The organism is Bacillus sp. FSL W8-1127, assembly GCF_038006725.1.
Lineage (GTDB): Bacteria > Bacillota > Bacilli > Bacillales > DSM-4216 > Bacillus_O > Bacillus_O smithii.
The window spans coordinates 461,374-922,746 of record NZ_JBBOVU010000001.1 but is presented as its reverse complement, the minus strand read 5'-3'; the positions used below and the strand labels follow the sequence as shown (position 1 = coordinate 922,746).

At 40.9% G+C, this 461,373-nt stretch carries 393 protein-coding genes, 19 tRNA genes, 6 rRNA genes, 2 other RNA genes, 14 pseudogenes and 5 riboswitches (1 of these 439 only partly in view); of the genes and pseudogenes, 120 read left to right on the top strand and 314 right to left on the bottom strand.

Features of this window, described 5'->3' with window-relative positions; genetic code table 11:
* The 4 genes from addA to NST12_RS04360 form a co-directional block, all read right to left on the bottom strand.
* On the bottom strand, positions 1-3,610 hold the 5' portion of the coding sequence (addA, locus tag NST12_RS04375; RefSeq protein ID WP_048622852.1) for a helicase-exonuclease AddAB subunit AddA. It extends 161 nt beyond the left edge of the window; only the first 3,610 of its 3,771 coding nucleotides appear in the window; it begins with the start codon at positions 3,608-3,610; its stop codon lies beyond the left edge, outside the window.
* Positions 3,610-7,092: a helicase-exonuclease AddAB subunit AddB gene (addB, locus tag NST12_RS04370; RefSeq protein ID WP_341100383.1), complete on the bottom strand. Its 3,483-nt coding sequence runs from the start codon at positions 7,090-7,092 to the stop codon at positions 3,610-3,612. The genes addA and addB overlap by 1 nt, the downstream gene beginning before the upstream one ends.
* A 688-nt stretch (positions 7,093-7,780) precedes the next feature.
* Positions 7,781-8,512 (bottom strand): FUSC family protein, encoded by a 732-nt coding sequence (locus NST12_RS04365; protein WP_341100381.1) that lies wholly within the window; start codon positions 8,510-8,512, stop codon positions 7,781-7,783.
* Positions 8,513-8,644: 132 nt separating this feature from the next.
* Positions 8,645-9,268 carry a TVP38/TMEM64 family protein gene (locus NST12_RS04360; protein WP_003353731.1) on the bottom strand — a complete coding sequence of 208 codons (624 nt, stop codon included), beginning with the start codon at positions 9,266-9,268 and terminating at the stop codon, positions 8,645-8,647.
* A 253-nt stretch (positions 9,269-9,521) separates the two neighbouring features.
* On the opposite strand from NST12_RS04360, the gene NST12_RS04355 reads away from it, so the two are divergent.
* Positions 9,522-9,914 carry a hypothetical protein gene (locus NST12_RS04355; protein ID WP_048622849.1) on the top strand — a complete coding sequence of 131 codons (393 nt, stop codon included), beginning with the start codon at positions 9,522-9,524 and terminating at the stop codon, positions 9,912-9,914.
* Between the two features lie 187 nt (positions 9,915-10,101).
* Here NST12_RS04355 and NST12_RS04350 read toward each other — a convergent pair whose 3' ends face one another.
* Positions 10,102-10,659, bottom strand: a complete 558-nt coding sequence (locus tag NST12_RS04350; protein WP_048622848.1) for a competence protein ComK — start codon at positions 10,657-10,659, stop codon at positions 10,102-10,104.
* A gap of 192 nt (positions 10,660-10,851) precedes the next feature.
* Here NST12_RS04350 and NST12_RS04345 point away from each other — a divergent pair, with 192 nt between their 5' ends.
* Positions 10,852-11,082, top strand: coding sequence for an IDEAL domain-containing protein (locus NST12_RS04345; protein ID WP_048622847.1), 231 nt, complete (start codon positions 10,852-10,854; stop codon positions 11,080-11,082).
* 376 nt (positions 11,083-11,458) lie between these two features.
* On the opposite strand, the gene NST12_RS04340 is transcribed toward NST12_RS04345, so the two are convergent.
* From NST12_RS04340 to hemE, 10 genes are all read right to left on the bottom strand, one after another.
* Positions 11,459-12,730, bottom strand: a complete 1,272-nt coding sequence (locus NST12_RS04340) for a M48 family metallopeptidase (RefSeq protein WP_048622846.1) — start codon at positions 12,728-12,730, stop codon at positions 11,459-11,461.
* Positions 12,731-13,091: 361 nt separating this feature from the next.
* Positions 13,092-13,757 carry an enoyl-CoA hydratase-related protein gene (locus NST12_RS04335; RefSeq protein ID WP_048622844.1) on the bottom strand — a complete coding sequence of 222 codons (666 nt, stop codon included), beginning with the start codon at positions 13,755-13,757 and terminating at the stop codon, positions 13,092-13,094.
* Between the two features lie 576 nt (positions 13,758-14,333).
* A complete protein-coding gene (locus NST12_RS04330) occupies positions 14,334-15,248 on the bottom strand; it encodes an NAD(P)/FAD-dependent oxidoreductase (protein WP_048622842.1) in 915 nt (304 codons plus the stop codon).
* A gap of 413 nt (positions 15,249-15,661) precedes the next feature.
* The gene (locus NST12_RS04325) at positions 15,662-16,399 is read right to left on the bottom strand and encodes an MBL fold metallo-hydrolase (protein ID WP_048624390.1); all 738 of its coding nucleotides are present in this window, start codon (positions 16,397-16,399) and stop codon (positions 15,662-15,664) included.
* 52 nt (positions 16,400-16,451) lie between these two features.
* Positions 16,452-16,592, bottom strand: a complete 141-nt coding sequence (locus NST12_RS04320) for a hypothetical protein (RefSeq protein ID WP_169799163.1) — start codon at positions 16,590-16,592, stop codon at positions 16,452-16,454.
* Between the two features lie 164 nt (positions 16,593-16,756).
* A complete protein-coding gene (locus tag NST12_RS04315) occupies positions 16,757-19,138 on the bottom strand; it encodes a YhgE/Pip domain-containing protein (RefSeq protein ID WP_048622841.1) in 2,382 nt (793 codons plus the stop codon).
* Between the two features lie 66 nt (positions 19,139-19,204).
* Positions 19,205-19,777, bottom strand: a complete 573-nt coding sequence (locus NST12_RS04310) for a TetR/AcrR family transcriptional regulator (protein ID WP_341100374.1) — start codon at positions 19,775-19,777, stop codon at positions 19,205-19,207.
* 168 nt (positions 19,778-19,945) lie between these two features.
* Positions 19,946-21,367 (bottom strand): protoporphyrinogen oxidase, encoded by a 1,422-nt coding sequence (hemY, locus tag NST12_RS04305; RefSeq protein ID WP_048622839.1) that lies wholly within the window; start codon positions 21,365-21,367, stop codon positions 19,946-19,948.
* 23 nt (positions 21,368-21,390) lie between these two features.
* Positions 21,391-22,323: a ferrochelatase gene (gene hemH, locus NST12_RS04300; RefSeq protein WP_341100371.1), complete on the bottom strand. Its 933-nt coding sequence runs from the start codon at positions 22,321-22,323 to the stop codon at positions 21,391-21,393.
* Between the two features lie 69 nt (positions 22,324-22,392).
* Positions 22,393-23,430: a uroporphyrinogen decarboxylase gene (gene hemE, locus NST12_RS04295; protein ID WP_341100368.1), complete on the bottom strand. Its 1,038-nt coding sequence runs from the start codon at positions 23,428-23,430 to the stop codon at positions 22,393-22,395.
* 416 nt (positions 23,431-23,846) lie between these two features.
* On the opposite strand from hemE, the gene NST12_RS04290 reads away from it, so the two are divergent.
* Complete coding sequence (locus tag NST12_RS04290; RefSeq protein WP_341100365.1) at positions 23,847-24,365, top strand: antibiotic biosynthesis monooxygenase family protein; 519 nt, start codon at positions 23,847-23,849, stop codon at positions 24,363-24,365.
* Between the two features lie 255 nt (positions 24,366-24,620).
* Positions 24,621-26,012, top strand: a complete 1,392-nt coding sequence (locus tag NST12_RS04285; protein ID WP_341100362.1) for a hypothetical protein — start codon at positions 24,621-24,623, stop codon at positions 26,010-26,012.
* 136 nt (positions 26,013-26,148) lie between these two features.
* On the opposite strand, the gene NST12_RS04280 is transcribed toward NST12_RS04285, so the two are convergent.
* Positions 26,149-27,369, bottom strand: a complete 1,221-nt coding sequence (locus NST12_RS04280; RefSeq protein WP_053083217.1) for an ABC transporter permease — start codon at positions 27,367-27,369, stop codon at positions 26,149-26,151.
* Entirely contained in the window at positions 27,366-28,103 is a 738-nt protein-coding gene (locus NST12_RS04275) for an ABC transporter ATP-binding protein (RefSeq protein WP_048624388.1), read from the bottom strand. The genes NST12_RS04280 and NST12_RS04275 overlap by 4 nt, the downstream gene beginning before the upstream one ends.
* A gap of 1,122 nt (positions 28,104-29,225) precedes the next feature.
* Between NST12_RS04275 and NST12_RS04270 the strand changes: the two genes are divergently transcribed.
* Both NST12_RS04270 and NST12_RS04265 read left to right on the top strand, forming a co-directional pair.
* The gene (locus NST12_RS04270; protein ID WP_003353755.1) at positions 29,226-29,648 is read left to right on the top strand and encodes an HIT family protein; all 423 of its coding nucleotides are present in this window, start codon (positions 29,226-29,228) and stop codon (positions 29,646-29,648) included.
* A 116-nt stretch (positions 29,649-29,764) separates the two neighbouring features.
* Positions 29,765-30,283, top strand: coding sequence for a tryptophan transporter (locus tag NST12_RS04265; RefSeq protein WP_048622834.1), 519 nt, complete (start codon positions 29,765-29,767; stop codon positions 30,281-30,283).
* Positions 30,284-30,453: 170 nt separating this feature from the next.
* Here NST12_RS04265 and NST12_RS04260 read toward each other — a convergent pair whose 3' ends face one another.
* Positions 30,454-30,642 (bottom strand): hypothetical protein, encoded by a 189-nt coding sequence (locus NST12_RS04260; RefSeq protein ID WP_003353757.1) that lies wholly within the window; start codon positions 30,640-30,642, stop codon positions 30,454-30,456.
* A gap of 194 nt (positions 30,643-30,836) precedes the next feature.
* Here NST12_RS04260 and NST12_RS04255 point away from each other — a divergent pair, with 194 nt between their 5' ends.
* Both NST12_RS04255 and NST12_RS04250 read left to right on the top strand, forming a co-directional pair.
* Positions 30,837-31,193 carry a YtxH domain-containing protein gene (locus NST12_RS04255; RefSeq protein ID WP_048622833.1) on the top strand — a complete coding sequence of 119 codons (357 nt, stop codon included), beginning with the start codon at positions 30,837-30,839 and terminating at the stop codon, positions 31,191-31,193.
* 322 nt (positions 31,194-31,515) lie between these two features.
* Positions 31,516-32,091, top strand: a complete 576-nt coding sequence (locus tag NST12_RS04250; protein ID WP_082142248.1) for an HTH-type transcriptional regulator Hpr — start codon at positions 31,516-31,518, stop codon at positions 32,089-32,091.
* On the opposite strand, the gene NST12_RS04245 is transcribed toward NST12_RS04250, so the two are convergent.
* A complete protein-coding gene (locus NST12_RS04245) occupies positions 32,088-32,423 on the bottom strand; it encodes a DUF1878 family protein (RefSeq protein WP_003353760.1) in 336 nt (111 codons plus the stop codon). The genes NST12_RS04250 and NST12_RS04245 overlap by 4 nt on opposite strands.
* A 257-nt stretch (positions 32,424-32,680) precedes the next feature.
* Positions 32,681-33,793 (bottom strand): RNA-guided endonuclease InsQ/TnpB family protein, encoded by a 1,113-nt coding sequence (locus NST12_RS04240; RefSeq protein WP_341030168.1) that lies wholly within the window; start codon positions 33,791-33,793, stop codon positions 32,681-32,683.
* Positions 33,794-33,880: 87 nt separating this feature from the next.
* On the opposite strand from NST12_RS04240, the gene NST12_RS04235 reads away from it, so the two are divergent.
* Positions 33,881-34,021, top strand: coding sequence for a ribbon-helix-helix protein, CopG family (locus NST12_RS04235; protein ID WP_003352379.1), 141 nt, complete (start codon positions 33,881-33,883; stop codon positions 34,019-34,021).
* Between the two features lie 415 nt (positions 34,022-34,436).
* Positions 34,437-34,622, top strand: a complete 186-nt coding sequence (locus NST12_RS04230) for a hypothetical protein (protein ID WP_003353770.1) — start codon at positions 34,437-34,439, stop codon at positions 34,620-34,622.
* 42 nt (positions 34,623-34,664) lie between these two features.
* On the opposite strand, the gene NST12_RS04225 is transcribed toward NST12_RS04230, so the two are convergent.
* Together NST12_RS04225 and NST12_RS04220 are read right to left on the bottom strand one after the other, a co-directional pair.
* Positions 34,665-34,751, bottom strand: coding sequence for a YjcZ family sporulation protein (locus tag NST12_RS04225; protein ID WP_040341153.1), 87 nt, complete (start codon positions 34,749-34,751; stop codon positions 34,665-34,667).
* 37 nt (positions 34,752-34,788) lie between these two features.
* The gene (locus tag NST12_RS04220) at positions 34,789-34,875 is read right to left on the bottom strand and encodes a YjcZ family sporulation protein (protein ID WP_061778555.1); all 87 of its coding nucleotides are present in this window, start codon (positions 34,873-34,875) and stop codon (positions 34,789-34,791) included.
* A 438-nt stretch (positions 34,876-35,313) separates the two neighbouring features.
* Here NST12_RS04220 and NST12_RS04215 point away from each other — a divergent pair, with 438 nt between their 5' ends.
* Positions 35,314-36,189 carry a peptidylprolyl isomerase gene (locus tag NST12_RS04215; protein ID WP_048622832.1) on the top strand — a complete coding sequence of 292 codons (876 nt, stop codon included), beginning with the start codon at positions 35,314-35,316 and terminating at the stop codon, positions 36,187-36,189.
* Between the two features lie 205 nt (positions 36,190-36,394).
* On the opposite strand, the gene NST12_RS04210 is transcribed toward NST12_RS04215, so the two are convergent.
* The 4 genes from NST12_RS04210 to NST12_RS04195 all read right to left on the bottom strand — a co-directional run bounded on the left by NST12_RS04210 (position 36,395) and on the right by NST12_RS04195 (position 42,244).
* Positions 36,395-36,589: a sporulation YhaL family protein gene (locus NST12_RS04210; protein ID WP_003353772.1), complete on the bottom strand. Its 195-nt coding sequence runs from the start codon at positions 36,587-36,589 to the stop codon at positions 36,395-36,397.
* 283 nt (positions 36,590-36,872) lie between these two features.
* Complete coding sequence (yhaM, locus tag NST12_RS04205) at positions 36,873-37,811, bottom strand: 3'-5' exoribonuclease YhaM (RefSeq protein ID WP_003353778.1); 939 nt, start codon at positions 37,809-37,811, stop codon at positions 36,873-36,875.
* Between the two features lie 241 nt (positions 37,812-38,052).
* A complete protein-coding gene (locus tag NST12_RS04200; RefSeq protein ID WP_341100357.1) occupies positions 38,053-41,013 on the bottom strand; it encodes an ATP-binding protein in 2,961 nt (986 codons plus the stop codon).
* Entirely contained in the window at positions 41,000-42,244 is a 1,245-nt protein-coding gene (locus tag NST12_RS04195; RefSeq protein ID WP_341100356.1) for a metallophosphoesterase family protein, read from the bottom strand. Before NST12_RS04195 ends, NST12_RS04200 begins: the two co-directional genes overlap by 14 nt.
* Before the next feature lie 261 nt (positions 42,245-42,505).
* Between NST12_RS04195 and NST12_RS04190 the strand changes: the two genes are divergently transcribed.
* Positions 42,506-42,691, top strand: a complete 186-nt coding sequence (locus NST12_RS04190) for a YhzD family protein (RefSeq protein WP_003353781.1) — start codon at positions 42,506-42,508, stop codon at positions 42,689-42,691.
* A 149-nt stretch (positions 42,692-42,840) separates the two neighbouring features.
* Here NST12_RS04190 and NST12_RS04185 read toward each other — a convergent pair whose 3' ends face one another.
* From NST12_RS04185 to NST12_RS04155, 7 genes are all read right to left on the bottom strand, one after another.
* A complete protein-coding gene (locus tag NST12_RS04185; RefSeq protein WP_048622828.1) occupies positions 42,841-44,358 on the bottom strand; it encodes a coproporphyrinogen III oxidase in 1,518 nt (505 codons plus the stop codon).
* Between the two features lie 212 nt (positions 44,359-44,570).
* Positions 44,571-45,440 carry a Cof-type HAD-IIB family hydrolase gene (locus tag NST12_RS04180; RefSeq protein WP_270584231.1) on the bottom strand — a complete coding sequence of 290 codons (870 nt, stop codon included), beginning with the start codon at positions 45,438-45,440 and terminating at the stop codon, positions 44,571-44,573.
* A 593-nt stretch (positions 45,441-46,033) separates the two neighbouring features.
* Positions 46,034-46,149 (bottom strand): 5S ribosomal RNA (gene rrf, locus NST12_RS04175).
* Between the two features lie 76 nt (positions 46,150-46,225).
* Positions 46,226-49,158, bottom strand: a 23S ribosomal RNA gene (locus NST12_RS04170).
* A gap of 260 nt (positions 49,159-49,418) precedes the next feature.
* Positions 49,419-50,973: ribosomal RNA gene (locus tag NST12_RS04165) — 16S ribosomal RNA — on the bottom strand.
* Together the 16S, 23S and 5S rRNA genes form the textbook arrangement of a ribosomal RNA operon.
* Positions 50,974-51,323: 350 nt before the next feature.
* Positions 51,324-51,674, bottom strand: coding sequence for a YlbF family regulator (locus tag NST12_RS04160; protein ID WP_003353176.1), 351 nt, complete (start codon positions 51,672-51,674; stop codon positions 51,324-51,326).
* 159 nt (positions 51,675-51,833) lie between these two features.
* On the bottom strand, positions 51,834-52,970 hold the full coding sequence (locus tag NST12_RS04155; RefSeq protein ID WP_341028669.1) for a DUF445 domain-containing protein: 1,137 nt from the start codon (positions 52,968-52,970) through the stop codon (positions 51,834-51,836).
* 132 nt (positions 52,971-53,102) lie between these two features.
* Between NST12_RS04155 and NST12_RS04150 the strand changes: the two genes are divergently transcribed.
* The 5 genes from NST12_RS04150 (at position 53,103) to NST12_RS04130 (ending at position 57,996) form a co-directional block, all read left to right on the top strand.
* Positions 53,103-54,458 carry a YheC/YheD family endospore coat-associated protein gene (locus tag NST12_RS04150; RefSeq protein ID WP_341028667.1) on the top strand — a complete coding sequence of 452 codons (1,356 nt, stop codon included), beginning with the start codon at positions 53,103-53,105 and terminating at the stop codon, positions 54,456-54,458.
* Positions 54,459-54,506: 48 nt separating this feature from the next.
* Positions 54,507-55,883, top strand: coding sequence for a YheC/YheD family endospore coat-associated protein (locus NST12_RS04145; RefSeq protein WP_341100351.1), 1,377 nt, complete (start codon positions 54,507-54,509; stop codon positions 55,881-55,883).
* Positions 55,867-57,054 (top strand): YheC/YheD family endospore coat-associated protein, encoded by a 1,188-nt coding sequence (locus NST12_RS04140; RefSeq protein WP_341028665.1) that lies wholly within the window; start codon positions 55,867-55,869, stop codon positions 57,052-57,054. The genes NST12_RS04145 and NST12_RS04140 overlap by 17 nt, the downstream gene beginning before the upstream one ends.
* A gap of 230 nt (positions 57,055-57,284) precedes the next feature.
* Complete coding sequence (locus NST12_RS04135) at positions 57,285-57,473, top strand: hypothetical protein (RefSeq protein ID WP_003353182.1); 189 nt, start codon at positions 57,285-57,287, stop codon at positions 57,471-57,473.
* Between the two features lie 304 nt (positions 57,474-57,777).
* Entirely contained in the window at positions 57,778-57,996 is a 219-nt protein-coding gene (locus NST12_RS04130; RefSeq protein WP_048622819.1) for an alpha/beta-type small acid-soluble spore protein, read from the top strand.
* 141 nt (positions 57,997-58,137) lie between these two features.
* Here NST12_RS04130 and fumC read toward each other — a convergent pair whose 3' ends face one another.
* From fumC to NST12_RS04035, 19 genes are all read right to left on the bottom strand, one after another.
* Positions 58,138-59,511: a class II fumarate hydratase gene (gene fumC, locus NST12_RS04125; protein ID WP_341028660.1), complete on the bottom strand. Its 1,374-nt coding sequence runs from the start codon at positions 59,509-59,511 to the stop codon at positions 58,138-58,140.
* A gap of 248 nt (positions 59,512-59,759) precedes the next feature.
* Positions 59,760-60,623: an aminodeoxychorismate lyase gene (pabC, locus tag NST12_RS04120; protein ID WP_341100348.1), complete on the bottom strand. Its 864-nt coding sequence runs from the start codon at positions 60,621-60,623 to the stop codon at positions 59,760-59,762.
* A complete protein-coding gene (pabA, locus tag NST12_RS04115; RefSeq protein ID WP_341028656.1) occupies positions 60,620-61,219 on the bottom strand; it encodes an aminodeoxychorismate/anthranilate synthase component II in 600 nt (199 codons plus the stop codon). The genes pabC and pabA overlap by 4 nt, the downstream gene beginning before the upstream one ends.
* Positions 61,216-62,616 (bottom strand): anthranilate synthase component I family protein, encoded by a 1,401-nt coding sequence (locus NST12_RS04110; protein WP_341100344.1) that lies wholly within the window; start codon positions 62,614-62,616, stop codon positions 61,216-61,218. Before NST12_RS04110 ends, pabA begins: the two co-directional genes overlap by 4 nt.
* Positions 62,617-62,832: 216 nt before the next feature.
* Entirely contained in the window at positions 62,833-64,095 is a 1,263-nt protein-coding gene (gene ltrA, locus NST12_RS04105) for a group II intron reverse transcriptase/maturase (RefSeq protein WP_003354109.1), read from the bottom strand.
* A gap of 617 nt (positions 64,096-64,712) precedes the next feature.
* Complete coding sequence (leuD, locus tag NST12_RS04100) at positions 64,713-65,315, bottom strand: 3-isopropylmalate dehydratase small subunit (protein ID WP_341095175.1); 603 nt, start codon at positions 65,313-65,315, stop codon at positions 64,713-64,715.
* A 13-nt stretch (positions 65,316-65,328) separates the two neighbouring features.
* Entirely contained in the window at positions 65,329-66,741 is a 1,413-nt protein-coding gene (gene leuC / locus NST12_RS04095; protein ID WP_341100342.1) for a 3-isopropylmalate dehydratase large subunit, read from the bottom strand.
* Positions 66,742-66,843: 102 nt separating this feature from the next.
* Positions 66,844-67,944 (bottom strand): 3-isopropylmalate dehydrogenase, encoded by a 1,101-nt coding sequence (gene leuB / locus NST12_RS04090; RefSeq protein WP_270583395.1) that lies wholly within the window; start codon positions 67,942-67,944, stop codon positions 66,844-66,846.
* 18 nt (positions 67,945-67,962) lie between these two features.
* The gene (locus NST12_RS04085) at positions 67,963-69,507 is read right to left on the bottom strand and encodes a 2-isopropylmalate synthase (protein WP_003353196.1); all 1,545 of its coding nucleotides are present in this window, start codon (positions 69,505-69,507) and stop codon (positions 67,963-67,965) included.
* Positions 69,494-70,519, bottom strand: a complete 1,026-nt coding sequence (ilvC, locus tag NST12_RS04080; protein ID WP_003353197.1) for a ketol-acid reductoisomerase — start codon at positions 70,517-70,519, stop codon at positions 69,494-69,496. The genes NST12_RS04085 and ilvC overlap by 14 nt, the downstream gene beginning before the upstream one ends.
* 17 nt (positions 70,520-70,536) lie before the next feature.
* Positions 70,537-71,058, bottom strand: a complete 522-nt coding sequence (ilvN, locus tag NST12_RS04075) for an acetolactate synthase small subunit (RefSeq protein ID WP_048622812.1) — start codon at positions 71,056-71,058, stop codon at positions 70,537-70,539.
* Complete coding sequence (gene ilvB, locus NST12_RS04070) at positions 71,055-72,770, bottom strand: acetolactate synthase large subunit (RefSeq protein ID WP_048622811.1); 1,716 nt, start codon at positions 72,768-72,770, stop codon at positions 71,055-71,057. Before ilvB ends, ilvN begins: the two co-directional genes overlap by 4 nt.
* A gap of 355 nt (positions 72,771-73,125) precedes the next feature.
* Entirely contained in the window at positions 73,126-74,793 is a 1,668-nt protein-coding gene (gene ilvD / locus NST12_RS04065; protein WP_048622810.1) for a dihydroxy-acid dehydratase, read from the bottom strand.
* Between the two features lie 19 nt (positions 74,794-74,812).
* Positions 74,813-75,715 (bottom strand): branched-chain-amino-acid transaminase, encoded by a 903-nt coding sequence (gene ilvE / locus NST12_RS04060; protein WP_003353203.1) that lies wholly within the window; start codon positions 75,713-75,715, stop codon positions 74,813-74,815.
* Between the two features lie 459 nt (positions 75,716-76,174).
* A complete protein-coding gene (locus NST12_RS04055) occupies positions 76,175-76,399 on the bottom strand; it encodes a hypothetical protein (RefSeq protein ID WP_061778483.1) in 225 nt (74 codons plus the stop codon).
* Between the two features lie 111 nt (positions 76,400-76,510).
* Positions 76,511-78,460: a transglycosylase domain-containing protein gene (locus tag NST12_RS04050; protein ID WP_053083216.1), complete on the bottom strand. Its 1,950-nt coding sequence runs from the start codon at positions 78,458-78,460 to the stop codon at positions 76,511-76,513.
* A gap of 485 nt (positions 78,461-78,945) precedes the next feature.
* Positions 78,946-79,611 carry a molybdate ABC transporter permease subunit gene (gene modB / locus NST12_RS04045; protein ID WP_048622808.1) on the bottom strand — a complete coding sequence of 222 codons (666 nt, stop codon included), beginning with the start codon at positions 79,609-79,611 and terminating at the stop codon, positions 78,946-78,948.
* A complete protein-coding gene (gene modA / locus NST12_RS04040) occupies positions 79,612-80,424 on the bottom strand; it encodes a molybdate ABC transporter substrate-binding protein (RefSeq protein WP_328203221.1) in 813 nt (270 codons plus the stop codon). It abuts the gene before it with no gap.
* Between the two features lie 39 nt (positions 80,425-80,463).
* A complete protein-coding gene (locus tag NST12_RS04035) occupies positions 80,464-80,664 on the bottom strand; it encodes a twin-arginine translocase TatA/TatE family subunit (RefSeq protein ID WP_048622807.1) in 201 nt (66 codons plus the stop codon).
* A 229-nt stretch (positions 80,665-80,893) separates the two neighbouring features.
* Between NST12_RS04035 and NST12_RS04030 the strand changes: the two genes are divergently transcribed.
* The gene (locus NST12_RS04030) at positions 80,894-81,679 is read left to right on the top strand and encodes an arylamine N-acetyltransferase family protein (RefSeq protein ID WP_328203218.1); all 786 of its coding nucleotides are present in this window, start codon (positions 80,894-80,896) and stop codon (positions 81,677-81,679) included.
* Between the two features lie 347 nt (positions 81,680-82,026).
* Here the strand turns inward: NST12_RS04030 and NST12_RS04025 are convergent.
* From NST12_RS04025 to NST12_RS04000, 6 genes and pseudogenes are all read right to left on the bottom strand, one after another.
* Positions 82,027-82,224, bottom strand: a pseudogene (locus NST12_RS04025) (4-oxalocrotonate tautomerase); the annotation flags it as partial.
* A gap of 10 nt (positions 82,225-82,234) precedes the next feature.
* Positions 82,235-83,026, bottom strand: coding sequence for a 2-keto-4-pentenoate hydratase (locus NST12_RS04020; protein WP_328203216.1), 792 nt, complete (start codon positions 83,024-83,026; stop codon positions 82,235-82,237).
* 12 nt (positions 83,027-83,038) lie between these two features.
* Positions 83,039-84,049 (bottom strand): 4-hydroxy-2-oxovalerate aldolase, encoded by a 1,011-nt coding sequence (gene dmpG, locus NST12_RS04015; protein ID WP_341028630.1) that lies wholly within the window; start codon positions 84,047-84,049, stop codon positions 83,039-83,041.
* Positions 84,050-84,062: 13 nt separating this feature from the next.
* A complete protein-coding gene (locus NST12_RS04010) occupies positions 84,063-84,947 on the bottom strand; it encodes an acetaldehyde dehydrogenase (acetylating) (protein ID WP_048622802.1) in 885 nt (294 codons plus the stop codon).
* Between the two features lie 19 nt (positions 84,948-84,966).
* Positions 84,967-85,752: a 2-keto-4-pentenoate hydratase gene (locus NST12_RS04005; protein WP_341100334.1), complete on the bottom strand. Its 786-nt coding sequence runs from the start codon at positions 85,750-85,752 to the stop codon at positions 84,967-84,969.
* A gap of 10 nt (positions 85,753-85,762) precedes the next feature.
* Positions 85,763-87,232, bottom strand: a complete 1,470-nt coding sequence (locus tag NST12_RS04000; protein ID WP_341028627.1) for an aldehyde dehydrogenase — start codon at positions 87,230-87,232, stop codon at positions 85,763-85,765.
* 263 nt (positions 87,233-87,495) lie between these two features.
* Here NST12_RS04000 and NST12_RS03995 point away from each other — a divergent pair, with 263 nt between their 5' ends.
* On the top strand, positions 87,496-88,260 hold the full coding sequence (locus NST12_RS03995; RefSeq protein WP_341100332.1) for an IclR family transcriptional regulator: 765 nt from the start codon (positions 87,496-87,498) through the stop codon (positions 88,258-88,260).
* A gap of 67 nt (positions 88,261-88,327) precedes the next feature.
* Positions 88,328-89,131, top strand: coding sequence for an IclR family transcriptional regulator (locus tag NST12_RS03990; RefSeq protein WP_327824910.1), 804 nt, complete (start codon positions 88,328-88,330; stop codon positions 89,129-89,131).
* Between the two features lie 241 nt (positions 89,132-89,372).
* Here the strand turns inward: NST12_RS03990 and NST12_RS03985 are convergent, their stop codons facing one another.
* From NST12_RS03985 to NST12_RS03960, 6 genes are all read right to left on the bottom strand, one after another.
* Positions 89,373-89,621: a hypothetical protein gene (locus NST12_RS03985; protein ID WP_328203198.1), complete on the bottom strand. Its 249-nt coding sequence runs from the start codon at positions 89,619-89,621 to the stop codon at positions 89,373-89,375.
* Between the two features lie 198 nt (positions 89,622-89,819).
* Positions 89,820-90,578: an MFS transporter gene (locus NST12_RS03980; protein ID WP_328203196.1), complete on the bottom strand. Its 759-nt coding sequence runs from the start codon at positions 90,576-90,578 to the stop codon at positions 89,820-89,822.
* 48 nt (positions 90,579-90,626) lie between these two features.
* On the bottom strand, positions 90,627-91,202 hold the full coding sequence (locus NST12_RS03975) for a transposase (protein ID WP_244878040.1): 576 nt from the start codon (positions 91,200-91,202) through the stop codon (positions 90,627-90,629).
* A 116-nt stretch (positions 91,203-91,318) separates the two neighbouring features.
* Positions 91,319-92,068 (bottom strand): ABC transporter permease, encoded by a 750-nt coding sequence (locus tag NST12_RS03970; protein ID WP_328203191.1) that lies wholly within the window; start codon positions 92,066-92,068, stop codon positions 91,319-91,321.
* Entirely contained in the window at positions 92,065-92,820 is a 756-nt protein-coding gene (locus tag NST12_RS03965; RefSeq protein WP_341028617.1) for an ABC transporter ATP-binding protein, read from the bottom strand. Before NST12_RS03965 ends, NST12_RS03970 begins: the two co-directional genes overlap by 4 nt.
* A gap of 232 nt (positions 92,821-93,052) precedes the next feature.
* Positions 93,053-94,474, bottom strand: a complete 1,422-nt coding sequence (locus NST12_RS03960; RefSeq protein WP_328203187.1) for a SpoVR family protein — start codon at positions 94,472-94,474, stop codon at positions 93,053-93,055.
* A 369-nt stretch (positions 94,475-94,843) separates the two neighbouring features.
* Between NST12_RS03960 and NST12_RS03955 the strand changes: the two genes are divergently transcribed.
* From NST12_RS03955 to NST12_RS03940, 4 genes are all read left to right on the top strand, one after another.
* Positions 94,844-95,092: a YhdB family protein gene (locus NST12_RS03955; RefSeq protein ID WP_328203186.1), complete on the top strand. Its 249-nt coding sequence runs from the start codon at positions 94,844-94,846 to the stop codon at positions 95,090-95,092.
* Positions 95,093-95,524: 432 nt separating this feature from the next.
* A complete protein-coding gene (locus NST12_RS03950; RefSeq protein WP_003353225.1) occupies positions 95,525-95,953 on the top strand; it encodes a disulfide oxidoreductase in 429 nt (142 codons plus the stop codon).
* Positions 95,950-96,420, top strand: a complete 471-nt coding sequence (locus NST12_RS03945; RefSeq protein WP_328203182.1) for a thioredoxin family protein — start codon at positions 95,950-95,952, stop codon at positions 96,418-96,420. The genes NST12_RS03950 and NST12_RS03945 overlap by 4 nt, the downstream gene beginning before the upstream one ends.
* Before the next feature lie 83 nt (positions 96,421-96,503).
* The gene (locus NST12_RS03940) at positions 96,504-97,412 is read left to right on the top strand and encodes an RluA family pseudouridine synthase (protein WP_048622790.1); all 909 of its coding nucleotides are present in this window, start codon (positions 96,504-96,506) and stop codon (positions 97,410-97,412) included.
* A gap of 31 nt (positions 97,413-97,443) precedes the next feature.
* Here NST12_RS03940 and NST12_RS03935 read toward each other — a convergent pair whose 3' ends face one another.
* The gene (locus NST12_RS03935; RefSeq protein ID WP_048622789.1) at positions 97,444-98,277 is read right to left on the bottom strand and encodes an aldo/keto reductase; all 834 of its coding nucleotides are present in this window, start codon (positions 98,275-98,277) and stop codon (positions 97,444-97,446) included.
* Between the two features lie 195 nt (positions 98,278-98,472).
* On the opposite strand from NST12_RS03935, the gene NST12_RS03930 reads away from it, so the two are divergent.
* The 4 genes from NST12_RS03930 to NST12_RS03915 all read left to right on the top strand — a co-directional run bounded on the left by NST12_RS03930 (position 98,473) and on the right by NST12_RS03915 (position 103,698).
* Positions 98,473-99,090, top strand: a complete 618-nt coding sequence (locus NST12_RS03930; protein WP_003353229.1) for a DUF47 domain-containing protein — start codon at positions 98,473-98,475, stop codon at positions 99,088-99,090.
* A 16-nt stretch (positions 99,091-99,106) separates the two neighbouring features.
* On the top strand, positions 99,107-100,105 hold the full coding sequence (locus NST12_RS03925; protein WP_341100326.1) for an inorganic phosphate transporter: 999 nt from the start codon (positions 99,107-99,109) through the stop codon (positions 100,103-100,105).
* Between the two features lie 522 nt (positions 100,106-100,627).
* Positions 100,628-101,929 (top strand): NCS2 family permease, encoded by a 1,302-nt coding sequence (locus NST12_RS03920; RefSeq protein ID WP_341100323.1) that lies wholly within the window; start codon positions 100,628-100,630, stop codon positions 101,927-101,929.
* A 374-nt stretch (positions 101,930-102,303) separates the two neighbouring features.
* Positions 102,304-103,698 (top strand): peptide MFS transporter, encoded by a 1,395-nt coding sequence (locus NST12_RS03915; protein WP_328204042.1) that lies wholly within the window; start codon positions 102,304-102,306, stop codon positions 103,696-103,698.
* Between the two features lie 664 nt (positions 103,699-104,362).
* On the opposite strand, the gene NST12_RS03910 is transcribed toward NST12_RS03915, so the two are convergent.
* From NST12_RS03910 to NST12_RS03855, 12 genes and pseudogenes are all read right to left on the bottom strand, one after another.
* Positions 104,363-105,181 (bottom strand): DUF421 domain-containing protein, encoded by an 819-nt coding sequence (locus NST12_RS03910; RefSeq protein ID WP_341102122.1) that lies wholly within the window; start codon positions 105,179-105,181, stop codon positions 104,363-104,365.
* A 75-nt stretch (positions 105,182-105,256) separates the two neighbouring features.
* Positions 105,257-105,463: a DUF1657 domain-containing protein gene (locus NST12_RS03905; RefSeq protein WP_048622783.1), complete on the bottom strand. Its 207-nt coding sequence runs from the start codon at positions 105,461-105,463 to the stop codon at positions 105,257-105,259.
* Positions 105,464-105,658: 195 nt separating this feature from the next.
* The gene (gene spoVAD / locus NST12_RS03900) at positions 105,659-106,672 is read right to left on the bottom strand and encodes a stage V sporulation protein AD (protein WP_048622782.1); all 1,014 of its coding nucleotides are present in this window, start codon (positions 106,670-106,672) and stop codon (positions 105,659-105,661) included.
* A 237-nt stretch (positions 106,673-106,909) separates the two neighbouring features.
* Complete coding sequence (locus NST12_RS03895) at positions 106,910-107,116, bottom strand: DUF1657 domain-containing protein (RefSeq protein ID WP_003353240.1); 207 nt, start codon at positions 107,114-107,116, stop codon at positions 106,910-106,912.
* Positions 107,117-107,885: 769 nt separating this feature from the next.
* A complete protein-coding gene (locus NST12_RS03890; protein WP_341100319.1) occupies positions 107,886-108,062 on the bottom strand; it encodes a hypothetical protein in 177 nt (58 codons plus the stop codon).
* 131 nt (positions 108,063-108,193) lie between these two features.
* Entirely contained in the window at positions 108,194-109,678 is a 1,485-nt protein-coding gene (locus tag NST12_RS03885; protein WP_341100317.1) for a PH domain-containing protein, read from the bottom strand.
* Positions 109,679-109,694: 16 nt separating this feature from the next.
* Positions 109,695-110,195 carry a PH domain-containing protein gene (locus NST12_RS03880; RefSeq protein ID WP_003353243.1) on the bottom strand — a complete coding sequence of 167 codons (501 nt, stop codon included), beginning with the start codon at positions 110,193-110,195 and terminating at the stop codon, positions 109,695-109,697.
* Positions 110,196-110,623: 428 nt separating this feature from the next.
* A pseudogene (locus NST12_RS03875) lies at positions 110,624-110,901 on the bottom strand (DUF444 family protein); the annotation flags it as partial.
* A 162-nt stretch (positions 110,902-111,063) separates the two neighbouring features.
* Positions 111,064-112,224, bottom strand: a complete 1,161-nt coding sequence (gene yhbH, locus NST12_RS03870) for a sporulation protein YhbH (RefSeq protein WP_048622780.1) — start codon at positions 112,222-112,224, stop codon at positions 111,064-111,066.
* 528 nt (positions 112,225-112,752) lie between these two features.
* Positions 112,753-113,733, bottom strand: a complete 981-nt coding sequence (locus NST12_RS03865) for a polysaccharide biosynthesis protein (RefSeq protein ID WP_048622779.1) — start codon at positions 113,731-113,733, stop codon at positions 112,753-112,755.
* Between the two features lie 114 nt (positions 113,734-113,847).
* On the bottom strand, positions 113,848-114,477 hold the full coding sequence (locus NST12_RS03860) for a DUF1796 family putative cysteine peptidase (RefSeq protein ID WP_048622778.1): 630 nt from the start codon (positions 114,475-114,477) through the stop codon (positions 113,848-113,850).
* A gap of 416 nt (positions 114,478-114,893) precedes the next feature.
* The gene (locus NST12_RS03855) at positions 114,894-115,799 is read right to left on the bottom strand and encodes an NAD-dependent epimerase/dehydratase family protein (protein ID WP_048622777.1); all 906 of its coding nucleotides are present in this window, start codon (positions 115,797-115,799) and stop codon (positions 114,894-114,896) included.
* Positions 115,800-116,372: 573 nt separating this feature from the next.
* Between NST12_RS03855 and NST12_RS03850 the strand changes: the two genes are divergently transcribed.
* Complete coding sequence (locus NST12_RS03850; RefSeq protein WP_327803610.1) at positions 116,373-116,714, top strand: hypothetical protein; 342 nt, start codon at positions 116,373-116,375, stop codon at positions 116,712-116,714.
* A gap of 205 nt (positions 116,715-116,919) precedes the next feature.
* On the opposite strand, the gene NST12_RS03845 is transcribed toward NST12_RS03850, so the two are convergent.
* From NST12_RS03845 to NST12_RS03835, 3 genes are all read right to left on the bottom strand, one after another.
* The gene (locus tag NST12_RS03845; RefSeq protein ID WP_327824902.1) at positions 116,920-117,861 is read right to left on the bottom strand and encodes a hypothetical protein; all 942 of its coding nucleotides are present in this window, start codon (positions 117,859-117,861) and stop codon (positions 116,920-116,922) included.
* Positions 117,836-119,089, bottom strand: coding sequence for a glycosyltransferase family 4 protein (locus NST12_RS03840; RefSeq protein WP_048622774.1), 1,254 nt, complete (start codon positions 119,087-119,089; stop codon positions 117,836-117,838). Before NST12_RS03840 ends, NST12_RS03845 begins: the two co-directional genes overlap by 26 nt.
* A gap of 286 nt (positions 119,090-119,375) precedes the next feature.
* The gene (locus NST12_RS03835) at positions 119,376-121,271 is read right to left on the bottom strand and encodes a PrkA family serine protein kinase (protein ID WP_048622773.1); all 1,896 of its coding nucleotides are present in this window, start codon (positions 121,269-121,271) and stop codon (positions 119,376-119,378) included.
* A 548-nt stretch (positions 121,272-121,819) separates the two neighbouring features.
* Here NST12_RS03835 and NST12_RS03830 point away from each other — a divergent pair.
* Positions 121,820-123,103, top strand: a complete 1,284-nt coding sequence (locus NST12_RS03830) for an IS110 family transposase (RefSeq protein ID WP_341100278.1) — start codon at positions 121,820-121,822, stop codon at positions 123,101-123,103.
* A 403-nt stretch (positions 123,104-123,506) separates the two neighbouring features.
* Positions 123,507-123,713, top strand: a complete 207-nt coding sequence (locus tag NST12_RS03825; protein ID WP_048622772.1) for a hypothetical protein — start codon at positions 123,507-123,509, stop codon at positions 123,711-123,713.
* A gap of 97 nt (positions 123,714-123,810) precedes the next feature.
* Here NST12_RS03825 and nfsA read toward each other — a convergent pair whose 3' ends face one another.
* The 5 genes from nfsA to NST12_RS03800 form a co-directional block, all read right to left on the bottom strand.
* Positions 123,811-124,560, bottom strand: coding sequence for an oxygen-insensitive NADPH nitroreductase (nfsA, locus tag NST12_RS03820; RefSeq protein WP_061778549.1), 750 nt, complete (start codon positions 124,558-124,560; stop codon positions 123,811-123,813).
* 398 nt (positions 124,561-124,958) lie between these two features.
* Entirely contained in the window at positions 124,959-125,432 is a 474-nt protein-coding gene (trmL, locus tag NST12_RS03815; protein WP_341100311.1) for a tRNA (uridine(34)/cytosine(34)/5-carboxymethylaminomethyluridine(34)-2'-O)-methyltransferase TrmL, read from the bottom strand.
* 56 nt (positions 125,433-125,488) lie between these two features.
* Entirely contained in the window at positions 125,489-126,352 is an 864-nt protein-coding gene (locus tag NST12_RS03810; RefSeq protein WP_341100309.1) for an amidase domain-containing protein, read from the bottom strand.
* Between the two features lie 65 nt (positions 126,353-126,417).
* Entirely contained in the window at positions 126,418-127,551 is a 1,134-nt protein-coding gene (gene queG, locus NST12_RS03805) for a tRNA epoxyqueuosine(34) reductase QueG (protein WP_270584023.1), read from the bottom strand.
* Positions 127,552-127,665: 114 nt separating this feature from the next.
* Positions 127,666-127,739, bottom strand: a tRNA-Gly gene (locus NST12_RS03800).
* A gap of 150 nt (positions 127,740-127,889) precedes the next feature.
* Here NST12_RS03800 and NST12_RS03795 point away from each other — a divergent pair.
* The 3 genes and pseudogenes from NST12_RS03795 to NST12_RS03785 form a co-directional block, all read left to right on the top strand.
* Complete coding sequence (locus NST12_RS03795; protein WP_341100304.1) at positions 127,890-128,222, top strand: nuclear transport factor 2 family protein; 333 nt, start codon at positions 127,890-127,892, stop codon at positions 128,220-128,222.
* A gap of 262 nt (positions 128,223-128,484) precedes the next feature.
* Positions 128,485-128,991: a GNAT family N-acetyltransferase gene (locus tag NST12_RS03790; protein WP_270584761.1), complete on the top strand. Its 507-nt coding sequence runs from the start codon at positions 128,485-128,487 to the stop codon at positions 128,989-128,991.
* Between the two features lie 369 nt (positions 128,992-129,360).
* Positions 129,361-129,564 (top strand): annotated as a pseudogene (locus tag NST12_RS03785) (IS1595 family transposase); the annotation flags it as partial.
* Positions 129,565-130,108: 544 nt separating this feature from the next.
* Here the strand turns inward: NST12_RS03785 and NST12_RS03775 are convergent.
* From NST12_RS03775 to NST12_RS03735, 9 genes and pseudogenes are all read right to left on the bottom strand, one after another.
* Positions 130,109-131,431 carry an APC family permease gene (locus NST12_RS03775; RefSeq protein ID WP_328201274.1) on the bottom strand — a complete coding sequence of 441 codons (1,323 nt, stop codon included), beginning with the start codon at positions 131,429-131,431 and terminating at the stop codon, positions 130,109-130,111.
* Positions 131,432-131,750: 319 nt separating this feature from the next.
* Positions 131,751-132,386 carry a LysE family translocator gene (locus NST12_RS03770; RefSeq protein WP_048622763.1) on the bottom strand — a complete coding sequence of 212 codons (636 nt, stop codon included), beginning with the start codon at positions 132,384-132,386 and terminating at the stop codon, positions 131,751-131,753.
* A gap of 135 nt (positions 132,387-132,521) precedes the next feature.
* A complete protein-coding gene (locus NST12_RS03765) occupies positions 132,522-133,154 on the bottom strand; it encodes an FMN-binding negative transcriptional regulator (RefSeq protein WP_048622762.1) in 633 nt (210 codons plus the stop codon).
* A 152-nt stretch (positions 133,155-133,306) separates the two neighbouring features.
* Positions 133,307-133,856, bottom strand: a pseudogene (locus NST12_RS03760) (nucleotidyltransferase family protein).
* Positions 133,857-134,258: 402 nt separating this feature from the next.
* Complete coding sequence (locus NST12_RS03755) at positions 134,259-134,933, bottom strand: CoA transferase subunit B (protein ID WP_048622761.1); 675 nt, start codon at positions 134,931-134,933, stop codon at positions 134,259-134,261.
* Between the two features lie 38 nt (positions 134,934-134,971).
* A complete protein-coding gene (locus tag NST12_RS03750; protein ID WP_341100296.1) occupies positions 134,972-135,661 on the bottom strand; it encodes a CoA transferase subunit A in 690 nt (229 codons plus the stop codon).
* Between the two features lie 300 nt (positions 135,662-135,961).
* Entirely contained in the window at positions 135,962-136,462 is a 501-nt protein-coding gene (locus tag NST12_RS03745; RefSeq protein ID WP_003353280.1) for an acetone carboxylase subunit gamma, read from the bottom strand.
* A gap of 26 nt (positions 136,463-136,488) precedes the next feature.
* Positions 136,489-138,756 carry a hydantoinase B/oxoprolinase family protein gene (locus NST12_RS03740; protein WP_327798120.1) on the bottom strand — a complete coding sequence of 756 codons (2,268 nt, stop codon included), beginning with the start codon at positions 138,754-138,756 and terminating at the stop codon, positions 136,489-136,491.
* Positions 138,757-138,777: 21 nt separating this feature from the next.
* Positions 138,778-140,925, bottom strand: a complete 2,148-nt coding sequence (locus tag NST12_RS03735) for a hydantoinase/oxoprolinase family protein (protein WP_341028595.1) — start codon at positions 140,923-140,925, stop codon at positions 138,778-138,780.
* A gap of 371 nt (positions 140,926-141,296) precedes the next feature.
* On the opposite strand from NST12_RS03735, the gene NST12_RS03730 reads away from it, so the two are divergent.
* Positions 141,297-143,264, top strand: a complete 1,968-nt coding sequence (locus NST12_RS03730; protein ID WP_341028594.1) for a sigma-54-dependent Fis family transcriptional regulator — start codon at positions 141,297-141,299, stop codon at positions 143,262-143,264.
* 495 nt (positions 143,265-143,759) lie between these two features.
* On the opposite strand, the gene NST12_RS03725 is transcribed toward NST12_RS03730, so the two are convergent.
* The 8 genes from NST12_RS03725 to NST12_RS03695 all read right to left on the bottom strand — a co-directional run bounded on the left by NST12_RS03725 (position 143,760) and on the right by NST12_RS03695 (position 150,281).
* On the bottom strand, positions 143,760-144,272 hold the full coding sequence (locus NST12_RS03725) for a hypothetical protein (protein ID WP_327798123.1): 513 nt from the start codon (positions 144,270-144,272) through the stop codon (positions 143,760-143,762).
* A 17-nt stretch (positions 144,273-144,289) separates the two neighbouring features.
* The gene (locus NST12_RS03720) at positions 144,290-144,979 is read right to left on the bottom strand and encodes a response regulator transcription factor (RefSeq protein ID WP_341028592.1); all 690 of its coding nucleotides are present in this window, start codon (positions 144,977-144,979) and stop codon (positions 144,290-144,292) included.
* A gap of 9 nt (positions 144,980-144,988) precedes the next feature.
* Positions 144,989-146,482, bottom strand: a complete 1,494-nt coding sequence (locus NST12_RS03715; RefSeq protein WP_341028590.1) for a sensor histidine kinase — start codon at positions 146,480-146,482, stop codon at positions 144,989-144,991.
* A 63-nt stretch (positions 146,483-146,545) separates the two neighbouring features.
* Positions 146,546-146,707, bottom strand: a complete 162-nt coding sequence (locus NST12_RS03710; protein WP_340397127.1) for a hypothetical protein — start codon at positions 146,705-146,707, stop codon at positions 146,546-146,548.
* Positions 146,708-146,905: 198 nt separating this feature from the next.
* Positions 146,906-148,141 carry an MDR family MFS transporter gene (locus NST12_RS03705; protein ID WP_341100291.1) on the bottom strand — a complete coding sequence of 412 codons (1,236 nt, stop codon included), beginning with the start codon at positions 148,139-148,141 and terminating at the stop codon, positions 146,906-146,908.
* A gap of 455 nt (positions 148,142-148,596) precedes the next feature.
* Positions 148,597-148,914, bottom strand: coding sequence for a hypothetical protein (locus NST12_RS17060; RefSeq protein ID WP_445662337.1), 318 nt, complete (start codon positions 148,912-148,914; stop codon positions 148,597-148,599).
* Positions 148,877-149,986 carry an amino acid permease gene (locus NST12_RS03700; RefSeq protein WP_341100289.1) on the bottom strand — a complete coding sequence of 370 codons (1,110 nt, stop codon included), beginning with the start codon at positions 149,984-149,986 and terminating at the stop codon, positions 148,877-148,879. The genes NST12_RS17060 and NST12_RS03700 overlap by 38 nt, the downstream gene beginning before the upstream one ends.
* A gap of 212 nt (positions 149,987-150,198) precedes the next feature.
* A tRNA-Leu gene (locus NST12_RS03695) sits at positions 150,199-150,281 on the bottom strand.
* Positions 150,282-150,496: 215 nt separating this feature from the next.
* On the opposite strand from NST12_RS03695, the gene NST12_RS03690 reads away from it, so the two are divergent.
* Positions 150,497-151,540, top strand: a complete 1,044-nt coding sequence (locus NST12_RS03690; protein WP_048622401.1) for an IS30 family transposase — start codon at positions 150,497-150,499, stop codon at positions 151,538-151,540.
* A gap of 338 nt (positions 151,541-151,878) precedes the next feature.
* On the opposite strand, the gene NST12_RS03685 is transcribed toward NST12_RS03690, so the two are convergent.
* The 31 genes and pseudogenes from NST12_RS03685 to NST12_RS03535 form a co-directional block, all read right to left on the bottom strand.
* A complete protein-coding gene (locus NST12_RS03685; protein ID WP_341100286.1) occupies positions 151,879-153,054 on the bottom strand; it encodes an amidohydrolase in 1,176 nt (391 codons plus the stop codon).
* Entirely contained in the window at positions 153,041-153,580 is a 540-nt protein-coding gene (locus tag NST12_RS03680) for a GNAT family N-acetyltransferase (protein WP_156179211.1), read from the bottom strand. Before NST12_RS03680 ends, NST12_RS03685 begins: the two co-directional genes overlap by 14 nt.
* A gap of 23 nt (positions 153,581-153,603) precedes the next feature.
* Positions 153,604-154,032, bottom strand: a pseudogene (locus tag NST12_RS03675) (amino acid ABC transporter ATP-binding protein); the annotation flags it as partial.
* Between the two features lie 379 nt (positions 154,033-154,411).
* Positions 154,412-155,695: an IS110 family transposase gene (locus NST12_RS03670; RefSeq protein ID WP_341100278.1), complete on the bottom strand. Its 1,284-nt coding sequence runs from the start codon at positions 155,693-155,695 to the stop codon at positions 154,412-154,414.
* Positions 155,696-155,806: 111 nt separating this feature from the next.
* Positions 155,807-156,151 (bottom strand): annotated as a pseudogene (locus NST12_RS03665) (ATP-binding cassette domain-containing protein); the annotation flags it as partial.
* Entirely contained in the window at positions 156,148-156,846 is a 699-nt protein-coding gene (locus tag NST12_RS03660; protein WP_341028580.1) for an amino acid ABC transporter permease, read from the bottom strand. The pseudogene NST12_RS03665 and the gene NST12_RS03660, both read right to left, overlap by 4 nt.
* A gap of 27 nt (positions 156,847-156,873) precedes the next feature.
* Complete coding sequence (locus NST12_RS03655; RefSeq protein ID WP_341028577.1) at positions 156,874-157,578, bottom strand: amino acid ABC transporter permease; 705 nt, start codon at positions 157,576-157,578, stop codon at positions 156,874-156,876.
* A 34-nt stretch (positions 157,579-157,612) separates the two neighbouring features.
* Complete coding sequence (locus NST12_RS03650) at positions 157,613-158,452, bottom strand: amino acid ABC transporter substrate-binding protein (RefSeq protein ID WP_048622751.1); 840 nt, start codon at positions 158,450-158,452, stop codon at positions 157,613-157,615.
* Between the two features lie 331 nt (positions 158,453-158,783).
* Positions 158,784-159,044 (bottom strand): glutaredoxin family protein, encoded by a 261-nt coding sequence (locus NST12_RS03645; RefSeq protein WP_048622750.1) that lies wholly within the window; start codon positions 159,042-159,044, stop codon positions 158,784-158,786.
* A 13-nt stretch (positions 159,045-159,057) separates the two neighbouring features.
* Positions 159,058-160,398: an LLM class flavin-dependent oxidoreductase gene (locus NST12_RS03640; RefSeq protein WP_341100273.1), complete on the bottom strand. Its 1,341-nt coding sequence runs from the start codon at positions 160,396-160,398 to the stop codon at positions 159,058-159,060.
* Positions 160,388-161,419 (bottom strand): LLM class flavin-dependent oxidoreductase, encoded by a 1,032-nt coding sequence (locus NST12_RS03635; RefSeq protein ID WP_048622748.1) that lies wholly within the window; start codon positions 161,417-161,419, stop codon positions 160,388-160,390. Before NST12_RS03635 ends, NST12_RS03640 begins: the two co-directional genes overlap by 11 nt.
* 144 nt (positions 161,420-161,563) lie before the next feature.
* Complete coding sequence (locus NST12_RS03630) at positions 161,564-162,469, bottom strand: LysR family transcriptional regulator (RefSeq protein ID WP_327798135.1); 906 nt, start codon at positions 162,467-162,469, stop codon at positions 161,564-161,566.
* Between the two features lie 656 nt (positions 162,470-163,125).
* Positions 163,126-163,208: transfer RNA gene (locus NST12_RS03625), tRNA-Leu, on the bottom strand.
* 8 nt (positions 163,209-163,216) lie between these two features.
* A tRNA-Cys gene (locus NST12_RS03620) sits at positions 163,217-163,290 on the bottom strand.
* A 5-nt stretch (positions 163,291-163,295) separates the two neighbouring features.
* A tRNA-Gly gene (locus NST12_RS03615) sits at positions 163,296-163,370 on the bottom strand.
* 3 nt (positions 163,371-163,373) lie between these two features.
* Positions 163,374-163,445 (bottom strand) — tRNA-Gln (locus NST12_RS03610).
* Positions 163,446-163,461: 16 nt separating this feature from the next.
* Positions 163,462-163,537, bottom strand: a tRNA-His gene (locus NST12_RS03605).
* A 10-nt stretch (positions 163,538-163,547) separates the two neighbouring features.
* Positions 163,548-163,621 (bottom strand) — tRNA-Trp (locus NST12_RS03600).
* Between the two features lie 5 nt (positions 163,622-163,626).
* A tRNA-Tyr gene (locus NST12_RS03595) sits at positions 163,627-163,711 on the bottom strand.
* A gap of 5 nt (positions 163,712-163,716) precedes the next feature.
* A tRNA-Thr gene (locus NST12_RS03590) sits at positions 163,717-163,789 on the bottom strand.
* 4 nt (positions 163,790-163,793) lie between these two features.
* Positions 163,794-163,869: transfer RNA gene (locus tag NST12_RS03585), tRNA-Phe, on the bottom strand.
* A 10-nt stretch (positions 163,870-163,879) separates the two neighbouring features.
* A tRNA-Asp gene (locus NST12_RS03580) sits at positions 163,880-163,955 on the bottom strand.
* Between the two features lie 59 nt (positions 163,956-164,014).
* A tRNA-Met gene (locus NST12_RS03575) sits at positions 164,015-164,088 on the bottom strand.
* A gap of 10 nt (positions 164,089-164,098) precedes the next feature.
* Positions 164,099-164,174, bottom strand: a tRNA-Val gene (locus NST12_RS03570).
* An 8-nt stretch (positions 164,175-164,182) separates the two neighbouring features.
* Positions 164,183-164,254, bottom strand: a tRNA-Glu gene (locus NST12_RS03565).
* A gap of 9 nt (positions 164,255-164,263) precedes the next feature.
* A tRNA-Ser gene (locus NST12_RS03560) sits at positions 164,264-164,355 on the bottom strand.
* 3 nt (positions 164,356-164,358) lie between these two features.
* Positions 164,359-164,433, bottom strand: a tRNA-Asn gene (locus NST12_RS03555).
* An 8-nt stretch (positions 164,434-164,441) separates the two neighbouring features.
* A 5S ribosomal RNA gene (gene rrf / locus NST12_RS03550) occupies positions 164,442-164,557 on the bottom strand.
* Positions 164,558-164,682: 125 nt separating this feature from the next.
* A 23S ribosomal RNA gene (locus NST12_RS03545) occupies positions 164,683-167,615 on the bottom strand.
* A gap of 135 nt (positions 167,616-167,750) precedes the next feature.
* Positions 167,751-169,305 (bottom strand): 16S ribosomal RNA (locus NST12_RS03540).
* A 218-nt stretch (positions 169,306-169,523) separates the two neighbouring features.
* Complete coding sequence (locus tag NST12_RS03535; protein ID WP_341100270.1) at positions 169,524-170,390, bottom strand: nucleotidyltransferase-like protein; 867 nt, start codon at positions 170,388-170,390, stop codon at positions 169,524-169,526.
* Positions 170,391-170,523: 133 nt separating this feature from the next.
* Here NST12_RS03535 and NST12_RS03530 point away from each other — a divergent pair, with 133 nt between their 5' ends.
* Complete coding sequence (locus tag NST12_RS03530; protein WP_003353819.1) at positions 170,524-170,880, top strand: YgzB family protein; 357 nt, start codon at positions 170,524-170,526, stop codon at positions 170,878-170,880.
* A 36-nt stretch (positions 170,881-170,916) separates the two neighbouring features.
* On the opposite strand, the gene perR is transcribed toward NST12_RS03530, so the two are convergent.
* The 5 genes from perR to NST12_RS03505 all read right to left on the bottom strand — a co-directional run bounded on the left by perR (position 170,917) and on the right by NST12_RS03505 (position 174,313).
* Positions 170,917-171,357, bottom strand: a complete 441-nt coding sequence (gene perR, locus NST12_RS03525) for a peroxide-responsive transcriptional repressor PerR (protein ID WP_003353818.1) — start codon at positions 171,355-171,357, stop codon at positions 170,917-170,919.
* 105 nt (positions 171,358-171,462) lie between these two features.
* Positions 171,463-172,014, bottom strand: coding sequence for a cob(I)yrinic acid a,c-diamide adenosyltransferase (locus NST12_RS03520; protein ID WP_003353817.1), 552 nt, complete (start codon positions 172,012-172,014; stop codon positions 171,463-171,465).
* A 2-nt stretch (positions 172,015-172,016) separates the two neighbouring features.
* On the bottom strand, positions 172,017-172,961 hold the full coding sequence (locus NST12_RS03515; protein ID WP_341100268.1) for a D-2-hydroxyacid dehydrogenase: 945 nt from the start codon (positions 172,959-172,961) through the stop codon (positions 172,017-172,019).
* Positions 172,962-173,259: 298 nt separating this feature from the next.
* Positions 173,260-173,730, bottom strand: a complete 471-nt coding sequence (bcp, locus tag NST12_RS03510; protein ID WP_003353815.1) for a thioredoxin-dependent thiol peroxidase — start codon at positions 173,728-173,730, stop codon at positions 173,260-173,262.
* Between the two features lie 184 nt (positions 173,731-173,914).
* Complete coding sequence (locus tag NST12_RS03505; protein WP_003353814.1) at positions 173,915-174,313, bottom strand: potassium channel family protein; 399 nt, start codon at positions 174,311-174,313, stop codon at positions 173,915-173,917.
* A 237-nt stretch (positions 174,314-174,550) separates the two neighbouring features.
* Between NST12_RS03505 and NST12_RS03500 the strand changes: the two genes are divergently transcribed.
* Together NST12_RS03500 and NST12_RS03495 are read left to right on the top strand one after the other, a co-directional pair.
* Entirely contained in the window at positions 174,551-175,852 is a 1,302-nt protein-coding gene (locus tag NST12_RS03500; protein WP_341100265.1) for a glutamate-1-semialdehyde 2,1-aminomutase, read from the top strand.
* A gap of 539 nt (positions 175,853-176,391) precedes the next feature.
* Positions 176,392-177,477 carry an FUSC family protein gene (locus tag NST12_RS03495; RefSeq protein WP_341100263.1) on the top strand — a complete coding sequence of 362 codons (1,086 nt, stop codon included), beginning with the start codon at positions 176,392-176,394 and terminating at the stop codon, positions 177,475-177,477.
* Between the two features lie 82 nt (positions 177,478-177,559).
* Here NST12_RS03495 and NST12_RS03490 read toward each other — a convergent pair whose 3' ends face one another.
* The 5 genes from NST12_RS03490 to fabL form a co-directional block, all read right to left on the bottom strand.
* Entirely contained in the window at positions 177,560-179,305 is a 1,746-nt protein-coding gene (locus NST12_RS03490; protein WP_341100262.1) for an ABC transporter ATP-binding protein, read from the bottom strand.
* Between the two features lie 78 nt (positions 179,306-179,383).
* The gene (ntdP, locus tag NST12_RS03485) at positions 179,384-179,929 is read right to left on the bottom strand and encodes a nucleoside tri-diphosphate phosphatase (RefSeq protein WP_003353809.1); all 546 of its coding nucleotides are present in this window, start codon (positions 179,927-179,929) and stop codon (positions 179,384-179,386) included.
* A 136-nt stretch (positions 179,930-180,065) separates the two neighbouring features.
* A complete protein-coding gene (locus NST12_RS03480) occupies positions 180,066-180,326 on the bottom strand; it encodes a YgaB family protein (protein ID WP_048624381.1) in 261 nt (86 codons plus the stop codon).
* A 210-nt stretch (positions 180,327-180,536) separates the two neighbouring features.
* A complete protein-coding gene (locus tag NST12_RS03475; RefSeq protein ID WP_040341207.1) occupies positions 180,537-180,830 on the bottom strand; it encodes a gamma-type small acid-soluble spore protein in 294 nt (97 codons plus the stop codon).
* Positions 180,831-180,900: 70 nt separating this feature from the next.
* Entirely contained in the window at positions 180,901-181,650 is a 750-nt protein-coding gene (fabL, locus tag NST12_RS03470; RefSeq protein WP_048622741.1) for an enoyl-[acyl-carrier-protein] reductase FabL, read from the bottom strand.
* 294 nt (positions 181,651-181,944) lie between these two features.
* On the opposite strand from fabL, the gene NST12_RS03465 reads away from it, so the two are divergent.
* Positions 181,945-182,142 carry a cytosolic protein gene (locus tag NST12_RS03465; protein ID WP_327796815.1) on the top strand — a complete coding sequence of 66 codons (198 nt, stop codon included), beginning with the start codon at positions 181,945-181,947 and terminating at the stop codon, positions 182,140-182,142.
* Positions 182,143-182,239: 97 nt separating this feature from the next.
* Here the strand turns inward: NST12_RS03465 and mutY are convergent, their stop codons facing one another.
* Positions 182,240-183,325, bottom strand: coding sequence for an A/G-specific adenine glycosylase (mutY, locus tag NST12_RS03460; RefSeq protein ID WP_327796822.1), 1,086 nt, complete (start codon positions 183,323-183,325; stop codon positions 182,240-182,242).
* Positions 183,326-183,602: 277 nt separating this feature from the next.
* On the opposite strand from mutY, the gene NST12_RS03455 reads away from it, so the two are divergent.
* A complete protein-coding gene (locus NST12_RS03455) occupies positions 183,603-184,589 on the top strand; it encodes a metal-dependent hydrolase (RefSeq protein ID WP_341100256.1) in 987 nt (328 codons plus the stop codon).
* Between the two features lie 174 nt (positions 184,590-184,763).
* Positions 184,764-184,931: a small, acid-soluble spore protein K gene (locus NST12_RS03450; RefSeq protein WP_048622738.1), complete on the top strand. Its 168-nt coding sequence runs from the start codon at positions 184,764-184,766 to the stop codon at positions 184,929-184,931.
* A gap of 718 nt (positions 184,932-185,649) precedes the next feature.
* Here NST12_RS03450 and NST12_RS03445 read toward each other — a convergent pair.
* Both NST12_RS03445 and recX read right to left on the bottom strand, forming a co-directional pair.
* Positions 185,650-185,976 (bottom strand): YfhH family protein, encoded by a 327-nt coding sequence (locus NST12_RS03445; protein WP_003353800.1) that lies wholly within the window; start codon positions 185,974-185,976, stop codon positions 185,650-185,652.
* 310 nt (positions 185,977-186,286) lie between these two features.
* Positions 186,287-187,093 (bottom strand): recombination regulator RecX, encoded by an 807-nt coding sequence (recX, locus tag NST12_RS03440; protein WP_341100253.1) that lies wholly within the window; start codon positions 187,091-187,093, stop codon positions 186,287-186,289.
* Between the two features lie 133 nt (positions 187,094-187,226).
* Between recX and NST12_RS03435 the strand changes: the two genes are divergently transcribed.
* Both NST12_RS03435 and NST12_RS03430 read left to right on the top strand, forming a co-directional pair.
* Positions 187,227-187,346, top strand: a complete 120-nt coding sequence (locus NST12_RS03435) for a YfhE family protein (protein ID WP_341100252.1) — start codon at positions 187,227-187,229, stop codon at positions 187,344-187,346.
* Between the two features lie 168 nt (positions 187,347-187,514).
* A complete protein-coding gene (locus NST12_RS03430) occupies positions 187,515-187,706 on the top strand; it encodes a YfhD family protein (protein WP_270584758.1) in 192 nt (63 codons plus the stop codon).
* Between the two features lie 137 nt (positions 187,707-187,843).
* On the opposite strand, the gene NST12_RS03425 is transcribed toward NST12_RS03430, so the two are convergent.
* The 9 genes from NST12_RS03425 to NST12_RS03385 form a co-directional block, all read right to left on the bottom strand.
* A complete protein-coding gene (locus NST12_RS03425; protein ID WP_255288016.1) occupies positions 187,844-187,975 on the bottom strand; it encodes a hypothetical protein in 132 nt (43 codons plus the stop codon).
* Between the two features lie 148 nt (positions 187,976-188,123).
* Complete coding sequence (locus tag NST12_RS03420; protein WP_341102118.1) at positions 188,124-188,900, bottom strand: yteA family sporulation protein; 777 nt, start codon at positions 188,898-188,900, stop codon at positions 188,124-188,126.
* Positions 188,901-189,170: 270 nt separating this feature from the next.
* A complete protein-coding gene (locus NST12_RS03415; RefSeq protein ID WP_341100249.1) occupies positions 189,171-190,082 on the bottom strand; it encodes a dihydrodipicolinate synthase family protein in 912 nt (303 codons plus the stop codon).
* A 3-nt stretch (positions 190,083-190,085) separates the two neighbouring features.
* Complete coding sequence (locus NST12_RS03410; RefSeq protein WP_341100247.1) at positions 190,086-191,090, bottom strand: C-terminal binding protein; 1,005 nt, start codon at positions 191,088-191,090, stop codon at positions 190,086-190,088.
* A 24-nt stretch (positions 191,091-191,114) separates the two neighbouring features.
* Entirely contained in the window at positions 191,115-192,272 is a 1,158-nt protein-coding gene (locus NST12_RS03405) for a UxaA family hydrolase (RefSeq protein ID WP_341102115.1), read from the bottom strand.
* 4 nt (positions 192,273-192,276) lie between these two features.
* Complete coding sequence (locus NST12_RS03400; protein WP_327796810.1) at positions 192,277-192,582, bottom strand: UxaA family hydrolase; 306 nt, start codon at positions 192,580-192,582, stop codon at positions 192,277-192,279.
* 60 nt (positions 192,583-192,642) lie between these two features.
* The gene (locus NST12_RS03395; protein WP_341100244.1) at positions 192,643-193,962 is read right to left on the bottom strand and encodes an MFS transporter; all 1,320 of its coding nucleotides are present in this window, start codon (positions 193,960-193,962) and stop codon (positions 192,643-192,645) included.
* Between the two features lie 333 nt (positions 193,963-194,295).
* Entirely contained in the window at positions 194,296-195,306 is a 1,011-nt protein-coding gene (allD, locus tag NST12_RS03390) for an ureidoglycolate dehydrogenase (RefSeq protein WP_341100242.1), read from the bottom strand.
* Between the two features lie 371 nt (positions 195,307-195,677).
* Entirely contained in the window at positions 195,678-196,127 is a 450-nt protein-coding gene (locus tag NST12_RS03385) for an SgcJ/EcaC family oxidoreductase (protein ID WP_327796807.1), read from the bottom strand.
* A gap of 229 nt (positions 196,128-196,356) precedes the next feature.
* Here NST12_RS03385 and NST12_RS03380 point away from each other — a divergent pair, with 229 nt between their 5' ends.
* On the top strand, positions 196,357-196,980 hold the full coding sequence (locus NST12_RS03380) for a LysE family translocator (protein WP_341100239.1): 624 nt from the start codon (positions 196,357-196,359) through the stop codon (positions 196,978-196,980).
* A 45-nt stretch (positions 196,981-197,025) separates the two neighbouring features.
* Here the strand turns inward: NST12_RS03380 and NST12_RS03375 are convergent, their stop codons facing one another.
* The 13 genes from NST12_RS03375 to cax all read right to left on the bottom strand — a co-directional run bounded on the left by NST12_RS03375 (position 197,026) and on the right by cax (position 211,658).
* On the bottom strand, positions 197,026-197,436 hold the full coding sequence (locus NST12_RS03375) for a DUF3021 domain-containing protein (RefSeq protein WP_341100237.1): 411 nt from the start codon (positions 197,434-197,436) through the stop codon (positions 197,026-197,028).
* Complete coding sequence (locus tag NST12_RS03370; protein WP_003354722.1) at positions 197,433-197,891, bottom strand: LytTR family DNA-binding domain-containing protein; 459 nt, start codon at positions 197,889-197,891, stop codon at positions 197,433-197,435. The genes NST12_RS03375 and NST12_RS03370 overlap by 4 nt, the downstream gene beginning before the upstream one ends.
* 778 nt (positions 197,892-198,669) lie before the next feature.
* Entirely contained in the window at positions 198,670-199,242 is a 573-nt protein-coding gene (locus NST12_RS03365) for a GGDEF domain-containing protein (protein ID WP_341100235.1), read from the bottom strand.
* A gap of 1,226 nt (positions 199,243-200,468) precedes the next feature.
* Positions 200,469-201,881, bottom strand: a complete 1,413-nt coding sequence (gene rlmD / locus NST12_RS03360; protein WP_341100234.1) for a 23S rRNA (uracil(1939)-C(5))-methyltransferase RlmD — start codon at positions 201,879-201,881, stop codon at positions 200,469-200,471.
* 360 nt (positions 201,882-202,241) lie between these two features.
* Complete coding sequence (locus NST12_RS03355; RefSeq protein ID WP_341100232.1) at positions 202,242-202,901, bottom strand: Yip1 family protein; 660 nt, start codon at positions 202,899-202,901, stop codon at positions 202,242-202,244.
* 18 nt (positions 202,902-202,919) lie between these two features.
* Complete coding sequence (locus tag NST12_RS03350; protein ID WP_341100230.1) at positions 202,920-204,119, bottom strand: ABC transporter permease; 1,200 nt, start codon at positions 204,117-204,119, stop codon at positions 202,920-202,922.
* Positions 204,116-204,796 (bottom strand): ABC transporter ATP-binding protein, encoded by a 681-nt coding sequence (locus NST12_RS03345; RefSeq protein ID WP_341100228.1) that lies wholly within the window; start codon positions 204,794-204,796, stop codon positions 204,116-204,118. Before NST12_RS03345 ends, NST12_RS03350 begins: the two co-directional genes overlap by 4 nt.
* A complete protein-coding gene (locus NST12_RS03340) occupies positions 204,793-205,986 on the bottom strand; it encodes an efflux RND transporter periplasmic adaptor subunit (protein WP_341100226.1) in 1,194 nt (397 codons plus the stop codon). Before NST12_RS03340 ends, NST12_RS03345 begins: the two co-directional genes overlap by 4 nt.
* Positions 205,987-206,445: 459 nt before the next feature.
* The gene (pdaA, locus tag NST12_RS03335) at positions 206,446-207,234 is read right to left on the bottom strand and encodes a delta-lactam-biosynthetic de-N-acetylase (protein WP_341100225.1); all 789 of its coding nucleotides are present in this window, start codon (positions 207,232-207,234) and stop codon (positions 206,446-206,448) included.
* Positions 207,235-207,405: 171 nt separating this feature from the next.
* Positions 207,406-208,962, bottom strand: a complete 1,557-nt coding sequence (locus tag NST12_RS03330; RefSeq protein WP_341100224.1) for a fumarate hydratase — start codon at positions 208,960-208,962, stop codon at positions 207,406-207,408.
* 280 nt (positions 208,963-209,242) lie between these two features.
* Positions 209,243-209,422, bottom strand: a complete 180-nt coding sequence (locus NST12_RS03325) for an SE1561 family protein (protein ID WP_003354697.1) — start codon at positions 209,420-209,422, stop codon at positions 209,243-209,245.
* A 156-nt stretch (positions 209,423-209,578) separates the two neighbouring features.
* Positions 209,579-210,379 carry a YfkD famly protein gene (locus NST12_RS03320; RefSeq protein ID WP_341100222.1) on the bottom strand — a complete coding sequence of 267 codons (801 nt, stop codon included), beginning with the start codon at positions 210,377-210,379 and terminating at the stop codon, positions 209,579-209,581.
* 226 nt (positions 210,380-210,605) lie between these two features.
* The gene (gene cax / locus NST12_RS03315) at positions 210,606-211,658 is read right to left on the bottom strand and encodes a calcium/proton exchanger (protein ID WP_328201955.1); all 1,053 of its coding nucleotides are present in this window, start codon (positions 211,656-211,658) and stop codon (positions 210,606-210,608) included.
* A 548-nt stretch (positions 211,659-212,206) separates the two neighbouring features.
* Between cax and NST12_RS03310 the strand changes: the two genes are divergently transcribed.
* On the top strand, positions 212,207-214,171 hold the full coding sequence (locus NST12_RS03310; protein ID WP_341100221.1) for a heavy metal translocating P-type ATPase: 1,965 nt from the start codon (positions 212,207-212,209) through the stop codon (positions 214,169-214,171).
* Positions 214,172-214,396: 225 nt separating this feature from the next.
* Here the strand turns inward: NST12_RS03310 and NST12_RS03305 are convergent, their stop codons facing one another.
* Entirely contained in the window at positions 214,397-214,762 is a 366-nt protein-coding gene (locus NST12_RS03305) for a hypothetical protein (RefSeq protein ID WP_048622720.1), read from the bottom strand.
* 12 nt (positions 214,763-214,774) lie between these two features.
* Positions 214,775-215,245 (bottom strand): low molecular weight protein-tyrosine-phosphatase, encoded by a 471-nt coding sequence (locus NST12_RS03300; protein ID WP_003354691.1) that lies wholly within the window; start codon positions 215,243-215,245, stop codon positions 214,775-214,777.
* Positions 215,246-215,480: 235 nt separating this feature from the next.
* On the opposite strand from NST12_RS03300, the gene NST12_RS03295 reads away from it, so the two are divergent.
* Complete coding sequence (locus NST12_RS03295; RefSeq protein ID WP_040341556.1) at positions 215,481-215,702, top strand: DUF1128 domain-containing protein; 222 nt, start codon at positions 215,481-215,483, stop codon at positions 215,700-215,702.
* 15 nt (positions 215,703-215,717) lie between these two features.
* On the opposite strand, the gene map is transcribed toward NST12_RS03295, so the two are convergent.
* From map to NST12_RS03265, 6 genes are all read right to left on the bottom strand, one after another.
* On the bottom strand, positions 215,718-216,491 hold the full coding sequence (gene map / locus NST12_RS03290; RefSeq protein WP_048622719.1) for a type I methionyl aminopeptidase: 774 nt from the start codon (positions 216,489-216,491) through the stop codon (positions 215,718-215,720).
* Positions 216,492-216,701: 210 nt separating this feature from the next.
* Complete coding sequence (locus tag NST12_RS03285) at positions 216,702-217,217, bottom strand: type 1 glutamine amidotransferase domain-containing protein (RefSeq protein WP_003354688.1); 516 nt, start codon at positions 217,215-217,217, stop codon at positions 216,702-216,704.
* Between the two features lie 76 nt (positions 217,218-217,293).
* Positions 217,294-218,046 carry a flagellar motor protein MotB gene (gene motB, locus NST12_RS03280; protein ID WP_048622718.1) on the bottom strand — a complete coding sequence of 251 codons (753 nt, stop codon included), beginning with the start codon at positions 218,044-218,046 and terminating at the stop codon, positions 217,294-217,296.
* Positions 218,033-218,836 (bottom strand): flagellar motor stator protein MotA, encoded by an 804-nt coding sequence (gene motA / locus NST12_RS03275; protein ID WP_048622717.1) that lies wholly within the window; start codon positions 218,834-218,836, stop codon positions 218,033-218,035. The genes motB and motA overlap by 14 nt, the downstream gene beginning before the upstream one ends.
* Positions 218,837-219,021: 185 nt before the next feature.
* Entirely contained in the window at positions 219,022-219,414 is a 393-nt protein-coding gene (locus NST12_RS03270; protein ID WP_328202925.1) for a DnaJ family domain-containing protein, read from the bottom strand.
* A gap of 80 nt (positions 219,415-219,494) precedes the next feature.
* Positions 219,495-219,737: a hypothetical protein gene (locus NST12_RS03265; protein ID WP_003354683.1), complete on the bottom strand. Its 243-nt coding sequence runs from the start codon at positions 219,735-219,737 to the stop codon at positions 219,495-219,497.
* A 625-nt stretch (positions 219,738-220,362) separates the two neighbouring features.
* Between NST12_RS03265 and NST12_RS03260 the strand changes: the two genes are divergently transcribed.
* A complete protein-coding gene (locus tag NST12_RS03260; protein ID WP_048622715.1) occupies positions 220,363-221,232 on the top strand; it encodes a YitT family protein in 870 nt (289 codons plus the stop codon).
* Positions 221,233-221,346: 114 nt separating this feature from the next.
* On the opposite strand, the gene hmpA is transcribed toward NST12_RS03260, so the two are convergent.
* Positions 221,347-222,558: an NO-inducible flavohemoprotein gene (gene hmpA, locus NST12_RS03255; RefSeq protein ID WP_328202922.1), complete on the bottom strand. Its 1,212-nt coding sequence runs from the start codon at positions 222,556-222,558 to the stop codon at positions 221,347-221,349.
* A 198-nt stretch (positions 222,559-222,756) separates the two neighbouring features.
* Between hmpA and NST12_RS03250 the strand changes: the two genes are divergently transcribed.
* The gene (locus NST12_RS03250; RefSeq protein ID WP_003354680.1) at positions 222,757-223,203 is read left to right on the top strand and encodes an RrF2 family transcriptional regulator; all 447 of its coding nucleotides are present in this window, start codon (positions 222,757-222,759) and stop codon (positions 223,201-223,203) included.
* On the opposite strand, the gene NST12_RS03245 is transcribed toward NST12_RS03250, so the two are convergent.
* Positions 223,204-223,563 (bottom strand): DUF488 domain-containing protein, encoded by a 360-nt coding sequence (locus NST12_RS03245; RefSeq protein WP_048622713.1) that lies wholly within the window; start codon positions 223,561-223,563, stop codon positions 223,204-223,206.
* A 131-nt stretch (positions 223,564-223,694) separates the two neighbouring features.
* On the opposite strand from NST12_RS03245, the gene NST12_RS03240 reads away from it, so the two are divergent.
* A complete protein-coding gene (locus tag NST12_RS03240) occupies positions 223,695-224,921 on the top strand; it encodes an aminopeptidase (RefSeq protein ID WP_341100217.1) in 1,227 nt (408 codons plus the stop codon).
* Between the two features lie 221 nt (positions 224,922-225,142).
* On the opposite strand, the gene NST12_RS03235 is transcribed toward NST12_RS03240, so the two are convergent.
* Positions 225,143-226,045, bottom strand: a complete 903-nt coding sequence (locus tag NST12_RS03235) for a LysR family transcriptional regulator (RefSeq protein WP_048622711.1) — start codon at positions 226,043-226,045, stop codon at positions 225,143-225,145.
* 335 nt (positions 226,046-226,380) lie between these two features.
* Here NST12_RS03235 and gltB point away from each other — a divergent pair, with 335 nt between their 5' ends.
* On the top strand, positions 226,381-230,997 hold the full coding sequence (gene gltB / locus NST12_RS03230; RefSeq protein ID WP_048622710.1) for a glutamate synthase large subunit: 4,617 nt from the start codon (positions 226,381-226,383) through the stop codon (positions 230,995-230,997).
* Positions 230,998-231,017: 20 nt separating this feature from the next.
* Positions 231,018-232,490 (top strand): glutamate synthase subunit beta, encoded by a 1,473-nt coding sequence (locus tag NST12_RS03225; protein ID WP_048622709.1) that lies wholly within the window; start codon positions 231,018-231,020, stop codon positions 232,488-232,490.
* Positions 232,491-232,548: 58 nt separating this feature from the next.
* Here the strand turns inward: NST12_RS03225 and argF are convergent, their stop codons facing one another.
* A complete protein-coding gene (gene argF / locus NST12_RS03220; protein WP_327803470.1) occupies positions 232,549-233,502 on the bottom strand; it encodes an ornithine carbamoyltransferase in 954 nt (317 codons plus the stop codon).
* Positions 233,503-233,769: 267 nt separating this feature from the next.
* On the opposite strand from argF, the gene NST12_RS03215 reads away from it, so the two are divergent.
* From NST12_RS03215 to NST12_RS03190, 6 genes are all read left to right on the top strand, one after another.
* Positions 233,770-234,276: an acyl-CoA thioesterase gene (locus NST12_RS03215; protein WP_048622707.1), complete on the top strand. Its 507-nt coding sequence runs from the start codon at positions 233,770-233,772 to the stop codon at positions 234,274-234,276.
* A 551-nt stretch (positions 234,277-234,827) separates the two neighbouring features.
* Entirely contained in the window at positions 234,828-235,832 is a 1,005-nt protein-coding gene (mreBH, locus tag NST12_RS03210) for a rod-share determining protein MreBH (RefSeq protein WP_048622706.1), read from the top strand.
* Positions 235,833-236,101: 269 nt separating this feature from the next.
* Positions 236,102-236,205: riboswitch (SAM riboswitch) on the top strand.
* 82 nt (positions 236,206-236,287) lie between these two features.
* Positions 236,288-238,150 (top strand): bifunctional homocysteine S-methyltransferase/methylenetetrahydrofolate reductase, encoded by a 1,863-nt coding sequence (locus NST12_RS03205; protein WP_341028524.1) that lies wholly within the window; start codon positions 236,288-236,290, stop codon positions 238,148-238,150.
* Positions 238,125-241,577 (top strand): methionine synthase, encoded by a 3,453-nt coding sequence (gene metH / locus NST12_RS03200; RefSeq protein WP_341028522.1) that lies wholly within the window; start codon positions 238,125-238,127, stop codon positions 241,575-241,577. The genes NST12_RS03205 and metH overlap by 26 nt, the downstream gene beginning before the upstream one ends.
* 439 nt (positions 241,578-242,016) lie before the next feature.
* Positions 242,017-242,583: a beta-class carbonic anhydrase gene (locus tag NST12_RS03195; RefSeq protein WP_048622703.1), complete on the top strand. Its 567-nt coding sequence runs from the start codon at positions 242,017-242,019 to the stop codon at positions 242,581-242,583.
* A 265-nt stretch (positions 242,584-242,848) separates the two neighbouring features.
* Entirely contained in the window at positions 242,849-243,253 is a 405-nt protein-coding gene (locus tag NST12_RS03190) for a thiol-disulfide oxidoreductase DCC family protein (RefSeq protein ID WP_341100213.1), read from the top strand.
* Positions 243,254-243,495: 242 nt separating this feature from the next.
* Here the strand turns inward: NST12_RS03190 and NST12_RS03185 are convergent, their stop codons facing one another.
* The 10 genes and pseudogenes from NST12_RS03185 to NST12_RS03140 form a co-directional block, all read right to left on the bottom strand.
* On the bottom strand, positions 243,496-243,666 hold the full coding sequence (locus NST12_RS03185; RefSeq protein WP_341100211.1) for a hypothetical protein: 171 nt from the start codon (positions 243,664-243,666) through the stop codon (positions 243,496-243,498).
* Between the two features lie 368 nt (positions 243,667-244,034).
* Positions 244,035-245,384 carry an oligosaccharide flippase family protein gene (locus NST12_RS03180; RefSeq protein ID WP_003353856.1) on the bottom strand — a complete coding sequence of 450 codons (1,350 nt, stop codon included), beginning with the start codon at positions 245,382-245,384 and terminating at the stop codon, positions 244,035-244,037.
* A gap of 318 nt (positions 245,385-245,702) precedes the next feature.
* Positions 245,703-246,623: pseudogene (locus tag NST12_RS03175) on the bottom strand (SDR family oxidoreductase); the annotation flags it as partial.
* A 75-nt stretch (positions 246,624-246,698) separates the two neighbouring features.
* Complete coding sequence (gene rraA / locus NST12_RS03170; RefSeq protein ID WP_048624374.1) at positions 246,699-247,178, bottom strand: ribonuclease E activity regulator RraA; 480 nt, start codon at positions 247,176-247,178, stop codon at positions 246,699-246,701.
* Between the two features lie 102 nt (positions 247,179-247,280).
* Positions 247,281-248,825 (bottom strand): helix-turn-helix domain-containing protein, encoded by a 1,545-nt coding sequence (locus tag NST12_RS03165; protein ID WP_341102112.1) that lies wholly within the window; start codon positions 248,823-248,825, stop codon positions 247,281-247,283.
* A 93-nt stretch (positions 248,826-248,918) separates the two neighbouring features.
* Positions 248,919-249,436, bottom strand: a pseudogene (locus NST12_RS03160) (2Fe-2S iron-sulfur cluster-binding protein); the annotation flags it as partial.
* A 374-nt stretch (positions 249,437-249,810) separates the two neighbouring features.
* Positions 249,811-250,731 carry a catechol 2,3-dioxygenase gene (locus tag NST12_RS03155; RefSeq protein WP_341028514.1) on the bottom strand — a complete coding sequence of 307 codons (921 nt, stop codon included), beginning with the start codon at positions 250,729-250,731 and terminating at the stop codon, positions 249,811-249,813.
* Between the two features lie 21 nt (positions 250,732-250,752).
* Positions 250,753-251,190, bottom strand: a complete 438-nt coding sequence (locus tag NST12_RS03150) for a GlcG/HbpS family heme-binding protein (protein WP_341028513.1) — start codon at positions 251,188-251,190, stop codon at positions 250,753-250,755.
* 216 nt (positions 251,191-251,406) lie between these two features.
* Positions 251,407-251,886: a flavin reductase family protein gene (locus tag NST12_RS03145; RefSeq protein WP_048622695.1), complete on the bottom strand. Its 480-nt coding sequence runs from the start codon at positions 251,884-251,886 to the stop codon at positions 251,407-251,409.
* 37 nt (positions 251,887-251,923) lie between these two features.
* Entirely contained in the window at positions 251,924-253,432 is a 1,509-nt protein-coding gene (locus NST12_RS03140; RefSeq protein WP_341100207.1) for a 4-hydroxyphenylacetate 3-hydroxylase family protein, read from the bottom strand.
* 423 nt (positions 253,433-253,855) lie between these two features.
* Here NST12_RS03140 and NST12_RS03135 point away from each other — a divergent pair, with 423 nt between their 5' ends.
* The gene (locus tag NST12_RS03135) at positions 253,856-254,299 is read left to right on the top strand and encodes a ferritin-like domain-containing protein (protein WP_048622693.1); all 444 of its coding nucleotides are present in this window, start codon (positions 253,856-253,858) and stop codon (positions 254,297-254,299) included.
* A 207-nt stretch (positions 254,300-254,506) separates the two neighbouring features.
* On the opposite strand, the gene metA is transcribed toward NST12_RS03135, so the two are convergent.
* From metA to NST12_RS03090, 9 genes are all read right to left on the bottom strand, one after another.
* Positions 254,507-255,415, bottom strand: a complete 909-nt coding sequence (metA, locus tag NST12_RS03130; RefSeq protein WP_003353864.1) for a homoserine O-acetyltransferase MetA — start codon at positions 255,413-255,415, stop codon at positions 254,507-254,509.
* Positions 255,416-255,626: 211 nt separating this feature from the next.
* A complete protein-coding gene (locus NST12_RS03125) occupies positions 255,627-257,801 on the bottom strand; it encodes a DNA topoisomerase III (protein WP_048622692.1) in 2,175 nt (724 codons plus the stop codon).
* 340 nt (positions 257,802-258,141) lie between these two features.
* Positions 258,142-260,034 (bottom strand): PTS fructose transporter subunit IIABC, encoded by a 1,893-nt coding sequence (locus NST12_RS03120; protein WP_048622691.1) that lies wholly within the window; start codon positions 260,032-260,034, stop codon positions 258,142-258,144.
* Between the two features lie 12 nt (positions 260,035-260,046).
* Positions 260,047-260,961, bottom strand: coding sequence for a 1-phosphofructokinase (gene pfkB / locus NST12_RS03115; protein WP_048622690.1), 915 nt, complete (start codon positions 260,959-260,961; stop codon positions 260,047-260,049).
* Complete coding sequence (locus NST12_RS03110) at positions 260,958-261,710, bottom strand: DeoR/GlpR family DNA-binding transcription regulator (RefSeq protein ID WP_003353868.1); 753 nt, start codon at positions 261,708-261,710, stop codon at positions 260,958-260,960. Before NST12_RS03110 ends, pfkB begins: the two co-directional genes overlap by 4 nt.
* Positions 261,711-261,975: 265 nt before the next feature.
* Positions 261,976-262,734, bottom strand: a complete 759-nt coding sequence (locus tag NST12_RS03105) for a class I SAM-dependent methyltransferase (protein WP_341028503.1) — start codon at positions 262,732-262,734, stop codon at positions 261,976-261,978.
* 70 nt (positions 262,735-262,804) lie between these two features.
* The gene (ssuE, locus tag NST12_RS03100) at positions 262,805-263,332 is read right to left on the bottom strand and encodes an NADPH-dependent FMN reductase (protein WP_048622688.1); all 528 of its coding nucleotides are present in this window, start codon (positions 263,330-263,332) and stop codon (positions 262,805-262,807) included.
* A gap of 270 nt (positions 263,333-263,602) precedes the next feature.
* Positions 263,603-264,970, bottom strand: coding sequence for an ISLre2 family transposase (locus NST12_RS03095; RefSeq protein ID WP_003355652.1), 1,368 nt, complete (start codon positions 264,968-264,970; stop codon positions 263,603-263,605).
* A gap of 243 nt (positions 264,971-265,213) precedes the next feature.
* On the bottom strand, positions 265,214-265,642 hold the full coding sequence (locus NST12_RS03090) for an acyl-CoA thioesterase (RefSeq protein WP_003353872.1): 429 nt from the start codon (positions 265,640-265,642) through the stop codon (positions 265,214-265,216).
* A gap of 240 nt (positions 265,643-265,882) precedes the next feature.
* On the opposite strand from NST12_RS03090, the pseudogene NST12_RS03085 reads away from it, so the two are divergent.
* Positions 265,883-266,533 (top strand): annotated as a pseudogene (locus NST12_RS03085) (IS256 family transposase); the annotation flags it as partial.
* A gap of 487 nt (positions 266,534-267,020) precedes the next feature.
* On the opposite strand, the gene NST12_RS03080 reads toward NST12_RS03085, so the two are convergent.
* Entirely contained in the window at positions 267,021-268,616 is a 1,596-nt protein-coding gene (locus NST12_RS03080; protein WP_341100201.1) for an L-lactate permease, read from the bottom strand.
* 27 nt (positions 268,617-268,643) lie between these two features.
* On the bottom strand, positions 268,644-268,952 hold the full coding sequence (locus NST12_RS03075) for a hypothetical protein (RefSeq protein ID WP_341100199.1): 309 nt from the start codon (positions 268,950-268,952) through the stop codon (positions 268,644-268,646).
* Between the two features lie 293 nt (positions 268,953-269,245).
* Here NST12_RS03075 and NST12_RS03070 point away from each other — a divergent pair, with 293 nt between their 5' ends.
* The 3 genes from NST12_RS03070 to NST12_RS03060 all read left to right on the top strand — a co-directional run bounded on the left by NST12_RS03070 (position 269,246) and on the right by NST12_RS03060 (position 273,146).
* Positions 269,246-269,800 (top strand): helix-turn-helix domain-containing protein, encoded by a 555-nt coding sequence (locus NST12_RS03070; RefSeq protein WP_341028492.1) that lies wholly within the window; start codon positions 269,246-269,248, stop codon positions 269,798-269,800.
* Between the two features lie 398 nt (positions 269,801-270,198).
* A complete protein-coding gene (locus NST12_RS03065) occupies positions 270,199-271,368 on the top strand; it encodes an IS256 family transposase (protein ID WP_341028489.1) in 1,170 nt (389 codons plus the stop codon).
* Between the two features lie 317 nt (positions 271,369-271,685).
* The gene (locus NST12_RS03060; protein ID WP_341028487.1) at positions 271,686-273,146 is read left to right on the top strand and encodes an aldehyde dehydrogenase family protein; all 1,461 of its coding nucleotides are present in this window, start codon (positions 271,686-271,688) and stop codon (positions 273,144-273,146) included.
* 100 nt (positions 273,147-273,246) lie between these two features.
* Here NST12_RS03060 and NST12_RS03055 read toward each other — a convergent pair whose 3' ends face one another.
* On the bottom strand, positions 273,247-273,672 hold the full coding sequence (locus tag NST12_RS03055) for an OsmC family protein (RefSeq protein ID WP_341100197.1): 426 nt from the start codon (positions 273,670-273,672) through the stop codon (positions 273,247-273,249).
* Between the two features lie 253 nt (positions 273,673-273,925).
* On the opposite strand from NST12_RS03055, the pseudogene NST12_RS03050 reads away from it, so the two are divergent.
* Both NST12_RS03050 and NST12_RS03045 read left to right on the top strand, forming a co-directional pair.
* Positions 273,926-275,053 (top strand): annotated as a pseudogene (locus NST12_RS03050) (IS256 family transposase).
* 455 nt (positions 275,054-275,508) lie between these two features.
* Positions 275,509-278,640 carry a sensor domain-containing protein gene (locus tag NST12_RS03045; protein WP_341100195.1) on the top strand — a complete coding sequence of 1,044 codons (3,132 nt, stop codon included), beginning with the start codon at positions 275,509-275,511 and terminating at the stop codon, positions 278,638-278,640.
* 348 nt (positions 278,641-278,988) lie between these two features.
* Here the strand turns inward: NST12_RS03045 and NST12_RS03040 are convergent, their stop codons facing one another.
* Entirely contained in the window at positions 278,989-279,600 is a 612-nt protein-coding gene (locus tag NST12_RS03040; protein WP_003353878.1) for a flavin reductase family protein, read from the bottom strand.
* A 475-nt stretch (positions 279,601-280,075) separates the two neighbouring features.
* Here NST12_RS03040 and NST12_RS03035 point away from each other — a divergent pair, with 475 nt between their 5' ends.
* The 3 genes from NST12_RS03035 (at position 280,076) to NST12_RS03025 (ending at position 281,595) form a co-directional block, all read left to right on the top strand.
* Positions 280,076-280,357, top strand: a complete 282-nt coding sequence (locus NST12_RS03035) for a hypothetical protein (RefSeq protein WP_048622683.1) — start codon at positions 280,076-280,078, stop codon at positions 280,355-280,357.
* Between the two features lie 445 nt (positions 280,358-280,802).
* A complete protein-coding gene (locus NST12_RS03030; RefSeq protein ID WP_270584571.1) occupies positions 280,803-281,183 on the top strand; it encodes a YmaF family protein in 381 nt (126 codons plus the stop codon).
* A 338-nt stretch (positions 281,184-281,521) separates the two neighbouring features.
* Positions 281,522-281,595: transfer RNA gene (locus NST12_RS03025), tRNA-Pro, on the top strand.
* A gap of 302 nt (positions 281,596-281,897) precedes the next feature.
* Here NST12_RS03025 and NST12_RS03020 read toward each other — a convergent pair.
* A complete protein-coding gene (locus tag NST12_RS03020; protein ID WP_341028479.1) occupies positions 281,898-283,349 on the bottom strand; it encodes an amino acid permease in 1,452 nt (483 codons plus the stop codon).
* Between the two features lie 805 nt (positions 283,350-284,154).
* A riboswitch (Lysine riboswitch) is annotated at positions 284,155-284,342 on the bottom strand.
* Between the two features lie 466 nt (positions 284,343-284,808).
* Entirely contained in the window at positions 284,809-285,306 is a 498-nt protein-coding gene (locus NST12_RS03015; RefSeq protein ID WP_234395458.1) for a competence protein ComK, read from the bottom strand.
* Between the two features lie 230 nt (positions 285,307-285,536).
* A riboswitch (TPP riboswitch) is annotated at positions 285,537-285,640 on the top strand.
* A gap of 110 nt (positions 285,641-285,750) precedes the next feature.
* Between NST12_RS03015 and NST12_RS03010 the strand changes: the two genes are divergently transcribed.
* The 5 genes from NST12_RS03010 to NST12_RS02990 all read left to right on the top strand — a co-directional run bounded on the left by NST12_RS03010 (position 285,751) and on the right by NST12_RS02990 (position 290,651).
* The gene (locus NST12_RS03010) at positions 285,751-286,482 is read left to right on the top strand and encodes an ABC transporter ATP-binding protein (RefSeq protein ID WP_048622681.1); all 732 of its coding nucleotides are present in this window, start codon (positions 285,751-285,753) and stop codon (positions 286,480-286,482) included.
* Positions 286,475-287,242 carry an ABC transporter permease gene (locus NST12_RS03005; protein WP_341028477.1) on the top strand — a complete coding sequence of 256 codons (768 nt, stop codon included), beginning with the start codon at positions 286,475-286,477 and terminating at the stop codon, positions 287,240-287,242. The genes NST12_RS03010 and NST12_RS03005 overlap by 8 nt, the downstream gene beginning before the upstream one ends.
* 16 nt (positions 287,243-287,258) lie before the next feature.
* Positions 287,259-288,260, top strand: a complete 1,002-nt coding sequence (locus tag NST12_RS03000) for an ABC transporter substrate-binding protein (RefSeq protein ID WP_341100191.1) — start codon at positions 287,259-287,261, stop codon at positions 288,258-288,260.
* 557 nt (positions 288,261-288,817) lie between these two features.
* Positions 288,818-289,702: a permease gene (locus NST12_RS02995; protein ID WP_341028475.1), complete on the top strand. Its 885-nt coding sequence runs from the start codon at positions 288,818-288,820 to the stop codon at positions 289,700-289,702.
* A 97-nt stretch (positions 289,703-289,799) separates the two neighbouring features.
* A complete protein-coding gene (locus NST12_RS02990; RefSeq protein ID WP_327797225.1) occupies positions 289,800-290,651 on the top strand; it encodes a TIGR03943 family putative permease subunit in 852 nt (283 codons plus the stop codon).
* Between the two features lie 95 nt (positions 290,652-290,746).
* On the opposite strand, the gene NST12_RS02985 is transcribed toward NST12_RS02990, so the two are convergent.
* On the bottom strand, positions 290,747-292,108 hold the full coding sequence (locus NST12_RS02985) for an amino acid permease (RefSeq protein WP_328202384.1): 1,362 nt from the start codon (positions 292,106-292,108) through the stop codon (positions 290,747-290,749).
* A gap of 721 nt (positions 292,109-292,829) precedes the next feature.
* Here NST12_RS02985 and NST12_RS02980 point away from each other — a divergent pair.
* Positions 292,830-292,982, top strand: coding sequence for a YpzG family protein (locus NST12_RS02980; RefSeq protein WP_081473049.1), 153 nt, complete (start codon positions 292,830-292,832; stop codon positions 292,980-292,982).
* A gap of 187 nt (positions 292,983-293,169) precedes the next feature.
* On the opposite strand, the gene NST12_RS02975 is transcribed toward NST12_RS02980, so the two are convergent.
* The 4 genes from NST12_RS02975 to NST12_RS02960 form a co-directional block, all read right to left on the bottom strand.
* On the bottom strand, positions 293,170-293,925 hold the full coding sequence (locus tag NST12_RS02975) for a LamB/YcsF family protein (protein WP_048622674.1): 756 nt from the start codon (positions 293,923-293,925) through the stop codon (positions 293,170-293,172).
* Positions 293,918-294,889, bottom strand: coding sequence for a 5-oxoprolinase subunit C family protein (locus tag NST12_RS02970; protein WP_341100188.1), 972 nt, complete (start codon positions 294,887-294,889; stop codon positions 293,918-293,920). Before NST12_RS02970 ends, NST12_RS02975 begins: the two co-directional genes overlap by 8 nt.
* A complete protein-coding gene (gene pxpB / locus NST12_RS02965; protein WP_341028470.1) occupies positions 294,856-295,581 on the bottom strand; it encodes a 5-oxoprolinase subunit PxpB in 726 nt (241 codons plus the stop codon). Before pxpB ends, NST12_RS02970 begins: the two co-directional genes overlap by 34 nt.
* Before the next feature lie 307 nt (positions 295,582-295,888).
* The gene (locus tag NST12_RS02960) at positions 295,889-296,353 is read right to left on the bottom strand and encodes an Lrp/AsnC family transcriptional regulator (RefSeq protein ID WP_048622671.1); all 465 of its coding nucleotides are present in this window, start codon (positions 296,351-296,353) and stop codon (positions 295,889-295,891) included.
* A gap of 116 nt (positions 296,354-296,469) precedes the next feature.
* On the opposite strand from NST12_RS02960, the gene NST12_RS02955 reads away from it, so the two are divergent.
* The 11 genes from NST12_RS02955 (at position 296,470) to NST12_RS02905 (ending at position 305,998) form a co-directional block, all read left to right on the top strand.
* Positions 296,470-296,880: a carboxymuconolactone decarboxylase family protein gene (locus NST12_RS02955; protein WP_048622670.1), complete on the top strand. Its 411-nt coding sequence runs from the start codon at positions 296,470-296,472 to the stop codon at positions 296,878-296,880.
* 363 nt (positions 296,881-297,243) lie between these two features.
* The gene (locus NST12_RS02950) at positions 297,244-298,557 is read left to right on the top strand and encodes an APC family permease (RefSeq protein ID WP_341028468.1); all 1,314 of its coding nucleotides are present in this window, start codon (positions 297,244-297,246) and stop codon (positions 298,555-298,557) included.
* 429 nt (positions 298,558-298,986) lie between these two features.
* The gene (locus NST12_RS02945; RefSeq protein WP_327797231.1) at positions 298,987-299,781 is read left to right on the top strand and encodes a sensor histidine kinase; all 795 of its coding nucleotides are present in this window, start codon (positions 298,987-298,989) and stop codon (positions 299,779-299,781) included.
* 40 nt (positions 299,782-299,821) lie between these two features.
* On the top strand, positions 299,822-301,096 hold the full coding sequence (locus NST12_RS02940) for a hypothetical protein (RefSeq protein WP_327797232.1): 1,275 nt from the start codon (positions 299,822-299,824) through the stop codon (positions 301,094-301,096).
* Between the two features lie 13 nt (positions 301,097-301,109).
* Complete coding sequence (locus tag NST12_RS02935) at positions 301,110-301,700, top strand: accessory gene regulator ArgB-like protein (protein ID WP_341028467.1); 591 nt, start codon at positions 301,110-301,112, stop codon at positions 301,698-301,700.
* Positions 301,684-301,806, top strand: coding sequence for an AgrD family cyclic lactone autoinducer peptide (locus tag NST12_RS02930; RefSeq protein ID WP_327797235.1), 123 nt, complete (start codon positions 301,684-301,686; stop codon positions 301,804-301,806). The genes NST12_RS02935 and NST12_RS02930 overlap by 17 nt, the downstream gene beginning before the upstream one ends.
* A gap of 257 nt (positions 301,807-302,063) precedes the next feature.
* Positions 302,064-302,173: riboswitch (TPP riboswitch) on the top strand.
* A gap of 111 nt (positions 302,174-302,284) precedes the next feature.
* Positions 302,285-302,899, top strand: coding sequence for a DUF561 domain-containing protein (locus NST12_RS02925; protein ID WP_003353909.1), 615 nt, complete (start codon positions 302,285-302,287; stop codon positions 302,897-302,899).
* Positions 302,886-304,019, top strand: coding sequence for a glycine oxidase ThiO (gene thiO, locus NST12_RS02920; RefSeq protein ID WP_048622665.1), 1,134 nt, complete (start codon positions 302,886-302,888; stop codon positions 304,017-304,019). Before NST12_RS02925 ends, thiO begins: the two co-directional genes overlap by 14 nt.
* Positions 304,016-304,219: a sulfur carrier protein ThiS gene (gene thiS, locus NST12_RS02915; RefSeq protein WP_003353911.1), complete on the top strand. Its 204-nt coding sequence runs from the start codon at positions 304,016-304,018 to the stop codon at positions 304,217-304,219. Before thiO ends, thiS begins: the two co-directional genes overlap by 4 nt.
* Positions 304,220-304,223: 4 nt before the next feature.
* Positions 304,224-304,991, top strand: coding sequence for a thiazole synthase (locus NST12_RS02910; protein WP_327797238.1), 768 nt, complete (start codon positions 304,224-304,226; stop codon positions 304,989-304,991).
* Between the two features lie 5 nt (positions 304,992-304,996).
* Positions 304,997-305,998, top strand: a complete 1,002-nt coding sequence (locus tag NST12_RS02905) for a ThiF family adenylyltransferase (RefSeq protein ID WP_340396322.1) — start codon at positions 304,997-304,999, stop codon at positions 305,996-305,998.
* A gap of 438 nt (positions 305,999-306,436) precedes the next feature.
* Here the strand turns inward: NST12_RS02905 and NST12_RS02900 are convergent, their stop codons facing one another.
* Both NST12_RS02900 and NST12_RS02895 read right to left on the bottom strand, forming a co-directional pair.
* Positions 306,437-307,435 (bottom strand): TAXI family TRAP transporter solute-binding subunit, encoded by a 999-nt coding sequence (locus NST12_RS02900; protein ID WP_003353915.1) that lies wholly within the window; start codon positions 307,433-307,435, stop codon positions 306,437-306,439.
* Complete coding sequence (locus NST12_RS02895; protein WP_340396288.1) at positions 307,432-309,429, bottom strand: TRAP transporter permease; 1,998 nt, start codon at positions 309,427-309,429, stop codon at positions 307,432-307,434. Before NST12_RS02895 ends, NST12_RS02900 begins: the two co-directional genes overlap by 4 nt.
* A 313-nt stretch (positions 309,430-309,742) precedes the next feature.
* Here NST12_RS02895 and ssrS point away from each other — a divergent pair.
* A non-coding RNA gene (ssrS, locus tag NST12_RS02890) (6S RNA) lies at positions 309,743-309,936 on the top strand.
* 111 nt (positions 309,937-310,047) lie between these two features.
* Here ssrS and bioA read toward each other — a convergent pair.
* Complete coding sequence (bioA, locus tag NST12_RS02885) at positions 310,048-311,409, bottom strand: adenosylmethionine--8-amino-7-oxononanoate transaminase (RefSeq protein WP_341100180.1); 1,362 nt, start codon at positions 311,407-311,409, stop codon at positions 310,048-310,050.
* Positions 311,384-312,121, bottom strand: a complete 738-nt coding sequence (gene bioD, locus NST12_RS02880) for a dethiobiotin synthase (RefSeq protein ID WP_341100177.1) — start codon at positions 312,119-312,121, stop codon at positions 311,384-311,386. Before bioD ends, bioA begins: the two co-directional genes overlap by 26 nt.
* A gap of 98 nt (positions 312,122-312,219) precedes the next feature.
* On the opposite strand from bioD, the gene NST12_RS02875 reads away from it, so the two are divergent.
* Positions 312,220-312,795 carry a biotin transporter BioY gene (locus NST12_RS02875; protein WP_327796839.1) on the top strand — a complete coding sequence of 192 codons (576 nt, stop codon included), beginning with the start codon at positions 312,220-312,222 and terminating at the stop codon, positions 312,793-312,795.
* Positions 312,796-312,930: 135 nt separating this feature from the next.
* Here the strand turns inward: NST12_RS02875 and NST12_RS02870 are convergent, their stop codons facing one another.
* Positions 312,931-313,293, bottom strand: a complete 363-nt coding sequence (locus tag NST12_RS02870; RefSeq protein WP_327796840.1) for a VOC family protein — start codon at positions 313,291-313,293, stop codon at positions 312,931-312,933.
* 259 nt (positions 313,294-313,552) lie between these two features.
* On the opposite strand from NST12_RS02870, the gene NST12_RS02865 reads away from it, so the two are divergent.
* The 3 genes from NST12_RS02865 (at position 313,553) to NST12_RS02855 (ending at position 315,942) form a co-directional block, all read left to right on the top strand.
* Entirely contained in the window at positions 313,553-314,443 is an 891-nt protein-coding gene (locus NST12_RS02865; protein WP_340396286.1) for a superoxide dismutase, read from the top strand.
* 294 nt (positions 314,444-314,737) lie between these two features.
* Positions 314,738-314,929, top strand: a complete 192-nt coding sequence (locus NST12_RS02860) for an H-type small acid-soluble spore protein (RefSeq protein WP_270584575.1) — start codon at positions 314,738-314,740, stop codon at positions 314,927-314,929.
* Positions 314,930-315,024: 95 nt separating this feature from the next.
* Positions 315,025-315,942: an LCP family glycopolymer transferase gene (locus tag NST12_RS02855; protein WP_341100174.1), complete on the top strand. Its 918-nt coding sequence runs from the start codon at positions 315,025-315,027 to the stop codon at positions 315,940-315,942.
* A 169-nt stretch (positions 315,943-316,111) separates the two neighbouring features.
* Here NST12_RS02855 and NST12_RS02850 read toward each other — a convergent pair whose 3' ends face one another.
* The 5 genes from NST12_RS02850 to NST12_RS02830 form a co-directional block, all read right to left on the bottom strand.
* Positions 316,112-318,082: a methyl-accepting chemotaxis protein gene (locus NST12_RS02850; RefSeq protein WP_341100172.1), complete on the bottom strand. Its 1,971-nt coding sequence runs from the start codon at positions 318,080-318,082 to the stop codon at positions 316,112-316,114.
* A 1,103-nt stretch (positions 318,083-319,185) separates the two neighbouring features.
* Positions 319,186-320,163, bottom strand: coding sequence for a UDP-glucose 4-epimerase GalE (galE, locus tag NST12_RS02845; RefSeq protein WP_341100170.1), 978 nt, complete (start codon positions 320,161-320,163; stop codon positions 319,186-319,188).
* A 21-nt stretch (positions 320,164-320,184) separates the two neighbouring features.
* Positions 320,185-321,939, bottom strand: a complete 1,755-nt coding sequence (locus NST12_RS02840) for a phospho-sugar mutase (RefSeq protein ID WP_048622658.1) — start codon at positions 321,937-321,939, stop codon at positions 320,185-320,187.
* Between the two features lie 986 nt (positions 321,940-322,925).
* A complete protein-coding gene (gene galU, locus NST12_RS02835; RefSeq protein WP_327796846.1) occupies positions 322,926-323,819 on the bottom strand; it encodes a UTP--glucose-1-phosphate uridylyltransferase GalU in 894 nt (297 codons plus the stop codon).
* Positions 323,820-324,126: 307 nt separating this feature from the next.
* On the bottom strand, positions 324,127-324,894 hold the full coding sequence (locus NST12_RS02830; RefSeq protein ID WP_048622657.1) for a tyrosine-protein phosphatase: 768 nt from the start codon (positions 324,892-324,894) through the stop codon (positions 324,127-324,129).
* 240 nt (positions 324,895-325,134) lie between these two features.
* On the opposite strand from NST12_RS02830, the gene NST12_RS02825 reads away from it, so the two are divergent.
* Positions 325,135-325,875: an SGNH/GDSL hydrolase family protein gene (locus NST12_RS02825; RefSeq protein ID WP_341100165.1), complete on the top strand. Its 741-nt coding sequence runs from the start codon at positions 325,135-325,137 to the stop codon at positions 325,873-325,875.
* 698 nt (positions 325,876-326,573) lie between these two features.
* Positions 326,574-327,260: a YndM family protein gene (locus NST12_RS02820; RefSeq protein ID WP_341100164.1), complete on the top strand. Its 687-nt coding sequence runs from the start codon at positions 326,574-326,576 to the stop codon at positions 327,258-327,260.
* A gap of 139 nt (positions 327,261-327,399) precedes the next feature.
* On the opposite strand, the gene yfkAB is transcribed toward NST12_RS02820, so the two are convergent.
* A complete protein-coding gene (gene yfkAB, locus NST12_RS02815) occupies positions 327,400-328,515 on the bottom strand; it encodes a radical SAM/CxCxxxxC motif protein YfkAB (RefSeq protein ID WP_040341255.1) in 1,116 nt (371 codons plus the stop codon).
* Positions 328,516-328,860: 345 nt separating this feature from the next.
* Positions 328,861-331,110, bottom strand: a complete 2,250-nt coding sequence (locus NST12_RS02810) for an alpha-galactosidase (protein WP_328201030.1) — start codon at positions 331,108-331,110, stop codon at positions 328,861-328,863.
* Between the two features lie 594 nt (positions 331,111-331,704).
* Between NST12_RS02810 and NST12_RS02805 the strand changes: the two genes are divergently transcribed.
* The 3 genes and pseudogenes from NST12_RS02805 to NST12_RS02795 form a co-directional block, all read left to right on the top strand.
* A complete protein-coding gene (locus NST12_RS02805; protein WP_048622653.1) occupies positions 331,705-332,115 on the top strand; it encodes an RrF2 family transcriptional regulator in 411 nt (136 codons plus the stop codon).
* Positions 332,116-332,167: 52 nt separating this feature from the next.
* A complete protein-coding gene (gene mnmA, locus NST12_RS02800) occupies positions 332,168-333,280 on the top strand; it encodes a tRNA 2-thiouridine(34) synthase MnmA (RefSeq protein ID WP_048622652.1) in 1,113 nt (370 codons plus the stop codon).
* Between the two features lie 222 nt (positions 333,281-333,502).
* Positions 333,503-334,198: pseudogene (locus NST12_RS02795) on the top strand (TIGR03571 family LLM class oxidoreductase); the annotation flags it as partial.
* Here NST12_RS02795 and NST12_RS02790 read toward each other — a convergent pair.
* A pseudogene (locus NST12_RS02790) lies at positions 334,168-334,893 on the bottom strand (NtaA/DmoA family FMN-dependent monooxygenase); the annotation flags it as partial. The pseudogenes NST12_RS02795 and NST12_RS02790 sit on opposite strands and share 31 nt — an antisense overlap.
* Positions 334,894-335,306: 413 nt before the next feature.
* Between NST12_RS02790 and hxlA the strand changes: the two are divergent.
* From hxlA to NST12_RS02750, 8 genes are all read left to right on the top strand, one after another.
* A complete protein-coding gene (hxlA, locus tag NST12_RS02785; RefSeq protein ID WP_118499157.1) occupies positions 335,307-335,939 on the top strand; it encodes a 3-hexulose-6-phosphate synthase in 633 nt (210 codons plus the stop codon).
* 5 nt (positions 335,940-335,944) lie between these two features.
* Positions 335,945-336,502 carry a 6-phospho-3-hexuloisomerase gene (gene hxlB, locus NST12_RS02780; RefSeq protein WP_003353965.1) on the top strand — a complete coding sequence of 186 codons (558 nt, stop codon included), beginning with the start codon at positions 335,945-335,947 and terminating at the stop codon, positions 336,500-336,502.
* Between the two features lie 812 nt (positions 336,503-337,314).
* A complete protein-coding gene (gene mmgD / locus NST12_RS02775) occupies positions 337,315-338,421 on the top strand; it encodes a citrate synthase (RefSeq protein WP_003353966.1) in 1,107 nt (368 codons plus the stop codon).
* Between the two features lie 95 nt (positions 338,422-338,516).
* On the top strand, positions 338,517-339,965 hold the full coding sequence (locus NST12_RS02770; RefSeq protein ID WP_048622645.1) for a bifunctional 2-methylcitrate dehydratase/aconitate hydratase: 1,449 nt from the start codon (positions 338,517-338,519) through the stop codon (positions 339,963-339,965).
* Positions 339,966-340,214: 249 nt separating this feature from the next.
* Positions 340,215-341,138 (top strand): methylisocitrate lyase, encoded by a 924-nt coding sequence (prpB, locus tag NST12_RS02765; protein ID WP_341100157.1) that lies wholly within the window; start codon positions 340,215-340,217, stop codon positions 341,136-341,138.
* Positions 341,139-341,528: 390 nt separating this feature from the next.
* Entirely contained in the window at positions 341,529-342,677 is a 1,149-nt protein-coding gene (locus NST12_RS02760; RefSeq protein WP_341028416.1) for an iron-containing alcohol dehydrogenase, read from the top strand.
* A gap of 3 nt (positions 342,678-342,680) precedes the next feature.
* Entirely contained in the window at positions 342,681-344,336 is a 1,656-nt protein-coding gene (locus NST12_RS02755) for a sensor histidine kinase (RefSeq protein WP_341100155.1), read from the top strand.
* Between the two features lie 25 nt (positions 344,337-344,361).
* Positions 344,362-345,819 carry a sigma-54-dependent transcriptional regulator gene (locus tag NST12_RS02750; protein ID WP_341100153.1) on the top strand — a complete coding sequence of 486 codons (1,458 nt, stop codon included), beginning with the start codon at positions 344,362-344,364 and terminating at the stop codon, positions 345,817-345,819.
* A gap of 170 nt (positions 345,820-345,989) precedes the next feature.
* Here NST12_RS02750 and adhP read toward each other — a convergent pair whose 3' ends face one another.
* The 3 genes from adhP to NST12_RS02735 all read right to left on the bottom strand — a co-directional run bounded on the left by adhP (position 345,990) and on the right by NST12_RS02735 (position 350,322).
* Positions 345,990-347,012: an alcohol dehydrogenase AdhP gene (gene adhP, locus NST12_RS02745; protein WP_003353974.1), complete on the bottom strand. Its 1,023-nt coding sequence runs from the start codon at positions 347,010-347,012 to the stop codon at positions 345,990-345,992.
* A 408-nt stretch (positions 347,013-347,420) separates the two neighbouring features.
* Positions 347,421-348,992 (bottom strand): class I adenylate-forming enzyme family protein, encoded by a 1,572-nt coding sequence (locus NST12_RS02740; RefSeq protein WP_341100150.1) that lies wholly within the window; start codon positions 348,990-348,992, stop codon positions 347,421-347,423.
* 361 nt (positions 348,993-349,353) lie between these two features.
* Positions 349,354-350,322 (bottom strand): carbon-nitrogen hydrolase family protein, encoded by a 969-nt coding sequence (locus tag NST12_RS02735; RefSeq protein ID WP_341100148.1) that lies wholly within the window; start codon positions 350,320-350,322, stop codon positions 349,354-349,356.
* 403 nt (positions 350,323-350,725) lie between these two features.
* Between NST12_RS02735 and NST12_RS02730 the strand changes: the two genes are divergently transcribed.
* Positions 350,726-351,214, top strand: a complete 489-nt coding sequence (locus NST12_RS02730) for a VanZ family protein (protein WP_003353977.1) — start codon at positions 350,726-350,728, stop codon at positions 351,212-351,214.
* Between the two features lie 324 nt (positions 351,215-351,538).
* Here the strand turns inward: NST12_RS02730 and NST12_RS02725 are convergent, their stop codons facing one another.
* Positions 351,539-351,970 carry a VanZ family protein gene (locus NST12_RS02725; protein ID WP_327825136.1) on the bottom strand — a complete coding sequence of 144 codons (432 nt, stop codon included), beginning with the start codon at positions 351,968-351,970 and terminating at the stop codon, positions 351,539-351,541.
* Between the two features lie 379 nt (positions 351,971-352,349).
* Here NST12_RS02725 and NST12_RS02720 point away from each other — a divergent pair, with 379 nt between their 5' ends.
* The gene (locus NST12_RS02720; RefSeq protein WP_341100146.1) at positions 352,350-354,020 is read left to right on the top strand and encodes a methyl-accepting chemotaxis protein; all 1,671 of its coding nucleotides are present in this window, start codon (positions 352,350-352,352) and stop codon (positions 354,018-354,020) included.
* A 184-nt stretch (positions 354,021-354,204) separates the two neighbouring features.
* Here NST12_RS02720 and pcp read toward each other — a convergent pair whose 3' ends face one another.
* The 3 genes from pcp to NST12_RS02705 all read right to left on the bottom strand — a co-directional run bounded on the left by pcp (position 354,205) and on the right by NST12_RS02705 (position 356,647).
* Positions 354,205-354,852 (bottom strand): pyroglutamyl-peptidase I, encoded by a 648-nt coding sequence (pcp, locus tag NST12_RS02715; RefSeq protein ID WP_341100145.1) that lies wholly within the window; start codon positions 354,850-354,852, stop codon positions 354,205-354,207.
* A gap of 137 nt (positions 354,853-354,989) precedes the next feature.
* Complete coding sequence (locus tag NST12_RS02710; protein WP_270584565.1) at positions 354,990-355,952, bottom strand: DUF979 domain-containing protein; 963 nt, start codon at positions 355,950-355,952, stop codon at positions 354,990-354,992.
* A complete protein-coding gene (locus tag NST12_RS02705) occupies positions 355,949-356,647 on the bottom strand; it encodes a DUF969 domain-containing protein (RefSeq protein WP_048622635.1) in 699 nt (232 codons plus the stop codon). The genes NST12_RS02710 and NST12_RS02705 overlap by 4 nt, the downstream gene beginning before the upstream one ends.
* Before the next feature lie 338 nt (positions 356,648-356,985).
* Between NST12_RS02705 and NST12_RS02700 the strand changes: the two genes are divergently transcribed.
* The gene (locus tag NST12_RS02700; RefSeq protein WP_341028400.1) at positions 356,986-357,969 is read left to right on the top strand and encodes a Gfo/Idh/MocA family protein; all 984 of its coding nucleotides are present in this window, start codon (positions 356,986-356,988) and stop codon (positions 357,967-357,969) included.
* A gap of 466 nt (positions 357,970-358,435) precedes the next feature.
* Here the strand turns inward: NST12_RS02700 and NST12_RS02695 are convergent, their stop codons facing one another.
* Positions 358,436-359,083: a GGDEF domain-containing protein gene (locus tag NST12_RS02695; protein WP_340396529.1), complete on the bottom strand. Its 648-nt coding sequence runs from the start codon at positions 359,081-359,083 to the stop codon at positions 358,436-358,438.
* 327 nt (positions 359,084-359,410) lie between these two features.
* Positions 359,411-360,454 carry an IS30 family transposase gene (locus NST12_RS02690; protein WP_048622401.1) on the bottom strand — a complete coding sequence of 348 codons (1,044 nt, stop codon included), beginning with the start codon at positions 360,452-360,454 and terminating at the stop codon, positions 359,411-359,413.
* Positions 360,455-360,958: 504 nt separating this feature from the next.
* On the opposite strand from NST12_RS02690, the gene NST12_RS02685 reads away from it, so the two are divergent.
* Positions 360,959-362,680, top strand: a complete 1,722-nt coding sequence (locus NST12_RS02685; protein WP_327802981.1) for an EAL domain-containing protein — start codon at positions 360,959-360,961, stop codon at positions 362,678-362,680.
* A gap of 507 nt (positions 362,681-363,187) precedes the next feature.
* Complete coding sequence (locus NST12_RS02680) at positions 363,188-363,406, top strand: hypothetical protein (RefSeq protein ID WP_327798074.1); 219 nt, start codon at positions 363,188-363,190, stop codon at positions 363,404-363,406.
* 930 nt (positions 363,407-364,336) lie between these two features.
* Here the strand turns inward: NST12_RS02680 and NST12_RS02675 are convergent.
* The 4 genes from NST12_RS02675 to NST12_RS17055 form a co-directional block, all read right to left on the bottom strand.
* On the bottom strand, positions 364,337-365,128 hold the full coding sequence (locus NST12_RS02675) for an NERD domain-containing protein (RefSeq protein ID WP_341100143.1): 792 nt from the start codon (positions 365,126-365,128) through the stop codon (positions 364,337-364,339).
* A gap of 453 nt (positions 365,129-365,581) precedes the next feature.
* Positions 365,582-365,704 carry a putative holin-like toxin gene (locus tag NST12_RS02670; protein ID WP_327802977.1) on the bottom strand — a complete coding sequence of 41 codons (123 nt, stop codon included), beginning with the start codon at positions 365,702-365,704 and terminating at the stop codon, positions 365,582-365,584.
* A 417-nt stretch (positions 365,705-366,121) separates the two neighbouring features.
* Entirely contained in the window at positions 366,122-366,349 is a 228-nt protein-coding gene (locus NST12_RS02665) for a hypothetical protein (RefSeq protein WP_341100142.1), read from the bottom strand.
* Complete coding sequence (locus NST12_RS17055; protein ID WP_445662336.1) at positions 366,339-366,746, bottom strand: DUF3990 domain-containing protein; 408 nt, start codon at positions 366,744-366,746, stop codon at positions 366,339-366,341. Before NST12_RS17055 ends, NST12_RS02665 begins: the two co-directional genes overlap by 11 nt.
* 112 nt (positions 366,747-366,858) lie before the next feature.
* On the opposite strand from NST12_RS17055, the gene NST12_RS02660 reads away from it, so the two are divergent.
* Complete coding sequence (locus tag NST12_RS02660) at positions 366,859-367,974, top strand: IS4 family transposase (protein ID WP_048622499.1); 1,116 nt, start codon at positions 366,859-366,861, stop codon at positions 367,972-367,974.
* A gap of 120 nt (positions 367,975-368,094) precedes the next feature.
* Here the strand turns inward: NST12_RS02660 and NST12_RS02655 are convergent, their stop codons facing one another.
* The 4 genes from NST12_RS02655 to NST12_RS02640 all read right to left on the bottom strand — a co-directional run bounded on the left by NST12_RS02655 (position 368,095) and on the right by NST12_RS02640 (position 372,611).
* Positions 368,095-368,298, bottom strand: coding sequence for a DUF3990 domain-containing protein (locus NST12_RS02655; protein WP_341100141.1), 204 nt, complete (start codon positions 368,296-368,298; stop codon positions 368,095-368,097).
* 698 nt (positions 368,299-368,996) lie between these two features.
* Positions 368,997-369,512 (bottom strand): hypothetical protein, encoded by a 516-nt coding sequence (locus NST12_RS02650; protein WP_341100140.1) that lies wholly within the window; start codon positions 369,510-369,512, stop codon positions 368,997-368,999.
* Between the two features lie 64 nt (positions 369,513-369,576).
* On the bottom strand, positions 369,577-370,563 hold the full coding sequence (locus NST12_RS02645; protein WP_341028387.1) for a hypothetical protein: 987 nt from the start codon (positions 370,561-370,563) through the stop codon (positions 369,577-369,579).
* 167 nt (positions 370,564-370,730) lie between these two features.
* Positions 370,731-372,611: an ATP-binding protein gene (locus NST12_RS02640; protein ID WP_341028385.1), complete on the bottom strand. Its 1,881-nt coding sequence runs from the start codon at positions 372,609-372,611 to the stop codon at positions 370,731-370,733.
* Between the two features lie 312 nt (positions 372,612-372,923).
* On the opposite strand from NST12_RS02640, the gene NST12_RS02635 reads away from it, so the two are divergent.
* The gene (locus NST12_RS02635; protein WP_341028382.1) at positions 372,924-373,421 is read left to right on the top strand and encodes a GNAT family N-acetyltransferase; all 498 of its coding nucleotides are present in this window, start codon (positions 372,924-372,926) and stop codon (positions 373,419-373,421) included.
* Between the two features lie 223 nt (positions 373,422-373,644).
* On the opposite strand, the gene NST12_RS02630 is transcribed toward NST12_RS02635, so the two are convergent.
* From NST12_RS02630 to NST12_RS02600, 7 genes are all read right to left on the bottom strand, one after another.
* The gene (locus NST12_RS02630; protein WP_341028380.1) at positions 373,645-375,528 is read right to left on the bottom strand and encodes a sigma-54-dependent Fis family transcriptional regulator; all 1,884 of its coding nucleotides are present in this window, start codon (positions 375,526-375,528) and stop codon (positions 373,645-373,647) included.
* Between the two features lie 252 nt (positions 375,529-375,780).
* Positions 375,781-376,557, bottom strand: a complete 777-nt coding sequence (locus NST12_RS02625; RefSeq protein WP_327802941.1) for an acetoin reductase — start codon at positions 376,555-376,557, stop codon at positions 375,781-375,783.
* A 152-nt stretch (positions 376,558-376,709) separates the two neighbouring features.
* Complete coding sequence (locus NST12_RS02620) at positions 376,710-377,204, bottom strand: VOC family protein (protein WP_341028374.1); 495 nt, start codon at positions 377,202-377,204, stop codon at positions 376,710-376,712.
* Positions 377,205-377,338: 134 nt separating this feature from the next.
* The gene (gene lpdA, locus NST12_RS02615) at positions 377,339-378,718 is read right to left on the bottom strand and encodes a dihydrolipoyl dehydrogenase (protein ID WP_341028373.1); all 1,380 of its coding nucleotides are present in this window, start codon (positions 378,716-378,718) and stop codon (positions 377,339-377,341) included.
* A 16-nt stretch (positions 378,719-378,734) separates the two neighbouring features.
* The gene (locus tag NST12_RS02610) at positions 378,735-379,976 is read right to left on the bottom strand and encodes a dihydrolipoamide acetyltransferase family protein (protein WP_341028371.1); all 1,242 of its coding nucleotides are present in this window, start codon (positions 379,974-379,976) and stop codon (positions 378,735-378,737) included.
* Between the two features lie 29 nt (positions 379,977-380,005).
* Positions 380,006-381,040, bottom strand: coding sequence for an alpha-ketoacid dehydrogenase subunit beta (locus NST12_RS02605; protein ID WP_341028369.1), 1,035 nt, complete (start codon positions 381,038-381,040; stop codon positions 380,006-380,008).
* A gap of 23 nt (positions 381,041-381,063) precedes the next feature.
* Positions 381,064-382,056: a thiamine pyrophosphate-dependent dehydrogenase E1 component subunit alpha gene (locus NST12_RS02600; RefSeq protein ID WP_048622622.1), complete on the bottom strand. Its 993-nt coding sequence runs from the start codon at positions 382,054-382,056 to the stop codon at positions 381,064-381,066.
* A gap of 536 nt (positions 382,057-382,592) precedes the next feature.
* Here NST12_RS02600 and NST12_RS02595 point away from each other — a divergent pair.
* Positions 382,593-383,069: a metal-dependent hydrolase gene (locus NST12_RS02595; protein ID WP_327824555.1), complete on the top strand. Its 477-nt coding sequence runs from the start codon at positions 382,593-382,595 to the stop codon at positions 383,067-383,069.
* Positions 383,070-383,304: 235 nt separating this feature from the next.
* On the opposite strand, the pseudogene NST12_RS02590 reads toward NST12_RS02595, so the two are convergent.
* Together NST12_RS02590 and NST12_RS02585 are read right to left on the bottom strand one after the other, a co-directional pair.
* A pseudogene (locus tag NST12_RS02590) lies at positions 383,305-383,643 on the bottom strand (group II intron maturase-specific domain-containing protein); the annotation flags it as partial.
* 91 nt (positions 383,644-383,734) lie between these two features.
* Entirely contained in the window at positions 383,735-384,637 is a 903-nt protein-coding gene (locus NST12_RS02585) for a LysR family transcriptional regulator (protein WP_341028363.1), read from the bottom strand.
* A gap of 93 nt (positions 384,638-384,730) precedes the next feature.
* Here NST12_RS02585 and NST12_RS02580 point away from each other — a divergent pair, with 93 nt between their 5' ends.
* Positions 384,731-385,924 carry a threonine synthase gene (locus NST12_RS02580; protein ID WP_341028360.1) on the top strand — a complete coding sequence of 398 codons (1,194 nt, stop codon included), beginning with the start codon at positions 384,731-384,733 and terminating at the stop codon, positions 385,922-385,924.
* Between the two features lie 251 nt (positions 385,925-386,175).
* On the opposite strand, the gene NST12_RS17050 is transcribed toward NST12_RS02580, so the two are convergent.
* The 13 genes from NST12_RS17050 to yhfZ all read right to left on the bottom strand — a co-directional run bounded on the left by NST12_RS17050 (position 386,176) and on the right by yhfZ (position 397,799).
* Positions 386,176-386,439: a YesK family protein gene (locus NST12_RS17050; protein ID WP_445662320.1), complete on the bottom strand. Its 264-nt coding sequence runs from the start codon at positions 386,437-386,439 to the stop codon at positions 386,176-386,178.
* Between the two features lie 442 nt (positions 386,440-386,881).
* The gene (locus NST12_RS02575) at positions 386,882-387,265 is read right to left on the bottom strand and encodes a retropepsin-like aspartic protease (protein WP_327825110.1); all 384 of its coding nucleotides are present in this window, start codon (positions 387,263-387,265) and stop codon (positions 386,882-386,884) included.
* Positions 387,262-387,522 (bottom strand): hypothetical protein, encoded by a 261-nt coding sequence (locus NST12_RS02570; RefSeq protein WP_341028357.1) that lies wholly within the window; start codon positions 387,520-387,522, stop codon positions 387,262-387,264. The genes NST12_RS02575 and NST12_RS02570 overlap by 4 nt, the downstream gene beginning before the upstream one ends.
* 285 nt (positions 387,523-387,807) lie before the next feature.
* Entirely contained in the window at positions 387,808-388,539 is a 732-nt protein-coding gene (gene nagB, locus NST12_RS02565) for a glucosamine-6-phosphate deaminase (RefSeq protein ID WP_327825112.1), read from the bottom strand.
* Between the two features lie 57 nt (positions 388,540-388,596).
* The gene (locus NST12_RS02560) at positions 388,597-389,340 is read right to left on the bottom strand and encodes an HAD family hydrolase (protein WP_341028355.1); all 744 of its coding nucleotides are present in this window, start codon (positions 389,338-389,340) and stop codon (positions 388,597-388,599) included.
* A gap of 68 nt (positions 389,341-389,408) precedes the next feature.
* Positions 389,409-390,560 carry a YhfX family PLP-dependent enzyme gene (locus NST12_RS02555; RefSeq protein WP_327825114.1) on the bottom strand — a complete coding sequence of 384 codons (1,152 nt, stop codon included), beginning with the start codon at positions 390,558-390,560 and terminating at the stop codon, positions 389,409-389,411.
* A complete protein-coding gene (locus tag NST12_RS02550; RefSeq protein ID WP_327825115.1) occupies positions 390,551-391,786 on the bottom strand; it encodes a phosphopentomutase in 1,236 nt (411 codons plus the stop codon). Before NST12_RS02550 ends, NST12_RS02555 begins: the two co-directional genes overlap by 10 nt.
* A 15-nt stretch (positions 391,787-391,801) precedes the next feature.
* Complete coding sequence (locus tag NST12_RS02545) at positions 391,802-392,923, bottom strand: aminotransferase class V-fold PLP-dependent enzyme (RefSeq protein ID WP_341028351.1); 1,122 nt, start codon at positions 392,921-392,923, stop codon at positions 391,802-391,804.
* Positions 392,924-392,928: 5 nt separating this feature from the next.
* Positions 392,929-393,804 carry a phosphotriesterase family protein gene (locus NST12_RS02540; protein ID WP_327825117.1) on the bottom strand — a complete coding sequence of 292 codons (876 nt, stop codon included), beginning with the start codon at positions 393,802-393,804 and terminating at the stop codon, positions 392,929-392,931.
* 83 nt (positions 393,805-393,887) lie between these two features.
* A complete protein-coding gene (locus NST12_RS02535) occupies positions 393,888-395,189 on the bottom strand; it encodes a YhfT family protein (RefSeq protein ID WP_327825118.1) in 1,302 nt (433 codons plus the stop codon).
* An 810-nt stretch (positions 395,190-395,999) separates the two neighbouring features.
* Entirely contained in the window at positions 396,000-396,359 is a 360-nt protein-coding gene (locus NST12_RS02530) for a DUF2620 domain-containing protein (protein ID WP_063388786.1), read from the bottom strand.
* Between the two features lie 12 nt (positions 396,360-396,371).
* Positions 396,372-396,737 carry a PRD domain-containing protein gene (locus NST12_RS02525; protein ID WP_341028347.1) on the bottom strand — a complete coding sequence of 122 codons (366 nt, stop codon included), beginning with the start codon at positions 396,735-396,737 and terminating at the stop codon, positions 396,372-396,374.
* A 135-nt stretch (positions 396,738-396,872) separates the two neighbouring features.
* Positions 396,873-397,799, bottom strand: coding sequence for a GntR family transcriptional regulator YhfZ (gene yhfZ / locus NST12_RS02520; protein WP_327825120.1), 927 nt, complete (start codon positions 397,797-397,799; stop codon positions 396,873-396,875).
* A 407-nt stretch (positions 397,800-398,206) separates the two neighbouring features.
* Between yhfZ and NST12_RS02515 the strand changes: the two genes are divergently transcribed.
* A complete protein-coding gene (locus tag NST12_RS02515; RefSeq protein ID WP_003353505.1) occupies positions 398,207-398,797 on the top strand; it encodes a TetR/AcrR family transcriptional regulator in 591 nt (196 codons plus the stop codon).
* Between the two features lie 371 nt (positions 398,798-399,168).
* On the opposite strand, the gene ssrA is transcribed toward NST12_RS02515, so the two are convergent.
* The 15 genes from ssrA to NST12_RS02440 all read right to left on the bottom strand — a co-directional run bounded on the left by ssrA (position 399,169) and on the right by NST12_RS02440 (position 415,199).
* Positions 399,169-399,524, bottom strand: a transfer-messenger RNA (tmRNA) gene (gene ssrA / locus NST12_RS02510).
* 288 nt (positions 399,525-399,812) lie between these two features.
* Positions 399,813-400,280 carry an SsrA-binding protein SmpB gene (gene smpB / locus NST12_RS02505; RefSeq protein ID WP_048622616.1) on the bottom strand — a complete coding sequence of 156 codons (468 nt, stop codon included), beginning with the start codon at positions 400,278-400,280 and terminating at the stop codon, positions 399,813-399,815.
* Positions 400,281-400,398: 118 nt separating this feature from the next.
* The gene (rnr, locus tag NST12_RS02500) at positions 400,399-402,723 is read right to left on the bottom strand and encodes a ribonuclease R (protein ID WP_341100138.1); all 2,325 of its coding nucleotides are present in this window, start codon (positions 402,721-402,723) and stop codon (positions 400,399-400,401) included.
* A 37-nt stretch (positions 402,724-402,760) separates the two neighbouring features.
* Positions 402,761-403,507, bottom strand: coding sequence for an alpha/beta hydrolase (locus NST12_RS02495; RefSeq protein ID WP_048622614.1), 747 nt, complete (start codon positions 403,505-403,507; stop codon positions 402,761-402,763).
* A gap of 302 nt (positions 403,508-403,809) precedes the next feature.
* Entirely contained in the window at positions 403,810-404,043 is a 234-nt protein-coding gene (secG, locus tag NST12_RS02490) for a preprotein translocase subunit SecG (RefSeq protein ID WP_003353512.1), read from the bottom strand.
* Positions 404,044-404,186: 143 nt separating this feature from the next.
* Entirely contained in the window at positions 404,187-405,479 is a 1,293-nt protein-coding gene (gene eno, locus NST12_RS02485; RefSeq protein WP_003353513.1) for a phosphopyruvate hydratase, read from the bottom strand.
* 33 nt (positions 405,480-405,512) lie between these two features.
* Positions 405,513-407,048 (bottom strand): 2,3-bisphosphoglycerate-independent phosphoglycerate mutase, encoded by a 1,536-nt coding sequence (gene gpmI, locus NST12_RS02480; protein ID WP_003353514.1) that lies wholly within the window; start codon positions 407,046-407,048, stop codon positions 405,513-405,515.
* Entirely contained in the window at positions 407,041-407,802 is a 762-nt protein-coding gene (tpiA, locus tag NST12_RS02475; RefSeq protein ID WP_048622612.1) for a triose-phosphate isomerase, read from the bottom strand. Before tpiA ends, gpmI begins: the two co-directional genes overlap by 8 nt.
* Before the next feature lie 33 nt (positions 407,803-407,835).
* A complete protein-coding gene (locus NST12_RS02470) occupies positions 407,836-409,020 on the bottom strand; it encodes a phosphoglycerate kinase (protein WP_341100134.1) in 1,185 nt (394 codons plus the stop codon).
* A gap of 145 nt (positions 409,021-409,165) precedes the next feature.
* A complete protein-coding gene (gene gap, locus NST12_RS02465) occupies positions 409,166-410,173 on the bottom strand; it encodes a type I glyceraldehyde-3-phosphate dehydrogenase (protein ID WP_003353519.1) in 1,008 nt (335 codons plus the stop codon).
* 59 nt (positions 410,174-410,232) lie between these two features.
* A complete protein-coding gene (locus tag NST12_RS02460; RefSeq protein ID WP_341100132.1) occupies positions 410,233-411,258 on the bottom strand; it encodes a sugar-binding transcriptional regulator in 1,026 nt (341 codons plus the stop codon).
* 187 nt (positions 411,259-411,445) lie between these two features.
* Positions 411,446-411,853, bottom strand: a complete 408-nt coding sequence (locus NST12_RS02455; RefSeq protein WP_307190432.1) for a glutaredoxin family protein — start codon at positions 411,851-411,853, stop codon at positions 411,446-411,448.
* An 80-nt stretch (positions 411,854-411,933) separates the two neighbouring features.
* The gene (rpoN, locus tag NST12_RS02450; RefSeq protein WP_445662319.1) at positions 411,934-413,268 is read right to left on the bottom strand and encodes an RNA polymerase factor sigma-54; all 1,335 of its coding nucleotides are present in this window, start codon (positions 413,266-413,268) and stop codon (positions 411,934-411,936) included.
* 155 nt (positions 413,269-413,423) lie between these two features.
* On the bottom strand, positions 413,424-413,615 hold the full coding sequence (locus NST12_RS02445) for a hypothetical protein (RefSeq protein ID WP_341100130.1): 192 nt from the start codon (positions 413,613-413,615) through the stop codon (positions 413,424-413,426).
* A gap of 36 nt (positions 413,616-413,651) precedes the next feature.
* Positions 413,652-415,199, bottom strand: coding sequence for an S-layer homology domain-containing protein (locus NST12_RS02440; RefSeq protein WP_048622609.1), 1,548 nt, complete (start codon positions 415,197-415,199; stop codon positions 413,652-413,654).
* Positions 415,200-415,560: 361 nt separating this feature from the next.
* On the opposite strand from NST12_RS02440, the gene NST12_RS02435 reads away from it, so the two are divergent.
* The gene (locus NST12_RS02435) at positions 415,561-416,226 is read left to right on the top strand and encodes an MOSC domain-containing protein (protein WP_048622608.1); all 666 of its coding nucleotides are present in this window, start codon (positions 415,561-415,563) and stop codon (positions 416,224-416,226) included.
* Positions 416,227-416,464: 238 nt separating this feature from the next.
* On the opposite strand, the gene NST12_RS02430 is transcribed toward NST12_RS02435, so the two are convergent.
* Positions 416,465-416,536, bottom strand: a tRNA-Arg gene (locus NST12_RS02430).
* A gap of 263 nt (positions 416,537-416,799) precedes the next feature.
* On the opposite strand from NST12_RS02430, the gene clpP reads away from it, so the two are divergent.
* Positions 416,800-417,393, top strand: coding sequence for an ATP-dependent Clp endopeptidase proteolytic subunit ClpP (clpP, locus tag NST12_RS02425; RefSeq protein WP_003353530.1), 594 nt, complete (start codon positions 416,800-416,802; stop codon positions 417,391-417,393).
* Positions 417,394-417,578: 185 nt separating this feature from the next.
* On the opposite strand, the gene NST12_RS02420 is transcribed toward clpP, so the two are convergent.
* The 20 genes and pseudogenes from NST12_RS02420 to hprK form a co-directional block, all read right to left on the bottom strand.
* Positions 417,579-417,836, bottom strand: coding sequence for an HPr family phosphocarrier protein (locus tag NST12_RS02420; protein WP_048622607.1), 258 nt, complete (start codon positions 417,834-417,836; stop codon positions 417,579-417,581).
* A gap of 120 nt (positions 417,837-417,956) precedes the next feature.
* Positions 417,957-418,916, bottom strand: a complete 960-nt coding sequence (whiA, locus tag NST12_RS02415) for a DNA-binding protein WhiA (protein ID WP_048622606.1) — start codon at positions 418,914-418,916, stop codon at positions 417,957-417,959.
* A gap of 23 nt (positions 418,917-418,939) precedes the next feature.
* Positions 418,940-419,932 carry a gluconeogenesis factor YvcK family protein gene (locus NST12_RS02410; protein WP_048622605.1) on the bottom strand — a complete coding sequence of 331 codons (993 nt, stop codon included), beginning with the start codon at positions 419,930-419,932 and terminating at the stop codon, positions 418,940-418,942.
* Positions 419,916-420,825, bottom strand: a pseudogene (gene rapZ, locus NST12_RS02405) (RNase adapter RapZ). The gene NST12_RS02410 and the pseudogene rapZ overlap by 17 nt, the downstream one beginning before the upstream one ends.
* Before the next feature lie 17 nt (positions 420,826-420,842).
* A complete protein-coding gene (locus tag NST12_RS02400) occupies positions 420,843-421,301 on the bottom strand; it encodes an 8-oxo-dGTP diphosphatase (RefSeq protein ID WP_003353537.1) in 459 nt (152 codons plus the stop codon).
* A 498-nt stretch (positions 421,302-421,799) separates the two neighbouring features.
* Positions 421,800-422,747, bottom strand: a complete 948-nt coding sequence (gene trxB / locus NST12_RS02395) for a thioredoxin-disulfide reductase (protein WP_003353538.1) — start codon at positions 422,745-422,747, stop codon at positions 421,800-421,802.
* Positions 422,748-422,942: 195 nt separating this feature from the next.
* Positions 422,943-424,469: a tetratricopeptide repeat protein gene (locus NST12_RS02390; RefSeq protein WP_048622604.1), complete on the bottom strand. Its 1,527-nt coding sequence runs from the start codon at positions 424,467-424,469 to the stop codon at positions 422,943-422,945.
* A gap of 185 nt (positions 424,470-424,654) precedes the next feature.
* A complete protein-coding gene (gene hisIE, locus NST12_RS02385; protein WP_048622603.1) occupies positions 424,655-425,311 on the bottom strand; it encodes a bifunctional phosphoribosyl-AMP cyclohydrolase/phosphoribosyl-ATP diphosphatase HisIE in 657 nt (218 codons plus the stop codon).
* On the bottom strand, positions 425,308-426,066 hold the full coding sequence (hisF, locus tag NST12_RS02380) for an imidazole glycerol phosphate synthase subunit HisF (RefSeq protein WP_048622602.1): 759 nt from the start codon (positions 426,064-426,066) through the stop codon (positions 425,308-425,310). The genes hisIE and hisF overlap by 4 nt, the downstream gene beginning before the upstream one ends.
* Positions 426,063-426,794: a 1-(5-phosphoribosyl)-5-[(5-phosphoribosylamino)methylideneamino]imidazole-4-carboxamide isomerase gene (gene hisA, locus NST12_RS02375; RefSeq protein ID WP_048622601.1), complete on the bottom strand. Its 732-nt coding sequence runs from the start codon at positions 426,792-426,794 to the stop codon at positions 426,063-426,065. The genes hisF and hisA overlap by 4 nt, the downstream gene beginning before the upstream one ends.
* Complete coding sequence (hisH, locus tag NST12_RS02370; protein ID WP_048622600.1) at positions 426,791-427,426, bottom strand: imidazole glycerol phosphate synthase subunit HisH; 636 nt, start codon at positions 427,424-427,426, stop codon at positions 426,791-426,793. The genes hisA and hisH overlap by 4 nt, the downstream gene beginning before the upstream one ends.
* 3 nt (positions 427,427-427,429) lie before the next feature.
* Positions 427,430-428,023: an imidazoleglycerol-phosphate dehydratase HisB gene (gene hisB, locus NST12_RS02365; protein ID WP_156179207.1), complete on the bottom strand. Its 594-nt coding sequence runs from the start codon at positions 428,021-428,023 to the stop codon at positions 427,430-427,432.
* Between the two features lie 11 nt (positions 428,024-428,034).
* Positions 428,035-429,318, bottom strand: coding sequence for a histidinol dehydrogenase (gene hisD / locus NST12_RS02360; RefSeq protein ID WP_048622599.1), 1,284 nt, complete (start codon positions 429,316-429,318; stop codon positions 428,035-428,037).
* A 5-nt stretch (positions 429,319-429,323) separates the two neighbouring features.
* Positions 429,324-429,965: an ATP phosphoribosyltransferase gene (gene hisG / locus NST12_RS02355; RefSeq protein ID WP_048622598.1), complete on the bottom strand. Its 642-nt coding sequence runs from the start codon at positions 429,963-429,965 to the stop codon at positions 429,324-429,326.
* On the bottom strand, positions 429,962-431,146 hold the full coding sequence (locus NST12_RS02350; RefSeq protein WP_048622597.1) for an ATP phosphoribosyltransferase regulatory subunit: 1,185 nt from the start codon (positions 431,144-431,146) through the stop codon (positions 429,962-429,964). The genes hisG and NST12_RS02350 overlap by 4 nt, the downstream gene beginning before the upstream one ends.
* A gap of 736 nt (positions 431,147-431,882) precedes the next feature.
* Complete coding sequence (locus NST12_RS02345; RefSeq protein WP_048622596.1) at positions 431,883-432,395, bottom strand: acyltransferase; 513 nt, start codon at positions 432,393-432,395, stop codon at positions 431,883-431,885.
* A complete protein-coding gene (gene ppaX / locus NST12_RS02340) occupies positions 432,392-433,045 on the bottom strand; it encodes a pyrophosphatase PpaX (RefSeq protein WP_048622595.1) in 654 nt (217 codons plus the stop codon). The genes NST12_RS02345 and ppaX overlap by 4 nt, the downstream gene beginning before the upstream one ends.
* Positions 433,045-433,977, bottom strand: a complete 933-nt coding sequence (locus NST12_RS02335) for a nucleoside recognition domain-containing protein (protein ID WP_003353551.1) — start codon at positions 433,975-433,977, stop codon at positions 433,045-433,047. The genes ppaX and NST12_RS02335 overlap by 1 nt, the downstream gene beginning before the upstream one ends.
* Positions 433,978-434,123: 146 nt before the next feature.
* On the bottom strand, positions 434,124-434,933 hold the full coding sequence (lgt, locus tag NST12_RS02330; protein ID WP_048622594.1) for a prolipoprotein diacylglyceryl transferase: 810 nt from the start codon (positions 434,931-434,933) through the stop codon (positions 434,124-434,126).
* Between the two features lie 30 nt (positions 434,934-434,963).
* A complete protein-coding gene (gene hprK, locus NST12_RS02325; RefSeq protein WP_048622593.1) occupies positions 434,964-435,920 on the bottom strand; it encodes an HPr(Ser) kinase/phosphatase in 957 nt (318 codons plus the stop codon).
* A 663-nt stretch (positions 435,921-436,583) separates the two neighbouring features.
* Here hprK and NST12_RS02320 point away from each other — a divergent pair.
* The 3 genes from NST12_RS02320 (at position 436,584) to nagA (ending at position 439,271) form a co-directional block, all read left to right on the top strand.
* A complete protein-coding gene (locus NST12_RS02320) occupies positions 436,584-437,204 on the top strand; it encodes a DedA family protein (RefSeq protein ID WP_048622592.1) in 621 nt (206 codons plus the stop codon).
* Positions 437,205-437,246: 42 nt separating this feature from the next.
* Positions 437,247-437,834 carry an undecaprenyl-diphosphatase gene (locus NST12_RS02315; protein WP_048622591.1) on the top strand — a complete coding sequence of 196 codons (588 nt, stop codon included), beginning with the start codon at positions 437,247-437,249 and terminating at the stop codon, positions 437,832-437,834.
* Between the two features lie 261 nt (positions 437,835-438,095).
* Positions 438,096-439,271 (top strand): N-acetylglucosamine-6-phosphate deacetylase, encoded by a 1,176-nt coding sequence (nagA, locus tag NST12_RS02310; RefSeq protein WP_048622590.1) that lies wholly within the window; start codon positions 438,096-438,098, stop codon positions 439,269-439,271.
* 95 nt (positions 439,272-439,366) lie between these two features.
* Here nagA and NST12_RS02305 read toward each other — a convergent pair whose 3' ends face one another.
* The 3 genes from NST12_RS02305 to NST12_RS02295 form a co-directional block, all read right to left on the bottom strand.
* Positions 439,367-439,714, bottom strand: coding sequence for a phage holin family protein (locus tag NST12_RS02305; protein WP_003353559.1), 348 nt, complete (start codon positions 439,712-439,714; stop codon positions 439,367-439,369).
* A complete protein-coding gene (locus tag NST12_RS02300) occupies positions 439,711-439,911 on the bottom strand; it encodes a PspC domain-containing protein (protein WP_048622589.1) in 201 nt (66 codons plus the stop codon). The genes NST12_RS02305 and NST12_RS02300 overlap by 4 nt, the downstream gene beginning before the upstream one ends.
* 223 nt (positions 439,912-440,134) lie before the next feature.
* On the bottom strand, positions 440,135-440,296 hold the full coding sequence (locus NST12_RS02295; RefSeq protein ID WP_156179205.1) for a hypothetical protein: 162 nt from the start codon (positions 440,294-440,296) through the stop codon (positions 440,135-440,137).
* Positions 440,297-440,384: 88 nt separating this feature from the next.
* On the opposite strand from NST12_RS02295, the gene NST12_RS02290 reads away from it, so the two are divergent.
* On the top strand, positions 440,385-441,347 hold the full coding sequence (locus NST12_RS02290; RefSeq protein WP_048622588.1) for a LacI family DNA-binding transcriptional regulator: 963 nt from the start codon (positions 440,385-440,387) through the stop codon (positions 441,345-441,347).
* 174 nt (positions 441,348-441,521) lie between these two features.
* Here NST12_RS02290 and nagE read toward each other — a convergent pair whose 3' ends face one another.
* From nagE to NST12_RS02250, 8 genes are all read right to left on the bottom strand, one after another.
* Positions 441,522-443,492 carry an N-acetylglucosamine-specific PTS transporter subunit IIBC gene (nagE, locus tag NST12_RS02285; protein WP_341100124.1) on the bottom strand — a complete coding sequence of 657 codons (1,971 nt, stop codon included), beginning with the start codon at positions 443,490-443,492 and terminating at the stop codon, positions 441,522-441,524.
* A 22-nt stretch (positions 443,493-443,514) separates the two neighbouring features.
* A complete protein-coding gene (locus NST12_RS02280; RefSeq protein WP_341028132.1) occupies positions 443,515-444,249 on the bottom strand; it encodes a GntR family transcriptional regulator in 735 nt (244 codons plus the stop codon).
* Positions 444,246-445,004: a glucosamine-6-phosphate deaminase gene (gene nagB, locus NST12_RS02275; RefSeq protein WP_048622585.1), complete on the bottom strand. Its 759-nt coding sequence runs from the start codon at positions 445,002-445,004 to the stop codon at positions 444,246-444,248. The genes NST12_RS02280 and nagB (NST12_RS02275) overlap by 4 nt, the downstream gene beginning before the upstream one ends.
* A 126-nt stretch (positions 445,005-445,130) precedes the next feature.
* Positions 445,131-448,004 carry an excinuclease ABC subunit UvrA gene (uvrA, locus tag NST12_RS02270; protein WP_048622584.1) on the bottom strand — a complete coding sequence of 958 codons (2,874 nt, stop codon included), beginning with the start codon at positions 448,002-448,004 and terminating at the stop codon, positions 445,131-445,133.
* Positions 448,005-448,009: 5 nt separating this feature from the next.
* Positions 448,010-449,986 (bottom strand): excinuclease ABC subunit UvrB, encoded by a 1,977-nt coding sequence (gene uvrB / locus NST12_RS02265; RefSeq protein ID WP_048622583.1) that lies wholly within the window; start codon positions 449,984-449,986, stop codon positions 448,010-448,012.
* Positions 449,987-450,289: 303 nt separating this feature from the next.
* Positions 450,290-451,432 carry a GerAB/ArcD/ProY family transporter gene (locus NST12_RS02260; protein ID WP_048622582.1) on the bottom strand — a complete coding sequence of 381 codons (1,143 nt, stop codon included), beginning with the start codon at positions 451,430-451,432 and terminating at the stop codon, positions 450,290-450,292.
* A gap of 7 nt (positions 451,433-451,439) precedes the next feature.
* Entirely contained in the window at positions 451,440-452,669 is a 1,230-nt protein-coding gene (locus NST12_RS02255; protein WP_048624363.1) for a Ger(x)C family spore germination protein, read from the bottom strand.
* A complete protein-coding gene (locus tag NST12_RS02250) occupies positions 452,659-454,293 on the bottom strand; it encodes a spore germination protein (protein ID WP_048624362.1) in 1,635 nt (544 codons plus the stop codon). Before NST12_RS02250 ends, NST12_RS02255 begins: the two co-directional genes overlap by 11 nt.
* A gap of 157 nt (positions 454,294-454,450) precedes the next feature.
* Here NST12_RS02250 and NST12_RS02245 point away from each other — a divergent pair, with 157 nt between their 5' ends.
* Entirely contained in the window at positions 454,451-454,708 is a 258-nt protein-coding gene (locus tag NST12_RS02245; protein WP_156179203.1) for a hypothetical protein, read from the top strand.
* Positions 454,709-454,929: 221 nt separating this feature from the next.
* On the opposite strand, the gene NST12_RS02240 is transcribed toward NST12_RS02245, so the two are convergent.
* From NST12_RS02240 to NST12_RS02220, 5 genes are all read right to left on the bottom strand, one after another.
* Positions 454,930-455,163, bottom strand: coding sequence for a CsbA family protein (locus NST12_RS02240; RefSeq protein WP_040340801.1), 234 nt, complete (start codon positions 455,161-455,163; stop codon positions 454,930-454,932).
* Positions 455,164-455,253: 90 nt separating this feature from the next.
* A complete protein-coding gene (locus tag NST12_RS02235; protein ID WP_048622580.1) occupies positions 455,254-455,904 on the bottom strand; it encodes an HD domain-containing protein in 651 nt (216 codons plus the stop codon).
* Between the two features lie 239 nt (positions 455,905-456,143).
* Positions 456,144-457,331: a PDZ domain-containing protein gene (locus NST12_RS02230; RefSeq protein ID WP_048622579.1), complete on the bottom strand. Its 1,188-nt coding sequence runs from the start codon at positions 457,329-457,331 to the stop codon at positions 456,144-456,146.
* Positions 457,332-457,586: 255 nt separating this feature from the next.
* Positions 457,587-459,053 carry a S41 family peptidase gene (locus NST12_RS02225; protein WP_048624361.1) on the bottom strand — a complete coding sequence of 489 codons (1,467 nt, stop codon included), beginning with the start codon at positions 459,051-459,053 and terminating at the stop codon, positions 457,587-457,589.
* A gap of 133 nt (positions 459,054-459,186) precedes the next feature.
* The gene (locus tag NST12_RS02220; RefSeq protein WP_327797465.1) at positions 459,187-460,428 is read right to left on the bottom strand and encodes a homoserine dehydrogenase; all 1,242 of its coding nucleotides are present in this window, start codon (positions 460,426-460,428) and stop codon (positions 459,187-459,189) included.
* Between the two features lie 771 nt (positions 460,429-461,199).
* Positions 461,200-461,316: riboswitch (SAM riboswitch) on the bottom strand.
* Positions 461,317-461,373 lie beyond the last annotated feature (57 nt).

Below are 461,373 nucleotides of genomic sequence, written 5' to 3'. Positions count from 1 at the left end.
TTACGAATCGGTCCATTCGATCTGTTTTATAATCCAACAAAACAAGCTGACCATTCTCCTCGAATAAGCAATCAATGATGCCTTGAACTAAAACGGAATCCGCTACATCCTTCCATTTTTCGTTCAATTCCTTCGCTTCTATCGCCATACTAAATGGCACCTCTCGCCAAATTCGATCAGCGCGGATAAGGCGTTTTCCGACAGAAGTTTCAAAGAAACCTAGAATTTCTTCAATATGAATCGCTTCCGCTTGTTCAGCGGTAATCAATTCTTTCTGTCGCAGCTGAGCAACCAATTCAATGATCGATTCCTTCGTTGGAAAAACGCTTAGCGGAATATGCTGCATGACAGCATGCATGGCCGTTCCTATTTCAGCGGGTGTTAATTTTTTTTCTTGCATAAACTTCGGCCGCTCAAAAATAGGTTTTTCATGTCGGCGAATAAGATCGGTACCAGCTGTTTCGTCAGGCATTTCAAATAATCTTTTCAGTTCGGAAACCGATTGTTTAGAACGAAGCCGCACTGAATCAGCAAATGGATATTTCCACTCCAATTGCTTTGTAATCTCTTTTTGAAATGAAGATTCAAATGGAACGATTTTTCCTTTTTCCACCAGTTCAGCCCATCCGTTTTCTTCTTGACTCTCGTTCGTTACTGTTTCTTTAAACTCATCTTTATGGTAAAGATGGACCAACCATTTTGAAGGATGATGCCAAATTTCTTGTATTTCCGAAGGAGAGTCCGTTTCATCTTCATGAAGTAAACATGCGTCTCTATGACGGACAAGCGCCGGACCGATCCAATCCAAATAACAATTGGCATTGGCCCTGTCGTATTCGCTCAATAACCAGTCTGGCCGGCTTAGTGCCTTTTTCCAAGAAGATATGGCCTTTTCGGCATTTTTTAACGTTCCTATTAAATATAACTTTTCTTTCGCACGGGTTAAGGCAACATATAGCACCCGCATTTCCTCAGCTATTGATTCCAACCTTTTTTTTCTTTTAAAGGCCATTTGAATAATCGTTGGATAACTGATTCTTTTTTCAACATTTACATAGCTGCTGGCAAAACCGTACTCTTTGTCCATTAAATACGATTTTTTAAGATCCTCGAAGTTAAACTGTTTGCCAAGACCGGCCACAAAGACGACAGGAAATTCCAGTCCTTTGCTTGCATGTATCGTCATAAGTCGAACGACATCTTCTTGTTCGCTAAGAGCTCGTGCAGCTCCTAAATCGTCCCCGCGTTCATTCATCCGTTCAATAAAGCGCAAAAACCGGAACAGCCCTCGAAACGATGTGCTTTCATATTGGCGAGCGCGATCGTATAATGCCCTTAAATTGGCTTGCCGCTGTTTGCCTCCAGGGAGCCCGCCCACAAATTCATAAAATCCTGTATCACGATATAGCTGCCAGATCAGTTCTGAAAGACTTCCCGTACGTGCCTTCGATCTCCATTTAGGAAGCTCTTTTGCAAATAAACTCACTTTTTCATGGAGTTCTTCTTCAGACGGTTTCGGAACCGCTTGAATAAAGGCTTTTAGTGCATCATAATAGCTTCCTTTTTTAGAATGAAGGCGGATTTTTGCCAATTCATCTTCTGAACAGTTTACGATCGGCGAGCGAAGAACGGAAGCAAGAGGTATATCTTGATAAGGATTGTCGATGACTTTTAAAAGAGACATCATAATAGCGATTTCCGTCGCATTGAAATATCCAGTAGACAAATCGGCATAAACGGGTATTCCGGCCTTTTTAAATTCTTCCATGATCTCTGGCGCCCACGTCATGGACCGCAATAAAATAACGATATCCCGGTATTGGATCGGGCGATGAGTTTGCGTTTTCGGATCAAAAATAGGTTTTCGTTCCAAAATTAATTCCCGGATTTTCCCCGCCATCCATCGCGACTCGATTTGCGATTGCTCCAAATCTTCTTCGTCGAATAAAGCTTGATCCGCATATTCCTCGGTCGAAACAGCGCGTTCCTGTTTTTCTCCTTGGTCCATCAAGACCACTTCTACCGGATATTCTTCCTCTTCAGGATAAGATGAACCTTTAACAAGTTCCGCCTGTTCATCGTATTCAATTTCTCCCACTTTAGCACCCATGATCTGTTTAAAAAGAAAATTCGTTCCTGCAAGGACTTCATACCGGCTGCGAAAATTTTTCGAAAGGTCGATTTTTAGCCCGCTTCCTTCCCCGTCTGCCGTAAACCGGCGGTATTTCTCTAAGAACAGATTTGGTTCTGCCAGTCGGAAACGATAAATAGACTGCTTCACATCTCCAACCATAAACAAATTTCCGTCTGTCTCCGGTCTCTTGGAAACGAGTTGAAGAATGGCTTCTTGAACTAGATTCGTATCTTGATATTCATCCACCAATACTTCTTTGAATCGATGTTGATAATACAAAGCGGCTTCCGAAGGTACTCGCTCGCCATTAGATTCCGATTCCGTCAAAATCGCCAAGCAATAATGTTCCAGGTCGGAGAAATCGACCAGCCCTTTTTCTCTCTTTTTTTCTTGGTAGCGGTTCATAAACGCTTTTACTAAATAAGCCAATGTTTCGACAACGTCTTTCATCTCTTTCAAATCCCGTAAATAGTAGCGAGGATTTCTTGAAAAATAGTCGTCTTTTATCTTTTGTATGATTTTCTTCGCCTGATCCCGTATGTTTTTTGATTCATCCACGAGGGTTTTGTCGTACTCTGATCCTCGGCAGCTTTTTAATCTATCAAAAGTCACGTTTTGAAACTTTTCGTATAAATCTTGCCAAGAATCCTTTGCGGCTAAAAGGCTTTCGACCATCTCCAGATCAATCAAAAAGTTTTCCGCCCGAGGAGCCGGACCACCCGGCCTCTTCGTCAGCTCTAATCCCTCGCGAAGGAGCTGGAAGGCAATTTCCAACTGCAGTCCAATTTCAAATTTCAGTGCCCCTAAAAACGGCAATTCATCTATGGAATCCTCTTCATTCACATCATACATATCGGCTAACTGTTCCAACCATAATTCCGGATTCGGATGAGATTGTGAAAAAAAATACAACTTATTCACTAAATCCTGAAGTTCTGCATCGCTACGGTCGTTGGAAAAAGTTTCAACCAATTGGTAAAAGCGATCGTTTCCTTCTTTTCCGTATTCTTCTTCAAAAAGTTCATCGAGCGCTTCCTCTCGAAGAAGCGTTCCTTCCATATTCTCAACAATCCGAAACGCCGGATCGATATCGATCAAATAGTAAAATTTTTGAATCACTTCTAAGCAAAAAGAATGAAGAGTGGAAATGGACGCTCGGTTCAGAAGGCCTAATTGTTTACGCAAATGCTCTGAATTTGGCTGCTGATTGGCGGCTTCTTCTAAAGCCTGTCCAATTCGATGTTTCATTTCTGCAGCAGAAGCATTTGTAAATGTGACCACCAATAATTCATCCACATCCACCGGATTTTTGCGACTGGTGATTTTTTGGATAATCCGTTCCACCAAGACAGCCGTTTTTCCAGAGCCTGCCGCTGCGGCCACTAATATATCTTGTCCGTCCGCCATGATCGCTTTCCATTGATCGTCTGTCCAACTTACATGATCCGGTTTTAACGGAATTGGATATTTGCCCATCATTGCTCGCCCCTTTCGCGTATCAACTTTAATACATCTTCATCTTTTAGAGGTATGATGATTCGATATCGATTTTCCTCAAAACTTGGGTCAAACTGGCACAGTGAACGGAAAGAACAAAATTCGCAAGGTGTTTTCTTTTTATATTTGTATGGGGCAATATCGATTTTCCCGGAGACAATATCATTGCCGGTCTTTTCATAGAACTTCCGTACATATTTTCTCAGCGATTCAAAATCATTATCAGAAGCTGCTTTTGAACGCGCGTTAAGCGTTCCGTCTTTTTTCAGTCCGGCGGAAATGATGGCCGAATCCCCCGTTTCCAAAGTTTGATCCATCAATCGGACCACGTTCGGATCGCTTAGCACAAGTCCTTTCATTTTGTATTGTTTAAAAATTTCTTCTTCCACCTCGTCCATCGTCAGCATTTTATTCGTTTTCAGCATCGGATTATGGACATGGAAATACAACACTCCGGCAGGCAATGCAGGGGTTCCTATCAACTGTTCCGAATTCGCCAACACAATATCTAAATACGTCAACATTTGAAGAGCAAGACCATAATAAACTTCTGTTAAATCAAGATCCTTGCTGCTGGATTTATAATCAATCACCCTTAAAAATACACTACTGTTTTCTTCCGCTTTATCAACACGATCGATTCTTCCAGCCAGCTCCATTTTGATGCCGTTTTTCAAAGTGAACGTAAAAGGCGGAAGTTCTGCTTTTGGTCCAAATCCTAATTCCAGCCCGATTGGCTCAAACCCGCTTGCCCGTGAATGTTCGCTTAAAATGTAAGAAGCCTTGCTGATAATAGATTCAAGCTTTTTCTTAATATAATGATAGCGGTTCGAACTCAATAAAATTTGATTTTGCAGCTTTGGCGCCAAATATTGAATCGATTCTCTTGCCAATTGCGCACACTGATCTTTCGTCAATGTCTTCCAGCCGAGACCTCTTTTTTTCACTTCATCGGCCATCCATTTTAACGCTCCGTGGAACAGCTCACCGATATCGGGAGCTTCTAAACGGAACACCTCTCGTTCTCGAAGACCGAGCCCGAATCGAGCAAAATGGGAAAACGGACAGCCATGGAAAAGCTCCATTCTCGAAACGCTAGCCAAAATATGGTCTCCGTAAAGCTCTTTGCTTGTTTCCTCTGTTAAATTCTTCGCTTCATTTCGATAAAACAAACTGGACAAAATTCTCCTTGCCTTCCACTTCCAATCTTGGTGGCTCATATAAAAATTGTAGACATCCCACCAAATGGAATACATTGGATAATTCCGTAATTTAAGCTGAATTTGAGACGTTAAATACGAAATAGCCGTCCCCGGATGGGAAATGTAAGACAGTTGATCCTGCTCCTCCAGTTCGGAAGGATCGTTCAACAATAGCTGTTCTTTTATATTCGGATATATTTCCTTCATTCTTTTGATGTAGAGGGAAGGAAGCAAAGCTTTCCCTTCTTCATTAGCGATCGGGTAAGATAGATAAAGTTGTTCAGATGGAGTTGTAAACGCTTTGTAAGCAATAAACTCTTCATTCAGCAACCTGGTTTTGCTCGTTGGTGCAAGCTTCATCCCTAATGAAGCCATCCGTTCCCTCTCTTCATCCGTCAAAATACCTTCCTCTGCCATTTTGGCCGGCAAAACTCCATCGTTCACTCCGACGATAAATGCGGTCTTGATATCCGAAAGACGTGACAATTCCAAATCGGCGATGATGACTTGATCGGCAGATGGTGGAACATTGGTAAATCGCATCGATTCAATGCCCGCTTCGAGGATCGTTGCGAATTTCTTCAGCGTAAAAGGCTGGTCGCCAAGCATCTCTACAAACTCGTCCAGCAATCCAATGATAGCATTCCACGCTTGTTCATGATCACGAGCTGCCAGTAAATCCCCGTTTTCTTCAGCTTCCATACTGAATCTTTCCAGTTTCGCCGGAATATCCAGTTCCTCAAAATACTTATAAAGCGCCTCGCAAAAATCTCTTCCGTTTTTCGCTTGACGAAACCGTCGATCGAGCCGTAAAACAGGCGTTCGAATCATATCCCGCAATTCGTTTATTTCTTCCTCCATCGCCCGCTCCTCGTCCGTTTGCGGTGCGTCCGTCAGCTCAAGTCCTCTGTATCTTCTGTAAACCCAGCGTTTTTTTGTTGTCCACAGTTCCCCTTTCACTCCGTGAGCCAAACAATAGTTTTCAAACCGGTCTATTTTTTCCCTTATCTGCTCTGCTTTCATCTTGAAAGGATAAAGAAGCTCTGTTTTGACAGCGCGAAAAACCGGTTCATAACGCCAAAAGCTAGTTAAAATTTCAAGACTGGAACGAATCAATTCAATAAAAGGATGATTTAACATGGTTCTTTTTTGATCAATAAAAAACGGAATCTCGTAGTCATAAAAAATAGTTTCAATCAATTCCTGATAATCTTGTCCGTTTCTGACCAACACTGCTATCTCTTTATAACGATGATGATGTTCACGGACAAGTCTTCGGATTTCTCTTGCCACTCCTTCAATCTCTGCTCTCCTGTTCGCCGCCTCGAAAACAACGGGCGCGCCTTCCCCAATAAACGGCTTGGCCGGCCTTTTGTCAAAAAAGCGTTCCAAATGAATAAGACTCTGTTCCTTGCTGCGAACAAACTCCGTCATCATGATATTTTCTGTCGATATCCCGGAATCGCGGGCCATTTTCCACAAGGAAGCATAAGTTTCGCCAGTCATCCGGAACAAATCCGTTTCTCGCGGAAGTTCTTCTGAATAAGGACGGTCCAGTGTCAGCGCAATCGAAACTTGAGATGCAGCTTTCATCAATTCGTAGATCACCAAGTATTCTTGGGGAGTAAAACTGTGGAATCCATCGATATAAATTTGAGCGTCTTGCAAATACTCCGACTTTTGGATGGACTCCGCCAATAATTGAAAATAATCCTCCGATGCAATATAGCGGTCAACGAGATGATTTTCAAACTCTTCGTAAATCAAGTGGAGATCGTGCAATTTATCAATCAAAAGCTGGGCCTCTCCATTTTTCTCAAACTCCGTTCTCCTGGCCGCAAGTTCATCAGTGCCAACGCAATAGCGTTTCAGTTCAATAAGCGCTTTTTCCACATGCTGAATAAACCCCGATTTGTCTGCTGCTTTAGCAAAAAGCCGCAGATTCTCTTTTCTTTCTTCGATGATTTTTCGAATCAGCATATTTAAACCGGCTGAAGACAAGTGAATCCGAGCGAATCCTCCCGTTTCTTGAAGAACTTTCCATGCAAGACGCGAAAAACTATAAACTTGAGCACGCATCATGCCGTTCAATCCCGGAGTATTCACAAGCGTATATTCGGATAAAAAAGTCATTTGATCAGGGACTATATAAATAATCGGCTTTCCAGATGGATTTTCGATTAATTGGTGAGTAATTTCATCTATTATGAACTTCGTTTTTCCGGTTCCGGAACGTCCTAAAATAAAACGAACAGACATGCGATCACCTCTCCGGTTTTATGGTACCTTGACTGTCATACCCATTATAATACATTAAAAAAACGCCGTATCTCTTTTTGAAATAACCTAATTCTTTGTTTTGTCCGGTCATTGATTCCTGTCATTCGTACCAACATCTATTGTTACCAGAATAACAAACATACGTTCGTATTGTCAAATACAATCTTGTTCAACACGTAAATTTCACTTTTAAAGAATTATCCGGTTCGACAAAAAGGAAAGTTTATTAAAGGGGAACCGCAGCTGAATATGGCAGATTTATCTATCACCTTTGCAAAAGTGATCTCGAGTCCTAACCGATCTTATTATGAGCGGAAAAACAGAACGATTCTCATACGCATACAGTTATTTTGTTATTTTTTGCGCTGCTGGGAATATTGCAGCATGACTGGTACAAAAAGAGGTTGCAAAAAAAAAACGGAGCCTGCAGGATCCTGAGGTTTTACGGACGACTAAAATCGTGGATGGAAGAAGGAATCACGAAGGGGTGATAATGAAATAGCCAAACGAAATCAATGCATTTTTGCTCTCTGTTCCTACCAACATAGATTTTATACTCCGGATTATGATCAAATGCTACTATACGATCCACAGTCATGAAACAGCAGTTTAAGCTAAACCTTACTGAGAAATTAAAAGCCGTTGTCAAAGCATGTATCCAGCCGATTCAAAGAGAGGCGGCAAGCGGGTGTTGTTTCAGAACAGAGAGTAGATGTTGTGCATGCCACATAGCCGGAAAGTAAAATTTTTCATTTGAAAGGTTCTCATAATTCTTATGAAATGCAATATTTGCTATTGTTTTTCCGTCATTCCAATTGCGGAGGGAAGACTCCAACAAGAAAAGGGCTCCTGCGTCAAGCCAGACTGCCAAGGATTTCAGTTTATCCGCTAATATTTCAGGCAATTCTTCCACTTCTTTCATTGCTTTTTTTGTTAAATTAGGCGGATGGAAGAATTGTTGCAGCAACAGAGCCACGGCTACCCCAATGATGGAATCTCTGATTCGATCCAATCCATATCCCTCAAGCTTATGCTCAAATGCAAAAACGAGCAGTACGCTTAGTGCAATTTGGTGCAGCATAATGCCATCAGCCCCTAAATGGAGAGGGGTGACAAGACTGACCAGCATGACAATAGCCAATGACCAGGCATTCGCATGCAAAGAAGATGCGAGAATGAAAACAGACGCTGCCCCGATGATCGTTCCGACGATTCGAGCGATTCCAAATTGGATCGTTTTCATGATCGTCGTTTGTAAACAAAGAATGAGTGAAATCGGTCCTAAATAAGGATATTTTGAACCAAATAAAATGGCCGATTCCCATGAAACGGCTGATCCAATCACCATTTTGAGAATCAGGCTTATTTTTTCTGGCATTGTCAGCTTTATTTGCCCCACCTGCATCCCTCCTGATATGTAGCAAATATCAGGAATTAGTTTGGTTTTTCCAACACGATTTATGCAATGACGAAAAGGACCGTCCTCCACTGAAATCCGTTTTCAAGCAGGAGAACAGTCCTTTTTTCTTTTTTATGTACCAGGTTGCTTTCCCTTTTTGTGTTCTTTTTCATTCAATCGCAATTCCAGCCATTTCCCTGCAAGCCAAAGGATAAAAATCACGATCACCACGATCACGGTCCGAAGCGGCTTTTTAATAAGGGAAACGACATCATGGCCAATGAAGCTGATCGTGAATATCATCACCATTTTACCAGCCACTACAGCTATGAAATACTGGTATTTTTTTATATTGGAAAGCCCGGCCACTATATTGATGAGAGCAGACGGCGTAAACGGAAAGCACATCAATAAAAAGAGCGGGCCAAACCCATGTCTTTCCAGCCAGTTCATCAATTTGCTTACCTTCGGATGATTTTTCAGAAAGCGAAGCATTCTTCTTTGCCCGAATTTCCTGATCAATCCAAAAACAAGCAAAGCGCCGGCAACAGCTCCAACCCAGGAAAACAAAAATCCTAACCAGAGACCAAAAGCGTTGGCGTTGGCCATTACAAATAAAAACAGAGGCAAAAACGGAAAAAATGCCTCCATCATGGGAAGCAAAATTCCTGGTATCGGCCCAAATGAACGATATTTTCGGATTAAGTCCATTACGTGTTCAAGTGTAAACCCATTTGTCAGAGTCTCAAAATCCATTTAATTCCTTTTCCTCTCATTCAATCCTCTGTTAACCCCTATCACTATCATTTTTCCACATTCATTATCAAAAATCCGGCAGATTTTCCGGACAAAAAGAAGATGACTTTATTATTTTATCATAACGAGATCATTTATTTTAAACATTTACACCTAAAAAGCATGGAAAAGAGTCATGGCGTGAATACTTGAAATGATGGCTTCATCTCAGTAAAATATATACGAACAAATGTTCTTTTAGGGGAGAGTAAAGATGACAAGGATTCCTCCTGATGACCGTGATGTTTTAGAACAAGCTATTTATTTGCCTATGCTTTTAACCGTTTTAAATAGAGATCTAAAAGTGGTGGAAAAAAGCCCTTTTAAGCTGAGAAATCCTTATATAGATTGGATCGCCCAAACGATAAAAGAGGTACAAAAAGATTTGGCGAACACCCGCAAATATATGCGGGACCGCCGCATGAAAGCGGAAAAAGTCCGATCAGATGATTTATTTACGATGTATGTATTTTTATATAACGGCTATGAAGAGTATCATAATTACTTTAATCCGAGACTTCGCAATAAAGTAGAAGAGTTAATGAAATATTACTTGTTCGAACGATATCATAACCCATCTAATTCAGCCAATCCATCAAACGGATAAAAACAAACTCTTATTTCGCATAAAGGGAAGATCCGTGTTTAAGAAAGATCATGCTGGCAAGAAAGGCCTATTCCTTTACATTTCGCAATGGATCACTCGTCCACCTTTGAGGAATAAACCTTTCCGTCAGCACATGCCTTTTACTTTTAATGGAGCAAAGAACAAAGTGTTCCACTCTGGACTTCTTTTACCTGAAATGATAAGGGTGATAGCCTTCTAACGCCATTCTTTTGTCTGCATTCATCCCATATTTTTTTTCAATATGCTGCATTCTTTGTTCAAAACGAATTCTCAGCATGGCGGTACGCATAAACTGTGATTCAAAGGAGCTTCTAGAGATGGGGAGACGAAGTGATTTTCCATTGCTGAAGGTGACGGATGTTTCATAGGCATCAGCTCGGTCATAAGCCGCCACATGTTCGTGGTTGATCCATATGCAGTCGCTTTTTGCAGGAGACAATGTAGGAAACAAATAAATCGCATGAAACGGGTCCACAATGATCGGAGCTTTATGGGTAATGCCGATTAATTGTCGGGTCCCTTCTCTCCTGCCTGAATAAGACGCTCCATAGTACTTGCAGCTTCTTTTGACGACATCGAAAGGCTTCATCGTTGAAATATATTCATCCTCTACTTCCATAATTTTGGAATACACTTTTTGTCCATATTCTGCCGGAAGGATGATCATAGTTAAGGGATTGATCTCGTATTCTAACATCATTTTGTTTTTCTTTTCCTTTTCCATAGCCATTTTCTCCTTTCTTCTTTTTCCATTTTTTGATTAGCATACCATCTTTTCAAATGAATGTCTCATTCCTTTTCAAAAAACACCGATTTTTCATTTTTCAGGTAAAATTTTTCAAAAAATTATAAAATTTCAGTTGAATATTTGTCTCAAATTCCATATAATAAAAAAAAGGCATTCGAGGTGAGCGAAATGGAAAGTAAAAGATCTTATACCGAGATGATGAAGTCGAATGGAGCGCCACTCAGCCACGAGAATATGATTGATGTTTACATCGATATGCTTTTGAATGAAATCTTGTTGAACAAGGAAAAGAAACAGCTGATGGAAGAAATCGACAAAACATTGGATGCAAGAGATCGAGAATCCTTCCTTGAACTTTCCGCCAAATTGATTGAATTAGAAAAACGCTTTGGTATTTAAAAAGATACTTCTCTACATTAATCCTCACGTAAAACCAACTCATAATCATCATAAGGATTTCCCCGGACAAACGGTAAATATCCCGTATCCTTAACAGATACGGGAACCTTTTTGAGCATTTCCCCCACTTGTTTTTGTAAAAAACCGACATTCCACAATCATTGTGAACGAGAATGCAAGTGCCATGAATAGAAACGAGTCATTAGCCATTCGTTTTTATAGAAAGAGAAACAATAAATCCGGAAAAAATGTAATCCCTTGGTAACCAACAACAAAACCCAAGGGATTAGCGACTTGTCTATAAACTTCATCCTTTTAGAATAAATTATCACATTCTACTTTGGTCATGAACTGTCATTTTTCCGGCTGTCCCAAATTATTTCTGTTTTATTGGATAAGTTTCCACCATATGAATCCGTTCAAGCATCGTAGGATGGGTATAACGAAAAATTTTCACCAGAAGCGGCGGATTCACTTGGCTCAGTCCCGATTTTGTCAATTCCTGAAATGATTCTATGGCTGCTTCCTTATTTTTCGTCATTTCGATTGCATAGCGGTCCGCACGCGTTTCTTCATACCTGGAAGCCAGATTGGAAATAGGACTGGATGCAAACACCAATATGGAAATAATCAACAAGAAGAGCGGTAATGTTCTTAATTGAGAGATCGATTGGATATGGAGCTTTTGGCCATGGCGATCAATCCATCGCGCCATCCATTTGGCTGTAATCCAAAAACCGACGAACGCGAGAAGCAAATAGCCGGCAATGCCAAAATAAATATGCTTTTCAACATAATGGCACATCTCATGAGCCATGATAAACAAAATTTCATTGTCATTCAGCTTTTGAAGAGTCGTATCCCATAAAACAATCCGAGAATGAGAACCTACTCCCGTCACATAAGCATTTAAAGCATGAGTTTTCTCCGACATATCCACTTCATACACATGATTCGCCGGAATATGGGCTTTATCAGCCAATGACAAAATTTTAGATTCCAATTGTTTGTCTTTCATCGGATAAAAGTGGTTATACAAAGGATCAATCCATACCGGCTGTACGTACATTAAAAAAAAGGTAAACGGAACAAATAAGATCCAAGAAGCAAGCCACCATTTTTTGGGAAACCGCTTCATGAGCCCATACAAAATCGTCACTAATACCAACATGATCAAATAATTGACCCAAAAATCGATCACGTTGTCTTTCATCCATCCGCCGAATTCTTGAGCTGAGATATGATAGGTTTTCGAAAAATGATACGACAAATATCGAATGGGAAACATTAATACAAATGTGAGGAGAGATAACCAGAATAAATAAACAGCATTCCGAACGAACTGAAATCGGGATGCTTGATTGGCCCATTTTTCAAAAACAGTTGAAACTCCAAAGATGAGAATAAACAAATAAAGAAGCCATTCATAAGGTGTGGACAAAAAGAACAACAAATCCCGAATTTTTGAATATTCCTCGCTTAGAACTAATTCACGAGAATTTAAAAATGTCGCCGGATCGGCGCTCGTTCCTTTATATATATCCGGTACACTGCTGTTGGCAAATACAAACAAGTAATAATATATGCATAAGCCAAACAATAGATAGGCAGCTATTGCCCACAGACCCCATTTTTTCAACTCTCCCATCCCCCTTTCCTATCTTTGTCCCTTACTATTATGTGTAGTTTGGATTCATTCAAAATAGAACAAGCAATTTCTTTGCACAACTCTTCCCAAATTTTCGTTGTAAAATAGGACAAAAACATTTTACCGTTCCTCTTAACGGAAAGAAGCATGGCTCTTTCAAGAAAAATCCCCCATGATCTATTCATGGGATAATGGTCAAACAAATAATCACTTTCTTGCCTTTCATAAAACAAAAAGCACATGCCCATTACCGCCCCAAACACTGGATAGGTTCCATGACGGCGCCGTTTCAGACCTATAAGAAAAAGGTAAAACCGCAAGTATGCGATTTTACCAGTTTAATAAAAGAATGGACGATATTTTAAAAAAGATTCGGGTGACCACCGTTTTTCACAGCCGCCTTAATTTTCCGAAGCTCGTCCGCCTTGAAAATGGAAAGTTCTTCTGCGAAGTCCTTCACCCGTTCGAAAAGCTTTTCAGGGGGTGATACCCTTGTCAATAATCCATATGCATAAGCATCATGGGCATTTAAAATTTTAGTTGTTAAAATCAGTTCTAAAGCCTTGCCTTCCCCAATCAGTTTAGGAAGCCTGCGGACAGCTCCTGCATAAGGAATCGTTCCAGGGTTCTTTTGATTAAAGCCAATTTCGGCATGTCTTGAAGCAAAACGGAAATCACATGCGAGAATCAAATCAAAACCTTCATCAAAAGCCGCTCCGTTAATGGCCGCAATAGTTGGCTGAGGAAGTTCCTCCACCTTCAACAGCACTTCTCGGATTTTATTTTGAAATTTTCTTTTCTGTTCATCTGAATAAAGAGCTTCTTCGCCCCAATCGACTCCTGTACAAAAAGCTTGCTCACCTTCTCCTTGTAAAACCACGATGGAAATATCGGTACGCACACGAATTTCATCCAAATATTGCTCCAAATCCTTCAACATCTCTTCATTTAAGGAATTGGATTCTTCAGGACGATTAAAAGTAATGTACGCAATGGAGCCTTCTTGCTCGTATTTAACGAAATCCATCTGATTCGCCTCCAATTCTAGAACATACACAATCTATCTTTCTTTGATTTTTCTTTTTCCAATACCATTTTTATTTTATCGGAAAAAAGGTTCTCATGAAAAGTGTGGACCATTATTTTCTATAGAGCAAGAAAAAACAGAATCCCAGCTGTTATCACCGGCTCTTCCATACAACATATGTACAGCAAAAGTTTTATCATGAACTTTCTTGCCTGCATTCTTGCAAAAAAGCCTCAAACAGAAAAAAGCAAAGTAAAAGCCTTTTTTCCGGTTATTGGAAAGTAGCCGTGCATCTCGATTCAAATAATCAATCCCACGAATAGTCCACAACAAACAGATGCTAAGTTAGAATCGATGAAATAGAACACATTCTTATCCATTATGTTCTTTTTTTGGTAAAAATCAAGATAGAAACGGAGGTCAAACCTCCCTAAATAGTCTCCCAATCGAAAGTCATGATTCGATCCTCGTACTTCTCTGCTGTGCGAACGAATGAATACATCCTCCTGAAGGGAAAAGTTTTTTAAAACCATTACACCGCAATATTTCAAACAAATAATACGAAATCATCTGTATTTAATGCATATTCTCCAGCACATTTGAAATCAAGCTTTTATGAATCCAAATGGCTGCTTGGATCCCGTCTCCCATCGCAATGGCGGTTTGCTCGGAATGAACCGTTACATCGCCTGCCGCCCAAACATATTTGACATTAGTCATTTTTGTGCGCGGATCAGTGAGAATATGCCGATTTTTATGAAGTTGTACCCCTAATTTTTCAGCTAAGGCTGAACGAACTTCATTTCCGCCGAATCCAAGAAAGCACCGTCCCGCCGGAATCCATCCTCCATTCATAAGATGAACACCTTTAAATTGGGAACCATCGGCCAATACCTCTTTTATCGGCACCGGCACATAATGGATATTCTTATGTCTTAGCTTTTCCATCACACGTTGGCTGATGCCTGCCTGTTCATGGTCAACGTAGAAAATATCAGTGGTAAAATAAGTAAGCGCCAACGCTAAGTTGGCTCCAGCATCTCCTGACCCCATCACAATCACTCGCTGCCCTTTTACTTCAAAACCATCGCAGTCCGGGCATATATAAGCGCTGATTCCTAAACAAGGAATGATATTAGGAAACGGAGGAAGACGATCCATGACACCGGTAGCAAAAAGAAGCCTTTTGGCTCGAAAAGACGAACCATCATCACAAAACAACAGAAATTCATCCGACTCAGAACGGGCATCGACTACCCATCCCTTCCGAAATTCGATTCCTAATTTTTCCGCTTGATTTCTTCCAATGGTTCGCAATGTCCGTCCGCTGACACCATCGGGCCAGCCTAAAAGGTTATGAAAGCTGCGGCATAATACGGAGCGGCCTTGATCAGCGTCAATGACCAACACACGATGTTGATAGCGTCCTAGTTGAATGGCCGCCTGCAGACCAGCAATGCCTCCGCCAATAATAATGCAGTCATAAGTCATGGAAAAGCCCTTCCTTCCATTTAAAATGAAATCAGCACCTCTTCATTCTTTATAGTATGAAAAAAACAAATCATCATCCTTGCAAGTTTTTTCCTAAACCATTCATTAGCCGTAAAGCTCAAATTTTCTTTTTCCAGAACTCGAATCATCCGCTCGCCACATCACAGGCGAAAACAAGCGTTAAACATGAAGGAAGAACAACAATTACAAACGCTCAGCAAGAGTTTGAAACTTTGCCATCACGACTATCACAAAATTCAAATTCCGCACGGTTTTAAAACTGATCAGAAAAACTTTTTTATCAATATACTCCTTCTCATTCTTTCATATGTTTTTCATTCCCTAAAATGATCAAAAATAGATCAAAATCAACGTAAAATTTTCAGAAACAAGACTGGGCGAACTGGATTTTGTCACTTTTTAACCATTATTTGCAAATCTTTTTCTGCCAATATGACCGGTCCATTAAATTCACTTTCAGCCTCTTCTTTTAACTGATGCAAACTGCCGTACTGTGGCAAGTGGGTCAACACTAGTTTTTTCGCCCCCGATTGTGCTGCCAACCTTCCTGCTTCAGTACTTGTCATATGTCCGGCCTGATTTCCGTTCATTCCGCTAAACAAATTACTTTCACATAAAAGCAGGTCGCAATCTTTCGCAAAGTCCACAAATGCTTCTTGATAAGCGGAATCAGCCGTATAAACCAATGTGCCTTCATCTGATGCTATTTTCATCGCATAACAAGGAACAGGGTGACGTGTTTTTAAAAAACTTACGGAAAAAGGGCCGATGGAAAGTTCACTGTTTTCGTCAATCACCGAACCTTTTGTGATGTCTTTATACGTTAATGATCGATAGTCTTTACTTTCATGATGGCCATAGATAGGAAGCGTCTTGATTTCTTTATTGAAGTATTTCCTAATAAGTAAAGCATGCTGCAGTACACCGATATCCGCTACATGGTCAGCATGATAATGGGAAATCAGCACGGCATCCAAATTTTCTGGCTCTATATGGTTTTGTAAAAAAGATAGGACGCTGCTTCCGCAATCGATTAAAAGATTGAATCCGCTTTGCTGCAATAAATAACCTGAACTCGCTTCATTCGCTTTTGGATATCCGCCCCACGGGCCGATGATCGTCAATTTCATGTTTTCAATCACCTCTTCCATTAGTAAAACTTCTGTCAGCGTGATCCCCGCATTAATCAAATGGACATTTAGGGAGAGTTTGCTGCACTTTGACCTCTTCCTGTCCTTTATGATCTGCGTAAAAGGCATACTGCTTATATTGCTCTGATAGCTGCAGTGCTTTCACTCGATAAAAAGTAAAAAAATTCAACACTTCAATAGTCCTTTCACTATACTAAAAACAAAACATGTCCTTCCACTCTATTGTAAACTAATTTTGATTCTTCCTCAGAAAAATCCATAAAAATTCTGAATCTTTATCGCGTTAAAAAAGGCTGTCGGCATGCCGACAGCCCAAGGAATGAACACACTCAATCATTATGCTTCTTCCGCTGCTTGCAAATGATCAGCATATTGGCGCTTAAACACGATCATCATAAAGAGAAGTGTAATGGCCATGAATAACGCCATAAATAACAAGAGAATAACATGATTGTGCCACATATAAGCAAAATCTCCGCTTGAAATGACCGCCTTGAATGCATTGACGCTATAGGTCATCGGCAAAAAGGCGTGAACCATTTGAAACCATTTTGGAACTAATTCCAACGGGAAAGTACCGGCACTTGTCGTTAATTGGCCGACTAAGATTAAAACAGCAACAAAACGGCCAGGGTTATCACCAATCGTTACTAACATTTGAACGATCGCTATAAAGACTAAGCTGGTTAAAATCGTAGTGGCAATAAACAACGGTACGCTTTGAACTTTCAACTTTAAGCCAAGAAGCAGTATGGCCGCGGTAATCAGCGCCTGCAATACTCCGATAAGCCCCATCATGGCAAATTTGCTAAAAAACCAGGATACACCATTTTTAGGTTTGCCAAGAGGTGTTCGAACAGGATAGACAATGGTCATCATTAATGCTCCGACATAAAGTCCGAGTGAGATAAAATACGGAGCCAAACCAGTGCCGTAAGTAGGTACTTTATTAATCGGTTTTTCTTTGACGTTTACAGGTTCTGCCATCATATCGGATTGGTTTTTTCCCGCTTTCATAGAATTGGCTTGTTTGGAAGCGTCGTTTAACTTATCGTGCATTTCTTTTGTACCATTTTCTAATTGACCGGAACCTTTTGCGAGCGCATCGGCCCCTGCTGCCAATTGTTTAGTGCCGTCAGAGATTTTTTGTGAGCCTGATGACAACTGAGAAAGGCCTGTATTTAATTGATGGGCGCCGTTCGTCAGTTTGGCAGAGCCGGCTGCTGACTCGCCCATTTTTTCATTAAAAATCCCCATGTTAGAGATTAGTTGGCTTTCACCTGCTAAAAGCTTTTGACTCCCCGCATTTAATTCGTTGGAACCATTCGCCAGCTGATGAATGCCCGATTGAAGGCTTTCTTGGCCGGCAGTGATTTGTTTTAACCCACCATTCAGTTTCTGAATATTGGGAGCAAGTTGGCTGTTGATGGCGCTGTTAAGAGATTGAGCACCAGTCGCCAATTCCTTGCTTCCAGATTTTAATTGGCTGAAACCGCTGGCTACTTGCTGCTGGATCATCTGCTTTTGCTGATTGACCGATTGCGTTGGATCCGGAAGCTGTTGTTGAAATTGTTGAATAATAGAATTGACTTGATCAGCCGGTAAACCTTGCGCCAAGAGAGTCTGCTTTAACTGACCGATCATTTGCTGCGTTGCCTGCTCTTGTTTTTGAGCAGAATCATCCAAAGCGCTGTTTAGTTGGCTCACTAATTGTTGCTGGAAGCTGTCTACACCCGAATTTAACTGCTCAGCTCCAGCAGCCAAATCCTTAACGCTGCTTTGCAGTTTCGGCATTTGACCTGAAAATTGCTCAACACTCGATTGAGCTTGTCTCGTTCCATTTAACAGCTGGCTCATTTTGCCATCAACCGTATTTAAGCCTTGAGACAACTGACCGATTCCTCCGGCTAATTGTTCCGTTCCCTTTTGGACATCTTTAGCGCCCTGGTACAGTTTGTCGTGGCCAAAGGCAAGCTGATTCAATGCGGAAGATAATTGTTCAGCGCCGTTTTCGAGATTTTGCGAGCCTTTATCGGCGGAAAGGATGCCTTTATTAAATTCTAACGACTTTTCTGCCAGTTTCTCCAAATTGCCTTTCATCTGCTTTGCTCCGCCCGCAAGCTGGACAGCGCCTTTATTCAATTTTCCAGCGCCTTTGCTGGCTTCGTCCATCCCTTTTCCAGCCTCGCGAATTTTTCGAAACATCGTATCGGCATAAGTTTTTGTCACATTTTTTTGAATCGATGCGCGTATTTCTTTCATGGCTGTTCTTCCCATTTGCGCCGATAAAAAGTTATAACCTTCATTCGGAACATATTTCAAACTCATTTTTTGGGGATGATCTTCTAACAGAGTCGTAGCATCTTTTGAAAAATCTTTCGGAATCTCCACCAATAAATAATATTTTTGATGTTTTAAATCTCTATAAGCCCTTTCCCGGTTATTGTCAAAATGAAAATCAAAATCATCGTTCTTTTTTAATTTTTTTACTACTTCGTCGCCTAATTGCAGCTTTTCTCCGGAAAAATCGGCGCCTTTATCGCGATTTACTACGACGACGGGAAGTCGTTCCAAATGTCCATAGGGGTCCCAAAACGCCCATAAATAAATTCCTGCATAAAGGATCGGGATAAATAAAATGGCAAAAATCGGGATCAACAAATTTTTTCGATCTCGGAAAATCTCTTTTAACTCAGCCACAATCAATAAACGGTTCACGACAATCCCCCTTCCCAATTTTTCATTTTTCATTTCATCATCATCGAGAAAAAGAGAAAGATTTTCCTATTTGGACAGTCCTTGAAAAAAATACAAGTCAAACAATCGAGCGATTTCATCTTTTTCAAGGGGGTCATGATCCCTCTCCCAATCAAAAATAAGCGAAATATACGTTTTTAGAATGACAAAAGCTGTCACTTCAGGATTGCAATTCTTAATTTCTCCGTGTTTTATTCCCATTTCGATTTTATCTCGGATGTAATCTAAAATGGAACGTTCGATTTTATCCATCACCTCTAAAACGACCGGTGTCCCCCTTTCTCTCGCCTCTTGAAAGAGCTTGATGGTGAGTTGATGTTTTCTCCGAAAATCGAGCACCTGATACAAAGCACGATGAACTTTTTCAACGAATGAATCTTCTTCATCAAATGATTGTTCTGCCGCTTCTTTCATTTCTGCAATTAATGAAGAAACAATTTCGTGAAATAAGTCTTCTTTATTTTTAAAAAAATTATAAATAGTCCCTTTTCCAACATTCGCAAGCTTTGCTACTTGATCCATCGTAGTGGCCTTGTATCCAAATAATGAAAACGACTTGGCCGCCGCATCCAGAATCTGCTTTTTTCGATCGACAGACACTTTATCACCTCGTAAAATGACCAAAATAATAATTTAGTCATTTAGTTTTAACGAAAAATACTATATCACACTTGATCATTCTTTGCAATGATATCGATACGTCAAAATACTGCTTTTTTCCAAATTTTTTCATCAAGAAGACAAAAAAATAGACCGCCAATCAGCGGCCTATTTCCCATTCATCCCTAAAAAAGCCAATACTTTTTCCACAGCTTCTTCGCCTTGGTCGATGCAATCCGGAACACCGAGTCCCTCATACGAGCTTCCTGCCAAAAAAAGACCCGGCAATTCCTTTTGCGTACTTTGCTTAATCTTTTCCATCCGTTCTATATGTCCTACCGCATATTGCGGCATGGCGTTTTTCCAACGGGTGACAATCGTGAAATCCGGTTTCATGGAAATATTCATCGTCTTATTTAAATCTTCCAATACAATTTTTTCAAGTTCCGAATCTGATAAGTCCACTACCGTTTCGTCACCGGCACGCCCTACATAGCAGCGCAGCAATACTTTTCCCTTTGGAGTCGTGTGAGGCCATTTTTTATGAGTCCACGTACAGGCCGTAATAGTGAAATCGCTGTTTCTCGATACCACAAATCCTGTTCCGTCTATGTCTTGTTCAATCGCTTCCGAGGGGAAAGCCATCGCGATGGTTGCGACCGAAGTGGATTTCATATCTTTCAATGGAGAATAGAAATCGTATTGTGGAAGCATATCCGGAACAACTCCATGAGGTGTGGCAAGAACTACGCTATCTGTGCGAAGTGCTTCACCGTTATGCAAAAGCAAACGATATTGGTCTTCCTCTTTTTCAATTTTCACCACACGTGTTCCTTTTAACACTGAACTTTTTATCAACTGACTTTCTACAGCTTCCACTAACGTTTCCAATCCGTGACGGAAAGTGAGAAATCCGCCTTTTTTTTGCCCGCCCGCTGGCTTTTGGGAGGAGTTTGGCGTCGTTTTTTTCATTCCTAAGATTAAACTGCGATATTTTTGTTCTATTGTGTAAAATTGTGGAAAAGTAGCCATTAAACTCATTTGGTCGATATCCCCTGCATAAATTCCGGATAAAAGGGGTTCAACCAAATTTTCCACCACTTCATCCCCGAATCTCCTTCTAAGAAATGGTCCCAAAGCTTGATCTTTTTGCGGTTTGGAACGAGGCAAAAGAAAATCGAAAGCGGCTCTTAGTTTGCCGGTAAAAGAGAATAATCCGGTTACAACAAAAGGGAATATTTGTGTTGGAATTCCCATAACAGAACCGCCGGGAATGGGATAAAGCCTTTCATTTACTAGCACATAAGATTGACCGGTCGCATTGCTGACCAATTGATCCGCAATCCCCACATTTTCTGCCAGTCTAGTTGCACTTTTTTTTCGAGCCAGATAAGAATCAGGCCCTCTTTCAATTACAAATCCATCTTTGCGGATCGTTTGGATTTTTCCTCCGAGTCTAGGGGAGGATTCAATTAATGTGACTTCCAATGGAAGTTTTTTTTCTTGAGCCGCTTTTTGCAAATAATAAGCGGCTGTTAATCCGGTAATTCCTCCGCCTATGACCGCCACTTTTTTTGATTCACTCACCATACATCGCCTTCTTCTAAAACTTCTTATTTATTTATGTGTTTTAAAACAACCGTTGCTAAAGCATCAATAAATTCCGGCTTTGCATTAGGCATTTCCGGCCGATAATAGGAAGCACCAATCTCTTGTGTGACTACTTTACATTCATAATCGTTGTCATATAATACTTCCAAATGATCGGCAACAAATCCGACTGGCACATAGACATACGCTTTATATCCTTTTTTCTGATGCAAATCTCTTGTCAAATCTTGGACATCCGGTCCAAGCCATGGTTCAGGGGTATTTCCGGCACTTTGCCATCCGATGGCATAATCTTTGACCCCCACCTTATCAGCGATCAATTGAGCTGTTTCTTTCAGTTGTTCTGGATAAGGATCGTTAAATTGCAATATTTTTTCTGGAAGACTATGAGCAGAAAAAATCAGGACAGAAGATTTGCGCTCCTCATCCGGCATTTGTTCGTAAACTTTTTTGATTTGATTCACCCAGTAATCGATGAATTTCGGCTCACGATACCAACTTTCAATCGGGCTGATCCTTGGTCCGCCAAGCTTTTCTGCCTCCGATTTTGCCCTTTCATTATACGATTTCACGCTGAAAGAAGAGAAATGCGGAGCAAGTACAATCGAAACGGCTTCTTCTATACCGTCTTCATGCATTTGCTTTACGGCATCTTCAATAAATGGTTCGATATGTTTCAACCCAATATATAATCGAAATTCCACTTGATCTTGAAGTTCATTTAATCGAGCCGTTAGTTTTTCAGCTTGTTCATTCGTAATTTTTGCAAGCGGGGAAATTCCCCCAATCGCCTTATAACGTCTTCTTAAATCCTCCAGCATATCCTCCGATGGTTTTCTTCCATGTCGAATATGCGTATAATACCGTTCAATATCCTCTTCATTGTTTGGAGTGCCGTATGCCATAACAAGTAATCCTATCTTTTTCCTTTCCATAAGAGCCACCTCAATTAATTATTTTGTCAAAATGAAAGGAAATTTACAAAAAATAAGTTTCTTTTATTTTTAAACTCTTTTTGAACTGTAATCATGAATAAATTCGGTTAGCTTTTTCAAAGTATCCGGCTGAACTTCAGGAAAAACTCCATGACCAAGATTGAAAATGAATCCCGGTGTTTCCAAACCTTGATCTAAAATCCGTTTCACTTTTTCTTCTATCACTTTCCAAGGAGCAAGCAGCACTGCCGGGTCTAAATTGCCTTGAAGCGATTTTGTCACTCCCAATTCTCTTGCTTTGCGAATCTCCATTCTCCAATCAAGACCAATGACGTCTAAAGGAAGGTCGTTCCATTCTTTTACTAAATGAGTTGCACCAACTCCGAACATGATAAGCGGAACATGCTCATTTTTTAGTTCACTAAAAATTTTTTGCATAGCTGGCTTCACGTATACACGGTAATCTTCTTCATTTACAGCTCCTACCCAAGAATCAAAGATTTGAACGGCGCTTACTCCCGCATTGATCTGCGCCCGAACATAAGCGATAGTCATATCGGCCAGCTTGTCCATCAAAGCGTGCCAAGCGACAGGTTCCGCATACATAAACGCTTTAGTTTTGTTGTAATGTTTGGATGGACCTCCTTCAATCATATAACTGGCCAACGTAAAAGGTGCACCGGCGAATCCGATCAATGGAACCGTCAGCTGCTCTTTCGTTAAAATTCGAATGGTTTCCAGTACATATGGCACATCCTGTTCCGGATGGATTTGGCCAAGTTTTTCCACATCCGTAAGAGAACGAATCGGATTGTCAATAACCGGACCTACTCCCGATCGAATGTCTACTTTCACTCCAATCGCCGGCAGAGGCGACATAATATCTTTATAAAGGATGGCTGCATCCACATTGTATTGTTCAACAGGCAATCTTGTCACATAGGCGCATAATTCCGGTTGATGTGTAATTTCAAACAATGAATATTTTTCTTTTAACGCCCGATACTCAGGCTGCGAACGGCCTGCTTGCCTCATATACCAAACCGGCACATAGTCTGTCGGCTCTCCTTTAGCAGCCTTGATTAAAGTATCATTTACCATTCTCATGTATTTATCTTCCACCTTTCATATGAGTAAAGTCGTATTCAAAATGAAAAAAGCTATGAATGATTTTCAAGAGAAATCACATTTTTACACTTAAATAAATATAGGTCGTTGCAACCGGCGATCCTTCATTCTCACGATCTATTACATGCTTTACACTATAGTGCTTTTTGAGTAAATTGTATAGGCAAGCGAGTGAAATGTCATAAAACCGCCGATTTTGTTTATAATGTTTCATTGAACTCACAGTATGGAAATTTTAAACTAAATATTGGAAAGTTCATAAAAGCAGATAGCCCTTTTATTCTGATATATGGGCAAAATGCCAATGAGAACGATGGACTAAAGGCGGATTCCATGTCCTTTCCAATTGCGCAGTTCACAAAAGTCCTTTTCAAAAAAGAAAATGGGGTGAAAAGATGAATATTTACATGACCACCGGGACGTTCGATTATTTACAAACGATTCTCCAAAAATATGAACACGAAACGATGATCCTTATGGAAAACGAAGAAAGCGCTTTACTCCTTCACGAAACCGAGAAAAAATCCGTATTCCAATCCCCCAGATCGTATGAAGTGATTGATTCATCTGGCCTTTTAGACAAAAAAAGCGGCTTTTTTGTCATGAACCATATTCCCGTTACGGATGAAGGCCGCCCTGTTTTTGAATACCGATTCAAAAACAGAGCGGGCAATCTTGAAAAAATGCCGGGCTATAAAGCCTTTAGACTCCTTCGCCCTTTGAAATCAGATACATATATTGTATTGACTTGCTGGAAAGACGAACAGTCTTTTCAAAACTGGAAAAAATCCCAAGCGTTCGAAAAAGCCCACTCTAAACAAGAAACTGAAAAAGGAACGAAGAGTAAAATCACCATTTTACCTCGTCCTTCTTACGTCAAAACCTATTTAATACCGAAAGAAGAACAATCGTAATCCACGTCGTGATGGTCGCTACAACTAAACTTTTTACTGCAGTCTTAGATCAAGCTCCAATGTGATTATTTAAACTACGCTGTCGGACTGCTAAAATTTCACATTTCCAAGGAAATAACGTCTTTCTTTTTTCTTTCAATCATTTCTTCATTCGACGCTCCTTTCATTCACAACTTCTAAGGATGATTCATACTTTGAAACAAAATAGTGTGATAAACGCCTAGCGAAGTCTGTGAATAAAGGAGTAGATACAACATGCCAATCGACTTAACGTTGATTCATTGGGTGTACGTTCTTTTTATCGCACTCGTGATCCTTTTCATGATTCTCCGCAAAGATACGACGATCTTATGTATTATCGGCATCTTTTTCATCGCTTTTACAGCTACCGGATCAGTCACCGCGTCGATCATCAGTATATTTACCAGTTTCGTATACGCAATCTCGGAGCTGTTGCCGACCATTCTCATCATTTCCATGATTGTCGCCATGAGCAACAGCTTAATGAAAACTGGAATCAACGAAGTCATCATTGCTCCATTTACAAAATTCATCCGTTCTCCTGACACAGGATTCTGGATCATCGGATTACTAATGTTGTTAATTTCCTGGTTTTTTTGGCCGACACCGGCAGTTGCTTTATTAGGAGCTGTACTTGTTCCGGTTGCGATACGAGCAGGGTTGCCTGCCATCGGCGCGGCAATGGCCATGAATTTATTCGGCCATGGAATCGCCCTTTCCAGCGATTTCGTCATTCAGGCAGCTCCTAAATTAACAGCCGACGCAGCAGGAATTGCCGTCCAAGATGTGATTCATGCCAGCCTCCCTCTCGTAGCCGTTATGGGAATCTCCACCACACTAGTAGCTTTCATTCAGCTAAAAATCGATATGAAAAAAGGAAAGCTTTCGAGCAGCAGCCTCGTTTCCACCAACCGTCAAGAGAATAAAATTGACACCTCCCTTTCCTTCAGAACAAAGCAAATATTTGCGATCCTGATACCACTCTTTTTTGCCATTGATATATTTTTCCTGTTTTTTTATCACTTACAAGGCGGAGACGCAACAGCACTTATCGGGGGAACCGCCATTATTATTCTCTTCCTGATCGCGTTGATCAGCTATAAAGGGAAAGGGTTAGAAAAAACCACCCTTTTTTTAATGGAAGGATTCCAATTTGGTTTTAAAGTATTCTCAACTGTTATTCCCATTGCCGCTTTCTTTTATCTAGGCGATGCCGGTTTTTCGAAAATAATCGGCGACTACCTTCCTCATACATCCAATGGCATTGTCAACGACCTTGGCGCTTCTCTCGCTTCCCTTGTCCCCTTGACGAAAGAAATGGGGGCCGTGACTATGACCGTCATCGGGGCCATTACCGGCCTAGATGGTTCAGGATTCTCCGGCATTTCTCTTGCCGGATCAATCGCTAAAATTTTTTCCCACTCTCTATCAGGCGGAACAGCCGTGTTAACGGCTCTCGGCCAAGTAGCAGCGATTTGGGTTGGAGGAGGCACTTTAATTCCTTGGGCTTTGATTCCTGCTGCGGCCATATGCGATGTCGATCCTTTTGAACTGGCACGAAGAAATTTAATTCCCGTATGCTTCGGCCTCTTGGTGACAACCATTGTCGCAGTATTCCTATTATGATTTTCAGCAGACGGCATACCCTTAAGCTATGACCGCCATCTAAGAAGCAGTACCACGAAAAAACATTGCTGCATCACGAATGAATTCCCTTTTTTCAAGTACTTACGAAGTCTAAACCAGATGCCAGAAAACGGTCTTACAAGTTTTCCATTTTAGCTAGCTTGCGGGGAGTGTATATTTCGGTAAACAAAAAGACGAATAAGACGGCTGCTCCAAGTATGATTCCACTTTCAAACCATGAACGAAAAAACGCCGCCCCCGCGAACAAAAAGGCCTGCAATCCAAGACACTGCCTCAAAAGCAGCATAAAAGCTGTTTTTTTTCTTTCTTTCGAAACAGGATACAACATCATCCAAATTTTTTCATCGTGGTGACGGATCAGCGGAAAAAGCTGGAATCCTGTTAAATAAATAAACAAGAGCGCCATGATGACTTTGAATAGTAATGAATGACTGAAAATGATCAAAAGCAAACCAATGAGCGTCAAGCGGACAAACAATCCAATGTATTCATTTACACGAACAAAAGTACGTGACAACAAATACGTATAAACATGATGGGGGCCATATGGAATCTTTTTAAACAGAAAGTCCAGCCATTTTCTTCTTTTTACGTCTCCTTGCAGATTAGGGACCGTCGTAAACAAGTTGGCAAAGCGATAAAAAGCCATCATTCTTTTTTCTTCTAGTTCCACAAGCATTTCCCATTTTAAAATATGCTGCCTGCTCTTGTTTTGAATAACGCCGGCATAAACGATCAAAAGAAACGCTCCAATGACGAAAAGAAGCCAGTTTGTCCGGTTGAACAGCGGATATAAAAAGACTGCATTGAGAACAAAACGAACGATCAGATCAACAAGACGTATATTTTTTTCTTGAAACTTCTGCACGTTCCAACGGACAAACAAATTCCAAAACTTCAAAATGAATAAGATCACAAGCCACAAAAAGAACGATGCATAGCTTACTCCCTTGACTTTTACATACATGGGCATTAAAGCAGCAAGAAACAAAATCAGCCAATAACTTTGAAAGACAAAACTAGATACAATGGCTTTTTGAAAATAGCCTTTTAATCGTTCCTCCATCGGAAGCAGAAAGACGATATCCGCTCGCATTAAGTACGTGTAAATCGGAGACCACGCCAGAATAGCCCCCAATAACAGCGCCATGATAAACGGGGCTGGAAAATGAGGTTCCAACGTTTTTACCCATTGACTGTAATAGTAGACACCGGCTCCGACCCCAAAAATCAGTACAAATAGCAGATGATCATTGAATATATAGCGCAAATATTTGCGCATCTCGGATAAATAGCCGTTTAATCGCTCTTTCCATAATTGCTGAACAGTTTTCATTTTTCTTCTTCCTTTGTCAGTTGAATATAGAGATCATCGAGAGAAGCTCCCTGCATGCCAAACTGTTCCTGCAAGTCCTGAATGGTTCCTTTTGCGCGGATTTCCCCGTTATGTAATATGATAAACGAATCGCAATACTTTTCGGCTGTTGCTAAAATATGAGTGGACATTAATATGCCCGCCCCTCGTTTCTTCATTTTTTCCATCCACTCCAATAACGATTGAATTCCGAGCGGATCAAGCCCTAAAAACGGTTCGTCAATAATATATAAATGAGGTTCCGTTAAAAAGGCGCTCATAATCATTACTTTCTGTTTCATTCCTTTGGAAAAATGAGCAGGAAACCAATGAAGCTTTTTTTGCATTCGAAATTCCTTTAAAAGCGGATCTATCCTCTCTTTGTATTCTTGTTCTGTTAATCCGTAAGCCATCGCCGTCATTTTCAAATGCTCTTCCAACGTTAATTCTTCATACAACACCGGCATTTCCGGTATATAAGAAAACTGTCTGCGATATTGCTCCGGGCTGTCTTTCAAAGATAGTCCATTGATGATAATCTCTCCTTGCCTCGGTTCCATTAAACCGATAATATGCTTAATAATCGTACTTTTTCCCGCGCCGTTTAAACCAATCAAACCAACGATTTCATTTTTTTCAATAGAAAAAGACACATCTTTTAACACAGGCTTTCTTGTATAACCGCCAGTCAATTGGTCGACTTTCAATAGCGACATTCTTCCACATCCTTTCTGTTTTTGATTGCCCAAAAATTCGTTTGAAAACTCTCCATCCTCCTCCAATAGAAGAAAATTTGTGTTCCATTCATTTCGTTATGGTGACATTCAGATCACTTTAAAGAAGAAGCACTTATTAAACCATTTAACAAAAACATGCGGTATTTTGTTTCTAAGTTCATCTTATTTTAACAAACATTTTCGCAAAAACAGCTATTTTAAGTCTACCCACAACTATTTTAGACTTGATAAATGATTCTTGACAATTTTTCAGACAAAATTTCATCACTTGTATGTATAAAGAAAAAATTTCTGTGCATTCTAATATTCGAAGGGGTCAACCAAATAGTAAAACGGGGTGGTTGTGAAAGACCAGTACCGCATTTTCCTATCTTATGGTCAATTGATTCGCCTTCAATAAAATGAGGTGATTACGGCAGACAGTAAAGTCGCACGATCCACAAACTCCAATGCAAATAAGTATGAAAGACCATAAAGTCTTCATTCACAAATTTGCCAAAAACGGGTTTGTGTTAGATCTAAAAAGTGTCAAAGCAAGAAACATTCCAGCAAGGGGATGATTAGCTTGAACACGAAAAACGACTTTTGCACTGCAGATCAGCAATGACCAATCCCCTTCAAGGGACAGGATGCATAAGCATCCTGTCTTCTTTTATGTCCTCAACATAAAAATCATCCATTTGAACCCTATCAGATCAGAAAATAAAACAGCCATGATCTTACGTTTAAAACATTCCGGTCCGCTCCGCTTTGAGCCATTCTTTTATAGAAAATGCTTTGGAGTTGGCACTAAAAGAAAAGGTTCTTTTAATGATTCAAGATCGTTTTCTAAACTGCGCTGCTTTTTATTGGCGGCAAAATATCCCCTCAGTCCAAAGCTAACCGGAGCATTATTCATGGCTCCCATTTCGAATGCATGGTTCCCTATTTAGATCCCCCCGCTTTTATGATAAAATACATTCAAATCCATACCATTTCATCGAAAAAATCCAAAAATGCCAGTGATTTTTTGACTCGACGTGTGTCCATAAGATTTGATCCATTCTGCAAAGAGCGGCATACATGCCATTTATCATGAAATGAAAGAAAGGATGAGTGAATATGAGCGATTGTATTTTTTGTAAAATTATGAACGGAGAAATCCCGTCAGCAAAAGTGTATGAAGATGAAAATGTATTTGCTTTCTTGGATATCAGCCAAGTAACAAAAGGGCATACACTGGTCATACCAAAAATACATAAAAAGAATCTCTTTGAGCTAACTCCAGAAATTGCTGGATCGCTTTTCCAAGCTGTGCCCAAAATAGCGAATGCTATTCAAGAAGCCTATCAACCGATCGGGCTAAATTTATTAAACAATAATGGAGAAGCGGCCGGACAATCAGTCTTTCATTTCCACATCCATTTGCTTCCTCGTTACGGAAAAGGAGATGGATTCGGGGCTGTATGGAAATCGCATCAAAACGACTATACTTTCGACGAACTTCAAGACATCGCATCGACCATTCATCAGCATATAAAATAACATATGAAACGAGATATCTTATTTGAGAGCAAAGCAAAGAATTTGTGGTAAAATGAATTCGTACCACTAAAAATCGAGTTTTAGTGTAGAGAAGTTTAGCAGAGGAGAGAAGAGAATTGAATACGAAAACACTTGTCAGTTTAGCCATTTTAGTGGGTATGGGAGCAGTTCTTCATGCAATCATCCCTGCTTTTTTCTTAGGCATGAAGCCAGATATGATGCTTACGATGATGTTTCTCGGCATTCTATTATTTTCAAACGCCAAAAATGTTTTGCTGATTGGTTTAGCTACGGGAGTCATTTCCGGATTGACCACGGCATTTCCCGGAGGATTCCTTCCGAATCTAATCGATAAACCGGTTACGGCGTTCATTTTTTACGGATTGCTTGCCCTTACGGCAAAGTACAGCAAAAACACACTCGGAGCAGCCATATTGACGGCTGTCGGCACTATTGTCTCCGGAACAGTCTTTTTGACTTCAGCCTATTTGATTGTCGGTCTGCCCGGACCTTTTACCGCTTTATTCGGAACCGTCGTTCTGCCTGCTATGGCCTTAAATGCCGTTGCCATGTTTATTATTTATCCTATTGCCCAATCGATAATGAAACGCTCAAACGTTGGGCATCAAGCTTAAAAGCATCGATTTAATGAATAATGCCTGGCCACTTCCTAACCTGCCGTCATGCTTCTAAGGCTACGGAGGCGGCCCGGCATTTTTGTGTATTATGGCCGAAAAACCATATTCGATCCAGTCTCCAGCCACCATCGTTTTTCCCTCACTTATCCCCTGTTTACCAATTCTTTTCATGTTACATAAAGGAGAATGATGATCACAAATACGAAAACAGTTCCGGCTCCAAGTGCGCCGACACGTTTTTTCACCATCTTTTTCGGGGGATATATACCCGGCCTGGACAATAATAGAAGCGAGCGACACAGACCAAGAAACAAAAGAAAATCGAGAATAACCGCAAAGAACAAAACCCCTCTCATGTAAATTCCTCCTTCACCAGCCCGCTGACTGATCTTCCGGACATAGAATGTTGATTTTCTTCAAAAGAAGTCTGTATACTCTTCTTAAGGGATTCGAATTTAATGAATATTCTATCCTATTCAACTGCAACTGAAGATATGAAATGAGGGACTTCAATCTCAAAATGCGAAATATCAGCCAGAGGTGAATGATTATGAAACGATCGAATTGGTTGGCGGGCTTTTTAGTCGGAGGGGTTGCAGGCGCCATTACAACGCTCCTTACCACTCCTTCTTCTGGAAAAGACGTCAAAAAAAATATGTTAAAAACAAAGGATTTTATGAAAGAAACAGCGAAGGAAGTCATAAGCAATACCGAACAGGTAAAACAAGCGGTCACTCATTTTATACAAGAAGGAAAAACGGCTTTCCCTCAGATCTCTAAAGAAATAAAAGAAAGCATCGAATTATGGCAAAAAAGCATTCAACCAAATAAAAAGGCAATTGAAGAAGGAATTCACAACGTCCAAATTTCCGTCAAAAACCTGGAGGAGACAACGAAAAAGAATTGATAACACCCAAATCCTCATAGAATCCATTCTCCAAGCGTGAAGTATACAGGGCTTTTTGACTAGCACTTGTCGTCCTTACGGCAGGTGAAGCGTAAGTCCTGCCACATTCGGAATACATCATAAGTTTTTTCAAGAAAACAAGGTATTTTCTTATAACAGCATGCGAAACTTATGAAAGTGGACAATCTTGTTTATTGGATTGTCCACTTTTTTGAAAATTTAGTAAATTTATATCTTTATTAATTTTTATTTTATTGGCATAATATTGTTAGAGAATACTTTCAGAAAAACCTGTTCAATTTTAAAAAGAAGGTGATAGAAAGTGAAAAAACAAGAAGTTTCCATACATGAGGTAATGCTATTTTCCCAAAGAGTAGCACAGTTAAGCAAGGCCCTTTGGAAAGCGGTTGAAAAAGATTGGCAGCAATGGATCAAACCGTATAACCTTAACATTAATGAACACCATATCTTATGGATCGCCTATCATTTAAAAGGAGCCTCTATTTCTGATATCGCTAAGTTTGGCGTCATGCACGTTTCCACAGCCTTTAACTTTTCAAAGAAACTAGAAGAACAAGGCTATTTAAAATTTTCCAAGAAAGAATCGGACAAGCGAAATACGTATGTTGAGTTGACAAATGAAGGGGAAACGATCCTTCATGACCTGATGGAAAAATTTAATCCGGAAGCCAATTCCGTCGTGCAAGCGGCACTACCCCTAAATAAACTGTTTGGTAAATTTCCTGATTTTTTAGAACTCAGTGTGATCATTAAAAATTTGTACGGGGACGATTTCATGGAAATTATCGAAACCTCCCTTCAAAACATAGACGAAAACTTTCAGAAGGAAGATACCTTCATTTCCACGAACGAATCCAGCGAAAAAATAACGAGTTAGTTGGAAAGATTTTTGTACAGCTGAATCATTAATTCTTTATAGAGCCCTTGTTTTATGCATGCTGCGATGACCTCTTTACAATCCAACTTGGAATGAAGCCTTTTTTCAAATTCTTGAAAAAGCGGAACATGAAAAACAAATCCGTCCGCTTTTTGCTCTTGATATTTCTTGTTCAACTCCTCACAAAGTTCGAAAAATTCGGCCGTTTCCTCTTTTGTGAGCCGATTTTTTATAATCAGCCAATCAAATTCATGTCGGTTCTTATCGACCATCTGAATCAACAGTTGTTGATGGTATTCCAACATTTCCAATCGTTTTATAATATCCTCCATGTCATTTCACCATACCACAAATAGACGCTCTATTTCGAACAGTCAATTATACTTACCGGGCCATTCAATATTATCTTACAGTAAAACTTGAATTTAAGCTATTCCAAAAGACAAGATGAACGGTATGTTTGGTGCTTGTGAACTACCCTCCACTTATCAACCTTACGGTTTGATTGAAGTGGGGGCTTCTCGGGTAATCCCGTCTAATGACAGAAAATTGACCGAGCTAACCCTCTCGTTCCGAAAGTTATTATTCTTTATGCTAATAAGCGTAATCCCTCATTTTTGATATTGATTGCTGAATTGTGATCGCAATCTAATACAAAGCCGCAAGAACATTTATATACACGTTCAGATAATGGCATTTCTTTTTCCTTGCCGCAACATGAACACTTCTTAGTGGAGGGAAACCACTTATCAATTTTCACAAGTTGTTTCCCCTGTTCTTTTAGCTTATACGCTAAGAAAGTAGTGAACATCCCCCAGCCGTTATCATGAACGCTTTTTCCAAAGTTGAGGGCTTGAGACATGCCTTTCATGTCTAAGTCCTCAATAATCACAGCGTCATAGTTTGTTGCTAATTCTTTTGACTTATGATGAAGAAAGTTTCTGCGCTGATTCGCTGTCTTTTCATGTAGCTTAGCCACTTTCAGGTGTTGTTTTTCCCATCTTGCAGAACCTTTCTTTCTTCGAGAAAGAATTCGTTGTGCTTTTGCTAATTTATCTAAGGCTTGCCGATAGTAACGTGGGTAATTGGCTTTCTTACCCTGTTCACTCTCGACATATAGACCATCCATAGCAAAATCCAAACCAACAACTTTCTGTATTTTAACTGGACGAATATCTTTCTCATATTCTGTCAAAATTGAAATGTAGTATTTGCCTGTCTTTGTTTTAGAAATAGTGCAAGATTTGATTTTATAATCAGCAGGTATCTCTCTATGCTGTTTCATTTTTATTGGCTTTTTGATTTTTGGCAGTTTGATATGACCATTTTCTAGCTTAATATTTCCGTTGACCATATTAGTTGTATAGGATTGTTTTGCTTTACGATTTTTGAACTTTGGAAAATCCGCATTTCCTTCAAAGAAATTCTTATAAGCAGTCTGTAAGTTCATTTGTGCATTTGCCAAAGCTAAAGAATCCACTTCTTTTAGGAATGGAAATTCACTTTTATATTTTGCAGGGGTCGGAAACTTTTGCTTTTTAAGCAATTCTTTATCATCCTTGAACTTTTCATACGTTTCTTTGCGTTCAGCTAACATCTTATTGTAGACAAAGCGAACACAACCAAATGTCTTAGCTAATAATGCGGATTGTTCTTTGTTTGGTAACAAACGAAACTTGAAAGCTTTGTTTTGCTTGGCCATATCAATTCACCTCACTTTGTGCGGAAAAATTTCGTATATATTGATTATACCGTAAAAAATCCGTACAATCAATATGAGGTGATAATCATGAGAGAAGAGAAAGAACGTGTAGAAATTCGTATGCCTAAGACGATATTAGAAAAATTGGAGCAATATCAAAAAGAAAATGGGATTCCAACTAGAACAGCCGCAATCTTAGAATTGTTGAGAAAAGGATTGGAAAAATAACTTTGGCTAAAGCCAACCGAAATTCATCTCCCACCTACTCATTGGTGCTATTCACACCTTCACATTCCTAGAGGATGGGAGACTTCTTTCGGAAAGACGTTAAAAGAACGCTGATCCAAAAAAGCTTGCTCAACGGCCATCCAAATCATTTATTTTCTATTGATTTTTTGCTTATTTCGTCGTAAAGTATGGTAGCATCCTTTTCGCAATCATTTTTAGGTTTATTGATCCGTTTTCACACCTGACATAACAAAAGTTTCTAATTATTGAAAATTTTGTTTAATTCCTCGGTTTACAAAACCATTTTCATTCGAAATAATACACATCATCTGAGTCGTTGTCTTTTAACTTTGAGGTGCCTAAATATTCTATTTATCACCCTGATGAATAAGGTTATGAAAAAGGAGGGAGCATCATGTCAGTAATCTTCGTGTTCATATTATTTTCTATTTTCATTTTATACAATATCAATAGACTTACCAACACGCTATGTATGCAAAAAGACATACCGGAAGATCGCCAGCCGAAAGTGTTTAGAACGATTAACATTTTAATCACTATTCTGCTCATTTCTTCTTATATCGAAATTCTCTATACATAAGTGGAAATCAAGCCAGGCATCGCCTGGCTTTTATTCCAATATCTAGTAAATCCAAGATGCACCGATGATAATAAGCAAAATGAACAACACAACGACAAGTGCGAATCCTCCGCCATATGCTCCAGACATATCCGAGTTCCTCCTTTATTTTCACATTTTTCATTTGTTAATATAGCCATGCTGCACCAACAATGATGAGAAGGATGAAGAGCACCACAATTAATGCAAACCCTCCGCCATAAGCTGCACCCAATACCGATCACCTCCTTACACATTGGTCTATATCATACTATTCATTTGTTTTATTTTTGGTTTAGGCCTTTTTCCCGCTTGAAGACGACTGTATAGGTCATCAGATGATTAAACCTGATTAGAAAGGATTTAACAATATGGCTTCGACAACAGAAGTTTCCATACATTCTTGTTTTCTGCCAAATTCTAATCCGGATTTTTCAACTGACTAACCCTATTAGGATCTACTCTTTCAGCGGAAAGCTTTTCATTCCCGCCATACCTCCTTTTCTGTTATTTGTATCGTATGTAACCCGGTATATTTTGACTGAAGCAAACGCCTATTTTCTTGTCGGTCATAAAAAAGAAAAACTTTGGTAATTCCGCATAATTGTGATATAGTATGTCTATGTGGATAAAGAATATAAAAATGAAATTAAGTGTAGGAGTTGTTGAACGAATGAAAAAATGGATTCTCTCTTTGTCGTTGGCAGCCGGGATGATTGTTCTTGCTGCATGCGGAAACGGCGGAGATGATACCGTTGTAAAAACGAATGAAGGAAATATTACAAAAGAAGATCTGTACAACGCTATGAAAGAAAAATATCCTCAACAAACACAACAAGCGTTGCAAGAATTGGTGTACAAAAAAGTTTTATCTGAAAAATATAAAGTTTCGGATAAAGAGCTGAATGACGAGCTTCAAAAAACAAAAGACCAACTTGGTTCACAATATGAAGCGTTCCTCGCCCAATACGGCATGGACGAAAAGGGATTTAAAGACTACTTAAAATTGGAACTATTAGAGCAAAAAGCGGCAACGGCCGATATTAAAATCAGCGATCAAGAATTGAAAAATTATTATAAAAAATGGCAGCCGGAAATCAAAGTCCGCCATATATTAGTCGATGATGAAAAAACGGCAAATGAAATAAAAGCGCAGCTGGATAAAGGGGCCAAATTCGAGGATCTTGCCAAAAAATACTCCAAAGACACAGCTTCCGCCAACAATGGAGGAGATTTAGGATGGATCGATTACCAAGGCCGCAAGCAATTTGTTCCTGAATTCACTAAAGCGCTTGATACTTTGAAAGTCAAAGAAATAAGCAAACCGATTAAAACAGAATACGGCTACCATATTATCCAAATTACAGATAAGAAAAAGAAAAAACCGTTTAACGAAGTAAAAGATCAATTGAAAGAAGAACTGAAACTCTCGAAAGTCGATCAAACTAAGATGCAGAAAAAACTTAACGAAGTGCTGAAAGATGCTAATGTAAAAGTCGAAGACAAAGACTTTAACGGTTTGTTTTCCGAAGCAACCTCCAATAAATAATAATGTGAAATAATAATGTGTGCTGCTTTTTTGAAACGGAACGCCTTTCGTTTCAGAAAGGCAGCATTTTTTTGAAAGCGAACAAGTGTAGCATGCCTTTTCTTCTTCTCGCAATCAATTTTTCATTCGCCTTTTTTCCACGATTCGGACTAGCCATATAAAAAGGCGCTCCAAAAGAAGAATTCTTTTGAAGCGCCTTTTACGTTTATGCTCCTTGTTGTTCCTGATCTTGTTTCTGTTTCTTTTTTTTCTCTTCTTGCATCCTCTTTATAAATACTTCGCCTTCTTTTTCGATCCATTCCTGGTCTGCCTTCCGATCTTCTCTCGCCGTTTTAATCACCATAAATGCACTAATAAATATTCCTGCCACAACGAAATACATCCAAAACGGTACCGTCATTTTCCACCTCTCCTAACTTGTCCGCATTTACTACATCTTATGAGACGGAAACGTTGCCTATTCCTATAATTTTTTCCATTATCCTCTGTTACCGCCAACTAGACGTCATTCAGGTCTCCCGCAACGAAACGTCATGATAAAGAAAAATATCAGAATGGAATGGGGAGAAAGAGAGCCGCACGATCTATCTTTTCCACTTTCAAAAGGAATTCTTCCCTTAAAAAAAGACCTCTAAAAAGAGGTCTCTTCATCGCTGAAATAGGAATGAAATCGAATATACTAATTAAAACTTTGGCTTATAAAAAGAGCGGTTATCCATAGCGAAAATTCGCTCGGAAAATTCTCCCGGTTTCGTTTTTTCTAAAGCTCGATCCAGCATATTCATCTTCGCATCAATATTATCAATGTAATGAAGAATTTCCGCTTCTTTGATTAACGGCGGCTTCGGGCTCCCCCATTCCGGCTTTCCGTGGTGGCTTAAAACAATATGCTGGAGAATAAACACCTCTTCTCCTTCGATGCCCAGCTCTTCGGCCGCCTTGGCAATTTCATTGATCATGATCGTGATATGCCCCAACAAATTTCCTTCAGCCGTATAGGTAGTCGCAACGGGGCCCGACAACTCAATGACTTTGCCCAGATCATGAAGAATCACACCGGCATAGAGCAAATCCCGATTTAAAGAAGGATATAAATCCGCAATGGCCTTTGCCAGTTTTAACATGGAAACGACATGATAAGCTAATCCGGATACAAATTCATGATGGTTTTTAGTAGCTGCCGGATATTGATAAAAAGGCTCAGAATATTTTTTCAGCAAGTAACGAGTGATCCTTTGGATATTAGGATTTTTCAATTCAAAAATAAACTGAGTGATGATTTCTGCCATCTCATCCGAATGCATCGGGGCCGACATAACAAAGTCTTGAATTTTGACTCCTTCATTTTCGGAGGCCGGTCGGATTTGCCGAATTCTTAGTTGATTTCGCCCGCGGTAATTTTGAATATCTCCGAGCACTTTTACAATCGTTTCCGCCCGATATTGTTTTTCATCCTGTTCTGTCGCATCCCATAGTTTCGCTTCAATTTCACCGCTTTTGTCTTGAAGAATCAGGTTTAAATACGGTTTTCCATTGACGGCTGTGCTTTTCGTCATGGATTTAATCAATAAATAACAATCGACAGACTGTCCTGCCTCATAATGGATAATTCCCTGAACCATTCAGTTTTTCCTCCTGTACACCGGCAATGGATTTAATCGACACCATTATATCACATAAACAGTATTTGATTATTCATCCTGAAGGAAGCGAATGTAAAAGAAAACTCATGGGCAGCCATTCGTTCAAAAATGGTTCCCAAATATTTTTTAAAACTTTATATAAAAATTCCGTTTCACCCAATCGGCAAACAAATATATGGATAGGCAGACGACGATTCTGCAGCCAGCTCATTTATTTTGATCATTTTGTTACGTTCGCCCAGTCAGGTTCTTCTAAATGAATAATAGAAGTTTCCGGAAAATACATTTTAACATGTTGATGGCATGTAAAAATCAATATTTGTGTATGGCGGCTAACCTCTTTTAATACTTCTGCCACTGCGGACATTCGTTTATGATCAAAATGGACAAAGGCGTCATCAATGATGAGCGGAAATGGATATTCTTCCTGCAAGACGGAAGCGAGAGCAAGACGAAGGGACACATACACCTGTTCACCGGTGGCCTGGCTTAATTCTTGCGGTTCAAAAAACATCCCATCTTTTCGTTTTACGTAAAACTTTCCTTCTTCATTCGTATAAAGGTGAATATACCGTCCATTTGTCAACATGCTTAAAAGTTCTTCTGCTTTTTGCAAAGCAAGTGGAAGTTTTTGATCTTTAAAATGCTTCACCGTTTTAGCAAAGATATGTTTTGCAATCGCTAGCTGCGCCCATTTTTTTGCTTTTTCGTTTACTACCGACCGCTGAAGATGGAAAAGATGAAGCCGTTCTGCGTAAGTCCCGCCCTCTTCTAAAACCTTTTTCTCATACTCCCATTTCGCTAGATCTGCCTGTACTCTTTTTTTCTCCTGTCCTAGTTCTTTCAACTTTTCTTCGACTTCTAGTTTGGCTTTTTTCCATTTTGCGGGCTGATCGAGCGGAAATAGAAGGTCCGGGCTGTCAGGCACCTGACGATGGATGAGTGCTAAACGTTCTTTCAACTGTTCAAGTTTTTTCCATTGAGTCCCCTTTTTCCGAAAATCTTCTTCTGTTTCCGTATTAGCGGACGCAAACAGTTTCTGAATTTCCCTTTCAAATTCAGCTTTTTCCTTTATCACTGCCTGAAGCTCCTCTTTATACTGCTCTGCTTGTTTGCTCGTTTCCTTTATTTGCAAGGCTTTCTCTTTATTTCTTTTCAACTGTTCTTTTAATTGAAACAGCACATATTCTATATCGTGGTCCGGTAAACCAAGAGTCTTTGTCCATCGATGCAATTGATCTTTCCATCTTTGAATAGACTCTTCCATTTCTTTCATTCTTTCTTGGCATATTTTTTTCTGACGAATGATGTCTTTCATACTTAAAAGTTTTTCAAACGCCTCATCCAAAATATTCCATTCCATTGTTTTCGGAAAACAAAGCTTGTGCTGAATTCTTTGAACTCTCAACAAGTTTTCAGAAAATTCCCGCTCCCATTCCTTTTTGTCCGAAATCAGCTTACTCTTTTGCTGCTCCAATTGTTCCAGTCTCATAATCGATTGTTTCCATCTGTCCCGCAGTTCGGTTTGTTTTCGATACATAGAGGCCTCTTCTTTTGTCAGAAGATACCCCATTTCCTGAATTTCTTTCTTACGTTGATTGATTTCCTTTTTTAGCTCTTTTTCTTGTTCTTCCAAAAGATCCGGAGTTTTTTTCGTCCATAATAAAAAGGCGGCAACAAATCCAAAAAAAGGTACTGAAAGCAGAAGCCACTCGTGTTGAATGACAAGCCATAGAGCTAAAACGATTGAAAAAACCAAAACGAAACCGGCGGCAAGAGGCTGCTTATTCCTCTTTTTTGCCTGTTTTTCTGTCTCGATTTTTTGTAGTTGTAGTTCAAGCCAACGAATTTCCTTTGCCAAAGATTCTTTTTCAGTTTGGTTTTCCGCTTTTTTTTGCAGCGTTCGAAATTCTTGCTCCGGCAATAACTGCTCCTCAATCTTCTCACATTCCTTTTCCGCCGTTTGAAGCTCGCTGCGGTTAGTTTGCAAAGCTTTTTCGATGTGCTCTTTTTGCGAAATGAGACGAATAAGCTTTTGAATTTCCTCCTTAATTCGTCGTTTTACATCCATACTCGTATCAATCTGATAAATTTCTTCGTCCGTGAAATGTTCAAAATGAAGATACGTCTTGAGCTCTTCCAATTGACTGTTTAATTCTGAGATCTTCATTTGATCATTTTGCCAATCTTCTTGCCACTTTTTATACTCGGCACTTTGATTCACACTTGCCTCAATGGCCGCCTCTTCCTCCAGGGATAAAAGGTCGTTTTGCCATCGCCGGATTTGCTTTTCTTTCCAATCGATCTTTTCTTGTAAAGCAGAAATCATCCCTTCTAAATGATGGAGCCGATCCAAATGCTTTTCAAGCCGGGAAATGCCATCCACCGGAAATGCCACTTCTCCGATGGCTTTCATTTCTTCTTCCAACCGCTGTTTTTCCATAAGCAGCGGTCTAATGGTTTCTTCTCTTGCCAGTCTTTCCAAATATGCTTGACATTTCCCTTCTTCGACGGACAGCTTTGATAAATGCTGTTTTTGATTCTCGATTTCTACTAAAACATGAAGATATTGGTCATTTTTCTTTTTCCCTTTTTTAACATCTGCCTCCAGTTCCTTCAATGTCTGTAATTCTTGATTAATAACCGGATTTCGTCCGTTTGGCTTATAAAGCTTTTCCATTTCTTTCTGCAGTTTTTTCTCCAGCCGGTATAAGGAATCTGTCCCGACGGTTCCGGCGGAAAATAAAAAGCGGCCGATATCTTCCTCTTTTAATTGGTGAAGTTTTTGCAGACCATGGACGTCAAATGAAAAAATAGAACGGTAAAAGTTCTCATCCATTCCATTTAACAGTCGACGTAGAAGATCTTCACCGCCTATCGTTCCATCGTCGAGCCTTACTGTCACCGAACTGGAGGATGTTCCTTTCACTCTTTCAATGACTGCTTTGCCCATATTCACGGTTTCAAGCGTCAATTTCCCACCATATTTGGAATGGGTTTTCGGTTCATAATTCTTTGCTTGTCTGGTAGGAAATCCGAATAAAACGGCATGGATAAACGCCATAATGGTCGATTTTCCCGCTTCATTTTCCCCGTAAATGAGCTGCAATGATTTCAAGTCTTTTAAATAAAAATTTTCCAATTTTCCAAAGCCGTATATATGAAGATCAGAAATTCTCACCGCTCATTGCTCCTTCCTCTGCCAATCCTTCTTGAATCAAGCGTTTCGCTTCTTCTAACATTTCCTCTTTTTCTTCCTCCGTCAGATCAGTTAAGAAGCGGCTCGTTTTATAATGAAAATAAAGGGAGGAAAGCGCCTCTTCCCAATCTTCTTTTGTTAAAGACGCCGTCTGCTTTTCAAATTCCCGATAAAAAGGATGATTTTCTTTGAATTTCAGAGGATGCTGCGGATCGATGATAAACCGATGTACCCAAACAAACGACTCATTTAGATCTTCGCCGTCTTGCAGAGCTTCCAATAATTCTCCGCTCGTGATTTTATCTCTTATTTCTCGATTAGACACATTTTCCAACTGAATTTCCAGCATGACACCTTGATTCGTTTGACGGTTATCCTCCATCATCTGCTTCAAACGCATGAAAAAAGAATGAAAACTTTCCTCTTCCGATAGCTTCAAGACTTCTTTTTTCCATTGAATATCAGCCGTTTCAATAAATTCAAGGCGCGTTCCGGTTTGATCCAATTCAACGAGATAACAGCCTTTCGCTCCAATTTCTTTTCGATGACGTCCTTGAATGTTCCCGGGATAGAGAATATAAGGATCTTTGTGTAAAATCTTTGTTTGATGAATATGTCCAAGCGCCCAATAATCAAATTGTTTTTCCAGCAGATCATTGACTGAAAATGGGGCGTAAGGTTGATGGCCTGATTTTCCGCTTTCCTCATAACCGTGAAGCAAACCGATATGAAAATCCGCTCCGTCTTGCTTTTGGTACTCGTTTATTTTCCGCTCCCATACATGGCGTTTATCATAACTGAATCCATACAAGTGAACAATCGCTCCCGCTTTTGTCTGATGGCGAATGGCTTCCACTTGAGAAGAAAAAACATGAACATTGGATGGCAATTCCAGCGACACCCATTGGCCGTTTAAATGATCATGATTTCCGTGAAGAATATAGGCGGAAATGCCATGCTGTTTTAATCTATTCATTTCTGTTTGCAGCCGAGCCTGTGCTTTAATGCTTCTGTCTTCACCGTCGAATAGATCACCCGATATAAGAACAAAATCCACTTCTCTCTTGATGGCTTCATCTATGATTCTATGAAAAGAACGAAAAGTACTTTCGCGTATTCTTGCAAATAACTCCGGAGGCAGGCGCTGTTCCAAACCGATAAACGGACTATCCAAATGCAGATCCGCCGTGTGAATAAATCGAATTTGTTTCACGATGGCATTCCCTCCAAGCCAAAAATCGAATGTATGTTCTTTCATTATACTTTTATTATGAAAGATTTTCTATTGAAATCTAGCCTCATCACAGTGAAAACTGAAAGATATTTTGGCCAATTTGCAAAGGAGACAGATTATCCGACAATCTATTCAAAAACTTATCCATTGAAAAATAAGCGAGAATCGTTTACAATATTTAAACAAAATATTGTAAATATTCTTTATTTTTAACTAGATGTATATTGGGAGGTTTCTGCATTGAAAGAATATACGCTGACTGTCTTCCAAAAAAATGGTGAAAAGTTGTTAGATGATACGTTTGAAGCAGCCAACGACCATGAGGCTAAAGAAAAAGGCAGCCAAATTCTAAAGGAAAAAGGCTTTTCCGATTACACGCACCGATGCACATCGTCAGCAGGAAAACTTTTGCTGTTTCACTCATAAAAAAGAGCCTCTATGAGAAGGCTAAACTTCTTCAACTTTGAAATTCAGCATGACTTTCTATCGATTCTTTCATCAATCTGCCTTGATGTTAATAGTTCTCTCCCGCAAGTCTCCATCATGTTTTTCCATGCAAATCAAAAACAGCCTTATCAAGAAGGCTGTTTTTTGCAGAAAAGCTGCTGTAAAATCTGAAGCTTTTTTTCTGTATATTCTTCGTAACGTTCATTATACGATTTTGGGTCTTTCGGATTAGCAAAACGTTCAATCTTTCCAGTATCCGGATCGATAAATTTGCTTGCTGCCCCGCATCCTAATCCAATAATAGTCTGCACTTCTTCCATGATCAAAATGTTATAGATGCTTTCTCGCCCCGGTAAGGCATATCCGACATTTTCAAGGTTCCCTAAAATGTTTTTTTGCCGGTACAAATAATAAGGAACATAGTTGTGCGCTGCGGTCCAGTCTTGGGCCAATTTCATCATTTCTTCTGCTTCTTCCCGGCTTGCCACCGGATATTTGTCTTTATTTTGGGTCATGACCGATGCACGTTTAAACGATAGGGTATGAATCGTCAGAGATTCCGGCATCAGTTTTTCTGTTTCATCTAATGAATGTTGAAATTCCCGCACTCCTTCACCAGGAAGGCCGATAATCAAATCCATGTTGATATTATTCATTCCCATGCTTCGAGCCAAGTGAAATTTTTCAATCGTTTCCTCCACTGTATGGTGGCGGCCAATGGCTTTCAACGTTTCTTGAATGTAAGATTGCGGATTGATGCTGATCCGGTCAATATTCCATTTTTTTAGCACTTCCAGTTTTTCTGGCGTAATCGTATCGGGTCGGCCCGCTTCAACGGTAATTTCTCTTACGTTCTCAACACTCGGAAATGATCGATACATTTGTTCATATAAAAGATCCATTTCTTCTGCGGTGATCGAGGTCGGCGTACCTCCTCCATAATAAATCGTTGTGATTTTTATACCGTTTTCTTTTAAAAATTGGCCGATTTTCTCCATTTCATAATGAAGACCGCCTAAGAACGAAGCCACTCTCCCTTGTTTTCCCTGGATTGCAAAAGCAGGAAAAGTACAGTAAGCGCACTTCGTTGGGCAAAACGGTATGCCAATATAAATGCTCACTTCATTTTGCAAGTGATAAAGATCAGGGACAATCGTGAGTTGTCGATCCACAATTTTCTCCATTAATTGAATCTTTTCATCCGTAATTAAATATTCTTTTTTTAATTGTTCATGGGCCTCTTCTTTAGAAATCCCGCTCCGCAATTTTTTATGGAACAGCTTTGTTGGACGAATGCCGGTTAAAAATCCCCACTGCTGCCGGATTCCGGTATATTGTTGCAGCACTTCAAGAAATGCGCGCGATACAGCCTTTTTAACTTGCTTAAAATATTCTTTTTCCGTTTGGGTTGGATCCGCCGCTTTTTCTATTGAAGATTGATAGATCTTCGCGGAGTCTGGCGCCGATAAAGCCATTTTTACTTTTATGACTGAATTGGCTTGGATATCCAATTTCACTCTGAGGATCTCGTCGGGAAGATTCTCCTCTTCCAAAAGAATATCGGTCTCTTCAAAAAATAAATTGGCAATTAATTGAAGAGGTCTATGCAAACGTTCATCAACTGTGCCTGTCACAAGAATGTTCAATCGAATCACCTTTCAATATGTAAACTATTCTTTAGTTTACTGAATGAATCGTCCATCGGTCAAGGATCCATCCATCTGTTCACTTAAAAGCCTACAGATAAAACAGAACAAATCCATATTTCCCTATTTGAAAAATCTCGAATAATTCCCATATACTATTAACCATAAAAAAGAACGCCCTTTGTCGAAACAAGGGCGATGAAAGATGCGACTTATTTTAAGTGATCCATTTTTTCTAAAAATCGGATCGGCCGCTGTCTCCTAAATAACTCTTTCACGACATAAGATACCCCATTTTCCTGATTGGATCTTGTCACCCAATCAGCAGCTTCTTTTACATGATCAGGAGCATTGCCCATGGCAACCCCAAGACCTGCATTGTGCAAGAGAGGCAAATCGTCGATGCCAGACCCAATCATGACCACTTCTTTTAGCGAAACATTTATTCTTTCGCATAAGTACACCAGTCCTTGAAACTTCGACACCCCGCTTGGGACAATATCGAAACGGTTTTGATCCGTGCGGATGACAGCCACTTCATCATACATGCCTTCTATCGCTTTTTTTGCATCTTCCAAATCTCTAGGATTCTGAAAAATGATTTCCATTTTGGGAGGAGAGACCGGCTCTTTTTCCAAATAGTTGCTTACAGACTCCACAAAGTATTGAGGGTATAGCATACGATTATTCGTGCGCTGCCAAACCGTTCTTCCAACTAGAGAATCGGGCAAATCCATTTTATTGCTGACAGAAAATTTTTCATGTGATAAGCAAATACGACAATGAAAGGATTCTAAAAAACGGGTGAGTTCATACGTAATATCTTCTTGAATTCGTTTCAATAAGATTGGTTTATCGAGTTGCTTTGCTACAAAAGCTCCTTGATGAGCAATTAAACAGCTGTCTACTTTCAGCGATTTAGCGACTTTTTTTACGGAAGGATAATGTCTTCCCGATACTAAACAAATATAAATTCCTTTTTCTTGCGCATATTCAATTGCCTCTTTCGTCATCTTATTTAAACGGCCATTGTCCTGAAGTATTGTTCCATCTATGTTTACCGCCAGTAAACGATAGACCATCGATGTTCCCCCTTATTATCGAACCGTCTCTTTATACTTTTATGAAGGAACAAGCAGAATTAGAACTTTTTCCCGCTCGCTATGAATGAACAGACTGGCAGCCAAGGCAAAATGACCCAAGGGCACCGCCTTTTTGATGATCGCGAAATTCACTCGCTTTCCGCGGGCGATCCGCGAGCCTCCTCGCTCGTTCCTCGCTGCGGGGTCTCGCCTGGCTCGCTTTTCTCGCAGGAGTCTCGCCAATTTCGCGATCATCGCAGTAAAATGTAACTTAGACAAATGCAAAAAAATCACCTTTTCCATTTATGCGGATGAAAGAAGATCATATGAAAAACGGACTGCTGAAGCCGATTACAATTGTTCAGATCGGGACAGAAAACCTATTCAATCTTGGATACTTCATTCATCAAAGCTAATCGGTCGTTCCGAGATTTTGCATGGGCTGACCAAAGTGAACATCGAATATGGGGCTGGCTGCCATCTCCCATAACTTTCTGAAACAAGCGTAAAAGAACCGCTTGCTTTAGAAAGAAGGTCCCAAAATAGAGAAAACCCGACGAGATAAAATATTTTTTCTCGTCGGGTTATTGTTTGCCTGGCAGCGTCCTACTCTCGCAAGGGGAAACCCCTCACTACCATCGGCGCTGAAGAGCTTAACTTCCGTGTTCGGGATGGGAACGGGTGTGACCTCTTCGCCATCGCCACCAGACGGTATGAAGTTGTCGGAACGATTGTTCCTTCAAAACTAGATAGAAGAAGCAGTTTCACCGATTTCGCGCTTTCTTTTGGTTAAGTCCTCGATCGATTAGTATCCGTCAGCTCCACGTGTCACCACGCTTCCACCTCGGACCTATCTACCTGATCATCTTTCAGGGATCTTACTTTCCGAAGAAATGGGAAATCTCATCTTGAGGGGGGCTTCATGCTTAGATGCTTTCAGCACTTATCCCTTCCGCACATAGCTACCCAGCGATGCCTCTGGCGAGACAACTGGTACACCAGCGGTGCGTCCATCCCGGTCCTCTCGTACTAAGGACAGCTCCTCTCAAATTTCCTGCGCCCGCGACGGATAGGGACCGAACTGTCTCACGACGTTCTGAACCCAGCTCGCGTACCGCTTTAATGGGCGAACAGCCCAACCCTTGGGACCGACTACAGCCCCAGGATGCGATGAGCCGACATCGAGGTGCCAAACCTCCCCGTCGATGTGGACTCTTGGGGGAGATAAGCCTGTTATCCCCGGGGTAGCTTTTATCCGTTGAGCGATGGCCCTTCCATACGGAACCACCGGATCACTAAGCCCGACTTTCGTCCCTGCTCGACTTGTAGGTCTCGCAGTCAAGCTCCCTTCTGCCTTTGCACTCTGCGAATGATTTCCAACCATTCTGAGGGAACCTTTGGGCGCCTCCGTTACCTTTTAGGAGGCGACCGCCCCAGTCAAACTGCCCACCTGACACTGTCTCCCACCCCGATCAGGGGTGCGGGTTAGAATTTCAGTACAGCCAGGGTAGTATCCCACCGGCGCCTCCACACAAGCTGGCGCTCATGTCTCTCAGGCTCCTACCTATCCTGTACAAGCTGTACCAAAATTCAATATCAGGCTGCAGTAAAGCTCCACGGGGTCTTTCCGTCCTGTCGCGGGTAACCTGCATCTTCACAGGTACTATAATTTCACCGAGTCTCTCGTTGAGACAGTGCCCAGATCGTTACGCCTTTCGTGCGGGTCAGAACTTACCTGACAAGGAATTTCGCTACCTTAGGACCGTTATAGTTACGGCCGCCGTTTACTGGGGCTTCGGTTCGCACCTTCAAGCAAAGCTTTAAGCGCTCCCCTTAACCTTCCAGCACCGGGCAGGCGTCAGCCCCTATACTTCGCCTTACGGCTTCGCAGAGACCTGTGTTTTTGCTAAACAGTCGCCTGGGCCTATTCACTGCGGCTTCTCGGGGCTATGCACCCCAAAAAGCACCCCTTCTCCCGAAGTTACGGGGTCATTTTGCCGAGTTCCTTAACGAGAGTTCTCTCGCACACCTTAGGATTCTCTCCTCGCCTACCTGTGTCGGTTTGCGGTACGGGCACCTTTTTCCTCGCTAGAGGCTTTTCTTGGCAGTGTGGAATCAGGAACTTCGGTACTATATTTCCCTCGCCGTCACAGCTTGAGGTTAGTGGCAACGGGATTTGCCTCGCTGCCCCTCTTACTGCTTGGACGCACATCCAGCAGTGCGCTTACCCTATCCTCCTGCGTCCCCCCATCGCTCAAACGGAAAAGAGGTGGTACAGGAATATCAACCTGTTGTCCATCGCCTACGCCTGTCGGCCTCGGCTTAGGTCCCGACTAACCCTGAGAGGACGAGCCTTCCTCAGGAAACCTTAGGCATTCGGTGGAAGGGATTCTCACCCTTCTTTCGCTACTCATACCGGCATTCTCACTTCTAAGCGCTCCACCAGTCCTTCCGGTCTGGCTTCTCTGCCCTTAGAACGCTCTCCTACCGCGGACACCCGAAGGTGTCCACCCGCAGCTTCGGTGATACGTTTAGCCCCGGTACATTTTCGGCGCAGAATCACTCGACCAGTGAGCTATTACGCACTCTTTAAATGGTGGCTGCTTCTAAGCCAACATCCTGGTTGTCTAAGCAATTCCACATCCTTTTCCACTTAACATATACTTTGGGACCTTAGCTGGCGGTCTGGGCTGTTTCCCTTTTGACCACGGATCTTATCACTCACAGTCTGACTCCCAAGGATAAGTCGCTGGCATTCGGAGTTTGTCTGAATTCGGTAACCCGATGAGGGCCCCTAGTCCAAACAGTGCTCTACCTCCAAGACTCTTTCCTTGAGGCTAGCCCTAAAGCTATTTCGGAGAGAACCAGCTATCTCCAAGTTCGATTGGAATTTCACCCCTACCCACACCTCATCCCCGCACTTTTCAACGTGCGTGGGTTCGGGCCTCCAGTAAGTGTTACCTCACCTTCACCCTGGACATGGGTAGATCACCTGGTTTCGGGTCTGCGACCCCATACTCATGCGCCCTGTTCAGACTCGCTTTCGCTGCGGCTCCGTCTTTCCGACTTAACCTCGCATGAGATCGCAACTCGCCGGTTCATTCTACAAAAGGCACGCCATCACCCGTAAACGGGCTCTGACTACTTGTAGGCACACGGTTTCAGGTTCTCTTTCACTCCCCTCCCGGGGTGCTTTTCACCTTTCCCTCACGGTACTGGTTCACTATCGGTCACTAGGGAGTATTTAGCCTTGGGAGATGGTCCTCCCAGCTTCCGACGGGATTCCTCGTGTCCCGCCGTACTCAGGATCCACCAGGGAGGGAACGAAGTTTCGACTACAGGGTTGTTACCTTCTCTGACGGGCCTTTCCAGACCTCTTCGTCTACCTCGTTCCTTTGTAACTCCACGATTGGTGTCCTACAACCCCAGAAGGCAAGCCTTCTGGTTTGGGCTGTTCCCGTTTCGCTCGCCGCTACTCAGGGAATCGCTGTTGCTTTCTCTTCCTCCGGGTACTTAGATGTTTCAGTTCCCCGGGTTGCCTTCCTTACCCTATGGATTCAGGCAAGGATGCTGCCCCATTACGGGCAGCGGGTTTCCCCATTCGGAAATCTCCGGATCAACGCTTACGTACAGCTCCCCGGAGCTTTTCGGAGTTAGTCCCGTCCTTCATCGGCTCCTAGTGCCAAGGCATCCACCGTGCGCCCTTTCTAACTTAACCATGTTGGTTTTATCCTAGATGGCGATACTCGGTTTATGCTACTTCTTTCTTCTATCTAGTTTTCAAGGAACAACTTGGAAGGATGAAATCCTTCAAAACTGAACAAAACGAAAGCGTACAATTGATATCTGTCCAGCTCCGGCTCCTAGGTGCTCGAGGTCACAATCCATCTTGCTGCGGTGGTTGAAATACTACCTCCTCGCAAGCTGTCTTGTGCTTGTCGCACCTGAACAGTCGCCTCTGCTTTTCTTCTTCCTTAGAAAGGAGGTGATCCAGCCGCACCTTCCGATACGGCTACCTTGTTACGACTTCACCCCAATCATCTGCCCCACCTTCGGCGGCTGGCTCCCGTAAGGGTTACCTCACCGACTTCGGGTGTTGCAAACTCTCGTGGTGTGACGGGCGGTGTGTACAAGGCCCGGGAACGTATTCACCGCGGCATGCTGATCCGCGATTACTAGCGATTCCGGCTTCATGCAGGCGAGTTGCAGCCTGCAATCCGAACTGAGAATGGTTTTTTGGGATTAGCTCCACCTCGCGGTTTCGCGACCCTTTGTACCATCCATTGTAGCACGTGTGTAGCCCAGGTCATAAGGGGCATGATGATTTGACGTCATCCCCACCTTCCTCCGGTTTGTCACCGGCAGTCACCTTAGAGTGCCCAACTGAATGCTGGCAACTAAGGTCAAGGGTTGCGCTCGTTGCGGGACTTAACCCAACATCTCACGACACGAGCTGACGACAACCATGCACCACCTGTCACTCCGTCCCCCGAAGGGGAACCCTCTATCTCTAGAGGTAGCGAAGGATGTCAAGACCTGGTAAGGTTCTTCGCGTTGCTTCGAATTAAACCACATGCTCCACCGCTTGTGCGGGCCCCCGTCAATTCCTTTGAGTTTCAGCCTTGCGGCCGTACTCCCCAGGCGGAGTGCTTAATGCGTTAGCTGCAGCACTAAAGGGTGGAAGCCCTCTAACACTTAGCACTCATCGTTTACGGCGTGGACTACCAGGGTATCTAATCCTGTTCGCTCCCCACGCTTTCGCGCCTCAGCGTCAGTTACAGACCAGAGAGCCGCCTTCGCCACTGGTGTTCCTCCACATCTCTACGCATTTCACCGCTACACGTGGAATTCCGCTCTCCTCTTCTGCACTCAAGTCTCCCAGTTTCCAATGACCCTCCACGGTTGAGCCGTGGGCTTTCACATCAGACTTAAGAGACCGCCTGCGCGCGCTTTACGCCCAATAATTCCGGACAACGCTTGCCACCTACGTATTACCGCGGCTGCTGGCACGTAGTTAGCCGTGGCTTTCTGGTCAGGTACCGTCAAGGTACCGCCCTGTTCGAACGGTACTTGTTCTTCCCTGACAACAGAGCTTTACGATCCGAAGACCTTCTTCGCTCACGCGGCGTTGCTCCGTCAGACTTTCGTCCATTGCGGAAGATTCCCTACTGCTGCCTCCCGTAGGAGTCTGGGCCGTGTCTCAGTCCCAGTGTGGCCGATCACCCTCTCAGGTCGGCTACGCATCGTCGCCTTGGTGAGCCGTTACCTCACCAACTAGCTAATGCGCCGCGGGCCCATCTGCAAGCGGCAGCTTGCGCCGCCTTTCAACCTTCCTTCATGCGAAGGAAGATATTATCCGGTATTAGCCCCGGTTTCCCGGAGTTATCCCCGTCTTGCAGGCAGGTTGCCCACGTGTTACTCACCCGTCCGCCGCTAACTTTCAAAAAGCAAGCTTCTTGAAAGTCCGCTCGACTTGCATGTATTAGGCACGCCGCCAGCGTTCGTCCTGAGCCAGGATCAAACTCTCCAAAAAGAAATTCGACTTGGCTTGTTTCGATCGAAACATTGATTTACGCTTCGTTTTGTTCAGTTTTCAAGGATCATCGCATCATATCTTTCATTGTATGGCAATCATTGTTCAATCGCTAAATTCTATTGAACTTTCACTTACCATCGAAGTGACATATAGAATAATAGCACCTATATTATAATAAGTCAATAATTTTTTTACTTTTTTTCATTGAAACTACATGAAGACAATGACAATCCCATAAGGTTTCTCTTTTTGATTCGCCATATAAAAAGAACAAATCACAATAGTGGAGGATAAAAAATCCTCCACTATCGATATTTCTATGCGAAAACCATCAGCCGCTCTTTTCTTTATCCGTTGAACGGTCCGTATAATTCGTCGAGCGGTTTCATTATAATTTTGTTCAGTTCATTAATAACCGTACTCATCCGCTGTTCTGCGTCCATTAATTGTGCAATTTTTCCGTTCTGCTGAACAAGAGCTGCCGCTTTTTGTGCCTGAATCACTTCTTCTTCTGAAATGTTTTGCCCCATCATTTGTTTTTCCTGCAAACGCATTTGAATATTGCGGAAGTTCTCAAATAAATTTCTTGCTGATTCATCATTATTCACTGCATAAAATAATTTTTTTAAATTCACATATTCGTCGCTTTGACGCAAAGCTTTTTCCAAGCCTCGAGCATTCTCATAAAGATTTTCCATGCAGGACCCTCCTCCTGTTTGGCTATGCCATCCACCCGTAAATAGGACAACAACATTGCCATCAGCCGTTTTTTCTATATTTTCTTTCACTAAAACTGCCACTCAACTATAGCAAATTATGAACTAGAAAGCGAGAATGTTCCTGACAACTTTGATTTCTTATGGAAACAGCAACGTCACAAACCCTTGCAGCAAGCCGATGACTCCTCCCAGCAATGCACCTAAATAGGTAATAGCCTTTAATTCTTTATTAGCTATTTCAATCACCATTTTTTCAATACGCTCGAGGGAAAAAGACTCTACCTCTTCACGGACAATATCCGCGATCCGTAATTTTTCTACAATGGTTTGGATACGATTCGAAAAAAATGGGGCTGCTTTTTCAACTAGCCGTGGGATATATTGCTTTAAAATTTCTTCTTCATAAGAATTCAGCAGATCAGAGAGTGTTTTTTGAAAAAATGTTTCTGTGTTGAACTGACGAACGATAAATTCCGTTCCTTTCTCTACCGTGTTCTTATCCAGCCATTCCGACAAAATACGCTCCCATTTCCATTCCAACATTTTTTCGAACTCAGCCCTTATGATAGAAAGAAGTATTTCATTCGTCCCTGGATTGCGTAAAAATTTCATCATTTCAGGCAGTATTTTATCGACAATCGAGGAATTGCCCAAAAGCATTTGAAGCATACTTCCCATCATGCCTCGTTCCGCCAAAAAATCATCCAGCATTTTTTTCACTCTTTGTTTACCTTCCGAACTTGAAAAGTAGTTCATTGCATGTTGTAAAATATAGGCGCTCACATCCGGGAGTTTTTCTTCCAACTTTCGAATCGTTTCAGGCAAAAGGACATCTTTAATAGTCTGGCTTGAATAAGAATTCCCCAATTCCTCAATCGTTTTTTCCATTTTCTTTTTCAGATATCTTTCCAATCGCTTTTCCGGTTCTTGCACCCCGACCAATTCCATCCATTCTTTGATCGTTTTTTCTGAAGTGAACAATCGTTTTGCTTCCTGTTGAACGAGTGAGGTCATATCTTGAAGAAATTGCAGATCTTGAAATTTCTTTTGAATGCTTTGCGGCGTAACTAAATGATCGGATACCATTTTCCCAAGCTGAAAAGCAATTTCTTTTCGCCGTTTCGGAATCAATCCGGGTGTAAAGGGAATATGCCATTTCCCGATATACAGACTGCGATGGGGGCGAAACAGCATTAAAATGGCAATGGCGTTCGTAATTCCGCCAATAACGGCTCCAATTATGACCATAAATAATACAAGTAAAGAACCTGACATTTCGTATCTCCTTCCCGAGTTTTCGACATATGAACCTTTTACGCTCTTCCTTCATACGATGAAAACATCAGCAATTGCCCATTGCTTCATTATAAAATTTCACACGGAAAAAGTGCAAACGGGGAATCGCTCATGTTTTTCGACTTACATGTAAAAATAGAACAATGGCAAGATGAAAAATCCGTCCAAATTTCGTTTTTTCCAACTGAAGCGTTAAACATAAACCCATTGAAATTATGTGTAGGCCATTGGAAGTTCGATCTTAAAAAACAGGATGCGGAACGGACCAATGAGAGTTGGTTTCAAATGAAAAACGACGGTAAAAGAAATTTATTCTTTTTAGAGCGAAAATGGCAAGGCTACTATGCGGCGGATTCGGCCACGCTTTTTTTAGGTCCGGTGATTGCCATCTTAACGGAAATAAAAGGCTCAAAAGGAAACATACAATTTCCTTCTATTGAAGAGTTTTGCAAAGAAGTGGATCAAATATTCCGAAAAAAAGGCGGCTTTATGTATGTTGCCAACTTGAACGACTTTTATAAGAAAACAGGCTATTATCGAGAAGAACATGAATGGAAAAAAGAAACCCTTCCGATTCCGGATGTCATCTACAACCGGATACACTCGCGAAAAAAAGAATCTTCTCGTGCGTTTCGAAACGTTAAGAGAGTAGTAAAGAAGCACTGCATTTGCTTTTTTAACGAATCATTTTTGGATAAATGGACAGTTTTTCAACTTCTTCAAGAAAGTGACGATATCCGTCCTTATCTGCCAGAAACAAAACTTTTAACGAAAGATTCTCTTTTGCAAATGCTGGAAAATTCACCGGTTTATATAAAACCAATCGCAGGAAGCCAAGGTAAAGACATTATTTATGCTGAACAAAAAGATGGAAAAATGTTCATCCGATCAACCGGAGAAATGCTTGATATGGATGAAACCATAGAAATCCAACCTTTTCTAACAAAACTATTCCACTCGTTAGACCCCTCTTCGTTTCTCATTCAAAAAAAAATTGACCTTCTTACGCCACAAGATTGTTTGCTGGATTTTCGATTGCTTTGCCATTGGCAAGGCGATCATGGCTGGAAAGTAACATCCATTGTCGCTCGAACCGGGAAAAACAAAGCAATTGTTTCCAATATTTCTCAAGGAGGGCATTTGGAAAAACCAAAAACCATCTTAAAGAAATTTTTCCCGACCGATTTTTTTCATATATATCAAACGATGATACAACTTGCTGTAAAGGTGGCGCAAGCCGTACATCAGCGTTCAGATGGAAACTTTTTCGAATTGGGAGTAGATATCGGAATCGATCAAAAGGGGAAAATTTGGCTCATTGAGGTGAATTCAAAACCGTCCAAAAAAGAAGCCATTCATACGAACACTTTTCGCCCGTCTGCACTGGCTATTTTTCACATTGCCGAAAAAAAGTGGAGAGAAAGAATGGAATTTGATGTACAGAACCGTGATGAACGAAATGACTGAAGCAAACTTTCGTTCGTTATACGAAAAATTTCTTCATGAGGTGGTCTAATGAAAAAATTCTATCGACTCGAAATCGTAGAAGATGAGAAAGAATTTATTTATCTCCCAAAAGATTTGCAAAAACCTCCGTCTGAAAAAATCAGAATTTGTTTTGGTACGAAAGTAGAAGAAAACTTGTCCAACATCCATATGAACAGACGGAATATCCTATCCATTAGTTCTGCTCTTGCAGAAAAACTGTTGGTCCCATCTCAAGCAAAATCGTGTCATTTATTTATATCCGGAGATACGTATATCATTGGTCCTTTAATCGGCATTTTTTCATCTGGATTCACCCCTTTCCCTCTTCGGCCAATAGGCAAGAGAACAGATTTTTTTGCAAAACTGCTCTCCTTGCAAGACTCCTTGGGTGTGATTACTTATGTTTTCGGAGAACAGCAAATCGACTGGGACAGCGGGATCATTTCCGGCTATTACTTTTCGGAAAATAAATGGAAGATCAACCAATTTCCCTTTCCAAACGTCATCTATGACCGGCTGCCGAACCGTAGAAGCGAAAAAAATCCTTCTTACCGAAAAGCCAAGAAAAAACTGCAAACGGATTATTTAATTCCTTGGTATAACCCGGGGTTCTTCAATAAACACGAAATTTTTGAATATTTGAAACAAAATAAGGATGCCAAGCCATATCTGCCGGAAACAGAAGTTTTCACATCCATAGACCAATTAAAAGCCATGCTAAATCGTTGGAAAAATATTTATTTGAAGCCAATGAACGGCAGTTCAGGAAAAGGGATCTACCAATTTATACAGGATAAGGACCAAGTTTATTACTGCCGCTTTCATGACCAAAAAGGCAACCATTTGCTAAAAGTCAAGAATTTGCATGAATTTGTTTCTTCTCGTTTTTCGAAACGGACTTTCCCGCAAATACTTTTACAGCAAGGAATTTCTCTTTTACGCCATGACAATAGACCGCTTGATTTTCGCGTCCACACCAATAAGGATTTGGACGGACAATGGAAAGTGACCGCAATGGCCGCCAAAGTAGCCGGAAAAGGAAGCGTGACAACCCATTTAAAAAACGGCGGAGAAGTAAAAAGCTTAGAAGAAATTTTTCCGGAACCAGCTTTATTGGAAACTTACCAGTCAAAATTAGAACAGGCCGCCCTAACGCTTTCTCAAGCGGTGGACACTCAAATAGACGGAATCGTAGCCGAAATCGGATTCGACTTTGGAATTGATCGAGAAGGACGAGTATGGTTTTTTGAAGCCAATTCCAAACCTGGAAGATCCATTTTTATTCATCCAGATTTAAAAAAATTCGAGCAATTAACTCGCAAAATGTCTTTACTGTTTAGTGTTTACTTGATGGAAAAATCCATTTTGGATGAAGAGGAGCTTTCCTATGAACATTTATTATGATGCCGATCATCAAAAATGGTGCCACAATAATTCCGATCACACCTTTTTTATTTTTGGTTCCGACGAGTTGCATCCTCTTAAAAATGGCCATAAAACGGAAAAAGAGTTTACCGTTACTCCAAAAAAAAGAAAAATCGGGCCATTGGTTGGAATTTTAACCGGTTGTGCAGCGGACGGCACTTATTATGGAAACATTCCGCTTTTTAAAAACATACAAATGGCACTGCAGGCAAAAGGGGGGCTTTCTTATATTTTTTGCCTTGACGGAATTAACGACGATTTTATCGACGGCTCCATTTATCACATAGAATCAGAAACTTGGCTCGATGCCAGGTTCCCCTTTCCCGATTTAGTCTACAATCGAATGCCGAGCAGAGCAAAAGAAAAAAGTCGCTCCTTTCAAAATTTCGTTCGCATTCTGGGAAATAAAGGCATTCCTTTTTTTAATCCTTCTTATCTTAATAAATGGGAAGTATACCAGGCCTTTAAGAAAGATAAATTTTTATCCGACTATTTACCAGAAACCCGTCCCTTTCAAAATTTGGACTCGTTTCAATCTTTTTTGTCAGAAAAAAAACGGTTGTACGCAAAACATCGATCCCTTTCTCAAGGAAATGGAATTGATTTGTTAATATTTGAGGAAAACGGAGCCGTCACTTGCCAAAATGTACATCAAAAACGTCAATATCCTTCCATTGAATCGTGCTATGCTGACAGAAAAGAGGAATGGACAGGACAATATATTCTTCAAGAAGCGGTGGAAACAGAAAAAATAAATGGAAATAAATACGATTTTCGCGTTCTTGTTCACTATCAAAACAAAAACTACATCGTTACTGGCATCGGAGTCAGAGTATCAACCAAACAGCAGATTACCACACATACGACAAACGGCGGAAAACGAATACCCTTTCAACATCTTGCCTCCCCGGCATTAGAAAAACAAATTTCAAATCTGGCCAACGCCTGCGGCCATCAACTTTCTAAAGAGTTTGATTTTTTCGGGGAATTTTCAATGGATATCGGCAAAAAAAAGACAGGAGAATTAGTATTATTTGAAGTCAATGCAAAACCGATGAGTTTTGACGAAATCGAAATTGAAAAGAAACGATTAGAACATATAACGCAATTATTTTTCGAAAAAACAAATTTTGAAGACGCAAAAGGATGATTGAAGTTTTTTCCCACGATAAGAAAAAACGCATCTTCCATTTATTAAGGCACTTTATCTGTTGAAAAGTGCCTTATTTCTGTTTTCTGCGCATCTATAGATCGCTGCAGCCAACAGCTGATTATGCGCGAAACATGAAGATCGAAGTACCGGAAAAAAATAGGTTTGTCCGGTCAAAAGAATATTCTTCCTTCTTCTTCGGCAAAATAAAAATTAAGGAGGAGATGAAAATGGGAATAAAAAAACAGGAAGCATCCTTTTTGCCGGATACCAACTTTGAAGGAAAAGATGAATTATTTTTGGATGTGGATCGCATGATTAATGAAGGGCTTTCCGGAGGATCAGTTCATTTGCATGGAAATAGGGCGAATATCGAAGAAGCCCATCCATTCGTAGAAGAAGAACCTCCGAACCAATAATTTTAACAAAGAAGATCCCGCCGCAATAGACGAGTCGTCGGCAACTCAATTGTAGGAGGGATCTTCGTTTCAGGAGTCGGCACGTTTTGATAAAGAAGCGGGTTTCTCCTTTTTTAAAAGGAAATAACTACCTTGCCGATCTTCGAATAATACAAAAAAACCGAAACATAATACTAGTACAGCCAGCCAATCATAACATTCATTCACAACATCTCGGGTTAGCCAAGCGGAAAGGAAAATTGATTCCTTTAGTCTGGTGCAATTCCAGCCTAACCCAAAAATACAATAAGGAGATGAACTTAAAATGGCAACAAATAGAAGCAATAGCAGCAACCAATTAGTAGTAGCAGGCGCTCAACAAGCTATCGACCAAATGAAATACGAAATCGCTCAAGAATTTGGAGTCAATCTTGGAGCAGATACGACTTCCCGCGCTAACGGTTCTGTAGGGGGAGAAATTACAAAACGTTTGGTTTCTTTAGCTCAACAACAAATCAGCGGTTACCAAGGTCAACAACAATAACTGAATAGGATATGGCTGTGGAGAGGCATCTTTTCTGATGCCTCTCCTTCTTCCATTAACGATTAAAGTCAACTAAGTAACCTTTCACTAAATCATAGACCTTCTTTTAAAAAAAGAACATAACTAGCTTAAGGCTTTCGCCTACAAATGAATCATTCTGGATGGGTCCACCCATTCATCGAACTGTTCTTCTGTTACATATCCAGTTTTTAATGCGGCTTCTTTTAATGTCGTCCCCTCTTTAAACGCCAATTTTGCAATTTCGGCTGCTTTTTCATAACCGATATATGGGTTTAAGGCCGTGACCAACATTAAAGATTGATTCATTAATTTATCGATCACTTCTTGATTGGCTTCTATACCACGGACACATTTCTCTTCAAAAGAAACCATTCCGTCTGCCAATAATCGGATGGATTGGAGAACATTATATATAATAACCGGTTTAAAAACATTTAATTCAAAATTTCCCTGACTGGCGGCAAATCCAATTGTAGCATCATTGCCAAAAACTTGTGCCGCTATCATGGTAATTGCTTCGCATTGAGTAGGATTTACCTTTCCTGGCATAATCGAACTTCCCGGTTCATTAGCCGGGATCGTCAATTCTCCCAGTCCGCTTCTCGGCCCGCTTGCAAGCCAACGAATATCATTGGCGATCTTCATTAAATCCGCCGCCAACGCTTTCAATGCACCGTGGAAGTGAACGATTTCATCATGGCTTGTCAAAGCATGAAATTTATTATCAGAAGATCGGAACGGATATCCTGTCTGTTTCTCCAGTTCTTTTGCCACTTTGGGGCCAAATGTGGGGTCTGCGTTGATTCCTGTTCCAACTGCGGTTCCCCCAATAGCCAGATTTAGAATGTAGGCACTGGAATCTTTCAGCATTTGTTCCGTCCGCTCCAACATGGTCCGCCAACCTGAAATTTCTTGCCCAAGCGTTAATGGTGTAGCATCCTGTAAGTGAGTTCTTCCGATTTTAATCAATTTCATGTATTGAACTTCTTTGTCTTTCAGTGTGGCCTTTAATTGCTGCAACGCAGGGACAAGCCGTTTTTGAAAGGCATTGTACACGGCAATATGCATGGCTGTAGGAAATGTGTCATTTGAACTTTGAGACATGTTGACATCGTCGTTTGGATGAATCGTTTCTTCATTATGCAACAGTTCATTCCCGCGATGAGAAATAACTTCATTGACATTCATGTTCGTCTGAGTGCCGCTTCCTGTTTGCCAAACAGACAACGGAAAATGTTCATCCCATTTTCCTTCTAAAATCTCATCGCATACTTGCACAATAGCTTCTTTTTTGGCAGCGTTTAATTTTCCTAACTCATGATTCACAACAGCCGCTGCTTTCTTTAAATGAGCATAAGCATAAATGAGATCAAGAGGCATTTTTTCTATACTAATTTTAAAGTTATTTCGACTTCTTTCTGTTTGCGCACCCCAATATTTGTCTTTCGGAACCTTCACTTCGCCAAGGGTGTCCTTTTCAATACGATACTCCATTTCCCATCCTCCTAACATGACCGTTCTTTTTAACTGTTAAACCATTTTTATCATAGTCTTATCATAAGAATTCTGTCAATTTTTTGGTTTTAAAAAATTTCATCAAATTCTGTTTTTGGCTCCCTTTATGCAATTGCAAATTTTCTATCAGATCTTTCAAGATACGCTATTCTTAAACACAGCTTCCAAAGCCCGATCTTTCTTTCCCCTAGCCTTGTGTTCAAATGTCGAAAAAGATTATTCACTACTTAAACGGACAATGCTTTTGCTGACCATAAATAAGAGCAATAACGCTGATATTCCTCCCAAAGTGTACGCACGTATTTTCCTCGGATTCCCGGATAAAAGCGATCTCCCATTTTTCGAACTGGAGCAATTTCAATAATGGAATTGGTTAAAAAGATTTCTTCTGCATAATCCAATTCTTCCGGAAAAAAATATCCCTCTTGCACCGGAATATGAAGTCTCTCTGCCAATTTCATAATGAATCGCCTCGTGACGCCATCTAAAATGCCCGTTTGTAAACAAGGAGTAAAAATCGTTCCCTCTTTTACCCAAAAAAGATTGGATACAATGCCTTCCGCTAAATGCCCTTCTTTCGTCAAAAAAATGCCTTCTTGTTCTCCATTGCTTCCCATTTCCCATTTTGCGGCCACATTATTCAAAAAGTGGTGAGATTTTAATCGTTTTCCCGTTTCCGGCGTGTTTCTCGGCAATGTTAATAAGACTGCTTCTTTTTCTTTCATGGCATGGAGACGCTTGAAGGGCCGCTGGAAAACGAAAATAGTCGGTCGATGATATGGTTCGTTTTGCATTCCCATCTCTCCGAGTCCCGCCGAAACATTCAAACGCACCGACGAATCCGTCAGCCCATTGCGTCGGCAAAGTTCCTGAATAATGTCCAACGCTTTTTTCCTCGTCATCGATGCACGAATACGCAATTCTTTTACCCCTTCATTAAGGCGTTCAAGATGGTCATCTAAAAGAAAAGGATGACCAGAATATGTAGGAATGGTCTCAAAAACGCCGAGACCATATAAATATCCATGATCAAACGGCGAGATCATCGCTTTTTCTTTTTCTATAAACTGACCATTGAGATAGACGATCATCTTGTCAGTCCCCCGTTCGCTTCCTGCTTCCGATAAGTATTGAAAAAATTGGACAAAAGCTGCTTACCGAATTCCGTTAAAATCGATTCTGGATGAAATTGGACACCTTCTATCGAATAGGATCGATGACGTAACGCCATAATCTCCCCTTCCTCCGTCCAAGCCGAGATTTCAAAACAGTGCGGAAGAGAGTCTTTATCCACTATAAGCGAATGGTATCTAGTGGCTCGAAACGGATTAGGAACATCGCGAAAGATGGTGCGGCCGTCGTGAAAAATGGCAGATGTTTTTCCGTGCATTTGTTTTTCGGCCCGAATAATGTTTCCGCCAAAAGCCTGCGCTATCGCTTGATGGCCGAGACAAACTCCAAAAATGGGAATACGGCCTGCAAAATAGCGGATAGCCTCCAAACTTATCCCCGCTTCATTTGGCGTGCAGGGCCCAGGTGAAATCATTAAAAAATCAGGAGAAAGGTTTTCTATATCGCGAATCGAGAGACAATCGTTTCTTTTTACAATGATCTCTTCTCCTAACTCCCCTATGTATTGAACGAGATTATAAGTAAAGGAATCATAATTATCGATCATTAAAATCATGTGAGCGCCTCCTTTTTTTCTGCCATTTCTTTTGCCTTCCATAGTGCCGCCGCTTTTTTCAATGATTCTTTGTATTCATATTGAGGTCGGGAATCCAGAACAATACCTGCCCCAGCCTGCACATAGGCTTTTCCATTTTTGGCAATCATCGTCCGGATCACGATATTAAGATCCATATCGCCATTCAACCCGATCCAGCCAATCGATCCTGTATAAACTCCTCGGCGAACATTCTCCAATTCTTCTATGATTTCCATCGTCCGAACTTTCGGTGCACCTGTGATCGTCCCTCCCGGAAAAACGGCATCAATCACGTCAAAAGCATTTTTTTCTTCTGCCAATATCCCTTCGACTTCAGATACTAGATGCATGACATGGGAATATTTTTCGATCGTCATCAATTCATTGACCCGAACAGTGCCATACTGACATACCCGTCCTAAATCGTTTCGTTCCAAATCCACCAGCATGACATGTTCCGCTCGTTCCTTCACGTTTCCGAGCAATTCATTCGCCAAAATCTGATCTTCCTCCTCGCTCTTTCCTCGAGAACGGGTGCCGGCAATCGGACGCGTTTTTACCCTTTGTCCGGTCTTTTTCACCAACAACTCCGGAGATCCGCATACTATTTGAAAATCGTTGGAGTGTATATATCCCATATACGGAGAAGGATTGATGCTGCGTAATGTTTTGTACACTTCAAGAGCCGGGACATGCAGCGTTTTCGCTTGGCGAACGGACAAATTGACTTGAAAGACATCCCCGCTGGCAATGTATTCTTGAATTTTTTCCACTGCATGAATAAATTCTTTTTCCGACAGCGACACTTCAAGATCTTTTCCCGAAATAGCAGGAACAGGTGATTCGATCTCTTCGCTTTCCTTCAGTTCGGATTGCCACATTTCCTTCCACGTATCCAAACCATATCGACTATCCTCAGATTCAGCTAATGTCATCACCCACAGACAATTCGTTTCATGATCAAAAACAACCCATTCTCGAAAAAAATAAAAATATAGAAGCGGAAGGTCCAGATCATCTTGCGCTAAATGGGGCAATTTTTCAATAAGGCGAGCATAATCATAGCTTATAAAGCCTATTAATCCGCCTTGAAATTCAGGCAGTCCCGGAGCCGGATCCAGTTTATAAGGTCGCAGCCATTGTTCAATCATTCGAAGCGGTTGACCTTCCATCCATTTATCGCGGCCATTCATTGTCACCTGAATCCCATTTTGTTGCCCTTCAATCACGGCAAAAGGTTCAATTCCAGCGATGCTGTATCGGCCGGATCGTCCACTTTCCAGCAAAGCATAATGCGACTTTCCCTTTACTAATTGGCAAAATTTCCGAAAAAACCGTTCCTTTGAATAAGGGATAGTGTCATAAAACAATTTCATTCGTTTGCAACCTTCTTTCTGTTTTGCATTCGGCCTCTTTCACATAAAAAGAGCCCTTGTTCCATTTATTATACATGCAAATAGGATAACAATTGAAAAAAGGCTCATCATGATTTAAGAAAGAATCCTATTTTCTCATGGAATCGAGTAGGAGGGAGCGATTAACTCCCGTCCTCTCACACCACCGTACGTACGGTTCCGTATACGGCGGTTCAATCAAGATAAATGACGCAAGAATTCATAACGTTTCTGTAGACTTTTAAGCCCTTGGTTACTCCAATAGGAGTTTCCAAGGGTTCTGTGTAATATGGGACTTTTTGAGATTCGCCAATAACCTTTACGACTGTTCCCCCATTCATAAGCTTTCCATTCAGGAACTCCTAGTTTTATGAGGTTGCGTATCCTGGTCTTTGAGGTCTTCCAGTTTTTCCATAAACACATCCGGAGTCTTCGTCGAATCCAGCCATCCAAATCTTCAAAGATACTCTTTGTGTCTGCTAATGCAAAATATCCACACCATCCAAGTAGATATTGGTTAAGTTTCTTAATCCGATATTCCATTGGGTATGGTATTTTTCTTGACGTGATTTCTCGCACCTTTTTCTTCATTCGTTTTAGACTTTGCTTGGCAATCCGAACTTTTGGCTCTTTTGAAGGTGTAAAACTAAATCCTAGAAACTTTCGTTTCCATGGTCGGTCAACCGCAGATTTCTTCTCGTTGACTTTTAGACGAAGTTTTCCCTCAATAAATCGTTTGACACTAGCCATGGTTCTTTCACCAGCCCGTTTTGACTTCACGTAAATATTACAGTCATCGGCATAACGAACAAATTTATGCCCTCTTTTCTCTAATTCTTTGTCTAGTTCATCTAGTACAATATTCGAAAGTAAAGGGCTTAGGGGGCCACCTTGCGGCGTCCCTTCTTCTGTCCTAGATACCACACCATTAATCATGACACCAGCTTGTAGATATTTGCGGATTAGCTTCAATAGTGGCTTTTCTTTAATAGTCTTGGCTAATGTACTCATCAGCCTGTCATGATTCACTCGATCGAAGAACTTTTCTAAATCCATGTCTACTACCCATCTATAACCATCTCTGATATAGCCTTTTGCTTTCCTAACTGCGTCATGAGCACTTCGATTTGAACGAAACCCATAACTATGTTCGGAGAACATAGGGTCATATATCCTCGATAATACTTGGGCAATTGCTTGTTGAATCAAACGGTCTGTTACGGTTGGAATACCTAGTAACCGAACACCGCCATCAGGTTTCGGGATTTCGACTCTTCGAACAGGCATTGGTTCATAGGTACCCTTGAGAATAGCTTCTTTAATGGATATCCAGTTTTCGACTATGTGCTGACGTAGGTTTTGTACGGGCATCATATCTACTCCATGGCTACCTTTGTTCTTTTCTACTCTTTGTAAAGCTAAAAGCATATTCTCCCGTGACAGGATTTGATTCAAAAGCATTGTTATTCTTCCTTCCGTGAATAGCTTATCTTCTTATGCCAGTGGTCACTCCACCCTCCAAGAGGTCCCCCACGGGATTCACCGTTTCCTTCCTCAAGTGAGGTACTACGTTTTCTGTGTTCAACATGACACACTGAATGCAAAGGGCTATTCTCTCTTAATTGTTCAGTCCTTCCGAATTGTTCTAGACCAATTCGTACTATGACCTCTGCTGACTTCTGATGGCTCAGCTACTTATCACTAAGTAGGTTATGAAGGGTACTTCACGTATCCATCAGACCTCCCCGGGTAAGAGTGTAATCTTTCCTTCCATCCATCTGCTTCATTTACTCTGTATCACCTTCGGCAGAAAGGGCTTTGTTTTGTTGTGCAAACTCACCCAGTGATACCTAGCCTCCTATGAAGTTCGTGTTCCTCAGATCGGAAGTTTGCCGCCCGCTTCCTTCAGATTCCGCGTCACCACGGACACCCTTGCGTTAAGCTAACTGCTACTTCTGCCTTCGCAGCTCGGGACTTTCACCCTATAGATTACACCCATGCCGGGCGCACACGAAAAAGCTGCCGGGGCCAACCCCCGGCAGCTTTTTTTGTCATCACTTCGATGATGAAGATTAGGCCTATTTCGCCTGTACTGTTTTTTCCCTTCTCTCCTCATAAGCTCGAATTTCATCTTCTAAATTAAGAGTGACGGCAATTTCATCCCATCCGTTTAACAGCATTTCCTTCCAATAAGGATCCATCATAAACGTAGCCAAAAATCCTTTTCGATCCGTCACATGCTGGTTTTTCAAATCCACAAAGAGACGGTAGCCAGGTTCTGATGCTTTTTCCAACAGCAGAGACACCTCTTCTGCCGTTAATTTTATCGGCAATAGTCCGTTCTTCAAACAATTATTATAGAAAATATCAGCAAAGCTGGGGGCAATAATGATTTTAAATCCATAATCCATTAAAGCCCACGGAGCGTGTTCACGGGAAGAACCGCAACCAAAGTTTTCTCCTGCCACTAAAATACTGGCGTCTTTATATTGAGGATCGTTTAAAATAAAATCTTCCCTCACATTGCCGTCGTCGTCAAAACGCCAATGATAAAATAAAAACTGGCCAAAGCCTTTACGCTCAATTCGCTTTAAAAACTGTTTCGGTATAATTTGGTCCGTATCGACATTCGTTCTATTCAGAGGACAAACAATCCCATTAAACTTATTGATTGGTTCCATATGGCTACATCTCCTATTGATAAATTCCAGTTAGTTTGCGAACATCCATAAATCTTCCCGCTATGGCTGCAGCCGCTGCCATAGGAGGGCTGACCAGATGGGTTCTAGAACCATTTCCTTGGCGCCCTTCAAAATTTCGGTTAGAAGTGGAAGCACAACGCTTTCCTGCTGGAACAATGTCCTCATTCATCGCCAAACACATGCTGCATCCGGATTCACGCCATTCAAATCCTGCTTCTGTAAAAATTCGATCTAACCCTTCTTCTTCAGCTGCTTTTTTGACAGACTGAGAACCAGGTACAACAATCGCTTTCACGCCATTATGGACTTTCCGCCCTTTGACAACCTCTGCTGCTGACCGCAAGTCGCTCAGCCTGGAATTGGTACACGATCCGATAAAAACATAGTCGATCGGAATGTCTTCCATTCTCGTTCCCGGCTTTAAGCCCATATATTCGATCGCTCTTTCCGCCGCTTCACGGTCTTGTGCTCTTTCGAATTTTTCGGGAAAAGGAACAATTCCACTTATTCCTGTACCCATCGAAGGATTTGTTCCCCACGTCACTTGTGGTTCAATTTCTGAAGCATCAATTTCGAGCGTTTTGTCGTAAACCGCTCCTTCATCCGTCGCCAATGTCTTCCAATATTCCACTAATTTTTCAAATTCCTCGCCTTTTGGAACATACTTTCTACCTTTTAAATAATTAAATGTCACTTCATCCGGACTAACGAGACCGGCACGGGCTCCTGCTTCAATGGACATATTGCAAACAGTCATCCGTTCTTCCATGGAAAGTTTGCGAATGGCTTCACCCGTATACTCGATAATATAGCCGGTTCCGGCATCAATTCCAAATTTGGATATGATGCCCAAAATCAAATCTTTGGCCGTCACGCCAAATCCCAGTTTCCCGTTCACTTTGATTTGCAGCGTCTTTGGTTTTGCTTGCCAAAGAGTTTGAGTCGCCAATACATGTTCGACCTCGCTTGTCCCGATTCCAAATGCGAGAGCGCCAAATGCTCCATGAGTAGAAGTATGGCTGTCACCGCATACGATGGTTTTCCCCGGCTGCGTCAACCCAAGCTCAGGACCGATCACATGGACTATTCCTTGATCCGGATGGTTGATATCCGCCAATTCAATGCCAAACTCCTTACAGTTTTCATATAATTTTTCCATCTGCGTTTTTGAAATAGGATCGTTTACAATATGTCTGTTCATCGTAGGAACGTTATGATCCATCGTAGCGTATGTCAGATCGGGCCGTCTCACTTTTCGATTTTTCATGCGGAGTCCTTCAAAAGCTTGAGGAGATGTGACTTCATGTACTAAGTGCAAATCAATATATAATAAGTCCGGTTTTCCTTCCTCACGATGCACCACATGCTGTTCCCATATTTTTTCAATAATTGTCTTCGGCTGCAATGGCTGTCCCTCCTCTATGAATTGGTATGGAAACTAGGTCAAATAAACGCTTCTTTCCACAGTCTCAATGTACATGGACAATTGCTATCGATTCATAATCTGTTAAGCCATGGTAGAAGCAATCGCACGATCTTCTTGAACTCGCTTCACAACCAGATCAATCATTTTTTCCGTTCCCACTACACGGCTTCCCGTATGGCGTAAATCAAACGTTCGATATCCATCCTTTAATACATCGTCCACCGCTTGTTCTATTGCTTCTGCTTCATGATTGAATCCAAAAGTATATTTCAGCATCATAGCAGTAGATAAAATCATCGCTAGCGGATTGGCTTTGTCCTGTCCTGCAATATCAGGTGCTGATCCATGAACCGGTTCATAAAGCCCGAATCCGTCTTCCCGTAGACTGGCCGACGGCAGCATGCCTAAAGAGCCGGTAATCATAGACGCTTCATCGCTTAAAATATCTCCAAACATATTTTCCGTGACCACTACATCGAAGTCTTTCGGGTTATGAATAAGCTTCATAGCGGCTGCATCAACATACATGTGTTCATATTCCACCTCTGAATAGCGGACAGCTGTTTCTTCCACTACTTCCCTCCACATTCGGCTTGATTCCAACACATTTGCTTTATCAACGGATACCACTTTTTTCCTTCTTACTTTAGCGATTTGAAACGCTTTGTCTACAATTCTTTTTATTTCGTCTTTTGTATAAAGCAAAGTATCAACAGCCACTTCTTGATTTTCTCCCCGCCGCTCGCTCGGTTTTCCGAAATACAATCCGCCTGTCAGTTCCCGGACAATCATTAAATCGACATCCTCAACAATTTCCTTTTTCAGAGGAGAAGAAGAAAGAAGGCTTTGAAAGGCTTTTACCGGGCGTAAATTAGCAAATAGACCAAGTTCTTTCCGAATCTTTAACAGTCCTTTTTCCGGTCGCAGATGGCTGGGGAGGGAGTCCCATTTAGGACCTCCCACCGCTCCCAGCAATACCGCATCACTCTGTTTACAGAGATCAATCGTTTTTTCCGAAAGAGGTATTTGTTCTTGATCAATTGCAGCCCCTCCGATGTTGGCAAATTCCATTTCAAATTCATGTCCAAACCGACCGCCAACCGCTTTTAACACTTCGACTGCTCCTTTTGCCACTTCTCGGCCGATTCCATCACCCGGCAGAACCGCAATTTTCTTTTTCATTTCAACCCCTCCAGTAAATTAAATCGACACATTTGCTTTTTGGATCGCTTTTAAACTTTCAAGCGAAAGAATTCTATTGACGGCATTTAAGTATGCACGGGCTGAGGCTTCCAACACATCTTGTGCTGTTCCCCTTCCGCTTGTTTCCAGTCCATCGCAAGAAATTCGGACATAGACATCGGCAAGAGCATCGCGTCCCCCTCCAACCGAGTTGATCTTATAGTCTAATAGCTTTACTGACCGGCCGAAAATCCGTTCAATCGTGTTATAGATCGCTTCCACACTTCCCGATCCTGTAGAGGCTTCACTCACTTGTGAACCGTCCGCCAGCGTGACAGCAATCGTCGCTGTTGGAATATTGTCAGTGCCGTATTGAACTTGTACGCGGTTCAATGTATATTTCATTTCCGTTTCCGTTTGTTTATCCGTAAGAATGGCGAATAAATCAGCATCTGTAATTTCTTTCTTTTTGTCCGCCAAATCTTTAAATACTGTAAAGGCTTCATTCAATTTTTCATCGGTCAATTCAAAGCCCAATTCAATGGCTTTATTTCTGAAAGCATGGCGGCCGGAATGTTTGCCCAGAACTAATCGGTTTGAATTCACGCCAATGAGTTCAGGAGTAATGATTTCATACGTTGTTTTTTCTTTTAATACCCCGTCTTGATGAATGCCTGATTCATGAGCAAAGGCATTATCACCCACTACCGCTTTATTTGCCGGCACGATCATTCCGGTCAATTTGCTGACAAGATCGCTCGTTCGCTTTATTTCATTTAAAACAAGACCCGTTTTCGCTTGATAATAGTCGCTCCGTATATGAAGAGCCACAGCTACTTCTTCAAGTGAAGCATTACCGGCTCGTTCCCCGATGCCGTTGATCGTTCCTTCGATTTGACTAGCTCCGTTTTCAATCGCAGCAAGCGAATTAGCCGTGGCCATTCCGAGATCGTCATGGCAATGAGCAGATAAAGTAATTTTGTCAATATTCCGTAAATTATTCCTTAAAAATTGGAACAATTCTCCATACTGCTGCGGCGTAATGTAGCCAACCGTATCTGGAATGTTAATGATCTCCGCCCCGGCTTGAATAACCTCATTGAGAATACGGACTAAGAACTCGCGGTCTGAGCGACAGGCATCCTCTGCCGAAAATTGAACTTTCGGGAATTTTTTCTTCGCATAGGAAACAGCCCGAACCGCTCTTTCCACTACTTCGTCTTGAGACATTTTCAGTTTATACTTCATATGAATGGGTGAAGTGGCAATAAAAATATGGATGCGAGGTTCTTCAGAATCCTTGAGGGCTTCCCAAGCAGCATCGATATCACTTTCTGTAGATCGAGCCAATCCGGTAACGGAACTGTCGCGGATCGTATCGGCAATCAATTTTACTGCTTCCAGGTCTCCTTTAGAAGCAGCCGGGAAGCCTGCTTCAATGCAGTCGACTCCCAGCTTTTCCAATTGTTTAGCAATTTCTATTTTTTCTAATGTGTTCAAATTCACTCCAGCTGATTGCTCGCCATCTCTTAATGTCGTATCAAAGATTTCAATTTTTCGCACCGGCTCCCACTTCCTTCTTTGATGGTTTTTTGACAAATGGCATCATTTCTCGAAGTTCTCTGCCCACTACTTCAATCAGATGATTGTTTTCCCGTTCGTTAATGGCATTGAATTCAGGGCGGTTCAATTGATTTTCCAAAATCCATCCTTTCGCAAACTTCCCGGTTTGAATATCGCTCAATACTTCTTTCATCCGTTTCTTCGTTTCTTCATTGATGACTCGTGGTCCGGAGACAAAATCCCCCCACTGTGCCGTATCCGAAATGGAGTACCTCATATTTTCCAATCCGCCTTCATACATTAAATCCACAATGAGCTTCAATTCATGCAAACACTCAAAATAAGCAATTTCCGGCTGATATCCAGCTTCTACAAGCGTTTCAAATCCAGCTTTCACTAATGAAGTCATCCCCCCGCATAATACTGCTTGTTCTCCAAAAAGGTCTGTTTCTGTTTCTTCTTTAAAGGAAGTTTCCAAAACCCCGGCACGAGCCGCACCAATTCCTTTTGCGTAGGCAAGCGCTAAATTTTTAGCATCCCCTGTTACGTCTTGGTGAACACCGATCAAAGCCGGAACACCAGCGCCTTCTTCATATGTCCGTCTCACTAAATGTCCGGGCCCTTTTGGCGCAACCAAAAAGACATCTACATCTTTCGGCGGTACAATTTGACGAAAGTGAATATTGAATCCATGAGCAAATACAAGCGATTTTCCAGCAGACAAAGCCGGTTCAATTTCATTTTTGTATACTTCCGGCTGGCGCTCATCAGGAAGTAAAATCATAATAAGATCGGCTTCTTCACTTGCGGCTCTCACCGTTTTTACGTCAAAACCATCTTGTTCCGCTTGTTTCCATGATTTACCTGGACGAAGTCCGATCACCACTTGATAGCCGCTGTCTCGAAGGTTTTGAGCGTGAGCATGACCTTGGGAACCATATCCAATGACAGCAATCTTCTTTCCATTTAAAACTGATTCTTGAATGTCTCCGTTATAATATACTTTTACCATTTTTTTCATCCTCCTGTTTAATTTAAGATGGTATATTGCTTGAAATCAGTGACTGATTTTTGTGAACCTCTCGGCAATGCCGTGATCCCGGTCCTGGATATTTCTTTAATCCCATATGGACGAAGCAAATCAATGATCGTTTCTACTTTTTCAAAATTTCCGGCAATTTGCACGGTAACACTGTCTTTTGCTACATCGACGATCGTTGCCCGGAAAGGTTCAATAATTCCTTTGATTTCTCCTCGTGTTTGAGGAGTGCTGATAACCTTAATTAATGCCAGTTCTCGAATGACGATCGCTTGATCAGTAATATCGGAAACTTTCAAAACATCAATCTGTTTATTCAGCTGTTTAGTCAATTGCTCCATTTTTCTGTCATCTTCTACATGAACGACAAAAGTCATTTTTGAAATTCCTTCTGCCTCTGTCGGTCCAACCGTAATACTTTCAATATTAAATTGCCTTCTTGTGAACAGACCGGTGATCCGGTTCAAAACTCCGCTTTGATTTAGCACTGATACGGTCACAATGCGCCTCATGGTTTCACCCCAATCATTTCATGTAGTCCTTTTCCCGGTGCTATCATAGGAAATACTTTTTCCATCGGCTTGATTCGACAGTCGACTAATACCGGTTGACGATCATTGAATGTCTCGCGAATGACTTCTTCCGCTTCTTTTTCGGTTGAAACCTTAAATCCGCGAATGCCATATGAATCAGCGAGCTTCACATAGTCAGGCTGCACAGGAGTTAAGGATTGGGAATAACGTTCTTCATAAAAGGCTTCCTGCCATTGCCGAACCATTCCTAACGCCTGATTGTTAAAAATGAAAATTTTTATAGGCAAATCGAATTCTTTTATGACCGCTAATTCTTGAAGCGTCATTTGAAATCCGGCATCTCCAACGATCGCCACCACCGTTTCTTCCTCTTCAGCAAACTGCGCTCCAATGGCCGCCGGAAGACCAAATCCCATCGTTCCCAGTCCTCCAGACGTGATCCAACGGTTCGGACGGACAAATCCATAATGCTGGGCAACCCACATTTGATGCTGGCCCACATCTGTTGAAACAATCGCTTCACCTTTCGAAAATTTATGGATCATTTTCACTAAACGCTGTGGTGAAATTCCCTCCTCATCGTCTGAAAGCCAAAGCGGAAAATTACGTTTGTATTTTTCCAAGTGAAGAAGCCATTCATTGATTTCCGGAATTTCCTTATCCTCTTTCAACAATTGGCTCAAGGCTTCTTTTACATCACCTACAATCGGGATATGCGTTTCGACATTTTTTCCGATTTCTGCTGGATCAATATCAATGTGCGCCACTTTCGCTTTTGGAGCAAAATGCTTTAAATTTCCCGTTAAGCGGTCATCAAATCTTGCGCCAAAATTAATGAGCAAATCACATTCATACATGGCCATATTGGCCGTATAGGTTCCGTGCATCCCCCCCATTCCAAGAAACAAAGGATGATCAGCCGGAAATGATCCTAAACCAAGCAGTGTATTAACAACCGGTATATTGGTTTCCTCAGCAAATGCCAACAGTTCATCGGAAGCTTGAGCATGAAGCACACCAGCCCCTGCCAAAATCACTGGTTTTTGCGACGTTGCAATCGCTTCCGTCAATTTTCTGATTTGCAAAATATTCGGAACGATTGTAGGCTGATATCCCGGCAACTCCACTGTATGATCAAAAGAAGGACGTGTTTCATTGTTGGCGATATCTTTTGGAATATCGATCAATACAGGCCCCGGTCGGCCAGTGGTCGCAATATGGAAGGCTTCTTTTACGATTTTCGGCAAGTCATTCAAGTTACGAACTTGATAATTGTGCTTAGTAATTGGCATCGTGATGCCGATAATATCTGCTTCTTGAAAGGCATCTGAGCCGATTACATTTGTGGCGACTTGACCTGTAAAAATAACAAGCGGCAACGAATCCATCATGGCATCTGTAATTCCCGTAATTAAATTGGTTGCACCAGGTCCCGATGTAGCGATGACAACTCCTGGTTTACCTGATACTCTCGCGTATCCTTCAGCGGCATGAATGGCTCCCTGCTCATGTTTTGCCAGTATATGGCGAATCGGATTTTTATATAACGCATCATATATTGGCAATACAGCTCCACCAGGATATCCAAAAATGATTTCCACGTTTTCTCTTTTTAATGATTCAATCAGAATTTCTGCACCTGTCATTGTCCCCGTTACAGATTCCGTTTCCGCTTTTGCATTAGCCCTCATTGATTCTCCCTCCAACTGGTTGGTTTCATCCTTTAGACTTTTTGACTCAAAAAGAAAAGCCTTTTCACTCCTTGCGCCTACCAATCCTATAGCGCAGGGGTGAAAAGGCTGTATTCTTTCCACGGTACCACCCTGATTCATGACATTCTCACGAATGCCACCTCATGAACAATGACTGACACATTGTTCTTTTTGATAACGAGTATATTATACTCGGCCAATCCTAATAGTTTCCGTTCAGATCGGCACTCAGAGGGGATGTCGCTGCAGGTAGTATTACCGGCTCTCAGCAACAACCGGCTCTCTGTGAATACGGAATTCCTGCAACTTTTACCTCGTCATCGATTTGCATCGATTAAATTTTCATGATCCCGCCTGTGCTGGCGGAAGTGACAAGTTTGGAATATCTCGCCAAATAGCCTTTTTTAATTTTCGGTTCAGGCTGAACCCAACGTCTCTTTCGTTCTGTCATTTCTTCTTCTGTCAGCAACACATTGATCGTTCGATTTTCCAGATCGATCAAGATTTGATCTCCATTTTCAATGAAAGCAATTGGACCGCCTTCAGCAGCTTCAGGGGATATATGACCTATAGAAATGCCACGGGAAGCACCTGAAAATCTTCCATCCGTTATGAGAGCCACTTTTTTATCGAGCCCTCTTCCGGCAATCTCTGAAGTAGGAGCAAGCATTTCCGGCATCCCCGGTCCGCCTTTAGGTCCTTCATATCGAATGACAACAACGTGCCCTTCTCGGACCAATCCGCTGTGAATTCCTTTCAACGCTTCATCCTGCGAATCGAACACGATCGCTTCTCCAAGGAAAGTCTTGATGGAAGGATCTACAGCCCCTACCTTAATGACGGCTCCATCCGGAGCAATATTTCCATACAAGATGGAAAGTCCGCCGACAGCACTGTATGGATTTTCCTTTCTTCTGATGACTTGATCATCCAATATTTTGGCATCTTTTACATTTTCATACAAAGTTTTTCCGGTAATCGTGATTCTATCTTTATGGATTACTCCATCCATTTCACACAATTCTTTAATGATTGCGCTAATGCCCCCTGCCCTGTGAACATCCTGCATCGAATAGTCCGAGGCAGGACTGATTTTGGCTAAATAAGGAACTTTCTTGGCAATTTCGTTGATTCGCTTTAAATCGTACTCAATTTCGGCCTCATTTGCGATGGCCAACGTATGAAGAACCGTATTAGTGGAACCGCCCATTGCCATATCAAGAGCAAACGCATCATCAATAGCTTCTGGTGTAATAATATCTCGCGGTCGGATGTCTTTTTCGATCAACTCCATTAAATATTGGACGGCTTCCTTGATAAGCTTGCGCCGCTCCGAAGAAGTGGCGACAATCGTTGCATTGCCCGGAGGTGTCATGCCAAGCACTTCCATCAATGAATTCATTGAGTTAGCAGTAAACATCCCCGAACAAGAACCACAAGACGGACAAGCGTTTCTTTCAATTTCCCCAAATTCTTCTTCCGAAATTCTTCCGGATAATCGTGCTCCGACTCCTTCAAACACCGAGGAAAGCGACAGCGGTTTTCCTGCTTTTGTTCTGCCTGCTTCCATCGGCCCTCCGGATACGAAAACGGAAGGAACATTCGTCCGAACCGCCGCCATTAGCATACCAGGTGTTATTTTATCGCAATTGGGAATAAAGAATACTCCATCAAACCAGTGGGCATTGATGACTGTCTCTGCCGAATCGGCGATCAGTTCCCTGCTGGGCAAGGAGTATCGCATTCCGATATGCCCCATGGCGATTCCATCGTCTACCCCGATCGTATTAAATTCAAACGGGACACCGCCAGCCTCTCTTATGGCATCTTTGACCACTTCCGCAAATTCTTTTAAATGGACATGTCCCGGAATAATATCGATATACGAATTGCACACACCGATAAACGGTTTGTTTAAATCTTCTGTTTTGACCCCTGCCGCGTATAAAAGGCTGCGATGAGGGGCTCGGTCAATCCCTTTTTTTATCATGTCACTGCGCATCCATATCTCCTCCGAAGCCTCAACCAGCATGAACGCTTGTTTCTGAATACACTTTTACTCCGTCCGTTGTTACATATTCACGGAATGCATCCAACAATTTCTTCGTATATTCACCAGGTTTTCCGTCCCCGATCACTCTTCCGTCCACTTTCACTACCGAAATGATTTCCGCTGCCGTACCTGTTAAAAAGACTTCATCCGCCGAATATACGTCGTGACGCGTCATCGTTTCTTCCCTGACATCAAAGCCCAATTTTCTTCCAATCTCAATAATTGTATTTCTTGTAATTCCTTCCAGTGCACCGACGTAAGCAGGAGGTGTTTTTACGACTCCGTTCTTTACGATAAAAATATTATCCCCCGAACCTTCCGCCACATAACCTTGATCGTTTAACATCAACGCTTCACTGGCGTTTGCCAACTGTGCTTCAATTTTTACAAGAATATTATTTAGATAGTTTAAAGATTTTACTTGAGGTGGAAGCACATCCGAACGATTTCGTCGGCTTGCTACCGTCACAATTTCAATTCCAGTCTCATATAATTCTTTAGGATAAAGAGCAAGCGGTTCAGCTATGACAATAATTTGAGGTCCTTTACAGTTGTTCGGATCCAGACCCAAGTCACCGACCCCTCTCGAAACGACCACCCGAATATACGCATCTTCCAACTCATTCTTTTTTAGCGTATCCACAATGATTTGAGTCATTTCTTCCTTTGTTTTAGGGATATTCAACATAATGGATTTGGCGGAGTCGTAAAGCCGATCAATATGTTCTTTTAATCGAAATACCACTCCCTTATACATCCGGATGCCTTCAAATACGCCATCTCCGTACAAAAAGCCGTGGTCGTACACTGAAATGACCGCATCTTCTTTTTTTACCAATTTGCCGTTTAAATAGATCCATTGCTCACTCACTTTTGTTCACTCCTTGATAGTTAAAAAATAGAAATTAAATGGCGGAAAAATTTTTGAATAATTTTATTTATCTGCCGTATCAGAATATTGTTTAATTGAGGTAAATAATACAGCTGTTTTTCGTTCTGGTCAATACCTTTATGGTTAATTTTTTGACTTTTTTGAATCATCCGTTTATTTTGTTACCGCTTACAAATGCGCTATTCTCTTATTTTCGCTCGTTTTTAAATTTTTTTCTATCATTCCTCTCTCTATCACCGTTCTTTTAAAAGAGCACTCCACCAAAACTGCCGGACCGCTGGAACAAAACCATTTTAAAAAATTTCAACTTCCCATTGGGATAACAGATAAACCCGGCTTTTCTCTCTCCTTTCAAAACGAATGGTCCCAACCAATCACTTCCCCACATCGTGAAAAAAAGTAATTTCCGTGACTGTTTCTTTTTTGCCGTCCCAAAAGTCAAAATGACCTAGGGGCATCCCTGTTTTCATGTAAATCTTTATATCGAACAAGCTGGTGATCGCGAAATTCACTCGTTTTTCCCAGGCGATACACGACCTCCCTTGCTTGAACCTCGCTGCGGTGTCTCGCTCGGCTTGCTTTTCCTGCAGAAGCCTCTCCCATTCCGCGATCATCCCAATTAGACAAAAGCAAAAAAACGTCTTTTCCATTAGCAAGCGCCAACCCTAACACTCCGCCCGCTTCAAAATAAAACTCCCGAAAACAGAAAAAACCCGACGAGAGAAAGGTTTTATCTCGTCGGATTTATTTGTTCAAAAGGGGCCTTTATGGCCTTTAAAAAAGCTTCTTCCATTCTTCGATGAGTTTTTCTTTCCAATCTTTTTTCTTCTTTTTCTCTACTTGTTTTTGAATAGGCGTTACATCAAATGATTCATTTTTTATATACGGCAGCGTTTTTTCCATGACCTCCCGAAATACTGGGACTACTCCATCAGAACTGTTGCTGGTCAAGTAATCGTTGTTGTTGTCAAAGCCAAGCCAGACAGCTCCCACCACGTTTGGCGTATACCCAATAAACCATTGGTCCTTTGTTCCATCCACGCCTTCAATCGGCACCTGAGTAGAGCCTGTCTTTCCGGCAATCTTATACCCTGGAATCGATGCTTTTCTTCCAGTTCCTTCTGCGACTACGTTCAACAGCATAGAATTCATTTCATCAACTACTTTTTTACTTGTAACGCGCTTTCCTTCGCCTTTCCACTCTGCTACCACCTTGCCGTCAGGGTCCACAATTTTTCTGATAAAATGTCCTTCTTGGCGAACCCCACCATTGGCAAACGTCGAATAGGCGGACGCCATTTGCAATGGCGAGACCCCTTTATACATTCCGCCAAGAGCGATGCTCAAGTTCCGGTCTTCTTTTTCAAGAGGGATTCCGAAACGTTTTAAAGCATCCACGCCTTTATCCAGTCCAATCTCGTTTAAAAGCCAAACAGCCGGTACATTCAGCGATTTTTCAACCGCTTCGTACATTGGAACTTCTCCTTTGTACACTCCGTCATAGTTGGAAGGCTCATAATCGCCGAATTTCATTTTTTCATCTTTCAGCATGCTCGTTGGTTCATATCCTTCTTCTAAAGCCGGTGTATAAACAGCGAGAGGCTTAATCGTAGATCCAGGAGAAGTTTTCATTTGCGTAGCATAGCTGAAACCACGGAATACATGTTCTCCACGGCTTCCTACAACCCCTAAAACCCCTCCATTATGTGGATCTAACATAACGACCGCGCTTTGAACATCCCCGCCATGTACACCTTTTGGAAAAAGCCAATCCTCCTTATACACTTTTTCCAATTGAGATTGGATATTTTGATCCATCGTAGTGTAAATTTTATATCCCTTCTCCAAAAGATCTTTTTGAGAAAGGCCATAGCGATTGACAGCTTCTTCAATAACGGCATCGCCAAAATAAGGATATTTTTCTTTTAGCGGGTCCTTGCTTCCGTCTTTCAATACGATGGTCGTACTTTTGGCTTTATTCGCTTCATCTTGTGTGATGTACCCATATTTGACCATTTGGTCCAGTACGACGTTGCGGCGTTTGATGGCCGCTTCGTAATGATTGTACGGATCAAGGGCGGACGGAGCCTTAATGAGACCGGCAAGCAAAGCTGATTCACTCAAATTCAAATCTTGCACATTTTTTCCAAAATACTTTTCCGATGCATTTTGTACTCCCCATGCACCTTGCCCAAAGTAAATGGTGTTTAAGTACATTTCCAGTATTTCTTTTTTCTTGTACACTTTTTCGATTTGGATCGCAAGAAAGAGTTCTTCAATTTTTCGCTTTAACGTTTTTTCCGGTGAAAGCAGCGCGTTTTTCGTCAGCTGCTGCGTAATCGTGCTTCCACCTTGGACCGCTCCTCCATGCAGTATATCTTGCACAAACGCTCTCAGCATTCCTTTTAAATAAAATCCGTTATGGTTGTAAAATTGATGGTCTTCAATCGCAACCACAGCGTCTTGCAAAGAATCCGGTATTTTCTTGATCGGCACACTATCTGAGCGATTAGCTGATAATTTACTGGCAACGTCTCCGTCTTTGTCATAAATAATCGTTTGCTGGGATAGACCTTTTTTTAAAGACTCGACATCTGCTGATTTCATAAAATAGATCACAAATCCCAGTAATAAAAGAACGCAAATAGAAAGAAGCAAAATAAACACTTGGGTTAGATGGAATTTTCTCCAAATGTTCTTCATTGTATCTAAAGATGTTCCCATGTCTTTTTTGGTTCCCCCTGTTGTTTACACTAGTCCATAAAGGATTTTAAATCCGCTTTGATTACTTGATTCCACTTCTTTTTAGTGACATGTTTTTGCCAAACGGATTTCATTTGCTCAAGGCTGTTTTTTACAGCCGTAAACAAAAGTCCATGGAGCAATGAAAGCACCTTACGCTGAGAAACATTATAACATAATGAATTTCAACAAAAGTCGTTCTTTTCGAGAGAAAAAATTCCGATAACGACATGATTTTCCTCTCCTTAACGGCCCGTTTGAGATTTATGTCTCATTGATTTTACTCTTGTTCCTGTTTTTTTGTCTAGATGATTATTTCCCATTCCGTGTGGAAAAATCAAACTTCTGCCAGGAAACTTGTAAAAGGGAAAGGGAAAAGCCGAAAGCAAAATCTCAGGGGAACGAGGGGGGAAGCGGAAACTCAGTAAGGAACAAGAAATCATTCGACCTAGGATTCTCCGATTCTATTAAGATGATTTCTTCTTCAGCATCTGGACGACAAACAGTAATACAAATGAAATCGACATCAACACGATAACCAACGTCCACGCTGTTTTCATATCCCCGCTTTCCATCGCCATATAAATGGCGATGGCGGTGGTTTGAGTTTTTCCAGGGATATTGCCTGCGAACATAAGCGTAGCGCCAAATTCGCCCAATGCCCTTGCAAAGCTTAAAAAGATTCCCGCCATTACCGCTTTCCATATAAGCGGCAGTTCAATATAGATTAATATTTGCAGCCAAGATGCACGGTCTAATCGGGCAGCTTGAATGATTTCTTGATTAATTTCTTGAAATCCGATGCTCAGCGATTGGTACATGAGCGGAAAAGATACAACCGTAGCAGAAATTAAAGCAGCCCACTGCGTAAACATAAGCGGTTGGCCGAAAATCGACTCAACCGCCCGCCCAAGTATAGAATCCCCGCCAAGCAATACGATTAATATAAACCCTACAACGGTTGGTGGTAAAACAATCGGTAAAAGAAACAATAGCTCGACCAGCAACTTTCCTTTAAAAGAATAGGCAGTCATCCATTTTGCCGCCGCCAGCCCGAAAATAAGCACGATAATCGTTGCTCCAAAAGCGAGCTTTAGGGATAAAAAAATCGGTTCCCATAAAGAACTTGCCATTTATGAATGCTCCTTGGAAGGGATTAAATAACCGTATTTTTTAAACACATCTTGGCAGTGCTTGTCCTGTAAGAAGCTAGCAAAATCTTTCGCCCATTGTTCATGTTTATGCTTAATAACCGCCATTTCATAATCAATAGGATCATGCAGTTTTGGATCTGCTACTATAGCCGTTTTCACTTTTTTGGAAGACAGAGCATCTGTTTTATAAACAAACGCTGCATCAACGCTGCCGGTTTCCACATAATTCAGAGCCTGTCTGACATCCTTCGTATAAACGATTTTATCGTCTAAATCATCCCATAATTTTAAAGATTTCAACGTTTGTTCGGCGTATTTGCCAGCGGGAACAGTCTCCGGAGTTCCAAGGGCGATTTTTTTCACATTTTTGCTCGCCAAGTCCTTGATATCAGAAATCGATTGCGCTCCCTCTTTTGGCACAGCTACAACAAGTTCATTTTTTAATAACAAAACGTCCTTGCTGACAAGGTTCTTTTCCTTTAATTGATCAACGTTATCTGCGGATGCCGATAAAAACAAGTCTACCGGAGCTCCTTGAGAAATCTGCTGCGCTAACGCTCCAGAACCACCGTAGTTTACAGTAACATGAAAATCCTTATGTTTTTTTTCAAACTCGGCAATGAGCTCATCAAGAACGGGTTGCAAACTGGCCGCTGCTGAGACGGTAATGTTCTTCGTTTCTGCTTTATCTTGTGTTCCCGCCGTATCCTGCGCTCCTCCTGACGACTTTCCGGAACAACCTGCTACAATCAGCAGTACAGCTACACTTAAGAGACTAAAAATTCTTTTCATCCTCATTCTCATCCTTTCCATCCAGAAAAAAATCCCGATTTATCGGGAATTTTCATCTTTCACGACTGCATTTTCTTTTTCTTTCCCTTCCTCCTCATCATCCAAAATACCTTTCATGCCTTTTTTAAATTCATGAAGGGTTTGTCCGGCGGCTTTTCCTAATTGAGGGAGTTTAGCAGGTCCAAAAATCAACAACGCAACAATAACTATAAGAGCAATCTCACCAAATCCCAGGTTCATGTATGACTCCCCTTTGCCTCATGATCCCCTTAAAGAGGGAACCTAATGAAGTTGTTATGTGACACAATTTTTATTAATTTTCATTTATTTTTATTATACAATACCACCTACATCTTTGCACTACTTTGACCATGATGACATGTCTTCAAATAATGTCTGAACAACGAAACAGTGAAATGGTTGCAGGTTTAAAACTGAAAAGACTACAATAAGTTCAGGGGTGATCCACATGGCAACAGCAAAACCGGAGGCTGAAAACAACAGCACTGTTGAGAAAATAAGCTGTACACTGAGACAGTTCGCCAGCCAATATCCTTTCGAAAATCTTGATGTCGTCACTCAAAATACGATGCCAATCACAGAGACTTTTCTTTTTCAAAAATTTTCCCAATATCGGGGCGGGTTGTGCTATGAGCTAAACCCATATCTTTATTTGCAACTGAAGGAAGAAGGATACAATGTAAAATTAGTTTCCGGCACCATTTCGAACGGAAACCATTGGGCCCTTGATGGCACTCATGTTTTAATTCTTCTCGATCTCGGAGATTCTTTATGGTTGGTAGATGCCGGATTTGGCAATCAACTTGCTCTATCCCCCATTCAGATTGACGGGATGGCTGTATCCTCGGCAGCAGGAAGTTTTCGAGCTCGCCGTTTACAAACTCCAAAGGGTACACATGTGCTCGAAATGAAATCGGAAGAACACTGGATCATCAAATATGCATTTTCGTTGAAGGAGCTCCCTTGGGAAAAATTGACGGATATCAAAGAACAAATTACGTTTCATGAAAAATCCCCGTTTAATAGTTCTCCATTAATCGCCCAATGTTTTAGCGATCAAACTCTTTCCGTCACGGATAAACAGATGAGAGTCCGCTTTTCCAAAACAGGACAGCAAAAACTGGTTAAATTCAACGATCCAATAGAATTCATGGAAGCCGTGAAGACACTTTTTTCAAATTCCATTTTTGAAAAAACTTCAGAATACATGAAAAAAGCGGAAAAACATAGTTAGAAACTGACATTTTTCCGCTTTGTCAACTTTTTCTAGAAATCCATTCATTGTTACCTCGTCTTCTCATCGTCGTTTTCCATTATTGCTTTTTCTCAGCAAGATTCCCGATTCGGTCTTTTTATTGATTCGTATATTGGTTAAAACATGATCTTTTAATTACATGCAACCGCTTTTTAATAAATACAGGCAGAAGATGGTTATCATCATGAAATTGATATTCACTACAAATCAGCTGCTTAAGAAACTGTAAAGTCCCCTTTTAAAAAAGAAAACGATCCATTTTTATCTGAATAAGACAATAGGGTCTTTATGATATGGAACAAAAGAATACTTTCTCTTGCGGTTCTTTATTTGCTTTCCGCTTTTGTTTTGCCTGCGGTGCCCCAATGTGTGGGAGGGATCTCCGTCACAACGACACGTATACTTTCCAGCGGCGCATCTAAAGTATCAGCGACACAGTCTGTGACATTTTTAATCACGTCTTTGATTTTCTCTTCTGATCTGCCTTCAAGTAAATGAATCTGAATAAATGGCATTTGAAAATCCTCCTCAAAATTAGTCGCGGACTGCGAAGGAAACGTCCCCTAATTGATCCAACTTTCCATGGACAACATCTCCGTTTGCAAGCATAATCGCCTCTGTGATCGCTCCTGCCAAAATGATATCTCCTGCTTGAAGCTTTTTGCCGGAACGGGCCAGCATATTGGCAAGAGCTGCGATGGAATTGGCCGGATGATTCAATATCGCGGCACCCGCACCATTCGCTTTTAATTCCCCATTGATGTACAATACAGCACCGATCAGCTCCAAGTCCGTAGTCAAAGAAGATAAAGGCGTCAACTTATTTCCAATGACCACACGGGAAGCGGATGCATTATCGGCAATGACATCAGGAAGTGTAAATTGAAAATTTTTATATCTGCTGTCTATAATTTCAAGAGCCGGTGCGACATAAGCCGTTGCCGACATCACTTGAGCACTTGTGACGCCAGGGCCTTTTATATCCTCTCCAAGGAAAAAGGCGATTTCGATTTCCACTTTTGGATGGATGAATTCGGAAAAAAAGACGGTTTCTCCGCTTTCAATCAACATATCATCCAAAACATAGCCATAAATCGGCTCATTGACTTTCATTTGCTGCATTTTAGCAAAGCTCGTTAGCCCCATTTTGGGCCCGATTATCCGATGTCCGTTTGCTAATTTCAAATTGACCAGCTCTTCCTGAATTCGATACGCTTGCTCAGGCGTCAAGTCTGGAATTTCAGAAGTCAGCCGGACGACTTCTCTTTTTTCTTTTTCAGCATTGATTAAAAATTCCGCCAATTCCCGGTATTTTTTCCTATCCAAATTCCTTTCCCCCTAGATGAATGTTTTCACTTTTGATGCTAGTTCCGAAGCCACTTGTAGAATCATATCTTCTTGTCCCCCAACCACTTTTCTTTTGCCCAGCTCCACCAAAATGTCTCTTTCGTCTACTTGAAAACGCTCTGCCGCTTCCTTAGCATGCAATAAAAAGCTGGAGTATACCCCGGCATAACCTAAAATTAAACTGGCTCCGGTAATTTCTTGAGGACGAGGCATATAGTCTGCCACAATATTCGCTGCGTCCATAATCTTATACAGATCAATGCCGGTTCGATGACCCAATCGATTCAGCACTGCGACCATCACTTCCGTTTGTGTGTTTCCGCTTCCCGCTCCGAGCGCCCTCAGACTGCCGTCAATATATGTTGCTCCTTCTTCTATAGCGGCTAATGTATTCGCCATCGCTAGCGACAAATTATTATGTCCGTGAAAACCAATGTCCACTCCCAGTTCGCTTCGCAACGCGGCAATTTTCTCTTTTACCCCGTGAGGCAGCAATGCCCCCGCCGAATCTGTTACATAAACGACTTCAGCTCCATAGCTTTCAAACAATTTCGCCTGTTCCACCAGTTTGGAAGTAGGCGCCGAATGAGCCATCATCAAAAAACCAACTGTTTTTAAACCAAGATTCCTCCCTAATTCAATATGTTGCTTGGCAACATCGGCTTCTGTCACATGTGTCGCCACACGAACCATATCTGCTCCTGCTTGGACCGCTTCTTTTAAATCTTCTTTAATGCCAATTCCCGGCAAAAGCAAAACAGAAATTTTCGATTGCTGACATTCTTCTTTTGCTGCTGCAATTAATTTCATTTCGTTCACTTTTGAAAATCCGTATTGCAAAGAAGATCCGCCAAGACCATCCCCATGGGATACTTCAAAATATGGGACTCCCGCTTCATCCAGTGCACGAGCTGTCGACCGCACTTGTTTTTCGGTAAAAGCATGTTTCATAGAGTGGCTTCCGTCCCTTAACGTCACATCTACAACCGTTAAATGTGCCATTTTCAATCCTCCTTCACTGTTTCTGCAACTGCGACAGTTTTTTTCCGGCAAATTCTTCCGCTACTTTCCGGGCAGATGCCGTCATTATATCCAAATTCCCTGAATACGGAGGAAAGAAGTCTCCCGCTCCTTCCACCTCTATAAATACAGATACTCGTTTGCCTTTAAATATCGGTTCGGTTCTCAGTCTATAACCCGGGACATACTCTTGAACTTTGGTTACCATTTTTTTAATCGATTCAGTGATTTCTTTTTCTTTTCCTTCTTCCTCTACCAATGCATGAATGGCATCGCGCATCATGATCGGCGGTTCTGCCGGATTTAAGATAATAATCGCCTTGCCTTTTTTCGCTCCACCAATCACTTCGATTCCTCTTGCCGTGGTTCTCGTAAACTCATCAATATTGGCTCGTGTTCCCGGACCCGCACTTTTGCTGGCGATCGTCGCGACAATTTCTGCGTATTCTACAGAAACAACGCGGCAAATGGCATGGACAATAGGAATGGTTGCCTGTCCTCCGCATGTAATCATATTGACATTCGGCTGATCTAAATGCTCAGTTAAATTCACGGCAGGAACAGCAAACGGACCTATAGCAGCAGGGGTTAGATCAATCACCTGTTTTCCAAGCTTCCCTAAAACTTGATTATGGTAATCGTGAGCTTTAGCCGTTGTAGCATCAAAAAGAATATCCGCCAATTCTGGATGCTGCAAAAACCCTTCAATTCCATTGCTAAAAACGGTGTAACCGCGTGTTTTGGCTCGTTTCAATCCCTCTGAATCCGGATCGATTCCAATCATAGTGGACATTTCGAGAACTTCGCTTTTTTCGATCTTATACATTAAGTCAGTGCCAATATTACCGGAGCCAATAATTCCAACCTTCACTTTGTTCACTTGAAAGCCCCCTTTGTTTTTAATCGCCAAATTTCATACTAATCTCGCCTATGTGGGACAGTTTGGCGTGAAAATAATCTCCAGGCTCAGCCGCTACCGCTGCGGACAAAGCTCCCGATAAAATCACTTCGCCTTCTTTTAATGAAATGCCATAATCATGCAATTTGTTGGCAAGCCAGGCAACGCATTTTGCCGGATGGCCCATGGCAGCTGCACCTGCACCTGTATTTATCAATTCGCCATTTTTATACAGAGCCATCCCAATGATTGTTAAATCAAGATCTGCTATGGAAGTCGGGCTCCCACCAAGCACAAAAAACCCGGAGGAAGCGTTGTCTGCTACTGTATCTACTAATTGAATATCCCAATCGCGAATTCGACTATCGACAATTTCTAATGCCGGCACTATATAATCAGTGGCCAGCAAAACGTCTACTTCCGTCACATTTGGTCCAGTTAAGTCTTTCTTTAGCACAAAAGCAATTTCTGCCTCGACTTTCGGCTGGCAAACTTTTTGCCATGAAAGTATCCCATGGTTTTCTAAAATCATTCCATCCAGCAAATGCCCATAATCAGGTTCGTTGACCCCCAATAACGTTTGCATAGCAAGAGACGTCAACCCAATTTTTTTCCCAACAATCTTCTCGCCGGCATTGAGCTTTTTTTGTATGTTCAGCAGCTGAATCTGATAAGCTTCTTCTTCCGTCAGTTGTGGATATGTCTTGGTGAACGGCTCGATCCCTTTCCTTGTTTTCTCTGCATCCAACAATTGCTGTGACAGCAGTTGAATCTGATTTTGTGCCATTTTATCACCCTTATAATTTTATACAAATATTGGATAATTCAGTGTAAAACTCAAAGCTGTGCATTCCGCCTTCCCTGCCGATTCCGCTTCTTTTCATGCCTCCAAAAGGTGTGCGTAAATCGCGCAAAAACCAGGTGTTGACCCAGATGATTCCTGCTTCTATTTGCCTGGCCACCCGGTGGGCACGGCGCAGATCATTCGTCCAAATCGTTGCGCTTAATCCATAGTGGGTATCATTCGCCTGTTCAATCGCTTCCTCTTCTTTGTCAAAGGGGAGAACGGTGACAACCGGACCGAAAATTTCCTCTTTGACACAGCGGGAATTCCGATCCAATCCAGCGATAATAGTTGGCTCTAAATAATAACCTTTGTCCAATCCCGCCGGACGTTTTCCGCCTATCACAATGTTTCCGCCTTCTTCTCGGGCAATTTTAAGATAGCTCGATACTCTTTCATAATGTTCTTTCGAAATCAACGCTCCCACTTTGCTGTTAGGATCTAAAGGATCACCGACCGTAAGTTCTTTTGTTTTTTGAACAAACTTCTCCATAAATGCATCCAAAACCGGACGTTCGACATAAATGCGAGAGCCAGACAAACAAACTTCACCTTGATTGATAAAACTGGATTTGATGGTAGTTTCAATGACTTCATCCAAATCCGAGTCCGCAAAAATAATATTGGGGTTTTTCCCGCCTAGTTCATAGGACAATTTTTTCAACGATTTGGCAGCTGATTGCATAATGACGGTTCCCGTTGACGTTTCACCGGTAAAACTGATGGCATCTACATCCGGATGTTCGGAAAGAGCTGCGCCTGCTGAATCGGGACCAAAACCATGCACTATATTCACGACTCCATCCGGAACGCCTGCTTCTTTACAAATTTCCCCCAATAAAGTCGCTGTCATCGGCGTCCATTCTGCCGGTTTCATAACAGCCGTATTTCCGGCAGCCAAACAAGGAGCTAATTTCCAAGTCAACAATAACAACGGCAGATTCCAAGGATTAATCAATCCAACAACTCCTACCGGACGGCGAACGGCATAATTGATCGCTATATTGTCTTGTTCATAGGCTTCCGTACCCACTGAAATCATATAGTCGGCGAAGAAATGGAAATTATAAGCGGCTCTCGGAATATCCAGTTGTTTGGCCAACCAAAGCGGTTTTCCGGTATCCAACGTTTCCAACATGGCTAGTTCATCGATTCTTTCCAAAATAATATCGCCAATTCTGCGGATGATTTTCGATCTTTCTTGTGTGGATATTTCCTTCCAAGGTCCATTTAATGCTTTTCTTGCAGCGGCGACGGCAAGATCAATTTCTTTTTTTCCGCCTTCCGCCACCGTCCCGATCACTTCCTCTGTTGCTGGATTAATATTTTCAAACGTTTTATGATCCACAGAAGAACAATACTTTCCATTGATAAAATGCAAACAATCCATCGTTTTTGTTTCGGCTGATACGGATGCCATCATTCATACCCCCTGTTTATTTGCTGAAAATCAGTTGCTTTAACATAAAGGTAGAAAATAGCGGAAACGCTAACAACTTGGTTGTTCTTCTATGCGAAACAAAGATGAAAATTTTAAATTTATTTAATATTCAAAAATTATACGATAAAATAATATCACTCCTCTCGTTCATCTACCGAACAAGTTGCTAGCTGTTATGATAGCGCTTTCAATTATCTTAAGCCTTGATCGTCATCGTTACCCATATTTAGAAAGGAGCTAATCGAATGGCAAAAACCAAGAACAAGTCCAATTCTTTAGATAACGCTTTAAAATTATTGGACTTATTTTCAATGGATGTATCAGAGCTTGGAGTAACCGAAATCGCCAACAAGCTGGGCATTGCCAAGAGTACTGCCCATCGACTCCTTATTACATTGGAAAGCGAAGGATTCGTTATGAAAAATAGAGAAACGAGTCGTTATCACTTGGGAGTTCACTTATTGGTATTAGTAAATCTTGTAAGTTCCCGTTTGAAGATATTGGAAGTAGGCCGACCTATTATACGGCAATTAGTCGAAAAAACCGGAGAAAGTGCCCATATTGCCATTTTAAAAAAAGGGGAAGTTTTTTACCTTTGCAAAGAAGATTGCAAACACCCCGTTGAAATGCTGACGCATATTGGCCGTAAAAACCCTCCTCATTGCACAAGCGCAGGCAAAGTCATTTTTGCTTACAAGCCTAAAGATTTCATAGAAAACTATATAAAAGAACACGGTCTTCATCCTTATACACCATATACGATCACTCATCCGGAAGAATTTTTACGCGTATTAAAACAGATCAAACAGCAAGGATATGCGATTAGTAAAGAAGAGCTCCATGAAGGAATCACTTCCATCGCTGCTCCCATAACGGTCAATCAGCAAGTGGCTGCTTCTGTCAGTATCGTCGGATCGATCAAACGAATTCATCCTACCAACTATCATTCGCTGACAAAATCAGTGATTCAAGCAGCGGACCAAATTTCTCACAAATTAGAAACGTTATAGCTCCCTTCATCCCATCTGCCTTCACTAATCTGAATATGATTCCATTTTTGAAAAAGGAGTGACCAAAGTGCAAAAGGATGGTGCCAATGAAAAATATTTTTTAGGATCGGTCAAAAATGCTATAAGAATTTTAAAATTATATTCACGTCCAAAACAAGAATATGGAATTACAGAAATCGCCCACCAGTTGGACATCCATAAAACCACCGTCCATCGGCTCGTCACCAAACTTTGCAGCAAAGGCTTTCTAGAACAAAATCCCCATACGAAAAGATATCATCTTGGTTTATCCATCCTCGGTTTAAGCGGACTGGTCACCACTCATTATGAAATATACAGAGTGTCTTTGCACGTGCTCAAACCACTCGTTGATGAGTTGGGAGAAACGGCTCACCTTGCCATATTGGAAGATCAACATATCGTCTATCTTCATAAAATCGAATGCCGTCATCCTGTTTCTCTTATGTCCAGTATCGGTCAACGAAATCCTGCTCTTAAAACCGGAGTGGGAAAAGTGATATTGGCTTATCAACCTGAAGAATATATCCAACATGTGATCGCGAAAAGCGGACCATACCATTGTGAAAAAACAGAAGCACAAATTCGGGCAGAACTGGACCAAATCAAAAAACAAGGGTATTCAATCGCCAAAGAAGAAATAAGTAAAGGAATTGTGAGTATTGGAGCACCCGTCAAAGATTATACCGGAAAAGTCATTGCGGGTATCAGCGTAGTGGGGCCATTAGATCGAATAAAGAAAATGAAAACTGGCTTTCTAGTAGATAAAATAATGAAGGCAGCCGCTGAAATTTCCGAAAATCTCGGATTTTATGAAACAAAGCAAAAAGCAGCTTCATTAGAGCGGAATTGAGAGGAGAAATTTTTTAAATTCACTTCGGATTTGTCCATAAAAATTACCTTAAGAGCGCAACGATTCGCTTAGATAAATGACTATTTCATTTATTTAGATCAAAGATGTTATGGCGGTGTTCTTTTAACTAAAGTGAATCGGTTATTTTTTGTCCGTCAAAATCCCAATCCCGCTCAATGATTAGGCAGAGTATAAGAATACCTACGGTGTTGCCCTTTATGTATTTTCGATAAACTTAGTTTCATATATCTATTTTCTTTAAACCGGATTTGCTTGGTAATAACATAAGCCCTCCTGAAGCGATGATCACCATTAGGAAAATCCACGCTATCGTATAACTTTTTTGCCAGTCCACGATCAATCCGAATAGAACGGGAGCTGCTATAATGGCAATTTGGTTTAAAGTAAGACCTATGCTCACGGTGTAGGCGATTTGATCTTCCGGTCCGTTTTCGGAAACATAAACGATATAGAGACTGTACCAGCCCATTCCAAAGAAACCTAATACAATACTGATTCCGACAAGGAGCCAGCTAGACTCCCCTTCATCCAGCCACAAAAGAGAAAATAGATGCTATGGCCACGACAATAGAAAGAATGAGAGGACGAACTCGATTTCCTTTTAACCAATTGTCACCTACCCACGCCAATACCACTCTGCCTAACATTCCGGAAATTTGCACCACAGTTAAATACAATCTGCTTTTGTAAGGGAAACTTTTAATTCGTTTGTTAAAAATCCCATAAAATGAGCAACCAATATAAATTGGAGAGATACAAGTGAAACTCCCACAAAGAAAACAGGGTAAAGAGTTTTATTAAAGCAAATCGATTTCCAATTTTCTTTTTCTTCAGGATCTTTTTGATTTTCACTCTCACTTTTTGCCGGTTCCGCATCTTGATAGAGTAATAGAAATAAAAATCCACTGACAATAGCTAGACCCGATTGGACTAAAATGGCCGTTGACACTCCAAAATGAATGGACAGCCATGGAATGCTGGCAGCCGCAATGGCTCCGCCTAATGGAATGCCTGTTTGTCTGATTCCCAGTGCCAGTCCCCTTTCTTTTACCGGAAACCAGTGGACGATGGCCTTGCTTCCCCCCGGTTGCGAAGCGCCATACCACGCCCCCACGATCATTAAAATCATGATTAAGTAGATATAATGATGAGAAAGCAACGTCGCCCCCATCGTGAGTCCAAGCAACAAACTGCTAATCCCTAAAATCCACCGTTCTCCGTATAGATCAATGGCTTTTCCTAAAAACATCATCGAAAACAAAGGACCGACATTGATAGCCGACACTAAAATGGCTGTTTGCGTTGGAGTTAAAAGATCCATTTTTCCCCAATAAGTGGATAACGGACCCATACCTTGAGTAATCATTGCGGCCGTCATTTGTATCCAAGTAGCCAAAATTAAAATCTGCCAACGATTCCTGAGCATATAAACATCCTTTCTAATGGGGTCAGACCCCTTTAATATTTTAATACTTTAAAGATTTTGAATATTGGAGAATGGATTTTCTTTCATATGCTCTTCCACATACTGCTGATAGGTGATTCGTGAGCGATCTTTTGTGAAATAGTACAACGTTTTTTGTTTGTCGACATTGGGATTATCTTTCCCTGTAATATATGAATGGTAACTACTCCAAATGTAATCTTCCGGCTTTTCTACTAAATTTGCTCTGACTGGATTAAGATGAATATATTGGCTTACTTTAAGGAAATAATGATCATTTTCAATGAGTTGGGCTTTATAGCGTCCTTGAAATACATGGCCAACAAGATCGTAACGACGATTAAAATACATGGCATACTCTGAATGAAAGTCTCTCATGATGAAGTGAAGGGGATCATGAATCGTTTCTAATTGAAGATGAACGTGGTTTTTCATTAAACAATAGGAATGAAGAATGAAGGGGTAACGATTGCGGACAATGCGGAGATATTTTAAGTAGGTTCGATAATCAACTATATCTCGAAAAATAGCTTCTTTCCGGTTTCCACGAGCCGTTACATGATAAATGGCCCCAGGATACCACACACGCGGCTTTCTTGCTATCATAACCACCTCTATTTAATTCGAATATTTCGTACATTTCCATTATAATGACTTTTCAAACTCGAAAGCAAGAAAAAAATGGTGCCTGACCCCTTTGTAGCTTTAAAGCGAAAAAGGGGTCAGGCCCCTTTTAATTGTTGATGTTTGTTAAATAGGCCTGGATAGGTGAGGAATCCTAAAATAATAGAAGTGAGAGTGGCGGCGGACATGATCATAAATACAATTAATAGTTGAAAGCGGACCGCTTGGACAGGGTCGGCTCCAGCTACGATTTGCCCCGTCATCATGCCGGGCAGTTGAACAAGTCCAATGGTTCTTTGGCTTTCGACAGTTGGAATGAGGCTTGAACGAATAGACTGTTTTAAAATGGGATAGATGGATTGTTTTATACTGCCTCCAAGCGACAGCACAAGCAAGACTTCTTCTTTTCGCATCTCCAGCTCACCTTTTAGACGATTTAAGAAAAGATTCGCGATGACCATGGAGTTTCCGATAATCATGCCGCTGATCGAAATAATATACGGCGGAGTTGCCGGCACGATATGTAATCCAAGCAAGAACGCTTGTGTAATGATTTCAACGATAGAAATCGTTACGAAAATTTTCCAAAAAATATAAGGTAAACCTTGTCCACGTTTCGCTGCATTTTTTGCCGCTACTATAATCATGAGCAGAAGCATCACGATGATGACAAGTGGATTATGAAAACCGAACACAGCTTTTAAAATATATCCAATCAAAAACAATTGTATAGTAGCCCGGATACTGGTGATCACCAAGTCACGGCCAAGCCCTAATTTAAAAGCGGTTGATAGAAAAAGCGAGATAATCACGAAGCTAAAACTTAACAAAACGGTAAGCAAATTCATTTATTTTCCCTCTTCATGTCTAAAAATTGTTTGGTTTTGGCTTCTTTAGGTTCAGCAAAAAATTGTTTGGTCGGGGCAGCTTCAATTAGTCTTCCATCCATAATGAGCCAAGTTTGATCGCCGACACGTTCCGCTTGTGCTAAATCGTGAGTGACCCAAAGAATCGTCGTTTGCTGTTCACGATTCAGTCTTAAAATGAGTTCTTCAATCTCATGTCCAGAGATGGAATCAAGTGCGGAAGTGACTTCATCAAGCAATAAAACGGAAGGATTGTTGACCAATGTTCTAGCTAATGACAATCTTTGCCGCTGTCCGCCTGAAAGCTCTTTTGCTTCCCTTGTTAAAAGATCTTTCGATAATCCAACGTATTCCATATATTTTTCAGGATTGTTCAAAGTTCGACCTTGCAAACGAGCAGGCAGTGTAAGGTTTTCTAATGCAGTCCCTGTCAGCATAGGTGCACTTTGAAAGTCAATACCAACTTGACGCCTAAGTTCTTGGACTTCCCACTTCCGAACTTCTTTCCCCTGAATATGAACCTCCCCTTCATCAGGAGTGATAAGCAAATTGCATAATGATAAAATCGTGCTTTTTCCTGATCCTGAAGGTCCTATAATCGTTAAAATAGATCCTTTTGGAACTTTCCCGCTTATTCCCTTTAATACATGGATCGCCTCATTATGATTCATAAAAGTTTTATGGACGTTTTTCAATTCAACCTCTGTGATTATTGGATTGCCTGCATTCTCCATCTTTTCTCAATCCCACTTTTATACATTTTTAAAAAATATTGAATTCAATTCCATCTTACGATATTTTTCACCTTATCTTCAAAAATTTATTTTATCCTTTTTAGAATTTCACAGTAAAAAAGGTATAACGCCAATCAACACACGTCATACCATTTAAGTTGCACAAATTCTTTATTTTTAATCTATCTTGTTAACCTCTTTTATACTTTAAAGCATCAAGGGGGTCAGGCCCCTATAAATATTTTCTTTGAATGCTTCGGCCGTTGTAGGTAAACAGCATGGCCCGTTCTTCGACGACTGTTTCCATGTGAACGGGGCGGCCCCATAATTGATAAATATAAGGAAGCACTTTTTCTAAATAATTCAAGTCAAGTTCAATCCCTTCATACCAGTGCTTTAAATACAATTCCCCATTTTTTAAATAGTCGCCATCGTTGACGGTTATATAGGGAAATCCGCCATTTACCCGCATATTCACCAGCTGATCGCGAACATTTTTCCACTCTTTATCCACAATCTTGTAATCATGGCCTTGTTTTTGGAAAAGAAACATGTCTTCGCGCATCACCAAATCCTTTGTTAAGTAATTGCGCAAAAATGAAATATCCGATTCAATTTCTCGAACTTCAAATATCTTATCCCGGCCGGAACCAGGAACAACCCCGTGTTTTTTCATTTCATCACTAGGATGGTTCCAACGTTCTTCAATGTCTTCAAAAATCTTCAAACCGAGGTAATACGGATTAATGCTTGTTCGAGATGGCTGAACGACACTGGCATTTAATTTGGCAAATTCAATGGCTTCATCTGAAGTTAAATCTAATTCCCGGATAATTCGTTGATGCCAATACGAAGCCCAACCTTCGTTCATAATCTTCGTTTCCAGCTGCGGCCAAAAATATAGCATTTCTTCTCTGATCATCGTCATAATATCTCGCTGCCATTCTGTTAATTCCCGGCTGTACTGTTCAATAAACAACACTAAATCCTTTTCAGGTTGAGGAGGAAATTTTTTCTTCTTTTTTCCGCCATCTTTCCTTACCGGCTTTTTCTCATCCAGCGACCATAAGTCATCGTATGGAGAGGCCGGTTTTGAATCTTCTTCCTCCTCCCACTCCTCTAAATCTTCTATACTCCACGCCAGTTGAGGTCTCATGAGAGACGGATCAATATGTTCTTCTATCGCCAAAACGGCATCAATAAATCTCTCCACTTCCTTTTTTCCGTACTGAATTTCATAATGACGGATCCTCTCTGCGGTCGCCGCCATACTTTCGACCATATCTCGATTGGTGTTTTGAAAACGAACATTGTTTTTGAAAAAATCGCAGTGTGCCAATACATGGGCAACGATTAATTTATTTTGGATAAGAGAATTGGTATCAAGCAAAAACGCGTAACAAGGATTGGAATTGATGACAAGCTCATAAATTTTGCTTAAACCTAAATCATAATGAAGCTTCATTTTAAAAAATTGCTTTCCAAAACTCCAATGAGAAAATCTAGTCGGCATCCCATATGCACCAAATGTATAAATAATTTCAGCAGGGCAGATCTCGTACCTCATCGGGTAAAAGTCCAGTCCAAAACCGCTGGCGATTTCCGTAATTTCCTCGATGGCGTATTCCAACTGTTTTTGTTCATTTTCCAGCATTCGCTTTCCCCCCTTTGTTCTTATAACAATTTATGAGAACAAAGGAGGTTTGATGAAAATAGAATAAGAAAGTGGCGAAGCCAGCCATTTACGTCCATTCCAATTTCATCTTGAATCGCTGCCTTCACGCCTTTTCCAAAAAACAAAATGTGAAGGGCGCAAAAGGTGAAGCGAATCAATTTGAACAGCTCATGTAAATGAGACAGCAGCAATGTCACTTCTTTTGATCGTCGCCATAAAAAAGCATCTAGTCAACAAAAGCCGATTGCATATCCAATTTGTTTTACAGACCGACCAACATTTGCTTTGTGGATGTTGACGAAAATCACATACACTAATAACAACTCCTATACAAGGAGGGAAAGCCGCTTGGACAAAGTCGATTACGATCGTGCTTTATTCTATATCCACCGGTCAGAATGGGATAATTTGCTAATTTTAATGGTGCGCACAAAAGACCATTTTTTAGCTAAAAAAATTGAACATTTCTTGCATGCGAATTACTTTTCCCATGATTATTTTGTGATAGAGCGTCGTTTATATGCATTGCTTCACTATATTGAGCATGCGAACAACACGTATAGCGTCACACATCCCTTTGAAGAAGCATTTTTTTAGTCCTGAGAATTCCACCAAACCAAAGGCTTGCCTCTTAAAGGTAAGCCTTTCTGTCATCCATTTTCTTACATATATTTTTATTTTGCTCATTCAGCCATATAGGATTATATTCTTGAGTTGTCGGCCGTTTCCATTTCCTTCACAGCTCTATCTTTTCCAAATTGGCAACAAAAATATTGCAGGTTTGGAAATTGGTCCTTGCTTTTCCTCATTATTTTTAAGAACCTATTGCTCCCGTTTTACAGTCCTTTGGTATGAACAAGAAAATCTTTTGAAAGAAAACTACAGCGCAAGCAATCCAATACTTTTCAACTATTTCCTGTTATAAAAAAGTGAACATGCGGTTACTTTTGATTATTTTATGTTTTGTACGTTTTCTTTTTCTTCAATCAATACTATAATTTTGAGAAGAGCTTATCTGAGGAGGATATTATGAAAAATTTGAAAGAAAATCTATTATTTCTCGCTTGGGGAGCTTCTGTCATCGCGATGATGGGAAGTTTATACTTTTCTGAAATCAGGGGTTATGAACCATGCGAACTTTGCTGGTATCAAAGAATTTGTATGTATCCGCTCACTGTATTTTTAGGGATGGCCGTTGTAAGAAAAGATTATCGTATGGCAATCTATTCTTCTGTCTTATCTGCCATTGGCGGGTCCATTTCTTTATACCATTATTCTTTACAAAAAATATCATTTTTCTCCGATCATGCACCTGCTTGCGGGCGAATCCCCTGCACGGCGGAATACATAAATTGGTTTGGGTTTATCACCATTCCTTTTTTGGCGCTTGTAGCCTTTATCATTATTTTTGTTTCAAGCGTCATTGTATATAAAAAATGGAAGGAGGAAGTACATTGAAAAAGGTAATCATATTTCTGACTATTGTGATCGTGTTATTTGCGGCCATCTTTTTTATCACCAAATATCAGCAAAATGAAGAAGCCAAAAACAATCCATATGGCAAGACCGATCTCCATCCTGAAACCATTGACCAATTGCATGACCCGAATTATCAAAATTTGATTTTGCCTGATGAACTGAAAAAGAAACTGGATCAAAAAGAAAGTTTGGTCGTTTACTTTTACAGTCCAACATGCCCTCATTGCAAAAAAACGACGCCGATTTTAATGCCTTTAGCAAAAGACATGAACGTACACGTTTATCAATATAATTTGCTCGAATTTGATCAAGGATGGGATGACTATCACATTCAATATACCCCAACCATTGTGTACTATGAAAAAGGAAAAGAAAAATCTCGTCTTGTCGGAGAACAACCAAAAGAAAAATTACGGAGCTTTTTAGAACAAACAATCAAAAAATAAAATTCACGATCCCTAGGTTTTATCCTAGGGATTATTGAATCATTAAGGGCGGTAATTCACACCAGAAAGGACGATCCCATAGAATGAAAACAATCAGAAAAGGGGAAATTGGAGAAATCACCATCCCTAAAAGCTTCTCCGGTCTTACAATTGCTGAATTTTTACAGCAAAAATGGAAAATACCCAAAAAATTGCTTCATGAATGGCGTATGAACCAATCCATTTCTTTAAATGGAAAACCTGTATCACTGTCCGTGGTACTACAAGAAAAAGACCGCATTCAGCTGCCTTTATTTAATCAAAGCCCCTTGCCCGTTCCCCCTTCCTTTCAGCCCATTGAAGTTCTAATGGAGGATGATCATCTCATCATTGTGAATAAACCAGCCGGGATCACCACTCATCCCAATTCACCTGAAGATGCTGATACGTTGTTACATATGGTGGCAGGGCACTTGTGCGTGAACGGAGATATAGGGTTTGTACGACATGTGCACCGATTGGACAAAGATACAACCGGAGCTATTTTATTTGCAAAACATCCTCTCAGCTATTCGACTTTATCTTATTTGCTCGAAAAAAAAGAAATCAAGCGGACATATGTGGCCATCGTTCACGGAATTCTTTTTCAAACGAAGGGGACGATCAACAAGCCGATCGGAAAGGATCGCCATCACCCAACACGAAGAAGGATTTCCCCATCCGGCCAGTCAGCGATTACTCATTATGAAGTTTTGGAAGTCGATCGAAAACAAAAATTAACCTTGATCCGATGCCGGCTTGAAACAGGCAGAACTCATCAAATCAGAGTTCATTTCAGTTCCATTGGACATCCGCTTGCCGGCGATATTCTCTACGGCGGTAAACCGGTCTTCCATCGGCCTGCTTTGCACTCGGAAAAAATGGAATTTATTCATCCTTTTACAGACGAAGCCATTCAATGTCATGCATCTCCGTTGGATAACGTGTTTGACGGTTTTCCAATCATCGAATAAAGAGAGTCGATTTCCGACTCTCTTTTTCACTTTAAAAATCAAAATTGTCAGGATCAGCCCCGTAGCGATGATTTTTATTCAAGCTGTTAATCTGCGCCATTTCCTCTTGGGAAAGTTGAAAATCAAATAACTCAGCGTTTTCTTTAATTCGTTTCGGATGCACTGATTTTGGAATAATCACCACTTCGTTTTGCAGATGCCAGCGCAGAATCACTTGAGCTTCCGTTTTCCCATGATTTTTCGCTATTTCTTTAAGGATCGGTTCTTGATCAAGTATCCGTGCTCTAGCTAACGGAGACCAAGCTTCCACTGCGATTTCATGATCACGGCAGAATGTACGCAAAGGTTCCTGGCTCAAATGTGGGTGGAGCTCCACTTGGTTGACCACCGGTTTTTCTTGGCTGTTCGCCATTAAATCTTCAAGATGATGGATTTGGAAATTGCTGACACCGATTGCCTTTACAACTCCTTCATTATATAAACGTTCCATTGCTCTCCATGTTTCTAAATATTTTTCTTTTACCGGCCAATGGATTAAGTAAAGATCCAAATAATCCATATCTAATTCTTTTAAAGAACGCTCAAATGCCTTTAACGTTGAATCATATCCTTGGTCGCTGTTCCATACTTTTGAAGTAATAAATATTTCTTCCCGAGATAGACCGGATTCTTTCACCGCTTTTCCAACAGCATCCTCATTTTGATAAAAAGCTGCCGTATCGATCATTCGATATCCATAATCAAGCGCTGCTTTGACAGCGTTTATCGTTTCGTCTTTGTCAGTCATCTTATATACGCCAAGACCAACATAAGGCATTTTTACTCCATTATGTAATGTCACATGATCCTGTAAACTGCTTACCATATAGAACCCCCACTTTCATTTTTTACTTTATTTTAACACAGGTGCCTGACCCCCTTGGTACTTTAAAGTAGAAAAGGGGTCAGGCACCTTAAAAATATTTTCGAACAAGTTTCGACATTAACTTTTCTCTTTCTCCTTTTTAAGCTAAAATAATGCATGTTCAGTACTTTTTTAATCTATAGGAGGTTCCCAACAATGTTTAAAGGTAAAAAAGACAAGTTTAATGTACTTTTGGCCAATATTTCAAGCAATTTGCTGGAAAGTGCCAATTATTTTGCAGACTATAAATTGAATAATGAACAAGATTTGAAAGCTTTTTCGGAAGAGATGAAAAGATTTGAAACGAAAGGTGATACATTTGTTCATCAAGTGATTACCGAATTAAACCACGTATTCATCACTCCAATTGAGAGAGAAGATATTTTAGCTCTTGCGATGACTATGGATGACGTTCTTGACGGCTACGAAGAAACTGCCGGCCTTTTTGAAATGTATTCCATTACTCATTTTGATGAATATATGATGAAATTTATAGACGCTCTTCGCAATTGTGCAGTTGAAATCGATAAAGCGGTCGGCCTCCTTTCTACTAAAACTTTGCCGGAAATCCGCCAACACGCCATTAAAATCAAAGAATATGAAACATTTTGCGACGGTATTTGGCGAAAATCCACCAAAAACTTATTCGATGTTGAAAAAGACCCCATTAAACTGATTAAATTAAAAGATATTTACCAAGGGTTTGAAAATATTGCTGACCATTGCCAAAACGTTGCCAATACTCTTGAACAAATCATAATGAAAAATGCATAAGGAGCGTTTCAATTAAATGGACTATATATTAGTTACAACAATCTTGATTGTCATTGCTTCATTATTATTCGATTTTATCAATGGTTTTCATGATACGGCAAATGCCATTGCAACCTCAGTCTCTACAAAAGCGCTGAAGCCACGTCAAGCTATTTTTTTAGCGGCCATCATGAACTTTTTGGGAGCCATGACATTTACCGGTGTCGCCCAAACAATCACAAAAGATATTGTTGACCCCTTTACATTGAATAACGGATCTGTTGTCATTATTTCAGCTTTATTCGCTGCTATTTTATGGAATTTGATTACTTGGTATTTTGGAATCCCTAGCAGCTCCTCTCATGCTATAATTGGTGCCATTGCAGGTGCAGCCATTGCGGCATCGGGTTTTTCAGCCATAAAATATTCGGGGTTTTTAAAAATTCTTGAAGCCTTAATTTTCTCGCCAATCATTGCGTTTATCGTTGGTTATATCATTTACAGTATTTTTAAAGTCATTTTCAAAGAAAATAATTTAGCGAAAACGAATAAACGATTTCGTCTCATTCAAGTAGTAACTGCAGCTCTACAAGCCTATACACACGGTACCAATGATGCCCAAAAAGCGATGGGGATCATTACGATGGCTCTAATCGCGAACCATTACCACCATTCAACCGATATTCCCCTTTGGGTACAGGTCAGCTGTGCTACCGCAATGGGGCTTGGAACATCTATTGGCGGTTGGAAGATTATCAAAACCGTCGGCGGAAAAATCATGAAAATCAGGCCGGTCAACGGTGTAGCTGCTGATCTAAGTTCTGCGCTGATTATTTTCGGGGCAACTTATATACACTTGCCCGTCAGCACCACACATGTTATCTCCTCTTCTATTTTGGGAGTGGGGTCTGCTCATAGAATTCGCGGAGTAAAATGGGATACAGCCCAAAGAATGGTCATTACTTGGGTGATTACATTGCCCGTTTCAGCTGCCCTTGCCGCCATCATTTTCTTTATTTTAAATTCGTTTTTTTAACATAACCTTAAAAACCTCTCTCTTTTTTAGGCGAACGCCGAAGAAAGGGAGAGGTTTTTGCCTTTCAAAGAATCTTCCTAAAATGTATGAATTCGTTTTCAAACCTGCCTTTCTTAAGTATTCCTCCCAAACAGTTAAGAAAACACGTATCTTCGCAAAATGGTAATCAACAAAAGAAACGCTATGATCATCATGATCATGACAAGCACCTTTTCGGCTTTATCTCCCGGCATATTCAAACACCTCTTTTATTTTTTATGATATCCAATGTCCGTACACTTTTTTCAATAGGAAATCTCAATCGTTTTCCGTTTAAAAGTTTTTTCAAATAATAGAGTTTGGATCGCAACAAAAGCAAAAAACTATATCGATAAAAAATTTTTCAAGGTTTTCCTATTGCTTTACCCAATAAAAACGAATATTATAATATTTGTGTGTTTAAATTGTTCGTATTTAATCCTGATCATTGGAAGGACTACGAACAGATGGATGAAAGTATACTAATTGGAGGATTTCACAACGATGTTTCAACTAAAAGAAAACGGCACAGACGTTAAAACAGAAGTAATCTCAGGACTTACGACATTTTTAACGATGGTCTATATCGTGGTCGTGAATCCTGTCATTCTTCATAATGCCGGCGTGCCTTTTAATCAAGTTTTTATTGCTACCATTATTGCCGTCATTGTCGGTACTTTATGGATGGGGCTCATGGCCAATTATCCTATTGCAGTCGCTCCTGGAATGGGGTTAAATGCTTATTTTGCGTATTCTGTCGTTGGCTCTCATCATGATATTACTTACATGACCGCTTTTTCGGCAGTATTTGTTTCTGGAATTTTATTTGTCATTTTATCATTAACCTCATTCCGTGAAAAATTGATTGAAATGATTCCTGATAACTTGAAACATGGAATAACAGCAGGCATCGGACTATTTATCGCTTTTCTGGGTTTACGGATGACGGGAATCATTGCGGATAATAAAGAAAATTTAGTAGGCTTAGGCGATCTTCACAGCCCTTCATCGCTCTTGGCTCTTTTCGGTTTGGCCGTCACCATTATGTTAATGGTGTTGAATGTGCGTGGCGCTTTGTTTATCGGAATGATTCTCACCGGAATCGTTGCTTATTTTACCGGTCAGCTAAATTTTCATGAAGGAATCGTTTCCATGCCATCGTTTTCCGAAAAGCTTGCCATCAGTAATCCGATCGCTGCCTTTGGTGATGTGATCCATTACAGCTTGTATTCCGTTGTGTTTTCATTTCTGCTTGTGACCATTTTTGATACAACGGGAACCATTATAGGAGTCGCACATCAAGCGGGATTAATGAAGGGACATACCTTGCCGCGCGCTAGACAAGCATTATTGTCTGATTCCATCGCAACGACTGTTGGGGCCGTGTTCGGTACCAGCCCTTCAAGCGCTTATATCGAATCATCGACAGGCGTTGCAGCTGGAGGAAGAACGGGTTTAACATCAGTTGTTACCGCCGTTTTGTTTGCGATTGCAGCATTTTTTGGCCCATTAGTAAGCGCCGTTTCCGAAATTTCCGCTATTACTGCACCGGCTTTAATCATTGTAGGCAGCCTGATGATGAAAAATATATCTAAAATCAATTGGAACGAACTGGATGAAGCATTTCCGGCCTTTTTCATTATTTTAAGCATGCCCCTTACATCCAGTATTTCAACGGGAATTGCTTTCGGATTTATCTCTTATCCTTTGTTAAAAGTCATTCAAGGAAAATGGCGCGCCGTACATCCTTTGATGTACTTGTTTGCCGTATTATTTTTCTGTCAGCTGGCATTTACATCCCATTAAGTCCTTTCTTGAAAAAATCGCATGACATAGGATTTCCCACGATCCCCTCTCCATTTTCGGGAAGGGGATCTATTGCCTTCACAAACTATACCCGTTAAGAAAATATAAACAACAAACCTCTGTTTCTTTTCTATCAGAAAATAAAAAGAATAATAAAAATAGTTTTACTTTTATTTTCTTTTTCCATATCTGTCCATGTAAAATTATTGAAAACATTGATTTTACGCAATTCTTCCAATTTTTATCTTAATTTTCCTATTTTTTTATTGATTTATAAAATTATTTCTTTTTCTACATATATTGATTATTAAATATTATTAAATTAATATATTGCACATAGTTTAGACAATTTAAATATTTATAGGAGGACGTCTATGGGAACCATAGTACAACAACAAGATTATAACATTCCTGAGCCAAAGAAAAAGTCGAAACATCCCCCTGGATTGTATTTGCTATTCATGACGGAAATGTGGGAACGCTTCAGCTATTATGGAATGAGAGCCATCCTTGTTTTATATTTAACTGCATCTGTTGCAGCCGGCGGTTTAGGGATGAAAGAACAATCGGCCATGCTCATCTATGGTTTCTTTACTGGGGCCGTCTATTTTATGCCGTTGCTCGGTGGATATTTATCAGACCGTTTTCTAGGTCGAAGGCTGGCCGTTACAATTGGTGGACTGACAATGGCGCTTGGGAATTTGGCCTTATTTGCCCATCAAAACCACACCTTTCTTTATACAGGTTTAGCCCTTCTAATTATAGGAAATGGCTTCTTCAAACCGAATATTTCTACTATTGTCGGTGACCTCTACTCTGAAAACGATCCCCGCCGTGATGCTGCGTTTACCATTTTTTATATGGGTATTAATGTTGGGGCCTTCTTCTCCCCGCTCATTGTTGGTTATGTGTCAGAAGATTTGTTTGCTAAAACGATGAATGGTTTTATCCAATACGGTTATAAGTATGGATTCCTTGTATCGGCCATTGGGATGATCATTGGACAAATTATCTTCAATGCGCTTGGCAATCGATTTTTAGGCGATATCGGTAAAAAACCGACTGGTAAGCCGAAAAAGAGCAATAAAGGAATCAAACAATCTCAACCGCTTACGAAGAAAGATAAAGAAAGAACAGCGGTGATCTTTATCCTTGCTGCGTTTGTCGTTTTCTTCTGGGCAGGATTTGAACAAGCCGGAAGTTCTATGACACTGTACACTCAAAAATTTATTGATCGGGAAATATTCAGATGGACGATTCCTGTATCTTGGTTTCAATCTGTAAATCCTCTGTTTATCGTCCTTTTAGCTCCAGTTGTTTCTGCCTTTTGGATGAAGTTAAACAAATCCAAACGCGGCGATTGGAAGATCCCGACGAAAATGGCGGTCGGCATGATGCTGCTTGGATTGGGATTTTTTGTGCTTGTCTTAGCCGTGATGAAAACGGGCAGCGATCCGAATAATATTCAACATAAAGCCAATTTGTTATTTATTGTGTTTACTTACTTATTCCATACGGTTGGCGAACTGTTCCTATCACCAGTTGGTCTCTCAGTCGTGAGCCGAATCGCTCCGGTCAAACTGGCTTCCTTATTGATGGGTGTTTGGCTCTCTGCCAGCGGATTTGCTAACATTTTAGCTGGAAAACTCGCCACTTATACAGACTCTCTAGGGTACTTGGAAGTATTTAGTCTTATCGGAGGAATTGCTATTCTACTAGGATTAGTCTTACTGACATTGTCTAATAAGTTGACGAAAATGATGGATTAACGAATCGAACGTTTCATCAGAAAATAAAAAACGTATGTAAACAAAACCGCCGGCTGATCGCTTGGCGGTTTTGTTTTTTAGGAAAAAACATCTGAGATCGTTGACTGGCCAAAAAGATGAATGTCTATTTTTTCTCTCTCTTTTTAAAGTTTGCTTACACCTTTAAATATAATGAGAAAACTTCCTTAAGTATTCTAATGTTAAATAAAATGATCCGTTTCAAAAAAGAAATTGTCGTGAACATAAAAAATGACAAAAATCATATCAATCATACTGACTTTCAAAAAACGAGATGACGATATACGAAGGTCGTAGTGTTTATTGGAGATACCCGTCTTTGCCAGGCTAATGTAGTTCTCTAAAATTGTAGATGTTTTGTATCCTTTTGTGAATGGAGGCTTGCTTTAAATAATACATCGTATAGAAAATCCTGTATTTCAAAAAGTTGATGGAATCATTTCTGTGTCAGAGTATTCTTGTTGTGGCAAGATGGTTTTCTTACGGATGATCCTGATCAAGATAAAAAGTCCTTCTTCGGTATTTACTGAAATTCACCATCCAGCGGTCGTTATCAGCTCTTCCAGGCTTCTTGCTGTATTCGTCGATATTTTTTTCTTTATCCATAAGGGCATCGGATTGAATCAGCCAAAATGATCATCACATTCTAATTTTTTAATAGAGGGGATACTTTCTCAATCGCTTTTTGCAATTTTTCGCTATTTTTCCTGTATAGTTCCTTAGCTTCTTTATTTTCGGTTCCAAGGGCAAATGACTCTAAATCGGCCTGGCATTTTTTCATAGTGGCGAGAATCAATGGTCTTTCTTGCGGAGATGGAACTTTAAGCTTATCATCATAAAGATCGACCGTTAATTCGCCATAGGAATTGACCTGTCCAAGAAAAACATTATCGATAGTCACTCCCAGTTTTTCCAGTTCCGTGATTAGCCATCTCCTGCTTCGGCCAATCGTGGTGAGCGGCTCATCCAGTATTTTTCCGTCCATAATAACCGTCTGAGGCTCCTTCACCGTAACAACCGACATATTCAAATCTTTTGCCGTCAAAGGTTGATTTTCTTTCTTCAATAAGACAGATAAGTCTCCCGTTGGCTCTAAAACGGCAAATTCCACATCTGACACCTGAAAAACGTTTTTCTTTCTAAGCAATTCCAACAACTCATCTGTCGAGTATCTTTCCTTTTTTAAATTGTCTTCCATGATTTTTCCATCTTTGATAAAAATCGTCCCTTTTCCTTCAATAAAGCCGCGGAAACCTTTGCTCTTTAACGATAACAGGCCCGCCAAAAAGGGGATAGCCGCACAAGTGATGATCGCTATGATCCCTAATGAGATTTTTTGCTCAAGTCCAGTCACAACCTCTGCTCCTATACTCCCGATGGTGATACCATTTACATATTCAAAAAAAGAAAGTTGAGATATTTGTTTTTTCCCCAGCCATTTTGTGATTAAAAAAAGAATAATCATAAACAATATGGACCGTATCACAACATCTAACCAATTGGGCACAACGCAACACCTCCATCAAAAGAATAGGTGATCTTAAAACCCTTTGTACTGAGTTTCTTCTCGTTCCAACTCTCCAACACGTTTTTTGATATCTTCCACCACTTCATGGACGATCATCATTGTTTCATGCAATGTACGTTTTGATTCGTCATCTTGGGTGCGCAATGCTAAACTGGACAGGCTGGCTTCTACACCTTTAAGGCTGGCCATACATTGTTTCACTTCCGATGCAATGGTCATCGTATCCTCTCCTTACACCTTTTAGTTTTAGGCATCCCCTATTTACATATAAACAGAGAAAATTTTCTAAAAACCGAAAAATGATTTCCCATACAAAAATTGAGATTTTGGTGTCGCAGCCGTTTATTGACAGCTTTTTTTCTCCAAAAAGAAGTCAATTAACAAAAAAGCTTCTTCAGATAAGAAAAATGCCATTTATGGCCCGTTTTCGTATTCAATCGACACCGCATGTGCGATACAAGGGATGGTTTCGTTTTGCTGAAAGGATAAGGGCGATAACAAAGCACCCGTTGCGACCACTAGCATTCGTTTTAACTCCCCTTTTTTCATTCGGTTTAACAAATGGCCGTAAACGACGGTCGCGGAACATCCTGCACCACTCGCTCCAGATAAGACCGGCTGATCTTCCCGGTAGATCATGAGCCCGCAATCTTGATACTGTTCTTCACGAATAGGGGTGCCGTGTTTATGAAATAGTTCAAGTGAAATATCATGTCCAATTTGACCAAGGTCTCCTGTCACTATTAAATCATAGTAAGAGGGGTCAACATTTCGTTCTTTTAAATGTGCTTCTATCGTATCCACAGCTGCCGGAGCCATTGCCCCTCCCATATTCAGCGGATCGGTCATCCCCATATCAATAACACGACCAATCGTAGCAGACGTAACCCTGGGACCGTCACCAGTACTGCTTAACAAAGCAGCTCCAGCACCGGTTACCGTCCATTGTGCAGTGGGCGGTTTTTGTCCACCGTATTCCGTTGGATAACGGAACTGCTTTTCAACCGCTGCATTATGACTTGAAGCACCTGTTAACAAATAGTCGGCTCCTTTGTTATTAACAATATAAGCACCAAGAGCCAGTCCCTCCATCGATGTTGAACAGGCTCCGAACAAACCGAGAAAAGGCACTCCTAGCGTGCGCATAGCAAAACTGGTAGGGGTAAGCTGATTAATCAAGTCTCCCCCCAAGAAAAACTGAATTTGCTCTTTTTGAAGACCGGCTTTTTCGATGGCTTTTTGACAGGCTTCTTCTAAAAGGATCTTGTGGGCTTTTTCATAAGAATCTTGACCTAGCCATAAATCGGAATGAAGCAGATCAAAATCTAATGCCAGCATTCCGTTCGCTTCAAAAGGTCCACCAACTGTACCAGTTGAAATAATGGCGGGCTTTTGATCGAAAACCCAAGTACGATGCCCCGTCAACATCAAAAACCACCTCGCTTTATTAAGAATCATGATCATAAACATTGGAATAGCCTGCCCGATAAGGCAAGCTTCATTACAGTCTTTCAGTACTGGTCTTTTTATCTGATTCAGATATTCGGTATATCCTAAACTATATCAATTGTTGTTTTGCCTTTAGATCTATGTGCTCATCACGTTCCGTTTAAAGGTGTAAAAAAGGTTGGTTGATCCAACCAACCTTTTTATCTAATTTGTACATTATTGTTGTTTGTATTGAGGTTCTTCTTGTTCAATTTGTTGAACACGAGCAGAAAGGCTGTCAACTAGTTGCTGTGTTTGTTTGGCAGCATCTTGATAAAGTTGTTTAGCTTGTTGATTATCGGTTCCTAGTGCAAAGGTTTCGAAGCTCGCTTGTGCACTTTTTAATCCGGCTAGAGTTTGTTTCACTTGACTGATGATAGTCACAGGTGATTCCTCCTTCAATTTAAGTTACACTTTTAGAATGATAAAAAAGATCTTTTTTTATGTTTTCTAATTTTATCCATCTGTAAAGATCCATAGTGGGTTAAATTCCTTTCATATCCTATATAACTTAGTTCAACCCGTTTAAACTCCCTGAAAGGCATCGCAATTGGATTCGAAAAAACGAAAACAGGCAAAGAATCTAATTTGAAGGCAGCATCCTGACAACGCAGATAAAATTCGCCTATCAAGACAGGAAAGATTTGTATGTAGGAATAGGATAGTCTTTGAACAGCCAAACACAAGCTATTTCTTTTGGTACAAAAAATGAGAAAGCCAAAGAAAGATGATAAAGAATAGAGCGAAAAGCTGTGGAGATATTTAATTCCGTAAAAAACGAGAAAAGCTGTTTAGCGTTTCTAAACAGCTTTTTCACCGTTTTTCTTTTTGATTCTATACTAAATCCTGGGGGTAAGAGATTTTTCTTGAAAAATAAATGCTGTTACGAAGATTCTCCTTTAAAAGGATCGTCGACAACGACATCGAAAAGAAGATTTCGTATATGAAATCTCCTTTTATCATAAAACTGCTTGGTTGAAAGCACATATTACAGAATAAAGCTCCTCACTTTGAAATCCTTATTCATACGCCAGCAATAGTCCAAAAATGCCCTGCTGTCAGAAGATAACTTCTTCAGTCCATGATGATGGAATGCAAAAGGATTTGGTACCATTAAAAATCAAAACAAAATTCTTAGACCGTAGAAGGGAGTTTAAAAATACTTACTTTTTTTAGCTTCGCGCGTCTTACTTAATAATATAAGAATGAAAGGCACGATAATAAGCCTGATAATAAACGCTTTCGTTTCCCCTTGCCTTAAATCTGAGAAATACCCCCAGACAATGGATAAAATGAGTCCGACTATAAGCGGTGGTAGTATAGATTTCAAAAAACTCTCTCCTTTTCATTTTTCACGGTTATGTAAAAATAACACCCCATGATGAAATTTTATCTCTTTTATATAACCAATTCTTTAAATTGTATTAATCCTAAATTTTATTCAATACATGAGAACTTATATTATCCCTTGTTTCCTCCGTTCTTTCCATACCATTGATAGCAGCTAATTGCCACATCTTTCGGAATATCCGAAATTTTTGACACTTGAACGGATTTAGAACGTGTAAAAATTTCAAGAGAAGCGAGGCCAAACTTACGCTGTAGTACTGATTCTGTTACTTTTAACTCTTCAATTTTCATTCGGGTTGTGATAAATAATTTCGTGGAAAAAGATCCACTTTGAAGTTGGATAAAAGGGCCACGAATCTTGTAGCCATTAGATAAACCACTTAATAGTTGGGAAGTATGAGTAAGAACTAGAAAAGCAAGCGGAACATACCAGAGTCTTGGCCAGAAGTAGAATATCGCTCCTGCTGCGATCCAAATATAGCTAGTCCGCACTAATTTTACAAAAATAGCTGACCGAGGAAGATTCACCATGTCCGTTTCCACTTTAAATGTGGGCAAAATCTCAGATATCAGTAGTAAAGCTTTGTTTTTATGAATAAAAGGAAAGAGTATATTGGCCGTTTTCATCTCTTCATCATCCTCTTCAGCTGTGCTTACAATTCTCACCTCCACAATTCCCAAGATTTTTTGAAGAAATTTTGTATTTAAAATGATGGCTTCAACTTTTTCCTTAGGAATGGAAAATTCAGTCTGATGAAACAAACCTTTTTTAATAAAAATTCGCTGATGATCAGAAGTAACCTCAAAATTTCTATACCGAATGAAAGTCCTTCCCCAACCATAAGCCATTGATAACACCAACAGAGCAAGAATACCAACGGCCGTTAATAACCAAGATTTTTGAAAGAAGGAGAGAACAGCCTCTATATATGGGTCTATTGACAAAAAATCATTTAAATTCGAATAAAAGGTATAAAGCAGCGAAATAAAAATAAGTAAATGAAGCGACGTAACGGAAGCCACAAATATTTCTTTAGAAGTCATTTCATAATGCTTCTTCCTTGAGGAATGTTCCAGCAGGTTCGCTTCTAATGTCCCCTCATTAGGTTTACTCACGTCTCTTTCCAAGTAATCGGCATGACTAAAATATTTTTGTATTCGTTCGGCTTCTTTGCAGGTGATCATTTCAAGTTTGACGGAGGATTTATTGCCGACTGCACCTGTATCCAGCAAGAGAGAGGTGAGTCCGAACAAACGATGAAACAAAGGTGTATTCCGACTGATGCCTTGAATCCGCTCCAATGGAATATAACGGCTTGCCAAGATAAATCGTCCTTCATGAATGCACAATTCCGTGTCCGTAAATAAATACTTGAAATGGAACCATTCTAACAATACAGAAACGACTTTATAAATCAAATAGAGAATTCCGGCTAAAACTCCCAATTTGAAGAAAATAGAATCTGAATCTGAACGTATATAAATCATAAGACCAATAACAAAAAAAACCAATTCCTTTACGGACTTGCCAATCGAATAGACGATCCATAGCGGATGTATTCGATGAGCTTTATTATTTGTTGTTTCCCTGTTCATGGAGGAATAGAACCCCCTATTCATTTGATTCACTAATTCCCGCTAAAACAGCAATCTTTTCCCGTAATTCCGCTGCTTTCTTTTCAGGAACAGCCGGTATTTCATGCACAGAAGCCATCGTCCCTATCTTTATCGTCGACAAATCAAATTTTCGCAAGAGCGGACCTTGATTCGTATTGACGTATAACACTTTCGTCATAGGTATGATTAAATGAGTTTTCTTTAATACTCCTCCATACTTCAATTGTATGTATTTCTCGTCGACTTCGTAGCGCCAAGTTCGCTGTCGATAAATAGGTACAATCACGATTTCAACGATGGAGGAAATAATGAGGAGTATTAAAAGAACATAGAGAATAAGACCTATCCAACTTTTCCACCCATAATATTGCTGAAGATACAGAAGGATTAATAGGATGCAAAGTGCAATGAAATACGTGATGGCGTCACTTATTCGCCACATCTTCACAGCCTTCGGCGAAATTTGTTGTGTTGGTTCCTTTATCATCCCAGTCATAATCTCCTCCTTTCTGTCGAATTCTAGAAAATTGTACAATGAAACAGTTTGCGCCAAAAAAACAATCCTCTTTATATCACCAATTTCTGTTTCTCATAAACATTATTTAAGATATTTATTAATATTCAAACAATTAACTTCAAAATAAACTGTACGATGTAAAATGGACGTTTCCTCCAAAGTGGTGCAAATATCGTGAGCTTCCCACCTAACCATTATAGTAAAGGAAAAATATTTTGTGTAGATTTTTTACAAATTTTGATAAAAATATGAAATTTTTCTGTGAAAATAATGGCGGCACACATTTACTTTGACAATACTTCTTAATATCAAAAAAATAAATGAAAGCTTCAAATGGATCCTTTTTGAAAATAGCCGCAAGTGGACTCGGCTCAACAAAGGAGATGCCAGATACTTTAAATTTTCATTTAAGAAGAAACGAAATCAAAAGCTAAAAAAGAATCGGTCTGCCGGGAATGAAAAAACGCTATTTTCAATAAAAATTGGAATACATCTTCTTTTTGCTTTAAAATGAAATAACGGAATTTTTCGTCTTTGATGATTTTATAAGCGAACATTAAGGTGGAACGGCAGCTGTACTAATGGACTTCTCCGTAGCCGAACATATTCGACACAGCCAGATTTCTTTGACGAGTTTGATGCACCTTGCGTTATCGGAAGTCAAGTTGTCCCCATCTGAAAAATGGAGTTAGACTATTTTCTTCCGGATTCAAGAAAGCCTAATCACTAAAAAAACCCACAGAATTTCATTTAAAATTTCTGTGGGTTTCCATTATTTTAACAGGTTATTAAGAAAGCTCCGATGCCGATCTCTCCGATGCACTCAAAGCTTTTTTGTTTATGAGACTTAAGCCAACACTTTGGACTGATCATCGTTATGAAAAAAGCTTTTCATGGCGTGGAAGACATCTTCTTTCTGTTTTAAAATGAAATAACGGAATTTTTCGTCTTTGATGTTTTTATAGGCGGACATTAAAGTGGAATGGCGACTGTACTGATTGACTTCTCCGTAACCAAACATATTCGACACAGCCATGATTTCTTTGACGAGTTTGATGCACCTTGCGTTATCGGAAGTCAAGTTGTCCCCATCAGAAAAATGGAAAGGATAAATATTATACCGAGAAGGTTGGTATTTTTCCTCAATTAGTTCCAGCGATTTTCGATAGGCAGAAGAACAAATCGTCCCCCCGCTTTCGCCCTTGGAAAAAAACTCTTCTTCCGTGACTACTCTTGCTTCCGTATGATGGGCGATAAACTCAATCTCTACCGTTTCATATTTCGTTCGTAAAAATCGGGTCATCCAAAAGAAAAAACTCCTAGCCATGAACTTTTCCCATATCCCCATAGATCCACTCGTGTCCATCATGGCCAGCACCACTGCTTTGGAATGGGGCTTTTGCACTTCGTTCCAAGTTCTAAATTTCAAGTCTTCCGGAATAATCGGATGGAATCTTGGCTCACCCTTTAATGCATTTCTTTTAAAAGCGGTGAGCATCGTTTTTTTCTTATCAATATTCCCCATCAATCCCGTTTTGCGGATATCGTTGAATTCAATTTTCTCAACAGTATGATCTTCTTGTTCCTTTTGCTTTAAATTAGGAAGTTCCAGCTGCGCAAAAAATGCCTCTTCTAAATCAGCCATAGAAACTTCCGCTTCATAATAATCTTCTCCCGGTTTATCCCCTGCACCTTGGCCTTTTCCAGGTCCTCGTTCGCTGCTGCCATCCCTTGCAATGACATCTCCGACTTTACTGTCTCCGTTTCCTTGGCCGACGTGCTTGTTCTTATCGTAATTATAACGGATTTTATACTCGTCTAATGAGCGTATCGGTATCTTCACTACATCCCTGCCATTGGATAAAATGATGCTTTCTTCCGTAATTAAATCGGGCAAGTTGTTTCGAATAGCTTCTTGCACTTTCTCTTTATGTCGCTGTTGATCTTCATACCCTTTCCGATGGAGGGACCAATCTTCTTTTGAAATCGCAAACTGATGGTTATCCATTTGATTCTTTTCCTCCCCTCCTAAAATGGTTTTCACTTTTTTGATAATTTTTCATACAATATGATGACTGTCATAATCAATACACTTTGATCCTACAGGTTGATTACTTTATCCTATGCAAGAAACACAAAGAGTTGACAAAAAGATCATCCAAAAGGAGAAAATCCAGGTTGGACAAGCAGATCGAATATGACGGAACGGGCTGCTCCTTTCATGATCAGCTCTTTTTCTGGTTTATCTGATATAGAGCAACACATTTGAATTCCATTAATCTTATGATGTTGTCAGTACAGTGGTCTTTGCCCCTCATTCTTACAAAATGACCATTAGCCAACTTGCTTGATAAAAAAGATTCTGCGAATAAACGCAGATTCAAGGGAACAAATCGTATTGGTTTTCCGTAGAATAAGCTGACTATTGTTAATCGTTCTTATTCCTTACTTTGCATTGTTTTGGTACACAGATACCTAATTCGTTCTAAATGAGAAAGGCAAACGGTGCTACCCTTTTTGAATAGCACCAATGCCTTTATTTTAAAAATCCGCCTTCCACCAACATTTGTTTGATTTCTTCTTTTGTCATCAAAAATTCTTTGGAAGAATAATTTCCTTTTACAGGTAAACAATCAGCATAAAACTGTTTTAACCCAGGGATGTTGATCGTAGGAAGAACAATTAAGAAGTCTTCATCATAGACGACTGTATTTTGGCTTTCATGTTCAGAAATCAGAACTTCATGGAATCTTTCTCCCGGTCTAGCTCCAAATTCGACAACTTTGACATCTCTCTCCCCGGACTCTTCTATCAACACTTCAGCCAAATCCAGAATTCTCCATGCGGATGATTTCATGACAAAAATCTCTCCGCCTTTTCCTATTGTTGCAGCTTTTATTAACAACTTGATTGCATTTTCCCTGGTTAAGAAGAAACGTGTCATTCTTTTATCCGTAATTTTGATCTCTTTCTTTTTGATTTGATTCATAAATAATTGAAGCACACTTCCATTACTTCCTAGAATATTTCCGCTTCTTATACAAATAAATTGGGTATCCGAACTGATCTGATTCGCATATACCACTAATTTTTCACCGATGGCTTTTGTCATCCCATAGAAGTTAATGGGGTCTGCCGCTTTATCGGTCGATACGTTGATGACCTTCTTTACTCCATTTTCTAATGCAGCTTCAATTACGTTTTGAGTACCTAGCACGTTTGTTTTCAATGCCTCGAGAGGTTGTTCTTCACAGACGGGGACGTGTTTTAAAGCAGCTAAATGAAACACATAATCGACGCCTTCAAAAGCTTTGACTAACGCTTCCCTGTCTCGAATGTCACCGATGCAAAAGCTCAATCGAGGGTCTTCAATCGCTCTGCTCATCTCTACTTGACTGGCTTCGTTTCTGGAAAGAACAATGATTTTTTTAGGGTTTAGCGATAATAACTGGTTTATGAGCTCATGCCCCCATGAGCCTGTCCCGCCGGTCACCAAAATCACTTTATTTTGAAACATCTACTTGACCTCCTGATAGATTCATTCTAGATGAAACACCTGTTGTTTCAGGCGACTGTTCCGTTTAGGAATCTTCCATTCTTGTTACGGTAGAATTGTCCCGTATTTAGTCCCTTATTTTCCGCTCAGTTGAACTCCGTCGAACATCATTTTCCAAAAATGATCATTCGCATTCCAAATGTCCCGATTCGGAAGTTCAACCACGCTGACTCTTTCAATAGGCCAATTTTTTTCGGTCAGGCCGCTGACATCGGTATGATTGACGATGAGTATTCGAAAATCATGTTTCACCATTTTGGATAAAATGGACTCAAGCTCTAAGACCTCTTCAAACGTGCCTTCTGTTCGAACAAAAAGGATCCGTTTGCTGGTCTCCATTTTCTCTAAAAAGCGCTTTATCCGTCTATCAAACTTTTCTCTAACTTCAGGGTAACCGCCCAAATGTGAAAGTGTATTTTTTCCAACTTCAAAATCATGATTAGAAACTATTTGATAGCCGTCATCCGATACACAAATTAGCTGATCAGAAGCATAACCTATTATTCTTAAATTAGGCAGGTCCATAAAACCGACAAATCGATTTTTCAAAAGACGATTGACATTTGATAACGAAGGAGATGCCATCCAATCCAACACTCCCGAAAAAGGTCTCAAATTATTTTTCTTAAGCTGAATGGATGTCAAACAAAGATCTCCTAAACTAAATACGGAATCATAAGTTCCTTTAATATCTTCTAAACTCATATTCCCATCTCCTTAAAAAAATGAAAAACGTATTTCCAATGTGAGGTCCCGTTATGCATTGCATAGCACATTTTTTATTTCCTCAATTCCCCAAAAACGAATGAAAGCTTATCCAACTTGAATCCAGAAAAGACGAATATTTTTCTAATATCCTATCCATAGTTAATTCCGCATCACGAAAAAATGAGAGGGCAGAAACTCGAACGATGGAAAAATGTGTATTTAATCCAGGTTTCAATGAGAAATAGAACAAATTTTCCATATTCGACTAATCCGCAACAGGGAGGAATACGAGATTTTATAAAAAATCATTTCTAATGGTCGTCCATCATCCTATTTTGTATGAACATTATGTGCAAACTTTTATAGCAAAACAAAAAATGTTTTATCTTTCAAAAGTGTTTGACTGACGATTTTCATGAAAAGGTATAAGTTTCTGTTAATCCGTTGAAAATATCAACCTGAGGATTCCATTGCAACAATTGACGCGCTTTTTTATTATCGAGACAGCTATGTTTAATATCGCCTGTTCTTGCATGTGTATAGATCGTCTCAATTGGGGATCCGTAAATTTGCGTCAGCATTTTCACTAAGTGATTGACGGATACGCTTCTTCCGGTGCTGACTTGAATCGTTTCCTGATCCCCTTTCTCCACAGCAGCGATATTTGCACGAACGACATCTTTTACATAAACAAAATCTCGCGTTTGTTCTCCGTCACCGTGTATCATTAAAGGCATTCCTTTTTTGATTCTGTCTAAAAAGATCGCAATGACTCCTCCTTCTCCTTTTGCCGATTGCCTAGGGCCATATACGTTGCCAAAACGGAGAATGGTGTAGGATAGTCCATAAAGCTGATGAAATAAGCGGATATATGACTCGGCTGTCAATTTCGATAAACCATAGTAAGAAATAGGCATTGTCAAGTCCTTTTCTGAAATCAAATCTTTTTGTAAATTACCGTAAACCCCTGAGGTAGAGGCAAAGATGATTTTTTTCACAGAGGCTTCACGACAAGCTTCTAATATATTGATGGTTCCATTGATATTCATGTCAGCATCATATTTTGGTTCACGAATCGACTGTCCTACATCTGCCTGAGCTGCCAAATGGAATACGACATCCGGTTTTTCTCTCTTAATAATTTGTTTGGCCCCTTGACTGCGTATATCTTCGATATGCATGACGGCAAGCGGATGTACATTTTTCAATTGTCCAGATACTAAGTTGTCCAATACATGCACCTTCGCACCTTGAAGAAGCAGTTCTTCAACAAGATGAGAACCGATAAAACCGGCCCCACCAGTTACAACAGCCTTCATGATTTATGCTCCTTATAACTTTTTTATCATCGTATGAAGCTTTAAAGAAAGTGGTACAAGGAGTATGCCTAATGTACAGAAAAATAGTTTGGAATAAGAAAGGGATACAAAGCGTAAAACGAGTCCCATCAAACAAATCGGATGGAATCGAAAAAAAAGAAGGATAGCGATGGAGGAAAGACTTTTTAGAAAACCGTTTTGCTGCTAAAGACATTACAGAATTGTCTAAATGGAGAAATTTATAATCTAGCATAAGTCTTATTTCATCTCTATTATCTGCAATGGATCACACCCTCTATAAGGACTGATCGGCAAACTCTATAGCCGTTTCCCGATTGGATTTACCTTAAGGTATCGATCCTATCTCTTAAAATCAATAGATTCTCAAAGTCAAACAGTAGTAGAATTTTTCTCCATAGTATTCTCTTTTTTGTGTTAGTTAAACGGCTTGGCCTGCCATTATCTACTACCTCTATCAACTTGAATTGAAATGATCAATCCAACTATTATATCTACCCTTGCAAATCCTTGTTGTGAGAATAAGATGATGGAAAAAAGGAGGGTAATAAATTTATGGCAGGTACAAAGACATTTGTGAATGATAGCCCGGCTACTTTGCAGATTACTCTCTTTATTCGTGAAGGAGATGAACCATTAAACCAAGATGGGACCGTTTCCTTTATACTTGATCCCGGTGAAACAGAGGTCATTACCTATGGAAATGATATAAACTCTTTTCTAAACGGAATTTTATTATTTACCATTTTCAAAGGAGACCTTTATAGCAAAACTCAATTCGTCATTGAAAAAGAAAGTGAACTTGACGATCTTCTAAATACAAACAGTATGATTACGATCACGAAAAACCAAACAGACTACGAAATCTCCGGAAGCAATCCAACCCTTGCGCAATAACAGACTTATTTTTATTTTTGGCTCCAATAAAAGTTTCCTACCATTCGAGGGACTGATGATTCTTCATACAAAAAGTCCCGCTCTCACGATAAAAGTGAGGCGGGGCTTTTTTGGTGATATAAATCCGTACTTGAAAAGATCCTTTTGGAAACTCTTCTCACCTAAGTTTTTTAAGCAGCCCAATGAAGAACTAGTACGAATGGATTTAATGGACGTCCCTCATCACAGGGTTAGGGATCACATAGTCCGGGGGTAGAGAAGCTTTTATTGATTCCCAAACTTCGTGATCCACAAAGACTTCAGGAGTCGACAACGGAGTCGAAAACAATGAATTATAAAAATCCCCGCTCATCGGTTTAAACATTTCTTTTATCACTGGATTAGGCAGTACATAGTTTTCCGGCAATGAATTTTTAATGTGCTTCCAAACACGATCATCCACAAACATGTTCGGTGTGGAAAACAAAGTCGAAAACAATGAGTTATAAGAATCTGCTCTCATCGGTTCAAACATTTCTTTTGTCACCGGGTTGGGAAGCACATAGTTTTCCGGCAATGAATATTTAATGTGCTTCCAAACTCGATCGTCCACAAACACATCTGGAGTGGACAACGGAGTCGAAAACAATGAATTGTAAAAATCTCCGCTCATTGTTCCAAAAATTTCTTTTGTCACTGGGTTAGGGAGTATATAGTTTTCCGGCAATGAATGTTTAATGTGCTTCCAAATACGATCATCCACAAACACTTCCGGAGTGGACAACGAAGTCGAAAACAATGAATTGTAAAAATCTCCGCTCATCGGCTCAAAAATTTTTTTTGTCACTGGGTTAGGAAGCACATAGTTCTCCGGCAAAGAATGTTTAATGAGTTCCCAAATCCGATGATCCACAAATATTTTCGGAGTTGGAAGCGGAGTTGAAAATAAAGAGTTATAAGATTCTCCGCTCATTTTTGGGATGGCATCCTTTGCGACGGGGCTAGGCGATGCAGACTCTTGCGGCAAAGAACCTACCATTGATTTCTCTTCCGTACTGTCCTCAGTCCTTTGAAGCCATGCCTGAAATTCCTTTGGAAGAAACGACTGAAGTTCCTTAGGAAGCAAGGTGAGCAAAGAACGTTTAATGAAGTCTATTAGCCGAGACATTCTCTTCGTCCTTTCTCAATTTAGATATAGCGCTATGGTAAACATCCAGTACGTTGCTAACCCCTTTATCTAAAGCCCAATGGTTCCTTCCCCATTTGCTGGCATTATTCCCTAAAGTTTTCCTTAACTTTTCGTCGTCTAGTAATAAATTTAAATTTTGGTATAAAGCTTCACTGTCTCCCGCAGGTGATATCAATCCTGTCACTTGATGCTCCACTATTTCCGGCAATCCCCCTGCATCACTCACAATCACAGGCATTCCGGCAATTTGAGCTTCGACTACTGATAAAGGTTGGTTTTCCAAGAGGCTTGGAAGAACATAAATATCTGAATTAGCCAATAAAGCAGGAATATCATCTCGACTTCCAAAAAACAATACGTCTTCTTCTAAACCTAAGGCTTTAGTTTGGACTCGTAACTCTGCTTTCTTGTCTCCGTCTCCCACAATCCAACAAACCCAATCATTTCGACTTTCTTTCAATTGGCCAAGAGCGGATATGAGATGGTGAACCCCTTTCAGTTCCACAAGCCGCCCTGTAAAAATGATCACTTTTTTGTCATCCGGACGTTTTACAGGAGATTTCTCCTTCATTCGTTTTATAAAATTCTCTACATCGTATCCATAGTGGTATACTTTGATTTGTTCATCAGGAACAAGAAACTCATTCGTTAAAATATTCTTTAACCAATTATTGGCTACGATCGTAAATTCAGCAGATGACGCTCCAGTACGTTCGAGCTCATCAAAATATGCCCGAGCCATGTGAGAAGTCGGTGATTTATGAATGGTGGTTAATTGGTGTCTAATCTCATGAGCCACACAACCATGCAGGGTAGCGACTAATGCAGGTCCTTTAGGTCTCACCCTCTGAATACTTGCAGTGGAAATGACATCTTGTGTATGGATCACATCATATTTGTCCAAACCTAAATAGGCAGCAGCTAATTCAAAAAAGTAACGTTGAAATTCCGTATATTTTATCAATGGATTGATATGAATAGCCGGATAAACTTGTTCGTTTAGTTTTGCGTTAAGCAAAGGAAGCACCTTATCCTTTTCTAACCTTCGATCTTCATTCACAATGTAAACATACTCATTATTCTCACTGTAACCTAGCAAATCCACTTCATGTCCTAAAGACACAAGCTTTTCTTTAAGCTGCTTCATATAGCCCCATACTCCCCCTACGTGCGGAACGGCCCAGTACGTAGCAAGCAATATTTTCATAAATACATCTCCTTCTGTTTTGGTCTATACGTATCATATTGAGAAAATAAATCTATGGTATAGACAGTTATCTTTCTATTTGCACAATATTTTCTGACAACCTCTTTGGAGGGAGTAGCAGCGATTTAAAAAAGCCGGGCTTTTGTACATTTGAAAACCCTTTTTCCTAAAGAAAGACAGCTCTTTACTCCCTTCATTAAAAAAGCCGGACCTTCCAAATCTTTGGAAGGTCCGGCCAGATCTTTTAATCCTTTTTCAAAAAACATTGAGATTTATCCGCAAATGTTTAACGGTTTAGCAAGCTGCCTACATAGCGCAGAAGTTCATTGGCTGAAGTTGAATTATAACCGTAGTCGTCTATCAGCCTTGCAACCACTTCGTTAATTTTCTTGAGCTGCTGCTCATCCGGCGTCTTGGTGGAAGTTGTAATTTTCACAACATCCTTTAAATCAGAAAATAATTTCTTTTGAATGGCTTCACGCAAGCGATCATGCGAATTGTAATCAAACCGTTTACCTTTTCTTGCATAAGCTGAAATGCGGATCAGAATTTCTTCTCGAAATGCTTTTTTCGCATTTTCAGAAATGCCGATCTGTTCTTCAATAGAGCGCATTAATTTTTCATCCGGATTAATTTCTTCTCCTGTAAGCGGATCACGGAGTTTCGTTTTATTGCAATACGCTTCTACATTATCCAAATAATTATCCATCAAGGTTTTAGCGGATTCTTCATATGAGTAAACAAAAGCTTTTTGCACTTCTTTCTTGGCGATTTCATCATATTCTTTACGGGCTAAAGAGATAAAATTCAAATATTTTTCCCGTAATTCGTTCGTGATGGAAGGATGCTGATCTAATCCTTCCTTTAAAGACCGCAGCACGTCAAGCGCATTAATAGATGGCACTTCTTTCCGAATGATGGTGGATGAAATCCGGTTAATGACATAACGCGGGTCAATTCCGCTCATTCCTTCATCTTGATATTCTTTCTTTAATTCGTCTACATCTGCCGCATTAAAGCCTTCTACATTCTCTCCATCATATAGACGCATTTTTTTGATTAAATCAATATCTCCCCTTTTCGGTTCTTTCAATCGAGTTAAAATCGTAAACATCGCTGCGACTTTTAACGTATGCGGGGCTATATGGACATCGGCGACATCGCTTTCGCGGATCATTTTTTCATAGATCTTTTCTTCTTCGGACACTTTTAGATTGTATGGAATCGGCATGACGATAATCCGTGAATGCAGCGCCTCATTTTTCTTATTGGAAATAAAAGAACGATATTCGGTTTCATTCGTATGTGCCACTATTAATTCATCTGCCGAAATCAAAGCGAAACGTCCTGCTTTAAAGTTGCCTTCTTGCGTCAAAGAAAGCAAATGCCATAAAAACTTTTCATCGCATTTCAACATTTCTTGAAATTCCATCAGACCACGGTTTGCTTTATTCAGTTCGCCGTCAAACCGATAAGCTCGGGGATCAGACTCTGAGCCATATTCGGCTATCGTCGAGAAATCAATACTTCCTGTCAAATCGGCGATATCTTGAGATTTCGGATCTGACGGGCTGAATGTGCCGATTCCGACGCGTTTGTCTTCTGAAAAAAAGATTCTTTCTACCAACACATCTTCTATTCTTCCACCGTATTCTTCTTCCAATCTCATCATATTCAGAGGAGATAGGTTCCCCTCAATCCGAATTCCGTATTCCTTATAAAAATCTTCTCTAAGATGTTGAGGAATAAGGTGTAGAGGATCTTCATGCATGGGGCATCCTTTAATCGCGTAAATCGCGCCTCTTTCAGTACGGGAATAGGCTTCCAAACCCCTTTTCAACATTGTGACAAGCGTCGATTTCCCCCCGCTGACCGGCCCCATCAACAACAATATCCGTTTCCGGACATCAAGCCTTTTCGCCGCCGGATGAAAATATTCTTCCACTAATCTTTCCAGCGCTTCCTCCAGTCCAAATAATTCATTGCTGAAAAATTTATATCTCTTTCTTCCCCCAACCTCTTCAAACCCCGCATCTTTTATCATGTTATACACTCTTGAATGGGCTGACTGAGCGACCCACGGCTTTTCCTTCACAATCTCTAAATACTCAGCAAATGTGCCTTCCCATCTTAGCTTTTCTTCTTTCTCCCGATACTGCTCAACCTTTTTTAAAATATCCAATATAAACATCCCCCTGTCCTTATTGAGAGAACGATTAATATAATCTATGCCGTCGGATATTTAAACATGCCCAAAACACAAAATCGTTGTCGTTTCAAATGATGTTTCCCGTCTCTCTGCCGAATTTCTCTCTCTTATTTTTTAAGCGCATTCACTTTTCCAATTCTTTACGATATAATATCGATAAATCGTCAGAACGTTAATAAAGGAGGAGTTATAATTTTATGAAATTTCTGCTTATTATGGTGGTTATCCTCTCGTTTCTTACCGCTATTTTTACTGCCGGCTACAATGACAAGCCAGGGGTAAACAAAAAGTAATCATGGAGTTTTGATCTCTTACATACAACTAGAAACGTGGCAGAACAAGTGGCTGGGCGGTTTGTACGCTCAGCTTTTTTCACCAATAATTATTCAGAATATTTTTTAATAAAGGAGCATTCCTGTAATGAGGAAATTTGAGGTTTGATAAAAAAAAGTCCCCTTGGTATAGTACAGGGTGTCAATGCGCGTTGACCCCGAATTTCAATAAACCAAGGAGGACTCAAAATGAATTATACACAAAATCAAAAAATCTCTCAAATTACACCATCAACTCTCATTGTAGGTATTGATGTAGCTAAAGAAAAGCACGTTGCCCGTTTTCAAGATGACCGAGGCTTAGAATTTGGCAAGAGATTGATCTTTGAAAATCGTATACACGGCTTTCAAACCTTATTAGATTGGGTTAATCATATTCAAAAAGAAAATCATAAGGACCACGTGATTTTTGGAATGGAGCCAACAGGTCATTATTGGCTAAATCTTGCTTACTTTCTTAAGGCAAAAGGATATGATGTAGTGCTAGTGAATCCCATGCACGTCAAAAAAAGTAAAGAGCTTGATGACAATTCGCCTACAAAAAACGATACAAAAGATGCTCGTGTCATTGCACAGTTAATGAAAGATGGGCGATACTCCGTACCGAACCTATTAGAGGGCGTATACGCTGAACTAAGGGAAGGCGTCAAATTACGAGATCAGCTCATCAAACAGCTTATGATCATTGAAGTGCGGATTGAAAACGTCATTCAGCGCTTTTTCCCAGAGTTTTTCGATGTGTTTGGAGATTGGAAAGGTAAAGCAGCCTTTTATACCTTGCGCATGTTTCCATTTCCCTCTCATATTCAAAAGTTGTCACCAGAAGAAGTGCTGCAAAAATGGAAACCGTATGTACAGCGTGGGGTTGGGCTGAAACGAGCAACCCGACTCGTAGAAGTAGCGAAAAAGAGCGTTGGGATTGAGACAGGAATCCAGTTCGCAAAAAGAGAATTGGATTGCCTATTGGATCAATATGAGCTTTACAAGAAACAGTTAGCACAACTAGATGAAGAACTAGAAGGTGTTGTTGAAAGCATACCAGGTGCGAAACAAATGACCAATATCCCGGGACTTAGTTACACTACCATTGCTTTGTTCTTTGCGGAAGTAGGAGATTTAACCAAGTACAATCATCCGCAACAATTAGTCAATCTGGCAGGGCTTTCTTTAAGAGAACACAGTTCAGGAAAGTATAAAGGGCAAACACGCATAACCAAAAGGGGTCGAAGACGTTTACGAAAAGCATTATACCTGGCCATTCGACCATTGGTTGCCCATAATCCTGTATTTAAAGCCTTGCATCATTACTATACCAATCGGCCAGACAGGCCGTTAAAAAAACAACAGTCTCTGATTGCCTTGTGTTGTAAATTATTACGTGTGTTATTTGCCATTGGTAAGAAACAGTGTGAGTTTGATGGATTAAAGCTATTAAAGGGATTACCTCAAATAAAAGCATTACAGGCTGCATAAAAGCTTTCAAACGACTTGTTATTCTGACAAACACCAATAGTGCAGAGTTGGAGTATATTTTCACCATTCGGGCATTAGACCCTGTAAAGGAGCATATCCAACCTCCACCTCATGGGTACGCAGGACGAAGGAATGTGTGGATCTTAAAATCCAGTGATACATGGGAGGGTGAGCGACCATGAGAAGTGTGGAGACTTCTTGCACGGTCATACATGATATTACAGATATTGTAAATCTGTATTATAGGATGCACCTTACCATGTAAATATATTGAATAAATACAAGAAATTTACACTCATTTGAGGTGAAGAAGCTATTATGTGTTAGCGAAATTTAAAGAAAACGCGAGAATTTTGAAGAAAATTAAAGTTTATAGAGGGAGTTTATAGAGGGAGGGAATATGATGACTGAAGAACAAAAAAACCTTGAGCAAATCATCGATGATTTGAACCATACTGTTCAAAAGCTCTCAGAACAAGTGGAGCAACTTCAAAAAGAGGTTGCTGTATTGAGGGAAAATCAAGACAAACCCGTTTTTAATCCTGCTATCATCAGTCAAATCGGCGGTTATGTTCTAGTGGCTATCGTATTAATCGGTATTTTTTGGTGATCATTGAACTAAGGGTGCCGTTTCACAATCAATACGGCACCCTGATATAAGTTGCGCCGAAAGGCAAGATGATCATCCAACAGAATGGGGAACTTTCCTAGCGCAAATCCATTTTTTGTTTTTCCACAAATTCTTTCATATACATTCTGACTCTTCTGGAAAGCATATTGGACATTTGGCCCGTCCAAGTATCTTCTCGAACCCCTCCCGTTCTTTCTTTATAATAGTCGGCAACTACTCTGTTATATTCTTCTAAATCTTTTTGGATCTTTTCTTTATCGCTGTTGTAAAGATTTTCTTGGTAAACGTGATGAAGCGGAAGACGCGGCTTTTTATCCGTTTCCTGATCCGGATAGCCAACGGCCAATCCAAATAACGGTATCACCCTTTCAGGAATTTGCAAAAGCGCTTTCACTTCTTCGAGACGGTTGCGGAGTCCGCCGATATAACAAATGCCTAAGCCCATTGATTCTGCGGCAATCACAGCGTTTTGCGCCGCTAATGCCGTGTCTATTAAACTGACCATAAATTTCTCAGTGCTTTCAAGCGAAGGAATGACGTCTCCTCCTTCGATTTCACCAATAACCTCATGGCGATAAAGATCGGCGCAAAATACAAAAAAATGGCCATTTTCCGCTACATAAGACTGATTCCCAGACAGTTCCGCCAACTTTTGTTTTTTCTCCGTGTCCGTAACCCCAATAATCGTATACGCCTGAATGAAACTGGAAGTAGAAGCTGACTGAGCGCAACGAACAATCGTTTCGATCTGTTCCGTAGTGAGCGGCTGCTTCTTAAACTTTCTTACAGACCGATGAGCCAAGATCGTTTCAATAGTGGTATTCAACGCTGCTACATCCCCTCTCTAAAGATAAAATAGAAACTTTTTCCTAAATGATTCTCTCCTGCAGTCATGAAAAGCTACATCACTTTCAGACTTCGTTTTTGAAAAAACGACGCAATCAAGAAAATCCTTCCGATCAAAGAGGACATATTCTTTCAATCTGTTGTTGAATCTCGTGATTACCGGACGATCAAAATGTCACGAGACAAAGGGAGAATGAATGAAATCTTTGCCATTCTCATTTGGTTGTGATAACGAACCAAAAAAAGCCAAATCCCCCATTCTCCTCCCGAAATCAAATGAAGCATACCTTATCCAGCTTTATGTATTACTATAACCCTTATCGGAAAAATTTCAAATGATTTAAAACAGAAAAAAGAAACAGGGACATGCCCGGTTTCTTATGTTAAATGAGGAAATTGCTGTTGTCTTAACGCTTCATATACTAAAATAGCCGCCGTATTCGATAAATTAAGAGCTCTTACTTTATCGTTCATAGGAATCCTCAAGCAACGCTCTTTGTTGGCTGCCAGCAATTCTTTCGGTAAACCGGTCGTTTCTTTTCCAAAGATAAAATAATGATTTTTGCTCGTATCGCTAAAATCAAACGAATTATAATATTGCTCGCCGAATTTCGTTATATAATAATATTCTCCATCCGGATTTTTCTCAAAAAATTCATCGAGTGAATCATAATAAATGATATTGACATATTTCCAATAATCAAGTCCGGCCCTTTTTAACATTTTGTCTTCCGTTGAAAAACCAAGCGGGCGGATTAAATGGAGTATTGTGTCCGTAGCCGCGCAAGTTCTGGAAATATTTCCTGTATTCGCAGGAATTTCTGGTTGATACAATACTACATGATTTGCCACAATGCTTTCACCTCTAAAATAAAGTCTGCCATTATTATAGCATATACGATTCCCCGTCAACTTTGATCGTTTATGGCAAAAAACTTATATTGAATGTTGGGAGTGTAAGCCGTTGAATCTTCATAGCTCCAATATCTCATGCGGCTATTGGAAGTATGAGCATTGACTAAAGGCATTCCATAGTCGTCTTTAGCGGTGACAATGGTCGTATGATCAAACCGTCCATCTCCTTGAAAATCGTAGCAAATCACATCTCCCAGCTGCAATTCAGCGGCATTGCGAACTTCATTCGCTTTTAGCCCCGTCTTGGATCGGCCTAAATACATTCGAAACGAATGGGCGACCGACCAACTGTAACTCCACGAACCATTTTGCATCCACCAGCCTTGGCCCCGATTCGGATATCCTCTCATCGGTGCGCCGCCGGCTTTTAAACATTGCGAAATAAAATTAGTACAATTGACATGAAACTTTTTGTAAGCGGGATTATAGCTATTCCACCATCTTTCCGCATATTGAACCGCTTTTAGCCGATTATATTCAAATCCCGCCCGCTCTGCTGTGTCTTCCCATTCTTCCATCGGCTCAATCGAATATCTTTCGCTTTCCCAGGAGGGAATGATTTCTTCATCCTTGATCACAGTTTGTTCCAAAAAAATAGCTTTTCGATGTTCTATTTCTTCTTCCATATAAAAAAAACGATTTTGTTTAATCAAATATTGAAAATGAAGAGTGTAAAACACTTCACGATCTGTTTTATGGACAATCTGTCCTTTTCCTTTCACTTTTAAGATTTTCGCATTCCGTCGTTCCAAAAGCTCCCTTTTTCTTTCCCATTTTTCATCGGAAACATTCCTCTGTTCATTTTCAACAACTTGTTCCAATCGATTTTGCAAAAGTTTTTGAAGCTGTGATTCCATAAAAAAATCCCTCCCCGTTAAAGCCTATGTGGCGATATCGGGGAAGAATCCACTAAAATCTCTATTTAGGAAGAAAAATATTGCAGCCCCTTCTCGATTTCTTTCAAAACATCGGGATCCGTTTCCGTTTGTTTCGCTTCCAAAAGCGCTGACTTTGCTTGATCGCCGCCTATTTTTCCAATCGCCCAAGCTGCGGTCCCCCGTATCACAGGACGAACATCTTTTTGCAAAACTTCCACTAAAGAAGGAATGGCAGTTTCTTCTTTAAAATGGGCAAGGGCAATGATGGCATTCCGCTGGATTGGCTTTTTCCCTCTCCACGAGCCGGAAACCATGCCAAATTTCTCTTTAAATTCTTTATTGCTGATGTCAAGCAACGGTTCAAGCAATGGTTTTGCTGTTTCAGGATCCGGCTCCATTTCTTCGTGCAAATGAAAATCAATCCCTTTATTTTCAGGGCAGACGGTTTGACATGTATCACAGCCGTATAAGCGGTTGCCGATTTTATCTCGAAATTCATCCGGAAGGAAATCCTTTGTTTGTGTAAGAAAAGCGATGCACTTTTTAGCGTTTAACTGTCCTCCTTGAACCAACGCCCCTGTCGGACAAGCGTCCAAACATTTTGTACATGTACCGCAGCGGCTTTCCAACGGCAGATCCGGCTCAAAAGGCAAATTGGTAATCATCTCTCCCAAATAAACGTAAGAACCGAATTCCGGGGTGATAATCGAACAATTTTTCCCGCTCCAACCGATGCCCGCTCTTTCCGCTACAGCACGATCGGATAATTCGCCCGTATCGACCATCGATTTCATCCTGGCTTCTGGAACTTTGGAACGGATAAATTCCTCCAATTGTTCGAGGCGATTTCTTAAAATCACATGATAGTCCAATCCCCAAGAGGCTTTACAAAAAGTTCCACGTCGAAGCCCCTTTTTTCCTTTTGGCGTTTCTTTCATTTTTGATGGATAAGCCAACGCAATCGCGATAATGGATCGTGGCTGGTCAAATATCAAGGCGGGATTAGTGCGTTTATCGATATCAGGCTCCTCAAATCCCGATTGGAATTGAAGCTCCTGCTGACGGATCAGACGATTTTTCAATTCGGTAAAAGGCTCTGCAGAAGCAAAACCTATTTTATCGATGCCTATCTGTTTGCTATAGGCAATAATGTCCTGTTTTAATTGATTATAATCCATCACGGATCACCTTTCAGTCGAAAAAGAGAGTCGGCTATATTTTAACCATATAACAAAAAAACGCAATACTTTGTTTCTTACAAACAAAATACTGCGTTGATCACAATATGTATATGGAGCGGGTGATGGGAATCGAACCCACGACAACAGCTTGGAAGGCTGTGGTTTTACCACTAAACTACACCCGCAATTGCTGTCGAACAATAATTATTGTACATGATCCGACAAGATTTTGCAAATATTTTTTTCGTTTTTTTCTTTTTTGTTGATTTTCTTTTTCACCCCCATTACGGACAAAGTATAATGAGATGCAATAATCAATCCAAAGGAGGATAAAAATGGAAAACAAATCCGCTTTAAAAAAGCATTTATGTCAATTAGAACAAATGTTGTTAAAACCGGAAATTCGTTCAACTGACGATTTTTTTGAATCCGGAAATCCAGGGAATATTTGGCATAAAAAGGATTGTGTCGATGAGGGCGGACTTAATATAAGGAAAATGACTCTTTATGATTTTGAGATAAATCCTTTATCAGAAGATGTAGTATTAACGACATTTCGTGTAAAAGATGATACAAGAATGCAAGATACTTTACGCAGCTCGATTTGGAAATTTCGTGATGGAAGATGGCAAATGTTTTTCCATCAAGGAACGTTAATAAAATCGTAATCATGATTGTGGAGTCGTTGCAGAAATATTAGAGTGAGTTCTTTTGAAATATCAATATGAAAGGTCCTTGTGAATAAAAATATCTGCTTTCAAACTAGAATTTTTCTGAACTCCCGGACTATGTATGAAAGAGTTTATCGTGATTTCATTTGACTCGCTCAAGTTTCATATTGATTTTCTGTGTATCATCCTCTAGCATAAAATACAAGTGACTAAGATTGTCCTAATAAATCAATTTGTCCGTAATGTGGGAGTGTTGTTCATGTTATCAGATATTACCGTGAGAGATGCCGAATTCAGCGATTTGCCTGCCATTGTAGAGATATACAACTCTACCATTCCAAGCAGAATGGTAACGGCTGATTTAGAACCTGTTTCTGTTCAAAGCAAAACACAGTGGTTTAAAGAGCACTCTCCTTCTTCCAGACCTTTATGGGTAATAGACCATCAAGGGAAAATAGGCGGATGGTTGAGCTTTCAATCGTTTTATGGAAGACCGGCTTATCACTCGACAGCAGAAATCAGCATTTATCTTCACCCGGATTTCAGAGGAAAAGGACTTGGAAAATATATGCTCCAAAAAGCAATAGATGCTTGCCCAAGACTTCAAATAAAAACCTTGCTTGCGTTTATATTTGGACATAACAAGCCGAGCCTTCAACTTTTTTCACATTTTGAATTTGAAAAATGGGCCCACCTGCCAAACGTCGCAGAATTAGACGGCGTTGAAAGAGATTTAATCATTCTTGGGAAAAGAGTCACTCCATGACGCATCAAGGCTTAGCCGTTTATAGCGCAATAGATTTTCTCAAAATAACCGCTAAACTCAATATGTAAAGCAACCATTTCAGACACTGGTCAAAAGATGATACACTAATATATAAAAGGAATATTGGTCCATTTAGAGAATCATATAAATAAAACGAAACGATTGAAATCTCTGATCTTTTCCACGCCACCTTGGCAGAAACACCGAATAAGCGCAAAGAATTGAAAACGGATAAGCCTTGAACTGCCGATGTATTTATTAAAACAAAGGCTATGGAATAACTCTGTTGATTTTTGATAAACCAGCTAACGTTACATGGTATAAGATAAAACATTTATTTGGATGTTTTATAATAGCAAAATTTAAAAATTGAATTCGTCTGAACAACATCGTTAAAAAGGGTTCTTTAACCATTCTCTTATGTCATTTTCAGCAAGTGAACCTGTTTTTCAAAAACGAACTGTATGCAAAAATAAAGATGGCTATACTTGTATGCACAGTGATTCTAAACAAGTTTGTTTTTCGGTAAGTACAAAGGTTAAACTTGGACCAAAAGAAACGGAAAAAACAAAAGGAGAATAGGAATAATGAAAAAATTCAAAATATTAATGAAATTAACCCCTTTCCTATATGGTCTTTTTATCTTAGTCGGCTTGATTATGGCAATGTTAAGTGTATTAGACCATAATGTACAAATATTTTGTTTATCTTTATTCCTGATTTTGCAATCCGTACTTGCATTAACATATACTAAGTTATTTAAAAAAATTTGGCAGAAATAACTTTCACTTTTAAGTTATTAAGATATTCACTGTTTATTTCACAAACCATTCATCAGTGAACCCTTTTTTTAAAGGTTCCATTCAATTTTTAGATTGTCAACATCATTATTCTTTAACAGAGCCAAAACAAAAATAAGAAGTCAAGCTTAAAGGATTCGCTGTTGCCAACCATAATGCATTCGAACGGAACCGTCACGCGAGAAATGCTGGCTCATTGCATGCCATTTTACACAGAACCCTCGACAATTCCTACTGAAGTCATCGAGGGCTAAGAAGTTTTTTCGAAAGATATTCATTTCTGCGCCTGTTATATACTTAATTATTTTTAATTTTGTTTAATGATTATTACGCATATAAATTGGAAGACCTAAAGCGGTTAAACCGAGCCCACATAACGCTAGGATCGTTTGTGTGAATAAGGTGTTTATCACGATAAATAACCCGCCAATAATCGCTATGATAGGGATGACAGGATATAGCGGCACCTTGTAAGGCCGCACAAGATTCGGTTCTTTTTTGCGCAAAATGATGACAGCAAGAAAAGTCATCGTATAGAATATCCAAATCACAAACACTAACATATCCGTTAACGTATTAAATCCACCTATTAGCATCATCATGACCGCAACCAACAAGATGAATATTCCAGAATTATATGGAATTCGCGTTTTATTTGATAACGTAGCAAACCATTTGCTAAAAGGCAATTGATCTTCTAATGCCATTGCATAAGGGATTCTCATTCCCGTCATCGTATATCCATTAATGCTGCCAAATACCGAAATTACGATACCGATGCTAACCAATTTTCCACCCATCGTACCAAAAAGAACGTTTGCTACATTAGACGCAGGCGTATCAGTCCCTGCTAGAGCTGTTGCCGGCATAACTAAGAGGAATGCAATATTAATTAATAAATAAACGATCGTAACGCTCGACAGCCCTACTATAATTGCTTTAGGCAAATCTTTCTTGGGATTTTTCATTTCTCCAGCGATATTCCCTACATGAATCCATCCATCATAGGCAAACATGGTTGCCAGCAAACCAGAACCAAGGGCCGATATAAAAGCTTTATCTTGTCCTGCTTCAATCGGGAACAGTTGAAAAGTTACATTCCCTTCGTGCAGCAATCCAAAAATAGAAATAAGAGCTAAAGGAAGTAATTTACATATAGTAAAAACAGTCTGAATGCCCCCAGCAGCTTTCGCACCTAAAAAGTTCATAAGGGTGATAAAGGTGGCTGTAAGAATCGCTATTCCCACAATCATCATTCTATGTTCATTCGCATGTAATCCAAACAGACTAACCGTTTGGGTCCCGAAAATAATCGCAAGTGCAGCAATGTTGGCCGGAAAGTAAATAATCGTTTGTGCCCACCCCAATAAAAATGCCGTTAAATTGCCATATGTACGCTTTAAATAGGCCATCATGCCGCCTGTTTCCGGAATGGCTGCCGATAATTCAGCTGCCGTTAATCCTGCACAAATAGTTAACACTCCTCCAATCAGCCATGCAAGCAGCCCTAAACTTGCTGTCCCGGTGGCACCATATACTGCAGTTGGCTTAAAAAAAACACCGGCTCCAATTACAGTACCAATAACTGTAGTTAAAGCAGCCAAGAAACCAATTTCTTTTTTTAGCTCCTGTTGTGACAAAGTACTCACTCCTGTTTTATTGTGTTTAAGATATATGACTTTTAAGACTTGCACAAACAACAGTCATGATACACATAAAATCTCCAAAAGAAAAGGGCATTTGGTAAATTATCATTTCTACACAAAATGCCCCATTTTACTGAATATTATTTATGGTTTGAAACAAAAAAGATAAGTACTTTTCATAAAATTTCGTTTTTTAAGCAGAAAGTTTTCTTTTTCTATCTCAACTATTGTCATCAATAAAATTCATGAAATGTCCGCTATGTTGCATAACCTTATTAAAATAATGAAAAGAAGCTGAATAAGGGAATCAACATCATCGTGACGCTTTTGTTTGAAATAGTTTGATACCTAACCCTATAAAAACAATCCCCGTTAATTTGTTTAATAAGTCTGCTATCTTTGCATTTTCTCTTAGTTTTTTAGTCGCGAATGAAGCAAAATAAGCAATGATAAAACACCAAATAGTGCCTGTCATGATAAACGAAATTCCTAAAAGAATAAAAGGAACGGGGCCATAAGGATTATCTGGATGAATAAATTGTGGAAGAAAAGAAATAAAGAATAACGCTACTTTTGGATTTGTAACATTTGTGATAACACCCTGCATGTATATCATTTTTAATTCCATGTGCTGCAATACAGAAGATTCAAAATTCAGCGGTGATTTTTGACGCAACATTTTTATGCCAAGATAAATCAAGTAAGCAGCACCTATTAATTTTATGGCTGTGAATAGCACAATAGATTTTGCTAAAATAATAGATAAACCAAAAGCTGCTAATAAAGTATGGATGAAAGAACCTGTTGAAATTCCAAGGACAGAGTAATAGCCTGCTTTTCTGCCTTGTGATGCACTTCGGCTGATAATGTACATGGTGTCAGTGCCAGGAGTTACATTCAATAATAAGGACGTAAGCAAATAAATACCGTAACCAGTTATTCCAAGCATTCGCACACCTTCTTTTGCATTTATTGTCATAAAGCGAACATGAATGAAACCTTTTCTTCGTTCGGCCGTTAAAACAAGTTCTCAGGGCAACAAAGTATGTAAAACTTATACAAACGCTTCAATTTGTTGATGTAATTATCTTTGCAGTTTCATATTCTGTTCCATCATTTTTACGATTTCTGCTGACTGATATTGGCCGCTTGTTTTTAAACCATTTATAACGTTTTGTTGCCTTTCTATTGAGTGATTCTGGCTCAACTTCCATTTCCCTTCCATCTTATTAATGGAAATTTCAAATACAACGATACCGTTCATTAAACCATCTATAAATTCATCATCAAATGGAGTGTCCCAAGGGTCGGGGTCGGGCATAGATGATTCATAAAAATGAACCATCTTTTCCATCCGTTCCACCATTTCTTCTTTTTTCTCTATGATTTGAACGGTCCCATATACATGGACTGCTACATAATTCCAAGTAGGCACCGTGTTAGGCTCTTTATACCAAGAAGCGGAGATATAAGCGTGGGGACCTTGAAAGACGACAAGAACCTCTTTGCCGTTTAATTTTTTCCAATGAGGATTCTGTTTCGCCATATGGCTAATCAACACACCGTTATCCCCCGTTTTTTCATCCAGGAAAAAAGGCAAATGCGTTGCTGACGGCCCGCTTTCTTCCTGAGAAAATAAAATTCCAAAACTGTTACCTTTAATAAAATCTACTAATCTTGATTGATCATTGACCCTAAAAGCTGTTGGTATGTACATTCCAATTTTCCTCCAATAGTTTTTAATAATTATACATATAAGTAAATATAAATACAAAAAATATTTCCATTTGATCTGTTTTCGCTATAGCCGCCTATACATCGCTTCGCGTCCCAAAATTCTGTTCTTCTAAAAGGATTTAATTAGCATTTTCAATATAAAAAATTTTGCCAAATAGCTTTCCAATTCTTTTTCGTTATCCGTTCTTCGTAAACCTTTGCTAATTCTTTTAACTCTTTAAAATAGGGAGTCGGCTTTACTTCCAATTTCACCACGTCATTTATTCCCCAAGGAGCATCCAAGAGGCTGTCCTCTTTTTCATCCAATTTTACTCCTAAAGAGGTTGCTGTTTCTGGAAACTTGGATATCGCATCGATGGAAGAATACTATTGACAACGTGCATCCTTGCCTCATTTTTCACTGACCAAGGAATGTCAGGGAGGATATATTTCTTAATCTCATTTCTAACTTCTTTTCTTCTAATTCGTCCGTATTGCCATCATCAAAATAGATGACATCGATATCTGAAATAGGCGTTCTTTCTTTAAAGCCGTGTAACACATCCCATATTTTCGAACGAACAAATCCGGCACAGACCCACCAATCAGGTAAATGCAATGATTTTACTGCCCTTAATATATCCATCATCCACTCATCTTCTTTTATCAGTTGAATGATCTCTTTCTCATTTTGGATCATCATCCATTCATCCCCTCCAATCAAACGTATACTTCTATCATTATAAAACCAAAATACGTCTCCGGCAGTAACACCTTATTATGCAGTCCCATTCAATTTACCTAGCCGTTTATAAAACTTTCGGTTCTCGAGATCATAAATTTTCCTTCCAATTCCATAGACTGTTACTGTACCCATATCAAGCGCATAAAAAAAGACTTCCGCAATCGTAGAAGTCTCTTGAAAAAAGAATGGAAAAGGATTGCCGGTGTTTAGAGTCAACTTGCACACCAAAAAGGGAAGAAGACATTAAATCGTCCTCGTCTGCCATTTTCCTGTAAAAGGAGGGCAGGCTTATGAAAATGGTTCCGGTTGTGCATTTCTTCGATTTTTTACGATTTTGAATCCTTTTATTCCCTCAATCAATTAAAAAGCGTTTAGCAAAATATCGTCAGGAACAATTAAATTTGGTTCAGTAGATTCAATGATTTCCTCCACAGTATATCCTTTTGCAACTTCCACTAGCTTTAATCCTTCTTTTGTGACATCGATTACGGCTCGGTCCGTAATAATCCGGTTGACCACGCCTTGTCCTGTTAATGGCAAGGAGCATTTTTTAAGAATTTTCGGTTCACCATATTTATTCGTATGTTCCATAATCACGACAATCCGCTTGGCACCATGGACCAAATCCATGGCTCCTCCCATCCCTTTAATCATTTTTCCGGGTATCATCCAGTTAGCCAAATCTCCTGTTTCTGAAACTTCCATGCCCCCGAGAATCGCTAAATCAAGATGCCCGCCTCGAATCATGGCAAAAGATTCTGCACTGCTAAAATAAGATGCGCCCTTTATTGCCGTCACGGTTTCTTTTCCCGCATTAATGAGATCGGGATCTACTTCCTCTTTCTTAGGATAGGGGCCTATTCCTAATAAACCGTTCTCCGACTGCAATACGATCTGTTTATGTTCGGAAACATAGTTCGCGACCAACGTCGGCATCCCTATCCCCAAATTAACGTAATACCCGTCCCGGATTTCCTTTTCCGCCCTGCGAGCAATTCTTTCACGTATTTTCGTTTTATCTTCTTTCACCACCATGTTTTGCATCCCTCCTCTTTAGGTAAATCCATCCCTTCTTAACGGCTGACGGTTAATCGTTCTATTCGTTTTTCTTGTTGGCCGACTACAAGATGTTGAACATAAATTCCCGGCGTATGAATTTGATCCGGATCGAGTTCACCGATTTCGTATAATTCTTCTACTTCCGCAATCGTCACTTTTCCGGCTGTTGCCATCATAGGATTGAAGTTTCTAGCCGTCTTGTTGTAAATAAGATTTCCCATTTTGTCTCCTTTTGCTGCTCTAATCAAGCTAAAATCGGCCGTCATCCCGTATTCCAATAAATATCTCTTGTTTTGGAAGGTTCTGACTTCACGTCCTTCCGCAATGGGGGTGCCTACACCAGCAGGAGTATAGAATGCAGGAATTCCGGCTCCTCCTGCCCTAATTCTTTCCGCCAAAGTTCCCTGCGGAATCAGTTCCACTTCCACTTCTCCCGATAAAACTTGTCTTTCAAATTCTTTATTTTCCCCAACATAAGAACCGATGATTTTTTTGATCTGTTTATTTCTTAAAAGCAGCCCCAATCCCCAATCATCTACACCACAGTTATTAGAAATCACTGTTAAATCTTTTACACCCGATTCGGCGAGCGCTTTAATCAAATTTTCAGGAATCCCTACGAGACCGAAACCGCCCACCATAATAGTCATGCCGTCTTGAATATCTTGAATCGCCTCTTCAAAACTATTAAATATCGTTTTCATGTTCTTTCCGGACTCCTCCTTCTGCGATTGTTCTCTTATAGAAACGATGGCGTCATCTTGACTCCCGCCAATACGCGAATACTAAAAAATGGTCTGGCAGTTGTTTCTATCTTACGGTTCATTTAATGAAAAAATGACAACATCTCATTTGAACGACAAACCCCTCTCTTTTTAAGCACAAACTTTTTTGGTCAGCTAGCAGCAATTGGATGACGTGGACGTTGTCACTCTTCATCCGTTTATGTCTTTCATCGACTAGAACAAAGTGGACAGTGGCCTCAACCACCGTCCACTCTCTCCTTATTTCACCTGCGGAAGCGGGCGTTTTAACCATTCATTGTAAAACGCGTCAATATCAGGTTCAAAGTCTTTTAAGATGGGATACCATGGAGTCACGGCTTCTACCTCTAACTGGGTCGCGCATTGAGGGCAGTAATACTCACGAATAACCTGCCACTCCGGATCTGGCGCAAGCATTTTCGGATAAAGCTCCGTCAACTTTTCCTCTGTATCGCGGACATGGATCAGAGCATGCAGCTTCCAGTTATCGCTCGCCTCACAAAATTCATATCCGCAATCACATTTTACGATTCGATCACCGTTTTTCTTTTGCACAATATATAAATGCAGCCCGGCAGGAAGTAAAATGGGATCATCCCACGGAACACGCTCTTGCAGTATGCTTATATATTTTTCGAAACGATCCGCATCCTTAAAATTCGAAAGCATTTGCTTTAATTTGTGAAAATCAATCGTTCCGTCTATTAACTCTTCAATGGTTTTACGATCGTACGTTGTCATGTTTTCACCTCTCTCGAATCAGTTTTTTAGTGTTTAATTTTTGCACCGAAAACCGGAACCCCTAGCTCCTCTTCAGTCAGATTCCAATCTTTCGGCAAGTTCCAAAATTCTTTAAATTCCCCCCTGAACGATTGACTCAGTGCGAAGCTACCGGCATACATATGACGAACTTGAACAGCAGCATCTTTTTTCAAGATTTTCTCTCTTTCTTTCTTCATCCACTCTTTCGTCTTTAACCCCCGTTTGAGTCGTTCTTTGCGTATTTCCTTGCGGCGTTTTTCCGTCTTTTTTTCGTCGACAATATATCGACCTTGTTTATCTTTGGTGAATACAGCACCGTACACTTTTTCCGCATAACGCGGTAAAACGTACCCGTCGTTCAAATCATCTTCAATCATTTTTGGTTTGCGTTCAAGCGGATCACCAAATCCAGGGCCTCCACGAAGGTAGTTTAAATAGAGATCATAATTGTCAAAGATCGTTTCCGTTGTAATCGATTGTTTATCTCGAATAATTTCCTTCGCTTCGATCAGCTTATCGTATTCCGGATTGTCCGGATCCGGATCTCCACCTGTCGGAATAGGAAGCTTTTTATCAATCAATTCCTTTATATTTGTACCATGAGCTTCAAAGCGATAGCCGGATGCTGCCGGATAGCCTCCCATCAATCCGCAATCGCTCGACATATAGCCGTTCCCCATGAAGAACATGGTCCAGTCTTTCGCACCGTACACCAACCTTAATGTTTCATATCCGTTCCCGCCGCGATATTTTCCGTAACCGCCCGTGTTTGGTTTAATGCTTCGTCCTAAGTAAAGAAGCGGTTCCGCCAGTTCCCAAATTTCCATGTCTCCCATATCGCCTTCTGGATTCCAGATGGCTGCTGCGTGGCTAATGCCGTCTTTTACCGCACCGGCCCCGACACCTTCGGCAGCAGATTCAAAGCTGTTGACAGCATGGTTTTCATTAAACTGGTTATATCCACCACCTTGCAGCCAGTTCGAAGTGTTGGCATTCCCGGCATTCACTTCTTCCAAATAACCGCGGGCAAAGTAGTTTCGGCTGAGTGCACGCCATAGTGGGCTCCATGCTGAAACAAGGAAGTGCCATGCATAGCTATGTGCTGTTCGGATATCGTCTGGATTCAGCCATGATCCATATGGCAAATCAAACTGACTAGCATAATAGGCACCGTCGTTAACCCTGTCATTAGGAATCAAAGTTTGCGACATCATGACCCAGATACCGCTTGTAATCGAAACAGGTGTGGCATTATAACTGTGCCATCCCCATCGGTTTACCCCTTCAAAGTTAATCTCAAATTTGCCGTTTTTATGGACGGTCAGTTCAGTCGGTGCATGCATGATCGTATTTACTCGAGCATATGGCGGAACATCAAGATTTTCATATGGAACATCGACAAACGATACTTGACGATATTTTCCAGGTATTAACAATGTTTTGACTTGGTTCACAAATCCACGTCGTCCGTCTTCGATGACTTCACGAATAAATTGTTTATATGTTTCAACTCCTTCCTCTTTTACAATATCTAGAACAAGGTCTCGAATCATATGACAGCCAGCAATGCGCGTACGTTCGTCCAGCAGCCAGTACTTCGTCGTACGAACAGAACGCTGGCTCTCAATTAACCAGTCTTTCAACAAAGTGTCGTTTTTTCCAATTTTGCGACATGCAACCTGATAGCCATCGTCATAGCGCGTCACAGGTCCCACCGTCATACTTCCTGGTGCAGTGGCTCCAACATCAATAACATGTGTTACACCGCCAACCCAACCAATAAGCTCTCCTTCATGGAAAATCGGAACAATCGTATGGACGTCACATGGGTGAACATTTCCAATTTGACAATCGTTATTACAGAAAATATCTCCATCTTCAATGCCGGGGTTCTCCTCATAATCATTTTTGATCATATATTTGATCGCTGCCCCCATCGTCCCTACGTGAATGATAATTCCGGTGGATGTCACGACCGAATCGGCTTCCGGAGTATATAAGGTAAAGCATAATTCCCCTTCTTGCTCCACAATAGGAGAAGCGGCTACTCTTTTCGCTGTTTCCCTTGCATGTACAACGCCCCCGCGCAGTTTGGCAAAAATTTTCTCATAGCGAATGGGGTCAGATTCCTTAAGCGGCAATGTTTTCAGACCTGCATAATGACCTGTTGTCCGACTAATCTCATCTATTTCTTGCCGCATTTCTTTAAGCGTTTTACCGTCCCATCCAATGGTTTTTCGCTGTTTTTTCGCTTTTACAGAAATCGGATCCATATGACAATGCCTCCTTTTAGATTAGAGTTCTTTCAAATGAAAAATGCGGTGTGCATCCAGGTACGTCTCAAATCCAGGCGGAATGACAAATGTTGTCGCTGGAGACTCAATAATCGAAAATGATTGAATTTTGTTTCCTGGCTTAAGTTTTTCCATTTCCCAAATATCAGCGACCATCCATTCGCCCTTCCAATAAACATTGCGTGTACCGAGAAATGCATCTTTCGGCGGTGTCTCGCTGTCTAGCGGTTCTTCAGGAATTCTCGGTTTTGCCACTTCTACAATTCCACGAACGATGGCACCGGTGATGCTGTAGCCAAGTTCCGGGGAACGTGCTGCTTTTGCATATACACGCGTATAAGTATCTTCAAAGGCAGTAACTAGCGCTTCCCAATCCTCCACCTCTTTAAAGGATGCAATGGGCGCTTCAATTTCCAAATCGTTTAGCTGCCCTTGATATTGCATACGGAAATATAACCGGAAATCCACATCTTTTCTCTCAAATTTGTTTTTCTCAAATTCAGCTGCTACTTTTTCCATAAGCTCATCCCAAGCCCTTTGCAGCTCTTTGCCCGCTTTGAACTTCACTTCATCCGATGCACCATCATCCACATTAATATCAAGCGTTTTATCATAACGGTACTCAAAATCTGCCGCCCCGCAGCCAAAAGCCGAGAATCCTGCCGCCCAAGCCGGAACAAGAACATCTTCAAAACCAAGTCCTTTTGTATACCCAGCCGTATGCAACGGTCCTCCGCCTCCGTATGAGAAGCATACATATTGCGAAGGGGAATACCCTTTTCCAAGAATCATGGATTCCAGATAATTGCGCAGCTGCGATTCTAAGAGATCAATGACTCCGTATGCGGCATCTTCTACAGACAATCCAAGAGGTTCAGCAATTTGCTTTTTCACTGCTTCATAAGCGCGTTCCGGATACAATTTCACTTCTCCGCCAAGGAAATTATCCGGATTAATCAACCCTAGGACGACGTGGCAATCCGATACCGTTACCGTGTCGATGCCGCCTTCCGGATAACACACTCCCACTCTAGAACCCGCACTATCCGGTCCCAGTATGAGGGACTTAAAGTTTGGATCAATTCTTACAAAACTTCCGGCACCCGCTCCAACCGTATCCATCGCCACAAGCGGAAGCGAAAGAACGAGACGAGCCATATCAGGGCTAGTGTTAATGCTGAGATCTCCCTGGGTAATCAGAGCCATATCAAAACTCGTTCCGCCGATATCCGAACAAGCGATATTTTTAATCCCTAGATGCTCGCCGAGGTATTTTGCTCCGATAACCCCGCCAATCGGACCAGACACTAGTGTTCTAGCCAGCTCATTTGCACGTGTGCTTATTGTGCCGCCATGGCTTGCCATCACGCGTAAATCAAAATTGGCACCGTGCTCTTTTAACCGAGTATCAATCTTTTCCAGCGTTTCACGTGAAGGATCGGCAGCATAAGCTTCAATTATAGTCGTGTTAGTGCGGTGAGACTCTTTTCTGACAGGATAATAATCAACCGAGGCGAAGACCGGGACTTCTTTTCCGAGCTTTTTCATCGTCTCTTTTGCAATGTCCCGCACTTTCCTCTCATGAGCAGGATATTTATAAGAATGCAACAAGCTGATGACAATCGCTTCCACATCTCGTTCTAACAGTTCCTCTACAGCTGGCGCCACTTCATGTTCGTACAAAGGTATGACAACATTGCCGAATAAATCAACCCGTTCCGTTACCCCCCTCGTTAATTCACGCGGAACTAAAGGCGGATCATAGCGATGCGTATTTAAATGAAGTCGATCAGAATATGAATACCCGAGATAAGCTTGAATCGCTCTTCCCATTCTATGGAAGTCTTCCATTCCTTTGTTGACGATTAAGCCGACTTTCCGTCCTTTTCTTGACACAAGTCTGTTTAACATGGCTGTTCCCGAATAGACTCCGGCAAGCAATTTTGGAAATTCCTCATCAACGGTTGTATTCCAATAAGCAAGAGCATCTTTTGCCGAGTTAAGAAGCCCGACAGACTCGTCTTCCGGAGTGGATTGCGCCTTTCCAACAACAAAATCGCCGGTATCATCAATAATGAACGTGTCTGTCATGGTTCCTCCCGCATCGATTGCGAGAATTTGCGCATTTTTAGTGATCACTGTTTTCATTCCTTCCTCCCCTTTCTTCTCCTCTTCGAAACGGTATTTTGTTGTCATCAACGTCTTCGGCAGTTGTCATGCCATTTTCTGAATCTGTTTCGATTTTCTTCCCCCTTCCGATCTTCGAAGCAATTTTGCATTCGCTTACTTATATTGCAATTGCCGTGCCAATTGACCATGACATTCAAAACATGGATTTTTTCGTTCCTTTTTCATGCTTTTCTTCATACAAATTGTAGCGATTCGCTACACCTGTCGTGCTACACTCTTAAAAGCGGGACAATTTTTTACAGAAACAACAACATAAGAACATAATGATTTCATTTTTAAAAATAAAATGTTAGAATATTATGAAAAGTGAAAATTTAAGGGGTGAGGTCATGATAGCGGTCTTCTCTATACAAAACTTGCCCGACAAAACAAAAGAATTGGAAACGTTATGGGAATGGTTTGTAACGAACTCGAAAGATGAGGTGGTCGTGAATAAAGTCCGGAAAGATGTTCTCGATTCATGGAAGCGCTGTCAAAACAAAGGGGTAAATCCAAGACAATTGCAGACAAAGCCCGCATTATCAAATTATCAACTCAACAACTTGTTAGAAGAATCCGAACTCTACCATGTCGCAAAACCCATTATTGACGATTTATTTCAAAAAATGGATGGAACCGGTTATCTCATCACATTGAACGATGAAAAAGGTCGAATGATTTATTTAAAGGGCGAATCTCATATTAAAAGGCTTGCCGAAAAAATGAATTTTTTCCCCGGAATGGATTGGAGTGAACACGCCGCCGGAACAAACGCCATTGGAACCAGTATTATAACGAAGAGTCCCATTCAAATTTTGTCAGCAGAACATTTTTGTCAAGGATGTCATCCATGGACATGCTCATCAGCGCCCATTTTTCACCCCCTTACAAAGAAAGTAATCGGTGCGATCGATATCACAGGCCCATGGTATAATGCCCAGCCGCACACACTCGGCTTTGCCGTATCGATTGCCCAAATCATCGAAAAGCAGCTTGAATATGTTTATATGCAAGTGAACAACTTGCTATCGGAGCATTTTTTTCAAACTACAAAAAAGTGGAAAGATCACCACGTTCTTGTTCTGACTCATGATTGGAAGGTCTTCAAAAGTGATGGAACATTTGCTGATTCACTTAAACTTTCACCGCTGATGAGTGTAAAAGAAGAACCTCCATTCCGCCATTTAGTTCGTGAACTTACGAAACTAGAGAATCCTTTGAACCAAACAGATCATGACCATCTAATCTTTATTCAAGATTTCGAAGCCGTTCATCTTGAACCGATTTTCTTTAAAAAAGTGATAGCTGGATATATCATCGTTTTGAAAAAACATAAAAAGGCACTATCTACACCGTCTGCTTCGAATGAACCATCTCCTTGGAGCAACATCATCGGAAAGTCACATATGTTTATCCAGTCGCTTCGTAAATGCCGGAAAGCAGCACCAACCAATGTTCCGATCCTATTGATGGGAGAAAGCGGAACAGGCAAAGAAATTATTGCTCGTTCCATACATGAAGCAAGCCAACGAAAGGATCGGCCTTTTATTGCCATTAACTGCGGTGCCATTCAAAAGGAATTAATCGGAAGTGAGCTGTTCGGCTACGAAAGAGGAGCCTTTACAGGTGCTCGAAAAGAAGGCAAAAAAGGAAAATTCGAGGAAGCGAATGGCGGAACTTTGTTTTTAGATGAAATTGGCGAAATGCCTTTGGAATTACAAGTTCATTTATTAAGAGTGCTTCAAGAAAAAGAAGTCACTAGACTTGGATCGTCAAAGTCTATTCCGGTCGATGTTCGTATCATCGCAGCGACGAATAAAGATCTTCATGCACTCATTCAAAACGGTCAATTTCGCGACGATCTTTTCTTTCGATTAAACGTCGTAACAGTGAATTTGCCTCCGCTCCGAGAAAGAAATGAAGATATTTCACTGCTTGCCGATTATTTTTTAAAATGCTTTGCGGAAAAATACGAAAAGCCTCCGTTATCCCTTGCACAAGATACATTGGATTTTCTGCAAAACTATCAGTGGCCGGGAAATATAAGAGAACTCCAAAACGCACTAGAACATGCCGTCATTTTTAGTGATTCTTCCATCATACATCTAGAAAATTTGCCATCTTATTTATTGGAAAAGCACGTGAGGCGAGATCAAAATGAAGGACTTTCATTATTTGAACAGGAAGAGAAAAAAATGCTTCTCAAACTTCTGGACGAAACGGACTGGAATCTGTCCGCCGTTGCCAAACGACTAAACATTGCTCGATCCACCCTTTATCGCAAGCTCAAAAAATATGGATTTTCCAAAAACCGATAGAGCGTTTAAGAAAAAATTCGGAAAACTAAAGATGCGGCTCTTTAATTATTTCCAATATAGAACCTTGGGAGTTCCATTCTCTGTCAAGGTTCTTTTTTATTGATGTCATTAATAAAAATAAAGCATTTCCAATCACTCTCATACTTTGTGCTGCCACATTAGCCATTTCCTATATTAGACAAATTAAAAAAACAGCAGAGTATTTCTACCCTGCTGTTCGTTAGCTAAAAAATATTGAGCTTTAACAGAACCTCAAGCCTTTAAAACAATCATGAAGGCGCCATGCCGATCCAAATGTTCGAATTTCATGCTTCTTCCCATCTTATCTCTTTCATCTGGCAAAGTAATAACGTTTAATGAGCAAGAAGAACGGGTATTTTACTAGAGTTATGCTATCTACGTATCATCCAAAATTATTCTATAAAACTTTTTTAGAGCTGTACGACAACTTTTTTCGCTTGCAAAATCCACCCGCTCTTTCTGTGATTCATATCCTTATTGCTTCATTTTTCTTTCTCTTTTTCCCCAAGGCTTAAATACTGAAAGGATAAACATCGCAATAAGCGAAACAATCTGCAGTATAATTCCGATGAAAAGAGATGTTCGATCCACCAAAAAATCCGGATTTTGCAGCGACTGCATTCCTTGAGCTGTTGTAATCGTGAAAGCCTTTAACGACCATAAGTAAATTCCCACCATCCCAAGACCGATTGAAAAAATCGTTAACACTTCTTTGGCAATGATCCAATAATATCGGAAAAAACCCCAATGAGTAAGCAACGAAAGCAAAATACCGGTCACGACGGTGCCGATCGTGGAGGCTCTAACGGATGTTTTAGCTAACAGATGCATACTCGTATATGAAGCCTTCAATACACCCTCATCCGTCATGGTCGCTGCAGCAATGCTTAAAATCAAGAAGGTGATTGTAACGCCGAACATGATAGCTGAAAATAAGATATGCAAGGTTAACAGCCATTTCTTTGGAGTCATTCCGATTTTCTTCATACCTGCCTTCCTCCCATCTACAAGTTAAACCGATAACCCACTCCCCAAATAGTCTGAATGTACTGTGGATTGGATGGATCGAGTTCAATTTTCTCGCGCAGTTTACTGACATGCACGGTAACCGTGGCCATATCACCGAGCGAATCCATTGCCCATATTCGTTCAAAAATCTGTTCCTTGCTAAAAACCTGATTCGGGTGAGTCACAAATAACAGCAGCAAGTCGTATTCTTTCGATGTCAGCAAGACTTCCTTTCCATTGACGAAGACCTTGCGTGACCTTTTATCAATGACAATTCCTCGGATACGAATTTCTTCCGTTTTTCGTTCAACACTACCGACCAGTCTTTCAAAACGGGAAAGGTGAGCTTTCACCCTGGCAACCAGTTCACCGAGACTAAAAGGCTTGATAATGTAATCGTCAGCTCCCATCCCTAAACCTCGGATTTTATCTACATCTTCTTTTTTGGCAGAAACGATTAAAATAGGGATATTCAGTACTTTACGAACCTGCCTGCATATTTCAAACCCATCGGTATGCGGAAGCATCAAATCCAGAAGAATAAGATCATACGCCCCGTTCAACGCCATCTGTAAACCTTTGTCCCCGCTTGAAGCGATATCCACCGAAAAACCGTTTGCCTCCAAATAATCCTTTTGCACTTCAGCGATCACGTGATCATCTTCTATGATTAAAATTCGTTTCATACCTGTTCCTCACTTCATTCCGTTTGATTTTTTCAATGTGAAAAAGATTGTAGTACCTTTTTCTAACTGGCTTTCTGCCCAAACTTTTCCACCATGTTCTTCGATGATTTGCTTCACAATGGCCAGTCCAAGACCGCTTCCTCCAGTCTCTGCATTCCTTGATTTTTCTGCCCGATAAAATCGCTCGAAAATATGTTGAAGCGCTTCTTTTTCCATCCCAGGCCCGTTGTCGCGAATAGCAATGGTGACATCCTTTTCTCCAACGATTAGTTCAAATTCGATTTCCAATGTTTTGCCTTGTTTATATTTGAGGCTGTTATCCACTATATTCATTATCACTCGACGCAATTGTTCACGATCTGCTACGACAGTTAATGGTTTCGTCACGTCATTTGCCTCATATAAAAAGTTTATTTTTACACCATTCAGATTCGGATCAAACCGCAGCTCATCCACGCAATCCGTTAAATAATCCACAATGTCGATATTCTCAAAGTGGAAAGGCACCCTTTTTAGATCCAGTTTAGAGAACAAAAATAAATCATCAATTAAATGGTCCATGTCATCAGCTTTTTTGTAAATCATGTTCATATACTTGTCCAATTTTTCTTTTGTATCCGCAATTCCGTCCATAACCGCTTCTACGCAACCTTTTATCCCTGTAATCGGCGTTTTCAAATCATGAGAAATGTTAGCCAACAGCTCTTTTCGGTTCTCTTCATATTGTAGTTGAAGCTGAATCGATTCTTTTAACCTGCATCTCATTTCTTCAAACGCTTCACTCAATTCACCAATTTCGTCTTTACGCTTTACGTCCACTTTTTCATTCAGATTCCCTTCCTTGATCTGTTCTGCGGCTTTTTTGAGTGCATATATCGGTTTAATGATGCTTCGGGAAACAAAGTATGTGAGGAATCCATTGGTTAAACTGATCACTAACACCAAAGATAATAGGACTAAAGGAAAAAACTTTGGCATAAAGTGAGCAAGCGGACTGGTATCAGTAAACAAATATACAGTTCCGACAGTCCCATCCGGAAAATGATAATCTTGTGTTTGAATGACATAAAAACGATCCTTTACTCTTATCCATTTCTCCCATCTGTTTCTATCTTTGTCCATTCTTAATCGTTTTTTTGACAAGTGTGCATCTTTCAAGAATGCAGATGTAAAAATCGTTTGATTCTGTTTCGTGACAAGAAGACCAGAATGATTCGAACGCAGTTCTTTGTCTACATTTTGCAAAAAAGTTTTATCCATCAGACGTTCAGGGGCATATTTGGACACCATTTTGATCCCCGAAAAAAGCTCATCCCGTTTTTTAAACGTTTCTGCGAAAGAAAACACCCACTTATTCTGATCATCGTGCTGATAATAATGATTGATTCCTTTAATGTCGTCCAAAAAAATTCCTATCAACATCATTACCGACAAAACAAATAAAAACATTGGAATCAGCACCATGCCAATGTACGATAACAGTAATTTTTTGCGAATAGACATCATCAACTCTCCCATATGAATCATGTTCTAGTTTTTATATTAGTACCAAGCCTTAAAAAAACTCTAAACCATTTCTAAAAAAAGTATAAAATCATAAAGTCCATACGCTTCTTCAATCGATCCGATTGCCCTCTTTATAATGCTGGCTCTTTCAACCGAATGTCCCGCTCCCTCGTAATACCGATCTTGTACTGATAAAGTCAGCGGCTGCTTAATATAACTCATAGTTATCATTCCCAGCTAAACTCTTCATACCGTTCTCATCCCAGTTCAAGCAAGTACTTATTGCAATCAGATTTTCCACGGTAAGATGATTCTTATCCATGTTTCATAAAAATAGAAAAGCCAATGCTTTAAATTGTTCAAAGCATTGGCTTTTCGTTATGCCGAACATCGATGGCAGTTTTAAAATGAAAAATTTTATTAAATGGTTAGTTTATCCGCAGATACTGTCTTTTTTAATGCACTCATTTTTTTTAATTTATTTCTTGAAAACATTAATGCAGGGATTCCGGAAATGGTCGTGATAAAAATAATCAAGAACATATAAAAAGAATGATGAACACCAAAAGATTCAAGAAGTAAACCACCTAACCAAGGACCAATTACATTTCCCAAACGATTAAACCCAATGGCTCCAAAGTAAGTACCTTTTAAACCGGGTTTGGCAATATGATCGACTAACAAGTCCGTCATTGTAAACATCATCACTTCTCCAATAGTGAAAAAAATGACGATTATAGACAAAATAAGTGGATTGGACGTAAAAGAAAAAGAAAGCAAGCTTAAACTAATAAAAATATTGCCTAATATTATGGAATTTAAGGGATGAAATTTGTTCATCACTTTGACAATAGGATATTGGACAATGATCACTACAATCGCGTTTAAGGACAAAAACAAAGAAAAAAGTTTTACGCCATTTTTCATTTGTTCAGCAAAATACTGCGGCAACGTTGATGAAAATTGCGAATAGCCTGAAATGGATAATATAATCCCCAATAATACAGCAAGGAAAACAGTGTCTTTTCTTGTCACATGAAAAGCTGTACTCAACTTGATTTTCTCTTCTTTTTCATCCTTCGTGTCGATCGTATAATGACTAAATGAATAAACTAAAGACATTCCATAAATAAAGTAAATGAATCCGGCTATTAAAAATGGAAAAGTGCTTTCAGCTGAACCCAACTTTAATCCCAAAATGGGGCCAAATACAACACCCATATTAATGGCTGTATATCGTAAGTTGAATATCTGTAAACGATTTTCTTCTTTACTTATATCAGATAACAACGCTTTTGATGATGGTTCAAATATGGACTGACAAAGACCATTTAATGCATTTAAAACAAAAAAAGCGATGACTTTATCCGCAAAGAAAAAACCCACAAAAACTAAAGACCAACTAAATATGGATATTAATAATACTGTTTTCCTCCCTAAAAAATCAGATAAAAACCCTCCGTAAAAACTGGATACAATGCCCACTAATGAACTTGCAGCTATAATCATACCTGTTACGGCAGGAGATAAGTGTTTTACTTGCGTAAGATAAATAGCCAGAAAGGGTATACTCATGGAAGTAGACATTCTGCCGAATAGAGTACCCAATATGATATTCCATCCGAGTGGATGGATCTGTAATCGTTTTTCTTTCAAAAACAGACACTCCTCATTTTATTTTTATAATATTTTAACATTGTAAATAATTCCGTTTCTATTGAATTTGCTAAATGGTCTTTTTACTCCTTTTCATTTCTTCGTTTGAACGAAAGTTCTTCTCATTATTTTTATGCTTCAAATCATCTTCAAAAACACAAATCCTCATACAAGGCATATGATTCCTGGTTATTTTCGTTGTATTAAAACCAAAAAAAAGACTTCAGCATTTCTGTTGAAGCCTTGATTTTACTACCTTTTTCGATGCCGGCGCAGAAGTCAGACCTGCCCTTCACTAGTGAAAAAGCTTTTGAGTCATGCGCCAATTCCGCCATATCCTGAATTCGTCTTATAGTATTTGCCAATATCTTTGAATCATGTAAATAAAGGGTCAAATAACCAATCATCCTCTTTTCACTCAATAAAGTATTGGATTAAAGGTGAAAATCCCTGTACTATTGCCTATTTTCAGCTCTAAAAATAAATTTATAGCATAAAAAAATCACCAGAATCAGTCCTATACTTATGAACAAACCTATTCTTTCTTTGGCTAGAAGCAAAGCCCCGGACATCCCCAACAAAATAAAAGCGATTCCTATGTAGGCAGTAAAAGGATATCCAAAAACTTTGAACGATCCTTTGTTATTCGCATATGTCGGATGTAGTTTTATATGTGATGCAAGAATCAAGACCCAGTTTAATATCATAATAACTCCTGCAGAAGTAGTCACATATTCATACATTGTATTTGGCAGCAAATAGGAAAAAAGAATCGAGATGCTTAAACCTACGGCTGTTATTAATAGGGCTTTCTGTGCTACGCCACGGCTGTTTTTTTTCTTTCAGAATTTTCGGTGCGTCGCCATCCTCTGCTAAAGAAACCATTACACGACTTATGGAAAAAAGGGCACCAACCATGGTAGAAAATGCAGCGCTTATAATGATCAGATTAAACAGAGAATCTAAATAAGGAATTTGAAAAGCTGAAAGAGCTGTAACAAAAGGACTCTCCGACTCATCAATTTTTGTCCAATTCACCATATTTAATACAAAAAATAAAGACAATATATAGATGGATACAAGTGTAATGATTAATCCAGTGCCGGCTTTGGTAATATCTTTTTTATTGTCAAGCTCCGATGATGCGACTCCAACCACTTCAATACCGCCAAACGAAAAAAAGATAAAAATCATCGCTGACCATAAACCTTTTACACCATTCGGAAAGAAACTGCCCATGCCTGACTGATGAATAGAAAATTCTTTGGGATGAACGACTCCCAGTATAAACAAAGCCCCAAAACCAATGAAACAAACGAGAATGGATATCTTAACTACTGCAAACAGTGACTCTATTTGGCCAAAATTCTTTACTCCTAAGAAATTGATCGCAAATCCCAATGCCGCATATATAATAGAAAAAATCCACAATGGAGTATGCGGAAACCAAAATTGAGTAAAAGTCGATAACGCCACAATTTCGCTAGACATGATTAAAATGCCTGACAGCCAATACATCCATCCTGAAACAAAACCGGCTGAACGGCCATATGCTTTTCTTGCATACGTTCGGAAAGATCCTGGCTCTGGATCATTGACGGTCATTTCCGCCAAAGCACTAAAAACAAAAAAGATGGTGATGCCCGCAATTAAATATCCAAATAAAATAGACGGCCCCGCAATTTTTATAGAAAGCCCAGTTCCCAAGAAAAAACCGGCACCTATAATGGAACCAATCCCTATTAAGGAAAGCTGCCACCAATGAAGATAAGGTCCTCCCCCTTTTTTCATTTGCTTTTCTTTTTGGCGATCTACAGCTTGTAATAAGTGATGGTGATTTTTCATAAAATCCCCCTATAATTCGTTAAATACAGACGTGCATTAGTCTTTATTTAGTATCTCCACGCTTTTGTATATTAAACACCTCCGTTAAAGTAGTGGGCGTGTCGTCTTGTTATCCACACAATTTGCCTTTTGCTTTACCTTCTAAAAAACAAAAAAGTCAATGCTCTGAACGGCTCAAAGCATTGACTTTACAGGCTTTTCGTTATGTATGATGCCGATGGTGGGAGTCGAACCCACACTCCACGAGGGAACACGATTTTGAGTCGTGCGCGTCTGCCAATTCCGCCACATCGGCCTAATGTTTTTATCGTTGTTTTTCAGACAAGTACTATCTTAATACATTTTATATAAAATGTCCATATCTTTTTTTACAAATATAAAAGTGTTTTAAAAACATATCATTTTGGCTAGTTGTATAATCAAATGCAACAAGCATAAAAAATGAAAAACCATAGATAAACCACGTATGATTAAGTCGACTAAAACAATATCGATACGGAGGATTTATCTATGGCAATTACTAATTCTACCATAGGAGCTCGGCATTTCAAACACTTAACGGCTTATGACCGTGGGAAAATTGCGGCCTTACACGCTGCTGGTAAGACTCAACAGGAGATTGCAGATTATGTTGGTTGTCACAAAAGCACCATCTCCCGTGAGTTAAGAAGAGGTACAGTGCCACAAAGAAAAAGCAACGGGAAAATTGTTCATGTCTATTTTCCAGACACAGGTCAACTTCTCTATGAGAGAAACAGGAAAGCCTGTGGCCGCAAGCTAAAACTAGACGATGCCATCGAGTTTATTAAGTATGCCGAAACTCAGATCCTTGATAAGAAATGGTCTCCTGATGCGGTATGTGGGAGAGCCAAACGTGATGGGAAATTCAAAGACAAAATGGTTTGCACCAAGACCCTTTATAACTATATTGATCTAGGACTTATAGGCGTTAAAAACATTGACCTACCTATGAAAATTACCCTGAACACCAAGAAAAAACGTAACCGGAAGAATAAGAAGATCTTAGGACGCAGTATCGATGAGCGACCAATTGAAGTCAATGAACGCCAAGAGTTTGGTCACTGGGAAATTGATACGGTTATAGGCAAGAAGACTAAAGATCAGGCCTTATTGACTCTTACTGAGCGCAAAACCCGTAAAGAAATAATTTTGAGAGTGACAGCCAAGGATAGTCTATCCGTTTCAGAAGTCATATCTCAGTTGAAAGTGTCTTATGGTAATCGGTTCTCTAAAGTGTTTAAAACCATTACGGCTGATAACGGTTCTGAATTTGCTGACCTCGGCCTTAGTGTTGAAAAAGATCTAACAGAGGTTTATTTTACACACCCTTACACATCCTGTGAACGAGGAACCAACGAGCGTCATAATGGCCTTATTAGGCGCTTCATACCAAAGGGGAGACCCATTTCCTCTGTGGCAGACGAAACCATTACCTATGTTGAAAATTGGTGTAACCATCTTCCAAGGAAGATCCTCAATTATCGTACACCTGAGGAGTGTTTCCAAATAGAGTTAGCTGGCTTAGCTTCTTAACCTTAAGCCAGCTAACCCAAAGGGTTGGTTTTTAGCAACTTGACAAAGAGCCTCTGCGGGCATGGCTACCAGCCATGAAGCCAGGTATACGGTACTGGCTGGGCCAACCAGGCTACCATGCCCGCCACTCCACGTCAAGTCGCGCAGAGTGTCCCGATTCTACTTAATCATGGGTTATCTGGTCTTTCAATACTTGTTGCATTTAATATTGCAATTTAAAAACATATCATTTTTTAAGAATGGCTCTTTTGTTATAAAGAATCCCCCTCTATGCAGACTCTTAAGAACATGAAAAATGCCTTTTTGTTAACAGTCTACGTCGGGGGATTCGGCCTATTTCAGAAAGTCGAATGGCTCTTTTGTTTCTCCTTAATTTGGCTGTATTCAATAAGCAGGTTTTTAGCTGTTTCATATAAAAAATAAGCAGCTTTGATAATGGCCTTTTCATCAACAGTAAATGATGGATGATGCCAATCTTCGTTTCCGTTTGACCCGAAAAAGGCAAATGTTCCGGGAATTTGCTGTAAGTAGTAAGAGAAATCTTCTCCGGCCGTTGACGGTTCCGGATCAATGACACGAAGGGATAGATTTTGCGCTGATCGGCGTGCCGTTTCAGTCACCTTTTCATCATTGATGAGCGGAGGCGGTCCAGCAAACCAGCGAATCACAAATTCCTGTGAATAAACCTTCGCAATATGCTCCACCACTGTATAAAAGCGCTCTTTCACTTCTTCACGAATGACGGAATCAAATGTCCGGATTGTGCCATCAAGCGTTACATCCCCCGGAATGACATTCCATGTGCTGCCACCTTCTATTTTTGTCACGCTGACCACTGCGCTTTGAAAAGGTGATACATTCCGACTGACAATCGTTTGCAGAGCGGTAATAAGCTGTGCGGACGCGATAATAGGATCTTTTCCTTTATGCGGCAAGGCTGCATGAGACCCGGTCCCGCGAATGACCACTTGAAATCGATCAACCGCTGCCATCAATGGACCGTTTTTGAGCCCGACCGTCCCTACCGGCAAATCCGGTTTGTTATGAAGACCAATGATTGCATCGACGTTTTCAAGCTGACCGTCTTTGATTACCTTATCTGCACCTGCACCTGATTCCTCAGCCGGCTGAAAGAGAAGACGGATTGTTCCATTTAATTCGGACTGATGCTTTTTTAATAAATAAGCGGCACCAATGGCAGCCGCAGTATGAAAATCATGGCCACACGCATGCATTTTTCCTTTTATTTTGGACGAAAAGGGCAAACCTGTCTTTTCTTCAATTGGAAGTGCATCGATATCCGCGCGTACGGCAATCGTAGGCCCGGGTATTTTCCCTTTTATGTCCGCAAAAACACCCGTTTTTAGCGAAGTTTCTCTGATGTCAATATCCTCTTCACGAAGCCACTTCTCGATCGATTTTGTCGTTTCAAACTCCTCTTTCGACAACTCCGGATATTGATGCAAATGGCGTCGGATCGCAATTAAGCGGTCTTCCAGACTAGATGGACTCATAAACGGATGCCTCCTTTTTAATATCAAATCGAAAGCACTTAACTAAAATATCATGGTTTTGAAAGTCCTTAGACTTATCTCGTTTAAATCCGAGCCATTCATACAACTGTATGGCTTTTTGCATTTTATCGCTTGAGTGCAAATACAAATTTGCCGCTCCTTTTGATTGCGCGTATCGAATACTCTCTTTCAACAATTTTTGTGCAATTCCATGTCCTCTTGCCTTCGGATGAACCGCCAACAGCCGTACGATCGGAGAAAAGATGTTCAGTTCCGGCCGGTCATACGCCTTTTCCGAGGACTCGAACAGCTGCAGCGTCCCGAGAATATCCTGCCCGCTTCTCGCCACCAAAATCCGATCCACATCCGGATTATCCACAGAAAACGCAATATGGTCTAAATATTCGGCCCAAACATCCGGATCTTGATATTCAGACTCATACTGGCGATAGCTGTCAATTAGAAGCTGACGAACTACTTCTTTTTCCTCAACCAACATGTCACGTATCTGTACATTATGGATCACGTTTACAATCCTTCCCTTCTTATTTAATGTGCTGTTTCCTGAAGCCAGCTGACAGACGGTTCCCCTGAAATCCGCTTTAAAAATTTTCGTGTCCGTTCTTCTTTCGGCTTTGTAAAAATCTCATAGGGCGAGCCTTTTTCTATAATCAATCCGCCATCCATAAACAACACTTGATCCGATACATCGCGGGCGAAATTCATTTCATGTGTCACAATAAGCATGGTAATCCCTTCATCGGCAATATCTTTAATGACAGCCAGCACTTCTCCGACAAGCTCAGGATCAAGCGCCGAAGTCGGTTCATCGAAAAGAATCACTTCCGGATTTAACGCAAGAGCACGAGCAATGCCGACACGTTGCTGCTGACCTCCCGAAAGTTGACTTGGAAAATAATTTAATTTATCCAATAATCCGACTTTTTCAAGCACCTGTTCGCTCCTTTCCCTCGCCTCCCTCTATAAACTTTAATTTTCTTCAAAATTCTCGCGTTTTCTTTAAATTTCGCTAACACATAATAGCTTCTTCACCTCAAATGAGTGTAAATTTCTTGTATTTATTCAATATATTTACATGGTAAGGTGCATCCTATAATACAGATTTACAATATCTGTAATATCATGTATGACCGTGCAAGAAGTCTCCACACTTCTCATGGTCGCTCACCCTCCCATGTATCACTGGATTTTAAGATCCACACATTCCTTCGTCCTGCGTACCCATGAGGTGGAGGTTGGATATGCTCCTTTACAGGGTCTAATGCCCGAATGGTGAAAATATACTCCAACTCTGCACTATTGGTGTTTGTCAGAATAACAAGTCGTTTGAAAGCTTTTATGCAGCCTGTAATGCTTTTATTTGAGGTAATCCCTTTAATAGCTTTAATCCATCAAACTCACACTGTTTCTTACCAATGGCAAATAACACACGTAATAATTTACAACACAAGGCAATCAGAGACTGTTGTTTTTTTAACGGCCTGTCTGGCCGATTGGTATAGTAATGATGCAAGGCTTTAAATACAGGATTATGGGCAACCAATGGTCGAATGGCCAGGTATAATGCTTTTCGTAAACGTCTTCGACCCCTTTTGGTTATGCGTGTTTGCCCTTTATACTTTCCTGAACTGTGTTCTCTTAAAGAAAGCCCTGCCAGATTGACTAATTGTTGCGGATGATTGTACTTGGTTAAATCTCCTACTTCCGCAAAGAACAAAGCAATGGTAGTGTAACTAAGTCCCGGGATATTGGTCATTTGTTTCGCACCTGGTATGCTTTCAACAACACCTTCTAGTTCTTCATCTAGTTGTGCTAACTGTTTCTTGTAAAGCTCATATTGATCCAATAGGCAATCCAATTCTCTTTTTGCGAACTGGATTCCTGTCTCAATCCCAACGCTCTTTTTCGCTACTTCTACGAGTCGGGTTGCTCGTTTCAGCCCAACCCCACGCTGTACATACGGTTTCCATTTTTGCAGCACTTCTTCTGGTGACAACTTTTGAATATGAGAGGGAAATGGAAACATGCGCAAGGTATAAAAGGCTGCTTTACCTTTCCAATCTCCAAACACATCGAAAAACTCTGGGAAAAAGCGCTGAATGACGTTTTCAATCCGCACTTCAATGATCATAAGCTGTTTGATGAGCTGATCTCGTAATTTGACGCCTTCCCTTAGTTCAGCGTATACGCCCTCTAATAGGTTCGGTACGGAGTATCGCCCATCTTTCATTAACTGTGCAATGACACGAGCATCTTTTGTATCGTTTTTTGTAGGCGAATTGTCATCAAGCTCTTTACTTTTTTTGACGTGCATGGGATTCACTAGCACTACATCATATCCTTTTGCCTTAAGAAAGTAAGCAAGATTTAGCCAATAATGACCTGTTGGCTCCATTCCAAAAATCACGTGGTCCTTATGATTTTCTTTTTGAATATGATTAACCCAATCTAATAAGGTTTGAAAGCCGTGTATACGATTTTCAAAGATCAATCTCTTGCCAAATTCTAAGCCTCGGTCATCTTGAAAACGGGCAACGTGCTTTTCTTTAGCTACATCAATACCTACAATGAGAGTTGATGGTGTAATTTGAGAGATTTTTTGATTTTGTGTATAATTCATTTTGAGTCCTCCTTGGTTTATTGAAATTCGGGGTCAACGCGCATTGACACCCTGTACTATACCAAGGGGACTTTTTTTTATCAAACCTCAAATTTCCTCATTACAGGAATGCTCCTTTTTATTCATTTTTTTAGCCACAATCAGTCCTTCCATTACATTTCCAAGGACTGTTTTATGAGCGAATAAATTATAATGTTGAAAAACCATCGCTGATTGTTTTCTTAATGAAAGAATTTCTTTTTTGTTTGCTTTGGCTGCTTCAACCTTTACATCACCTACCTGAACGATTCCTTCATCCGGTTTTTCAAGAAAATTTATGCACCTTAACAGAGTCGTTTTCCCGGAACCGCTTGGACCTAGAATTGTGACGACTTTTCCTTTTTCGATAGTCAAATTTATCCCTTTTAAAACTTCGTGATTCCCAAATGCTTTTTTTATACCGTGTAAATAAATCATCGAACCCCTCCCCTAGCATAGGATGTGGCTTTTTTCTCCAATAACAATGAAATCGATTCAACTAGAATTGTAACCACCCAATAAATGATTCCCGCTGCGATGTATGCTTCGAGGAACTTTAAATTATTTGATGCAACAATTTTTGCTGCTCCCGTCAATTCTTTTTCTGAAACTATAAAGGCAATAGAGGTTGTGTGCAAAAAACCGATAAAAATATTAGTAAAATTAGGAATGGATTGCGACAAAGCCTGTGGAAGAATAATGCGAACCATCATTTGAAACGTGCTCATACCAACTGAATACGCTGCTTCAGCCTGGCCTTTCGGAATAGAAATAATGCCTGAGCGAATGACTTCAGATAAGTAGGCGCAGGCACTTAATGAAAGAGCTGTCAGTACAAATACACTAACGGGAATAGATGAAATGGCTAATTTCGGAGCTGCCGCTTGGAGGAGCATCGGCAGCCCAAAATAAATGAGCATTATATGCATAATAATTGGAGTTCCTCGTAAAAACGAAACATATCCATTTGCAACAGCAGACAACCCCTTTACTTCATACACGCGAATAAGAGCTACAACCAGTCCAATGAAAAATCCAACAATAAGTGGTATGACTGTCAGCATCAAAGTTAGCGGAAGTGCTTTAATAATTTCCTTCAATGCCGTCCATATAAAAGGAATATCAATGACCAATTCCATCCCTCCTTTACACCGTTTTGGCTATACCGAAGAAACTTCCCCGGACTTATGTCGATTTACCCGTTTTTCAAACCAACGGAATATTTTTTCAAGAAGGACAACCACAATGTAATAAACAACTGAAAGTGAAATATATACTTCCAGTGCGTGAGTTGTGGAAGCAATCAATGTTTCTCCTCGCCCAACCATATCCATCACACCGATCGTAAAGGCTAAAGATGTATCTTTCAGCGAACTAATAACGGTGTTGGCAATATTCGGGAATGCAATACCAACGGCTTGAGGAACAATGATGCGGAAAAAATTTTGCGACTCACTCATCCCGACAGAATACGCAGCTTCCGTTTGTCCATAATCAACGGCTTGCACGGCTCCTCTAAATATTTCGGAAAAAACGGCGCCATTATTGAATGCATAAGCAACAATGACAGAATATAAAGGATCCACTTTTGACAAATCGATATTGATTAATTGAAATAATGAAGGGATACCGTAAAAAATCAAAAATAGCTGAATTAATATCGGTGTGCCACGAATAAAAGAAACATAGACGACCACCAGCTGCGACAAAATTGGAATGCGGAAAAGCCGCAAGATAGCGGCTATGATTCCTATAATGATTCCAAGTACAATAGAAACGGCTAAAATTTGAAGAGTGACACCCAAATATTGAATAAGCTGTGGTATAAAATCACCGACTAATGTAATGTCAAATGCTTTACCCAATCCTTAAATCCCTCCTTTTATTTCATCGTTCAAATTAAAACCCAACTGAGTAATCCGCTCCCAGCCATTTTTGGCTCAATTTTTTCACAACGCCTTCCTTCTTCAGTTCTCGAAGAGCTTCATCAACACGTTTTTGAAGTTTCGTTTCATCCTTTCTAAATAAGAAATACACTTTCGAGTCGGAAAGGGTATTGCCCACTACTTTTTCTTGTGCATCAGCTGATTTGTTCAAGAAATCAACGGCAAATGGTGTTGAAATGGTCGCATCTGCCCTTCCTGTACGTATTTGGTTGACTGTATCATCTGATCCTTGGCCAGAATACACTATATTAATGCCGGCATTATGATCTTTATTGTATTTTTCTAGAAAAACGGCCGCATTGCTTGTGGCACTTACGACGACTTTTTTACCTCTTAAATCTTTAATCGATTTAATATCGTTATTATCTTTATGAACCACCACTTTTAGAGGGAAAACATTATAAGGAACTTTGTTAAACAGGAACTTGGCTTTCCTCTCTTTATTTACTTCCATTTCATGGGCAATAAAATCAATTTTTCTTGTTTCAAGACTTAATAATAGATTAGAAAATTCCATCGTTTTAAATTTAAACTGATATTCAGGAAGTTTTTTGTCAATTTCACGAACGAGCTCTACATCATATCCAGTCAATTTTCCGTTTTTATCAAGGAAGCATATATTAGGAAACTGTGTTCCGGTACCAACGATGATGGTTTGTACCCCTTTTTTTGTATCTTTGGAACTCGAATCTGCATTGGCATCAGTTGATGAAACTGCTCCTTCTTTTGGCGAGCAAGCTCCCAGAAAAAATGTAAATAGCAATGTCACAATAAACCAGATCTTTTTCTTCATCCTCTTTCCTCCACTCACCATTTCTGCTCACAATCGGTTCTTAATAATTTTTGCCGAAAAGGGCAGTGTTAGCTCATTTTCTCGCATCGTTTGTTGTAAAAAACGGAAAACACTTGATGAAAGAACACACATCCTTTTTCAACAAACAGCAATCAAAAAGTAATAGATTGCCAACTGTAGTAAGCTAGTTTGATATAAAAAAATTTATATTGTACTCATGAATATGCCGGCACGCTTATAAAGCTTTATCGCAAAGACAGGCGCACATTTATTAATCATCATTAAACAAATTCATTTAGTCGTTTTAAATCAAAAATGAAACATATGATTACTAATGAGTACTCAATGCTTTTTCAAGATTTGTGATCCCGATTTGCGTGATACCTTCGTACACGTCTCCACGACCGATTTCAACAATTGGTACATGCCGGATACCATATTTAATTTCTAAAATATCACGGAGTTCATCATGATTGGTTACATCCACCGTTTGATAACGAATACCTTTTTCTTCTAAAAATTGTTTTACTTCTTCACAATAACGACATCCTTCTTTTGCCCAAACCACTACTGATAACGCTTTCTCTCCCATTTATCGTTCCTCCCTAGTTAATAAAATGATTTTCTTTTTTGTTTACATAGCGATTTTCTTTAAACGGCAGTCCTAAGTTTCCTCTTAATGTTTCACTTCTGTACTCCCTGCTGTAGTAGCCGCGTTCTTCCAAAATCGGAATGACGTGACGGATAAAATCGGTTAAGCCGCTGCCGAGAACAGGCGGGGCAAAAATAAATCCATCCGCTCCATTTCCTTCCACCCAGGCAATCAATTGATCGGCTACTTGCTCATACGTACCGAAAAAAACGCTTTTCGGTGTCGTAACTTGCAAGGCCACTTCTCGAAGCGTTAAGTTCTTTTCGCGGGCATTTTGCTTAATTTGATCGGTTGTCGACCGGAAGCTATTTTTCCCGACATCGCCTATATCAGGAAACGGCTCATCAAGCGGAAATACACTGAAATCGAAGTGATCAAAGTATCGTCCTAAATAATCGAGAGCTTCTTCAATCGACACAAGGTTTTGAATCGCTTCGTATTTTTCTTCCGCTTCTTCTATAGTTGCACCGACAATCGGATGAATCCCCGGGAAAATGAGAATCTCATCTCTGCTCCGTCCGTTTGCTTCTGCCCGCAGTTTTACATCCTTATAAAAAGCTTGGGCCTGTTCGAGAGTTTCTGCATTGGTAAAAACAGCATCCGCCTCTTTTGCAGCCAAATTTTTACCGGCTTCAGAAGAACCTGCTTGGAATATGACGGGCTGCCCTTGACTCGAACGTTCAATATTTAACGGTCCTTCGACAGAAAAGAAACGACCTTTATGATTCAATACATGAACCTTATTTCGATCAAAAAACTGTCCGGTTTGCCGATTTCGTATAAAAGCATCGTCTTCCCATGAATCCCACAATCCTTTTACTACTTGCAAAAATTCTGCCGCTATCTCATATCGAAGAGAATGCGATGGATGTTCACCTTTATTGTAGTTCTTTGCAGATCCCTCTAAAGGAGAAGTGACAACATTCCATCCAGCACGCCCCCCGCTGATTTTATCCAGCGATGCTAACTGGCGGGCAACCGTAAATGGCTCACTGTAAGTGGTTGATATCGTACCGACCAGCCCTATTCTCGATGTTACTGACGCGAGAGAAGATAAGATGGTGATGGGTTCAAACCGATTCAAGAAATGAGGAATGGATTTTTCATTTATATATAGTCCATCAGCAACAAAAGCAAAAGAAAATCCGGCTTCTTCAGCTTGTCGAGTAATAGACTTGTAATACTGAAAGTTAACACTGGCATCTTTTGGAACACTTGGATCTTTCCAGGCGTTCATGTGACTTCCCGGGCCGTGCAACATAATCCCCAATTGAATCTGTTTTTTATGAGACATAAGTTTCACCCTCTTCTTCGGTTAAATAATCGTCATTCGAGCCGTTTGGACTTAACAGCTGAAAAGACCGAATCCGTTCTTCTACCTTTTGAACAGGGGAATGCAAAATAAATTCATCCACTTGATAGGATGCATGGAATTTATTTAAGACTTTTTTTACATAGACAGAGGTTCCGGCAATGATATAGCTCGCTTGTTCTTCCACTTCATAAGACTGCTCAGCTTGTTTGCCGAAAGCATGTGCTTGTTCCAATGTAGAAACCGTGACAATACGGCCGCTTTGCAGATGGACTTTATACATTTTTTGATCTTTCGCCAGTTCTTCGGCCTCTTTTTGCGAATCGGCAGCGACTGCTGCAAGGGATAGCAGAAAACGTCCGTCCGGATAGCCGTTGCGATAAACGTGCGCCGATTCTTCCAGCACCTTTACGTCGCCATTAATAAACAAGGCGAATACAAAAGGAATTTGAAGGTCAGCTGCCAGCTGAGCGCTTCTGGGACTGGCCCCGAGTAAAAAAAGGTTGGGTTTTTCCGGCGGTATAGGTGTCGCTTCAATACCGGCGAGCGGATGATCTTCATCCACTGAATTTTCAATTAATTTTTTCAAAAAAAGAAATCTTTCTTCAAAATCTTGTCCGTCATTCACGGTGCCAAACTGCAACGCCTTTGTCGATAACGGCAGGCCGCCCGGAGCCTTCCCGATCCCAAGATCGACTCTTCCAGGAGCAAGAGTAGACAAAACATGAAAATTTTCCGCAACTTTAAAAGGACTATAATGTTGAAGCATGACTCCTCCTGATCCGATGCGAATCGACTTCGTTCTGGCAAGCAAATATGACATTAAAACTTCCGGAGACGACCCCGCTACCTGTTCCGAATGATGATGCTCTGACACCCAGAAGCGCGAGTAACCCCATTCTTCTGCTTTTTGGGCCAGGCGAACGGTTTGCTGCAAGGCATCAACAGCTGAAGAGCCTTCAAGGATCGGGCTTTGATCTAACAATCCAAGCTGATAACTCATATCCATTTTCCTCCTGTTTTTATTCTTAGTTTACAGGTGTGATTAATTTGTTTTATTTGTTGGTATTTATCCTATCATCGGAAATAGCGAAAAAGCAATACTTCAAGCGATAGAAAGATTTAAGCGATTCATTAATAAAATTTATCAATTTGTTTGAGAGAATGATGAAACAGCATTCTTTTCGAATTGTTCAATTGACAAAAGAATGTCATTCCATAAAAAAGGAGGCTCCGGTCCATAATATGTTCCATGAATATGCTGTTTCAGCATCATCAAATGATCGACATTGACTTCCACCAGCTGGCCTGTTTCCAGTTCATGTTTAACGCATAAATATGGCAGAAATCCGAACCCGTTGCCGCTTTGAATGAGTGATTTTGCCACTTCAAGATGATCCACGTGAAATTCAATTCGCGGTTCCACGTTCGCCACTTCAAAAATTTTGTGTACACGATTCCAGTCGAACGCTCCGCATTCAAAAAAGACCATTGGTTCAAGAGCCAATTGCTGTGCGGATAACTTTGACTGAAACTGAAAAGGATGTCCCGGCTTTACGACAAGCCGTATTGAATTGTCAAGAAGCGGTTGATGCTGCAATGCTTGATGCGACACTTCTTTCATGAACGCCACATCAATCTGCTTTTGGAGCAGCTTATCTACTAGCACCTCGTTAGACGCTGAAATAAATTTAAACCGGAGTTCCGGATGTGCTTTTTTCCAAAGCGGCAGTGCAATGGGGATAAAATATTGAGATGTAATGATATTGGCCCCAATGACTACCTCTTCCTGATCCGCTCTTTTTTTCAATAGTTTTTTTCCTTGCTGAAAAGTGCGAATAATCTGCTCAGCATACGGAATAAACATTTCCCCCTTTTCCGTCAGCTTGATGCCTCTACCCTCCCGTTCAAACAGTTCTGTATCCAATTCTCGTTCCAATGCTTTGATCCGCGCCGTAACCGTTGGCTGTGATAAAAACAAAGCGTTCGCTGCTTTATGAATGCTGTTAAAATGGACGACATACATAAAAGCTTCAATATGATCAATGTTCATCTTCTCCACCCCTTTTTTAATAAAAAATAAAAAGCTCCCGAACATAGATGCATCAGGAGTTATTGAACGTCAATTCTACGGTATTTTGTTTTTTTATTTTAATCATATTATTCCGATTAGTAAAGTATATTTTAAAAAATTCCATAAATAAAGTAAATTCAGTTAATTGAACCGTAAGAGATTCGTGCTTTATTCCAACCTATAAAAGTACCTCCCCCTTTAATACATACGCCTTTGACTCTTTGCTCTTTTTTTTGATTACGAGAACCGATGTTTTGCTGATATCCGTTTCACCAAAAAGCTTAAAATCCTTATCAATTGAGCTTAAAATCTATATTTTAGGAGAAATAAACCTTCATGCGATTACAAAAGCGATTTTTACCGCCTTCTATAATAGAAAAAACAGGCCTTTATCCAACCTGTCATCGAATGAACGTTCAAATTAGGGAATTTCATTTCGTGGCTGAAAAGATTCAACCCCAACATTTAGTATAGAACCGGAATTTTAAGAGACTAAGAAATAAAGCTTTATGTTCACTCATCTAGTCAACTACAAAAAAGGGGGCACTTCGATAAGTGTATTCCAACAATTGACATAGAGCCAAATATAAAAACAAGGGGTTCCACTATGTGAAACCCCTTATCTCTATATTCGATGCCGATGGTGGGAGTCGAACCCACACTCCACAAGGGAACACGATTTTGAGTCGTGCGCGTCTGCCAATTCCGCCACATCGGCTTATTATATGGAGGCGGCAACCGGATTCGAACCGGTGATAAAGGTTTTGCAGACCTCTGCCTTACCACTTGGCTATGCCGCCTTCATTGGAGCGGAAGACGGGACTCGAACCCGCGACCCCCACCTTGGCAAGGTGGTGTTCTACCACTGAACTACTTCCGCGTACTGGGCTAGCTGGATTCGAACCAGCGCATGACGGAGTCAAAGTCCGTTGCCTTACCGCTTGGCTATAGCCCAATGATTCCTTTTAATATGGGGCGACTAGTGGGAATCGAACCCACGAATGTCGGAGCCACAATCCGATGCGTTAACCACTTCGCCATAGCCGCCATTATAATATGGCAGGGGCAGTAGGAATCGAACCCACACCGGAGGTTTTGGAGACCTCTGTTCTACCGTTAAACTATGCCCCTATGAATGGTGGAGGGGGACGGATTCGAACCGCCGAACCCAGAGGGAGCGGATTTACAGTCCGCCGCGTTTAGCCACTTCGCTACCCCTCCACTGATGCCGGCTGTAGGACTTGAACCCACAACCTACTGATTACAAGTCAGTTGCTCTACCAATTGAGCTAAGCCGGCAACATGGTGGCTCGGGACGGAATCGAACCGCCGACACAAGGATTTTCAGTCCTTTGCTCTACCGACTGAGCTACCGAGCCGATGATTTTATGGCGGTCCCGACGGGAATCGAACCCGCGATCTCCTGCGTGACAGGCAGGCGTGATAACCGCTACACTACGGGACCTTTGTTTTAAGATATGCTGACACGTTGAGTATGTATGAAAGAAATACTATGTCATTCAATTGCGGGGGCAGGATTTGAACCTGCGACCTTCGGGTTATGAGCCCGACGAGCTACCAGACTGCTCCACCCCGCGACGATATAGATGGTGGAGGTTGACGGGATCGAACCGCCGACCCCTTGCTTGTAAGGCAAGTGCTCTCCCAGCTGAGCTAAACCTCCATTGAGAATGACCCGTACGGGATTCGAACCCGTGTTACCGCCGTGAAAGGGCGGTGTCTTAACCACTTGACCAACGGGCCAACTTATAATGGCGGAGAGCAAGGGATTCGAACCCTTGAGACAGCGTTAACCGTCTACACGATTTCCAATCGTGCTCCTTCGACCACTCGGACAGCTCTCCATATGGCTCCGCAGGTAGGATTCGAACCTACGACCGATCGGTTAACAGCCGATTGCTCTACCACTGAGCTACTGCGGAACAATATCGCCTGGCAACGTCCTACTCTCGCAAGGGGAATCCCCTCACTACCATCGGCGCTGAAGAGCTTAACTTCCGTGTTCGGGATGGGAACGGGTGTGACCTCTTCGCCATTGTCACCAGACGTTCAAGACGGGTAATATTATAACATAAATTATGAAGATTGCAATAACAAATGGATATTTAGGAAAAAATTATTCCTTCAAAACTAGATAGAAGAAGCAGTATACACCGATCTCGCTCTTTCATTTGGTTAAGTCCTCGATCGATTAGTATCCGTCAGCTCCACGTGTCACCACGCTTCCACCTCGGACCTATCTACCTGATCATCTTTCAGGGATCTTACTTTCCGAAGAAATGGGAAATCTCATCTTGAGGGGGGCTTCATGCTTAGATGCTTTCAGCACTTATCCCTTCCGCACATAGCTACCCAGCGATGCCTCTGGCGAGACAACTGGTACACCAGCGGTGCGTCCATCCCGGTCCTCTCGTACTAAGGACAGCTCCTCTCAAATTTCCTGCGCCCGCGACGGATAGGGACCGAACTGTCTCACGACGTTCTGAACCCAGCTCGCGTACCGCTTTAATGGGCGAACAGCCCAACCCTTGGGACCGACTACAGCCCCAGGATGCGATGAGCCGACATCGAGGTGCCAAACCTCCCCGTCGATGTGGACTCTTGGGGGAGATAAGCCTGTTATCCCCGGGGTAGCTTTTATCCGTTGAGCGATGGCCCTTCCATACGGAACCACCGGATCACTAAGCCCGACTTTCGTCCCTGCTCGACTTGTAGGTCTCGCAGTCAAGCTCCCTTCTGCCTTTGCACTCTGCGAATGATTTCCAACCATTCTGAGGGAACCTTTGGGCGCCTCCGTTACCTTTTAGGAGGCGACCGCCCCAGTCAAACTGCCCACCTGACACTGTCTCCCACCCCGATCAGGGGTGCGGGTTAGAATTTCAGTACAGCCAGGGTAGTATCCCACCGGCGCCTCCACACAAGCTGGCGCTCATGTCTCTCAGGCTCCTACCTATCCTGTACAAGCTGTACCAAAATTCAATATCAGGCTGCAGTAAAGCTCCACGGGGTCTTTCCGTCCTGTCGCGGGTAACCTGCATCTTCACAGGTACTATAATTTCACCGAGTCTCTCGTTGAGACAGTGCCCAGATCGTTACGCCTTTCGTGCGGGTCAGAACTTACCTGACAAGGAATTTCGCTACCTTAGGACCGTTATAGTTACGGCCGCCGTTTACTGGGGCTTCGGTTCGCACCTTCAAGCAAAGCTTTAAGCGCTCCCCTTAACCTTCCAGCACCGGGCAGGCGTCAGCCCCTATACTTCGCCTTACGGCTTCGCAGAGACCTGTGTTTTTGCTAAACAGTCGCCTGGGCCTATTCACTGCGGCTTCTCGGGGCTATGCACCCCAAAAAGCACCCCTTCTCCCGAAGTTACGGGGTCATTTTGCCGAGTTCCTTAACGAGAGTTCTCTCGCACACCTTAGGATTCTCTCCTCGCCTACCTGTGTCGGTTTGCGGTACGGGCACCTTTTTCCTCGCTAGAGGCTTTTCTTGGCAGTGTGGAATCAGGAACTTCGGTACTATATTTCCCTCGCCGTCACAGCTTGAGGTTAGTGGCAACGGGATTTGCCTCGCTGCCCCTCTTACTGCTTGGACGCACATCCAGCAGTGCGCTTACCCTATCCTCCTGCGTCCCCCCATCGCTCAAACGGAAAAGAGGTGGTACAGGAATATCAACCTGTTGTCCATCGCCTACGCCTGTCGGCCTCGGCTTAGGTCCCGACTAACCCTGAGAGGACGAGCCTTCCTCAGGAAACCTTAGGCATTCGGTGGAAGGGATTCTCACCCTTCTTTCGCTACTCATACCGGCATTCTCACTTCTAAGCGCTCCACCAGTCCTTCCGGTCTGGCTTCTCTGCCCTTAGAACGCTCTCCTACCGCGGACACCCGAAGGTGTCCACCCGCAGCTTCGGTGATACGTTTAGCCCCGGTACATTTTCGGCGCAGAATCACTCGACCAGTGAGCTATTACGCACTCTTTAAATGGTGGCTGCTTCTAAGCCAACATCCTGGTTGTCTAAGCAATTCCACATCCTTTTCCACTTAACATATACTTTGGGACCTTAGCTGGCGGTCTGGGCTGTTTCCCTTTTGACCACGGATCTTATCACTCGCAGTCTGACTCCCAAGGATAAGTCACTGGCATTCGGAGTTTGTCTGAATTCGGTAACCCGATGAGGGCCCCTAGTCCAAACAGTGCTCTACCTCCAAGACTCTTTCCTTGAGGCTAGCCCTAAAGCTATTTCGGAGAGAACCAGCTATCTCCAAGTTCGATTGGAATTTCACCCCTACCCACACCTCATCCCCGCACTTTTCAACGTGCGTGGGTTCGGGCCTCCAGTAAGTGTTACCTCACCTTCACCCTGGACATGGGTAGATCACCTGGTTTCGGGTCTGCGACCCCATACTCATGCGCCCTGTTCAGACTCGCTTTCGCTGCGGCTCCGTCTTTCCGACTTAACCTCGCATGAGATCGCAACTCGCCGGTTCATTCTACAAAAGGCACGCCATCACCCGTAAACGGGCTCTGACTACTTGTAGGCACACGGTTTCAGGTTCTCTTTCACTCCCCTCCCGGGGTGCTTTTCACCTTTCCCTCACGGTACTGGTTCACTATCGGTCACTAGGGAGTATTTAGCCTTGGGAGATGGTCCTCCCAGCTTCCGACGGGATTCCTCGTGTCCCGCCGTACTCAGGATCCACCAGGGAGGGAACGAAGTTTCGACTACAGGGTTGTTACCTTCTCTGACGGGCCTTTCCAGACCTCTTCGTCTACCTCGTTCCTTTGTAACTCCACGATTGGTGTCCTACAACCCCAGAAGGCAAGCCTTCTGGTTTGGGCTGTTCCCGTTTCGCTCGCCGCTACTCAGGGAATCGCTGTTGCTTTCTCTTCCTCCGGGTACTTAGATGTTTCAGTTCCCCGGGTTGCCTTCCTTACCCTATGGATTCAGGCAAGGATGCTGCCCCATTACGGGCAGCGGGTTTCCCCATTCGGAAATCTCCGGATCAACGCTTACGTACAGCTCCCCGGAGCTTTTCGGAGTTAGTCCCGTCCTTCATCGGCTCCTAGTGCCAAGGCATCCACCGTGCGCCCTTTCTAACTTAACCATGTTGGTTTTATCCTAGATGGCGATACTCGGTTTATGCTGCTTCTTTTTTCTATCTAGTTTTCAAGGAACAACTTGGAAGGATGAAATCCTTCAAAACTGAACAAAACGAAAGCGTACTTAAGAATATCCCTAGAAAGGAGGTGATCCAGCCGCACCTTCCGATACGGCTACCTTGTTACGACTTCACCCCAATCATCTGCCCCACCTTCGGCGGCTGGCTCCCGTAAGGGTTACCTCACCGACTTCGGGTGTTGCAAACTCTCGTGGTGTGACGGGCGGTGTGTACAAGGCCCGGGAACGTATTCACCGCGGCATGCTGATCCGCGATTACTAGCGATTCCGGCTTCATGCAGGCGAGTTGCAGCCTGCAATCCGAACTGAGAATGGTTTTTTGGGATTAGCTCCACCTCGCGGTTTCGCGACCCTTTGTACCATCCATTGTAGCACGTGTGTAGCCCAGGTCATAAGGGGCATGATGATTTGACGTCATCCCCACCTTCCTCCGGTTTGTCACCGGCAGTCACCTTAGAGTGCCCAACTGAATGCTGGCAACTAAGGTCAAGGGTTGCGCTCGTTGCGGGACTTAACCCAACATCTCACGACACGAGCTGACGACAACCATGCACCACCTGTCACTCCGTCCCCCGAAGGGGAACCCTCTATCTCTAGAGGTAGCGAAGGATGTCAAGACCTGGTAAGGTTCTTCGCGTTGCTTCGAATTAAACCACATGCTCCACCGCTTGTGCGGGCCCCCGTCAATTCCTTTGAGTTTCAGCCTTGCGGCCGTACTCCCCAGGCGGAGTGCTTAATGCGTTAGCTGCAGCACTAAAGGGTGGAAGCCCTCTAACACTTAGCACTCATCGTTTACGGCGTGGACTACCAGGGTATCTAATCCTGTTCGCTCCCCACGCTTTCGCGCCTCAGCGTCAGTTACAGACCAGAGAGCCGCCTTCGCCACTGGTGTTCCTCCACATCTCTACGCATTTCACCGCTACACGTGGAATTCCGCTCTCCTCTTCTGCACTCAAGTCTCCCAGTTTCCAATGACCCTCCACGGTTGAGCCGTGGGCTTTCACATCAGACTTAAGAGACCGCCTGCGCGCGCTTTACGCCCAATAATTCCGGACAACGCTTGCCACCTACGTATTACCGCGGCTGCTGGCACGTAGTTAGCCGTGGCTTTCTGGTCAGGTACCGTCAAGGTACCGCCCTGTTCGAACGGTACTTGTTCTTCCCTGACAACAGAGCTTTACGATCCGAAGACCTTCTTCGCTCACGCGGCGTTGCTCCGTCAGACTTTCGTCCATTGCGGAAGATTCCCTACTGCTGCCTCCCGTAGGAGTCTGGGCCGTGTCTCAGTCCCAGTGTGGCCGATCACCCTCTCAGGTCGGCTACGCATCGTCGCCTTGGTGAGCCGTTACCTCACCAACTAGCTAATGCGCCGCGGGCCCATCTGCAAGCGGCAGCTTGCGCCGCCTTTCAACCTTCCTTCATGCGAAGGAAGATATTATCCGGTATTAGCCCCGGTTTCCCGGAGTTATCCCCGTCTTGCAGGCAGGTTGCCCACGTGTTACTCACCCGTCCGCCGCTAACTTTCAAAAAGCAAGCTTCTTGAAAGTCCGCTCGACTTGCATGTATTAGGCACGCCGCCAGCGTTCGTCCTGAGCCAGGATCAAACTCTCCAAAAAGAAATTCGACTTGGCTTGTTTCGATTGAAACATTGGTTTACGCTTCGTTTTGTTCAGTTTTCAAGGATCCATCTAATGATAGCGACTTTTCAATAATATCATACAACTAAAGTCACTGTCAATATTTTTTTGAGCCGCTACTGTTTTCAATCACATCCAGCAGCGACGTTTATTACTATAACAAGAAAACATAATTACGTCAATCACTTTTTTTGTTTTTATGAAAAAATTTTATAGAATCGATGATAAATATGAATTCCTTTCGTTTCTGCCTGAACAATCCGCACATAATTTTGATGAATTAAATACTCCAAGAGGGTTTCCAAATCGATAGCGTAATATTTTACTTCCGGATGGTTTATCAAATCATCAATAGACCAGTAGTCTTTTTTTCTTAAAACATTTAGAAAATGAGAAACACCAGATTCCGTATGCGAATGAATAAGAAATTCACTCGCCAAGAAAAGAAGTTCCAACCGTTTTTCTATATTTTCATTGCTGGTCAGCAGTTCTTCGTATAGTTTGTAAATTTCAGGATTCAATTGTTTCACTTGATCCCACATTGTCTGCTCCGGTTGAAATCCTTTTTCGATGATCGCCAAGCATGCTAAATGATAAAGAGAGCGGGAAATATGATGATATGCATCCATGTAATGCCCGTTATGAAAAAATGCTTTTCCATCTGTGTAGGACTTGATAATCTTTGAAAATTCAATCGCCATTTTCAAATTTCTTTCATTTGCAGAAGATTCTCGCAACTCATTTTTCAATCGATGAACATAGTCATTCCGGTCAAACACAATTTTCCCATCGGAAAGCCAGTTCAATATTTTTCGATTCGTTCCTAAAAGAAGCCATTCCTTCAACTGCTCTTCGTCCACAATATAGAGAGCGGCTTTCTTATCTTGATATGCATAATGTTTAACCAGCAAATTTTTTTCGACTTCTTTTGCAATTACTAATAAAATGTTGTCAAATGTTTCTTCTCGATAATTCCATCCTTCTCTTTTTTCGATGGATAAAATGCCAAGCGTATTTTTTGAGCTCGCTCTCTCTTGATAAATGGGCCGAAGGATATCCTCCATAAAAAATTCCTCCATTAAATTTTTTCATTCTACTAATTTCGACAAAAACTGCTGATTTTCCTTCTATTCCTTTTAAAACATTAACCGACTTCAAAGCGTAAAGTATGATATAGTTACGTTAGGAGGGGATGGGATGGCCAAAAATTATAAAAGTAAGATTAACCGTATTCGAACTTTTGCACTTTCGTTAATTTTTATCGGTTTTTTGATAATGTACATAGGTTTATTTTTTCGAAATCATCCATTGATCATGACGATTTTTATGATGCTGGGATTTTTAAGCATTATGGCGAGTGTCGTTGTGTATTTTTGGATTGGAATGCTTTCGACAAGGGCGGTTGTGGTGGTTTGTCCAAACTGTAGAAAACAAACAAAAATGCTTGGCAGAGTAGATATGTGCATGTATTGCCGAGAGCCCCTTACGCTCGATCCTTCTTTGGAGGGCAAAGAGTTTAATGAGGAGTACAATCGAAAAAAACGAAATAAATAGCAAAAAAAGAATTGTTCCTTTTTAGAACAATTCTTTTTAATGAACTTCTTTTTTGGCACTGCATTCCGGACAAATCCCGTAAATCTCCATCCGATGGTGACTAACTTTAAAACCAGTAACATGCGAAGCAAATTGTTCAACCTCGTCCAGTCCTGGATAGTGAAAATCGACAATTTTGCCGCACTCTTCACAAATGACATGGTAATGGTCAGTTGTTACAAAATCAAATCTGCTGGATGAATCGCCATAAGTCAGCTCTTTCACTAATCCAACTTCACGAAACACTCGCAAATTATTATAAACGGTTGCCACACTCATATTGGGAAATTTACCTTCTAACGCTTTATAAATTTCATCTGCAGTTGGGTGTGACATGGATTGGACCAGGTATTCAAGTATTGCATGACGCTGAGGAGTTATACGTACTCCAGAATCTTTTAACGTTTCTAAAGCTTCTTTAAGATGTTCCTGCGCCACCGTCATGCACCTCACTTTAACATAAAAATCGTTCTCAATTTGTAATCTTTATAATAAGTGTACTAATGAAATAGTGATTTTGTCAATGTTTTCAATCCAAAATTCTCATGATTCTATAGAAAGTTTCTTCTCTTTTTGCCCAAGTTTAGCGTTTATATATCTTGCTGCGACAAACAATAGATCGGAAAGTCGATTTAAATAAGCCAGAACAAGAGGATTTACCTTTTCTACTTTTACCGCTTTTCGTTCTGCTCTTCTGACAACTGAACGGGCTGCATGAAGCGCGGCTCCCGCGGGATGGCCCCCGGGCAAAATAAAATTATTTAATGGTTCCAATTTCCCATCCCATTGATCAATCATCTTTTCGAGAAATTGGATATTATTTTCTTTTAATTTCCACTTCACTTCTTTTTCGGGAGGAGTAGCCAATTCTGCACCAACGTAAAAAAGTTCTGTTTGAATTTGCTGTAAAACATTTGCTACTTCTTCTTTTCCGTCAAATGATTCATGTACGAAATAGCTAAGCGATAAACCAATGAGCGTATTCGCCTCATCGCATGTCCCATATGCTTCTACGCGGGCATCGGTTTTTGAAACTCTTTGCCCGTAGATAAGCGAAGTTGTTCCTTTATCTCCTGTCTTCGTATAAATTTTCAACGCTAGTACCCCCTGTCCAGATCGACCACATTCCAAAAATCTTTTCTTCCTGTAATATATGTAGATAAGTTGTGTTTTAATATTTCAAACGCTCTTGGCAAGTAATTTTTCGACATCGCTGATATATGCGGCGTTACCGTAATATTATTCAATGTCCAAAATTCATGTTCCGGGGGAAGGGGTTCTTTTTCAAAAACGTCCAAATAAATATGGGCCACTTGATTCTGTTTTGCAGCATTTAACAACACTTTTTCTTCTACAAGGTCTCCCCGCCCGATATTGATAAAGACAGCTGTGTCTTTCATGCTTTGAAAGTGATTTTCCCTTAAAAGATAACGGGTTTCCGGCGTGCTTGGAAGGACAGAGACAATGAAATCGGCCGTGCCAAGCGCAATGTTCCAATCTTGAAACGTATAGATGCGATCAAAATAGTCCACTGGTTTCCCGCTTCGATTAACTCCGCTTGTTTTCATTCGAAATGCTTTGGAAAGCCTGCCAATTTCGCTTCCGATGGCACCCGTCCCCAATACAAGCACTTCTTTTTCCGCCAATTCTTGCAAAGGCAGTTTTTTATTCCAAACTCTTTGTTTTTCGAAATCAGCGAGCTCAGGGTATCTTTTAGCATGTTGGAGCATGAGACCTAATGTGAATTCAGCCATTGGGATTTTATGAATTCCCTTGGCATTTGTCACGAGGATATTCTTTTCTTTGATAGCTTGAAACGGCATTTTTTCAAGGCCTGCCGAACAAACCATAATCCATCGTAGACGCGGCGATGAATGAATGATTTTTTCTGACAAATCTTCGCCGTATGTGACGATGACTTCAGCATTTTTCCATTCCGCTTCAGAAATTTTTCGATAAAATTGAAAATGACAATCGGGAAATTCATTGATTAATTGTTCTCTTAAATCAGCCGGCGGAAAAAATGAAAAAACAACTTCCACTTTTTTTGCTCCTCTCCACTCGATTTTGTCTATTCCGTTATGGAAATTTTAGATTTCTTATCGTTAATTGGCCTCCACGCCCATTTTACCATGATTGACTGGAAGAAAATACAAATAAGAAAAGCGCTGAAGCAAATTTGTAAGAATAGCTGCTTTCTCCCGATATTTTTGTTCAAAGAAAAATGGACCGGTGGATCCGGCCCTAAACATTTATTTCATGAGGAGGTATGCCCTTACTTTACAGTATGTTTTAATAATCATAATGCATGGACAATTGCCTTCTCATTCTAAAAATAGGCTACGAGAGCTCATTTTTAATAAATTCCAGCGCTTCTTCAACATGTCCTTTTACTTTTACTTTTCTCCATTCTTTTGCAAGTCTTCCTTGTTGATCAATAACAAATGTCGAACGCTCGATTCCCATATATTCTTTTCCGAAATTCTTTTTTAACTTCCAAACGCCGTAAAGTTCGCATACTTGATGGTCTTCATCAGCCAACAGCAAAAAAGGCAAATCGTACTTTTCAATAAATTTTTTATGTTTGTCCAAAGAATCCGTGCTAATTCCCAGAATCACGGCATTCAATTTGGAAAATTCATCATGATAATCCCGAAAGTCACACGCTTCTGTCGTGCAGCCGGGAGTCATATCTTTCGGATAAAAATACAGCACCACATTTTTCCCTTTGAAATTCGATAATTTTACCTTTTCGCCATTGCTGGCCGGAAGTTCAAAATCAGGAGCCGCTTCACCTATTGCCAATGTCATATGTAATCCCTCCATTCGTTTTGAATTTAGCGTATCCAATTTTAAAACAATTTGCAATTGAATTTATCCCGCAAATCTCCTTTCTTCCAAGATGGATAAACCAAAGATGTTTTGACGGAGGAAACGCCCCCTATCCATCCAATTACTCCTACTAACCATCCGCTCGGCTGATGGAAGTTTCACATTATTTCTCCCAATCAATGAAAGTTTTCACGACAAAAGCTGCCGGAATGGTATAACCCAGCCATGCCTCCACTAGCGCAATCCAGCGCCCTACACCGTTTGGAACTAAATCTCCGTAACCGACTGTGAACAACGTAATACCGCTGAAATAAAGAGAGGTATGGAGCTTTTCGAAAAAACTTTCGCTGTACGTTCCTTTTCCGGTCAAAATGGCATAACCTTGCATTTCTAAAAGCAAATAAAGAAGGCCAAAACCGATCATGATCGTCACATATAATAATCCCAATAAGAGAAAGTTTTCAAAAGACAATTTTTTATACTTCCATCTAGAAGGAACAAACAATTCGCGCAAACTTAGTGTCATACAAATAATCACTGCGGCCATTAATAAATACGGCATCCGATAACCCTCCCGTTACCTTTCACCGACCAATGTCTTTCGTTCTTAGACCGATAGAATGTTTTTAAACCGAAAAAGAAGAAGATAGAGGAATGGTCATGAAATGGCTGTTAATCTGTGAAAATTTTGAAACGCTTGCCGCTGAAAACTTCATTTTTATGAAAATGGGTGGGAAATATGTAATAATATATATGAAACATTTAATATTAGTTATGACACGGCAGGAGGAATACTTTTATGGACTTTACCCATTCAGAACGTTTACATAAAGAAGCGCTGGAACATATCGTCGGCGGCGTTAACAGTCCGTCCCGCTCCTATAAAGCAGTCGGCGGCGGAGCACCTGTTGCGATGGAAAAAGCAAAAGGCGCTTATTTTTGGGATGTCGACGGCAATAAATATATTGATTATTTGGCAGCCTACGGTCCTATCATCACAGGACATGCCCACCCCCATATTACCGAAGCGATTCAAAAAGCAGCGGAAAATGGGGTTTTATACGGAACGCCGACTCCTTTTGAAGTGAAATTTGCCAAAATGTTAAAAGAAGCCATACCTTCGCTGGAAAAAGTTCGTTTTGTCAACAGCGGAACCGAAGCTGTAATGACCACTATCCGCGTCGCAAGAGCCTACACCGGAAGAACCAAAATTATAAAGTTCGAAGGATGTTATCACGGACATTCTGATTTAGTGCTAGTAGCGGCAGGATCAGGGCCTTCTACTTTAGGAACACCTGATTCAGCGGGCGTTCCGGAAAGCATCGCAAAAGAAGTCATTACCGTTCCATACAACGATGTCGAATCGTTCCGTGAAGCCATTGATAAATGGGGCAATGAAGTAGCAGCTGTATTAGTTGAACCGATTGTCGGAAACTTTGGTATCGTAGAGCCGAAGCCGGGATTTTTAGAACAAGTGAAAGAATTAACGCACAAAGCAGGCGCTCTGCTTATATTCGATGAAGTCATTACGGCATTCCGCTTTATGTACGGGGGAGCTCAAGATCTGCTGGGAGTCATTCCTGATTTAACAGCCATGGGAAAAATTATCGGCGGAGGCCTTCCAATTGGCGCTTACGGCGGAAAAGTGGATATCATGGAAAAAGTAGCTCCTCTCGGTCCAGCTTATCAAGCAGGAACGATGGCCGGAAATCCAGCTTCTATTTTGGCGGGAATTGCCTGCTTGGAAGTATTAAAGCAAGACGGTGTCTATGAATACCTCGATCGGCTCGGGGCTATGTTGGAAGAAGGAATCTTAAAAGCAGCACAAACGTATCAAATCCCGATTACGATTAACCGTTTAAAAGGTGCGCTTACGGTATACTTTACGGATGAAAAGGTCGAAAACTATACTCAAGCGCAAGCAAGCGACGGCGAACGGTTTGCCCGCTTTTTCAAACTAATGCTTCATCAAGGCATTAACCTGGCCCCTTCCAAATATGAAGCTTGGTTTATTACTCTCGCTCATACAGAAGAAGATATCCGGACAACCATCCAAGCAGTAGAGCGAGCTTTTGAAAAAATGTCTCAAGAAATAAAATAATATCCAACTGGTAGTTTCATGTTGAAACGGCTATCATGTTTGCAAGCGTCCTTTGACAGGGCGCTTTTTCTTATCCCCCGTAAAAAAACGGTATTCTCGGCTATTTGCCAACGGAGGTCAAGGGCAAATCGCCAGTAAATTTATTCAGTTTTAAATAGACGCTAATTCCATTTACTCCATTAAGGTTCAAAAAAATCTTCTGCTCCCGTCTTGACCGTTCCTTTTAATCATCTCGCCGTTTTTCGCTTTGTTTTACTTATCTTTAGAAAACAAGAATGACCAATTCATGAAAAGCAAAAACTGGATAAAATTTTATTTTTCAAAAAAGGCTACATCTCTTGATATTCTTATTTTTCCATTGTATAGTACAATAATGTTTCAGACGATCCATCACAAAAAAGGACATTCAAAGTAGGGATAAATAGAGAAAATCAAACATCATATAAAAAGGGAGATAATATCATTCCCAGGTCAGCGTTTGACGTTTTTGAAAAGCAATTTTCATTACATGTAAAAACTTAAGAAAGGAAAAATGCGCTATGAAGCTTGGTGCCCGCATATTAAAAACAGGAATTGCGATTGTCCTTGCGTTGGCCATTGCTCGCGCTCTTCAATTGCCATCTCCTGTTTTTGCCGGAATACAAGCCGTTTTTGCAATACAGCCAACTATTTATCGATCTTATAAAACCATTGTCGAACAAGTTCAAGGAAATGCGATTGGTGCTGCCATTGCCATTCTGACTGTCGTTTTCTTCGGCAACCATATCGTATTTGTCGGTCTGGCTTCCATTGTCGCGATTCTCATTATTTTAAAATTAAAACTTGATAATACGGTCGGTTTGGCACTAGTGACCATTATCGCGATTATGGAAGTTCAAAACGAACAGTTTATCCAATTTGCTCTCCTCCGTTTTGGAACCATTATACTTGGAATTTTAGCCGCTTTTGTCGTCAATTTAATTTTTATGCCGCCCAAATATGAGACGAAACTTTTTTTGCATATAAACAACGTGACAGAGGACATTTTGAAATGGATTCGCTTGAGCACTCGAAATGCCTCTGACTATCAACTGTTGAAACTCGACATATCCAAGATTAGCGAGCGATTATACAAAACGGACGAGTTATATAAATTGTACAAAGAAGACAGAAATACATTTAAAATCAGCCATACTGCGAAAAATCGCCGACTTGTGATTTACAGGCAAATGATCATTGCTGTCAAAAAAAGCTTTGAGATTTTAAAACGGCTTCACCATTATGAAAATGAAATCCAGCAGCTTCCAGAGGAACTTCAAAAAAGAATTCAAGAAATGCTCGATGCGTTAATCAGCTACCATGAGCAAATATTATTGAAGTTTGTTGGAAAAGCGAAGAAAAAAACGGAGCTGGAAGAAGTCCATGATGTGTATTTAAACCGCAAGGAATTTATGGATGCATTTTTAGACGAAATTATTGAAGAGTACTCCGGAAGCAAGGATACCCAATCCTTCCATTTGCTCTACATCGTCACCTCCATCTTAGAGTATGGCGAACAAGTGGAGCATCTGGATATGCTGATTCACAGCTTTCAAAGTTTTCATAAGTCGGAAAATGAAGTGAAAATAAAAGAAGAAAACGAGTAAAAGTCAGGAAGAAACGAAATATTCTCTCCTGACTTTTTCTTTTTTTGTTTCAAAAAGTCCTTCTGTATCCCATGATTACATTCTAATTCAGCTGTTGCACTTGAAAGAGTTTATAGTAGCTCCCTTGTTTTTCCATAAGTTCTTCGTGAGTGCCCGATTCAACGACTTGGCCATTTTCAATCAAAATAATTCGATCCGCATGAGTTATAGTAGAAAGCCGATGAGCAACAATAAAAGTGGTCCGATCCTTTGCCAACTTTTCCAGTGCCTCTTGAATTAAATGTTCGCTTTCTAAATCAAGAGCTGAAGTAGCCTCATCCAATATCAAGATGGGAGGATTTTTCAGAAACACTCGGGCAATTGCGACTCTTTGTTTTTGCCCGCCTGAAAGCTTTACCCCTCTTTCGCCCACTTTCGTGTCATATCCATCGACTAAATTCATAATAAAGTCATGAGCGTTTGCGGCTTTAGCTGCAGCGATCACTTCTTCTTCACTTGCATCCGGACGTCCGAGAAGGATATTGTTTTTAACAGAATCGCTGAACAAAATATTATCTTGAAGCACCATTCCGATATGATCACGTAAACTCCGAACTTTAAAATCGCGAATGTCTACACCGTCCAATAAAATTCTTCCTTTTGTCACATCGTAAAAACGCGAAATCAAGCTTACTAGCGAAGATTTGCCCCCTCCGCTCATTCCGACAAGAGCAACCGTCTCACCCGCTTTAATCTCAAGATCAATATCTTTCAACACTTCCGGTTCATTTTCATCGTAAGCAAAACTTACATGATCAAATACAATATTTCCTTTTACATCCTTGCATTCAATGGCATTGGGACGATCCGTAATATCATATTTCTCATCGATCAGCTCAAACACTCTGTCCATGGAAGCTATGGCCTGAGTTAAGGTGGTAGATGAATTGACAAGCCTTCTTAAAGGATCGTATAAACGATCTACATAAGAAATAAATGCGGCCATCGTTCCGACTGATAAATGGCCGTGAATCACTTGAAACCCGGCATAAGCAATGACAATCAAAGGAGCTAAATCGGTAATGGTATTCACGACTGCAAATGATTTGGCTGTCCAATTCGTTTGATAGAGGGCTTTATCCAAAAAATTTGAATTTTGGTCTTTGAATTGATCTTGGGCAAAGTCCTCGATGGCAAAACTTTTAATAACAGGCATTCCCTGCACTCGTTCATGCAGAAAACCTTGCATTTCTGCCAGCGCCTGCGAACGCACTCTTGTCAGTCTTCTTAAATTTCCAAAAAAATATTTGACGGAAAAAGCATAAAGAGGAAATACTAAAAGCGAAACAATGGTCAATTTGACATCCATCGACAGCATGAGTCCAACAGCGATGAAAATGGTTGCCAAATCGAGCCAAATATTCATCAATCCTGTAATCACAAAATCCTTCGTCTGTTCTACATCATTAATTACCCGGGAAATCACTTCGCCCGCCCGATGATTAGAATAATATTTAAAGCTTAACTTTTGAATGTGCTCAAAGAGTCGGTCTCGAATATCATACAACACTCTATTTCCAGTGCTTTGGGCTAAATATTGTCGAAAATATTCAACAGGCGGCCGCAATACGACAAAAATAAAAAACATGACTCCCAGTACAAAAAGAAGCTTATGGATTTTGATATCGGTGGATAATTCACGATTTCCTATGATATCATCAATCACATATTTAATGAAAATCGGAATGAGGAGCGGTATGGCAAATTTGATGGCCCCGATAAACAAAGTTGAGATAATTTCTCGCCTGTATGGTTTTACAAAATTCATATATCTACGTATGCTTCCCAAATTTCCCCCTCCTTACATCAAAAAATCAATATTCTTCTTTATTTTTCCATGGAAAAAGGGGCTGACTCATCTTTAGGATCAGACCCCATACCTTCTTTTATTTAAGAAAAGATATTTATCGTACCATATGTCTACAAAATCAGGTGCAAATGGACCTTTGCGCTGTTCAATCCATTTGATTAGCTTGTCCACATTCCGCTTTAAAATATGGTCAATCACATCAGGATAACCCATTTGCTTTCGATGTTCAGCGTATTCATCTTCATCCAGGAGGGAGTAGGTCATATCGGGAAACACTTTAATGTCGAGATCATAATCAATATACTTTAACGCTTCATAGTCATAAACAAACGGAGAACTTAAATTGCAGTAGTAATAGATCCCATCTTCTCTTATCATACAAATAATATTGAACCAATGCTCAGCATGAAAATAACAAATGGCCGGCTCTCTTGTCATCCATGTTCTGCCGTCGGACTCCGTAACGATGGTTCGGTCATTGCCTCCAATGACAAGACGTTCTGTCGCTTTTAAAACCAACGTTTCTTCCCAAATCCGATGAATATGGCCGTCATGTTTATAACTATGAATTTGAATGGTTTCTCCTTCAGCGGGAAATACCATGATTGTCCCCTACTTTCGTATCAAAAAAATTTCACCAGTCTTTTCCCTAAGAGGAGGAAAAAACAATTCTACTTTCATATTATAACGATTCACCATTAAAATTAAAACAAAAGAGAGCCACGGTTTTCGCCGCCGCTCATAATTTCACGCCTGTTTGCTCTTGATAAGTACGAATCACTTCATCCGTTTGGGCTTCAAAGACCTTTTGTATTTCCTTTAATTTTTTTCTCATCTCGTCCATTTCACTTTCAAGGTTTTCCATTCCGGCAATATCCTGAAGTTCTTTTAATTCTTTCTCCATTAGCTGGCACCGCTCTATTTCCTGTTGCAATAACAACAGTTTCTCCATCGTTTTCATTTGTTCCTTTACTAATACATCAAAACGATCTAACATCATCATCACCCCTCAAACGGTCACATCCTCCTCTATTAACTTCTTCCCAGCCGCCCTTTTTCCTTTCTCTTTTTCTGTCGGTTCTTCAACATTTTTATCGAAAATTTTAACTTTTCATTCGCAGGATGATTTCATTAATGGGGATTGATTCCATCTTTTCCAACTAAAAAAAGAAGAGACACATAGTAACTATGTATCTCTTCCCTTGTGTACTTATTGATTTTGTTGATTTGAGCCGCTTGAATTTTGCGCTTTGCGACTTTCTGCTTGTTGATTTTGTTGTTTCACTTTTTGCACATCTGTTTCAGAACCAAACTCAGTCGCAAAAGAAGATTGTTGAGATTGAGATTGGTTTTTCGCAGACGCAGCATTTTGTTGTCTTACTTGCTGTGCATCTGTTTCAGAAGCAAATTCTGTTCCAAATTTAGATCCTTGAGCAGATGCAGCGTTTTGTTGTTTTACTTTTTCCGCGTTTGTGTTAGATGTGAATTGGTTTTGTTTTGCCATCATTATCACCTCCACGGTTATTAATTTGTCCATCGAGGTGAAAAATATCCAAACAAAGTTAAAAATATTTTTATACGAGCAATGATCTGCCTCCGTCGACAATAATGGTTTGTCCGCGAATCATCGAGGCTTCTTTCGAAATCAGAAACATAACCGTATTCACAATATCTTCGATTTCCACCATTCTTCCGGCAGGTGTATTCTTTTTCGCATCCTCCAGCATGTCTTCTCTATTCGGAAAATGCTTTAATGCTTCCGTATCAACGGCGCCGCCTGATACCGCATTGACCACAATATTCTTTTTCGAAAGTTCCACTGCAAGATATCTCGTCAAAGCTTCAACAGCCGCTTTTGAAACGCCCACAGCGGTATAATTTTCCAAGTAGCGGATGGAGCCGAGAGAGCTGATGCTGACGATGCTTCCTCCTCCATTGATTTCCATCAATTTTGCCGCTTCTTGTGCACAAAAAAGGAGCGCCTTGCTGTTAATATCCATGGTCCAGTCCCAATGCTTCTCTTCCAACTCCATCAACGGCCGCTGAACACCGGAGGCCGCATTGTTAATAAATACATCCAAACGGCCAAATTCTTCTTGAATTTGCTGAAACATATCACGTATTTTTTCGACATCCCCCACGTTGGCTTTTACAACCAGCGCTTTTCGGCCCAGTTTTTCAATTTCTTCTGCCGTTTCCAAAGCTTTTGATTTGCTGCGAGCATAATTTACCACTACATCATAGCCTTTTCTCGCTAATTCTATCGCAATCGCTTTCCCGATTCCTCGGCTGCTTCCAGTTACTAATGCAACTTTATTGCTCATTTTTTTCATCCTTTCTTCCCTATTCCCATTTTTTATAAAACAAGTTAGCCTATGTATCATTGCCTTCGGATGAAGATTCTAAATTCTTCTCTGCTTAAAGTCAGTCAAATGTGTTGTTATCCGTTTACCATTACACTTGAAGAGGATGTGATGGACCGTTTATGCAGCATGGAATATCCCCTCTATTTTACTTTTTCTTGGAAAGTCGGACAACTCTTTTTAGATGCCCACATTCGTATAAAAAAAGCTGTTTCATTGAAAACTAACAGTACTTATGGAAACGGAGGTAGTACAATGTATACCGGTCGTGACATGACAGAATTATCGATGACGCCAAAAAACAAATGGAAAACAGAGGAGCTTTCTTATTTTCATCACGCTCTCCAACAAATCATGCCTTATTTAAATGCAGAAGGACAGACGCTTCATCGTGAAATTACGGAAGAAATCATGAGGCGCGGCGGTCTCACAAAAGGTGCGGAATCCGATTAGATAAACACGAACAATGCTTCTTGTGATGTTCTGATTAATAAAATACCGTCAAATAACAGAATTCACGTCACCCCAAGACTGATGCTTGGGGTGATTCTCATTCTCGCATCGTTTTTTTGTATTCCTTCCAAATCTTTTGATGGGATACCGGAAATGCAAAATCCTGAATCTCTTCAGGTTCAACCAGCTTCACTCTTTCGCCTTCCGGTATCTCATTTTGTATCTCGCCGGCGTAAACATCAATGTCCCAAGTCAAATGAGAAAAAACATGCTGGATTTTTGCAAATGTGCCGTTATGGATCAAAGAGTCTACTTTGTATGTTTCTTCCAATAATTTACGGAGTCGCGTTTCAGGATCTAAAAATGAGGTCATTTCAAAATTAGGGAATTCCCAAAGATTTGCAAGTAATCCGGTTGCTTCCCGCTTATGGATCAAAAATTTACCTTCTTTGTTTTTCAAAACAACAGCTCCGATATGAACAAGCTTCATGTTTTTCTTTCTCGTTTTGACGGGGAGTTCTTCTTGAACCCCTTCTTCAAATGCATGGCAATGTTCTCGAACCGGACATAATAAACAAGACGGAGATGTCGGAGTACAAATTAAAGCGCCCAATTCCATTAATGCTTGATTAAACGAAGAAGGATCTTCCGTATACATAAGATGATGAATGGCTTCTTCAAATATCTTTCGAGAAGCCGGTTTAGCAATGTCTTCCCAAATAGATAAAATTCTAGAAGCGACTCTCATGACATTTCCATCAACGGCAGGATAAGGTTTACCGTATGCAATGCTTAAGACAGCCCCCGCTGTATACGGGCCTACACCTTTTAAAGAAGTCATCTCTTCCAACGTATCCGGGACTTTTCCTCCATATTTTTCCTTTACTTCTTTCACTGCCGAATGAAGGTTTCGAATTCTTGAATAGTACCCTAAACCCTCCCAGGCTTTTAAAACTTGTTCTTCCTCAGCTTCCGACAAGGCTTCTAAAGTTGGGAATTTTTCCATAAACCGTTCAAAATAAGGAATCACGGTGTCTACTCTTGTCTGCTGAAGCATGACTTCTGAAACCCATATTTTATAAGGATCACGCTCTTTTCTCCAAGGAAGATCCCTTTTTTCACGTTTATACCATTCCAGTAAGTCATGTTGAAATTTTTCCGTATCGATCTCTTTTAAATTCATGCCCTTCACTGCTTACCTCCGTGATGTTAATATTGAGACAAAATGGGAATGCTATGAAAAAAATTAAATTGAGACGTTCACAGACAATCGTGGAATCAAAATATCTTTTCGTTCAGTACATTAACGGTAGTTGTTCAATTAGCTTGTGGGAAAGAAGCAAAATCGGCCGCCATCAGCTTTTGAAATTTTCTCAAATGGCAATATCTTGCATTGCAATCCGTTTTTATTCCCATTATCATTTTTTTAACAAGGATGGATATCAAAGGAGGAAATCCTTTTGGATACTGGAACACACTTCGTGATGGGAATTGCGCTAGGGGGCTTATCCACACTGGATCCTGTCATTTCCCATGGCACCGTTTCGTCAAACGTTGTTTTAGCATCAGTTATCGTCGGATCACAAATTCCTGATATCGATACCATTTTAAAATTGAAGAACAATGCCGTCTATATTCGAAATCACCGCGGAATTACCCATTCGATCCCCGCTGTTCTATTGTGGCCTTTATTGATTTGTGCTGTATTGGGGCCTCTTTTTCCGGAAGTCAATTTGTTTCATTTATGGATGTGGGCCCAATTAGCAGTCTTTCTCCATGTTTTAGTCGATATTTTTAACGCATATGGCACACAGGCACTGAGGCCGTTTTCCACCAAATGGCTGGCGCTTGGAACGATCAATACTTTTGATCCTTTTATTTTCGCGGTTCATGTGGTCGGGATTATTCTATGGATTAACGGATTCAACCCCGGCATCACGTTTTTAAACATATATGTACTGATCCTATTCTATTATATAGTAAGATTTATAGTCCAACAGACTATCCGTTCAGCAGTCAGGCAATTGATACCGGATGCAGAAGAAATTATCATTGCTCCGACGATCCGTTTTTTTATATGGCGGATTGCCGTGAAAACACCTGACTATTTCTATGTGGCAAGAGGATATCGCCGTTCGATTACCATTTTGGATAAATTCAAAAGAACGCCTATACCTGATACTCCACTCTTAGAGGCCGCGAAAAAAGATAAAAACTTATCGGCTTTTCTAAACTTTTCACCCGTTTACCGCTGGGAATTGTCCAAATATGATGACTGTTATGAAATTAAATTTATCGATTTGCGTTATCGAAACAATGGGCACTATCCTTTTGTCGCCGTTGTGCAGCTTGATCTAGATTATAACATCATCGGATCCTATACCGGATGGGTATTCAGCGAAGAAAAACTGCGAAAAAAATTGGATTTCATCCCGAATTCCCATTAAATACGTACATTCTTCATACAAAAGAAAAAAAGCGCTCCCTGCTTCTTAGATAGTTGACGTCGCCGTGATTTCTACTATGTATTTCTTCCTTGCAATATCATAATTTGTTCATATTTTACCGATACTAAAAAAGCAAAGAGAGGATGATCTCTTTGTAAAAAGGAGGCTACGGCGATGCGGAACAAAGCTAAAAATTTCCCGAACCTAAACAGCCATAAATTCGAGGGCGAGCCTCGAGCAAAGGCGGAATACGCTTCAAAGCGGGCGGACGGAACAACCAACACGCATCCTCAAGAACGTATGCAAGCTTCAGGCCAAAGAGAATGGTCTAATGAGCCTTAGCACGATTTCCAATTACAATCCGTTTCTTTCATGAAATCCTGCGACTCCCATCCCTTACTATTGGGATGGGAGTCTTTATGTGCGCCCGGCATGTACATGAACTATAGGGTGTAAGTCCCGAACCCCGAAGACAGAAGTAGAGGTTAGCCAAGAGCAAGGGTGTCCGTGGTGACGCGGAATCTGAAGGAAGCTGGAGGCAAAACACCGGTCCGAGGAACACGAACCTCATATAAGGCTAGGTATGATTGAGTGAGTTTGCATAACAAAACAAAGCTCTTTCTGTCGAAGGTCATATCGAGTAAATGAGGCGGATAGATGGTGTGAAAGTGCATGTACTTACCCGGGGAGGTCTGGCGGATATGTGAAGTACTCTTCATAACCTACTTAGTGATAAGTAGCTGAACCGTCAGAAGTCAGCAGAGGTCATAGTATTAGTTGGTCTAGAACAACTAAGAAGGACCGAACAATTAAGAGAGAATAGCCCTTGGTATTCAGTGAGTCATGATGAACACAGAAAACGTAGTACCTCACTTGAGGGAGGAAGCGGTGAATCCCGTGGGAGACCTCTTGGAGGGTGGAGTGACCACTGGCATAAAGAGAACAGCTATTCACGGAAGTTATAAAGACTTGCGTCAATTATCTTAATTGAACCGCCGTATACGGAACCGTACGTACGGTGGTGTGAGAGGACGGGAGTTAATCGCTCCCTCCTACTCGATTATGCATCCGACTTGCGTCTTAAAAGCGAAATTGGCAAAGCTTCTTCCTGGCCGCTCCCATTCAGACGGTGCCCCCAAGCGAAAACTCCTTTTAAATAGTCGATTTTAAAATAGTTCCCCGGATCTTCTGCAATCTCATATACTTCACCCGGTTTAAAATCATCCGGATTGAGAAGGTAAGCTTCAGCCATTGCCGCCTTCCTCTCCATCACAGCCAATTCATTCACCATTCCCAATTGTTCGGCCTTGCGGGCTTTTTCTTTTAAACGAGAGATTTCCTGTTTTAATTCATATTCGCTCATTTCGCTGTAGCGTTTTTCCACCATTGTCCACCTTCTCCCATACTTTTTTGCTCATAGGTTCATACACCAACACTCATAAAAGAAAGAACCAATTTCAAAGAAGCCTCAAATAGCCCTTTCAATAATTCTTTTTCATTTTACCGCACCTTTGTCTTGAATCGCTAATGATGAAAAAAGATAAAAGAAAATAACGTGTCCAATTATAAGAAAATGTCAATTGCCGTGGTGCTAGTATTTTTCTCAAGAATGGATTCAAGGATAAAAAAGATTGGCTCAGCTTGGTATTCTTTGTCTAAAAATGGACGTTCCAGCAAGCAAAGAAGCGGAACAATTTTCAAATAAAATCATTCTTTTCCTTGAACTGCTCGACCGCTTGCTGAATGTCTTCCATTGAAAATCCTTTTCGATACAAATATTGCTGAACTTTTCGAAGACGCTCGTTCCCGCTTTCGCTCCGATAGCGTCTAAATGCCTTTTCCGTCTGGTAAAACAGCGCTTCTTTTTCGTTTTCCTCGTCTTTTTGTATATTGTCAGCGATCGCTTCGGAAATGACCTCACTGGAAAATCCTTTACGCCTTAAAAGCTGAATCGCTTTTTGCTTTTTTTGAAGAAAAGCTTCATTAGAATTCCGTTGAAATACTTTTCCGATCAGTTTTGTTGCTTTGTTTACTTGCTCCTCTTTTCCATACAGCTCCAGCACTTGTTCCACAATACTCTGATCCACGCCTTTTTGCGCCAGTTCCCCCGCCACCACAATCGGCCCTTTATCTGTTGTCTTCATTTGAGTTTGGACATAGGCCTTGGCAAAATCGCGATCATCAAGATAATGTTGTACATACAGCTTTTGGACCACGAGATCAATGACCTCGTCGTTGTATTCTTTTTTTCGCAAAAATTCTCGAATTTCTTTCTCGGTTCTCATTCTTTTTGCCAAATAATAGACCGAATCTTTGTAGCCTTTTCGAACCTCATCCGCATGCAAAATTTCAGCAACGTCCTCTTCCTCTAGCTCCATCCCTTTTTTTAGTCGGAAACGTGCCAAAACGGCCTCATCCACACTAAAGGCAAAGGCTTCATTGATAAAAATATTGTACCGCTCTTTGTTATTTTGCTGGATGGATATTTTCGTAATTACCTTCACTCTGATTTCACCTCTTTACGCCTCTGTATAACATTATAAATTTTTTGCTTTGTTGTAAAAACCATTGGTATGACTCTCAAGAAAAAGGAAAACATAAGAATAAACAATATTTTCCACGAAAGGATGATCCAATTTGGATAAGAGAAAGCAAAATAAAATAAAAAGCACACTTTCACGCGCTCAAGAAATTTCCTATGCACGCGATTTTAAAATGGCAGATCGCGCCGGCAGATTTACGAAAAAAGAGCGATAATATAATATTTATTGCTAAAAAATGAAACTTGGCAGAAACAATCGGGCATAGCGGCAAATTTCCTTTCTCCTTAAAAGCTAAAGGGGACACCTGGATAAAAAGAACCCATTCGGAAAAAGTATAAATGCGGTGCTTATTGCCGCCACTTTTACGAAAGGGGTTTTCGAAATGGGCCGCGCACATAGTCAAAAAACAAGAGACAAAAATAAACAAAAGCTTCCTCAAGTTCCGAAAAACTTGAAAACAGATGGCAGAGATGTGGAGTATTCACAAGAATTGGCGGATCACGCTGACTTGGAAGCACAGTCACGATCCGAAGCCGCTGATCAACGGGTAAATTCACAAAAGAGGAAACTATAACACCAAAAAGCACCAGTCCATCCCGACTGGTGCTCTTCAAAATAATATCCACAATATGATTGTGTATATTGTGGATATTCATAATTTTCTTTATATTAAAATTATTCAACTGGTAAAACAAGACATCTCCAATTCCTTTAATCCCGCTTTTTTTCACGCATGATTTCTGCTTCCATTTGAGCATAATTAGTGATTTTAGGATAACCGTTTTTTTGCTTTGCCTGGTTGTTGCGCTGCGCGTTGGCATTTCCGGCCTTTGTTTTTCCCATATGATCATTCCCCCCTCCTTTTTTATTTTTTCCTTTTTTGAACGAAATATGCTGAACGGTTTTGTCTCAACAAACATCAACAGCTGCTTTCCTTTTTTCAAAAGCAGCCAAAATAATGGAGCGATCCACCACAACGAAAAATCCGCTCTTATTCGTCACGGGTTCGTTTTCTTTTTTTATCTTCGACATAAGGTTCTCGTTCAAAAGGATGGAGATCGCCGAAAGTAGTCATGATTCCTTCCTCGTCAAGAGCTTCTTCGAATATCTCATGTTGATCATTTGGGTACACCTTGATCCCTTTTCCAACAATATTATTTCCGATAAAATTCTCATAATCTTCTACATATCCAACATTTTCTTCCGACTCAATATACATATCATTATAATGAAGCGGAGATTCAATAAAATCCGACGGCGTTTCTGAAGTTCCCCATTCCGCCACTGCTTGCCAAGAATCTTCCGAATCAAAAGCAACCGATTCATCTCGATCGTCACCATCAAATTTCCCGAATGGAGGCGTTAATACTTCTTCTTCCACCGGACGAGAACGTGATGTTTCCTGATCCGGTGAATGTTCTTTACATGTGGTTGCGGTTATGAGTGCATCCAGTCGTTCATACGGTATCTCTTTTCCGCATTTCTCACATATTCCATACGTTCCATTCTCTATGGCATCAAGCGCGCGACGAATATTCCGCCATTCGAGTCGGGAATGCTCGTCCAGCGCCAAATCTTTTTCCCTTTCAAAAAGCTCTGTACCTTCATCCCCAGGGTGGTTATCATAGCTGGACAGTTCGCCCACCGAACTGTGAGGATGCCCGCTTTCTAGATTATAATGATCGTTCATTTGTAACCTTTTTTCTAAATCCTTTTTTGCATCTAACAGCCGCCCCCGAAAATCGGTAATTTGGTCTTGTGATAGCATCCCTTCCACTCCTTTCTTCTTTCCGTAGTATGCAACCAATCCAGAAAAACATTCATCCCCGGAATGAGAATCCATCATGATGGATCATCCGCATTTTGAATCCATTACCTATGCAACCTTCTCCAGCTGCAGCATTTTATTCTGCACTAAATTGGTAATATCCGGTTAAAAATGACATACCCGCTTCGAAAAAACCGTCGTAAAGTTCCTGTTCAACATGAAAACTTCAACGGCCCGTATCTGTCGATGAACAGATCGGGCCGTTCTTGATTATGACGATGATAAAACTCCAGCTTTTTGCAATATTTTTTTCAGTTCTTCCTTTTTAAGCGGATCAAGTGGTCGGGCAGGCGGTAAAACATACGTTGAAACATCGATGCCTCTCAGTGCAATCGCCTCTTTCACTACATTGACAAACGGCGAATCCAGTTTATACAAAAGAGGCAAGTAAGCCAAGCGCTGGTGGAGCTTTAAGGCCGTTTCCATTTCTCCATTTTGAAACGCTTGATAAATGCCTAGCGATATTTCCGGTGCAAAATTGACACTTGAAGCAATCGATCCATCCCCACCTAAAAATAATGTATTCAATAAATGATCATCATAACCGGAGAAAACAGAAAAATTGGGAAATTTGCCTTTTACTTTTATGATCATTTCACGAATATGCCCTGCTTCGTCCGTTGTCTCCTTAATTCCCGCTATGTTTGGATATCGATCGACCAATTGGAGAACAAAATCAGGGGTTAGATCTTGACCCGTTAATCCGGGAAAATTATATAACAATACCGGAATAGAAACCGATTCTACGATATCCCCGTAATGTTGTAATAAATTTTTCTCAGATAAAGGCCAATAATATGGATTGACCACTAATATCCCATCGGCCCCCACTTGTTCAGCATGTCGGCTTAATTCAATGGCTTCCCGAGTATTCGTGCTGCCTGTACCGATTATAACCGGCACTCTTTGATGAACGTAATCCGTCGCAAAAGCGGCTACTTCTTTTCTCTCTTGAACGGACATTTGGCTGAATTCTCCGCTGCTTCCCAAAAAAAGCAAACCATTGACCCCTGTCTCTATTAAAAAATCAATTAACTGCCCCATTCCCTTCCGATCCAAATTCCCGTCTTCATCCAGAATCGTGCAAACGGGAGGAATAATTCCTCTAAATACGGCTGCCATTCTTTATCTCTTCCTTTCCTTTTTTGATAATCTCAACCTGCTCTTGACCGAAGGATTCACCATGTAATCCGGATAACAGCCGTTCAGAACATCGACGATATTTTGAGCACTTTTCCTCTTCAACTCAAATTCTGCTTCTTCTGAATACCATGCGGCATGGGGAGTAAGGATGACTTCTTCCATGTTCAGCAAGGGGCTGTTCGGATCAATCGGCTCTTTCTCAACCACATCTAACGCCGCACCCGCAATCTGTTTCTCTGACAAGGCCCGGATTAAAGCAGACTCGTCAATGACTGGACCGCGGGCTGTATTGATTATGAACGCTTCCTTTTTCATAAGTTCAAATGCCTGACGACTGATGATTCCTTTTGTTTCCCGATTTAATGGCAAATGAACCGATACAAAATCGGACGTTTGTAAAAGTTCTTCCAAACGAACAAGCTTCACTCCCAAAGCATCTGCAATCGATGACGGAACGAACGGATCATAGGCCATAACCTTTAGTCCGAGAGATTGCGCTTTTACAGCTAATGTTTGAGGAATATTTCCGAAGCCGACTAATCCCAACACACGGCCTTTTAGCCGAAACACAGGCTTCGCTTTTTTGACATCCCATTTCCCATTTTTTACAGATTGATTCAGCACGACAATTTTTCGAGCCAACGCCAATAGTAATGCTAAAGTATGGTCCGATACTTCATCTAAGCAGTAGTCCGTTACATTGCTGATGATAATGCCTTTTTTCGTTGCTGTTTCAACATCAATCGTATTGACGCCAACCCCATAGCGTGCAATGACTTGGCAATTTTCAAGTTGTTCGATTACGTCGGCTGTGATAGGGGCATATTGATTCAAAATTCCATCAGCTTTCTTTGCTGCGCGAATCACCTCTTCTTCTGTGCGACATTGAGCCGGAATGAATTCGATTCCATATTCGGCCATTATGTTCCTTTCGATGTCTACATTTTGAAAATCATAATCGGTCACCACCACTTGATAAGCGCCCATCTTTACTCCCTCTCTAACTATTGATTAAAATGTCGGACCAATTCTCCAAATGCCGAAATCATGTTGTTTCAATATTTCCGCCTTTGTTTTTTTCCCGGAACACACCTCCGCAATTTCCTCTAAAATTCGTTTGGCCACCTCCTTTGGCGTTTCCTTTCCGTCAATGATGGTGCCGGCATTGATATCCATATTGTCGTGCATACGCTCGAACATAGAGGTATTGGTGGAAATTTTGATGGTCGGTGCAATCGGCGAACCCGTCGGCGTTCCTCTTCCGCTCGTAAACAGCACTATTTGGGCGCCGCCAGCTACCATGCCGGTTAATTGTTCAATGTCATGTCCCGGGGTGTCCATCCAAACCAATCCTTTTTTGGTCGGGGGCTCCGCATAATGGACCAATTCCTGAAGCGGTCGACTCCCCGCTTTTTTAGCGGCACCTAACGATTTTTCCTCTAATGTACTTAATCCGCCTTTTATATTTCCTGGACTCGGATTTCCTGTTCGAATATCAACACCCATTTGAATCGAACGATTTTCCATCGCCTCGATCACTTCATAGACCCGTTTCGCTACGCGATCGTCAACGGCCCTCGCCGCCAGCAAATGTTCAGCTCCAATCAATTCTGTCGTTTCTGCCAAAATCGCTGTTCCGCCTAGATCCACGATCATATCGCTTACTTCTCCAACAGCCGGATTGGCGGATAATCCAGAGCAGGCGTCGGATCCTCCGCATTCCGTTCCGACTATTAAATCGCTAAAATCAAAAGGGGCACGTTTTTGCCTGGAAGCGTCTTGAACCATCTTCACCGCAATCTTTGCGCCTTGGGCAATGGCATCCAATGTACTTCCTTCTTCTTGAATTGAAACCACTTCTACCGGCTTTCCAGTTTCTTTAATTTTTTCGGCAATACGGTAAGCTTGATGAGTTTCGCATCCAAGCCCTAGAACGATCACTCCATAAACGTTGGGATTTGAACCCATCCCCACATAAGTCCTAAAAGTTTGCTCATAATCCACGCCAACTTGCGCGCAGCCATGCTGATGGATAAATGTAACCGTCCCATCGACAAGCTCCGTAATCCGCTGCGCTGTTTGTGCAGCACATGTAATAGTTGGCAAAATCAGCACGTGATTGCGAATGCCCACCTGACCATTAGAGCGCCTGTATCCTAACAGCTCCATTTCTTTAATGGCTGACAATTTTATCACCTCTACCGCGTTTTCCTTCCAGATTGTGAACATGAACATGCGTTCCAACTTCAATATCCGCACAAGCAGAGCCGATCACTTCTCCGTATTTCAGAACATCCTGACCTTTTATAATCGGCCTAACCGCAAATTTATGACCAAAATCAATATCATCCTTTAACTCGATTTCCTGGGAAAAATCTTGACATTTCACTTGAACGACAGCTCCGGAAGGAATGGCTTCCAACGCCACCGCCACATGATCTTTTGGATTCAACATAAGCGTTTTAAAACATTCTTTCATCATAAGACACCTCTTAAATTAACTTAAAATTCAGAAAAATATACACCTATATAGTTGTTGTTATGCAGATTTTATTCGCGGCTCGATCGGTTTCACTTCCCCCAGCCAGAAAAGATAGGTTGCAGCACCCAGTAATGTAGCCAATCCAGAAATCAGCAATGCCGGGATAAAAGAACCTGTAGATGATACGATAAACCCCGTCAAGATTGGCCCTAAAATGCCACCGATATTGGATGCGCAATTTTGGACCCCTGCTACTGTTGAGGTCATATTTTTAGGAGCCACATCTCCAGGCAAAGACCAAATGGCAGAAGCAGCGATCGCAAGCCCCGCATAAGAAATAGACAATAATGCAACCGACATGGCAGCTGAAGAGACAAGTCCAGCCAGTGCGATAAAGGTCGCCAAAATCATTCCGCCTACAAGGTTGATTTTACGGGCCGCTGTCAAAGAAAAATTGCGACGGTGATACAAATAATCAGTGAGCCAGCCGCCAATCCATTCCCCGATCATTCCCACCAGCGGCGGTATCATCGCGACAAATCCCATATTCATCATTTCCATCCCACGGTCATTGACCAAATAGGTCGGGAACCAAGTGATGAAGAAATAAATGGCATAATTCAAAGTAAAGAAGCCGAAACACATCGCCCAAATGTTTCGATAACGAAACAATTCATACCATTTCATTGGCTGTTCTTTATCAATGCCATCTTTCTTCACTTGCCCCTCACGGATATACTGAAGTTCCTCTTGATTGATATATTTATGCTTTTCAGGATCACGAAAATACCAGATCCAAATAGCCATCCAAATAAAGCCGATCATTCCGGAAACGATAAAGGAAGCCTTCCATCCAAATTGGCTGATAACCCAAACAATAAGCGGCATCGCCAAAGCCGTCCCTACTTTGGAACCGCTATCAAAAAAAGCCGAAACTTTTCCGCGTTCATGATCAGGAAACCATTTGGATGTTACCCCACTGTTGCTTGGATAAGCTCCTGATTCTCCTATTCCGAGCAAAATTCGAAGGCCGACTAAAGAACCCATTCCTCTTGCAGCTGCCGTTAGCGCGGTGGCCAGGGACCACCAGCCGACAGCAAATGCCAAACTAATCCGATGCCCCACTTTATCAGCAAACCATCCGGAAGGAATTTGAAAAATCACATAAGACCAAAAGAAAGCAGACATTACAATTCCCATTTGAGCATCATTTAAATGAAGCTCTTTCATGATTTCCGGGGCAGCTGCCGATAAATTGGCACGGTCTAAATAATTAATGGCAATGGCTGCCCACATTAGAATAGCGATATTCCATCGGACTTTTGTTCTCTTCCTTCGCAAAGCAGGTTTCAAATTCTTATGGATTGACAGGATCATAGGGGGTTCCTCCTATCGTTTAAATAAAAAAGCCAAAATTCATTTCATTTACTAGACAAAAATAGTCTCTAAAAACATTTCCTAATTAAAGCCATATCGTGCCTTTCTTCCGATCGTTTTTTGCACGCCACCGTAATGTCTTCAAAGGTTATTTCCATTATTCCAGCGATAGTCGAAGAGAAAATTTTTTCTTTTTTTACTCCTTTTGTAAGCCCGGATGGAAAATATCCCTTACCGACAACAAGATCTATTTTTCTCTCTATTTGTCGTCTACATCATGTCCTAACTTGTTACGGCCATTCTTTCGTTTCAATTCTTTATTCAACGTTTCTATTAACTTATCAAATAGCGATGCACGGATTCTGGAATCGGAATGCCGTTTTTAAGGTAATGTTGCTCTTTTAATTGCTCGGGCTCACCTGGCACCAGCACTTTGTCAAACCCTTCTGCAGGCGAAACTTCATGAATTTCGTCAATCATTTGATCTATCGCATGTAAAAATGAATCGACATTAGTGAATGCAGCTGGATTGATGACGCCAACAAAATGGCCTAATTTACGCATCTTTTTGTAATCCCCATACATCGCTGTGATATGGGGGCCAAAAGCCGATCCGGTTAAAATTCCTGATAAAACGTCGACCACAAGTGCTAACCCGTAGCCTTTTGCCCCACCCGCCGGAAGCAAGGAGACTACTTGATGAGGATCGGTCGTCGGATTTCCTTTTTCATCTACTCCCCAATTTGATGGAATCAATTGTCCGGTTTCCCTAGCTTGCAGCACCTTTCCCAATGCTACTCCGCTTGTTGCCATGTCTAAAATAATGGGAGGGTTGTTTTTAGCCGGAAAACCAAAAGCAAGCGGATTTGTTCCAAAAAAGGACTCCGCGCCTCCAAACGGAACCACATATTTATCCGTATGAGTCATAGCGATTCCAATCATATTTTCATCTGCCGCTTGACGAACAAAATAAGACAACGCTCCACAGTGGCTGCTGTTGACCACTCCAACAACTCCGACCCCATTGTCTTTAGCCAGACGGATCGCATGTTTCATCGCCTCTTTGGCAATCACATGGCCAAAGCCATCATCTCCGTCCACTATCCCTGTAACCGGTCCTGTTGCTTTAAAAGAGATGTTCGGATTGGGATTTAAGCCGCCTTCCTTCACCCTTCGAACATAATGTTCCGTACGCAAAACACCATGAGAATGGACACCGCGTAAATCGGCATGTACTAATACTTCCGCTACAATTTCAGCATGCTCTTCAAGAACACCAGTCTGTTCTAACTTTTTCTTTACCAGTTCCTTTAGTTTTTGGTGAGACATAATAATATTCCCCATTTTTTTACGACCCCTTTCCCCTACAAACAACCCTTCATTGACTCCTTGTACAATGGCCCAAAAATGAAATAAACTTTCAAAATCTTGGGCATAAAAGCGAATGACCAATTCGATTTAGTCGACGTTTTAGTGACATTACAATATAATTGTAAGCGCTTAACATCGTAATATTCTAAAATTCTTCATAAATTTAAAAGCACTCCTGTCTTTATTCAGAAGTGCTTGGACGTTCAGATCATCTTTCTTTTCACAGATAAGTTCCTATCCAAAATAAAAAAACGAGACTTCCTATATAGAAGTCCCTCGTATGAACCATCGATCCTGATGGAACTATCACTTTAAAGATCATACATCCAATTTGATCGGAATACTCATCTAAGCAATTGTCTTAACTCTTCTGTCATTTGTTCGACTAGCTCGGGTCTGCCATGAAACTGAGCAGGAGTATTTTGAAAGAGCGCGATTCTCCATTTTCCATCCTTCTTCACTGCCACAAGTGTATGATGGGTGTTGAGTTTTGGATCAATCTCTGATTGACCAGGCGGCACCATCCCTGCTATAGCACGCAATATGGCTGCATCCGAATCTAGAAAACGAACATTTTTCACTTTCGTTACAAATGGAGGTGTGGGATGTTCTTTAAAGATGGGATCAAGGTGCGAAAAGATTTCCTCACGGCCGATCGCCTGGCTCCCATCAAAACCAATCATCTCCCCATCCTCTGCGAACTGATCAGCCATTGCACGGGCACTGCGGTTATTCCAACCATCAATTAGTTGTTGATAAAGCGCTTGGACTTCATTCGACACAGTCGATTTCATCATATTCCTCCTTAAAGGTCTCTCGTAGTTCATCGTTTCACGATTACTAATTCATTGTAATATACATCCATTTTTTATACAAAAACATGTAGGAAGGATAGCAATGCGTACTTGCAATAATCCTTTTTTTATCATTTTCTCCCACGAAGAAGGAATAAGGCTGGTATCCCTCGAAGTCAATTGGGAAAGGAAACAAAGAATGGAAGCTCATCTAAGAGAGGTGTAGTCAATGGATTTCACATTAGTCATATCCTTTTTAGGAGTGGCAATCTTGCTGACGTTGATGCCGGGTCCGGATATTCTTTTTGTGATGACTCAAAGTATTTCACAGGACAAAAAAGCTGGAATCGCCACAACGCTGGGACTTTGTTCAGGCCTTATTGTACATATCTCGGCTGCAACGCTTGGGGTTTCAGCCATCATTTATCAATCTGCTTTGGCTTTCGCCATCGTCAAATATACAGGGGCGGCTTATTTGCTGTATTTAGCTTGGCAATCATTTAAAGAAAAAGAGACAGGTTTTACTTTCCACCAAAACAACCCTTTAAAATACACATCATTGTATAAAAAAGGAATTCTCATGAATCTGCTGAATCCAAAAGTATCATTGTTCTTTTTAGCATTGCTGCCTCAATTTGTGGATAAGTCGATAGGACATATTCCATTACAGATGTTTCTTTTGGGGATTATTTTTCTCGTGCAAGCTTTCGCGGTTTTTGTCGCTGTCAGCGTGTTTTCAGAGAAACTGGGCCGTGTCCTTTTTCATCATTCATTCCTGGCGAAGCGGATGAACATCATAAAAGGTTCGATATTGGGGATGATCGGCATTCAAATTGCGCTTAGCGAAAAATGATAAAGAAACATTCCCTTCAAAAGCGATCTTGAAGGGAATGTTTTATTATATTTTCTTTAAATCTTCATTCATTCGTTTTGCTAAGTTTTTGTAATAGAAATAGTAGCTGACCCAAATGACTATATAGATGGCTATAAAAATAGCTGCTGAAATCAAGATGCTTTTTATATCAAAGGGGAGCCATCCAATTCCTAAGGACAAGCTAAAATACAGCACGATGATGGTAATAAAATGCAAAGCCGTTTGCTGCGAAAGACGGAGTGATTTTATTTCAAAATAAAGCGGAGATACGGTAAAAAACCATCCACAAAATATGGATCCCAGCGAGTTTTTAATAAAAATTTCACCATCAATAACATGTATATGACCGAAATAGATGATACCGCTGGTGACCATGACGGACACAAAGGAACCGATCAATATTCCAATGATGCTTCTGTATAAAAAAGCTTTCATTCTTTTTTCCCCCTGTTCATTTTTAATGCTTTTTTAATTGCTTGGACATAATGCCGCGAAACATACTCTTTCTCTCCTGATTTAAAATAAACGCATAGAGTGCCGTTGAACGATGCTTCAAATCGACTCAACTCATGAAGATTGGCAATAACGGACTTAGAAATGCGAACAAATTTGTTAGAGGGAAGCAATTTTTCGAGCTCATACAGCTTTTCCTTCAATTTAAATGTTCCTTTAGCCGTGACAGCCTGAACAAAATCTCCTTCTGTACGAAAAAAATGAACTTCATTTGGCTTTAAAATATAATTCATATCCCCATTCTTACCCACGATAAATTCCGTTTCCATTCCTTTTAAGAAATCAAGAATTTCTTTAATTGTGTCATCGACTTCTTTACAGTGAATGGTCACGGTCGTCTCATCGTAGTCATTGTCAATATCTAAAGACACTTTCATTCCCCCATCCTCCTTCTATACATACATTTCTTGCTACTTAAATTGTATTCGTCCTTTCAATGGCTGTCTTCATAATAAAGCTAAAAGGTCATTTTCCAATGCTATCCGGCAAAAATCGTCCTGTCAGATGCATTCTTATGAGAAAATTATTTATTCCAAAAGAGAATTTCTAACTTATAAAGAACATGTTGTAAAACACTTAATCCATACATTCATACATAAAAAATCCATCACCTCGGAAATACCTAAAATAGATCTCCAAGGGATGGAAACAATCTCTGGAACAGCAGATATTCTGGTTTTATGAATTCGATCCACACTTCCAGCAAACTTGTATCAATCATTTAAAACGTTTTCGTTTTGATTAAACAATCACAACATATAAAGTTTTTCACCCTTTTTATATCGAGATATCCTTAAAGAGTTGAACGAAAATCTAAATAAGATTGATTCTCTTTGCCCATCATTGACGGATTAGTAGCAACAACTGCAATCGCAAAAGGATTTTATTTTTCCTTTTCGCACTACTTTAATTTGATTTTGGAATTTTATTTAGGGAAGAGAGATCGATCAACATTCAATTCCTTCCCTACAATTCAGTTCGATTTTTCAAATTTTCGCAACTTTTCATTGTGCCTTATTGTCAAACAAATAAAGCAGTTTGATTTTCGACATATGTAAAACAACACTCTCTTTATCAGACTTAAACTATTTGTTTATGTGAATTTTTCAATTTGACTTAAATAAAAAAATAATCACCCGTCAATGCTCTCTACAATCATAGTCCTAATTGAATCAACTTCTGCTCTTTCTTTGCCTTTTTATCTTGATACATATTTTTGTCAGCTGCAGCAAATAACTTCTCCATTTTTCCGATGGAATACTTACTAAAAGCATATCCCATCGACATTTTGATTTTTATATCTTTGCTGTTTCTGTTGTACTCACTAATTTCTGCGGAAAGATTTTGACAGAGATGTTCAACTTCTACTTTATCTGCATCTTTTATGATAACAGCAAACTCATCTCCACCAATCCTTGCAACAATCGCATTCTCCGAGAAAAATTGGTTTAATAACTTAGCAGACTCTTTTATGAGAAAGTCACCTTTTTTATGGCCGTGGTTATCATTCAAATACTTTAACTCATCCAAATCACACAAAATAATGGCCACAGATGTATTTACGTGATTATTGTATTTCTCCATACTTTGCTCAAAAAATTCTCGATTGTATATATTTGTTATAGCATCATGGGTAATTCTATATTCTAAATCCTGCTGTAATTTCACTTTTTCATCTATATTCCTGATAATTCCGTGAATGGCTATTAATTCTCCCTTTTCAAACATAGGCGTTGTATATTCTTCAAACCACCGATAGTTCCCTTTGTCATCTTTCCAACGATGAACAAATTATAGAAGTCTCCCCAAAGCAGGTCAATATACCTAATCATTTCTATTTTTCCACTTTCCTATCCTCTTTTCTCAAGTCATAATCAACCCATAAGAAATATTAACTCTCCTCTAGTACAGTTGAGAAACAAACACAATCGAGTAGGAGGGAGCGATTAACTCCCGTCCTCTCACACCACCGTACGTACGGTTCCGTATACGGCGGTTCAATTAAGATAATTGACGCAAGTCTTTATAACTTCCGTGAATAGCTGTTCTCTTTATGCCAGTGGTCACTCCACCCTCCAAGAGGTCTCCCACGGGATTCACCGCTTCCTCCCTCAAGTGAGGTACTACGTTTTCTGTGTTCATCATGACTCACTGAATACCAAGGGCTATTCTCTCTTAATTGTTCGGTCCTTCTTAGTTGTTCTAGACCAACTAATACTATGACCTCTGCTGACTTCTGACGGTTCAGCTACTTATCACTAAGTAGGTTATGAAGAGTACTTCACATATCCGCCAGACCTCCCCGGGTAAGTACATGCACTTTCACACCATCTATCCGCCTCATTTACTCGATATGACCTTCGACAGAAAGAGCTTTGTTTTGTTATGCAAACTCACTCAATCATACCTAGCCTTATATGAGGTTCGTGTTCCTCGGACCGGTGTTTTGCCTCCAGCTTCCTTCAGATTCCGCGTCACCACGGACACCCTTGCTCTTGGCTAACCTCTACTTCTGTCTTCGGGGTTCGGGACTTACACCCTATAGTTCATGTACATGCCGGGCGCACATTAAAAACGCTCAGTCATACGACTGAGCGTTTACTCGATACAATATGGACTTTTGTTGAGAAAACAAAAATTCTAGTTTATTGTGAATGCCAAGAGTTTATTTATGTTCTACAGCTTCTGTTCAGTCATAATAAACTCCTGCTACTCTCCACCCCTTCAACCCGCATTCCTACGCTACCTATATTTTTCCATTCATAATAAAGTCATGCACGAATCTCTCATTTTCTCGATTTTTGCTTCGATTTTTTCTGGCAGAACTTTATTATGTTTGAAAATAAAGTCGTGATAGAAAATAGGGGAAAAGGCTTGAGGGAGATGGGTTTCTCCTTTTTACTCACACCTTTTCCCACACTTTTGCACAACTTTGTTTTCATTTTGGCAGGAGTTTATTGTGAATGGCAAGAGTTTATTTTGGCTTTACACTTTAATTCCAACTGTGTGACAGATTCAACATGTGCGGTCATTGGGAACATATCGACGGGTTGGATGTGATGGATTTTGTACAATGGGCTTAGCGTCTGCAAATCTTTGGCTAACGTGGAAGGGTTGCAGGAAACATACACAATTCTCTTTGGTTTGATGTTCATGATCGTTTTCAAAAATTCACGGTCGCATCCGGATCTAGGCGGGTCAACGACCACAACATCGGGAATCCATCCTTGTTTTTTCCATTTTGGCAGCCATTCTTCGGCTGTTCCGGTTTCATAGACGAAATGTGACATGCCATGTTTTTCAGCATTTTTACGGGCATCTTCTATTGCTTCCGGGATGACATCCATACCACGTACTTCTTTAGCGTCTTTTCCAAGCCACAGTCCGATCGTTCCAACCCCGCAATAAGCATCTAACACTTTTTCCTCTCCTGTGAGCGAAGCTGCTTTGTTCACTTCGTTGTAAAGCTTGATCGTTTGTTCAGGGTTTAATTGGAAAAATGCACGCGCGGACAGTTCATAACTGAATTCTTCCAATTGCTCTGTAATGGAAGGCTCTCCATACAATAAATACGTTTTCTCTCCGAATATCAGCGATGTCTTTTTTGGATTCACATTTTGCATAATGGAGACAACGTTTGGCAGTCTTTTTTTGATTTCATCCACAATGAGTTGTTTTTTCGGAAGTTCTTTATGAGTAGTAATGAGAACCACTTGAATTTGGCCGGTTTTTGTCCCAATTCGAGTGACGATGGTTCTAACAGCAGGAGTTTTGGTGTGTCCGTCAAAAATAGGAATGTGCAAGTCGGACAAAATTTCTCGAATAATCTGCGTCGCTTTATCCGTTTCTGGATGCTGAACGATACATGTTGAAATATCGACCAGCTTATGAGAATTCAATTGATAAAGCCCTGAAATCACCCGCTCCTTTTGCTTTCCAAGCTGAAATTGGCTTTTATTCCGGTAGTGCCACGGGTCTTCCATGCCGATGGTTGGCCGAATTTCGATTTGTGTTATATCAAACTGGGTATGGCGTTCAAGAGCTTGAATTAAGATATCCCGCTTTTCGACCAATTGTCGTTCGTAGGACAAATGCTGCAGCTGGCAGCCTCCACATATCTCATAAACGGAACATGGGGGTTTTACACGAAAAGGGGATTTCTTTCTGATTTTTTTGATTCGCCCTTCCGTAAAATTGGGATGCACATTTGTCGCTTCCACCACTACTTCTTCTCCCGGCAGCGCACCGGGAACAAATACGACTTGCCGTTTAAAATATCCAACTCCTTCTCCGTTGATTCCAAGTCTTTTAATCGTAAGCGGAAAAGTCTGGTGTTTTTTAATTTTCACTTGTTGATTGGAACTCACGTTTCTTCACCCGCTTTCTGTTCTTAAAGCGCATGCAGCCAATATTACGGTCTTCATTATGAATCATCTTTTGTACTCATGACAACTATTTATTAATGGAACCAGATATGATTTGTCTCATTCTACCATCTTTATCTCATGAAATCGAATTTCTGCCCTAAATTCCTTTATGATTACTGCTGCAGAAAAACAAGAAGATATTAGATTAGAAGGCGCAATTTCTAAAGCAAAAACGACGGGAATTGCCAAAAAATAGAAAAACCGAAAACAGAGAAAATAAATGACATAAAAAAGAGGTGTATACTATTGTCCGTAGTAGACACCTTTTAATTTTGTTAAGTATATAAGATAATCCATCGTTTACTGACCAGGAAGGAATGCTCCTAAACTGCTAATGCCGGCCACGATGACGAATAAAATAACGAGAAGAATCACCACTTTATTTTTGCTTAATCCTGCTGCTATATGCAGACCTATCCCTAGGACGACATAGTACCAAATGCGAAAAACATCGAAGTTTTGAGCTATAGCATTCAACGTTTTATTTCCCGTAACGAGAGGGGCAAGACTGGTAAAGGAAGTGACTTTATCTGCACCCACCGCCAGGTTAATGATTTCATTTATAATACCGCCTATGACAGAAATCACACTTGCATACATTATAATGGCAAAAAGTTTTTTATACTTTGTATCATTCCCCATCAACATCATGCAGATTTTATAAAATAGAGCTGTTAATAAAAAGCCAATGATGCCTGAAAATATGCTGACTATAACGGCAGTTCCAATCGTAAAAGCGGCCGGAACGTGAATATCCAAATCCTTTAAATCGGAACTGTTTAAACCTATATATCCGCCAATCCCCCCCGCAACCGCAAACAACACCGTCATATAAAACAGAGGGAGTCCTATGGGCGCGTTTGTTTTCATTCTTTCAAACTGAACGGCAGGAGAAAAAATCATGCCGCTTAAAGAAGGTTTTTTCATGATCTCTTGATTCACTTCAACTTTTGTTTCCATCTGATCTCTTCCTTTCCATTATTCATAACGCAAAGCTTCAATGGGCTCCATTTTAGCCGCTTTATTGGCCGGAATTAATCCAAAAATAATGCCTAAAACCATGGAGAATAATACTCCTCCTATGACCACTTGAGGCGATACGAGGGGAGGCCAATGGGCAAAGGCGGATATGATGTAAGCTCCCCCTACTCCTAAACCGATACCTATTATTCCGCCTAAAAGGGTTAGCATCATCGATTCAATCAAAAACTGTAATAAAATCTTTCCTCTTGAGGCTCCTAACGCTTTTCGGATCCCAATCTCCCTTGTCCTCTCTGTGACGGATACTAACATAATATTCATCACACCTATTCCGCCAACAAGCAAAGAAATGCTCGCAATCCCGGCGATAATCATGGTCATAATGTTCGTTATTTTTGAAATCCCTTGTTTTAACGTTTCCAGATTAAAAATGACATATTTCCCTTTTAGATCAGCTGATTTCGTATGATTGAGCATATTGACTGCTTTTTTACCGGCAAGCTCTAATTGATTCACATTCTTGGTTTGAATGGTAACGGATTGTATATTATCAGTTCCAAACAGCGCAGGCCAAAGAGATATCGGCAAAAGCACTTCTGGTGAATCCAATCCAAATGATTGATTTCCCATCGTATAAACGCCAACAACCTGAAACGGCTGCCCCTTGATCGTAATAATGGAACCGACAGAACGTTCTCTTTTAAAGAATTCTTGTTCTGCTTTCTCATTGATCATCACAACATTATTCGACTGAGAAAAATCATGTTCAGACAACATGCGTCCTTTTGTTACTTGTACCGAATGAACCGCAAAATAGTCATGAATGATTCCTGTTATACTGGCATTGATTGGTTTATCTCCAATCATAATCGAATCCATGCTTGTATTGGTAGGAATAACGTGAGAAATCTCAGGTATCTTCCTTAATTGAAATAAGTCCTCTTGTGTAAAAGTAGGAGAGTCATTTATAGATAGATCCGATAGTTCGTCCTCATCCGGTTGAAATTGAATTTCTAACGTATTATTGCCCGAACCCGCCAATTGGGATTTTAATGCTTCAGATCCTCCCTGTCCGATCGCTACTACCGCAATAATGGAACCAACCCCAATAATGATTCCCAACATGGTTAAAATAGAACGCATTTTGTGAGAGAGAATAGAAGTGAGCGCTATTTTAATGCTATCTAACAAATTCATAGACTATACCTCTTGTCTTGTATGATTTTTCCGTCTTTAATATGGATATGGCGTGAAGTATAAGCAGCTACCTCTTTTTCATGTGTGACAATGATAATGGTGATTCCTTCTTTGTTTAATTGAGTAAAAATGTTCATGATTTGCTCACTAGCGGTAGAATCTAAAGCTCCTGTCGGTTCATCGGCCAAAATTAACGTTGGTTTGGTCGCAATCGCTCGAGCAATCGCCACACGCTGTTTTTGTCCTCCCGATAGTTGATTAGGTAAATGATTCATACGATCAGCCAATCCCACTTTTTCTAAGGCTTCTATCGAACGTCTTTGTCTTTCTTTTTTTCTCATTCCGCCATAGAGAAGAGGGAGTTCGACATTGGCTAAAGCTGATAAACGAGGCAGCAAGTGAAATTGTTGAAATACGAATCCGATATATTGATTTCGAATAAGAGCCATTTTAGATTCTTCTGCCTTCAAAACATCGATATGATTAAGGATATAGCTTCCACTGGTGGGGCGATCTAAACAACCGATAATATTCATAAGTGTCGACTTTCCTGAACCGGATGGCCCCATGATGGAAACGAATTCCCCTTGTTCAATCTCCAGGTTGATATTTTGAAGAGCAGCTACTTCTAAAGATCCTTGTGAGTAGTTCTTTTGAATATTTTTTAAGCTAATCATTTAATCTCCACTTCCATGCCCGAATCCATCGTGTGAGAAGGATTTTTCACTACTTTTTCTCCTTCTTTTAAACCATCTACTACTTCCGTCCATTCTCCCGTGCTAATCCCAGTAGTAATGTTACGTTTTTGCACTTTTCCTTTTGACACTACATATACATATGTAGAACCATCTTTTTCCTGAACACTGTTTTGCGGAACGGTCAATACTTTTTTAGAGGACAAGACGACCTGAATGGCTACATGATACCCTGGAGATAATCCCTCTTGAGAATGAAGTTTTGCTTTAAAGGTATAATAAGAAAGATTGGACGTCGATTGTCCTGCTTCTCCGGAAAGCTGTCCGGTCCCTGAATTAGTTGCTGCCGGAAACTCGCTTACCTCCACAATCTTCCCATTCCAAGATTTATTGGGCACAGCATTAGCGGTTACTTTAATTGGCTGATTAGCTTGTATTTGTGCTTTTTGCAATTCCGTTAAAGTTCCTTCAATTTGAAATGGTTCTTTCGAGACAATATTCATAATAGGCGTTCCTTGAAGCCCCATCGTTTCTGAAGAAGTTCCTTCATCTGTAATCCCAGCACTTTCTTCTAAATCTTGATGCAAGTTTTTTACATAACCATTGATAGGACTAAGTATCGTTAATTGATTTAATTTGGTTTGTAATTCTTCTTCTTGCAATTGATTCTTTTCCATTTCCAGCTCAATGGATTTCTTCTGATTTTCCAGCTCTTCTAATTGAGATTCTAATGATGCATTGTCGCTAGCAGCCTTTTTTTCTTTTTTCAAAGCTTTAATCTTGTCGTTCACTTGATTGTAATTCAACATCGTTATTTTTTTATCAATGCTTGCTTGTTTTAACTGTAGGTTAATGTCGGCACTTTCATAAGTGAATAGCTTTTGGCCTTTTTCTACCTCTTGGCCTTCTTTCACATAAATTTCTTTTATCTTCCCTTTGGAAGGATCGAGATAAATTGTTTCTACTTTTCCTGGCACAACTTGACCGGAAATCAGTTTTGTATTACTAATTGGTCTTTTTGTGACACTCATCAGCTGAACGGACTTTGTCACGTTCTTTCTTTTTTCCATAAAAATCACATTTATCGCGACCACCAAGAGAATTAAAACAGCAATCCCAGCCACGATCCATTTCTTTTTTGTATTTACTTTTTCTGTTCGTTCTAGTTCCATAATGTTACTCCCTTATTTATGGACTATGCCTCCTTCCATTAAACTTTTAAAAAACGGAAAAAAATTTAAAAAGATCCCCCCTTTTTATCACACAAAATCTCTAACAAATCATAGAAAATATTACCAAATAACCATCTATTTCACAATATTTTTACAGATTATTTATAAAATTTCATAAAATTGTTAGTTTTAACTATAAAAACACAAAATTTTGGATAGAAATTTTTTATACTTCATCGACTTTTACGCTCATTTTCCTGAATATTCGGAACTATACATGCATAACAACTTGGTTATTGCACATCCAAAAGTCCTTGTTCAATCACTTTCCATAAACAAGAAAGGGCAACCTATCAGGCAGCCCTTCTTTCCACTTTTATAGACGAAGACTCCCCAAAAATATTTTTCGGAAGCCAACTCAATCCCGATCATAGTCCGCTGCTGGTGGGAGTTATGGGATCACTTCTTTTTGTTTTGGCTTTTTGTTAAATAATCCAAGCTTTTAAATTGATAGCCTTCTTTTTTTAAATCTTGGATGACTTTTTCTAAAGCTTCCGCGTTGTCTTTCGATACAGTATGAAGCAATAAAATCGCGCCCGGATGAGCCTGAGCCATGATGTTTTGATAGGCGTATTTCCACCCTTTTTGATTATTTGTCTGCCAGTCGACAAATGCAAGCGACCAAAGAACATGGGTATATCCTTCCTCTTTCGCCAAAGACAATGTTCTCTCACTTAAAATCCCCCGCGGTGGACGCATATAGTTCATCTCTTTTTGCTTCGTCAATTTGGCTGTTTCCTCTTTTACTTTCTTTAATTCCAGCTTTAGTTTTTCGTCGCTCACTTGCGTTAAGTCAGGGTGGCTCCAAGAATGATTTCCAACGATATGCCCTTCTTTCACCATTCTTTGCACCAGTTCGGGAGCTGTTTTTAAATAGTGGCCTGTTACAAAAAAGGCGGCCGGCACATGTTCTTTTTTGAGCACGTCTAAAATTTGAGCTGTATAGCCATTTTCATATCCATTATCAAACGTTAAATAAAGAATTTTTTTGTTGCTTGGCCCTTTATAATAACTCCCGTACTTGGCCAACAGCTCGTCATATTCCTGTCCCGCTTCTGCCGGTTTTCCGTTTTGAGCTTTTTTAAATCCCCAATGAATAGGTTGATTAGAAAGCGCCGATGCAGGCGTCGCCATGAAACATGCCAGCAAAAGCGCGCTTATCCATACTATCAGTGTACGTCTTCGCATGTTATCCTTCCTTTACAACGTATTTCTTGTTGCTTTCTTGCCATGAAATGCAGGATCTGTCTTGCCTATTTTTTGTGAAAAAAAAAGGATTCATGCCGACTTTTCCATTCCTTTTTCTGTAAGTTGTAAAATAAAAAAGAGGATGACGAAAAGCCACCCTCCCGACTAGGATTATTGAAATACAGGTTCTTTCAATTGCGCCAATTTTTCTAATGAAGATTTCTCCACATCTTCATGCAGGCTATTTCCGTGGGAATCCATCGTGACAACGGCCGTAAATCCTTTCACTCTTAAATGCCACATGGCTTCAGGAATGCCAAATTCCATTAAATCCACGCCTTCTACTGATTGAATGCAATCCGCATAATATTGCGCAGCACCACCAATAGCATTCAAATATACGCCGCCATGTTCTTTTAACGCCGCCAACGTTTTCGGTCCCATGCCACCTTTTCCGATCACGGCACGGATGCCAAATTTTTTCATAATGTCTCCTTGATAAGGCTCTTCGCGAATCGAAGTAGTCGGACCAGCCGCTTTGACATGCCAATTTCCTTCGTCATCTTTCAGCATGACCGGACCGCAGTGATAAATGATTTGACCGTTTAAATCAACTGGTGCTTCATGATCCATTAAATATTTATGAATGGCATCACGGCCTGTATAGATCATGCCGTTAATTTGAACAACGTCCCCTACTTTCAGCTGGCGTATTTGTTCTTCCGTAATCGGCGCTTCTAAAGTAACGACATTGGTTTGCGCTGAATCCTCATTGGAAGCTGCCGTTTCTTTTTCCGATTCCGAAGGTTCAAAAGTGACTTTTTCTCCATCTTGATACAACCATTCGGAAATGGCCCCAGTATTCGGATCGATCTTCACACCGAGACGGCGAAATGCCCAGCAATTATAAGCTACTGAAACGAAAAAACTGGCGGGAATTCGGTTCATAACGCCAATTTTGCAGCCAAGGAGGGTCGTTTCTCCTCCAAATCCCATGGTTCCGATCCCCAACTTGTTAGCGTTTTCCATGATGTACTCTTCCAGCTTGCGCAAATCTTCATTCGGATTGACATCATCCACCGGTCTGAATAATTGCTCTTTGGCCAAATCATATCCGGATGAACGATCTCCTCCGATTCCGACTCCAATAAATCCGGCGCTGCAGCCTTGTCCTTGAGCTTGATAAACGGCATGCAAAATACATTTACGAATGCCGTCCAAATCACGTCCCGCTCTTCCCAATCCTTCCAATTCACAAGGCAAGCTGTATTGAATGTTTTTATTTTCGCATCCGCCGCCTTTTAAAATCAAACGGACATCTATATAATCTTCTTCCCACTGCTCGAATTTAATGACAGGCGTCCCGGCTCCAATATTATTTCCGGAGTTCTTGCCCGTTAAGGAATCTACCGAATTAGGACGCAATTTCCCATCTTTTGTCGCCTGTTCGATCGCCTCATAAATCGCCTGTTTTAACTTGATTTGGTTCACTCCGACTGGTGTTTTGATTTTAAAAGTAGGCAGTCCCGTATCTTGGCAAATAGGCGAAACATTGTCATCGGCCATTTGAATATTTTGGGTAATAGTAGCTAAGCTCATAGCCGCTCTTGTACCGGCATTTTCTTTCCTTTTAGCAGCCAAAATGGCTCGGCGGACATCTTTTGGCAAGTTAGTGGAGGTCTCTACAATCAATTGGTACATACTCTCTTTAAACTTTTCGAAATCCATGTTTTCCCCTCTCCCTTTTACTGCAAAAAATATGTATTGACAAAATAGACAAAAAATTCCCCCTATCATTATACTTTGTGAGCTGAAGGTTGAAAAGACAAATATGGAATCGGTTACAAAAAAGTTTATGGAAACGCCGTGCTTGCAGTCACGAAAGATGCCTTGCAAAGCTCTTCTTTTTTCATGCAACACTAAATGGGTGAAACGTTCATAAGTGGAAAAAACGAGCGAAAAGAACCTATCCCTTAAAATAAATCAAGCAGCCGAAAAAAAACGGCTGCTATCTGTCACGAAACTGCTTGTATTTTTCTTCTATTTCCTCGACGATTTGAATTAATCGATCGATATCTTCAATATCCGTTGATTCTGGTTCCAATGAATCCAATACCGTCAAAAACATGTTCAGTCTCTCTTTTAAATAGCTCAGCTGTTTATTTGTATCATAAATTGTTTTCCCCACTATTTTCTCTCCCTTCTTTTTTATCATAATCAAGCTTTTTCAAAAAAGCAATTTGCATCGCAAGAAACCCTGTTTCCAACAAAAGACCAGACACCTAACACAAGCGGATGATAATGGTTCATCCTCCTGCTTTGGTTCTGGCCATCATCATTCTTTCTATTTAGGTTCGCTCGATGTGACGAAGGCAAACGTCACATGGTCCTGAATAGGAATCCACGCTCCAATTCCTTGTGAGGTTACATTCTTGACAACAATCGATCTTTTCATTCCTTTCAGTACAATAAATACTTCTCCATACGTAACTTTTCCTTTTTCATTCACCGCGGGTGCGTATGCATATAAATAGCCAAGCCTTTGTGCCGGGATATTATAAACCTGGCCCTTTTTCGTACCGGCTCCAATCGTTGTTGAAAATGAAAGTGGAAGTTTTGTTTTTTGTGCCGCAGTCAGCATCATCATTTTCTGAACATCATCTGCATGTGGAATTTTAGCGGTTAAACCGCCTTTAATCTGTTTTTGCATTTCCTGTACATAATGGATTTTGTAATTGGCATTACCGCCGCGGTTATCAAAATAATTCGTATTAATTTTTTGATATTCCCAATTGGGAACCGTTTCGCTCGATTCATAATTCAGAGGCCATTCCCCCAAATAAATAGTGGCTCTCAATCCGATAGCAAAGGGTGTTTTGTTAATGGAAGTTTCATTCAACATTCGAATTAAATCGGGATTTTCAATTTTCACTTTAGATGTACTCAACAAATCCTTCGTAAATTCGCTTGGCTGCAAAGATGGGAGATCTTGCGTCGGGTTCGGATAGGTGTTTTCTTTCGCTATATTCATCACAGATGAAGGCATTTGATAATGCCGATTGTCGCTTTTTATGGCCGCCTCCGCAGCCGTTACGGTGAACAGGGATAGAAAGAAAGTTATCAGGACAATGCGGTACACTTTCATGAATGCTTTACTCCCTTCTCTTCGATGTCTACTTTTTTATAGAGTTTCCCATATTCTTTTTCCTATCCCTTTTTCAAGAAAAAAAAGAACGGCTATGATAGGTAAAAAAGCTTATGAAAATGAAAAACGCTGACTAATTGTCAGCGTTTCAGAATAGATCCTTCTCTGTCAATAAAATAGAATAATTTTTAATCACTGTTTATTCTTCCATACCAGATTTTGTTCGCTACAGCAAATAAAATCCTATTCCCATTATGAAATAGGCGGCTATTAATGTCAGCCCTTCAAACCAGTTCGATTCTCCGTCGTTTTGGATGACAATCGTCAACAAGACGGCCGTGACCATGGAAATTAATTCTGGCAACGTAAAGATTAACGGCATAGACTGTTCAAAAAACATCGATGCAAGCACCAATATCGGCGCTACAAACATAGCTACTTGGAGTGTAGAGCCGATGGCAATTTCCACTGCGATATCCATTTTATTTTTCATGGACATAAGAACGGCAGAAGCATGCTCCGCTGCATTTCCGACTATGGCGACTATAATGACCCCGATAAACAATTCACTCCAGCCGAATTTGTCCGCCACAACTTCAAATGTATGTACCAGATTTTCAGAAACGTAAGCCACTGCAATCGTCGCCAACGCCAATATAACCATGGCTTTCCCTTTTTTCCATTCCGGCTCTTCATGCTCTTCCTGACTTTCTTGTGTGGAATGATACACTCCGCGATGAGTAACCAATTTAAAGTACAAGGCAGCCAAGTACAAGAGAATCATGATTACTGCAATCCCAATGCTTAATGAAAAAGTTTTGTCTCCAGTCATCTTTAATGAAAAAATTTCCGGGATAACAAAGGCCACAATGACAGCAAACATTAACAGCCCGGAATTATGTCTGGCGTCATACACATTAAACTTTTGCCTTTTAAATTTCAGTCCCCCTAAAAAAAAGGAAAGCCCGGCAACTAAAAGCAGATTTCCTAAAACCGAACCAGTCAAAGAAGCCAATACAACTTCAACAAGACCCGCTTTTAAAGAAAAAATAGAAATAATTAATTCAACGGCATTTCCAAATGTCGCATTTAAAAGTCCGCCAATTCTGGGCCCGGCAATAATGGCCAAACTTTCTGTCGCCCTGCCCATATAACTGGCCAATGCAATAATGGTGAAACAATAAACGACAAACATCATGACAGCTGGCCAATGAAGCAGAGCCCCTATAACGGACAAAGGAACCCCGGCAAATACCATAATGGCAAAAATCTTATTCATAAACAAACCTCATTTCTTTCTAAATTATTTCACGAATAAAAGAATCCGGTATTGAATTTTTCCAACAATTGGTCTTAAGCATTATCTAAAATGCTAAAAGGCTTGTCAGATGTTTTTCCAAGTTTCTATTATAAATTTTTTCACTTCTTATGAAAGCCGTTAACCTTTTAGTCCCTTTTTCATAACATTTTTGAATATACCATTTTTATACATTATACATCAAATTTTTTTGTCTTGCCTTTTTATCACTATTCATTATTTTCAATTTCATTGCTTGTAAAGAAGATGCAACCCCTTTTTCCGAATCGAAAGTTCTTTTTCTGGAATGAGTTCTATCCCGCTTTTTCAATATAAGAAATCTTTCTGGTTTTTATTCTTCACATCTGAAACAATATATGTTAATATATAGCTACATTATAATAATTTTAATTTAAAAAATATATTAATCACCTTATATTACTTATTTTAATGCTATTATCAATATAATGAAGGTGATTATTATTCTCAATTAAAAAGAGTTTATTTTCAATTAAACAAGGAGGGCCACGATGAGCGCAGATGCGAATGCTTTGACAAATAAAAAAATCGTTCAAACGAAAATGGCGAAGTTGGAGAAACTGAAACCGCATCTTGAATTAATGGCAGCTTTATTAAGCGGTTTGCTTATTTTAGCAGCTTGGATAACGGAAAAAAATCATGCCGGACTGGTTCCAAGTGTGCTCTACCTGCTGGCGTTTGCTATCGGCGGTTTTGCCAAAGCAAAAGAAGGCATTGAAGAAACCATAAAAAATAAAGAATTAAATGTAGAAATATTAATGATTGTTGCAGCCATCGGATCGGCGAGCATCGGGTACTGGACAGAAGGAGCTGTTTTAATTTTTATTTTTTCTGTCAGCGGAGCTTTAGAAACGTATACCATGAATAAAAGCCAAAAAGAAATCTCTTCCTTAATGGATCTGCAGCCAGAAGAAGCGTGGCGAATCACCAACGGAAATTTGGAACGAGTTCCCGTTTTCAGTCTTAATATCGGCGACTTGATTATCGTGAAACCGGGTGAACGTATCCCTTCTGACGGCCGGATCGTAAAGGGAAGCTCTTCTGTAGATGAATCGGCGATTACTGGGGAATCCATGCCCGTAACGAAACAACTGGGTGAAGAAGTTTTTGCCGGAACCGTCAATATCAATGGATCCATTACTGTTGAAATTACGAAACGATCGAATGAAACTCTATTCCAAAAAATCATTGAGCTTGTCCAATCTGCTCAAAGCGAAAAATCACCGTCACAGCTTTTTATTGAAAAATTCGAAGGGCGCTATGTCAAAGTCGTGTTGGCGGTTGTCTTGCTGATGATGTTTCTACCGCATTATTTGTTTGGATGGAGTTGGAATGAAACGTTCTATCGTGCAATGGTCCTTTTAGTTGTCTCTTCTCCGTGCGCCCTAGTCGCATCCATTATGCCCGCTACTCTAGCGGCGATTTCCAATGGCGCCCGGAACGGAATCTTAGTAAAAGGCGGCGTTCACTTAGAAAATTTAAGCCATTTAAAAGCAATCGCGTTTGACAAGACCGGTACGCTGACAAAAGGAAAACCGGAAGTAACAGACATCATTGTCCGGAACGGCTTAGAAGAAGCGCATCTTATTCAAATGGCCGCTTCAATTGAAAATCAATCGAATCATCCGCTTGCACAGGCTATCGTAAAATTTGCCGAAGATAAGGAAATTCCGCTTTTAGAAGTAGACCAATTGGAAGACGTTGCCGGTTCTGGTGTAAAGGCAGCGATGGGAGGCGAAGAATGGAAAATCGGCAAAGCGGAATTCGTCGGTAAGGATGAGGCGCTTTCTTTCGCAAATGGAAAAGCAAAAGAGTTGGCGTCAGAAGGAAAAACCGTCGTTTTTGTACGCGATTCGAACGGAATTGCTGCTCTCTTTGCTTTGAAAGACAGCATTCGGCCCGATGCCAAAAAAGCCATTGATCTTCTGCGCCAAGAAGGAATTTATACGATTATGTTGACCGGAGATAGTGATAAAACAGCGTACACCATCGGGAAAGAAGCTCACTTAGACGGTTATATTGCCGAATGCCTGCCCCAGCACAAAGCTGACTATGTGAAAAAAATTATGGAAAAATACGGGACGGTCGCAATGGTTGGCGACGGCATTAATGACGCCCCTGCCTTAGCAACCGCAAACGTTGGAATTGCCATGGGAGAAGGAACAGACGCAGCGCTTGAAACGGCTGATATTATTTTGATGAAAAATGATTTAGCCAAAATTGCCAATGCGATTCAGCTTTCCAAAAGAATGAATAAAATCGTAAAACAAAATATCGTCTTTTCGATCGCAGTCATTATGTTGTTAATTTGCTCCAACTTCCTTCAAATTCTCGATCTTCCTTTCGGAGTGATCGGTCACGAAGGAAGCACGATCTTAGTGATTTTAAACGGGCTTCGGCTTTTGAAATCTCCAAAAGAAAAAGCGTTCGAAGCACAAGAATTAAAAGCTTATTAAAAAACGAGAAAAGGGGAGCGGCCAAAACGCTCCCCTTTTTTTATGAGTTGCTGCATAAAACGTATTGAAGTTATGGAATCGATCAAGCGGATTTTCAGGTTCAGCAGCTCCGGCTTTATCATTCTGTTCGCTTATTGCTCTCTGTTATCTTTTTGACCGTTCAAGAGCCTTTCATGACCTTTTCATCCAGATACCCTTCAGCGCACCGATCCCAACCATAGTCCACTACTTTCCGCTTTCCGTCGTTTCCTTTTCGTTATGGATGTCTTGATAGGATGCATCCTTTTTTTCAGGCAAAAACGTATCTTTTGCTTCCGTCAGCAATTCCTTCACTTGCGGTGTTAAATCACGAAGATCCTCCACTTTTTCACGGATAAAGCCAACATCTTCATTCACTTGTTTGACCGTTTCTTTAGCTTTTTCTACTATCTCCTTAGTGGAAGAAATGATGCGATTTGGATCTTTTGCGATTTGGACAACATATTGGCACACTTTAGACATTTTAGAGCGTGTGGACTTGTCCAATAAACTGACAGCAGCCCCTGCGGCAGCACCGATGAACATTCCTGCAAAGAATTTATTTCTCCCCATTTTTTTACCCCCTTAAAGGTTATGTTCCTTTTTAATTAGCGCAAGCAGACGGTCGCAGCCTTTTTTGATCAGCTCATAAACCTCTTCAAAATTACCGGTGAAATAAGGATCAGGTACATCCTTTTGCTCAGATTCTTCCACTAAGTCAAGCAAACGAATGATGTGTGTAGTGGAAGCATCTCCAGCAAGCTTATGTAAATCATCCACGTTGCTTTGATCCATCGCCACAATATAATCGAATTTGTTTAAGTCTTCTCGCTGTACTTGGCGGGCGACAAGCCCTTCATGGTTAATTTGATATTTTTTTAATATGGACAACGTTCCATGATGAGGAGATTCTCCGATATGCCAGCCGCCGATGCCGGCTGAGTCAACCGCAATTTTTTGATCTAACTTTTCTCGTTTTACCATGTCGCGAAACATCGCCTCAGCCATGGGAGAACGACAAATATTTCCTAAGCAGACAAACAAGACGTGAATCAATCCAACCCTTCCTTTCTTTAAAGCAAATGGTATTATCATTATTCTACAAAATTTTTCATTGAAAAACGACAAAGAAATAGTGGTATTTCTTTGTCATTGTTCATAGAACACGAACGAAAGCGACCTTTCGGCTTTCAAACCATAGATCCTATCTCTTCTCGCTCGGTTTGACAGGAATGAAAAAACATGAAAATATATGAATAAGTACTAGCCGAAAAGGGAAAGGATGGATCAAGTGGATCTCTCAAAAAACACATTAGAAAATATTGAGTTTATGGTGGAAAAGATTAAAGAAAAGCTAAAAATGGTCAACGGTGATGCTTTAAAATCTACTAATTTTAGTTCCGACAAATATGAAGAACTAAAAGAAATTTATGAACTAGTACAGAGAAAAAATCATTTCAGCCCTAATGAAATGCAAGCGATTGTGGAAGAACTCGGATATTTGAGAAAGTAAGGAAAAACTGCCGGTTTAGTGGGAGCCGGCAGTTTTTTCTTCCTCTTGATCGGTTAGTATGAGAATTCCGTCCTTTGTAACAGCGATCGTATGCTCATATTGAGCAGACAGCGATCCATCCATTGTTCTAGCCGTCCAGCCATTAGCGTCCATTTTCGTTGCCCAATGGCCTATGTTCACCATCGGTTCAATCGTAAAGACCATCCCTTCTTTTATGCGCGGACCTTTTCCAGGGAGACCGAAATGAGGAACATCCGGTTTCTCATGAATGACCGCACCAATTCCATGGCCGATAAAATCTCGAACGACAGAAAAACCTTCCGCCTCCACATAAGTTTGAATAGCGTGGCCAATATCTCCAATTCTATTTCCTATTTTCACCTGTTCGATTCCTTTATATAACGCTGTCTTCGTTACATCTAATAATTTTTGGGTTTGTGGATCGACTTCTCCAACAGCATAAGACCAAGCCGAATCTGCCAGCCCGCCGTTTAACCGGACCACCATATCAATCGTGACAATATCTCCTTCTTTTAACGCTTGTTTCCGGGGAAATCCATGACATACTTCATCGTTGACGCTCGCGCAAGTTGCATATTCGTAGCCACGATATCCTTTTTGTTCCGGTGTCGCTCCGTGTTTTTTCAAATATTCGTCCACGAAAACTTCAATGTCCCAAGTAGTCACTCCCGGCTTAATCAGTTTAGCTATTTCTTTATGGGTGGAAGCAAGAAGCTTTCCCGCTTCATGCATTTTTTCAATCTCACGTGGAGATTTCAATACGATCATGAAAATCCTACCTTTCTTTTTTGCTCCGTTTCATTTCTCAAGTTTAAGGAAACGCACAATGATATGTTTCAATATTCTATGTTTATTATATGGTTTTTTTCTTTACTTTTACAAAAAAAATGAAGGGTTTGACTCGCTGACACAATCATTTCTCGTCGTGTCAGCAAGTCAAACCCTTGACTAATGCCTTCTTCATGTCGTAAAAATGTTCTATTGCAAAAGTTTCAAGGATTCGCGATTAAACGCCGGAATATCGTCTGGTGTCCGGCTCGTTACTAATTGGTTGTCGCTTACAACCACTTCTTCATCTTTATAATGAGCGCCGGCGTATTCCATATCAACACGAATGGATTTATAGCCAGTAGCCGTTTTTCCTTCCAGAGCTTTCGCCGTGATGAGGAGCTGTGGACCATGGCAAATCGCAAATACCGGTTTTTTAGAATCCATAAAATCTTTAACAAATTGAACAAACCGGTCATCGGCACGTAATATGTCTGGTGAAAATCCTCCCGGGATCAACAAAGCATCGTAATTTTCCACTTTCGCGTTATCGATGCTTTCATCGATCGTAATAACAGCGTCGCCATGTTTGCCTTTTACCGTTTTCCCTTTTTCTTTTTCAATATTGACAATTTCATGGCCTGCTTCTTTATAGGCTTTTACAGGTTCAGTGTACTCAGAGTCTTCCACCATATCTGTTACCAATACGGCAATTTTTTTACCCATCGTTTGTTCTCCCCCTTTACGACTTTATCCGATATTTATTGTACCCCTTCTTTTGTTTATTAAACAAACATTATGCTTATTGCTGTACGTTCTTCTGTTGATTGATCGGCATAATGAGTACTTCCACGCGTCGGTTTTTAGCCCTTCCTTCCGGGGTAGAGTTGTCTGCAACCGGCTGGTATTCGCCGTATCCTTTGGCACTAAATTGGCTCGGGTCCAATTTCGGATTTTCCAAAAGAATTTTCATAAAATTGATGGCCCTCATAGCGCTTAATTCCCAGTTGGATTCAAATGAAGCCGTTTTAATCGGAACGTTATCGGTGTGTCCGCTGATAATGATTTGATGAGGAGGATTCATGACAAGTAAATTTGACAGTTCTCTAGCCATTTGAACGTCCTCTTTCCGAATGGTCGCTTTTCCGGAGTCGAATAATACATTATCTCGAATTCTCAACAAAAGTCCCTCGCTTGTCAAGGACGTGGTAATTTTATTCGTCAAATGTTTTTTTTCGATATATTGATTGATTCTTCCCTCTACTTGTTTTAATTCTTTTTCATCTTTTTTGTTCAGAATGTCATCTTTATTCGCCTTACCGTCGGGGGACGGAACCGGAGTTTGAATCGTATCGGAAAAATCCATGACCCCTGTGCTGCCTTGAAATATATCATTAAAGGTCTGCGCAAATTTTTGAAACTTTTTCGCATCGACCGCACTCATGGAAAAGAGGACAATAAATAGCGCCAAAAGCAATGTTAGCAAGTCAGAATAAGGAAGCAGCCAAGATTCACTTATACGCTCATCGTCATTCCTTTTTTTACGCTTCGCCATTTTGACTGACACCTTCCGCTTCCATCATCATATTCTTTCGTTCCTCTTGAGGCAAAAAAGAAGACAATTTTTGTTCAATAGTGCGAGGGGCCTCTCCTTCGATGATCGATAAAATTCCTTCTATCATCATTTCTTTTAATTGAACTTCTTGCTGCGATTTTCGTCTTAATTTATTGGCAAATGGATTCCACAATACATATCCGGTAAAAATCCCTAACATGGTAGCCACGAATGCTGCCGAAATGGCATGCCCTAATGCATCCGTATCCGACATATTTCCGAGGGCAGCTATTAATCCGATTACCGCTCCAAGCACCCCAAGCGAAGGAGCATATGTACCCGCTTGCAAAAAAATGGAAATTCCAACTTTGTGGCGTTCCTCCATCGCTTCAATCTCTTCCGTTAAGACATCGCGGATGTAGTCGGCATTTTGACCGTCGACCGCCAGACTTAAACCGTTCTTCAAAAAAGGGTCTTCTATCTCGTCCAGTCTTGATTCCAAGGCAAGAAGACCTTCTCTGCGGGCAATTTCCGCCCACTCCGAAAACAAACGAATCACCTCAAGCCGACTCATTAATTTTTGCTCTTTAAAAATAATCGCAAACAATTTTGGAACTTTTTTTATTTCGTTCGTTGGAAAAGCGATGGTCACAGCAGATATAGTCCCTGCAATAATGATCAAAAAAGCGGCGGGATTCGCTAATACCGAAAGGTTGACCCCCTTTAACACCATACCGACCCCAATGGCAATAATTCCGAGTATTACTCCAATAATTGTTGTCTTATCCATCATTCTCACCCTATTTACTAAATTTCTATTTCTATTGTCATGGACCGCCAATGAACGTACTGCTATTTTTAAGGTTTCATTTACTATATCGACTAAAATTGACAAACCTTAACGCAAAAAGGACAATTCATTGAAATCACGATGGTTTTTTCCTACGTTTAAACCAAGGTTATGACTTCTTTACATCAAGAATTACTGTTTGATCCGATGATCCTTTTTTCGATCTTCTGCTCATATCTTTTAAATAGAGACGAATTCGTTTTTATTTTTCTTTTAGAAAGCAGTTGATTGTATTGAATCAGCCGCTGGGACCATTGTTTTTCCAGTCTTTTTCTTTCTTGTTCATCATGGCATTGCCGGATCAGTTCTTCGATTGTCAAAAACTCTTTTCGAATCTCCTGTTCTTCCTCCATATATCCTGCGTTTTTCATGATTCGATAAGCCATTCTCAAGTCTTCCGGAATTTCCACCATGCTGTCCATTTTCAACGGCTTCCCTTTCCCCGGAAGATCATCGAACTCTCCTTTTTCGTAAGCTGCCTTGATTTTTTCTTCCGCCAATAAAGTAAAATAATCCACTAAAACTCCCCCATGTTAAAATTGTACTATATTTTCCATTCCGAAGAACGAGCTCTGTTACAGCCATATCCTTTTTACCATTAAAGAAATTCCAAAAAAACCAAGCCTATACCTCCGATAATAAATATTAATGAAAGAAAAAGCAGAGAAGTTGAACCAATGGGTGCAGTGAATAAATCCAGTATTTCCAAAAATATTGCGGTTTTTTTGGCGCTTGGAGATAACTCTTTTATTTCCTTCCAGCTATCTTTAAAATAAATCACTCCAAACGGTAAAAGAGCAATTCCTACTACTAATAATGTAATACCTACTGCCGTTGTCAAATCACTTCCCTCACTATCTATGAAATAGATCTTTTACTGCCATTGATTACACATCATAACGAAAAACATCGCCCAATCCTAAAAAAGACAGAGAACCCAATCCCCTCCATCTGCATTCTTGCGTGTTGCATAAAAGTTTTAAAAATAAAATAAACTCGTCGAAAGTCCAAATTTTTTAAATATCGAGGATCAATATGGTATACTTATGTTAACGAGCACGTAATTCATGTTTTATCTGTTCGATCCCTATCATTGTCCACAAGTTTTGCACATTAATTTCCTCATGAAAAAACGGTTACATATTTTTCACTTTTAATTTATCACATTTAGAATGAGCAGCACTTGGAAGACGATCAAATCATCATTTTTGTATATAGTGGCAGCATGAATGGAAAAGTTGTCCCTTTTATAGGAAAGGATACTGTTTCCCCATTCAAAAAATCTTCTGTCCACTGAATGATTTCGGTGTTCATTCAAACTTCCTTTATTCCCGCATTTATCTGCTGTCTGCCTATTTCGGAGATGATTCTTGATTCGAAGCAACGTTCCAATATATTGGTGACGTGCATGAATAAAGTTTCAAAACAACCTATAAAAATAAATGGTATAGAAAGGAAAGATGCGAATGGAGAATGTGGAATACCAAAAGTTATCCAAAAAATCTATTTTGATTAACGGCATTTTTATTACATTAGGCGCCATTTTAATGGCAGTGGGATTGGAAATCTTTTTAGTTCCTAATCACATCATCGACGGCGGCATTACAGGCATTTCCATTATTTTGTCCCACCTATTAGATGTAAAACTGGGTATTTTCCTGTTTGTTCTCAATATTCCTTTTTTTATCATCGGGTACAAACAATTAGGAAAAAGGTTTACGATTTCCATATTATACGGGATTATCGTTCTATCCGTTTTTACTTCGCTGCTTACTCCTGTTGCCGGTATTACTGACGATATCCTTTTAGCAGCCGTTTTTGGGGGAATTACGATCGGAGTAGGGGTCGGTCTTGTCATCCGGTTCGGGGGCGCCCTCGATGGAACAGAAATATTAGCGATTTTAATCAGCAGCAAATCGGCATTATCTGTCGGACAAATTGTCTTGTTCTTTAATATTTTTATCCTTGGAAGCGCCGGATTTGTTTTCGGCTGGGATCATGCCATGTATTCCCTTATCGCTTACTTTATCGCATTCAAAATGATCGATATCGTGGTAGAAGGATTGGAGCAATCACGTTCTGTCTGGATCATCAGTGATCGTGATACCGAAATTGGAGAAGCGCTCTTAACCAATTTAGGACGAGGCGTCACCTACTTGAACGGGGAAGGCGGATATAAAGGAACGGGCAAAAAAGTCATCTTTTGCGTCATCAACCGCTTGGAAGAGGCGCAATTAAAATCAATCGTCGACCGAATTGATCCGAACGCCTTTCTCGCCATCGGTGAAGTGGCGGAAGTAAAAGGTGGACAATTTAAAAAAAGAGGGGTCCACTAACATTGATCGGGATGCCCAATCAAGGCAAGAAGCGGAGTCCACGCAAAAACTCCGCTTTTTTTCTGCGTATACTCCGTTTAATGGCTTTTTCTCAAAGCCTGTTCAGGGAAGACGTTACATGGATTTTACTTCCAGTTGAAGAGCCGGACCGAAAAATTCATAACGGACGTTTTCCGCAGAAATCCCGATATCCGCTAAATGCTGAATAACGGACTGCATAAATGGAATCGGACCGCATACGTAACAGATACTGTTTTTCGGAAGCACTCTTTGCAAAAACTCTTTGTCGATATGTCCAAGGTGATCGCATACAGTGCTTTCATTTTCTTTCGATGAATAAGCGATATAAGATTTCCCGTTCTTGAGTCGGCTTATATGACGATCGACTTCGTCTGAAAAAGCTCGGGCCTTTTCGTTGCGTGCAGCATGAATAAATACGACTTCCCGACTGCTGTTTCCTTCTGCCAAAGTTTCCAGCATGCTCATCATTGGAGTAATTCCAACTCCGCCGCTAATCAATGCGACCGGATTGGTTTCTTCTTGATTCAACACAAAATCCCCCGCAGGAACACTAACCTCGATTGTATCGCCTTCTTTTGCCTGTTCATGCAAATAAACGGATACTTTTCCATACGGCTCATGATCCGCTTCTTTTTTCACGGAAATGCGGAAATAGTCATGAAACGGCCCGCACGATAAGCTGTATTGACGGTTCGACAAATATTGGTCTCCCGGTATTCTCAATCGAACGGTAATATATTGCCCCGGTAAATAGGAAGGAACCGGAACGCCGTCTTTCGGTTTTAAATAAAAAGAAGTGATCAGGGAACTTTCAGGCACCTTTTTTATAATTTCAAATTCTTTGAAATCTCTAAAACCGCCTTTTTGATTTTCTGCTTCTTCATAAAGTTCCTTCTCTACTTTTATAAAGACATTCGCAATTTCTTGATATGCCTCTTCCCAGGCAGACAAAATTTCATCGGTTGCAGCGTCCCCCAGCACTTCCTTTATCGCTGCCAACAAGTTTTCGCCTACAATCGGATATTGCTCCGGTTTGATCCCCAAGCTGCGGTGTTTATGAGCAATCAGCTTCACGGCCGGAAGTATCGCTTCCAATTCGTCAATATGCTTGGCAGCGGCAAGTACCGCATTCGCCAGCGCGGTTTGCTGCCGGCCTTTCTGTTGATTCGCATGATTGAAAATATTGAGCAGCTCCGGATGGTTGGAAAACATTCTTTTGTAAAAATGAGAAGTAATCTCTGTTCCTCTTTTTTCCAAAATCGGGACAGTGGATTTCACAATGTCAATTGTTTCTTGAGATAACATATTTTTCATCTCCTGAAAAGAAGTATTTTATTTGCATCTTTAAAATAGAGGAAATTAGTGCTGAAAGCAATATCAAAAATACATCTTTAATAGAACGTTCACATTTAGTGTTTTTTATTCAAATGGGGTATAATATAGTGATACTAAGAGTTGCCTTGAAATAGGGAATTTAGAAATGAAAATGTTTAGGTGATGTCATTGAGACTTACTTCTTATACAGATTACGCATTAAGAGTTCTGATATTTTTAGCAGCCAAAGGCAATGATGAACTGTCCAGCATTCGAGAAATTTCCGAAGTATATGGAATTTCCAAAAATCATTTAATGAAAATCATTTACGGACTTGGGAAAATGGGGATTATCAAAACGATCCGCGGACGAAATGGCGGAATACGGCTTGCAAAGGAACCAAAGGATATTAATATCGGAGCCGTTGTGAGACAAACAGAAGAAGATTTTCGTATTGTTGAATGTTTTGATTCCGACCATAATGTTTGTGTGATATCCCCTGTCTGTACTTTGCGGCACATATTGCACGAAGCCCTGGCCGCCTATCTTCACGTTTTAGATCAGTATACACTGGCCGATTTGGTCGCTGACCCTAAAAGCTATCGAATACACTTTATGAAACAGAGCGAAACGTAATTACGTTTCGCTCTGTTTTTCCAAAAACTCTTTCAGTACAACTGCATGATTGCGAACCGGTTCTTTTGCAGCGTATAATAATGTGACAGTATTATTTTCACCCATTTTCACGAGTTTTAAAATCGAGTTTTGCCGATCTTCGCTTTGAAGTTCATTCCAATACATTTCTTTAAAATCCAAAAATTTGCTTCGATGTTGATGAAACCATTTCCGCAATTCATGGCTTGGTGCTACTTCCTTCATCCATTCATCGATTTGTGCTTTCTCCTTTGATAACCCCCGCGGCCACAGCCGGTCAATCAATATTCTTTTCCCATCTTGTTTTGAAGCCGCTTCGTAAACACGTTTCAATTGAAACAAAAATATTCCCCCTTTCCATTGGCATTATGGCACAGTTTCTTCTCAACCGAAAGCGAGAAACGAGGGTTGCTTTGATTCAACTGAAAGTCTTGATACAATAAAGAGGACACTTTAGCAAAGAAGGGGATTAGATGGAACTATTTCAAACAAAATTAGAAAAATATGCAGAATTGGCAGTAAAGGTTGGCGTCAATATTCAAAAAGGACAAACACTCGTCATTAATGCTGGTCTAGAAGCGGCTGACTTCGTACGGCTTATTACCAAAAAAGCTTATGAAGCCGGCGCCAAACATGTCTATGTCGATTGGCACGATGACGCCATCTCCCGAATGAAATATGAGCTGGCGCCAGATGAAGCGTTCGACGATTATCCGATTTGGCGGGCAAAAGAAAAAGAAGAACTGGCTGAACAAGGAGCGGCGTTTATTTCCGTACTTTCTTCCAATCCCGACCTTTTAAAAGGCGTGAATCCGGAACGAATCAGCCGCTATCAAAAGGCAGCTGGACAAGCGTTGACTAAGTTCCGCCAATACATTCAATCGGACAAAGTCAGTTGGACGATCATCGCTGCCGCTTCACAAGCATGGGCCAAAAAAGTTTTTCCAAACGAAGAAAAACCTGTGGAAAAATTATGGGAAGCCATTTTTGATGCAGTAAGAATTGGACAAGCGGATCCCATTGCGGCTTGGCAAAAACATGATAAGATTCTTCATGAAAAAGTTGAATATTTAAATCAAAAAAGGTTTCATAAGCTTCATTACAAAGCACCCGGCACCGATTTGACCATTGAGCTCCCTGAAAACCATATTTGGGTGGGAGCTGGAAGCATCAATGAAAACGGTGTGGCATTTATGGCCAATATGCCGACGGAAGAAGTATTTACCGCGCCCAAAAAAACGGGAGTCAATGGATATGTATCTAATACCAAGCCGTTGAGCTATGGAGGAAATATTATCGATGGCTTTACCATTACATTCAAAAACGGAAGAATTGTCGATGTGAAAGCGAAAGAAGGAGAAGAAATACTAAAGAAACTGGTAGAAACAGATGAAGGATCTCATTTTTTAGGAGAAGTAGCGCTTGTACCCCACCACTCACCTATCTCTGAATCGGGAATTCTTTTTTACAATACATTATTTGACGAAAATGCCTCCAATCACCTCGCGATCGGAAGCGCTTATGCTTTTTGCATCGAAGGCGGAAAGCAAATGTCGAAAGAGGAATTGGAAGAAAACGGACTGAATACAAGCATCACCCACGTGGACTTTATGATCGGATCAGAATCCATGGATATTGACGGCATCACCAAAGACGGAAAAACCGAACCGATTTTCCGCAATGGAAATTGGGCATTTTAAAAAAATTCCTTTATTGGAACGTTCCATTATTAAAAATAACTTTGATTCCATTCAATCTGAATCTAAGTGGAATGAACTTGCTCCACTTTAATAGGATTTAAAAGGCTCTGTTCGAATCCAAAATTTTCGTCCTTCCTAAACAAATCGGCGATCAGCCTTTCAGAAAGGCGCTTGATTAAAAGGAACCAAGAACAGAGCCTTTCTCTTTTTCCCCCTTCATCCTAAAAACTAAATTGATTCAACCGTTCATAATATTGTTTGAGAAAATCAAAAAAGAGTTTTTCCGTCGGCGGAAGATCTCGGCTTTTCGGGTAAATAACCCCGACCGTCCTGGTTATGATCGGATCGCTCACCGTGATGCTCACGGTTTCAGGGCTGGATTGCTCATCAAGCGTTGATTCCGGAAGAAGACTAATCCCAAGTCCCGCTTCCACTAAGCCTTTTATCGTATAGATATCTTCGCTTTCGAATGCGACATCAGGCTCAAATCCCACTTGCCGACAAGCATCCATCACCATTTTTCTCATATCGTAACCTGTTTGAAAAAGTACGAATGGCTCTTTTCTCAATTCATAAAGCCGAATTTCTTTTTTTTGGGCCAAAGGGTGATGAAACGGAAGTAGAGCTCTCATCCTTTCAGAAAAGAAAATATGGGTGTTTATTTTGGAATCCGTCGGAACCGGTGAAACAAACGCCAAATCAATTTCCCCGTTTTCCACCAGTCCTCGCAATTCCTTATTGGATCCTTGCCAAAATTTAAATCCAATCTCCGGATATTGTTTTCTAAATGCGGATATTACTCTCGGCAGCGTTTTAGCGGCCAATGAATTAGGAAAACCAATTCGGATCATTCCCTGTTTTGGATTTAAGTAGTCTTTGACTGCTTTAACCGATTTGTCGATCTCCTCCATTGCATTTTCAATATGTTCTAAAAAAATTTTGCCTATATGAGTTAACTTGACATTTCGACCATCTCTGGCAAACAAAACGACTCCGAGCTCATCTTCCAGCCGAGCGATCTGTCTGCTCACCGCCGACTGAGCAACATGAAGCTGATTGGCTGCCTCAGTCACATGTTCTTGCTTGGCCACTTCTATAAAATATTTAATTTGGCGCAGTTCCAATCTTCTTCTCCCCTTTTCTTTTTTTCATGATCTGTCGTAAAATTACCGTCTATCAAGCAAAAACTATATTAATATCAAAATTAGATTGTTTTATTCTTAATTATATATTGTTAGCATTAATAAAGAAATATACAATATAAGTACTGTTATCTGAAAAATAGAAACAATTCAAATTTACCTGCTTTTAACCGTCCGCAAAATTTTCACCTTCAAAGCTCAAAATCCGCGGGTGACGAAAAATCAAACTTTTTAAAAAAATCATCCGCAAAAGCCCACCGATGGAAATTTTTTAAGACCTGCTCAGTAAATCTTTTCACAAAATGGGGGTGCAGCCGATGAAACACTATGGCTATCCAAAAGAACAAGGTCTGTACAATCCGCAAAACGAACATGACGCTTGCGGAATCGGATTTATAGCAAATATAAAAGGAAAACCTGCTCATTCCATTGTAAAGCAGGGTATATACATGCTGTGCCAATTGGAACACCGCGGTGGCCACGTGAATGAAAAAACGGGAGATGGAGCGGGAATTATGCTTCAAATCTCGGATTCATTCTTTAGAAAAGAATGCGAAAAGCTTAATATTCATTTACCAGAAATGCATAAGTATGCAGTAGGAATGTTATTTATGCCACAAAACCAATCCGAACGGGAACGCGCTAAATCGCACATTGAACGGATTGTTGGCGAAGAAGGACAGTCGCTGCTCGGATGGCGTGAAGTTCCAACCGATTCTTCCGTCATTGGTGAAGGCGCTTTAAAAACGGAGCCTTTCATCATGCAATTGTTTATCGGGCAAAACGAAGAGATCCAATCGGAACGAGATTTTGAATTAAAATTATACATCATTCGAAAACGTATTGAACGAGCGATCGCAGAGGATCCGGCAATTAACGGCAGCTTTTATGTTCCGAGCCTGTCGACAAGAACGATCATATATAAAGGAATGCTTCTTCCGGAGCAGATCGATCAATACTATCTGGATCTTTCCGACGAAGCCTATACTTCTGCTTTCTCCCTTGTTCATTCTCGATTCAGCACCAACACATTCCCCAGCTGGGAGCGTGCTCATCCATACCGTTATTTAATTCATAATGGAGAAATCAATACCCTGAGAGGAAATGTGAACTGGATGCGTGCCCGCGAAAAGGCAAGTTACTCTAAAGTGTTCGGGGACAACTACGAAAAGATTTTGCCTATTATCGACGAAAGCGGAAGCGATTCCGCCATGTTGGACAATACACTTGAATTCTTGACATTATCGGGCCGTTCGCTTCCTCACGCTGCGATGATGCTGATTCCGGAACCATGGGATCATGATAGGCAAATGGAAGATCCAAAGCTTGCTTTCTATGAATACCACAGTTGCCTAATGGAGCCTTGGGATGGGCCTACTTCGATCTCCTTTACGGACGGTCGAAAAATCGGAACCATTTTGGACCGCAATGGACTGCGTCCTGCCCGCTATTATATAACGGAAGACGATTTAATCATCTATTCTTCTGAAACAGGAGTCGTACCTGTCGAAGAGGAAAAAATCATTTCCAAACAAAGCTTAGACGCGGGGAAAATGCTTTTGATTGATCTTGAAGAAGGCCGCATCATTTCCGACGAAGAGATCAAAGCAAAAATTGCTTCTGAAAAACCTTACCGCAAATGGCTCGACGAAAATCTTGTCCACCTATCCGATCTAAATGATTTCGAACCGGTGGAAACGCGTTTAGAATCCGAAAAAATTGTAAAATGGCAAAAAGCCTTTGGCTACACGTATGAGGAACTGACGAAAAATCTTAAATCAATGGCGACGGAAAAAAAGGACCCGATCGGATCCATGGGATATGATGCCCCGCTCGCCGTTTTGTCGGAACGTCCTCAGCTTCTCTACAATTATTTTAAACAACTGTTTGCACAAGTGACGAACCCTCCGATTGATGCCATTCGGGAAGATATTGTGACTTCAACTATGACGCTCCTTGGCAGAGAAGGAAATCTTCTCGAGCCTTCCGAACAGAGCTGCCGGAGAATTCGGCTTGAATCACCTATTCTTTCTGAGAAAGATTTAGCTGCTTTAATCGGCAATCGGTTTAAAGAATTTCGTGCGAAAACTCTGTCTATTTTATTTGACGCTTCTTCCCCTCAAGCCCTTGAACCGGCTTTAGACAGGCTGTTCCAAGAAGCGGAAGAGGCAATTGAGGAAGGGTATTCGTTGTTAATTTTATCCGATCATGGAGTGAACGAAGATTTCGCTGCCATCCCTGCTTTGCTCGCAGTCAGCGGTCTTCATCATCACTTAGTGCGAAAAGGGCTTAGAACGAAAGTAAGCCTTATTGTGGAAACGGCTGAAGCCAGAGACACTCATCACTTTGCTTGTTTAATCGGATACGGAGCAGATGCAGTTCATCCATACCTTGCCATTTCGTCTATTGAAGACATGGTGGAAAAAGGCATTATTAAAGAAATAAACGCTGAACAAGCCATCAGCAACTATTTGCAAGCGAGCATCGACGGGGTTGTCAAAATCATGTCGAAAATGGGTATCTCCACTATTCAAAGCTATAGAGGCGCCCAGATTTTTGAAACGGTTGGCATCGGAAAAGAAGTAGTGGACCGCTATTTTACCGGTACCGCTTCCCCATTAAGCGGGATTACGCTTCATGTGATTGCCGAAGAAACCCTGCTCCGCCACCGCCAAGCATTTCATAAAAGTGAATTCCAGGATACTTCCCTTGATTCCGGCGGAGAATTTCAATGGAGAAGAACGGGAGAAGCTCATGCTTTTAATCCGAAAACCATTCATACTTTACAACAAGCAGCACGGCAAAATAGCTATGAACTATATAAAAAATACTCAAAAATGATTTCAGAAGAACAAACATTTTTCCTTAGGGGTCTTCTTGATTTCAACTTTGGCAAAAGACCCGCAGTTCCTTTAGACGAAGTGGAACCTGTCGAATCCATTCTCAAACGCTTTAAAAGCGGTGCCATGTCGTACGGTTCCATCAGTAAAGAAGCTCACGAAACGCTGGCGATTGCGATGAACCGCATTGGAGGTAAAAGCAACAGCGGCGAGGGCGGCGAAGACCCTTCTCGTTACACGCCGGATGAAAACGGAGATTTGCGCCGGAGTGCCATCAAACAAGTGGCATCTGGACGATTTGGCGTAACGAGTCATTATTTAGTGAACGCCGAAGAAATTCAAATCAAAATGGCACAAGGCGCTAAACCGGGTGAAGGAGGTCATTTGCCGGGAAAAAAAGTATACCCTTGGATTGGGGACGTTCGTGGTGCCACACCCGGAGTCGGACTTATTTCTCCTCCTCCTCACCATGATATTTATTCTATCGAAGATTTAGCCCAATTGATTTACGATTTAAAAAATGCAAATCCGAAAGCTCGCATCAACGTGAAATTAGTTTCCAAGAGCGGTGTAGGAACAATCGCAACCGGCGTGGCCAAGGGGCTTGCCGATGTCATTTTGATTAGCGGATATGAAGGCGGCACAGGCGCATCGCCGAAATCAAGCATTAAAAATGCCGGAATTCCTTGGGAAATCGGCCTTGCCGAAACACATCAAACCTTGCTGATGAACGGTCTCCGTGATCGCGTAACCCTTGAAACAGACGGCAAAATGATGACAGGCCGAGATGTCGTCATCGCTGCTCTTTTAGGCGCTGAAGAATACGGATTTGCCACTGCACCTCTTGTCGTGCTTGGGTGCATTATGATGCGGGTTTGCCATATGGATACTTGCCCTGTAGGAGTCGCAACCCAAAATCCAGAACTTCGGAAGCGATTTGCCGGTTCGCCTGATCATATCGTGAATTACATGCACTTTGTCGCCCAGGAAATCCGCGAAATTATGGCACAATTGGGATTCCGGACGATGGACGAAATGATTGGACAAAAACAATTCTTAAAAGTTCATGAACGGGCCAAACGTCATTGGAAAGCCAAATATCTAGATTTGTCACCGCTTCTGTATGTACCGGAAGAAGCAAAGCATCAATCCCAGCACAAAACGCAGAACCAAAATCATCAACTTGAAAAAACGCTTGATCTTCAAAAGTTGGTTCCCGCTGCTCAACCTGCAATCGAATGGAAAAAACCTGTAAAAGGAAGTTTTCCAATCCGCAATATCAATCGGGCTACCGGAACCATTTTGGGATCTTTGATTACCCAAAAATACGGAGCTGAAGGTCTTCCTGAAGATACGATCCAATTTACATTCAAAGGTTCGGCCGGACAAAGTTTCGGTGCTTTTGCTCCTAAAGGGTTGACATTAGCGGTAGACGGAGATGCCAACGATTACTTTGGAAAAGGCTTATCGGGAGGAAAACTGATTGTTCGCCCTGATTCATCTTCCAGCCTAGTTCCGGAAGAACAGACTATCGCAGGAAATGTTTGCCTGTATGGAGCGACCGGCGGTGAAGCTTATATCAACGGAAAAGCCGGAGCCCGTTTTGCCGTTCGAAATTCCGGAGTCGACGTAGTGGTCGAAGGTGTAGGAGACCATGGCTGTGAATATATGACCGGCGGCAATGTCGTCATACTCGGCGATGTTGGGAAAAACTTTGCAGCCGGAATGTCCGGCGGCGTCGTATATATCTATGAAAAAATGTCTGGATTGACGAAACGTCAATGCCGAGAATCATCTCTTCTGTTTGAATCGTTGTCAAAAGAAGATGAGGACTTAGTGAAATCTCTTATAAAAAAACACGTTGACTACACAAACAGCCCGTTGGCCAAACGAATTCTCGACAATTGGAGCAAAACATCCGGCCGCTTTATAAAAATAATTCCTAAAGAATATAAAGAAATGAAACAAAAAATCCAACATTTCCTTTTGGAAGGAAAGACGCAGTCTGAAGCTGAATACGCCGCTTTTCTTGAAAGTACTGTCGAAAAAAAGACCATATCTGACGATCAGCGAATGATAGAAGCCATCAATTAGTAGAGAAAGGGGTTAGAAGCATGGGAAAAGCAACAGGTTTTTTGGAATATAAAAGAAAAAAAGCACCGGAACGTGATCCAAAAGTTCGCATCAAGGACTGGAATGAGTATCAGCTCCCTTTCTCCGAGAACGAATTAAAGATTCAAGCCGCCCGCTGCATGGATTGCGGAACCCCCTTCTGTCATACGGGAATGGAATTAAGAGGGATGCCTTCCGGCTGCCCTCTTTATAACTTAATCCCCGAATGGAATGATTTGGTATATCAAAACCGTTGGCAGGAAGCATTAGAACGGCTTTTGAAAACAAACAACTTCCCTGAATTTACCGGACGCGTTTGTCCTGCACCTTGCGAAGGATCATGTACTGTCGCCCTTTCCGATGATCCGGTGGCAATCAAATCTATTGAAAAAGCGATCATTGACAAAGGATTCCAGGAAGGATGGATTAAGCCAAACCCTCCCAAAGTGCGTACGGGGAAAAAAGTGGCCGTAGTCGGATCAGGTCCTGCCGGTCTTGCGGCTGCCGATCAGCTGAATAAAGCTGGTCATACGGTTACCGTATTTGAAAAAGACGATCGTGTCGGAGGACTGCTGACATACGGGATTCCTTCGATGAAGCTTGAAAAATCTACCGTAGACAGACGCGTGAATTTACTGAAACAAGAAGGCATTACGTTTGTGACAAACACGGAAATCGGAAAAGATATCAGCGCCGAAGAACTAAAGGAATCGTTTGACGCAGTCCTTTTATGCGCCGGCTCTCAAAAACATCGCGACATATTAATAGAGGGCCGTGAATCAAAAGGCATTTATTTTGCCATGGATTATTTAACGAAAAGCATTAAAGGATTGTTGGACGGAACAGAAGTGATTTCTGCGGAAGGAAAAGATGTTATTGTCATCGGCGGCGGAGATACGGGAGCTGACTGTGTAGCAACGGCTTTGCGTCAAGGAGCCAAAAGCGTCGTCCAATTTGGAAAGCATGAAAAAATGCCTGATTCACGATTGGAACGCAATCCATGGCCGGAATATCCGAATACTTTTAAATTAGATTATGCCTATGAAGAAGCCGCTGCGATTTTCGGAGAAGACCCACGCGAATATTTAATTCAAACGAAAAAATTTGTGGCTGATGAAAATGGCCATGTGAAAGAATTGCATACGGTTCAAATGGAAAAAACCTATCATGAAGACGGAACCTATACAATGAAAGAAATTCCGGGAACGGAAAAAGTATGGCCGGCTCAACTAGTATTAATTGCCATTGGATTCACCGGAACTGAACCAAAACTTCTTGATGCCTTTCAAGTAGAAAAAACAAGCCGGAATACTGCGAAAGCAAAATACGGCCAATATACAACGAACGTGGAGGGCGTGTTCGCTGCCGGAGATATGCGCCGCGGGCAAAGTTTGGTCGTTTGGGCCATTCACGAAGGCCGTGAAGCAGCTCGAGAAATCGACCGTTATTTAATGGGAGAGACCTTTTTGCCATAACCTGAAATACGCACAAAAAAGAGGCCGACCTTTAAGTTCGCCTCTTTTTTTGTACTTTTTAATCTTGCAACAAACTATAGAGAACGGCTTTCTGAGCATGCAAACGATTTTCCGCTTCTTGGAAAACGATGGATGACGGCCCATCCATAATGTCCGCTGCTACTTCCTCTCCTCTGTGAGCCGGTAAGCAGTGCATAAATTTACAGTCCGGCTTAGCATATTGGAAAAGTCCTTGATTTACCTGATAAGGAATAAATATCTTCTTTCGTTCTTCCTGTTCTTTTTCCTGTCCCATACTGACCCACACATCTGTGTAAATAAAATCAGCCTCTTTCACTGCTTCTTTCGGATTTTCCAAATAGGTTATACAAGCTCCCGTTTTTTCTGCCAATGCTTGTGCTTTTGTCATGACTTGCGGGTCAGGCTCGAATCCCTTTGGAGTCGCCACAACACATTCCATTCCTGTCAAAGCCGCCCCTATCATTAAAGAGTGGGCAACATTGTTTCCATCTCCTACATATACTAACTTGACCCCTTTCCACTCTCCTTTCCATTCGTAAATCGTCAACAAATCTGCAAGCGCTTGACAAGGATGTGATAAATCCGTCAATCCGTTGATGACAGGAATGTCGGCTGCTTTCGCCAGCGCCTCGATTTTGTCATGTCCGAACGTCCGGATCATGATCCCATCCAGATATCTCGACAATACTTTTCCTGTATCCTCGATTGTTTCTCCTCGTCCTATTTGAGTATGCTGCGAATCCAAAAACATTCCATGCCCCCCGAGCTGGATCATGGCAGCTTCAAAAGAGACTCTCGTACGGGTCGAATTTTTTTCAAAAATCATCCCGAGAATTTTCCCTTTTAAACTTTCAGAATAAGCGGAAGGATTTTTTTTCATATCAGCTGCTAATTCTATAAAATAAGAAATTTCATTCGGAGTAAAATCAGCAAGAGTCAGTAAATCTTTTCCTTTCAATTGTTCGGCTGTCACCGTATGAACGATTGCCATTTATAAACACTCCCTTTCCAATGTACTATCCTTTTTTGAAACTTTTTTAATTGATCATGTCAATATTAAAAACTTTCGTAAAATAAAAACCTTTATAATTAATATTTATACACAATAAAGAATTAAAATACAATCATAAATATCGCTATTGCAAAAAATTTATTTATATAATAAAATCAAAATGCATTGTTCGTAAGTTTCATGTTAAGATTATAAGTGAACGTAACATTTTATTAGCAACTCAATAGTCCACGAGGTGAAAGATTCATGAAAAAGAAAATACCAATGCGTGATACTCTAACAGTCAAAACAAGTTTTGTCCTTCCACCGGATACAAACCAACATGGTACTTTATTCGGCGGAAAGTTGATGGCATACATAGACGATATCGCCTCTATAACCGCAACTAAATTTGCAAGAAGACCGGTTGTAACTGCTTCAACGGACTCCGTAGATTTCCTTAAACCAATTAACAGCGGTGACTCTGTGACATTAGAAGCTCGAATCACATATACTGGTCGGACAAGCATGGAAGTATTCGTAAAAGTAACATCCGAAAATTTATTAACGGGTGAAAAAGCAGTTGCGGCTCTCTCTTTCTTAACTTTTGTTGCCCTTGATGAAAACGGAAAACCGACAGAAGTGCCTGAAGTGGTTCCGGAATCTGAAGAAGAAAAATGGCTGAATGAAACAGCTCTCAATCGGGCAGAACATCGGAAAGCACGGAAACTTCACAGCCAAGAACTAGCTGAATTTTTCTCCAAAATGGAATAAGTAATTTTTCAAAAGGCCGGAATTCTCCAATCCTTCAATCTTGATACTATACTACACTTGCTCTCCGCTCACATTTCTACGAGGAACTCCGGCCCTTTCCTTTTTTTTTTCGGCTCCTCCAAAACCGTGAAACATAGTCCTACAATCCTCCTAAGTCGGAATAAGCTCATTAGATTTATAGAATAGTCCGATTTTCATTCTTTAAAAATGGCATTTCAAAATGATAAATGCCTCTATTAACGTAAACACGTCCTGAAGAAAACTTGAATGGCGAAATTCTGCTGCGACATTCTTTTACATAAAGTTACAAAGATTAAGTTTTATAAACAACAGCAAGCACATTCCCCCCTCCCCTTATGTCGAAAATGCTGATAGATTCGTTCATCCCGCCATTGTTACAAATCTTCTACATTTGTAACAACATATTTTGACAATAAAACCCATATACTTTTCAACAAAAAAACTTGTATACTTTTATAGGATAAAGACGATATGATTCTTCTGAACATGCGTCAAATTTGTTTGGCTTATTCGAAATGGAGGTATAAAAGGTGCTTTCTCAAGATATTGGAATTGACTTAGGCACGGCCAATACCCTTGTATATAGTAAAAATAAAGGAATTATTATAAACGAACCCTCTGTAGCAGCGATTGATATACATACGAAACAATTATTGGCAATAGGTTCAGAAGCAAAAAAAATGATCGGAAAAACCCCCGCCAACATTTCCGTTATTCGTCCATTAAAAAATGGGGTTATTGCTGATTTTGAAGTGACAACGGAAATGCTAAAAAGCATCATGAAAAAAGTGAACAAAGCGCTTGGAATCACCTTGCGAAAGCCGAATGTCGTGATCTGCGCCCCATCTGGAGCGACAACAGTCGAAAAAAGAGCGATTGAAGACTCTATTCGAAGCTGCGGAGCGAAAACCGTCCATTTGATTGAAGAACCGATTGCAGCGGCCATCGGAGCAGATTTGGCGGTAGATGAACCGATTGCTAATATGATTGTCGACATCGGTGGAGGCACTACTGAAGCGGCCATTATTTCCTATGGCGGAGTGGTGTGCAGCAATTCGATTCGAATTGGCGGAGACAAAATGGACGAAGATATCATTCAATATGTACGGAAAGAGTACAACCTGTTAATCGGCGAACCGACCGCAGAAATGCTGAAAAAAGAAATTGGATATGCGCCCATCGATCATAATATCCAAGAAATGGAGATTCGCGGAAGGGATTTAGTAACGGGACTCCCCAAAACGATTACTATTACTTCCTTAGAAATTCAGAAAGCGATAAAGGAAACCGTTTTACAAATATTAGAAACAGTTCGTGCTACGCTGGAAAATTCACCACCGGAACTTAGCGGTGACATTGTTGACAGAGGAATTATTTTAACAGGAGGAGCTTCCCTGCTGAACGGTTTAAAAGAATGGTTGGCAAGCCAGATGATTGTCCCCGTAAACCTCGCACCAAGTCCGCTCGAATCAGTCGCCATTGGTACAGGCCGGTCTTTGCATGTCATCCCTCAGTTAAAAAAAGTAAAAAATTAACGCTTGTTAAAGAAGTCTGCCTCCGAAAAAGCAGGCCCTCATCCCTCCTGCTTTTTCGGAGGCAGACTTTTTTTCGATCTTATTAAGCCCCTCATATAAACCTTCTTTAGACCGCCGGAGATAAGACTTTTCTGATTTCTTTTCTTCAGGATGAATGATTTCAGCTAGCTTTTGAACACGCGATCTGCCAAAAATTCTCTTGACCGCTGCCTGAAGAAAAGCTATTATTAATTTAATAAATCTGAAAATACGAAAAAAATTTCATAGATTTCTTATCAAGAGAGGTGGAGGGACTGGCCCGATGAATCCTCAGCAACCAGCCGAATTGGCCAGGTGCTAAATCCAGCAAACTTTCGAGTTTGGAAGATAAGAAGGATCATTTTGGACATCATCCATCAAAAGCCTTCTTACGGAAGGCTTTTTTCATTTTATCCGTAATGAGAGGAGGAATACGCATGGGATTTTTGGATCGATTGAAAACAGAGATTTTAACAGCCGATGGCGCAATGGGCACGCTCCTCTATTCATATGGAATTGACTATTGTTATGAAGAATTGAATATTGCCAAGCCAGAAATCATTTCAAAAATACATGAAGAGTATATTCTTGCCGGGGCCGATGTCATCCAAACCAATACTTACAGTGCCAACGCTGTAAAACTGCGTCGTTACGGACTGGAAGAAAACGTCAAACAAATAAATAAAGCGGCTGTCCGTCTTGCCAAACAAGCAGCGGCTGATCATGGAACGTTTGTTTTCGGTACAATTGGGGGCATTCGCGGCTTCCGTAAAGATACCTGCTCACTGGCTGATATAAAAGAGGCCTTCCTAGAACAGGCAGAAAGTTTATTGAATGAAAATCCAGACGGACTGCTTCTCGAAACTTACTATGACTTTGAAGAATTGACAACCGTCTTAAAAATAGCTCGAAAATTAACAAACATTCCAATTATCGCTCAAGTGTCCATGCATGAACCCGGTGTCCTTCAAAACGGTCTATCTCTGAATGAAGCTCTCCACCGTTTGGAAGATCACGGGGCAGATCTGGTGGGTGTGAACTGTCGACTTGGACCTTACCATATGATACAAGCACTTGAAAAAGCTACATTGCCCAAAAAAGCGTATCTTTCCGCTTATCCTAACGCCAGCCTGCTGGATGTGAAAGACGGCCGAGTGATCTACGAATCGGAAGCCGAGTATTTCGGAAGAGCGGCGGTAAAATTGCGCAATCAAGGAGTCCGTCTTATCGGGGGATGCTGCGGCACAACGCCGAAACATATTGAAGCCGTCAAAAAAGCATTATCAGGTCTTTCTCCCATTCATCAAAAATCGGTGAAACCCGAAAAACCGATCATTGTAAAAGAACCACCGGCACCGCTCGATCCCCCTCTTCACGAACTAGCGAAGAAAAAACGGACGATTATCGTAGAATTGGATACTCCGAAACATTTGGATACTTTTCAATATTTTCAAGGGACTCAAGTACTTAAAGAAGTCGGAATCGACGCGATTACAATGGCCGATAATTCGTTGGCTTCACCGCGGATCAGCAACATGGCAATGGCAGCTTTAGTAAAGGCCAACCAGCGTATTCGCCCGCTCGTACATATAACCTGCCGAGATCGCAATTTAATAGGACTGCAATCGCATTTGATGGGCCTCCACACCCTAGGTATTCATGATATTCTTGTCATTACAGGCGATCCGACAAAAGTGGGTGACTTTCCCGGTGCCACAAGCGTATACGACGTTTCCAGTTTGGAACTGATTTCATTAATTAAGCAATTGAACAACGGGATTTCTTTTTCCGGGAAACCATTAAAACAAAAAACTCATTTTTCCGTTTCCGCTGCTTTTAATCCGAATGTCCGCGTACTGGAAAAAGCAGTCAAACGGATGGAAAGAAAAATAGAATGCGGAGCCGATTCGTTTATCACACAGCCGGTTTTTACAAAGGAAAAAATAAAAGAAATTTACGAAGCAACGAAACATTTAAATGTCCCTATTTTCATCGGAATTATGCCATTAACAAGCCTCAAAAACGCAGAATTTTTGCATAATGAAGTGCCAGGCATAAAATTATCCGATGAAATTATAGAACGAATGAGAGCATTCGACGGAGATAAAGAAAAATCCCAGCAAACGGGGATTGAGATCGCAAAAGAATTAATCGATACTGCTCTTCGGTATTTTAACGGAATTTATCTCATTACTCCTTTCCTTCGTTATGAAATGACAGCCGATTTGGCTCGCTATATTCGGGAACAAGATGCAAAAAAGGGAGAGACTGTACATGCCGAAATTACAACATCCAATTGAACACGAACTAGAAAAAAGAATCCTCATCATCGATGGAGCAATGGGAACTATGATTCAGCAAGCCGGCCTTACACCGAACGATTTCGGAGGCGAGCAGTATGATGGCTGTAATGAATATTTAAACATCACAGCCCCTCACGTGGTTGAATGGATTCACCGCTCTTATTTGGAAGCCGGTGCCGATGTTATTGAAACCAACTCATTTGGCGGAACACCGCTTGTTCTGAATGAATACAATCTCGGCGATAGAGCTTATGAAATTAACCGCCGGGCAGCCGAAATCGCCAAAAAAGCTGCCGCCGAATTTTCAACACCGGAAAAGCCGCGTTTTGTGGCTGGTGCTATGGGGCCTACGACCAAAACGTTATCTGTAACCGGCGGCATCGATTTTGAATCGCTCAGCCATCATTTTGAAATCCAAGCAAGAGGTCTGATTGACGGCGGCTGCGACCTTCTCCTTCTTGAAACCAGCCAAGATATGCTCAACGTGAAAGCCGGTTTTCTCGGCATCCAAAGAGCTTTTAAAGCAACGGGGAAAACTCTTCCTTTGATGATTTCAGGCACGATAGAACCAATGGGGACTACATTGGCCGGCCAAAACATCGAAGCTTTTTATCTCTCTTTAGAGCATATGAACCCTTTGTCTGTTGGATTGAACTGTGCAACAGGACCGGAATTTATGACGGACCATATCCGTTCGCTCTCCGGGCTGGCTCAATCATTTGTCAGCTGTTATCCAAATGCGGGATTGCCGGATGAAGAAGGAAAATATCACGAAACTCCAGAATCCTTATCCAAAAAAATTGCCGGTTTTGCTGAGAAAGGATGGCTAAATCTAGTGGGCGGCTGCTGTGGAACGACACCAGAGCATATTCGAGCGATCAGCGAAGCCGTCAAACCATACCCGCCCCGAAAACGGCCGAATCAGCCCCACGGCCATGCCGTATCAGGCATCGAACCACTTATTTATGATGATTCGATGAGGCCTCTTTTTATCGGTGAAAGAACGAATGTCATTGGTTCTAGAAAGTTCAAGCGGCTGATTATCGAAGGAAAATATGAAGAAGCGTCCGAAATTGCCCGCGCCCAAGTCAAAGGCGGCGCCCACGTAATCGATATCTGTCTTGCCAATCCGGATCGAGACGAACTAAGCGATATGGAAAATTTTATAAAAGAAGTAGTTAAAAAAGTAAAAGTCCCGCTTGTCATCGATTCCACAGATGAAAAAGTCATCGAAAAAGCCCTTACCTATTCACAAGGCAAAGCGATCATCAACTCGATCAATTTGGAAGACGGCGAAGAACGATTTGAAAAAGTCGTTCCTCTGATCAAAAAATACGGTGCAGCGGTGGTGGTCGGCACCATTGACGAAAAAGGAATGGCCGTGACAAGAGAACGAAAATTAGAAATCGCTGAACGATCTTATGATTTATTAGTTCATAAATGGGGACTTCAACCGGAAGATCTCATTTTTGATCCGTTAGTTTTTCCCGTGGGAACCGGGGATGAACAATATATAGGATCAGCACAGGAAACGATCGAAGGAATCAGGCTAATCAAGGAAAAACTGCCGCGCTGCTTGACCGTTCTTGGCATCAGCAACGTCTCTTTCGGCCTTCCTCCCGTCGGACGAGAAGTATTAAACGCCGTTTTTCTCTACCATTGCACCCAGGCGGGGTTAGATTACGCCATCGTCAATACCGAAAAGCTGGAGCGCTATGCATCTATTCCGGAAGATGAAAGACATCTGGCCGAAAAACTGCTGTTTGAAACCAATGATGACACACTGGCTGCTTTTACCGCATTTTACCGTGACAAAAAGAAGGAACATAAAGTTCAAGAACTTCCGAAAACAGTAGAAGAACGTCTTCGCTATTATATAGTCGAAGGTACAAAGGAAGGTCTTATTCCTGATTTACAAAAAGCGCTTGAAATCTTTGAAACGCCTCTGGACATCATCAACGGACCATTGATGGACGGAATGGCGGAAGTCGGCCGTCTTTTTAATGACAACCAGTTGATTGTCGCTGAAGTATTGCAAAGCGCTGAAGTAATGAAAGCAGCCGTTGCCTTTTTAGAACCGTTCATGGAGAAATCAGACAATGACAGCGGAAAAGGAAAAGTCTTGCTGGCCACCGTTAAAGGCGATGTCCATGACATCGGCAAAAATTTAGTCGACATCATCTTAAGCAACAACGGTTTTAAAGTCATCGACTTAGGTATTAAAGTAGCTCCTTCTGAACTCATTCAAGCTGTTCAAAAAGAACAACCCGACATTGTCGGTCTTTCCGGTTTGCTCGTAAAATCTGCCCAACAAATGGTGATGACCGTTCAGGATATGAAGCAAGCTGGAATCAACGTACCGGTGCTAGTCGGCGGTGCAGCACTTTCCAGACGTTTTACCGAAACGAAAATATCGCCTGAATACGAAGGACCCGTTTTATACGCGAAAGATGCCATGGAAGGCCTTTCTCTTGCCAACCGTCTGCAAAATGAAGAAGAAAAGCAAGATCTTTTATTGGAGCTTGAAGCCCAGCAAGTCAAAAGAGCAGAAACGGAACGGAAAAAAACATCCATTCAATCAGCCGCTGTTGCGGTCATGGAAAAGACAAATAAAACGGTGCGTCAAGATGTACCGGTCTTTGTGCCAAGAGACACGAAAAAACATCTTTTCGTTGATTATCCCATTGCGTATTTGAAGCCTTACATTAACTTGCAAACATTGATCGGCCACCATCTTGGTTTGAAAGGAAAAGTAGACAAAATGCTTGCGCAAGGCGACGAAAAAGCAACGGCGTTAATGGAAATGATCGATGATTTTCTTTTCTCAGGTATTTTAAAACCTAAGGGAATGTATCAGTTTTTCCCGGCCCAATCGGATGGAAATGATGTGATCATTTATGATCCCGCCGATCAAAAGACGGTGATAGAACGTTTTTCCTTCCCTCGTCAAAAGAAAGAACCGTATCTTTGTCTTGCCGATTATTTAAAACCAAAAGAAAGCGGATTGATGGATTATGTCGGTTTGTTCGTCGTCAGCGCCGGATTTGGTGTTCGTGATAAAGCGAATGAATGGAAAGCAAAAGGAAAATTTTTAGCAAGCCATGCGCTGCAGGCGACAGCGTTGGAACTGGCAGAAGCGTTTGCCGAACGCCTTCACCAAGAAATGCGTGATTTCTGGGGATTTCCGGATCCAACTGATTTTACTATGAGAGACAGATTTGCGGCCAAATATCAAGGACAACGTTATTCTTTTGGTTATCCGGCCTGTCCGAATTTAGAAGATCAAAAGAAATTATTTAGCCTACTTCAACCGGAAGAAATAGGAATACGTTTAACCGACGGCTATATGATGGAACCGGAAGCTTCCGTGTCTGCGATTGTTTTCGCCCATCCGGATGCCCGCTACTTTAATGTAGAATCATGAATATTTCCCGCCTCTTTTCTCCATATTAAAAAGAAAAGGAGTTGGGAATAAATGGCGAAAGGCAAGGCGCAAGGATCATCCTCTTATCCCTAAACAGCCGGCAAATGGCATCCATTCTGATATCAATGAATACGCTCCGGGAGACTCCGTCAATGAGCATTCGGATCAAGAAGCTGCCAATGAACTAATCGGCAGATCAGAAATCGGCCAGCAAAATGAAAATTTGTAAAAGAAACAGCTTCCGGTAGTTTCCGGAGCTGTTTTCTTAATGAACATGGCCGCATATTCGTCTTTTTTTCACAAACCCAAAACTTCTTTTCCGCTTCCCTACCTTAGGAACATTCCCCCCTTTTTTCCCGTTCATTCACGAAAACTATTCATTCCTTTTTATTTCCGCTAAAATAAAAGAGTATCAAATCATAACCGGGAGGGGTTCATTATGTCATTATTGGATGACATTCTATCATTTAACGAGAAGTTTGTTGAAAATAAAGAATACAAAAAATACGAAACATCCAAATTCCCAAATAAGCGGTGCGTCATTTTAACTTGTATGGATACACGTTTAGTAGAACTGCTTCCGAAAGCGCTGAACATAAAAAACGGCGATGTCAAAATGGTGCGCAGTGCCGGCGCTCTTGTAGACGAACCTTTCGGAATGGTCATGAAAAGCTTACTAGTAGCTGTTTACGAACTGCAAGCGGATGAAGTATTCGTGATCGGCCATTACGATTGTGGAATGGGTGCATTAAAAAGCAAAACCATCTTGGCGGATATGAAAGAACGCGGCATTAAAGAAGAAACGTTCTCGACATTAAAACACGCTGGAATCGATCTTGATCACTGGTTGAACGGGTTTGAAAGCGTAGAAAAAAGCGTATCGGAAAGCGTACATATGATTAAACGGCACCCGTTGTTTGCAAATGATATTCCTGTTCACGGACTAGCCATTGATCCATCAACAGGAAAACTAGATTTGATTATTAACGGCTACGAAAATGTTTGAACAGAAGCAGCTCTTTTATTCGAATAACCATTTGCCTCAGCGTTTTTCAAAATAAATGGTTGGCAGTCGGGGATCTTTCTCCGGCTGTTTAGGTTTCAATCCGCTCTCTTACAGATCAACCATTTCGATCCATTTGTTCACCAAAATATGTTATCCTAAAGAGAAAGAAGCTCAAGAAAAAGTCTTAATCAATCAGCTCCATGTTTGGAGACATTGTGTTTATGGAAATCCAAGGACAGCTATCAATTGAAGGAGAGCGATCCTCATGGTTTTGAAAGACCGCTGGAAAATCGTCGTATTGTACGACGGCTGGTGCGGACTTTGCACTGGTGTTGCCGATAAATGGTCCAAACTTGATTGGTTCTCGTTAATCGAATTTCGGTCCTTTCGCGATCATTATCAACAGGAACATATTGCGCTTGATAAACTGGCGACAGAAATGCATGCTCGGCTGAAAAACGATTTTCGATATGTAAAAGGGTTTGACGCATTTTGGCTAATGGCCAAAAGAACGCCATCTTTATGGTTATTTCTTCCATTTTTCTATATTCTGAAGGCTAGCGGATTAGGCGAATGGGCGTACAAAAAGATCGCCAAAAAAAGAAAAATCGTTCCAGATTCGCTTTGCCATGGCGACGTTTGCGAAAGACCCTCTAAAGGAGACGCTTAAATAAACCTCCCCCATCTCTTCATGTCGGTAGTATTTCGAATCGGCGTTTTATTGATGATTATTCTTTTCCTAAATTATTCGGAATGTTTAATTGGCCTTTTACCCAAAAGAACCATCCGCTATAGGTTGACGTTTCTCCTAAATATTTATCATTCCTTTTTCAAATGCTTTTCTTGTTACCCCAGCCGGATCCAAAATGAGTGCTTTGAAAACATTCTTTTTATTTTTTAGTAATTTAGTAACTAATCGAAAATAATTTTCAATCCCAAACCGGCAGGAAATTCATGTAAAATAACGTTAGATATCCCCCCATTATCTTTCGAAAGGAGCGACGCGGCATGGCGTTTATGTGGTTTACGGTCATTGGCTTTATCGTCATTTTCATCGGCTTTTTCGGCAGCTTTCTGTTCCATGAACTCCGCCAAGTGCTCAATTCCAGTGATGCTTCACGCATAGATAAAATTCCTGAATCATCAAGAAACATAAAGAGTATGTGAAGAAACTATACGGGAAGCCGATTTCATTTTTATTAATACCAAACTCGGCTTTCCTTGTTCTTGTTTTCCAGAACCAAATCGATTTCATTCAGGAATTCCTTTCAACTTCTCATGAGAAAACCACAAAATCAGAAATTGATTGAATCCTATTCTGTCAACAGGATCCACCCATCTATGCAAAAGGCCAACCGTTTAGGAAAAATGATGAAAACATTCCTTACACGGAAGACAGAAAACGAGGTAGATCAAGCTTGTTTTCAATCGATTTTTTGCCCAACAAACAGCTAGGCTCTTCTGTTGCCCCAGTTCATTTCGGAAAGAGAACTTTGCTTTTTTGAAAAAGAAATGTGCAGCTTTTTATATATGGTGGTGTAATGAAGAAAAGCAAGCAATACTGCTTCAATATTCATGCCGATAATGACTCCGGCCATCTGCAAGTGACTGTTTGATCCAAGCCAAAAAATAAATAAATTGGAAATGAGTGTTGACCATACCGAATGATAAAATGCGTCTTTCACTAAATTCATGCCAATTAAAAAAGCCTGCATAGGGATCGCCAAATAAAAAAATAAAAAATAAGGGATCATCAACTGCAAGTAGTAATAAGCCAGCAAAGAAGTGCCAAATAGTTTCGTTAACGCTCCGCCGTAAAAATACAAAACAAACGATACAGCCAATCCGTACAGCATAGTGATGACAATAACATGTTTCAATAGTCCTTGCAATTTGCCGATTTCCCCTCTAGTATATGCTTCGGAAACAGTCGGAACGAGCATGACGAGCAAAGAATGAGCGATAAAAGCGGGAAAAAAACCGATCGTCGACGCAACTCCAGCCACCATACCGAATTGTGCCGTAGCCGTTTTCTCTTCAACACCTCCCAACATTAAAGCATATGAAATGAGAAAAGGCTGAATGGCATTAATCACCGAATTAAAAATGCGCATCCCCGTAGTCGGCAATGAAATTCCCAATAACTTTTTGGTAACGGTTTTTCTCGCCATTTCTTTATAAGGAATATTTTTCATCTGCCTCATGTAGAGAACATAGGCACGCATAAGATATAAAAACACCACTATTTCACTGGCTATCAATGTTCCCAACGCTACTAATATCGATGTTTCCCGATCAAAATCAAAAAAGCGGTATACAACGACCAGCAATAGCAGCTGAAAAAACTTTCGCACAAAATTGGCGAACGCAATCTTTCTCATTTGCTGTATTCCCATGAAATATCCTCTTGCAACAGAAGTAAAGGAAATAACGGGAATGAGAATAAGCGTCAGCCAACGAATCATCGGATGGTAACCGTGAAAAACGGGAAAAAACGTAAAAACAATCACAGCGGACAGCATTAAAACACTGGTGGTAACCGTCGCCAGTCTCATGGCATGCTGGAGAGTACTCCTATGATACTCCCTCTGTAGTTCCGCAATATATTTGGAAACAGAAACAGGCAGTTCTAAGCTGGCAATTACGACAAAAAGAAATACGGAAGGCAAAATCGCCATGTATTTCCCCATCCCAATTTCACCAAGTTCTTTTGTCAACACCATATTCGTTAAAAATTCAAGCGTCTCCCCAAAAAATGCTGTCACTGCCAGGATCAATGTTCCTTTAAAAAATGAAGTCATACGTCCTCTCCTTCTCTAACCCCTGTCCACTATTGAACATATGACCGCAAATAGAAAAAAAGAACAGCTGTCCAAAATCTATCAATCTATGATCCGAAGAAAGTTGTGTAGTGGCCCCTTTCGCTTTTAATACATATGAAATCGAATATTCACAAATGGTTCTATTTTTGAACCAACTGCTACTCTTTGGTGTGAAAGTGTATAAAAAACAAACGGATAATCTTCCTGATGTCTAATACACAAAAAAGAAAGCCCGCATTTCAGCGGACTTCCCACTTTCTTCAGTTTTGTTTCACAGTAAAGGTTTATGATCCCGTTATAATACCCGCCATTGACATGGACCACTTGACCTGTCACATAACTGGAATCATCGGATGCCAAAAAGACGTAAGCGGGCGCTAATTCAAAAGGCTGGCCAGGTCGACCCATCGTCGTGTCTTTTCCAAATTTGGTCGCCACATATTCCGCCGAGTAGCTGGAAGGGATCAACGGTGTCCAAATTGGTCCGGGAGCAACCGCATTCACTCTAATCCCTTTTCGAACTAAATTTTTGGCAAGGGCCCGTGTAAATCCTACAATCGCTCCTTTTGAAGCCGTATAATCCAGCAAAAGATCGTTTCCTTCATACGCAACCACAGAGGCTGTATTGATAATGGAGCTTCCTCTTTTCAAATAATACAGCGCCGCTTTTGTTAAATAAAAAAAAAAAGAATAAATATTTGTTTTAAACGTCAAATCCCATTGTTCCGACGTTATATCAAGAAGGCTATTCTGCGGAAATTGAACAGCATGGTTATTGACTAAAATATCAAGTTTTCCAAACGCATCAACCGCTTTACCGATTACTTCGCGGCAATGCCTTTCATTTTTCAAATCTCCCGGAATCAAAAGACAGCGACGTCCGGACTCTTCGATTTTTCTTTTTGTACGAAATGCGTCTTCGTTTTCATATTCAGCATAATAGGCGATGACTACATCCGCTCCTTCTTTTCCAAACGCAATGGCCGCAGCCGCTCCGATTCCGCTGTCGCCTCCGGTGACAACCACCGTCTTATTCTTTAATTTCCCGCTTCCTCTATAATCCGGATCATCTACCGTTGGCCGCGGAATCATAAGCGATTCGACGCCAGGCTGAATCGGCTGATGCTGTGGCGGAATACCGAATATTTCACCCTTATTCCTTCTCCAATCCGTTTCTGGACTGAATAGTCGGCGATCATAGGGATGTCCGTACATCATCATCAATCCCCCATTCCATAGGCTGTTATCTTAGTTTATGACCGACCGGAAAAAGAGTGACCGCCAAAAGAAGCCTTATACAAGCGGACGTGGAGACAATACTACTCCATCTTCGTCAGCATACACATAATGACCTGGAACCCATTCTACTTCCCCGAAATGAAGAACAATATCCCGTTCCCCTTTTCCTTCTTTTTTACTTTTCACCGGAATGCTTCCTATTGCAAGAACCCCAATTTCTAGTTCGGCAAGATCGGCGGTATCCCGCGCGCAGCCATTAATGATCACACCCGCAAGCTCACGATTTTGGGCAATTTCACCTAAGCGGTCTCCCAACAAAGCACAGTTCCGAGAGCCACCCCCGTCCACTACGAGTACACTCCCTTTCGGAACGGATTGAAGCGCTTCCTTCACTAAAACATTATCCTCAAACACCTTTACCGTTGCGATCGGGCCTGAAAAACGCTTTTTTTTGCCATAAGAATGAAAGGCCAATTTGCATGCTTGCAGCTCTTCATTGAACTCATCCCAAAGATCGGCTGTTTTAAATGTCATTTCCTTCACCCCTAAAATTATGTAATATTCTTTATAATTCGACATTTTTGAGAAAATTCCTTTTATGGACAAAAAAATAAAAGCCAATCAGCAAGAAAAACATTAAATCTCTAATTCTCCCATGATCATAAGAGCTTGAATGGCCAGCAGAAGATGAAAATTGCCGACGGGATCGCGAAGTTCTTGATCAAGCAATGTTTCAATTTTATGAATGCGGTATCTTAAACCGCTAACGGATAAAGATAAATCAGCAGCCGTTTGTTCCAAATTCCCCCCATTTATTAAAAAAGAGTAAAGAGTACGAACTAGCTCGACATTTTTATCATCGTTTTCCATTAATTGTCCTAAATATCGGACAGCGATTTTTTTGATTTCTTCTTCGTTATGGGAATTGATTAACGGCCCGATAACGCCAAGTGATTCAAACGTAACGAATCGGCCGTGATTGGTAGCCGTTTTCAATGCCACCAAAGCCTCTCTGTACGCTTCTCTTGCACATAAAATATCTTTCGTTTTCGTGCTGATTCCTCCATAAAATTCGATCATGATAAACCTATTAGAAAGCGATCTCAACAAAGACTGAACGAGTCCCTCAATATCATCTTTTTTCAATTGTTCCTCCGTAATAAGGAGCACAATACTTTTCGCTCTTTGTCCGATTAACACATTTAAGCGGCGGAAGTTAAAGAATTCAGATATTTCTTCCATTATTTTGGCATAATATTCGAGTTCGAGATTGCTGTGTTCATTTTTAAATCTATACTTGATCACGCCGATATAAAAAGGGAGCGATAAATCAAGATGGATAAAGCTTCCTTTCGTGATTAAATCTCCTTTCGATTGATGATGGCCGCTAATGATCTCTTCTAAAAAATATCCTTTTAATCTTTCAAAGGATTCAAATTCTGTTTTTTCATTTAATAGTCTTAGAGAACAAACAGAAGCCACACGTTCAATCACCATTTGCGCAATCGTGGGGTTATACTGGCTGCGATCGTAAAAAATAAACGAACAATAGCCAAAGACTTGATCTTGCAAAAAAACGGGGGCCGTAAGCCGAAAATAATGATGAAAGGGAATGACCTTTGTCGTTTGATGAAAATCGATAGTGGAATGGCCATGATAATGATCCTTCACATATTGACAAAATTCATGCGATATGATCACCAAAGATTCCGGAGAAAGCCCTTCATAAGCCAAAGTCTGGAAACTTATGTTCTCTAATACAATAGGTATTCCCACCAACTCGTAAACTTTCTGAATAATCGATTCCAGCCCGTTGCCTTTCATAATCTCTTTTGTCAGTTCATTATGAACCTTTGTTGCAAACGTTAATTGGTTCCGTTCTTCTAAAAGCTTTTCATATGTGAGTTCCAGTTCTTTCACTATGGGAGGGTCATTTAAATATTGTTGCATCTCCATACTTTCTTCTTCTCCCCAGTGAGAAAGCGTTTTGCCCATCCAACGGCATTCCTTTTCTCCAGTCCCTAAACAGCTGATTTCTTTAAAAAGCACCATTTCTCCGACTACTTCGGATACATACCCGCTGGCGTATCCCGTTAGAGTAAAACAAACCGGATATTTAGATGGTCCAAACAAACGCACATGGTCCTCCGCTTCAAAAGAATTCTTCCAAATCCCCTCCATCAAAATGACCCGCCGTCCATTTTCGTCTTTCGCTTGAAGATGGAGCGTTTCCGCATCGACATGCCCTTTCATCGAGTGCAAAAACGGTCCATACTGTATAATCTCTTCCAAAGAATGGTCAGCATATTTTTTTAACTCTCTTGCATCTTCTTTGCCGAGTTCCCAGCCGTGGCGAAAAAAAATCCTTTCATTCTTTCCAATCCGATATTTCGAATTAAATCTTTCCTTAAAGAACTAAAAGATTTTGTAGTGACGATAATGGAGCGGTTTTCGCCCATATACAGCAAATCATTCTTCAATTTCAGCTTCAATTTTTCCAAAATCGTTTTTTCCACAATCACCCTGTTCCACCTTCTTTTTAAAGCTAATTCAGCTTCTATAGGACTGTACGCATACGTTTTGCAAAGAAGAGCATACCCTTGTTCGCGTTCTTCATCAGATAAAGCGTCTTTTGAGCAAACATCGACTTCATAGTCGCCTTTTAACACTTTTACTTTGCATAAACCACAGCCGCCGCTGGCACACCCAAATGGCAAATAAACGCTTTGAGAACGAGCCGCTTTCAGCAAATCTTTATCTTCAGGGCATAAAAACGTTTTTCCACCAATCATAATTCGATGCATTTATTCCCACCCCTTTTTTATTCCGGATTTTCCATCTATTTAAACAGAACATGATCGTCCGCATATGGATTCAAATCATTCGCAACCAACGAGCATGCGATCCTTTTTAGCCAACGCTCCGGATATGATGAATCTCTTCTTTTTACTTAATGGATAAAGGGAAGTTATGACGAAAAAACGAGCAGCCCACTATCAGGCAGTTATTCATCAACCGTCCATAGTGAGCTCCGAATAAAATGGACATCCGGTTTCCTCATCAGGGATATCTCGTTTTTTAAGCGCTTTCATTTTGTTTTCTTTTTCCTCGGCATTTTATGCGAAAATCAATCGCTGCTATTCATTCATTGATCGGAGTGCCTGACTTAAGTTAAGGCCTTGTTGAACGATTCTACTAATTCACGGCGATGATAAAAAATTCCTGTGCCGATTTTGTCTTCAGTCCAAGTAATCGTTGGAAAATCAGTATATGCCATGTATCCGCTTGCAAAAGCTTCGTTTCGGTTTCCGGACGGATCAAAAAAGTATACAGTTTGGCCGCGAGTAATGCCGTGGCGAGTCGGGATCACTTCTATTTGGATTTCATTTTTTGAAAGAATATCAGCGGCTTTCAACACTTCATACCAGTTATCCACATAAAATCCGGCATGGTGGAACTTGGCGTCAGGCCCTTTCACAAAAGCTAAATCATGGGCTTTATTGGTCGTGGAAAGAAAGCTTCCTACTAAATCTTCTCCATCCACGCTGATGATTCTCTCGCTTTGTTTAAATCCAAGAACCTCTGCAAAGAATCTTGTAGCCGTTTTCAAATCATCCCCTGTTAGCAGCGCATGATCCAGTCGATGAGGAGCAATTCCCTTTAAACCTTCCGGCCATGGATCCGGATTGACGGAACCGGTTTTGACTCCGACAAATTCCATATCTGTGTAGAGCTCCATCATATGTCCGGTCGGAATTTGAAAACGGACTGCTTCTCCTTCCGCTATCCTTGATCCTTTCGGCACTCGAGTAAGTGTACAACCGAATTGTTCGATTTTATGCTCCAGTTTTTCCAGTTCATAAACATCTTTCACCTTAAAGCCCATATGATCCATGCCGGCAGAGTCCGATTTTTGCAAAATAATGCTGTGATGATCATATTCGTCCCATGCTTTTAAATACACACGGTTTTCATCTCTAGCGGTTACTTCCAAACCGATCACATTCGTATAATAATCCACAGATTTTTCTAAATCATAAACCCGAAGCTCCAGTCTCCCTAATCTTATAATTCCATTTCCATTCATCTTTTTCTCTCCTTTCCAACTTCATTTTACGGAACTTGATTCTCTTAAAAAGTTTAAAGCGGCTTCACAGCACAATCGGTCTTCCTCTTCTGTACCTCCGCTCACTCCAATCGCTCCTGTCAACTTTCCCTCTACCCAAATAGGGTATCCACCACCGAAAATGACGAGATTTTCAGTATGAACGATTCCTAGTTTTAAACTCGGCTCATCTTTAAGCTGTTCATACCATTCATGCGTGGGAATCCCGAACGCAGCGGCTGAATACGCCTTATTTTGAGAGATTTTAATGCTTAAAATAGGCGCTCGATCCATGCGGGAAAAAGCGATGAGATTCCCGCCTTGATCCACCACCGTAATATTGACGGCAATTTGTAATTCTTCTGCCTTTTTTTGCGCTGCTTGAATCAAATTCCAAGCCAGTTCATTGCTGATTCTTTTTTCATCTAGAAATCCCGTCATCCTTTCCCCACTTCCTTTTGAATATCAAAGTTCCTTATGCTATTAGCCATCGCGAACAAAAAATTATAAATATTAAAAATATTCAAAATATTAATTCGATTATATTTTACTGTCTAATCGTTTTGAAAACAACAGCAGAAACTGTTTAAATATTTCAGATTATTCAAATCCTTCTGTTGGTTTTAAAAGTAAGATACGATTGAAATAGATTCTTTCCTATCGCTTTGCCGCCATTTCATTTTCCAATTTTCGATATTTTCCACTCCAGAAAACCAGCGGCTCTTTCTCCTCGACCACTATTCCGACCACTTCTCCGATGAATAATATATGATCTCCCGCCTTCACTTCATCCACAACTTTGCAAGCTACTTGAGCTGCCGCCCCTTTGATTACCGGTTGATCTTCTAGTCTTTCAAATTCTACAGGTGCCTTTTCTTTTAATTGGCCGGCAAAATTCATGGACAATAATTGTTGATCTTCCGCCAAAATATTCACAGCATACCGTTTCGTTTGTTGGATCTTTCGAAGCATTTGTGCTTTTTCTGCGATGGATATAACCACGAGCTTGGGGTTGAGCGATACAGACATAAAGGCATTTGCCGTCATTCCGTGGATTTCCCGATCGATTTCCGTCGTCACCACCGTCACTCCGGTAGCAAATTGGCCCATTGCATTGCGAAACAAACGATCATCCATTTCTATTCACTCCTTCTATAAATTGAAAATGATTCACTTACAAATTCCTAGTTTCCACCGCTTGTTTTGGATTCATCCACGTTTCATTGACCCAACCGTTCAGATCATAGTCGCTGAGCGCTGAATCGACAAACGATTTAAACTTAGCAGAGTCGCCGATCGCATCGGCAATTTTTAACGTTTCCAGACGAATCGCCTCATGATTGCCGGCATAATTGATTTCATATAATTCATGTCGGCCTCCAAATTCGCTTAAGATCGAATCCCAAACCAGCTTTAATAATTTGACTCTTTCTTCAGCGCTGATCCCTGATCCCCGATAATAACGATCGAGATACGGGCGGATTTCCGGATTTAAGAAGTCATTGGCGCCAGACGGCAATTGAATTAATCCTCCGGCAACCACCTGTTCAAAAATCTGTTTCACCCTTGGCCAAACCATTGGAGCGAGAACACGATAAGCGGCACCATACGATAAATTAGGAACGACAATTCCATTTTTTCGTTCGCAATTGGCGGCCATCGCAGTCGAAATGGCCCAAAACATATTACGGAATGCCAGCACTTCTCCGATATTTGCCTGCACGCCCCTGAATTTGTTTGTTCCGGCAGCTTCTGTCGCTTTCATTAAAAGCCCGGCCATAAAATCCAGCTTTACCGCAAAGCGAGTGCATCCTTGGAACGTAAAGCGATTGACAAATCCCGTTTCAACGAAAAATCCGTTTGTTACTTTTAAATTGTTGTATGTCAGTACGTTCTCCCATGGGATGAAAACATTATCAAGCACAATCACAGCATCATTTTCATCGAAGCGGCTTGAAAGTGGATAGTCAAACGGCGATCCTGATTTTTTGGCTGCGAGCTCGTAAGACTGGCGGCTGATCATTTTGACTCCGGGAGCATTCATTGGCACAAAGAATATGAGAGCATGGCTGTAATCGTTATCCCCCAAATCTTGACCGTAGTTGGAAACAAAATTATAGTGCGTTAAAGCTGCACCTGTCCCTACCATTTTGGCACCGCTTACAACAATGCCGTCATCACGCTCTTTCACGGCACGTACAAATACATTCTTATTTTCATGAAGAGGTTTGGAACGATCGACTTGAGGATTCACAATGGTATGATTAATAAACGGAACTTCTTTTATGGTTTTTTCGTACCAGTGGCGGGCGCTATCTTCAAATCCTTCATAGTAGTCGGCAAACGCTCGTAAATTGGCAGTAAAAGAGGCTTTATAGTCCGGTGTTCGGCCCATAAATCCATAATTCAGTTTAGACCACTCTGCGATCGCATCCCTTGCTCCAATTAAATCATCGGCATCTTTCGGTTCTTTAAAAAATTTATGGGTTCGGATTCCTTCTTCGGTTACCGTCGTCAATATCGGCTGCTGTTTTTCGTCATGAAGAGCATCATACATCCGCGCGATCGATCGGGCTGAGTTTTGGTAAGCAGGATGTTCCGTTACATCATCAATTTTTTCTCCGTTTAAATAAACCACTCTGTTGTCTCTCAGACTTTCCATGTATTCTTTTCCATTCATCATAATGATTCACTCCTCCTGTTTTTTCATCATTTTTTTCGTATGCCAAGAAAACTTGGTATTGATTTCATCTTAATCATTCAAACAAATAGAAACAACAGCATTTGCTGACTAAAAAAATCCGTTTTTAAAACAGCAACGTGTAAGGATTTTTTCCTATCAATTCCATTCTATTAACATTGAATAACGGTCATCGTTCAGCGCGCCAAACCAAAAGGACTTACATGACCATTCCCGATTTAAATGGTGGAGGACCACTGAACGCATCATCTTCCCCACCTTTTCAACCTTTCTAAAAAAGTGTTTATCTGTACCATCGTCATGCTTTCCGGCAGCTTTTCATTTAAAGACATTTTATATAAACACTCACCTCATTTTTACATTCGCCATAGTATAAAGGGAGTAAACGTTGGGGAGGTAGTCTATATGGACACAAATAACGATCCATCCACCAGACTTTACAGACAAGTGGACAAATTCGTACAAAAAATTGAAAAAGCCATAAATGGACAATATAGCGCCATTCAATGTTATGCCAAGTTAGCCAACATGGCTCCGACAAAAAAGGAAAAAGCTAAAATTTTGGAAATTCGCAGCGATGAAGTCAGACATTATCAACGATTTACACAGTTATATATCCATCTGACCGGCAAGCAGCCCAGTCTAAAAAAACCGGAAGAATGTCCGAGTACCTATGTGGAAGGATTAAAATATGCTTTGGAAGATGAACAAAATACAGTCGACTTTTACCTGGATATAATGGAAAAAAGTATGGATCCGTATATAAAAGAAGTGTTTCGACGTGCAGCTGCAGATGAACAAAATCATGCGGTTTGGTTTTTATACTTTTTGGTCACGAATAAAGGATAGACGTTCTAATCCATTTCGGTAATATTTTTAATGGGCGAAACGTGCTAACCTTTCAGTAGATGAAAGTTATTTCCAACCGATCATGGATCATATTCTTAAATCAATGATAATGGCCGAAATCCGTACCCAAATAAAAAGGTATGGCTGTCAATAAACAGGAGTTCTACTGTTATTGATACAAAAGCCATACCGTTTGAACATTTCTTTTTATTCCCAAATATACGGTGTCTCTTGGTACACATAATAGTTCAGCCAATTGGAGAAAAGCAGATGAGCGTGAGAACGCCAAGTATTGCGCGGCTGTTTATTAGGATTGTCATTAGGAAAATAATGTTCCGGAATATGAATATCAATCCCTCTTTGTATATCGCGTTTATACTCTTCCGCCAGCGTTTCAGTTTCATATTCCAAATGTCCGGTAATCATAATATGCTTCGCATCCTTCGAAATAATGAGAAGAGGTCCAGCTTCTTCTGATGACGCCAGCAGAAGCAAGTCAGGATGTTCTAAGATTTGCTGTTTCTCAACGTCCGTGTAGCGAGAATGGGGAGCTGAAAACACGTCGTCAAACCCGCGGACAAGTTTGACAGTCGGATAATGTATGGTATGTTCATAAATACCCAAACATTTTTCGGGTAATTCAAACTTTTCAATACCATAATGGTAATACAGAGCCGCCTGTGCTCCCCAGCAGATGTGCAGTGAAGATGTAACATTGGTTTTGGACCATTCCATAATTTCCGTTAATTCTTCCCAATAATTCACCTCTTCGAATTCCATCGTTTCTACCGGGGCCCCTGTAATAATCATCCCATCATAACGACGATTTTTAATTTTCGAAAAAGTTGTGTAAAACTGGTCCAAATGATGCTTACTTACATTTTTGGATTTATGTGTGGCCGTATGTAAGAAGGTAATATTGACTTGAATCGGCGTATTTCCCAGAAGTCTCAGAAGCTGTGTCTCTGCCTTCTCTTTTTCCGGCATCAAGTTCAGAATCACAATATTAAGCGGCCGTATATCTTGAGTACGAGCCCTTTCGTCATCCATTACAAAAATATTCTCTTTCTCTAAAATCTCTCTTGCTGGCAATTCTTTTGGAATATTAATAGGCAATCGGCACACCCTCCTGTTTCGAGTACTTTCACTAAATTATAATACAAGAAAGCCAAACGGGAAAGAAAAGGATTTTTTCGAATCATAGGAAAAAGGTCCATGATCTTTTTCTCCTGATATTCAGACACAAAAGAGTATGCCGAAACCTGAAACGAAACGTGATCTCTCCGTAAAAAGCCATCTAAGAAGAGAAATCACGTTTCACATTATTTCATTTCAGTTTTAGCTTCTTTAACGCATCCGCAAGTGCGGTATTGACAGGTTCTTCTTTTGCTTGATTTTTTAAATAACGCGCCACGTCTTTTTTCGAAGCTTGATTTTGTTTTTCTTTTTTTCTTCTTTCGTTAAAGGTCGCCCATTTTTCTTTAAACCCGCAATTCATACAGACAAAGAGCTGCCCTTCGCCTTCTCCTCGGAGCTCTAGTCGCTTATGGCATTGCGGACAGCGCGCATTTGTTAATTTGGAAATTTGTTTTCGATATCCGCATGTTCTGTCTTGGCAAACGAGCATTTTCCCCTTTTTCCCGTTCACTTCCAAAAGCAGCTTTCCGCACTCTGGACATTTTTTTCCTGTCAGGTTATCATGTTTAAATTTCTTATCACTCTGTTTAATTTCTAACGTCACACCTTTGGCATAGGTGCGGATTTCACGTAAAAAGGCTTGCTTCGACAGCTTTCCTTTAGAAATCGCCTCTAGTTTCTGCTCCCATTCGGCGGTTAAGGCTGGCGATTTTAATTTGTCAGGGACAAGATCCAAAAGCTGTTTTCCTTTTGAAGTGATATGAATATCTTTTCCTTTCTTTTCAATTAAAAAAGTATGAAACAGCTTTTCGATAATATCCGCTCGTGTCGCAACCGTCCCTAATCCACCTGTCTTCCCAAGAGTTTGAATCAAATCTTTTCTTTTGTTTTCCATATATTTAGCCGGATTTTCCATCGCTGATAAAAGCGTGCCTTCATTAAACGGAGCAGGCGGTTTGGTTTCTCCTTCCGTTGGCTGAAGATCGATGACAGGAATCCACTCTCCCTCACGGAGTTCCGGAAGCAGCTGATCTTCGTCTTCTTCGTCATCTATTTCTTTTCCATATATTTCTTTCCAGCCTATCGAAAGCACTCTTTTCCCTTTGGCTGTAAAGATCTCATCGCCAATACGTGCTTGAATCGATGTTTGTTCATATTCAAACGGCGGGTACAGGACCGCCAAGAATCGTTTGACAATCAAATCATAAATTTTCCGCTCTTTGTCGCTTAGCTGATCCAAATTGGGCATTTCTTCTGTCGGAATTAAAGCATGGTGGTCAGATACCTTTTGGTCATTTACAAAAGAAGCGTTGCCTTTGATCGGACGAACTAATAACCGTGCTGTAAAAGTGGAGTAAGGTCTGACGCTGACCGCATCCACACGCTCTTTCAACGTTCCCACAATATCGCTTGATAAATACCGTGAATCCGTCCGTGGATAAGTGACCAGTTTATAGCGTTCGTAAAGCCGCTGCAAAACGGAAAGAGTTTCTTTTGCTGAAAATCCGAATCTATTATGGGCGTCGCGCTGCAATTCCGTTAAATCATACAATGCAGGCGGATAACTTTTTTTATGTGTTTTTTTCACAGAAATGATTTCTGCCTTTTTCCGGGCTAATTTCACCAAAATGGCATCGCGTTTTTCTTTGGAAAACGTCTTTTGATCTTTTGATCGAGAGTCTTGCCATGTCAACGCAAAATGGTCCGTAACCGCTTTGATGCCAAAAAATCGCTCTGGAACGAATGACTTGATTTCTTCTTCTCGGCGAGCAATCATGGCAAGCGTCGGTGTTTGAACACGTCCGCAAGAAAGCTGGGCATTAAATTTTGTCGATAGTGCTCTAGTGGCATTGATTCCGACAAGCCAATCCGCTTCTGCCCGAGCTACAGCGGAAGCATATAAGTTTTCATAATCTTTTCCGTTCCGCAAATGCCGGAACCCCTCTTTGATCGCTTTATCGGTGACAGAAGAAATCCATAAACGTTTTATCGGCTTTTTTACTCGAGCTTTTTCAATAATCCATCGGGCGACTAGCTCTCCTTCCCGACCGGCGTCCGTTGCGATGACAATCTCTTTTATATCTTTTCGATTCATCTGCGTTTTCACTGTTTGAAACTGTTTGCCCGTTTTTTTGATCACGACCAATTTCAATGTTTCAGGCATAATCGGCAAATCTTCTAATCTCCATGTTTTATATTGGTCATGGTAAACTTCCGGATCAGCCAGCGTCACTAAATGACCTAAAGCCCAAGTGACGACGTAATGGCTGCCTTCCAAAAAACCGTTTCCTTTTTTCTTACAGTTAAGAACCCTCGCAATGTCCCTCGCTACCGAAGGCTTTTCTGCTAATACCAAGGTTTTCATGAATTGCATCCTTTCTTGCGGTCAAAGTGATATAGTATATGTATCATACCACCAAACAAGCATGGAGACAATGAAGCAAGATTTTACGAAAGTCCTCCTATAACAATGCTTTATGGCAATCGTATATCTTAAGAATTTTTATCAGCTTCGAAAAACGAAATGCTCCTCTCGGCAACAGCGCCTTGCCATCATTACATAGTGCAGTCTTCCAGTTCAGCACCTTCTTTTTTAGCATCAAACTTTAGATAGACCGACTTGGGCGGCTTCTGAATCCCGCACATCGGAAAAGTGTTTATAGAAAAATGAAGCCCCGTGCCTTAACAGCACGGGACTACATGTTTTATTTCGTTTGCGATTTGACCGGTTTTTTTAAGAATCCCACAATCAAAGCCGTCACAATCGAACCGATGAGAATCGCAAGAATATACAAGAAGACGTTTCCTTGAACAACCGGGAAGACGAAAATTCCGCCATGCGGAGCCGGAAGCCCAATATGAAAAGCCATAGTCAGCGCCCCGGCTACTGCGGAACCGATCGCCGTTGCCGGAATGACCCGCAGTGGATCCGATGCAGCAAACGGAATGGCACCTTCTGTAATAAAGGAAATTCCCATGAAATAGCAAGTAAAACCAGCTTTTCTTTCTTGATCCGTGAATTTATTTCGGAAGAAAGTCGTTGCAAGGGCAAGCCCGAGCGGAGGCACCATACCGCCGGCCATAATGGCTGCATGCGGATAGAAGTTTCCCGCTTCAATCATTGCTAGTCCAAATGTATAAGCCGCTTTGTTGATCGGACCTCCCATGTCAATGGCCATCATAGCGCCAAGGATAAGTCCCAGAATAATTAAGTTGCCTGTTCCCAATCCGTTCAGCCAATGTTGCAATCCGGTGTTGACGTCGCTTAACGGTTCCACTAAAAAGTACATAATCAGCCCCGTCAAGAAGACCCCCAAGAGCGGATAGATCAAGACAGGTTTCAAACCATCAAACACCTGCGGTAAATTTCTAAATACATATTTAATGCCTACAACGATGTAGCCAGCCAAAAATCCGGCAATCAAGCCGCCTAAAAATCCGGCATGCCCATTATAAGCCATCAATCCCCCAACCATTCCAGGCGCAAATCCAGGACGATCGGCAATACTCATCGCAATAAAACCAGCCAACACAGGCACGATTAACATAAACGCGTTTTGACCGCCGATTGTATTGATGATTTCGGCAAATTTATTGTATTCCGGACTTTTCGGATCAGCGGAATGAATGCCAAACATAAAGGAGATTGCAATCAAAATACCGCCGCCGACTACGAATGGAAGCATGTTGGAAACGCCATTCATCAAATGCTTGTAAAAACCTGCCCACCTCTTTGAGCTATTTTTTCCGGAATCCGGACCGTCATTTTTTCTGTTTTTTGCGTGATAAATCGGTGCATCTTTTTTGATGGCTTTTTCAATCAACTCTTCAGGACGACGAATTCCATCCGCAACCGGAACTTCAATCACCGGCTTTCCGTCAAAACGGTCCATGTCCACTTTTGTATCCGCCGCAACAATGATCGCAGGCGCTTCTGCAATTTCTTCCGGAGTCAAAACATTTTTTGCTCCGCCAGATCCGTTTGTTTCTACTTTTATATCAACGCCCATTTCTTTTGCTTTCAATTTTAAAGCATCTGCCGCCATATACGTATGGGCAATACCCGTCGGACAAGCGGTAACGGCCAATACTTTCCCTTTCGAAGCGGAAGAAGAAGCCGTTTTTTGTTGCTCTTCTTCATCTTCACGGTCGAACGATTCAATAAGAGAGAGGACCTCGTCTGCTGATTTGGCTTGCATCAGCCCTTCCCTCACCTCAGGATGCATCAACATGCCGGACAGTCGGCTCAATGCTTCTAAATGGGTTTGATTGGCACCTTCCGTCGCGGCAATCATGAAAAATAAATAGGCTGGCTGGCCGTCAAGCGACTCATAGTCCACACCGTTTTCTGATTTTCCGAACACAATAGCGGGTGTTTTTACCGCGGCCGTTTTGGCATGGGGGATGGCAATTCCTTCACCGATCCCCGTTGTGCTTTCTTCTTCTCTCTTTAAAATGCCTTGTTTAAAAGCCTTCTTATCGTTTAATTTTCCAGCTTTATCGAGAACGTCAATTAATTCATCGATCACGGCTTCTTTGGAATGGGCTTTTAAATTTAGTTGAATTGTATCTTTTGTCAACAATTCTGTTATTTTCATCACCTATTCCCCCTACATGATCCTTTTGACCTTGACTTGGTCAAAAAGTTGTTCAACTTGATCTTTCGTGCAAAGCCCGATGGAAAAAGCAGTCGCGCTTCCTGCAGCATTGGCAAGCTGAAAAGATTTTTCAAGACTGTAGCCGCGCTCTATGCCAGCTAAAAATCCGGCGACCGTAGAATCTCCGGCCCCAACCGAACTTTTCAGCTCGCCTTTAGGTACAGTCGCCTGCCAAACGCCTTGTTCATTTAAGAGGACGGACCCTTGTTCAGCCATGGAAACGATCACATTCTGCACGCCTCTCTCAAGCAGCTTCTTTCCATAATAGACAGCTTCTTCCACCGTCTTGATCGTGGCTTGAAATATTTGTCCAAGTTCATGATGGTTCGGTTTAATGAGAAACGGACGATAATCCAGCACCGGTTCCAACAAGTTTTTCTCAGCATCGACAACAAGCCGAACGTCTTTTCCTTGAATCGTTTCTGCAATCGTTTGATAAAAGGTTTTCGGAATGGAAGCCGGAATGCTTCCTGCCAAAACTAGTACATCGCCGCTTGTTAAACCGGCTACTGTCTGTAAAAGTTTTTCTAAATCAGCTCTTTGAATATCCGGACCGTTCGCGTTGATCTCCGTTTCTTGATCAGCCATAATTTTTACATTAATGCGGCTCAATCCGTCTACAGGAACCAAGCGGGAAGAAATGCCTTCTTTCCGAAGATATTCCTCAATATAGCGTCCTGTAAATCCGCCGCCAAAACCTAAAACCGTACTGTCTATATCTAATCGCTTCAACACTCTCGATACGTTGATTCCTTTGCCTCCCGGGAGAACGGTTTCGTGAGTGGATCGGTTCAAACTCCCCGGTTCGAGGCGATCCATTGCCAGGATATAATCTATGGAAGGATTTAATGTAATGGTATAAATCATGTTGTCACAACCTTTATCATCGTTTGATTCGCAAAACTTACTTTTTGATCGTCCTCAAGAGAATTTGTGATGATGATGACTTCATCTATCTCCGCAATTTTTGAAAAAGAAATTTCGCCAAATTTTTCTTCATCCGCCAGTACATACGCCTCCCTTGACAAGTCGATTGCCTGTTTCTTCACTTGGGCTTCTTCAGGATCAGGTGTGGTGAGACCGTATTGGGGATGGACACCGTTCGTACCAATAAACGCCTTGTCAAAACGATATTGTCGAATCGATTCAATGGCCCCTCTGCCAACCATAGCATTTGTCTTCGGCTTGACAAATCCTCCAATTAAATAGGTTCGGATGCCTTTCTTCAAAAGAAGTTCGACAAGATTTAAACCATTGGTCACAACAACAATATCTTTCCCTTCTAACCATTCAATCATTTGCATCGTCGTTGTGCCGGCATCCAAGTAAATACAATCGCCATCTTCCACAATGCTTGCCGCATATTGAGCGATTTGCTTTTTTTCTTGAATGTTTTTGGATGATTTTTCAGGAACGCTTAACTCCGTCAACTTTCCTTGAAGTCGAGCCGCGCCCCCATGAATGCGCTTTAAAAACTTTTTCTCTTCCAGCCACGTCAAATCTCTTCTAATCGTAGACTCGGAAGCATCCGTTAAAGCTGTAAGTTCGCTTATTTTTACTATTTCTTTTTCTTTAAGCGCTTGCAAAATCAGTCGGTGTCTCTCTTCCGTCAGCACAAAACCACCTCTGAATCCTTTCTTTCTTTTTCTCTACACTTATATTGTAATGGAACCGATTACAAACATCAATAAATTTCTATCAAATTCTTTCATTTTTAATCAAAATTATTCACAAAATCGACGATTTCTTTTAGGAAGAAAGAAGGACATTTTTCTTGATAAAAAAAAGCCTCTCCTCCTTTTCACACTGCTAAAGAACGAAAGGCTTTTGTGGATTATAGCCTCTATTCCAAGACCTAGCACTCTTCCTAAAACGAACCTTCTATTCCTTAAGACCTACGACCCGAATCCTTTTATAATCAGCCATCCATTGACCGTTTTTGAACATTTTTTCTTTCAAAAGCGCTTCTATATCTAAAATGATCTCTTCTTTTGTTTCATCGTCCAGATCTTGAAACATCGGATCTCCAAACATTTTAAGCCAATTTCGCAGACCTTCCTTGCCCAATAAAGGAGTAGGTCTGTCAAAATGAAACGCTGCGGCCACCCGAAAACCATATCGCTCCATCAAAAAAGTGTACTCGCCGACACTTGGATAATACCACGGAATGCGCGCATCAGGATTTTTTATTCCCATTTTTCTGAATATTCCAATCGCAGCATTGACAATCATTTGGACATTCCCTTTTCCGCCGAACTCTGCCACAAATCGGCCTCCTTTTTTCAGCGCTTTGTAAATGCCTTCAAGCGCTTGTTCCGGCGGTTTAATCCAATGAAGAACGGCGTTGGAGAACACGGCATCAAACTCATCCTTAAAAGGAAGATCAAGCGCATTCGCTTGCTGAAATTCAAGATGAGGATACTTTTTTCGTGCTTGTTCGATCATGTTTCCGGATGAATCTATTCCAATCACATCCACCCCTAACATATACAGTTGATTAGCCAAATCTCCAGTTCCACACCCCAAATCTAAAATGCGCTCTCCGTTTTGCGGAGCCAACAAGTCTATCAACTCTGTCCCATTTTGCGAGACAAAAGAATGTTGGTTATCATATAGCTTGACATTCCAATGATCTGTCATGTTCCCATCCCCCTCACTCATTTTTCTGTATTTGCTTGAAAAGAAACCCGCCTATATCGGCAGGTTTCGGTTATGATGGAGAAAATCTGATAAAATCAGCCAAACTGTTGTTCAGTCTATCCTGAATATCCAAATCGATGACGACTTCTCCATTTTCCTTCATCTGCACATGCGAGTCGTGAATGTAAACGCCGCGGGCAATTTGAGTGGCCCCGATGACTGAAAGAAGCGGATTTAGAACATATTCAATCGTCAGCAAGTGCGACATCGTTCCTCCTACCATGATCGGAAACACTGATTTTCCCTTTAAAATATCCATTGGCAGCAAATCGATAAACGCCTTTAATGCACCCGGTATGGATGCTTTGTAAACCGGGGATATCACGACGAATCCATCCGCTTCTTCGATTTTTTGCTTATATTGTTGGATAGCCGTACTATGAAAATCAGCATAATAAACATCCTCAGCCGGCAAGTCCCGAATGGATATCACTTCCGCTTGATGTCCGATCGATTCTAAACGGTTTTTTAAAAAATCGGCGATCGAATCAGATCGGCTGGGCCGCAGCGGGCTGCCAACCAAAATCACGCATTTCATTTTTTTCCCACCTTTACTGGACAACGATGAAATCGCCATATTCAATCCTGTTATTTTTTCTAATTTCCCCGCATTCTTACTATATCATACTTTGAAGCAGGACAGGCCCGGCCGACGTTTTGCCGAGTCAGTCAAGACTTTGTGGGAACTTTTTTGATTCCTGAAAACAGATGTAAGTCATAGGTTAGCGAACCATTTTTTTGAATTTCATCCGTAAGCGCTTTCGGACTCTCATCCCTTGCCATGACAGACGAATATGTATACCTTTTTTTACCATCCCTTGAATTCAGACAGGGCATGATAGATCGGAGTCCCGGACGATTGCTGTAAATATGGCACGTTATTCCGCGTTACCTCTGGAAGAAGACGGCGGATGCGTTGTTTCGCCTTGTTCACGATCGTCTGTTTGGTAGATGCCGTTTCCTCCGCCGGATGCGACGATTCTTCTCCTAAACGATGTCCGAAAAGACGAATCCCATCCATCCGGGCAATCATTGCCTTGAAAAACGCCCTGAGTCCCTTGTCTGTCCAACTGCGGCGGTATTTCACCCGATACGCCAGCTGGCTCATCACGCTTTCAGCCCTCCCCATCGGATACATGCCCGTTGTGTCCACTCCTTGCTCCTTCAGCCATTCCCGGTAATCACGGATGCATCCCGGCATCGATTCGATCCGGTGGATCAAGGCAGCCAGCTGTTGTTCTTTCGCTTCGTCCCCCAGCGTGCCGAGGGCGCTGTTCAGTTCCACAAGCAGCTTCTCTTCATCCTGCTTCGCCAGCTTTTGCCGAATCGCCTGCCACCGTGGATGGCCCGAGAGGCATTGGCGCAACTCACGCGCCACGTGGAATCGATCCAATTGGAAGCAGACCCGTCCTTTGAAATACTCCCGGCACGCGGTAATCCATGGAGCGCCGTCCCCGTTGATGACAAGAAGATCCCGACACGGATCATAGGCATATTCGTTCATCAAAAATTCCTCGAAGCCTTCCCACACCTCCCCCTTGCCTTCATGGACGTAATGGCGCTGATTCACGAATTCGATCCGTGAGCCGTTACGCTTCCATCCTTCGTGAACGGTCAGGATTTTGTCTTCCTTGGCCCGTTTTCCCTTCCCTTGGAGAGAGACAAACAGTCCATCGGCCTCCACAAACAGCACCCGTCCATATCGCTGGTCAACCGGGCAGTGCAGCGGAACTTCAGCCTCGAGCACCAACTGGCGGATCGTCTCATGGCTCATCACCGGATACCCGACCATCTGGGCAAGCGTATGAGCCGCTTTGCGATAGGAAGAGCACTCCACAGCCAATCCCATCGCCGTTTCTTCTAGACAAGGGCTGATTGACTGCGATCCATCAAACGCTAAAAAGGAATCAAGCAAAAACGTGTAACGGTTTTGTTCTCGGTCTAAATAGTAGTTTCGCTCAAAGGTAACTTCGCCAAACAAGGTTTGAATCGTGGTGCGTCGTTTGTCTTTCAAGTGGTACCGGCGCTTGTCCCGGGTTTCCGCCAATTGTCGGTCGATGTCCTCCAACAGAGCCGTAAACAGCTCGGTGAAGGCGTTTTGCAAGGCTCGAAACAAATCAAGTTCGATCTCTTTCCATGTCAACGAATTTGTGGTAAGATGTTGTTGAATATTCATAGGACTCTCTCCTCCTGTTTGATGGTGTGAACAATGATCATCTTACCAGGGAGAGAGTCCTTTTTTCATGTTTCCTGCTTGGGATCCTACCGCGCTTTGCTTGGTGGCCCCGATGAGGGGGATTGCGAACCTACGTTCCCAACCCCCTCATCGGGGAATTCTAAGAATTTCTCCCACAAACATTTTACTCACACCGTTTTGCCGGCAAGAAGAAAAAATCTTCGTGTTTTAAGAGCTTGTCTATTATTTTTTCTTTATTTCTTCATATTTTTGAAACCAATCAGGAAATGCTTTTTTAAATTGAACAGGCTTGAATTCGCCTTTTTCATCTTTGCGAACCACGATGTGCGTCGTACTTCCTTCCGCACATACTTCCCCATCTCCGTTTACGATTTGAAAACCGTATTCTGTCTTTAAGCCTTGATTTTTTTCAACCCACGTCTTAACAAACACTTTATCTCCGAGCTTTAATGATTTTCTATAAGTAATATTCAGATTGTATACCGGAGCATAATACCCCGCTTTTTCCATGTCCAAATAGTCAAAGCCGACATCCTTTATGAGCTTTTCCCTTCCCAATTCAAGCCATTTAATATAGTTCGCATGATAGATGACGCCCATCATATCCGTGTCAGCATAGGATAGTTCAATTTCTTTTACCGCTATATACATTTCATGATTTCCTTTCTACGTCAAAATCGTCCATTTTTTTCTATCATATCACATGGCTTGAATCAGCGTCTCTTTTTCCATCCTTTATCCACTTCATTTTTGAATAAAACAACTATTTTTAGATGCAAAAATAGATGATGTATAAAATTTTGTGTAAAGCATTTGACTAGCTCAAAAGAAAAAAGGTAGGGTATTCTCTGATTGGACGAAAAACATTCCAGAGAAAGGAGAACCCTACCTATGTCTAAAAGTATACCGAATGTAGACTGGGCTCATCGACTGGTAAGTGTGATTCGTCAGTTTGTGAAAGAAAAATTAGAGCTGATTACGCGGGAAGAAATCAAAAATTTCCTCGAAATCGAACAGTCAGACACATCCAATTGAGAAACGGCTACTATCAACGAAATCTAGATACACAATATGGCCGGATGGAAGGGCTTTTGGTCCCAAGAGACCGAAATGGAGAATTTCAAACGCAGCTGTTTGCCCCTTACCAACGACAAACCGGCTGGCTGGAAGAAGCCATCATCAAGATGTATCAAAGCGGCATGAGTACACGGGAATTTGGCAAGTGGGTCGAACGAATTCTAGGAAATGCCTATTCTCCTACGACGATCAGCCGTATATTACTGATGTCGTAAAGGAAGATATCGAAAATGGCACACTCGTCCACTACCCAAGCGTTATTCGGTCTTATATTTGGACGGCTTGTACGTGAAACTTCGCCGCGATACGGTAGAAAAAGAAGTTATTTATGTGGTGTTAGGAGTAAATGAAGAAGGGTATCGCGAAATTCTCAATTTTTTCGTGGGAGGACAAGAAAGCGCCTATGGATGGCGGGAGATTCTCCAACAGCTCTACAAAAGAGGCGTCAAGGAAGTGCTTCTAGGTTAATAAGAAATGGGCAGGAAGAAAGTTACGAGGATTTGCCGAAGCACATGAAGCTCTTCAACGAATGTTTGAAGAACGTTACAATTAACCAAATAATGTAAATAAATGAGATAAGGGGATTCTCCCTTTCCACACAGGAGACTGAATATTCAGTCTCCTGTGTGGAGAAAACAGCCCCCTCTATTCTAAAATTCATTTCAGAGATACCCTATCTATCTTGCATTACACAAAATTCTTGACAGTACCAGTCCATATAATTGTGTAAAAAGGAAATAGAAAAAGAGCCATGTTGCTTCCCCTTTGGTAGAATAAACAGTGAACACAAAACACCAAACATAAGGAGGAATGCAACAACGGCACAATATCATGAGAGGGGGCATTTCTTTCTTATAACTAGTCATATAATATACATTGAGTTTATTGTAATCCCCCTGCTTAGTCCCCTGTCCTTCATGTCAACTTAGACTTAACTAAGATTTCTAAACAATCATGTAAAAAAATTCAAACATAATATAAAAATAATAATAATCAACATAGCCGTTAGAGATATTGGAAGAATATCTCGTACCAATTGTCCCTCATTTCCTGAATTTTTTGTAATGGAAGCAACTAATGCAACCCTAGATGGTGAAGCCATAGTCATATTAGATGCTGAAACATTTTGGGATGTAGCATACAACAGTTCTGAACTATGTAATTTATTTGCCATTGTGCTTTGAAAATGTGAGAACATTGCATTAGAAGCACTGTTGCTGCCACTCATAAATCCACCGATTGCACCGATTATAGGAGATGCAATAATAAACCAAGAACCCAATAAAGCGGCCACATTTGTCGCGATAAAATCTGTCATTCCAGATTGTTGCATTACACTGGACATAGCAACAAATCCGATTGTTGCCATACTTGCTGGATATACTTGTTGTGTCGTTCTAATAATGCAGGATTTGATCTGAAACATTTTTAAACGGTATATCCCAATGGTCACAATAGAAGCTAAAAACAATGCAAATCCCGGGCTATACAAGAGTTCTAAATGAAAATTATATTTTGGTAATCTAACCACCATTACATTAGTAAGGATTAATTTCAAAGACGAATAAAAATGTGATATAAAGATATAAGTCGTTAAAATAAGGTAAGGTATAATAGCTTTTAGAAAATCCCTTTTATTTGTTAGAAGAGTTGATTTTGATACCGCAACTTCTTTAGCAAATTTTTTGTAAATTAACTCTTTTAATTTCCAATAAGTTATCAAACATAAAGGGGATGTAAATCCTGCTAATACACCAGCTAATTCCGTTGAAACATAAGCGCTTATCAACCATGTAGTTAATGATAACGTTGTTGAAACAATTAATATCTCTAAAAAGTAATTTTTTATAGCTCTCTTCCCTCCACTAATGATAACTACCATTACTGTATAAAAAAAATAAAGAGGAATACTTACTAAGGCGCTATACTTTCCCAGTTCATTGAGGGGGACACTCGATAATTCAGCGTTGATTACTGTTCCAATAGCAAGCGCCCCCCATGGAACAGCAGACTGCGTCAATAAAGACAAAAGAGCCGCCTTTCTTGGTTGAAAGCCTAACGAAAGATATAGGGGGGCGGCTATAACAATTCCGATACCAAAACCACTAGTTGCTTCAAGAAAAGGACCTAATGCTGAGGAAATTAGTAACCCTTGTTCTACCGGTGAGCTACAAAAAACAGATAATCTGTTAGAAATAATGTTAATAGCCCGGCTTTCACTTAATACGTTATATAAAAGTAACCCAAATATCAAAACATAAATAACAGTAATTGATATCAATAAACCTTGGATAGAGGAATGTAATAAATCTTTTAATGATGTTTCAAAATGGAAAGGCAACAGTGATATGATAACCGCCAACAAATATGAATATATTGCTGTGTGCATTCCTGAAATTTTTAGCCAAATCAAACAAACTAGAGCTAATAAAATTGGTGATACAGACAGTATAAAGTTAAAAAAAAGTTGCATTGTATCTACACACCCTTTCTTGAACGTTTGTTTTTTGATAAGAAAAAAGGTAAAAAAAAAGTTTTGAATGCTCATCGTCAAAACTCTCTTCTCTTTATGAGCTTAAAATTCCACTAAAGATGCTTGTGCGCTAGCAAATAGTGAAAACAGAATACGTTCAGGGGGTGTGGATACATAATTTAAACCGAGGGGTGCCGCATGACGAGTTAACCATTGAACAGATTCCCAGTCTCCTGCAATTTCACCCCCCAAGCCAATTAAGTAATCACGGTTATTAATTCTTCGTAAATTGCGAATACGTCGCAAACTTGTCCCATATAATAATCCATGATCGTAAACACTAATCTTTGCATGTTCTTTAGGATAAAATTCACCATCAATAAAAACTAATGTCGAGATCAGTTTTATCACCCCTATGTATTGTTATTGATAACAATAGTTTTTAGAGTTTTTTTGTGTTAACATTGGAGAATTAATAAATATCACTTTTTTTCATAGTTTAAATTCCACTATAGTGGATATATTTCCATATTATTACTAATTACTATGAAAGTCAAGACAAAAATTCCACTATAGTGTAATATAGTTATGTATCAAATTGATTTTCCGCCATATAATGAAACTTTCCATTCGACCTTTTGATTAACTTAAACATTTATATTATATCTTTTTTCAAACTGAACTTATTGCAGGAGGGATTCATCATGAGTTTCGGGGAAAACGTTAAAAAAGCTAGAAAATCTAAGTCACTTTCTTTACAGGAATTATCTGATCGCTGTGGAGTAAGTCGCTCTATGCTTTCGCAAATCGAAAGAGGGGAAAAAAACCCTACTATCCAAGTGGCTTGTCAAATTGCAGAAGGTTTAGATATGACCCTTTCACAATTATTAGGAGAAGATGCTAGAAAAGAGGTGATTGTTATAAAAAAGGAGGAAAGATATATTTATAAGGATGAACATAGTGGTTTTGAAAGACATCTTTTATCTCCTTCTTTCCCATCAAGGGGGATCGAATTTATTTTAAATATTATTCCTTATAAAAAAGCTTCAGGAATTTTCCCAAAGCACAAAAAAGGAGTTAAGGAGTATATCTCGGTAGCTAAGGGTAAATTAAGAGTAAAATTAGGAAATGAAACGTATGACTTAGAAGAAGGCGATTCCATGTATTATGAAGCAGATATTGAACATAGTTTTACCAATATAGGTCATGAAGACTGCCACTATTATCTAGTGATTAATTCGAACAATGTATATTTGTAAGCGGTTTCTAAATAATAATTCACTATAGTAAACTAAACTACTTTTACAATAACTAATATTTAACTATCTCCTAACACTCAGTTGCAGGAAAGGTTGTTTCATTTACGTATTCTTAAACAAAAAGATATTCTTTCGTTCTTACTCATCCTGTACTAATGGTGTTATGTCAAGAAACTAGACACAGAAAATAGAGACTTTTTTTACCGCACTTCGCATGCTGACCTTGTCAGGGAATGAAAAGTATTATCATCTCTCATCCCCTGACAAGGAAAAAGATTACTGGTATTGCGATGATGTATAAAATTTTGTGTAAAGCATTTTGCTAGAACAAAAGAAAAAAGGTAGGGTATTCTCTGATTTGGACCACAACACATTTCAGAGAAAGGAGTACCCTACCTATGTCTAAAAGAAGTATACCGAATGTCGACTGGGCAAATCAACTGGAAAATGCCATTCGTCAGTTTGTAAAAGAAAAATTAGAACTGATTATGCGGGAAGAAATCAAAAATTTCCTCGAAATCGAACAGGCTGGAACGCCGAATATGAGAAACGGCTACTATCAACGAAATCTAGATACACAATATGGCCGGATGGAAGGGCTTTTGGTCCCAAGAGACCGAAATGGAGAATTTCAAACGCAACTGTTTGCCCCTTGCCAACGACAAACCGGCTGGCTGGAAGAAGCCATCATCAAGATGTATCAAAGCGGCATGAGTACACGGGAAATTGGCAAGTTTATCGAACGAATTCTAGGAAGCACCTATTCTCCTGCGACGATCAGCCGGATTACCGATGTCGTGAAGGAAGACATCGAGAAATGGCACGCTCGTCCACTACACAAGCGTTATTCGGTCTTATATTTGGACGGCTTGTACGTGAAACTTCGCCGAGATACGGTAGAGAAAGAAGTTATTTATGTGGTATTGGGGGTGAACGAAGAAGGGTATCGTGAAATTCTTGATTTCTTCGTAGGAGGACAAGAAAGCGCCTATGTATGGCAGGAGATTCTCCAACAGCTCTACAAAAGAGGCGTCAAGGAAGTGCTTCTTGGCGTCTTCGATGGCCTTCCGGGGTTGGAGGAAGCCTTTAAGGCGGTGTATCCGAAAGCCGATGTGCAGCGCTGTGTCGTTCACAAAGTCCGCAACACCCTCAGCCGTGTTCGGAAAAAAGATCAATTCGAAATGGCGGAGGACCTGAAACTCATTTATCGTTCTCCGAATAAAGAAATCGCATTGGAGATGTTTCAACAGTTTCAATCCAAATGGTCTCACAAATACCCAAGGGAAGTCCAATCTTGGGCAAATGAGTTGGATGTCCTTCTCACCTTTATGGACTATCCAAGCAGTATTCGAAGTGTGATTTATACGACCAATGCCATCGAACGAACGATCAAGGAGATTCGGAAACGCCTAAAACCGATGAACAGTTTGAGCAGTTTAGAAGCCGCTGAAAAAGTCGTATATTTGACGATACAGGACTTTAACGAGAAATGGGCAGGGCGAAAGTTGCGAGGATTTGCCGAAGCGCAAGAAGCCCTTCAACGAATGTTTGAAGAACGTTATTGTTAACCAAATATTGTAAATAAACAAAATAAGGGGATTTTCCCTTTCCACACAAGAGACTGAATATTCAGTCTCTTGTGTGAAGGAAACCGGTTCCCTATCCATTCCAAATCCATTTCAGAGATACCCTATCTATCTTACATTACACAAAATTCTTGACGGTACCGTATTTTTCTAACTATTCGTGATTGTCTATGAATCTACGGAAAAATCTTTTGTCATTCACTCGCGTTTTATCCTAAAAGGTTGAATAACGTAATGCATAACAAAAATCATGAGTGTAAAAAATAGGATTGTCACTGTATACAAAGGAGGTGTCTCTGATGGAACGATATGAACAATTCAACAAAAGTTTCATCAACGGCGAATGGGTCGATGGACTTAGCGAACGGACATATGGTAACTTAAACCCGTATGACAATTCCGTTATTGCAACCATTCGTCTGGCAACGAAAAAACAGCTTGCCGAAGCGTTTGACGTCGCCAAACAAGCTCAAAAAGAATGGGCGAACACACCCCCAGAAGAGAAAAAGGAAGTGCTCCGCAAAGCGGCGGAATATTTACGTTCCAATCGGGATGCAATTATGGATATGATCGCCCGCGAAACAGGCGGAAGCATCATTAAGGCGAATGTGGAAGTCGATTTATCGATTGGGCTTGTCGAAGAAGCAATCAACATGGTCGATGAATTGACAAAAGTGAAGGAAATTCCGTCGGAAACAGAAGGAAAAATCAACCGGATTTATCGCCTGCCATTAGGGGTCATCACATCGATTTCTCCGTTTAACTTTCCAATGAATTTGTCGATGAGAACAATCGCCCCAGCGATTGCGTTAGGAAATAGCGTCGTACATAAGCCGGATATCCAAACATGCTTCACAGGCGGCTCCATCATCGCAAGAGCCTTTGAATATGCCGGATTGCCAAAAGGAGTTTTAAACGTCATTCTCACCGATATCGATGAAATCGGCGACGATATGTTAACCAATCCGAATTCACAGCTTATTAGTTTTACTGGTTCGACCGCTGTCGGCAAGCATATCGGAGCGATCGCAGGCGGAATGTTAAAACGCGTCGCGCTAGAGCTTGGCGGTAACAACCCGTTTGTCGTTCTTGCTGATGCCAATGTGGATCGTGCCGTTGACGCAGCAATATTCGGCAAGTTTATCCATCAAGGGCAAATTTGTATGATTATTAACCGCATCATTGTCCATAAAAACCATTATGATGAGTTTGTCGAAAAATTCGTCGAACGGGCGAAAGCGCTTCCGTATGGCGACCCGCGCGATCCGAAAACGATCATCGGTCCGCTGATTAACGAAAAACAAATCGAAAAAGCCTTGGCGATCATTGAAGAAGCGAAAAAAGAAGGTGCCAAAGTGGCGCTCGAAGGAAAGCGAATCGGCAACATTTTAACGCCGACTGTATTTGTCGATGTCGATAATAACAGCAAACTGGCACAAACCGAATTGTTCTCCCCAATCGCGACCATTATTAAAGCTGAATCCGATGACGAGGCGATCGCGATGGCGAACGATACCGAATATGGTTTAAGTTCAGCGATTTTCACCGAAGATTTAAGCGAAGGCGAACAATTAGCCTTACAAATTGAAAGCGGTATGACACATATTAACGATCAGACGGTCAATGATAGCCCGACCGTCCCGTTTGGCGGCACAAAATCCAGCGGTATCGGACGGTTCGGAAACCCGTGGGTTGTGGAAGAGTTTACGATGACAAAATGGGTATCGGTTCAAAAGGAGTATCGCCGCTATCCGTTTTAGTAGTCCAAGAAAAAGGGGCCGACCGAAAAGCAGAATTGCTTTCCAATCAGCCCCTTTTAAAATTCGCTTGTATTGGCGTGAATCGTGACTTGTTGGATTTTTACAACTGTTTTTCCCCTTTCACACCATTAATCGAGTAGCTTGCCGTAATGTTGGCATTTAACGAATGGGATACAGAGCAGTACTTCTCTTTAGACAATTGAATGGCACGGACGACTTTGTCCTCTGGCAAATCCCCTTCTAACACATAATGAATGTGAATATCCGTAAACCGTTTCGGATGATCGTCCGCACGGGTTCCTTCCACTTCCATATAAAACGAACGAACCTCAAGTCGCATTTTTGTCAAGATCGATATAATGTCAATTCCCGTACATCCGGCAAGCCCATGTAAAATCAATTCCATCGGTCTCGCTCCATAATCTTGCCCCCCTGCTTCTTTGGAGGCATCCATCGGGATTTCCACTCCCGAAGCGCTCATCCCTGTAAATGACATTTGCCCATTCCACGTCACTTTCGCTTTCACTTTTTCTTCCTCCTCTTTTTGCTCCAGCGGTGAAATAAATGATGTTACTATTCAGTTTACTTTGCCAAAAAAATAAATGCAAAAAAAAAAATATCTTTTCGTATACAGATGATGTATAAAATTTTGTGTAAAGCATTTGACTAGCTCAAAAGAAAAAAGGTAGGGTATTCTCTGATTGGACGAAAAACATTCCAGAGAAAGGAGAACCCTACCTATGTCTAAAAGTATATCGAATATCGACTGAGCAAATCAACTGGAAAATGCCATTCGTCAGTTTGTGAAAGAAAAATTAGAGCTGATTACGCGGGAAGAAATCAAAAATTTCCTCGAAATCGAACAGTCAGACACATCCAATTGAGAAACGGCTACTATCAACGAAATCTAGATACACAATATGGCCGGATGGAAGGGCTTTTGGTCCCAAGAGACCGAAATGGAGAATTTCAAACGCAGCTGTTTGCCCCTTGCCAACGACAAACCGGCTGGCTGGAAGAAGCCATCATCAAGATGTATCAAAGCGGCATGAGTACACGGGAAATTGGCAAGTTTATCGAACGAATTCTAGGAAATGCCTATTCTCCTACGACGATCAGCCGTATTACTTGATGTCGTAAAGGAAGATATCGAAAAATGGCACACTCGTCCACTACCCAAGCGTTATTCGGTCTTATATTTGGATGGGTTGTACGTGAAACTTCGTCGAGATACGGTAGAAAAAGAGGTCATTTATGTCGTGTTAGGTGTAAACGAAGAAGGGTATCGTGAAATTCTCGACTTCTTCGTAGGAGGACAAGAAAGTGCCTATGGGTGGCAAGAGATTCTTCAACAGCTCTACAAAAGAGGCGTACAGGAAGTGCTTCTGGGCGTATTTGATGGCCTTCCGGGGCTAGAGGAAGCCTTTAAGGCTGTTTATCCGAAAGCCGATGTGCAGCGCTGTGTCGTTCACAAAGTACGTAATACCTTAAATCGTGTTCGGAAAAAAGATCAATTTGAAGTGGCAGAGGATCTCAAACTGATTTATCGCGCACCGAATAAGGAGATTGCGTTACAGATGTTTCAACAGTTTGAGTCGAAATGGTCGAACAAGTATCCGAGAGAAGTTCAATCTTGGGCCAATGAGTTGGATGTCCTCCTTACATTTATGGATTATCCAAGCAGTATTCGAAGTGTGATTTACACGACCAATGCCATTGAACGAACGATCAAAGAGATTCGGAAACGTCTAAAGCCGATGAACAGTTTGAGTAGTTTAGAAGCCGCTGAAAAAGTCGTGTATTTGACCATCCAAGATTTTAATGAGAAATGGGCAGGACGAAAATTACGAGGATTTGCTGAAGCCTATGAAACCCTTCAACGAATGTTTGAAGAACGTTATAATTAACCAAATAATGTAAATCAATGAGATAAGGGGGATTCTCTCTTTCCACACAGGAGACTGAATATTCAGTCTCCTGTATGGAGGAAACCAGTCTTCCCCTCTATTCTAAATCTATTTCAGAGATACCCTATCTATCTTACATTACACAAAATTCTTGACGGTACCAAATCATTTTTTGATTGCTATAACGCTTTCAATAAAATTTTTATAATTTCCTAATTTCATGCAAAAAAACGAAAATTTGAAAAAACTCGACTCAATCAGCCTTTGTCAGTTGTCATTTGTAGTATTTTGTATTAATATGTAAAAAAAGTATAATAAGAAAGTTTCTACAAACCTTTTATACACACTCTTATAGATAAAATAGATGTGTATTTTTTCGTGAAAAAGTTAAAAAATTATCAACATAAAGAAAATAAGATAGATGAATTTGAGATTATACTAAAAGGGGTTTCAATATGTCAAATTCTACTTTATTAGAAATGATTGAGAAAGCTTTTCATCAAATGACAGATTTTGCCCTCCTTTTTGAAGTCATAGATGGAAAGTTTCAATTGCTGACAGCAAATGAAACAGCTTTTAAAGTCGGTATCAACAAAGAAAAATACGGAAAATTTGCGGAAGAAGTGCTTCCCGATCCGTATGCGTCAAACCTCCATGATGCATTAAACAAAGCGCTCATTGCAGCCCGCTGCTTAGAGTATAATAACGGAATTCAGTCTATCATCGGCCAGAATGTAAGTGAATTAGCGATCACCCCTATTTTTAATTCTCAAGGAAAATGTACTCATATGATAGTGATCGGAAGAGTTGGAAACAAACGAAAAAAAATCGAGGAAGACTTCATTCCTTTGCGTTCCATTTTTGAATCTTTTTTCGCCGCGACATCGGATGGGATATTGATAATGGATTCCAATTGGACCATCATCCGCGCCAACCCTTCCTTTGCCTCGTTATTTGGTTGGAAAGAAGAAGATGTCGTTGGGCTCCCTATCCATCATTTAAAGCTCACGCCGGGTCGTTTTGAGGAAGAATGCCACAATCGGTCCATCCCATTGCAAAAAGAAAATAAATTCCTTTTTCATCGAACAACATGGAAACGAAAAGATGGTAGACCGCTTCATGTGAACACTTCGTATTCCTCCATAAAAAATAAAAACGGAGAAATCATAGGCTTTATGGGGATTTTTAAAGAGATATCGGAACAAACGGAAAAAGAGCGTCAGTTCAAAGAAAGCCAACAGTATCATCAATCTGCAGCAAAAAACCATCCCGTTCTTATCTTCCAATTGGATTTGAAGGGTCGTATTTTAAAGGCCAATCACTCGGTTGAACAAGTGACCGGATATAGATGGAAAGATCTTATGAACTGTTCATTTGCTTCCTTAATAACACCTGATAGTCTGGCGTCTGCAATGGAACATTTCCATGCTGTCTTGCAAGGAGAAATCAGACACTACCAATGTTCCATTTATAATCAGAAAAAAGAGCGTGTATTGCTTAAACTAACCAATATTCCGATTATTGTGAACAATACTGTAACCGGTGTATTGGGGATTGCCCAAAACATTACTGAACAAAAGAGCAGCCAAAATGAACGAATTCGTGCAAAAAAAATTCCAGACCCTTTTTCTAATATAATCGAATCGATTGTCAATCTCCAAAAAATAAATCAAAAATCGACATACGATTATTCAGAAAATGAAGTGCTTGGGAAAAATCTTTCTGTGGAGATTCCTGAAAATAAGACGTCATTGAAAAAGTCATTCCAGATCGAGTTAGACGGAACGTCCGAACTGGTTGACACGATTTTTGGCCGTAATGATGAAAATTTAACAGATGTGGATAATAATCTCTCGCTTATCGATAATGAGCAAGTGAAAACGGCCTATATAATAGCGTTTTTACAAAATTTTATCGTGAAAGAGGAAAGAAAATTACAGGAATATGAAGCGAAGTATCGATTAATTGCGGAAAACACGACCGACCTCGTTTCTCTTCTTGACGCTGATATGAATATTTTATATTCTTCTCCTTCACATCGTACCGTTTTAGGAATCGTTCTAAATGAAGGAAGCGAATTCCCTTATAAACTTGTTCACAAAGAAGACATCGAACGAGTGGTTAGGTGTTTTCAAAACGTTTTAAAAACAAAAGAGCATAGTTCGGTGGAATTCCGTTTTAAACATAAAGAGGGTTCTTTTATTTGGCTAGAAACAAAGATGACACCCGTGTATGGCGAGAACCAGGAGCTTCATCACATTCTTTGCGTTTCAAAAGAAGTGACAGAACGAAAACAATATGAAGCAGAATTAGAAAACATGGCTTTCCATGATTATCTAACCGGTTCCTACAATCGCCGCTTATTTATGGAACGCCTCCACCATACGATGAATCAAGCTAAAAGCCGTCAAGAACCGTTTTTTGTCATGTTTTTGGATTTAGACCAGTTTAGATGGGTGAATAATACGTTAGGCCATGACGTAGGAGACGAGTTATTGATCCAGTTTGTGAAACGGGTGAAAGCATGCATTCGTAAAGAAGATACATTGGCGCGATTGAGCGGAGACGAATTTGCGATCTTGCTTACAGGAATTTCGATCGAAGATGTGGGCAATCTGGCAAAACGAATTTTATCGGCACTGCAAGAGCCATGGAAAATCAAAAACCATGAATTTAAGACGACTTCTTCTATTGGAATTGGCATCTATCCAAATTGCGGCGGAGATATCTCCACATTATTAAAACATGCAAATCAAGCTCTTCACAAAGCGAAACAATTCGGGAAGAACAATTATCAATTTTGCGGCAAGCTAACGGATTTCAACGATTCATTCGAAAGTGATATTCAAAGAGCCATCCTTAATAACGAATTTTATTTAGTCTATCAGCCGAAATTTAATCTATTAACGAAACGGATTGAATCTTTAGAAGCCTTAATTCGTTGGAACCATCCTCAAAAAGGAATGATCGCCCCGAGTGAATTTATTTCTCGTGCGGAGGAATTAGATTTAATTGTTCCCATTACACATTGGGTTCTTGAACAAGTTGGGAAGCAAATGAAGAAATGGCAATTGCTTGGTTTTCATAAGGTTCCCGTTTCCGTCAACATTTCGCCTCAGCATTTTGAAAAAGGAACGTTAGTCGAAGACATATTAAACTTAATAAAAAAAGCAGAGATCGAACCTCAATATCTTATATTAGAAATGACAGAAAGCACGATGATTCAAGATTTCGATACGACAATTCAAACGATCCAAAAGCTGAAGCAAATGGGAGTCCAAATTGCCATTGACGATTTTGGAACCGGTTTTTCTTCTTTGTCGTATTTAATGAAATTGCAAGTCGACGTTTTAAAACTAGACAAATCATTTGTCGAAGAATTAACGAATCAAAAAAATGCTTCTCTTGTACATTCTATTATTTCCCTTGCCCATAATTTAAATTTACGTGTAGTGGCCGAAGGAATCGAAACCGAAGATCAGCTTCAAATCCTTGCGCAATACGGATGTGACCTTGGACAAGGGTACTTATTTAGCAAACCTTTAAAGAGTGAACAAATTGAAAAAAAGCTTCTAAAAAAAGAATAAAACGGACTTTACTCTGAAAGATGAACTTATTCACTTATAAGTAATTTTATTCCTCCGGTTCCATTTAGCCCCTCTTCAGGGTGAAGAGGGGCTGTGTTTTTCCAATGAATAACATCGCTATTCCGGTATTTATCGTTTTGCATCTTTCTATTTCCGTGGAATCATGATATCACACTTGTGTTTGTCCGCCATTCCCTCGATAATGACCTTTCCCGCTTTATCCAAAGCGATTTTTTCATCCGAATCATTGCGCCATTCCTTCAAAAGATACTCTTACAAATTCTGACGTTGGAAACTAAGGATCATAGCCTTAACGCCAAAAATGAAATCTCCTTCGGTTTCCTCTTCTCATTTCGGCCGTTCGATAGAGAAAAAGTCTCCAAGTTTTGCATAATCGCTTCCGGCTAATCGGCTGACAGCTTTCAATTGGCGGGCATCTATTCTTCCCTTATGATAAAGATTTTCGTCAATATGGTATTGAACAATCTTTCCTATAATCAAATCACAAGCAGCGTTTTCTCCGTTGCCGCCAAGTTCGAGCGATTGTTCCAACACACATTCCATTCGAATTTTCGCCTCTTTGACTCCCGGAACAGAAATTTTTGTGCTTTCAACAGGGGTCAGTCCGGCCAACTCAATTTCACTTTCATCCGGCGGAAGGGTAGCAGCCGTCAGATTGACTTTTTTCACATTGCTTTCATCCACAATATGAACAACAAATTCACCCGTTTCTAAAATGTTTCTCGCCGTATCCTTTTTCATTCCATTGTTTCTTTGCACCGAAATGGACAAAAGCGGTGGATTAGCGGCCACGATATTAAAGTAACTAAACGGCCCGCCATTCAATACCCCCTCCTTAGATAAAGAGGTAACAAACGCAATGGGGCGGGGAATAATTCCTCCCGTTAAAAACTTATAATTTTCCTTTTCCGGCAAAGATAATGGATCGATCGTTAACAAAGATTTCTTCCTCCTTCTTTTTCCGAATTATAAGACAAACAGCACGATTCCTCTTCTTTTCTGGGCTCCAATTATTTTGAAAGCATCCATTTTCTACAAGTTCCGAGGAAGGCCGGGTGGTTCATCACATTTTGGAACATTTCATGGTGAGCCCCAATTCAATGTTTTCGACATCAGCCTTCCTCTTCATTCGAATATATTCTGCTCTCTAATATTTCGAAATCAAGATATGTAGCTAAAAATTTTATAATTAGAATGTCACTCATTATAGCAAATGAAAGAAATGGATTCAAGGAAAGTGAAGAATCAAGAAGACTGTTTGTCGTTAAAAGCCTTTTAGAAAATATTCTGCAAGACAGGCTGCATTCCTGTATGGATGTCCCAAACTTCAATATCCGGGTCTACTAGCACCTAAATGGTTTATTTCCTGACAAATAAACAAATACTACTCATACGAAAGAAAGGGATGAAATGAATGAATTTCCATTTTCCTGTCATACAAACAAATGTCTGGGATGCTTTCATCGCTGTACCTGTTGTATTCATTCTAACTCAAGTTATAAAGATTTTTTTGAAAGTCCCTAAAAAATATGTACCGGCGGTAGCGGTCATCATTGGATTGCTGTTCTCTGTGTTCATCAGCCATCGCCACCACTTGATCGCGGGCATTTTTATGGGATGGTTCTATGGCTATGCCGCTATAGGAAGCTATGCGTCACTGAAAACAACCTTATTATCGTTCCGAAACAATCTGTAAATTTTTTAAAGGCACAACCAGAAATTTTGTTTCTCGTTCATCTTTCCATTCTTTGTAGCCAAACTCTTAAACATTCCAAGCCGTCTATTTAACGATGCCAAGGATGTATTCAAATCCAGCTCTCATGCCCGTTTCGTATTTAATGAACGTCTCGGCTCTCTGCTTAGCCCCATCGCACCTTCATTAAACCTTTATTCGGAATCGTTTCATTTCCGTTTGGAACTTTGGGTCGTTCCAGTTTATGAATGCCATTTTATCCAACGATATTACACCATCTGTTCGAATGACTGTTTGATTGTCGAACATAAGTGTGGATGTGCGAATGATGGTGCTCACCCACCACTATCATTCCGCCAAACTATCGTTCTATCCACTTCAGGCAAATCCCCACTCTTTTTTAGACTTTTTCCCATACAATATAAAAAAATGAAAAGGAGTTTTGCTGATGGAGATACCCGTTTCCGGATACACGTATCATTCGAATGATTCTGCCCCCGTTCATTCCCATCCACTTTACGTCAACTCATGGGACGGAAGGCTTATCTCTCTCCATGTCCACAGCTTTAGAGGAGCTACCTCTTATAACGCGGGGCATAACCATAGATTTATCGGAATTACTGAACCCGCCCTAAACACATCTCAACATACACATAGATATTTTGCTTTTACTTCTTTTAATGATGGACATCGACATATGATCCGCGGGGTTACTGGTCCGGCTATTCCACTTTCTGAAGGCGGTCATTATCACAAATTCGAGGGGGTAACCAACATAGAAGGAATTACACCTCATCGACATAGATATAGCGGAAGAACAAGTTCATAGTTTATTTCGCAGATGTGAATTTAAAGGTAATCCACATATCCACACCATGTTTCATAACTTCGCAAACAATAATTCCCACAAATTGGAAGTATAACCATTATTTTTTCATCGACAAAGTTCGACATAATCTGATATTCTTTCAATTGCGATAAGGTTTTGGTTGGTAAACCACGAGGTCTACCACACCTACCTATTGAGCACCGATTTTCCGTCGGTGCTCTTTATTTTTACTATTATAACGATCAATCTGTCGCAAAAAATTTCGAAAATAAAAATAACTTTTAGGCAGTTCACAAAATCAGTGATAAGGTATATAATAATCAATGTCGAAAAAATACCGGGAAGTAGCTCAGCTTGGTAGAGCACTACGTTCGGGACGTAGGGGTCGCAGGTTCAAATCCTGTCTTCCCGATCCAAAAAGAACCTTTGATCTCTCAAAGGTTCTTTTTTTACGCCCACTCGCCCAATACTGAAAACGGTAGAATGAAACGAATTTCTCGACTTTATTCCTTCATGTTTGAACACAGTTTTCTTTCCATTAATCGTTCGTCACGATACCTATTCTGTCTAATTCACGGAATACCACGGGTGTCTGTTCTCCTTTTTTATTGGCCAACGGTGCAAATAAACAGACATAAACTCCAATAGATCCCGTAGTCAAAGAAAAATCCCAGCATGGATGGACCATGCGGGGATAAGCATTCTTTACAAAACTTATTTGAATTGAACATCCTTTAATGAAACCACTTTTGTTTTCTTTACAATCTTATAGCCAAACCAAAATACGAGAAAAACAGGAATGCCAATATAGGAAACTAATATGCCGTGCCAATCAATTTTATCGCCGATAAAGGCAGAGTAATTTTGCCCTAAAATAACGATTGTGCAGAGTACAAAAGCAAAAATAGGACCAAACGGGAAAAGCTTCGCTCTGTAAGGAAGATCTTCCAACTTGTAGCCTTGGGCAACATAAGCTTTGCGGAACCGGTAATGGCTGACAGCAATACCAAGCCATGCGATAAATCCCGTCATGCCGGAAGCGTTTAGCAGCCATGTATACACAACCCCATCACCAAAAAGGGAAGCCAAAAAGGCAAGACAGCCGACAAGCGCAGTGACAATCAAGGAATTAACAGGAACTCCTCGTTTGTCCAATTTGGCTAAAAATTTAGGTGCCTTCCCTTCCATAGCCAAATTCCACAACATTCTTGTCGAAGCGTACATTCCGGAGTTTCCGGCAGATAAAACCGCCGTCAAAATTATGGCATTCATGACAGATGCCGCAAAAGCAACCCCTGCTTTTTGAAAGACAAGCGTAAACGGACTAACCGAGACATCATCGTTTGCAAGGTTTGGATTTGTATAAGGAATTAGAAGGCTAATGACTAAAATAGCTAATACATAGAATAAAAGAATTCTCCAAAAGACTTGCCGGACCGCTTTTGGAATATTTTTTTCCGGATCATCGGTTTCACCGGCCGTAATCCCAAGAAGCTCAGTACCTTGAAAAGAAAATCCGGCCGCCATAAAAATACCAAGCATCGCCATAAATCCACCGTGGAAAGGAGCATCGCCGATCGTAAAATTCTTAAATCCAACGGCTTCTCCGCCAATAATGCCGAAAATCATTAAAGTGCCCATGACGATAAAGACAATGACCGTCACTACTTTAATAAGGGAAAACCAATATTCCGCTTCCCCAAAACCTCTTACTGCTAAATAATTCAATATAAACATAATCAATAGGAAAAGTCCGCTCCAAAGCAATGAGGGGCTATGCGGAAACCAAAATTTCATAATCATGGTAACAGCAGATAATTCTGCCGCAATGGTAATGGCCCAGTTATACCAATAGTTCCAGCCGAGGGCAAATCCTAAAGCAGGATCAACAAATTTAGTCGCATACGTACTAAAACTTCCAGTGATCGGCATATAGGCAGCCATTTCCGCTAAACTCGTCATCAAAAAGTACACCATAATTCCAATAATCAAATAAGACAATAACGCTCCTCCAGGCCCTGCCGTATGAATCGCTCCGCCGCTGGCCAGAAACAATCCGGTACCGATTGTGCCCCCAAGAGAAATCATCGTTAAATGACGCGATCGAAGTCCTCTTTTTAACTTGCCCGTCTCCGTCGCATTTCTACTGTCTTGTATTTTCACCATTCAACTAAACACTCCTTTGCCATCATTCTGCTGCAGATAAAAAGCGGTGATGACTGCCTAAACAGATTCATTATTAAAACTCGTTGATCCTTATTGGCTTTAAATAATCGAGTAGGAGGGAGCGATTAACTCCCGTCCTCTCACACCACCGTACGTACGGTTCCGTATACGGCGGTTCAATTAAGATAATTGACGCAAGTCTTTATAACTTCCGTGAATAGCTGTTCTCTTTATGCCAGTGGTCACTCCACCCTCCAAGAGGTCTCCCACGGGATTCACCGCTTCCTCCCTCAAGTGAGGTACTACGTTTTCTGTGTTCATCATGACTCACTGAATACCAAGGGCTATTCTCTCTTAATTGTTCGGTCCTTCTTAGTTGTTCTAGACCAACTAATACTATGACCTCTGCTGACTTCTGACGGTTCAGCTACTTATCACTAAGTAGGTTATGAAGAGTACTTCACATATCCGCCAGACCTCCCCGGGTAAGTACATGCACTTTCACACCATCTATCCGCCTCATTTACTCGATATGACCTTCGACAGAAAGAGCTTTGTTTTGTTATGCAAACTCACTCAATCATACCTAGCCTCATATGAAGTTCGTGTTCCTCAGATCGGAAGTTTGCCGCCCGCTTCCTTCAGATTCCGCGTCACCACGGACACCCTTGCGTTAAGCTAACTGCTACTTCTGCCTTCGCAGCTCGGGACTTTCACCCTATAGATTACACCCATGCCGGGCGCACACAAAAGCGCCACCGAAGAAGATTCGATGGCGCAAATATAGAAATACCCCTCATCATACTTCTTCAGTAGTGCTCCACGCTTTACGGGCAAAAAGCGTGACAGTTCTGTTCCTATTCGGATACAGCCCCAGCCCGCGCCTTCTGAGAACAGGACGGACTTCGGCGGCCTTTCCTTTCCTTCGGAGTCGTCAATGTTCTCAGCATCTCGTCCGAATTACTCATAAAAGCCGCGACCTCTACCCCATCAATTGATGAGGATTTAACTCGTTATTCAATTATCACACTAAAAATTATAGAATAATAACGAAAAATAATGCAACTACTAATTATTTCGTTTTTACGATCATTGATTCCATTTCCTCCAAAAATTCTATTATTCTTTCTTGTTATCGGTGGCATAATCATATTTTCTCATTTATGATCGTCCACTAGATTTTAGAACTTTTGACCCAATTCAATCTTCATCTTGTTTTGGCACTATTAAAGAATTTCCATACACGATTCGGTAAAATAAAAAAAGCTGATTCACAGCAAAATCCTTTCTAAAAGAAAAACAGCTCTAGTGAATCAGCCTTTCAGTACATCAACCCCACAAAAAGAAATCGTTTGCAAAATTGTGCAAAAACAAATCAGAAAAACTGATGAAGAAAGAATCGCTCCAAAAGAGCTGATCCTAAAAATAGGATTCCCTTATGGCAAATGAAAAGTAAATTTTAAATCTTCTCCGTTTCCTTTTTGATTGCTGAAAACCCTTTAATATGTACAAACGGAGGATCAGAAAAGTGCATTAAGCAGTCCGCTGTTTTTTCTTTTTGACGCTTGAAAGTGTAAGAGGAACAATTGACGGTAATTTCCAATCCGTTAAAAAATCGAACCATCAACGCATTCTCCCCTGCCTCTCTCCAATCTTTCACATGACGCGGAAAAACCCATATACAATCATATCGTTCAGGTGATTTAGTAGGAAAGGCGTAGAGCATTTCATCCGGAGAAATCATCAGAGGAGTTTTTTTATAGTGACCTAATTTTCTTCGGACAGCACGAATTCTTCCTTCATAAGTGGAACAGCGGCAAATGCAGGCATCATCCAAAATTTCCAGCGGACGTTTTTTGCTGAAAAACGTGCGGTCCACTTCATAAATGATGGATTCATGTTCAAGATCATAAGCCGGAGCGATTGCCATCGTTTTTTTAGTAATTAAATTTACCACTTTTTTCAAAGAGATTCTCCCCTTTCCAATTTTTAACCATTATACTCCATAACGGATAATAATTATCTGAATTTATATAATGTTTATAAATTTTTCATATTTCGAAACAAACCGTTCATTTCTTGGAGATACTGAAAGGAAAAGTTTTTTTATAAACAAAATGTTTCGATTACGTTTTACTTTTCTGAATGATTTTGCTACGATAGACTATAAGAATTTAATAGTTGCTTACAACACACTAGGGGAGCCGACAAGGCTGAGATTGAACGTTCGTTCTAAACCCTTTGAACCTGAGATGGGTAATGCCAGCGTAGGGAAGTGGTGGAGTCTTTTTGAAATGGACATTGAAGATGAACCCGCTCTTTAGGCTGAAGAGCGGGTTTTTTCATCTTTCCCGCCTCAAAGAGAAAAGGAAAACTCAAGAGGAAAGGAGGAACACGAAAAATGTCTGTGTGTTTAGAAAATGTTTCCTATACCTATCCCGGTGAAACAAAACCGGTCATCTTTAACTTTTCCGCTCATATCGAAAAAGGAGAATTTGTTTCATTAATCGGAAAAAGCGGGACAGGAAAAAGTACACTATTAAAACTGATTGCCGGCTTGTTTCCATGTGAGGAAGGGATCATTTCCGTCAACGGAAAAACACCGGGCCCCGGTAGTGTTGGTTATATGCCCCAACGAGATTTACTACTTCCGTGGCGTACCGTGATAGACAACATCATGCTCCCTTTGGAAGTTCAAAATAAGCGAAACTTGACGAAAGCCGATGCTGAAGAATGGCTGAAACGCATTGGCTTGATCCGTTGGAAGAACGCTTTGCCAAAACAGCTTTCCGGAGGCATGAGACAAAGGGTGGCATTTCTGCGAACACTTTTTATGGGAAGCGAAGTTTTGCTCCTCGATGAACCTTTCGCTGCTCTTGACGCTTTGACAAAGAGAGAAATGCACGATTGGCTGTTATCGATTTGGAAGGAATTGGACAACACCATCTTATTTATCACACATGACTTAGAAGAAGCCATTTTGTTAAGCGATAAAATTTTGCTGTTACACGCTGACCATAAAGTGGAAGAAATCATCGTGGATTTGCCTAGACCTAGGAGTGTCGACATGGTTTATTGGCCGGAAGTGCAAACCTATCGAAAAACAATAGAAAAGAAGATTGCCAATGAGTAAGTTAAAGAGATTGTTAGCAGATTATGGAGCATTCGGGCTCTTGGTCATCATTGCCGTTTCTCTATGGGAGTGGGCGGCAAGAACCGGAAAAGTCCCATCTTTTATCATTCCTGCTCCTTCCAAAGTGTTAGAAATGCTTTACGAACAGAAACAGGCTTTGTTATGGGTACATACACCGGCAACGTTGAAAGAAGCTTTGATCGGTTTTGCTTTTTCTTTCGCAGGCGGGATCACCATCGCACTCGCCATGCACTTTTCCAAGCTGGTAGAAAAAATGCTTTATCCTTTTGTCTTGTTTTCTCAAACGATTCCTGTCATTGCCCTCTCGCCCATCTTTGTCCTTTGGTTTGGATATGATATTTGGAGCAAAATCGCTGTAACGGTGCTGGTTGCTTTTTTCCCTATCGTGATCAGCTGCTATGATGGATTCAAAAATATCGATCAAGATTATGTGGATCTGTTACGGTCCATGGGCGCGTCCAAATGGAAAATATTTATAAAAGTAGAAGTTCCCTTCGCCATGCCTTCTCTTTTTTCTGGCATTAAGATGGCCGTTATTTATTCCATCGTTGGTGCAACCATTGGCGAATGGCTTGGAGCCAGCGAAGGACTCGGATATTACACGAGAAGAATGTCAGGAAATTTAAATGCCGAAGGAGTATTTGCAGCCGTTGCTTTATTAACGGTTCTAGGATTGGTTTTATTTAGTATAGCCACTTTCATTGAAAAAAGCTTTTTAAAATGGAATAGAAAATCATAGAAATGGGTGTTGAGTCATGAAAAAAATCATCCGATTGATTGGTGTAAGTTTATTGTTCGTATTGATTGCAGCGGGTTGTTCCTCACAACAAGATACAGCAAAGACTAAGGATGGAAAGCAAAAGGTAACGATCATGCTGGATTGGTATCCAAATGCTGTCCATTCCGCCATTTATACAGCGAAAGAAAAAGGGTATTTTGCCAAAGAAGGGCTTGATGTTGACATTAAAATGCCGGCTGAAACCAACGATCCGTTGAAACTTGTCGCGGCAGGAAAAGTCGACTTAGCGATTAGCTACCAGCCGCAATTAATCGTTTCCCGTGCTGAAGGAATTCCGGTTGTATCTTTAGCGGCCATTGTCAGACATCCACTTGACTGTATAATGGTTCCAACTAACAGCTCAATCCACCGTCCTAAAGATTTGGAAGGAAAAAATATCGGCTATTCATCTATCGATATAGAACAAGCCATATTAAATACGATGATCCAAACAGACGGCGGCAATCCAAAAAAAGTCAAAAGGACGGATGTCGGCTTTGATTTAATTCCGGCGATCACCTCCAAGAAAGTAGATGGCATTATTGGCGGCTATATCAATCATGAACGCATCCTTTTAGAAAAAGAAGGACATCCTGTTCGGATATTTAACCCGGCTCAATATGGCGTTCCTGATTATTATGAGCTTGTTTTGGTTGCAAGCGAAAAAGGACTTCAAGAAAAGAAGGATGTGTATAAAAAGTTCTGGAAAGCTGTTGCAAAAGGGCAATCAGAAGTTACTAAAAACCCTCAAGCCGGTTTAAAGATTCTGCTTGACCATGAAAACGACAGTTTCCCTCTTGATAAACAAGTAGAAACAAAAAGTTTGAACATCCTGCTTCCTTTAATGAACAGCAAAGACAAGCCATTTGGCTATCAAGACCAAGAAGTTTGGGAACATGTTAACGATTGGCTTTACAAAAATAAGGTGATCAAAGAAAAGATCGACGTGAAGAAAGCCTTTTACAATATCAATCAATAAATAATCGATTGAGCAGGGGCCCACGATAAGAAATCTTATCGCGGGCTTTGTTCATTGAAGCCCATTTCTTTCAGCTAATCTCCATAACGGCGATGTCTGTCGTATCGGTCCAAATTCAAAGTCTCGCTTAACGCTTCTCCTCTTTTTCCGTTGACCATTTTCTTTTAACCAGGATATTTAAAAGTTTGTCTAAATGTCTACTATTTTCCACTCGTATGAATCGATCCATTTTGATATGATGACATATGGCATTCTTTTGCTTTGTAGACATGCAACATCGTCGTCAAGAATGACTCTCATATTTCCCATGGACCATTGATAAATTCTTATACTGTCCGACAGATTAACAGATTGCTTGACTGTTGATATGGATAGTGATTTGATAAAAACATCTAATAATATTATTGGATCCAATACGAAGGAATTGAAACAGAGTTCTTTCAGATTCATGATGGATCATTTACACTCTTTCTTTTAAGCTTCTTTTTATTGTGCTTGAGTGTATTTCTACCCTTTGTTCGTCTAGACTTACACTAGAATATTCGAGGTGGAAATCAATGAGTCAAACATTATTACAAATGAATACCATTTTCATCAGTATCATCATCGAAGCTTTGCCGTTTGTTGTCATCGGCGTATTTTTGTCAGCGTTGATTCAAATGTTTGTAACAGAGGAAATGATCGCCAAAATGATCCCAGCCAATCGTTTTGCTTCCGCCGCTCTTGGCTCTTGTATTGGATCGTTGTTTCCAGGCTGCGAATGCGGCATCGTTCCCATTACACGACGACTTGTACAAAAAAATGTTCCTCTCCATGCCGCCATTGCTTTTATGTTGAGCGGCCCGATTATAAATCCTATTGTCATATTTTCAACTTTCGTCGCTTTCGGGGACAGTTGGAAAATGGCGCTGTATCGCTGCAGCTTAGCCATTGGAGTTTCCATAGTCGTAAGCATTGCCATTTCTTATATATTTAATGATCAACAATTAAGACAAGCGATCGATCATTTTGCTCACAATCATTCACATGGTTCTCATAAAATGAGCCTTCGCTCGAAAATAGTCGGAACCATCGACCATGCCATTGACGAATTTTTCTCTGTTGGGAAATTTTTAATTTTTGGAGCCCTGATTTCTTCCGCCATGCAAACCTTTTTCAAAACGAGCGCTTTGCTTGAATTCGGTCATTCGAAAGTAACGGCCGTTTTGGTCATGATGGCGCTGGCTTTTATCCTGTCGATTTGTTCAGAAGCCGATGCATTTATCGCCTCTTCTTTTTCCGGGCTTTTCGGAACAGGTCCGATTATTGCTTTTTTAGTGTTTGGAGCGATGGTGGATATCAAAAATTTATTCATGATGCTTGACGCTTTTCAAAAACGGTTTGTGTTTGTGCTTGTTTCACTGATTGCTGTATGTGTTTTTGTCGGAGCATTAATCATTTAGCTAAGTGGCTTCTTTCACAACAATCCTGTTGCTTCAATCAAATGTAGAACCTTTTTAAACAGTCGACAGAGGAGACTTTGTATAGGAGGTGTTTATCGTGCTCAGGATTATTATTTTATTCGGCTTCACGTATTTTTTTATGATGCTGCACGCCAAAGGAGATATCAGCAAATATATTAATATGAAATATTCGTATCTTTCCTTCAGCATGATCTTTTTGATGGGCTTTTTAACGTTGTATCAATTGATTCAATGGGCAAGAGGCGATAAACGTAAAGATCACAATCACGATCACGACCATGGCCACGATCATTCCCATGACGAAGATACGATTTTGAAAAAAGTATTCACTTATACTATGATGCTGATTCCCATCATAACGGGCATTTTTTTGCCGGCAGCAACATTGGACTCCACAATCGTAAAAGCGAAAGGTTTTCACTTTTCTTTTATCGACAACGATACCGATCAATATGCCAACCATCAAATTTTGCGTCCAGATGCCAGCCCTTATTACGACAAAATTGCCTATAATCAAATGGACAAAAATGATTTGAAAAAATATGGGTCCGAAAACCGGATCGTTCTGGACGATAAACATTATTTTCGAGCGTTGGAATCCATTTATAACCATCCGGGCAATTTTATTGACAAAAAAGTTGTTTTAAAAGGATTCGCATATCGAACAGATGACATTGAAAACAATCAATTATTTGTTCTCCGCTTCGGGATTATCCATTGCATAGCCGATGCCGGAGTATATGGAATGCTTGTCGAGTTTCCAAAAGACATGAAGTCCCAAATACACAAAGATGAATGGCTGCAAGTAGAAGGAACGCTGGAAACCACTTATTATCAGCCATTTAAAGAAAATATTCCTTATTTAAAAGTAACCAAATGGGAAGAAATACCAAAACCGAAAGATCCTTATGTATATCGGCAATATTAATCTCACGACATCCGTAGATATTTCGGCCGCCGATGCCCGAAAAGAACCCCGTTCCAAATTCGGAACGGGGTTCTTGCATCTAAAGGATTGAAATTTTACAACGCGCCTTTTTGTTTTCTCTTCGTAATTCCATACGCAATGGCCAGAAGAATAAACCATACCGGGGTGACAAACAAAGCTACCCGCGTATCATCGGCCAGTCCGAGCACGACAAGAATAAATACAAAGAAGGCTAGCACAATCCAGTTTGAAACAGGAGCAAACGGCATTTTAAATGAAATTTTCTCAGCCTCTTCCGGTTTTAATTTCCGGAATCGCAAATGAGCGATTAATATAACGCCCCATACCCATATAAAGCAAATGGTTGAAATGCTCGTCACCAACGTGAACACTTGATCCGGTAGCCAATAGTTTAATAAAACACCGATCAAAAGCACAAGCGTTGAAGTGATAAGAGCAGGTGCAGGAACGCTTTGTTCATTCAGCTCTTTCAGCTTCTTCGGCGCTTTTCCTTCGTTTGCCAGCGTATAAAGCATTCGGCTAGTGCTAAAAATACCACTGTTGCAGGAAGAAGCTGCTGAAGTCAGCACGACAAAATTAATAATACCTGCAGCAGCAGGAATGCCGATAAGCGAAAACACTTTCACAAATGGACTGCTGTTCGGATCGACCCCATTCCACGGATAAATCGACATAATGACAAGTAAAGCGCCGATGTAAAAAATCAAAATGCGAATGGGTATATTGTTAATCGCTTTTGGCAAAGTAACTTCCGGGTTTTCCGCTTCACCGGCTGTCACCCCCACAAGTTCAATTCCAACATAGGCGAACACGACCATTTGGAAAGCCAGCAGAAATCCGGAAACTCCATTCGGAAAAATCCCGCCGTGGCTCCAAAGATTAGAAAACGTAGCATGGGTGCCGTGGCTTTTATATCCGGTAAAAACCAAAATCAATCCAATGACTATTAAGGCTACAATCGTCACAACCTTAATAATCGCAAACCAAAATTCCATCTCTCCGAACGCTTTTACTGTTGCCATATTGATTGCAAACAATACAAGAACACATATAAGCGCAGGGATCCATTGAGGCAAGTCGGGGAACCAGAATTTCACATACAAACCTACGGCTGTGATTTCGGCTATTCCGGTCACAATCCAACAAAACCAATAGGTCCAACCTGTAATAAAACCTGCCCACGGTCCGATAAACGTTTCAGCAAAATCCGTAAACGAACCTGTCGTCGGCCGATAAAGAAGCAATTCTCCCAAGGCGCGCATCATGAAAAAGAGCATAATCCCCGTAATCAAATAAACGAGCATAATAGAAGGCCCGGCAAAATGGATCGATTTTCCTGAACCCAAGAACAGCCCTACGCCGATTGCCCCCCCAATAGCAATTAGCTGAATATGCCGGTTCTTTAAACCACGCTGCAAAGATCTGTTATCTGACATTTGTTTCATCCTTTCTTTTCATACGCACTGCTTCCGTGTAATGGAAAGTTTTGTTTTTCCTGTTCCTTAAAGAACGTTTTTCGCCTCAGCTACACTGCCGATTGGACAGAATGGCAAGAGAACAAGTGATATGCAAATAAAGGGGGCTTGTCCGCCGAAAAATTATTTTCAGCAAACAAAAAAAGAGTTTTAGGAAGACTTTCCTGTTTCACACTCTTCCTTCACTCCACCACTCATGCTATTTCTTACTATTATACAATAAAATTCAACAAAACCAGAACCATTTTGAAAAGAATCTGAAAATTTCTTAAATATAAAACAGAAATATCCGGTGAAAGCCCCTCTACTTGCCCTTTCCTCGATCTTTGAAATGAAAACACCTATGTTATCGAAAAATTTTCCCAACTATTGCCATAATCCATCATTTTCAACATATCCTCCTTTTGTTTTATTTTAATTATTAGAATTTTTTATTTTTTCTTTATTGTATTACATGTCACAAAATCTTACAAGTTTTTCATTCCTTATCAATGGCTTTAGCCGCTGAGCATCTTTTGACGGCGCTATCGGCAAACAGTACGTTTTTCCTTCCTCTTATTTTATTTTGGGAAAATTGGAAAAGCACTAATGCTTCATCGAAAGAATATTTCTTTCGATGTTACAAAACCTATATATGATATTCCTCGTTGAATATCGCCTATCCTTTCAAAGAGGTGATAAGATGAGTTATAAAGATCAGCTTGATCCGCACTCAGAACTTTTTCACCACAATTGGACAAGACCGAAACGCTCCAAATCACAAGTGAACGGGCATACTGAAATGTCAAAAACCAATTTTATTTTAAGAAGAAACGCGAAAGCACACCGCTGGTAAACTCTTGAATTCACCAGGCTGGTCCACCGGTACAACAGTGGGACCAGCCTGAAAGTTTAAGAAGAGCTTCGGTACGGTGTTGCTATTGATTCTTCTATCACAAACGGGCTAAAAAGCGGAAACGATTAATCCTTTTTCTTTTTTGTCTCGGTAAAGGCGCCATTCTCTTTTCTTCCTTTATCGAATTCTAGACGGTCTCGATTTTAATTCCTTCTGCTTGAAATATTTCATGAATACGCTTGGCAAATAAAAGAGCATTCCGTCCGTCTCCATGGAGGCAAATCGTATCTGCTTGAATCCTGATTTCATGTTGATCGGCTGTGGCCACTTTTTGTTCTTTTACCATTTTCACTACTTGTCGGATGGCGGCTTCTTCACTCGTAATCAAAGCATTCGGCATGTTTCTCGGCGTTAATGTTCCATCTTTTTGATAAGTGCGATCAGCAAACACTTCATGCGCGACTTTAAGACCGATCGCTTCACCTGCTTTCGTCAATTCACTGTTGGAAAGTCCATACAATACGATTTCAGGATCGATCCGGTAAACAGCCAAGGCAATAGCATCCGCCAGTTCTTTATGGACGGCGGCCATATTATAGAGCGCACCATGCGGTTTCACATGATGGAGTTTTCCACCATTCGCTTGAACGAATCCTTGCAATGCACCCACTTGATAGACAACCAGCTGATAAGCCTCTTCAGGGGTAATCTGGGTATTTCTTCGACCGAAGCCGTGTAAATCCAATAAACCGGGATGGGCGCCAATACTTACGTCGTGCTCTAATGCCAGCTTTACGGTTTGATCCATGATGTTCGGATCGCCCGCATGAAAACCGCAGGCAATGTTGGCCGAGGAGATATAAGCCATCATTTCTTTGTCATTGCCAAGAGTATACCGACCAAAACTTTCTCCCATATCACAATTGAGATCCACTTTAAACATAGGCAACATCCCTCCATTTTAATTTGACAGCCGCTTTTAAATACGCAAGCTCTCGATGGACTTGGATCAGTATTTGCTGCGCTTCTTTCAAGCTAATCTCCTGAAATTGGATCGTATCTCCGGGCCGCATTTGACTCAGTTTCGGCAAATCCGCCTGAATCACCTGGCCAATCTTTGGATAGCCGCCCGTTGGTTGTCTGTCGGCCATCAAGATAATGGGCTGACCGTTCGGAGGCACTTGTATGGAGCCAAACGTTGCTCCCTCTGTGATTAATTCCTTGTTTTTCTTCAAACTTAAGGAAGGTCCTTCTAAACGATATCCCATTCGATCCGACTGAGGAGTAATTTGAAACGTCTCGGATTGAAATCGGGAAATCGCTTCTTCCGTAAACCAATCATATTGTCGGCCTTTCACAAATCGAATCGTATGGTCTTCCGTTCCTATATAATGGCGATAGCTGTTTCCAATCCCCCAAGAAACAGGAAGGATCCGGCTGGGCTGTCGAATCGGAATCCTGTCCCCGGACTCGAGTTTTCTTCCATGAAACCCGCCAATTTTTGCGCTTAAATGAGTACTTTTGCTGTTTAAGACTGAGGGAAGATCAAACCCTCCTTTTACGGCTAAATAGCAGCGGCTTCCTTTCACCGCCGCATGGAACCGAAGAACATCTCCTTTTTTCACAGAGATCGGTTTACCGTGTGCAATCGCCTCTCCATTTTTTTCAGGCAACATATCCGCACCAAATAAGCTGATCACCATATTTTCCTCAAACAGCAATGTCGGTCCGACGAAATTCATTTCTAATACCGCTTCGTTTTCAGGATTCCCTACCGTGATATTCGCTATTTTCATGGCAAAAGCATCCATAGCGCCGCTTACAATAAAACCGTATGACTGGTATCCGAATCGCCCCAAATCCTGAACAACCGTTAACATTCCTCCTTTTGTGACGTGAATTCCCATGTTTGATCCTCCCAATTTTCATAAACGTCTTTTGTAATCGGAACAAATCGAATCTCATCACCCGGAAGCAAAAAGGTGGGCGGATTTCGATCAGGATGAAATAAAGAAATTGGAGTTCTGCCTATTATCTGCCAGCCTCCAGGTGTTTCTATCGGATAAATCCCTGTTTGATATCCGGCAATTCCAACCGAACCTGCCGGAACTTTCAGTCGGGGTGATTTTTTTCTTGGAGTCGCGATGGATGGATCCATTCCTCCCAAAAAAGGAAACCCTGGGGCAAAGCCAAGAAAATAAACGTGATAGCTGGCGGATGAATGAATTTCAATCACTTTTTCGACTGATAAGCCGTTTGATTTGGCCACTTCTTCTAAATCAAGACCAAATTCCTCATCATAACAAACGGGAATGCACACTTTTCTTTCCGGAATCTTATACTGGATCCCATGATTCATTCGCTCCTTCAATTGTTGGCAAACCTGTTCATACGGATCATTCCCGCCCACTTCAACTGGATTGTAAAAAACCGTTAAAGTTGTATATGCAGGAACGGCCTCTAAAAATCCATGAAACGGCTTCTCATTTATGGCGTTTGCCAAATTCAAAATTTTTCGGTTTTTCTCTAATGAGATTCCTTCTCCGAAATCAATCGTCACGGCTGAATCTCCAAGTGGAGTAAAAACTGCATCCATCATCGTTGCACCCTTCTTTTAAAAATAAGAAATTAACGTGGTCTTTATCTCGGCACTGATGAACCAATATAAAGACAGGGGCGCAGATTACTCTGATTTTTCATAGCTTGTATCACATTAACACCCCTGATTCAGCTTGAATATTGTCCTATCCTATTTCATTATACTAAATAAAAATTATTTCTAAATATCTTTAAAATAACAACAGGCATATTTATTCGATAATTCTGTTTATTAAAAAATTGACAGCAAGCATTCCCCTTTTCCCCAAGGCAAAAATGATTCAAAATAAAGCCAAATCCCCGCCTTTCTATTTTTCATTTTGTAAAATAGGCAGCTGCCACTCTGCATCAGGTTGGGGCTTCACTTCCGAAATCACGATATGGGAAACGGTTTTAGCAAAAGTACATACCTCATTAATAAAATCTTCGATTTCCTTTAAACTCACGACAGACAGCTTGACCATATAACAAGATTCCCCGGTAATTCGATAACAAAACACCATCCGAGGATGACTCTCAATATATTGCTGAAAACGTTGATATTCGCCATTTTTAATCGATACTTCTATCAAACAATCGATCGCAAACCCTAATTTTTTTCGATTAATGGAAACCGTATATCCTTCAATGACACCTTGATCTTCCAATCGTCTTACCCGCTCTGCTACGGACGGAGGGGAAAGGTTTATTTTTTTGCCTAGTTCTCTCATCGACAATCGTGCATTTTTCTTCAATTCCTGCAAAATTCGTATATCAATTTCATCTATTTTCATTTGTAAACCATCCTTTTAAAATTCATTTCATATAAAATATATTATTTTTATTTTCATTATATTTGAAATGGTAATTAAATATCCACATTTTATAATAAAAGAAAAGGAGTGAGAATATGGAAGCTAGAATTTCATTTTCAAAAAATGGGGAAACCCCCTTTCAACAGCTGTTAGGACACAATAAGGAAATATTAGAAAAATGGAACGCACTAAGCAACGTGCTTTCGGAAGATTCATTACTTTCAGCTGATTTAAAGGAACAAATCAGAAGATCATTGGCGCAGCAAAACCAATGTGAATATTGCAAAGCGAAAGGAAAGCCCGATTTATCGAAGTTGGATGAATCTACAAGTCTTGCAGCCGCTTTCGCGGAAGTCATGTTGAAAACGAACGGTTCGCCCGGAAATTCTACTGTTCAACTGTTGAAAACTACCTTTACGGAGCAACAAATCAGTGAACTATGCGCATACATTTGCTTTACGATCGCTTCTCAATGGTTTGGAGCTGCTCTAGGATTAAAACCGTAATCAGCCAAATGGATCAACAACTGCTATTTTGTTTGACAGATAACAAAATAGCAGTCGATCCTCTTACAATCATTCGCTGATGAACCCGCCATAAAATAGCGAAAACCTTTCACTGACATGATGTTTCCACGATTTGTTTTATCTTTCCTGACTTCTCAAATCCCTAAACCAATTGGTCTTTCGTTTAATAATCAACCATCGAGAAAATCGAATGATACTATATTTCCAAAATGTCCAATTCATTAAATATTGTGTATTACATATAAAAATTTAAATTTTCAAATAAAAAGAATTCACATTATTTCGTGGTATAATCAACAAAAACCGTCATCAAAATACATTTGTCCTTGTGTGGTGAACATCGTGGAAAATACTCAATTAAAAAGAAATATCGGTTTTGTGGTTGCAACGTCTATCGTGATCGGAACAGTTATTGGTTCAGGAATTTTTATGAAGCCGGGAATTGTCCTTGCTTCTTCCGGCGGATCTACAATGGCGCTTTGGGCTTGGATCATCGGCGGTATCATTACGTTGGCAAGTGGATTAACGATTGCGGAAGTCAGTGTAAAAATTCCTAAGACCGGCGGCTTGTACGCTTATTTGGAAGAAGTGTACGGAAAGTTTTGGGGATTTTTATGCGGTTGGATGCAAACCATTATCTATGGACCGGCGGTTATTGGAGCCCTCGGATTATATTTCGGTTCACTCGTGGCAGATCTGGTCGGCTTGTCGGAAACCGGCAAACTTTTCGTCAGCGTTTCTTCCGTTCTATTTTTATTTATCCTTAATGCAATAGGTACGAATTTAGGTGGCTTCATTCAAAGTCTCCTCACAGTGGCCAAGCTAGTTCCTATCGCCATGATTGCCGTTTTTGGAATTTGGCATGGAGATAGTCATATTACAGGAATGAGCAGCGGAAACAGCCAATCGATCAGTATGGGGGCCGCCGTTTTAGCTACCCTTTGGGCGTATGACGGCTGGATGAATGTCGGTTTTATGGCCGGTGAAATGAAAAATCCGTCCAAAACGCTTCCGAAAGCGATTATTACGGGAATCGCCGTCGTGATGATAGCTTATCTTTCAGTGAATGTCGCTCTCCTTCACGTTCTCCCGGCAAGCAAGATCGTTGAGTTAGGGCCGAACGCTGCCCATACTGCCGCTTCGATTTTGTTTGGAGATATCGGCGGTAAATTAATTGCGATTGGAATATTGATTTCCATTTTTGGCTGTCTGAACGGAAAGATCATGACTTTTCCACGCATCTCTTTTGCTATGGCAGAAGATCGATTATTTCCTGGCGCAAAATGGTTGTCCAAAGTCCATCCTAAATTCCAAACTCCTTTATATGCCTCCTTGTTTGAAACGGTCTTAGCCATCTTATTTATGCTGGTGGGCAATCCTGACAGGCTGTCCGATATCGCTATATTCGTTGTCTTCTTGTTTTACGGATTAGCTTTTTATGCGGTTTTTCTGATTCGGAAAAAAGAAGACGGACGACAAAACAGCTTGTATAAAGTGCCATTATATCCGCTGACGCCTATCGTGGCGATCGTTGGAACTCTTTATATTGTCGGCAGTACATTAGTCGACAAACCGATAGATTCTTTCTTGTCCATTCTCGTCGCTTTAGCGGGAGTTCCGCTTTATAAATATTTAACAAGACGCATGCAGCCATAAACATTTTTTCATGGCTTGCATGATAAGGGTCTGCTCTCCATTTCCATAAAAAGGAATCCAGGAGTAGACCCTTTACTTTTGCAAGCAATGCTTATTTCGCCCAAAAAGGCTTCGATTGAACAGAAAACGCCATGGGAGGTTATTTGCCTTTGGAACGATTATGCCTTTCAAAATAAAAGAAGTTCGGTGGCGCAAAAATTATTTTCAGGAAGAGCGTTCACATGCAACCAAAATCTGCTTCCTTCAATTTGAAAAGCCATAAAAAGATGTCATTTTATGCTGAAAAATATTTTGACAGCGATCCATTTTTTTTCATTGAAAAGAAGGAATCATGACAAATCATGTAGAATTCAAAGAATAAAATTCCTGTATTTTCCTAACGTTGATTTAGGAAAATAGATGGGCCTTTTTAGGAGTGTTACTTCATATATGAACAATTTAATCCAAAAATGGCTGAAAAAAAAGGACTCTCACATTCCTGTCGAGGTCGAAAAAGATCCTAAAGAATCAAATGACGAAGTATCCAAGAAATCAGAAGACGATCATGCAACGATTGGACGTATGGCAGCTTTTTTTGCTCATGAAATACGCAATCCACTGACATCGATTATTGGTTTTGCCCAGTTTTTAGAAGAAAATCCAATCATCAAGTCAGACCCGTATACCGTACACTATACATCGATCATTAAAGAAGAAGCGCTGCGAATGGAGTCTCTTATTCAAGAGCTTCTTAGCCTGTCAAAGTCTTATTTGCACCAAGACAATCTTTCCATTATTGATGTCAAACATAGCATTGAAAAAATAGTCCATATTTTTTCCTTGCAAACTGCTCCTTCGAATATCCAGTTCCATTCTCATTTAGCGGATGAAACGTATATAACCGGAAATGCCAGCCGATTTGAGAGAGCGCTGATCAATTTGATCCAAAATGCAGTGGAAGCAATACAAGAAAACGGCACCATCGAGATTATCACCAAAAAAGAAAACAAATTCGTGATGATCTTCATCATTGACAGCGGTCCGGGAATTTCACCCGAACATCTCGAACAGATTTTTTATCCATTTTACACAACAAAGGATGAAGGAACCGGCATCGGATTGCCAATCTGCAAAACGATTATTGAAACGCTGAATGGAACTTTGGATATCCAAAATCATCCGACGAAAGGGGCCCAAGTCACAGTCAAAATTCCACAAAGCCAGCAAATATATCACAAAAGTTAAAATTATTATTCTAATATTCTTGCGGTTAGGAGCCATCGCGATGGATTACTTATTCACATTGGTTATCTCATTATTTGAATGGATTGCTCTTTTGACGTTTCCCGTTGTGTTTTTAGGGTATCCTTATCGCATTTATATAAAACCGATTCTTTTTCTATCCGTCATTATGAGCGTCGCATCACTTTTATTAAGATTCACACCTTTGGCGACCGTTTTTGTTATCGCCGTTCAAATTTTATTATTGCTTTGCTTGGTGAAATGGTTGTATAAAGTAAACTCGCTTGAAACGATTGTCATTTCAAGCATGGGATACGGGTTTTATTCCTTCATTCAACTATTAATAACGGAAGTGGTAAAATCCATATCTACTGTTAACTACTTTAAAATATTATTTTCATTCTCTGATTTGCCGTTTCTGCTTCGAACGATTACATTTTTATTCGTCATGGCCATTAGCTATCTATTAAAAAGATATCAGTATCATTTGACTGACTTTCGTCACTTTTTAAAAACGCACAATCAAAACCATCAGTTTAGGGCGATCGTTATCATTAATTCCCTGCTGACATTTCTATTTATTTGCCTGTCTGTTTTTGCCATGTTGACAGAACAAATGAATTCTAAATTTTCGTTTGTGCTGTATTGTGTGATTATTTTGTTTATTATTTTATCCATTTATTTGATTTTGCACACTCAATTTCAAGTGAAGCATATCATAGAGGCCAAAAAATTTTATTTGGACCAAGAAGAACAAACCGCCATTATTGTTGAAAAATTAAAAACGGATTATGAAGACCATTTCCATGCCATCTTAAAACTTTGTGAGAGAGAATCTTCTACGCTTCTTATTAAAGAATATTTGGAAAACAATCGGCTGATTCGAAAAAAAGCCGCTTCTTGGCTTGTTGAGTCTGATTTTCGCGCCGGTTTAGAGAACTTAGATGAATTGCTCTATGCGTTTCTAGTAAATAAACGAAAACTAGCTGAACTGTTGGAAGTTGCCATTGTCGCAACGGCCGAAATTCAAGGAAATGTGGCTGCAACATTAAGGCAAGTCCGCTATCTGAGCATGATCATGGACGATTTAATTCTAGCGCTTTACCAGTCTCCTTCCAGCGTAGAAAAAAAAATCTATTTTCATGTTCATATAGGAACTCAAGATATTACCTATTTGATATCCAGCCAACTTGTACTGGATCGCCTTCAGACAAACTTGAAATTATTTGATGCTCTTCAACACTTTAAGCAAGATCAAGCAGTGGTTGAAACCGAGCTAAAACCAGTCCGGCTATCCATCCGCTGCCCGTCATTATAAAGGAGGAAGTTGTATGTTTGAAAAATGGGCAGTTGCATTGGCAGACCAAATCAAAAAAATAAATCCTGAAGAAACAGAACCTCATGACGTACTCGTATTCGGGTTTACGATTCTATTCAATCTTCTTTTTACGTTTCTTCTTTTGCTGATTGTTGGCTGGATCATCGGAGTGCCGCTGTTGACTGTTGAAGTGACGTTGTCTTTTATGATTCTTCGGATATTGACGGGCGGCGCCCATTTAGATCGCTCTATCGCCTGTTCGATTACAAGCTCGCTTCTTGTTCTGACGTTCGTTTGGCTCCCTGTATCGCCTATTTTACTTTTTTGCTACTTTGTTGTCAGTCTCATGTTGATCGCAAGATTTGCTCCTTACTATGAACCGCATCAAATCAAACATTCAAAGCAGTGGGAAAAAAAAAAGAAACTTGCTGCCATATTGTGGGTTATCTTTACCTTTGTCATCTACTATATTTTTTCCGCGCCCGGTTTCGTGTTCGGCGCATTGCTGCAAGCCCTATTGCTGACACCGGCAGGCATCAAGTTTATCCATAAATTAAACAATTTCACCATGAAAGGAGGTGAGTATTGTGAAAAAAGCAGCTAAAGTTCTATCTAGCACTACCCGCGTAATGGCAAAAGTGTTTGTTCAAGCTTCCAGCCCGCTTGCACATGCACCTAAGATCCCTGAAAGCCTGAAGAAAGCAAAATAATTGCTTGTTCTGAAAGATGGACATCATCTCTTTAGAAGGCCTCCCGCTACACTTACGGGACGCCTTCTTTATTTTTCCCCTCATTCCCTTTTTCAACAACACAATATTTCACTACCTTCTTCCACCTTATCGTCCAGAAACTTTGAAACGACTATTGACAACCTTTCAATATGGATTTAAGATTTTGATAAAGAAAAAGATTTTTTATTATTTTTAAATTTTTTCATTGCGATCGCAAACAATGATCATAAACAAATAAGAGCCACTAGGGGTGCCGATAGTGATCGGCTGAGATTAAAGTGATACTTTAAAACCCTTCGAACCTGATCTGGTTGATACCAGCGTAGGAAAGTGGAGTATAATTTCATTATACTTGAGAGCATTTAGCCCACTTTCCAACATAGGAAAGTGGGTTTTTTACTGCACAGAATTGGTTAAAAAGTTTTCCCATTCAACTTTCATCAAGGAGAAAATGGCGATGAAAAAAGCGCTGCACGTCATTTCCACAGGAAAACAGAGTTTTGAAGATTGGCTTTCGATCACCGTGCGAATTCAACCATGGGTGGATTTTATTCATATTCGAGAGCGTAGTTGGAGTACAGAGATGATCAAAAAAGGAGTTGCAGATTTAGAAAAACATGGAGTTCCGTTAACGAAAATCATTCTGAACAGTCAACCGGATTTAGCTTTACAGCTTGGTGTTCCTGGTGTGCACTTTCCGGAAAAGTCTCACGAGGAAAGAGATCATGGTCGTTTCTTAACAAAGGGGTATTCCGTACATAGCGTCGAATCAGCCATGGATAAACAAAAGCGAGGCGCTCAATACCTCATTTTTGGACATATTTATCCCACTAAAAGCAAACCAGGTCTCCCTCCGAGAGGATTGGCTGCTTTGAAAGCCGTTTCTTCAGCAGTCCAAATCCCCGTTATCGCCATTGGCGGCATTACTCCTCAACGCGTTCCCGAGTGTCTGGCAGCCGGAGCGTCGGGAGTGGCGGTTCTATCCGGAGTGTATGAAGCCGAGTTTCCTGAACAAGCGGCTAAAGCTTACAAACAATCATTATGGGAGGGGCGTCACCATGCAGAAATATGATGTCATTATTATAGGCGGCGGCATCAATGGCGGATCGATCGCCTATCAGTTGTCAAAGCGAAACTATCGCGTTGCTGTACTGGAAAAAGAACGAATTGCTTCTGAAGCATCAAGCGCGGCAGCGGGAATGCTGGGAGCACAAGTAGAACCGAGAATAGACGGAGCCTTTTTTGATTTCGCCCGCAAAAGCCGCGATTATTTTGATCAATTGGTTCCTGAGATCGAACAAGTTTCCGACCAGCCTGTTGAGTTTCTTAAAAATGGTATGTTGCGGATCGCGTTCAGCGAAGAAGAAGCAAACATGCTGAAAGAAAGAATCGCCTGGCAGCAGGAACAAGGAGAGCCGGCAGAATGGCTTTCAGCCGATCAAGTATATCAAATGGAACCAGAATTGAAAGCTGAAATAGTCGGCGCCGCTTCTTTTCCAAAAGATGGACAAGTCATGCCAGCTCAGCTCACAAAAGCTTTTTTCAAAGGAGCTTCCAATTTAGGAGCAGATATTTATGAATTTACATGGGTCAAAGAATTATTGGAACAAAACGGAAAAATAACAGGAGTAGAAACAACTTCCGGCCGTTTTTATGCCGAGCATATCGTAATAGCAGCGGGCGCCTTTACTCCCCATCTCTCCCTTCCGGACGGAGCTTCATTGCCGACGCTTACTCCGGTTAAAGGAGAGATCCTTGCTGTCAGACCGGAAAAGCCGATTATCACATCGACTATTTATTCACCGACTGTTTACATTGTTCCGAAAGCCAATGGAGAAATTTTTATTGGTGCGACGGAACGTGAAGGCATATACGATAAGAAAGTTTCATTTGAATCCATTCGCCGATTATCTGCTGAAGCGTGCCGCATCGTACCGGCACTCCGTTCTGCGGAATGGTCAAGGGCCTGGGCAGGAGTCCGTCCGCAAACGATCGACGGTCTTCCCTATCTGGGACCCCATCCTGACTTCAAAGGACTTTGGCTGGCAGCCGGACATTTCCGCAACGGCATATTATTGTCGGCGTTAACCGGTGTCTGGATGGCGGATCAAATAGAGGGGAAAGCGGACCATTTAGAGTGGAAAGACGCCTTTGATCCCGGACGCCACTCACAAAAAGGAGTGATTCCATGATCGTAACGATCAATGGTGTAAAAAAAGAAATACCGGAAAATATCCGTACAGTCGAGCGTTTATTAGAGCATTTGCAAGTTCAAGACAAAAAACTGGTAGTCGAAATGAACGGCGAGATTTTGAGCAAAGATCAGCACGGGCAATTTCGATTGAAATCAGGAGATGTATTAGAAATCGTTCATTTTGTCGGAGGAGGATAACATCATGTTGAAAATTGGGTCCTACACTTTTCATTCTCGCTTATTTTTAGGAACCGGAAAATTCCCAAGTGCAGACATCCAAAAAGAAGCCATTCAAAAATCCGAGACGGAAGTATTAACGTTTGCTGTAAGAAGAATGAATATTTTTGATCCTGAACAGCCTAATTTTTTGGAAAATATCGACCTTTCCAAGTTTACGCTTCTGCCCAACACTGCCGGTGCCAAAACGGCGGAAGAAGCCGTTCGGATTGCAAAACTCGCTAAAGCAGCCGGAATGTGCGATATGATTAAAGTAGAAGTGATCGGCTGTGATCAAACACTGCTTCCCGATCCAGTCGAAACGTTGAAAGCGACAGAAAAATTGCTGGAAGAAGGCTTTACGGTTCTTCCCTACACGTCCGATGATGTGGTGCTGGCCAAACGCCTCCAAGAATTAGGAGCCCACGCTATTATGCCGGGGGCATCGCCAATCGGTACTGGATTAGGAATTATCAATCCTTTCAATCTATCTCATATTATAGAGCAAGCTACTGTGCCGGTGATTGTAGATGCTGGAATTGGCAGCCCGAAAGATGTAGCTTACGCGATGGAACTGGGAGCCGATGCCGTCTTATTAAACTCTGCCGTTTCCGGAGCAAAAGATCCTGTCAAAATGGCCGAAGCAATGAAATATGCCGTAATCGCCGGAAGGCTTGGATTTGAGGCTGGCCGAATCAGCAAAAAGTACTATGCCGAAGCCAGCAGTCCGATGGAAGGATTGATCCGGTTGTGAGCGACATGCGCTATTCCCGTCAGATTCTCTTCCAAGGAATCGGCCAAGAAGGACAAAAACGTATTCAAAACAGCCATGCTGCGATTATCGGCATGGGGGCTTTGGGCAGCGCCAGCGCAGAAATGTTAGTTCGAGCCGGAGTCGGCAAGCTGACAATCGTAGACCGAGACTACGTTGAGCTAAGCAACCTCCATCGCCAGCAGCTCTACACCGAAAAAGATGCAGAAGAAAATTTGCCGAAAGTAATGGCAGCCAAAAAACGATTAGAGGCTATCAATCGCGATGTAGTCATTGATGCGAAGCTTGAAGAAGCTAATCCAAACACATTAGAATCGCTTTTGCCCGTAGATGTCATCATCGACGGGCTCGACAACTTCGAGACTCGCATGATGATCAATGACTTTGCACAAAAACATCAGATCCCATGGATATACGGCGCCTGTGTCGCCTCATACGGCGTATCGCTTTCCATTCTTCCCGGTGAAACGCCTTGTCTTCATTGTTTGATGGAAGAAATACCGTTAAACGGAGAAAATTGTGATACCGTTGGAATTATTTCACCCGCCGTCCAAATGGTCAGCACTTATCAAGTCGCAGAAGCGCTAAAAATTTTGTCCGGACAGAAACAGCATGTACGGAAAACACTCATTTCCTTTGATCTTTGGAAAAATGAATTTTCACAAATCAACGTTCGTTCACTGAAAAAAACGGAATGCCCGTCTTGCGGAATTCGTCCCAGCTACCCGTTTTTAAAATATGAAAACTGGGGAAAAGCGGAAGTACTGTGCGGCCGCGACGCTGTTCAAATCCGGCCCGGACAACGGCATAAAATCAACTTGCCGGCATTGAAGGAAAGATTTGAAATCGTAAACGAAAACCCTTATTTAATTGTTCTACAGTTGGAAGGAAAAAGAGTCGTTCTATTTCGAGACGGCAGGGCCATCATCCATGGTGAATCCGACCAAAAACACGCTAGGTCGCTTTACCAAAAATATATCGGAGGATAGGTCTCGTTCATCCTGAAAAAATAGATATCTATTTCTTTTTCGGCAAAAGCGTCAAATATGAAACTAACAGGTTTATCTTTTGTCGGAGATGGGGCTATCCCCCATCGATCATGATCGAAGGACTTGCCAAAAAGCCGAGTGCACCGAAAACTAAAAAAAGAACGGTGATTCCACCAAGTGCTGTAGTTCTCCGCTATTCGGTGCCTTTTTGGCTTTCCCCCTTTTGATTTTGCAAGGAAGTCGTGCGAGGTTATCAAGTTGATGATTTTTCATGCGGACCAGAATAGAAAAAATCTTTTTAAAATGACAATCTATGAAGCATGATGGATCACATGGCCACGCCCCGTAGCCGCTTAAGGGGAAAAGGGCGCCCCGAGAAAAATAGAAGGAAACCATCTCTCGTTTCCTTCTTATTAATTAAAAATCGTTCCGATCTGTTTAGTGGAGAATCCCCTTTTCTTTGTAATATTTTTCTGCCCCTTTATGAAGCGGGATGTTGGAAAGTCCTTTTGTAGCGGTTTCCAATTTCATTTCTTTCGCTGCAGAAATGTTTTTCGTGATCGTGTCCACGTTTTCCCATAATGTCTTGGTCAATTCATACACCTTTTCTTGAGGAAGATCTTTTGGAACCACAATCAAATTCCCCTCGGCTATCGTATGGACATCTTGCGCTTGCCCTTCATAAGTGCCTGCCGGAATGGTATATTTGTAAAAACCAGGATAATGTTTCGTAATAAATTGAATTTCTTTATCTCCAATACTTAATAATTTTCCATTAGCTGTGGTCAAAATTTCAACAACTGCAGAATTCGGAACTCCCGCCTCAATAAAAGCACCATCAATTTGTTTATTCCGCATTAAATCAGTCACTTCGGTAAATCCGACATATTGAGCTTTTACGTCGTCAAATGTCATTTTATAGGCAGATAAAATTTGCCCGGCTACTACCTTTGTTGAACTTCCTGGAGCCCCCGGAACAAACCCTTTGTTTTTCAAATCAGCGACAGAATGAATATCACCTTGACGGGTGACAATATGTCCAATATTCGGGTAAAGTGCTGCTAATACGCGAACATCTTTATAGGCACGTCCTTTAAAAGCGCCTTTTCCGGTGTAGGCATCATGTAAAACACCAAATGTAGTAATCCCCATATTCAGTTTTCCTTGCATCATCAAATTCAAATTTTGCACGCTAGCGTCCGTAGCTTGGGATGATACTTTTACACCCGGTACTTGTTGGTTCCATATTTTCGCCAATGTAGCTCCTAAGGGATAATAAACCCCCGTAGTCGTTCCGGTGCCAAAATTAATGACCAGCTTCCCATCGGATGACCTTTGTTTTTGGCTGACTGAAGATTGCATTTCCCCTCTATTGCATCCCACTAACGCAAACAGGAAAAGGAAAACTGCTACAAGTAGAAAACCTTTTCTTTTCATCTTCCATCCTCCCCCGAATTCTTAGTAAGTGCCGTAAAAGAGTTCGATTCAAGACCAGTCGACTGATCTTCATTATTCCTCTTTTTCTTTTGCCAAATGTACACGCTTACAAGAAGAACAAACCCAATCAAATCTGTCACATAATGAGGATCAATCATCAATAAGCCTGCTGCTATTAGCATCAGCCGCTGGACTATATTCGTTTTGATCAAAAGCCAATTGGCAAACCCAGCGGAAAGAGCCACAACTCCAATCAGTCCGATAATGGCAGCAATAATGGTGTTCATCATGCTTCCACCCATAAACAATAAAAGCGGATTGTATAGAAAGAAATAAGGGATGATGAAGCCAATGGCTCCGAGCTTCACAGCCGTTAACGCGACTTTAAAAAACGGCGCCTTTGCAATTCCCGCGGATGCCATCGCAGCAAGTGCGACCGGAGGAGTAATATCGGATAAGGCAGCAAAGAAAAAAGCAAACATATGAGCCACTAATAGCGGAACGCCCATTTTGGCCAATAAAGGAGCGGCAATCGTTGCCGTTATTACGTAAGAAGCCGTTACCGGAACTCCCATTCCCAAAATAATGCAAATGATCATTGTAAAGAATGCTATAAGAAAAAGATGATTGCCTGCCAATTCCAAAATGTTATTGCCAAATGTCAAACCAATGCTGGTTAATGAAATGGTACCGATAATGACCCCGACAATCGCACAAGCCGCTCCGACCGTTAAAACACCTTTCGCCCCTTCCGCAAGCGCTTCCAATATTTCCCTCAAACCCATTCTCGTCTCTTTTCTGAACCAACTGACGACAACAATGGATAGCATTGCCCACACCGCCGCATACAATGGCGTTGTTCCACTGACAAGAAACGCAACAATGACAACAACCGGGATCAACAAGTGCCCTCGTTGTTTCAATACCAACCATATATTGGGCAGCCGATTTTTAGGCATTCCTTCTATTCCTAATTTTTTCGCCTCAAAGTGCACCGACAGAAAACACATAAAAAAATAAAAAATAGCTGGAATCACAGCGGCTAGCATAATCGTTCGATACGGAACTCCCAACGACTCGGCCATCACAAAACTGGCAGCCCCCATAATAGGCGGCGCGATTACCCCTCCCGTTCCGGCCACCGCCTCGACTGCACCGGCAAAATGAGGCTTAAAACCGGCCTTTTTCATAAGGGGGATCGTCACAGTTCCAACCGATGAAGCGTTGGCCACCCCGCTGCCGTTAATCATTCCCATAAACCCGCTTCCGATCACGGCCACTTTCGCCGGACCACCAGCAGAACGGCCGGCGACTGCCAGAGCCAAATCGTTGATAAAATCAATAAAACCACTGCGCCTTAAAAAAGCGCCAAATAAAATAAATAAAAAAATATAAGTGGCCGCCACTCCAATGACCGTTCCAAATATCCCTTGGGCCCCCCACCACATGGTGTCTACCACACGTTCATACCCTAGATTTCCAATTCCAAAAGTTCCGGGAAGATACTGACCGAAAAAGTTATACAGCAAAAAAAGAGCAGCCAAAATCGTCATCACATTCCCTGCAGCACGCCTAGCTGCTTCGAAAGCGATCAAAATCCCAAGCCCGCCAAACCAATAATCCGCTTGGATATGAACACCGGTTTCGACATAGTCATCATAATTAAACAATAAAAATCCAATAGCCATGATGGTCGCGACAACGCAAATCCAATCCCAAACGGTGGGAAGCCGACGCGTTTTTCCTTCGTTTTTCCTTGCCGGAATCCATAAAAAAATCAAAACAGCCAAAAATCCGAAAAACCATGCACGTGCCTTTACAGCGTCCATGATCCCGAAACTGGACACATAAATTTGGAAAAGCGCCCATATGACGGCGATGGCCACGACAATTTTAGCCATAGGACCGGAATAAAGCCTAAAGCGCGTAACCACCCCTTCATCCGCTACTATATTCTCCATTTCCGCTTGAAGCTGCCTGTCATTCTTATTCAAAATTTCTCCCCTCCTTTACGGCCTTCATACTCTGCCTTTGATCTAGGACACAACTATTCTCTCGGTCCTATTTCTTTTCTATGCTTGCGCCTCGAAAGACATACCTAAAATATCGTCTTTCTGAAAAGTACTTTTTGAATATTCTTTTATAACAGTCACTGTTTTTCAGTCATGTTCCAAAAATTTTCTATCATACACCATATAGAAAAACATCCTTGCAAAATGTTCTCGCCAACTTTCAAGCAATGAAAATAGTATAAGTAAGGACATGCGTTTCTGTTGCCTTCTTATTCTTTTTCATTTAATATAGGAATACAAGCTGCGTTGTACGTAATGTTAATAAAGTTTTAACCTTTAAGCTGAAAAAGGGAGTTTTATATCGAAACCGGAATGTCAGGCCTTTGTCTTTAGACAAGAAGGAAGACAGGAACGTTTTTGCGAGCACCCACTTGGAGGAGTGTGGTTTAAAACTTTCTTAATTAGAATTACGGCAAAAGCGGCTTTTCAGCAAAAGAAACAAAAACAGTTCCCATCCGGAGCTGTTTTTTCTTTTGCATGGATGGAATACAAAGAAGAATTGATAAAAGGGCGCCCTTATAAGACGCCCTTTTGTTGCGATCATGCGTGTTCTATCGCATATTCAGTCGTTGCCCAAAGAATGCCTTGATACAATATATCCACCATTTGCTTTAAGTCTTCATATGAGGCAGCAAGAGGAGGCATAAAGACGACCACATCCCCAAGCGGCCTTGTAATCATGCCCAATTCTCTCATTTTTAATGTAGCTTGGTATCCAACACGCTTCTCCCATGGATAGGGCTCTTTCGTCTGTTTATTTTGAACAAGCTCAATCCCGCAAATAAGTCCGAGCTGACGAACATCGCCAACATGTTCAAGCAAGGATACTTTTTCTAAAAGTTGAGACACATATTCGCTTTTCTCTTGTACTTGTTGAACAATATTTTCTTTCTCATACAGCTCCAAATTGGCAATGGCAGCGGCACAACCTAGCTGGTTTCCTGTATAAGAATGGCCATGAAACAGCGTTTTTAACTCTTCATACTCGCCATAAAAGGCTTCATACACTTCTTCAGAGGTTAGTGTAGCGGCCACTGGCAAATATCCTCCCGTCAGTCCTTTCGCCACTGTCATAATATCCGGCTGGACTCCTTCATGCTCGACGGCAAACATTTTTCCCGTACGACCAAATCCTGTCGCCACTTCATCCACAATGAACAAAATGTCAAACTCGCGGCATAAGTTTTCGACTTCTTTCAAATACCCCTTCGGCATTACATTCATGCCGCCTGCTCCTTGAACCATCGATTCCACCGTCATGCCTGCAATTTCATGATGGTGGTTGGAAAATAATTGCCGCAAACAATGTAACGCTTCCTCTTTAGCCGTTTTTTCATCGCCTGACGGATGATGATAAGCGGAAGGAAACGGCGCAACAAAAGCATCAAACAGTAATGATGTATACACTTTATGATAAAGATCAATGGACCCGACGCTCATCGTTCCGACTGTATCGCCATGATAGCCGTTCCCTAACGTTACAAACTTGGTTTTTTCTTTGATTCCTTTGTTTTGCCAATATTGGTAGGCCATTTTGACCGCTATTTCCACCGCCTCTGCCCCACTGTCCGAATAAAAAACCCTTTTCAACCGCTGCGGTGAAATTTGAATTAATTTTTCCGCCAGAATGATGGAAGGCACATTCGCCGCTCCAAGCAAAGTAGAATGCGCGATTTTATCTAACTGTTCTTTAATGGCTTCATCGAGTTCTTTTTTACGATGACCATGAATGTTAAGCCAAAGCGAAGAATTGCCGTCCAAATAAACATTTCCATAAATATCTTTTAGCCGCACCCCATCTCCGCTTTCAATAATAAGAGGATCGCGTTCATAATCTTTCATTTGAGTAAAAGGCAGCCATAAATACTGTTTGCTTTTACTTAATAGCTGATCCGGCGTCATTTAAAAGCACCCCTTTCAAACGCTTTTCATCCCAATTCGAAATCAATTGATCCCTTACCTCTTCCTCTTTCAAACGCTCGATCAGGTTGTCCATATAAGGCACAGATCCAATAACTGGCACATCCGTTAATTTTTTGACCATTATACGGTTATCTTCTTCAATTTCATGGTCATCCACATTTAATTGGTTAAAAATAATGCCCGCAATCGGAATATTCCGTTTTTTCAATGCCTCTATCGATAAAACGGTATGATTAATCGTTCCAAGCCCGGCTCTTGCCACTAGGATGACAGGATAAGACAATTCTTGCATAAAATCAATCATGCAATATCCTTCATCGGTGATGGGCACATATAAACCGCCCGCTCCTTCAAGAATGAGATGTTCGTATTTCGTTTCTAAAAAAGCGATCTGTTCTTTGATTTCCTGAAGAGGAATTTGAACCCCTTCCAGGCGGGCAGCCAAATGAGGTGAACTGGCTTTTTTTAATAGAATTCCATAAAACTCATTGTGAGATGTCGGTTTCGTTACCTTTTCATACACTACAGGGTCGGGTGCGTACCATTCCCCATTGCGCTGAATGGCCCCTGTTTGAATGGGCTTAAAAGAAAAAATGGGAATGTTCCTTTTTTGAAAAAAATGAACAAGCAATGTTGTGATAACGGTTTTTCCTATATCCGTATACGTTCCTGTTAAAAAAATAGCTGACATCATAATCCTCCTTTATTTGTAAACCTTTTTAAAAAAATGTTAACATATAAAAGGAAAATGCACAATTATTGAAATTTTGAGAATGAGGAGGATTTTCTATGAAACCTAAAGAAATGGTGCTGTGCGGAATGTTTGTTGCTTTAATGGCCGTTGGCGCCAATGTATCGCCTTATCTGACCATCGGCGGCGTTCCGGTCACACTACAACTGATGTTTGCCATTTTAGCTGGAGGAATCCTCGGAAGCCGATTAGGAGCCTTGGCCATGACTGCTTATGTCTTTGTCGGTTTGATGGGCATTCCTGTTTTCGCTGAATTTAAAGGAGGACTTTCAAGCATATTCAGCTCGACTTTCGGCTTTGTGATTTCTTTTATCTTTGTGGCGTATGCCGTGGGCAAATGCTTGCAAAAAGAAAAGCCCTCGAAATGGGCTTACATATGCGCCGGTCTGTCGAGTCTTTTCTTGAACTACATGATTGGCACTAATTTTATGTACTTTGCCCTTACGTTTTGGCTTGATGCACCGAAGGGATTCAGTTATGCTGTGGCATGGTCTTGGATGGCCGCCTACTTGCCTCTTGATCTCATCGTCACCACTTTGTCGCTTGCCCTTGTTCCAAAACTTCGTAAAGCGTTAAAACGGCAGCTGAGTGTGCATCCATCTGCAAAGGCATAAAGCTCTCTCTTAATCAGAAATACTGTAGTATACTCGCTCAAAGATATATATAGGCAAAGGCCAGTCCTCTCTAGAGGAAGCTGACCTTTGCCGCTTTTACCGTATGATCCCTTGAGTTTCTGATGAAAATCACTCTCAGCCCTTTAACAAAAATTCATTGCCGTCTTCGTCCTTAAATTGGACATAGGTGCCCCATTGCATCTTTTTCGGCTCTCCTAAAAATTCAACGCCGTTTTTCTTCATCGTTTCATATGTTCCCATTATATCTTCACATTCAAATACAATGGAGGCTTTCCTGTTTTCCCAGCCTTCCATCATGGATTTAGGATAAATTACTAAATGAGATTCAGAACCGGCCGGAGCCACTTCCAGCCAAAAAGCATTGGGCCCCATTGGATGCTCTGCCATTACCTTAAATCCGACTTTTTTCGTCCAAAACTCTTTTGCTTTTTGTTGATCTTCCACGTACACTGCGACTGTCGATATTTTTCTTATCATTGCTTTCCTCCCAATTTGTTTTATACTTTGCGTTTGCATTTTATCAAATTTTTTTCGTTAATGGCTGCTATTTTTTACCTTGTTGTCTCTTTCTATGAATCATCCCTCTGTTCATTATAGACGAAAGAATATTTTATATTGGTTCCAAGTGTCACCTTCTTATTGTCATTAATACATTAAGGATAAAGTGATATTTACCTAAAATGGGTTTTGTTTTGGTACAAATAGATTAATTAAAAGACATTTGAGGGGGAGAAGGATGGATTTTGAAAAAAAAGCGCAACAATATTTAGTCGAAGTGCAAAGCTGGCTGCAAAACATACGAAATTTTCTCGATGAACAAGAGATGGAAGTTGATCCAAATATGTTGGTTGAGATTGATCGTATCTATCGCGACGTGAAACATCAACTTCAGGAAGAAAACATACGTGAGCCGGTTGTGTCCGAACTTCAACGTACTGTGCGGCATATCAACCATCGTGTCGTTCAACTTTTTGAAAGAAATCAAATAAGAATTCGTGAATCCGTGCCGATTGGAAAACACGTGCTTCCGCCATTGCCATATGCATATAATGCCTTGGAACCGTACATCAGCGAAGAAATTATGAGACTTCACCATACAAAACATCATCAAAGCTATGTAGACGGGTTAAATACGGCAGAAGAAAAATTGAGAGAAGCAAGAAGAAGAAATCAGTTCGATTTAATCAAACATTGGGAACGGGAAGCAGCTTTTCACGGATCGGGCCATTATTTGCATACGATCTTTTGGGAAATCATGAATCCTAGAGGTGGTGGAAAACCGAAGGGAGAACTGCTTGCCCAAATCGAAAAAGATTTCGGCAGTTATGAATTATTTAAAAAGCATTTTTCAGAAGCAGCCAAAAAAGTTGAAGGAGTAGGATGGGCTATTTTAGTTTGGTCGCCTCGATCGCGAAGACTGGAAATTTTGCAAGCAGAACGGCATCAATTTTTAACTCAATGGGATACCATTCCTCTTCTCGTTCTCGATGTTTGGGAACATGCTTATTATTTACAATATAAAAACGACAGGGGAAAATATGTCGATCAATGGTGGAATGTAGTGTATTGGCCGAATGTGGAAAAAAGATTTGCTGAGGTAAAGAAACTCAAATGGCAGCCTTATTAAAAAAGAAAATGGAGATGATTGCTCTTTTGAAAATAAATGAAAAGAACAACATCTGCAATACAATGTAGAAAGGACGGTGGTCCTAAAGGAAACACTGTCTTTTTTCTTTTAGCTCCTGTTTTTCATAATCGAATGGCCAACACATAAAAAAACGGTATCCATACTTTTAAAATATATTACGGCTCCTTACCTCACTGCATGCATCTAAACGCCCCTTTTCATCCTCAGTGATGAATAAAAACATCCATGCCGCAAAAACTGAAAATAACTCTTTAAAAGTTGGAGGACCGAACAATGGAATTAAAACGTGTAAAACAAATACTTTCTTCACCTGCCGATATTAAAGTTTTATACGAAGGAACTTCCGTATGGATTGACGGAGTGGACGAAAACACAAAATTGGCCACCGTCCATGCCAGAAACCCACTATTGGAAGAAAGAACACAAGTACCAATAAAAGATCTAATCGAAGATGACAGGGCCTGACCCCCTTAATACTTTAAAGCATTAAGGGGGTCAGGCCCCCTATGAATATGGTATAATTCAACCATAGTTCTAAGGTGAAAGTTGAGGAATCCCATATGATGAAAAAACTGTTGAAAATCCTGTCCATCATAGTGGTCTTAATCGTCTTGGGCGGGGGTGGCTATGCCTATTATTTGTATCATTCCGCCAAAGAAGCGGCTGATAAAATGCATCAAAACATTCCTTTCGATAATGGCCGCGATCAGTCGGATAAAACGAAAAAAAGCAAACCTATTTCCATTCTTCTTATGGGAGTGGACGAGCGTAAAAATGACAGAGGCCGCTCCGACACATTAATTGTCATGACGCTTAATCCGCAAAAAGAGAAAATGCAAATGGTCAGCATTCCTAGGGATACGCGAACAAACATCGTCGGAAAAGGAACCATGGATAAAATAAATCATGCATACGCATTCGGTGGAACAAAGATGGCAATCAATACCGTTGAACAGTTTACAGGTATCCCTATTGACTATTTTATCCGCATTAATATGGAAGCGCTAAGTGGTTTAGTCGATGCCGTCGGCGGTATTACCGTTGATAATCATCTGGATTGGTACGATGAAGGATATTACAAAAAAGGCTATCATTACAAAAAAGGGAAGATTGAACTTGACGGACCAAAAGCACTAGGTTATGTCAGAATGCGCCATTTGGATCCAAACGGGGATTTTGGCCGAAATCAGCGTGAACGGCAAGTCATAACAGCCATTCTGCACAAAGCTACCAGTATATCCTCTGTGACTCATTATCAAGATATTTTGAATACGCTAGGCAACAACGTAAAAACGAATCTAACTTTTCAGGATATGATGAATATTCGAGCCAATTACCGCAGCTGTCTATCCAACATAGAAAATTATGAAATCAAAGGAACAGGTCAAAAGATCAACGGCATTTATTATTTGATTGTTCCTGACGAAGAAAAAGCAAAAGTGACACATATGCTAAAGGAAAATTTACAAAGCGAATAAACATGTCTGCCATCTGACAGACATCATCTCAAACAACCTGCCCAAGACGAAAAAACAACGTTTATCCTTATACATGGAACGAAGAAAGGACATGGCCCTACGGCGATGTCCTTTCTTGAACCTTCAGTTTTCATTCTTCACTGTACTATTCTGCGATCATGCAAATGGGTTAATATTTAAAATTAGAAATTACCTCTTTGAGCTCTTCTGCCATAGAAGAAAGCGATTTTGCTGATGCTGAGATTTCTTCCATGGAAGCTAATTGTTCTTCCGTTGAAGACGCTACTTCTTCGGATGTGGCTGCGTTGTTTTGCGCTATATTGGCCAATTCATTGGCCATTGCCGCAACCTCTTGGACTTCGGCGGATATTTTTTGCGCCGTTGAGGAAATATCCTCGATTTTAGGAGCAACCTCTCTCATACTATTTAAAATTCCCTCAAACTTTTCAAAGGCTTCATTGGTGATTTTTAACCCTTCTTCTACATCTTCTGTCGTTTTAGACATAATTTGTACCGTATTGCCTGTATCTTGTTGTATTCCTTGAATTAATTCAAAAATTTGCTTCGCCGACTCTTGCGATTGCTCGGCTAATTTTCGGACTTCTTCCGCTACGACCGCAAAACCTCTACCTTCTTCGCCAGCTCTAGCTGCTTCAATGGCGGCGTTAAGAGCCAGAAGATTTGTCTGGTCTGCGATTCCGGTAATAACATCCAATATTTTTCCAATTTGCTTTGAACGCTCTGCTAAAGATTGGAAGGCTTCTTCTGACACTTGGAAGGATTCATGAATGGAATTCATTTGATCGACTGTCTTCTGAACAGCCTTTTCTCCTTCTTCCGCCTGCAATGTGGATTGTTTAGAAAGCTCCGCTACATTCATGGAATTTTCGGCGATCTTTGTAATTCCTGATGAGATTGTATTTAAAGACTGAGCATTTTTATCAATACCGTTTGTCTGCGTCTCCGCATTGCTTGCCACCTCTTGAATGGAAGAAGCGACCTGTTCAGTGACTAAACTTGTTTGTTCAGCGCTCGCTGTTAATTCCTCGGCAGACGAAGCGACTTGTTCCGCACTGAGTTCTATTTTTTGGATTAATGTACGCAGATTTTCTTGCATTTGATTAAAAGCATGGCCTAATTGACCGATCTCGTCGTTTACTTTTATTTCAATTTGTTCAGTGAGGTTGCCTCTGCTGATGGTAATCGCTTTATTTTTTAATACTCTAAGACGGGCAAGAATGGAATAGATAATAAAGTAGACGATTATCGCCCCAAGAACAGAAGAAATGATGATCACGAGCAACGTTTTATTGAGAATAGGCGCAACGGCATCATCTACTTCGGAGATCGACATATTTCCTACTACTTTCCATCCCGTTAATGGATTCGTCGTATAACTGTATAATTTCTCTTTGCCATTCAAAGTATAATGAAATTCCCCGGTATTACTAGCAAATAATTTATCATAAAAGCTACTGTCAGCTTTTGACCCGGATTTTAGATTAGGATGGGCAACGATCTTCTTATTACGATCGATCAGGAACGCATACCCTTCTTTTCCCACCTTCACTTTTTCCACTAAATCTTTAATCTTGTTTAATCTTATATTAATCGCCACGACGCCAGAACCATCATTGGTTGTTTTGCATATGGTGACCAACGTTTCACCAGTAGAGGCCGTTTTTTCAGGATCCGTCACTACTACTTGCCCTTTATGATTCATAGCTTCCGAATACCAATATCTCTGTCTTGGATCATAGCCGGAAGGCATCTTAAATTTTGGCATTTGAACATACAATCCATTTTTAGTGCCGACAAAAATACTCACTACTTCCGGATGCAAATCTACATATTCTTTAAAAATTCTGCGAAGTTCGGGACTGTCATCGCCTTTATAAAGACGTGATGAGACGGTTTTCGAAAAGTAATCGATATCATTTACTTTTGGTTTGATGCTGTTGTCAATAAGTGTGTTCACCAGCTTTACATTTTCATTAACGCTAGTGAAGATTTGATTTTGAACTTGAACTTTTGCCGAATGGTATGCCATCGATCCCACAACAAGCGAAGGAACCAATAAAATAACAGCAAAGGAGATGATGAGTTTTGATTTCAAACCACTGAATAGTCTTATCTTCACTTTTCATACCTCTTTCATTAATAGTTTTTGAGATTCACCCTTTGACAAACTACTTAAAGTAAAACGAGTCTAGCTGTGTGTATCAAAAGATTGTTTAGAACGGGATAAAAGTAGAAGCTTCACCGCTTTTTTAGGTCTTATTACCCATCAATCTCTTTGCGTTTTTGCCATTATGTAGTTCTTAACGACTATTTAGCAACCAAAAAGAAAAACCGATCACTCCGATCTTGAGCCGCGGTTATGACATTCTTCAAAACTTATGATCCTTTCCTATATACAAACGAACCGTTTCCACCTAAAAAAGCGCTTTCCTCGTTTAAATCGTGAACACCACTGCAGCGGACCGATTAAATGGCCTTTTGACTCTGAATGCGCTCTCTCCCTTCCTATTGAATTTCTCCTGTTCCCTCTTATGGACACATCTCCATCCATCTTTTTAAAGACACTCTATGACCAAGTTGAAACCAAAAATTACTTCACGCCAAAAAACATTCTCGCACCTTCAGCATCGTTCCGCTACATTCTAATCCTTATACAATATGTACACGCTCAATGTGTGTCCACGTAATCTGTTTCCTTTCCCGTTGCTAAATGACAAACAAAACCACGTCATAATAAAAATTTTCATTAAATAATGAATTCTTAATTTGATTGTATACCCGAACCTGGTATACATGTCAAGGTAAATCAGGAAATTGTTTTCAATTTTTTGGTTTCTTTTTCCTTCGGTTAAACGTCTGAAAGCTTTACATAAAATGTTTTCCAGCCGCTCAGGATACATACTCTTTACTTATACACGTTTCAGCGTGATCGGCAAAATTTCGTTAAGAAAGCCAGCCGATGATCATTCAAATCAAATTGCTTCCGTTCTAAACAAATCGCTTCAAAATTGCACCGATGCAGGAAATAATTGAAAGGATCGTTTCGACAGCGATTAAATAGCCAAATTTGTGCACAAAATACATTTGAAGTTTATCACATCCGGATGAATGATGCTAAACAAAACGATCGTTCTTTCATTTTTCGAGAAACGACTCCGGAAAAGAAAAAGGACATTGCTCTAAACATCCGTTTTTGGCAATGTCCCTTTCACTATTCCTTTCCTATTTGCCGCTAAATCCCTTTTTATGCCACTTCCATGCGGAGTCAATGATTTCCTCCAAGCCGTATTCCGCTTTCCAACCTAGTTCGTGGTAAATTTTTTCAGAAGTGGCGACGAGTCTAGCCGGGTCACCAGGACGGCGATCTGTATATTCAATGACAGCTTTACGTCCGGTGACGCGTTCGCACGTATCGATCACTTCTTTTACGGAATAGCCTTTTCCATTTCCTAAATTATAAGTTGCTGATTTCTTTTCGCCCGACAACAAGGCATTCAGCGCCAAAATATGGGCTCGAGCGAGATCGGTAACATGAATATAATCGCGGATGCACGTTCCGTCCGGCGTATCGTAGTCAGTGCCAAAGACGGAGATTTTCGGGCGCTGGCCAAGCAAATGCTGCAAAATAATCGGGATTAAGTGCGTTTCCGGATCATGCGCTTCCCCAATTTCTGCCGATTCATGTGCGCCTGCTGCATTAAAATAGCGAAGAACGACATAATGCAAATCGTACGCATCGGCAAAATCGGACAAAATCTGTTCTACCATCAGCTTCGAACGACCATAAGGATTGATCGGTTGGGTCGGCTGCTGTTCATCGATCAGTTCCACATTCGGAATCCCATAAGTGGCCGCCGTCGACGAAAAGATAAAGTTCTTTACACCGTGGTCGATCATCGAATGCAATAACGTCAAAGTATTAGCCACATTGTTTTGGTAATATTTATAAGGATGCTGCACTGATTCCCCCACCAAACTATTGGCAGCAAAGTGCATCACCGCTTCAATCGGATAATTTGAAAATAATTTATCGAGTACCGCTTTATCGCCCAGATCTCCTTCAACAAAGTGTGCACGGCGATCCACCAGCGAACGGTGCCCCGTCGATAAATTATCAAGAACGACGACTTCATTTGTTTCTACAAGTTCCTTTACAAGATGGCTGCCGATATATCCGGCGCCGCCAACAACTAAAATCATTGCTGACATCTCCCTTTTGTCTTAGTAAACAGTGATTTGATTTAGTTCATTTTCCACCCAGCGCATAACGTCTTCTTCCAGTCGCGCCAATCGTTCGGCACTGTTTTGCAAGGACGTTCCTTTCACGCCGAAATAAAACTTGGCTTTCGGCTCGGTTCCGGACGGGCGAATGCAAAACCAAGATCCGTCTTGAAGATAATATTTTAGAACATTGGAAGACGGCAACGAGATTTTTCTGTGACTTGACCCTGTAAGATCCATGTGGACACCTTTTAGGTAATCTTCCACTGCGACGATCGGGGATCCGGCCGCTTGGGCAGGAAAAGACTCGCGAAATTTATCCATCAGGGCGGCAATGGTCTCCGATCCGTCTTTTCCTTTCAAAGTCAGCGACCGCAGTGATTCGCGGAAATAGCCATATTGTTCAAAAATATCCATCAGACCGTCATACAAACTCTTTCCTTGTGCTTTGTAATACGCTGCTACTTCGGCTGCCAACACCGCTGCCTGAACAGCATCCTTATCGCGCACGAAATCGCCGATCAAATAGCCATAGCTTTCTTCATAGCCAAATAAAAAGGTATGCTCTCCTGTCTGTTCAAATTCTTTGATTTTTTCGCCGATAAATTTAAATCCAGTCAACGTATCAATCGTTGGAATGCCAAAGCTTTTGGCGATTTCCCTGCCTAGCTCCGATGTCACAATCGTTTTGATCACCACGCCGTTTTCAGGAAGCGTGTGGTTGGCTTTCTTCTGCGTCAACAAATAATGAAGCAAAAGCGCTCCTGTTTGATTTCCGGTCAACACATGATAGTCGCCTTGTGCATTTTTCACAGCCACACCTAAACGGTCAGCATCCGGATCTGTGGCCAGCAAAAGATCGGCGTCTTCTTTTTCCCCATAACGGATCGCCAGTTCAAAAGCGCTGTGCTCTTCCGGATTGGGAGATTGAACCGTAGAAAAATGGCTGTCAGGCTGCTCCTGCTCTTTCACCACGGTGATGTTCGTAAAGCCAAAGTTTTTTAATCCTTCCCGAACAGGGATATTTCCCGTACCGTGAAGCGGCGTATAAACAATTTTCAACGAATCAGCCACAGAAGATACGACTTCCTTGTTCTGACGGATCGTCTGTAATTGTTGTTGATACGCTTGATCCACTTCGCTCCCAATATACGTGAGAAGGCCGTTATTGACAAGGTCTTTTTCTTCTGCCACTTCCACCGTCAACTCATTTTCGACAGCTTGAACGTAGCGAATCAATTCGTCCGCCATGGCAGGAGGCAATTGTCCGCCGTCCGGTCCATATACTTTGTAACCGTTGTATTCAGGGGGATTATGGCTAGCGGTAATAACAACACCCGCGAATGTGTGTAAATGGCGGACAGCAAACGACAATACGGGAGTCGGACGCAAACTTTCAAACAAAAAGGCGCGAATTCCATGTTTCCCCACCGTTTTCGCCACTTCCAAAGCAAACTCCGGCGATTTCCGGCGGGAATCATAGGCAATCGCCACGCCGCGCTTCACCGCTTCCTCACCTTGAGACTTTATGTATTGCGCCAGCCCTTCTGAAGCTTTCCGAACCGTATAAAGATTCATTCGATTCGTACCAGGTCCGAGTTCCCCGCGCATGCCGCCTGTCCCAAATTCAAGACTCTTATAAAAGCTGTCTTCCAACAGTTTTTCATTATCTTTGATACCATCCAACTGGTTTTTTAAAACTGGATCTAAATTTGGATAAGATGTCCATTTTTCATAGATCGTTTTCCAAGTCATATTGTTCCCCTCCAACTCCCCAATAGAATCATTAAAATACTGCATACATGAACATTCTGATCTTTTCCTCACCACTAACCATAGTCGAGCTAAAATGATCATCCTGTATTAAAAGTGTATCGCTGATTAGTCATCAAACTATTCGTAGGCTGACAGCGCTTTAGACAACGCTTCCTTTTATATGAAATATTTTCCAATCACCGAAGTACAATTCTTAATTCACCATGAAGACCCCATTTTCCTTTTCAATCATAGTCTTCTTGATTGCATGATAAAAAAGCATAGCAAAATTCTTTCTTTACAGAGAGAGCCGGTAAAACTCTGCTTACAAACTTAATGAAAAACGCAAAACGAAAAAAGTACAAATCTGAATCCAAACTCTTTTTATAATGACCTCTAAAAGAAAAAACGGAATCGATCACAAAAAAGTTCAGTTGAATATTACATTCTATTCGCGTCCCATTTTATACATTCAAAAAACAAGTGAATGACAAAGAAAAATAGAGAATGGCTGTACTTGCAGGATTCAACTTTCGTTTAAAAAAATCCTTTTAATGGTTAAAAGCAGTATATCTACTCAGTAATGAATGCTTATATCCATATTTCCCTGAGTTTACTCAAAAAGAAAAATCCAACGAAAATTCTATTTCATCTTAGCAAAAAGATTCTCTACCATTATTTTAAAATAATTCATCGAAATCACAGCATATCTTAACTGGGTCAAACTTTTCGGTTCTTTGTATTCGTTTTTATTTTTTTATACAGTAAACAACCGTCTTTCTTAAAAGGAATGCGATTCATTGACTTTTTTGATCACCCGAGCAAAGGAAGAATAAAAAGAAACAGCTGGTAAAATCACGATCTTTTCCCCAACTGTTTCAAAATGACGATTCTGAGGTTGTATAGAACGACAAAAGAATCGGGTTAAGTGACTATTCACAAATTGACTATAGCTAAACGAGCTAATTTTCTTCATTTTTTCTTTCTTACATATTCACTTTATTCAGATTGGTTTCTTTTAAAATATTATCCATGATTTTCAACAGTGGCTCTTTTAATTCCGAATCTTGTAATGCTATTTCAATCGTGGTTTGAATAAATCCCAGCTTCTCGCCCACATCATATCGCTTGCCTTCAAATTGATAGGCAAATACTCGCTGAATTTGATTCAACTTTTGAATGGCATCCGTCAGTTGAATTTCTCCTCCGGCTCCTTGCTCTTGTTTTTCTAAAAACAAAAAGATTTCCGGCGTTAAAATATAACGGCCAATAATCGCCAAATTGGAGGGAGCTGTTCCCGGTGCCGGCTTTTCCACAAAATTTTCTACTTGGTAGCGGCGCCCTTGGCTTCCAGCCGGGTCGATAATACCGTAGCGGTGTGTTTCTTCTTCCGGAACTTCCTGAACCCCGATAATGGAAGAATGGGTTTGTTCGAATTGATCCATTAATTGCTTTAAACACGGCGTATCGCTTTGAACAATATCGTCGCCTAATAGAACGGCAAACGGTTCATCCCCGATAAAATTGCGGGCGCACCATACGGCGTGGCCTAAACCGAGGGGTTGTTTTTGGCGTATATAGTGGATGTTAGCTAAATTGGAGGAATACCTGACTTTTTCCAACAAATCGAGCTTCCCTTTGTCCGCCAAATTATGCTCCAGCTCCCAGGCATTGTCAAAATGGTCTTCAATCGCTCGTTTACCTTTTCCAGTAACGATGATTATATCTTCGATCCCGGATGCTACTGCCTCTTCCACTATGTATTGAATAGTCGGCTTGTCCACAATCGGCAACATTTCTTTCGGCATGGCTTTCGTTGCGGGCAAAAAACGAGTGCCGAGCCCGGCAGCCGGTATGATCGCTTTACGTACCTTTTTCAAACCGCATACTTCCTTTCGTTTGAATTTTTTAGAATGCCGATGGGTTTTGTTCGAATAACGGATTTTTATAAAATATACGCAAAATGCAGTTGATTATGTTTGTATTTTAACAAAGTAAAATTAGTTAGGTCACGAGCCATCTCTCACGTTTCTCTCGATGACCGACTTTTATGAAAGAGCCACTCCCTCAGGCATAGAATCCCTACCTAATGGTTATTTTTTATGGATAGTTCAGTTGATTTGTTGAAAAGAGGTTCGATTCAAACATTGTTGTTGATTCGGGCTAAGGCTCCAACCCGATATTCTGTTAAAATAGCCCGAGAAATTTTTTCTTTTTAATTTGTTGCGGCGGTTCTTTCATGATATTCTGACCGCTGACTGCCAATTCTGCATTTTCTTGAAAGTAATAGACATAATCGATTCCAAATTCTTTTTCAAGTCGATCCAATGTCTCCATCATTTTGAACGGGCGTTTGTTTGTATTGTGTGCATCCGAAGCAATAAAATGCGCTAAGTTGGCGCCAATCAGCTGTTCCGTAAATTTCTGAATTTTTTTCCCGAAATAGCCGGTGAGGCTGGCAGCGGTAATTTGCGCTGCCGCTCCGTTCTTAACTAGATTATACAATTTGTCCGGGTCCTGGATTAGTTCTTGGTTTCGTTCGGGATGAACAATGACAGGCACTAGCCCCTTCATTTGCATGTCAAAAAGGAGCTGTTCCGCGTACTTTGGAACATAACCGGACGGAAATTCCACCAATACATAAGAGGAATCCCCGCCAAGAGTGGAGATTTCCCCATTTTCATAGTCTTGAAGGAGTTCTCCGTAAATCCGCACCTCTTGTCCGGGGAGAACCGTTACATTAATCCCTTCCCGTTCCAAATGCGCATTTACTTCCATTACTTTTGCGACAATCTCTGATTTACGATTAATATATTTTCTGTTCATATGGTGGGGAGTGGCGATGATCGTATGAATTCCTTCTTTTTCTGCTTGTTTGGCCATTGCAGCTGCTTCTGTCAAAGTTTGAGCCCCATCGTCCACCCCAGGTAATATATGGCAGTGTATATCGATCATCGTCTCTTCCTACTTTCCGATTTAAGATTATTTTTACTGAAATGAACAGATTGTTGCACGGAATCCATTAGATCCTAGAACTCAATGCTATATGATTGTAATCTTATAAATTACTATTCAACAGGAAAATTATATCATAGTTGGAATTTAGGATAAATATTGTCATGTTTTAATTAAAACCGCTTTAATTACTTACTCTAAATATCAACGGTATATTTTGAAAAAGGATATAGGAAGATATTGTTTTTCACATTGGTCGTTGCCCTTTTTTTACTGGCAAGCTATTGGTATTGGAAAGAAAAAACGACCGTCGATTCAACCGCTGTGGTGACACCTGTTTCCGAAAACGGATCAGATGAAAGTTGGCAAGATTTGTCGAGCCATTGGCCGGATCAGGCTCGCAAACAGCTGGCAAAATCATTCCATGACGGAAAGCCATTTCAAGTAGCCATTGTCGGCTCTAAAGCACTTGGTAAAGAGGATAACAGCTGGTCTGTTCAATTGAAGAAAGCGCTGGAGACCGCCTACAGCCCGGTACTGAAAGCATCGATTTGGGAAGAAGAAGGGACATCACTCGACTTTCTTCAAAATGGGGAGATAGAGAAAATTGCCGCTTCCAAGCCGGATATGATTCTGTTCGAGCCGTTTACATGGGCTGACAACGGCAAAGTGTCTGTAGAAGACAACCATACGGTTATTCAGACGTTTGTGCGTGACGTCAAAGCGGAGAACGAACATGCAGTCGTGATGATCCAGCCGCCAAATCCGATTTACGGTGCATCCAACTATCCGGAGCAAGTCAAATCGCTTAAGGAATTCGCAAAAACAGAAGGATTGAACTATATCGACCATTGGAAAGTTTGGCCGGACTACTCCTCTGACAAACTGAAAGATTACATCGATGAAAGCAACGGCTTGCCGAACACGAAAGGTCACGCTTTATGGGCGAAGTTTTTGAAAAATTATTTTATGGCTTCATAAATTCAAGACACATAACATGAATTCCGTATGTTCCATTGCGGTCCTTGTTATTTTCCCGCTAATAGCCTCTCCTTTTTTATTTTGACCGCAATGGCTAAATGACGGATCCACAAGAATCTCCTCTCCATTTTCACACCGCCACAAACTTCAATTGAGTCCAGAAATCTTATCATTTAAGTCTACCTTGTAAATCCATTTTTGGAAAAAATCCATATATTAAACATCTATCTTCACTAATTATTTTGGCCTAATCCATTTTCCACTGGCGGGAAAGCTGACTTCCGCTTTCAAAAAGGGCTTCTTTGTCGATTTCTTTCTTCCGCAATTTAAAATATTTCCTATCATAACTAGATCAAAGCAGATGAATGCTTCATTATTGTTCGACAACAACAGAAATTGCCCGGGAAATTTAGACAGAAATATTTGTTCAAAAGCATCAATTTTCTTCCTCATTCGTGTAAACCAGTAGGAATCTGTCATTTTAAATGAATGGTTGAATTCCTTCTGCACCGTTTCTTGACAACCCCGGTTTAATTGGAAATCAAGACTGCTTCTTTTTGCATTTTTTACGTTTTTAACAGTTGAAAAATAAAGGTGTAGATTTTTCGACAACGGGAAAGATTGGAAAACGAGAGGTGAATGAATAATCCCCTTTTTCGGAGCCAACCTAAGATTGACTTCAAAAAGGAGGGTTATGGATGGAACACGTAAGAGCACTAATCGTAAAATTTGTCATGGTCATGATCATATTAGCATTCGTGCTTGGATTATTTTACAGGGTGGATTTCGGTGAATATTTTACCATAAGCTTAATTGTGACAGTCGTATCCTATATGTTGAGTGATCTTTTTATTCTTCCGCGTTTCGGAAATACAGCCGCTACCATTTCCGATTTTGTATTGGCGTACATTTTAATATGGGCCGTCGGAAGCGGTATTATAAATGAAAACATTTCCCTTGGCTGGGCAAGCTTCTGGTCTGCTTTGATTTTAGCGATTGCCGAAATATTCTTCCATCGCTATATAAACAAAAGAGTGTTCAATGAAGACCAAAACAACGGCAGAGAAGCCCGCCACAATCCAGCCTTTAGCTCCGAATTCGGCGAAGAAGATGAGATTGTGTCAGCTAAAGATTTCCGTACACAAAATAGCTATGACAATCACGCTGACAGCAGCAATATCCATTCCAACGATCACAACAGTATAAGTAACAACAACTTAACGAACAACAATTTCAATCCCAATAACTTAACGAATAACAACCCAACGAGTAACAATTTCAATAATAACAACCTGACTGATAACAACTTCAGTAATAATAACTTGAAAAACACAAAAGACAACAATGTTCGTCGCATTTATGACAACGATCAAAATGAGCAATAACGACAAAACTTTATATTGAACAAAGGGATGGCTCAACTTCCATCCCTTTTTGCTCTTTTTGGCCTCCCCTTTTCTGAAATCAAAAGAGGTCCTCCCAACACTATTTCTAGTTGTGGAAAGACCCCGATTGGATGTTCTTTTATTGAGCAATAAGAGCTTTTCGATCTCGGAAAGAGACCGTTGGATAATAGGCATTTTTCACAAGTACATTTGGACCGAGACAGCGGGCTTGCGGGCAATGGCAATGAAGTTCTTTCGCCCATTTGGAATCAAGCCAGCGTTCAAATGCCGCGGAAAGCGTATCTGTTTGTACATTGCCAAAAGGCGGTGTGTCGCCAAAATCAGTCACAATAACGTCGCCTGTAAAAATATTGACGTTTAACCGAGAGCGTCCATCCGGATCATTACGGACGGTTACATTTTTTTCCTGATAAAGTCGTTCGAGCAAGCGGAGATCTTCCGGATTGCGGCTGCATGGATAGAACGGCAGCGTGCCAAACAACATCCAAACATCCTGGCTGCGGATATCGAGCAAGTGATGGATGGCTTCTCGAATTTCCGTTAACGAGAGCAAGTGAAGGTTGGAAGCAAAATCGCTTGGATACATCGGATGTATCTCGTGTCGAAAAGCTTTCATTTCCTCCACCACTTGGCGATGTATCTTCTCTAAATAAGGAAGCGTCTTTTTATTCAGCATCGTTTCCGCAGAAATCTTGACTCCTTGTTCAGCAAGAAGACGGGAATTTTCAATCATCCGCTCAAACAAGGCCTCTCTTTTACTCATCGGCGGTTTACGATCCATCATCGCAAAACCGGTTTCGCTAAATTCTTCAATCGTTCCCCAGTTATGGGAAATATGTAAAACATCGATATACGGCGCCAGCTGTTCATACCGTTCTGCCGGCAGCGTCAAGTTGGAATTGACTTGTGTGTAAAGCCCTCTGCTTTTCGCATATTTCAATAGAGGCAATGTATAGTTTTCCACCGATTTTTTCGACAACATCGGCTCTCCACCTGTAATGCTGATAGCGCGCAAAGTCGGCACTTCTTCCAAGCGCCGGATCAATAGTTCTACAGGCAAAGCGTCCGGATCCTTCGCAGCCAGCGTATACCCTACCGCACAATGGGCGCATCGCATATTGCAAAGATAAGTAGTAGTAAACTCTACGTTAGAAAGTACATATGATCCGTGCTGTTCAATATCCATATAAGATTCCCACGGGTCAAAATCAGGGGAAATAGATCGTGACGTCATAAAAAAAGCTCCTTTATCCAATAAAATATAATGAAATATCCACCATCCAGGGAGAAGCCGGTCATTCGAGGGTCTCCCTGGATGGATATGAAACGAAACCGGGCTTTTTCGAATCGTGATTCCCTTAGCTTAAAGAAAACTCGTTCACGTGTAGTCGGGCATCCTAATAGGAATTCCGATAAGGGATCACAAGCCCGTTCAGCGAAATATTCCATCTACAATCATGTTGAAAAAGCGCCATTTTGTCAAATAAAGCAACCGTAAATCAACCCATTATGCTGCGTCACATTCTATTTAAAAAATGTATTTTCCTTTTTCAATCATCTAAGGAGGCCATCCGTCGTTTCATCTATTTTTCATCCCCACTTTTTCATCACTTTGAATGGCCTTTAATTTATAAATTTTGGAGTAGAAGTCCCCTTTTCCCTTTGCATCTTCCAACAGAAGGCCGACGTACATCAGTTCATCTCCAAAATACGTACCGTCTATTCCTTCGATTTCATACTCATAATCTGTTCGCAAACCTTTTAACAAAATACGGGAAAATCCCGGATTAGCTGTTCCCAACACTTGATAATACCCAACAAGCGCCTCTTTTTGATCTTCAGAAACTACCATCCAGCTTACGATGTTGCCATCGTCTTCAAAAGGGCTTCTTATTCGATAGAACGTTCCATTCATGATCCATTTCCTATTTTTCTTATAAAAGGCAATCTGTTCTTTGACTTTTTGTTTGTCTTTCTCTGATAGCTTCGTGACATCCAGCTCGTAGCCAAATACTCCGAAGAACGCCACATGTGCTCTTGCCTCAAGACTCGTGATCCTTTTGACTTGATGATTCGGAACAGACGTAACATGGGCGCCGATTGCGCTTAAAGGATAGAGAAAAGAAGTTCCGTATTGAATTTTCAAACGTTCGATCGCATCTGTGTTGTCACTCGTCCATGTTTGCGGCGCATAATATAACATTCCCGGATCAAACCTGGCCCCGCCGGCAGCACAAGACTCAAAAAGGACATGCGGGAATTCCGTCGTCAATCTTTCGTATAGATCATACACACCTAAAATATAACGATGGGGAACTTCTCTTTGACGTTCAGGAGGTAAATCAGCCGATCCAATTTCTGTCATATAGCGATTCATGTCCCACTTCACATAAGAAATCGGTGCTTCCCGAAGAATTTGGGCCATCATTCCATAAATATGATCGACCACTTCTTTTCTTGAGAAATCCAATACATACTGATTTCTCCCTTGGGACATCCTCCGTCCCGGCACTTTGATCACCCAATCCGGATGTTGTTCGTATAATCGGCTAGCTTTGGAAACCATTTCAGGCTCAAACCAAAGTCCAAACTTCATTCCTAAGTCATTGATCTTTTGAGCCAGCCCTGCGATTCCGCTAGGCAGCTTTCGATTATTCACAAACCAGTCTCCGAGCGAGGTTTTACTGTCATTTCGCTTTCCGAACCAGCCGTCATCCAAAACAAACAGTTCAATGCCCAACTCTTTCGCTGTTTTAGCAATCTTAATGAGTTTTTCTTCATCAAAATGAAAATAAGTGGCTTCCCAGTTATTAATAAGCACCGGTCTTTCTTTGTCTCGCCAATAACCTTTTGCTAATCTCGTGCGATATAACTGATGATACGTTTGGCTCATCCCATTCAGTCCTTGATCAGAGTAGACCATCACCACTTCCGGCGTTTGAAAACTTTCTCCTTGTCCTAAAAGCCAGTTAAAATCAAAAGGATGGATGCCCATTGTGACACGAGCGACATCGTAATGATCGACCTCCACCTGTGCCAAAAAATTTCCGCTGTAGACGAGGCTAAACCCATATACTTCCCCTCGGTGTTCTGTGGCGTCCGGTCTTTTCAAAGCGATAAAGGGATTTTGCTGTGAACTGCTCGCCCCCCGTGTGCTCGAAATACTCTGAATGCCAGGTTGTAATTTTCTCATTTTCACATATCTCTCCCTCCCCCATGATCCGGAGAGGTGAACCATTTCAAATTGTGAGTCGAAAAAATCGATGCTGGCGCTCATTATTCTGGTCAAGTTTAAAGCTTGCTGGCCATGATTGACCACTCTCGCACTTCGAGCCAAGGCGTTCCACTCGCTAAAAACCGTGTAAAGCAATTGAATTTCGGTGTCGATCAGTTTATCGTACAACGAAATTTCAAGCGTAATCGCCTCTTCGCCTTTTTCCACATACGTTGCCGGCAGCCCCTCTAATTTCGGCTTTCCTTTATAAATTTTATGATGTTGATATTCAAAATTCGTAATACGGCTTCCATTTTCCTGAAGAATTTGAAACGCGGGCTCACGAAAATCAGTCGTACCATAAGAAGGATACTCTTGTTTTAAAGTATCAAGGGAAAACGAATCCCCCTCATACACACAGGCAACCAAAGGCCTTGATCGAATTGAATATAGATGGGAAAAAGACTTTCGGTCGCGTATTTTTTTTCCGAAATATAGTTGCCCTAGCTGGTTGTTTTTCAAAATTTTGATAATGTAGCTGAAATCTTTTCCTTGAAGGTGAAACTCTTTCGTTTTTTTATTAAAACGAATCATCGCTTTTGGTGAAAAAGACATATGACCACACCTTTGGATTGTGATTGGAATCTATTCCCGAATTTTCCAAACGCAATGATGATATGGAAAAATGATGGACGGCTCTTATGACTGGGGTGACTTGGGTGTAGATAGACAGATGGAAATAATTGGATATCACCTGTCCGTTCTTCTCTGTTGGTCATTTAAAGAGCCAGTGTTCATTAAGGATTGTACGAATCGATTCCCCATCCTCGAATCAAATGGTTTCTTATACAGTATATTTGTAGATTAGACACGGCATTCAGGAATTTTCTTTTAATTCTAAATAGATTTCAAATCAGGCAACTCTTTAAACATTCCCACATGAAGGCACGATGATATCTCTTTTTCTCGGTGCTCCATATGCTCATGCCTGATACGTCCTTGCTCTCGTACGATGGATTTAATAAAATGAATGTGGGTGCCCAATGGATCGTGCATTCTTAACAATCCGCAAGATTAATACCATCATGATCCATCACTTTAATCTTAAAAGTTTACAATTTCATCATTTCAACGATAAGGATGAAAATTAATAGGTTGACATAGTTAACTGTAATATTTATTATTACATTTAGGAAGAAGGTAATACGATTGAATAGTGATTTTTCTATTGCAGTCCACTGCGTTACTTATTTGGCCACAAGATCTGAACAGATTGTAACGAGCGAAGACATTGCCCACAGCGTAACTGTTCATCCTGCACGATTAAGAAAAATTTTAAGTTTGCTTCGAAAAGAAGGAATTATCTTATCAAAAGAAGGAGCAAAAGGAGGATTTTCTTTAAAAGAAAAAGCGGAAAATATCACATTAGACAAAATCTTTATGCTTACGAGCGAAGGCACACTGGTACCAAAATGTCCCGAAGCAAATGAAAACTGTATTGTAGGAAAAAATTTGTCTTCCATACTGATCAATATTTTTGACGATGCCGAGAAACATCTGATGAATTATTTAAAGGGGATTACGATACAAGATATTATAAATAAAATTAATAAAAGATAATTTTTTTTTAACGGAAACTGTAATAAAAAATATTTCAGTTAAGGTGGTAATCATGAGTCGAAAGAAAAGAGTCGTTGTAGGAATGTCAGGAGGAGTCGATTCTTCCGTTGCTGCCTACCTTCTTAAAAAAGAAGGATATGAAGTTATAGGCGTTTTTATGAAGAATTGGGATGACAAAAATGATGATGGTGTCTGCACAGCTACGGAAGACTATGAAGATGTAAAAAAAGTTTCGAATCAACTAGGAATCCCTTACTACAGTGTCAATTTTGAAAAAGAATACTGGGATCGAGTCTTCACTTATTTTTTGGAAGAACTGAAATTAGGAAGAACCCCCAATCCAGATGTTTTGTGTAATGCGGAAATCAAATTTAAAGCCTTTATAGACTTTGCTCTGTCTTTAGATGCAGATTACATCGCGACGGGACATTATGCCAGAGTCAATAGAGAAAACGGCGAAATCCATTTATTGAGAGGAAAAGATTCAAAAAAAGACCAAAGCTATTTTTTGAGTCAATTAACGAAAGAACAATTATCAAAAGTTCTATTCCCGCTCGGAGAGTTAACGAAAGATGAAGTGCGAAAAATCGCTAAGGAATTAAACCTTTTTACTGCCAATAAAAAAGATAGCACCGGTATTTGTTTTATCGGAGAAAGAAACTTCAAAAGTTTTTTAAAGAATTTTCTTCCTGCACAACCCGGAGTCATTCGCTCGATCAATGGAGAAGTGCTGGGACGGCATGAAGGATTAATGTACTATACGATCGGACAAAGAAGAGGACTCGGTATCGGAGCAAAAGGCAACGGCGAACCTTGGTTTGTCGTAGATAAAGATTTAAATAACAATACGTTAATCGTCGCTCAAGGCAAAGACCATCCGGCCCTTTTCTCAAATGCTGCCATCGTTTCCGACGTACACTTTATCAGCGGAGATGACAGTCCACGATCATTCTCTTGTACGGCCAAATTCAGATATCGTCAAGAAGACCAAAAAGTAAAAGTGCATGTTCGTCCTGACAAAACCGCTTTAGTGGAATATGAACAACCGATAAAAGCGGTGACACCGGGACAAGTCGTCGTATTTTATGACAATGATGTTTGTCTTGGCAGCGGAATTATCGATAAGGTGAGAAAAGAAGATGCTTCTGACTCTATTGTCGCTTAATATTCGCGGATCCATGGCACGCTTTATCATTCGTAATGAAAAGCAACCTAAATGGATAATTTAAAAATATTCTTTGGAACAATATGAGGCTTGGAATAGACAGAACGATCACTCGCCTTAGCCGACAATCGGCATGGATGAGTGATCGAATGAAGCATCAATTCTTCATCAAATGATGATTATTATTCTATCTAATACAAAGAAAGGTATTGAGGTCTAATGATGGAAAAATTTCAAAATCATAGAGGATATAAACGGATGTATCAAGAGAACAAACTCACTCTCGGGCTGTTCTTCCCTATTGAATCCTATATGAGCGACGTCCCTGAAATGAATATAGAAAAGCAAATAAAACTAGCCAAAAGAGCAGAAGAACTAAAATTTGCCGCCGTATTTGCCAGAGACGTTCCTTTACGCGATCCTAATTTCGGCGACGTGGGCCAAATGTATGATCCATTTACTTATCTTGGATTTATAGCCGCCCACACAGAGAAAATTGCCCTGGGAACCGCAAGCATTATTTTAACATTGCGCCATCCGCTCCACGTAGCAAAAGCGGCAGCTTCTGTTGACAAACTTTCCGGTGAACGACTCATTCTCGGTGTGGCAACAGGCGACCGCCCTATTGAATTTCCGGCTTTTTCGGTAGATGCAAATGATCGCGGTACTTTATTTCAAGAATCTATTGCGGTCATGAGAGAAGTATGGGCAAAAAATTTCCCTAGAATTCATACTTCCCGGGTCGACCTAATGAACGGAGACCTTTTACCAAAGCCGAATTTATCCTCCATTCCGGTGATGGTAACCGGTCATAGTTCTCAATCTCCTGAATGGATTGCAGCAAACAGCGATGGATGGATTTATTATCCGCGACCACTTCATTACCAAGCGGAACTGATTAAAAATTGGCGGCCTCTTTTGGAAGCTCCGGCTTGAAAAATGACCGGCGTCCTTTGCGGTGAAGGTTCACATAAGTGTGCTCCCGGCACCTTATAATATTTTCCTTCGTGTCGAATATCATGTACTTTCTCAGGATCGGTATAAAGCTTGTTTTCTTTGTCCAATACGACTGCATCATCCTCCCAGCTGCCTTCCCACAGTTTATAAACCACTTCCATATATTCATCCGCGATTTCATAGCGTTCGTCATGGCTGATTTGTTGATCCAATCCGATATTAACAGCGGCACTGTTTAAATAAGAGGTCACAATATTCCAGCCGTTGCGCCCTTTTGTCAAATGATCCAAAGTGGACATACGTCTGGCAAATATGTAAGGATGTTCGTAAGTTGTGGATACTGTTAGTCCAAAGCCTAAATGTTTGGTCACTTGAGCCATGATAGGAACAACAAACGCCGGATCATTAACAGGAACCTGTGCCCCTTGACGTACCGCCGGATCACGCGATCCTTGATAAACATCATAAGTCCCTAAAACATCTGCCAGAAAGATCGCATCAAATCGTCCTCTTTCTAATACCTTGGCTAAATGTGTCCAATATTCCGCATCTTTATAGGTGGAAGATTTATCTTTCGGATGCGTCCATAAACCCGGAGATTGATGTCCTGCACAATTCATGTCAAAAGCATTTAAATACATTCTTTTTTTTGTCATTAGATTTCCTCCTAACTGTTTGCGTTCTTTTGATCTGCTGCCTAACATTTCTATCAGGGTAATCACTAGTGATCGGATATTCCTCGATTCATAGCCAATGTTTTTTCGCTTATCATCCATTGGGGGTTGAAGAGAATTACCGGAATCGATCGAAGTTATGAAATTTCACGGGACCTTCCCCCACCAGCCAAGGATGAAAATATCATGATGATATGTTTGCTTTTGAATCCAGCAAGGATTTCAGTTTCCGAACAAACAACTGCATACATTCTTTTCACTGCCTTTCGACATTTGCTGCGAAAAATAGCCTTTCTCCTTATATGCCTTTAACAACTCTTCCATTTTATGAATTTATTTTTCTTAAAAATCTGAATATATTTTATATCTCACGTCCTTTCTAAAAATAAAAAAGAATGGAATTACAATTAGCATTAGATTTAGTTGACATTCCAGAAGCAATAGAAATAGTAAAAGAAGTTGAGGAATATATTGATATTGTCGAAATCGGTACTCCGGTCGTAAAAATTTGGGGGCTTGAAGCCGTTAAACAAATGAAAGAAGCATTCCCAAATCTAAGAGTATTAGCTGATTTAAAAACAATGGATGCCGCTGCGTATGAAGTGATGAAAGCATCCGAAGCCGGCGCCGATATCGTGACCGTTCTTGCAGCTGCTGAAGATTTAACCATCAAGGGCGCTGTAGAAGAAGCGAAAAAACAAGGCAAACAAGTCCTTGTTGACATGATCGCCGTAAAAAATTTAGAAGAACGTGCAAAAGAAATCGATGCTATGGGCGTAGATTACATTTGCGTTCATACCGGCTACGATCTTCAAGCAGTAGGTAAAAACTCTTTTGAAGATCTTAAGAAAATTAAAGCTGTCGTTAAAAATGCAAAAACAGCTATTGCCGGCGGTATCAAATTAGAAACACTGCCAGAAGCTATTAAAGCACAACCAGATCTTGTCATTGTCGGCGGCGGTATCGCTGGACAAAAAGATAAAAAAGCTGTAGCAGCTAAAATGAAAGAAATGTTACAACAAGGTTGAGGCCTATGAAGACGACTCAATATTTAGGTGAAATCTTAAAAGAGTTAAGTCGTACGGTTGATCTCATTTCGGATGAAGAAGCAGAAAAATTGGTAGATAAAATTCTCGAATCCAAGAAAATTTTCGTAGCCGGCGCCGGCCGATCAGGATTTATGGCGAAATCTTTTGCCATGCGAATGATGCACATGGGATTAGATGCCTATGTCATAGGCGAAACCGTCACTCCCAACTATGAAAAAGAAGACCTTTTAATTATTGGATCGGGTTCGGGAGAAACGAAAAGCCTAGTTTCCATGGCAGAAAAAGCCAAAAAAATCGGCGGAAGCATAGCAGCAGCCACCATTTTCCCCGAATCGACCATTGGTCAACTGGCGGATATTACTGTAAAGTTACCCGGATCACCAAAAGATCAGTCGGATAACGATTACAAAACCATACAACCAATGGGGTCGCTTTTCGAACAAACATTGTTATTGTTTTATGACGCCATCATCTTGAGAGTCATGGAGAAAAAAGGATTGGATTCCAATACGATGTTTGGAAGACATGCTAATTTAGAATAGAGTTTCCTCTCTCGAACTTTTAGAGACCGTAAATGGTTCTTGGAACGATTTGCGGTCTCTTTTTGTAGAATAGTTTTCATATTTTATTCTTATAATGAAGCGATCCTCCTTCCCTCCCTTTCCCCTTTTTTCTCTTTAGAGGAAGAATGATAAGAAGAAGCACGCATTTTTATTCTAAAAACGGAGTTAAATAGGTTGTATCAACTGATATTTCCATTATAAAATAAAAGAAAATTTATAATTTTTTGTTTTATTTTTAAAAATGTGATATAGTATAAATGAAAAAGAAATTCTGTGTTATATATCAGGTATGATGATCATCAATCGTTGAAGCGGCAAAAAATCCGACGATCCGCTTCTATGAAAACCGGCATCGTGGCATCATCAGCAAATCTACCTGATTGGAAACGGCCGAAACTATAAAAATAGGAGATGCTAAGAGCAGAGATCAATAGGAATTTTCAAGAAGTCCCATAGGGATTTCAACTTTTTGAAAGGAATCTTTTTTCTATTAGACCGGAATTCTATTAGATTAGAAAATCTTTGCTTTAAGAGAAATTTTTAAAACAGACTTTTTGAAAGCGTTTAATAAGCTAGGATTAAATCTTGACACTGCGAAAACTAACTCTTTCTTCGCAATATCAGTTCATATTCATGTGAGCTTGTTTGTATATGTCAGCAAAGATTCACACTGTCACATCCTATGATTCGAGGCATAAACTAATAAAAAAATTGCAGATGGGCAAATCCATCACACTACCCAGAGATGAGAGGACCATAGAATACAGAATATTCGGAAGGAGTGAAATAATTTGGAATTTCGTCCTGGATTAGAAGGCATTATTGCTGCTGAAACCGGAATTTCATTTCTTGATGTGGAAAATGAAGAGATTGTTGTTCGCGGGTATGATTTGATCGAGTTGGCAGAAAACAAGACGTATCTTGATGTTGCTTACTTATTAATTGAAGAAAAGCTTCCTTCTGATCAAGAAAGAGCTCGTTTTGAATCGGAAATTAAATCAAACAGCGATCTTCCAAAAGAGCTGATTGAAATATTGTCGCTCCTCCCTAAAACGACGCACCCAATGGATGCTCTTAGAACCGGCATCTCGGTTTTATCCGGCTTTGATTCTCTTATCGACGATCGAAGCGAATCCGCCAATAAACAAAAAACGATCAAGCTGCTTGGCCAAATACCGACCATTGTCGCAAGCAGTTATCGATTAATGAACAATCAACAAGTAGTTCCAAGCGATCCGAAGCTTTCCTACACGGCGAATTTCCTTTACATTCTCACAGGAAAAAAACCGACGGAACTGGAGGCGAAAATTTTTGATCGCTCGCTCGTAGCCTATATCGAACATGAAATGCCGAATTCCACTTTTACAGCCAGAGTCATCTCTTCCACATATTCTGATTTATATGGCGCACTGACAGGAGCCGTTTCCTCTTTAAAAGGGCACCTTCACGGCGGAGCCAACGAAGCCGTTATGTATATGCTGGAAGAAGCCGGAACGAAAGAAAACTATGAGAATCTTCTCCATCGTAAATTAGCGAATAAAGAGCGGATTATGGGATTTGGCCACCGGGTCTACATGAAAAAAATGGATCCACGGGCATTGTTGATGAAAAAAGCGCTTCAATCATTAAGCGAGGCACGCGGAGATACGCGTCTGTTGGAAATGTGTGAAGCGGGCGAAAAAATTATGCGGGAAGAAAAAGGTCTGTATCCTAATCTGGACTATTATGCCGCTCCCGTCTATTACATGCTGAATATTCCGATTGAACTTTACACACCTATTTTCTTTGCCGCCCGAACAGCGGGGCTATGTGCTCATGTAATCGAACAGCATAACAACAACCGTCTGTTCCGGCCACGCGTCAAGTATGTCGGCGAGCGCCATCTGCAAACGAACTGATCCTAAACAGATTTATACGCTCACCAGTAGAGGAATTTGGGCAGAAATTCCTCTCCTTTAAATTATATCATTTTACTTTAGAAAGGAAGAGGCTGATGGGTGAAGTTTTAGTAAAAAATAATGAAAAACAACAAGTGGATCCTTTGCTCAATGAAATTGCGGATTACGTATTGGATAAAGAAATTAAAAGCAATGAGGCTTTCGAAACCGCTCGCTATGTGCTCATAGACACGCTCGGCTGCGGAATTCTCGCTCTTCGCTACCCGGAATGCACCAAACTTTTGGGGCCGATCGTTCCAGGTACGATTGTTCCAAACGGATCTCGTGTTCCGGGAACATCATACGTGTTGGATCCGGTACAAGGCGCGTTTAACATTGGCTGTATGATTCGCTGGCTTGATTATAATGACACATGGCTTGCAGCAGAATGGGGACATCCATCAGACAACCTAGGCGGTATTTTAGCAGTTGCTGATTACATCAGCCGCTCGAACGTTGCTCAAGGAAAAGAACCCTTGAAAATGCGTGCCGTGCTGGAAGCCATGATCAAAGCCCATGAAATTCAAGGAGTGCTCGCTCTTGAAAACAGTCTGAACCGCGTTGGTCTCGACCATGTTTTATTTGTCAAAGTCGCTTCGACAGCCGTTGTCACAAAGCTTCTCGGAGGAAAAAGGGAAGAAATCATTAACGCCCTTTCCAATGCCTGGATCGACAATTCGAGCTTACGTACATATCGTCATGCTCCTAATACGGGTTCACGCAAGTCATGGGCTGCCGGTGATGCAACAAGCCGGGCCGTACGCCTGGCGCTGATGTCCTTAAAAGGAGAAATGGGTTATCCAACGGCTCTGTCCGCTCCAAACTGGGGATTTGAGGATGTTTTGTTCCGTGGACAAAAGCTGAAGCTAGCCCGCCCATTTGAATCGTATGTCATGGAAAACGTACTGTTTAAAATTTCTTACCCTGCAGAATTCCATGCTCAAACTGCTGTTGAATGCGCGATTGAACTTCATCCTGAAGTAAAAGATCGTTTAGACGAGATTGAAGAAGTGACGATTACGACACATGAATCCGCCATCCGTATTATCGATAAAACCGGACCGCTTCACAATCCGGCCGATCGCGATCACTGCATCCAGTATATCACTGCTGTCGGTCTCATTTACGGCGACTTAACGGCTGATCATTATGAAGACGAAATCGCATCAGACCCAAGAATCGATGCACTTCGTGAAAAAATGACCGTCGTGGAAAACAAACAATACAGCAAAGACTATCTCGATCCGGAAAAACGTTCCATCGCGAACGCTGTTCAAATTCGCTTTAAAGACGGAACGGGAACGCGCCAAGTCGTTCGGGAATACCCAATCGGCCACCGCTTCCGCAGAGAAGAAGCCATACCGAAACTATTGAAAAAATACGAAAGCAACCTGGAAACTCGGTTCACGGATAAACAAATCAATCGTATTCTGGAAGTTTCTACGGATCAAGAACGCCTTGAAACAATGAATGTTCATGAATTCGTCGATCTATTCGTCCTTTAACACGTTTCAAAAGGAGTCTCCTGCTTTCATCCCCAAAATGAAAGCAGGAGATGAATCAGGCTTTTCGAAACTCAAGACACCTCCCGAACCAGAATGGCGATTTGAATATGGCCTTCATGGTGTCATAAAACTCCCGCTTCAAATGAAACACCGTGGAGGGTGATTTGTTATTTCATACTAACTAATTGCAAGCAATGGATATGAATTCAAACAAACGAATGGTCTTAATCATTGAAAGAAGGTGGTTTTATGGTTTGGGTTGTTGAACACGAATCAACACAAGAAGAGTTGGCAGAACGGTTTCGAACTTTAATGAACGCTCCTGACATTTTGCAAATTCCCGGGGCGCACGATGGAATGGCAGCCCTTATAGCCAGAAGGGTCGGTTTTCAAGCCCTTTATTTATCCGGCGGAGCCTTTACGGCAAGCCAAGGGCTGCCTGATCTGGGCATCGTGACATCTGAAGAAGTGGCTCGCCGTGCCCGTGAACTCGTTCGAGCAGCCAATCTGCCTGTTCTCGTAGACATTGATACCGGATTTGGCGGTGTCCTCAATGTAGCCCGAACGGCTCGTGAAATGGTCGAAGCTCGCGTGGCGGCCGTTCAAATCGAAGATCAGGAACTTCCTAAAAAATGCGGTCATTTAAATGGAAAAAAACTTGTATCCGATGAGGAAATGACGCAAAAAATTCAGGCCATTAAACAAGTGGCACCGTCTCTTGTGATCGTCGCGCGAACGGACGCTTATGCCGTAGAAGGACTCGACCGAGCAATCGAACGGGCGCAGCGATATGTAGAAGCAGGAGCAGATGCCATTTTTCCGGAAGCTCTTACGAAGAAAGAAGAGTTTTTGAAGATGAAGCAAGCCGTTTCGGTCCCGCTTCTTGCCAATATGACAGAGTTCGGGCGTACACCTTATTATACGGCTGAAGAATTTGCGTCTTTCGGCTATGCGATGGTCATTTATCCTGTTACTTCGCTTCGCGTGGCAGCAAAGGCCTATGAGCGGGTTTTCCAAACCATTCTCGAAACCGGCACGCAAAAAAGCGAACTGGACAATATGCAAACGCGAAAAGAATTGTATGAAACAATTCATTATTATGATTTTGAAGAACTCGATCAAACCATTGCCAAAACGGTTCTTCCGGATGAACAGCCTTTACCGGACGATTGATCGATCCATCCCCTGCCACGTACAATTCTTTTCAACGTGGATGGAAAAGTTCTGAATCTTTCAATCATCCAATGATTTGTTTTCTTTCGTTGTCATGAAATAAAGAGAAGCAGTTGACCATGCCGCTGCTTCTCTTTATTAAACATGACGAGTGCATAAGATTCACTAACGAATAACCTCTTTTTCAAATGTACAAGCATTCGAATCTTTTAATATCCTTTTTTACATCAAGAAATCTATTCTTCCCATTTTGTGAAAATCCCTTCTTCGTTTCATTTTGAACCATCTTCTTATTCTCCGTCCGTATCCAACAAGACAAGTTGGACTCAAAAGAAATGAATTTTAGCCCAATCAAAGGAAAAGTATAAGCCGTACATTGGGGGATTTAGAATGATGATACATAAATTTGTTATGCCGGAAGTGATTTTTGGAAATCATTCCATTCATCAAGTCGGCGAAAGCTGTCTTAGGCTTGGCGCCACAAACGTATTCATTGTCAGTGATCCGGGTGTCATGGAAGCCGGTTGGCTGGAAGTTGTGATAAAGAGCTGCAAACAAGCCGGGCTGAAATACTCCACATTTTATGATGTCACGGTGAATCCAAAAGATAAGGAAGTTGAAAATGGCGCTGCCCTGTATGTCGATAATGAATGCGACGCCATTATCGGAATAGGCGGCGGAAGTTCCATCGATGTAGCAAAAGCGATTGCGATCCTTGTCGCCAACGGCGGTCATATTCATGATTATGAAGGAGTCGATAAAATCCAAAAACCCCTCCCCCCACAAGTGATGGTTCCTACAACGGCCGGTTCCGGTTCAGAAGTATCGCAGTTTTCGATCATATTAGATACAAAAGGACAAAAAAAGATGACCATCGTATCGAAATCTCTCGTTCCGGATATTGCGATTGTCGATCCTGAAACATTAACAACAAAAAACGCCCATTTGACAGCTTCCACCGGTTTAGACGTCTTATCCCACGGAATTGAAGCGTATGTCAGTTTAGCATCGACACCTTTAACAGATGTTCAAGCGAAAAATGCCATTACGTTAGTGGCCCAATATTTGCGCCCTTCGGTTGCATCCAAACTCAATATGGAAGCGAAAACCAATATGGCGATGGCCAGTTTACAAGCGGGCCTCTCTTTTTCCAACGCTATTTTGGGAGCTGTACATGCGATGTCCCATGCCATCGGCGGGCGGTTTCCGGTGCATCACGGCGATGTCAATTCCGTTCTGTTGCCCCATGTGATGGAATACAATTTGATCGCCAATCCGAAGAAATTTGCCGATATTGCTTCATTTCTTGGGATCGACACCCGTGGCCTCACCTATATGGAAGCAGGAAAAAAAGCCATTGACTATGTTAAAGAATTAGCCATTGATATCGGAGCTCCTCAAAAATTGTCGGAAATGGGGATAGAAAAAGAAACGATACAAGAAATGAGTCAAATTGCCTTAAATGACGCCTGCATGATCACAAACCCGAGAGACATAACCATTGAGGATATTGAAGAATTATTCAGAAAGGCTTGGTGACTCATGAAGATACACGATCAGAAGAAAATGATGAGTCTCTTAACGGGGGTCCAGTCTTCCAAAAAAAGTTATTATACCGAATTAAAAAAAATGATCACGGAATTAAAAAAGAAAAATACGCAGCTAGAAATCATAAACGAAGTGACCAAAAGTTTTAATATCGATATGTCCATGGATGAATTAATGAAAAACCTTTTTGATAAATTAAATCAAATTTTCCCATGCGAAAGAATCAGCTTATCTTTATATAAACATCAAGAATTAATGATAAGCAATGCTTACCCGGCGCAGTCCTTATATTTCCCGATCGGTTTTTCTCTGCCGAAGGAAAACTCGCTCTATTGGAACGTCATTCAATCCCTGCAAATGACTTTTTACCAAGTCCGGAATAAAAAGGATTCTTTTATTGAAAACAAAGTGTACGAATCATTAGGAATTCAAAGTGTTTTATTAATTCCCTTAACGAGTAAAGAAAAAATCATTGGTCTTTTAAGCGTCGGAAGCAAAAGCACCCTCCAATATGAGAAAGATGATCTTTCCTTTTTTCAACAACTGGGTGATCAATTAGCTGTTTGTATAGAAAATGCCCAGCTTTATCAAGAAGTGCTCACGAGTAAAAAAGAATGGGAAGAAACGTTCCGGGCTGTTTCCGAAATGATACTGGTCGTTGACTTACACGGAAATATTCTGAATTATAATGACTCGGCACAAGAATTCTTTTCATTGCCTGCGCAGAAAAAAACGAACGAAAACATCCATTCGCTATTATCCATGGATATTCATGACAGCCCGATATTGGAAAGTCTTCAAACGAAAAAACCCGTTCACAGGCAAATTCATATTCAACAGCGTGTATGTGAACTCCATTCCTACCCGATATTTAATGAAAGCCAAAACATGTATGCCATCATTGTTTATATCAATGACATCACAGAAAAATCCCGGATTGAGGCTCAATTAGTTCAATCAGGGAAGCTTGCGGCCATTGGCGAAATGGCGGCAGGAATTGCCCACGAGCTTAACAACCCATTAACCGCCATCTTAGGAAACGCCCAACTATTATTAAGATCGGTATCAAAGGAAAATCGCTCCTATCAACTGTTGACCGATATTTTTACATGCGGTAAACGATGCAAAACCATTATTCAAAATTTATTGACGTTCTCAAGACAAGATGAATATAGGTTTGAAGATTGTTCCATCAATGAAGCAGTCGAGCAAGTATTAGGATTAGTCGGTTACCAGATTCGCAAACAAAATATCCTGATCCAAAAAACGCTGGATGACTCCATTGGCACTGTTGAAGGAAACGCACAACAAATCGGACAAATCATTTTAAATCTGTTAATCAATGCAAAGGATGCTTTAGAAGAGACCGATGTGCCGAAAAAAGTGATTAAGATCCGCACATCGACGGTCAAAGAAAAAGGGAAACAATGGGTTCTTCTTTCGGTCGCAGATAACGGCAAAGGAATAAGCAAACAGCATTTACAAGAAATTTTCAATCCATTTTTTACGACAAAACGGCCCGGAAAAGGAACAGGACTTGGTCTTTCCGTCAGTTTAGGGATCGCAGAAGCTCACGGTGGAACAATTGAGGTAAAAAGTGAACTCGGAAAAGGAAGCCAATTCCTTTTAAAGCTGCCTGCCAAACATTAAAAAGATCATTCGGGGGTTGGAAGATATGGCCAATATTCTTGTCATTGACGATGAAACGGAAGTCGGTACATTCTTTTTGCATTTTCTTGAGGAAAAAGGATTTCACGTAAAGATTGGATACAACGGGAAAGATTTTCGACGTCTCCTCCAAGAACAAGCATTTGATTTGGCTTTCATCGATGTAAAATTGCCTGATGCCAACGGTTTAGATTTATTAAAACAGATGAAAAAAACGACCCCTTCTTGCCAAGTGATAGTCATGACCGGCTACAGTACGGTGAAAACAGCGATCGAAGCGATTAAAAACGGAGCCAGCGATTATATCGAGAAACCGTTTGACGATCTTGACCAATTGGAAACATTAATCGAAGAATTATTGAACACCCGGTCCACATCGTCTGATCACGACATGTATAAGTTGTCAGAATCGCTAGGCTTTATAATAGGAAAAAACAAAGAAATGAATGATTTGGTGAAGCTAGCCTACAAAATTGCCAAGAAAAATGTCAACGTGCTGATAGAAGGAGAAACCGGAACCGGAAAAGAAGTGTTAGCGCATTTTATCCACAGCGCCAGCATGCGTTCTGACCAACCATTTATCGGAATCAACTGCGGAGCGATTTCAGAAACCCTTCTGGAAAGCGAATTGTTTGGACATGAAAAAGGAGCCTTCACAGGAGCCGTAAAAGAGAAAAAAGGAATTTTTGAAATTGCGAACAAAGGCACTTTATTTCTGGACGAAATTGGAGAGGCTTCTCTTTCGACTCAAGTAAAACTTTTGCGGGTGTTAGAAACAGGAGAGTATTTTCGAGTAGGAGGGGAAACGATACGCAGGACCAATACGCGAATCCTCGCTGCTTCCCATGTCAATCTGGCTCAAGCGGTAGTCGAAAAAACATTTCGCGAAGACTTATTGTATCGTTTAGACGTGGTCAAATTATCCTTGCCTCCGTTGAGAAAAAGGATAGAAGATCTTCCCCTTCTCATAGAGTTCTTCTTACAAAAATTACAAACCCATCTTACTTTTTCTGAAGATACCATCGAACAAATGAAACAATATCATTGGCCGGGAAATATCCGTGAACTTCTGAATGTGATCAAAAGAGCGGTCACATTGGCAGAAGGCGAAACCACGATCATTACTCCGAATTATTTGCCGGAAAAAATGAAAATGACAAACGATTCGCCGCAGATCGAATTATTGAATGAAAAAAAGGATCATGATGACGAGGCCGACCTTGAAGTATATTTAAACGAATGGACAAACTATATTCTGGAACTATGGAAAAACAACCGTGAAGTGGATTTGGAACAGGTGCTATCGTTAGTAAAAGAATTAGAATGGCAAATTGGTCGATCTTTCGTCATGAAAACATTAAAACAAACTGTCGGAAATCGAAAAAAAGCGGCAGAACAACTGAATATCTCGGTTCGAAAACTTCGCTATTTATTAAAAGAAAAAGGAGTTCATTCTGTTCAATAGATTCATATAAAGGTCCAGCGTTGAATAAGATTTCACAAGTTCTTTCAGGCACGCTTTTGAACAGATCGGTAACACGTCTAACGGCGTCTTCCGCCGTGGTCCTTCCCTTTTATCACGCAGGGAGCGATCCGTGGTATGTACTCGCTCCCTGCCATTCAGAAGATGACAAATTAGTTGGCTTCCCCAATTTTTAATACGATCCGTCCGTTAATTTGCCCTTTTTCCATTTTCTCAAATACTTCATTAATATCCTCTAATGGCGCCGTTTCGACAATGGGGCGAACTTTTCCGCGTGCAGCGAAATCTAAAGCTTCTTGCATATCTTTTCTTGTTCCGACAATCGAACCTCTTACCGTTACTCCGTTTAAAACGGTATCAAAAATCGGAATCGGCAATTCATCGTTTGGCAATCCAACAACGACAAGAGTACCGCCTCGTTTTACGGATTGGTAAGCTTGTTCAAATGCTTTTCGATTGACTGCCACGCTGACGGCCGCATGCACTCCGCCCAATTTTTCCCGAATCGTTTCGACCGGATCTTCTTTTAATCCATTGATCGCAATATCAGCTCCTAACTTTTTAGCCAATGCCGATTTTTCATCGCTAATATCCACAGCTACAACATTCAATCCCATCGCTTTGGCATATTGCAGCGCAATGTGGCCTAATCCTCCGATGCCGTATATCGCAACCCATTCGCCTGGTTTCGCGTTGGAAACCTTTAACGCTTTATACGTCGTAACTCCCGCACATAAAATAGGCGCCACTTCCACAGGATCCAAATGTTCCGGAATTTTCGCCACGTAGTCAGCAGGAGCTTTACAATACTCTGCATAACCACCGTCTACAGAATATCCGCCGTTCAATTGATGAGGACACAGAGTTTCTTGTCCGGTTAAACAATATTCACATTCCCCACATGCAGAATAAAGCCAAGGAATGCCGACGCGATCTCCCACTTTGATCGATCGAACTCCTTCACCGACTTCTACCACAATCCCTACTCCTTCATGCCCCGGTATCAAAGGAAGCTTCGGCTTTACCGGCCAGTCTCCGTGAGCCGCATGAAGATCCGTATGACATACACCGCACGCTTCAATTTTCACAAGCACTTCCCCATACTCTAATGTTGGTTTCTCCACATCTTTAATTTCCAATTTTTGTTTAAATGAATTCACAACAGCCGCTTTCATTTTCCCCTCTCCCCTTTCAATATGTTTCATCCATAGTCATGCAAAAAACGTGCCAACTGAAAAGATTGCTCCCCTCCATCTCCCTTTTTGTTTTTGTACCAAAATTTCGGCAAGATTGATCGAATATTTGTCATGTTTATCGTGAATTTGTCATCACCATAGAAAATCTATTCCTATCACTGCCCCAACCTCTTCTCCGTTTTTGCATTTGATCAAAAGAAAAAGAGAGCCGATCCATTTTCCTGGCCTCTTGCTCTCTTTTCTTTGATCCTATTTAACTAGTGAAGCTGATTTTAATAAGGCTGAAGAATACTGTCCATTATTGCACCATCGCCAAATGAGACCTGCTGAAAAAATGGCATCCTGCCATTCACCCCTAGTGTGAATACTAGAAAATAAAACTTTTGACTACTTGCGTTTTGCAGCCCCTTTCTCGTAGAGGAATTTTTTCAACTCATGTTTCTGAATTTTACCGACGGAGGTTCTCGGAAACTCATCGACAAAATGAATGACTTCCGGAACTTTAAATTTGGCGAGCTTTTGTTTACAGACATCGATTATTTCTTGCTCGGAAAGATCGTATCCATCTTTTGCAATCACGAAAGCATGGATGGCTTCATCTCTTATTTCGTCAGGAACGCCAATAACAGCGCTTTCAAAAACACCTTCACATTGATTAATCACCTCTTCCACTTCACCGGCTGCTACATTTTCACCGGCACGCCTGATCATATCTTTTTGACGATCCACGAAGTAAAAAAATCCATCGTTGGGATCTTTCCGTGCGACATCGCCGGTATAGAGCCATCCGTCTTTTATGGTGCTGCTTGTCGCCTCTTCATTATGAAAATAGCCTTTCATGATGGTCCTCCCCGGAATTCCGTTCACGATGATTTGCCCCGCTTCGCCGTCTTTTACTTCATGACCGTTTTCGTCGACCAGCTTGACTCGATAACCGATCGTCGGTCGTCCCATGCTGCTGTTATTGTAATAGCCGTCCAACGGATTAATGAGCGGGGTGCCGACGGTTTCCGTCATCCCGTATAATTGCCGCAAAGATACACGGTATCGTTGTTCAAACTCACGGAGTTGTTCCCTTGTGATAGACTGTGCGAAAATAATCAGCCGCAATGAATGTTCAGCATCCGCAGACCGATAAGGCTTCTTTAAAATCATTTTTAAAGGGGCGGCAAACAACGATCCGACCGTTGCCCGCAATCGTTTCGCTTGTTGAAAGTAGCGGGAGGCGCTGAATCGTTCTGCTATCGCGATACTGGCTCCAACCGTCAATGCCGGCATCGCTAAGTAATATTGCCCATTCCCGTGGAACATCGGCAATACGATGAACACGCGGTCATCCGGGGACATCCTCAGTGTTTTGGACATGATTTCTCCCACGTAGATATAATTGGCATGAGTAAGCAAAACCCCTTTCGGTTTGGATGTCGTACCTGACGTATATAAAATGGAAGCAATGTCATCGCTCGATAAACGAGGAAAGGCAGTCAGCGGTTCTGTGTCATGGATGATGTTTTGAAGGCTTACACCGTAGTCGTCCTCTTCGCTCCTTGCCAAAAACAAGCCGTTCAATTGATCTCGGAATCTCGTAAACTTGTGGACATACTCTTTTTCCGTAATCACCAGTTTCGTTTCGGAATGTTCGAGCAAATAAGCCATTTCTTCAGCTGTCGATAAAACATTGGTGGGAACCATCACCGCTCCGATGGAAGTGACCGAAAACCAAGAAATCATAAAGTCGATTCCATTGGGCAGGTGAAGAAGTACTTTATCTCCTTTTTGAATGCCATACTGCTGCAAAGCACGGGCCAGACGACGGACTTTATCGAGAAACTCTTCATAAGTAAGCGAACTGGTCTGCTCTTGTTGATCCTCAAACACGACAAACGTTTTCTTTGGATAAAGAGTGGCCATTTCCTTTAGTAATTGCGGAATGCTCCTGTTTCCAATTATGTCGGTCATACCCATTTCCCCTTTCTCTTCGGCTTTAGCCTTTGTCGTCTCTCCAACCATTACGAAAAGTTCTTTACTAAATTCTACGTCATTAGCTGACTTCCATTCCCGAAGATCACAGTCGAAAATCTATTTTCTCCATACGAATCTTTTTCCGCGAGATCTTCTCGGTTGTTCCTATTCCATCGATTGTTTCACCTCCAAACTTCACCGTTTTTATCATTTACCCTCAATATGCAAGTGGCATACCAAAGCGGTTTTTGATAGAACATGATCGAAAAGATATTTTCATGCGGAATAAGCCCCCTTTTTAGTCGCAAGAAAAAGGGGCTTGAATTCCTCATATGCAAAATCTTTCATTGCTATTTCATCAGAAATGATTAGATCCTATCCACTTAACGCTGTCTTTCTTCTCTTCATTCACCAACAGCTGGAATACGTCCGGTCTTGAGTAATGCCCAACGACATCAAAATCAAATTGACTATAGGCGATCTCACGCAAATCAAGATCGGCGATTAAAATATCTTCTTTTCCATAGACAGGTTCATGAATATAGTTTCCAAGCGGTCCGACAATGGCGCTTCCGCCGATGCACATTTCATGTGGCGAAGACTCCAGCTCTTCATAGCACGCTAAATCCGTCGGGTACATATCCTTCGTCACATACTGATTGCAAGATAACACAAAACATCTTCCTTCAGCGGCAATATGACGAATCGTAGACTGCCACAGTTCTCTCGCATCCGCTGTCGGAGCAATATAAATTTGAACTCCTTTTGCATACATGGCCGTTCTCGCCAACGGCATATAATTTTCCCAGCAAATCAACGCGCCAATTCTTCCATATGGTGTATCGAATACAGGCAGCGTGCTTCCATCCCCCTCTCCCCAAATAATTCGTTCAGAGGCAGTCGGTTTCAACTTCCGATGTTTTCCAAGCAAAGAGCCGTCCGGTCCGAAAAATAAAACCGTGCAGTATAAAGTTCCTCTACTAAATTCATGATCTCTTTCAATAACGCCGATCACAAGATACACTCCTGCCTTACGAGCCGCTTCTCCCAACCGTTCTGTCGTTTCACTGGGCACTGGTACAGAATTTTCCCAGTAGCGAAGCCAATCTTTTCGTCCTTCCGGTGAACGGCCGCCGACGCTCGTTCCAAAAGTCAGTCCTCTAGGATACGCCGGAATGAAAGCTTCCGGAAACACTACGATGCCAACTCCTTTTTCCGCAGCCTCCTGAATCAACGAAATCGCTTTTTCCGTAGTAGCATCCCGATCCATGATCACAGAAGCCGCTTGTACAACCGCAACACGTACATTTGTATATTGATTTGTCATTTCCATACCTCCTGAACCAAATATAATATAATTATGAATCTTCAGAAAATAAATCACAAGCTATAAGAATATCTATCCACAAAGCGCAGTTATTCCTCCTTCTTCTCTCATATCCTAATTATACTTTGATAAACGGCAGGCCCCTATCTTTAATCAATCAAAATCCAGAAAGCCAGAATGACGAAGTCCATGGCTGCCGAAACCATAGGTGTTCGGATAAAAAAGAATCTCTTTACACTGGTGAAAGTTTAACAGTGCTCTCATTAGATCCTTCCTCTTTGTTCATTGGATGAAACAGAACAGTTACATTCTTTTCTTGACGGCTTGGTCCAATAGCCTCTCACCAGTCATTATTTTCATATGATATAATAGGGAAATAAAACCAGTAGCTAGGAGCTTAGCAATGAACAAAACAGAAAACGGAATATCCAGTCTAAAAAAAGAAGAAAGGTACCACCGGCAAGAATCATTGAAATTCCTTGCCGTCATCTTATGGGGATTGTTCTTAGGCATCCATACATGGACCGAAAATTTGGAAGCGTTGCTGCGATTTCAAACCATTAAATTTGAATGGCATTCGTCCCCCGATTTTTTACAATTCTTTAACTTTTATGATATCCAGCTGATTCACCCCCATTGGTTTTGGATAAAACTTGGACACTTTACCGGCTTTGCCATCATGGATGTCCTTCTGTATATCTGGCTGAAAGATCATAAGCAGTCTATCTTGATTTCGGTCGCTTTTGCGTTCACCACCGAAATCTTGCAGCTTTTTTTCGGACGAGACGGCCGTTTATATGATCTACTGATCGATTCGTTCGGCGTGTTGACCGTCTATTATCTTTTGAAGAAATCCACCATTTTTCAAAAAATCATCAGCCATTTTCTTTGATACTCTCTGATTTGAAGGAGAGATTGTTAGAATAAAAAAGAAGGTACGTATACACGTTACCTTCAAATAGACGGTTAGCAAACTAGTTCTTTTTTTCTGTATCACAGTGGACCAAACCTGTTCATTTCTCTTGAAAATCAAGAGAATCTAAAATTCAGATTTTCGTACCGCTAAAAAACACGGTTTTATGTAAGCTCTTTATATGTTCTCTCTTATTTTTACTCCATACTAGTTCCCTTTTCGATACTGGACTGCGGTTTTCGCTTCCAGTATTTTTATATGCTTTATACTCCGCGTGAACGAATGGAACCCTCTGAATTTATTTTAATGACGCCTCCGTATATAAAAACGGATAAACAATAAAACGATGAATGCTCCGGCTGCATCAATCAGCACATCAGAAAATAAAGCCGTCCGTCCCGGTCGAAACGATTGATGCCACTCATCCGATGCCGCATACAATACGGTAAAACACCATGCTCCTATATAAGAAAACCGATTCGGAAATACCGCTTTCCACACAAGAAAAGCCAAAAAACCAAAAGCTGAAAGATGCGCAAATTTGCGGATGATAAAATTCCACGAAAAGACGCCGCTATCTCGATGATCGTTCGTCCCCTCCAATCCAAAATACTGAGCGATGTGATGAATGACTTTCGCCGTATTTGCACCTGTAAACATAGAAAATTGACTAAAAGAAAAAATGACCCCACACCAAATGAGCACGAACCCCCACCAAAACCATTTATGCTTCATTAAAATCACCTGTTTCTTTTCCTATAATCATTCTCATTTTGAACGAAGACACCACTGCTTACAAGCCCTATTTACATGCCAACAGTTTATCCTCACCTCCTACCAACCTTAAATAAAACACACCCCTCATTTGACAAAAGTCATCCCTAAACCAATTAATCATCTCGCATGATCACTACCGCTTTGTCGCCATCGCTTTATATATTTATCGATTCCTTGCTTTATGATTAATAGATTTATCGATTTATTACTTTATCGATTTAAATCATTAATGGGGTCAGGCCCCTTTTTTTAACGAATGCTTTATGAAAAATTTATATTATCTTTACATTGGTTTGGTTAAATGAGAGTAAAATATTACATTTATAGGGGTATCAAAATGAGAAAAGAGAAAAATCAAAAAAAGTTTCGGCTGCTCACCATATTGCTTGTGCCTATCATTACAGTGATCGCTTTATCCTCTTTGTTGATCGCCTATGTGAATGTTGAAAAAAATAAAAAGCTCGCCATCCAATCAATGGAGCAGCAGCTATCTTTATCTGCAGAAGTGATGTCGGAAAAAGTGGTCATGTTAAAAGCCTCTACGACGAGAGAAGAATTTAACCGCGAACTGCGTTATGCCGTGCAGCTCAATCAAAGAATGTTTAAAGAACAAAACTTAATCCCCATCCAATTTCAAATCACAAAAGATAAAGAAATCAGAGGATTAGCGGATACGAAGTTAAACGAAAAAATTCCTTTCACTAAAGATGAAATTGACCAAATTTTGAAACAAAAAACAGGCATTGTGCATCTTCATGGCTATACGATGGCTTTATCTCCATTAATCGAGCTCGATAATGCAACTTTTGTCATCGCCATTAAAGATCAAGACTATATCAAGCCGATCACCCACCAGCAAAGAATGATGTTTGGATTCACAATCACTATGATTTTAGTGGCCAGCTTTATCGGCTTTATGACCATTCGCTCCATTGTAAAGCCTATTACGCTGCTAAAACGAGCATTTGACCAAGTGGCCGGCGGAGACTTAGATACACCTATACATATTCATTCCGTATCGCGAGAAATCACGACACTGTCTAATGGATTTCATCAAATGGTCAGCAATTTAAGATTTCTCATCCAGCAAGTCGATCATACTACTTTGCAAATTGAATCATCCTCTAACAAATTGAGAGACTCTTCAAATCATTCAAAAGCAACATCAGACATCGTCACAAAGGCGATGAAAGAAGTCGTCAATGCAATGGAACGCCAATCTCAATATTCATTAAAAAGCACTGAAGCGATTCATGAAACGTCTCATCGAGTAAAGCAAGTCGCTTCAGCGATAAAAAAAGTCGACAACGTAGCCACGATCGCCAATGATAAATCAAAAGTAGGGCTTCAATTCATCAATCAAACAGTGAAAAAACTAGAAGAAGTACAAGCAACGTTTCTTGAAACAACAGAAAAAATTTATACGCTTGACCATAAAACGAAACATATCGATCAATTCGTCAAAGTCATTCAAACCATCGCTTCACAAACACATTTATTATCATTAAATGCATCCATCGAAGCCGCTCGAGCCGGAGACGAAGGAAAAGGTTTCGCAGTCGTCGCACAAGAAGTGAAAAATCTAGCAGAACAATCCAAACAAGCTTCAGAAGAAATTAAACAATTAACCGAAATCATCCGCAACGATACGGAAAATGTCACCAGCGCTATTACGAATAACTCCAGCATTTTAAAAGAAGGAATAGATATGATGCATTCGACAAAGCAATCTTTTGATGATCTAATATCCGTTGTGGAACAAGCCTCTTCCGAATCAAAATCCATGTCTTCCGCAGCGGAAATTATGGAACAAAAAATGAGCGAAATGGTAGAAAGCATGTCCAACATCGCCAGCATCGCCCAACAAATTTCAAGCAGCATGCAAGAAGTCGCTTCTATTACCGATGAACAAGATGCCACAATAAACGAAGTCGCAGATGAGGCAAAATCATTATATGTATTAGCCAAAGATCTAAATGCTTCCCTCGATTCATTTAAAACTACATAAATTTTTTCAAAAAAGTACGAACTTAGAAAAAGAAAAAATCGACATATTTGATAAAAGAGGCCCTATCCGGATAAACGGACAGGGCCAAAAAATTGGAAAATTCATTTGATATCCCTTTCATCTTTTTCTTAATGAGTGGAGCTGTTGCTTTCAAAAATCTCTAGAAATATCCATCGCCTATTCTTTAATGAATCGCACCACCGCTTTCTTTTATATCCTCAGGTTCGAGTGCTGCAGTGATGGCAGCTATTTTTAAACCTTCAACGATCGTTTCAATTGCCATGCTCGGTGCATGTTTATTGACAGTCTGCTCCGGCAAATAAGGGATGTGAATAAATCCTCCGCGCACATCCGGAGCATTGTCATGCAAATAATGCATTAAACCGTAAAACAAATGATTACAGACAAACGTTCCGGCTGAGTTAGATACCTCTGCAGGGATACCGCTTTCTCGTAGATTCTTCACGATGCGTTTGATCGGCAGCGTCGACCAATAGGCAACCGGACCATTCTTTACAATCGCCTCATCAATAGGCTGATTGCCTTCATTATCGGGAATTCTGGCATCATCCACATTAATGGCTACCCGCTCTGGTGTAATGTGTGTTCGACCTCCTCCCTGCCCAACGCAGACCACAACATCTGGCTTCTCCTCTTTAATCGCTTCTTCCAGCTTTTTGATCGAGGCTCGAAAGACCGTTGGGATTTCTACAGCAACAATGTGAACCCCTTTTTCCTGGTAACCATTTAAAATTTTGACTGTTTCCAAAGCCGGATTCAAACGCTCACCTTCAAAAGCATCAAAACCGGTCATTAAAACTTTTTTCTCCATACTATTCCCTCCGATGCTCTTCCTCTCGAAACCTATGAATCTCACAACAATATTCCCTATCATTTTGTTTCAAACGGACGCTCCATTGGCCATATCATATCATCTACACATGTGCACAACATTTTCATATCCCAAAGCTACATTTGCCATCTAGCCAGGCAATACATCAGCACAATATTGAGCAAAAGCGTCAACAATGCCGTTGGTACTTGCACCCGAATGACATGATATTTATCTTTCAAGTCTAATAAAGCTGCGGGAACAATATTAAAATTGGCAGCCATAGGTGTCATCAACGTTCCGCAATAACCGGCAAACATGGAAATGGCGGCAATTTGGTTTGGATCCGCTCCGAACTGCTGAATCAGGATCGGAATGATGATTCCTCCGGCCATGACCGGAAAGGCCGCAAACGCATTTCCCATGATCATGGTAAAGAACGCCATTCCAACACATAACACCACGACACTCCAAAATAATGAATTAGATGGAATCATATGTTTGACAATATCTGCCACCACATTGCCGACGCCAGCTTTATCGAAAATCGTGCCAAGCGTCGCTAAAAATTGAGGCAACACGACAGCCCAGCCAATTGCCTCCAGCAAACGGCGGGATTCCTTGATGGCTGTCTTTGGAGTACTCTTTGTAAGTGCCAGAGCAACCATCATAGCGATGACGCAAGCAACGCCTAAACCAACCAATGTCGGATTGGATGGATCAAATAGAAAGAGTTCGCCGATTTTGATACCCGCCAGTACTTTTGAAAAAATAACAGTTAAAAATGGAATAAACAACGCCGGTAAAAACAGCCAATTGCCGAGCCGCTTGCGTTTCGCTTCGCGTTCCTCTTCGCTTGTGCTGTCATATTTTCCTTTTTCTAAACCTCCGAATCCTACGATAAGTACCATCAGAATGACGAGCAAACCTATGTAAAACGGCGGGATCACTTTTCCCAGCAACAAAGTCACAGCATAGATAAAATAAAACAACCCCGAAGTGATTCGTTTTGTATTTTTTTTATCTAAAAAAGTGTAGATAGAACAGCACAAACCGATGACTCCCATCAAAACATAGAGGTATTCAAGAGACAGTATCATGAAGATTTCACTTCCTTGTTTTCAGGTTTCTTTTGCCCAAGACGTCGCTCCAAACGTCTGTCGAATAAATATAGTCGAATGGAATGGATGATGAAGACACCAACCGCAGTGGGAATCCCCCATAGTGCCATCAACACTGGGTCACTCACAACATGATTTTGGTCAAAGAAGCCTTTCATTAATAAAATTCCTCCGACAGCAACAAAAATATCTTCACCGAAAAACAATCCAATGTTGTCAGCAGCGGCCGTATGTGCACGGATATTTTCCCTTTCCTCTTTAGGTAGCTTCCCGTATTTGGCTTCCGCAGCTCCTTCCGCCATTGGTGCAATGAGGGGACGAACAGTTTGTGGATGTCCACCGATACTATTCAATCCTAGCGCCGCCCCTATTTCCCTGATCAAAAAGTAAATGTTGATCAATCTACCAGCGGTGATCGCTTTTATTTTCGAAACAAGCAAAGCCGATTGTTTTTGCAAACCGCTTCGTTCCATAAGACCGATAACCGGAAGAGTAATGATTAAAATCGACATATAACGGTTCGTCGTGAACGCTTCACCAAATTGAGCGATGAGATCCTTAAAGGGAATACCAGCTATCAACCCAGTGACCAATCCCGAAACCGTTACGACAACCAACGGATTGATCCGAAACAAAAAGCCAACAATGATCAAAGCAACACCAATGAGAACCATCTTACCCCTTCTTTCTCCAGAAATTTGACATTCTATCATTCCAACGTTCTAACAAAGAGCTTTGCAGTGCAGAAGCAAACAAGCGTGCTAAGAATAATATTATGATAATTCCAATATAATTTATTATTCTGAATTATATCACACTAATTAAGGTCGTCAACGCTATTGTTCATCATTTCATCTGCACATTCCTCATAAAACAATTTCCCAGAAAAATAGGATATTTATATCAATATACCAAATGGGGCCTGACCCCTTTAATGGCTTAAAGGGGTCAGGCCCCTTAAAATATGGTACAATGCTGGTAGCATGTTCTAGCCATGAAGGAGTGACAAACGATGATAAAATTTGCGATCATTGGAACGAACTGGATTACTGAGGAATTTATTAAAGCGGCCAAAGAAGTGCCGGATTTTTCTTTAAAGGCTGTGTATTCGCGGACTGAAGAGAAAGCAAAAGAATTTGCGGCAAAAGTAGGTGCTGAACTGACCTTTACCAACTTAGAAGAAATGGCAAAAAGCGATGAAATTGATGCTGTTTATATTGCAAGCCCTAATTCCTTTCACGCCGAACAAGCCATTTTGCTGATGAACCACGGCAAACACGTTATATGCGAAAAACCAATGGCCTCCAATACAAAAGAAGTGCAAGCTATGATCGAAGCAGCCCAACAAAACAATGTCGTCCTAATGGAAGCGATGAAAACAACACTACTCCCTAATTTCCAAGCCATTCGCAAACATATACATAAAATCGGAAAAATACGCCGCTATTTCGCCAGCTATTGCCAATATTCATCGCGCTATGACGCATACAAGCAAGGAACGGTGCTAAATGCCTTTAACCCCCAATTTTCCAACGGATCTTTAATGGACCTTGGCGTTTATTGCCTGTATCCAATGGTAGTATTATTCGGGAAACCTCTTAATGTAAAAGCCAACAGTGTTAAACTGGAAACGGGTGTGGATGGAGAAGGAAGCGTCATTCTCGACTATGGAGAAATGGACGCGGTGGTTCAGTACTCCAAAATTTCGAATTCCTATATCCCTGCCGAAATTCAAGGAGAAGAAGGAAGCATTATCATCGATGCGATCCATACGCCGCAAAAAGTCGAAATTCGCTATCGCGACGGACGCATCGAAGACATTACCGAAACTCAAGACCATCATCCTATGTACTACGAAGCAAAAGAATTTATCGAATTAATTCAAAACGGCAAACAACAATCGGAGATCAATTCGCATCAACACTCACTTACTACCATCGAAATTATAGAAAAAGCCCGGAAACAAACAGGCATTGTCTTTCCGGCGGACAAATAAAAGCCATAACAGCCTCTGCCGAAAAGGCAAGAGGCTGTTATTTTTCTAACATCGCTTGCTTTTGTCCGTGAAATACTCAACGGAATTAAATTTCAAAACTGATAATAAATATACAATTCTATTTTATTGCTGACCAAGAGCCTCCTGATAAAAAAACTGCAGCATCGGGATTCTTCAAAACAGCAAACACAACTTACCCCTTTAAGCTCAAGGCATTCCAAAATATGCTTTCAAATCGTACATTTTTCTTTGCCACCACTGACCAATCAACGATGCAAACTTGAAACAGAAATAGAAGTTAAAAACGCTCCCCGTCTACTGTATAAAAGGTAAATTGTCACCTGGATTTCTAATCGACTTGATACCGTGCAATCACAAATGTCCCCTTCTTTCTCGCCTGTTGCAGTCCATCCAAAATATTGATCTTCCTAACGATTTCAAAATGTGCCAAGCTCTCCTTATATACTTACACTGTTTTTCTGGAGTGTTTGTTTCTGTACATGTTTTGATCCGCTTTTTCAATTAAATCGTGCAATCGTTTTCCATCTTCTCCGTAAACGGCATATCCAACAGAAACGGAAATCTTTTTTTCAAAACTTTTGGCCAGTTCCTTGAGTTTCGACTGAAGGGAATCTATTCTTGCTTTGATTTCATGAAGGTCAGAAAAAAGGGAAAGGCCAAGAAATTCATCTCCTCCCCAACGGGCAATGACATCATGCTTTGTTATATCACTCTCCAAAACTTTTGAAACCGATAGGAGTATTTGATCACCGTATTCATGACCATAATGATCATTGATTTGTTTAAATTCATCAACATCATATACAAAAACAACCAGTTTTTTCTTTTTGCGTTGTGCTGTTTTTATGAATTTCGGAAATATAAAATGAACGTATCTTCTATTATTCAATCCCGTCAAAGGATCTTTCATTGAAAGGAAAAAGGTTTCATCATATTTTCTTCCTAACAACCATGCAATGATTAAAGCGATGATGCCGGGGATTGGAATGAGATGAGGAACTCGTCCTATTTTCATCCATACGGCTGTTCGAATGAAAATGAGTAAAAGAAGAACTAAAGAGGATGCCACAATCCTTCCTTTAAATTTATACAACATTTATCACCAACTCTCGAGAGTGATTTTTATTCTTGGCGTACTTTTCCCATAGGGATTATAAAGGATCAACAAACTTTTGTCTATTTTTTCTATTAGAAATTTTTCTTAAATTGCAATATTAAATGCAACAAGTATTGAAAGACCAGATAACCCATGATTAAGTAGAATCGGGACACTCTGCGCGACTTGACGTGGAGTGGCGGGCATGGTAGCCTGGTTGGCCCAGCCAGTACCGTATACCTGGCTTCATGGCTGGTAGCCATGCCCGCAGAGGCTCTTTGTCAAGTTGCTAAAAACCAACCCTTTGGGTTAGCTGGCTTAAGGTTAAGAAGCTAAGCCAGCTAACTCTATTTGGAAACACTCCTCAGGTGTACGATAATTGAGGATCTTCCTTGGAAGATGGTTACACCAATTTTCAACATAGGTAATGGTTTCGTCTGCCACAGAGGAAATGGGTCTCCCCTTTGGTATGAAGCGCCTAATAAGGCCATTATGACGCTCGTTGGTTCCTCGTTCACAGGATGTGTAAGGGTGTGTAAAATAAACCTCTGTTAGATCTTTTTCAACACTAAGGCCGAGGTCAGCAAATTCAGAACCGTTATCAGCCGTAATGGTTTTAAACACTTTAGAGAACCGATTACCATAAGACACTTTCAACTGAGATATGACTTCTGAAACGGATAGACTATCCTTGGCTGTCACTCTCAAAATTATTTCTTTACGGGTTTTGCGCTCAGTAAGAGTCAATAAGGCCTGATCTTTAGTCTTCTTGCCTATAACCGTATCAATTTCCCAGTGACCAAACTCTTGGCGTTCATTGACTTCAATTGGTCGCTCATCGATACTGCGTCCTAAGATCTTCTTATTCTTCCGGTTACGTTTTTTCTTGGTGTTCAGGGTAATTTTCATAGGTAGGTCAATGTTTTTAACGCCTATAAGTCCTAGATCAATATAGTTATAAAGGGTCTTGGTGCAAACCATTTTGTCTTTGAATTTCCCATCACGTTTGGCTCTCCCACATACCGCATCAGGAGACCATTTCTTATCAAGGATCTGAGTTTCGGCATACTTAATAAACTCGATGGCATCGTCTAGTTTTAGCTTGCGGCCACAGGCTTTCCTGTTTCTCTCATAGAGAAGTTGACCTGTGTCTGGAAAATAGACATGAACAATTTTCCCGTTGCTTTTTCTTTGTGGCACTGTACCTCTTCTTAACTCACGGGAGATGGTGCTTTTGTGACAACCAACATAATCTGCAATCTCCTGTTGAGTCTTACCAGCAGCGTGTAAGGCCGCAATTTTCCCACGGTCATAAGCCGTTAAGTGTTTGAAATGCCGAGCTCCTATGGTAGAATTAGTAATTGCCATAGATAAATCCTCCGTATCGATATTGTTTTAGTCGACTTAATCATACGTGGTTTATCTATGGTTTTTCATTTTTTATGCTTGTTGCATTTGATTATACAACTAGCCATTAGAAATTTTTGAAAAATGATTCCGGATTAAATTCATCTTTTCATTTTAAAAAACATAGACTCAAAGAATTAGGTCAATCATCACAGATTCAGTTCAAAGCTCATTTGATGCGCCGGCAAAAATTCGTTCAATACATCAAACGCGTGGACAGACTGCCTTTCACATAATTCTTGAATGCCAAAATATACTATATTATTGTATAATAGCATAGGAAGTATCGCTCCAGTCTTCTTAGGTTTTTGCACCAATTACCGTTATACAAGACGTGGGGGATACTTCTTTTTTTACGATGAAACTCCTTGATACAAGGGTTAAGGCTTATGAAAATTCACTTAGCCAATAAAAAATCATACCAAAGTCACAAAAAACTAATTTAATGAATTAGAGAGGGATTTTATGGATTCAACCAATAATAACGTGAAAGCTTTTCAAAGCCTGTCACCTGACAGCATCAAAGAATTATTAGACATTAAGTATGCTTTGGATCAATCTACTATTGTTGCGATTACAGATCATACCGGAAAAATCACTTATGCCAATCAGAAATTCTGCGACATCTCGAAATACAGTCGAGAAGAATTAATCGGACGAGATCACCGGATTCTTAATTCAGGATACCATTCAAAAAGCTTTTTTAAGAATATGTGGGAAACCATTGGAAAAGGGGATATTTGGACAGGCGATATTAAAAATAAAGCGAAAGACGGGACATACTACTGGGTAAAAACCACTATTGTACCTTTTTTAAATGAAGAAGGAAAACCTTATCAATACATTTCCATACGCCAAGATATAACAGACTTAAAAAAATTAGAGGAACAATTACTGTTTAACGCCTATCACGACAGTCTGACCGGCCTCCCAAATCGTCATTACTTCAACGAAGAAGTAGGTGCATGGTTAAACCAAAAAAAGAAAACGGACCAAATGGCCTTGATCTTCTTCGATATTGATCGTTTTAAATACATTACGGATACACTAGGCCATTCGGTGGGGGATCGCTTTCTCAAATCAATATCCAAGCGACTGGCCATTCATTTAAAAGGGATTGGCAACGTTTATCGTTTTGAGGGAGATCAGTTTTCGATTGTCGTCAAAAATAAAGACATATCCGAAGTAATGGACATCATTCGAAAGGTGAAAGTACTATTAAAAAAACCTTTTTTATTTCATAAGGAATCCTATTCTTTTAGTGCCAGCTTCGGCGTCAGTCTTTCCCCTCAAGACGGGCAAGATATTGAAACATTAGTTAAAAAAGCGGATTTTGCCATGTATCGAGCAAAAGAAAAAGGAAACAATTCTATTCAATTTTTCACTAGCGAAACCCATGAAGTCTTATCCAAAAATATGAAAATGGAAACGGCTTTAAGACAAGCCATTCAAAAGGAAGAGTTCCTTCTATATTATCAGCCGCTTGTCGATTTGCAAAAGCGAAAAATGGTAGGAGTTGAGGCACTCATTCGCTGGAATCACCCTACAGAGGGAATCATCCCCCCTTCGGAATTTATTCCTTTAGCGGAAGAAACAGGCTTGATTGTCCCGATTACCGAATGGGTTTTGAAAACGGCTTGCGAACAAATCGCAAAATGGCACGAAAAAGGGCTTCCCCCTATTTATGTAGCTGTGAATTTGTCGCCCTTTTTATTTGAATCCAATCGATTTATGGATTCTCTCCAAAGAATTATAAAAGAAGGCAAACTTGATCCAAAATACATTGAACTCGAAATTACGGAGAGTATGATGCAGGATCCTAAAAGTGCCATTCCTTTATTAGAAAAACTAAAATCTTTAGGAGTTTCCCTTTCTATTGATGACTTTGGAACCGGGTACTCTTCACTCGCAAGCTTGAGACGCTTCACCATTGACACACTAAAAATTGACCGTTCTTTTATAGAAGAACTTTTTCAAGATGACGGGGTGATTGTCAAAACGATTCTTACCATGGCCTCTCACCTAGGATTAAACGTCATTGCTGAGGGGATTGAAATGAAAGAACAGCTGCAGTTTCTAACAAAACACTCTTGTCCCATCGGCCAAGGCTATCTTTTCAGTCGTCCATTACCCGGCAATGAACTCGAACAACTGTTGCGAAATCCGGAATATTTTTCGAACATTTGAATTTTGTCTAATAGATGAAGGCATATTTTGTGCGTCTCAAATATTACGAATCGAATGGTTTTTCAACCATGTTGAGGATCGTCACTTTTTTTGCGTAAAGGCGTTTTTAAGACCGTTTGCATTTGATTTATTTCCACTTTCAAGAAACCTGACGGGCATGAAAGCAAAGGCTACGCGGAAGACTTTGCAAATAAGAAGGCTGTCATGCCCATGCACCCTATTATGCTTAGACCAGTCCCTGAAAAAAATATCAAACAGTCTTAAAAACAAAAAAGACAGACGCCCAGACAGCTTCTGTCGTAAATCTATGAATTTAAAATTCCAAGCGAGGTGAGAACAAATCCCCCCAAAATCACACCACCATCCCTTGATTCTTTCGTTACTTTAATCCTTTATCGCTTTAAATAACAGATGGGGTCAGACCCCCATTTTGAAACCGGTATACAAATGGAACGCGGGGAGTATAATGACAGTAAAAATACCTCAAATATGTAGGGAGGTTTTCATATGGCTCCTGAAGCAAAATTGGTAAAAGATATTTCGTGGGAAACGGATCAAAAACATTATGTCATTCGCAATGTACCTTTCAAAGTATATAAAGAATATTCTGCCGACGTAGTCTATAGTTCGGATATCACTTTAAAATTGTTAACTTTAAAAGACTTAATGGAATCCGGAGAGATCCCTTCTGATATCGACTTCAGAAAAGCGATGAAAATTCAATGATCTTTTTGATTAGAACGATTTAAAATCTGATTGCCTTATTTCAATCCACGCACTCATGTAGAGTGCGACGCCACCTCCGGTAATTAAAATTTCGTCAAACACATCATTTCAATCCACGCACTCATGTAGAGTGCGACTAACAACATTGTCAATAGAGTTCAATGTCAGATATTTCAATCCACGCACTCATGTAGAGTGCGACACTTTTCCATTCGTCAAATGTCGGCTTTTTAAACATTTCAATCCACGCACTCATGTAGAGTGCGACAGCGATTTTAAGACAAATTAAGGGTGAAAAAGTGGTTTTTCAATCCAAAAATCGTTATTTTCTTTATGAACATAAAGAACTATTCGCAAATATTCCCATTAATTAGGAAAAATGCTTCGTTATTTTGGTGCGAATCTCCCAGGGAATTTATGTGCGCTATACATTCGCACCTATAATTGTCTCTTCTAAAAATAGCGGACCTTTTTTTAGCCTTTTTCTTTCATTTCTATCCATTATTTTAACACACGAACATAATAATTTTTCGATTTTTCCGAACCATCAATATAAAACAATACCATAGTGTTGGCGAGCACCCGTTAAAATTTTTTCCATTTAATAATAAACCTTTCAATATCTACATCACTTCTTCTTTGGTTTGAATGGTAGCCATTGTCTTGCCACACCCATTTTGTATTAAAAGCCCCCCTTTTCAGATTCGGATAATATTTTTCACCCGAATTTTCCTGCCCGTTTTCTCCCTCTTTTGTTTTTATTCTTACACAAAGCTTCTGCTGTTCAAGCTGCAGATAATCCCTTTCGAGTTGCAGTGTTTTCCACTAAAAAGCCCCAAAACCTCCTGCTGGTTTCAGAAACGTATCGTGTCTTCACACCGGGACAACATAAAAGACATTTCATTCCATTGCAACTCAGGAGTGATCCGCCTATAAAACTTTTTCTGTAAATCTGCATTTAGGATAGTTGCTGCAGGCTTTAAAAGTCCCGTATTTCCCTTTTTTCAAAACAAGACTGCCGCCACACTTCGGGCAACGATTTTGTCGGACATGTTCTTTTATCCGTTTTTGATGGTTTTGAATTGATTGAATGTGCTTCTTTTTTATTTCTCTTTCTTTTGGATTATCCTTAACAAGCAGTGCTTTTAATTTTTCTGCTAAATAACGTTTTGTTTCATGATCCATCGCTTTTGTCCGATATTGCTCAAGCACTTTTTTCAACTGTTTCGGATAAATCACATGAGATTGGGTAAAATGAATCCTTGATTTTAATTGAGCCCGCGGTGTAAATACAACGATAGAGTAAATAGGAATATGGGAATACTCTTCTCCTAACCATCCCTTTAAAGCTTTTATATGACCTTTGTTCTGCCAAATGGGGTTTAAAAACTTTTCTTTTCGTTTGTAAATAACTTGTGTCCAGTATTTGGACGATTCATCTCCAAAAATCCAACCGCTATAATTTTTCGTTTCAATGACAAATAGACCTTGTTCCGATAAAAGAATATGATCAATTTGTGAAGAAGAACCGTCCTTCTTCGGAATGTAAAGGTCATGAAAAGCCTTCATCTTACCAGGTGAAGATTTCTCTAATTTTTCAATCTCCTTCCGAACCCGATATTCCCCTATTGAGCCAATCCATTTAGACTCATTCGCTTTTATCCATACAAGAAATACGACAAATAAGAATAAAAGAAGAGAATAAAAAAAGAAAAGATTCATATATCATGTTTCCCCCTATTTGTTCTTTACAATAAAATTATGATTAAAGAAAACATGTGAATTGGACCAAATGTAGAAGGAGACTTCACGAAAAATTCTTTTAACTTCATCCTAACTAGTCCCTGCAAAAAATATTGTCAAATCATGTCGTAAAAACAAAAAAAGACAGAAGAACTTACACCTTCTGTCGTAAATGTATGATAAAAGGCTTCGCAGCTTGCCTGGCTTAAATTCAATCCACTACAATCTTCTTCGCCACCATTCCTTTACCACTGTAAACTATTGATGGGGTCAGACCCCCCTTGAATATAATTCAACATTTCCTGTATACTATAGTCAAAAGCAACATAAAATAAAAGGGACCGGGTGCGGCGAACACCCGGCCAGTGCAACTACATGCCGCAAGAAGAGCGGCTGACCTTAATGACAGTGAAATAACCGTCATACCTTTGGTCATGGGAGGACGGTTATTTCTTTTTGTTTATATAGACGACCAATAGTAACAATCAATGTCAGCACTCCTATCAGCACTAGACCGAATTGAGCGACTAGACTTAATGCTTCGTATGTCGTCATTTTCCCACCTCCCTTCAACGGGAAGTGGTCAACCGCCCACCCTGCTTATGTAGTTGCTATTAAGATTCTAGGATTTTTCAAATTGCGGATTATATTCAATCAAAAAAATGAGCCGTTCACTTCTTACAGTGACAAACTCTCCTTTCTCTTATTCTACAAATCCAGCCATATATTTGGCAATATCAGGAACCATCCAAACATTCAAACAGGGAGTTTAAACTCTCCATCGATAGTGGCAAATATGATGAGTCAAAAATTTGAAGAGAGTCTTCATCCTTTAATTACCTACAACAGTCATAGGTCATAATTTCACAAAAAAAGATCCGCAGAGATCTCTCTCCACAGAGCTTTTCTACTTTTTCAAGGATATTTGTTTAAAAATTTGGGGTATGTCAGGCACCAAATCATAAATTTATTCTAAATAGTCAAAAGTTCTTTTTTTTCGTAACGCGATAGGATATAATCTGCCCAATATTCTTCGTCATAATGATGCACATACACAGGGTCTTTTTGAAGGCGATTTAAAAATCCTGAGACAATGATAGCTTCTGTTGCTTGATCACCAATTCTCTTTTTAAGTTCTTCATGAATATAAAAAATCAATTCAATATCCAATTCATCAAATGAATACTTATCAAAATGCAATTTCCTTCACCCCCAAACATTTTATACACTCTAAAGCTCTTTCAGAGTGAAATGATAGTTGTGTACTTGACGATGATATTGGCCTAATCCCCTCTAAAAATTCTTTATTATTTATTCTACCATCGATCGCACGTCTTAATAAAGCAATCATTTTCCCATCAGCCAGTGGTCCAAGCACATAGTCATAATGATGATAAATCCTATTATTCATTCCTTCTTTTCGGCACTCCAGAATAAAATTACTCCAATCTAAATTTACTTCGTTAAAATAACAACCTTTTAAAGAGGATAGCTCATTTATATTAATCGTAAAATAAACAACTACTGGTTTATTTTCTTCATCCGGAAAATTATAATTATTGTCTTGATCACTAGCATTGCAGTAATTAAATCTGATGATTCAAAATACTAAGAATGTTCAATTTTTTATTGATTTCGAAACAAAAAAATCCTTTACAATGGAAGTACAGGTGGTTCCTGCCCAAATCCAATCGTAAAGGATAACCATTATGGACAAGAATACACTAATTTTATCATTTGGTAAATGGGTTTCACCCATAAATATTCAAAAACTTAGCGAACAAGTCAAAGAATTGAAACAGGACTATTACACAAAAAAGCTGACAACAGAAGCTTATATTAAACTTTTATTGGTAGCCCAGCTGCTCGAATTTAAGAGCTTAGAGGAAATGAGTGATGCACTTGTAGACGAAGATCTTCAAAAAGCACTCGGATTTGAATCGATAAGTGCCTCTCAGCTATCCCGAAAAAACAATCAGATCCACCCACTAATTCTTGCAAATTTGTTCTTGGATCTTGTTTGGAAAATTCAACGGTACCATTATAAAAACGGAAAGAATATGCCACTGAAAATCATTGATTCAAGTACACTCCCGTTGAACTTGACCCATTATAAATGGGCAAAATTCCGGAAAACAAAAGCTGGTGTAAAGCTACACTTACGGCTCGTTTTCATGGATAAAGACACCGTCTATCCTGAAAAAGCAGTGATTACGACAGCAAAAGAACATGACCGAAATCAACTCGAAGTCCTAGTGGATGATCAAGAAGCCATGTATGTGTTTGACCGCGGTTATGTGGACTATGAACGTTTTGATCGGATGACAGATGATGGCTATTTCTTCGTTTCAAGACTGAAGAAAAACGCAGTCATTCGTGAAGTCTATACATTTTCACTTCCTGATGATTGTCACGTTCTATCCGATAAAATGGTCTACATTGGTACCACACAAAATCGTACTGAAAATGTCTTTCGTCTACTAGAAGTTATGGACACAAAAGGGAACTTACTTCGTTTCATCACCAACCGATTTGATTTAAAACCAGAAGAGATAAGTGATATTTACCGATCTCGCTGGGCTATTGAACTCTTTTTCAAATGGCTCAAGCAACACGTAGAAATTAAGCACTTTTATGGAATGAGTGAAACAGCTATTCAAAATCAAATTTTCTTAGCCCTGATCACGTATTGCTTACATGTTCTCATTCAATTGGAGATGAAAAGTAAGAAATCCCTACTTCGAATTACTCGTTGGTTAAAGAGAGCTCTGTGGAAACCAGCTTATGTTTGGTTGCGAAAATTTGATGGGCGAGCCAGTCCATAATCTCCCTTTTGTCGTTGTCGCTCTGGTTTAACTGTATATATTTACCAAATGGGCAGTGCCACCTTTCTTTAGGTTTTGTCTTTTTGGCACAAATTCACAAAAAATAATTAACAGAAAATTCTAACTATATTTATGCAATGCTAATGTGTCTTGATGTTTAATTTTAGCCCATTTCTCAGCTTGCTTTTGATTATTGGTAACATAAAATCCCTTACCAAAATCAGTCGCAAACCGACTCTTGTCTAAATCTATTCCATTGTTTTCAATATATTCTCCATAACGTTTAATGGTTCCGTGAAAACAAAACAAATAATCCTTTAGCAACATTATACCCCTTCAACATCTTATTTATTCATTTCTTTTACAACAGCATGCCCACCTCTCCATGTAAAGTTGGGCTAAACCAAATTCTCTGCAACATTCTGTATTTTTATTTTCCTATAAACAGTTATTGGAAGTACTGTGATAGGTACTTCCATTTTACAAAGAAAATGGCGTCCATTTTTACTATTTTCATACTGTCTACACAGAAGGTATAATATCATCCCCTTATCTAGGGTGACCGGTCTTTCTTAACCTTTCCACTGATGCTATCTCCACGCGCTTTCGATAATTGGTTGCAACAAATATTCGTCCTTCCAGCTGGTTTCTTCATCAATTTTTTACGATGAGGTAGCTAGGCACGCCCCGGGTCGCCCGAGCGGCGGTCGGTATATTCCATGAGGATTTTGCAGCCGGATACATTTTCACATGTTTCAATCACTTATTTAACAGAAGAACACCGATCCGGAAAAAGACAAGGCAGAGGCCAAGGTATGACTTTCTATTTCTATCAATTTTCATCAATCTTCGGGTCGTGACAGGCACCAAGCTAATCTTTTCTCTTACTCTACGAATCTCGACAAAATCTGGGTGGTGACAGTCACCGTTCCCGATTGTAAAGAGGTGAATCAGTAAAACTACCACCGCATGCCTTCGATTTCAGTATTAACATCACATCGAAGGCAGGGTAGTTAACGAACCTAATTGCCTTTTTTCTTAATCCGGGTGTTGGCAGTTGACACCAAAAAAATCAATTTATCCAATAAGCTTTTATCTGGTTCCCAATTTGGTGGCATAGGCTTTGCTTGTGGAATTTTAGCAAGCATTTCACTTCTTTCTAATGTAGCGAATTCAATTATTTCTTTGTCAATACTGAGATTCTCTAATAATGTCAAATCACTATTTAATATAGTCCAAGTTCCACTCATGAGAATGTCAAACCCTTTACCATAGCTTTCAAAAAATAATAAATCACCATCTCCATCTGGATATAATTGTTCAGGATACTCATCTATTATTTTTTCCATATATTGTAGAAACCAGATACCATCCCATACTTTATCAGGTGAACCACCTGAGAACAGACGCCAAAAGATTTCTGCCGTCAAATCAATTTGGGTAATCATATACTTTGCAACACTAGGTCTTTGCGTTAATTTTTCTTCAATCGGAAACGATTGTTTTAGCTCAGCAACTTTTGCTTTCAATTGTTGCATGGAAAACTTTAGAGAAAGTTTTTTTGCTACTCTTAGGGAAGTATTATCCAAATGGCAAAGTGCGTTACTTAAACTGTTTGTAGACCAATATGCAATATTTTTTTGCTAGTTCTTCAAAACTTTCTTTTATACCTCTGTGGTAAATCGAAGTCCCTACTTTTACCTTTTGCCGCAATAACTCAAACAAAATATAAAGTGAATGAACTCTGAAAATATTATGCGGACGTCCACGCCACCGCATAACAAGTTGATCTACTAATTTTGTTCTACCAGACTCATCAGCTTCAATGATCCTACGGAGATATTCATTTGGTGTTCTTAATTGACTATTAGACGGGATATCCATATAAATGAGTAAATGGTTATCAGAAATTTGTACCAAATGTTGATCGGCTTCCTGTTGCTCTTTTTTCCATGCATTTATTTCAAATTCTCTGGCATTATGGTGTACTTTTTGTTTCAGGCTAGTAATCTTTTGTTGGATTTGAGTAAAAAAATGTGCAACTTCCTTTTCATCTAATTCTACTGCGAAGCTATCTTCAATCTGCTTTAATATTTGTTGACGAGCAAACCTCAACATCGATTTTGCACCTATCATATTTATTAACGTATTGAAATTCGTCTCTGCGTTAACAGGTGTGCAAATTAGCAAAGAATCTTCCCACGATTGAACTGTGAGCGCATCGTACACCCTTATTTTCCAGCCATTTATTAAGACAATATACCTTGCTCGAATTTCAGGATGGATCGCATATAAATGGGCCTGAAGTAAATCACCCATCGACATCTCATTTATATTTCCTGGCTTTGCTTCAATAATCCAAAAGTTTTTTAACCGAATTGTTGGTATATAATCAACTTGCACCTTTTTCCTACCTATACGATGGTATGGATTAGTTAACTTTAGAGTTTTTTCTCGTATCACATCGTTAATCGTTCCTTTTCCATATCCAAGTTGTCTTAAAAGTGGTGCAATAAATTCCTCCCTTATATCCATTTCATTCCAATCACTGAAATCCTGTTGTTTCCAATATATTTCAAATTGGATCACCTTTTCGTTTCAATCAATAAACGATTTAATGTCAACTTAAATTGTTGGTTGGCCTTTTCTAAGTAAACATTAAATAATCCCCATGTGTTAGATAGATGGGATTATTTAATGTTTATTCTAATCCTACAAATTTCGATAAAATTTGGGTGGTATCATTGAACCCAAATTTATAGAGATATAGTACGACTAGAAGTGACTCCAGTGGTTTTATCATAAACTTCCTTTATTTGTTTAAACCAGTTTTCTATTTCATCATACACACCATGCTCTTTTAATAATTGAGCCGTGACTTTTTTTGTTAAACTACCATTTAAAATCTTTTTAATTGCAATTTCTCTTTCATTATCATCTTTTATATGTTCAAAACAAGTATTTTTCAAATAGCCCGGTACATCAAAATCAGCCCACATACCTAAATACTCAGATAGATCACAGTCGAAATATTCTTCAATTAATACAGGTGGTATATAGTTTTCCATTTCACGTAAGCTTGTAATAACCCCAAACCGTCTTCCATCATTTTTTTCATTCATTTTTCTAACTACTTCTTTATATTTTGGAACGTCACCATCATACAAATGAAATTCTATTATATTTGATCTTCTAAAATAATCTTCGTGCACCCAATCTTTTAATTTACTACCGCCAAGCGCATAAATACTAATGTCCATTTCATTTAAATCAATTATTTCTTTAAATTCTTTGACACTTTGATTAATGTTTTTAAGAAAATTAACATCATTAGGACCTTCAACACAGATTACTACTCTTGAATGAATAGATGGAAGTACACCCAAAGTTTTCGCGATTTTCTGCATTTTCAATTTTTCGTCTACAATAACATTTGGATTACCTTTATTATCTTTTTGAATCAAAATTAGAGAGTCCTTATTGACCATTTGTGCAATTTCAGGGGTATGAGTTGTGATAAATACTTGATGAGACGCTCTATTTGCAATTTTTATTAATGAATCAATTATCATTCTTTGGTAATTAGGATGTTGTGATGTCTCTGGTTCTTCAATTGCATATATAATGTTTCTCTTCCCACTCTTCACTGCATCTTTTTCCGCTTGCGATCTAAAATAACTTAAAAGTATTAATCTACGGACTCCACTCCCTCTTTTATTAAGCGGTACACCTTCATCTGTATCAAGACTAAATTTAAAAAGGGAGTCCCAGCTTTTTAAGTCAGGAACAGTTATTAATTGTTTAGCAATCTCTTCATTAAATTCTTTCAATTTTTGAATTGTTTCCTCCCCGATTTTTTCCACTCTTCTGACAACTTCATTTTTTATTTTATCTAAATCTTCCTTAAGTTCAGCCAGAACCTCTTTAGTAATTGCTTTCATTGGGTCTTGGACCTCTTTATCACCATCCGTATTTGCCCTATCAGATTGAAATAACGTGTAAAACGGTATTTGATCTCTTAACTTGTCCCATGTTTTTAAGTTTTCGTCCTGTATATCCTTTATATCTATCCATATTTCTTTAAATTCTGTTTCTTTATTAATTAAATAAGCAAATAATGCTTGTCTCATATCTGCTTTTTTAGTTTTATTGATACTTTCATAGTTTTCAATTTTATCCTCATACTGCTTTATAAACTCTTGAAGTTCTTTTTGTTTGTAGGTAATAAGTGGTTTTTTTGTTATTATAGGTTGAAACGCATTTAAGTAAACCGAAACACTGCTTTTATTAATTGATTTCCCTGAAGCATTGATAACTTTCCTAATCTCTAACTGATTATTTTTATTTAACAAATACTCGGACTTTAAAGAAGTAGGATTTGAAGCATCTAAAATAACTAATTCGCCTTCATCAATACTAAAACACGCACCTATTTCAATAACTTTCTCAACAGCAGAAATATTGCAATCACTCACATCAATCTTTGCATCGTCATTAAAAAATATATTTAATGCATCTAGAATAGTACTTTTTCCAACATCATTTTCCCCAATTAAAACGTTTAAATTTGGATTTAAATCTAACGAAAAATTTTTGTATCCTCGAAAATTTTTAAGAATTAGTTTAACAAGTTTCATTTTACATTCCTCCCAATAAATCGAACATAAGATAACTTTTTCCTGATAATGAAGAAATGCAACTAATTCTGATTATTATGACAAATTTATTATAATACTTTATTCCTACAAAAATGACAGAATCATTCGACAAATTTTGATAAAAGCAGATCGAAACCTTTATAATTCTATAAATTCATACTAACCTCTTGTTTATACAGTAACAAATAAAGTTAATAATGCCAAAAGAAGGATAATAAGCGATTTTTGTGGGAGATAGGTCTGAATGGCTAAATCAGTTCGTCAAAGTTCATCGTTTGGAGGGAGAATGAGTTGCATATTCGACAAATCGATCTTGATGATGCTGAAAAGTTGGTGAATTTGATTTTACAAGTGGAAAGTGAATCCGATTTTATGCTTTTTGAGGCCGGAGAAAGGAGGCTGACGCCTGAACAGCAGCGATACCGAATAGTGGCGATGGAGGAAGAAGAAAATTCGACCATATTCGTTGCAGAAGAGGAAGGCGACCTCATCGGCTACTTGATCGCCATTGGCGGAGGGGCAAGACGGAACCGACATTCGGTCTACCTTGTCGTCGGAATATTGGAATCATACAGAGGGAAAGGCGTCGGCACCCGATTATTTTTGGCATTAGAAAAGTGGGCTAGAGAACATCACATTCACCGTTTAGAATTAACCGTGATGACGAACAACCGGGCAGCGATCTCTTTATACAGCAAAATGGGGTTTGAAAAAGAAGGAATAAAGAAAGACTCCCTTCTTGTGAATGGGGAGTATGTAGACGAATATTATATGGCCAAACTTTTATAAAAATCCGTGTGTTGTATCCGAGGTACATAGAATGAATTTCATACTAGACTGCTAGTAAGTCTTTTTTCTTTGCTTTCGTTTTGAAAAGCTACCTTTTGAATAGAGCACCTTCTCTACTTTTCTATGCTTTTTAGAAATTAAGTAAGACGGTATTTCTCGCCTTATTTCTGCTTTTTTATCCAAAGAAAAAAGGAACCTTTTGACATGTTCCTTGATAAAGGACTTATAAACCAAATTTCCGAATTCGTTTGTAAAATGTGCTTCTTGGGATGTCGAGCAATTTGGCGGCTAAAGATACGTTTCCTTTCGTTTTTCGTAACGCCTCGATCATTAAGTCTTTTTGAATTTTTTCGCGGAATGTCAAGGAAGTGGATTCTTCAATTCTTTCTTGATCGGGTTCTTTCGAAGGTGAAGCGGTGAATCGCTGATGGATATCAAATGAGTCTAACAGGTTCAAAACTTGGGATGAATCCGTTATTCCATATGGGAATAAAATTTGCAGTCGTTCCAATACGTTGAACAGTTCCCGTATGTTCCCCGGCCAATGATAGTCCATCATTCGCTCCAATATTTCATCCGGCCATTCGGTATTCCAGTTGTGTTTTTCGCAATAGTATCGAATTAAGTGTGGAATGTCTTCTTTTCGTTCCCGGAGCGGCGGAACATGAATCGGAAACACATGAAGGCGATAATATAAATCTTTGCGAAAGGATCCTTCTTCGACTAGTTGGAGAAGATCTCGGTGAGTAGCGGTAATGATGCGAATATTTAAAGAAATTTCTTTCGTCCCTCCAACGGGGGTTACTTTGCGTTCTTGCAAAACCCGTAAGAGCGCCACTTGCATAGCCGGAGGAATTTCTCCGATCTCATCGAGAAAAATCGTGCCGTTATTGGCTTGCTCGAATTTCCCTTTATATCCTTGGCGCTTTGCTCCTGTAAAAGCTCCTTCCACATAACCGAACAGTTCACTTTCCATCAGCTCTCTTGGAATCGCCCCGCAATTGATCGCAATAAAAGGACCGTTTTTCCGCGGGCTATTTTCATGAATCGCTCGAGCCACCAATTCTTTTCCGGTTCCCGTTTCCCCTAATATATAAACACTTGCGTCCGTCGGTGCGACACGCTTCACTTCCTCTAATGTGTTTTGAAACGCTTTGCTTGTACCAGTCTCTCCTTGAAACACAAACGGTTGAGTGGAAAAAGCAGCAATGGGAACGGAATCGGATTTTTGGACAGCTCGTTCTGACAAATAAATGCATGTTCCGATGAAGCCTTTATGCTGATTGGAAAAGACAGGGGTTTCTTTTTGAATCCGAAATCCGTATTTTAATATTTCATTGACCTTCTTGCCGGCCCAGTGAGGTATTTTTTGACGAACCGGTTTACTTGCGGCCACGACGATTTTTTTCTCGTTGCAAACGATGACGGGTTGATGAGAATCCATGAAATCCACGCTCCTATGGACCAGTTCGATCTCATTTTTATGAGTACGTATGCTGATTTCCCGTTCGATCGCATGAGAAACAGACGCTACCATCCCCAACATAAAAGGATGGGCACGATCAACCGGACAAGAAACATCGATGATGCCGATTAATGCGCCGTCATCGTTTCGAATCGGAGCAGCCGAACAAGTCCAATTATGGGAAGCGACGGAATAATGTTCGGTGCCGTTTATCATCACCGCTTCTTCAATTTCTAACGCTGTTCCGATCGCATTCGTTCCGACTTCTTTCTCTGTCCAGCGGGCGCCTTCCATAAAATTAATTTTTCGCGCATCGTGAAGGATTCTTTGATTTCCTGCCACCGACAATACATATCCATCCGGATCAATGATTAAAGCGATCATTTCCAATTCTTTCATGGCTTGTTTCATTCGATTCAAATGAGGCAAAGCGATATCGAGGAGCAAGGAGTTTTTTTCTTTTTGAGCGGCAAGCAAATCATTGGATAAAACATGTTGGCCTTTACTCAAATATGGATTGACGTCATTGTTCTTGCAACGATACCAAGATTCGATGACTCTTTTGTTTAAGCGAGACGAATCCAGCACTCCTTCGTTTACAAAACGCTTCCATGTAATCCAGTTGCAGGTTGTTGTAAACATAATATCCTCCTTAATTTGGAAATATGATCATATACAGAATCCATACTTTTGGCAAAGACCGACATGAGGAAACAGAAAAAGGATAGGTTTCGAAGAGAAATTTTTGTTTATTCGGAGTATTCGAAATTATTATAGAAGAAAACTTAAGCGCTTTCAATATAAAAATCTCCATGCAGAAAGAAGACATGAACCAACATCTTCATGTCCCCTTTTTTGAACTGCTTTTTCGGAAAATGCTTTTATTCCAATCATTCAAGAAAAAATCACACCCCCATCGATCATGACGGATTGGCCGGTCATATAATCAGAATCCTCCGATGCAAGGTAGGAAACAAACTTTGCGACATCCTCCGGTGTTTCAGGCCGTCCAAGGGTGATGCCATCCGAAAACTGCCGAAAAGCTTCTCCTTTTTTAAGATTCATATAATGCGCCATTTTTTCATCAATCAAGTCCCACATTTGAGTGTCGACAATTCCGGGACAGTAGGCATTCACGGTGATCCCAAATGGCGCCAACTCCTGGGCAGCAGCTTGTGTCAAGCCTCGAACGGCAAATTTTGTGGCCGAATAGGCGCCAAGAAGGCTGAATCCTTTATAGCTCGCAATGCTGGCCGCATGAATGATTTTCCCTCTTTTTTGCTTTTTCATTTGTTCTGCTGCCGCTTGCAGACAATAGAGAACGCCAAACACATTGATTTGAACGATTTTATTCATATCCTCTTCTGTTACTTCCAGCAACGGCTTAACTTGGGCAATGCCGGCATTGGAAACCATGACGTCCAGTTGTCCGAAATGTTTGACCGCTTGGTCCACCATTTGAAACACTTCGTCTCTTTTGCTTACATCCGCTTGAACGGCAAAACTTTCTCTGCCCAGTTTCTTTATTTCATCTACCACCGATTGGGCGTTTTCCAAATGAATATCGTTGATGACAACATGAAATCCGTCACGGGCAAGACGTAAAGCAATCGCTCGACCTATGCCTCGGCCCGCTCCGGTGACAAGCGCGATTTTGGGAGAGCTGCTCATTTTTTGTTTTCCTCCTTATTGATTGAGAAGTTCTCAAAATGCCGCCCATCCTGCCCAAAACACAAGAGAACGGGCAGCCCGACCGCAGGTTTCTCATCTTGTTCTCTTCTAAACAGAGAATGACCATTTAGACAAAACCGTCATAAGCCACCTTACGATTGCGGAGGATAAGTTCGCAACGGAGCGGGGAGCTCAAATCCTTCCGGTATATGGTAAATTTCCGCGATAAAGCCAAGGTCTTTCGTTGTATTTAAGTATGTGTACCCGATTTTATGGAAAATCACGCTTTGAATCACATCATTTCCTCTTGCCGCCATCGTTTTTACTACATCATCATGATTTTCCGTTCCTAATGCAACATGGTGCAAACCGGGGCCATGCTGTTTCAAAAATTCCGCATACACGCTGCGGTCATCGGTAGGCTCAATGAGCTCCCATTGGACATTATGCGCATCACATAATGCGATTTTCATAGAGTAATCGACTTTTTCACCACAAATTGTCATATTCCTAACCGTATCTTTGTTAAAATCATAGACTAACCAAGGCCCTATACCGTAATCATCGTGATACCTTTTCATATAAGCATCCAAATCATCCACAACGATGCCAATCTGCAATACTTCCGTAAAAATGGGTTTTTCCATTTTTCTTTCCCCCCAAATAGTAGGATGAGAGAACTCCATTTTCGTCATGGCACGGTACCACAGGATCTTCAGTTCATGGACGTTTTCGCTGAACCTTAATAAACAACCATATTTGCAAGTTTTGAGAAATCGCTCTATACATGCAACGCATGGCCCACGGCACTGAGCAAAGCTTCATGAATGGCTTCAGACAAAGTAGGATGGGCCTCTATTAAATCCTCCATAATGTCGACCGTCATCTCAGCGTGCAGCATGACGGTTCCTTGTCCTATCAATTCTGTCGCACGTGGACCTACAATCGAAACTCCCACTATTTCGTGATATTGCGGTTCCACGATCACTTTTACTTTTCCGATCGGCTCGTTGAGTATGAGCGCTTTGCCATTGGCCGTGAAAGGAAACTCTCCAACTCGAATATCGCCATATTGCTCTCTTGCTTGTTTTTCTGTCAGTCCGACTCCGGCAATTTCAGGTGATGTATAAATACAGCGAGGAATCGCTCGATAGTTTACTTTCACCTCTTGTCCTCCGGAATGCAGAGCCGCGATGGTCCCTTCGTGAAACGCTACATGAGCGAGCTGAATTCCTCCAATGACGTCGCCGCAAGCATAAATATGAGGAATATTTGTCTGCATCTGTTCATTGACTGCGATGCCTCGTTTGGAAAATTCGATTCCGATATCCTCCAGCCCTAAATTCGCGGTTCTTGGCTTTCTGCCAATGGAGACTAAAACATAATCCGCGCTTAGTTCACGAATTCCTTCTCGGTTTTCAATGATCGCTTTCTTTTTATCCGCATTCAAATCTTTTAAAGAAGTAGAAGTATAGATGGTCACTCCGTCCTTTTCCAATTGCTCCTGCAAAATCGAAGCGATATCTTCATCTTCCCCCGGCAGAAGCTGCTCGGCCATCTCGACGATGGTGACTTTCGCTCCCAGGCGGCTATAAATACTGGCAAACTCGCATCCGATCACTCCTCCGCCAATAATCAAAAGCGAAGAAGGAATCGACGGAAGAGACATGGCTTGCCCGCTGTGAATGACCCACTCCCCATCAAAAGGGGCGAACGGCAGACTGATCGGCTCCGATCCTGAAGCAATAATGAAGCGATCCGCTTCCACGATTTCTTGGCTGCTTTCATTCTCCACGCGTAAACGATTGGCCGTGAGAAAAGAAGCGGTGCCGTTTTTGACTTGGATTCTATTTTTCTTCATTAAATAGCCAATCCCTTGAACAAGCGTTTGAACAATTCGGTTTTTCCGCTGCTGAACTTGGTTCCAATTTACTCCTACTTGAGCGGATGAAAGGCTGATTCCAAAGTCTTCGGCATGTCGGACTTTCTCATAGACTTCAGCACTTTCCAACAAAGATTTCGTCGGCATGCAGCCTTCGTTTAAGCAAGTTCCTCCTAGAGGTCCTTGCTCAATTAGAATGACTTGTTGTCCCTGCTGGGCGGCCGTAATCGCCGCCACATATCCCGCAGGTCCACCTCCAATAATGGCTAATGTGGTCATGAACTCCACCTTCTTTCTATAAAAGCACGGTAAATGGCTCTTCTAAATATTGTTTCAGTGTCCGGAGAAAGGCCGCGGCCGGTGCTCCGTCCAACACACGATGATCGAATGTAAGGCTAAGCGGCAAGATCGTTCTTCTCTCCAGTTTATCTCCTATATAGACAGGTGTGTCATAAGTCGCTCCTACCCCAAGAATTCCTGCTTCAGGCGGGTTTAAAATCGGAGTGAAATGTTCAATTCCGTAAGCACCCAAATTGCTTATGGTAAACGTGGATCCTTTCATCTCTTCATGGCTCAGCTGTCCTTGGCGTGCTCGCTTGGCCAGCGATTTGATATTTTGGGCTAATTGAATCAACGATTGGTTTTCTGCATTGCGAATCACAGGGACAACCAATCCTTTATCCAAAGCAACGGCCATTCCAAGATGAATCGAATCAAATAGATGAATTTGATCGTTGATATAAGCGCTGTTCATCTCTTTATGCTGTTGAAGAGAAAGAACAACTGCACGGGCCACAAAGTCCGTCACGGTAAGCTTTGTTTCATAATGGGTTTGTGCCGTTCCAGTTAATTGTTTTTGCAAAGCGATCAAATCGGTGACATCCACTTTCATGTTTAACGTTAATTGGGCGCTGTTTTGCAAGCTGCCTCGCATCCGCTCTGCGATGATTTTTCGCATGCCGGCAACCGGAACTTTCTTAGTCGGCTCGATGTTATGAGTAATGGTTTCAGCCGGTTTTTGCTCCTTTGTAGACGGAGATTCCACGAAAGAAGAGTTTGCAATCGCTTTTTGAACATCCTCTTTCGTGATTCTTCCCCCTGGTCCGGTCCCTTGAATGGTCCGAATATCTAAGTTGGCGGCTTCCGCCATTTTTCTGGCGACCGGAGAAATTTTGATTTTCTCTTTTGCTGCTGTTTGAACGGAAGGCTGTGATTCTTTTACTTTTGTTGCCGTTGCCGTGGCAGCGACTTCTGTCTGTGCTGTTTCTACGTTTCTTTCGATTTTGGAGATGCTTTCATTCGCATCGCCGATATAGCAGATCACGGTTCCGGGAGGAACTCCTTCTCCTTCCGGTACGACAATATCTAAAATGGTGCCATCTGCGGGAGACTCGAGTTCCATTTCGATTTTCTCTGAATTGATGCTGGCAATCAACTCTCCCTTTTTGACGGGATCGCCTGCTTGCTTGTTCCAAACGGAAACGGTCCCTTCTTTCATGGACATTCCTAATTTCGGCATAACCACTTCTACGGCCATTTTCTATCTCTCCTTTCTCTTTTGCTTGATTACACGTTTAGAAGCGACGGATCCCCTATTAATTCTGATACCACTTCTATTACTTTTTCCGGTGTCGGAAGATAAAGGTCTTCCAGCGGAGGAGAGAATGGCACAGGTGTATGCGGTGCCGTAATCCGTTTAATCGGTGCATCCAACGTATCGAACCCTTTATCGGCAATTAATGCAGCGATATCGGTGGCCACGTTGCATCTTGGATTCGCTTCATCAATGATCACAAGACGATTGGTTTTCGCCACGGAAGAAAGAATCGTGTCTTCATCCAGCGGAGATAAGCTTCGCGGATCGACCACTTCCACTTCCAATCCTTTTTTCGCCAATTCTTCCGCTGCCGCTAATGCTGTATGAACTTGTTTTCCGATCGCGACAATCGTGAGGTCGCTTCCTGTCCGTTTAATGTCTGCCTTTCCTAATGGAATGGTATAATACCCTTCCGGAACATCCCCGGTCGTGTTATACAATGTCTTGTCCTCAAAATAGATCACCGGATCATCGTCTTCAATAGAAGCAAGCAGCAAGCCTTTCGCATCATATGGCGTGGACGGAACCACGACTTTAATGCCGGGAATGCTGGTAAACAAGGCATATAAGCTTTGAGAATGCTGAGCCGCCGCCCGAAAGCCTGCTCCGTGAGTTGTTCGAATCGTAACCGGCACCTTCGCCTTTCCTCCGAACATATATCGGAATTTGGCCCCTTGATTCAGCACTTGATCCAAACAACTTCCGATAAAGTCATTAAACATTAATTCGGCAATCGGTCTTAATCCTGTAGCCGCTGCGGCCATGGCCGCCCCTACATATCCCGCTTCGGATATCGGAGTATCCAAAATCCGCTCCCGGCCAAATTCTTGAACTAATCCTTTCGTTACCCCTAATACACCGCCCCATGCTTCATCATCTTGCAAGTGGTCAACAGCCGCACCGCCAGCCACATCTTCTCCTAACAGAATGACATTTTCATCTTTTCGCATCGCTAGCTTCAATGCTTCATTAATCGCACTCGACATACTGATCTTTCTCACCATCTATACCGCCTCCTATCATTCTTTTAATAAGATACATACACGTCTTTTAACAGCTCTGATGCCTCCGGGTACGGGCTTTTTTCAGCAAATTCAACCGCCTTTTCTATCGCCTGTTCTACGGATTCTTCCATTTCCACCAATTCTTTTTCTGACAATAATTGTTGACTAAGTAAATGTTTTCTGAATAGAACGATGGCATCCCGCTCTTGAAGGTGTTCTCTCTTCTCTTCTTCTGTCTTGTATTTTTGGGCATCTCCTTCAAAGTGGCCGTAATTTCGATAAGTCACACATTCGATTAGCGTTGGACCTTCTCCGTTGCGTGCTCTTTGAATGGCTTCCTCCGCTGCTTGATAAACAGCCAACACATCTTTCCCATCGACGCGAACGGCAGGCATGTTGTAGCCGATGGCGCGATCGACAATTTGTTTACAGCTTGAAGCATATTCAAATGGCGTCGCTTCTCCATACCCGTTATTTTCCGCTACAAAAACAACCGGCAGCTTCCAAATAGACGCTAAATTAAGTCCTTCGTGAAAAGTTCCTTGATTATTGGCCCCGTCGCCAAAGAAGCAAACGCTTACATCTTCCGTCTTTTTATACTTCGCTGTCAACGCAGCCCCGCAAGCAAGAGGATAACCTCCCCCTACAATTCCATTCGCCCCCAGCATTCCTTTATCTAAGTCGGCAATGTGCATGGAACCACCTTTCCCTTTGCACAACCCAGTGATCTTTCCAAAAAGCTCCGCCATCATTCCATCCAAGTCGCAGCCTTTGGCAATACAGTGGCCGTGCCCGCGATGCGTACTTGTAATCGTATCTTTATCACTTAAGTGCGCACACACCCCAACCGCTATCGCTTCTTCGCCTGCATACAAATGAACAAAACCGGGTAATTTCCCTTGTGCAAAGATTTCATGAACCTTATCTTCAAATACACGAATTTCCAGCATTTTTTGATACATCCATTTGGCTTTTTCCCGAGTTAAAGCAACTCCTTTGCCTTGAATCACATTCATCTTTTTGAACCTCCTTCATTCTTGTTTCTTCACCCTTTCTTACTGCAAAAAGCGTGCCAAAAATCATCAGCGTCAACATGAAGCATCGAGCAATTCTCGCCAACACAAAAAGAGACAAAACGAGACCGGTGTCTCTTTTTGTCTCCAATTGAACACGTTGAATAGGAGTTCAAGATCATGCTCTGTTGTTCGATCAATGGAATCATCATTCATCATGATCAACGAACGAAAAACAGACCCGCCACACTTGGCAAGTCTGTTTTTTTATTCGACAAAACGGGATCTCGGCCATTTCTTTTGGCACTACGGCATCTCTTTCAGTCGTGAAGAAATGTTCGAGAAATACTCGAAGATAAATTGATGAAACTGACGAGCTGTTTCCGAAAAGTATCGTCTTTTGTTTTTGGACCAACCTAAACCAATGGTTTGTTGGCATGTTGACTCCTTGATGAAGGAAGACATCAGCCTGGTTGATTTCATTTAAAAGCTAATTCATACTAAGTTATGGAAATAGTTTAAAAGAATAGGGGAGAAAAATGGAAGGTAAAACACATATTGTTGGGAGCTTAGCAGCAGGCGCTCTATATTTAAACTTGGGAGGAGCCGTTGGCCATGAAGCTCTTTTTTTTGGTAGTTTAGCTCTTGGTGCTTTAATACCGGATATTGATCACACCGGTTCATTAATTGGCCGAAAGGTGCCGTTGATTGACAACATCATCAGCACGGTATTCGGTCATCGCTCCTTTACTCATAGTCTTTTGTTTTTAGTTTTAGCATTCTTCTTATTCCAACAAACTTCCTGGCCTAAAGATATTGAATTGGGTATCTTGATGGGAATGTTCAGTCATATGGTCTTGGATATGCTCACAAAACAAGGAGTTAAGTTTTTATGGCCTTTAAAAATCGAAATTGGTATACCTGGTGGCATTCGTACCGGCGGTGCAATTGAACAAGGATTTTTCACTGTTTTAGTCATATATCTTTGTTATGTTGGTTTTCATTTTTATTTATAAATTAGGAGAACCTTACACCTGGAACTTACTAAGCATTCATGATGATTTCCATGTTTTCTTGCAATAGAGTCATATCGGGTGAGTAGATCCTCATATGGAAAATCGTTTGACAGCTTCACCTTCAGAGGATTTGAAGAAAATGGGAGGCGTTCATAAATCAAGTAGTAGGAGGTGGTGAACCTCCGTCCTCTCACATCACCGTACGTACCGTTCGGTATACGGCGGTTCAATCAAATTAATGACGCTTTTCGCCATATTTACTGTACAGGCTTTTCAGCCCTTGGCTACTCCAATAAGAGTTGCCAAGGGTTTGGTGTAATATGGGACTTTTAGAGATTCTCCAATATGATTTCCTCGAATTTCCCCATTCATATGCTTTATATGGTTGAACTCCGAGTTGTATAAGTTTCTTTATTTTCGTTTTCGGCTTCTTCCACTGTTTCCAGATAATCATTCGGAGCCTTCTTCTTATCCATTTATCAAGATTCTTAAAGACAGTAGGAGTGTCAGCTAGTGAAAAGTATCCGCACCAACCCATTAGGTACTGATTTAGTCTTTTGATTCTTTCTTCCATTGAGATCGACTAGCCATCACCAGCAAGTCCGTTGATTTTGACTCTCAAATATGCTTTTGGCAGTAACGGTCCTTGAACATTCATTTTGACACTATGGCATCTCTTTCAAACGTGAAGAAATGTTCGAGAAATACTCGAAGATAAATTGATGAAACTGACGAGCTGTTTCCGAAAAATAGCGTCTTTTGGACCAGCCTAAACCAATCGTTCGTTGGCATGTTGGTTCTAAGATTCGTAATCGATTCAATGTAGGTTTCTTTTGATGAATCCAATAGATGGCCGGAATAAAAGCAACCCCCAATCCTTGTTTCACTAAATCCCCTATGACTCCCGGCTCGTCCCCTTCAAAAGCAATATGTGGCATAAAACCTGCTTTTCTGCAAAAATCATCGGTTAAGTTACGGATTTCATATCCCGTATGCATACTGATAAAAGATTCGTCCTTGACTTCATCAAGATAAATCGTTTCTCGTCCTTCCAGCCGATGTCCAGGCGGGACAATCAAAAAAATTTCTTCCGTGAAAAGGGGCTGCCAGATGATCTCAGGGTCTTCAATGGGAACCGAAGAAATACAAAAATCGATTTCCCCGTTTTTCAGATGACATTTCATGGACGATGTCGAATGGACAAATTGTTGAAAATGGACGTGAGGATATTTTTTCAAAAAAGAACCTAATAAATCAGGAAGGACTCTTGGAATGGATACAGCCAAGCTGATCTTATGTTGATTTCGCTCTGCCAACTCTAAAATTTCTCTTTTCCCTTCCTTTAATTCCATAAAGGCTCTTTCAACCCGTCCCAAAAATATTTTTCCGTATCGATTTAGTTTAATTTGACGGTTTTGCCGATCGAACAGCGGAACGCCAAGATCTTCTTCCAGCCGTGCAATCGTCTTGCTAAGGGAAGGTTGGACAATGTTCAGTTCCTCTGCCGCTTTCGACATGTGTTCGAGACGTGCAACAGTTTGAAAATACTTCAGTTGCAGCAATTCCATCTGCTATACACCGCCTTATTCATAGACTAGAAGCTATATTATTGTAATTAATTATATATCAAGAAATATCCAAAATAATCGGAGGTTTTTATGGTGCAGTATAGTTATGTTTCTCATCTTGAATGCCCTAAATGCCATGAAGTTTATTCAACAGAAACGGTTCAACAGCTTTGTAAATGCGGATCGCCCTTGCTGGTCCGATATAAATTGAATGAGGTGAAAGCTTCCGTCAAAAAAGAAGACTTGCAGCTGCGGGAAATGAGTTTATGGCGATATCATGAACTTCTCCCCGTAAAACATGAAGAAAATGTCGTTTCATTAGGAGAAGGAATGACACCCATTATTCACATGAAAAGACTAGGGGAAAAAATTCAGATTCCTCATTTATACATAAAGGATGAGGGAATTATCTCGACAGGTTCGTTTAAAACGAGAGGAGCAAGCGTCGGCGTTTCTAAAGCGAAGGAACTCGGAGTCAAAGAATTAGCGATGCCCACTAATGGAAATGCAGGTGCTGCATGGGCTCTTTATTCAGCAAGAGCAGGCATTAAAGCCACGATCGTCATGCCATTGGACGCTCCGAACATTACGAGAAAGGAAGTTTACATCTCTGGCGGTGATCTTCGATTAGTCGACGGTTTAATCAGTGATGCGGGAAAAATAGTGGGACAACTTGTAAAAGAGAAAGGCGTTTACGATGCATCCACGTTAAAAGAGCCTTATCGAATCGAAGGAAAGAAGACAATGGGGTATGAAATTTTTGAACAGCTGAATTGGGAAGCTCCCGATGTTATTTTATACCCGACTGGCGGCGGCGTAGGAATTATCGGCATTTATAAATCGATTTTGGAATTAATAGAATTAGGCTGGATTTCTGCCGAAAAGCTACCTAGGCTTGTTGCCGTCCAGGCCGCCAATTGCGCTCCTATTGTGAAAGCATGGAAAGAGAGAAAAACGGAATCGGAGTTTTGGGAAAATGCTTCAACAAAAGCATTTGGAATTAACGTGCCAAAACCACTTGGCGACTTTTTAATTCTGGAAAGTTTATATAAAACCAACGGCTGTGCCATTGCCGTTTCGGAAGCAGAAATTTCACAAGCACAAAAAGAGGTCGCTGAACTCGAAGGAAATTTCATTTGTCCCGAAGGAGCTGCAACATTCGCGGCCGCCAAACAATTACGCCAACAGCAGTGGATCTCGGAAGATGAAAAAGTCGTTTGCCTCAACACAGGACAAGGAATCAAGTATCCTGAAACAGTTGAAATCGACCATGTTCCCGTTCTCTAAAATAGGTGAAGAGGCGAAAAAGGGTTGGATTAGATTTCTGATTTTTTGGCAAACGGAAATCACGGAGACCAGCCCGTTTCCTGCTTCATTTCCCCTCAACACCAAAAGCGCAACGGCCTCTACAGGGCTTGGATAGTGATGAAAGATTATTATTGATATAAAGGTAATTAAGTGATGCAATGCTAGTTCATCCTAAAGCTAGCTTATAATCCCTTAGTTCAGTAGATCTGTGTCCCTGATCCACTGAACTTTTATTTCCTTTCATTTATTTTCACCAATAAAGCGGCTAAAATGAAAGATATGATAGACGCAAGCAGTAAGACTAATCCAATAGCCCCCAACCCTAATCCTTTCCATCCGCCCCAAATAAAACTTATTAATATCACAATAATACTTAATAGAGAAAAAATGATGGGTATTATATATACCGGAAATGTCACTCTATTCCGACTAACCAAACATAAGAGCAGTATCGCTAGTGTACAAATGAGTACATATATCCCCAAATAAACCATATACTCTCCCCCGTTGGTAATATTAAAACTTCCATCATGTAAAACCCGATTCAGTTTTATTAACTGAGTCAATTCCATAATTTCTTATTTTAAAAAGCAACAGACCTGCAGAATTTAGATGCCTTTAAAAATTTTTAGTTTACGCAGCAGATTTAACACGCAATGATTTGATCATCAGCTAGTCTTGAAGCAGTATAAATACTTCTTGAGTTCCATTTAATAAAAGATAGCCGCCTTTTCGTTATTCAGACTATCTGAAGAAAAAGGGATTGGATTATGGATCATTTTCAATTGTTGGAGGGTTTAAACTGGAGCCGACCAAGAACGGAAAGGTTGATATTCGTTAGAAACGTGTATTTTGGGGCTGCAATAGGAGATGTAATAATTCCGCATGGCTTGGATGATAACAGATCATGATAGATGTAAAGAAGATTGCCCTAGCCTATCTATTTCGAACTTCCATATTTTCAAAGTCGATGATTAATTTATTGATGAGAAAAAAATCATTGCCTATAATCCCGTCAAATCCATGCATTCCTCTTACATCAGCGAGCTGTATAGTGAAATCATTCAACTGGAATTTATCTATCGTCAAGCCGCTCACTTTTTGCTCTATACAGATTTCCGTACCGCCAATTCCGTACATCTTGCGCGTAATTGCATTTTCTACATCGAGCAATAGCCCGATTTCCTCACATAAATCCGCATCTAAAATGGTTGAAGAACACCCGGTATCCAGCAAGACACGACTAAATGTCTTTTTCTTTCCATTGTATTCGATCTCTACAGAAACGAGAGGTAAATGCTCATCCATTTCAAATTTCATACTTTTCTCCGCACTCCTATATATGGCTGCTCAATGACTTTGATTTCTTCATTTTTTGTATGAAAAATATATAATTCACGTGTTTGGTTTTCTGCATGCAGTTTTTTATACACTTTCCATGCAGCATTCCCATTTTCAAAGTCATCAATAACAGACATTTCTTCAATGACTCTTTCCTTTCCTCTTGTTTCTGATTTTAATGCTTCCACTAAGACACAACGTTCCGGAAAATGCCGACGAACTTCAGACCATTTCATTAACATGTGCCTCCCCGAATCATTATTAATTTTCTTTTTATTGTATCATTTTTAAAGAGAGGGGCACCGTTTATTAAGAGGTATTTTCTTATTGCTTTTGTACCGTTCCATTGTCAGAATTCTATGCCAATCAAAATATGGTGAAAAGACAACAAAGACAGAGAGCCAAGGCAACTCTCCATCTCTATTAATCTTTTACAAATTTCGGGGCGTGGCAGGCACCCAACCTAATGAATTTATTTTCGCAAAAAAGGAGCTTAAAATAGTCAATAAATATTATTCATTTTATTCATTTATTTTTTTCAAGGCCTCTTCACCTGCGATCACTGTCACATCATTATGCTGCCTTAAAATTGAAGCCGGAAACTCCTCGGAAATATCACTGTTACCCAATAGCCTTGCAAGGGCGTCCGCTTTCTTTTTACCAGAAACAAGCAGCAAGATTTTCTTACTTTCCATGATCGTTTCAATTCCCATCGTAATTGCTTCCGTTGGTACTTCGTCAATCGACTGAAAGAATCTAGCATTTGCTTTCCGTGTTGATTGATCCAGTTTAACAATATGCGTTCTGCTTTTAAAGCTGGTCCCTGGCTCATTAAAACCAATATGGCCGTTTAATCCTAGTCCTAATATTTGTATATCAATGTTATTTTTAGAAATTAGTCTGTCATAAGTCATACACTCTTGTTCCAAATCTTCAGCCATTCCATTAGGAATATGAAAATTTTCCGGTTGAATATCAATATGTTGGAATAAATTTTCATGCATATAATAGTGGTAACTATTCTTATTTTCTTTAGGCAGCCCAACGTATTCATCTAAATTAAAAGTAGTTGCATTTTTAAATGAAACTTCCTTTTGTTGATATTTTTTGACCAAACAATTATATAAACCAATTGGAGTTGAACCTGTTGCAAAACCAATGACTGGTCTTTTCAAACTTTTCATATGCTCTATGACTATATTAGCTGCTTTCTCACTCATTTCTTCATAATCTTTTACTTTAATAATTTCCACGTCATTTCACCTTTCTACAAAATCATTATGGGAATCTTTACTCTGGAACAAAATATTTTATATTTTAAAAATCGTACTTAGTGCCCTTGCCACTCCATAATGATCATTATCTTCAACAATCATTTTCGCTTTACTTTTTACATAATCAGTTGCATTTCCCATCGCGATTCCTAATCCAGATGATTCCAACATTTCGACATCATTTATCCCATTACCGATTGCAATCACTTCTTCAGGCAATATATTCAATTGTTGAATGGCAGATTGAATACCGGTCCATTTAGAACCTTTTGGATATACTTCGAGTCGATCTCCTTCTTCAAAAACATAATCCTCCAGCACTTTCTCTTTAAGAACTTTACGTTGTTCAGAATTTATATATAAAGTTAATCGGTGCGCTTCGCAATCCGTATCCTCTAAATTTGTCTTTTTTGCAAATGGCAGTAAATGTTCCTCATTTAAAGGCTGATTGGATCGTGAGGTACTGTACGAAAAGTGAATATACTTGCCGCCATGTTTATCAGTTTGGCTGCAAAGATCATAGGCAACTTTTGATGACATTTTTACATCATGAATGATCTTATTATTTAAAAATACAAGGCTGCCGTTATAAGCAACATAAAGCGAACACTGTAATTTATCACCATAAATTTTTGTGGCTTCTAAAGACCTGCCTGAAGCCAAACCAACGATAATCCCTTTCTTTTGCACTTTATGAATAGATTCTATGGTTTCATCTTCAAGCTGATTTTTAGAATTCAAAATTGTCCCGTCTATATCCAGAAAGACCGCTCGATACATTTAGATTCTCCTCCAAATTTTCCATTAACAACCATGCCCTTGCAGTAAAAATGATCATTTTTATTGGATCAATCGATTAAATTCCCCATAGAATCATAAATTCCTACAAGTTCAGGGTTGGCGGAAATATTCTTTAAGACGGCAACATGGGCATTTGTAACAAATACTTGTGTGCGAAAAGCATATATGACCGTATCGCCCACTCGTACTCCGTCTGTCGCCAATGAGCCGTAATAATCAATATTAGTCGGAACATTATCAATTGTAGGAACCCGCTTTAGATTTTGTCTATTTGTTCCAACTAATGCTTCCTTCATATGTGAACGCGGATAAAATCCGCCGCCAAAAACATATGCATGATCATTATATAAATGGGATACTTCCGATACATATACCATCGCCGGTTTTTCTTCCAAGTTTTGTGAAGCATGCAACGGTGTTGTTCCAATTAATGCATGACCAGGTTCTCCTTGCGTTGCACCATTTTCCTTTAATAATTTCATTGTTGCGGTAGAAGTGGCACTTGGCATATTCATCTCAAGCTTTTCATATCCTCTATTCATTAAAAACAATTTTGCAGTCTGCATGGATTTTACATTAGGGGTAATGGTTGGAACATCATCTTGAATCAATATACAAGGAAAACTTGTTAAACCGGCTATTTCAATGCCTTCCAATTTTTCCATAGATTCAATATCTTTCACTAACTGTTCAAATGTGAATCCACCTTCTTGACCTTTATATATATAATCGTCTTTGTTTGCTATGCGTAAAAAGACTTTTTGTTTTTTTTTCATCTGTTGAGCAATTCTGCTAATATTTTGAGCATTTTCATAACTAAAAACTGTAACATAATCAGGATTAAGATTTAATATTGTTGGTATCATATGAACAGGTATTTGAACAAGGTGTCCAACATGGCCAATCTGAATGCCATTTTTACTAAGAGTCATGGCCTCCCATGGATCTACGGCGACTGCCTTTTCAATCCCTGATTCAACAATAGCTTGCGCCACCAACGGATTGCGGCCAAATTGTTTTGTCATAAAAAATAGTTCAATATCCTGTTTTTTGGCTTTTTCTGATAAAACTTTAGCATTCCTCCTTACTGTATCAAGATCTATTACATAAGTATTGGGTGAGATGATCCCTTGCTGATGAAAATCTAATGCAGCTTCTATTAATTTTTTGTTATGCTTTATTGTCGATTCTAAAAACATCCGTCAGTCTCCTCTTTCCCTTTTTGCAATATTTGAAGGAATGAAGTTCCGTTTTCAGTTTTATTAAGTCCAAGATACTTTGCAGAAGTTGCAGCGATATCTGATAGTGTCTTTCTTTCTCCAATTCTAACGGGAGATATTTGTTTATGATAAACTAACAGATACGTTTTCTCTCTTGTATGTTGACTATGGCCAATCGTAGGATCATTCCCATGATCCGCACTCATAATCAGCAGGTCCTGTTCTGTCATTTTCTCCAGTATTTCCGGTAAATATCTATCGACCACTTCAATACGATCCGCATAACGGGCTGGATTCTGTGCATGTCCGGCCAGATCTGTTTCTTGTACTGTTGCAGCAATTACTCCATGTTTTACATTGTCCATTTCATGTAAAATATCCTTCATTACTTGTTCCGTATCGACACCCGGAAATCTATTGGCGCCTTCACAATAAATAACATCCTGCATTTTTCCAATAAGAGAAACTTCCATTCCACTTTTTTTGGCTAATGTTGGCAACTGAAATTCAGGAGAAATGCCAAATCCTAAATGACGTACTTGATACCCTTGTTTGTATACATTTGATTTAGGTGAATTCACCCCTACTAATCCATCTCCCCGTCTTTCTACTGATTCCTGCAAGTGTTCGGGTGTTACATTTTCGCCACCAAGGACAATCACGCGATTGACTCTAACATTTTTGCGCACACATTGCCCTATTTTTAAAACTTCTTCAAACGGAATATATTCCAGTGGAGCACTTACATTGTAAATTTGGCCGTAATCAGTTTCGATATTATCAGCGACGATGACTAAATCATTGACTAATAGATACGGCAATTCAGGATTTGGGATCGTTACTTTATATCCTTCTTTTTCTAAAGCACGTTTTACTTGATCCATATTTTCAATAAAAGGAGCTAAATACGCTTTTTTTGGTTTTGTTCCCATAATTTCATTATGCCCTTCAAAACTGTCTGCTCCTTGATGCATAAGGTTCAAAACACCGTAACTGGCAATATTATCAACATTTTTTAATTTCGGATGATGTAAAATTTTATTGATGCCCAATCTTTCAAAGTTTGGAATTTTCAATGACGGCACTGCATCAATAATATGATAAAAAGTATTGGCTCCGACATCTAAAGGATGATAGTCTTTGGCATCTTCCATATAACCGACACCTAAGCTGTCCAATATGATAATAATGACTCTTTTATTCATTTTGATCCCCCTTTACTATATTTGCTTTTGATTTTCGGTTGCCCGATGAATGGATTCCTCTAGTATTCTTAAAATTGTGTCCACGCCGCTTCTTAACGGATTAATACGTATCATTTTTTTGGCTAATGTTGGATCTGACGATAAAAAAGTGCCGGAAACTCTATAAAACATTGGCACAACTTCGTATTTTGATTCGGCGCCCACCGGATTGGGTGCCGCCCCTAATTCATTGGCATGAAAAAGTACTTCTTCTGCAATTGGTTCAGTAAATTCGACAAGCAAGACTTTTGATTGCGCATTGGCCAAATAAGCCCTTCTTACACCCTTAACTGCTCCATTATTAAGGGCATGAACTAATTGATCATTCACACTTGCTTGTATAGCCAACATAACGGGAGCATATATAAGGCCTCTTAATGCTTCCAAAGCTTCGTAACCTTGAACTTGGCATCCCCCGGAATAATTCATTTTTTCTATTTTCTTGATTAAATCTTTATTGCCTAAAACGATTCCAACACCTTCTGGACCTAATAATTTGAACATTGAGAAGGTGGACAAATCCGCCCCGACTTGCACCCCAATATTTTCGACTTTCATTGCAGCATAATTATCATCAGTTATTATAATTAGAGCAGGATCAGCGGAACGTATTATTTTTATTGTTTCAGCCAAATCATAATGATCATCAATTTTTTGCCTAGTATGCTGAATCAATGCGCCTTTTAGTTTAGGATTTTGCCTAATTGCATTTTTGATTTCTTCATGATTGTGAAAATCCGCATATATAGGCAGTATCCCCATTGATTCTAAAGTTGTTTTGCTTGTTGGATATATAGGTGCATCATGTACAAGGAGCTGATCACCCGGCTGCAAAAAACTCATAAAACCAAACCTCAATGCACCTGTTCCAGCGCCGCGCACCAATAATGCCTTCTCTACACGAAAGAAGTCAGCTAATGTTTCTTCTACTTTTTTTGTAAATTTTGGTTTATTAATGCCTCTTACAACACCTAGATCACCAAGCGAAATCATTTCATCTCCGCGAAAATGCCTTGTAATGACATCAACGAGCTTAAACTGTCTGCGCTTAGCTTCTTCAATAGAAATACTCTTTAGCGGATAAGTTTCCATAATCATTCACCTTACCCTTCCATAAAAGCACGTGGGTTATGAATCAACATTTTATCGATTGATTCACTTGTAATCCCATAAGATTGCAAAAGGGGAACAAATGTGTCCAGTAAATAGGAATACCCTAATCCACCTTTATATTCGAGATGTGATTTTCTCGTAATATCCATAGATAATAGAACTTTGTCGATATACCCTTTATCCTGTATTTTTTTCAACATTTCTGCTCGAACGCGATCCGGCATGTAACTTTCTTTTCCTATTGTGTCAAATTCTACATATACTCCTTCTCTTAGCATTTTTAATACATAATCGGCGTCTCCTGTTAAATCAACATGTCCTATTACCACTCGATTTAAATCTACTCCATGCTTTTTAAAGAATTCCACTTGTTCATGTCCTAACGTTCCGATAGAAGTATGTGTAGAAATTGGTTTTTTCGTTTCCTTATGCGCGATGACAACTGCTTCAAACACTTTTTTCTCTGCTTCTGTCCATTTGTTATAACTTGTTCCAATTTCGCCAATTATTTCAGCTTTCGCATCTGTTCCTTTTATTCCTTCAACAATTTCCTTTATCATTCTTTCTGCCAGCTTTTCTTTTATTTCCTGAAAAACCTGAATCGGGTAAAAAGAATCTTGATAGAAACCAGTTGAGTAAATAATATTAATTCCGCTTTCTTCCGCAACCTTTTGGACGTATGCAATGCTTCTTCCCATTCCGATATTGGTTACATCAATAATATTACGTACACCTTTTTCGTATAATTTTTTAAATTCTCTAACGGTTTCAGGAAATACATCCAACCTGCAATCCTCATTATTTTTTACTTCAGAAAGGTCAATGGTTGTATGCTCATGCATATAGGTAATTCCGTTTTTCAACATTTGATACTTTCCCCTTTTTTAATGATTTCAAGTGAACATCCCTCCAATCCATCAAAAAAGAGATTGGAGAGATGCCATTGTATTTAACTAACCTGCCATAAACCAACTGCGTAAAGTAGATTAACGATGATCCCTAATAATATGACCGCTATTGGCCCAACAGCCAATTCAACCAACGGTTTTGATGCCATTCGGTTGATTAAATAAAATCCAATGACCCAAAAGAACCCGATTCCTGGAGCAATTTTTTCCGCTGCCATTGCACTGCCGATTAATATAGCAATTCCGAGAACATCTGCCAATGAAGTTCGAATATGCTCTCCCATCTCTCGTATGCCAGGTAATTTATCCATACTTTTTGAGACTGCTGATAATGATATGACCTCCAAGTACATGACTAAAGCACCCAACACAAATGCTAAAATCGGTATATCTCTGAAAATAAGACCGACTGCAAATACTAATGTCGTACCAGCTAAACCATAAACCCCCGTTACAATAGCAGTTGAAAAAACTAAAGGAATAAATCCGATCGCACGTGCAAATGTAGCAATGGCTGCCTCTGTATAAAGACCTTTATTAATCAATGCTTGAGGCATTGCATCAACTGCTAAAATCAACATGGAAGATGTTAAAGAAACAAGTCCACCCATTAAAGCTAATAACCAACGATTCTTCTTAATTCGATTTACACGTTCATTAAAAATATTAACTAAATCGGCATTTGTAGTATCCTCTCCTCCTTTAACTCTAGAGGCATAATAAACCATCATTAACATTCCTATTAATAACGCCATTCCTTCCGGGCTAAGGGAAATATCGTATCCTGCGACTTTAAATGTTCCAAACTTTTCGAATAACAAAAAGGAGGCTAAAGTGACAATCGCCGTGACAGCAGCTTTTTTTAAACCGTGCTGATACCCAATGGCAATAGCAGGAAATACTGTAAATGCAATAATAATCGGATTACCAATAAGACTTAAAGAATCTATGAAATTTACTGGAAGCATGTTAAATAAATCTACTACAAATTGCAAACCTAACACTATTCCTATACTATAAACAGCACCGAGAACTCCGGCTGTAACCATTCCTATTTTATTATCCGGAGTCCAAATGCCAATTATGTCGCACGCTAATAAAATACTATGGCCAATAATAATAGTAGCTCCTATAGAAAGAGGGATGCCGAAGCCGACTATTAATCCAAAACTCAATGCAAAACTAGTTGCAGCCAGTTCTCCTCTTGTCATTCGATTTTCAAGGTATTCAGGCATGATAGGACGCAACCCGTCATTAAACACCGCTACTCCGCGATTTACAAGAATAGAACCTAACGCACCGACAGCGACTATGACTATACATTGAATGAAATTAAAATCCATTCTACTCACCTCTGGTTATTCATTTTTATACTCAACTTTCGCACATAGTTAGACATTGCCCGATATAATTAGGTGGAAAATGCCAACCTTTTCTTCATTGATTTTTCAAAATGCCCCAATCCAAAAAACTTCTTGTTGGCAAGTGCTCGAAAAGGATCAGTCAGTGTATGTATGACAGTGATGTAATCCTTGTCTTGCACATCTTCGCAAAACTATCAAAAGGTTTGCCAATGGATCTTCTTCCGATATCATCCATCAAAATCATGTAAAAACAGTGATTGTATCAATCATCAACTTGTCAAGCGGCCTTGAAACTGCTTGCCTAAGTTTTAAGGGATACGGATTTAAAAAATACTTCATATCAGATCATTTGGGCAAGGCTGTATCAGCACTTAAAAGTGCAAGCCATTCACTTCGTTTACAGAACTGCGGACAAAAAGAATGTTAGTGAACGTAAAAAACGATAAATAGTATCTTTTTTACGCAGATTCGCTGATTTTTATTTTGAAACACTGGAAAAATCGGTTTACAAACGGGAATAGCCTATATATTTCTTGATATTAGCCTCTCTTAGATGATATATTTAACTATGAAATTTCTTTTGGTAATTGCGTAAAGTAGGTTTCTTTCATTACCATTTAAATGACACCTTTTTTCTTTTGTTAAAAGTTTCGTCACCCATATTTTCTAAAAAGAAAAAGGTGTTTTTCTTTTTATTAATCACATGTTCCAAAAAAACAATTTGCATTTTTACAGAGATTGAAGTGAATTCCATCAAATGTTTAGAAAAAATAAAACTGCGAAAGCTGATTATTTTAATAAAGCAGGAATTAGTATATTCAATATATTTTTTGAAGATGATGCCGTAAATCCAAATGCAATTTTGCCATCATTCACTTCCTTTTCAATTTCTTCCTTGGTTTTTATGGTACTTGGAGATGCCAAAGTAACGCATTTATCTTTGCCTAATAATGCAATTGCCATTGCAAGCGCTCCACCTGATCCGGTTTCACAGGCACCAATATAATAGTCAGCTTTTTTGTTTTTTACAGCCATAACTGCTTCCAAATCACTTTTAACGGATACTTCTACATTATTTCCTCCGATTTCTTTAACTTGCTTTTCAATTGCTTGTTTATTCAACTGTCCACCTATTACAATTCTCACCATAGGAAACCCCTCCTATTTATTTGATTCAATAACTCGATGAAGATGCAGATAAAAATAGATACGCTCTCCTTCAGGGAGTTCTTGGCCAACCAGTGAATTTACATGGTTTATAATTTCTTCTATATCCTCTTTATAAGGCGTCTCATTCACTTCATTCATGATTGTATTGGAAGGACCATCTTCGCATTCACCCCTTTCCATTCTAGTTAAAGCCATTGACATATGTGTCCATAACATTTCCGAGTTTTCAATTGCCTTCTTTTTGAATTTTTTTGATAAGTAATCAAATGTATTTAAAGTTAGATGAAAAGCTTTTTGTGTAATAACACTGCTTGTTAATAAAATAGTTAACTTTTCTTTCACTTGAATGCTATTCACTATTACTCAACCTCCAATATACTGTATTTAGTATTTTGTTTTAAAAAATTTTATTTTTCATTTCATGCGTGAAAACGTTTTAATAGTGTCTTATACTTTATGACTTTCGGATCCCGTAAATGATAAATTAATGTTTTAATAGCGTGGTATTTTTTCCCCCTTTTCAACACTATTTTGTATGTCCAGTATTTTTTGAATATCAACTGAATCCCACTTTTCTGCTATTTCTTGTTCCCTATCACCATCAATCACAATAACAGCTTCTGTTGTGTCTCGGGAAATTTTCTTCGCTTTCGCTGATTGAAAATCGATTGCTTGAAATGTTTGATTCATTCTTTTGTCATCGACATTCCAAACAGCTACATCAATTTGTTTTGAATTAAGCATATCGAATAACTGCATATAATTGACATTGACATATTCGACATTCCTGTTTTCAAATTCAGCAAATGTCAGCTGCATTTGATCTGGAGACTCCATATCCACGCCAACTTTTAATTTATCATTAGTTACATTATTATCTGAATCAGCTAAGAAAATCTTATGCGCGGATACATAACTGTTGGCTCCAAATTTCTTGAAAATTTTTAAATTTGGATATTCTGAAATGATATTATCTGCTGTCATCTTAGAAACAATTGCAAAATCACTTCTCTTTGTCCGAACCGCCTCAATTCGATTCAACCCGCCGCGCATATAAATTAAGTTTATTGTTTTTCCGGTTGATTCAAATGCTTCCACTATTCCTGTCGCTAATCCTTCATATTTCCTTGAATATGGAAGCGGCATAGAGCCGATTAATGGGGCGATACCGGCAATCTCAAGCAATAAATTGTTATCCTTGCCAATTAGATACGTGCCTAAATGGCCTCTGGCCTCCAATTTAATCGCTTTCATTTCCACCAATAAATTTAATGCGCTTTGTACAGTTCCCCTGCCAATGGATAGTTGGGCGCAGTAGTCAGAGATACGAGGAATTTTATCTCCAACTTTTAATTTTATCAATTCTTTGGCAATATTTTTTGCTGCTAAACCATTTTTAGAATAAAATTTTTCCCACATACTCTATCTTCCTTAAAAAACAGTATACTATATTCTGTACAGTAAATTATAAGCAATTCCTATTAGATTTGCAATAGGTATTTATAAATAACAAGACATTAAAAATGATTTTATAGATTAAGACACATACTTATAGTATTTCTTTGACATTATCACGCAAATTTTCTTCTTAATTAATTTTTAATTAATTTTCTTTTGGTAATTGCGCAAAGTAGTCTTTATTCGTTATCATAGTGGTGACACCTTTCTTTTGGATTTGGTTTCGTCACCAATATTTTACCAAAAGAATAGGTGTCTTTCTTTATGTTTTAAAAAATGTCAAATGATAATTTTGTACTTCCCAAAACCATTTACATCAAGCATTTAAACAAGATTTTGGACTGCGAAAGCTGAGATATAATATATTCATGCCAAAAATAGTTGATCATGATAAACAAAGGAAAAAAATTGCGGAAGCGACATGGAGAATCATTACGAGGGAGGGAATTGAAAAAGCAACCGTCCGCAATATTGCGAAAGAGGCTGGAATTTCTGTTGGTTCCTTACGCCATTATTTTTCTACCCAGTCAGAACTGTTGGCTTTTTCGATGAGGCTCGTTTCCGAGCGAGTGAAAAAACGAATTGAAGGAATCGATTTTTCTTGTCCCCCTCTTGAAGGGATAAAACGTCTAATACATGAAGTTTTGCCGCTGGAAGAAGAAACAAAAAAAGAAATGGAGGTGTGGTTTACTTTTACCCAAAAGGCATTATGGGAGCCTGAACTTCAGCCATTAAGCAATCAAGTATACCACGAGTTTCGTTCCGCAATTAAACTAATCATTGAAACGTTGTTAAAACTTGAACTTGCACGGCCAAACTTAAATGTAGATTTAGAAGTGGAGCGTCTTTATGCGCTTATTGACGGTTTAGCGATACACATCATTATGCAACCAAATCATTTAACGCCGGAAATGGTTGAATCGATTGTGGATCACCACTTGAGATCTCTTTGTAGATGAGAAAACAGAGAGTATTTACCGCTAAATATTTTGATTTCAGGTTTTTTATAAAAACCTGTGTAACTTCAAATCAGCCATCGGAATCTTCCGCGAACAACCGCAACTGATAGTGTTGCGGTTATTTAGTTTGTCGACAAAAGCCAGCCTGCTTATGAAGCAAGTTAGGTAAAAATAAGCAGAAAAAGTCTCGACAAGTTGACCGAACGATGAAAGAGCCCTACGATTTCAAATAAAAATAGCAGTGCAAAATCAATGCAAAATTTTTTCGAATTCTACAGGATTCTTTCGGAATCTCGGAAAAATGAAAAACGACCGCAAATGCGGTCGTATCAGGATTTCGCAAGTTTTATTCGCATGTTATCGGATACTTAAAATGGAGACGGTGGGAGTCGAACCCACGTCCAAAGGTATCACCACTTAAGCGTCTACGAGTGTAGTCGACATATTGTGTTTCGCTCTATCGTCGGCCTGTCGACGGGCTTCGGACGAGCTAGCCTGATTGGTCTCTTCCTTCATCCTCAGGCGGCGGAATCCGGCGTAGCCCACTTCAGATGAACCCCTCGACTTCCACATGGGCGATGGAAGGAGGAGCCTTTAGCGCAATTAAGCAGCTAAAGCGTAATTGTTTTGTTTGCCAGTTATATTTAAGTTGACGTTGATGACGGAGACGATCCCTCCGACTCGCAGCTTAAGCTCTGATTACCCCTGTCGAATCCGTAACGTCCCCTTATAATAAAGAGAATGTTTCGGAAGCTCTGGGAATATCGAGAGCTTAATGCTTGTTTCAACTGGCTCTTGCAAGAGTTATTATATCATAATAGGCGTATAATTCAACCGGGATGAACTTCCAATTTTCCAACTTGCGGTACGACCCTCCACTTCTTTACTTATCGAAGTGGAGGCTTTTTCCCGAGTGATGGACTGCATCCAAAGATCGCTTGAAAAGTATCGATTCTGGGCAGCCTGTATGTTGGATGACGAAACGAGTTTCACCGTCTGGAAGTTCAAAAGAATATTAAAACTGCTGACGAGCTTTAAACGCACGCTCAATTTCTCGTTTTGCTTCTTTCTTTTTCAAGTCTTCGCGTTTATCCCATTTTTTCTTCCCTTTGGCCAGACCGAGAAGAATTTTGGCATAGCCGTTTTTTATATATAATTTTAACGGAACAAGCGAATAGCCTTGTTCTTTTGTTTTCCCGATTAATTTCAAAATTTCTTTTTTATGCAGCAAAAGCTTTCGAGTACGAAGCGGGTCATGATTATAGCGGTTTCCATGTTCATATGGGCTGATATGCATATTGTGAAGAAAAACCTCGCCCTTTTGGACGCGGGCAAATGAATCTTTTAAATTGACACGGCCAGCGCGGATCGATTTAATTTCCGTTCCTTGCAGCACGATGCCCGCTTCATACGTTTCTTCAATAAAGTAATCGTGCCTTGCTTTCTTATTTTGTGCGACAACTTTTCCTTCCCCTTTTGGCATATGATTCCCCCCTTGCTGGTTTCTTGATCTTTTGTCCAAAAGGCTATCAGGAAAGATCCGGCCTCTCTATCTCAAAAAACCTATTTCATTCACTGACTAAATTCTTGTCAGTCCACCTTTATTTTCGTTTTCGCCTTTTGCTTTTTGACTTTGCGACATTCTCGTAAAATTTCTTTTTCTTTTTTTTGGGCGGCCGCGTTGACCATTCTTCCTCCGAATTCAGCTGAGGACCTTTTTGTTTTCCTTTTTTGGAACGCACTTTCACCACTTTCGGCGCTTCCGTCATTTTTCTCTTCTTAACGTTTTTCATGCCGACGATTTCAAAATCGACCGAATGTTCCTCTTTATTGACATTGATGACGCGGACCGTGATTTCATCGCCGATCCGATACACATTTCCAGTCCGCTCGCCGATCATCGCATAATGGCGTTCATCGTAGTGATAATAATCATCGGTCATATACGAAACATGGACAAGACCTTCAATGGTATTCGGCAGTTCAACAAATATGCCAAAGTTCGTAACGGAACTAATAATGCCGTCAAATTCTTGGCCGATTTTATCTTCCATAAATTCCGCTTTTTTAATTTCGTCAGTCGCTCTTTCGGCATCTACTGCCCGTCTTTCTCTCTCGGAAGAATGCTCAGCGATTTCCGGAAGCCGCGCTCCCCATTTTGCACGTGTCGCTTCGTCCATTTTCCCTTCGATTAAATAAGTGCGGATAAGCCGGTGAACAATTAAATCCGGATACCGACGTATCGGAGAAGTAAAATGGGTGTAAAAATCGGTAGACAAACCAAAGTGTCCCAGACTTTCCGGATAATATTTTGCCTGCTGCATGGAGCGAAGCATCACAGTCGATACGACCATTTCTTCCGGCTTTCCTTGCACGGCTTCAATGATTTCCTGCAACGCCCGCGGATGAACGGAATTGGCCGTTCCTTTGACGACCAGACCGAAATTCGTAATAAATTCGAAGAATCGCTGCAGTTTGTCTTCTTTCGGATCTTCATGAATCCGGTAAATAAACGGAACATCAAGCCAATGAAAATGTTCCGCCACTGTTTCATTGGCTGCCAACATAAATTCTTCGATCAGCCGCTCCGCCACGGAACGTTCGCGCAGCACGACATCTACCGGTTTGCCGTTTTCATCGACAATCACTTTCGACTCTTTAAAATCAAAGTCAATGGCTCCTCGCTTCATTCGTTTATTACGGAGAATTTCGGCCAATTCGGCCATTCGTTCAAACATAGGAACAAGAGGTTCATACCGTTTCCGCAATTCTTCATCTTTGTCAACGAGAATGGCATTGACATCCTCATAAGTCATTCGTTCCGTTGTGCGGATGACGCTTTCGAAAATTTCGTGGCTGACCACTTCTCCTTGTTCATTGATTTCCATTTCACATGAGAGAGTAAGGCGGTCCACTTTCGGATTTAAAGAACAGATTCCGTTGGACAGCCGGTGCGGGATCATCGGAATCACTCGGTCAACCAAATACACGCTTGTCCCCCGCTCAAACGCTTCCCGGTCAATAGGAGAGCCTTCTTTCACGTAGTAGCTGACATCCGCTATATGAACGCCTAATTTGTAGTGTCCATTGTCCAATTTTGTGACAGTGACGGCATCATCCAAGTCTTTGGCATCCGGTCCATCAATCGTCACGATCAGTTCGTTCCGCAGGTCCCTTCTGTTTCGAATTTCCGATTCGTCAATGGTGTCGGGCGTTTCATTGGCCTGAGCCAATACTTCATCCGGAAAGCCTTCCGGAAGTCCAAACTGATGAATAACCGATAAAATATCCACTCCCGGATCGTTTTTATGGCCGATAATCTGAATAATTTCTCCTTCGGCGCTTTTTCTTCCTTCCGGATAAGAAGTGATCCGGACCACCACTTTATGACCGTCCACTGCCCCCATATTGGCTGTTTTCGGAATAAAAATATCACTGGAAAACTTGCGGTCATCCGGAATTACAAACCCAAAATATTTGCTGTCCGAGTACGTACCGACCAGATCCTTGACGCCTCTCTCCAAAATTCGGACAACGGCTCCTTCTCTGCGCGTTCCTGATTTTTGATTGGAAACACGGACAAGCACTTTGTCTCCGTTCACCGCTCCGTTTGTGTCGCCGGGAGGGATAAAAATATCATCCATTCCCGGTTCTTCCGGGATCAAAAAGGCGAATCCCTTCGGATGACCGGACAGCTTTCCACGGATTAAATTCATTTTTTCCGGAACTCCATAGCGGTTGCTTCTTGTTCGAACGACAAGCCCTTGCTCTTCCATGTAGACAAGCGCTTTGACAAAATCTTTAAACTCTGATGAATCCTCAATTTCAAATGCTTTTTCAAGTTCTTGGACAGTGAGCGGCTTGTAGGCGTCTTCTTTCATATAGGTCAACAGCCTGTCCACATGCTCTTGAATGGTTGGATCCATTTTCATCCCTCCTTAGGACTTAAAGCCCCGACGGAATTTATACTTGCCAATCAAGACTTTCTAAAAATTGATAAATATCTTCGTGAAGCTGCTCTTTTTCTTTACCAAGTGTAATGACATGGGTGGATTGTTCATACCATTTTATGTGTTTCACCGGAGATTGGATTTCATTATAAATAATATTGGCCGAATCCGTGTTGATCATTTCATCATGTCTTGCTTGAACAACAAACGTTGGGGCATATACGTTATCCACATTTTCACGGACATCGGCAATAAGATTTTGAAGCTCTTTTAATGTGTTCATAGGAGTTTCCTTAAAGGCTTCTATTTCTTTTTCAATTTGCTCCTCCGATTTTCCTTCCAATTTTTTATAGTTGCGGGCGTATTCCACAACTCCCTTGTACATAACTTCTTCGCTTTTAATATACATAGGTGCACACATGGGAATGATTCCCTTCACAGGTACAGTGTAACCTAATTTCAAAGAAAATACACCGCCGAGCGACAGGCCGGCAACGGCAATTTCCTCATAGCCTTTGCTTTTCAAAAAATCATAAGCTTTTACAACATCCTTCCACCAGTCTCTCGGCCCTGTTTTCACCAGCTCTTCCGGAGGCACTCCATGGCCTTTATAATGGGGGGCATGACTGGTATACCCCTTTTTCTCCAAAAATCTCCCCAGCATACGCACATCCGATGAATTTCCGGTAAAACCATGCAGCAATAATACCGCTCTCGGCCCCGCTTCAAAGAAAAACGGCTCCGGCCATTTAATTTTCATGATGACTTCTCCTTTCTTCATGAATCCAAATGTTTTACTGCCGCTGAAAAAAGTTCTTTTCCTCTAATCAATCCGCCTTCTCAAGAGTCCTCTCTAGTTCAAACTCTCTCTCATGATCCTCATGTTGACACCCTAGTCCACAAAATGGCGATGTTGGCGATCATCATGAGAAGCGAATGGATGAGCTTTTCAAGAGAAAAGCCTAACCACGAATGGTCAGGCCGGAAAATTCGCAATGTTATATCGTTCTTAAGATCAGTTAGCTGCAGACAACCGTTCATTTCCACAGCGTCTCGCTGCCGTTACCATCCAAGATAAGCGATCGCAATGGTAATCGCGAAAAACAAAATGGACAATACAACCGTAATGCGATGCAAAACCAAATCAACACCGCGCATTTTCTGCTTTCCAAAAAGCTGTTCTGCCCCGCCGGTAATGGCTCCGGAAAGGCCGGCGCTTTTTCCCGATTGCAGTAAAACGACCACGATGAGCGCGATGGAAACGACTACTAGTGCGATGGTTAAAAATGTGTGCATGATTCCCCTCCATAACAACGAACAAACGATTAGTTTCATTTTACCACAAGGGTCAGGAAGAAGACAAATAAGAATCATGAAAAAGGCTGACTCATTGAACGGGTCAACCGTGATGAGTCAGCCTTTTGAAAATGGATGAAGGATTAGTGTTTCAGATTATAGAATGCCTTCAAGCCAAGGTATTGAGCAGTATCTCCCAATTTGTCTTCGATGCGAAGCAATTGGTTGTATTTCGCTACGCGGTCAGTGCGGGACGGTGCTCCCGTTTTAATTTGGCCGGCATTTGTAGCCACGGCAATATCCGCGATTGTGCTGTCTTCTGTTTCACCAGAGCGGTGAGAAACAACAGCCGTGTATCCTGCGCGTTTTGCCATTTCGATTGCATCAAATGTTTCCGTTAAAGTACCGATTTGGTTTACTTTAATTAAGATGGAGTTGCCGACACCTTTTTCGATACCTTGAGCTAATTTTTTCGTGTTTGTAACGAACAAGTCGTCACCTACTAATTGTACTTTTTTGCCAAGGCGTTCTGTCAGCATTTTATGGCCTTCCCAGTCGTTTTCATCCAAGCCGTCTTCGATCGAAATGATTGGGTATTTAGAAATCAATTCTTCATACCAGTCTACCATTTCTTCGGATGTTTTCGCTACGCCTTCGCCATCCAGATGGTATTTTCCGTCTTCATCGCTGTAAAGTTCAGAAGAAGCAACGTCCATTGCCAATTTCACTTCTTCGCCTGGTTTGTAACCCGCTTTTTCGATTGCTTCAATAATGGTTTGCAGCGCTTCTTCATTGGATTTTAAGTTTGGTGCAAAACCACCTTCGTCACCAACTGCTGTATTGTAGCCTTTTTCTTTCAACACGGATTTCAGATTATGGAAAATTTCCGCTCCCATGCGCAATGCTTCACGGAAGTTGGATGCACCAACCGGCATGATCATGAATTCTTGAATGTCCACGTTGTTGTCCGCATGGGCACCGCCATTTAAAATGTTCATCATAGGAACTGGCAATTGTTTTGCGTTGAAGCCGCCAAGATATTGATAAAGTTCAACGCCTAGAAAATCAGCTGCAGCACGAGCGACTGCCATGGAAACACCAAGGATGGCATTAGCGCCTAATTTTCCTTTATTTTCTGTTCCGTCCAGTTCAATTAACAGTTTGTCAATTCCGACTTGATCTGTTACATCATGACCGATCAGTTCAGGGGCAATGATTTCATTTACATTTTTAACCGCAGTCAATACCCCTTTTCCTAAATAGCGTGATTTATCACCGTCGCGCAGCTCCACAGCTTCGTATTCACCAGTGGAAGCGCCGGATGGAACAAGCGCACGTCCAAATGCACCAGATTCCGTATAAACTTCTACTTCTACTGTTGGATTACCGCGAGAATCTAATACTTCACGAGCATAAACTTCTGTAATGAATGGCATTTGAATCTCTCCTTTTTATTTAATTTCTAAATATTAATGTTTAATAATCGATTGGCCTGTCATTTCTTTAGGCTGTTTTATTCCTAAAAGATCGAGCATGGTTGGCGCCAAATCGCCTAAAATACCGCCATCGCGCAATTCCAATCCTTCTTTTGTCACGATAACCGGTACAGGATTCGTTGTATGGGTCGTCATCGGCTTGCCGTCAAGCGTTACGACTTCGTCCGCATTTCCGTGGTCAGCCGTAATAATAGCGACGCCGCCTTTTTCTAAAATAAGGTCAACTACGCGTCCTAAACATTCGTCAACTGCTTCCACCGCTTTAATGGTCGGCTCTAGTTTACCGGAGTGTCCAACCATATCAGGGTTGGCAAAGTTTAGGATAATAGCATCAAATTTGTCTGCCTCGATTTCTTTCACAAGCGCATCAGCCACTTCATAAGCGCTCATTTCCGGCTTAAGATCGTAAGTGGCCACTTTTGGAGAATTGATTAAAATCCGTTCTTCTCCTGGGAATTTTTCTTCTCTTCCGCCGCTCATAAAGAAAGTAACGTGCGGATATTTTTCCGTTTCAGCAATACGCAGTTGTTTTAAACCGTTTTGCGATAGAACTTCCCCGATCGTGTTATCCAAGTTCGTCGGTTGGAAGGCCACATATCCTTTTACCGTTTCGCTGAAGTGAGTTAAACATACGAAATAGAGATTTTTCGGTGCTTTCGGACCGCGATCGAATTCACGGAAATCTTCGTTTGTGAAAGCATTGGAAATTTGAATCGCTCTATCCGGTCTGAAGTTGTAGAAAATAACGGCATCGTTGTCTTGGATCGTCGCAACCGGTTCTCCGTTTTCTTTCACCATCACAGACGGAATGACAAATTCGTCATAAATGCCGTTTGCATAGGAATCATCCACTAATTCAAACGGATCTTTATATTTTGGACCTTCGCCGTAAACCATCGCATCATACGATTTTTTCACACGGTCCCAGCGTTTATCGCGGTCCATGGAATAATAGCGTCCGGAAATCGTTGCGATTTCGCCGACTCCATATTCTTTGATTTTTTCGAGCGTTTGTTCAATATACTTTTTCGCTGTTTTTTGGCCAACATCACGACCATCTAAGAAAGCATGTATATATACTTTTTTCACGCCTTCTTTCGCAGCGAGTCTCAGCAAAGCAAACATATGGTCAATATGGCTGTGGACCCCGCCGTCGGATAAAAGGCCGAATAAGTGAAGGCTTGTTCCATGTTTTTTCACATGGTTCATCGCTCCAAGGAATGTTTCATTACGGTCAAATTCCCCTTCGCGAATCGCAATATTCACTCTCGTTAAGCTTTGATAGACAATCCGACCAGCTCCGATATTCAAATGACCTACTTCCGAATTTCCCATTTGCCCGTCAGGCAAACCAACCGCTTCTCCGCTTGCTCTCAATGTCGCATGCGGATATTTGTTCCAGTAGCGGTCAAAATTCGGTTTTTTTGCTTGTGCTACGGCATTTCCTTTCACTTCATCCCTTAGACCAAAACCATCCAAGATGATTAATGCAACTGGTGCTTTACTCATGACTGCCTGCCTCCAGTAATTGTAAGAAAGATTTTGGATCAAGGCTTGCGCCTCCGACTAATGCACCGTCAATGTCCGGTTGTTTCATAAACTCTGCAATGTTTCCTGGTTTTACGCTTCCGCCGTATTGGATGCGGATTGCTTCCGCCGCTTCTTTTGAAAATTGTTCAGCGACTACTTGGCGAATGTGAGCGCAAACTTCGTTGGCATCTTCTGCCGTGGAAGATTTGCCCGTTCCAATCGCCCAAATAGGTTCATACGCAATAACGGTTTGTTTCACTTGCTCTTCTGTTAAACCTTGCAACGCTTTGCGGACTTGATCGCCGACCAATTCTTTTGTTTGTCCGCTTTCTCTTTGTTCCAACGTTTCCCCTACACAAATGATCGGGATTAAATGGTGACGGAATGCTGCCAACGCTTTTTTATTGACCGATTCATCTGTTTCATTAAACATTTCCCGGCGTTCTGAGTGACCAATAATGACATATTGTACACCCAATTCTTCCAACGCTTTCGGACTGATTTCACCGGTAAAAGCGCCGGATTCTTCGAAATGCATGTTTTGAGCGCCGATTTTGACCGGTGTTCCTTGGACCGTTTTAATCAATTGATCCAGAAAAAGCGCCGGTGAACAAATGACGCTGTCCACTTTCTCTTCGCCAGGTACGGAACCTTTTACTTCGTTGGCAAATTGAAGAGCTTCCGTGAGCGTTTTATTCATTTTCCAGTTTCCCGCAATAATGGGTTTTCGCATGGTTTTTGCCTCTCCTTTCTTTTGCGACTTCCATTACTTATCGTTAAGAGCGACAACGCCAGGAAGTTGTTTTCCTTCCATAAATTCCAGAGAGGCGCCTCCGCCTGTCGAGACGTGATCCATTTTATCAGCTAAATGGAATTTTTCCACTGCTGCCGCTGAATCACCGCCGCCGATAATGGTAAAAGTATTTTCGGCATCAGCAAGAGCTTGCGCAACAGCTTTTGTTCCTTCCGCAAACTTATCCATTTCGAATACACCCATTGGTCCGTTCCAAATCACCAATTTGGAATTTAAAACGACTTCACGATATTTTTTGCTTGTTTCCGGTCCAATGTCTAAAGCTTCCCAATCAGAAGGAATTTCCTCAATGCTGACTACTTTTGTATTGGCAGTTTCAGAAAAGTCGTCTGCCACGACAGCATCGATCGGCATATAGAAGTTAACGCCTTTTTCTTCGGCTTTTTTCATAAAGTCTTTTGCCAGTTCAATTTTATCCTCTTCCAGCAACGACTTGCCCACTTCATAGCCTTTTGCTTTAACGAACGTGTAAGCAAGACCGCCGCCGATGATTAAGTTGTCGACTTTATCCAAAAGGTTGTCGATGACGCCGATTTTATCTTTTACCTTTGCTCCGCCGATAATGGCCGTAAATGGACGATCCGGATTAGAAAGCGCATTGCCGAGAGCTTCTAATTCTTTTTCCATCAAAAATCCTGCCACGGCCGGCAAATGTTTCGCAATCCCTTCAGTTGAAGCGTGAGCGCGATGGGCAGCACCAAAAGCGTCATTCACATAAATATCTGCTAATTCAGCAAACGCTTTTGCCAGTTCAGGATCATTTTTTTCTTCTCCGGGATGGAAACGAACATTTTCAAGGAGGAGAATGTCGCCGTCTTCCATTTTCGCGATTTCTGCTTTCACTTCATCGCCATAAGATTCATTCGTTTTACGAACATCTTTATGAAGAAGCTCGGAAAGGCGTTTTGCCACCGGTGTCAGGCGCATTTCTTCCACCACTTGTCCTTTCGGGCGTCCAAGATGGCTAGCAAGGATCACTTTTGCCCCGTTTTCGGACAAATATTGGATCGTCGGGAGTGCAGCTCGAATTCTCGTATCATCCGTTATGTTTCCGTCTTTCATCGGAACGTTGAAATCAACGCGGCAAAAAACTCGTTTTCCTTTTACATCCACGTCTTTAATCGTTTTTTTATTCATAGCAAAAGGCCTCCTTGGTTTCGAAGATTTTCCAGCCAAGATTTTTCATGAAAACGGGGAGGGGGGATGAATCCCCCGCTCCCCCTTTCATCCCACTCTTATTATAGATGTTAGGATTTCAATTTCCAATATTCTTCAGTTTATATTAAAGACCTTTTTGAGCGATGTAATCCACAAGGTCAACTACGCGGTTAGAATAACCAAATTCGTTGTCATACCAAGAAACAACTTTCACAAGGTTTCCTTCGATAACCATTGTGGAAAGAGCATCGATAGTAGAAGATTCAGTTGTTCCGTTAAAGTCGCGGGAAACAAGCGGTTCTTCAGTGTAAGCAAGGATGCCTTTTAATTCGCCTTCTGCCGCTTCTTTTAATACAGCGTTTACTTCTTCTACTGTTACTTCTTTGTCAAGTTCCGCAACTAAGTCTACAACGGAAACGTTTGGAGTAGGCACGCGCATAGCCATACCGTTTAATTTTCCTTTTAATTCAGGCAATACAAGCGCAACAGCTTTTGCAGCTCCAGTCGTAGTCGGAATGATAGATTGAGCAGCTGCACGAGCACGACGATAGTCTTTATGCGGCAAGTCTAAAATTTGTTGGTCATTAGTGTAAGAGTGAACGGTTGTCATCATACCGCGGCGAATGCCGAATTTGTCATTTAACACTTTTGCAAATGGAGCTAAGCAGTTTGTTGTACAAGAAGCGTTCGAAATAACATGATGTTTTGCAGGATCATATTTATCTTGGTTAACACCCATAACGATCGTAATATCTTCTTCTTTTGCAGGTGCGGAAATAACCACTTTTTTAGCGCCTGCTTCTAAATGTTTTGCTGCATCTGCACGTTTTGTGAAACGGCCAGTAGATTCTACTACTACTTCTACACCAAGTTCTCCCCAAGGAAGATTAGCAGGTTCGCGTTCTGCCACAACTTTAATGCGTTTTCCGTTTACTACTAAAGAATCTCCGTCAACGCCTACTTCAGCATCAAGAGTGCCATGAACAGAGTCATATTTTAAAAGATGCGCCAACATATTGGCATCTGTTAAATCGTTGATTGCAACAATATCCACATTTGGGTTATTTAATGCTGCACGAAAAACATTGCGTCCAATACGACCAAAACCATTAATTCCAACTTTTACTGCCATTTTAAAAATTCCTCCTTCATAGTTTCAGGATGATGGTAAAATTTATCCTTTAAAAAGGGTTAAATCCCTTTTAAAAGCATTTTTGCTGCTGCTTCATCTGTAATGAGCACCGTTGATTTAGGCGCGCTTTTCAAATAAGCGAAAATCGCTTTACCTTTAGAAGCGCCGCCAGCTACCGCAATGACATCTTTGGCCTTTGATAAGTCTGACAGCTGCAAACCGATAGTGGAAACTTTATGTACTACTTTTCCTTCTTCATCAAAGTAGTAGCCAAAAGCTTCTGCGACTGCCTTTGCTTTGACGAGTTTTTCCATCTCCGCCGGGCTCGTATTTCTGCGTTTTGCCATAACCATAGCATCACCGATGCCATGGAGAACCATATTGGCGGATGATATCAACGTCAAAATTTCCTTAATCGGTTTTTCCTTCATCAATGAAGCATACACTTGTTGGCTGACTTGGTCCGGTGCATAGAAAACCCGGTATTTTTGGCCCGTATTCTTTGCCATTTTGGCGCAAATATAATTGGCTTGATTGGATACATCTTCGCCAATGCCACCGCGAGCAGGGACAAACATGATTTTTTTATTGGAAAAATCGGGTGTCAGTGTTTCAGCAACAGCCGCCATCGTAGTTCCACCTGTTACGGCAATGATATTTTCTCCCAATAATCGTTTTTTGATACTTCGGGCACATGCACGCCCCATTTCTTGTTTTACCCAAGGAGAAGTATCGCTGTTGCCGGGCACAATAAACACAGCTTGGATTTGAAAATATTCCTTAATCCTGTTCTCCATTTGGTTAATTCCCGAAATTTCCCGCATCACGTCTTCAATTTCACGCAAAATGGTTTTCCCTTCGTCGGTAATCACCATTCCGGTGGAGCGAATCTCAATCAGATGCTGATTTTTCAAAAATTCAACTTCGCTGCGAAGCACCCTCTCCGTCAAGCCGACTGCTTGGGCCAAAGTACGCCTTCCTACAGGGCCGGACAACCAAATGGATCTTAAAATTTCATAACGTTTTTGCATGATTTGCAGCAGGTCCGGTACTAGCTTTTTTTGAACTTCAAGAAATGTACTCATTCATGCTTTGACTCCTTTATTCAGTTGGACATTTTTAGTCCCGCATAGACTTATTATGTCCCACCTGCTGTAAAAAAAATGATCCCTGCTTGCAATTTTATTGTAGCAAGGATATTGGAAGAAATCAACGCTGAAGAACACGATTTTACAAACCCTTCCTATTTCGTTAACAATATTGAAATATTTTTTATTTAAGCCGTCCCAACAACGTGGGGTAATCAACACGTCCGTACTGGATCATTTCGCCGTCGTATTCGACAACGGGTATCATCATGCCGTACTTTTCCATCCATTCATCCTTCTCTTCAATATCCCGTTCTTCTATTTTCAATGGTACTAATTCGCCGACAAGCATCAAATTCATTTTTGCTTCCAAACATAACGGGCAATCTTTCTTTGTATAAAGCACTATATGTTTCACGGTCGTTCCTCCTGTTTCATCCCAATTGGTTCCACCAATCATCATAGGCAACCTCCCTTTTGTGGAAACGTCATTTAATCCGCTTTTATCATCGATCAATCTTTCGTTCAACCTGTTTTGCGAGACATTCCGTTCCGACAATCCCTTGTCATCGAGAAGCATACATTGAAACATCATGATTTTCCTTTTCAATATTAAAGCTGCGAACCAATCCGTATTTGTTTTTTCGATTCAGTCATCCGGACGGACGATCGTCATGACTCATATCGCTTTCTTTTGGATGACGAAGGGATATGCAGTTGATCTCGATATTTAGCGACTGTTCTTCTTGAAATCATAATTCCTTCCATTTTAAGTCGATCACATATTTCTTGGTCGGAAAGCGGGTGTTTTTTATCTTCCTGCGCTATCATGTTTTCGATCAACCCTTTCACCCGTCGGCTGGATATTGCCTCGGCGTTGTCTCGGGCAGGTACGGCGTTAGTGAAAAAATAGCGAAGTTCCAACGTACCATAAGGAGTTTGCATATACTTTCCCCTCACAGCCCTGCTGACGGTTGATTCATGAATTCCGAGTTCTTCCGCAATTTCCTTCATTGTCAAGGAAGTTAAATTTTGCGGTCCTTTCAAAAAGAAATCCCGCTGTTTTTCCACTATTTTCAATCCAACTTTTTGAATGGTGTCTCTCCGCTGCTCCAAACTTTTCAGCAGCCATTGATAATCTTGGAATTTTTCTTTTAAAAACATTTTCAACTCTTGGTCATGATTGTTGGAGACTTCTTGAAAGTATTCTTTTTGAAAGACAATTTTAGGCATTGTCTCATCCAAAAATTTCAATTCTATTTTCTCCCCGTGTATCGACACGGACATATCAGGGATAATATATTCATTTGACCGGCTCGATTGAAAAGCCGCTCCAGGACGAGGATTTAACGTTTGAATATAATCTGAGGCTTTTTGAATGTCGGACAATTCCACTTTTAATGTTTTGGATAACCCTTTCCATTTTTTCTCTGCAAATTCATGAAAGTGGAAGCGGATTATTTGTTTTGCTAACGGAGGCGCATTTGTATCTCTATCCATTTGCAGAAGCAGGCAATGCTGGAGATGGTATGCACCGACACCGGCCGGCTCCAGTTCTTGAATGATCGAAACAGCTGTTTGTACTTCGTCCACCGATGTTTTCAGCAAAGCAGCCGCTTCTTCCGGACGGATGGTTAAATAGCCGTTGTCATCTAAGTTCAGCAGCAAAAAATCGAGCACTCTCTGAATCGTTTTTGACACTTTAATTCCGGACAGCTGCAAACGCAAATAATCCGCAAGCTGATAAGAATGATCGGCAATTTGTTCAATCCAATTTTTATCGTCATGAATCCTTTTCGTCTGCTTGCGGCTTCTCCACCTATCGAAATATTCCATCGGCGGAGTCTCTATCTGAATAAACGGATTTTCCATCGTTTTTTCTTCTAAATATTCCGCCAACTCTTGCGAGGAGTATTGAAGCAGTTCAATCGCTTGCGACAGTTCTTGAGTCATCGCCAGCTTCTGCGTTTGCTGAAGCCAAAGCCCGCTTTTCAATTGCATACTCATGTTTCTCCCTCCTCCTTATTGTTGTTTTACAATATATGATCATTCACGATTCATGTTTTAAAAGCGCTTTCATTTATTATTTTATAAAGATATCCACCGAAAATGAACTATTTTTTCAAAAAATCCATTTTTTCGACAATATTCAACCTTCCCTGTCAACGGAAAACGGGTGGACCAAAAAAGCCTATCCATCCAGCTGCCCAAATCGCAAAAAAGCCTTTTGCCCCACCCCGTCCTATCATCAAACTAAATAACACCTGCAGACCGAATGTAATTCCAATCGATCGGGAAAATAAAATACGAACATCGCCATATGTAACAAAACCCCCAAAAATTTTTCCCTTCATTTTTGTTTCACTTCACGGAAGTTTTTTGATTACATTTTATTCCGTTAATCCTTCATATTGAGGCAACGGGTAAGTGGAAAAATCCAATCGTTTATAGCGAGGAATCGAACGAGTATACCATCCTAATTCCTTAGCAAACTCTCTTCCCGGAACATAAACGGTTCCATTTTTTGTTTCCACATCAACGGACAATGTTTTGGATTCACCGTTTACTTGAATTTCATTGCTTCCCGGTGTGAGTTGAATCGTGGTTCCGTTATATTGAACGGTTTTTCCATCATTCGATACAGTAACGGTTGGAACTTGAGCAAACAAACCTTTGATATCCACCATCAAAACACCGGATTTTGTATAGCTTGGTTGAACTTGACCAACCGTCACCTTATCATGACCGTACACGCCAAATTGAGTATATGGAATATGCAAGTCAATCCAATATTGATTAGGTTCTGTCGGTTGAGATGGCATAGTAACCGTTACAGGATCATCTTCTAAGAAAGGAGCATTATAAATTTCCGAATCCTTATAAGCCTTACCGTTGAATGAAATAATTTCATAATCCGGATAATGAGCGTTTATGAGCGTCGCTTGAGATAGTAAAGATCTTGATTTATCTTTTACATATGTTTCGGGATCAGGAAGGCTTTTATAGGCATCCTTTGATTGGTGTACTTCATTGTAGTAATCTTTCAGCAAATCAACGTCTGCTACAATGCCCCCTCCAGGTACCATACCATCAATTCTCCGAACTAATGTCCAGTCTCCATATTTTGCATGAAGTTGTGCCAATGACATATTGACATAATCAGGCACTGTATCCGAAGGATTCGACGGTGTAGATGGACCTGTTGGATCGCTTGGTTCAGTTGGATTCGTTGGTGTAGATGGATCTGTCGGATTGCTCGGTTCGGTTGGATTCGTCGGCGACGGTGTTGATGGACTTCCTGGATTACTTGGTTTCGTTCCATTTTTTTCTAAGACTTGCAGCACTCGGCTCACTAAAACACTTGAAGAAGCACGATCAGCTTTCTCGCTTGGTGCAAAGGTACCGTTGGTTTTTCCTTTAATGATTCCGTAATGAACCATCCGTTTAACAGATTCCAAAGCGTAAGGTGGAATTTTGTCCTTAAACTTCAAATTTTCCTTTTCCTTGAAGTTCCCTTTCAGATTCATCGCCCGATCTAACATGACAGCCATATCGGCTCGTGTCACAGGAAGATCAGGATTAAATTTACCACCTGTTCCCTTTACAATTCCCGCGCTTGCAGCACGGCTGATTTCATCATAAAGGGCCTTCGATTTTGGAACATCCTTAAAATGGCTGCTCCCTTTTGGCAGATTGAAAGCTCTGGCAATCATGCCGGCAAATTGTCCTCTTGTTACCTTTTCATCTGGATGAAATTTGCCATCAGAATAGCCAGTGACAACACCACGTTCTACTAATTTCTCAATATCCGAATAAGCGTATGAACTTTTCGGAACATCTCGAAAGTCTGTATTGGCTGCACTCGCCCCAACAGCAGGGATAGCACCCGTTAAAAAAGTCGCAAATGCCAAAGCACCTGCAAAATTCTTTTTCTTCAATTTATATGCCTCCTTAAATCCAGAAAAATCTCATTACTTTTATTATACAAAATCATCTTTCTTTCATGGTGATAAATTCCATTTAATCCTTTTTTCAATCGGACCATTGCCGCTATCTGTTTAAGTTCATCGATTGATAAAATTTCAGCAAGCTCCCTTTATGGTTATAACCTTTTCAGTTTTTTATGAGAATTGGTTTGGTTTTATCAAATAAAGCTCTCTTTATGTCTATTGCCCAAAAACGATAAAATGAATCAAAGGGATCCCGGCATCAAAACAAATCACCCTCTGGATTTTTTAATATTTCAAATGTTAAGATCATTTTAAAGAAAAATCTACAGAAAGCAGGGATATACGTCATATGAAGGATCGTAACATTGAAATCATCCACTTTGCTATAGGACTTCCCAAAACGATGCAATACGGCAATCAGAAGGAAATGAAAACCGGGATATACAAGAACAAAACAGAAGAAGCTTTTCTTACCAAAGAAGGTTTTCGCGGAGATGGAGTGGCCAACTTAAAATACCACGGAGGCCCCGACCGTGCCGTCTGTATCTATCCGTATGAACATTATCAGTTGTGGGAGAAAGAATTCGATACTTCATTGCCTCCTTCTGCGTTCGGAGAAAATCTTACCGTGGCCAACATGTTAGAGCAAGATGTTTGTATAGGGGATATTTATCAGTTGGGAGAAGCGGTCATACAAATCACGCAAGGGAGAATTCCATGCAGCACTATAACCAGAAGAACGAACATACAAGGTCTACTTAAGAGAATGGTAGAAACGGGCTATACCGGTTATCTCTGTCGGGTTCTAAAAGAAGGCACTGTCAGACACCATTCAAAGATCGAATTGATTCAACGCCATCCGCAACAAGTTTCCATCCTTTTTGCCAACGAAGTTTATTTCCACAGACAGAGAGACGCAGAAGGGATAAAAAAAGTATTAGAGGTTCAAGAATTAGCCAAATCATGGCGTGAATCGTTAAAAGAGCGCTTAAATAAATTGATTCCTTCCGTTTAGCCTGTTGTTCTACTCATGGTATACTTCGAAAATTCTGCGCCGATTTTTCAATATAGCGCTTATCGCCATTTTCGCTTTAGCGTAGCAACGGATTTTCTTCGTTTCATAGCGGTAAATTTTAGGTCGGTTGCGCATTACCATAGCGTGGTATTTTCAGAGGAAAAATAGCGAACATAAAAAAGTGCCCCTACGCATTTAATTAAGCGCAGGGGCACCGTAAACTTAACGTTTTTGAGGACGCCCTCGGCAGGAATCGAACCCACATTTCAAGAACCGGAATCTTGCGTGTTATCCGTTACACTACGAGGGCATATAATGAATCAGTACGGTTTTAAATTATAATGAAAAAACAATCATAATGCAAGAGTTTTATGGAAAAAACTTTGTCTTCAGGCGGGTTTTTAAAGTTTAAATTCGAACGGACATGGGTACAATGTTCGATGTGTACAAAAAAATTATTTTTTATAAGCTTTTATGTTTGACCTTTATTGACCTTCATTGTATGATTACATTACATAAGTTTCTCTTCGCTAGAAATTTTATGAAGAAATTTGAAAAAGGAGGAAAGTTGGTATGAACCTAATTCCTACAGTCATTGAACAAACAAACCGCGGGGAACGGGCGTACGATATTTACTCACGTTTGTTGAAAGACCGTATTATTATGTTGGGCAGCGCTATCGACGACACTGTCGCAAACTCTATTGTAGCTCAGCTTTTATTCCTTGAAGCAGAAAATCCGGAAAAAGACATCTCCATTTACATTAACAGTCCCGGCGGAAGCATTACAGCCGGAATGGCGATTTATGATACAATGCAATTTATTAAACCGGATGTCCAAACTATTTGTATCGGGATGGCCGCTTCCATGGGAGCATTCTTGCTTGCAGCAGGAACGAAAGGAAAACGTTATGCTCTTCCAAATGCCGAAGTGATGATCCATCAACCGCTTGGCGGCGCACAAGGTCAAGCAACCGAAATTGAAATTGCCGCTAAACGCATTTTGTTCTTAAAAGATAAATTAAACAAAATTTTATCAGAACGCACCGGCCAGCCGCTCGAAGTCATTGAAAAAGACACAGACCGCGACAACTTTATGACGGCTCAACGCGCCAAAGAATATGGCTTAATTGACCATATCATTAGCCGAAACGATATCAGCAAATAATTTCGTTTGCTCCCATCGAGCGGAGAATCGCCTCGTTCGATGGATTGTCTTTTCCTAACATCAGGAATAGAGAGAGTCCAGTGGTTAAGGCGGATAAGACGAATTTGGTTCGGTTCCCTCACCATCAAGCCCAGAAAGCCAAATATAACAGGCTGATACTTCATCAAAAGTATCAGCCTGTTTTGTTAATCTTCATTTTCAAGAAATTCCGTTAACGCTTCCAATGCTTTGTCTTCATCATGACCATCAGCGATTAACCGGATCTTCGTACCTGTTCCGACTGCCAAACTCATAATTCCCATGATGCTTTTGGCATTCACTCTTTTTTCGTCTTTTTCTACATAAATTTCCGATGAAAACCGGTTTGCCTCTTGTACAAATAAAGCAGCAGGCCGTGATTGCAATCCCGTTTTCAGCTTAACTTCCACCATCTTTTGAATCATTTTCCACAACCCCTTTTTTTATGATTCAACTGCGGCCCTTAGCCACCCGTGTCATCACACATCGGTTGGCTAAGGAGCCGCAAACATTTTGCTCGGTTTTGCCAGCCGCACCGGCTTTTTTCATGCTTGATGTTTTTTCGTAATGGTTTCGCCGGCCCGCAATTTTTCAGCGATCTCATCAATTTTTCTTAGGCGGTGATTAATGCCGGATTTACTGATTTTCCCTCCGGATACCAATTCACCTAACTCTTTCAACGTTACATCTTGGTGTTCCACTCGAAGCTCAGCGATTTCTCTTAATTTTTCCGGTAAAATGTCCAATCCAACGGTTTCTTGGATATAACGAATGTTCTCCACTTGCCTTAGCGCTGCGCCAATCGTCTTATTTAAATTCGCTGTTTCACAGTTGACAAGACGATTCACCGAGTTGCGCATATCGCGCATAATGCGGACATCTTCAAAGCGGAGCAACGCTTGATGGGCGCCGACAATATTGAGAAATTCAGCAATTTTCTCGGCTTCCTTTAAATAGGTGATATATCCTTTTTTTCTTTCCAGCGTTTTGCTGTTGAGATAAAAGGTGTTCATTACTTCACACAATGAATCATTATGCTCTTTATAAAGGGAAAAAATTTCTAAATGATAAGAAGATGTTTCCGGATTATTCACAGACCCACCCGCTAAAAACGCTCCTCGCAAGTACGACCGACGACAGCACTTCTTTTTTATCAATTCCGGGGAAATGTCATGAATAAACGAAAAATTTTCCCCGAGTATATACAAGTCCTCTAAAATTTGCTTCGCTTTTTCTTTTAAGCGGACGATATAAACATTGTTCTTCTTAAGCCGCATTTTTTTACGAACAAGCAATTCGACCGGCACATCGTACAATTTTTTAATCAGAACGTAAATTCGTCGGGCGATGGCTGCATTTTCAGTCTGAACGTTGACAACCAAAAGCCGATTGGAAAAGGAAAGTGCCCCGTTCATTCGAATGAGCGCCGAAAGTTCGGCACGAGCACAGCATTCCTTTACTTCCAAAGTGGTCAGTTCCTTTTTTGTTTCCGAAGCAAACGACATCCCCGCCACCTCCCATTCTGAGACTATCGTCTGCTTAGCTCAGATCCGTTTTCAGTTATTTTCACCAATAACGAGTATAATATTTGAGCAACTCGATCGGTGTCATGTCGAATGATTCCATCCTTCACAGAGACGATTTCTTCATAAAGAATGTTCAAACCAAGAGCCCGAAGCTCATCCGGGTCAAATATAACAGGCTTGGCCAGTTCTTTTTCATACCTTTTTTGAATTTCTTCCGGTATTGGTGTTTTATTGACTAAAATCGTATCAATACAAGGCTGATTCAAATGGCGGTGGATCGCCTTTACGTGGTCGCTTGCCGTATAATCAAGCGTTTCCCCTGCCTGAGTCATCAAATTGCATATATACACTTTATGCGCTTTCGACCGGGATACTTCCCGCCCGATTTCCGATACCAGCAAATTAGGAAGAATGCTTGTGTACAAACTTCCCGGACCGACAACAATTAAATCAGCTTCCCGAATAGCCGTAATCGTTTCTGGAAGCGGTGCCACATTATCCGGAGTTAAAAATACTCTCCGTATCCTTTTTCCGGAATATGGAATTTTCGATTCTCCTGAAACGATGGTCCCATCGTCCATCACTGCATGCAATACTACACTTTCATTGGCTGCCGGAAGCACTTTTCCGCGCACATTTAAGACACGGCTCATTTCTTGAACCGCCCGCACAAAGTCCCCCTTAATCGAGGTTAACGCGGCAATCATCAAATTTCCAAGAGAATGCCCGCACAGTTCATTCGAAGTCGTGAACCGATGCTGAAAAAGTTGTTCAATCAGCGGTTCCACCTCAGACAGGGCAGCCAACACGTTGCGGATATCTCCGGGAGGCGGAATGGACAAATCGTTTCTTAATCTTCCGGAGCTCCCGCCATCATCCGCTACGGTCACAATGGCTGACAAATCAATAGGATATTTTTTCAACCCGCGCAGCAAAACAGGAAGGCCCGTTCCACCGCCGATGACAACCACTTTCTTGTCAGAAGCAGGATTCATGTTGTCCTTTCCTTTCTTTTTTAATATCGCGATGGCTGATGCGTGTTTGGTAGTCTTTTTCAAAATAATGGCCGATATATTCAGCCAGTGCAACAGAGCGATGCTGCCCTCCGGTACATCCTATGGCAATAACCACCTGGCGTTTTCCTTCCCTCTTGTAATGAGGAAGCATAAAAGCAAGCAAATCGGTTACTTTTCCTAAAAATTTTTGTGTATCGCTCCATTTGAGCACATAATTATACACTTCATCATCCATGCCTGTTTTTTTTTCGCATATGGTCAATGTAGTACGGATTCGGCAAAAATCGAACGTCAAACACCAGATCCGCATCAATAGGAATTCCGTGTTTAAATCCAAATGACATGACATTCACAGTAAAAATCGACTGTTTATTCGCGGAAAATTCTGTTATGATCTTATCCCGCAAGTCTTTCGGTTTCATATTGGAAGTATTGTAAATCAGCTGAGCACGACCCTTCAAATCTTCCAACAGCTTTCTTTCCTGCTGAATACCTTCAAGAGGCAGTCCCGAAGGAGCCAGCGGGTGCGATCGACGCGTTTCTTTATAACGGCGCACAAGAACAGAATCATCGGCATCTAAAAACAAGATTTGCGGGCTGACCCAATCAATCTCTGCCATGTCATCCAACGCTTTAAACAAATGTTCAAAAAAGTCTCTGCCCCTTAGATCCATAACAATAGCAGCTTTGTTTATTTTATGACCAGTGTCTTTCATGAGTTCCAAAAATTTCGGCAACAGTGTAGGCGGAAGATTATCTACACAATAATAGCCAAGATCTTCGAAACTTTGGATGGCAACTGTTTTTCCCGCCCCCGACATTCCAGTAATAATGACTAATTGGATATCCGTTGTTTTTGACTGTGAGCTCATCGTGGAACCCCCTTCATTTAACTTGGATCTAAACGATAGGATAACAGTTGAAAATCAGGCGTGTATGTAAAGGTTCCGTAAATCATTCCTTTTCCGTGAATCATATAATCCAAAATATGCCGGTCCCCTTCCGCCATCGGCAGCGTATGAATGGAGTCAATCGGATGCCAGGCAAGGTTTCCTTCTTCGGATGTCTTAAGGGATAATCCCTCGCTTTCTGTAGCGAAAAAAGTAAACAACATCCATTCTGAAGTGATTTTTTCTCCTTCTTTTATCAGAATGGTAAAGATCCCTTTTACATTCGGATTTCGAAGGTAGATGCCGGTCTCTTCCCGAAATTCACGGATGACCGCTTCTTTAATGGATTCGCCTGATTCCATTTTTCCACCGGGAGCCACCCACCATCCTCTGCGCGGTTTTTGCAGAAGCAGCACTTTTTCATCTTTTATTAATAGGCAATTTGTTACTCGTTGCATGTTCTCACCTCAATGGCCGCTGAAAACCGTTTTTCTGTTATCTTTTCCCCGCACCAAGGGGCAGTAAGTCCTTCTCTTGTTTTGAAGGAAACGAAAAGCTGTAAACTTGGGGACAACTGCCCCTATGTGCCCGATTGGTTCTACTAACCATCAGGGGTCGTGAAGCACCGCTGATGGAAGTTTCACTTTATCCCGCACTAAGGGGCACTCTTGACTAGAAGACTATAAGTCCTAATACTGGAGCAACTGCCCCTATATGCGGTCAACTAAGTTCCACCTTATTCTTTTTATTATACTATGAATGAAGGCAGGTACTCAATTCAAATGCAAAACCGATATTTTTTCTAAGAAAAAAACACAGGCAGCAACACCTGTGTTTCAAAAAGGGATTCTTTTAAAAAAGAGGGGAATTTCATCTGTCTTTACTATACAGCATCATTGTTGCAGATTGATTACAACATAATTAATCTTTTATGAAGATTAACAAATATTCCCTTATTATTTCACGCCCAATTTTTCTTTTAATTCTTCCACATAGCGTTGGGCGCTTTGAGCAGCGATGCTTCCATCTCCGGTTGCCGTGACAATTTGGCGTAGATTCTTTTCACGGACATCTCCTGCGGCAAACACCCCAGGAACGCTTGTTTCCATTAGTTCATTCGTTACAATATATCCGGCTTCATTGGTAATATTCAAGTTTTCAAACGGCTTTGTCAACGGAACCATTCCGATATAAACAAAGACTCCGTCCGTTTTGAATTCTTTTTCTTCACCCGTTACGGTATTGACCAATGTTACAGCGTTCACTTTGCCGTCTTTTCCATGAATTTCTTTAACGGTGTGATTCCAAATAAAGTCGATTTTTTCGTTTTCAAAAGCGCGTTGTTGGAGAATTTTTTGAGCGCGCAGCTTGTCGCGACGATGGACAATGGTTACTTTGCTGGCAAAGCGAGTTAAATAAACGCCTTCTTCCACAGCGGAGTCTCCACCGCCGACCACAACCAGTTCTCTTCCTTTGAAAAAGGCGCCATCGCAAACCGCACAGTAGGAAACGCCGCGTCCGCCAAATTCCGATTCACCGGGAACCCCTAATTTCTTAAACTGTGCTCCTGTCGCAATAATGATGGACCGAGCCTTAAATTGTTTCGTACCGGCGTCTACCGTTTTATATTCTTCGCCGTCAATAATTTGTTTAATATCGCCATAAGCGTATTCTGCACCAAATTTTTTGGCGTGTTCGAACATTTTGTTGGATAATTCAGGTCCTAAAATGCTGTCATATCCAGGATAATTTTCTATTTCTTCCGTATTCGTCATCTGACCGCCCGGAACGCCTCTTTCAATCATCAACGTAGACATATTGGCTCTCGAGGCATACACAGCAGCTGTCATTCCTGCCGGGCCGGCGCCAATAATAATGACATCGTAAATTTTCTCTTCCGCCACGTAAGACACTCCCTTTTCTCATTTGTACATATTTTTTGTTCCGAAAGACGTTTATTCGAGACTGAGAGTCAAATCGTGCTCTCGCGTTTACAGAGACTGATAAGCAAGTAATCCAAATTTACTATTGAAGCATTCATCTTTGCTTTATTATCTCCTGCTATCTCTATCCTATAAGACAAAAGAAATTGCGTCCAACTATATGCTTATACCGGAGACTTCTTTTTTGATGGCTTGAATGTATCGACGCAAAGTGGCGGGAGAGATATGATAAATTTCAGCCACTTCTTTTTGAGACGCTTTTTGATGCCGCAGTTTTTTCCAAATGTATTCAATCGCTGCAGCATACGCCTCTTTTTTTTGCAGTCTTGGGCGTTTTGTAAGAATGGAGGCAAAAAAAGAAAACCATAGCAAATAAACACCGATTTGTTCGATTCCTATCGGCCGGAAACGTTCATACAATATTTGCGCTGTTCCATGTCCTATTTCAATGGCGGGGCTTGCATCCATCGGTTTCAATTCCATGTCCAGCACTTTAGCTAAATAAATCTTTTCTTGAAAGGTTAAATTTTCAATATCACAAAAGCTTGGATCCGCTGTGATGGCTTTTTTATCCTCCCGTAATGAAAGCAAAAACATGCCAAAAAGCCGTTCTTCTATATATTCGCTGTTTAATCTTTTGATGATGGAAGATGGTACATTTTCTATCCCTTGATGAAAATGAAAATCTTCTTCATTCCAAGGCTCCAAACCGTCTTTTTCCGGCGCCATCTGCAGCACTTGTTCCCAAGCCGCACGGGCCGTTTTGTGATGGCCGGTGTGATGAGCGGCATACGAAAGCCAGTAATAAAAATTCACATCCCCATCAAACCCTTTTTTATAGAGGTTTTTCAGCCAAAAATACGACTCTTCGTACCGGCCCACTAATGCAAAAGTCGTACCTAGCTTGTATTGATGCTCCATCAGGATTGGCCGCACTTTTTGAAGCGTGGCGATGATCTTCTGCAGTTCTTCTTCATTTCTCCCATAGTACATAAACACGGCGGTGTTGCAAAGCGCGTGAAGGTTGCCGGGGCTTTTCTCCAATACATTGTCAATCACTTCAAACGCTTTATCCGTTTTTCCTAAATAATAATAGGCCAAAGAAAGATTATTATACGCTGCCCAAAATTCCGGATAGTTGTCAATGATTTTGTTTAAAACTTCAATCGCCGCTTCAAATTGTCCGGCTTCCAATAAATTGCGCGCTTCTTCCTGCAGCGATATCAGCTCATCTTGAACAATGAGTACGTCTTCCGCTTCTTCCGCATCCATTTGAATCACTTCCAGCAAATCTTCGGCATCCTCGCTGAATTCCCCGTCAGGATCTTTTTGCAAATATTCATTCACATGTTTGAACGCTTCTTGAAACATCCCCATATGGGCGTAGTTATTTGCCAGAAAATAATGAACTTCATTCATAAACGGATCCAAATCATTCGCTATCATGATGAGCAACCGATTAGACTCTTCGTAATTGCCCAGTTCCGTTTCCACAATTGCTAATTGGCAGGCTATCACAGGTTCTAGAGGCTCCAACTCAAATGCTCGTGAAAAATATTTTTTTGCTTTATTTAAATTTCTTTGTCTATATGCCTTTAATCCTTTTTTAAAGTAATATTCACCGGTAGGGATGAAGGAAAGGATTTTCCCTTTCTCATCTTCTATATTTGAGCCTTTTCTCATAAATGTCCTCCAAAACGTACTTAATTAACTACAGTAGTATATCATATATCAAACTCTGACGAAATATGGCGATCTGTAATATTAAAAGCCTGTTTTCAAATGTTTATTTAACGCTTTTTAGTCAACTAATATTCTTTCCGGAAAGAAACAGCGCAAAATAAGCCGGCCCCTCGGCCAGCTTATATTCACTTATTTTCATTATTTTTTCTTGATTTTTCTTCGTGTCTTTTTTCCAAAACAGCCAAGACGTCTTGAAGCGGCAATCGCTGTTCTCGAAGCAGCACAAGAAGGTGATAAATCAAATCAGCTGCTTCCCAGCGCAATTCTTCATGGCTGCGGTTTTTAGCGGCAATGATGACTTCGGACGCTTCTTCCCCGACTTTCTTTAAAATTTTATCGACGCCCTTTTCAAATAAATAGGTGGTATAAGCCCCTTCCGGACGTTCTTCATCCCGTTTTGCAATCACTTGTTCCAATTCGGACAAAATAGCATAAGAAGCGATCTGATTTTCTCCCCCGTAAAACTCGTCCACAAAACAACTATCCGTGCCGTTATGGCATGCAGGACCGTTCGGTTCTACCAGAACGAGCACAGCATCCCGGTCGCAATCCCATTTCATTTTCACCACTTTTTGGGTATTTCCGCTCGTTTCGCCTTTGTGCCAAAGTGTTTGGCGGGAACGGCTGTAAAACCAAGTTTCTCCCGTTTCCAACGTTTTTTGCAGAGATTGTTTATTCATGTAAGCCAACGTGAGCACTTCTTTTGTATTCACATCTTGAACGATTGCCGGAATCAATCCTTTTTCATCAAAAACAAGTTGATCGATTGATAATTCTGTCATCTTATATCCACTCCTTGGAGTTGCAAAAAGTGTTTTACTTCCTGCACGCTTGTTTCTTTATAATGGAAAATCGAGGCGGCAAGGGCAGCGTCTGCTTTTCCCTCCGTCAGTATTTCCAAGAAATCTTCTTTTTTCCCGGCGCCTCCCGAAGCAATGACCGGTACCGTGACAGCTTCACTAACCGCTTTCGTTAACGCAACGTCGTACCCTTTCTTTTCACCATCCGAATCCATGCTCGTCAACAAAATTTCGCCGGCTCCTCTTTCTACTGCTTCTTTAGCCCAAGAGACGACTTCTTTTTCAGTGGCTTTTCTTCCTCCATGCGTATACACCCGCCAAGAACCTAGTTCTGCGTCATATTTGGCATCGATGGCCACGACAATGCATTGTGATCCAAAATATTCTGCTCCTTCGGTAATCAAAGAAGGATGATTGACAGCAGCCGTGTTTAAAGAAACTTTATCGGCACCTGCACGCAAAATCTTTTTCATATCGTCCAGCGAATGGATCCCGCCGCCAACGGTAAAAGGAATAGCCAGTTCGGAGGCGACGGCTTTGACAACATCAACCATCGTCTTCCTGCCCTCATGAGAAGCGGAAATATCTAAAAAAACCAGTTCATCGGCACCTTGTTCATCATAAACACGCGCCAACTCAACCGGATCGCCTGCATCGCGAAGCTGAACAAATTGAATTCCTTTCACCACTCTTCCATCTTTTACATCCAAACAAGGGATAATCCGTTTTGTGATCATCTTTCCACCTCTTCCAGCGCTTCCTGCAGTGAAAATTGTCCGGTATAAATGGCTTTGCCGACAATCGCACCGGACACGCCTTCATTCTCATAAGCCTTTAAAGCTTGCAAATCAGAGATGGAACGGACTCCGCCGGAAGCAATGACTTGTTTACCTGTTGCTTTCGCCAATTCCACCGCTGCCTCTATATTGGGGCCGGACAGCATGCCATCCGTCGCAATATCCGTAAAAATAAACGTTTCTACCCCGCCTTCTGCCAGCCGTTTTCCCAATTCGACTGCTTTAATTTGGGAAGTTTCCAGCCAGCCGTGAACGGCCACATATCCATCTTTTGCGTCGAGGCCAACGGCAATTTTGGATCCATATGTTCGAACCAATTCAAGAACCAAATCCGGATTCGAAACGGCCATACTGCCGATGATCACCCGATCCACTCCGTTTTCCAAATAATGGATCACATCTCGTTCCGACCGGATGCCGCCGCCAACTTGCACTTTCGCCGGAAACTTTTGAGCCGCTTCCAGAACATAGCGGTCATTGATTCGCGTTCCATCTTTGGCGCCATCCAGATCGACCATATGGATCCATGCCGCTCCTTGATCTACAAATTTCTTCGCCATCTCGAAAGGAGAATCACCATAAACGGTTTCTTTGTCATAATCTCCTTGAAGAAGGCGAACGCATTTGCCCCCTCTCATATCAATGGCTGGATAGATGGTGAAACTCATTGCTCAGCACCCGACCTTTCCATCATTTCCGTAAAGTTTTTTAAAAGTCCCATGCCCGTCTTGCCGCTTTTTTCCGGATGAAACTGCATGCCATAAATATTTTCTTTTGCCACAATGGCCGGTATTTGAACGTTATAGTCCGCACTGGCAATCAATGTGTTTTCCTCTAAGCTGCTGGCATAGTAGGAATGGACAAAATAAACGAACCCTTCCTCCACGCCGTTTGTAATCGGAGACGCTTGATGAAAGCTGAGCCTGTTCCAGCCCATATGCGGAATTTTAAAAGTTTCTTTTCCATTGTCGGAAGGAATGCGTGTCACTCTTCCTTTTAACAAGCCAAGCCCCTCTTCAAGACCGTTTTCCTCGCTTTCCTCAAAAAGCAGCTGCATGCCAAGGCAAATGCCAAGCAGCGGCCGGCCGGTTTTCGTATACTCTTGCAAAAAGGAAGCGAGCCCTGTTTCTCGCAGACGTTTCATCGCATCTTTAAACGCCCCTACTCCGGGCAAAATAAGTCCATCCGTTTTTTCCAGTTCACTTTCTTTAGAAGAAAGTATGTAAGGGGCCTCTAAACGCTCCAACGCTTTTGAAACACTGAAAAGATTCCCCATTCCATAATCAATCACTCCGATCATGCTCTACAAAACCCCTTTCGTTGAAGGAATTCCTTTTACACGGGGATCCAACATGGTCGCTTCATCAAGCGCTCTTCCCAGCGCTTTAAAAACGGCTTCGATCATATGATGGGTATTCGCCCCATAATGGAGGATCACATGCAAATTCATCCGTGCTTCCAATGCGAATTTCCATAAAAATTCATGCACCAGCTCCGTATCAAATGTTCCAACCCGACTGCTCGGAAGTTCTCCGCGCATTTCAAAATGAGGGCGATTGCTTAAATCGACCACCACTTGCGCCAGCGCTTCGTCCATTGGAACAAAAGCGTTTCCGTAGCGTTTGATCCCTTTCTTGTCGCCAAGCGCTTCTCTCAAGGCGCTGCCAAGACAAATGCCGATGTCTTCTGTCGTATGGTGGTCATCTATTTCAATATCGCCCTTTGCTTTGACGGTTAAATTGAATTGGCCGTGTTTTGTGAATAAATCAAGCATGTGAGTCAAAAACGGAACATTTGTATCAAGATCGGCCCTTCCCTCTCCGTCAATGTCAAAGGCTAATTGGATATCGGTTTCGTTCGTCTTGCGGCTGATTTCTGCATATCGTCTGATTTCCATTTGTCTCCCCCTCACTCAGGTCTAACCGGTTTTTTCAACCTGGATTCTATTGCGCGGGCATGAGCCTCCAATCCTTCAAGGCGAGCAAAAGCAGCAATTTTTTCTGCATTTTGCCGGAAGGACGTTTCACTGTAATAAATAATGCTCGACTTCTTTATAAACTCATCCACATTTAAAGGACTGGAAAAACGAGCCGTCCCATTAGTCGGCAAGACATGATTTGGACCTGCAAAATAGTCGCCAACAGGCTCTGAACTGAATCTTCCGACAAAAATAGCTCCGGCATGGCGGATCATCGGAACCAATTCGAGCGCATTTCTAGCGACAATTTCCAAATGCTCTGGCGCAATTTGATTCACCACTTCAATCGCTTTTTCCATGGTGGGAGCAAGATAAATGACTCCATATTCATCAATCGATTGTTTTGCAATTTCTTTTCTCGGGAGCTGTTCCAGCTGTTTTTCCACTTCACGTGCGGTTTCTTCCGCAAGCGTCCGGGATGTCGTTACCAGAACACTGGTTGCTCTCGGATCATGTTCGGCTTGCGATAAAAGATCAGCGGCCACTTCATGAGGCAAGGCTGTGTCATCTGCCAGCACGGCAATTTCACTCGGCCCAGCAATCATATCAATATCCACCTTGCCAAACACTTCTCTTTTGGCGAGAGCGACATAAATATTTCCCGGTCCGACAATTTTATCAACAGGTTGGATCGATTCAGTTCCATAAGCAAGAGCTGCGATCGCTTGGGCTCCCCCTACCTTCCATATTTCCTCCACGCCGGCTATATGGGCCGCAGCCAGAACGCCCGCAGGAAGCTTGCCGTTTTGATCGGGAGGAGACACCATCACAATTCTTTTTACGCCGGCTACTTTAGCTGGCAGCACGTTCATGAGAACAGACGATGGATAGGCCGCTGTTCCCCCCGGGACGTATACACCAACGGAATCGAGCGGTGTAAACTTCTGACCAAGAATGGTCCCGTTTTCATCTTGAGTAATCCAAGTTTCTCTTCGTTGTTTTTCGTGAAAACGGCGGATGTTCTTTGCCGCTTCCTCCAATACTTTCAGCAATTTTGGATCAAAACTTTGGATCGCTTCATGGATCTCTTCTTCGGACACTCGCATCCGATCGAGTTTGATTCCGTCAAATGTTTCCGTATAAGCAAGAAGAGCCCGATCCCCTTCTCGGCGGACGGATTCCAAAATCTCCAAAACGATCTTTCGTTGTTCTTCGGTTCCGTTGTCCACGGATCGCTGAATAGATATATCATCTGTCACCTTTTGTATTCTCATATCGATCACACCACTTTCTCTGAAATCACCCGACTCAGGCGGTCGACTATTTGTTCAATCGCCGCATCTTTTATACGATAGCTGACTGGATTCACGATCAGCCGTGAAGTAACATCCACAATATGCTCATACTCTACCAAACCGTTTTCTTTTAACGTACGTCCTGTCGAGACGATATCGACAATTCGATCGGCTAACCCGACAATCGGTGCCAGTTCGATCGAACCATTTAGTTTGATGATTTCCACTTGCTCTCCTTGTTCGCGGAAGTAGCTGGATGCCACGTTCGGGTATTTCGTGGCAATTTTAGGAGCAACCTCGTTCATTTTCGTATTGGGCAGACCGGCAACGGCAAGATAGCAAGGGCTGATTTTTAAATCCAACAACTCATAGACATCTCGTTCTTCTTCCAACATGACGTCTTTGCCGGCAATCCCCAAGTCAGCCACACCATGCTCCACATAGGTAGGGACGTCCATCGGCTTAGCCAAAATAAACTGCAGATTCTCCTCCGGGACATCGACAATTAACTTCCTCGATTCATCAAATTCCGGAGGAAGCTGATAGCCTGCCTTTCTCAAAAGCTCCGCTGCTTCATGAAAAATCCGCCCCTTCGGCATGGCAATGATTAATGGCGTATCGTTCATTCTTCCACCTCCGTTTTCGGCGTCCCAATATAAAAATGAACTTTACTGAATTTGGCGGTAAAACGATCCACATCTTGAACGCCGGAAATGTCTTGAAGCACCGTTCTTTCCCCTTTCTCTTGAAGGGATTTAGCAAAATCAATCGCTTCCTTGCGCCGTTCTTTGCTGAACAAAACGCATTGCAGCGGCTCTTCCTCGGACAACTCTCCAATAGCTTCCAAAAGGAAATCGAGACGGATTCCAAAACCAGTAGCGCTTGTCGGGAATCCGAATTTTTCTAATAGATTGTTGTACCGCCCGCCATTTCCGATAGGATATCCTACACCTTCCGCATATATTTCAAACAGAATTCCCGTATAATAGCTCATATGGCTCACAAGCGAAAGATCAAATTTGACAAACGATTCCACTCCATGATCCTTCAATACAAGCCAAAGCTGTTTAAGCTCATCAATTGCTTCCTGTCCTTTCCCGTCTTCCGTGAGGGAAATGGCCTCTTGAAGAACATTTTCAGTTCCTCTCATGTTTAAAATGTTTAACAGGCGCTGTTTGTCAATGGACGAAAGCGAGAGTTGCTTTACGTGTTCTTTATAGCCAACATAATTTTTTTCATATAAATAGCTTTGCAAAACGCTTGCTCTTTCTTCAGTTCCGAGAATTTGCTGAAACAAATTCCGTACAAAGCCGATATGGCCGATTGAAATTTGAAAATGCTTCAAACCTGTTTTTTTCAAAGAAGAAACAAGCAGAGCAATGATTTCCCCATCTGCGCTGATGGTCGGATCGCCAATGTTTTCAATGCCGATCTGTTCGAATTCGGCCGCCCTCCCCCCTTCGCGCTGCTGCGCCCTGTAAACATTGGTGCAATAAGCAAGGCGAATCGGAATCTGTTCTTTTAAAAGTTTCGATGCCGCCATCCGTGCGATCGGCGTGGTCATATCCGGCCTCAGAACAAGCGTGTGTCCTTGTTGATCCAGCAATTTAAAAAGCTGTTGATCCAAAATGGCCGAAGCCGTACCGACCGTTTCATAATATTCCAAAGCAGGAGTTTCAATAAATTGATAGCCGGCCAGTTTAAATTCTCGGCCAATTTGATCTTTTATTTTTTTCTTTGTTTCGTATATATGAGGAAGCGTATCCCTCATTCCAATCGGTTTTTCAAACATAAAAAGTTTGGACATAAACAAGATCACCTGTGATTAAAATTTCCGAAATCCTTTAGTTCGCTAATATGCTAACAAAGTGAAGTTATATGTAGTTTACTCCCCTCTTGTATTTGAGTCAAGACTTTTCGCAAATTCTTCCGGAAATCATATGAGAACAAAAAATCAGACCATTTTCTCAGAGCGAATGGTCAATGACAGCAGGAAAGATGCGGAAGTGGAAACCGATCATGAAAACAGGATGCGGATAAGAAAGAGAGGAATAAGTTTGATCGACTATGTATCAATCTTTCTTATGGCTTCACTTCGTTAGAAGAAAATAACGCAGATTCCGCGGTGCGGCTTTCAGAATACTCAATATTCCGGCTAAATGTTCTAAAAGCCGCGGGAGAATAGGTCTTTTCGAATCTATTGATCAAGATGATTATTTTTTCTTCTTTCTTTTGCAGAACGGAACCAAAAAACAGCGGCAACCGTTGAAAATAAGATAGCCGCCAATCCTAAAATATTAGCCATTGCGCTTCACTCTCCTTTCTTTTTAACGGATGGCAAAAGAAACTTTTTGATGGAACAGCAGTAACGTAGTTCATCGTTGCTATATCGGTTTCTTTCATGATGATTTGACTTTATTGACCAAAAATTCAGACATATATAAAAAGGGAGAGCGTTCTCCTCTTTCTCAACAAACAAAGAAAATATCGCCCCGCAAAGTGCAGGGCAGAGGGAAATACGGGCATGCCTTGCATCTTGATCATCATTCATTTTTCTGTCTAAGCTGCATTTCTTCTTTTGTGTAAATAATCCTCATTGGGTTTCCGCCGACAAAAGCGCCGGCCGGGACATCGCGGTGGACAAGAGTACCGGCGGAAACGACGGCCCCATCGCCAATCGTCACTCCCGGCAGGATCGTCGAATTCGCGCCAATCATCACGCGGTTTCCAATTCGGACCTCGCCGATACGGTATTCCTCAATTAAATATTCGTGAGCTAAAATGGTGGTATTATATCCGATAATCGTGGAATCCCCCACAGAGATGAACTCGGGAAACATAATGTCGGGCATGACTTTATAAGCAAGAGCAGCGTTTTTACCAATTTTCATGCCCAAGAACGTGCGGTACAGCCAATTTTTAAACGGCAAAAACGGAACAAAGCGCCCGATTTCGATAACGGCCGTATTTTTGAATACCTTCCAAAACGAAACCGTTTGATACACATTCCAAAGAGAATTCGGGCCTTTTATTTCGTACCGCTTCGTTCTCCTCATGATGGGTCCACTCCGACAATGGCAAGAATATCGTATATGGAATCCAGCATATAATCCGGATGATAAGACAACAGATGTTCTTTTCCTTTAATGGACCAGGACACCCCTGCAGTAAGCGTACCGGCATTTTTTCCGCCCTCGATATCATGGTAATTGTCGCCGATCATAATGGCTTCCTCCGGTTTGGAACGGAGCGTTTCCAGCGCTTTTAACAGAGGTTCCGGATGAGGTTTGGCGTGATTCACGTCATCCAAAGAAACGATCGTATCAAAAAAAGACTCAAGCCTTGCCAGCTTTAATCCTCTTATAATGAGGTCTCTCATTTTGGTGGAAACAATCGCTAATTTGAACCCATGTTCTTTTAACGTTCGAATGGTCTCATAAACACCTTCAAATTCGGTAACCAGCAAATCATGGTTTTCAACGTTAAACTTCCGATAGCGAAGAATCATTTCCTGCGCCTTTTCAGGATTAATTTTTTCAAACGTTTCGGCAAGGGGCGGGCCAAGAAAAGGATATACATCTTCACGTTCATATTGGTTTGGATAATAATAATTGAGCGTATGAAGAAAGGAGGAAACAATGAGCTCATTCGTGTTAATGAGTGTTCCGTCCAAATCAAATAATAGAGTAGTAATGTTTTTCTTCATTAAGCAGCTTCCTTTCTTCCGGCAGTTTCAACTCGTTTCCACACAAACGAAACGAAGAGCGTCAGCAGCACCGCTGTGATTAAACGGATGAAAAGCAAATATTGCACAGGAATGCCCAGCGGCAAAAAGACCAATGTATCCTCAATGACTGCATGGCATGCAACAAGAAAAAGGAACGCCAACGTCGCATCTTTTTTGCTTACGCCATCTTCTTTGACAGCCTGGATCATCACTCCCGACCCATAGGCCAGCCCAAAAACGAGACCAGCCGCCAAAGTCATAGAAGTATTCGCGTTCATGCCAAGCGCTTTCGTAATTGGCGACACCCAATTGGAGAAAACATCTATCCACTTTAAGTCCTTTAAAATTTGAATCACGATCATAAGGGGAATGACAATGACAACCAATTGAACAATGCCATAACCCGCTTTTTCCAAGCCTTGCATTAGGATCGCCATTGCACCATGAACTTCTTCTTGATGAGGCATCATGCCATAGTGCGCCTTTTCGCTTCCACCTTGCCACAACAAATTGACGACCACTCCTGAAATGAACGCAAGGCCGAGTCGGGCCGTTATCATCACCCAAATTTTCACGCCCACTTTAACCGCCACGCTGGACTCTACAATCAAATTGTGGGCAAAAGAAAGCATAATGGCAATAATAAACACTTCTTTCACGGTTAAATCCAGCGACAGAATTCCTCCGATCCCGGCATACAATCCCAAAAAATTCCCAATCACGATCGGAATCGCGGCATCTCCAGATAAACCGAACATTTTCATGACAGGGCTCACGATATGAATCACCCACGGCAAAATTGGGGTATATTGAAGCATCGTCACAATCAGCGTGACCGGAAAAATAATTTTCCCAAGCGTCCACGCTGTTTTCAATCCCGTCCATAACCCCGTTTTAAGTGTAAGAAGCATCCTTTCATCTCCCCTTTGTTCGTTCCTATCACTCTTGTGGCTTATATGTAAAAGAGATATTTGGAATCTATTCAATTTTTTCTCCCTGATGACTCTAAAGCCATCATTCCCCCCATGTTTTAGACCGGATCATCATTGTGCCTGCATCATGACTCCTTCTCATTATATCGGCTCTTCGCATATCCAAGCTTTCTTCTAACGAAAATCAGGACGATGCCGAGGACGATTAGAACAAGCGATACCACTTGAGCCATACGCAGATGTTGCGTCAACATTAAACTGTCTGTCCGGAGCCCTTCGATAAAGAAGCGGCCAATTGAATACCAGATTAAATAAGACAGAAAGATTTCCCCTCTCCGCGGATTCAGCTTGCGGAGCAGCAATAACACGACAAATCCGAGGATATCCCAAATCGATTCATATAAAAACGTCGGATGATAATAGGCTCCGTTAATGTACATCTGGTTAATAATAAAATCGGGCAGATGAAGGCTCTCCAAAAACGATCTTGTCACTTCTCCCCCATGTGCTTCTTGATTCATAAAGTTTCCCCAGCGTCCGATTGCCTGGCCCAGAATAATGCTGGGTGCGGCGATATCAGCCAGTTTCCAAAAAGATACATTTCGTTTGCGTGCAAAAACAACGGCTGTCAGAATCGCTCCGATTAACGCTCCATGAATGGCGATCCCGCCATTCCAAATTTGGATGATCTCATCGGGATGAGCCGAATAATAGCTCCATTCAAAAAGAACATAGTAAATGCGGGCACAAAGAATGGCGATCGGGATCGCCCAAATCAGCAAATCAGCAAATAAATCTTTATTCATGCCAAGCCTTTTCGATTCTCTCATGGCCAAATTTAATCCAAGAATAATGCCCGTTCCGATAATGATCCCATACCAGTGCACCCCAATAGGCCCCAAATGGAATGCAATCGGATTTAAAGGGTAATGCATATACTCACTCCTTTGCCGCTATTTTCTCCATTAATAGCCTCCAAAATTTCCGTCTTCCGGCAAGTTTTCATGTTCACTGATCACGCTGGCAAGTTTTTCCGTAAAATCTTTGGCGGCATTAACTCCCATCCGTTTGAGCCGGAAATTCATCGCTGCGACTTCGATAATAACAGCAAGGTTTCTTCCCGGCCGAACCGGCAGCGTGATCTTGGTAATTTCCGTATCAATAATTTTTAATTTATCTTCTTCAAGCCCTAAACGGTCATAATCTTTTGCCGCATCCCACGTTTCCAAATGAATATTTAAAGAGATCCGTTTGAAGCTGCGGACCGCTCCGGCCCCAAATAAAGTCATCACATTGATAATCCCTAAACCGCGGATTTCCAGCAAATGTTCAATTAATTCCGGGGAACTTCCGACAAGAGTATCCATATCTTCCTGGCGAATTTCCACGCAGTCATCCGCCACGAGACGATGTCCCCGCTTCACCAATTCTAATGCCGTTTCACTTTTCCCTACACCGCTTTGTCCTGTAATCAACACTCCCACACCATAAACGTCCACCAGCACTCCATGTACAGCCGTTGTAGGCGCCAGCCTGCTTTCCAAAAAGTTGGTTAATCTGCTGGACAGGCGCGTCGTTTTCATTTTCGAGCGCATCACCGGAACAGCATATCGTTCAGAAGCTTCAATCAATTCCGGAGGAACATCAAGATTGCGGGAGATGATAATCGCCGGTGTGACATCCGCGCACAGTTTTTCCATTCGAATTCGTCTTGCATCATCGTCTAATCTTTGGAAAAAAGACAATTCTGTCATGCCCAGCAATTGAACGCGTTCAGCTGGATAATAGTTGAAGTACCCGGCCATCTCTAATCCCGGCCGTGAAATATCGCTTGTAGTAATCGGCCGGTGGATTCCTTCTTCACCGCTGATTAATTCAAGATGAAATTCATCCAAAATGTCTTTAGCCCGAACTTTTGCCATATTGCATCCTCCTTACAGCCGATTTCGACCAGTCAACGGATCATCGTAGAATGCCCGATTCTACTAGCCATCCGTCTACCACGGATGGAAGTTTCACTTTATCCCGCATGAAGGGGCAGTAAATCCCCTTTTCTGGGATTGGATGGTAAGATGGAATTTCCATTGGGGACAACTGCCCCTATATGCCCGATTGGTTCTACTAACCATCCGTGTGCCACGGATGGAAGTTTCACTTTATCCCGCATGAAGGGGCAGTAAATCCCCTTTTCTGGGATTGGATGATGAGATGGAATCTCAGTCGGGTATAACTGCCCCTATATGCCCGATTAGTTCAACTAACCATCCGTCTACCACGGATGGAAGTTTCACTTTATTGTAGCACGTTTTCTTTCGGAACTAAACTGCTCAAACAGCTTAGATGCTCTACTACCTTTAATGGTATAGACCACTCCTTTTGAACACAAATGATTAGCCTTCTGACATTTTAGTCTATTCCCCTCCGCGCCCTTTTCCACCGATTGAAAAAAAGTGCACAAATTTTTCAAAAACATCGTTAATGACCACAATCACCTCATGATGTTTATCCAAAACGATCAAAATCGAACTTTTTATGGCAGCATACTGTCATTTGTTCTGTGAATGATTCTTTAAAGGAGGCTTATCATGCTGCATCAGCTGACTCTGATTTTAGAAAATACAGCGACTGAGCTGATTTCCACGCTGGGACATTGGGGAATTTTTATCGCTATGATGATCGAAAGCATGTGCATTCCTCTGCCAAGCGAAGTCATTATGCTATTTGGAGGATTCCTGGCCGCTAAAGGCACTTTACACTTCTGGCTAGTCATAATAGCAGGGGTTTTAGGAAACTTGGCGGGGTCTATTTTCGCGTATTGGACGGGGAAATACGGAGGACGTCGATTTATTATCCAATATGGAAAATATATTCTCTTTCAATATAAACACTTAGAACAAGCGGATTATTGGTTCCAAAAATATGGGAGTTGGGCAACGTTGTTTGGAAGAATGATGCCGTTTATTCGTACGTTTATCTCCTTACCCGCCGGCATCACGAAAATGGACGTTAAAAAATTTATCATCTTTACTTTCCTTGGCTGCGTACCTTGGAACATTGGGTTGACTCTTATTGGATTCAAGCTGGGGAAACATTGGGAAATGGCTCAAGCTTATATTCGACCTGTAGGATATGCTGCTTTGTTCATAGCGCTGGCTTTGATCGTACGCTTCTTATATAAAAACATATGGAAAAAAAGATATATGTAAACAAGATCCAACCAACTTTAAAATAGAGGAGAGGGATTTTTTATGAACTACGAATTATTTCAAAAAATCCATGGTCTTTCAGGACATAATCGGATATTGGATGACGTGATGATTTTCTTCACGAACGATGCCCTTTTTGTATATGCCATCGCATTATTGGCTATTTGGATGATAGGGAACACCACGTATAAAAAAAGTGTGCTCTACGCCGGAGGAACGGGAATCTTAGCCTTGCTTGGAAATTATTTGATTACATTGGTTTATTATGAACCGCGTCCGTTTGTGACCCATCATGTTCATCTTCTTGTTCCTCATGCAGCGGACGCTTCTTTTCCGAGCGATCATGCAACGGGGGCATTTGCCATCTCCATTGCCATGTGGATTCGACATCGTCGATTAGGTGCCCCTATGATCATATTTGCCTTTTTAACGGGACTTTCGCGTGTTTGGGTAGGTCACCATTATCCATTTGATGTAGTGGGAAGTATGATCGTATCCGTGATAGTCGCCGCTGTGGTTTCAAAATGCTCCGGATTTTTTGAACCTATCGTCAACAGAGTGATTTCCGTTTACCAATTCATTTTAGAAAAAGTGAAGAAAAGACTTTCGGGGCATACTTTACATTCATAAATGAAGAGACACTGAGGATGGTGTGAAAATAAGCTTTCTTCGTGTTATGATTAAACACGGATACATGAATTCTCTTTACATCCATAAGAATGGACCATTTTAATAAAAAATTTCTGTTGTCTTAATGACCTTAAAGATAAAGGATTGAATCTCATTACGATCATATAAAACATCCCAATTTAAAAAGCAGTTAAAATGAAAATAAAGAGAATCCATCAAGTCCATCTCAATATTACTTTAAGTAATAGAAAGGCGATTGATATGGAAAATAAACTTACCTTTATTCAAGCAAACATCTTATTGGAACACGATATTCTCCAAGACGGATTTTTAACCATTGAAAACGGAAAAATTACGTGTATCGGAAAGATGACGGAATATATATCCTCTCCCGGAGAAAAAGTGATCGATTTGCATCATGAGTCCTTTCTTTCGCCAGGGTTTATTGATGTCCATATTCACGGTGCCAACGGGGCTGATACAATGGATGCCACTCCCGAGGCTATAACGACGATGGCTTCTGCCCTTCCAAAAGAAGGAACGACCAGCTTTCTGGCTACCACGATCACGCAAAGCCCGGAAAACATTGAAAAAGCCATCCGGAATGTCGCCGAATACAGAAAAAAACATAACATTCCCGGAAAAGCAGAAGTACTCGGCATCCACCTAGAAGGCCCCTTTATCAATGAAAAGCATAACGGCGCTCAACCCAAAAAATACATTTTAAAACCAAGTATTGACCAATTTCAAAAATGGCAAGTTCTTGCGGACAACGCCATCAAGCTAGTGACACTGGCTCCCGAAATCGAAAATGCTTCTGAACTCATTTCCTACTTGGCAGATCATGATGTGATTGCTTCCATCGGCCATACGGATGCTTCATACGAAGAGGTTGTGAAGGCAGCAGAAGCTGGAGCAAGCCATGTCACCCATCTATTTAACGCTATGAAAGGAATGCACCATCGTGAACCGGGGACTGCCGGCGCTGCCCTTCTTCTCGATCAGCTAACAGCGGAGCTTATCGCAGATGGAGTCCACGTCCGTCCAGAAATGATCGACTTAGCGGTCCGTATGAAAGGAGAAGAAAAAATCGTCTTAATTACAGATTCGATGCGAGCCAAATGTCTTAAAAACGGCCGCTACGATTTAGGTGGGCAAGATGTGATTGTTCGAGACGGAAAAGCCGTTTTGGAAGACGGCACGTTAGCCGGAAGCATTTTAAAAATGAAAGACTCCATTCAAAATATCATTCGCTTTACGAAGCTTTCGCTTTTCCAAGCCGTTCGATTAGCTTCGACGAATCCGGCAAAAGAACTGAAAGTATTTGATCGCAAAGGCAGTCTTGCCGTTGGGAAAGATGCCGATATCGTCGTATTCAATCCACAATACGAAGTACAAATGACTTTATGTCGAGGGGAAATCGCCTACGAACAGTAAATATCGCTTTTTCTTGTCCCGTAAAACAGACATTTAATCAATCGAATCCCAAAAAGCGTGCTGGAAAAGCAAAACGGCTTTTTCAGCACGCTTTTTTAGTCTTTCTCAAACAGTACCCGTTGAACCACTAAATTGAAAATGGACATAATGATGACAACAAGGAGCGCCAAACCAAAACCGGATACATCAAAAGCATCTCCCATAATCGCATCGGTTAATAACAGCGTCATGGCGTTGATCACAATTAAAAAAAGACCAAGTGTCAAGATCGTAATCGGTAATGTCAAAATAATCAAAATCGGTCGGACTAACATATTCAATATGGAAAGAATGAGGCTGGCCACAAATGCCGCTCCAAAGCCGGAAACGTGAAACCCTTGAAACCAACCAGCCAAAGCTACAAATAAAACCGCATTGATGACAATGCCTAACAGCCATCTCATCTATAAACATCCTCTTCATTAGGCATGACAAACATCAATAGCAAATAAGTAATCGCTAATGGAAAAAAGCCTGTTGGAAACAACAAGATAATAAACAAAACCCGAATAATGGTGGAGTCGACTCCCAACATTTGGGCAATTCCGCCAAGCACTCCCGCCAACTTGCGGTCTATGCGGGAACGAAATAATTTTTTCACTCGTAAACCCTTCTTTCCTCATTAATTTGCTCATTACTATTATTATTCAACGAAAAAGCGTTTTTATCCGACTTTCGATGATTGGGTTCCACAATGATCACAGTCCCCATATCTTTCATTATGCATACGAAAAAAGAACAAAACAAGTTTCATATGGAATAAGAGCGCTTGGGAAAAATGGCGTCAAAACGAAACTAAACGGCTTTAATCGAAAATATTCTTTTCAATCATCGTTTTTTTCTTTCTCATACACACGAAACAAATAACTAAAAGGATCTTTTTCATTTTTCTCCTCTCTGTATCCGTTATTCTCGCCTATCTTGACTGCAATGGATGTTAAAATAAGAATAGAACCACACATCATGATCAATGATAACAAACCCATTTCTACATCTCCCCTTTCATCTATAACGTTAATGGATGAAACGCGTTTCAAAGCAAGAGCGATTTTACGGAGGGAGGAGCATTGATTCATGACCAATATTAGAGATATAGCCAAAATGGCGGGTGTTTCCGTCACAACGGTTTCCCGCGTTCTAAACCACCATCCCTATGTAAGCGAAGCAAAAAGGGCTGCCGTGCTCGAAGCCATTAAAAAATCCCATTATCATCGGAATATCAATGCCGTGCATTTAAGCAAAGGCAAGACGAATTTGATTGGAGTGGCTGTTCCGTTTTTGAATCACCCTTACTTCGGGCAGTTGATAGAGGGGATTGCAGATGAGGCGATCACTCAAAATCATCAGCTAGTCTTGTTCCAAACCAATTATGAACCCCAAAGGGAGCTGGAAGCGCTCAAAATGTTGAAATATAAGCAAATTGACGCCCTGATTATTTGTTCGCGGGCGGGAAGCTGGGAATGGATTGAAGAATATCAACAATACGGGACAATCGTTTTATGCGAAGACGCTCGAAAAAAACCTATTTCTTGCACTTTTATTCATCATTATCAATGTTTTCAAGCAGCACTCGATTTTCTGCACCAAAAAGGCCACCGAAAAATTGGCATCAGCATCGGGAGAACTTCCGGAACGAACAGTCACCAAAGACTTCGCGCTTACCGTGATTTTTTAAAAAACATCAACGAACCATATAAAAAGGATTATGTCTTTGACCACTGCCTCGTTCTTGAGGACGGAGTGGATATCATAGAACGCATTTCAAAAATGTCGGAGCCTCCGTCTGCTTTAGTGATCACCAGCGACGAAGTAGCTGCAGGTGCGCTTCTTCAATGCCAACAAAAAGGCATTTCTGTTCCTGAACAATTAGCGATCATCGGTTTTAATAATCAACCCATCTCCTATTTGATGAATATGACTACGATCGACATCCCGCTTTCAGAAATGGGAAGAAGTTTGTTTCGCCAGGCATGCGATGGCGCCCGTATTTCTCAAAAGGAAATGTCTTATACACTCGTTGAACGCTCAACCGTTTAAATTTTCCAAAAAATGGATCAACTAACTTTCGTGCTGCGCCGTATTCAACACTCAATCTCAAGTCAATATGAGTTTTGCAAAGCGGTCATCTTTCCCATATGTACTCAAGGAAAAAGAAAACCCCTACGGAACGATTTTTCATCGTCCCATAGGGGTTTCGATTCTTGGCGAATGCTATTGAATTTCTAAGAAAAGAGCATCTCCCCGCTGAATTGGTCCTTGTTTCCGCAGTACGACTTTTTGTCCTTCCGCTAAGTTCGTAAAGACCACCGGGGTAATGATGGAAGGCACTTTTTCTTTTATAGCTTGGATGTCCATAAAAGCAATTTCTTGACCTTGAACCACCTTGTCCCCTTCCTTTACGAACACCGTAAACCCTTCTCCTTTTAATTGAACCGTATCAATTCCTAAATGAATCAACACTTCCAATCCATCTTCTCTCTTTAAAGCAATCGCATGCTTGGTCGGAAATACCGATAGAATCGTGCCGTTAAACGGGGCAGCTATTTTGCCCTCTGCCGGATCAATCGCAAATCCGTCTCCCATCATCTTTTGTGAAAAGACTTGATCAGGCACTTTTGTCATCTCCATCAATGTTCCTGATAACGGAGCAGCAAATGAATGTGTGTCAAATGTTTTACCTATGTCTGCTGAGCGTTGATCGTTATCAGCAGTCTTTTCCGACGGCTCGATCAAAGATTCATGAGGCCGTTCCATGGCAGCCAGCTTTTTCAACGCCTCCGCAGCAAATTCCACATCTGGTCCGACGATAATTTGCACACTGGTTTTGCTCGTTTTCATTACACCGCGAGCACCCAAACGCTTAATCCGTTGTTCATCAATTGCGTCGCTGTCGCGGACTTCCAGGCGCAATCTGGTAGCACAGTTGTCGATGTTAGTGATATTTTCTTTTCCTCCCAATCCTTCTAAAAAGCCCACGGACATTCTCATATACTTATCGTCAACAGACAATCCGCCTTGCTCTTCCGCCGTATCTTCCTCATCTTCACGCCCCGGAGTTTTTAAATCACGCCATTTGATCACGAAGTAGAAGACAATAAAATAAACGACGAAATAAACTGCTCCCACGAGCAAGAGCAAAACAGGTTTTTGGGCAATTCCGAAATTGAGAAGATAATCAATTAAGCTTGCTGAAAAGCTAAAAGAATCGTGAATCCCCAGCATATAAGTAACTGCCAAAGAAGAAGCCGTTAATAGAGCGTGAACGACATAGAGAAACGGCGATATAAACATAAATGAAAATTCGATCGGTTCGGTAACACCCGTCACAAATGCCGTCAATGCCATTCCCACCAACAAGGCAGCGACTTTTTTGCGGCGTTCCTTTTTGGCAGCGACAATCATCGCCAAACAAGCGCCCGGCAAGCCAAACATCATAATAGGGAAGAATCCGGCCGTAAAGATTCCGGCTTTTGGATCCCCGTGTAAAAATCGGGTGATATCACCGTGGAAAACATTTCCTTTCGCGTCTGTAAAGGAGCCGAAATCAAACCAAATCAATGTGTTAATAATATGATGCAAGCCTAACGGAATTAACAACCGGTTTAAAAATCCGTAAGCCGCAACACCGACTGCTCCTGCACCGATAATCCAATGAGCAAGAGAATCGATTCCATCTTGAACATAAGGCCATATGTAACCAAAAAGGAGCCCAAGAATCACGGCTGAAACAGCCGTTACAATCGGTATAAAGCGGCGACCGCCAAAAAAGGCAAACCAAGTCGGCAATTTTATATCATGGTACTTATTGTAGAGCATTCCGGCAGAAATACCGGCGATAATTCCACCCAATACTCCCATATTGATCGTGTTATTAATGGCATGGGTAGTAAACACCAGCACCATATAGCCTATGGCGCCAGCCAAGGCTGCAGCTCCGTTGCTGTCTTGCGCAAAGCCGATGGCAACCCCGATGGCAAAAAGCAAAGCCAAATTGCTAAAAGTCGCTCCCGGGTCAAGAGCGGGGTCAATGGCCATGCTTCCGAAAAATGCATTACCAGCCTCGGCAATAAAAGGAATATTCAACAAATCCGGTTGACCAAGACGCAATAATAAACCGGCCGCCGGAAGCACTGCTATAGGAAGCATCAATGATTTACCGATTTTTTGCAAAAAACTGAGCATAAAAAATCCTCCTCAATCCTCTCTATACCCTGATCATCTCTGTACAAAATTGATAACGATCACCGCGGTAAACAGAATTCACAAACTCAAAGGGACGTCCATCTTCTAAATAGCTGACCCTTTTGACTAATAAAACAGGATCATTTTCTTCTATTTTCAACATTTCCGCAACCGTTTTTTTCGCTGCAGCCACCTCTAACGTTTGCGATGCTCTGTCTATTCTCAACATTAACGTTTTTTCCATATAATCATATAAAGATTTTTCGACTGCTTCCTTCGTTAATGTCGGCATTAAAGAAACCGGCATATAGGATGTTTCAAACGCCATTGGCTCCTGATCCGCTGATCGAATCGTTATGACCTTATAAATCGGGACATATTCCTTAATATGAAGTTTTTTCGCAGAAAGGGGCTCCGCAGGCAACACTTTAAATTCTAACACTTTTGCTTTCGGCTGCAATCCTCTTTGTTTCATATCTTCCGAAAAACTTATCAAACTCCTCATTCTCATCTTTTTTGCCTTTTCTCTTTCTGCCACAAACGTGCCTTTTCCTCTCTTGCGTATTAAGTATCCTTCATTCACCAAATGATTGATCGCTTGTCTCACCGTCATTCGGCTAATGGAATACATTTCCGCAATCTCCCTTTCCGACGGAATGATGTCGCCCGGAACCAGTTCTTTTTGTTCAATCCATTCTTTAATGGCTTTTTCTAATTGATAATAGATCGGAAGCGGAGAGTTTTTATCAATGTTCAAAATTCCACCTCCGTCTCCACCCATACAGGATCAACAAGAGAAAGCGCTTCTTCATCCGCAATCAGCACCACATTCTCATGTTTTTTTAAAACAGAAGCAGGAATCTCTTCCGTTATTCCCTCCTGAAAAAGTTTGCGAATAATAGGCGCTTTTTTCAATCCGGAAGCTAACAGTAAAATCTTCTTACTCTTCATGATCGTTTCTATTCCCATCGTAATAGCTTTCTTCGGAACTTCCTCAAGGGTGTTGAAAAATCTCGCATTAGCCTTTCGGGTCGATTCCGACAGTTCAACAATATGGGTTTTGGAATCAAAAGGCGTACCCGGTTCGTTAAAACCGATATGGCCATTCACACCGATGCCAAGAAGCTGCAGATCAATGCCGCCAAGACTTTCGATCCGCTCGTCATACCTTTTGCATTCTTCTTCAAGATCTTCCGCTTGTCCATCAGGCAAATAGGTGTTTTCAGGCGGAATTTGGACATGATCAAACAGCCTTTTTTTCATATAAAAATGGTAGCTTTGCTCGTGTTCAGGGCTTATTCCAATATATTCATCCAAATTAACCGTTAAAATCTGTCGGTAACTCGTTCCGTTCTTCTGATGGTCTTTTGCCAATAATTGATACGTTCCGATCACGGTTCCACCCGTGGCCAGCCCGAGAACCGAATCAGGTTTTTCTTTCACTTGGCGAATGATACATTCCGCGGCTTTTTGGCTCATTTCCTCATAGTTGGCTACTTTTACGACTCGCATCTAACTCCCCCTTTTCTAACAATAAAAGGAAATTGAAGCGTTTACATCTTTATATTACCTTTTATTCGTCTAGTTATCTATACCAGTATCAAAACAGCGGAAGGGAGCACCCTTCCGCTGCAATTATTAAGAAGTCGCATGTTCGTGTTCAGCTATTTTTTGTTTCATACGCTCCTGGTCGCGTTTTAAAATTTTCTTTAAATATTTTCCAGTATACGATTGTTCCACCTCAGCCACTTCTTCAGGCGTTCCGGTAGCCACGATCGTACCGCCTTTATCGCCGCCTTCAGGTCCTAAGTCAATAATATAATCGGCTGTTTTGATTACATCCAGGTTATGTTCAATTACAAGCACCGTATCACCGTTTTCCACCAGCCGTTTAAGGACCTTTAGAAGCCGAGCAATATCATCCACATGCAATCCTGTCGTCGGCTCGTCCAAAATATAAAACGTTCTTCCGGTAGAACGGCGATGCAATTCGGAGGCCAGCTTGACACGCTGTGCTTCCCCTCCCGACAATGTGGTAGCTGGCTGCCCCAGTTTGATATAGCCGAGGCCGACATCAGCAATCGTCTGCAGTTTACGCTTGATTTTCGGAATGTTTTCAAAGAATTCAAGCGCATCTTCCACCGTCATATCCAATACATCTGCAATGTTTTTTCCTTTGTATTTCACTTCGAGCGTTTCCCTGTTGTATCTCTTTCCATGGCAAACTTCGCAAGGAACATAGACATCCGGAAGGAAATGCATTTCGATTTTGATAATGCCATCCCCGCGGCAAGCTTCACAGCGTCCGCCTTTCACATTAAAGCTGAAACGTCCTTTCTTATATCCGCGCATCTTCGCTTCCGTTGTTCGGGCAAACACATCGCGTATATCATCAAAAACGCCTGTATAGGTGGCCGGATTGGATCGCGGAGTGCGTCCAATAGGGGATTGGTCAATTTCGATCACTTTATCCAAATGTTCAATGCCTTTCACTTCTTTATGCTGACCCGGCTTTTGTTTTGCTTGGTACAGCTTATGAGCAAGCGCCTTGTAAAGAATCTCATTGACAAGGGTGCTTTTTCCGGATCCCGACACGCCGGTGACAGCGATAAATACGCCTAACGGAAACTTCACTTTCACATTTTTTAAATTGTTTTCTTTTGCTCCTATTATTTCAATAAAACGGCCATCCGGTTTTCGCCGTTCCTGCGGCAGCGGAATAAACTTTTTCCCGGATAAATATTGGCCCGTAAGCGAGTTAGGATCTTTCATCACTTCCTCAGGCGTGCCCGCTGATACGATCTCTCCTCCATGGACGCCTGCTCCCGGCCCAACATCGATTAAATAATCGGCGGCTAACATCGTATCTTCGTCATGTTCTACAACGATTAATGTGTTGCCTATGTCCCGCATTTCTTTCAGCGTTTCGATTAATCGATCATTGTCACGCTGATGCAGACCAATAGATGGTTCATCCAATATATATAAAACTCCCGTCAGTCGAGAACCGATCTGAGTGGCTAAACGAATACGCTGCGCCTCACCGCCTGAAAGCGTTCCGGCCGCACGGCTTAACGTCAAATAATCGAGGCCAACATTATCCAGAAAACCAAGTCGCTGGCTGATCTCACGCAAAATCAAATGGGCAATTTTCTTTTCCTTTTCCGTCAATGTGAGATTTTCAAAAAACTTTTTCGCTTCCTTAATGGAAAATTGAGTGACTTCTCCGATATGAAGACCGCCGATTTTGACAGCCAAGGCCTCTTTCCTTAAACGATGCCCTTTGCAAGTCGGGCATTTTTGATGAGCCATGTATTTTTCCATTTGCTCGCGTATATAATCAGATGTCGTCTCTCGATAACGGCGCTCAACGTTCGGGATCACGCCTTCAAACTCGATATAATTCTCCTTGACTTGGCCGAAATCGGTCACGTAGCGAAAATAAATGCTCTCACCATCTGATCCATATAAAATTTTGTCTAAAAGCGGTTTCGGTATATCCTTGACGGGTATATCCATATCAATGCCGTAATGATCGCACACCGCCTTTAAAAGCTGCGGGTAATATTGAGAGCTGGTAGGTTCCCAAGGTGCAATCGCGTTCTCGCGCAAACTCAAATTCCAATCCGGAATGACAAGATCAACGTCCACTTTTAATCTGGACCCCAATCCGTCGCAAGTCGGACAGGCACCGTATGGACTGTTAAACGAAAACATGCGCGGCTCCAATTCGCCGATCGAAAAACCGCAATACGGACATGCATGATGTTCACTGAATAACAGTTCTTCTTGTCCGATGACGTCGATAATGACTTTTCCTTCCCCTAGTTTCAGCGCGGCTTCTAAAGAATCGGCCAAACGGGAGTGAATTCCGTCTTTCACGACAATGCGATCTACCACCACTTCAATCGAATGCTTTTTATTCTTATCTAATTGAATGTCTTCCTCCACATCCCGCATTTCCCCATCGACGCGAAGACGTACATACCCTTGTTTCTTCATATTCTCCAGCGTTTTGGCATGCGTTCCTTTTTTCCCGGATACCACTGGAGCAAGGATTTGCAGTCTCGTCCGTTCAGGATATTCCATAATGCGGTCCACCATTTGTTCAATCGTTTGAGAAGTAATTTCGATGCCATGGTTAGGGCAAATCGGATGGCCGATACGGGCAAATAACAGACGCAAATAGTCGTATATTTCGGTTACGGTTCCCACAGTAGAGCGGGGATTTCGACTGGTCGTTTTTTGATCAATGGAAATGGCCGGCGACAGCCCCTCGATGGCGTCTACATCCGGCTTGTCCATTTGTCCGAGAAACTGGCGTGCATAAGCAGACAAAGATTCAACATACCTTCTTTGGCCTTCCGCATAGATCGTATCGAACGCCAAAGAAGATTTTCCAGAACCCGATAGCCCGGTTAAAACAACCAATTGATCCCTTGGAATGGTAACGTCAATATTTTTCAGATTATGGGCTCGTGCTCCTTTAACAATGATTTGATCTTTTCCCATGATGGTCATCCTTCCGCTTTTAACTCTAAAATCGCATCACGCAGCTGGGCAGCCCGTTCGAAATCTAGTGCTTTGGCTGCCTCTTTCATTTCTGTTTCGAGACTGGCAATCAAACGATTCTTTTCTTCCGCAGATAATTTTTTCTTAGGAGATTTTTCGTACGTTTCTTTTTCTTCCGCAGCATAAGTAGCCCGAATGACATCGCGAATGCCTTTTTGAATCGTTTTGGGAATAATTCCATGCTCTTTATTGTACGCTTCCTGAATGGCACGGCGTCGTTTTGTTTCCGAAATGGCTTTTTCCATCGAATCGGTAATATGGTCGGCATACATGATGACGTGGCCGTTTGCATTTCGAGCGGCGCGGCCAATCGTTTGAATTAAAGAGCGTTCCGACCGCAAAAATCCTTCCTTGTCGGCATCCAAAATCGCCACAAGAGAAACTTCCGGAATGTCCAATCCTTCTCTTAATAAATTGATCCCGACCAGTACATCAAATTTTCCGAGTCGTAAATCGCGGACGATTTCAATCCGTTCCAACGTCTTTACTTCCGAATGCAAGTATTGCACTTTTATGCCGACTTCTTTCAAATAATCCGTCAAGTCTTCTGCCATTTTCTTTGTTAAAGTGGTCACAAGCACTCGTTCATTTCTTTTCGTTCTTTCTTGAATTTCGGCAAGCAAATCATCAATTTGCCCTTCGATCGGGCGGACATCGATGGTCGGATCCAGCAAACCGGTCGGCCGGATGATTTGTTCCACCATTTCCGGGCAATGTTCCATCTCGTAAGGACCCGGAGTGGCTGATACGTACACAATTTGGTTAATATGCTTCTCAAACTCTTCAAACGTTAAAGGACGGTTGTCCAAAGCAGACGGCAGCCGGAAACCGTGATCCACCAGGACTTGCTTTCTTGCTCTATCCCCGTTGAACATTCCACGAATTTGCGGTAATGTCACATGCGATTCATCGACCACGATTAAAAAATCATCCGGAAAATAATCAAGAAGCGTATAAGGAGTGGAGCCCGGCGGTCTTAACGCCAAATGGCGGGAATAGTTTTCGATTCCGGAGCAAAACCCCATCTCTCTCATCATTTCCAAATCATATCGAGTTCGCTGCTCCAGTCTTTGCGCTTCCAGCAATTTTCCTTGGTCTCTCAGCTCGTTTAAACGTTCTTCCAGTTCGATTTCAATATTGCGAATGGCCATCTTCATTTTTTCTTCTCTCGTGACGAAGTGAGAAGCAGGGAAGATAGCCACATGTTCCCGTTCACCAAGAATTTCTCCTGTCAGTGCATTGACTTCGCGGATGCGGTCGATTTCATCTCCAAAAAACTCAACTCGGATACAGTGCTCATCCCGGGAAGCGGGGAATATTTCGACTACATCGCCGCGTACACGAAAGGTCCCACGCTGAAAGTTAATGTCATTGCGCTCGTATTGGATATCCACAAGTCGACGGAGAAGGTGGTCCCGCTCCATCTCCATACCGACACGCAAAGACACGACTAAATCCCGGTATTCTTCCGGCGAACCTAAACCGTAGATGCAGGAGACGCTGGCAATGATAATGACATCTCGCCGTTCAAACAGAGCGGAAGTAGCAGAGTGCCGCAATTTGTCAATTTCATCATTGATGCTGGAATCTTTTTCTATATACGTATCCGTCTGCGGTACATACGCTTCCGGTTGATAATAGTCGTAATAACTAACGAAATATTCCACTGCATTATTCGGGAAAAATTCTTTAAACTCACTGTATAATTGTCCGGCTAACGTTTTATTATGAGCGATGACCAATGTCGGTTTATTCACTTCTTTAATTACATTCGAAATCGTGAACGTTTTGCCTGTTCCTGTTGCACCAAGAAGCGTTTGATGCTTCTTTCCTTCCCGTATTCCTTTTACCAGCTGTTGAATGGCTTTCGGCTGATCGCCTTGCGGACGATATTTCGAAACAAGTTCGAAGCGATTTTCCACTCGCAAGATCCCCCCTATATTGACAGCATTTATCAGCCGAAAAGAAGAATTTCTTCCTTAATGGCTGTTTCGTGTATATAAACGATCACATAAGGTGAACGGTGATAGACAATCCTTTATCTGGTTATAACTCATTCTACCACAATTCCCTTCCCCTTCACCAATTATATGCGAACAAATTTTCGTTTCGATTCAAAGAAATGGATAAAAAATAAAAGCAATCAATGGCATTGATCACTCTTTTAAGCATAAAATTTTCTTTTCCATAAAGAAATTCAATACTCAGCGCAAAGAAGCCAATCTTCACGATTCCGCTGAATCCTTTCCCGTTTGTTCTGTTGCTTGCTTATTTTTTTGTTTTTTTCTATTTTTAAAAAAGGCAATGATGAGTAAAAAAATAGGAATGACGACTTGAAGCGGCAAGTGTAAAACGAGGGGAACTAAATCCAGCCCCTCTTTCATGTGCTCAAAAAAATTATCGGCAATGGATAGCGATGCAATGATCAAGATCGGAACCAGCAAATACAATAGCTTTTTATAATCAGAGATCCGAAAAATTTCCGCAATCCCGATGGAGGCGGCATAGAGACACAGACTAACTTTAATAAAACCGACAATCACTAATGCGATCAAAAAAAAGATATCCAGTCGTTCCAAAAAATCAGCCACTTCGATTTGCTGGATGGTTGCTAACAGAGGAAAAGTCGCCCTTGAAAAACCATCCACCCCCAGCACGGCGATGTTGACGACACTTACGATGGTTAAATTAATTCCACTGAGCGTAATCGCCGTTAATCCAATGATTTTTCCTTTTTCGGGCTTGTTTAAATACGGCAGCAACATGGTGAAAACAACGATTTCACCAAACGGTACATACATTGTTTGCGTAACGATTGTTTTCAACACAGGCCGAATCCCGTTTTCCAGCATCGGCTGTAAATTCTCCAGTTTGATTAAACCGGAAATGACCACCAATACAAAGCCCGAAATCGCCAGCAAATAAAGAGCCACAAAGGATAATTCGCTCGTTCTCGCAATCACTTCTATTCCTTTGTTCAGGCCATATAAAATGGTCGCCATCATAATGGCATTAATAATCAACACAGGTGTCTCGGGATAGGCAAATGTTGCCACTAATTCCCCGAAATCGCGCAGCACTCTTGCTGCTAAATAAAGAAAATAAATGCAATAGACAAAGCCGATCACTTTTCCTACAAACGTCCCTAAAAGGTCTTGTGCATAAGTGGCCAGAGACTTGTCGGGAAAATACAGATAAAGGCGATGGTAGACAAGAAATAAAAGCAATCCTCCCAACAACCCACCTAATATCGTCATCCAAGCATCTTGCTTAGCCTGGACTCCTAAAGTGAGGACAATGGCACTTCCCATTTCAAATAAAAAAATGAGAATGAATAACTGGAGGCCGTCTATTTTTGCCTTCTCCATTCATGGATCACCGCCTTTTTTCTTCCTTAATAGTGGACAGGAATGATTTTGTCCGCAATTCTGAACGCCGTATGTGCGTCCTCACTTCAACCTTTATGTTCATAGTTGGGAAATAATCATCGCTCCACTTCGTGTGTACCCTTTTCCAAAACTTCGGATCGTGCCTATGGATCGCATCGCCAAAGCCAAAAATATCCGTGTGGTTCCGTTGAGCGATTTTGATCGCTCGCTCAATTTCTCTTTCAATTTCTCTATTGGTTTGTCTTTCAATTTTTTGTATGACTCGTAAGTTCGTGATATCAACCGGGACGAGCATTTCTCCAATATCGCCTTCCACTTTCACCAAGACGGACCCTTCCGGTTTTCCGTTTTTCACTTTGGCTGTCAGCTTTGTTTTGTCCCGAACCACTTCATAGGAAAGGGCCTTTTTTCTTCCACCCCAATCGACGCTTACACTCGTGGACCTCATCTTTCCCAGCGACCAGGTTACTCCTCGCGCTGTTTTGCCGTACACCCATTTTTTTAGTTTTCCATCTTTAATCATGGCGAATCCGCTTATTTCGATATTACTTACCGGATTTGTTCTTTGCAGGTTTTCCATCGTCCCCCTTTGTTCACTGTTATGGATCAGCCTGATCCCCGGAATGACCGGTTGTTTTCCCGGGGAAATCAATTGTTGAATGACATCAGCAATTTTGGTTGGGAAAGTTTCACTCCATATTGACTCGGAAGTCGTCAGCGTTTTGCGAATTTGATCAGCGGGAATTTTATCAATTGGCGTCAAAGTTTCTAAAATGGTCTGCGCCTTTGTTCCTTTTGCAACCACCATCGTAGTTGTGCTTCGAAATTGTTGGTCTCTTTCGATGGCTTCCAGTATAACAGGTATATTTTTTTTAGCCACTTTTTCTCCTATTACGAGCATATTCGTATGAGAAAAGTACAAACGCCTTGAAATCATTGTAGAAGCTTTTCTGGCAGCTTCAACGATGTTATCACCTTTTTGATGATACACGACTATCGGCAGTCCTTGTCCTCCTCCGCCACCTTGCTGGACAGCCCCGGCCACATTTCCGGGATTGACAATTTGCATGCTGACCTCATATTTTCCATCCTTCGTCATATCGATGCCGAGTGCCAACACCAACGCCAGATCGGTCAGTTCACGCTTGCTCCAACACCCCGAAAGGAGAAGTTGCACACATACTATCATGAACAATAAGGACCGCTTACGAATCATTTTTTTCACCTTTTTCATTCTCTTTCTGAGAATAGGAATGATCCGGCGGCTGTGGCCGTTGATGTTCACCCGCTCTTGTAATATTCGATTGGCTAATGATACGAGGTCTCTCTTTATATTCCCAGATTGGCTTGCGAACTACTGTGTCGCCAAAATTAGCCGGAATAAAAGGAGCAAGCGGAGTCATATACGGCACCCCAAATGAGCGAAGGCTGCATAGATGAATCACCATCACCAATATGCCCATTAAGCAGCCGTAAAACCCGAATGTCGCCGCCATCACCGCAATAATAAAACGAATCAATCGCGCCGATATCGCAATAGAATAAGCAGGGGTCGCAAAATTGGCAATCGCTGTAATCGAAACGACAATGAGCATAGCCGGCGATACAAATCCTGCTTGAACCGCTGACTGGCCAAGGACAATCGCCCCCACAATCGATACCGTTTGTCCGATTGCCCGCGGAAGCCTTACCCCGGCCTCACGCAAAATTTCAAACGTTACTTCCATAATCATTGCTTCCACAAACGCCGGAAAAGGAACCGATTCACGCTGTGCTGCCAGCGCAATCACAAGAGGGGTCGGTATCATTTCCTGATGAAAAGTAGTCGCTGCAATATAGATAGCCGGACCTACGAGAGAAATAAAAAAAATCAGCACTCGTAAAAAACGGAGGGCAGAACTAAGATCAAACCTGCCATAATAATCATCCACCGCCTGAAAAAACTGGATAAAAACGGCCGGCGCCAAGAGGACATATGGTGTGCCATCCACCAATATCGCTACTCTTCCTTCCAATAAATTAGCCGCCGCCACATCCGGTCTTTCGGTATGAAACAACGTTGGAAAAGTAGTAAACGTTTTGTCCTCAATCAGCTGTTCTATGTAGCCAGTCTCCAGAATACTATCGATATTGATCCGCTTTAACCTTATCCTGACTTCCTCTACCACTTTTTCATTGACAATTCCTTTAATATACATAATCGCCACATCTGTCTGCGTCACTTTGCCAATTTTCATGGATTCCAGCCATAGATTCGGATTTTTAATTCTTTTTCTGATTAAGGCACTGTTTGTTCGGATCGTTTCCGTAAAACTGTCCTTCGGCCCGCGAATGGAAATTTCCGTAACCGGCTCCGATATTTGCCGCTTTTCCCCTCCTCTTGTATTAGCCGTTAACGCTTTAGAAACGCCATCTACCAGGATGATCGTTTGTCCCGTCATTAAATTGGTAAACAAATCTTCCCAACAATCTAATTCCTTCACTTCTCCGATCGGTAAAATTTTTTCTTTCAATACCTGAAGCGCTAACTTCGGGTTTTCCAAATTTTGTTCGTTCGTATCTTTCATGGCCGATTCTATCAAAAAGTCTTTTACGGTCAGATCGTCTACAAGCCCTTCCGTATAAATAATGGCAGCTGTGACATCCGCTTCCTGACCCATTTTGATGACACGAACAATGATATCGCTGCTGTTGCCCGTTGTTTCTTTGATGACATCTATATTGGTCGCAAGCGATTTCTCTATATCTCCTTTTGGCACATTTTTGGATTGTCCTAATTGCTCTTGTTTTTTGCTCACCTGTTTTTTCTGTTTGTTCTTTTTGCCTTTATGAAAGAACATTTTCTTAAACAATCCCATCATAATCCCTCGTTTTCAAAAAATGGATGTATCTGTAGTTTCCCGCATATACCGTGGAGATTATACGAACTTTTTTTCTTACATGATCTGGGACAAAATAGAGAAAAATAAAGAAAACATATGTTGTGAGGATGTCATCATGAAGGTCATTTTTACCGTTCTTTTAATCATCGCGGTTCTTTTCGCTTTAATTTTTTCACTCGATTTACTGTTAGGGTACCGATATCAAAATGCGTTTTTAAAAACGCTCGACCCCTTTCGAAAAATGGAAAAAGAAGAAATTATAACGCTTGCTCTCTTTTTTATTGTGTACATCATCAAGCAAGTCATAAGACTATATAAAAAAAAGAGCAAGAGCAAGAACAAAAACAATCAAAAAAGCAGCCCCAAAAAATAAGCTGCTTTTTTATGCGATAAACATATTCAAAAAAACAATGGAAATGTTTTCAATCAGAGGTTATTACACTGTCTTTCATTGGTGAACTTCTATCAGTGGGAGTCCGCTGTCTGATCACGCGGGATCAAAAGGCCGTAGCGTCTCGTTTAAAGCTCAAAATCTGCCTATTCATGCAACCTCAGCAGCAAAAAAATAGCGCCAGGAATCATCAGCAACAGTTCCTAAGCGCTTTTCTTTTGACTTCTTTTCCAATAGTTCGATAACCAAAATCCAGCCGTTAAAGAAGCGGCATCAATGATCACCAAAGGCCACGTATGAGTATATCCTTTGTAAGCGGAAGCAGCGATTAAGGCGACAGTTAAAACCAGTCCAATGACTTCATTATACGTGATACGTGCAAACAGCAGCACCAGTAATCCGGGAACAAACATTGCCAACAATATTTTCCCTTCCATATCCACACCCCTTTGGCACCATTCTGCTATACATCATATAACATACAGAATAAACTGAAAAGTCATTTACAAAAAATTACTGCTTTCTGTTTATTCAGACGGATTTTGTTTTTTGAAAATAATATCTTCTGTCATTTGTTCCAGTTCACTTTGCGGAATGTATGTCTCCGATAATAAATCAGGCACGATTTCCTTCAAAAAGTATTGAACGCAATTCATATCTTTAAACTCCATAATAGTGGACAAAGCTTCCTGATAAATTTCGCGGAATAGCGGTTCCGGATTTCCTTTTTGGATTTCCCCGAAAGATTCATAGAGCAAATCAATTTTATCCGCCACTGATAAAATTCTCCCCTCTAATGTATCATCTTTCCCTTCTTGAAACCGTTCCATATAGATCGATTGAAATTCTTCAGGAAATTCTTTTTCCACAAATTTCTTCGTCATTTGCGCTTCCACCTGTGAAAATAGCTCTTTCAATTCATTCGAAGCGTATTTCACAGGCGTTTTTATATCGCCGGTAAACAATTCCGCATAATCATGGTTGAGCGCTTTTTCATACAACGCTTTCCAATCTACTTTTTCGCCATGCGCTTCTTCTACCGTCCCTAAAAATTGGGCAATTTTCGTCACTTTAAAAGAATGGGCTGCAACCGAGTGCTCTTGATATTTAAATTTTCCCGGACAACGAAACAGATTTTCTAAGTCTGATAAACTTTTAAAGTAGTTGTGTACTCCCATCGTCCATCCTCCTTAAAAAGTATATTGCGAATGATTGTATCAATTTTTGTTGAAAGTTTCCACTAAAATGGATGAACCATCGAATCATTATGGAGATCGTTACCGGACCAATGCCCGTCTCATCTCGGTTACGGTGGGCGCCATTCGCCAATCTTATGGATGAAAAAAGACCGCCCTTTTCATGTTACGAAGAACATTTCGCTAAAAGGGTGGCCTCTCTTTATCGCGGGAAACAACTGCTATGATACAGCTGACCCGTTTATATGTCTTTCTTCATCAATGAAAATTAACCCAAGTTCATGGTGTTCGCCTTCATATAAAGAACTTTGGGCAAAGCGAACTTGGCCGTTCACATCATACACTTCCAATTTGCAAAATGCACGGTTGCGTTGAAGCGCTTCATAAAATTCTTTCTCGCTGTTGACTTCCACTCCGTTCGTTTTACGGATAATTTCCCCGCTTTTCAGTCCCATTTTATGAGCGGGTGTAAAGGGGAGAACCCCCAAAATCAAAACACCTTTCGTACTGGGAGTAAAAAAATGGGGCTGGCTTTTTTGCCGATTGTGGTCAAAATAGGAAATCGCCAACCGACCGGCAAAAGCAAAGATCAAGGCTGCATAGCTTATGACCGGGACCCAATGAGACACGAAGGCAAGCAATAAGGTGAGCACACCGAGCCAAATCACCTTTCTGCCCGTTTCCTTCAACGCCCTCTCCGGAATAGAAGCCGTCATCGTCCGTTCAAACCCTATTAAAAAAGGAAAGAAAAACAACGTGAATGATTGTGCTCCAATGGAAAAGAACGGCCACCAATCTAAAGAAGAACGAATATGATCAGCAGGTAGCAATAAAAACACAGGAATGAGCCACGTACGTTGAGAATAGTGAGCGCCCACCGTCAATCCCCGCGGACTTTGGACAAGTCTTGGCGAAGTGTCCCGCCAAGCATTTCGATAAATGAGAGCCCCTTCCCCTATAAGAAGAAGCCCCGCAAGAACAGAGAGCGATACAAATACGAGCGGTTCTGAAACGGTGGAATCAGCATTAGGCAAACCCATGCCAGCTGCTTTCGCCACATAATACAGAATGGCCGCACCGCCAAAAATCCATGCCGGTGATAAAAACCGGGCCCTGAAAAAGCTAAGCAGCAGAGTGGTCGTGGCTAACAGTGCGCATGAAAACCAAGACACTTCAACACCAAGAGCCAGCGTACAGGCGGAAATAATGAACCCGGCGACCAATCCGGCCGGAAGCAACATGCGCAATTCGTGGTATATATCGTATACACTGATATCAAAATCTTTCCGTTCTCTTTTTACCCGCCATAATCCAATACAGACAGAGAAGATGAAAGAAAAATAAAAAAGCGGATGGAGAAAGAGTTTTCCAAAGCCTTTTGCCAATTCAAGCAGAATATCTTGTATCAATAGGAAACCACCATCCTTTCTTCCGTCTCACCGTTTTGACTGTAATCTCATTGTATCAAATGAATGATGAAAACACATATAAAATTACACAAAGATCATAATGAAATCATAGCGGACTTCTCTTTCGCCGCAAATTCTTTTCATGAAGTTCTCCCGTCACACGTCCTGGACAATAGCGGCCAAAGGACAACCGTTTACGGCCAAAACTATTTCTATATTACATAAACCAGATATCAATAGACAAAGCCTTAAATGTCATTTAGTTTTGCCAATTTTTTCATCATCGCTGACAACCTTTAGCGCCACATTCAGCTGCAAATCATTTTTATCTTTTTTCATCGCTTCCATGATTTTAGTCTCCAGCATTTGCGCTGTCTGCTTATCAATTTGTCCGTTCACTTTTATTTGATTTTCCATTTGAAAGGCGCGAACCGCTTTTTCCGTTTGAGCGCTAAAATAGCCATCGGTCCGTCCGGGAGCGTATCCCAGTCCATCCAGCATTTCTTGGGCGTTTTTGACTTGATCGGTATTCATATCTTTCTTTAGCGGTTTTTCTATTTGAAGAGGATGAACATAGAAATAGTCAGGCTGCTTCACCACAATGTTCGGTTCAATCCCTTTATGATGAATCCAATTGCCGTTTGGCGTCAGCCATTTATAAGTCGTTAATTTAATATTGCTGCCGTCACTGAGGGGAACCGCTTGCTGAACCGTTCCTTTGCCAAATGTCTTTTGTCCGATTAAAGTATATCCTTCTGCCTCCTTCAGTGCTGCGGCTAAGATCTCAGATGCAGAAGCGCTTCCGCCATCTGTAAGGACCACAATCGGATAAGGTTTAGCTTTTTTGGTCGTTGAATAATATTCCACTTTCTTTCCGGATCGTTCTTCGATTTGCAAGTACGGCTTATGATCTGTAACGAGTTCTTTTAAAATTTCTTCAACGCTTGTCAATAATCCTCCTGGATTGCCTCGAACATCGAGTACAAGTCCTTTGATGTGTTCTTTCTCTAACTGCTTTAATTTCTTTTTAAAGTCTTTTCCCGTTTCTTCCGAAAAAGAGGTAATTTCGATATATCCTATTCGTTTTCCATGTTCTTTCTTGATTTTTCCATTCACCGTTTGAATCGGTATTTCGCCCCTTTTCACTTTAAATGTCAACGGTTTTGCCGCCCCATCTCTTCTCACTTCCAACGTGACGGATGTTCCCTTTTTTCCGCGGATTTTTTCAGTCGCCTTATATAAATCCAACCCCTCTACGTTTTTGCCATTGACTTTAATAATCTGATCGTTCGGCTTTAAACCTGCCTTTTCCGCCGGTGAATCTTTCAAGGGCGAAACGATGAATACTTTTCCGTTTCTAACGGTGATCTCAGCCCCGATCCCTTCAAAAGCAGAGTCCAAAGAATCATTAAACTGGTGAGCGGTTTCAGCATCCATATAAACGGAATAAGGGTCTTTCAAAGCAGCCAGCATTCCAGAAATGGCCCCTTCCACCAGCTGACCGCTGTTCACCTTCTTCACGTATTTTTTTGAAATCAATTCATACGCCACTTCCACTTTATGGAGTTCATCCGGAAGTTTGTAAGACGCCTCGCCTGTTTGGCCAGGCTCCCGGCTTTCTTGCGGCGCCCTCTGATCCCAAATTTTCAATCCTGCATAAGTGCTCCCTGCACCCGTTAAAAAAGAGCACGACACAAGAAGAGCAGCCCATTTTCTCTTCATCACTCATACATCCTCCTGTCCAAAAGCCTTCTCCTCTTTTTGAGGTTCGAGCTAGCCTGACGTTCGTGTCATTATCTATATTCACGGAAAGGACAAGTTATGAAGAGAAAGGTTCGGCTGCCAGAAAACATTTTTATATGGAAACTCCGGATATAACAGCCCCTAAGCTGGCATTCCTTGGTTCAAGCGCCAGTTCATTTAACACTTCAAAGCTTTGCAGGATTGTTTCCTTTTGATGCCATTGCTCTATCGTTTCCCTTGTGGCGGCGATATCATAATAATAGACTGAAGCGGTCTTGCCTGTATGTTTTATTTCGACATTTGGCTCAGATAGAGGTTGTTCCGTCAATACAACCCATTCCGTTTCAGCAGTATTGGAAGAGGTATGGGAAAAACAAGGTTTTTTCCCTACTGAAGTTTGTTTGAGAACATGAATTAAATCTTCTACCATGGCGCTTGCAGTTGGATACTTTCCGGCACCGGGGCCTTGAATGGTCACTCTGCCAATTAAGCTTCCTTGGAAGGAAACAGCATTCTCCACTCCTTCTACACCGTAAAATGGATGCGTCGACGGTACAAAGACAGGCTTGACAAAACCTTTCAAATGGCTTCCTTCTTTTTTTATATCCGCTACATGCTTTACGCGACATCGCAATTGATCGGCAATTTCTATTACTTCGCTTGTGATATGAGTAATTCCTTGCTTTTCAATCGTTTCCCAGTCAGGCTGGATTCCCCAGCCAACGTTGCTTAATATCAAGAGCTTATAAAAAGCATCGGTCCCTTCGATATCATTGGCCGGATCAGCCTCGGCATAACCTCTTGCTTGAGCGTCTTTTAACGCTTCATGAAAACTGATTTTCTTTTCTCTCATTTCCGATAAAATAAAATTGGAAGTTCCATTTAATATTCCTTGTATTTCTTCCACTTCATTGACTCTTAACAGCGCAAGCGTTTGAAGAATCGGGGTTCCACCGGCAGTCGTCGCTTCAAAACCTATTTGAACGCCGTTTTCTTTTGCTTTCTTTAACAGTTCCTGACCGTGGCGGGCAAACATGACTTTATTGGCAGTGATGACGTGGATACCTTTTTCTATTGCCATTGATAAATAAGTATGGCCCGGCTCTTCTCCCACTATAGCTTCAAATATCACTTGCAAGCCCGGAATCGCCAAAATGTCTTCAAATTGGGTCGTAACGATCACAGACTCATCTACATCCCGTTCTTTTTCCGGATGTTGAATCAAGATTCCCGCAACTTCCACTTCTTTCCCAAGCAGCTGTTTCAGCCGACTTTGATGGGATTGAATCGATTGATAAACTCCTTGTCCCACTGTACCAAAACCCAAAATGGCTGCTTTAATTTTCTCTGTCATGTTTGCTCCTCCTTCACATCAATCTAGAATGCTTTTTATTGCAACCCCTTGTTGACACTCCTCGATACAAACAAAACGGCTCTAAATCGAGTAGGAGGGAGCGATTAACTCCCGTCCTCTCACACCACCGTACGTACGGTTCCGTATACGGCGGTTCAATTAAGATAATTGACGCAAGTCTTTATAACTTCCGTGAATAGCTGTTCTCTTTATGCCAGTGGTCACTCCACCCTCCAAGAGGTCTCCCACGGGATTCACCGCTTCCTCCCTCAAGTGAGGTACTACGTTTTCTGTGTTCATCATGACTCACTGAATACCAAGGGCTATTCTCTCTTAATTGTTCGGTCCTTCTTAGTTGTTCTAGACCAACTAATACTATGACCTCTGCTGACTTCTGACGGTTCAGCTACTTATCACTAAGTAGGTTATGACGAGTACTTCACATATCCGCCAGACCTCCCCGGGTAAGTACATGCACTTTCACACCATCTATCCGCCTCATTTACTCGATATGACCTTCGACAGAAAGAGCTTTGTTTTGTTATGCAAACTCACTCAATCATACCTAGCCTTATATGAGGTTCGTGTTCCTCGGACCGGTGTTTTGCCTCCAGCTTCCTTCAGATTCCGCGTCACCACGGGCACCCTTGCTCTTGGCTAACCTCTACTTCTGTCTTCGGGGTTCGGGACTTACACCCTATAGTTCATGTACATGCCGGGCGCACATGAAAAACGTCCTCTTCTTAAGAAGAGGACGTTGATGGACTCCTCCTCTTATCTTTCAGATCTATATACAAGATCTGTAGGACTTAGCACCTTTTCAAGCAGTACTGCTTGAAGGTTGCCGGGCTTCATTGGGCCTAATCCCTCCGCCGCTCTTGATAAGAGTGAAATATTCATTATTTACAGTTTGTTGTGAATAAATGAAAAAAAGAAACTTTTGAA

Excerpts from the sequence above, each read along its gene's own strand:
- addB (WP_341100383.1), bottom strand. The coding sequence starts at position 7,092 with ATGTCTGTTCGTTTTATTTTAGGACGTTCCGGAACCGGAAAAACGAAG.
- NST12_RS04360 (WP_003353731.1), bottom strand. The coding sequence starts at position 9,268 with ATGGATTTTGAGACTCTGACAAATGGGTTTACACTTGAACACGTAATG.
- NST12_RS04355 (WP_048622849.1), top strand. The coding sequence starts at position 9,522 with ATGACAAGGATTCCTCCTGATGACCGTGATGTTTTAGAACAAGCTATT.
- NST12_RS04350 (WP_048622848.1), bottom strand. The coding sequence starts at position 10,659 with ATGGAAAAGGAAAAGAAAAACAAAATGATGTTAGAATACGAGATCAAT.
- NST12_RS04345 (WP_048622847.1), top strand. The coding sequence starts at position 10,852 with ATGGAAAGTAAAAGATCTTATACCGAGATGATGAAGTCGAATGGAGCG.
- NST12_RS04340 (WP_048622846.1), bottom strand. The coding sequence starts at position 12,730 with ATGGGAGAGTTGAAAAAATGGGGTCTGTGGGCAATAGCTGCCTATCTA.
- NST12_RS04335 (WP_048622844.1), bottom strand. The coding sequence starts at position 13,757 with ATGGATTTCGTTAAATACGAGCAAGAAGGCTCCATTGCGTACATTACT.
- NST12_RS04330 (WP_048622842.1), bottom strand. The coding sequence starts at position 15,248 with ATGACTTATGACTGCATTATTATTGGCGGAGGCATTGCTGGTCTGCAG.
- NST12_RS04325 (WP_048624390.1), bottom strand. The coding sequence starts at position 16,399 with ATGAAATTGACGATCATCGGCCCGTGGGGCGGATATCCAAAAGCGAAT.
- hemY (WP_048622839.1), bottom strand. The coding sequence starts at position 21,367 with ATGGTGAGTGAATCAAAAAAAGTGGCGGTCATAGGCGGAGGAATTACC.
- hemH (WP_341100371.1), bottom strand. The coding sequence starts at position 22,323 with ATGGAAAGGAAAAAGATAGGATTACTTGTTATGGCATACGGCACTCCA.
- hemE (WP_341100368.1), bottom strand. The coding sequence starts at position 23,430 with ATGAGAATGGTAAATGATACTTTAATCAAGGCTGCTAAAGGAGAGCCG.
- NST12_RS04290 (WP_341100365.1), top strand. The coding sequence starts at position 23,847 with ATGAATATTTACATGACCACCGGGACGTTCGATTATTTACAAACGATT.
- NST12_RS04285 (WP_341100362.1), top strand. The coding sequence starts at position 24,621 with ATGCCAATCGACTTAACGTTGATTCATTGGGTGTACGTTCTTTTTATC.
- NST12_RS04280 (WP_053083217.1), bottom strand. The coding sequence starts at position 27,369 with ATGAAAACTGTTCAGCAATTATGGAAAGAGCGATTAAACGGCTATTTA.
- NST12_RS04275 (WP_048624388.1), bottom strand. The coding sequence starts at position 28,103 with ATGTCGCTATTGAAAGTCGACCAATTGACTGGCGGTTATACAAGAAAG.
- NST12_RS04270 (WP_003353755.1), top strand. The coding sequence starts at position 29,226 with ATGAGCGATTGTATTTTTTGTAAAATTATGAACGGAGAAATCCCGTCA.
- NST12_RS04260 (WP_003353757.1), bottom strand. The coding sequence starts at position 30,642 with ATGAGAGGGGTTTTGTTCTTTGCGGTTATTCTCGATTTTCTTTTGTTT.
- NST12_RS04255 (WP_048622833.1), top strand. The coding sequence starts at position 30,837 with ATGAAACGATCGAATTGGTTGGCGGGCTTTTTAGTCGGAGGGGTTGCA.
- NST12_RS04245 (WP_003353760.1), bottom strand. The coding sequence starts at position 32,423 with ATGGAGGATATTATAAAACGATTGGAAATGTTGGAATACCATCAACAA.
- NST12_RS04240 (WP_341030168.1), bottom strand. The coding sequence starts at position 33,793 with ATGGCCAAGCAAAACAAAGCTTTCAAGTTTCGTTTGTTACCAAACAAA.
- NST12_RS04235 (WP_003352379.1), top strand. The coding sequence starts at position 33,881 with ATGAGAGAAGAGAAAGAACGTGTAGAAATTCGTATGCCTAAGACGATA.
- NST12_RS04230 (WP_003353770.1), top strand. The coding sequence starts at position 34,437 with ATGTCAGTAATCTTCGTGTTCATATTATTTTCTATTTTCATTTTATAC.
- NST12_RS04225 (WP_040341153.1), bottom strand. The coding sequence starts at position 34,751 with ATGTCTGGAGCATATGGCGGAGGATTCGCACTTGTCGTTGTGTTGTTC.
- NST12_RS04215 (WP_048622832.1), top strand. The coding sequence starts at position 35,314 with ATGAAAAAATGGATTCTCTCTTTGTCGTTGGCAGCCGGGATGATTGTT.
- NST12_RS04210 (WP_003353772.1), bottom strand. The coding sequence starts at position 36,589 with ATGACGGTACCGTTTTGGATGTATTTCGTTGTGGCAGGAATATTTATT.
- yhaM (WP_003353778.1), bottom strand. The coding sequence starts at position 37,811 with ATGGTTCAGGGAATTATCCATTATGAGGCAGGACAGTCTGTCGATTGT.
- NST12_RS04180 (WP_270584231.1), bottom strand. The coding sequence starts at position 45,440 with ATGGTCTATCGTTTACTGGCGGTAAACATAGATGGAACAATACTTCAG.
- NST12_RS04160 (WP_003353176.1), bottom strand. The coding sequence starts at position 51,674 with ATGGAAAATCTTTATGAGAATGCTCGAGGCTTGGAAAAAGCTTTGCGT.
- NST12_RS04155 (WP_341028669.1), bottom strand. The coding sequence starts at position 52,970 with ATGTCAGGTTCTTTACTTGTATTATTTATGGTCATAATTGGAGCCGTT.
- NST12_RS04150 (WP_341028667.1), top strand. The coding sequence starts at position 53,103 with ATGTTTTTCGACTTACATGTAAAAATAGAACAATGGCAAGATGAAAAA.
- NST12_RS04145 (WP_341100351.1), top strand. The coding sequence starts at position 54,507 with ATGAAAAAATTCTATCGACTCGAAATCGTAGAAGATGAGAAAGAATTT.
- NST12_RS04140 (WP_341028665.1), top strand. The coding sequence starts at position 55,867 with ATGAACATTTATTATGATGCCGATCATCAAAAATGGTGCCACAATAAT.
- NST12_RS04135 (WP_003353182.1), top strand. The coding sequence starts at position 57,285 with ATGGGAATAAAAAAACAGGAAGCATCCTTTTTGCCGGATACCAACTTT.
- NST12_RS04130 (WP_048622819.1), top strand. The coding sequence starts at position 57,778 with ATGGCAACAAATAGAAGCAATAGCAGCAACCAATTAGTAGTAGCAGGC.
- fumC (WP_341028660.1), bottom strand. The coding sequence starts at position 59,511 with ATGGAGTATCGTATTGAAAAGGACACCCTTGGCGAAGTGAAGGTTCCG.
- pabC (WP_341100348.1), bottom strand. The coding sequence starts at position 60,623 with ATGATCGTCTATCTCAATGGTCAGTTTATAGAAAAAGAAAAAGCGATG.
- pabA (WP_341028656.1), bottom strand. The coding sequence starts at position 61,219 with ATGATTTTAATGATCGATAATTATGATTCCTTTACTTATAATCTCGTT.
- NST12_RS04110 (WP_341100344.1), bottom strand. The coding sequence starts at position 62,616 with ATGAAATTGTTTTATGACACTATCCCTTATTCAAAGGAACGGTTTTTT.
- ltrA (WP_003354109.1), bottom strand. The coding sequence starts at position 64,095 with ATGCTTTTGAATCAAATCCTGTCACGGGAGAATATGCTTTTAGCTTTA.
- leuD (WP_341095175.1), bottom strand. The coding sequence starts at position 65,315 with ATGGAACCAATCAATAAGTTTAATGGGATTGTTTGTCCTCTGAATAGA.
- leuB (WP_270583395.1), bottom strand. The coding sequence starts at position 67,944 with ATGAAAAAGAAAATTGCGGTTCTGCCGGGTGATGGAATCGGCCGAGAA.
- ilvC (WP_003353197.1), bottom strand. The coding sequence starts at position 70,519 with ATGGTAAAAGTATATTATAACGGAGACATTCAAGAATCAGTTTTAAAT.
- ilvN (WP_048622812.1), bottom strand. The coding sequence starts at position 71,058 with ATGAGGCGCATTGTGACCGTATCAGTGCTAAATCAAAGCGGAGTTTTG.
- ilvB (WP_048622811.1), bottom strand. The coding sequence starts at position 72,770 with ATGAGGGCTAATGCAAAAGCGGAAACGGAATCTGTAACGGGGACAATG.
- ilvD (WP_048622810.1), bottom strand. The coding sequence starts at position 74,793 with ATGCGCAGTGACATGATAAAAAAAGGGATTGACCGAGCCCCTCATCGC.
- NST12_RS04050 (WP_053083216.1), bottom strand. The coding sequence starts at position 78,460 with ATGGGAACATCTTTAGATACAATGAAGAACATTTGGAGAAAATTCCAT.
- modB (WP_048622808.1), bottom strand. The coding sequence starts at position 79,611 with ATGGCAAGTTCTTTATGGGAACCGATTTTTTTATCCCTAAAGCTCGCT.
- modA (WP_328203221.1), bottom strand. The coding sequence starts at position 80,424 with ATGAAAAGAATTTTTAGTCTCTTAAGTGTAGCTGTACTGCTGATTGTA.
- NST12_RS04035 (WP_048622807.1), bottom strand. The coding sequence starts at position 80,664 with ATGAACCTGGGATTTGGTGAGATTGCTCTTATAGTTATTGTTGCGTTG.
- NST12_RS04030 (WP_328203218.1), top strand. The coding sequence starts at position 80,894 with ATGGCAACAGCAAAACCGGAGGCTGAAAACAACAGCACTGTTGAGAAA.
- dmpG (WP_341028630.1), bottom strand. The coding sequence starts at position 84,049 with ATGGCACATTTAACGGTTGTAGATGTGACGTTAAGGGACGGAAGCCAC.
- NST12_RS04005 (WP_341100334.1), bottom strand. The coding sequence starts at position 85,752 with ATGGCACAAAATCAGATTCAACTGCTGTCACAGCAATTGTTGGATGCA.
- NST12_RS04000 (WP_341028627.1), bottom strand. The coding sequence starts at position 87,232 with ATGATGGCATCCGTATCAGCCGAAACAAAAACGATGGATTGTTTGCAT.
- NST12_RS03995 (WP_341100332.1), top strand. The coding sequence starts at position 87,496 with ATGGCAAAAACCAAGAACAAGTCCAATTCTTTAGATAACGCTTTAAAA.
- NST12_RS03985 (WP_328203198.1), bottom strand. The coding sequence starts at position 89,621 with ATGGGCTGGTACAGTCTCTATATCGTTTATGTTTCCGAAAACGGACCG.
- NST12_RS03980 (WP_328203196.1), bottom strand. The coding sequence starts at position 90,578 with ATGCTCAGGAATCGTTGGCAGATTTTAATTTTGGCTACTTGGATACAA.
- NST12_RS03975 (WP_244878040.1), bottom strand. The coding sequence starts at position 91,202 with ATGATAGCAAGAAAGCCGCGTGTGTGGTATCCTGGGGCCATTTATCAT.
- NST12_RS03970 (WP_328203191.1), bottom strand. The coding sequence starts at position 92,068 with ATGAATTTGCTTACCGTTTTGTTAAGTTTTAGCTTCGTGATTATCTCG.
- NST12_RS03965 (WP_341028617.1), bottom strand. The coding sequence starts at position 92,820 with ATGGAGAATGCAGGCAATCCAATAATCACAGAGGTTGAATTGAAAAAC.
- NST12_RS03960 (WP_328203187.1), bottom strand. The coding sequence starts at position 94,474 with ATGCTGGAAAATGAACAAAAACAGTTGGAATACGCCATCGAGGAAATT.
- NST12_RS03950 (WP_003353225.1), top strand. The coding sequence starts at position 95,525 with ATGAAAAATTTGAAAGAAAATCTATTATTTCTCGCTTGGGGAGCTTCT.
- NST12_RS03940 (WP_048622790.1), top strand. The coding sequence starts at position 96,504 with ATGAAAACAATCAGAAAAGGGGAAATTGGAGAAATCACCATCCCTAAA.
- NST12_RS03935 (WP_048622789.1), bottom strand. The coding sequence starts at position 98,277 with ATGGTAAGCAGTTTACAGGATCATGTGACATTACATAATGGAGTAAAA.
- NST12_RS03930 (WP_003353229.1), top strand. The coding sequence starts at position 98,473 with ATGTTTAAAGGTAAAAAAGACAAGTTTAATGTACTTTTGGCCAATATT.
- NST12_RS03925 (WP_341100326.1), top strand. The coding sequence starts at position 99,107 with ATGGACTATATATTAGTTACAACAATCTTGATTGTCATTGCTTCATTA.
- NST12_RS03920 (WP_341100323.1), top strand. The coding sequence starts at position 100,628 with ATGTTTCAACTAAAAGAAAACGGCACAGACGTTAAAACAGAAGTAATC.
- NST12_RS03915 (WP_328204042.1), top strand. The coding sequence starts at position 102,304 with ATGGGAACCATAGTACAACAACAAGATTATAACATTCCTGAGCCAAAG.
- NST12_RS03910 (WP_341102122.1), bottom strand. The coding sequence starts at position 105,181 with ATGATTATTCTTTTTTTAATCACAAAATGGCTGGGGAAAAAACAAATA.
- NST12_RS03905 (WP_048622783.1), bottom strand. The coding sequence starts at position 105,463 with ATGACCATTGCATCGGAAGTGAAACAATGTATGGCCAGCCTTAAAGGT.
- spoVAD (WP_048622782.1), bottom strand. The coding sequence starts at position 106,672 with ATGTTGACGGGGCATCGTACTTGGGTTTTCGATCAAAAGCCCGCCATT.
- NST12_RS03885 (WP_341100317.1), bottom strand. The coding sequence starts at position 109,678 with ATGAACAGGGAAACAACAAATAATAAAGCTCATCGAATACATCCGCTA.
- NST12_RS03880 (WP_003353243.1), bottom strand. The coding sequence starts at position 110,195 with ATGACTGGGATGATAAAGGAACCAACACAACAAATTTCGCCGAAGGCT.
- yhbH (WP_048622780.1), bottom strand. The coding sequence starts at position 112,224 with ATGGATAACCATCAGTTTGCGATTTCAAAAGAAGATTGGTCCCTCCAT.
- NST12_RS03865 (WP_048622779.1), bottom strand. The coding sequence starts at position 113,733 with ATGTTTCAAAATAAAGTGATTTTGGTGACCGGCGGGACAGGCTCATGG.
- NST12_RS03860 (WP_048622778.1), bottom strand. The coding sequence starts at position 114,477 with ATGAGTTTAGAAGATATTAAAGGAACTTATGATTCCGTATTTAGTTTA.
- NST12_RS03855 (WP_048622777.1), bottom strand. The coding sequence starts at position 115,799 with ATGAAGGCTGTTGTAACTGGTGGGGCCGGTTTTATCGGTTCTCATCTT.
- NST12_RS03850 (WP_327803610.1), top strand. The coding sequence starts at position 116,373 with ATGGCAGGTACAAAGACATTTGTGAATGATAGCCCGGCTACTTTGCAG.
- NST12_RS03845 (WP_327824902.1), bottom strand. The coding sequence starts at position 117,861 with ATGTCTCGGCTAATAGACTTCATTAAACGTTCTTTGCTCACCTTGCTT.
- NST12_RS03840 (WP_048622774.1), bottom strand. The coding sequence starts at position 119,089 with ATGAAAATATTGCTTGCTACGTACTGGGCCGTTCCGCACGTAGGGGGA.
- NST12_RS03830 (WP_341100278.1), top strand. The coding sequence starts at position 121,820 with ATGAATTATACACAAAATCAAAAAATCTCTCAAATTACACCATCAACT.
- NST12_RS03825 (WP_048622772.1), top strand. The coding sequence starts at position 123,507 with ATGACTGAAGAACAAAAAAACCTTGAGCAAATCATCGATGATTTGAAC.
- NST12_RS03810 (WP_341100309.1), bottom strand. The coding sequence starts at position 126,352 with ATGGAATCACAGCTTCAAAAACTTTTGCAAAATCGATTGGAACAAGTT.
- queG (WP_270584023.1), bottom strand. The coding sequence starts at position 127,551 with ATGGATTATAATCAATTAAAACAGGACATTATTGCCTATAGCAAACAG.
- NST12_RS03795 (WP_341100304.1), top strand. The coding sequence starts at position 127,890 with ATGGAAAACAAATCCGCTTTAAAAAAGCATTTATGTCAATTAGAACAA.
- NST12_RS03790 (WP_270584761.1), top strand. The coding sequence starts at position 128,485 with ATGTTATCAGATATTACCGTGAGAGATGCCGAATTCAGCGATTTGCCT.
- NST12_RS03770 (WP_048622763.1), bottom strand. The coding sequence starts at position 132,386 with ATGCTTGGAATAACTGGTTACGGTATTTATTTGCTTACGTCCTTATTA.
- NST12_RS03765 (WP_048622762.1), bottom strand. The coding sequence starts at position 133,154 with ATGTACATACCAACAGCTTTTAGGGTCAATGATCAATCAAGATTAGTA.
- NST12_RS03755 (WP_048622761.1), bottom strand. The coding sequence starts at position 134,933 with ATGGTGGTGAAAGAAGATAAAACGAAAATACGTGAAAGAATTGCTCGC.
- NST12_RS03750 (WP_341100296.1), bottom strand. The coding sequence starts at position 135,661 with ATGAAAACGATATTTAATAGTTTTGAAGAGGCGATTCAAGATATTCAA.
- NST12_RS03745 (WP_003353280.1), bottom strand. The coding sequence starts at position 136,462 with ATGACAACGTACGATCGTAAAACCATTGAAGAGTTAATAGACGGAACG.
- NST12_RS03740 (WP_327798120.1), bottom strand. The coding sequence starts at position 138,756 with ATGGATCCGATTTCTGTAAAAGCGAAAAAACAGCGAAAAACCATTGGA.
- NST12_RS03735 (WP_341028595.1), bottom strand. The coding sequence starts at position 140,925 with ATGAAAACAGTGATCACTAAAAATGCGCAAATTCTCGCAATCGATGCG.
- NST12_RS03730 (WP_341028594.1), top strand. The coding sequence starts at position 141,297 with ATGATAGCGGTCTTCTCTATACAAAACTTGCCCGACAAAACAAAAGAA.
- NST12_RS03725 (WP_327798123.1), bottom strand. The coding sequence starts at position 144,272 with ATGAAGAAAATCGGAATGACTCCAAAGAAATGGCTGTTAACCTTGCAT.
- NST12_RS03720 (WP_341028592.1), bottom strand. The coding sequence starts at position 144,979 with ATGAAACGAATTTTAATCATAGAAGATGATCACGTGATCGCTGAAGTG.
- NST12_RS03715 (WP_341028590.1), bottom strand. The coding sequence starts at position 146,482 with ATGTCTATTCGCAAAAAATTACTGTTATCGTACATTGGCATGGTGCTG.
- NST12_RS03710 (WP_340397127.1), bottom strand. The coding sequence starts at position 146,707 with ATGAGTTATATTAAGCAGCCGCTGACTTTATCAGTACAAGATCGGTAT.
- NST12_RS03700 (WP_341100289.1), bottom strand. The coding sequence starts at position 149,986 with ATGAAAAATCACCATCACTTATTACAAGCTGTAGATCGCCAAAAAGAA.
- NST12_RS03690 (WP_048622401.1), top strand. The coding sequence starts at position 150,497 with ATGGCAATTACTAATTCTACCATAGGAGCTCGGCATTTCAAACACTTA.
- NST12_RS03685 (WP_341100286.1), bottom strand. The coding sequence starts at position 153,054 with ATGAGTCCATCTAGTCTGGAAGACCGCTTAATTGCGATCCGACGCCAT.
- NST12_RS03670 (WP_341100278.1), bottom strand. The coding sequence starts at position 155,695 with ATGAATTATACACAAAATCAAAAAATCTCTCAAATTACACCATCAACT.
- NST12_RS03650 (WP_048622751.1), bottom strand. The coding sequence starts at position 158,452 with ATGAAGAAAAAGATCTGGTTTATTGTGACATTGCTATTTACATTTTTT.
- NST12_RS03645 (WP_048622750.1), bottom strand. The coding sequence starts at position 159,044 with ATGGGAGAGAAAGCGTTATCAGTAGTGGTTTGGGCAAAAGAAGGATGT.
- NST12_RS03640 (WP_341100273.1), bottom strand. The coding sequence starts at position 160,398 with ATGTCTCATAAAAAACAGATTCAATTGGGGATTATGTTGCACGGCCCG.
- NST12_RS03635 (WP_048622748.1), bottom strand. The coding sequence starts at position 161,419 with ATGAGTTATCAGCTTGGATTGTTAGATCAAAGCCCGATCCTTGAAGGC.
- NST12_RS03630 (WP_327798135.1), bottom strand. The coding sequence starts at position 162,469 with ATGAACATTGATCATATTGAAGCTTTTATGTATGTCGTCCATTTTAAC.
- NST12_RS03535 (WP_341100270.1), bottom strand. The coding sequence starts at position 170,390 with ATGGAGGATATCCTTCGGCCCATTTATCAAGAGAGAGCGAGCTCAAAA.
- NST12_RS03530 (WP_003353819.1), top strand. The coding sequence starts at position 170,524 with ATGGCCAAAAATTATAAAAGTAAGATTAACCGTATTCGAACTTTTGCA.
- bcp (WP_003353815.1), bottom strand. The coding sequence starts at position 173,730 with ATGACATTGGCAATAGGTGAAGCGGCTCCTGATTTTGAACTTCCGGCC.
- NST12_RS03505 (WP_003353814.1), bottom strand. The coding sequence starts at position 174,313 with ATGCCGTATTTATTAATGGCCGCAGTGATTATTTGTATGACACTAAGT.
- NST12_RS03500 (WP_341100265.1), top strand. The coding sequence starts at position 174,551 with ATGGACTTTACCCATTCAGAACGTTTACATAAAGAAGCGCTGGAACAT.
- NST12_RS03495 (WP_341100263.1), top strand. The coding sequence starts at position 176,392 with ATGAAGCTTGGTGCCCGCATATTAAAAACAGGAATTGCGATTGTCCTT.
- ntdP (WP_003353809.1), bottom strand. The coding sequence starts at position 179,929 with ATGGTATTTCCCGCTGAAGGAGAAACCATTCAAATTCATAGTTATAAA.
- NST12_RS03480 (WP_048624381.1), bottom strand. The coding sequence starts at position 180,326 with ATGATGTTAGATCGTTTTGATGTATTAGTAAAGGAACAAATGAAAACG.
- NST12_RS03475 (WP_040341207.1), bottom strand. The coding sequence starts at position 180,830 with ATGGCAAAACAAAACCAATTCACATCTAACACAAACGCGGAAAAAGTA.
- fabL (WP_048622741.1), bottom strand. The coding sequence starts at position 181,650 with ATGAGCAATAAAGTTGCATTAGTAACTGGAAGCAGCCGAGGAATCGGG.
- NST12_RS03465 (WP_327796815.1), top strand. The coding sequence starts at position 181,945 with ATGTATACCGGTCGTGACATGACAGAATTATCGATGACGCCAAAAAAC.
- mutY (WP_327796822.1), bottom strand. The coding sequence starts at position 183,325 with ATGAATTTAAAAGAGATCGATACGGAAAAATTTCAACATGACTTACTG.
- NST12_RS03450 (WP_048622738.1), top strand. The coding sequence starts at position 184,764 with ATGCGGAACAAAGCTAAAAATTTCCCGAACCTAAACAGCCATAAATTC.
- NST12_RS03445 (WP_003353800.1), bottom strand. The coding sequence starts at position 185,976 with ATGGTGGAAAAACGCTACAGCGAAATGAGCGAATATGAATTAAAACAG.
- NST12_RS03430 (WP_270584758.1), top strand. The coding sequence starts at position 187,515 with ATGGGCCGCGCACATAGTCAAAAAACAAGAGACAAAAATAAACAAAAG.
- NST12_RS03425 (WP_255288016.1), bottom strand. The coding sequence starts at position 187,975 with ATGGGAAAAACAAAGGCCGGAAATGCCAACGCGCAGCGCAACAACCAG.
- NST12_RS03420 (WP_341102118.1), bottom strand. The coding sequence starts at position 188,900 with ATGCTATCACAAGACCAAATTACCGATTTTCGGGGGCGGCTGTTAGAT.
- NST12_RS03415 (WP_341100249.1), bottom strand. The coding sequence starts at position 190,082 with ATGGCAGCCGTATTTAGAGGAATTATTCCTCCCGTTTGCACGATTCTG.
- NST12_RS03410 (WP_341100247.1), bottom strand. The coding sequence starts at position 191,090 with ATGGGCGCTTATCAAGTGGTGGTGACCGATTATGATTTTCAAAATGTA.
- NST12_RS03405 (WP_341102115.1), bottom strand. The coding sequence starts at position 192,272 with ATGGAGCTGTTAGGATACAGGCGCTCTAATGGTCAGGTGGGCATTCGC.
- NST12_RS03400 (WP_327796810.1), bottom strand. The coding sequence starts at position 192,582 with ATGAAAGAATGTTTTAAAACGCTTATGTTGAATCCAAAAGATCATGTG.
- NST12_RS03395 (WP_341100244.1), bottom strand. The coding sequence starts at position 193,962 with ATGATCCTGTCAATCCATAAGAATTTGAAACCTGCTTTGCGAAGGAAG.
- allD (WP_341100242.1), bottom strand. The coding sequence starts at position 195,306 with ATGGGGAATATTATTATGTCTCACCAAAAACTAAAGGAACTGGTAAAG.
- NST12_RS03385 (WP_327796807.1), bottom strand. The coding sequence starts at position 196,127 with ATGAAATCGACTGTGTCGAATGAAGTCCAAGCGCTTTATCAACAACTA.
- NST12_RS03380 (WP_341100239.1), top strand. The coding sequence starts at position 196,357 with ATGGATTTCACATTAGTCATATCCTTTTTAGGAGTGGCAATCTTGCTG.
- NST12_RS03375 (WP_341100237.1), bottom strand. The coding sequence starts at position 197,436 with ATGAAAGCTTTTTTATACAGAAGCATCATTGGAATATTGATCGGTTCC.
- NST12_RS03370 (WP_003354722.1), bottom strand. The coding sequence starts at position 197,891 with ATGAAAGTGTCTTTAGATATTGACAATGACTACGATGAGACGACCGTG.
- NST12_RS03365 (WP_341100235.1), bottom strand. The coding sequence starts at position 199,242 with ATGTTTGAAAAGGGAGAATTAATAGCCATTCACGGAATTATCAGGAAT.
- NST12_RS03355 (WP_341100232.1), bottom strand. The coding sequence starts at position 202,901 with ATGGAAACAAAAGTTGAAGTGAATCAAGAGATCATGAAAAAACCTTCT.
- NST12_RS03350 (WP_341100230.1), bottom strand. The coding sequence starts at position 204,119 with ATGAATTTGTTAGATAGCATTAAAATAGCGCTCACTTCTATTCTCTCT.
- NST12_RS03345 (WP_341100228.1), bottom strand. The coding sequence starts at position 204,796 with ATGATTAGCTTAAAAAATATTCAAAAGAACTACTCACAAGGATCTTTA.
- NST12_RS03340 (WP_341100226.1), bottom strand. The coding sequence starts at position 205,986 with ATGGAACTAGAACGAACAGAAAAAGTAAATACAAAAAAGAAATGGATC.
- pdaA (WP_341100225.1), bottom strand. The coding sequence starts at position 207,234 with ATGCGAAGACGTACACTGATAGTATGGATAAGCGCGCTTTTGCTGGCA.
- NST12_RS03330 (WP_341100224.1), bottom strand. The coding sequence starts at position 208,962 with ATGGATTTCGAAAAGTTTAAAGAGAGTATGTACCAATTGATTGTAGAG.
- NST12_RS03320 (WP_341100222.1), bottom strand. The coding sequence starts at position 210,379 with ATGAAAGTGTACCGCATTGTCCTGATAACTTTCTTTCTATCCCTGTTC.
- cax (WP_328201955.1), bottom strand. The coding sequence starts at position 211,658 with ATGAATAAGATTTTTGCCATTATGGTATTTGCCGGGGTTCCTTTGTCC.
- NST12_RS03310 (WP_341100221.1), top strand. The coding sequence starts at position 212,207 with ATGAGCGCAGATGCGAATGCTTTGACAAATAAAAAAATCGTTCAAACG.
- NST12_RS03305 (WP_048622720.1), bottom strand. The coding sequence starts at position 214,762 with ATGGGGAGAAATAAATTCTTTGCAGGAATGTTCATCGGTGCTGCCGCA.
- map (WP_048622719.1), bottom strand. The coding sequence starts at position 216,491 with ATGATCGTATTGAAATCTCCACGTGAGATTGAAAAAATGCATGAAGCG.
- NST12_RS03285 (WP_003354688.1), bottom strand. The coding sequence starts at position 217,217 with ATGGGTAAAAAAATTGCCGTATTGGTAACAGATATGGTGGAAGACTCT.
- motB (WP_048622718.1), bottom strand. The coding sequence starts at position 218,046 with ATGGCGAAGCGTAAAAAAAGGAATGACGATGAGCGTATAAGTGAATCT.
- motA (WP_048622717.1), bottom strand. The coding sequence starts at position 218,836 with ATGGATAAGACAACAATTATTGGAGTAATACTCGGAATTATTGCCATT.
- NST12_RS03260 (WP_048622715.1), top strand. The coding sequence starts at position 220,363 with ATGGAGAATGTGGAATACCAAAAGTTATCCAAAAAATCTATTTTGATT.
- hmpA (WP_328202922.1), bottom strand. The coding sequence starts at position 222,558 with ATGTTATCTCAAGAAACAATTGACATTGTGAAATCCACTGTCCCGATT.
- NST12_RS03240 (WP_341100217.1), top strand. The coding sequence starts at position 223,695 with ATGGAACTATTTCAAACAAAATTAGAAAAATATGCAGAATTGGCAGTA.
- gltB (WP_048622710.1), top strand. The coding sequence starts at position 226,381 with ATGAAACACTATGGCTATCCAAAAGAACAAGGTCTGTACAATCCGCAA.
- NST12_RS03225 (WP_048622709.1), top strand. The coding sequence starts at position 231,018 with ATGGGAAAAGCAACAGGTTTTTTGGAATATAAAAGAAAAAAAGCACCG.
- argF (WP_327803470.1), bottom strand. The coding sequence starts at position 233,502 with ATGGCAATCGTTCATACGGTGACAGCCGAACAATTGAAAGGAAAAGAT.
- NST12_RS03215 (WP_048622707.1), top strand. The coding sequence starts at position 233,770 with ATGAAAAAGAAAATACCAATGCGTGATACTCTAACAGTCAAAACAAGT.
- NST12_RS03205 (WP_341028524.1), top strand. The coding sequence starts at position 236,288 with ATGGGATTTTTGGATCGATTGAAAACAGAGATTTTAACAGCCGATGGC.
- metH (WP_341028522.1), top strand. The coding sequence starts at position 238,125 with ATGCCGAAATTACAACATCCAATTGAACACGAACTAGAAAAAAGAATC.
- NST12_RS03195 (WP_048622703.1), top strand. The coding sequence starts at position 242,017 with ATGTCATTATTGGATGACATTCTATCATTTAACGAGAAGTTTGTTGAA.
- NST12_RS03190 (WP_341100213.1), top strand. The coding sequence starts at position 242,849 with ATGGTTTTGAAAGACCGCTGGAAAATCGTCGTATTGTACGACGGCTGG.
- NST12_RS03185 (WP_341100211.1), bottom strand. The coding sequence starts at position 243,666 with ATGGAACAGAAAGCTGCCGAAAAAGCCGATGAAAATGACGATAAAGCC.
- NST12_RS03180 (WP_003353856.1), bottom strand. The coding sequence starts at position 245,384 with ATGACTTCATTTTTTAAAGGAACATTGATCCTGGCAGTGACAGCATTT.
- rraA (WP_048624374.1), bottom strand. The coding sequence starts at position 247,178 with ATGACATTTAAAACAGCCGATCTTTGGGATGAGTTCAATGAAGAGCTG.
- NST12_RS03165 (WP_341102112.1), bottom strand. The coding sequence starts at position 248,825 with ATGGAGGGGATTTGGAAGAATTCTTTTGAAGCGGAGGACCATGTGCGT.
- NST12_RS03155 (WP_341028514.1), bottom strand. The coding sequence starts at position 250,731 with ATGAATGGAAATGGAATTATAAGATTAGGGAGACTGGAGCTTCGGGTT.
- NST12_RS03150 (WP_341028513.1), bottom strand. The coding sequence starts at position 251,190 with ATGACGGGATTTCTAGATGAAAAAAGAATCAGCAATGAACTGGCTTGG.
- NST12_RS03145 (WP_048622695.1), bottom strand. The coding sequence starts at position 251,886 with ATGGATGATCGTTTGTTTCGCAATGCAATGGGCCAATTTGCTACCGGA.
- NST12_RS03140 (WP_341100207.1), bottom strand. The coding sequence starts at position 253,432 with ATGATGAATGGAAAAGAATACATGGAAAGTCTGAGAGACAACAGAGTG.
- NST12_RS03135 (WP_048622693.1), top strand. The coding sequence starts at position 253,856 with ATGGACACAAATAACGATCCATCCACCAGACTTTACAGACAAGTGGAC.
- NST12_RS03125 (WP_048622692.1), bottom strand. The coding sequence starts at position 257,801 with ATGAAAACCTTGGTATTAGCAGAAAAGCCTTCGGTAGCGAGGGACATT.
- NST12_RS03120 (WP_048622691.1), bottom strand. The coding sequence starts at position 260,034 with ATGAAAATAACAGAATTGTTGACAAAAGATACAATTCAACTAAATTTA.
- pfkB (WP_048622690.1), bottom strand. The coding sequence starts at position 260,961 with ATGATTTATACCATTACATTAAATCCTTCCATAGATTATATCCTGGCA.
- NST12_RS03105 (WP_341028503.1), bottom strand. The coding sequence starts at position 262,734 with ATGACAGATCATTGGAATGTCAAGCTATATGATAACCAACATTCTTTT.
- ssuE (WP_048622688.1), bottom strand. The coding sequence starts at position 263,332 with ATGAAATGCGTGATTTTGGTTGGCAGCCCGCTGCGGCCCAGCCGATCT.
- NST12_RS03095 (WP_003355652.1), bottom strand. The coding sequence starts at position 264,970 with ATGAATATTCAACAACATCTTACCACAAATTCGTTGACATGGAAAGAG.
- NST12_RS03090 (WP_003353872.1), bottom strand. The coding sequence starts at position 265,642 with ATGTATATAGCGGTAAAAGAAATTGAACTATCCTATGCTGACACGGAT.
- NST12_RS03080 (WP_341100201.1), bottom strand. The coding sequence starts at position 268,616 with ATGAGCATTCAAAACTTTTTTTTTACCTTTTTTCTTATCAAAAAACAA.
- NST12_RS03070 (WP_341028492.1), top strand. The coding sequence starts at position 269,246 with ATGAGTTTCGGGGAAAACGTTAAAAAAGCTAGAAAATCTAAGTCACTT.
- NST12_RS03065 (WP_341028489.1), top strand. The coding sequence starts at position 270,199 with ATGTCTAAAAGAAGTATACCGAATGTCGACTGGGCAAATCAACTGGAA.
- NST12_RS03060 (WP_341028487.1), top strand. The coding sequence starts at position 271,686 with ATGGAACGATATGAACAATTCAACAAAAGTTTCATCAACGGCGAATGG.
- NST12_RS03045 (WP_341100195.1), top strand. The coding sequence starts at position 275,509 with ATGTCAAATTCTACTTTATTAGAAATGATTGAGAAAGCTTTTCATCAA.
- NST12_RS03035 (WP_048622683.1), top strand. The coding sequence starts at position 280,076 with ATGAATTTCCATTTTCCTGTCATACAAACAAATGTCTGGGATGCTTTC.
- NST12_RS03030 (WP_270584571.1), top strand. The coding sequence starts at position 280,803 with ATGGAGATACCCGTTTCCGGATACACGTATCATTCGAATGATTCTGCC.
- NST12_RS03020 (WP_341028479.1), bottom strand. The coding sequence starts at position 283,349 with ATGGTGAAAATACAAGACAGTAGAAATGCGACGGAGACGGGCAAGTTA.
- NST12_RS03010 (WP_048622681.1), top strand. The coding sequence starts at position 285,751 with ATGTCTGTGTGTTTAGAAAATGTTTCCTATACCTATCCCGGTGAAACA.
- NST12_RS03005 (WP_341028477.1), top strand. The coding sequence starts at position 286,475 with ATGAGTAAGTTAAAGAGATTGTTAGCAGATTATGGAGCATTCGGGCTC.
- NST12_RS03000 (WP_341100191.1), top strand. The coding sequence starts at position 287,259 with ATGAAAAAAATCATCCGATTGATTGGTGTAAGTTTATTGTTCGTATTG.
- NST12_RS02995 (WP_341028475.1), top strand. The coding sequence starts at position 288,818 with ATGAGTCAAACATTATTACAAATGAATACCATTTTCATCAGTATCATC.
- NST12_RS02985 (WP_328202384.1), bottom strand. The coding sequence starts at position 292,108 with ATGTCAGATAACAGATCTTTGCAGCGTGGTTTAAAGAACCGGCATATT.
- NST12_RS02980 (WP_081473049.1), top strand. The coding sequence starts at position 292,830 with ATGAGTTATAAAGATCAGCTTGATCCGCACTCAGAACTTTTTCACCAC.
- NST12_RS02975 (WP_048622674.1), bottom strand. The coding sequence starts at position 293,925 with ATGTTTAAAGTGGATCTCAATTGTGATATGGGAGAAAGTTTTGGTCGG.
- NST12_RS02970 (WP_341100188.1), bottom strand. The coding sequence starts at position 294,889 with ATGGGAATTCACGTCACAAAAGGAGGAATGTTAACGGTTGTTCAGGAT.
- pxpB (WP_341028470.1), bottom strand. The coding sequence starts at position 295,581 with ATGATGGATGCAGTTTTTACTCCACTTGGAGATTCAGCCGTGACGATT.
- NST12_RS02960 (WP_048622671.1), bottom strand. The coding sequence starts at position 296,353 with ATGAAAATAGATGAAATTGATATACGAATTTTGCAGGAATTGAAGAAA.
- NST12_RS02955 (WP_048622670.1), top strand. The coding sequence starts at position 296,470 with ATGGAAGCTAGAATTTCATTTTCAAAAAATGGGGAAACCCCCTTTCAA.
- NST12_RS02945 (WP_327797231.1), top strand. The coding sequence starts at position 298,987 with ATGAACAATTTAATCCAAAAATGGCTGAAAAAAAAGGACTCTCACATT.
- NST12_RS02940 (WP_327797232.1), top strand. The coding sequence starts at position 299,822 with ATGGATTACTTATTCACATTGGTTATCTCATTATTTGAATGGATTGCT.
- NST12_RS02935 (WP_341028467.1), top strand. The coding sequence starts at position 301,110 with ATGTTTGAAAAATGGGCAGTTGCATTGGCAGACCAAATCAAAAAAATA.
- NST12_RS02925 (WP_003353909.1), top strand. The coding sequence starts at position 302,285 with ATGAAAAAAGCGCTGCACGTCATTTCCACAGGAAAACAGAGTTTTGAA.
- thiO (WP_048622665.1), top strand. The coding sequence starts at position 302,886 with ATGCAGAAATATGATGTCATTATTATAGGCGGCGGCATCAATGGCGGA.
- thiS (WP_003353911.1), top strand. The coding sequence starts at position 304,016 with ATGATCGTAACGATCAATGGTGTAAAAAAAGAAATACCGGAAAATATC.
- NST12_RS02910 (WP_327797238.1), top strand. The coding sequence starts at position 304,224 with ATGTTGAAAATTGGGTCCTACACTTTTCATTCTCGCTTATTTTTAGGA.
- NST12_RS02905 (WP_340396322.1), top strand. The coding sequence starts at position 304,997 with ATGCGCTATTCCCGTCAGATTCTCTTCCAAGGAATCGGCCAAGAAGGA.
- NST12_RS02900 (WP_003353915.1), bottom strand. The coding sequence starts at position 307,435 with ATGAAAAGAAAAGGTTTTCTACTTGTAGCAGTTTTCCTTTTCCTGTTT.
- bioA (WP_341100180.1), bottom strand. The coding sequence starts at position 311,409 with ATGACGCCGGATCAGCTATTAAGTAAAAGCAAACAGTATTTATGGCTG.
- bioD (WP_341100177.1), bottom strand. The coding sequence starts at position 312,121 with ATGTCAGCTATTTTTTTAACAGGAACGTATACGGATATAGGAAAAACC.
- NST12_RS02875 (WP_327796839.1), top strand. The coding sequence starts at position 312,220 with ATGAAACCTAAAGAAATGGTGCTGTGCGGAATGTTTGTTGCTTTAATG.
- NST12_RS02870 (WP_327796840.1), bottom strand. The coding sequence starts at position 313,293 with ATGATAAGAAAAATATCGACAGTCGCAGTGTACGTGGAAGATCAACAA.
- NST12_RS02865 (WP_340396286.1), top strand. The coding sequence starts at position 313,553 with ATGGATTTTGAAAAAAAAGCGCAACAATATTTAGTCGAAGTGCAAAGC.
- NST12_RS02860 (WP_270584575.1), top strand. The coding sequence starts at position 314,738 with ATGGAATTAAAACGTGTAAAACAAATACTTTCTTCACCTGCCGATATT.
- NST12_RS02855 (WP_341100174.1), top strand. The coding sequence starts at position 315,025 with ATGATGAAAAAACTGTTGAAAATCCTGTCCATCATAGTGGTCTTAATC.
- galE (WP_341100170.1), bottom strand. The coding sequence starts at position 320,163 with ATGATTTTAGTTGTTGGCGGCGCCGGATATATCGGCAGCCATCTTGTA.
- NST12_RS02840 (WP_048622658.1), bottom strand. The coding sequence starts at position 321,939 with ATGACTTGGAAAACGATCTATGAAAAATGGACATCTTATCCAAATTTA.
- NST12_RS02830 (WP_048622657.1), bottom strand. The coding sequence starts at position 324,894 with ATGATCGATATACACTGCCATATATTACCTGGGGTGGACGATGGGGCT.
- NST12_RS02820 (WP_341100164.1), top strand. The coding sequence starts at position 326,574 with ATGGAACACGTAAGAGCACTAATCGTAAAATTTGTCATGGTCATGATC.
- yfkAB (WP_040341255.1), bottom strand. The coding sequence starts at position 328,515 with ATGACGTCACGATCTATTTCCCCTGATTTTGACCCGTGGGAATCTTAT.
- NST12_RS02810 (WP_328201030.1), bottom strand. The coding sequence starts at position 331,110 with ATGTCTTTTTCACCAAAAGCGATGATTCGTTTTAATAAAAAAACGAAA.
- mnmA (WP_048622652.1), top strand. The coding sequence starts at position 332,168 with ATGAGTCGAAAGAAAAGAGTCGTTGTAGGAATGTCAGGAGGAGTCGAT.
- hxlA (WP_118499157.1), top strand. The coding sequence starts at position 335,307 with ATGGAATTACAATTAGCATTAGATTTAGTTGACATTCCAGAAGCAATA.
- hxlB (WP_003353965.1), top strand. The coding sequence starts at position 335,945 with ATGAAGACGACTCAATATTTAGGTGAAATCTTAAAAGAGTTAAGTCGT.
- NST12_RS02770 (WP_048622645.1), top strand. The coding sequence starts at position 338,517 with ATGGGTGAAGTTTTAGTAAAAAATAATGAAAAACAACAAGTGGATCCT.
- prpB (WP_341100157.1), top strand. The coding sequence starts at position 340,215 with ATGGTTTGGGTTGTTGAACACGAATCAACACAAGAAGAGTTGGCAGAA.
- NST12_RS02760 (WP_341028416.1), top strand. The coding sequence starts at position 341,529 with ATGATGATACATAAATTTGTTATGCCGGAAGTGATTTTTGGAAATCAT.
- NST12_RS02755 (WP_341100155.1), top strand. The coding sequence starts at position 342,681 with ATGAAGATACACGATCAGAAGAAAATGATGAGTCTCTTAACGGGGGTC.
- NST12_RS02750 (WP_341100153.1), top strand. The coding sequence starts at position 344,362 with ATGGCCAATATTCTTGTCATTGACGATGAAACGGAAGTCGGTACATTC.
- adhP (WP_003353974.1), bottom strand. The coding sequence starts at position 347,012 with ATGAAAGCGGCTGTTGTGAATTCATTTAAACAAAAATTGGAAATTAAA.
- NST12_RS02740 (WP_341100150.1), bottom strand. The coding sequence starts at position 348,992 with ATGACCGACATAATTGGAAACAGGAGCATTCCGCAATTACTAAAGGAA.
- NST12_RS02735 (WP_341100148.1), bottom strand. The coding sequence starts at position 350,322 with ATGACAAATCAATATACAAATGTACGTGTTGCGGTTGTACAAGCGGCT.
- NST12_RS02730 (WP_003353977.1), top strand. The coding sequence starts at position 350,726 with ATGAACAAAACAGAAAACGGAATATCCAGTCTAAAAAAAGAAGAAAGG.
- NST12_RS02725 (WP_327825136.1), bottom strand. The coding sequence starts at position 351,970 with ATGAAGCATAAATGGTTTTGGTGGGGGTTCGTGCTCATTTGGTGTGGG.
- NST12_RS02720 (WP_341100146.1), top strand. The coding sequence starts at position 352,350 with ATGAGAAAAGAGAAAAATCAAAAAAAGTTTCGGCTGCTCACCATATTG.
- pcp (WP_341100145.1), bottom strand. The coding sequence starts at position 354,852 with ATGGAGAAAAAAGTTTTAATGACCGGTTTTGATGCTTTTGAAGGTGAG.
- NST12_RS02710 (WP_270584565.1), bottom strand. The coding sequence starts at position 355,952 with ATGATACTGTCTCTTGAATACCTCTATGTTTTGATGGGAGTCATCGGT.
- NST12_RS02705 (WP_048622635.1), bottom strand. The coding sequence starts at position 356,647 with ATGGTTCTCATTGGTGTTGCTTTGATCATTGTTGGCTTTTTGTTTCGG.
- NST12_RS02700 (WP_341028400.1), top strand. The coding sequence starts at position 356,986 with ATGATAAAATTTGCGATCATTGGAACGAACTGGATTACTGAGGAATTT.
- NST12_RS02690 (WP_048622401.1), bottom strand. The coding sequence starts at position 360,454 with ATGGCAATTACTAATTCTACCATAGGAGCTCGGCATTTCAAACACTTA.
- NST12_RS02685 (WP_327802981.1), top strand. The coding sequence starts at position 360,959 with ATGGATTCAACCAATAATAACGTGAAAGCTTTTCAAAGCCTGTCACCT.
- NST12_RS02680 (WP_327798074.1), top strand. The coding sequence starts at position 363,188 with ATGGCTCCTGAAGCAAAATTGGTAAAAGATATTTCGTGGGAAACGGAT.
- NST12_RS02675 (WP_341100143.1), bottom strand. The coding sequence starts at position 365,128 with ATGAATCTTTTCTTTTTTTATTCTCTTCTTTTATTCTTATTTGTCGTA.
- NST12_RS02670 (WP_327802977.1), bottom strand. The coding sequence starts at position 365,704 with ATGACGACATACGAAGCATTAAGTCTAGTCGCTCAATTCGGTCTAGTG.
- NST12_RS02660 (WP_048622499.1), top strand. The coding sequence starts at position 366,859 with ATGGACAAGAATACACTAATTTTATCATTTGGTAAATGGGTTTCACCC.
- NST12_RS02650 (WP_341100140.1), bottom strand. The coding sequence starts at position 369,512 with ATGCAACAATTGAAAGCAAAAGTTGCTGAGCTAAAACAATCGTTTCCG.
- NST12_RS02640 (WP_341028385.1), bottom strand. The coding sequence starts at position 372,611 with ATGAAACTTGTTAAACTAATTCTTAAAAATTTTCGAGGATACAAAAAT.
- NST12_RS02630 (WP_341028380.1), bottom strand. The coding sequence starts at position 375,528 with ATGTTTACAACAACCTGCAACTGGATTACATGGAAGCGTTTTGTAAAC.
- NST12_RS02625 (WP_327802941.1), bottom strand. The coding sequence starts at position 376,557 with ATGAGCAGCTCTCCCAAAATCGCGCTTGTCACCGGAGCGGGCCGAGGC.
- NST12_RS02620 (WP_341028374.1), bottom strand. The coding sequence starts at position 377,204 with ATGGAAAAACCCATTTTTACGGAAGTATTGCAGATTGGCATCGTTGTG.
- lpdA (WP_341028373.1), bottom strand. The coding sequence starts at position 378,718 with ATGACCACATTAGCCATTATTGGAGGTGGACCTGCGGGATATGTGGCG.
- NST12_RS02610 (WP_341028371.1), bottom strand. The coding sequence starts at position 379,976 with ATGGCCGTAGAAGTGGTTATGCCGAAATTAGGAATGTCCATGAAAGAA.
- NST12_RS02605 (WP_341028369.1), bottom strand. The coding sequence starts at position 381,040 with ATGGTGAGAAAGATCAGTATGTCGAGTGCGATTAATGAAGCATTGAAG.
- NST12_RS02600 (WP_048622622.1), bottom strand. The coding sequence starts at position 382,056 with ATGAATGTGATTCAAGGCAAAGGAGTTGCTTTAACTCGGGAAAAAGCC.
- NST12_RS02595 (WP_327824555.1), top strand. The coding sequence starts at position 382,593 with ATGGAAGGTAAAACACATATTGTTGGGAGCTTAGCAGCAGGCGCTCTA.
- NST12_RS02585 (WP_341028363.1), bottom strand. The coding sequence starts at position 384,637 with ATGGAATTGCTGCAACTGAAGTATTTTCAAACTGTTGCACGTCTCGAA.
- NST12_RS17050 (WP_445662320.1), bottom strand. The coding sequence starts at position 386,439 with ATGGTTTATTTGGGGATATATGTACTCATTTGTACACTAGCGATACTG.
- NST12_RS02575 (WP_327825110.1), bottom strand. The coding sequence starts at position 387,265 with ATGAAATTTGAAATGGATGAGCATTTACCTCTCGTTTCTGTAGAGATC.
- NST12_RS02570 (WP_341028357.1), bottom strand. The coding sequence starts at position 387,522 with ATGAAATGGTCTGAAGTTCGTCGGCATTTTCCGGAACGTTGTGTCTTA.
- NST12_RS02560 (WP_341028355.1), bottom strand. The coding sequence starts at position 389,340 with ATGTATCGAGCGGTCTTTCTGGATATAGACGGGACAATTTTGAATTCT.
- NST12_RS02555 (WP_327825114.1), bottom strand. The coding sequence starts at position 390,560 with ATGTTTTTAGAATCGACAATAAAGCATAACAAAAAATTAATAGAAGCT.
- NST12_RS02550 (WP_327825115.1), bottom strand. The coding sequence starts at position 391,786 with ATGAATAAAAGAGTCATTATTATCATATTGGACAGCTTAGGTGTCGGT.
- NST12_RS02545 (WP_341028351.1), bottom strand. The coding sequence starts at position 392,923 with ATGATTATGGAAACTTATCCGCTAAAGAGTATTTCTATTGAAGAAGCT.
- NST12_RS02540 (WP_327825117.1), bottom strand. The coding sequence starts at position 393,804 with ATGTTGAAAAACGGAATTACCTATATGCATGAGCATACAACCATTGAC.
- NST12_RS02535 (WP_327825118.1), bottom strand. The coding sequence starts at position 395,189 with ATGGATTTTAATTTCATTCAATGTATAGTCATAGTCGCTGTCGGTGCG.
- NST12_RS02530 (WP_063388786.1), bottom strand. The coding sequence starts at position 396,359 with ATGGTGAGAATTGTAATAGGTGGACAGTTGAATAAACAAGCAATTGAA.
- yhfZ (WP_327825120.1), bottom strand. The coding sequence starts at position 397,799 with ATGTGGGAAAAATTTTATTCTAAAAATGGTTTAGCAGCAAAAAATATT.
- NST12_RS02515 (WP_003353505.1), top strand. The coding sequence starts at position 398,207 with ATGCCAAAAATAGTTGATCATGATAAACAAAGGAAAAAAATTGCGGAA.
- smpB (WP_048622616.1), bottom strand. The coding sequence starts at position 400,280 with ATGCCAAAAGGGGAAGGAAAAGTTGTCGCACAAAATAAGAAAGCAAGG.
- rnr (WP_341100138.1), bottom strand. The coding sequence starts at position 402,723 with ATGGATCCAACCATTCAAGAGCATGTGGACAGGCTGTTGACCTATATG.
- NST12_RS02495 (WP_048622614.1), bottom strand. The coding sequence starts at position 403,507 with ATGAAAATTAAATGGCCGGAGCCGTTTTTCTTTGAAGCGGGGCCGAGA.
- secG (WP_003353512.1), bottom strand. The coding sequence starts at position 404,043 with ATGCACACATTTTTAACCATCGCACTAGTAGTCGTTTCCATCGCGCTC.
- eno (WP_003353513.1), bottom strand. The coding sequence starts at position 405,479 with ATGCCATTCATTACAGAAGTTTATGCTCGTGAAGTATTAGATTCTCGC.
- gpmI (WP_003353514.1), bottom strand. The coding sequence starts at position 407,048 with ATGAGTAAAGCACCAGTTGCATTAATCATCTTGGATGGTTTTGGTCTA.
- tpiA (WP_048622612.1), bottom strand. The coding sequence starts at position 407,802 with ATGCGAAAACCCATTATTGCGGGAAACTGGAAAATGAATAAAACGCTC.
- NST12_RS02470 (WP_341100134.1), bottom strand. The coding sequence starts at position 409,020 with ATGAATAAAAAAACGATTAAAGACGTGGATGTAAAAGGAAAACGAGTT.
- gap (WP_003353519.1), bottom strand. The coding sequence starts at position 410,173 with ATGGCAGTAAAAGTTGGAATTAATGGTTTTGGTCGTATTGGACGCAAT.
- NST12_RS02460 (WP_341100132.1), bottom strand. The coding sequence starts at position 411,258 with ATGAGTACATTTCTTGAAGTTCAAAAAAAGCTAGTACCGGACCTGCTG.
- NST12_RS02455 (WP_307190432.1), bottom strand. The coding sequence starts at position 411,853 with ATGTTTCAATGTATGCTTCTCGATGACAAGGGATTGTCGGAACGGAAT.
- rpoN (WP_445662319.1), bottom strand. The coding sequence starts at position 413,268 with ATGAGTATGCAATTGAAAAGCGGGCTTTGGCTTCAGCAAACGCAGAAG.
- NST12_RS02445 (WP_341100130.1), bottom strand. The coding sequence starts at position 413,615 with ATGAAGGGAAAAATTTTTGGGGGTTTTGTTACATATGGCGATGTTCGT.
- NST12_RS02435 (WP_048622608.1), top strand. The coding sequence starts at position 415,561 with ATGAAGGATCGTAACATTGAAATCATCCACTTTGCTATAGGACTTCCC.
- clpP (WP_003353530.1), top strand. The coding sequence starts at position 416,800 with ATGAACCTAATTCCTACAGTCATTGAACAAACAAACCGCGGGGAACGG.
- NST12_RS02420 (WP_048622607.1), bottom strand. The coding sequence starts at position 417,836 with ATGATTCAAAAGATGGTGGAAGTTAAGCTGAAAACGGGATTGCAATCA.
- whiA (WP_048622606.1), bottom strand. The coding sequence starts at position 418,916 with ATGTCGTTTGCTTCGGAAACAAAAAAGGAACTGACCACTTTGGAAGTA.
- NST12_RS02410 (WP_048622605.1), bottom strand. The coding sequence starts at position 419,932 with ATGAATCCTGCTTCTGACAAGAAAGTGGTTGTCATCGGCGGTGGAACG.
- NST12_RS02400 (WP_003353537.1), bottom strand. The coding sequence starts at position 421,301 with ATGCAACGAGTAACAAATTGCCTATTAATAAAAGATGAAAAAGTGCTG.
- NST12_RS02390 (WP_048622604.1), bottom strand. The coding sequence starts at position 424,469 with ATGAGAAAAGGCTCAAATATAGAAGATGAGAAAGGGAAAATCCTTTCC.
- hisIE (WP_048622603.1), bottom strand. The coding sequence starts at position 425,311 with ATGACAGAATTATCAATCGATCAACTTGTTTTTGATGAAAAAGGATTG.
- hisF (WP_048622602.1), bottom strand. The coding sequence starts at position 426,066 with ATGATCACAAAACGGATTATCCCTTGTTTGGATGTAAAAGATGGAAGA.
- hisA (WP_048622601.1), bottom strand. The coding sequence starts at position 426,794 with ATGAGTTTCACCATCTATCCAGCCATTGATATGAGAGGGGGCAAATGC.
- hisH (WP_048622600.1), bottom strand. The coding sequence starts at position 427,426 with ATGATCGGAGTGATTGATTATGGAATGGGGAATCTTTTCAGTGTTTCA.
- hisB (WP_156179207.1), bottom strand. The coding sequence starts at position 428,023 with ATGGAAATCAGACGATATGCAGAAATCAGCCGCAAGACGAACGAAACC.
- hisD (WP_048622599.1), bottom strand. The coding sequence starts at position 429,318 with ATGAGAATACAAAAGGTGACAGATGATATATCTATTCAGCGATCCGTG.
- hisG (WP_048622598.1), bottom strand. The coding sequence starts at position 429,965 with ATGAACGATACGCCATTAATCATTGCCATGCCGAAGGGGCGGATTTTT.
- NST12_RS02350 (WP_048622597.1), bottom strand. The coding sequence starts at position 431,146 with ATGTCCAAACTTTTTATGTTTGAAAAACCGATTGGAATGAGGGATACG.
- NST12_RS02345 (WP_048622596.1), bottom strand. The coding sequence starts at position 432,395 with ATGAGGAGAACGAAGCGGTACGAAATAAAAGGCCCGAATTCTCTTTGG.
- ppaX (WP_048622595.1), bottom strand. The coding sequence starts at position 433,045 with ATGAAGAAAAACATTACTACTCTATTATTTGATTTGGACGGAACACTC.
- NST12_RS02335 (WP_003353551.1), bottom strand. The coding sequence starts at position 433,977 with ATGCTTCTTACACTTAAAACGGGGTTATGGACGGGATTGAAAACAGCG.
- lgt (WP_048622594.1), bottom strand. The coding sequence starts at position 434,933 with ATGCATTACCCTTTAAATCCGATTGCATTCCATTTGGGGCCTATTGGG.
- hprK (WP_048622593.1), bottom strand. The coding sequence starts at position 435,920 with ATGGCAAAAGTTCGGGCTAAAGACATTTTGGATGAATTTCATCTTGAA.
- NST12_RS02320 (WP_048622592.1), top strand. The coding sequence starts at position 436,584 with ATGCTGCATCAGCTGACTCTGATTTTAGAAAATACAGCGACTGAGCTG.
- NST12_RS02315 (WP_048622591.1), top strand. The coding sequence starts at position 437,247 with ATGAACTACGAATTATTTCAAAAAATCCATGGTCTTTCAGGACATAAT.
- nagA (WP_048622590.1), top strand. The coding sequence starts at position 438,096 with ATGGAAAATAAACTTACCTTTATTCAAGCAAACATCTTATTGGAACAC.
- NST12_RS02305 (WP_003353559.1), bottom strand. The coding sequence starts at position 439,714 with ATGAGATGGCTGTTAGGCATTGTCATCAATGCGGTTTTATTTGTAGCT.
- NST12_RS02295 (WP_156179205.1), bottom strand. The coding sequence starts at position 440,296 with ATGGGTTTGTTATCATTGATCATGATGTGTGGTTCTATTCTTATTTTA.
- NST12_RS02290 (WP_048622588.1), top strand. The coding sequence starts at position 440,385 with ATGACCAATATTAGAGATATAGCCAAAATGGCGGGTGTTTCCGTCACA.
- nagE (WP_341100124.1), bottom strand. The coding sequence starts at position 443,492 with ATGCTCAGTTTTTTGCAAAAAATCGGTAAATCATTGATGCTTCCTATA.
- nagB (WP_048622585.1), bottom strand. The coding sequence starts at position 445,004 with ATGCGAGTCGTAAAAGTAGCCAACTATGAGGAAATGAGCCAAAAAGCC.
- uvrA (WP_048622584.1), bottom strand. The coding sequence starts at position 448,004 with ATGGGAAAAGATCAAATCATTGTTAAAGGAGCACGAGCCCATAATCTG.
- NST12_RS02260 (WP_048622582.1), bottom strand. The coding sequence starts at position 451,432 with ATGGAGAAGGCAAAAATAGACGGCCTCCAGTTATTCATTCTCATTTTT.
- NST12_RS02255 (WP_048624363.1), bottom strand. The coding sequence starts at position 452,669 with ATGATTCGTAAGCGGTCCTTATTGTTCATGATAGTATGTGTGCAACTT.
- NST12_RS02250 (WP_048624362.1), bottom strand. The coding sequence starts at position 454,293 with ATGTTCTTTCATAAAGGCAAAAAGAACAAACAGAAAAAACAGGTGAGC.
- NST12_RS02245 (WP_156179203.1), top strand. The coding sequence starts at position 454,451 with ATGAAGGTCATTTTTACCGTTCTTTTAATCATCGCGGTTCTTTTCGCT.
- NST12_RS02240 (WP_040340801.1), bottom strand. The coding sequence starts at position 455,163 with ATGGAAGGGAAAATATTGTTGGCAATGTTTGTTCCCGGATTACTGGTG.
- NST12_RS02235 (WP_048622580.1), bottom strand. The coding sequence starts at position 455,904 with ATGGGAGTACACAACTACTTTAAAAGTTTATCAGACTTAGAAAATCTG.
- NST12_RS02225 (WP_048624361.1), bottom strand. The coding sequence starts at position 459,053 with ATGAAGAGAAAATGGGCTGCTCTTCTTGTGTCGTGCTCTTTTTTAACG.
- NST12_RS02220 (WP_327797465.1), bottom strand. The coding sequence starts at position 460,428 with ATGACAGAGAAAATTAAAGCAGCCATTTTGGGTTTTGGTACAGTGGGA.